This window comes from Psychrobacter sp. Ps2 (genome assembly GCF_022129405.1).
Classification (GTDB): domain Bacteria; phylum Pseudomonadota; class Gammaproteobacteria; order Pseudomonadales; family Moraxellaceae; genus Psychrobacter.
This window is the reverse complement of sequence record NZ_JADQAM010000061.1, coordinates 230685-612035: the sequence shown is the minus strand read 5'-3', so window position 1 is coordinate 612035 and position 381351 is coordinate 230685. Positions and strand designations below refer to the sequence as shown.

At 42.7% G+C, this 381351-nt stretch carries 293 protein-coding genes, 6 tRNA genes, 1 other RNA gene and 3 pseudogenes (1 of these 303 cut by a window edge); 185 read left to right on the top strand and 118 right to left on the bottom strand.

Annotated elements, in window-relative coordinates:
* Window positions 1-88: 88 nt before the first annotated feature.
* On the bottom strand, window positions 89-1492 hold the full coding sequence (gene mgtE / locus I3254_RS14155; protein ID WP_101206268.1) for a magnesium transporter: 1404 nt from the start codon (window positions 1490-1492) through the stop codon (window positions 89-91).
* A 150-nt stretch (window positions 1493-1642) separates the two neighbouring features.
* Complete coding sequence (locus I3254_RS14150; protein WP_114700718.1) at window positions 1643-3676, bottom strand: UvrD-helicase domain-containing protein; 2034 nt, start codon at window positions 3674-3676, stop codon at window positions 1643-1645.
* A gap of 845 nt (window positions 3677-4521) precedes the next feature.
* Here I3254_RS14150 and ndhC point away from each other — a divergent pair.
* From ndhC to I3254_RS14080, 14 genes are all read left to right on the top strand, one after another.
* The gene (gene ndhC / locus I3254_RS14145; RefSeq protein ID WP_238053287.1) at window positions 4522-5142 is read left to right on the top strand and encodes an NADH-quinone oxidoreductase subunit A; all 621 of its coding nucleotides are present in this window, start codon (window positions 4522-4524) and stop codon (window positions 5140-5142) included.
* Between the two features lie 215 nt (window positions 5143-5357).
* Window positions 5358-6026, top strand: coding sequence for an NADH-quinone oxidoreductase subunit B (locus I3254_RS14140; RefSeq protein WP_010198893.1), 669 nt, complete (start codon window positions 5358-5360; stop codon window positions 6024-6026).
* 170 nt (window positions 6027-6196) lie between these two features.
* A complete protein-coding gene (gene nuoC / locus I3254_RS14135) occupies window positions 6197-7972 on the top strand; it encodes an NADH-quinone oxidoreductase subunit C/D (protein ID WP_238053286.1) in 1776 nt (591 codons plus the stop codon).
* A gap of 146 nt (window positions 7973-8118) precedes the next feature.
* Complete coding sequence (nuoE, locus tag I3254_RS14130) at window positions 8119-8628, top strand: NADH-quinone oxidoreductase subunit NuoE (RefSeq protein WP_057758927.1); 510 nt, start codon at window positions 8119-8121, stop codon at window positions 8626-8628.
* Complete coding sequence (nuoF, locus tag I3254_RS14125) at window positions 8625-10049, top strand: NADH-quinone oxidoreductase subunit NuoF (protein WP_238053285.1); 1425 nt, start codon at window positions 8625-8627, stop codon at window positions 10047-10049. Before nuoE ends, nuoF begins: the two co-directional genes overlap by 4 nt.
* 10 nt (window positions 10050-10059) lie before the next feature.
* Window positions 10060-13140: an NADH-quinone oxidoreductase subunit NuoG gene (gene nuoG, locus I3254_RS14120; RefSeq protein WP_238053284.1), complete on the top strand. Its 3081-nt coding sequence runs from the start codon at window positions 10060-10062 to the stop codon at window positions 13138-13140.
* 52 nt (window positions 13141-13192) lie between these two features.
* A complete protein-coding gene (gene nuoH, locus I3254_RS14115) occupies window positions 13193-14185 on the top strand; it encodes an NADH-quinone oxidoreductase subunit NuoH (protein WP_238053321.1) in 993 nt (330 codons plus the stop codon).
* Between the two features lie 68 nt (window positions 14186-14253).
* Complete coding sequence (nuoI, locus tag I3254_RS14110; RefSeq protein ID WP_010198902.1) at window positions 14254-14802, top strand: NADH-quinone oxidoreductase subunit NuoI; 549 nt, start codon at window positions 14254-14256, stop codon at window positions 14800-14802.
* Entirely contained in the window at window positions 14799-15542 is a 744-nt protein-coding gene (gene nuoJ, locus I3254_RS14105) for an NADH-quinone oxidoreductase subunit J (protein ID WP_238053283.1), read from the top strand. Before nuoI ends, nuoJ begins: the two co-directional genes overlap by 4 nt.
* Window positions 15543-15640: 98 nt before the next feature.
* Entirely contained in the window at window positions 15641-15949 is a 309-nt protein-coding gene (nuoK, locus tag I3254_RS14100; protein WP_025653102.1) for an NADH-quinone oxidoreductase subunit NuoK, read from the top strand.
* Window positions 15950-15953: 4 nt separating this feature from the next.
* Window positions 15954-17828, top strand: a complete 1875-nt coding sequence (nuoL, locus tag I3254_RS14095; RefSeq protein ID WP_238053282.1) for an NADH-quinone oxidoreductase subunit L — start codon at window positions 15954-15956, stop codon at window positions 17826-17828.
* Between the two features lie 2 nt (window positions 17829-17830).
* Complete coding sequence (gene nuoM / locus I3254_RS14090) at window positions 17831-19456, top strand: NADH-quinone oxidoreductase subunit M (RefSeq protein ID WP_238053281.1); 1626 nt, start codon at window positions 17831-17833, stop codon at window positions 19454-19456.
* Between the two features lie 3 nt (window positions 19457-19459).
* The gene (locus I3254_RS14085) at window positions 19460-20938 is read left to right on the top strand and encodes an NADH-quinone oxidoreductase subunit N (RefSeq protein ID WP_201555948.1); all 1479 of its coding nucleotides are present in this window, start codon (window positions 19460-19462) and stop codon (window positions 20936-20938) included.
* A gap of 194 nt (window positions 20939-21132) precedes the next feature.
* Complete coding sequence (locus I3254_RS14080) at window positions 21133-21960, top strand: ferredoxin--NADP reductase (RefSeq protein WP_201605241.1); 828 nt, start codon at window positions 21133-21135, stop codon at window positions 21958-21960.
* A gap of 100 nt (window positions 21961-22060) precedes the next feature.
* On the opposite strand, the gene I3254_RS14075 is transcribed toward I3254_RS14080, so the two are convergent.
* Window positions 22061-22840 carry a hypothetical protein gene (locus tag I3254_RS14075; protein ID WP_224737876.1) on the bottom strand — a complete coding sequence of 260 codons (780 nt, stop codon included), beginning with the start codon at window positions 22838-22840 and terminating at the stop codon, window positions 22061-22063.
* Between the two features lie 581 nt (window positions 22841-23421).
* On the opposite strand from I3254_RS14075, the gene I3254_RS14070 reads away from it, so the two are divergent.
* Together I3254_RS14070 and I3254_RS14065 are read left to right on the top strand one after the other, a co-directional pair.
* Window positions 23422-24309 (top strand): TonB family protein, encoded by an 888-nt coding sequence (locus tag I3254_RS14070; protein ID WP_238053280.1) that lies wholly within the window; start codon window positions 23422-23424, stop codon window positions 24307-24309.
* 190 nt (window positions 24310-24499) lie between these two features.
* Window positions 24500-25375: a mechanosensitive ion channel domain-containing protein gene (locus I3254_RS14065; RefSeq protein ID WP_101206253.1), complete on the top strand. Its 876-nt coding sequence runs from the start codon at window positions 24500-24502 to the stop codon at window positions 25373-25375.
* A gap of 49 nt (window positions 25376-25424) precedes the next feature.
* Here the strand turns inward: I3254_RS14065 and ybeY are convergent, their stop codons facing one another.
* Entirely contained in the window at window positions 25425-26024 is a 600-nt protein-coding gene (ybeY, locus tag I3254_RS14060; protein ID WP_238053279.1) for an rRNA maturation RNase YbeY, read from the bottom strand.
* Window positions 26025-26341: 317 nt separating this feature from the next.
* A complete protein-coding gene (locus tag I3254_RS14055; protein ID WP_179798643.1) occupies window positions 26342-27445 on the bottom strand; it encodes a PhoH family protein in 1104 nt (367 codons plus the stop codon).
* Window positions 27446-28044: 599 nt separating this feature from the next.
* Between I3254_RS14055 and I3254_RS14050 the strand changes: the two genes are divergently transcribed.
* From I3254_RS14050 to I3254_RS14040, 3 genes are all read left to right on the top strand, one after another.
* Window positions 28045-29373, top strand: coding sequence for an FAD-dependent monooxygenase (locus I3254_RS14050; RefSeq protein WP_238053278.1), 1329 nt, complete (start codon window positions 28045-28047; stop codon window positions 29371-29373).
* A 166-nt stretch (window positions 29374-29539) separates the two neighbouring features.
* Window positions 29540-30823, top strand: coding sequence for an FAD-dependent oxidoreductase (locus tag I3254_RS14045; RefSeq protein WP_238053277.1), 1284 nt, complete (start codon window positions 29540-29542; stop codon window positions 30821-30823).
* A gap of 36 nt (window positions 30824-30859) precedes the next feature.
* On the top strand, window positions 30860-32092 hold the full coding sequence (locus tag I3254_RS14040) for a PIN domain-containing protein (RefSeq protein ID WP_238053276.1): 1233 nt from the start codon (window positions 30860-30862) through the stop codon (window positions 32090-32092).
* A gap of 1 nt (window position 32093) precedes the next feature.
* On the opposite strand, the gene I3254_RS14035 is transcribed toward I3254_RS14040, so the two are convergent.
* A complete protein-coding gene (locus I3254_RS14035) occupies window positions 32094-33005 on the bottom strand; it encodes a lysine exporter LysO family protein (protein WP_238053275.1) in 912 nt (303 codons plus the stop codon).
* 264 nt (window positions 33006-33269) lie between these two features.
* Between I3254_RS14035 and I3254_RS14030 the strand changes: the two genes are divergently transcribed.
* The 3 genes from I3254_RS14030 to I3254_RS14020 are packed head-to-tail and all read left to right on the top strand — an operon-like array spanning window position 33270 to window position 37990.
* Entirely contained in the window at window positions 33270-35978 is a 2709-nt protein-coding gene (locus I3254_RS14030; protein ID WP_238053274.1) for an alpha/beta fold hydrolase, read from the top strand.
* A 3-nt stretch (window positions 35979-35981) separates the two neighbouring features.
* The gene (locus I3254_RS14025; protein WP_238053273.1) at window positions 35982-37169 is read left to right on the top strand and encodes a patatin-like phospholipase family protein; all 1188 of its coding nucleotides are present in this window, start codon (window positions 35982-35984) and stop codon (window positions 37167-37169) included.
* A complete protein-coding gene (locus tag I3254_RS14020; RefSeq protein ID WP_238053272.1) occupies window positions 37166-37990 on the top strand; it encodes an SDR family NAD(P)-dependent oxidoreductase in 825 nt (274 codons plus the stop codon). Before I3254_RS14025 ends, I3254_RS14020 begins: the two co-directional genes overlap by 4 nt.
* 30 nt (window positions 37991-38020) lie before the next feature.
* On the opposite strand, the gene I3254_RS14015 is transcribed toward I3254_RS14020, so the two are convergent.
* From I3254_RS14015 to nadA, 3 genes are all read right to left on the bottom strand, one after another.
* On the bottom strand, window positions 38021-38914 hold the full coding sequence (locus I3254_RS14015; RefSeq protein WP_238053271.1) for a phosphatidate cytidylyltransferase: 894 nt from the start codon (window positions 38912-38914) through the stop codon (window positions 38021-38023).
* 120 nt (window positions 38915-39034) lie between these two features.
* Window positions 39035-40945 (bottom strand): L-aspartate oxidase, encoded by a 1911-nt coding sequence (gene nadB / locus I3254_RS14010; RefSeq protein WP_238053270.1) that lies wholly within the window; start codon window positions 40943-40945, stop codon window positions 39035-39037.
* Between the two features lie 70 nt (window positions 40946-41015).
* Window positions 41016-42155, bottom strand: a complete 1140-nt coding sequence (gene nadA / locus I3254_RS14005) for a quinolinate synthase NadA (protein WP_238053269.1) — start codon at window positions 42153-42155, stop codon at window positions 41016-41018.
* Window positions 42156-42515: 360 nt separating this feature from the next.
* On the opposite strand from nadA, the gene I3254_RS14000 reads away from it, so the two are divergent.
* The 3 genes from I3254_RS14000 to I3254_RS13990 all read left to right on the top strand — a co-directional run bounded on the left by I3254_RS14000 (window position 42516) and on the right by I3254_RS13990 (window position 45512).
* The gene (locus I3254_RS14000; RefSeq protein WP_238053268.1) at window positions 42516-43547 is read left to right on the top strand and encodes a hypothetical protein; all 1032 of its coding nucleotides are present in this window, start codon (window positions 42516-42518) and stop codon (window positions 43545-43547) included.
* Window positions 43548-43707: 160 nt separating this feature from the next.
* On the top strand, window positions 43708-44568 hold the full coding sequence (gene nadC / locus I3254_RS13995; protein ID WP_238053267.1) for a carboxylating nicotinate-nucleotide diphosphorylase: 861 nt from the start codon (window positions 43708-43710) through the stop codon (window positions 44566-44568).
* Between the two features lie 302 nt (window positions 44569-44870).
* Complete coding sequence (locus I3254_RS13990; RefSeq protein ID WP_082624565.1) at window positions 44871-45512, top strand: MarC family protein; 642 nt, start codon at window positions 44871-44873, stop codon at window positions 45510-45512.
* 116 nt (window positions 45513-45628) lie between these two features.
* Here I3254_RS13990 and I3254_RS13985 read toward each other — a convergent pair whose 3' ends face one another.
* Window positions 45629-46231, bottom strand: a complete 603-nt coding sequence (locus tag I3254_RS13985) for a LysE/ArgO family amino acid transporter (RefSeq protein ID WP_101206238.1) — start codon at window positions 46229-46231, stop codon at window positions 45629-45631.
* Between the two features lie 166 nt (window positions 46232-46397).
* Between I3254_RS13985 and I3254_RS13980 the strand changes: the two genes are divergently transcribed.
* The 3 genes from I3254_RS13980 (at window position 46398) to I3254_RS13970 (ending at window position 48592) form a co-directional block, all read left to right on the top strand.
* Window positions 46398-47126, top strand: coding sequence for a hypothetical protein (locus I3254_RS13980; RefSeq protein WP_238053320.1), 729 nt, complete (start codon window positions 46398-46400; stop codon window positions 47124-47126).
* Between the two features lie 175 nt (window positions 47127-47301).
* Window positions 47302-48000 (top strand): hypothetical protein, encoded by a 699-nt coding sequence (locus I3254_RS13975; RefSeq protein WP_238053266.1) that lies wholly within the window; start codon window positions 47302-47304, stop codon window positions 47998-48000.
* 40 nt (window positions 48001-48040) lie between these two features.
* Entirely contained in the window at window positions 48041-48592 is a 552-nt protein-coding gene (locus tag I3254_RS13970; RefSeq protein WP_238053265.1) for a hypothetical protein, read from the top strand.
* 155 nt (window positions 48593-48747) lie between these two features.
* Here I3254_RS13970 and rluB read toward each other — a convergent pair whose 3' ends face one another.
* A complete protein-coding gene (rluB, locus tag I3254_RS13965) occupies window positions 48748-49674 on the bottom strand; it encodes a 23S rRNA pseudouridine(2605) synthase RluB (protein ID WP_101206234.1) in 927 nt (308 codons plus the stop codon).
* Between the two features lie 584 nt (window positions 49675-50258).
* Between rluB and I3254_RS13960 the strand changes: the two genes are divergently transcribed.
* From I3254_RS13960 to I3254_RS13895, 14 genes are all read left to right on the top strand, one after another.
* On the top strand, window positions 50259-51350 hold the full coding sequence (locus tag I3254_RS13960) for a polysaccharide biosynthesis/export family protein (protein ID WP_238053264.1): 1092 nt from the start codon (window positions 50259-50261) through the stop codon (window positions 51348-51350).
* Window positions 51351-51548: 198 nt separating this feature from the next.
* Window positions 51549-53810 carry a polysaccharide biosynthesis tyrosine autokinase gene (locus I3254_RS13955; protein ID WP_238053263.1) on the top strand — a complete coding sequence of 754 codons (2262 nt, stop codon included), beginning with the start codon at window positions 51549-51551 and terminating at the stop codon, window positions 53808-53810.
* A gap of 58 nt (window positions 53811-53868) precedes the next feature.
* Window positions 53869-55866 carry a nucleoside-diphosphate sugar epimerase/dehydratase gene (locus I3254_RS13950; RefSeq protein ID WP_238053262.1) on the top strand — a complete coding sequence of 666 codons (1998 nt, stop codon included), beginning with the start codon at window positions 53869-53871 and terminating at the stop codon, window positions 55864-55866.
* Window positions 55867-56063: 197 nt separating this feature from the next.
* Window positions 56064-57332, top strand: a complete 1269-nt coding sequence (locus tag I3254_RS13945) for an oligosaccharide flippase family protein (RefSeq protein WP_238053261.1) — start codon at window positions 56064-56066, stop codon at window positions 57330-57332.
* A 25-nt stretch (window positions 57333-57357) separates the two neighbouring features.
* On the top strand, window positions 57358-58245 hold the full coding sequence (locus tag I3254_RS13940; RefSeq protein ID WP_238053260.1) for an ATP-grasp fold amidoligase family protein: 888 nt from the start codon (window positions 57358-57360) through the stop codon (window positions 58243-58245).
* 236 nt (window positions 58246-58481) lie between these two features.
* Window positions 58482-59357 (top strand): glycosyltransferase, encoded by an 876-nt coding sequence (locus I3254_RS13935; protein WP_238053259.1) that lies wholly within the window; start codon window positions 58482-58484, stop codon window positions 59355-59357.
* Window positions 59354-60334: a glycosyltransferase family 2 protein gene (locus I3254_RS13930; protein WP_238053258.1), complete on the top strand. Its 981-nt coding sequence runs from the start codon at window positions 59354-59356 to the stop codon at window positions 60332-60334. Before I3254_RS13935 ends, I3254_RS13930 begins: the two co-directional genes overlap by 4 nt.
* A 4-nt stretch (window positions 60335-60338) precedes the next feature.
* Window positions 60339-61379, top strand: a complete 1041-nt coding sequence (locus I3254_RS13925) for an EpsG family protein (RefSeq protein WP_238053257.1) — start codon at window positions 60339-60341, stop codon at window positions 61377-61379.
* A complete protein-coding gene (locus I3254_RS13920; protein ID WP_238053256.1) occupies window positions 61379-62272 on the top strand; it encodes a glycosyltransferase family 2 protein in 894 nt (297 codons plus the stop codon). The genes I3254_RS13925 and I3254_RS13920 overlap by 1 nt, the downstream gene beginning before the upstream one ends.
* Window positions 62269-63399: a glycosyltransferase family 4 protein gene (locus I3254_RS13915; protein WP_238053255.1), complete on the top strand. Its 1131-nt coding sequence runs from the start codon at window positions 62269-62271 to the stop codon at window positions 63397-63399. The genes I3254_RS13920 and I3254_RS13915 overlap by 4 nt, the downstream gene beginning before the upstream one ends.
* Window positions 63400-64011 (top strand): sugar transferase, encoded by a 612-nt coding sequence (locus I3254_RS13910; RefSeq protein ID WP_238053254.1) that lies wholly within the window; start codon window positions 63400-63402, stop codon window positions 64009-64011. It begins immediately after the preceding gene.
* 144 nt (window positions 64012-64155) lie between these two features.
* Window positions 64156-65355: a DegT/DnrJ/EryC1/StrS aminotransferase family protein gene (locus tag I3254_RS13905; protein WP_238053253.1), complete on the top strand. Its 1200-nt coding sequence runs from the start codon at window positions 64156-64158 to the stop codon at window positions 65353-65355.
* Between the two features lie 278 nt (window positions 65356-65633).
* On the top strand, window positions 65634-66512 hold the full coding sequence (gene folD / locus I3254_RS13900; RefSeq protein ID WP_238053252.1) for a bifunctional methylenetetrahydrofolate dehydrogenase/methenyltetrahydrofolate cyclohydrolase FolD: 879 nt from the start codon (window positions 65634-65636) through the stop codon (window positions 66510-66512).
* Between the two features lie 99 nt (window positions 66513-66611).
* Window positions 66612-67130 carry a phosphate-starvation-inducible PsiE family protein gene (locus I3254_RS13895; RefSeq protein ID WP_057759021.1) on the top strand — a complete coding sequence of 173 codons (519 nt, stop codon included), beginning with the start codon at window positions 66612-66614 and terminating at the stop codon, window positions 67128-67130.
* 80 nt (window positions 67131-67210) lie between these two features.
* On the opposite strand, the gene corA is transcribed toward I3254_RS13895, so the two are convergent.
* Both corA and I3254_RS13885 read right to left on the bottom strand, forming a co-directional pair.
* Window positions 67211-68425 (bottom strand): magnesium/cobalt transporter CorA, encoded by a 1215-nt coding sequence (gene corA, locus I3254_RS13890; protein WP_238053251.1) that lies wholly within the window; start codon window positions 68423-68425, stop codon window positions 67211-67213.
* An 85-nt stretch (window positions 68426-68510) separates the two neighbouring features.
* Window positions 68511-68900 carry a DUF2237 domain-containing protein gene (locus I3254_RS13885; RefSeq protein WP_057759025.1) on the bottom strand — a complete coding sequence of 130 codons (390 nt, stop codon included), beginning with the start codon at window positions 68898-68900 and terminating at the stop codon, window positions 68511-68513.
* Window positions 68901-69384: 484 nt separating this feature from the next.
* Between I3254_RS13885 and I3254_RS13880 the strand changes: the two genes are divergently transcribed.
* From I3254_RS13880 to I3254_RS13820, 13 genes are all read left to right on the top strand, one after another.
* Window positions 69385-70683 (top strand): ATP phosphoribosyltransferase regulatory subunit, encoded by a 1299-nt coding sequence (locus I3254_RS13880; RefSeq protein WP_238053250.1) that lies wholly within the window; start codon window positions 69385-69387, stop codon window positions 70681-70683.
* A 198-nt stretch (window positions 70684-70881) separates the two neighbouring features.
* Window positions 70882-72171 (top strand): adenylosuccinate synthase, encoded by a 1290-nt coding sequence (locus I3254_RS13875; protein WP_057759029.1) that lies wholly within the window; start codon window positions 70882-70884, stop codon window positions 72169-72171.
* Window positions 72172-72429: 258 nt separating this feature from the next.
* Window positions 72430-72846 (top strand): lysozyme inhibitor LprI family protein, encoded by a 417-nt coding sequence (locus tag I3254_RS13870; protein WP_101206216.1) that lies wholly within the window; start codon window positions 72430-72432, stop codon window positions 72844-72846.
* A gap of 422 nt (window positions 72847-73268) precedes the next feature.
* Window positions 73269-73700: a nucleoside-diphosphate kinase gene (gene ndk, locus I3254_RS13865; RefSeq protein ID WP_057759031.1), complete on the top strand. Its 432-nt coding sequence runs from the start codon at window positions 73269-73271 to the stop codon at window positions 73698-73700.
* A gap of 513 nt (window positions 73701-74213) precedes the next feature.
* Window positions 74214-75443, top strand: a complete 1230-nt coding sequence (gene rlmN / locus I3254_RS13860) for a 23S rRNA (adenine(2503)-C(2))-methyltransferase RlmN (RefSeq protein WP_201567107.1) — start codon at window positions 74214-74216, stop codon at window positions 75441-75443.
* Window positions 75444-75654: 211 nt separating this feature from the next.
* Window positions 75655-76590 (top strand): type IV pilus biogenesis/stability protein PilW, encoded by a 936-nt coding sequence (gene pilW / locus I3254_RS13855; protein ID WP_238053249.1) that lies wholly within the window; start codon window positions 75655-75657, stop codon window positions 76588-76590.
* Complete coding sequence (locus tag I3254_RS13850) at window positions 76587-77399, top strand: helix-turn-helix domain-containing protein (RefSeq protein WP_238053319.1); 813 nt, start codon at window positions 76587-76589, stop codon at window positions 77397-77399. The genes pilW and I3254_RS13850 overlap by 4 nt, the downstream gene beginning before the upstream one ends.
* A 116-nt stretch (window positions 77400-77515) precedes the next feature.
* A complete protein-coding gene (ispG, locus tag I3254_RS13845) occupies window positions 77516-78631 on the top strand; it encodes a flavodoxin-dependent (E)-4-hydroxy-3-methylbut-2-enyl-diphosphate synthase (protein WP_102094328.1) in 1116 nt (371 codons plus the stop codon).
* Between the two features lie 123 nt (window positions 78632-78754).
* A complete protein-coding gene (gene hisS, locus I3254_RS13840) occupies window positions 78755-80044 on the top strand; it encodes a histidine--tRNA ligase (protein ID WP_238053248.1) in 1290 nt (429 codons plus the stop codon).
* 69 nt (window positions 80045-80113) lie between these two features.
* Entirely contained in the window at window positions 80114-80908 is a 795-nt protein-coding gene (locus I3254_RS13835; protein ID WP_238053247.1) for a tetratricopeptide repeat protein, read from the top strand.
* Between the two features lie 146 nt (window positions 80909-81054).
* The gene (gene bamB / locus I3254_RS13830) at window positions 81055-82263 is read left to right on the top strand and encodes an outer membrane protein assembly factor BamB (protein WP_238053246.1); all 1209 of its coding nucleotides are present in this window, start codon (window positions 81055-81057) and stop codon (window positions 82261-82263) included.
* 393 nt (window positions 82264-82656) lie between these two features.
* Window positions 82657-84078 carry a ribosome biogenesis GTPase Der gene (gene der, locus I3254_RS13825; RefSeq protein ID WP_057759046.1) on the top strand — a complete coding sequence of 474 codons (1422 nt, stop codon included), beginning with the start codon at window positions 82657-82659 and terminating at the stop codon, window positions 84076-84078.
* 196 nt (window positions 84079-84274) lie between these two features.
* Window positions 84275-86245 (top strand): HAMP domain-containing sensor histidine kinase, encoded by a 1971-nt coding sequence (locus I3254_RS13820; RefSeq protein ID WP_238053245.1) that lies wholly within the window; start codon window positions 84275-84277, stop codon window positions 86243-86245.
* A gap of 183 nt (window positions 86246-86428) precedes the next feature.
* Here the strand turns inward: I3254_RS13820 and I3254_RS13815 are convergent, their stop codons facing one another.
* Together I3254_RS13815 and I3254_RS13810 are read right to left on the bottom strand one after the other, a co-directional pair.
* On the bottom strand, window positions 86429-87595 hold the full coding sequence (locus tag I3254_RS13815) for a D-alanyl-D-alanine carboxypeptidase family protein (RefSeq protein ID WP_238053244.1): 1167 nt from the start codon (window positions 87593-87595) through the stop codon (window positions 86429-86431).
* A 500-nt stretch (window positions 87596-88095) separates the two neighbouring features.
* On the bottom strand, window positions 88096-88530 hold the full coding sequence (locus I3254_RS13810) for a hypothetical protein (RefSeq protein WP_057759051.1): 435 nt from the start codon (window positions 88528-88530) through the stop codon (window positions 88096-88098).
* Between the two features lie 540 nt (window positions 88531-89070).
* On the opposite strand from I3254_RS13810, the gene surE reads away from it, so the two are divergent.
* From surE to modB, 12 genes are all read left to right on the top strand, one after another.
* Window positions 89071-89889 (top strand): 5'/3'-nucleotidase SurE, encoded by an 819-nt coding sequence (gene surE, locus I3254_RS13805; RefSeq protein ID WP_165597437.1) that lies wholly within the window; start codon window positions 89071-89073, stop codon window positions 89887-89889.
* A gap of 135 nt (window positions 89890-90024) precedes the next feature.
* Window positions 90025-90813 carry a M23 family metallopeptidase gene (locus I3254_RS13800; RefSeq protein WP_102092022.1) on the top strand — a complete coding sequence of 263 codons (789 nt, stop codon included), beginning with the start codon at window positions 90025-90027 and terminating at the stop codon, window positions 90811-90813.
* A gap of 69 nt (window positions 90814-90882) precedes the next feature.
* Entirely contained in the window at window positions 90883-92181 is a 1299-nt protein-coding gene (locus I3254_RS13795) for a lytic murein transglycosylase (protein ID WP_101206205.1), read from the top strand.
* Between the two features lie 421 nt (window positions 92182-92602).
* Window positions 92603-93898 (top strand): gephyrin-like molybdotransferase Glp, encoded by a 1296-nt coding sequence (gene glp / locus I3254_RS13790; RefSeq protein ID WP_238053243.1) that lies wholly within the window; start codon window positions 92603-92605, stop codon window positions 93896-93898.
* A gap of 130 nt (window positions 93899-94028) precedes the next feature.
* The gene (gene moaA, locus I3254_RS13785) at window positions 94029-95141 is read left to right on the top strand and encodes a GTP 3',8-cyclase MoaA (RefSeq protein ID WP_346015395.1); all 1113 of its coding nucleotides are present in this window, start codon (window positions 94029-94031) and stop codon (window positions 95139-95141) included.
* A 129-nt stretch (window positions 95142-95270) separates the two neighbouring features.
* Entirely contained in the window at window positions 95271-95801 is a 531-nt protein-coding gene (gene moaB, locus I3254_RS13780; RefSeq protein ID WP_102078147.1) for a molybdenum cofactor biosynthesis protein B, read from the top strand.
* Window positions 95802-95819: 18 nt separating this feature from the next.
* Window positions 95820-96572 carry a molybdenum cofactor guanylyltransferase gene (locus I3254_RS13775; RefSeq protein WP_238053242.1) on the top strand — a complete coding sequence of 251 codons (753 nt, stop codon included), beginning with the start codon at window positions 95820-95822 and terminating at the stop codon, window positions 96570-96572.
* Between the two features lie 30 nt (window positions 96573-96602).
* A complete protein-coding gene (gene moaC / locus I3254_RS13770) occupies window positions 96603-97109 on the top strand; it encodes a cyclic pyranopterin monophosphate synthase MoaC (RefSeq protein WP_238053241.1) in 507 nt (168 codons plus the stop codon).
* Between the two features lie 93 nt (window positions 97110-97202).
* Complete coding sequence (locus I3254_RS13765; RefSeq protein ID WP_201571240.1) at window positions 97203-97484, top strand: MoaD/ThiS family protein; 282 nt, start codon at window positions 97203-97205, stop codon at window positions 97482-97484.
* Window positions 97485-97559: 75 nt separating this feature from the next.
* Entirely contained in the window at window positions 97560-98051 is a 492-nt protein-coding gene (locus tag I3254_RS13760) for a molybdenum cofactor biosynthesis protein MoaE (RefSeq protein ID WP_160021604.1), read from the top strand.
* A complete protein-coding gene (gene modA, locus I3254_RS13755) occupies window positions 98044-98916 on the top strand; it encodes a molybdate ABC transporter substrate-binding protein (RefSeq protein ID WP_238053240.1) in 873 nt (290 codons plus the stop codon). Before I3254_RS13760 ends, modA begins: the two co-directional genes overlap by 8 nt.
* A gap of 46 nt (window positions 98917-98962) precedes the next feature.
* A complete protein-coding gene (gene modB, locus I3254_RS13750) occupies window positions 98963-99664 on the top strand; it encodes a molybdate ABC transporter permease subunit (protein WP_057759074.1) in 702 nt (233 codons plus the stop codon).
* Between the two features lie 158 nt (window positions 99665-99822).
* On the opposite strand, the gene I3254_RS13745 is transcribed toward modB, so the two are convergent.
* Together I3254_RS13745 and I3254_RS13740 are read right to left on the bottom strand one after the other, a co-directional pair.
* A tRNA-Asp gene (locus I3254_RS13745) sits at window positions 99823-99899 on the bottom strand.
* A 37-nt stretch (window positions 99900-99936) separates the two neighbouring features.
* A tRNA-Val gene (locus I3254_RS13740) sits at window positions 99937-100012 on the bottom strand.
* A 301-nt stretch (window positions 100013-100313) separates the two neighbouring features.
* Between I3254_RS13740 and I3254_RS13735 the strand changes: the two genes are divergently transcribed.
* The 7 genes from I3254_RS13735 (at window position 100314) to I3254_RS13705 (ending at window position 110685) form a co-directional block, all read left to right on the top strand.
* Complete coding sequence (locus I3254_RS13735) at window positions 100314-101951, top strand: cardiolipin synthase (protein ID WP_191114884.1); 1638 nt, start codon at window positions 100314-100316, stop codon at window positions 101949-101951.
* Between the two features lie 110 nt (window positions 101952-102061).
* Entirely contained in the window at window positions 102062-103591 is a 1530-nt protein-coding gene (locus tag I3254_RS13730; protein WP_238053238.1) for a tetratricopeptide repeat protein, read from the top strand.
* Window positions 103592-103723: 132 nt separating this feature from the next.
* Window positions 103724-105280: a 3-deoxy-D-manno-octulosonic acid transferase gene (locus I3254_RS13725; RefSeq protein ID WP_238053237.1), complete on the top strand. Its 1557-nt coding sequence runs from the start codon at window positions 103724-103726 to the stop codon at window positions 105278-105280.
* The gene (locus I3254_RS13720; protein WP_238053236.1) at window positions 105277-105999 is read left to right on the top strand and encodes a 16S rRNA (uracil(1498)-N(3))-methyltransferase; all 723 of its coding nucleotides are present in this window, start codon (window positions 105277-105279) and stop codon (window positions 105997-105999) included. The genes I3254_RS13725 and I3254_RS13720 overlap by 4 nt, the downstream gene beginning before the upstream one ends.
* 264 nt (window positions 106000-106263) lie before the next feature.
* Complete coding sequence (locus I3254_RS13715; protein ID WP_238053235.1) at window positions 106264-107388, top strand: extracellular solute-binding protein; 1125 nt, start codon at window positions 106264-106266, stop codon at window positions 107386-107388.
* A 170-nt stretch (window positions 107389-107558) separates the two neighbouring features.
* The gene (locus I3254_RS13710) at window positions 107559-109235 is read left to right on the top strand and encodes an iron ABC transporter permease (RefSeq protein ID WP_238053234.1); all 1677 of its coding nucleotides are present in this window, start codon (window positions 107559-107561) and stop codon (window positions 109233-109235) included.
* Between the two features lie 124 nt (window positions 109236-109359).
* Window positions 109360-110685 carry an ABC transporter ATP-binding protein gene (locus tag I3254_RS13705; RefSeq protein ID WP_238053233.1) on the top strand — a complete coding sequence of 442 codons (1326 nt, stop codon included), beginning with the start codon at window positions 109360-109362 and terminating at the stop codon, window positions 110683-110685.
* A gap of 33 nt (window positions 110686-110718) precedes the next feature.
* On the opposite strand, the gene I3254_RS13700 is transcribed toward I3254_RS13705, so the two are convergent.
* Both I3254_RS13700 and I3254_RS13695 read right to left on the bottom strand, forming a co-directional pair.
* On the bottom strand, window positions 110719-111576 hold the full coding sequence (locus tag I3254_RS13700; RefSeq protein ID WP_238053232.1) for a methyltransferase domain-containing protein: 858 nt from the start codon (window positions 111574-111576) through the stop codon (window positions 110719-110721).
* A 54-nt stretch (window positions 111577-111630) separates the two neighbouring features.
* Window positions 111631-111912, bottom strand: coding sequence for a hypothetical protein (locus I3254_RS13695; RefSeq protein ID WP_102092006.1), 282 nt, complete (start codon window positions 111910-111912; stop codon window positions 111631-111633).
* Between the two features lie 469 nt (window positions 111913-112381).
* On the opposite strand from I3254_RS13695, the gene I3254_RS13690 reads away from it, so the two are divergent.
* The 7 genes from I3254_RS13690 (at window position 112382) to I3254_RS13660 (ending at window position 120735) form a co-directional block, all read left to right on the top strand.
* On the top strand, window positions 112382-112561 hold the full coding sequence (locus tag I3254_RS13690) for a hypothetical protein (RefSeq protein ID WP_238053231.1): 180 nt from the start codon (window positions 112382-112384) through the stop codon (window positions 112559-112561).
* Between the two features lie 303 nt (window positions 112562-112864).
* Complete coding sequence (gyrA, locus tag I3254_RS13685) at window positions 112865-115657, top strand: DNA gyrase subunit A (RefSeq protein WP_238053230.1); 2793 nt, start codon at window positions 112865-112867, stop codon at window positions 115655-115657.
* Between the two features lie 176 nt (window positions 115658-115833).
* Window positions 115834-116904: an EamA family transporter RarD gene (gene rarD / locus I3254_RS13680; RefSeq protein ID WP_201571225.1), complete on the top strand. Its 1071-nt coding sequence runs from the start codon at window positions 115834-115836 to the stop codon at window positions 116902-116904.
* A gap of 240 nt (window positions 116905-117144) precedes the next feature.
* On the top strand, window positions 117145-118215 hold the full coding sequence (gene rarD, locus I3254_RS13675; protein WP_238053229.1) for an EamA family transporter RarD: 1071 nt from the start codon (window positions 117145-117147) through the stop codon (window positions 118213-118215).
* A 193-nt stretch (window positions 118216-118408) separates the two neighbouring features.
* A complete protein-coding gene (locus tag I3254_RS13670; RefSeq protein ID WP_238053228.1) occupies window positions 118409-119077 on the top strand; it encodes a glutathione S-transferase in 669 nt (222 codons plus the stop codon).
* 94 nt (window positions 119078-119171) lie between these two features.
* Complete coding sequence (locus I3254_RS13665; RefSeq protein ID WP_238053227.1) at window positions 119172-119483, top strand: hypothetical protein; 312 nt, start codon at window positions 119172-119174, stop codon at window positions 119481-119483.
* Between the two features lie 103 nt (window positions 119484-119586).
* Window positions 119587-120735, top strand: coding sequence for a ribonuclease Z (locus I3254_RS13660; RefSeq protein ID WP_238053226.1), 1149 nt, complete (start codon window positions 119587-119589; stop codon window positions 120733-120735).
* A gap of 40 nt (window positions 120736-120775) precedes the next feature.
* On the opposite strand, the gene I3254_RS13655 is transcribed toward I3254_RS13660, so the two are convergent.
* Window positions 120776-121723, bottom strand: a complete 948-nt coding sequence (locus tag I3254_RS13655; protein WP_238053317.1) for an ATP-binding protein — start codon at window positions 121721-121723, stop codon at window positions 120776-120778.
* A gap of 216 nt (window positions 121724-121939) precedes the next feature.
* On the opposite strand from I3254_RS13655, the gene I3254_RS13650 reads away from it, so the two are divergent.
* The 3 genes from I3254_RS13650 to I3254_RS13640 all read left to right on the top strand — a co-directional run bounded on the left by I3254_RS13650 (window position 121940) and on the right by I3254_RS13640 (window position 124134).
* Window positions 121940-122965, top strand: coding sequence for a protein kinase (locus I3254_RS13650; protein WP_238053225.1), 1026 nt, complete (start codon window positions 121940-121942; stop codon window positions 122963-122965).
* Between the two features lie 154 nt (window positions 122966-123119).
* On the top strand, window positions 123120-123680 hold the full coding sequence (locus I3254_RS13645) for a DJ-1/PfpI family protein (protein ID WP_277350412.1): 561 nt from the start codon (window positions 123120-123122) through the stop codon (window positions 123678-123680).
* 55 nt (window positions 123681-123735) lie between these two features.
* On the top strand, window positions 123736-124134 hold the full coding sequence (locus I3254_RS13640; RefSeq protein ID WP_101206182.1) for a ribbon-helix-helix domain-containing protein: 399 nt from the start codon (window positions 123736-123738) through the stop codon (window positions 124132-124134).
* Window positions 124135-124359: 225 nt separating this feature from the next.
* Here the strand turns inward: I3254_RS13640 and I3254_RS13635 are convergent.
* From I3254_RS13635 to I3254_RS13625, 3 genes are all read right to left on the bottom strand, one after another.
* Window positions 124360-124444: transfer RNA gene (locus tag I3254_RS13635), tRNA-Leu, on the bottom strand.
* Window positions 124445-124652: 208 nt separating this feature from the next.
* A complete protein-coding gene (locus I3254_RS13630) occupies window positions 124653-126440 on the bottom strand; it encodes a sigma 54-interacting transcriptional regulator (protein WP_238053224.1) in 1788 nt (595 codons plus the stop codon).
* A 99-nt stretch (window positions 126441-126539) separates the two neighbouring features.
* Window positions 126540-127904 carry an ATP-binding protein gene (locus I3254_RS13625; protein ID WP_238053223.1) on the bottom strand — a complete coding sequence of 455 codons (1365 nt, stop codon included), beginning with the start codon at window positions 127902-127904 and terminating at the stop codon, window positions 126540-126542.
* A 136-nt stretch (window positions 127905-128040) separates the two neighbouring features.
* Here I3254_RS13625 and rimO point away from each other — a divergent pair, with 136 nt between their 5' ends.
* From rimO to I3254_RS13565, 12 genes are all read left to right on the top strand, one after another.
* Entirely contained in the window at window positions 128041-129627 is a 1587-nt protein-coding gene (rimO, locus tag I3254_RS13620; protein ID WP_238053222.1) for a 30S ribosomal protein S12 methylthiotransferase RimO, read from the top strand.
* A 172-nt stretch (window positions 129628-129799) separates the two neighbouring features.
* The gene (gene pyrH, locus I3254_RS13615; protein WP_057759121.1) at window positions 129800-130525 is read left to right on the top strand and encodes a UMP kinase; all 726 of its coding nucleotides are present in this window, start codon (window positions 129800-129802) and stop codon (window positions 130523-130525) included.
* Window positions 130526-130637: 112 nt separating this feature from the next.
* Entirely contained in the window at window positions 130638-131192 is a 555-nt protein-coding gene (frr, locus tag I3254_RS13610; RefSeq protein ID WP_057759123.1) for a ribosome recycling factor, read from the top strand.
* 389 nt (window positions 131193-131581) lie between these two features.
* Window positions 131582-132340, top strand: coding sequence for a polyprenyl diphosphate synthase (uppS, locus tag I3254_RS13605; protein WP_238053221.1), 759 nt, complete (start codon window positions 131582-131584; stop codon window positions 132338-132340).
* A gap of 189 nt (window positions 132341-132529) precedes the next feature.
* Entirely contained in the window at window positions 132530-133339 is an 810-nt protein-coding gene (locus I3254_RS13600; protein WP_238053220.1) for a phosphatidate cytidylyltransferase, read from the top strand.
* A 176-nt stretch (window positions 133340-133515) separates the two neighbouring features.
* Window positions 133516-134724 carry a 1-deoxy-D-xylulose-5-phosphate reductoisomerase gene (gene ispC / locus I3254_RS13595; protein ID WP_179798709.1) on the top strand — a complete coding sequence of 403 codons (1209 nt, stop codon included), beginning with the start codon at window positions 133516-133518 and terminating at the stop codon, window positions 134722-134724.
* Between the two features lie 96 nt (window positions 134725-134820).
* The gene (gene rseP, locus I3254_RS13590) at window positions 134821-136197 is read left to right on the top strand and encodes an RIP metalloprotease RseP (RefSeq protein ID WP_238053219.1); all 1377 of its coding nucleotides are present in this window, start codon (window positions 134821-134823) and stop codon (window positions 136195-136197) included.
* Window positions 136198-136459: 262 nt separating this feature from the next.
* Entirely contained in the window at window positions 136460-138859 is a 2400-nt protein-coding gene (bamA, locus tag I3254_RS13585) for an outer membrane protein assembly factor BamA (protein WP_238053218.1), read from the top strand.
* A gap of 146 nt (window positions 138860-139005) precedes the next feature.
* Entirely contained in the window at window positions 139006-140022 is a 1017-nt protein-coding gene (gene lpxD / locus I3254_RS13580; protein ID WP_238053217.1) for a UDP-3-O-(3-hydroxymyristoyl)glucosamine N-acyltransferase, read from the top strand.
* Between the two features lie 52 nt (window positions 140023-140074).
* On the top strand, window positions 140075-140611 hold the full coding sequence (gene fabZ, locus I3254_RS13575; RefSeq protein WP_238053216.1) for a 3-hydroxyacyl-ACP dehydratase FabZ: 537 nt from the start codon (window positions 140075-140077) through the stop codon (window positions 140609-140611).
* A 173-nt stretch (window positions 140612-140784) separates the two neighbouring features.
* Window positions 140785-141564 carry an acyl-ACP--UDP-N-acetylglucosamine O-acyltransferase gene (lpxA, locus tag I3254_RS13570; protein WP_101206170.1) on the top strand — a complete coding sequence of 260 codons (780 nt, stop codon included), beginning with the start codon at window positions 140785-140787 and terminating at the stop codon, window positions 141562-141564.
* A 302-nt stretch (window positions 141565-141866) separates the two neighbouring features.
* Window positions 141867-143219: a sodium-dependent transporter gene (locus tag I3254_RS13565; RefSeq protein ID WP_102094408.1), complete on the top strand. Its 1353-nt coding sequence runs from the start codon at window positions 141867-141869 to the stop codon at window positions 143217-143219.
* A gap of 140 nt (window positions 143220-143359) precedes the next feature.
* On the opposite strand, the gene tgt is transcribed toward I3254_RS13565, so the two are convergent.
* Window positions 143360-144511, bottom strand: a complete 1152-nt coding sequence (tgt, locus tag I3254_RS13560; RefSeq protein WP_238053215.1) for a tRNA guanosine(34) transglycosylase Tgt — start codon at window positions 144509-144511, stop codon at window positions 143360-143362.
* 99 nt (window positions 144512-144610) lie between these two features.
* Here tgt and I3254_RS13555 point away from each other — a divergent pair.
* A pseudogene (locus tag I3254_RS13555) lies at window positions 144611-144922 on the top strand (heme-binding protein).
* A 109-nt stretch (window positions 144923-145031) separates the two neighbouring features.
* Here the strand turns inward: I3254_RS13555 and asd are convergent.
* Window positions 145032-146165, bottom strand: coding sequence for an aspartate-semialdehyde dehydrogenase (asd, locus tag I3254_RS13550; protein WP_238053214.1), 1134 nt, complete (start codon window positions 146163-146165; stop codon window positions 145032-145034).
* 439 nt (window positions 146166-146604) lie between these two features.
* On the opposite strand from asd, the gene I3254_RS13545 reads away from it, so the two are divergent.
* Window positions 146605-147735, top strand: a complete 1131-nt coding sequence (locus I3254_RS13545) for an endonuclease/exonuclease/phosphatase family protein (RefSeq protein WP_238053213.1) — start codon at window positions 146605-146607, stop codon at window positions 147733-147735.
* A 480-nt stretch (window positions 147736-148215) separates the two neighbouring features.
* On the opposite strand, the gene I3254_RS13540 is transcribed toward I3254_RS13545, so the two are convergent.
* Both I3254_RS13540 and lptD read right to left on the bottom strand, forming a co-directional pair.
* The gene (locus I3254_RS13540) at window positions 148216-149607 is read right to left on the bottom strand and encodes a peptidylprolyl isomerase (protein ID WP_238053212.1); all 1392 of its coding nucleotides are present in this window, start codon (window positions 149605-149607) and stop codon (window positions 148216-148218) included.
* Between the two features lie 156 nt (window positions 149608-149763).
* Window positions 149764-152853, bottom strand: a complete 3090-nt coding sequence (gene lptD / locus I3254_RS13535; protein WP_238053211.1) for an LPS assembly protein LptD — start codon at window positions 152851-152853, stop codon at window positions 149764-149766.
* Window positions 152854-153228: 375 nt separating this feature from the next.
* Here lptD and I3254_RS13530 point away from each other — a divergent pair, with 375 nt between their 5' ends.
* Both I3254_RS13530 and murU read left to right on the top strand, forming a co-directional pair.
* Window positions 153229-154332: a phosphotransferase gene (locus I3254_RS13530; RefSeq protein WP_238053210.1), complete on the top strand. Its 1104-nt coding sequence runs from the start codon at window positions 153229-153231 to the stop codon at window positions 154330-154332.
* Between the two features lie 46 nt (window positions 154333-154378).
* Window positions 154379-155116, top strand: a complete 738-nt coding sequence (gene murU / locus I3254_RS13525; RefSeq protein WP_238053209.1) for an N-acetylmuramate alpha-1-phosphate uridylyltransferase MurU — start codon at window positions 154379-154381, stop codon at window positions 155114-155116.
* A gap of 182 nt (window positions 155117-155298) precedes the next feature.
* Here the strand turns inward: murU and I3254_RS13520 are convergent, their stop codons facing one another.
* The 7 genes from I3254_RS13520 to I3254_RS13490 form a co-directional block, all read right to left on the bottom strand.
* Entirely contained in the window at window positions 155299-155415 is a 117-nt protein-coding gene (locus I3254_RS13520; protein WP_101206161.1) for a DUF2474 domain-containing protein, read from the bottom strand.
* Window positions 155416-155510: 95 nt separating this feature from the next.
* Window positions 155511-156527 carry a cytochrome d ubiquinol oxidase subunit II gene (cydB, locus tag I3254_RS13515; RefSeq protein ID WP_238053208.1) on the bottom strand — a complete coding sequence of 339 codons (1017 nt, stop codon included), beginning with the start codon at window positions 156525-156527 and terminating at the stop codon, window positions 155511-155513.
* Entirely contained in the window at window positions 156527-158008 is a 1482-nt protein-coding gene (locus I3254_RS13510; protein ID WP_238053316.1) for a cytochrome ubiquinol oxidase subunit I, read from the bottom strand. Before I3254_RS13510 ends, cydB begins: the two co-directional genes overlap by 1 nt.
* 464 nt (window positions 158009-158472) lie before the next feature.
* Window positions 158473-160950, bottom strand: coding sequence for an alpha/beta hydrolase (locus I3254_RS13505; RefSeq protein ID WP_238053207.1), 2478 nt, complete (start codon window positions 160948-160950; stop codon window positions 158473-158475).
* Window positions 160951-161255: 305 nt separating this feature from the next.
* Window positions 161256-162380: a hypothetical protein gene (locus I3254_RS13500; RefSeq protein WP_238053206.1), complete on the bottom strand. Its 1125-nt coding sequence runs from the start codon at window positions 162378-162380 to the stop codon at window positions 161256-161258.
* A gap of 236 nt (window positions 162381-162616) precedes the next feature.
* Entirely contained in the window at window positions 162617-163255 is a 639-nt protein-coding gene (coq7, locus tag I3254_RS13495) for a 2-polyprenyl-3-methyl-6-methoxy-1,4-benzoquinone monooxygenase (protein WP_238053315.1), read from the bottom strand.
* 234 nt (window positions 163256-163489) lie between these two features.
* Window positions 163490-164821: an MFS transporter gene (locus I3254_RS13490; protein ID WP_238053205.1), complete on the bottom strand. Its 1332-nt coding sequence runs from the start codon at window positions 164819-164821 to the stop codon at window positions 163490-163492.
* A 483-nt stretch (window positions 164822-165304) separates the two neighbouring features.
* On the opposite strand from I3254_RS13490, the gene I3254_RS13485 reads away from it, so the two are divergent.
* The gene (locus I3254_RS13485) at window positions 165305-168865 is read left to right on the top strand and encodes a BamA/TamA family outer membrane protein (protein WP_238053204.1); all 3561 of its coding nucleotides are present in this window, start codon (window positions 165305-165307) and stop codon (window positions 168863-168865) included.
* An 85-nt stretch (window positions 168866-168950) separates the two neighbouring features.
* Window positions 168951-173945 (top strand): translocation/assembly module TamB domain-containing protein, encoded by a 4995-nt coding sequence (locus tag I3254_RS13480; RefSeq protein ID WP_238053203.1) that lies wholly within the window; start codon window positions 168951-168953, stop codon window positions 173943-173945.
* Window positions 173946-174096: 151 nt separating this feature from the next.
* Here the strand turns inward: I3254_RS13480 and I3254_RS13475 are convergent, their stop codons facing one another.
* A complete protein-coding gene (locus I3254_RS13475; protein ID WP_010200173.1) occupies window positions 174097-174261 on the bottom strand; it encodes a hemin uptake protein HemP in 165 nt (54 codons plus the stop codon).
* Window positions 174262-174554: 293 nt separating this feature from the next.
* Here I3254_RS13475 and I3254_RS13470 point away from each other — a divergent pair, with 293 nt between their 5' ends.
* The 19 genes and pseudogenes from I3254_RS13470 to I3254_RS13380 all read left to right on the top strand — a co-directional run bounded on the left by I3254_RS13470 (window position 174555) and on the right by I3254_RS13380 (window position 197362).
* On the top strand, window positions 174555-175691 hold the full coding sequence (locus tag I3254_RS13470; RefSeq protein WP_238053202.1) for an NUDIX domain-containing protein: 1137 nt from the start codon (window positions 174555-174557) through the stop codon (window positions 175689-175691).
* A 449-nt stretch (window positions 175692-176140) separates the two neighbouring features.
* On the top strand, window positions 176141-177388 hold the full coding sequence (locus tag I3254_RS13465; RefSeq protein WP_238053201.1) for a lipocalin family protein: 1248 nt from the start codon (window positions 176141-176143) through the stop codon (window positions 177386-177388).
* A gap of 326 nt (window positions 177389-177714) precedes the next feature.
* Window positions 177715-179157: a glyceraldehyde-3-phosphate dehydrogenase gene (locus I3254_RS13460; RefSeq protein WP_238053200.1), complete on the top strand. Its 1443-nt coding sequence runs from the start codon at window positions 177715-177717 to the stop codon at window positions 179155-179157.
* Between the two features lie 290 nt (window positions 179158-179447).
* The gene (gene cgtA / locus I3254_RS13455; protein ID WP_057759175.1) at window positions 179448-180653 is read left to right on the top strand and encodes an Obg family GTPase CgtA; all 1206 of its coding nucleotides are present in this window, start codon (window positions 179448-179450) and stop codon (window positions 180651-180653) included.
* Window positions 180654-180730: 77 nt separating this feature from the next.
* Window positions 180731-181903, top strand: a complete 1173-nt coding sequence (gene proB, locus I3254_RS13450) for a glutamate 5-kinase (RefSeq protein WP_238053199.1) — start codon at window positions 180731-180733, stop codon at window positions 181901-181903.
* Window positions 181904-181995: 92 nt separating this feature from the next.
* Window positions 181996-183132, top strand: a complete 1137-nt coding sequence (gene hemE, locus I3254_RS13445; RefSeq protein ID WP_238053198.1) for a uroporphyrinogen decarboxylase — start codon at window positions 181996-181998, stop codon at window positions 183130-183132.
* 136 nt (window positions 183133-183268) lie between these two features.
* Window positions 183269-184336 (top strand): N-acetyl-gamma-glutamyl-phosphate reductase, encoded by a 1068-nt coding sequence (gene argC, locus I3254_RS13440; RefSeq protein ID WP_238053197.1) that lies wholly within the window; start codon window positions 183269-183271, stop codon window positions 184334-184336.
* A 103-nt stretch (window positions 184337-184439) separates the two neighbouring features.
* Entirely contained in the window at window positions 184440-185306 is an 867-nt protein-coding gene (locus tag I3254_RS13435; RefSeq protein ID WP_238053196.1) for a hypothetical protein, read from the top strand.
* A gap of 58 nt (window positions 185307-185364) precedes the next feature.
* Window positions 185365-185868, top strand: a complete 504-nt coding sequence (locus I3254_RS13430) for an ATP-dependent Clp protease adaptor ClpS (protein ID WP_238053195.1) — start codon at window positions 185365-185367, stop codon at window positions 185866-185868.
* A gap of 624 nt (window positions 185869-186492) precedes the next feature.
* Window positions 186493-188889, top strand: a pseudogene (locus I3254_RS13425) (AAA family ATPase); the annotation flags it as partial.
* 324 nt (window positions 188890-189213) lie between these two features.
* Window positions 189214-189951, top strand: a complete 738-nt coding sequence (locus I3254_RS13420; protein ID WP_238053193.1) for a uracil-DNA glycosylase — start codon at window positions 189214-189216, stop codon at window positions 189949-189951.
* A 27-nt stretch (window positions 189952-189978) separates the two neighbouring features.
* Window positions 189979-190503: a tRNA adenosine(34) deaminase TadA gene (gene tadA / locus I3254_RS13415; RefSeq protein WP_238053192.1), complete on the top strand. Its 525-nt coding sequence runs from the start codon at window positions 189979-189981 to the stop codon at window positions 190501-190503.
* Window positions 190504-190692: 189 nt separating this feature from the next.
* Window positions 190693-191460 (top strand): (d)CMP kinase, encoded by a 768-nt coding sequence (gene cmk, locus I3254_RS13410; protein WP_238053191.1) that lies wholly within the window; start codon window positions 190693-190695, stop codon window positions 191458-191460.
* A 307-nt stretch (window positions 191461-191767) separates the two neighbouring features.
* On the top strand, window positions 191768-193456 hold the full coding sequence (rpsA, locus tag I3254_RS13405) for a 30S ribosomal protein S1 (protein WP_057759193.1): 1689 nt from the start codon (window positions 191768-191770) through the stop codon (window positions 193454-193456).
* Between the two features lie 324 nt (window positions 193457-193780).
* Window positions 193781-194086 carry an integration host factor subunit beta gene (locus I3254_RS13400; RefSeq protein WP_101206143.1) on the top strand — a complete coding sequence of 102 codons (306 nt, stop codon included), beginning with the start codon at window positions 193781-193783 and terminating at the stop codon, window positions 194084-194086.
* A gap of 62 nt (window positions 194087-194148) precedes the next feature.
* A complete protein-coding gene (locus I3254_RS13395; RefSeq protein WP_238053190.1) occupies window positions 194149-194556 on the top strand; it encodes a lipopolysaccharide assembly protein LapA domain-containing protein in 408 nt (135 codons plus the stop codon).
* A gap of 91 nt (window positions 194557-194647) precedes the next feature.
* Window positions 194648-195346, top strand: a complete 699-nt coding sequence (gene pyrF / locus I3254_RS13390; protein ID WP_101206141.1) for an orotidine-5'-phosphate decarboxylase — start codon at window positions 194648-194650, stop codon at window positions 195344-195346.
* A 224-nt stretch (window positions 195347-195570) separates the two neighbouring features.
* Complete coding sequence (locus I3254_RS13385; protein WP_238053189.1) at window positions 195571-196368, top strand: metallophosphoesterase; 798 nt, start codon at window positions 195571-195573, stop codon at window positions 196366-196368.
* Between the two features lie 157 nt (window positions 196369-196525).
* Window positions 196526-197362, top strand: a complete 837-nt coding sequence (locus tag I3254_RS13380; RefSeq protein ID WP_238053188.1) for a histidine phosphatase family protein — start codon at window positions 196526-196528, stop codon at window positions 197360-197362.
* A 160-nt stretch (window positions 197363-197522) separates the two neighbouring features.
* Here I3254_RS13380 and rpsT read toward each other — a convergent pair whose 3' ends face one another.
* The gene (rpsT, locus tag I3254_RS13375; RefSeq protein ID WP_010200097.1) at window positions 197523-197789 is read right to left on the bottom strand and encodes a 30S ribosomal protein S20; all 267 of its coding nucleotides are present in this window, start codon (window positions 197787-197789) and stop codon (window positions 197523-197525) included.
* 464 nt (window positions 197790-198253) lie between these two features.
* Between rpsT and I3254_RS13370 the strand changes: the two genes are divergently transcribed.
* The 5 genes from I3254_RS13370 (at window position 198254) to I3254_RS13350 (ending at window position 205933) form a co-directional block, all read left to right on the top strand.
* Window positions 198254-198955 (top strand): NAD-dependent epimerase/dehydratase family protein, encoded by a 702-nt coding sequence (locus tag I3254_RS13370; protein WP_102091938.1) that lies wholly within the window; start codon window positions 198254-198256, stop codon window positions 198953-198955.
* Between the two features lie 197 nt (window positions 198956-199152).
* Window positions 199153-199689 carry a ribonuclease E activity regulator RraA gene (rraA, locus tag I3254_RS13365; protein ID WP_238053187.1) on the top strand — a complete coding sequence of 179 codons (537 nt, stop codon included), beginning with the start codon at window positions 199153-199155 and terminating at the stop codon, window positions 199687-199689.
* Between the two features lie 217 nt (window positions 199690-199906).
* Window positions 199907-203617, top strand: a complete 3711-nt coding sequence (mfd, locus tag I3254_RS13360) for a transcription-repair coupling factor (RefSeq protein ID WP_238053186.1) — start codon at window positions 199907-199909, stop codon at window positions 203615-203617.
* 150 nt (window positions 203618-203767) lie between these two features.
* Window positions 203768-204199, top strand: coding sequence for an HIT family protein (locus I3254_RS13355; RefSeq protein WP_057759208.1), 432 nt, complete (start codon window positions 203768-203770; stop codon window positions 204197-204199).
* A gap of 585 nt (window positions 204200-204784) precedes the next feature.
* Complete coding sequence (locus I3254_RS13350; RefSeq protein WP_227679287.1) at window positions 204785-205933, top strand: adenylate/guanylate cyclase domain-containing protein; 1149 nt, start codon at window positions 204785-204787, stop codon at window positions 205931-205933.
* Between the two features lie 104 nt (window positions 205934-206037).
* Here the strand turns inward: I3254_RS13350 and fdx are convergent, their stop codons facing one another.
* The 8 genes from fdx to I3254_RS13310 form a co-directional block, all read right to left on the bottom strand.
* Window positions 206038-206376, bottom strand: a complete 339-nt coding sequence (fdx, locus tag I3254_RS13345; protein WP_101206134.1) for an ISC system 2Fe-2S type ferredoxin — start codon at window positions 206374-206376, stop codon at window positions 206038-206040.
* Between the two features lie 86 nt (window positions 206377-206462).
* Complete coding sequence (gene hscA / locus I3254_RS13340; protein WP_238053185.1) at window positions 206463-208343, bottom strand: Fe-S protein assembly chaperone HscA; 1881 nt, start codon at window positions 208341-208343, stop codon at window positions 206463-206465.
* 209 nt (window positions 208344-208552) lie between these two features.
* The gene (gene hscB / locus I3254_RS13335; protein WP_238053184.1) at window positions 208553-209134 is read right to left on the bottom strand and encodes a Fe-S protein assembly co-chaperone HscB; all 582 of its coding nucleotides are present in this window, start codon (window positions 209132-209134) and stop codon (window positions 208553-208555) included.
* 174 nt (window positions 209135-209308) lie between these two features.
* Window positions 209309-209629 (bottom strand): iron-sulfur cluster assembly protein IscA, encoded by a 321-nt coding sequence (iscA, locus tag I3254_RS13330; RefSeq protein WP_021814983.1) that lies wholly within the window; start codon window positions 209627-209629, stop codon window positions 209309-209311.
* A gap of 227 nt (window positions 209630-209856) precedes the next feature.
* Window positions 209857-210267 carry a Fe-S cluster assembly scaffold IscU gene (gene iscU / locus I3254_RS13325; RefSeq protein WP_057759218.1) on the bottom strand — a complete coding sequence of 137 codons (411 nt, stop codon included), beginning with the start codon at window positions 210265-210267 and terminating at the stop codon, window positions 209857-209859.
* 154 nt (window positions 210268-210421) lie between these two features.
* Window positions 210422-211648, bottom strand: coding sequence for an IscS subfamily cysteine desulfurase (locus tag I3254_RS13320; RefSeq protein WP_238053183.1), 1227 nt, complete (start codon window positions 211646-211648; stop codon window positions 210422-210424).
* Window positions 211645-212154: an Rrf2 family transcriptional regulator gene (locus I3254_RS13315; RefSeq protein WP_165597994.1), complete on the bottom strand. Its 510-nt coding sequence runs from the start codon at window positions 212152-212154 to the stop codon at window positions 211645-211647. The genes I3254_RS13320 and I3254_RS13315 overlap by 4 nt, the downstream gene beginning before the upstream one ends.
* Before the next feature lie 395 nt (window positions 212155-212549).
* Window positions 212550-213194, bottom strand: a complete 645-nt coding sequence (locus I3254_RS13310) for a hypothetical protein (RefSeq protein WP_057759224.1) — start codon at window positions 213192-213194, stop codon at window positions 212550-212552.
* A 524-nt stretch (window positions 213195-213718) separates the two neighbouring features.
* Between I3254_RS13310 and I3254_RS13305 the strand changes: the two genes are divergently transcribed.
* Window positions 213719-213991: an HU family DNA-binding protein gene (locus I3254_RS13305; protein WP_045445077.1), complete on the top strand. Its 273-nt coding sequence runs from the start codon at window positions 213719-213721 to the stop codon at window positions 213989-213991.
* Window positions 213992-214342: 351 nt separating this feature from the next.
* Window positions 214343-216217: a SurA N-terminal domain-containing protein gene (locus tag I3254_RS13300; RefSeq protein ID WP_238053182.1), complete on the top strand. Its 1875-nt coding sequence runs from the start codon at window positions 214343-214345 to the stop codon at window positions 216215-216217.
* A gap of 181 nt (window positions 216218-216398) precedes the next feature.
* On the opposite strand, the gene purH is transcribed toward I3254_RS13300, so the two are convergent.
* From purH to mrcB, 6 genes are all read right to left on the bottom strand, one after another.
* Window positions 216399-217979: a bifunctional phosphoribosylaminoimidazolecarboxamide formyltransferase/IMP cyclohydrolase gene (gene purH / locus I3254_RS13295; RefSeq protein WP_238053181.1), complete on the bottom strand. Its 1581-nt coding sequence runs from the start codon at window positions 217977-217979 to the stop codon at window positions 216399-216401.
* A 149-nt stretch (window positions 217980-218128) separates the two neighbouring features.
* Window positions 218129-218491: a DNA-binding transcriptional regulator Fis gene (gene fis / locus I3254_RS14340; RefSeq protein ID WP_269117553.1), complete on the bottom strand. Its 363-nt coding sequence runs from the start codon at window positions 218489-218491 to the stop codon at window positions 218129-218131.
* 178 nt (window positions 218492-218669) lie between these two features.
* The gene (locus tag I3254_RS13285) at window positions 218670-219926 is read right to left on the bottom strand and encodes a DUF3426 domain-containing protein (RefSeq protein ID WP_238053180.1); all 1257 of its coding nucleotides are present in this window, start codon (window positions 219924-219926) and stop codon (window positions 218670-218672) included.
* Window positions 219927-220098: 172 nt separating this feature from the next.
* On the bottom strand, window positions 220099-221025 hold the full coding sequence (prmA, locus tag I3254_RS13280) for a 50S ribosomal protein L11 methyltransferase (RefSeq protein WP_102090395.1): 927 nt from the start codon (window positions 221023-221025) through the stop codon (window positions 220099-220101).
* 134 nt (window positions 221026-221159) lie between these two features.
* Window positions 221160-221972 carry a tetratricopeptide repeat protein gene (locus I3254_RS13275; protein WP_238053179.1) on the bottom strand — a complete coding sequence of 271 codons (813 nt, stop codon included), beginning with the start codon at window positions 221970-221972 and terminating at the stop codon, window positions 221160-221162.
* 80 nt (window positions 221973-222052) lie between these two features.
* Window positions 222053-224497, bottom strand: a complete 2445-nt coding sequence (mrcB, locus tag I3254_RS13270; RefSeq protein ID WP_238053314.1) for a penicillin-binding protein 1B — start codon at window positions 224495-224497, stop codon at window positions 222053-222055.
* A gap of 497 nt (window positions 224498-224994) precedes the next feature.
* Between mrcB and I3254_RS13265 the strand changes: the two genes are divergently transcribed.
* Complete coding sequence (locus tag I3254_RS13265) at window positions 224995-227793, top strand: heavy metal translocating P-type ATPase (RefSeq protein WP_238053178.1); 2799 nt, start codon at window positions 224995-224997, stop codon at window positions 227791-227793.
* Between the two features lie 118 nt (window positions 227794-227911).
* Here I3254_RS13265 and I3254_RS13260 read toward each other — a convergent pair whose 3' ends face one another.
* Window positions 227912-228634 carry a Bax inhibitor-1/YccA family protein gene (locus I3254_RS13260; protein ID WP_057759239.1) on the bottom strand — a complete coding sequence of 241 codons (723 nt, stop codon included), beginning with the start codon at window positions 228632-228634 and terminating at the stop codon, window positions 227912-227914.
* 319 nt (window positions 228635-228953) lie between these two features.
* Between I3254_RS13260 and I3254_RS13255 the strand changes: the two genes are divergently transcribed.
* Together I3254_RS13255 and I3254_RS13250 are read left to right on the top strand one after the other, a co-directional pair.
* Window positions 228954-229958: an NAD(+) kinase gene (locus I3254_RS13255; protein ID WP_166739233.1), complete on the top strand. Its 1005-nt coding sequence runs from the start codon at window positions 228954-228956 to the stop codon at window positions 229956-229958.
* Window positions 229959-230013: 55 nt separating this feature from the next.
* On the top strand, window positions 230014-230325 hold the full coding sequence (locus I3254_RS13250) for a DUF1315 family protein (RefSeq protein WP_102094259.1): 312 nt from the start codon (window positions 230014-230016) through the stop codon (window positions 230323-230325).
* A gap of 133 nt (window positions 230326-230458) precedes the next feature.
* On the opposite strand, the gene I3254_RS13245 is transcribed toward I3254_RS13250, so the two are convergent.
* The 5 genes and pseudogenes from I3254_RS13245 to I3254_RS13225 all read right to left on the bottom strand — a co-directional run bounded on the left by I3254_RS13245 (window position 230459) and on the right by I3254_RS13225 (window position 237837).
* Complete coding sequence (locus I3254_RS13245; RefSeq protein WP_057759243.1) at window positions 230459-230833, bottom strand: HopJ type III effector protein; 375 nt, start codon at window positions 230831-230833, stop codon at window positions 230459-230461.
* Between the two features lie 179 nt (window positions 230834-231012).
* Window positions 231013-231180: pseudogene (gene csrA / locus I3254_RS13240) on the bottom strand (carbon storage regulator CsrA); the annotation flags it as partial.
* Between the two features lie 423 nt (window positions 231181-231603).
* Complete coding sequence (locus I3254_RS13235; protein WP_057759246.1) at window positions 231604-232890, bottom strand: aspartate kinase; 1287 nt, start codon at window positions 232888-232890, stop codon at window positions 231604-231606.
* Between the two features lie 357 nt (window positions 232891-233247).
* On the bottom strand, window positions 233248-235920 hold the full coding sequence (gene alaS, locus I3254_RS13230) for an alanine--tRNA ligase (protein WP_238053177.1): 2673 nt from the start codon (window positions 235918-235920) through the stop codon (window positions 233248-233250).
* A 153-nt stretch (window positions 235921-236073) separates the two neighbouring features.
* Window positions 236074-237837 carry a TIGR00341 family protein gene (locus tag I3254_RS13225; RefSeq protein WP_238053176.1) on the bottom strand — a complete coding sequence of 588 codons (1764 nt, stop codon included), beginning with the start codon at window positions 237835-237837 and terminating at the stop codon, window positions 236074-236076.
* 276 nt (window positions 237838-238113) lie between these two features.
* On the opposite strand from I3254_RS13225, the gene I3254_RS13220 reads away from it, so the two are divergent.
* Window positions 238114-238326 carry a hypothetical protein gene (locus tag I3254_RS13220; RefSeq protein WP_238053175.1) on the top strand — a complete coding sequence of 71 codons (213 nt, stop codon included), beginning with the start codon at window positions 238114-238116 and terminating at the stop codon, window positions 238324-238326.
* Between the two features lie 152 nt (window positions 238327-238478).
* Here I3254_RS13220 and I3254_RS13215 read toward each other — a convergent pair whose 3' ends face one another.
* Window positions 238479-239882, bottom strand: coding sequence for a L,D-transpeptidase family protein (locus I3254_RS13215; protein WP_201580028.1), 1404 nt, complete (start codon window positions 239880-239882; stop codon window positions 238479-238481).
* 340 nt (window positions 239883-240222) lie between these two features.
* On the opposite strand from I3254_RS13215, the gene prmB reads away from it, so the two are divergent.
* Window positions 240223-241395, top strand: coding sequence for a 50S ribosomal protein L3 N(5)-glutamine methyltransferase (gene prmB / locus I3254_RS13210; protein ID WP_238053174.1), 1173 nt, complete (start codon window positions 240223-240225; stop codon window positions 241393-241395).
* A gap of 145 nt (window positions 241396-241540) precedes the next feature.
* A complete protein-coding gene (gene aroC, locus I3254_RS13205) occupies window positions 241541-242644 on the top strand; it encodes a chorismate synthase (protein ID WP_101206116.1) in 1104 nt (367 codons plus the stop codon).
* Window positions 242645-242778: 134 nt separating this feature from the next.
* On the opposite strand, the gene I3254_RS13200 is transcribed toward aroC, so the two are convergent.
* From I3254_RS13200 to I3254_RS13185, 4 genes are all read right to left on the bottom strand, one after another.
* The gene (locus I3254_RS13200; RefSeq protein ID WP_238053173.1) at window positions 242779-242979 is read right to left on the bottom strand and encodes a hypothetical protein; all 201 of its coding nucleotides are present in this window, start codon (window positions 242977-242979) and stop codon (window positions 242779-242781) included.
* Window positions 242980-243214: 235 nt separating this feature from the next.
* Window positions 243215-244984 (bottom strand): two-component system sensor histidine kinase CreC, encoded by a 1770-nt coding sequence (creC, locus tag I3254_RS13195; protein WP_238053172.1) that lies wholly within the window; start codon window positions 244982-244984, stop codon window positions 243215-243217.
* 16 nt (window positions 244985-245000) lie between these two features.
* Window positions 245001-245780, bottom strand: a complete 780-nt coding sequence (locus I3254_RS13190) for a response regulator (RefSeq protein WP_238053171.1) — start codon at window positions 245778-245780, stop codon at window positions 245001-245003.
* A 232-nt stretch (window positions 245781-246012) separates the two neighbouring features.
* Entirely contained in the window at window positions 246013-247371 is a 1359-nt protein-coding gene (locus I3254_RS13185) for a glycerophosphodiester phosphodiesterase family protein (protein WP_238053170.1), read from the bottom strand.
* A 429-nt stretch (window positions 247372-247800) separates the two neighbouring features.
* On the opposite strand from I3254_RS13185, the gene I3254_RS13180 reads away from it, so the two are divergent.
* The 3 genes from I3254_RS13180 (at window position 247801) to I3254_RS13170 (ending at window position 250837) form a co-directional block, all read left to right on the top strand.
* Entirely contained in the window at window positions 247801-248472 is a 672-nt protein-coding gene (locus I3254_RS13180) for a dienelactone hydrolase family protein (protein WP_238053169.1), read from the top strand.
* A gap of 85 nt (window positions 248473-248557) precedes the next feature.
* Window positions 248558-248916, top strand: a transfer-messenger RNA (tmRNA) gene (ssrA, locus tag I3254_RS13175).
* A gap of 292 nt (window positions 248917-249208) precedes the next feature.
* Window positions 249209-250837, top strand: a complete 1629-nt coding sequence (locus I3254_RS13170; RefSeq protein ID WP_238053168.1) for a long-chain-fatty-acid--CoA ligase — start codon at window positions 249209-249211, stop codon at window positions 250835-250837.
* A gap of 283 nt (window positions 250838-251120) precedes the next feature.
* On the opposite strand, the gene I3254_RS13165 is transcribed toward I3254_RS13170, so the two are convergent.
* The 10 genes from I3254_RS13165 to I3254_RS13120 form a co-directional block, all read right to left on the bottom strand.
* Window positions 251121-251207: transfer RNA gene (locus tag I3254_RS13165), tRNA-Leu, on the bottom strand.
* Between the two features lie 124 nt (window positions 251208-251331).
* Window positions 251332-251405: transfer RNA gene (locus I3254_RS13160), tRNA-Cys, on the bottom strand.
* 181 nt (window positions 251406-251586) lie between these two features.
* Window positions 251587-251721, bottom strand: a complete 135-nt coding sequence (locus tag I3254_RS13155; protein ID WP_219621825.1) for a putative transporter small subunit — start codon at window positions 251719-251721, stop codon at window positions 251587-251589.
* 84 nt (window positions 251722-251805) lie between these two features.
* The gene (locus I3254_RS13150) at window positions 251806-253455 is read right to left on the bottom strand and encodes a sodium:solute symporter family protein (RefSeq protein WP_322868758.1); all 1650 of its coding nucleotides are present in this window, start codon (window positions 253453-253455) and stop codon (window positions 251806-251808) included.
* Between the two features lie 785 nt (window positions 253456-254240).
* Complete coding sequence (locus I3254_RS13145) at window positions 254241-255323, bottom strand: formate dehydrogenase accessory sulfurtransferase FdhD (RefSeq protein WP_238053167.1); 1083 nt, start codon at window positions 255321-255323, stop codon at window positions 254241-254243.
* 94 nt (window positions 255324-255417) lie between these two features.
* On the bottom strand, window positions 255418-257739 hold the full coding sequence (locus I3254_RS13140; protein WP_238053166.1) for an FdhF/YdeP family oxidoreductase: 2322 nt from the start codon (window positions 257737-257739) through the stop codon (window positions 255418-255420).
* A 214-nt stretch (window positions 257740-257953) separates the two neighbouring features.
* Entirely contained in the window at window positions 257954-258748 is a 795-nt protein-coding gene (locus I3254_RS13135; protein WP_057759272.1) for an ABC transporter ATP-binding protein, read from the bottom strand.
* Between the two features lie 64 nt (window positions 258749-258812).
* Window positions 258813-259712: an ABC transporter permease gene (locus tag I3254_RS13130; RefSeq protein ID WP_101204314.1), complete on the bottom strand. Its 900-nt coding sequence runs from the start codon at window positions 259710-259712 to the stop codon at window positions 258813-258815.
* Window positions 259713-260154: 442 nt separating this feature from the next.
* Window positions 260155-261195, bottom strand: a complete 1041-nt coding sequence (locus tag I3254_RS13125; RefSeq protein ID WP_160020900.1) for an ABC transporter substrate-binding protein — start codon at window positions 261193-261195, stop codon at window positions 260155-260157.
* A 77-nt stretch (window positions 261196-261272) separates the two neighbouring features.
* Window positions 261273-262322 (bottom strand): ABC transporter substrate-binding protein, encoded by a 1050-nt coding sequence (locus tag I3254_RS13120; protein ID WP_238053165.1) that lies wholly within the window; start codon window positions 262320-262322, stop codon window positions 261273-261275.
* A 604-nt stretch (window positions 262323-262926) separates the two neighbouring features.
* Between I3254_RS13120 and I3254_RS13115 the strand changes: the two genes are divergently transcribed.
* Window positions 262927-263316, top strand: coding sequence for a hypothetical protein (locus tag I3254_RS13115; RefSeq protein ID WP_238053164.1), 390 nt, complete (start codon window positions 262927-262929; stop codon window positions 263314-263316).
* A gap of 96 nt (window positions 263317-263412) precedes the next feature.
* Here I3254_RS13115 and metG read toward each other — a convergent pair whose 3' ends face one another.
* Together metG and I3254_RS13105 are read right to left on the bottom strand one after the other, a co-directional pair.
* Entirely contained in the window at window positions 263413-265509 is a 2097-nt protein-coding gene (gene metG, locus I3254_RS13110) for a methionine--tRNA ligase (RefSeq protein ID WP_238053163.1), read from the bottom strand.
* 359 nt (window positions 265510-265868) lie between these two features.
* Entirely contained in the window at window positions 265869-266519 is a 651-nt protein-coding gene (locus I3254_RS13105) for a hypothetical protein (RefSeq protein WP_238053162.1), read from the bottom strand.
* Window positions 266520-266881: 362 nt separating this feature from the next.
* On the opposite strand from I3254_RS13105, the gene I3254_RS13100 reads away from it, so the two are divergent.
* From I3254_RS13100 to dcd, 7 genes are all read left to right on the top strand, one after another.
* On the top strand, window positions 266882-267595 hold the full coding sequence (locus I3254_RS13100; protein WP_201572664.1) for a CoA transferase subunit A: 714 nt from the start codon (window positions 266882-266884) through the stop codon (window positions 267593-267595).
* Between the two features lie 246 nt (window positions 267596-267841).
* Window positions 267842-268471, top strand: a complete 630-nt coding sequence (locus I3254_RS13095; RefSeq protein ID WP_165597057.1) for a 3-oxoacid CoA-transferase subunit B — start codon at window positions 267842-267844, stop codon at window positions 268469-268471.
* 141 nt (window positions 268472-268612) lie between these two features.
* Window positions 268613-269413, top strand: a complete 801-nt coding sequence (locus I3254_RS13090) for a 3-hydroxybutyrate dehydrogenase (protein WP_238053161.1) — start codon at window positions 268613-268615, stop codon at window positions 269411-269413.
* A 196-nt stretch (window positions 269414-269609) separates the two neighbouring features.
* A complete protein-coding gene (apbC, locus tag I3254_RS13085) occupies window positions 269610-270833 on the top strand; it encodes an iron-sulfur cluster carrier protein ApbC (protein ID WP_238053160.1) in 1224 nt (407 codons plus the stop codon).
* Window positions 270834-270897: 64 nt separating this feature from the next.
* Entirely contained in the window at window positions 270898-271335 is a 438-nt protein-coding gene (locus tag I3254_RS13080; protein ID WP_238053159.1) for a hypothetical protein, read from the top strand.
* Between the two features lie 12 nt (window positions 271336-271347).
* Window positions 271348-272508 carry a DUF2804 domain-containing protein gene (locus I3254_RS13075; protein WP_238053158.1) on the top strand — a complete coding sequence of 387 codons (1161 nt, stop codon included), beginning with the start codon at window positions 271348-271350 and terminating at the stop codon, window positions 272506-272508.
* A gap of 154 nt (window positions 272509-272662) precedes the next feature.
* Complete coding sequence (gene dcd / locus I3254_RS13070; RefSeq protein ID WP_058024138.1) at window positions 272663-273238, top strand: dCTP deaminase; 576 nt, start codon at window positions 272663-272665, stop codon at window positions 273236-273238.
* Window positions 273239-273385: 147 nt separating this feature from the next.
* Here dcd and I3254_RS13065 read toward each other — a convergent pair whose 3' ends face one another.
* The 6 genes from I3254_RS13065 to I3254_RS13040 all read right to left on the bottom strand — a co-directional run bounded on the left by I3254_RS13065 (window position 273386) and on the right by I3254_RS13040 (window position 279756).
* Entirely contained in the window at window positions 273386-273823 is a 438-nt protein-coding gene (locus tag I3254_RS13065) for a ClpXP protease specificity-enhancing factor (protein WP_102078541.1), read from the bottom strand.
* Window positions 273824-273955: 132 nt separating this feature from the next.
* Window positions 273956-274570: a glutathione S-transferase N-terminal domain-containing protein gene (locus tag I3254_RS13060; protein WP_057759299.1), complete on the bottom strand. Its 615-nt coding sequence runs from the start codon at window positions 274568-274570 to the stop codon at window positions 273956-273958.
* 195 nt (window positions 274571-274765) lie between these two features.
* Window positions 274766-275479, bottom strand: coding sequence for a cytochrome c1 (locus I3254_RS13055; protein WP_101205476.1), 714 nt, complete (start codon window positions 275477-275479; stop codon window positions 274766-274768).
* On the bottom strand, window positions 275479-276684 hold the full coding sequence (locus tag I3254_RS13050) for a cytochrome bc complex cytochrome b subunit (protein ID WP_179798892.1): 1206 nt from the start codon (window positions 276682-276684) through the stop codon (window positions 275479-275481). The genes I3254_RS13055 and I3254_RS13050 overlap by 1 nt, the downstream gene beginning before the upstream one ends.
* 22 nt (window positions 276685-276706) lie before the next feature.
* Entirely contained in the window at window positions 276707-277291 is a 585-nt protein-coding gene (petA, locus tag I3254_RS13045; protein ID WP_238053157.1) for a ubiquinol-cytochrome c reductase iron-sulfur subunit, read from the bottom strand.
* A gap of 521 nt (window positions 277292-277812) precedes the next feature.
* On the bottom strand, window positions 277813-279756 hold the full coding sequence (locus I3254_RS13040; RefSeq protein ID WP_238053156.1) for an ATP-binding cassette domain-containing protein: 1944 nt from the start codon (window positions 279754-279756) through the stop codon (window positions 277813-277815).
* A 240-nt stretch (window positions 279757-279996) separates the two neighbouring features.
* Here I3254_RS13040 and I3254_RS13035 point away from each other — a divergent pair, with 240 nt between their 5' ends.
* The 3 genes from I3254_RS13035 to I3254_RS13025 all read left to right on the top strand — a co-directional run bounded on the left by I3254_RS13035 (window position 279997) and on the right by I3254_RS13025 (window position 283637).
* A complete protein-coding gene (locus I3254_RS13035; RefSeq protein ID WP_201547976.1) occupies window positions 279997-280254 on the top strand; it encodes a SlyX family protein in 258 nt (85 codons plus the stop codon).
* A 219-nt stretch (window positions 280255-280473) separates the two neighbouring features.
* A complete protein-coding gene (locus I3254_RS13030) occupies window positions 280474-281973 on the top strand; it encodes an outer membrane protein transport protein (RefSeq protein ID WP_238053155.1) in 1500 nt (499 codons plus the stop codon).
* Window positions 281974-282281: 308 nt separating this feature from the next.
* Window positions 282282-283637 carry an outer membrane protein transport protein gene (locus tag I3254_RS13025; protein WP_238053154.1) on the top strand — a complete coding sequence of 452 codons (1356 nt, stop codon included), beginning with the start codon at window positions 282282-282284 and terminating at the stop codon, window positions 283635-283637.
* A gap of 558 nt (window positions 283638-284195) precedes the next feature.
* Here I3254_RS13025 and putP read toward each other — a convergent pair.
* Both putP and I3254_RS13015 read right to left on the bottom strand, forming a co-directional pair.
* The gene (gene putP, locus I3254_RS13020; RefSeq protein WP_160020915.1) at window positions 284196-285695 is read right to left on the bottom strand and encodes a sodium/proline symporter PutP; all 1500 of its coding nucleotides are present in this window, start codon (window positions 285693-285695) and stop codon (window positions 284196-284198) included.
* Window positions 285696-286152: 457 nt separating this feature from the next.
* Window positions 286153-287025, bottom strand: coding sequence for a LysR family transcriptional regulator (locus I3254_RS13015; RefSeq protein ID WP_101205469.1), 873 nt, complete (start codon window positions 287023-287025; stop codon window positions 286153-286155).
* A 375-nt stretch (window positions 287026-287400) separates the two neighbouring features.
* Between I3254_RS13015 and leuC the strand changes: the two genes are divergently transcribed.
* From leuC to I3254_RS12990, 5 genes are all read left to right on the top strand, one after another.
* Window positions 287401-288819 carry a 3-isopropylmalate dehydratase large subunit gene (gene leuC / locus I3254_RS13010; protein ID WP_238053153.1) on the top strand — a complete coding sequence of 473 codons (1419 nt, stop codon included), beginning with the start codon at window positions 287401-287403 and terminating at the stop codon, window positions 288817-288819.
* Window positions 288820-288961: 142 nt separating this feature from the next.
* Window positions 288962-289612 (top strand): 3-isopropylmalate dehydratase small subunit, encoded by a 651-nt coding sequence (gene leuD / locus I3254_RS13005; RefSeq protein ID WP_057759322.1) that lies wholly within the window; start codon window positions 288962-288964, stop codon window positions 289610-289612.
* Between the two features lie 136 nt (window positions 289613-289748).
* The gene (locus I3254_RS13000; protein ID WP_238053152.1) at window positions 289749-290468 is read left to right on the top strand and encodes a hypothetical protein; all 720 of its coding nucleotides are present in this window, start codon (window positions 289749-289751) and stop codon (window positions 290466-290468) included.
* A gap of 62 nt (window positions 290469-290530) precedes the next feature.
* A complete protein-coding gene (gene leuB / locus I3254_RS12995; RefSeq protein ID WP_238053151.1) occupies window positions 290531-291634 on the top strand; it encodes a 3-isopropylmalate dehydrogenase in 1104 nt (367 codons plus the stop codon).
* Between the two features lie 531 nt (window positions 291635-292165).
* Window positions 292166-293287, top strand: coding sequence for a L,D-transpeptidase family protein (locus I3254_RS12990; RefSeq protein ID WP_238053150.1), 1122 nt, complete (start codon window positions 292166-292168; stop codon window positions 293285-293287).
* Window positions 293288-293573: 286 nt separating this feature from the next.
* Here the strand turns inward: I3254_RS12990 and infA are convergent, their stop codons facing one another.
* From infA to dinB, 7 genes are all read right to left on the bottom strand, one after another.
* Window positions 293574-293795 carry a translation initiation factor IF-1 gene (infA, locus tag I3254_RS12985; RefSeq protein WP_021814850.1) on the bottom strand — a complete coding sequence of 74 codons (222 nt, stop codon included), beginning with the start codon at window positions 293793-293795 and terminating at the stop codon, window positions 293574-293576.
* Between the two features lie 121 nt (window positions 293796-293916).
* On the bottom strand, window positions 293917-294750 hold the full coding sequence (gene truA / locus I3254_RS12980; RefSeq protein ID WP_238053149.1) for a tRNA pseudouridine(38-40) synthase TruA: 834 nt from the start codon (window positions 294748-294750) through the stop codon (window positions 293917-293919).
* Window positions 294751-294793: 43 nt separating this feature from the next.
* Window positions 294794-295894: an asparaginase gene (locus tag I3254_RS12975; RefSeq protein WP_238053148.1), complete on the bottom strand. Its 1101-nt coding sequence runs from the start codon at window positions 295892-295894 to the stop codon at window positions 294794-294796.
* A gap of 163 nt (window positions 295895-296057) precedes the next feature.
* On the bottom strand, window positions 296058-297722 hold the full coding sequence (locus tag I3254_RS12970; protein WP_238053147.1) for a FimV/HubP family polar landmark protein: 1665 nt from the start codon (window positions 297720-297722) through the stop codon (window positions 296058-296060).
* Window positions 297723-297773: 51 nt separating this feature from the next.
* Window positions 297774-299531: a peptigoglycan-binding protein LysM gene (locus tag I3254_RS12965; RefSeq protein ID WP_238053146.1), complete on the bottom strand. Its 1758-nt coding sequence runs from the start codon at window positions 299529-299531 to the stop codon at window positions 297774-297776.
* A gap of 110 nt (window positions 299532-299641) precedes the next feature.
* Window positions 299642-300844: a tRNA preQ1(34) S-adenosylmethionine ribosyltransferase-isomerase QueA gene (queA, locus tag I3254_RS12960; RefSeq protein WP_238053145.1), complete on the bottom strand. Its 1203-nt coding sequence runs from the start codon at window positions 300842-300844 to the stop codon at window positions 299642-299644.
* A gap of 170 nt (window positions 300845-301014) precedes the next feature.
* Window positions 301015-302100, bottom strand: coding sequence for a DNA polymerase IV (gene dinB, locus I3254_RS12955; protein WP_238053144.1), 1086 nt, complete (start codon window positions 302098-302100; stop codon window positions 301015-301017).
* A 506-nt stretch (window positions 302101-302606) separates the two neighbouring features.
* Here dinB and I3254_RS12950 point away from each other — a divergent pair.
* Window positions 302607-302852: a hypothetical protein gene (locus I3254_RS12950; protein WP_057759343.1), complete on the top strand. Its 246-nt coding sequence runs from the start codon at window positions 302607-302609 to the stop codon at window positions 302850-302852.
* Window positions 302853-302935: 83 nt separating this feature from the next.
* On the opposite strand, the gene I3254_RS12945 is transcribed toward I3254_RS12950, so the two are convergent.
* A tRNA-Leu gene (locus tag I3254_RS12945) sits at window positions 302936-303022 on the bottom strand.
* A 152-nt stretch (window positions 303023-303174) separates the two neighbouring features.
* Window positions 303175-303948, bottom strand: a complete 774-nt coding sequence (locus I3254_RS12940) for a ferredoxin--NADP reductase (protein ID WP_101205461.1) — start codon at window positions 303946-303948, stop codon at window positions 303175-303177.
* A 426-nt stretch (window positions 303949-304374) separates the two neighbouring features.
* Here I3254_RS12940 and tsaA point away from each other — a divergent pair, with 426 nt between their 5' ends.
* From tsaA to gspK, 8 genes are all read left to right on the top strand, one after another.
* On the top strand, window positions 304375-305232 hold the full coding sequence (gene tsaA / locus I3254_RS12935) for a tRNA (N6-threonylcarbamoyladenosine(37)-N6)-methyltransferase TrmO (RefSeq protein ID WP_238053143.1): 858 nt from the start codon (window positions 304375-304377) through the stop codon (window positions 305230-305232).
* Window positions 305233-305291: 59 nt separating this feature from the next.
* Window positions 305292-307079: a GspE/PulE family protein gene (locus I3254_RS12930; protein WP_238053142.1), complete on the top strand. Its 1788-nt coding sequence runs from the start codon at window positions 305292-305294 to the stop codon at window positions 307077-307079.
* Between the two features lie 169 nt (window positions 307080-307248).
* Window positions 307249-308037 (top strand): TatD family hydrolase, encoded by a 789-nt coding sequence (locus I3254_RS12925; RefSeq protein ID WP_238053141.1) that lies wholly within the window; start codon window positions 307249-307251, stop codon window positions 308035-308037.
* A gap of 233 nt (window positions 308038-308270) precedes the next feature.
* Window positions 308271-308954 (top strand): TetR/AcrR family transcriptional regulator, encoded by a 684-nt coding sequence (locus I3254_RS12920; RefSeq protein ID WP_057759351.1) that lies wholly within the window; start codon window positions 308271-308273, stop codon window positions 308952-308954.
* A gap of 325 nt (window positions 308955-309279) precedes the next feature.
* Window positions 309280-309978: a prepilin-type N-terminal cleavage/methylation domain-containing protein gene (locus I3254_RS12915; protein ID WP_346015399.1), complete on the top strand. Its 699-nt coding sequence runs from the start codon at window positions 309280-309282 to the stop codon at window positions 309976-309978.
* Window positions 309979-310001: 23 nt separating this feature from the next.
* Complete coding sequence (gene gspI, locus I3254_RS12910; RefSeq protein ID WP_238053139.1) at window positions 310002-310487, top strand: type II secretion system minor pseudopilin GspI; 486 nt, start codon at window positions 310002-310004, stop codon at window positions 310485-310487.
* Entirely contained in the window at window positions 310484-311224 is a 741-nt protein-coding gene (gene gspJ, locus I3254_RS12905; RefSeq protein ID WP_238053138.1) for a type II secretion system minor pseudopilin GspJ, read from the top strand. Before gspI ends, gspJ begins: the two co-directional genes overlap by 4 nt.
* A 139-nt stretch (window positions 311225-311363) precedes the next feature.
* Window positions 311364-312431 carry a type II secretion system minor pseudopilin GspK gene (gene gspK / locus I3254_RS12900; protein WP_238053137.1) on the top strand — a complete coding sequence of 356 codons (1068 nt, stop codon included), beginning with the start codon at window positions 311364-311366 and terminating at the stop codon, window positions 312429-312431.
* A 21-nt stretch (window positions 312432-312452) separates the two neighbouring features.
* Here the strand turns inward: gspK and I3254_RS12895 are convergent, their stop codons facing one another.
* The 4 genes from I3254_RS12895 to ychF all read right to left on the bottom strand — a co-directional run bounded on the left by I3254_RS12895 (window position 312453) and on the right by ychF (window position 316734).
* A complete protein-coding gene (locus tag I3254_RS12895; RefSeq protein ID WP_057759356.1) occupies window positions 312453-313133 on the bottom strand; it encodes a TetR family transcriptional regulator in 681 nt (226 codons plus the stop codon).
* A 104-nt stretch (window positions 313134-313237) separates the two neighbouring features.
* Window positions 313238-314653: a deoxyguanosinetriphosphate triphosphohydrolase gene (locus I3254_RS12890; RefSeq protein WP_238053136.1), complete on the bottom strand. Its 1416-nt coding sequence runs from the start codon at window positions 314651-314653 to the stop codon at window positions 313238-313240.
* Window positions 314654-314927: 274 nt separating this feature from the next.
* The gene (locus I3254_RS12885) at window positions 314928-315515 is read right to left on the bottom strand and encodes a hypothetical protein (RefSeq protein WP_238053135.1); all 588 of its coding nucleotides are present in this window, start codon (window positions 315513-315515) and stop codon (window positions 314928-314930) included.
* 127 nt (window positions 315516-315642) lie between these two features.
* Window positions 315643-316734, bottom strand: coding sequence for a redox-regulated ATPase YchF (gene ychF, locus I3254_RS12880; protein ID WP_238053134.1), 1092 nt, complete (start codon window positions 316732-316734; stop codon window positions 315643-315645).
* Window positions 316735-317143: 409 nt separating this feature from the next.
* Here ychF and I3254_RS12875 point away from each other — a divergent pair, with 409 nt between their 5' ends.
* From I3254_RS12875 to I3254_RS12865, 3 genes are all read left to right on the top strand, one after another.
* On the top strand, window positions 317144-319348 hold the full coding sequence (locus I3254_RS12875) for an ATP-dependent helicase (protein ID WP_238053133.1): 2205 nt from the start codon (window positions 317144-317146) through the stop codon (window positions 319346-319348).
* 344 nt (window positions 319349-319692) lie between these two features.
* Window positions 319693-320940, top strand: coding sequence for an FAD-binding oxidoreductase (locus I3254_RS12870; RefSeq protein ID WP_238053132.1), 1248 nt, complete (start codon window positions 319693-319695; stop codon window positions 320938-320940).
* Between the two features lie 163 nt (window positions 320941-321103).
* Window positions 321104-321442 (top strand): RidA family protein, encoded by a 339-nt coding sequence (locus I3254_RS12865; RefSeq protein WP_102091315.1) that lies wholly within the window; start codon window positions 321104-321106, stop codon window positions 321440-321442.
* 189 nt (window positions 321443-321631) lie between these two features.
* Here I3254_RS12865 and I3254_RS12860 read toward each other — a convergent pair whose 3' ends face one another.
* Together I3254_RS12860 and I3254_RS12855 are read right to left on the bottom strand one after the other, a co-directional pair.
* Window positions 321632-322444: an enoyl-CoA hydratase gene (locus I3254_RS12860; protein ID WP_238053131.1), complete on the bottom strand. Its 813-nt coding sequence runs from the start codon at window positions 322442-322444 to the stop codon at window positions 321632-321634.
* A 194-nt stretch (window positions 322445-322638) separates the two neighbouring features.
* Window positions 322639-323139 carry a lactoylglutathione lyase family protein gene (locus I3254_RS12855; RefSeq protein WP_238053130.1) on the bottom strand — a complete coding sequence of 167 codons (501 nt, stop codon included), beginning with the start codon at window positions 323137-323139 and terminating at the stop codon, window positions 322639-322641.
* A 107-nt stretch (window positions 323140-323246) separates the two neighbouring features.
* Between I3254_RS12855 and I3254_RS12850 the strand changes: the two genes are divergently transcribed.
* Complete coding sequence (locus tag I3254_RS12850; RefSeq protein ID WP_102094902.1) at window positions 323247-324116, top strand: LysR family transcriptional regulator; 870 nt, start codon at window positions 323247-323249, stop codon at window positions 324114-324116.
* 115 nt (window positions 324117-324231) lie between these two features.
* Here I3254_RS12850 and I3254_RS12845 read toward each other — a convergent pair whose 3' ends face one another.
* The 8 genes from I3254_RS12845 to ppsA all read right to left on the bottom strand — a co-directional run bounded on the left by I3254_RS12845 (window position 324232) and on the right by ppsA (window position 332834).
* Window positions 324232-325368 (bottom strand): glycerate kinase, encoded by a 1137-nt coding sequence (locus tag I3254_RS12845; RefSeq protein WP_238053129.1) that lies wholly within the window; start codon window positions 325366-325368, stop codon window positions 324232-324234.
* Between the two features lie 112 nt (window positions 325369-325480).
* Window positions 325481-326836, bottom strand: a complete 1356-nt coding sequence (locus tag I3254_RS12840) for a GntP family permease (protein ID WP_102091298.1) — start codon at window positions 326834-326836, stop codon at window positions 325481-325483.
* Window positions 326837-327305: 469 nt separating this feature from the next.
* Window positions 327306-327545 carry a hypothetical protein gene (locus I3254_RS12835; RefSeq protein ID WP_238053128.1) on the bottom strand — a complete coding sequence of 80 codons (240 nt, stop codon included), beginning with the start codon at window positions 327543-327545 and terminating at the stop codon, window positions 327306-327308.
* 354 nt (window positions 327546-327899) lie between these two features.
* Complete coding sequence (gene rplI, locus I3254_RS12830; protein WP_057759378.1) at window positions 327900-328406, bottom strand: 50S ribosomal protein L9; 507 nt, start codon at window positions 328404-328406, stop codon at window positions 327900-327902.
* A gap of 20 nt (window positions 328407-328426) precedes the next feature.
* Window positions 328427-328657, bottom strand: coding sequence for a 30S ribosomal protein S18 (gene rpsR / locus I3254_RS12825; RefSeq protein ID WP_010198808.1), 231 nt, complete (start codon window positions 328655-328657; stop codon window positions 328427-328429).
* 16 nt (window positions 328658-328673) lie between these two features.
* Window positions 328674-329078: a 30S ribosomal protein S6 gene (rpsF, locus tag I3254_RS12820; protein ID WP_101205443.1), complete on the bottom strand. Its 405-nt coding sequence runs from the start codon at window positions 329076-329078 to the stop codon at window positions 328674-328676.
* 291 nt (window positions 329079-329369) lie between these two features.
* A complete protein-coding gene (locus tag I3254_RS12815; RefSeq protein WP_238053127.1) occupies window positions 329370-330323 on the bottom strand; it encodes an RDD family protein in 954 nt (317 codons plus the stop codon).
* Window positions 330324-330449: 126 nt separating this feature from the next.
* Complete coding sequence (gene ppsA / locus I3254_RS12810; RefSeq protein WP_101205441.1) at window positions 330450-332834, bottom strand: phosphoenolpyruvate synthase; 2385 nt, start codon at window positions 332832-332834, stop codon at window positions 330450-330452.
* A 778-nt stretch (window positions 332835-333612) separates the two neighbouring features.
* On the opposite strand from ppsA, the gene I3254_RS12805 reads away from it, so the two are divergent.
* From I3254_RS12805 to sthA, 3 genes are all read left to right on the top strand, one after another.
* Window positions 333613-334446 carry a pyruvate, water dikinase regulatory protein gene (locus I3254_RS12805; protein WP_238053312.1) on the top strand — a complete coding sequence of 278 codons (834 nt, stop codon included), beginning with the start codon at window positions 333613-333615 and terminating at the stop codon, window positions 334444-334446.
* A 129-nt stretch (window positions 334447-334575) separates the two neighbouring features.
* Window positions 334576-334977 carry a DUF4377 domain-containing protein gene (locus I3254_RS12800; RefSeq protein ID WP_238053126.1) on the top strand — a complete coding sequence of 134 codons (402 nt, stop codon included), beginning with the start codon at window positions 334576-334578 and terminating at the stop codon, window positions 334975-334977.
* A gap of 100 nt (window positions 334978-335077) precedes the next feature.
* A complete protein-coding gene (gene sthA / locus I3254_RS12795; protein WP_057759390.1) occupies window positions 335078-336727 on the top strand; it encodes a Si-specific NAD(P)(+) transhydrogenase in 1650 nt (549 codons plus the stop codon).
* Window positions 336728-336830: 103 nt separating this feature from the next.
* On the opposite strand, the gene I3254_RS12790 is transcribed toward sthA, so the two are convergent.
* The 5 genes from I3254_RS12790 to I3254_RS12770 all read right to left on the bottom strand — a co-directional run bounded on the left by I3254_RS12790 (window position 336831) and on the right by I3254_RS12770 (window position 343210).
* Window positions 336831-338021 (bottom strand): ABC transporter permease, encoded by a 1191-nt coding sequence (locus tag I3254_RS12790; protein WP_238053125.1) that lies wholly within the window; start codon window positions 338019-338021, stop codon window positions 336831-336833.
* Window positions 338021-339331: an ABC transporter permease gene (locus tag I3254_RS12785; protein ID WP_238053124.1), complete on the bottom strand. Its 1311-nt coding sequence runs from the start codon at window positions 339329-339331 to the stop codon at window positions 338021-338023. Before I3254_RS12785 ends, I3254_RS12790 begins: the two co-directional genes overlap by 1 nt.
* A 3-nt stretch (window positions 339332-339334) precedes the next feature.
* The gene (locus I3254_RS12780; protein WP_238053123.1) at window positions 339335-340534 is read right to left on the bottom strand and encodes an efflux RND transporter periplasmic adaptor subunit; all 1200 of its coding nucleotides are present in this window, start codon (window positions 340532-340534) and stop codon (window positions 339335-339337) included.
* Between the two features lie 48 nt (window positions 340535-340582).
* Window positions 340583-341449: a YihY/virulence factor BrkB family protein gene (locus I3254_RS12775; protein ID WP_238053122.1), complete on the bottom strand. Its 867-nt coding sequence runs from the start codon at window positions 341447-341449 to the stop codon at window positions 340583-340585.
* A gap of 102 nt (window positions 341450-341551) precedes the next feature.
* Window positions 341552-343210: a TolC family protein gene (locus tag I3254_RS12770; protein WP_165597171.1), complete on the bottom strand. Its 1659-nt coding sequence runs from the start codon at window positions 343208-343210 to the stop codon at window positions 341552-341554.
* Between the two features lie 528 nt (window positions 343211-343738).
* Between I3254_RS12770 and glpK the strand changes: the two genes are divergently transcribed.
* From glpK to I3254_RS12750, 4 genes are all read left to right on the top strand, one after another.
* Window positions 343739-345349 carry a glycerol kinase GlpK gene (gene glpK, locus I3254_RS12765; protein ID WP_238053121.1) on the top strand — a complete coding sequence of 537 codons (1611 nt, stop codon included), beginning with the start codon at window positions 343739-343741 and terminating at the stop codon, window positions 345347-345349.
* A gap of 259 nt (window positions 345350-345608) precedes the next feature.
* Window positions 345609-346121 carry a hypothetical protein gene (locus I3254_RS12760; protein WP_238053120.1) on the top strand — a complete coding sequence of 171 codons (513 nt, stop codon included), beginning with the start codon at window positions 345609-345611 and terminating at the stop codon, window positions 346119-346121.
* A gap of 266 nt (window positions 346122-346387) precedes the next feature.
* The gene (locus I3254_RS12755; protein ID WP_238053119.1) at window positions 346388-347410 is read left to right on the top strand and encodes an endonuclease/exonuclease/phosphatase family protein; all 1023 of its coding nucleotides are present in this window, start codon (window positions 346388-346390) and stop codon (window positions 347408-347410) included.
* 236 nt (window positions 347411-347646) lie between these two features.
* Window positions 347647-348339 carry a TetR/AcrR family transcriptional regulator gene (locus I3254_RS12750; RefSeq protein ID WP_238053118.1) on the top strand — a complete coding sequence of 231 codons (693 nt, stop codon included), beginning with the start codon at window positions 347647-347649 and terminating at the stop codon, window positions 348337-348339.
* 116 nt (window positions 348340-348455) lie between these two features.
* Here the strand turns inward: I3254_RS12750 and I3254_RS12745 are convergent, their stop codons facing one another.
* From I3254_RS12745 to I3254_RS12725, 5 genes are all read right to left on the bottom strand, one after another.
* Entirely contained in the window at window positions 348456-349232 is a 777-nt protein-coding gene (locus tag I3254_RS12745; protein ID WP_238053117.1) for a hypothetical protein, read from the bottom strand.
* Window positions 349233-349387: 155 nt separating this feature from the next.
* Window positions 349388-354706 (bottom strand): hypothetical protein, encoded by a 5319-nt coding sequence (locus tag I3254_RS12740; RefSeq protein WP_238053116.1) that lies wholly within the window; start codon window positions 354704-354706, stop codon window positions 349388-349390.
* A 130-nt stretch (window positions 354707-354836) separates the two neighbouring features.
* Window positions 354837-356987: a hypothetical protein gene (locus I3254_RS12735; RefSeq protein WP_238053115.1), complete on the bottom strand. Its 2151-nt coding sequence runs from the start codon at window positions 356985-356987 to the stop codon at window positions 354837-354839.
* A gap of 79 nt (window positions 356988-357066) precedes the next feature.
* On the bottom strand, window positions 357067-357531 hold the full coding sequence (locus tag I3254_RS12730) for a hypothetical protein (RefSeq protein WP_179797464.1): 465 nt from the start codon (window positions 357529-357531) through the stop codon (window positions 357067-357069).
* 269 nt (window positions 357532-357800) lie between these two features.
* A complete protein-coding gene (locus I3254_RS12725) occupies window positions 357801-359825 on the bottom strand; it encodes a hypothetical protein (RefSeq protein WP_238053114.1) in 2025 nt (674 codons plus the stop codon).
* 583 nt (window positions 359826-360408) lie between these two features.
* Between I3254_RS12725 and aceE the strand changes: the two genes are divergently transcribed.
* Both aceE and I3254_RS12715 read left to right on the top strand, forming a co-directional pair.
* Window positions 360409-363219: a pyruvate dehydrogenase (acetyl-transferring), homodimeric type gene (gene aceE / locus I3254_RS12720; protein ID WP_238053113.1), complete on the top strand. Its 2811-nt coding sequence runs from the start codon at window positions 360409-360411 to the stop codon at window positions 363217-363219.
* Window positions 363220-363247: 28 nt separating this feature from the next.
* The gene (locus I3254_RS12715) at window positions 363248-364966 is read left to right on the top strand and encodes a 2-oxo acid dehydrogenase subunit E2 (protein WP_238053112.1); all 1719 of its coding nucleotides are present in this window, start codon (window positions 363248-363250) and stop codon (window positions 364964-364966) included.
* Between the two features lie 195 nt (window positions 364967-365161).
* On the opposite strand, the gene I3254_RS12710 is transcribed toward I3254_RS12715, so the two are convergent.
* Window positions 365162-365788: an OmpW family outer membrane protein gene (locus tag I3254_RS12710; RefSeq protein ID WP_238053111.1), complete on the bottom strand. Its 627-nt coding sequence runs from the start codon at window positions 365786-365788 to the stop codon at window positions 365162-365164.
* Between the two features lie 646 nt (window positions 365789-366434).
* Here I3254_RS12710 and I3254_RS12705 point away from each other — a divergent pair.
* Window positions 366435-367418: an ion transporter gene (locus tag I3254_RS12705; protein WP_238053110.1), complete on the top strand. Its 984-nt coding sequence runs from the start codon at window positions 366435-366437 to the stop codon at window positions 367416-367418.
* 127 nt (window positions 367419-367545) lie between these two features.
* Here the strand turns inward: I3254_RS12705 and I3254_RS12700 are convergent, their stop codons facing one another.
* From I3254_RS12700 to I3254_RS12690, 3 genes are all read right to left on the bottom strand, one after another.
* The gene (locus tag I3254_RS12700; protein ID WP_101205419.1) at window positions 367546-368193 is read right to left on the bottom strand and encodes a TerD family protein; all 648 of its coding nucleotides are present in this window, start codon (window positions 368191-368193) and stop codon (window positions 367546-367548) included.
* Window positions 368194-368298: 105 nt separating this feature from the next.
* Window positions 368299-369441, bottom strand: a complete 1143-nt coding sequence (locus tag I3254_RS12695) for a WYL domain-containing protein (protein WP_238053109.1) — start codon at window positions 369439-369441, stop codon at window positions 368299-368301.
* A gap of 225 nt (window positions 369442-369666) precedes the next feature.
* Window positions 369667-372507 carry an ATP-binding protein gene (locus I3254_RS12690; protein ID WP_238053108.1) on the bottom strand — a complete coding sequence of 947 codons (2841 nt, stop codon included), beginning with the start codon at window positions 372505-372507 and terminating at the stop codon, window positions 369667-369669.
* A gap of 357 nt (window positions 372508-372864) precedes the next feature.
* On the opposite strand from I3254_RS12690, the gene rsmG reads away from it, so the two are divergent.
* From rsmG to I3254_RS12645, 9 genes are all read left to right on the top strand, one after another.
* The gene (gene rsmG / locus I3254_RS12685; protein WP_179797446.1) at window positions 372865-373581 is read left to right on the top strand and encodes a 16S rRNA (guanine(527)-N(7))-methyltransferase RsmG; all 717 of its coding nucleotides are present in this window, start codon (window positions 372865-372867) and stop codon (window positions 373579-373581) included.
* Between the two features lie 238 nt (window positions 373582-373819).
* The gene (locus I3254_RS12680) at window positions 373820-374599 is read left to right on the top strand and encodes a ParA family protein (protein ID WP_179797444.1); all 780 of its coding nucleotides are present in this window, start codon (window positions 373820-373822) and stop codon (window positions 374597-374599) included.
* 158 nt (window positions 374600-374757) lie between these two features.
* Window positions 374758-375927, top strand: a complete 1170-nt coding sequence (locus I3254_RS12675; protein ID WP_238053107.1) for a ParB/RepB/Spo0J family partition protein — start codon at window positions 374758-374760, stop codon at window positions 375925-375927.
* Between the two features lie 100 nt (window positions 375928-376027).
* Entirely contained in the window at window positions 376028-376753 is a 726-nt protein-coding gene (locus I3254_RS12670; protein WP_238053106.1) for a MotA/TolQ/ExbB proton channel family protein, read from the top strand.
* Window positions 376754-376818: 65 nt separating this feature from the next.
* Window positions 376819-377250 (top strand): biopolymer transporter ExbD, encoded by a 432-nt coding sequence (locus I3254_RS12665; RefSeq protein ID WP_238053105.1) that lies wholly within the window; start codon window positions 376819-376821, stop codon window positions 377248-377250.
* Window positions 377251-377325: 75 nt separating this feature from the next.
* Complete coding sequence (gene msbA / locus I3254_RS12660) at window positions 377326-379113, top strand: lipid A export permease/ATP-binding protein MsbA (protein WP_238053104.1); 1788 nt, start codon at window positions 377326-377328, stop codon at window positions 379111-379113.
* A 66-nt stretch (window positions 379114-379179) separates the two neighbouring features.
* Window positions 379180-380310 carry a tetraacyldisaccharide 4'-kinase gene (lpxK, locus tag I3254_RS12655; RefSeq protein WP_238053103.1) on the top strand — a complete coding sequence of 377 codons (1131 nt, stop codon included), beginning with the start codon at window positions 379180-379182 and terminating at the stop codon, window positions 380308-380310.
* Between the two features lie 49 nt (window positions 380311-380359).
* The gene (gene kdsB / locus I3254_RS12650; protein WP_238053102.1) at window positions 380360-381172 is read left to right on the top strand and encodes a 3-deoxy-manno-octulosonate cytidylyltransferase; all 813 of its coding nucleotides are present in this window, start codon (window positions 380360-380362) and stop codon (window positions 381170-381172) included.
* 104 nt (window positions 381173-381276) lie between these two features.
* A protein-coding gene (locus I3254_RS12645; protein ID WP_238053101.1) for a DNA polymerase III subunit delta' crosses the window boundary here: on the top strand, window positions 381277-381351 show its beginning. It continues 1056 nt past the right edge of the window; 75 of the gene's 1131 nt are visible here — the first part of the coding sequence; it begins with the start codon at window positions 381277-381279; its stop codon lies beyond the right edge, outside the window.

Genomic DNA, 381351 nt, shown 5'->3' with positions numbered 1-381351 from the left:
GCAATTTAGCAATTTAGCAATTTAGCAATTTAGCAATTTAGCAATTTAGCAATTTAGCAATTTAGCAATTTAGCAATTTAGCAATCAGCTATAGTATCAACACGCTGGCCAATCCTAAAAAGGACATAAAGCCGACGATATCCGTGACAGTCGTTAAGATAACCGAAGCAGATAGAGCAGGGTCGATATTCATCCGTTTTAGCATCAGCGGTATGCTGATACCCGAGACATTAGCTGCAGTCATGTTGATTGCAATGGCAAAACCGATGACGGCACTGATCTTAATATCATGAAACCATAACTGAGCAATAAACGCCATAATTATCGCCCAGATGATACCGTTTATCGCACCCACCCACAGCTCTTTATTTAACAGCCAGACACGGTTGGAACCACCGATTTGACCCATCGCCATCCCGCGGATAACGACCGTCAGCGTTTGCGAGCCAGCAATACCGCCCATACTGGCGACCACTGGCATCAATATCGCTAGCGCCACGACTTGTGCCAATACTTCTTCAAACTGTCCAATCACTGCTGCGGCTAAAAGGGCAGTACATAAATTGATACCTAGCCAAACGCTACGGCTTTTAGCACTGGTTAGGATGGGGGCAAACAGCTCTTCATCTTGGCTAACACCAGCGAGGTTTTTCATGGTGCTGTCGACATCATCTTGGATAATCTCCATGATGTCTTCACCGTTTAGTTGACCAACCAGCTCGCCATGGCTATTGATGACGGGGGCAAAGCGGATGTCTTCTGAACGAAAAATCGCGGCTGCATCTTGAATATCCAAGCGATCATTAATTGTAATGGCAGTATCAATCAGCTCCGAGACTAATGTATTCTGTTTATGCTTAATTAAATCTACTAGACTCAGTAGCCCTAGCAATTGCTGGCTTTGATCGACAACTAACAGCTCTTGGCTCTCGTCATCGAGCAGGTCATCGTTTTCACGCAGCCACTCTTGTACATCTGCTAGGTAGATATCGTCCCTTATCTGGATAATATCTGGATCCATATAGCTACCCACTTCCCAGTCAGCATAAGTATCAAGCTTATTGACTTGGACCCGCGTCTCTTCGTCCAGCGTTGCCATGACTGAGGTACGTACGCTCTCAGTGACGGTATCCAAAATCTCAGAGATGTCTTGAGCATCAAGGTCTTGGGTAAACAAGGAGATTTCTTGAGAAGAAATATTCTCCATCAACGGCTGGCGCGTATCGACATCTAGTTCGGCAAGTACCTCACCTTTGATATGCTCTGGCACCTGCGCCCAAATCAACAGACGGTTTTGAGTCGGGAAGGATTCTAGTAGGTTGGCAATCTCATATTCGGACTGCTTTTCCAAAAACTCTGTAATGGCCTCGTATGCTTTATCAGCAACCAACCCCTGCAGATACAGAAGCTTATATTCGGCACTATATTCAGCCGAGTTATAATCTCCTGACAGCATGGCGGTTCGTTCCTGATTGGGCGTCGGGGTAGGCATAAGTGTTCCAAGTTTTTACAGTCGAGTTTTTACAGTATATAAAGAACAATAACGATTATAACAATCGTTTTTTGCACAGTCTAAAGCGTGTTCTTGCAAGCGTTTTACTTAAGTGTTTATTACTCAGATGCTTAAATGTTTTGAGTAAGATTAACGCTTACCCAGTAACGCTCGAATATTGGCCAGATATTCATCAGCAACGGCTTCGGGGTCTTTGGTCGCTTTTTTCTTTTTCGCTTTGGCAGGCCAATCAATATGATCCTCAGGTAACTCATCCAAAAATCTGGATTCTGAGGTAACGCGCATCTGACCACCAGCACGGCGCTGGGTCGCGAGCGTCAATGTTAGTTCACGACGTGCACGAGTAATACCCACGTACATCAGACGGCGCTCTTCTTCGACCGTCTCACTCATAATGGAGTTGCGATGCGGTAGCATCTCTTCCTCGAGCCCCATGATATAAACAAAATCAAACTCCAAGCCCTTTGCCGCATGTAAGGTCATCAAGTTAACTTTGTTGGTATTCTCTTCTTCTTGCTGTTGCTCGAGCATATCAAGCAAAACCAGTTTACGAATGATGGTATCAATCGTCCGATCTTCGTCTTCTTCAGCGCGATTAATCAAGGACTGAATACTGGTGTAGAGCATATCGATATTATCAATACGGTTTTTTTCTTGTTGCGGCGTTTTGGCATCGCTACGCACGAAATCAATATAACCTGTCTCATCAATCATCTGGCGTACGATCGGCACAGGGTCTGGGTGTTGATCCAGCTCACGCGTATAGTGCTCGATGAATTCACCAAACTCTTTTATCGTACCATAAGCCTTTGATGGCAATACATGAGTCAGGCCAGCATGGGTACAAGAAGCCAATAGCGATATGCTGTGCTCTTGCGCAAATAAACCAAGTTTTTCTAGCGTTGCGGGTCCCATACCGCGCTTAGGTGTATTGATAATACGCAAAAATGCGCTGTCATCTTCGGGGTTCAAAATCAGGCGTAGATAGCCCATGATGTCTTTGATTTCACTACGCGCAAAGAACGACTGACCGCCTGATAATTTATAAGGTACTTGCAACTGGCGCAGTTGTGCCTCTAGCATACGTGCCTGAAAGTTACTGCGGTACAGTACCGCATACTGTTCCCACTCATTACCAAAACGCAGCTTATGAGTGACGATTTCTTTGGCCACGCGCTCGGATTCATCATCGTCATTACGGCAGTTAATAATGCGGATTTTTTCGCCTTGACCTTTATCTGACCACAGTTTTTTCTCGAATAAATGCTCGTTGTTTAGAATAACGGCGTTGGCAGAGGTCAAAATACGCGTGGTTGAGCGATAGTTTTGCTCAAGCATAACGATTTTTAGTTTTGGAAAATCTTCTTTTAGCAGGGCCATGTTTTCAGGCTTCGCCCCGCGCCACGCATAGATAGATTGGTCATCATCACCTACCACGGTGAAGCGACCTTGCGGACCGACCAAGTATTTAATCATTTCATACTGGGCGGTATTGGTATCTTGATACTCATCGACCAATAGATAACGAATACGGTTTTGCCATTTGTCTCGCAGTTCTCTGTTTTCACGCAATATCTTGGTTGGCAAGACAATCAAGTCATCAAAATCGACGGCATTATAAGCACGCAAGTTACGCTCATAAAGCGCATATAACGTGGCAAAAATCATGTCTTCTGGATCGTCTAGCGTTTCCATCGCCTTATCGGGCTCGACCAAATCATTTTTCCAATCCGAAATCATTTTGATGGCTTTACCGACCAACTCGCGGCTTTCAGCGCCACTCAAGTTGTCGCGCATCATCAACTCCATCAGCAAGCGCTTACTGTCGTCGCTGTCCATGATAGAAAAATTGCCTTTTAGTGGAGTATGAATCAGCTCATAGCGCAAAAACTGTAGACCAAATTGGTGAAAGGTCGATACCGTTAACCCGCGCATTTTTTCGCTTGGTAGCAATTTGCTTACCCGCGCTTTCATCTCACGTGCTGCTTTATTGGTAAAGGTCACGGCGGTGATGCGCTCAGCTGGCATGTCACATTCTTGGATTAGGTAAGCAATCTTACGCGTAATCACAGAGGTTTTGCCGGAGCCAGCACCTGCAAGTACAAGTAATGGACCAGATACGTAGAGCATGGCTTCTTGTTGTTTGGGATTGAGTTGACTCATAACGTGACCTGTAAGACAAAAGCAAAAAAGAAGGTAGCGCTGATATGAAAAAGATAGATAAACGCAGCGCGCATCATCAAAATTCGTATCGTTGCGATATTTTCATAATCTTTATTATAAGAATAATAGAATTTAAGGTTTGATGATGGCATATCATAAAAATCTGGTGGGTCATTATAAAGCAAAAATGCCCACTTTGGGGGAGGACTTGGGTGATGAAAGTGGGGTATTTGGACACTTGATTTTTGACAAATAGCGTGGCAGTGTTTGCTCGTAGCCAAAAGTACGGATTTGGGGTTAATATAAGGTAAGGTCTATATCATAATTCATAGTAAAAAAAACACATTTTTTTTACACAGAAAGTGACCGTTCAATACAGTTAAAAACTAGCTTTTAGGCACTGATATGCGTATAGTACGTAAATAATTTATGCCAGTTGTCACGTCATTGTTGACCACGTGTAATGAGCTATTAAATCAATTAAGTAAGCAGTCAGATATGATATTGATTTAATACGTTGATCTTACGTTGTTAGAAGATGCGTTGGGCGACCAGCCTTTATCCGCGCGAATACCGGAATCTCTACAGTTGGTCACGTCTGACATCGTCGTCAATAAGCTTGATAATTGGTTGTTACCAGCAAAATACCTAACATGTGACTCAATGACAGTTACTTAAACACAGTGACAGTTACTGAAGTGCAGTGACAATTACTTAAATAAAGTCACTTTTTAAATAAAGTCACTTTGTGTTTTCGTCTGCGTTATACCTGTCGCAACATGGCCTGAGTGGGTCAGTGCTTGCGCTGTGTCTAACACTCGATTGGGTGAGGAGCACGTATTATCATGTCTGCTTTTAATTGGTCAGCCATTGCTTTTATTTTAGCCGCCATTGGGCTAGTTGTCTTTATGCTGGTCGTACCGCGTTTACTTGGCGGTCGCTCTCAAGGCTCACAAAAGGAAGAAGTATTTGAAGCGGGTGTTGTCGGATCTGGCAACGCCCGTATTCGTTTGTCTGCAAAATTCTATTTAGTGGCCATCTTCTTCGTTATTTTTGACTTAGAAGCGCTGTACTTATACGCTTACGCTGTTTCCGTTCGTGAAACTGGCTGGGCGGGGTTTATTGCGGCAGCGACCTTTATCATTGATTTGTTAATTGGTCTGGTATACGCTTTAAGTCTGGGGGCTCTAAACTGGGCACCTGCTGACAAATTGCGTAAAAAAGTACGTCTCTATACTGCGCCTGCTGGCTTTAACTTAGCAGACATCACCAAGTTTGATGGTGTCGATGAGCTGATGGTCGACCCGACTGGTAAGATACCCGCGCAGTCCTCAGGACAGATTAATGTCTCAAACAATATTGAGACCAATCGTCGTCATTTACAAAATATCGATCATATTAATACCACAGGTAATGTTACTTCTGTGGACTTTGCGACGTCTGCGCATCAGGATAATAAGCGCTAACTATTTTGCTTATAGTTATTGGCTTTTAAAACTGATATCTAGGTTTGATAAAAAGTTATAAAGATCAAAGCTAGTGGCAACAATATGATAACGACAAGATTGTAAAGAATATGGCAGTCGATTTATATTAATGGCCACTTATTAATAATAGAAGTTATGGCGCTAGTGAAGACAAGATAATTGCCACGCTGAGCCTAATATAAAGGTTGTATGTTATGAAATACACATTAACAAAAGCCAACCCTGATGCAGATGTCTATCCTGCACAGACCAGTCAAACAGTCAACGATCCTATCGAAGACGAAGTCAATAAAAACGTCTTTATGGGTCGTCTTGAAGACCTCGTCCATTCAACAGCAAACTGGGGGCGCAAGCACTCATTATGGCCATTTAACTTTGGTACGTCTTGCTGTTACGTCGAATACGCCACTACTTTAACCGCGGTTCATGATTTGTCACGCTTTGGGGCAGAAGTTATTCGTGCTTCACCGCGTCAGGCCGATGTGATGATCGTCGCTGGTACTTGCTTCGTCAAAATGGCCCCCGTTATTCAGCGCCTCTATGAGCAAATGCTTGAGCCAAAATGGGTCATCTCGATGGGTGCTTGTGCCAACTCGGGCGGTATGTATGATATCTATTCTGTCGTGCAAGGCGTGGATAAAATAATACCCGTCGATGTCTATGTACCGGGTTGTCCGCCGCGTCCAGAAGCGTTGATTCAAGGTTTGATGCTGCTACAAGAATCTATTACCAAAGAGCGTCGTCCGCTGGGTATTCATGTCAATGAGCAGGGTATTTATAAGCCACAAATGACCCCTGAGCGTGACCGTAAGCAAGCGGATCGTATCGCGGTCAAAAACTTACGTAGCCCAGATAGCATTTAAGTTACAGACAGTATTTAAGTGTTAGAGAGCATTTAGACTTATAGCAACAGTTTCAATATTTTATGCGCTTATCATAGTTCGGTTATGATTAACATAGCTCAGTTATGGTTGACATAGTTCGGTTATGACTAACATAGTTCAGTTATGATTAATGAAGGAATACATCATTCATGGTCACGGTAGTCGAAAACATAGATCCTAAGATCAAGCCCGTCCCAGCAGTCATCACAGAGCTGGAGCAAAAGTATGCTGGTAAATTTGTCGTGCAGCAGACTGTGGATGAGATTCCAACGGTTTGGGTTGCGCGTGCGGATTTGCTCGATGTTCTCTTATTCCTGCGTAAATTGCCACAGCCATACGTCATGCTATTTGACTTGTCAGCGATAGATGAGCGTCTGCGTCAGCATCGCGCGGGTTTGCCTGACAGTGACTTTACGGTGTTTTATCACCTAATGTCGCTTGAGCGTAATAGTGATGTACGTATTAAGGTCGCGCTGAGTGAAGACGATGTTAATGTACCAAGCGCCACCAATATTTGGCCAAATGCTAACTGGTATGAGCGTGAAGTGTGGGACATGTTCGGTATCATCTTTACAGGTCATCCGCATTTGACCCGTATTTTATTACCGAAATACTGGGAAGGTCATCCACTGCGTAAAGAATATCATGCGCGTGCGACGGAATTTACCCCATATTTCTTGAATACGGCCAAGCAACAATACGAGCAAGAAAACCTGCGTTTCGTCCCAGAAGAGTGGGGCATGAAGCGTTCAGGTCGTGATGAAGACTTTATGTTCTTAAACATCGGTCCTAACCATCCTTCTGCTCACGGTGCGTTCCGTTTGGTGCTACAGCTGGATGGCGAAGAAGTTGTCGATTGTATCCCTGATATTGGCTATCACCATCGCGGCGCAGAAAAAATGGCTGAGCGTCAAACATGGCACTCATTTATTCCTTATACCGACCGTATCGATTATCTTGGCGGTGTAATGAATGAGCTGCCGTACATCATGTCGGTTGAAAAGCTTGCAGGGATTACGATTCCACCGCGCGCTGAAACCATCCGCGTGATGATGAGTGAGTTTTTCCGTATTACCAATAACTTACTATTCGTCGGTACCTTCATTCAGGATGCGGGCGGTATGACCCCGGTATTCTATATGTTTACCGATCGCCAAAAAGCTTATGACGTGATCGAAGCCGTGACTGGCTATCGTATGCATCCTGCTTGGTTCCGTATCGGTGGTACGGCTGCTGATCTGCCACGTGGTTGGCAGCGTTTGGTGCGTGAGTTCTTAGATTGGATGCCAAAACGCTTGGACGAATATGTCAAAGCGGCATTGCAAAACAGCGTACTCAAAGGCCGTACCCAAGGTGTTGCTCAGTACAATGCCAAGCAAGCATTGGCTTGGGGCGTGACGGGTGCAGGTCTGCGTGCGACAGGCGTTGACTTTGATCTGCGTAAAGCGCGTCCATACATGGGCTATGAAAATTACGATTTTGAAGTGCCAGTCGGTTACAACGGTGATGCTTATGATCGTTGTATGGTAAAAGTCGAAGAGATGCGTCAGTCATTGCGTATTATTCGTCAATGTATGGACAATATGCCGCAAGGCCCTTATAAAGCGGATCATCCGCTGGCCGTACCACCGCCGAAAGACCGTACATTGAATGATATCGAAACGCTTATTAACCACTTTATCTCGGTATCTTGGGGTCCTGTGATGCCAGCGGGCGAATGTACAACGATCGTTGAGGCGACCAAAGGTCTGAACAGTTATTACATTACCTCAGACAAGGCCACGATGAGCTATCGTACCCGTATCCGTACGCCGACATTTGCGCATTTGCAGCAGATGCCATCGGTTATTAATGGCTCGCTGGTTTCTGATGCCATTATGTATTTGGCATCGATCGATATTGTGATGGCGGATTGTGATCGTTAGAGCCGTGCTTCAAAAGTATTTGTTCATCAATATATTATTGCCTGATGGCACACCAAAATGCTGTCACTCGTCAATATAACTACAGTTTTAAGCAGACTGATATTGGCTTGTGATAGAGCAGGATGAGTGAGGAAAGACAGAAGATTATGAAAATTGTTTCCGACAAAATGCCAAAAGTAGATGTGGAAAGCATTCTCACCAGTGATGAAATTGCTGCCATTCATGAGTTTATGCACCATTACCCACAGGCGCGTGCCGCCTCGCTAGATGCGCTAAAAATCGTGCAAAAGCGTAACGGCTGGGTCGATGATGCGCAAGCAAATGCCATTGCCAACATCCTAGACATTCCGATGTCAGATATGGATGGGGTTGCGACTTTCTTTAACCGTATTTATCGCCAACCTGTCGGTCGCCATGTGATTCTCATATGTGACTCTGTGGCTTGTTATTTGACAGGTTATGAGGCGCTGTCAGCTGAGATTAGATCACAGCTGGGTATTGAGTATGGTCAGACTACTGCTGATGGACGTTTTACCCTATTGCCAATTTGCTGCTTGGGCAACTGTGATAAGGGACCAGCGGTACTGATTGATGAAGACACTTACGGCCCTGTCCAGCCATCTGAGGTCGCGCAATTATTGGAGCTATACGCATGAGTTTAACGATTTCAGAGCAAATTGCTCGTCGCGGTCAAGGTCAAGCGCCAAGCCAGCTAAATGCACAGCGTGTTCCAATCTATGGTGATAAAGCGACAGCCACTAGCGAAACCAAGCCTTTGACTTGGCGTTTAGCCCATCATGATGCGGTGCTTGATTTAGCCACTTATGAATCTCTAAAAGGCTTTACAGGTCTAAAAGAAGCACTATCTAAGTCGCCTAAAGACGTCGGCAATATGATTAAAGCGGCCAATGTTCGAGGTCGCGGCGGTGCAGGTTTTAACGCTGGTCTTAAATGGTCGTTTATGTCGCCGCCGGACGGTTTGCCGCGCTACCTCATCTGTAATGCGGATGAAATGGAGCCGGGCACGTTTAAAGACCGTCTGCTCATGGAGCGTCTACCGTTTCAGCTGATCGAAGGTATGCTAATTACCGCTCATGCGATTGGCGCCACTGACGGTTATATCTTTATCCGTGGTGAGTATATCTTGGCCGCTGAGCGTTTGGTCGCTGCTATCGAAGAGTGCTTGGCCAACAATCTCATGGGTAACAACATTCTGGGCTCAGATTTTAGTTTTAACCTGCATGTGCATACGGGCGCTGGACGTTATATCTGCGGTGAAGAAACAGCGTTAATTAACTGTCTAGAAGGCCGCCGTGCTAACCCACGTACTAAGCCGCCATTTCCACAAATCTCTGGTGCATGGGGTCGTCCAACCGTTGTTAATAACGTTGAAACTCTATGCAATATGCCAGCGATTTTGAATCATGGCGTTGAATGGTATCAGTCGTTATCTGAAATTAAAGGCAAAAGTAAAACGCCAGGAACCAAACTATTCGGTTGCTCAGGATTGGTTAATGATCCAGGCCTTTGGGAATTACCATTTGGTTATACAGCTCGCGAAATCATTGAAGATTTAGCGGGTGGTATGAAAGATGGTAAAACACTGAAAGCTTGGCTACCGGGCGGCGCCTCGACTGACTTTTTGACCGCAGAACATTTGGATGTGGTGGTGGATTTTGACACCATTCAAAACGCTGGTAGCCGTATGGGTACTGGTCTGATTATGGTCGTCGATGAATCACAAGACATGGTGCCATTACTACGTAACCTTGAGATTTTCTTTCAGCGCGAGTCATGTGGTTGGTGTACACCATGCCGTGATGGTCTACCGTGGGGTGTCAAGCTGCTTACCGCCATCAATGATGGTGAAGGGCAAGTGGGCGATGTAGAAAAACTAGAAGGCCTGACGCGTGATTTATGGATTGGTAAAACGTTCTGTGCGCATGCCCCAGGTGCGATGGAACCACTAATGAGTGCGATTAAATATTTCCGTCCAGAGTTTGATCAAAAAATCGCGCAGGCGGTTGGTGTCGATGTTATTGATGCTGCAGCCAACCAACAGCCAGTAGTGAAATAAGGAGAGCGGCATGGCAGTCATACATATTGATGGAACCACTGTCGAAGTAGATAGCGCAGATAACTTGCTACAAGCCTGCTTATCACTCGGCATTGATGTGCCGTATTTTTGTTATCATCCAGCCCTTGGCTCAGTAGGCTCGTGCCGTCAGTGCGCGGTCAAACAATTCCAAAATAAAGAAGATATGGAAGCGGGTCGCGGTCGCCTTGTGATGTCTTGTATGGTCGCTCCTGGCGATGATATGTACATCTCGGTCACTGACGATGAAGCCAAAGCATTCCGCAAGTCGATGGTTGAGCTACTCATGACCAACCATCCACATGACTGTCCAACTTGTGAAGAAGGCGGACATTGTCATTTGCAGGACATGACGTATATGTCAGGTCATAGCCGTCGTCGCTATCGCTTTACCAAACGCACGCATCATAACCAAGAGCTTGGGCCATTCATTGCGCATGAGATGAACCGTTGTATCGCTTGCTATCGCTGTGTACGTTTTTATAAAGACTACGCGGGCGGCGAAGATTTAGGCGTTTATGGCTCAAACAATCGTGTTTACTTTGGCCGTGATAAAGATGGTCAGTTTGAAAGTGAATTTTCAGGCAATTTAACCGAAGTATGCCCAACAGGTGTATTTACCGACAAAACTCACTCTGAGCGCTACAACCGTAAATGGGACATGCAGTATGCGCCAAGCATCTGTCATGGTTGCTCAGCTGGTTGTAATATTTCACCGGGCGAGCGTTATGGTGAATTGCGCCGTATCGAAAACCGTTATAACGGCGAAGTAAACCGCTATTTCTTATGTGACCGTGGCCGCTTTGGTTATGGCTATGTCAATCGTGATGATCGTCCAACGCAAGCGCTTGAACGTATCAATGATAAGCATGTCAAAATCAATATTGACTACGCACTTGATGAAACCATCAAACGTATCAAAGATAAAAAAGTCATCGGGATTGGCTCACCGCGTGCCAGTTTAGAGACCAACTTTGCGCTAAAAAATCTCGTTGGCTTTGATAACTTTTCAACAGGTCTGAATCATCAGCAGCAAGCACTGGTCAATAAATGCATCGAAGTGCTTAGCACTGAAGGCATTTATAACCCTAGCATGACCGATATCGAAACGCATGATGCAGTGCTCGTATTAGGTGAAGACATCACGCAAACTTCATCACGTGTTGCGCTGTCAGTACGTCAAGCCGCAAAAAATGAAGGCTTGAAAATGGCAGCGGCGCTGCAAACGCAACCTTGGCTTGCTGAACCAGTTAAGCGTATCGCTCAAGATGCGCTAAGCCCAGTCTATGTCATCGATGTAACGCAAACTAAGCTAGAAGATATCAGTAAAGTGAGCGTAGTGGCGACCCCTGAAGACATCACTAAGCTTGGCTTCAAGGTTGCTGATGAGATTGCTAATTTCGCTGATGATTTAGCAGACATAGCAGATCCACAAGCAGCTGAACAAGATGCTGATACAAGTACTGAAACTGACGGTATGCAAGCATTGGCGCAGCAAATCGCTTATGACTTGATTCAAGCTGATAAGCCTTTAGTTGTCTCGGGTAGTAGCTTGTCTTCTACCGCATTGATAGAAGCAGCAGCACAGATTACCCAAGCATTGACCCAAAAACGCGCAGCAATTAAAGCGACTGAGCAGCAGCAGGTTGATGCACATAATGCCAAAGTACAGGCAGCGCAAGCGAAAGCGGCTAATGACCAGCCTGAAGAAGACCAAGATTTATCTGCTAAGCCAAACAAACCTGAAACAGGCGTGAATACAGAAGCTCAAGATGATGTCGAGCGTGAGCCTGCTGAAAAACTTGAATTAAAAGAAGTAAATAACAAGTATCAGGCACAAGCAGGTATTTACCTAACGGTCCCTGATGCCAATAGCATAGGCGTTTGTATGCTTGGCGGTCAGTCAGTTGAAGAACTGCTAGCGACTGATTACGATGTGGTCGTGGTTGCAGAAAACCAGCTAACAGATGCGATTGATGCCAATAAATTGACGCAGCTATTGACTGATAAAACAGTCATCGCATTAGATCATCAGCTCCTTGATTGGCATAAAGATGTCGATATTGTATTGCCAGCGGCGAGCTTTGCAGAAGCGGATGGTACATTAATATCAGCTGAAGGCCGTGCGCAGCGCTTCTTCCAAGTTTACGATAATGAATACTACCATCCGATGAGCAGCATTAAAGAAGGCTGGCGTTGGATACATGCTGTGCATAGCAGCATTGAAGGTCGTGATGTCGATTGGACGCAGCTAGATGATGTAATCAATGCATTGATTGCCACCCATCCTAAACTTGCAGGTATCAAAGGCGCTGCGCCTGATGCTGATTACCGTATAACGGGTCTGAAAATCGCGCGTCAACCGCGTCGTTATTCAGGTCGTACTGCTATGCGCGCGCCAATCTCAGTGCACGAGCCAATGCAGCCGAAAGATTTGGATACTGGTTTGACCTTCTCAATGGAAGGTTATAGCGGTAAAGAAACGCCAAGCTCGATGATTCCTTTTGCCAATGCGGCAGGTTGGAATTCACCGCAAGCATGGAACAAATACCAAGATAAAGTTGGTGGTCATCTCAAAAATGGTGATCCAGGTGTACGTTTGTTCGATCAGCTAGAGCGTCTAGCCACTCGTCAATATGTGGCGCCAGAAGCGATGTCTTCGAATACAACTGACTTACAGCACGGCCAAGCGAAACTGGTACCGATTCATAATATTTATGCCAGCTCAATGATGGCATCACGTAGCCCAATCGTCGCAGAGCAACTACCCGTTGCAACATGGCATATCGGTATAGATGATGCCAAAGACTGGAATATCGCTGCTGGTGATTACTTGGCGATTGAGATTGACAAGCAACAAATCACTTTGCCAGTACAGCTGGTCGGTTATTTGGCAGAAGGCTGTATCGGTTACCCCGTTGGGCAGGTGAGTATTATTCACCCATCAATGCCAGCATCGGTACGTAAAGTGGATGCACCAGTAACGATGATGGGTAGCATGGCTAACGACATGATTAATGATAATGACACAGCGCAAATAAACGCAGCGCCGACCACCACACAGGAGGTGTAATATGCAAGTTACCCGTATTATCCCTGATGTGCCAAGCTTTTTGGCCAATAGCATGAGCTTTGATACTTGGTCTATTCTGTTTTTGGTGGGTCAATCGCTAGTCATCTTTTTGGTCGTGGTATTGGTTGCCGCGATGATGATTATCTATGAGCGCCGTATGTTGGCCTTATGGCAAGATCGTTATGGTCCAAACCGTGTTGGGCCTTTTGGTTCGTTGCAGTTAGTCGCCGATATGCTCAAAATCTTCTTTAAGGAAGATTGGACACCAAACTTTACCGATAAGTTTATGTTCACGTTGGCACCTGCGGTCGCAATGTTTACTGCCTTGGCCTCATTTGCCATTATTCCTATCTCACCATCACTTGGCGTGGTTGATTGGGATATTGGTATTCTATTTTTCTTTGCCATGGCGGGTATTGCTGTCTATGCGGTGATGTTCGGCGGTTGGGCCTCTGCCAACAAATTCTCGCTACTCGGTGGTTTGCGCTCAGCTGCACAGACGATCAGTTACGAAGTGTTTTTGGGTTTGTCGTTGATGGGCGTTGTTGCGCTAACAGGTTCATTTAACCTACGTGCCATTGTTGAAGCGCAAGCGGACGGCTGGTATATCATTCCGCAGTTCTTCGGATTTTTGACCTTTGTGGTGGCTGGTGTGGCCGTTACCCATAGACATCCATTTGACCAACCAGAAGCAGAGCAAGAACTGGCTGAAGGCTATCATGTCGAATATTCTGGCATGAAGTTTGGTATGTTCTTCATTGGTGAGTATGTCAATGTTGTCTTAATTTCTGCCTTAATGACTTGCTTGTTCTTTGGCGGTTGGCTTGCGCCGTTCAATTTAGATATTCCATTTATTCCACCAGCTTTTTGGTTCATGATTAAAACGCTGTTCTTTATGACCATGTTTGTTTTGGCTCGAGGCTCACTCATGCGTCCGCGTTATGATCAGGTGATGAACTTTGGCTGGAAAGTATGTCTGCCCGTAACCTTAATCAATCTATTGATTACTGCTGCGGTCATTTTGATCTTTTCCCCAACGTTATAGTCATTACTAGTAGCCATCACTAGCCATTACTGATGAACTAGGGTAAAGCTGATAAGGATAATAATCCCATGTTTACTACCATAAAAAAGACCGTCATTGGTATATTTACCATTGTCCGCAGCATGTGGATGGTCAATAGTCATGCGCTCAGACCGCGTGACACCATCCTTTATCCTGAAGAGCCGGTACCTGTACCGCCGCGTTTTCGTGGACGTATTGTCCTAACGCGTGATCCTGATGGAGACGAGCGCTGTGTCGCTTGTAACTTGTGTGCGGTGGCATGTCCGGTAGGGTGTATCTCATTACAAAAAGCCGAGCGTGAAGATGGACGCTGGTATCCAGAGTTTTTCCGTATTAACTTCTCACGCTGTATTTTTTGTGGATTGTGTGAAGAGGCCTGTCCAACGACAGCGATTCAAATGACCCCAGATTTTGAGCTGGGTGAATATAAGCGCCAAGATTTGGTCTACGAAAAAGAGCATTTGCTCATTTCAGGACCAGGTAAATACCCTGATTATAACTATTATCGTGTGACAGGTATGGCGGTAGCAGATAAACCAAAAGGCGCAGCACAAAATGAGTCTGCACCGATTGATCTAAGGAGCTTGCTACCATGATGAATATTTTGAACCATCCTGAACTGGCTGGGTTTTATTCGCTTGCAGCAGTGGCAGTATTTGCCAGTCTGCGCGTAGTGACTCAGGCCAATCCAGTGCATGCTATCTTATCGATGATTGTATCGTTGCTGGCAATTGCTGGGATATTTTTTGTATTAGGTGCGCCGTTTGCGGGTGCGCTAGAGATTGTTGTTTATGCTGGTGCCATTATGGTGCTATTTGTCTTTGTCATTATGATGCTTAATTTGGGCATGAGCAATGACGAGCGCGAAGAGCGTTGGCTCGATGCCGGCACTTGGGCGATACCGACAGGATTGACGATAATCATTGCCGTTGTGCTCTATGCGATGATTGGTCTCAATCATGATGAAGCCGTTATGATGGGTGGCACGACTATCTCTGCCAAAGCAGTGGGTACGGTGTTATTTACCAAATACATTATGCTGGTTGAAGTAGCAGCATTGCTATTATTGGCAGCCTTGGTCGCCGCTTATCATTTAGGTAAAGAGACAGTCGACGATGAGGTCATCGGTAATGATAGCCAAAACTTCAAGCCAAGCGTAGGCAGTATCAAACAATACGACAATGATAGTAGGCTTACAAAGCATGACGGCGTAGAAATGGCTAAGCCTTACGAATATAAAGATGTTGACCCGCATGACTATGTAGGTATGAAGGTAGGCATGAAAGCAGGTAGTCAAGTAGGTGCGAATAAAGTTACGCGCAAGGAGTCAGACTAATGGTACTAGCAGCAAGCGTGGCACAAGATGTGTCAAACGTGCCGTTTGCCCACGAGGTGGCAGGCTTAGTACAGCCAGTTGCTGAGGCGCAAAATGTACTGGGTATGATACCCATGAGCCATGGACTGATTTTGGCAGGTATTTTATTTGCCATCGGTCTGTGCGGCGTCATGGTACGACGTAACTTCTTATTTATGCTAATGAGTCTTGAGATCATGATGAATGCGGCAGCATTGGCATTTGTAGTGGCAGGTAGTCGCTGGGTCGATCCAGACGGACAGATTATGTTTATCTTTATTTTGACCTTGGCCGCGGCTGAAGCGTCAATTGGTCTGGCAATATTATTGCGTTTTTATCATCAGCGTGGGCATCTCGATGTCGATAGCGCCAATGAGATGAAAGGATGATGTCATGAGTTTATTACCATTAACCTTTATATTCCCGCTCATTGGCTTTTTGATTTTAGCCTTTATGCGCGACAAATTATCAGAAACGGTCGCAGCGATTGTTGGCGTGGGTAGCATGCTGCTCTCAGCATTATGCACGCTAGTGGTTAGCTATACCTTTTTGACCACTAATCCAGCTGGAACGGTAATTGACGTTCCGCTATGGACGTGGTTCCAAGTTGGCGATTTTGCCCCACATTTCGGTTTGAGCTTTGATGGTCTTGCATTGACCATGACAGGTGTTATCACTGGGATTGGCTTTTTAATTCATCTGTTTGCCTCTTGGTATATGAAAGGCGACACTGGCTTTGCTCGTTTCTTTAGCTATATGAATTTGTTTGTGGCCAGTATGTTGTTACTGGTACTCGCAGATGATCTGTTCTTGCTATATCTCGGTTGGGAAGGCGTGGGTATCTGTTCGTACCTATTGATTGGTTATTATTACCATGACAGAGCCAACGGCCGTGCTGCGATGAAAGCCTTTACCGTCACGCGTGTCGGTGATGTATTCTTAGCCTTTGGTTTGTTTCTATTATTCCGCGAATTCGGCACGCTCAATATTCAAGAAATTATTACGCGCGCGCCAGAAGTGTTTGATATTAATAATCCAACGATGATGCTTACCACCATGATGTTGGTCGGCGGCGCGATGGGTAAGTCAGCGCAGTTGCCACTACATACATGGCTTGCTGATGCGATGGCAGGCCCGACACCAGTATCGGCATTGATTCACGCGGCAACAATGGTGACGGCAGGTGTTTATTTGATTGCTCGTCTACATCCATTGTTTGAGTTGACCCCAGGTATCTTATTGTATTGGGTTGGCGGCGTAGGGGCATTGACGTTGGTTGTTGCTGGATTCTGTGCGCTTGCACAAACGGACATCAAACGTATCCTTGCGTACTCAACCATGAGTCAGATTGGCTATATGTTTTTGGCCTTAGGCGTGGGCGCGTGGCAAGGGGCAATCTTCCACTTGATGACGCACGCCTTCTTTAAAGCATTGCTGTTCTTATCATCCGGTGCGGTCATCCTTGCGGTACATCACGAGCAAGATATCTTTAAAATGGGTGGTCTACGTAAAAAGATACCATTGGTATTTTGGTGTTATATCGTCGGTGGTGGTGCGCTCGCTGCCATACCTTGGGTTACCGTTGGTTTTTATTCTAAAGAAGCAATTCTTTGGGAAACCTATGCTACAGGTCATCTAGTATTATTCTATATGGGTGTATTCGGTGCGTTCCTAACGGCGATTTATACGTTCCGTATGATTTGGATCATATTCTTTGGTGAAGAAAAAACCCATGCTCATAAGCTATCAGGTGTGTCGTATTGGTTGCCTTTGACCGTGTTGCTAGTGCTATCTACAGCCGTTGGTGCTTGGATTACGCCACCATTAGATGGTGTCTTACCAGAGAGCGTTGGCCATCTATTAGAAGTTGCTGGTCAAGCTCATGCTAAGCATACCGCAGAGTATATCGCGATGGGTGCAATGGCAGCAGGTTTGATATTGGCTGCACTGTTGTATGTCGTCAATAAAGGCAGAATGCTCACTAGCTTTAAGCGCTCACGTATTGGTGGGGCGCTATATCACTGGTGTTATCATGGCCTAGGTTTCGACGCGCTATATGATGTAATTTTTGTAAAACCCTTTTTATTCATCGGCCGCTTACTTAAAGCCGACCCTATCGATAAAACGTGGTTGCTGTTACCTAAGCTGGCCTCAGCAGGTAATAAAGTATTGTCTGCGACGCAAACAGGGTCTCTTCGAGGTTATGCCACAAGCTTTGGCTTGGGTATGGCTGTATTGCTGGTGCTGGTAATGATGACGGTGGTGTAAAGATGATTGAGTTACAACAAACGTGGATGCTACCAGCATTAATTGCAATTCCTTTTATTGCAGGATTGCTATGCTGGGTGGTAGAGCGATTTAATAAACGTCTGCCGCGCTGGATTGCCTTGATCGGTATGACGTTGACCTTTGCTTTGTCATTGGTGCTTTGGCAGCAAGGTGATTTTAGCGGTATGAGTAAGCAGGTCATTGCGCCAGATGCTGCCGTGCCTTGGGTAGCAGAATTTAGTGTGCCGTGGATACCAAGTTTCGGTATTAGCTTTCACTTAGCGCTAGATGGTTTGTCATTGATGATGGTGGCCTTAACAGGGTTGCTTGGTGTGGCAGCCGTTGCTTGTTCGTGGAATGAGATTCAGCGCCGTGTTGGTTTCTTCCATTTAAACTTGCTATGGAGTTTGGGCGGCGTCATCGGTGTTTTCTTGGCCATTGACTTATTCTTATTCTTCTTCTTTTGGGAGATGATGCTGGTTCCTATCTACTTCTTGATCGCAATTTGGGGTCATGATGTGGTTGGCAAAACCAAAGAATACGCGGCCACCAAGTTCTTTATCTATACCCAAGCGTCTGGGCTTATCATGCTCATCGGTATTTTGGTATTGGTCATTATCAGCTACGCCCAAAAAGGGGTAGTGAGCTTTAACTATAATGATTTGCTCGGTACGTCACTTGGTGGCTGGGAATATCCCATCATGCTGTGCTTCTTTATTGGCTTTGCGGTGAAGTTGCCAATCATTCCTTTCCACGGCTGGTTGCCAGATGCGCATGCACAGGCACCAACGGCAGGTTCGGTGGATTTGGCAGGGGTGCTCATTAAGACTGCCGCCTATGGTTTGATTCGTTTTGTGTTGCCGCTATTTCCAGTAGCGTCACAAGAGTTTGCGCCGATAGCGATAACATTAGGTACGATTGGTATCTTCTATGGTGCATGGCTTGCGTTTATGCAGACCGATATGAAGCGTTTGCTAGCGTATACCAGTATCTCGCATATGGGCTTTGTGGTACTGGCAATCTATGCTGGTACATTACTCAGCTTACAAGGTCTGATGATTCAGATGCTTGCTCATGGCTTGAGTTCAGCCGCACTATTCATCATGGCAGGACAGCTATATGAGCGTCTGCATACGCGTGATTTGACGTTGATGGGTGGTATGTGGGGACAGTTCCGTTACTACGCACCGATACTGATGTTCTTCTGTGCAGCATTGCTTGGTATTCCAGGCACAGGTAACTTCATTGGCGAGTTCATGATTTTATTCGGCTCATTTGCTCAGTATCCCGTGTTTGTGGTATTTGCGACATTCAGTTTGGTATTAGCAGGTCTTTATTCACTGATTTTGATTCATCGCGCGTTATTTGGTGAAAACAACATCGCTGCATTGGCAGAGCGAGAGACTAAGTCACATGGCTTACCTGCACGTAAACTAAAAGATTTGGGCAAGCGCGAGCTGTCATTACTACTGATATTAGCTGCTGGTTTGGTATGGCTCGGACTGTACCCACAGCCGTTCCTTGATACCTCAAGTCACGCTATGCAGTGGATCAATAACGCATATATATACAGTCAAGTGACACAGGTAGATGCGTCGCAGCTGCTTGATGTAATGGAGGCACGTTAAGTCATGAATGATATTACGATGAATGATTTGATAGGATTGTTGCCTTACGCGCCGATTATCGCCGTAGTGATTACGGTACTGACGGTTATGATCGCGATTACCTTTAAACGCTCGCACATGGTCACTGGTACGATTACGGTGGCAGGCTTAAACATTGGTCTATTTACCCTGATCGGTCAGATGATCGGTGTGATTGAAAGCGGATCTATCGCGCCAAATGCTGAGCAGTTATTTGTTATTGATAACTTTGCTCAGTTTAATATGGTGGTGATTTTTATCTGTGCCTTGGCTTGTTGTACGCTGTCTTATGCGTATCTGGCCAACCTAAAAGACAATAAAGAAGAGCTGTACTTGCTCATGCTGCTATCGACCATTGGTGCATTACTCATGGTAAGCGCGCAGCATATGGCGTCATTCTTTATGAGCCTAGAGATGCTATCAGTACCACTATATGGTTTGCTTGCTTATACTTATATGCGCAACCAGTCACTTGAGTCGGGATTGAAGTATTTGGTATTGTCGGCGACTGCATCAGCGACGTTGCTGATGGGTATGGCCTTTATCTATGCAGAAGTAGGCTCGCTAGCATTTAAGCCAATCAGCATGGTGCTAGGCAATATCTTTGAGTCGCCACTACTGATACTGGGCGCGGCAATGATGATGTTTGGTATCGCCTTTAAACTCTCAGCTGCTCCTTTCCATATGTGGACGCCAGATGTTTACGAAGGTGCACCAGCGCCTATCGCTACCTTTTTAGCATCAGTATCAAAAGTGGCGATGATGGCACTAGCCGTGCGTTTCTTAATCGATACTGCTTTGCTGGCATTGCCATCAGTGCAGATGCTATTGATGGTAATGGCCACTTTATCTATCTTGGTAGGTAACTTATTGGCAGTACGTCAAACTAGCCTTAAGCGTCTACTCGGTTACTCATCTATTGCCCATATGGGTTATGTGATGATCGTGATTGTCAGCATTGGCTCGGCCGCTGATAGTATCTCTAGTATGTATATGGCGGTTTATGCCTTTACCTCTATCGGTGCCTTTGGTGTAGTGACGTTGATGTCGAGTCCGTATCGCTTATCTGGTGAAGCTGATGAGTTGACGCATTATCAAGGGCTATTCTGGCGTCGTCCATTATTGACCGCTGTCATGACTATCATGATGTTGTCATTGGCTGGTATTCCGTTGACGGCAGGCTTTATCACTAAGCTATTTGCTATCTTAGCTGCGGTACAAGGCACCAACTGGTTCTTGGCTGCGATGATTATCTTGGGCAGTGCGATTGGTCTATTCTACTACTTACGCGTTTTACTCACGCTGTTCAAACGTCCTAAGCAGTTCATCGAGTTTGACGTGTCTGGGCAATGGGGTATTCGTACCGGTGGTATCATGGTCATTGCTGTGACGGCGATTATTCTATTCTTTGGTATCTTGCCAAATAGTATGATTGAGTGGGCAAGTTTGGCTCGCATTTGGTAATGTCGCTGAGTTAATACAACAGATAAGTCGCTGCGATCTATCTGTTGTTACGGTTAAAAAACCAAGATGCGCCAGCTTTATGATAAGCTTGGCGCATCTTTTTTTATGCTTACCTTTTTGGTATTTATTTTCTTTTGCCTATCAAAGGTATCTTATAAAAATACAGTTTAATAAAGTATAAGTGACGAATAATTATGAGTGATAATATTCAAACAGTAACGGTGCTCAGTAAAACTACATGGACGCCGAACTTATTTAGCTTTACCGTCAGCCGTCCCGATAGTTTTAAGTTTACAGCGGGGCAGTTTGTACGTTTAGGCGTCAATCCCAGTCAATTAAAATATTACCAGCAGACTGATGCAAGTGATGAAACTGCTGATAGCGCATTGAATGAAGATGTCTTTCGCGCGTATTCGATTGTCTCTTCGCCCTTTGATGAGGTGATAGAGTTTTTCTCTATCGTGATTCCTGATGGTGCATTTACGTCGCAATTGCAGCACTTACAAGTGGGTGATGAACTGCTACTTAATACGATGCCATTTGGATTTTTGACGTTAGCACGTTACCAAAAACCATTGCCCAAAGACTTATGGCTGCTAGCAACAGGGACTGGTTTAGCACCGTTTTTGTCAATGCTGCAAGATTTAAAGACATGGGAAGATTACGAGCACATCGTATTGGCTTATAGCGCACGTTCGCTCGATGAACTTGCTTACGTTGAGAAAATCGAAAGCCTACAAGAAGACTTCGGTACACTGGTTGATAATCCAGCAAAGCTTATCTTTATCCCAACCGTCACTCGTGAGCCTGTCGAAGGCGCGTTGTCAGAGCGTCTGCCGAAGCTACTGCTAGAGGGTACGTTACAAGCGCGCGCGGGTATCGCATTAGATATTGATACTACGCATGTCATGCTATGTGGCAACCCAGACATGGTAGAAGATACCAAAGAGGCGTTAAAGACATTGGGTCTGGTGATGAATCGCCGAGGTGAGGGTAATATCGCTGTTGAGAACTATTGGTAGAGGTAGCTGACGATTATCTTGGTTAACAAAAAACGCTGCATCTTACAGGTTATTAGCCTTACAGATGCAGCGTTTTCTTATGGGATAAAACATTAGCGACTTACTCTTGACTTGGCTCAGTCGCATCGTCTACAGGGTTAATAGGGCCTTGCATCAATTCAGGATCGTCATCATCACCGATGATATCTTCGTTACTGCTGGCCGCCAGTAAATCACGATAGTTGATTTGAGCCTTCAAAATCATTTGTTCTTCTTCTAGCTCGCCATAATTTATCTGTACCTTATGCAAGGTACTCATGATTTTCTTGTTGTTTTTTAACCAACGATGGATATCGAGATAAATCACTTCGTCTTTTGCGCGAGCAATATTGACGTACGACAGAATAAAGCCTAAAGGGTCTTTTTTGAGGACGCTATGATAAAACCAAATCGCCAGTTTGACGCCTTGACGTTTCACGAAAGATTCGCAGCGCAGATTCAATATATCGGTATAAGTTTGCTGACCAAATACAAAGCGTTGCACATTGCGATCGAGTTGGACGTGAACTAAGCTAAAGTTACTTGCCACCTCGGCATAGATGCCGCCTGCATTGACAGTGCAGTACAAACGAAACCAATCCTCATGCATCTCGACACGTAGCTCTAAAATGGCTTTTACATTGTCGGTGACGAATTTTTGTAGTGCATCATTAACGTAAGTCTGTGCCACTGGCAATGACAACTCATCTTCGAACTTGTCCGTCGTCTTATTATAGATATCTTTAACCGATTGGGCGATACGCTCCCAACCACTGCCGAATGACTCGTCAAAACGATAGCCAATACTCTCGAAGAACTCATCAAAATTGTCTGAATTATTCACGTTATCAAAGTCACTCAAACTTATTATCCTTATAGGGCGCGTCATTCAATCGGTGACGTAAAAATGGCTAAACAAACTTTGCATGCTATCGTTAATTTGAACGAAAGCTAATCATCTATAATTTCTAAATATCTACGACCATTAGTAATTTTTATACTGATAGGTAGCAAAAGCGAAAAACTGACCTCTGATACTAGTGCATAGTGAATCTACATTTACTGTGCTGCTTGATAATCTGCCGTGCCTAATCAACACGATGCACAGTTTTGATTGTTGCAAAGTATCTTGCTACTAATTCTATTGTGATAAAGTAGTATATAACAAATACAGTGGCTTCAAAATGAACACATGCGTTTTGTAGCAATTCATTTGGTATAGACAGTGTTTCGTCTGCCTTATATATTCTCAAATGCACGTTTTTTAATTAGCGGATAAGGTTACCAATACGGCATAGCAGATGTCAAAATGCCGTCTCAGTGTTTATACTGGCGACATAATTCTATGTCATGTTATGATAGCGCCAGTATAAATCATGCCTATCGTTACAACACTTGTTAAATAGTGCTTTGTACTGCTGTGCTCACAAGCTGAGATTCATTGTGGCCTATATAAAAGACTCACAGAGCTATCATTTTTCCGCGCAAGCGCCCAAGCGTGATATAAGTTTGCCTGTTGCTATTGTTATTGCGGTGGCTGTTCATGTGCTGATTATTTTCGGAATTAGCTTTTCTATGGGAAAAGACCCAGCTGCTATGATGCAAGATGTGGCAAAGGTACTGACCGACAATATGAAGCCCAATGAAGATGCACACTTTATTGCCAACGCTTCACAAGAGGGCGGCGGTACAATAGAAGAGCAGCTCAGACAAGAGAACAATCAGTTAAGTGCAATGTCTGCTGAGCAAATGAGTGAGACTCAAGACATCGTTAACTTACAGCGTAAAGTGCGTCAGCAGCGTTATCAAGAAAGCTACCTACGCACGACGTTGAGTTGGCGTCAGGCCACTGTAGAGTCGGATAATGACAGCGAGCAAGCGCAAGATGACGCGATGGCGCAAGAAGAGCGGCTACGTAAGCAGATTGCTACCTTAGAAGCTCAGCTATCTCAGCGTCAGCAGGTCTACGCGACCAAATCCAAAGTCGTGACCATGGATAGTAACTCGACCACACGGGGTGCGGCAGCAGACTATATCAATACATTCCGTGAGCATGTCGAGCGTGTAGGTAACTTGCATTATCCCGTGCAAGCGCGCGCTCAAGGCATTACGGGTGAAGTACGGCTAATGGTTATCATCAGTAACGACGGCAATATCAAAGCCATTCGACTGCTTGAAAGCTCGAACTCTACGATATTGGATGAAGCGGCCAAGCAGTCGGTACGACAAGCTGCACCCTTTGGTAAATTCACCGAAGACATGAACGATATCGTCGAGCTGCGCTTGATACGTACTTACCGCTATAGTGATACAGTCGAAGTAACGTACTAAGGTTAATGTATTCATGCACTAAGAAGATAGGTGCTAAGAAGACAAGCACTAAGAAAAAAGCTACTGAAATTAAAGTTACTGAAAAAATGTCACTGAAAACACAACTGTTAAGAATAACGCTTAACGCACTATTTTTTATAATCACAGATATCCAAGTTCATAACACACAGCTATAAAATAAAGAGTCAGTATGGAATTTTTAGGTTTTACCGTCGATGTCGCTACCTTAACGAGCAATGCCCTAGAGCTGGTCATTAAAGTCGCTTTAGCAATACTTATATTTATCGTTGGACGTTGGCTTGCCAAAAAGGCAGTCGCTTTTTCCGATCGCTTGATGACGCGCAGCCATCTGGACGAGACAGTTGCTAGTTTTTTAAGTCGCCTATTGTATGGCGTGCTACTGGTCGTGGTGATTTTAGCTGCACTTAGCAAAGTCGGTGTACAGACTACGTCGGTCGTCGCAATCTTAGGTGGTGCCGCTGTTGCCGTTGGTTTGTCACTAAAAGACCAGTTATCAAATTTTGCCGCTGGTATTATGATTGTGACGTTTCGCCCGTTTGTACGCGGCGATTACGTACAGATTAGTAGCTACACAGGTACAGTGACAGAGATTACCTTGGTTAATACCCATCTGACGACCATTAACAATCACGATATCATCATTCCCAATAGCGATATCACGACTTCACCTGTGGTCAATTATACAGCGCTACCCAATCGCCGCGTCGATATCACTGTCGGTATTGGCTATGATGCTGATATCAAAACGGCTAAAGACGTGATGTTAAGTCTGGCAAGAAATAACCCATTGGCTTTTACTGATCCTGAGCCTATCGTGCGAGTGACCAATCTAGGCGATAACTCAGTAGATCTTACCTTAAACGTTTGGACAACCAATGCCGACTGGTGGTCGATGCAATGCGAGCTATTGGAGCAATTCAAGCAAGCTTTAGATGATGAGAAAATCGAGATTCCATTCCCGCAGCGCAGTGTCCATGTTAAAGGCTTAGACCATATGATCAACCAAATGGGTCAAGCGCAAAAGCTACCATTAACTAAAGATTAATGAGTAGCTGCCTAATAGTTAGAAGGCTGTTTAATAAAGCAGTGCTAGTTTAGATATAAGGATTTGGTAGGTTTAGGCCTGCCAAAATCTCAATTTCAAAGTACTCCATCTCATCTTGTTCAGCTTGTCCGAGCTCATGATCAAAACCTAGTAGGTGTAGCACGCCATGCACTAGCAAATGGCTGATGTGCTGCGCCACTGTTTTGTCCTGTTCAGCCGCTTCACGTACTATCACTTCATGACAGATAACCAGCTCTCCAAGAGGCAATGTTGGCATCAGCTCAATGACGGCTGCAGGTAATTCGCTTGGATAAGACAAAATATTGGTCGCATAGTCCTTGCCGCGTGCTTCTAGATTTAAAGCACGGCCTTCGAATTCATCAGTGATATATATATCTAGTGTTTTAGACTTTTCCTGCCAAAGCTCAGGATCAATATCTGCAAAATAGGGTAAGGTCAGACCATTATTAGTACGACCATCTATATAATCTAAAGTCGCCATCATGACTGACAGTAAATGCTCGCGATTATAAAAAGTATCTAATATTTCATCATCAATACTGTCGGTCGCACTGATATCAAGTGCTGCTAAGCTAGCATGGTTGCTAGCGATCTTGTCATCGAAGTTAGTATTGTCAAGTTGGCTCATATTGATGTCCTTTTTATTATAAATAAATGCGTTTCTAATGCTGCATCTTCTAGGTGATTTATTTGCCAGCTCTTTTAATATAAAAGTAGCTTAATTATTGTCTCTTATTGCTAAGTTTTTGACTCGTAAATAGAGGCCTATGTATAGAATACATAGAGGCTACTATAGCTAAGTTACTGGTAGGCTACTAGTAGCGAAAGAGCTAAATTCAATAAACTGCTGGTAAGAAAAAACCGGACTACTTTGAGTAATCCGGTTTTCTTATACAAGCTAAATGCTCATAGCAAATGATTGTAATTCAATGATTAGCTTGATTATTACAGATTGGCTGCTGCATTAGCGACGGCTTGTCTACGCTCTTGTTCTTTAATACGTTCAAACTTACGTTTTTCTTCTAAAGCCATTTGTTCTTCATCAAATACGTCATAGGCTTCAACAATTTGTTGTACCAATTGATGTCGTACGACGTCTTTTGAATCAAACTTTGTGATATGAATCTCTTCGATATCCTTTAGAATATCCATCGCTTGTGCCAAGCCTGATTTGTGACCCCGTGGCAAATCGACCTGAGTAATGTCACCAGTAATGACGGCACGTGAGCCAAAGCCCAAACGGGTCAAAAACATTTTCATCTGTTCAGGCGTGGTATTTTGCGCTTCATCTAGAATGACAAACGAGTTATTCAAAGTACGACCACGCATATAAGCAAGCGGTGCCACTTCGATAATCTGACGCTCAATCATTTTACCGACTTTTTCAAAGCCTATCATCTCATAGAGTGCGTCATATAGCGGGCGTAAGTACGGATCGATTTTTTGGGTCAAATCACCTGGCAAGAAGCCCAACTTTTCGCCAGCTTCTACTGCTGGACGTACTAGCAAAATACGCTCAATCTCATTACGCTCAAGCATATCGACGGCACATGCCACTGCTAGATACGTTTTACCCGTACCAGCTGGCCCAATACCAAACGATACATCAGAGCTCAGGACGTTTTTTACGTAGCGCTGTTGGTTGCCACCACGCGGAACGATGCGGCCTTTACGTGTGCGTAAACTGATGGGCGTAAATTCGCTAGCCTCATCCAAATCTTCATCATATTCCATATCATCATGGTCTTGCTCGTCTTCTTCGATGTCTTCATCACGAGAGAGGCTAGATTGGATGATGAGATGCAGCTCTTCTGCACTGATGTCTTTGGTGTTCTGTGCTTCATCTACCATTTTGTAGATAATACGTTCACCGCGTTCGACATTGGTCACATCGCCACTCAGGCAAAAATCGCCTTGGCGCTGCATGATTTTAATATCGAGGCGTTCTTGGATATATTTCATGTGATTGTTATATTCACCAAGCACGGTTTTTAGCTGTGCTGGGGTCAATGATTCAAACTTTATACGGCGGCTCATGGAATCAGTCAAGCGATTATCCTTTTATTGTGTACCCGACGCTATGATTTGGTTTTAATTGCGTGGCGGGTTGCAGAGATAAAATAGTTAGTGGAATTACAGTGTTTAGGTGATAAAAAGATTGTAGATGATAAAAATGACGGCGTTATTATTGTTGTTTTTGTGGAAGGTAGTAAGTAAAAGTAATGAAAGTCTTGCCTTCATTATGGTAGAGAATTTTTAAATTTCAAGCCATACATTAGATAGATAACGCTGTTTTTGTATGCTGATTGCAACTGCTACAGCGATTTTCTATAGATCGATTCGATGTTGCTATCAGTTCTATATAATTCATCGCTACCCATCGTATGATAGTGCTCTAATAAAATTAAGATTTTTGAGTTTTATGAATATAAACATCATTTACGATGATAGTGAAGAAACGATTTGTCTACGGTTAAGACCACGGCATAATAGACAATTTGTGGTAATCTATGGGCGATACCATGAGTTGCTGCAACCTATCTAACCACGACAGTAACGTGATAAAAATTATAAAATAAAGTCAGTGACGAGCAGTTGTCTATCATAAATAAACTGCTTGTCCAAAAAATTATAATAGGAAAATAACGATGCAAGATACTGATTCACATTTATCCAATGCTGACAGCATACCTAAAAAGTTCGACAGCATCTCTAAAAAGAAAGAAGCGATAACTGACCAGCAAGTGCTTATCGCAGGTGGTGGTCATGTTGGTTTGTCTTTTGCATTGCTATTGGCCCATCACGGTATTGCGAGTACCTTATTAGAAAAAAACAGTTATCCAACCATCAGTCCAACGGATGATAGGACTCGCAGCCATTATTTAGACAGTCGCAATACGGCGTTATCACGGCGCACGGTACAAATATATCAAGAGATTGGCCTGTGGGATGAGTTACAGAGCCATGCCTGCCGTATCGACACTGTACAGATTAGTGAGCAAGGCAGCTTTGGGCGCGCGCAGCTAAATAAAGCAGAAGAGCGCGTTGAGTCATTTGGGCAAGTCATCGAAAACGCTTGGCTGGGTCGTAAACTTTTATTAGCCGCACAGCAAGCGCCATTAATTACCTTGATAGATAATGCCAATGTGACGACTGTCCAGCAGCAAGCCGATAGTGTGACACTTAGCTTTAATTATAACGATGAAGCCGAAAACGAGCAGCAGCTACAAGCTAGCGTATTAGTCGCTTGTGATGGACGCGATTCTACAGTACGCCAACTGCTAGATATTAGTACAACTACGTATGACTATCAGCAAACGGCCATCGTCGGCGTAGTAGAGACAGATATGCCACACGGGCATGCAGCGATTGAGCGTTTCAGTCCAGCTGGCCCACTTGCCGTGCTCCCACTGACCGATCCAGAGGGCGATGGCAACGATGAGTATCAACAAGGCTACAGACGCTCCGTGGTGTGGATATGCCCAACAGGTGAAGAAACTAGATACTTAGAAGACGACGCCCATTTCTTGCAGACGCTACAGCAAGCTTTCGGTCAACGCGCTGGCAAGTTCACAACTGCTGGTCGCCGCGGCGCCTATCCATTGACCCGCGTACTAGCAAATAAGCAAGTAGAAGGGCGCTGCGTCATTATGGGCAATGCCGCTCATACCTTACACCCTGTCGCTGGTCAAGGGTTTAATCTCTGTATGCGAGATGCACATGTGCTGGCACAAATGCTAAATGCACAAGTGCTCAAAGGCGCAGATATCGGTGATGCACAGCTATTAAAGCGTTATGAAAAAGCACGTCAAACCGACCAGAAGCGAGTGATTCGTTTTTGTGATGCGGTAGTACATGGCTTCACCCATCCTAACCCAGCGATTAAACTGGCAAGAAATATGGCATTGTTGGCCTTTGATAAATTGCCAAATATCAAGCCACTAGTCGCCACTTATGCGATGGGTCTAAAATCATAGCGCTATAGCTAATCCTCTTTAAAGGAGTGACAGCGTTAACCTCGCTTGAAGTATTGCCTATACAGCTGCACTCGGTTGCCTTGTCTCTCTTTTAAACTGAATCAACTAACTGTAATTAAGATTGATAATAAGCATTCTAATATTGAGCAATATTGAGAGACACCTTATGAAAAAAAACCATACGTTGATCATCGGTAGCGGTATCGTTGGGGCAACGCTTGCTCTAAAGTTGGCACAAGCAAAAATGTCAGTGACGTTGATTGATGCCCGTCCTGAGCGTGATGAGTCAGCTTGGCAACATGTACTTAGCAAACGTGATGCACGTGTCTATGCACTTAGTATGGCTAGTATTAATTTGCTTAAAGATATTGGCGCGTGGCAACATATTGCCGTCTCTAAACGCAAAGCAGACTACTCGCAAATGCAGGTATGGCAGCTAAATGGTATGGGTGAGTTGTTATTTGGCGAAAGTGAAGATAGCAGCGCCGAGGATAATAGTAATAAAAATCATGAGTATACAGTATTAGGTAGTATGGTTGAGCCTGCTGTCATTGAGCACGCACTATGGCAGCGTTTGCATGAAGATGATGTCAGTGACTATCTGACCCTTATCGCTGGTCATAAAGTTGTCAATATGGATTGGCTAGGGGCGCAGCAAGGCTACCGTGTAACTCTAGACAATGGCGAAGCGATTGATGCGTGTCTATTAGTTGGTGCTGATGGTCGCGGTTCATTTGTCCGTCAGCAAGCAGGGATTGGCGTAGATACACTTGACTATAAACAAACTGCCATCTGCTGTGCGATTCAGACTGAGAAACCACATCAAGCGACAGCACGTCAAGCTATGCTACCAACAGGTACGTTGGCACTATTGCCACTAGCTGATATAACCGATGTTGATAAGGCAAGCCCGCAGCATTGGCAGTCGATCGTATGGACATTGCCGCGCAATCAAGCGTTGGCATTGATAGAGGAAGAAGATCGATTTATTGCTGATAAGTTAGCAGCTGCCAGCAATTACGAGTTGGGTGCGATTAATCAGATTGAGTCTATCGCTAGTTTTCCATTAGCGGCACAGCAAGCGAAAAGCTACGTCGCTGATAACTTGGTACTTATTGGCGATGCAGCTCATGGCGTACATCCGCTGGCAGGTCAAGGACTGAACCTTGGTATGCTGGACGTGCAAGTATTATGTGAGCAGCTAACGCATGACTTTACCCGTAGTGGCGGTACGCTTTGGGGCAGCAATCAAACGCTACGTCATTATGAGCGTTCGCGCCGTCCGCATAATAGCCTGATGATGCACAGCTTTTCTGCGCTTAATTGGTTATTTGCAGGGTCGCTTGCACAAATGCGTCCTGTGCAGCAGATACGTAATGAGGGTATGTACCGAGTCAGCAAAATCAAGCCATTGATGCGTTTATTTGCTAAGCAAGCGAGTGGGGTTTAGGAATAACAATTTAAATTAAATAATAAGAATATTTTCATGAAGCACATTTTAATCGACTATGAGAACATTCAGCCCAAAAGCTTCGATAATGTAGAGGTGGATGAATGTCATGTATGGCTTTTTTTGGGTATTAATCAGCAGAAGAGTCTACCTCTTGAATTGGTTGAAAACTTGCTCAGGTTTGATAATGAAAATGTGCACATTATTAAGATGCAACATGCAGGGAAGAATGCGCTAGATTTTTACTTGTCTTTTTATCTTGGCAAAATCTCTGAAATTGATCCTAGTGCTGATGTTTGTATTTTAGCAAGAGATAGTGGTTATGATATCTTGGTTGAGCATCTCAATAGTGCCTATGATGGTATGAGTATCATGCGGTTAGAAAATGCTAATCAGCTAACTGTGGCTTACGAGTCAAACATAGAAAGTGCATCAGATATAAAAAAAAGCCAACTTGTCATCGAAGACAGTCATCATGTTTTGTGTGATGACGTTACTAGCGTTGCCATGGACAATAAAAAATCTTTAGAGCAAAGCCTTGAAGAGAGTGTTCCCAAATCGGTTATACATGAGTGTTACGTGTTGGTTTTTGATAGCATTGTCAATCGTAAGGTGTTTTTACCGGGCTATAAATCTAACCTATTGTACTCGATAAAGAAGTACGTTCCAGTGACAGTACTAAAGAGATTTAATAGTACTGAGCAAGATTATATTTTTGAACAGGTTTTTGGAAAATTTATCAAAGCAGGACTTATTAGCCTTGATGAAAATGAAGAAAAATTAATTTATAAAATAGATAGTCAAGGAATATTAGATTTAGTCACTGATCAAGTTTTACGAAGTAAGGCAAAAGAAATTGATGGATTGAATAATGTGATCAAGCAAAAACTTGCAAGTTATCGCCAAGCAAATAGTCAGGATCAAATTGATTTAGTTGTAACTTACCTCAAAAAAAAGGCAATAATAAAACAGGATAACAAAGCTATCTATTACTCACCTTTCGATAATATCAAAGGAAATTCGAGTAAAGTTTCACAAGATGATAATAAGAATAGCAAAGACTCTGCTACAACATATCAACGTGCAATAGCACAGCTAAAAAGTAGACCAGCAGGTACTCGACCATCCAAAAAGTCAAGTTTAACAAACTATCTTAAAAGCCATTTACGTAATGAAGACTCTAAAACCATCGATAAGCTAGTTAAACAGATGGTTAGTAATAAAATAATCGTAATATCAAATACGAATAAGCTGATCTACAAAATATAGCTTAGCCAAGCGCCGAAAAGAACACCATCAGTACTGGCGAGACAATGTTAATCAAAAAGCCAAAGCTAATCGCTAGTGGCACGACTTTTAGACCACCTGACTGCTGAATGATAGGCAAGGTAAAGTCTAAACTGGTCGCGCCGCCAAGCCCAACCGCAGCGGAGGGGTATTTGCGCATAAATACCGGAATAAAGATTAACGCAAAGAACTCGCGTACCAAGTCATTAAACAACGCGACACTACCCCAAACCGCGCCATAAGCATCGGTCATGACAATCGCTGATAGCGAGTACCAACCAAACCCTGACGATAGTGCTAAGCCTTTCGTCCATGACACATCAGTAAATAGTAGTGCAAAGATAAGCCCACCCGCCAATACCGCTAGCGTAAAGATGACACTCATTTCTACGCCGCGTTTATTCAGTAGTACTTCTTTTAAGGTGATGCCCGATCCTTTTAAGCCTATACCGACCAGTAAAATCAAAATCATCAGCATGACAGTCATAGAGTTTTCAGGCGGCATATAATCAGCAGGCAAGAAATAGCCAATCACCATCCCGATCACCACACAAACCACTTGCGCCAAGCTACCTCGAATGCTCACCCGATGCTCTTTAGATTTTACGCTTGATTTTTTGGCATGCCACGGGCGCAGATGATCGAACAACATCAGCCCAAATAAACCTGAACCAATCGTCAGTATCGATAATACAGTGACATATAAGGCAATTTCACCCAACTGATTACCTAGACCTTCTACCTGAGACAGCTCAATACCGATCAACGCTAGGATAATAAATACCAAGTATGATAGACCTTTGTCGGCCAATTTTGTCATAGTAGGGTTAGACGGAATGGCAAAGCCAATAAACATTGGCATTAATACCAGAACAAGGGTGACTAGGCTTTCCATGATAAAGGGCTCGCAGCATTTTTAATAAGGCGTTTTTAAGAAGCTGAAGATTGTACCATATAAGGTTAATAGTATTGATATGAGCCACTGAGATTCATTGTAAATCATCGCTCATTGTTGGCTAAACTGGAAAAACTGGACGATTATAATGATGTTAATAAATATCTTTTTCAAAATGTTTGAACGTTTTTGAGCGCTTTGTAATTCTTTACCTTATAAACTTTTGTTGCTACATTAAAGTACTGAAAATATTTGGCTAAACTCATGTCGCTATATCAGCTCAAAACTCAGTTTCAAAATCAACTACGTCCGATAAGCAATACGCTGGTTGAGCAAAATGTTACCGCTAATCAAGTGACAGTATCCGCTGTTTTATTAAGTATCGGTACTGCCTATATCATTGCCAAACCAGCGGCTGAACAGCAGCGGCTGTGGCTTTTATTACCATCATCATTATTTGTACGTATGGCACTCAATGCCATCGATGGCATGATGGCCCGTGAACATGGCCAGGCATCAACGCTAGGAGCCGTGTTAAACGAGGTAGGTGATATGGTTGCCGATACGGCTCTATTAGCGAGTCTGGCGCCTCATATTCTGACCCCTCATATCAATAACAAAGAACGGCAAACGGTAATAGCCAACTTACCAACGAACATATCAATTTCTCAGCACCATATCACTGCTCTGATCGCGCTTAGTATTGGCACCGAGCTGTTGGGCGTTACTAGTAATACCATGTTAGGTGTTCGTGCTAACCAAGGGCCTTTGGGCAAAAGCGATCGTGCCTTCTTATTAGGTATGCTTGGTGCGTTTATGGGCATTAGAGCCAAAGCGCCAGTAAGTATTAAAGGGCAGGTGGCTTTACCTGCTATCAGAATGAGTCAATTATTTATATTAACAGAGATAATGCTACTAAAGACCTGTCTCAATCGACTACGTTATATGACAGAGTTATACTTGATGCATAACCCACCTCAGCTGCGATCCGTACTGGGTGAGTCAACAAACAACTCACTATTTCTTACTGTTGTTTTACCAAGTACTTCTACTGATAACGCTCGCCCATTGGAGTTCAAAGAAATGCCAACCACAACCGTTGATAGTCAAAAATTCGAAGAACAGGCCAGTGTTGGTTTTGACTTGCCTGCATCTAAAATCATCAATGGTGAAAGCTGTTATAACGCTTACGACGGCACGGCTATTTATTATCGCTATTGGCTAACGACGCCTTTAGAAGACATGAAAAAATCAGCTATCAAGCAAGCCAACCAACCGTTGCGCCAAGTTATTTTATTGCACCGAGGACATGAGCATTCAGGACGATTGGCAGAGCTAGGAGAGCAGTTTGCAACCGCTGGCTATCAAGTATTTGCTTGGGATGCGCGCGGTAATGGTCGCTCAGGCGGCATCAAAGACCATGCAGAGAGCGTTACCGAGCTTGAGCGAGATTTAGAAGGTTTTGTCCAACTGGTGATTGAGCACACAGGCATTGCTATCGAGGATACGCTGATTGTCGCCAGTAGTATCGGCGCGGTATTGGCAGCAGCATGGGTACACGATTATGCGCCTAATATTCGTGGCATGATACTTGGTACGCCTGCGCTCAGTATTCGTCTGTATCTGCCCTTTGCCATACCATCGCTAAAGGTGGCGCGTACGCTAGGTCTGATGTCACGTGTCAGCAGCTATGTTAAAGCACAAGTACTGACCCATGATAAAGACGCGCAGCAAGCTTACAATGCTGATCCGTTAATTTCCAACAGTATCTCGACCGACTTACTCATCGACACTCATGCAACGGGTCAGCGTTTACTTGATGATGCTGGTGCTATTACCGTACCGACGTTTGTCTTGTGTGCGGGCAAGGATTATGTGGTCGATAAGCAGGCTGAGCGCGCATTTTATGAAGCGATTAACACACCGATCAAACGCTGGCAGTTGTATCCAGACAGCTACCATGCAATTTTTCATGAGACCAATAAAGCCGATATATTTGCCGACTGTATTGATTTCGCTGAGGAAATATTTAGCACGCCAGTTCAAGCCCCTGATTTGAGTACGGCTCACTTAAACAGTGCCAGTAAGGATAAAGTAGATCGTTTGGCGATTAAACCATTCAATCCAAACTTTGCAATTACCCGTTTTGCGATGCAGAAATTTGGTCATGTCAGCGATGCAATTGCTACAGGGCTTGAGCATGGATTTGATTCAGGTCACTCGCTGGATCACGTCTATTACAATCAGCCTAGCGGTCAGAATAAATTTGGCCAGGCAATCGATAAGTTTTATTTAAATAATATTGGTTGGCAAGGTATTCGTATTCGTCGTGAGCATATATTGGAATTGGCACGCTTAGCACTCGCAGATATTGAAGATAAAAATCAAAGTAGTAATAAACCATACCGACCAAAACTGTTAGATATCGCTAGTGGACATGGTTTTTATGCATTTGATCTGCTGACAGAGTTTGCAGATTTGTATGCTGAGCTGCGTGATTATGAGATGCATAATATTCAAGCATTGCAAGCAAAGGCGGAGCGTTTGGCCATAAGCAATCGAGTAATGACCAGTCAAAAGGACGCCTTTGATCCTGCCAGTTATATTGATGTACATACGAATGACACTAGCACCGATACTAAAAAAGCAGATCTTGCTATTGCTTCTGGGTTATTTGAATTATTCTCTGATAATGCGCTACCAGCGACAGCTTTAGCAGGTATTTATAACAGTTTAAAATCAGGCGGTTATCTGATTTATACCAACCAACCGTGGCACCCTGAGCAAGAATTTATCAGTAAGACATTAAACAATCACCGTGGCAGTAGTTGGGTGATGCGCTGTCGCTCGCAAGCGGAGATGGATCAACTGGTTGAGCGTGCAGGCTTTAAGAAAGTCACGATGCGTATCGATCGCTTTGGTATTTTTACCGTGTCATTAGCGATTAAAACTGCACAAACTGATGATGAGTGATAGATGAACAATGAGCAGGTTAAACCTTATGAACGTGTTCAGCTGTTTTCAGGGGGAGGGTCACGTTTCGGTTACTATTTGGGCAGTTATGCAGCCTTAGTGTCTCATGATTTAGCGCCAGATATTATCGTCGGTACTTGCGGTGGTAGTTTGTCTGCTTACTTAGTACAACTTGCGCCTGACCCCAAGGATTTGCAAGCGCTGATGTGTAGTCGTGAGTTGTATCGTGTCATCACTGCCATCAGACATGTCGCGCCAGATGAAGCCAATAAACGTCTAAAGCTGCGTTATATGACCCATGCACTCAAACGTTGGCGGTTATCAAAGCAAAGGGATAACGGACAAGGCCAACGGCAAGCAGACAGCTACGAGCGACTGTTAAATGAGCTACAGCAGTTGGCAATGTTTCGTATTGATAACGAGCAGTACTGGCTAGATGAGCTGTCGAGGTTTGCTGCTAGTGATAATGGTAGCGCTGCTGATAAAACAACGCCAGAGATAGCTATCATTGCCAGTCGATTGTATCAAGCATCTACTGATGGCTTATATAATGAAAAAACCACACTGCAAGAGTTGTTATTTGCGCCGCCGTGCTTAGCAAATTTGCCAAATTTCGCATCAGGTCTGGCCGACGGGCAAATGACATCACCTGCGCACACATTCGCAAACGGGCGCATACACTCGTCTGTAAAAGTACAAACACAATGGGATTTTGCCCCAGTGATTCGCGCTTCTATGGCTGATATGTATTATCTACCGCCCACACATATCACAGAGCTTGGCTGGTGCTTGGGAGGTGTGATCAATCTGACACCTATCGAACTGGCCTGTCAGTTGGGTGATAGCGTATTTGCCGAGACTAAGGCAGGTTATGACCCATGGCTGGCTGCTCCCGCGATTCAGCGTGTTTTTGGTTTTGATCCAAATGAGCGTTTGGCAGTAGTACACGGTTATCAACCAATGAGAAAGCCATCGCATGCTACTAGCAATCACCATCAACTACACTGGTTACCATTTGCAGATAACGAACAGCAACTGAGAGGGCAAAATGTGCAAAAGCGTTTCAACCTAAAGCAAATGACCGTTGAGCTAATACACAGCGACTATGACAGTTTTGTGCAGCAAATGCAGGCGCAATGGCAATATGGCTATCAGCGCACAGCCAGTTATATACAGCAGCATAAATTATGAAGACTCTCGTAGAAGATACCGCCGAAACCTATACGCCACATGCTATTGTCGTCGGTGGCACGAGTGGTCTTGGCTTAGCTTTGGCGTTGCATCATCAGATGCTTGGCTGGCAAGTAAGCGTTGTTGGAAGTAGCGCAGCAAAGATAGCCGATATCAACAGCCAGCATCCTGCTATCGTGACTTATGTGTGTGATTTAACTGAGCCAAATCAAACGCAAACATTATTAGGCAGTTTGTCAGGTATTTCATTTCAAAGACTGATCTATAGTGCTGGTAGCTATACCAATGAGCGTATCCATCACTTAAATCAAGCAGATAGCGACCAAATGCTAGCAATTAATTTACAGGCATTTGAGCAGGTTTTTAGATGGGCAAGTGATCAGTTAAAGCAGCAGTTAAAACAATCACATCAGGCGTTGGATTTGACTGGAAGTGACAGAACTAGCCTCATCTGTATTGCCTCTATCGCAGGTACGATGGATTATCCTTATGCTAGCCTTTATGCAAAAAGCAAACGTGCAATGATTGCTACGGCTAGCGCTTATCGAGCAGCACTTGCGCCTTACAACATCCAAGTGAACTGTATTGCTTCAGGCTATATCAATACTCAAGCACTACGTGATTTAAACGATGGCGATGCTAGCCATAAGCCATTTATCATGAGCACGCAAGCAGCTGTTGTTCGTATTATGCAGGCGATTGACGATGATGTAGAACTAGCGATATTCCCACGCTCAATGCGCTATATCACGAGTGCCTTAAATCATTTGCCTAAGCCTGTGCTCAATTGGATATTGCGCAGTAAACTAGATAAAGCATAGATGACTATGCTATCTGTGCTTTGATTGTATTTAACCAAATAACCAGTACAGTAGGGTAAATACTGGCACTCCAATCAGCAAACTGTCTATCCGATCTAATACCCCACCATGACCAGCGAGCATCGTTCCGGTGTCTTTCACCCCGTGTTGGCGCTTAAAGGCTGATTCCAACAAGTCTCCAAATATACCGCTTACAGCCAAGCCATAGGCAGCTAATAGACAGACCCACCAATCAAAAGGGGTGAGCCAAAAACCTAGTGCTGTTGCCAAGATTGCCGCAACTAAACTACCAAAGATAGCACCTTCAATGCTTTTATTCGGGCTAATAGTCGGCGCTAGACCTCGTTTAAAAAGCTTACGTCCAAGCAGCCTTCCGCATAGATATTGGGCAATATCATTAAACTGACTGGCAAATAATACGAAGAGTAAAACACCATATTGTTCGCGTTGCCAGGTCAATTGCTGCAAGACAATAAGGCTAATGATGAGTGAAATGAATGCAATACTTAATAGCAGGTCTAAGTAATTAAGCCGTGTATAGTGTTGAGTCAGATTGAGAGAGGTTTTCGGTAGCAGGGGAGTACTTGGCTGTAAGCCTTGCGCTTGGAGTTTATGAATGAGCACGGTTTTACTGCGCAAACACCATAGGCGTTTAATCTCGTAGCTGCCGCGTAGACCAATTAATATAAAAAATAAAATGAGCAGCCATTGATAGGGATATGCTTGCAAATGAGAACCTTGCGTATCGTGCGTTATTTTTGCAATAACATAGCAAGTGCAGAGCGCGGCGAGCATCAACCACCACGAGCGGGCTATCAGGTAGATTTTTGGCAAGCGTTTGCGCAGACGAGGTACGGCAAGTACACTCCAAGCCAAGCTGACGATTATCATCAGGGCAATCACAAACACAATATCAGAAGCCATACCATGGACACTCAAAGAAGAGGTAATATTTTAAGCCTATCCATAATGATAGCTTAAATGCTTCTTTAACTATAGTGTTAGATATCCTCTTGATGGGTTTAGTTATTATCTGTCGTAGGCTTAAATATGGTCAGTAACAGGTATCGGACAACGCTCATTTTCTATAACGTGCGAAAAGGAGTTAAGCGTAGCGTTTCTTGATGGCAAAATGATACTGGTCAAAGGCGTTTCAGCTAAGTTAGGATAATCCTCGCGATAATGTCCACCGCGACTCTCAAAGCGCTGATAAGCCGATTGGACAATCATCGTTGCTAACGCTAATTGCCTCACCAATTGAAAAATGTCAAGCTCACTGTCAGTAGTAGGGGCTTTACTACTCATATCAGATAGCATGGTTTCAGTATGTTCAATTGACTCTTGCCACTGCTCAATTTGTCGCAATGCTTGCTCTAATTTTTCATCGCTACGTGTGATGCCCATATTTGCTGTCAAAAGAGCTTTCAACGCTATAGTTATCTCTGCAATATTTACGTCAGAATGAAACGTTTTATCAGCCTTATAATTTGGATACGATGACTGCTTGGAAGATGCCAAGATGACAAATTGCGTGTTTTCTAGTGTCGGATATTGCCAAATATCGGCAGCTAACTGATGCAGTCCATAATAGGCAGTCGTATGTGGCTGTGCCATTTTTTCTAAAACTTCAGCCGTTTTCTCTAAAGCTTCTAAGTTCTTTAAGCGTTCCAATTTTGTTAAATAATGAGGTAAGTTGGCGGCGATATTGCGACCAACTACCACACACTCCAACAATGAATTACTTGCTAAACGGTTGGCTCCATGCAGCCCTGTATAAGCAACTTCACCTGCTGCATACAGCCCTGCAATATCGGTCAATCCATTGGCATCAGTCACCACGCCGCCACAACTATAATGGGCAGTCGGAGCGACCGGAATAGGGTCTGTGGTCATATCGATGCCGAGTGCTAGCAGCGTCTGATAAATCTGCGGGAAATGTGCCTGTATAAATGCGGCTGGCAAGTGACTGACATCAAGGTGCACGTAGCCAAGTCCGTTACTACTAATCTGATTAGCTATTGCTCGAGCGACGATATCGCGTGGCGCCAATTCAGCGCGCTCATCAACGTCTAACATAAAGCGCGCGCCAGTCTGTGGACAATACAGTCGTCCACCTTCACCGCGTAACGCTTCAGATATCAAAAAACTGCTGTCACCTAACGCTAAGCCCGTTGGGTGAAATTGAATAAATTCTAAATTTGCCAAACGACAGCCTGCTTGCCATGCCATCATAACGCCATCACCAACACAGACGTTAGGCGCGCTGGCACGCTTAAATAGTTGACCTAAGCCACCACTAGCCAGTACAACAGCCGCACTATGAATGGTGAGTTGGCGCTCATTGATATGATCAAAGACCAGCGCCCCTCGGCAATGTCTAATATCGCTATCGTTCATGCTAAAAGAGGAGCTGCTAATCATAGGTGAAGTCAGTAACTCTAATGCTTCATGATAAGGCAAGATAGTGATATGGGTTGCAGCTTGTGCTTTGGTAATTAATGCATCCATCACGTGTCGACCCGTTGCATCATCCGCATGAGCCACACGTCTACAGCCATGACCGCCTTCTTTAGTCAAGTGTAAGTCACTGGTTTTTAAGACTGAAAAATCAGGTGTATTATCATTTTCTTTAGTTAAAGTAGTTTGAGTAAATGGCACACCTTGCTCGCATAGCCACTGCACCGCTTGCTGTCCTGCACCCAAGATACGAGCAGTATTGTCCGTCGCACACAATCCTGCACCAGCGATTAAGGTATCAGCGACATGATCAGTCACAGAGTCTGCTTTGTCTAAGCTAGCTGCAATACCACCTTGAGCGTAATGACTTGAGCACACCTCAAGCGCGGCTTTGCTTAAAACAGTGATATTCAGCGATTTCGGCAGAGATAGCGCGGTGCTCAAACCTGCCAGACCAGCTCCAATAATAAGAACATCAGTTTTTATAATATGACTCATATCACTGCTGCTCCTGTTATTTATATAGCGAGTGGTGCTGGAACGATCAACTGAATGCGACTGACTCATGCTAGGCTGCCCCAACGTTAGCAAACAGTGTACGGTCTTTTACAATGTCGCCACTAGCGGCCACGCGTTGCTTTTGTACTTCAGCAAAATCGAGCATCCGTTGTAAAGGTTTCTTAGCTGCTACTGCTAGCTCAGGTGTCATTAGCACTTCACCGCTTTGATTGGTTAAGCACTGTTCAATCCCTTTTAAGCCGTTCATAGCCATCCAAGGACAAAACGCGCAGCTCTTACAGCTAGCGCTCTCGCCAGCAGTTGGTGCGGCCAAAAATCGCTTGTTTGGTGAGCGTTTTTGCATCTCGTGCAATATGCCCAAATCAGTAGCGACGATAAAGGTATCAGCATCCATCTCATACGTTGATTGCAAAAGTTTACTAGTCGAGCCGACCACATCAGCGAGTGCCACCACGCTATCAGGTGACTCAGGATGTACCAAGACTTTGGCCTCTGGATGTTCCTCTTTTAATCGCATTAGTTCAGTGGCTTTGAATTCGTTATGCACGAGGCAAGACCCTTGCCACAGCATCATATCTGCACCAGTCTCACGAGCGATGTATTTGCCTAAATGACGGTCAGGGCCCCAAATAATCGGCTCACCTTGGGCGTGTAAATGACGAACGATGTCGATACCGACAGATGAGGTGACCACCCAATCAGCTCTCGCTTTCACCGCGGCGCTGGTATTGGCGTAAACGACCACAGTACGTTCAGGATGGGCATCACAAAATGCTGAAAACTCGTCAGCAGGGCAGCCCAAATCAAGCGAGCATTCGGCTTCCAAATCTGGCATGAGTACAGTCTTTTCCATACTTAATATTTTTGCTGATTCACCCATAAAGCGCACACCAGCGACGACCAAAGTCTGAGCGCTGTGAGCTTGTCCAAACCGAGCCATTTCAAGTGAGTCACCGACGCAGCCACCGGTTGCCAATGCCAAGTCTTGGATAAAAGGATCGACATAGTAGTGTGCTACCAGTACGGCATTATTCTCTTTCAGTAGCTGCTTGATATTTTCTTCGACCACGATGCGTTCAGCGTGGGGCAAGTCTGCAGGCATTTTAGCCTTGGCATATTCAATGTTCATCTGAGTGGCGATGCGATTGTTCGTACTCATGATAGGTGCGTCGTAAGGATATTTTTTCATAATGGCAGCCTTTGTTGGTGCGATAACGATAAATGTATGAGCTAAAAAATATGCAATTGAACATAATAAATTTATAAGTTATCTTAATTATGCTCATTTTGAGCATAATTACAAGTAGTTTTTTATACTTAATAAGTCAAAAGATTAGGTTTTAGTGCTCAAAGTGATGTGCAATTAAGCCGTACTAAGCTTAAAAATAGTGCTAATTCATGCCCCTTATAACTATTTATCGATATTGATTTTTCATACTTACAACCACAGACTATGATAGTTTTAGATTCTAGCTATACTAAGCCATACAACGGCTATTAGTTCCAATAGCCTTTTACATTTAAGAGAAAAAGGATAATTCCCAAAGCCATGACGTTGTCTTATTCACATGCGCACCAGCAAGGTAGCGGCACGACAGAAGTGGTCGCCGTATTGGTCGCTATCACCGATCATATCGCGCGCGTTCTAACCGTTGACCAAGGTAAGCTGTTGCCAAATGGGCCACTTATGCCGCTACATCGCTCTCTACAAGCGGGCGTACGTCAGTGGGTAGAGGAGCAAACGCAGCAACCGCTTGGATATTTGGAGCAGTTATATACCTTTGTCGATACCAATAGACGTAACATCGACGGTCATGCGTTGGTGTATGTGAGTTATTTAGGTTTGGTGCAAGAGACGCAAACGCAGGCACTCCAAAGCAAAGCACTCTGGCGAGATTGGTACGACTATTTCCCATGGGAAAACCATTTGGACGGTATGCCTAGCATTATTATGGACTTTATCGTGCCAGCACTACTCGAATGGGCCAATACTGCCAACGACTCGATTGTCCAACAGCGCAGGCGTCAGCGCATTGGATTATGTTGGGGGCTAGACGAAGCGTTTTTGACAAGTGGCAAACTCACTGACAGTCAATCCGTCAACGAACACGATAATGAAAGTAGAGAATGGATTGCAGAGCATGTATTACTACGTTATGAAATGCTTTATGAAGCAGGTCTGATACCCGAAGCGCCTAATTATCCGCCCAATTATCAGGCTGTTTCCTTGCCAGAAGACTGGTCACAACGCATAGGTGTACCGATGTATTATGATCACCGTCGCGTGATTGCTACTGCTATCTCAAGACTGCGCGCGAAAATTGAATATAGACCGCTTATTTTTGGTCTGATGCCAGACGTCTTTACCTTATCGCAGTTGCAGCAGAGTGTTGAGGCATTATCAGGCGTGCGTTTGCACAAGCAAAACTTCCGTCGCTTGCTCGATTCGCAAAACCTAGTAATGGAGACAGGAGAGAGTAGTACTGCTCAGCGCGGTCGCCCTGCCAAGCTATATCGCTTCCGCCATGATATTGAATTACAGAGTTTACTGATGGATAGCAAACTTCCTAAGCGCAAATAGTCATGTCAAGCCAGTCCGTTGTATCTCTAAATCGGTTTGTAACACGAAAAATTTGTCACCTTTCCTTGCAGGGTGGCTAACTTTACGCTATATTTATGCTCATTTTGAGTTTAAATGACGAGCAATTTCTATCAATATCATGCCTAGATAAGGGTCAAAGATGACAATTGAAAAAGAGCCAGCATTGGATGACGTATTGCTCAAGCCATTGGTTGAGAATGCACTAACTGAAGATTTGGGTAGGCGTGGTGATGTAACCTCACAAGCTACTATCCCAACCGATATGCAAGCGCAGTTGCAGATCAAAGCGCGGCAAGCAGGCGTGATATGCGGTATCGATTTGGCACGCTTGTCTTTTGCCTTAGTCGATGCGCAAATTGAGTTTATTGCACAAGTACAGGATGGTGACATAGTAAAGGCTGGCGCAGTGTTAGCGACCGTAAAAGGTAACGCGCGTCACTTATTGACAGCAGAACGCACGGCCCTGAACTTTATGACCCATCTCAGTGGTATTGCGACAGCGACCCGTCAAATTGTCGATAGCGTGGCGCAATATCCTGCGCAAATTACTTGTACACGCAAGACCATTCCAGGCTTACGTATTGTACAAAAATACGCCGTACGCTGCGGCGGCGGACGTAATCATCGCTTGGGGTTAGATGATGCGATTTTAATTAAAGACAATCATATCGCCATTGCGGGTGACATCAAAACGGCCATTCAGCAAGCACAGAAATTTGCTGGGCATCTGATTCCTATTGAGGTCGAAGTCGATACGCTAGAGCAATTAGAGCAAGCGCTCGATGCAGGTGTGAGTTTAGTGCTATTAGACAACATGTCGCCTGAAACATTGTCGCAAGCGGTTACTATGTGTCAGGGTCGCGCAAAGACTGAAGCCTCAGGTGGTATTACGCCTGAAACGGTACAAGCGGCGGCAAGTACAGGGGTTGATTTTATCGCGATGGGTTACTTGACGCACAGTACTACTGCTTTGGATATTGGGCTGGATTTTAGTGCATAAATACAGACGTAATAAAGGCTAATAGCGTTATATACGCTCGATTTTATGACAAGGGTTACCACCGAGTTAATAAAATGGTAATTTATACTGATAGCTTTTACTAACAACCTGTTAAATGTTTGTTTTTACACTGAAGCTTTACTAAGGTGACATATAGGCGTAACGGCGCAAAGTTAATGATTTTATTAGCTTATCTGCCTATGCTACAATGCTATTTTTAGTTGCCTATTGGGTCATCGTTGCACTCGCACGATGACCTTATCTTTTTGCACAAGCGGTATCAATAGACAAGCGAGCGCTCAGTGAATACTGAAATTATCAAGATAATCCTAGCCTTTATGGTATTGATCAATCCATTTAGCGCATTGACGTTATTTTTAGATTTGACTCGCGGCTATTCGATGAACAATCGACGTAAGGTCGCGCGCGTTGCTTGTCTGACCATTTTTATCACCATCAGCTTTTTTACGATTGCAGGTGAGACGCTACTAAAAACCCTTGGTATTTCTATCGGCTCGTTCCAGTTGGCAGGCGGTATATTGGTGTTTTTAATTGCCCTAAATATGATGAATGGAGAGGGTAACCCTGTTAAACCTGATCAAGAGAACTTCGATGTTGATCATGTGAAAGATGCACCAGTCTCGATGGCGGCTGCCGTGGTTCCCCTCGCGATTCCGATGATGATTGGGCCTGGTGGTATCTCAACGGTTATTATTTATTCTTCACAAGTATCAGGTATTTTGCAGGTATCTGCCATTTTGATTGCTGGCTTATTCATCAGTCTGTTTTGCTATTTGGCATTGATGGCGGCAGGTCGTATCAGTCGCTTACTAGGCGATACTGGCTTGAACATTATGAGCCGGATCATGGGTATGCTATTAGCAGCCGTTTCTATCGAAATTATCGTTAATGGTCTGCGTACGCTCTTTCCTAGCTTGATGTAAACGATCAATACAATATTACCGCTAACCATGTATATTTATACAGCGGTTAGCGGTTATCAACGTCATTCATTTTATTCAACACTCAGCTTATCTATCATTTCCTAGTTATACTTCTATCAGCTTTGATACAAATGCCAAGCCAGATACAGCATCAGTAACCCTACCAAAGCGTCCAGTATGTTCCATGCTTTAGGCTTCTCAAATAAAGGCCTGAGTAATCGCGCACCATACCCAAGCGCAAAGAAGAAAAAGAACGAAGCGCTAATTGCGCCTGCGGCAAACGTCAATTTACTGCTTGCACCCGTAGAGACCATGCCGACGAGTACCAATGTGTCTAGATAGACGTGCGGGTTTAGCCAAGTAAAGCCAAAGCATAGTAGTAAGGCTTTTTTTAAGCTAGTCACGACTTGTCCTTCGACAGTCAAAGCATGTGACACGCGTACGCTGGCATACAAACTCTGTAAGCCATATCCTAATAAAAATATAACGCCTGCTATTTTTGCGATATCTATAACGTGAGGATAGCGAGCCGTAACTGCACCAAAACCACCAACACCTGCTGAGATTAAAAACGCATCGCTCACCGCACAAAACAAGCAAACAAAAAATATGTGCTCGCGTTTGAGACCTTGTTTAAGTACAAAAGCGTTTTGGGAGCCAATAGCAATGATGAGAGATAACCCAAGTAGGAAACCAGAGATATAATCGGGAGCATTCATAATACGGTGCTTAACGGTTGGCGTGTAGGAATGGTGACATTTTGCTTACTGGCAGGCCAGCAAAAACCTGCTAAGATACGCTATTGAATGAATGTATGCAATATGCGCACAATGTGAGTGTAATAGACGAGGGGCAGAGCAAGTCATGGTAGTCAGTTTGACAAGAATGCTACAGTCATTTGGGCAAGCTCAAGATGACCTACCGACATTGGCAGCAAAGAATGCTCAGGAGATGAGTGTCAATCATGAACGGGATGCTGCTGCCAATAGTGATAGCAATCACGCAGTACAAGAGCGTTCTACACTGACTCCGCCTGAACGTGTAAACCGTATATGTGATGCGTTGGCACAAGTCAGTGATAGCCAATCATCCACGCCTTTGACTGATCGCTATCTGAGTAATCGTGCTCAAATGCGCCCAACCAATAGACCGCCTTTTGACCCAGATACTTTATGGTATCTCAAACATGGACGTTGTCCGATTATGACTGAGCTTGTTGATGTGGTCGATGAGGCCACCCTAAATGCCATGCCTATTGAAGCCGTTGCGATACTAGACCGTATCAACGGTAAGCTAAAGCGTTATCGTGAGTGGAGTAGTGAGCTGAACGAACAGCAACAGCAGCAGCATAACGAGCGTCAGTTCGTCATCGATAAATTGGTGTTCGAAAGTATCCCTGAAGCATTACATCATTATGAGCAGCTACAACGCTTTAGTCCGCATCGCACCAAAAATAATATGGTGCAGGGCAAGATGACGGCCGGTGATATGCTGACAGATTTGTTCTTAGAGATTGACTACGAGCTTGACGAATTATTGGACGAATTGCACCAAACAGTCTTAAACCGCCTTGCCTCAACCCACCGTTATGTTAAGAGCCGTACGCAAAGTTAAATGTTCTTTGATGACACTTTCTCTCGTACACTTGCAAAGGTTAAGTATTATCAAAAAACACAATCGACCTAGTGCATAACAATATAGGGCTTTAATAGAGCCTTATTTTTTTGTTTAATAATAACAACCATAAGAAATCAGCCACGACATTCTGATAAGTAATAAGGACAATATAATGACCCAAATGACTGCGATGTTCGTAATGTTTGTTTTGTATGGGCTGTTGCCAGCGGCTGGGTTATATCTAGGTTATCGTGGCATTAAAAAAGTCACAGCACCCAAAATGCTCGAATATAAGGTGATGCCGCAACTGGGTTATATACCTGAAAAAAGCCTACCTGACGACGTTAAAACCGCTCTTGATCAAATTAATACAAAGGGCGAAAAGCTGCGTGTCATGTATGGCGATACCAATAACGATGGCAAGATTGATGATAAAGATACCGTCAACGAAACCTATATCATGATTCAAAACCTAATGGATAGGCATGTGCCACAAGCAGTTGCTGATTATCGCCGCTTGCACGATTTAGATGTGACGGATAATGCGCTTGCTGACACTACCAAAATTAAGCATTCTAATGTCACGGGCAAAGAAGCCTTGTTAGACGTGCTTAAGACAATTAACACACAGTTCGATGACCTGCTCAACGCGTCATATCATCAAGACGGTCAAAAGCTACTCGCAACCAATCGCTATCTCCAAAAACGTTTTGACAATCCTGCTAATAACACAGAGTTTCAAAAGCCCGATAGCAATGCCAGTAGCAATGCCAGCAGTAATGTTAGTAGTAATGCTAGCAGTGATGTCAATATCCAAGCGATTGAAAGCCCAACTGGTGAAAATGTGAGTGCTAAAGACATTAAGCTATAAATACAAAGTTGAATGGTGAAAGGGTAAAGAGCAAGCGTATATGAGTATCTTAATAGGCATCGGCATTGTAACGACCGTCACTACCTTTTATCTAGGTAGAAAAGGCTGGCAGGCTTTTCATAAAGCCGTCGGTATCTCACCTGGCGTACTCACTTATCAAGATTATGATGCGCCCTTGTCATTAGCCACATTAAGCTTGCAGCAGTTAACGTTAAATAAACAGCACTTAAAAAACTTGTCTGAGCAGCAACTACGCCAGTTAAAACGTATTGATGAGAAAGTAAGCAGTTATCACGCTTATCAAGCAGCCCTACAAACTCAGAATAAGACACCAGCGATAACAGAAGCGCAGTTTGTATTGAATAAAATGCTGCAAACACGGTTACCGGAAATGCTAGCCACTCACTATCAGTTAACAAATATAAATGCCAATAATGGGAATAACGACAAGAGATTGGAAGCTAGTGAGTTATTGCAGAGTGTTTTAGATAATATTGAGCAGCGTTTGGACAGACTACTGGCACAAATGGACGAGGAGCAGCTACAAGAGCTGCGAGTCATGAAGCATTATATTAATAGTCACGATAGCTGAGCCGCTATATCTATACTGAGCAACTGTGACGCCTGTAAACTGTGACGCCCATAAAGAGACACAAAAAAAGCGGTCAATGACTATTCATCATTGACCGCTTTTTTATGTTTATCCCAAATCTATTTAAGACTTAGAATAATGTTAAACCAATTTAACTAGCGCTTATCATTGCGATCACGGGTGTTACGTGTACCGCGACTGGCAGGGCTAGCACTACTTTTAGGTTTCGCGCTGCTGTTGCGGTTATCGCTACGAGTATCAGTGCGACGCGCTTTAAGCGGCTTGTTTCTGATACGTTCTTGTTTTTCTTTGGCTGCGCCATGTAGACCCGTGCCATAACGTGGGCGTAAGCTGACCAAATCCGTCAACGTGTTGATTTCTTTTTTATCAAGCTCTAAGAAACGGCCAGTACGTAGCTCTTTTGGTAGAACAATCGTGCCATAGCGTGTACGTAATAGACGACTAACTTTTAGACCTTGTGATTCAAATAAACGACGTACTTCGCGGTTACGGCCTTCTTTTAGCTGGACGTGATACCACTTGTTGACGCCTTCGCCGCCGCCTTCTTTGATGTCTTCAAATTTTGCAAGGCCATCTTCTAGCATGACGCCAGCGGTCAATGCACGAGCGATATCAGGCGTTACTTCACCCAATACACGTACCGCATATTCACGCGTGACTTCACCAGATGGATGCATCAAGCGATGCGCCATTTCACCATCATTAGTAAATAACAATAGGCCAGTTGAGTTGATGTCCAAGCGTCCAACCATTACCCAGCGGTCATGCGTTAGCTTTGGCAAGCGTTCAAAAACAGTTGGGCGACCTTCTGGATCTTTAGCCGAGCAAACTTCACCTTCAGGCTTGTAGTAAGCGATAACACGGCGACGCTTCTCATTTTCAGAAGTGTATTTGATTTGACGGCCATCAACGCGAATCTCATCACCTTGTGAGACGCGATCACCGATGGTCGCAGGACCGTTATTAACCGTTACGCGGCCAGATTTGATGACTTCTTCCATTTGACGGCGTGAACCAAGTCCCATACGGGCGAGTGCTTTCTGTAGTTTTTCGTCTTTCATCATAATATCCTTGAGTCGGTGGGTTTACATTTCTCAATGTAAAAAATTGGATTGACTATTCTACGCTATTCTAACAAATTTAGCACGTAAACCAATACCTTACTGATTATTAATGCCTAAACAAACATAGTGCTAATCAATAAAAGTTTATTAGTCGTATACGAAATATAGACTCGAAGAGTCTTAGTGACTGACTATATAAGTTAATACATAGATACAAACAATTACACTAATTCGGCTCTAAAAGGATAGTTCCAATCATAGATGCAATCGAAACAAGCCTTCATTAAGTTGAAGTTTTTCAAATTAAAAATAAAAATTTTATTTATAACGAAGCTGTTTTCACTTGCGTTTTTTTATCGCTCAACAATCTAAAAGTTAATAAAAATTTTCATAATTAGCCGCAAATAAAGGGCTTGATGAGAAATTGCAAAATAGTCACTTAATTATTTTATGGCAGGTTATATGTATTGCACTGAATATAGTTTAGGTGTATATTTATTAAATATACTCTTTTTTACGAATATAGACATTGTGGTGAGGTTTCCTGGTTTGATTCACAAATATAAATATGAGTAACTGTTATGGTTGATAAATATTTCATTTTTGTACACAAACGCTTCTTGGTAATGAGCATATTTTGCTTATTTCTGATGGGGTTGTTTAGTGGCTGTACGATCAACTCAGGACTTCAGTCAGGAAATCTTCCTGAATCTGGCACCTTTACCGCAGAAAACGGCCTTCAATTTCATATTCAGCCTTTAAGTCTGGCAACTTTACCGCGTACAGCGCCGCCTACTGTTACGCAAGACCTCTCTCATTTGATCAAAACCTCTGGACGAGTCAATTACGGCATTGCGAAAGGGGACATGCTGAATATCATCCTTACCAATTATCCGGATATTAATGCGTCAACTGCTAGCTTAACGGTAGATCAACAAGGGTATATACAGTTTCCATTGATAGGTAGAGTTCAAGCCAGTGGGTTGAGCGTGCCGCAGTTCACCGCTACGTTGCAAAGCAAACTACAGCGCTATCTCAAGTACTCAGATCCTCAAGTCAAAATCATCAATTACCGTGGCAGCAAGTTTTTCGTAGATGGTGCGGTGAAGCAGTCTGGTGAGTTTGCTATTGCTGATGTGCCAGTGTCGGTATATGGCGCTATTTCTATGGCAGGTGGTACTACCGAGACTGGGGATTCAAATAACATTGTGCTAAATCGTCAGGGCAACAGCTATCGCTTAGGAGTGCAATCACTACATAAAATGGGCCTGTCTGCCAATCAAATCTATCTGCGGGATGGTGACTCTATTCACGTCAATAACCAAAGCCGCAATAAGGTCTACGTATTGGGTGAATTTGGCAAAATTGAGCCAGTGGCGATTCCAGAACAAGGGCTAAGCTTAGCGCATGTATTGGGCGAGTCAAATGGACTAAATTCCAATACGGCTAATGCAGCCAAAGTATATATCGTGCGCGACAACCCTCAGTACCAGTACACCAATATCTATTACGTCGACATGCAGAGCATCACAAGCTTGGCACTAGCCAGTCGCTTTGACATGCAAGCCAATGACATTCTTTATGTAGATCCAACAGGCTTGGCTCGCTGGAATCGTGTGATTAGCGCGATACTACCATCAACCTCTGCCATCAACGTGATATCAGGGTTATAAATGATGGCTAGTGAAAATACTGGATGTGCTTTGAATTTCGATACTGAGATTAAGTGAGATAAGAATAGGAAGTAGAGTGATAGATTTTATAAGGTGCGATAAGGCAGAGAGCAATCTAACTGCAATCAAGGGCAGTTAGGGTCTTGGAGCTACACGAAAGCTATTAAGCGATTAACATTGAATAATGGGTATATGGTTATGAATAATATAGATTCAAAAGACCTATCGACACCTAAGGGTGACAACGACAATGACAACATCGACTTAACGGCGCTGGTTTTGGTTTTGTTGCGTGGCTGGAAAGTCATAGCGCTCATGGCAGCAATCGGACTCTTAATAGGATTTTTTTATACACGCTATATTAATCCAACCTTCAAGTCTGATGCGCTAATCCAAATTGAAGAAAACTCCCAAGGAGTCGATGCGCTTGGGGCGAATATCTCAGAGTTGGTCGGAGAAGAAGTGAGCAAGGCTGAGGCAGAAGCCGAGCTCATACGGTCTCGGATGATACTAGAGCCAGTCGTCGATATGCTACATCTAGACATCAAACTGACCGATCCTAATATTGGCTATCTCGATAAAATAACAAACGACCGCATTAACACTCAGTTGAACACGAATGATGGTGTGTCTCTGAGCACAAAAAACGGTTCCGTACAAATCAATCAGTTCGATGTGTCACCAGCGTATTTAAACCAATCTTTTACGCTATCACAGTCTGACACAGGGTTTGTCCTGAGCAATGGACTAGATGATTTTAAAGGACAATTGGGTCAGCCGCATCAGTTCAATGGGGTAAACGGTGAGATTAACATTACGGTGACTGAGCTACCTGCAGACGGTTACCCTATTGGCATCACTCAGCAGACCTTAAAGACCACGACAGATGCAATGAATAGCGCCTTGTCTGTGGAAGAAAAAGGCGATAAAACCAACATTATTCAGCTGTCGATGACAGGCACAAACCAACAGCAAATCACGACCACACTTGATCAGATAGTCCAGTCATATATCGATCAAAACCAATCTCGTGGTACGGAAGAAACGACCAAAACATTGGCTTTTATGGAGACGCAGATTCCAGCGTTAAAAGAGAAATTAGACACCTCTGAAGCTCAGTTCAATGAGTTTCGTAAAAAACACGGCACCATCGATGTAGGTAAAGAAGCTGAGCTATTACTAAATGAAAAGTCTCGAATCGATGAGCAGCTTAATGATCTCAAATTAAAGAGAGCCGATCTAACGACTTACTATACCAATGAACACCCACTCGTCATCCAGATCAATGAGCAACTAAAAGTCCTCAACAGTCGAATAGGAGCGATAGGTAGCACCGTCGCAGGACTGCCTGAAATACAGCGAGAGTTCTTAAAGCTATCAGAAGATACAGCTATCAATAGAGAGATTTACCTCACGCTGCTCAAAAACTATGAGCAACTAAAAATCGTTAGAGCTGGTCAGGTTGGTTATGCCCGTATTCTAGACCGACCGACCAGTACCTTCGACGCCATTGCACCAAACAAATTCCAAATTATGCTGTTGGCGCTACTCGTAGGTACTGTACTTGGGGTAATGCTGGTTCTAATCAGAAACTTAATTAGAAATGTCGTGAAGGACCCAGAGCATCTAGAGTCTAAAACGGGAATTCCTGTCATTGCAACGATTCCACGTTCGACCTCGATATCTAAGCTAGGTAGGAACAAAAAAAATACTGGTCGGATGCTTGCTCACGTTGATCACAATGGCTTGAGTTATGAAGCAATTAAAAATTTAAGGACAAACCTTTTATTCGGTAAGACGACGAAGACAATAGATGAGAAATCCGCTCAGACCATATTAATCACTGGAGAAAGCCCGGGTGTCGGTAAGTCTTTTATTACGGCTAATTTATCTGAGGTATTTGCACAGCTTGACAAAAAAGTGCTGATTATCGATGGAGATATGCGTTTAGGGGAGCTGCACAAAATGTTTGGTATGAATCCAGACAGTGGTCTCACAGATTACTTACTGCAAGATAAAGATAGCTCTCTATCAGATAATGAGCCTCGGTTAGATATTGACATGGCTAAGTTAAACTTTGAAAGCTTTATTCAGCCGACTGGTATGGAGCATATCGACCTTATATCGCGGGGACGACCATCGCATAATCCGACTTCGTTATTGATAGGAGAGAGGTTCAATCATTTGATGGTAGCGCTCAAAACGAAGTACGACTATATCGTTATTGATGCACCTCCTATATTGGCTGCATCAGACGCCATGGTATTGGCACAGCACGCAGACAAAGTACTGATCGTCACCAAATTTGATCATTCAGTAGAAGGTCAGCTGGTCTATGCCATTAAACAGATGAGTAAAGCAAACGTACAAGTCGATGGCATCATCTTAAATGACATACAGCAAAGTATTTTGAATAGGTACAGCTATCACTACCATTATGCTTATGGACACAATTCGTAGTTAGCTACTGTTCATTGTCCATGGCAAACGAGCGACATAACTTAAGTAGGTGGATCTTATGTTTATAAAAACAGAGTCTAACAATGCTTATCAAACGCCAAGTGACCTCAATCGATGGTCGAGGCGTATGACGCTGTTTTTATTAGCTTTACCACGCTTTGCTAAATGCTCTATCTTATTTGGTATCGATTTTTCAGTTGCTGTCCTTTGCTTGGTAGCGGCATTGGAATTGCGTCAGGGTTATGTCGATGATCAAATCGGTCTTACGGTATTAGCTTTTTATGCATTGATACCTGTCGTCAGCTTATATCTGATTGGCTTTTATAGAGGTGCTTCTAGAGGATTTTTCGATGCTGCGATGGGTCGAGTACTACAGTTGTTTTTATTACTTATTATCGTTTATCAGTTCATCATTTATGTGAACCCAGTGTCAACGATGCCGCGCTCAGCGCCAATCATATTTTTGTTCTTATTCTTTATTTGGTTGTGGAACAGTCGGCTAATGATTCGCGGGTTGCTGAATCGACTACAGAAACCAGACAATCAAAGTAGCCTAGATAGTTGCTGCGATAATGTGATTATTTATGGCGCAGGATCGGCTGGTAGAGAGCTATTAGAGAGCTTGAGACATTCTCATAAATACAATGTAGTGGCATATATCGATGATGATCCGCAGCTAATAGGGGCTTATCTACATGGTAAAAAAATATATGCTGCTCATGCGTTACCTTGGTTAATAGAAAAATTAAATGTCGCGCAAGTGATTTTGGCAATACCTTCTATGAGCCGTGGTCGTAAAAAACAGATTATGGATAGCCTGTCAGGCGTTTCTGTCAAATTAAAAGATTTACCGAGCTTACGAGAGCTTGCTGATGAGATCGTAACAGTCAGCCATATACGGCCAGTCGATATATTAGATGTGCTTGAAAGAGAGACTGTCGAACCAGTTGCTGAGTTACTGCAAAAAAACATTACCGGTAAGAATGTTCTTGTCACAGGTGCAGGTGGTTCTATTGGTAGTGAGCTATGTCGACAAATAATGAAAAACAAACCCTTATGTCTAGTGTTATATGAACAATCTGAGTATGCCTTATATACGATAGATCAAGAGCTCAGAAAGCAAAAAGCAGATGATAGCGAGTACCAAAATATTGAGATCATCAGTATCATTGGGAGCGTGGCAAACGAAAAAAAATTGATCAATATATTCGAAAAATACCATATAAAAACGATTTATCACGCTGCTGCATATAAACATGTACCGATTGTCGAGTCCAATCCATTTGAAGGCACGATTAATAATACCAAAGGCACCTACCATTGTGCTTGTGCCGCGATAAAGGCTCACGTTGATACGTTTGTACTGATCTCTACTGACAAAGCAGTGCGACCAACCAACGTGATGGGAGCTTCCAAACGCTTAGCTGAACTCGTCTGCCAAGGACTGAGCCAAAGCAACAGTCATACATGTTTTAGTATGGTGCGTTTCGGCAACGTTTTGGGTTCATCAGGCTCTGTGGTACCACTATTCACCAAACAAATTGAACAAGGTGGTCCGATTACCATCACCCATCCAGACATCACGCGCTACTTTATGACCATACCGGAAGCAGCCAGTTTGGTGATTCAGGCAGGGGCCATGGCGTTCGGTGGTGAAGTATTTGTACTTGATATGGGTGCACCCGTCAAAATCGTGGATCTCGCCAAACGTATGATTCGTCTAACAGGGTGCGAGCTAAAAGATGCGAGCAATCCTAATGGTGATATCGAAATTGTGTTTACTGGATTGAGACCAGGTGAAAAGCTCTATGAAGAGTTAATCATTGGTGCTGACAACATAGAGACCACGTTTCATCCACTCATTATGCAAGCAATGGAGCATAGCTTTCCTTTGGAAGACATCGAGAAAATTTTGTTTGAATCTATAGAAAGAGCGAAACAGCAAGATATCCTCTGGCTAAAAACGCAGTTTAGATCTTTTGTCGAAGGATACCGCGAGGGACCAAATACTGAGATCGAAAAGGTAGATATAGAAATAATTGATGAGGTCGGTTGAAAGAGTGTTTCGCACTATTTTTAAAGTCCTTATAGATTTTTGAGTTATCAAACTGGGTATACACCATGGTATCCGAAGTGTTTTTATCGATACAGAGCTATTAATAACAACATAGGAAATAAAATAGTTAAAATCAAATAATTGGTTTATTGTAATGGTCATTTAAACTCTTTGCTAAAAGTTACTGGGCTATAAAAATGTCTATTGATAAAAAAATATTTTATAACTCAGCTTGGATGATGCTAGAAAAATTCCTTGGTATTTTCGGACTAATCTTCGTTAATTCTTATATGGCTAAATATATAGGTCCAGAAAGTTTTGGAAAGTTAGCATTTGCTATGTCTATTTTTGTATTTGTACAGACTTTTTCTTGGTTTGGAGCTGAGAACGTATTATTTAAACGCTTAAGTGAAAATGTAAATTCTGGTGTAAAGCTATCATTAGCCTCACAGTATTTGAGACGGGTCCTTTTTGTTATTTCATCTATAGGATGTTTACTATATCTGTGGTTATCTGCAGATACTTTAACCTTTATATTTGGTTTAGGAAATTGTATCGCAAGCTATTTTATCGTTAGTGATATTTATTCAATATACAACAATAGCCAGTTAGCCTCATATGTAAACGCTTTAACCAATATATTAGGCCTTAGTTTAGCGTTGCTTTTAAGATTCATGTTAGTCTTTTTTGAAGCTGAACATTACAGTATGGTTTTCCCTATTATAGTTATAGCTTTAGTGCCTTATATGATTAGAAAGTGGTACTTTCAATATGTCGGTAAGCACTCTTCTAAAATAAAAGTAAGTAAAAAGTATAATAAATATATGTTGATGACTGGTGGTAGTTTAGTACTATCCACATTATCAATTACGCTCTACACACAGATATCTAATATATTTTTAGCTGAGTACACTTCTTTCAGCTCTTTAGGAATATATAATGTGGCGCTCATGATTGGTGGTGCATGGGGCTTTATAAGTATAGCTCTGATTACTAGTTATTTTTCAAAGATATATTCAACTAAAAGCAATGGTGAAGAGATTCAACTATTAAGACAGATTCATTTGATAGCAGTTGGAGTTGGGATAGGCTGTCTATTGGCTGTAAGTTTAATTGGAAAGTGGTTTATAGAGTTGCTATATGGCTCTGATTATATTAAAGCTGCAAGTTTCTTACCGTTGATAGTCATTGGTACGATATTATCTACGCTAGGAACTATTAGTTATCGATATATGATTAAGTATAGTGGTTATAAATACTTATCTATAAAAATGTTTATAGTGAGTTTGTTGAGTGTGCCACTATCTTATTTTTTAATTAAAGCATATGGAGCTATGGGTGCAGCAATATGTTTTATTATAATTGAGTTTTTATCTTTAACAGTTGGGAATTATTTTTTTAGAAAGGGTTTGGTTTTGAAAGTGCATTTATCCATATTTAAGTTAAATAACAGGAATCCTATTTAATATTAGGGATATTAAGGGTGGTGAAATGAATTTCTCGATTAAATTTTATATTGAAAATACATGGTTATATGCGATTAACTGCTTGAATGCAATATCGCCTACTTACGCAACAAAAATATTACACTATAGAACTACCAAAGATTTTTTAAATCTTAAAAAACCTGTAACTTTTAATGAAAAGCTGCAGTGGCTAAAGTTGTATTGGAATGATCCACTTATTTCTATCTGTGCAGATAAATATGAAATATATAACTATGTAAAGTTAAATAGTAATCCTAAGATACTTAACAATCTTCTAAGCGTATATGATAGTGCTGATCAGATTATATGGGAGGAGTTACCTAAAAAGTTTGCATTAAAATGTACACATGGGTCTGGATATAATATTGTTACTAACAATAAGTCCGAACTTAATCAGTTAGAGGTTATTGAGAAGCTAAATAAATGGATGAAAGAGAAATTTGGTAGATATAGTCTAGAACCGCATTATGATAAAATAAAACCAAGAATTATACTAGAAGAGTATATAGAAAGTAGCCAGGGATTTTTACCAATTGACTATAAAATATACTGTTTTAATGGAGTAGCTAAACTAGTATTAATTTGTTCTGAGCGGGAAAATGATATAAAGTTTGACTGTTTTGACTTAGAATGGAATAGACTAAGTATTATGAATAAGAAATATGAAAGTAATATAGAAATAAAAAGACCGGATTGTTTTGATGAGATGATTCAACATGCAAACCTATTAGCTAAACCTTTTCCTTTTGTCAGAGTTGATTTTTATGATAAGGATGGTTCAGTAATCTTAGGGGAGATGACTTTTACTCCAGCAGCTAATATGGATGTAGATTATACTGATTATGGTCAAAAATACTTAGGTGATTTATTAACTCTTCCTAAAAAAATATAATATTATAGTTATATACATTAATAAATTTTTTTACTAAACTGAAACAAGTGATTGCGTAAAAAGGTTTAGTATAAAAATATTAATACTAGATTTTGGTTATGTTGAACTATTTAATAATATATAGATTATTATGAAAAAATTAAAAATAAGGTGAAATATTCTACCTACTAACAGACTAATGATTAAATTGATGTAAAAAACCCTGTATTTATAGGGTGTTTATTTGGAGAAGGTTAATGAACATATTTAATGATCTTAATCCCTTAGTAACTGTTTATATTCCAACATATAATCGAGTTGATCTACTGGAAAGAGCAGTAACATCTGTCCTTAAACAAACTTATATCAATTTGGAAATTATAATAGTAGATGATTGTTCGATAGATGATACACATGATTATTTAGAAGAATTAGCTAAAAGAGAAAAACGTGTGCGTTATTTTATACAAGAAAAAAATTCAGGATCTTGTGCTAGTCGTAATATTGCTATTAAAAATGCAAAGGGGTTTTTTATTACAGGGCTAGATGATGATGATTATTTTGAAGAAAGCAGAATAGAGGAATTTATTAGTAAATGGAAGAAAAAATCTATAAACACTAAGGTTTTATATAGCTTGTACGGTAGGGAGAATGAAAAAAACCCTAGCAAAGCAAAGCGTATTTTCAAAAGAATGTTTTTCAAGAAAAAAGTTGATTCTAAGGATTTATTGTATTTTTTTTACACAGGTAACCAGATTTTTACTGAAACTAAGCTACTTCAAGATAATTTATTTGATGTAAGTTTGCCAGCTTGGCAAGATTTTGAATGCTTTTATAGGTTGTTAGATAATTATGATTGTAATGCGGAATTAATATATAAAAAAAACTATATTGTAGATACAAGTCATGAGTATGAAAGGATTTCAACTAAGGGTCTATACAATATTAAAAAGGCTTTTGCACTATTCAAAGAAAAACACAAGTTGAATAATACTGAATCGAAACTACTGTACTGCCACTTATACAACTATCCTGATATTAAAATATCAAAAATTATTATTCTAAGAAGATTTTTCTACAAAGCTTCCATTTTGGATATTAAGAGATTGGTAAATATTAAGGTTGCTAAATGAATGCCACGATTTCTGTTATTATGCCAGCTTATAATGCTGAAAAAACTATTGAATTAGCAATTAAAAGTATACTGAATCAAACATATAGGAATTTTGAATTAATAATTTGTGATGATGGATCCAATGATAATACTGTTAATATTATTAAAAACATAAAAGATAAAAGAATTAGGTTAATAATTAATGATGAAAATATAGGTAATTTGCAAACTACTAACAAATTATTTTCATTATGTACAGGGGAGTATATAGCGATACAAGACGCAGATGATTACTCGTTAAAGGAGCGATTTGAAAAGCAGATTGAAGTTATTTGTAAAGATAACGCTGATTTAGTAGGTACACAAGTAGGGATGTGGTTTGAAAATTCGATAGTTAGTACCACTAACCATCCTGAAAAAAACAAAGATATAATGAGAATTATGTATAGCTCCCGTACTATTCCTATTATCTGGGGAAGTGTTTTATTTAAAAAATCAATTTACGAGTCTATTGGGGGGTTTGATAGTATATTTAATAGAATAGGTGCAGCTGATTGTAACTGGTTGCATAGAGCAAGTTTCAATAGTAGGTTTTATAACTTGCAAGATACACTTTATTTATATAGACAGCACATTGATAGTTTTACAAAGAAAAAAAACGATTTTAGTATAGCTAAGCTTTATAGTGAAGAAATTGCATTTGATATATTTGAATTTTTCAAAAACACTAGGGATTATAGTTTTTACAATTCTAGTAAAATATTTATAGAAAGGGTTGATTTTTATAGGATTCAGTTCTCAAAAGATCAAAAAAAATTAGCTAATATATATTATAGCAACTTAATATTTAAAAAAATAAATTTTTATGATTATATGAAGAAAATAGTTGGGCTTAAAGCTCCACTGATAATAAAGTTTAGATTCTTTTTTCAAGGGTTGCTAATTAACTCTCTTGGAATTGAAAAAATTCAAAAAATAAAAAAAATGATGAGATAATCTAATGCTTCCATACCTGTTGGTTCCTGGCCTTGTTATCTTTTGGGTCGTACTGGAGAAGAAATCTCTCAACCGTACGTCTTTTTGGTTGCCTTTGATTGCCTTGACACTATTTGCAGGTGTTCGTAGCTATTGGGTTGGTACCGATACAGTGAACTATACGAGGAACTTCAACAATCGACTGCAGCCTGAGTATTTCAGGTTTAATGAAGACATTGAATATGGTTATCAGCTACTAGAGTATTGGCTGTTGCATGTGACGGCTAACTATTTTTGGTTACTTTTTATTACCAGCTTTGTCATTGTATATTGTTATCTAAGTATTATTAAAAAATATAGCGTAAATTATTGGTTTTCTATTTTTCTATTCATTACATTGGGTGTCTATACCTTTTCTTTTAATGGATTGCGTCAGGGGATAGCAATGGCAATGTTTACTTTGGCCACTCCTTATCTCTTAGAAAAAAGGCTTTTTCCTTATCTGCTGGTATGTGCTATTGGATCATTATTCCATGTAACTGCTTTATTTATCATTCCATTTTATTTCATCGTAAATTTAAGGGTAAGACCCGCATATAAGATAATAGCGACATTTTTCGGATCACTGCTCGTTAGTAGATTATTAGTATCTTATATTTCGTCGACTAATGATCGATACGAAGACTATGCAAAAGTATCTGAAGAGTCAGGAGGGTTTTTAACTCTTGGTTTTTATACCGTACTTATGCTTTTAATAATTATTGCCAGTTATGTATATAAAATTAAAGATAAGAATTTTCAGAAACTACTTACTTTTTACGCATCAGGTGTGGCTTCTGTCATACCGTTAGCGATGTTAGGTACGAATGCTTCAGGTCCACAAAGGCTCCTTTCCTATTTTACATGGACGCTAATTTTAATATTACCTGTGGTTTTAAAGAAAATAAATAATATTTACATTTATATAATTAGTGTATTTATTTTTATCATATATTTCATATTGAGTACATCGAGATTTAGTGATTTGAGTCCATATGTCATCAACCCGATATTTAAGGTTTTCTAATGAGCGATTCTGTTTATATAACTGTTGGAATTCCATTCTATAATGCTGAAAAGTACTTAGAAGATGCTATTTGCTCAGTAATAGCTCAAACACATAAAAAATGGGAATTGATACTTATAAATGATGGGTCAAATGACAAATCATTGGATATTGCAGTTAAGTATAGTCTGGTGGATAAACGCATAAGAGTAATATCAGATGGAGTGAATAAAAAACTTCCCAACCGTTTAAATCAAATTATACAAGAATCTAATTATGACTTTATCGCACGTATGGATGCTGATGATTTAATGAGCAATGATAGATTAGAAAAACAGTTGAAAATTTTAAAAAATAACAAAGAAATTGATTTCGTAACGACTGGTTGTTTAACGATTGGTAAGGATAATGAATTAACAGGGGTGTCTGAAGGCAGAGACTATCAGATGAGTGCAGCAAATATTTTAGAAGGAGTTACTAATATATTGCACGCTTCTTTACTTGCTCGTAAAAATTGGTATATAAGGAATCAGTATAATGAAACCATTGTCCAAGCAGAGGATTTTGATCTATGGTTGCAAGCTGCAAAAAATAATGACTTAAATTATATAGTAATTAAAGATCCCTTGTATTGGTATAGGGTCGTAGAAAACGTAACCATAGAAAAAATTGTGAATGGTTATAATGCGCAGATTGAAATAATTAATAATAACTATGATGGCGTTATATTTTATATAAGTAAATATAAAATAATAAAAAAATTCAAAATAAAGAAAGTAATTGTAAAATCTCTCGATACTATGGGTTTGTTAAAAATATTACTTAAACGTAGGTCTAATAGGTATAACAAAGAACAGTTAGACTACTATAATGATCATTTTACCAAAATACAAAGCGTAAGAGTTCAAGGATGAAAATAGTCATTTTAGGCACCATTGCTTATAGTCTTTATGGCTTTCGCGCTGATCTAATCAAAGCGTTGGTCAAGCAGCAACATACTGTCTATGCCTTTACCTCTGAATATACCCAAGAGGAATTAAAGAAGATAGAAGTTTTAGGTGCTATCCCAATGACCTACAATTTAAATCGAGGTGGCCTGAATCCTTTATCTGATATAAGAGCAACTTATCACCTATCCAAAGTTATCAAAGAGATATCACCAGATATCGTATTCTCTTACTTTTCTAAGCCAGTTATTTTTGGAACATTGGCAGCAAAAATGGCAAAAATTCCGCAAGTTGTAGGTATGCTTGAAGGGTTAGGTTACTGTTTTACAGACCAACCCGAAGGTCTTAGCAAAAAAGTGAAAGTTATCAAAGCGATTCAAATTATGCTATATAGAGTGGTTCTACCTCAGATAGATACGCTCATATTTTTAAATGCTGATGATCCTAATGATTTGTTGAGGAAGTACAAAATACGAGCAAAGCAGGTAGAAATTTTAGGCGGGATTGGTTTGAGTTTGAGTCAGTACGAGTATCAGCCTATAGCAACTATTCAAAAGCCTATTAAATTTTTATTTATTGGTCGCTTATTGAAAGAAAAAGGTGTCCATGATCTTATTTCCGCTATAAAAATAGTAAAGAAAATATATCCTGAAGCATATTTCACTATTTTAGGAGAGATAGATGCTTCTAATATGGGTGCATTGCAGAAATCAGAGTTAGATGAGTTGATTGCATCGAACATCGTAAACTATCCTGGTCATGTTGATAATGTAAAAGACTGGATTGCAAATCATCATGTATTTGTACTGCCGTCTTATCGTGAAGGTGTGCCGCGCAGCACTCAAGAAGCGATGGCAATTGGAAGACCTATTATCACTACTGATGTACCTGGTTGCCGTGAGACGGTTATTGATGGAGTAAATGGGTTTTTAGTAGAAAAATGGAACCCAAAAGCTTTGGCAGAGAAGATGATTTATTTTATAGAACATCCTGAACAGATTAAAAAGATGGGTGATGAAAGCTACAAGCTAGCACAAGAGAAATTTGATGCAGATAAAGTCAATAAACGACTAATAAATATGTTGGGTTTATAAATGATAAAACGACTGTTTGACATTGTAGGTGCAACGACAGCGTTAGTAGTACTGTCTCCTGTCTATGCTGCAACTGCATACAATGTGAGTAAAAATCTTGGCGCGCCTGTTCTATTTCGTCAGATTCGTCCAGGTCTATATGGTAAGCCATTTGAGATGATAAAGTTTCGCTCAATGAAGGATGATATAGATACAGATGGCAATCCTTTGGAAGATGGCGCGCGATTGACATCGTTTGGTAAAGCGCTGCGTAACACCAGCCTTGATGAGTTGCCCGAGCTTTGGAATGTCATAAAAGGTGATATGAGTCTAGTGGGCCCGCGACCATTATTGATGGAGTATCTACCCTTATATAATGATGAACAAGCGCGCCGACACGACGTCCGCCCAGGTATTACAGGGTATGCTCAAGTTAATGGTCGCAATGCTATTGGATGGGCTGAGAGGTTTGCACTTGATACATGGTATGTGGACAATCAGTCGCTGTGGCTGGATATCAAGATTTTATTTAAAACAGTGGAAAAGGTCATTATCAAAGATGGCATTAGTGCTGAGGGAGAAGCGACTATGAGTAAATTCACGGGCAATAGTATTAATGAAGAAATGCTTTAAAAGTACTCTTTGGTGATAGCAATACAGCTAATTAAAAAAGTTGTGTATCAAGAAAGTCATGATAGATAGTAAGGTTAACAACATAGTGAGCAGTTTATCGTAGAGCGTGACACAACATTAGACATAAGTACCATAGAGGAACATATGCTAAATACCCCTTTTTCACCTTGGCCAAAATTCACGCAGCATGAAGCCGACGCTGTCAGTCGAGTGCTACTATCTAACAAAGTCAATTATTGGACAGGCGAAGAATGTCGTCAGTTTGAGCGAGAGTTTGCTGACTGGACAGGTAGTAAGTACGCAATAGCATTGGGTAATGGCACCTTGGCATTGGATGTCACGTTACAAGCACTCGATATAGGTGCAGGTGATGAGGTCATTGTCACACCGCGTACCTTTATTGCTAGTATCTCATCAATCGTTAATGCAGGTGCGACCCCCATCTTTGCAGATGTCGATGAAGCAACTGGCAATATCACCGCTGAAACCATCACAGCTGTACTGAGTGATAAAACCAAAGGTATCGTGTGCGTCCATCTGGCTGGCTGGCCATGCGATATGGACAGCATTATGGCACTGGCAGATGAGCATGACTTATATGTTATTGAAGACTGCGCGCAAGCTCATGGCGCACGATATAAAGGGCGAAGCGTGGGCAGTATTGGTCATATTGGGGCATGGAGTTTTTGCCAAGATAAGATTATGACCACAGGAGGTGAGGGTGGTATGGTCACCACTGATAGCGAACTGCTATGGCGAAAAATGTGGGCGTATAAGGATCATGGTAAGAGCTATGCTGCAGTCTATGAAACGGAGCAATCACCTGGCTACAACTGGCTCCATGAGAGCTTTGGCACCAATTGGCGTATGACTGAGATGCAAGGCGTTCTAGGACGTATTCAACTGGAAAAAATGAGTGAATGGACAGCCAAACGGACCACTAATGCGCAAGCCATACTAGAGGCCTGTAGCAAGTGGGAGTCCAAAGGCTACCTTTGTGTGCCGAGACTAGAGCATTTCGAGCAGTTCTCCAATACGAACCATGCTTACTACAAATTATATGTCTATGTGCAGTCCGATAATCTACCTGATGGCTGGACACGTGACCGCATTATTGAAGCAATTAACAATCAAGGTGTACCGTGCTTCTCTGGATCTGCGTCAGAAGTCTATTTGGAGAAGGCCTTTGATAATACAGGGTTGCGTCCAAGTATTAGATTGCCAATGGCGAAGAAGCTAGGAGAGAGTAGTCTGATGTTTCTAGTGCATCCTACGCTTACGGCGGCTGAAATTGAACTGACGATGCGGGCGATCGATAGTGTATTTGGTTCGATGGTCGAATAAAATGGCAATGAATGATTATTTTTAGAAATTTACTTTGTGGTCGATGCTACTCTTACTAAAAGCATAAGGTACATTTGCCTATATATAAGCAATACTGTTTAATTGACTTATTATGAAAATTTATCAGTGCGCAGGCTTTATCTTACGCTAGGATTTTGTAGCGTACACAGGTACAATATTACTCTTAGTCAAAGATTGACGAAGCAAAGGACAGGCATGCAAAGTATTTGCGCGCGCTGTCTTTATTTTTTTATATCGTACCCTCTATTGGAGTTACTATGTCTACTGCCCAAGAATCCGCTACCGTTTTGGACGGCAAAGCACTTGCCAAACAAATAGAACAGGATCTGCGCACGCGCGTAGATACGATTAAGGAAAAGACTGGCCGCACCCCAAGCTTAGCGACGATATTGGTTGGTGACGATCCAGCCTCCGCCACTTATGTTCGTATGAAAGGCAACGCCTGTAAGCGTGTTGGCATGGACTCTATACGCGTTGAGATGCCGAGTGCCACGACCACTGAGCAGCTCATGGCAAAAATAGATGAGTTAAATAGCAATCCAGATGTACACGGCATTTTGCTACAGCATCCGGTTCCTGAGCATATTGATGAGCGTGCTTGTTTTGAGCAGATTGACTTAGCAAAAGACGTCGATGGTGTGACTTGTCTTGGTTTTGGTCGTATGGCGATGCAGCAGTCAGCTTATGGCTCATGCACACCGCAGGGCATTATGCATTTGTTAGAGCATTATAATATCGAGCTATCAGGTAAAGAAGCCGTAGTCGTAGGACGTAGTGCTATCTTAGGTAAGCCAATGGCGATGATGCTATTGAATGCCAACTGTACAGTGACTATCTGCCATTCAAGAACTCAAGATTTGGCAGCGCATATCAAGCGTGCAGATATCGTGGTTGGTGCCGTAGGCGTACCTGAGCTTATTAAAGCGGAGTGGATCAAATCAGGAGCGGTTGTCGTTGATGCAGGTTTCCATCCAACAGATGATGGCGGTGTTGGTGATATCGAAATGAAAGGCATGGAAAACATTGCCAGCGCTTATACGCCAGTACCAGGCGGCGTTGGACCGATGACTATCAACACGCTTATTCGCCAAACGGTCGATGCTGCTGAAAAATCAGCGGGTTTGAATAAAGGCTAAAAAAATAGTCATACGAATACTGATTGCCGATATATAAGGGGCCTGAGGTAACATAGACTCAGGCTAAATCAACCACATTTCAGTTGATAGGACCTAAACATGGCTAAAAAAAACGTAGGTGTTCATGAGCGACTACAAAGTATTGGTAGAGAGTTTGTCGATGTCTGTCATTACGTTATTTTATTTCTAATCAGTGTGGTTGTCGTTTGGACTGCAGGTAAAGAGTTTATTTATATTGTCCAAAAGGGTTCAGCGGATCTAAAAGACATATTGATGTTATTTATTTACCTTGAGCTATTGGCTATGATAGGTATCTACTTTAAAACCCACCGACTGCCAGTACAGTTTTTGATATTTATTGCCATAACGGCCTTGTCACGACATTTGGTGGTTGATGTGCAGGCTGTTTCAGACTATTTCCATTTATGGCTGCTAGCGACAATTTCCGTGGCCATCATGCTACTAAGCGGCTCTATTGTAATCTTGACTTGGACAGCAAAAACGTTTGGTCGCCCAGAAGACAATCTCGATAAACAACATGCAAACCTAACGGTTAAAGCATTGTTGCCTGATAATGCTCAAGCGCCTGATAGCCATACTAAGCATCGCCGTGAATAATTAGATAGCAATACAGAAAGATAGCAACATAAAAAAAGAGCGACCAGTGGTTGCTCTTTTTTTACGGATGGCATTTGGTATTACAACCATTTCAATCTTTTGAAGTTATAGTACAGATAGCTACATAAGGCGATAATAATGGCCATGATGACAAGGTAAGAGTATTTCCAATGAAGCTCAGGCATAAAATCAAAGTTCATGCCATAGATGCCAGCGATGGCTGTCGGCACTGCTAGAATACCTGCCCATGCAGCGAGCTTACGCACCACTTCATTCTGACCCATATTGACCATCGCCATATAGGTATTCATCACCACGCTCAGCATTTCATTGAGGCCATTAATAGCATCTAGTGAGTGCAACAGGTGATCGTTCACATCGCGAAAGTACGGCTTAGCGGCTTGAGAAAATCCAGAGACAATCTCACTTTTTTTATGATTGATAAAAAAGCTACAGATGTCTTGCACAGGTAAGATAATGGCGCGCATATGTACCAGTTGTGATTTGAGTTGATATAGGTTTTTTAGCGTTCCTTTATCAAATTCATAGGTGAAGACTTTGTGCTCCTGCTCACGCAAATAGCGACCCAATCGGTCAGTGATGGGCATGTAGTTATCAACGATAAAATCGAGGATAGCGTGCAATACAAATATAGGCCCCATGCGTAGCTTTTCGGGGCGACGATGGCAGTGCTCACGTACTGGCGCATAAGAGTTTGACGGGCCATTGCGAATCGTAATCAGGTAGTTTTTACCCATAAATATCGCAGTAGTACCATAACGGATGACATTGTCTTCGAGCTTGGCTGTACGTAGCACCACAAAGACCATATCATTATCGTAGTTTTCGACCTTAGCACGTTGATGATCAGCAAAGGCATCTTCAATCGCTAGCTCATGCAGGTCAAAGGCTTCTTTTACTTTGACCATGGTTTCTAAGCTTGGATCATATAGCCCAAGCCAAATAAATTGACCGTTGTTCCCTAGCGTACGACTCACATCGTTGAGCGCCACTCTATTAAGATTCTCACCTGTTTTACGTGAGTAAGCGTAGCAATTGACCACTTCGCCTGCGCTTGATGAGTCAATATCTTCATAGCGTTCAGAGTCAGGATCGTAGACCGTCATGGTCTCAATAGTATCTTCAGTAGTGGCGTCCACATCACCATAGATATAGCTATCATCATCGTCCAAATAGAGATGCTTGTCATTCATATTGGCGTAAATATGATTCATATTGGAATCAGGCGCAATATGCGCCGTTTTTTTAATCAATTGATTATTATCATTTTCCATATACTTTCCTGTCATATAATAAAAAAATTCAATAATCCAAATATGTCGTGAACGCTGCTACGGTTTTATCGTGTGCCAATACTAACTATAGGGCATAGCTTTTTAGCGTATCGATATCTACCAATGCCAATAGGCTCTCGTGACACGCTTCTAGCTTGATTTGCGGTGCGATATCGAAGTCCAATGCTTCAACCCAACGTAGCGCGCAGATGCACCAGTAGTCACCAGGTTTGAGACCAGGAAAATTGTATTCAGGTAGTGGGGTAATCAGGTCGTTACCGCGACTGGCAGAGAAGTTTAAAAACTCGCTGGTCATCTTGGCACAGACAGTATGTTGACCAACATCATGGTTGCCAGTATGGCAAAAACCATTGCGATAATAGCCAGTGATGGGATCGAAACAACAGCTGGCAAGTGCGGTGCCTAAGACATTGGTTTGGTTGATGGCAGGGTTTGGGTGGTAATCAGATGACATAAGGCTTCCGAGATAAAAATATGTGTTAGTGTATCATGAGTATGTGTTGATGACGTTGCCGTAATCACGCTCATTATCTTATGGTTAACAAAAAATAAACCTCTCGGCTATTCACCTAATATTGAGCTAAATATATCAATGATGACTGTTATATCTGCTAAGCTAATAAGCGGCAATTGAACTGTAATTAGATAGTGATTGTGGCTAATTGTCACTAGGCGAACCTTGAGTGCTATGCTAAACTAAAGCATAAAGTGCCTTGATTATTTGTCGCAATTTTTTAGCGCATAAAGATACTCGTCTTATCATTCTAAATTATACTTATTATTCACCCTTTTGCGGTTACCTGGTTTGTTTATAAATAATTGGGTCAATGATGTTGCGCGTTAAAAATAAACACAGCGTCAATACCCGGCAAACCACCCTTTAAGTACCGCATCAGTACCGCGTTTTTGGTAAGCGATACGCCAAACAAGGATTTATTGTGTCTGTTAGTTCTGATTCTGCAAAACCTGCCCAGCCAAATTCTACCAACGAAACAGTGTCTCAGCCTGCCGAAAACAGTGCTGCACCCAATCGCATGCCATATTTGAGTAACTTTGGCAGTGATGTTGCCAATAGTTGGCTATTGCCTGATGGGGTGGTTGATGTTCTGTTTGAAGATGCGCACAAGCAAGAAGTGCTTAGACATCAGTTAATCGAACAGCTTATTACTCATGGTTATCAACTGGTTTGCCCACCGATGATCGAGTTTACTGAGTCTTTGCTAAGTGATGCGTCAGAAGATCTGAAACGCCAAACCTTCAAAATTATCGATCAGTTGACGGGTCGTCTAATGGGCGTTCGCGCTGATATTACCCCGCAGATTTTACGTATAGATGCGCATCATGGCGGTACGGGTATTGCGCGTTATTGCTATGTTGGTGATGTGATTCATACCTTGCCATCAGGTCTGTTTGGCTCACGTACGCCGCTACAGTTGGGTGCTGAGATATTTGGCTGTGCGTCACTAGCAGCAGATATTGAGCTGATAGACGTGCTGTTTACGATGGTAAATAAACTCAATATGAGTGCAGCGCTTCATATCGATTTGGGTCACGTGGCAATATTCAAACGTTTGGCTGAATTGGCTGAATTGTCAGACAGTGATACTGAGCAATTAATGTACTTATATGCCAATAAAAACCTACCAGAGCTTAAGCGTGTTTGCCGTGCTTTGCCAATGGGTGATGATTTTTATGTGTTGGCACGCTTTGGCCACGATATCGCAAACCTATTAGCCAAATTATCAGATGCGGCGCAGCAAGACAGCCAAATCGCAACGGCAATCGATGAGCTACAGCGTTTGAAAAACTATCTACAAGACCAATGGCAGTGCCCAGTCAGTATTGATGTGACTGAACTATCAGGTTATCACTATCATACTGGCATCGTCTTCAATGGTTATATTAATAGCGAAACGCAGCCACTAGTACGTGGTGGACGTTTTGATGGTATGCAAAGCCAGACACAAGCGTTACGTGCGGCCACGGGCTTTAGTATGGATGTTAGCCGATTGCTGGCTCATACACAGTTAGATGCGCCAACCGTTGTCTTGGTTGATTTTGCCGCTTTGTCTAATGCAAATACAGATGAGATGCAGACGCTACTGCAACAAGTAGAGAGTCTGCGTCAGCAAGGCTATCGCGTTACTATGCCGTTAGATGCACAGGACAGTCCAGATGATGTGACGCATCGTTTGTGCATGGCTGATGACAGTCAATGGCAGCTACAGACTGTTTAATTGTCTGATAGTAGGCTATTGAATGGCGCACGCAGTCAAAATTATTCAGTACAAATTATGAGAACGTAAAATTATTTGTTAGATATCTCAGTGTTTCTATTTCATGAAGCACTGAGATAAAAAGATACAGCTAAGAAAATCATTTTAATTTTCAGCTTTTATTGCACACACCTCAATACATAAAGGTAAGGATTGATCATGGGTAAGAATGTTGTAGTTTTGGGTAGCCAATGGGGCGACGAAGGTAAGGGTAAAATCGTTGATTTACTTACCGAAAAAGCCTCAGCAGTAGCCCGCTTCCAAGGCGGTCATAATGCTGGTCACACGTTGGTTGTCGATGGCAAAACCACTGTCTTGCATTTGATTCCATCAGGTATCTTGCGTGAAGGCGTCACTTGCTTTATCGGTAATGGCGTGGTGTTAGCACCTGACGCACTACTAAAGGAAATGAAAGAGCTAGAAGACAACAACGTACCAGTACGTGAGCGTCTACGTATCTCTCCTAATTGCCCACTTATCATGCCTTATCACGTGGCACTTGACCAAGCTCGTGAAGCCAAACGTGGTTCTGGTAAAATCGGTACAACAGGTCGCGGTATCGGTCCTGCATACGAAGATAAAGTAGCACGCCGTGCGATTAAACTTGCTGATTTGTTCCGTGAAGATCTAGAAGAAAAACTACGTAACCTAATCGAATATCACAACTTCCAACTGACTGAGTATTATAAAGTTGAAGCGATTGATTTTGATGAGACACTTAAGCTTTGTAAAGAGTGGAAAGAAGAGATTAAAGGTATGGTTACTGATGTAACTGAAGACCTAAATCAATTACGTCTAGCTGGCAAAAACTTAATGTTTGAAGGTGCTCAAGGCACGCTACTTGATATCGACCATGGTACTTATCCGTTTGTAACCAGCTCAAGCGTAACTGCTGGCGGTGTATCAACGGGTACAGGTATCGGTCCATTGTATTTAGACTACGTACTTGGTATCACCAAAGCGTACACTACGCGCGTTGGTAGTGGTCCGTTCCCAACTGAATTGTTCGATGATGTTGGTGCTCACTTAGCCAAAGTCGGTCATGAATTTGGTGCGACGACTGGCCGTGCACGTCGCTGTGGTTGGTTCGATGCTGAAGCATTACGCCGTGCAGTAGTACTTAACTCTATGTCAGGTATCTGCTTGACCAAGCTTGACGTACTAGATGGTCTTGAAGAATTGCTAATCGGTGTGGGTTACAACCTACCTGAGACTGAATGTGCAGGCGCGCATGATGCTGAGTTCTATGAGTCAGTTACGCCTAAATACGAAACGATGCAAGGCTGGAGCGAGTCTACCGTTGGTATCACTAACTATGATGAACTTCCAGAAAACGCTAAAAAATACATCAAACGTATCGAAGCGCTGATTGGTTGCCCAGTTGATATTATCTCGACTGGTCCTGATCGTGAAGAAACGATCGTACTGCGTGATCCGTACGACGCTTAGTTTTTACTATAAACTTAATTAAATAGTTTTTAGTATTAATAAAAAACCCCAATGCTGAGCATTGGGGTTTTTTGTGTGTGTTATTTCAAGAATTTGATTGATTACCTTGATCTTCAACAGTGTAAGAGTAGGGCTACTAGCTATAATATCATCTAAAAATATCATAAATAATAGATATACTGACATTATTTTGGTTTAATTAAGTGTAAGATATTATAGACGGATTTGGTTTTATCAACATACAAAAAGGAATTTGCTATGACAACGAATACGCTTAAATCCACGATTCGCAATACCTCTATAGCAATAGTTACATCCGCAGCTTTCATGTTGCCTATGTTTGCTTGGGGTGCAGAAAACTGTGACAAACCAAACAATGACTTTGATGGGCTATATTGCCTGACGAAAGTATACTTAGAAGCAGATAAAGAGCTTAACAACTCTTACAGTAAATTGAGTAAACTCCTAAACAAACAGCAAAAAGCCACGCTTAAACGCGGACAATTAGCGTGGATGCGCGAGCGCAACGACCAATGTAGTTATAACGATGGCGATGGTTTCTTTGTCAATATGAGCTGTGCTACCAATAAGACAGCTAATCGAGTTAATTTTTTGAATGAACGTGTGCGTGAATGCAATGCAGGTAGTTGTCGAGACAGTCGCTTAGATGATTAAATGTTTTGATTGGTAGTATGTATTAGCAAAACTCTTAGCAAGGTGTGTTGAGGGTTTTCTAATCATTAATAATGATATAAATACTCTATAAAATCAGTCTGGTAGCTATAAGTGATAAATATGAGTAGCGATAAGGTAAGTAAGTCGATAGCTCATGCATCTGTTGTTGATGAGTACTTAACTTGGATGTAAGTAAGATACTGTTATAAATTTACTTTTATGCAAGGTATGGTCATAAATTAACCCTATCATTTATGGCCTTAATCATTATAATAGGCAGCAATCCGATGTTGGCGCTTATGGTTATACACTGATATACCATGAGTTGTGTAAAACAGTCCAAGTCAACATTGTGGCTAAAGCTAAAACAACGCATTAATTTTTCATATTTTATTGAATTTATCATTTATTAGGAGCTTCTCATGGCTAACGAACGTACTTTATCTATCATCAAACCTGACGCAGTTGCTGGCAACCACATCGGCGCTATCTACAGCCGTTTCGAACAAGCTGGTCTAAAAATTGTTGCAGCTAAAATGCTACAACTTGATGATGAAAAAGCAGGCGGTTTTTACGCTGAGCACGCTGAGCGTCCATTTTACAACGACCTAAAATCTTTCATGATGTCAGGTCCAGTATTGGTATCAGTACTAGAAGGCGAAAACGCTATCGCTCAGCACCGTGAAATCATGGGTGCAACTAACCCAAAAGAAGCTGCTGAAGGCACTATCCGTGCTGACTTCGCTAGCAGCATCGACGAAAACGCAGTACATGGTTCAGATTCAGCTGAATCAGCAGCACGTGAAATCAGCTACTTCTTCAGCGATGATGAAGTTTGTGCACGTACACGCTAATATAGTAAATCAGCGATAAGCTTTTACGGCATTCGATTTGTTTGAGGTAACTGCTATAATAAGACAGCTACGATTTAAACTGATCTTACCTGTATGAGTTTTATACTTGATTGACTATAGACGAATTATTTACAACATTGATTGTTTATAATTGGTTTGCGAGACGGCTTATATCTTATGGGTATAGGCCGTTTTAGCTATTATAATAATATTATAGTTAAATAATTACTAAACTGCTAGGGCGTTACCCTCCTTAGATGTACTACTTGTACAATCTGCAGTCGGCTGCCTTGTATCCGCTTTAGAGTTCTATAATTATATTATTCATTGAAATTCTTAGTGACTTGCCTCATTATTGATTTTACTTAGCGTTATCAATCCCTTATCAGCATGTTTCTGTCAATTTAGAAAACTGCGCTCATAGCGGATTGCTCATGCACCCATGCATGTATGGCAAAGCCCATATAAATAATTGCACCGCTTATCTAAGCTTCTGCAAAAAGGTTACCTATTATGTCAACTGTTCAAGCACCTACTCAGCACGTACCTGCTAAGATTACTGATAGCATTAAGCTAGTAGATGAGGCACATGCCAAAACCAATCTATTGGGTATGACGCAAGCGCAACTGGCTGATTACTTCAAGAGTATTGGCGAAAAGCCATTCCGCTCAACTCAAGTGATTAAGTGGATTTATCAGCATGGCGTGACAGATTTTGAGCAAATGACTAATCTGAGTAAGTCGTTACGAGACAAGTTATCGCTTAATGCCTGTGTGATACCGCCCAAAGTAATTCATCGTCAATACAGTGATGATGGTACACGTAAGTGGGTATTTGAAGTTACTGGCGGTTCGTTGGTTGAGACGGTGCTTATCCCTGCAGATGATAGCAAGTTAAATGGCCGTAAGACATTATGCGTGTCTTCTCAAGTAGGCTGTGCACTAGACTGTAGTTTCTGTAGTACAGGCAAGCAAGGGTTCGAGCGTGACTTAAGTGCAGCTGAAATTATCGGTCAGTTATGGGTCGCTAATGCGTCATATATGACAGATGAAAATGAAAGCTTAGAAAACGTTGATCATAGCCTATGGGAAAATAACGTCACTAACGTGGTGATGATGGGCATGGGTGAGCCGCTATTGAACTACAAGCCTGTAGTAGGCTCAATGGAGCTGATGCTAAGCGATCATGCTTATGGACTGTCAAAGCGTCGCGTTACTTTATCAACTTCTGGTGTCGTCCCGAAAATGTATCAGCTAGCACAAGACATCGATGTGGCATTGGCCATTTCACTGCATGCGCCAAATGATGAGCTGCGTAACGAGTTGGTACCAATTAACAAAAAATATCCGTTAGAAGAGCTGATTGCAGCGGCAAAAAACTATGTCTATGATGTCAATCCACGTCATAAGAAGCACGTTACGATTGAGTATGTGATGCTTGATGGGGTCAATGATAGCAATGAGCATGCCCATCAGTTGGTTGCGCTATTAGAAGGGTTACCAAGTAAAATTAACCTTATTCCGTTCAACCCATTCCCGCATGCACCGTATGACAAATCAAGCAACAACCGCATCCATGCGTTTAGTAATATATTGAGCGAAGCGGGTTTTGTTTGTACGATTCGTCAAACACGTGGTGATGATATCGATGCCGCTTGTGGTCAGTTGGTTGGACAAGTCGCCGATCGTACTAGACGCTCAGCCGCGTGGCAGCAGAGCATCAAAGATCGTGAAAGCGTTTAGCACGTTCTCTAGAAGATAAACGTTATATTCGACTGGTATAGCGTTTTAGCTGTCTTTTGTCTGTCGCAATGGTAAGAAAATGTAGCAATGACTGTCAAGATTGCAGAACGCGGCAATTAATAACAACTAAATTGTACTTATAGGGGTTAAATCTATTAAACTGAGGTCTCGAAGATCGAACGCATTGAATCCCAGTTTTATGATGGCGGCTATGATGACTTCTAAAAATTCTTGTCAGTTCAAATATCAAAAATCATTTTCTAAATTTTATAAGCAGTCGAGTATTAGTGCTGCGCAAACCGCTTTGCCAAAGCGTGCAGTGCTGTCGGCAGTATTTGGCGTCCTTGTATTAAGTGGCTGTCAGACCACCCCGAACAATGATTTGCTAGGCAACTCTCCTTATCAAACATCTACGCGCGCTAGCAACGATCGAAATTTAGATCAGCAGGAAATCGCCCGTGTGCGTACCTCACTTGCCGCGCAATACATCCGAAAAAATGAGCTTGATACCGCGCAGCAGCAGCTCGAAAAAGCCTTTGCTGCCGATAGCCGTTATGCGCCAGCCTATGATATGATGGGCGTTTTGTTGCAGCAAGAAGGCAGCCGTATCAATCTAGCCAAAGCTGATGAGTACTTCAAAAAAGCAATCGCGCTAGATAAAGATTTTGTACAAGCACATAATAATTATGGCGTGTATCTGTCACAGACAAAGCGCTATCGTGAAGCAGCAGAACAGTTTGAGATTGCAGGGGCGACGCTAGGCTATGAAGGCCGTATTGGCGCGCTAGAAAACCTAGGTCGTACTTATCTACAGTTGGGTGATGATAGTGCCGCTTCAAAAGCATTTTTACGGGCACTCGATGGCAATCGTAATAGCATCATTGCTCATATCGAATTGGTAGATTTATTGCTCGACCAACAGCGTGTACCGCAGGCACAGAGACTGTATGATGAGACGCTGATATTGGTGCAGGGGCAGGGTGTTAGCCCGCGCTTGCTCTTACAAGGTATCAAGCTTGCAGCAGCACAAAATAATATAACAACGCGCCAGCAATTGGCACAGCAGCTTTTATCCGCTTATCCGCTAAGTGATGAAGCAAAACAACTTAAGACTTGGCTTAACAATCCAGAGGCACCATGGAAATGATCACCCCATCATCAAACACTCAATCTAACGCTCAGGGATCATTTGGTGCCGTGTTGCAGCAAGCCCGTAAAAACAAGCAAGTCACTTTAGAAGCCGCGGCGGCTGAGCTGTTCATTCTAAAGCGTCATCTAGAAGCGCTAGAAAGCGAAAATTTCGCTGAGCTACCACAGGCTGCGTTTGCTCGTGGTTTTGCGATTAACTATGCCAAATATTTGGGCTTAGATTCAGCAAAAATCGCTAGTAGCTTCGATGCCGCCTATCCTAATGAGCTAAAGGCCAAATCAGCCAGCAACATCGATACGCCACTGCGTCCAATGGGGACTTTGCAGCGTGATACTCATAACCGTATCCGATTTAACCCGCTATTGATCATAGGCGTTATCGGATTGATTATCTTGGCGGTATTCCTATTCCGCATGGTGAGTAACGCTAGCAAAGAAAACACCCAAGAGCCTGTATCAGCTGTTGAAGACATGTCAGTGATAGAGCAAGCCCAAGGTGCCGCCATCAATAGTGACGCGAGTGGCGTTGGTGCTTCTGGCTCTGCATTGAATCTGGGTGATGCTGCAACGACTGCTACCTTAAACCTTGTATTAACAAGCGACGCTGTGGTTAGTATCACGGATGCTTCTGGAAACAGTCTGATAAATGGTTCTCAGTCTGCAGGTAACTATGACTTGTCAGGTATGCCACCGTTTAACGTGCAAATTGATAATATCGACAATGTTAGCTTGATGCTCAATCAACAAGCCGTTGCGTTAGATACTTATGCAACGGATAAGCAAGCCACTTTTGAATTAGCACCGTAGTCAGTCGTATAAGTGCCACATGTGAATAAAGCACTCATGCGTATATTGATTTAGCTAATTTATATTATATGTGCAAAGTCCTAGGGCTTTTCTATTTTTGATTTAAGGATTTATGTATGTCAATGCCATCGCCTATTAATCGTCGTCTGACCAAAAAAATCTATGTCGGTGATGTCGCGATTGGTGGTGATGCACCAATTAGCGTACAGAGCATGACCAACACTGATACCTGCGATGTAGCAGCAACGGTCGCTCAGATCGAGCGCTGTGTTGAAGCGGGTGCGGATCTGATGCGCGTGTCAACGCCAACGATGGATACCGTCAAGGCGTTTGGTGAAATTCGTAAATTGGTAAGCGTGCCTTTGATCGCTGACGTGCATTTTGACCATAAAATCGCTTTGGCCGTTGCTGAAGCAGGCGCTGACTGCTTACGTATCAACCCTGGTAACATTGGTAGCGATGCCAAAGTACGTGAAGTGGTCGCTTGCGCCAAGTATCATAATATTCCTATTCGTATTGGCGTCAACGCTGGCTCTTTAGAAAAGGATATACAGCGTAAGTATACTGAGCCAACTGGTGAGGCGATGCTAGAATCGGCAATGCGCCATATTGATATTTTAGAGCGTCTTAACTTTGACCAGTACAAAGTATCTGTCAAAGCCAGCAACGTGTTTTTGACATTAGATGCTTATCGTTTAATATCAGCGCAAATTGATAACCCATTACATTTGGGCGTAACGGAGGCGGGTGTCTACCGTACGGGCGCTGTCAAATCTGCTATCGCGCTAGGTGGATTATTGCTAGACGGTATTGGCGATACTATTCGTATCTCATTAGCCGCTGAGCCTGAAGAAGAGATTAAGATTGGTTTTGATATCTTAAAGTCGCTTAATATTCGTTCGAACGGCGTAAACTTTATCGCCTGTCCAAGCTGCTCGCGTCAAGAGTTTGACGTGATTAAAGTAATGACAGCGTTAGAGTCTCGCTTAGAAGATATTCGTGAACCAATGAATCTATCCGTGATTGGCTGCAAGGTAAACGGTCCAGGAGAGGCAAAAGAGGCCGATATCGGTATCGTTGGTGCTGCCCCTAGATCACTGGTCTATCGTATGGGTGAAAAAAGCCACCTTATCGATACAGGCAATCTGGTTGATGAAATAGAAGGTATGGTTCGCGCCCATGCAGAAGACTTGGCAAAAAAACGTGAGAATGAAATCATTCGCGTAAAATAAGCCATAGAATAGATTGATACGTTAGGCCATACCGTCACAGTATCAATTAGATATAGCGCTTATTTGAATGCATAGAAAACAATAATAGAATACCTGTTAAACATTTAAGGATACGACCGTACCATGATCAAAGCTATCAAAGGTTTTAATGATATTTTGCCTGACCAATCAGCAAAGTGGCTGCATTTAGAAGCAATATTGGCTGATGTACTTGGTAGGTACGGTTACGAGCATATTCGCTTGCCTATCGTTGAACAAACGGATCTATTTGCCCGTGCTATTGGCGGCGCGACTGACATCGTCGAAAAAGAGATGTACAGCTTTACTGATAAATCTGAGCCGCCAACGCCATTAGCATTACGTCCTGAAGGCACAGCTGGAGCAGTGCGCGCAGTTATCGAGCACAACTTGCTACGCGGTGACACACCTAAGCTTTGGTACATCGGTCCAATGTTCCGCTACGAGCGTCCGCAAAAAGGCCGCTATCGCCAGTTTCATCAGTTAGGTGTCGAGAGCTTCGGTAGCGCACTACCGGATGCTGATGCTGAGCTGATTGCGATGACTCATTTGATGTGGCAAGAGCTAGGTCTCAACAATGAAATGCGTTTGCAACTAAACAGTTTGGGTGAGCTGGATGAGCGCTATGCTTATCGCGAAGCATTGGTTGCCTATTTAACTGATAAAAAAGACCAGCTAGACGAAGACAGTAAGCGCCGTCTAACGACTAACCCTTTACGTATCTTGGATAGTAAAGAAGCGAGTACGCAAGCAGTATTGGTAGATGCGCCAAAGCTTGCTGACTTCTTGGGTGAAGAGAGTGTGGCGCATTTTGATCAGGTCAAAGCCTATCTGACTGCGCTTAATATCGATTTTGAAATCAATCCGCACTTAGTACGTGGCCTTGATTATTACAATAAAACGGTATTTGAGTGGGTAACGGATAAGCTTGGAAGCCAAGCTACCGTTTGTGCGGGTGGTCGTTATGACGGCCTAGTAGGGCAATTAAAATCAATCGGTACAGATGGCAATAAACCAGTCAAATCTGAGCCTGGTGTTGGTTTTGCAATGGGGCTTGAGCGTCTATTATTACTGATAGAAGCGGTAGCGCCGATTGCTGACATACCTGCTTGTGATGTATTCGTTGTGGCTCATCCTGAGGTATATAGTGCTGGTATAAGCTATGCACAGAACTTACGTCACAGTCGTCCAGATGTACGAGTAAAGATGGCCAGTGCCACGAGTCTAAAAGCGCAAATGAAGAAGGCAGACAAGTCAGGCGCGGCATTGACAGTCATCATCGCCCAGCAAGAGCTGGATGATAATACGATTAGTATTAAAGATATGCAGACAGGTGAGCAAAAGACGGTCGCCCAAGATTGGCTATCAAATAAAGATAACTTTTCTCGTCGCTAACCGACTTTGACTAATCAGCTTTGTTTGTAGTACTAGCAATTTAATGTAAATTTTATCAGGTAAATATATATGGCTCTGACACCTAATTCGCCAAATGCAGATAACTCCATGCAAGCGCTAAAGCAATATGGTAGTTATATCGTTACTGCGATTTTGTTAGCACTGGCCGCCTACTTTGGTTGGACATACTGGCAAAACAATCATGCGCGAGTAGATACCGTCGCCGCCGATCAATATGCTGATATTCAGCAGCTAAACGAAGAGGTTAAACTGGCCTCGCAAAACCCAGATTTGGAGGCAGAGGCTCAAGAAGCACTTACCCAAAGTCGTAGCCAACTAGACAAAGATATTGATACTTTGGTCAGCACGCACGGTGAGTCGGTTTATGCATGGCAAGCGCTAATGATAAAAGCACGTCAACAAGTAGACAATGATGACTTTGCAGCAGCGACTGAGACATTCAAAAAAGCATTGGCCATCGATTTGGGTGATGCTGGTCTGGCAGCGATTACTCGTTTACGCTATGCAAAAACATTATTGGCTGCAGGTGATACAGATGCTGCACTTTCAGAAGCAAACAATGATATGCCAAGCTCGTTTGAAGCAAGTCAGCAGGAGCTGCTAGGGGATATTTACTTAGCGCAAGACAATAAAGATTCAGCGATTAAATCTTATAGCAATGCGTGGGAGCTATTACGTAGCCGTCAAGAAACGCGTGCAGTATTGGCATTAAAGATGGAAAGCTTAGGTATCACGGCTGAGCCGATTGCTGAACAAACCAGTCTTGTTCAAGAGCCATCTGCTCCTGAGCCGTCGCTAGTGATGGATACCTCGAACGAAGTCGCTGTCGAAGCAGGGCAGTAAGTCAGTAGGCTAGATATTAAGTCAGTAGTATAGTATTGAGAGTTGGTAATCATCCGAAGCTCTTTTTTAATATAACCTAATGATTACTAATTTGCGGTTGGCCAATTTACCAATTAATAATAATTTATCTGTAGTGAGAACATACAATGACTCAATCTATTCGCTCTAGCAAAATATTAAACACCAAGACTATCAAAAAGACAGTTATGCATGTGGCCGTACTGGCAGTAATGAGCACGGCAGTGATTGGATGTAATCGCGGTATTAAGCCTGTGGTTAATGATCCGGTAAAATTGGTACAAATCGCTCAGCCGATTAGCGTACTACAGCCTGTTTTCAGTACCGATGTTGGCAATAAAAAAGCCAGCAAAAAAGATCCGTTAGATTTGCAAGTTGGCTATGCCAATGGTCAAATCGTTACTGCATCACGCGGTGGTGAGCTGTCAGGGTTTAATAGCGCAGGCGAACGTGTATGGTCAATCAATGTTGACGATCAAATCACCGGCGGTGTTGCATTGGATGCATTGAGCCAGACAGCTATCGTTAGTACTCGTGGTGGCAAGGTCATGGCATTTGATAGCGCGACTGGTGCAAAACGCTGGCAGCAGCAGTTATCAGGTTCGGTTTTGACGCCAGCACTGATTACTAATAATCGTGTGGTATTATCAGCGAATGATGGTTTCTTACATGGTCTATCGCTGCAAACTGGACAGTCAGTATGGCAGTTCGCAACTCAAGTACCTGCTATCAGCGTTCGCGGTAGCGCTGCGCCAACTTTATTAGACAATGAGACGGCACTTTTGGCGACAGCTGATGGTCGTTTGCACGCAATTACTGTCGATAACGGTCTTCCGCTATGGTCAAGACGTGTTGGCGTAGGCGCTGGTAGTAGTGAAGTTGAGCGCATGAGTGATGTCGATGGCAAACCTATCGTAGATAAAAATCAGTTGTTTGCGATCAGCTATAGTGGTCAGCTATTAGGTATTGATTTGGCCTCACGTCAGGTAATGTTCGTTAATGAAATTGCAAGCCTCAAATCACTGGCGGTAAATCCTCAGCAAGTCATCGCGACCAGTCTAGATGGCAAAGTAGTTGCTTATGATCGCAACAGTGGCGAGACACTTTGGGAAAGTGACGAATTGGCTTATCGTGATCTCACCAATCCTGTGATGATTGGCAACTATATCGCCATTGGTGATTTCGATGGCGTAGTGCATTTGTTTGATCCTGCTACGGGTCGCATCGTCAGTCGTGTAGAGACAAAAGGTGCGTTGACCAACTTGCAAGTTCAAGGTAGCCGTTTAATGACTCAAAGTACGTCAGGACAAATTGCTATCTGGCAGTTAGTGCGCTAATAACTATATAGATAGGTGCTTATAGATAATTAACGAAGTGTCATATTTCACTATAGCCCTTAAGCCTATTCTTGATTATCATTTATAAAACACAAACGCTGCTTAGTCAGCGTTTAGTGCCTTGTGTAAATTGCTTGTTTAAACACAGGCTTTCGCGTACTCTATGCGACCGATGTGCTATCCATATATACTACTTATTTATGTATAATAGGTATAATGAAGCCATCCTATATACTATTTTTAATCGTAAAATAGCCATCTATTATTTTTGCTATTGTTCTATCATTCATTTTAATTCACGGTCAATTGCAGCATATCTATTACTATTGTTATGTCACTGGTTATAAGAATAACTGTACTGCCCGTCATTGTGCCTTTCACTGAGAGTAACCCATGAGTATCAAGCCTGTGGTCGCCTTAATTGGTCGTCCAAACGTCGGTAAATCCACCTTATTTAATCAGTTCACAAAAAGTCGGCAGGCATTGGTCGCTGACCTTTCAGGATTGACTCGTGACCGTCAGTACGGTGATGCAACTTATGAAGACAAATCCTTTATCGTTGTAGATACGGGTGGTATCGGTGAAGCTGACGACGGTAGCGGCAATATCGATGACTATATGTCTGAGCAGTCTCATACAGCAATCCATGAAGCAGATATTATTGTATTCGTCGTTGACGCTCGTGCCGGTATGATTGGCGCAGACGCTGAAATTGGTAAATTTTTGCATACGTTAGGCAAGCCTGTGTATGTTGTCGCCAATAAAGTCGACGGTGTACATGATGCAGCGCCTGCTGAGTTTTATGCATTAGGATTGGGCGAGCCGTATCCGATGGCAGCCAGTCATGGTCGCGGTGTGGGCAACTTGCTTGAAGTGCTAACGGCTGATATGCCTGAGCAAGAAAACATAGTAGAACCAAGAGGCTTGAAGCTCGCCATTATTGGTCGTCCAAACGTTGGTAAATCGACGCTCGTCAACCGCCTGCTTGGCGAAGACCGAGTAGTGGTATTTGATATGCCAGGCACGACGCGCGATAGTATTTATATTCCTTATCAGCGTGAAGGTCGTGACTATGTTTTGATCGACACTGCTGGTGTACGTCGCCGCGGTAAAATCGATGAAAAAGTGGAAAAGTTCTCTGTCATCAAGACCTTGCAAGCGATTGAAGATTCTAACGTAACCGTGATTGTCATTGATGCTCATGAAGGTATCGTGGATCAAGATTTGCATATGATTGGTTATGCACTTGACGCTGGACGAGCGTTAGTCGTTGCGATCAATAAATGGGATGGTCTAACGCAAGATCAAAGAGACTATATCAAGCTTGAAATGGATCGCCGTTTTAGCTTTATTCCTTATGTAAAAATACATTTGATTTCAGCATTGCATGGTACAGGCGTCGGTAACTTATATCCGTCTATCTTACGCGCGTATAAATCTTCGATGTTTGAAGTATCGACCAACCGTTTGACCCAGATTTTGCAAGATGCAGTAACGGCCAATCCGCCACCAACCGTTGCTGGTCGTCGTATCAAGTTACGTTATGCGCATATTGGTGGTCACAATCCACCCGTTATTGTGATTCATGGTAACCAAACCAGTGCGCTTCCTAAGAGCTATCAACGTTATCTAGAGAATCAATTCCGTCAAGTGTTTAAGCTAGAAGGCACACCGCTTAACGTTATCTTGAAGCAAAATGACAACCCATACGCCAATAAGAGCGATACGCCAACCAAGGCAAAAGCTCAACAATTGCGTCAGCGTGAGCGTAATAGATCACAGAAATTTACTACCAAAGATAAAAAGCCTCGTTAATTCTAGTGTCTATTGGCTTATAGTTAATGTCATCCGCTTGATAGTGTGATGACATTTTTCTATTAATACTCTATAGGTTGAGCTCATAGGTATCTATCTTGCTTAGTACTTCAAAAAATACTCAAATGTTTTACTTATCACATCTTCAAAACACTTGTACTATAAACGAAAGCTACCCGCGACTTAGTAGAGTGATATGAACAAGCGTTCGTCTCAAACCATCCATATGCTTATCTGGCGTTCTGTCATACAAGCTGTCATATTGGCAGTGCTGGCAGGCTTTTTGTTGCCTTTTATTTATGGCTTAGTACATTACTATCAAGAGAAAAACCACCATATCCAACAACTGGCAGCATTACTAACGACTAGTGCATCCACTGCAGATGGGGCACAGGTTGTGGCTAAGCAAGTTAATATCTTGTTAGAGAATGAGCCCACTATTCAAAGTATTGTATTTTACTCAACCTCTGAGCCAATTGAGGATATAGACCAGTCGCTTGCTGATTGGAAAAATGCTTTATTTGCGCATACGGTCAGTTTCAACTATCCAGTGATTAGTAAAGACCTTGATGCCAATAGTGCCGCGTCCAATGAGTCTGATTCCAATCAGCAGTTGGCACTGGCTTTATCAAACATTATGAGCGAGTCATCAGCGCCAGATCAGTTGGCTGGTAAGACCACTACAAATAGTACACTAATTGGTTATATTAATATTACGATAGATGTAAAGTTGATCCGTTTATATTGGTTCCAAAATATCCTATGGTTATGGCTAACAACAGTTGTGCTGATTATTATTTTTGCTTTTTACATTTTCCGAAAACTTAATTGGCCAGTTAAAGATATCGAAGCATTGACCGATGTTTGTGACATTGTTATAAGTAACTCTAATGTAGAGCAGTTGCCAGTTATTCCGCAACAATTCAATTTCCAAGAACTGACCCAGATCAAGAAAGCATTAATTGTATTATTCAATCGATTACAAGAAGCAAGGCAAGGTTATGAAACCCTTGCGGCTTTTGAACAGCAATTACACAATAAAGATGTATCGTTAGATGTGCAGTTGCACAATTTTCAAAGCATGATTTCTCACGAGTTAAAAACGTCATTGAATGCAATTGTAGGCGGTTTACAACTGTTAGATTATGAGACTCTCAGCAGAGAGCAAAAAGACGCAGTAGAGATTATCAGTAGTGGCAGTGATAAATTGGTATTGTCTTTAGATCATATTATACAGTTGAACCAGATCCAAAAAGGTCAGATAAGAATTCATAAAAATGAGTTTAATCCATTACAGTTAATCGCTGATCTATTAGCCAAGTTTGAAAATATGGCTACTCAAAAAGGGCTAGAGTTAATCAGTAATATTCATCATATAGACTATAGCCTATATGGTGATTCAGAAAAAATATATCAGATACTATCGATACTGCTCAATAATGCGATTAAGTTCACGCCTGTCGGGAAAGTTACGATTACGTCGCAACTGACACATTTTAATAAAAGTAATAGGTGGCAGATTAGCGTGAAAGATACGGGTATTGGTATCGATAATGAGCACCTAGACGATATATTTAATCCGTTCTTTCAGGTGGATTCGTCGCAAACTCGCCAATACGAAGGCTCGGGGGTTGGCTTGCCGATTGTTAGACAAATGGCGCAGCTTATGGGTGCTACGATTGATGTTGATAGTGTGCTTGGCGTAGGTACACAGTTTACGCTGACCATAGCAATGCCCAACCAACAGCAATCAAAACAGCAGCGCTTATTGTCTGGCCTAACGATTATTTATTATTACTATCATGAGACAGGCTCCTTATTAGATGAATTGGAATACCTAGGTGCTACGATCATTTGTCGCCAAGGTAACCAACTCGTCATAGAGGAGATGCGTAAGCAGAAAGTTGACATGGTAATGTTTGCTGAAGATGTTTTCCCAGAAAAAGCTGAGATACTAGCCAAGCGCATTCGTCAGTATGAAAGCGATGAGGGCAGTAAGAGCGAGCATCGTGCGTTATTGGTATATTGGTATCCGCAGCATCGGGCGCGCTATGTAGACAGTTTTGAGTATGGTTTAAAAGCAGCTGGCATTGACTATTGTCATATTGCTACTTATAAAGACAAAGCATTAAGCGACTTATTAAAACAATGGTTGGTTTGGACGTAGTACGGTTCTATTAAATCGGTGTTCCTAGTTAGGCTTATTTAATTTACTAGGTAGCATTTTTCATATTTTTTACTATCGAAGCACTGTTGAATTAAAGTAAGCATAAAAAGAAAAAAGACGCCCATTTTGAGGCGTCTTTTTTTTAAACAGTTTTTAGCTAGAATTGCTTTTTAAAGGTTTCTCTTAGAGAAGATTCTTTACCCAGCGTATGATATGTTCCCAAGTACGGCTCATAAAGCCTGACTGTTCGATATCGTTGGTTGCAATGATAGGAACTGAGGCTACCGCTTTACCATCAATGACAGCCATCATTTTACCAACTTCCTGACCTTTTTTGATCGGTGCTTCTAAACTCTCAGGAATATCCACCACTGTGGTAATTTTGTTTTTCTGGGTTTTACTGGTTAGGATTTGCAAGTTGTCGCCAGTTGCAAGCTCTACCTCGTCAGCTTCTCCAAACCATACTGGAAGCTTACTAACGAACTGCCCAGCAGGCGCCTTGGTAACCGTTGTAAAGTGACCGAAACCCCAGTTAAGTAGTTCGCGTGACTGATCAGCGCGAGCCTGTTGGCTCTTGGTACCCATAATGACAGAGATTAGACGCATGCCTTCACGGTTGCTTGATGCAACCAAGCAGTAGCCTGCTGCATCAGTGTGGCCAGTTTTTAGGCCATCAACAGTTGGGTCAGTAATCAGCAGAGCATTACGGTTACCTTGGGTAATACCGTTATAAGTGAACTCTTTTTCTGCGTAGATACTATAGTAGTCGCCGCTGTTTTTGATAATAGCGCGAGCAAGTTTAGACAAATCCAAAGCAGATGCTAAATGACCTTCATCAGGCATACCCGTAGCATTGACAAAGTTAGAGTTCTCCATGCCAATTTTTTGCGCTTGTTCGTTCATCAAGATTGCAAACGAGGCTTCGCTACCAGCAATATGTTCAGCCATGGCTTTTGATGCATCATTACCTGATTGAATAATAATACCGCGTAGCATATCGATGACGCTGGCAGTTTTGTTCACAGGCACATACATACAAGATTGGCTGCTGCTACCACGGCACCATGCGTTTGGACTCATCAATACCTGTTCATCTTCTTTCAGGTCGCCTGATGCTAAGCGTTGCTCAATGATATAACTAGTCATCATCTTAGTCAGAGATGCTGGCGGCAGCGCCTCATTGGCGTTCTTTTGAGCCAAAATTTCGCCAGTGTTATAGTCCATCAACACATAGGCAGTATTGTCCATTTCAGGTGGTTGAATGGCTGCGTTTGCCACTACTGCACTCATCGAGATACTTACACCAACTACCAGCTGTATCAGCTGATTTTTTACACGCTTTACTGTCATATATCATTACACCGCATCATGGAACCAAATGTATCTATCGCTTATGTTTTGTACCTATTTCCATACATTATTTTAAGCAGCATGTCTTAAATGCAGTGTTTAAAATAATGTATCGATGAAAATAGTAACGCCTACACAATAGACATAAAATTAACGCCTTATCTTAGCAAAATGACTACCGATGGGGAATCGATAAATGCAAAAATAAGGCAAGTTTGAAAAGAAAAATGAAGGCCTATCATATATTTGTCGTGTCTATCATCTGACCAGTCTCTGTAATAAAAATTTAACGCTCACAAAAAAGCCTGCTGCACTGCTTGTGAATAACAAGTAAAGTGACAGCAAGCTTTGATGCTACAGATATCTAGACAATCAGTTGATAATATTTGCTTAATTGATGTTATAAAGAGTACATAGCTTTTATTTTATTATCATTGATACCAATATTATTAACACATTAAGCAGAGGACGCTAGTTATTGAATTAAACTAGCTAGTTGTCTAATAATCCGCGTTTGCCAAATCTTCACATAGTGCTTTGTTTTCTTGCTTTGAGAATCCCATCGTCCAACTACGAATACCTTGTAGTATCTGGCGGTAGTCTTGCTGTGTAGATAAGTATTGAATAGCCGCTTTTGGATCTTCTAGAGAAGGCATTAGCTCATGCAGCTGTACGGTGTACGACTTATAGAACCGCTGTTTTTGCTTACCATTTAGCATTGGTGGGCATATCTCTGATAGTACCTGCATCACCGCAATTTCGTGCTTAGTGATATTGATGCCAGACATGTCTAGCGGAATGGTAGTGCCAGAGTTATTCGCAGCATTAGAAGCTTGAGACAGCATAGCAACAGACGTTATCAGTCCTGCAATCCCAACTTTTGAGGCAGTATTTGCTATCACAGAAGCTATAGATAATATCGATTGTTTATTCATTCAGTATTACACTCGCTCGTCTTTATTTAATGGTCATATGTTAATCGGTAAAAAAACAAAAGTCACATAAAATATTGATTTATGTGTAGATATCTTGTGAGCCAAAACCATTTTTTAGCAACATATCAGTAGCATACCCTAATGACGTTACTTCAGTATCAGTACATCAGTTTGTATTGTTGTGGGGTGTTGCGTATTGTAACGCGATGCTGAATCTACTGGTTGTCATCCGCTCTATACAAATATTGGTCACGTTATTTTTCTCATATAATCATTAGCATAAGAAGAACATGATACTTTGCTAATGACAGGGTTCGTGTCTATATATTATTCAGTTATAATCGCCCATGCTATCAAAATGATACTTTTTCGTTAGACTGAGATGTCATGTCATTGAAGAATTAGAGTATCATGTTTTCATTTTAAATATGAGCATCGTTCTTTGATGGCTATCTTGAACAGACATGGCACGATAGCAGAATGATCAAATAGAGATGTAGAAAAATCGGCAATAAAATATTAACCACATACTGAGCAGAAATGAGATTTTTAATTAGTAATGATGACGGTGTATATGCGCCAGGATTATTGGCACTATCTCAAGCATTATCGACTATTGGTGAAGTGATGGTCGTCGCCCCGAACGATGAACAAAGCGGTTATGCCAGTGCGTTAAGTGTTTCAAGACCACTGCACACGCATCAGTTGCCTTCTGGATTTGTAGCGGTAAATGGTTCACCAGCTGATTGTGTTTATCTAGCAATCCATGAGTTGTATCGTGATACTGACTTTGACTGCGTGATTACAGGCATTAACTCAGGGGCTAACTTGGGACAGGATGTGATGTTCTCTGGTACGTTCGGTGCTGCATTGACTGCGCAACTATCTGGTATTCCTGCTATAGCAACGTCTTTGGTAGGCGGAGGTGTCAAAAACGGCGGGCAAGAATCAGCCAGTGATTATCAAGTGGCCGCACATGAAATCGTCAAGCTGCTTACTGAAACTTCGGTTTTAGAGATGCTCAAAAGTTTGCCCTATCATGTATTAAACGTTAATATTCCTGATGTGCAGCATGCCGATGATATCAAGGGTCGAAAAATAACCTCGCTAGGCCATAAGCAGGCTGCTCAGCCAGTACGCCATATGATAGACCCACGCGGTCGAGATGCGTATTGGTTGTCTCTACGAAAAGGTAAAAATGAGCGACCATTAGAAACATCAATCAATGCGGTACAAGCAAAGCAGGATATGATGATAGATTATCAAGCTGTAGCGGCAGGGTATGTCAGTTTGTCACCAGTACGCCTACATCATACGCCAACGGCAGCGCTGGATAGATTATCAACACTCGCGCTATAAATTCTATAAGATATAATCCATACCGGCTTATTAAACACTGACGTGTTATGAGAATATCAGAAGACTCTTGTATGGCATTAAGATCTTTTGAATGATTAAACAATGAATGAGCAACACAAAGAATAGGAACCTTGTATGAAAAAAATCATAGCTGGATCGCACCTTGTTAAAGCCGCGTTGATTGGTACTATGGCAGTCGCTACTCTATCTGTCGTCGGCTGTGCAACGAAGCCTACCTATCAATCAGCAAACCAAGCAGGTCCTAAGATTATTACTAACGCGCAAGGCGTCCCTAACTATCACCGTGTACAACGCGGCGATACGGTCAGCCAGATTGCAGCGCGCTATCGTCTGAACTACCGCCAAATCGGAGCGATGAACAATCTAGATAGTAAATACACCATCTATAGTGGCCAATGGCTCAAACTATGGCAAGGCAATGTGGCAACCACTGCAAGTAACAATAGCTACAGTGCTCCAGTTCAAACGCAACCAACTTATACGCCACCTGTGACCCAATCTCAAACACCAGCTTATGAGGCCACTGCCAACTCGACCTCTGGTTATGATTATCCTACGCGTAACCCAGTGACTCGTAATATTGACCCTGCTACGGGCAATATGGGAATGTGGTTTGCGGGCAAAGTTGGTGATCCAGTACTTGCCAGCCAATCAGGAACTGTGCTTTACTCAGGCAACGGTCTGCCAGAGTATGGCAATCTAATTATGATTCGTCATAGTGATAACTACATCACAGCCTACGCGCACAATAGCCAATTATTGGTGCAAGAGGGCGATACAGTACAGCGTGGCCAACGTATTGCTAGTATGGGTAGCAGTGGTCAGACCAATGAGGTAGGCTTAGAGTTTCAAGTTCGCTTAAATGGTAATCCTATTGACCCACGTAGCGTACTTGGGCGTTAGACTTAAATAATAGCTACGGATAGCTTGGCTACTGTGAGCCATTTTATTTATTCATGTTTGAGATTTTTTATGAGATTAAAAAAGCAATACCTCACCCTTATGCCAGCATTAGTGATGGTCGGGTGTACAAGCCAGCAGGCAATGCAAAGTAAGCCTGTTCGTCAAGGCGGCGTTGAGATTACTCAAACCCAAACCGTTCAGGTCAAACCAACACCTGCACCAGTCGTAAAACCGCAGCCTGCGCCCAAGCCTAGCTATAGTAGCTTTTCTGATTGGAAGTCAGACTTTTCTATGCGTGCCATATCGTCAGGCTATGATGCCCAAGTTATTGGTCGATTGCTTGATTCTGCTTATCTAAACCAGCAAGTCATCTCATTAGATTCAGGTCAGCCCGAGTTTTCCAAGATGCCGTGGGAATACGTAGATTCTGCGGTATCAAGTGGACGCGTCAGTGTAGGGAAGCGTAAATTTGCCGAGCAGCGTGCTTATTTGTCTCAGCTAGAGTCTCAGTATGGGGTCAATGCAGAGATTATCGCTGCGATATGGGGCATGGAGTCATCGTATGGCGCTGTGACCGGTAATAGTGATTTGCCAAGTTCGCTTGCCAGCCTTGCCTATGATGGTCGTCGTCAAGAGTTCGCTGAAACGCAGTTGCTATCGTTAGCGACCTTGCTACAACGCGGTGACGTATCATGGTCACAGTTGGACGGTTCTTGGGCAGGTGGTATGGGACAAACCCAGTTTATCCCTGAGACTTGGCTCAAACAAGGGGTCGATGGTGATGGCAATGGGCATCGCAATCCATGGGCCACTGGTGATGCACTAGCCTCGACGGCCAACTATCTGAGTAACTCAGGTTGGGTTCGTGGCTTAGCACCGTTTTATGAGGCAACGGTGCCAGCCTCGTTTGATTACTCAGTGGTTGGTAGTAAACAGCCTGCTGCTAGATGGGCTGCAATGGGTGTCGATACGATAGCGGACGTTTACTTAGATGCCAATACTCAGATGGAGCTTTGGTTACCCGCTGGTAAAGACGGTCCAGTGTTACTGTTAAGCCCAAACTTTGATGTGATCAAAGTCTATAACAACTCATCAAGCTATGCATTGGGCGTTAGCCTGCTAGGCAAAACGATTAATGGACAAAGCGGTTTGCAAAAATCTTGGCCTCGTTATGAGCGTCCATTATCGACCACACAAGTGACTAACCTACAACGTCGTTTGACTAGCATGGGTTATGATACCAAAGGCGCTGATGGTATCGTGGGTACCAATACTCGTATGGCATTCCAGCGCTGGCAAGCAGATAATGGCCAAACGCCAGATGGATTCATTACTCAAAACAGTGCGTCTTCATTGGCTGGATGGTGAGGTAGGCTGAGGGTATTTATACATTGTATAAAAGCGGCTCTTTTTAATCGTATTTAGCCATTATTAATTAGCCACTAGTCATCAAATGATAATTTACTTTGTTCTACAAAAAGCACCTTGCCAAGGTGCTTTTTTTGTCTCAATCTATGTCTGATTTTGCTGACATCTTTAACACAATGGACAATGCAATAAATATCAAATATTAAGACCAGTGTAATCTGGCTTTATTCAAAACTTATCAGGACAAGGTTAATACAAGAAAGTTGATACTTTGAATGATAGACTCTAGATAATGTGTTTTTTAACGATGACTTTGACGCATAGTGTTTAGTAACAGTTTTCAATGACCATTTTAAATAACAGTTTCGATTACGAATAATTAGAACGACAGTAATTAGAACGACAGAAAGAGCGTGACCTTATGATTACCATGGAAGAATTACAAGCTGCGATACAGCATCGGATAGATAATTATCATATTACTGACTTTCCGCTACAAAAAAGAGCCGTCTACACTCTAGAGTTGCTGGATAGCTTAAACCATATACTGGCTCAAGATATTGCTTCGCCTTTTGATGTGCCGCGACAAAATCTATCTGCTATGGATGGCTATGCGATTGCAAAGGGAAGTGAGTTATCAGAAAGCAGTACTATCGAAATCGTTGGTGAGTCGCAAGCTGGCAGTGCTTATACTGGTGAGATAGCGGCAGGGCAAGGGGTACGTATTTTTACGGGTGCAGTCGTGCCAGATTGCTGTGATACGGTCATTATGCAAGAGAATACAAACTTTGCAGATATCAAAGCGACCGTTGATAAATCTCGACCTTATAACATCACGCTCACACAAACCGCCAAAGTTGACAACAACATCCGCTCACAAGGCGAAGAGATTGAGTCTGGCGAATCCGTTTTAAAGATCGGTAAACGCCTTAATCCTGCAGATATTAGCTTACTGGCTAACCTTGGTATTAGCCAAGTGAACGTGTTCCAACCGCTCGTTGTAGGCGTGTTGGCAACAGGTGATGAGCTCGTGGCTATTGGCAATGAGCTACAAAGTCTAGCCCAAATATATAATTCTAATACCCCAACGCTCAAAAGCTTTCTATCAGATCTGCCTATCATTATTCGTGATTATGGCATTATCCCTGATAACCTAGAGCAGACAACTATCGCAGTTAATGAGGCTATGCAGGACTGTGATGTACTGATATCGACTGCAGGTGTCTCTGTTGGTGACTATGATTTTTTGACCACTGTGATCGAAACATTAGGTCAGATTAACCATTACAAAGTGGCGATGAAGCCTGGTAAGCCTTTTGTATTTGGTGAATTGAATAAAAATCTCGATAAGCCGGTATTTTATTTTGGCCTACCGGGCAATCCGCTCTCTACGGTTGTGGGTACGTTACAGTTTGTGATACCTGCATTGTGGCAAATGTCAGGTGCTAGCGTGTCAGAGCAGCCGATGCCGCTAACGATCAAAGCCAAACTTATCAGTGATATCAGAAAATCTCCCGGCCGCAAAGACTTTCAGCGTGGCGTATTGTCACGAGATGAGACAGGTCATTATCAAGTTGAGTGCTTTTCAAGACAGCAGTCACATAGAATCAAACAGCTGAGCCGCGCTAATTGCTTCATTGTGTTGGATAAAGATAGTGGGAACGTAGCAGCTGGTAATGACGTCGTTGTACAACCGTTTCCTTGGCTACATCGCTAATTCATCGTTTGCCAATTTATTGTAAGGTGGTCGCACAAAGTTAGAGAGCAATCCCATGACCTTACACTGGTATGCTAAACACGAATAATAAAGTAGTGCTTATAGTAAGCAGTACTGATGGCAGTAACATATGATTGATGACAACATAGATGACAAACACAAAATAGACAGCCCGCAACTCTATTCACCGAGCTTGGCACCGGCATTATCTGATGGCTACATAGAGCCTTCCTTGGTCATGCCCACTGAGCAGATGAGTGACTATCACCAGCCGCTAACCGATGGGTTTGCACGGCGTCTGACCTACTTGCGTCTGTCTATTACTGACTTTTGTAATTTTCGCTGTGAGTATTGCCTGCCAAATGGTTATCAAGGTAAGCGGCCTGATGATGAGCTGAGTATCTCTGAAATTGCAACCTTGGTGCGCGGCTTTGCTCAAGTAGGTACCAAAAAAGTTAGAATTACAGGTGGTGAGCCCTCTATTCGTCGTGATATTGTCGAAATTATCGAAACGATTAAGCAGACGGACGGTATTGAGACAGTTGCGATGACCAGTAACGGCTATAAATTGGGTAAACATATAGCCAACTGGCAAGCTGCTGGACTTGATCAGCTCAATATCAGTATGGACAGTTTTGATGCTGCTACTTTTCATAAAATGACAGGCTTTGATACCTTGCCGCAGATATTGGCTGACATGGATACATTGTTAGAAACGACTGATATCAAATTGAAAATAAATAGTGTCTTGATGGCGGAGACTGCTTTTGAGAACTTAGTCACGGCGATCGACTATGTCAAAGATAGACAAGTGACTTATCGCTTTATTGAATTTATGCAGACCAGTGATAATAGCGATTTGTTTTTTGCTCAGCACGCTCAGTCTGATATTATCACTGATTACTTGTTAGAGAATGGTTGGCAGCCGCATGAGCGCGGTAGTGCCGATGGTCCAGCAGTAGAGTATAGCCACCCTGATTATGTTGGTCGTATCGGTATGATTGCCCCATATGCGGCGCACTTCTGTGATACCTGTAACCGCTTGCGTGTAAGCAGCCAAGGCAAGGTGCATTTGTGTCTGTTTGATCAAGGCAACTACGATATCCGTCCATACTTACAGCAAGACGATATCCAAGGACTGGTGAACACTTTACATAGCTTTATGCCAATCAAGCCTGAGCATCATCATCTCCATGACTCTAACAGTGGCATCATGCACAATCTATCGATAATCGGCGGATAAAACATTTTGAGTCTGCGGTTATGACGCTGATAGAGACTGTTTTCCAACGCAATCATTTTTCTACATAACTTTTTTTGATACAACCGCCTTTTAATACAATTATAAAATGACATCTATAAAGGATTATTTATGAGTAAGCCTGCTGCACAATTTACACCGCTTAATATTGCTGTATTGACTGTTTCTGATAGCCGTACGCTGGCAGAAGATACGTCAGGTCAGTACTTAGTAGATAGCTTGACCGAAGCAGGGCATCATTTAGCAGACCGTCAATTAATCACCGACGATATCTACCAGATTCGCGCAGTCATTAGTGGCTGGATTGCTAGTCCAGACGTTCATGCGGTTATCACCACTGGCGGCACAGGGTTCTTCATCAGAGATAGCATGCCAGAAGCGGTGAGTGTGCTGTTTGATAAATCAATCGATGGTTTTGGTGAAATGTTCCGTCTAATCTCAAAAGATGAAATCGGTATGTCTACCGTACAATCGCGAGCAGTTGCTGGCATGGCCAATGGTACGGGTATATTTTGTCTACCAGGCTCTTCTGGTGCTTGCCGTACGGGTTGGGAAAATATCTTAAAGGATCAGTTTGACAGTCGTACTCGTCCATGCAATTTTGTGCCGCACTTTCTGGCACAAAATCCTAGCCATGATTGAGTTATAAATAATTGAGCTATGAGTGATATACAATCAAGCCTCACAGGTAATGGCCTAGTGACAGATTGCTCAAATAATCTGGATGGTTTGGCAGGTGTGGTTATCTTAGCAGGCGGGGCATCTAGACGTATGGGAACGGCTAAGGCGATGCTGACACTACCGTCAGGTGAGCAGCTGCTAGACTATCATGTTCGTCATGCAAGCAGTTTACAGGTTCCTATATTGATTGCAGATAATGGTCGCGACTTTCAGACTGGTTTAGATCTCCATTCCGAGAGTCTCAATGTGCCTATTATTCATATTGCTGATTATGGTGCTGATCTTGACTCTAATAAGCATGATGGGCAGATCAAAACGGGCGGTGCTTTGGTCGCTATCGAATCAGCCTTACAAACATTGAACGATTTGAACGGTTTGAATGATTCAGACGTATCAAAAAACGTACAACCATCATGGTTACTGGTTATCAGCTGTGATAGCTTAATACCAGCAACTGACTTGTGGCAGAAATTACAATGTGAAATAAGCCTTGCTACCGATAAAAAAATAATTTGCTTAAAAGATGACGGTCATTTGTATCCACTATTAGGACTGTATCAGCTAAGCATCGAGCCTGATTTGAAGGCCTATATAGATAGCGGACAGCGTAGAGTAATGCGGTTTATTCAGCCATTGGTGCAAGCTGTATCATTTAGCAAAGAGTGGCAGAATCTAACCAACTTCAATACGCCTGAAGATTTTAAGCAGGCATGTGCTGCTCTACCAAAATAATAAAAATATCACATAAAAAAGGTTATATAAATGAATGACAGCGTTCAGATAAATCAGCAATCTATTTTATCTCACTTAGATAGTGATGGTGATATTACCATGGTCGATGTCACTGGTAAGACAGCAACAACGCGAGAAGCCAATGCCACTGGACAAGTACGCTTTCCCAGTGAGATTTATGCGCAGATTAAAGCGGCTGATGGTATGACCAAAAAAGGCAGCATCACGCAAACAGCTCATATCGCTGGTATCATAGCGGCCAAACGCACTCATGATCTTATACCGCTTTGTCATCCACTACCGCTAGACAAGATAGGCTTAAGCTTTGAGTATAACGACGCGCTCAGCAGCATCACGGTCAGTGCGGTAGTCAAGGTCACGCATAAGACAGGGGTTGAGATGGAAGCGCTAACCGCAGTTAGTGTTGCTTGTTTGACTATCTATGATATGACCAAAGCACTATCGCATGACATCGTTATAGATGATATTCATTTGGTTAAAAAGACAGGTGGCAAGTCAGATTACAGTCATGCTTAAAGTGACAACATTGCAGAGTGCGTAATCAATTAATCAATCAATAAAGATATGCTAAATGCCAAGCAAGGAAGCTTGCATCAGAGGGAGAGATTTATGAGTGCTATCGATATGACAACTAATATCGAATCAACGATGAATATTAATGTCATGTATTTCGCCAGTTTGGCTGACGAGGCCAACTGTCAGCAAGAGACAGTAAGCGTACAGCAAGATACGTCATTGACTGAACTATACGAACAGCTTAGTCAAAAGCATCGTTTTAGCCGTTCGCAGTCGGAGCTACGTGTTGCAGTAAATGACTACTTTGCTAAATGGACTGATCAGATAAATGATGGTGATAGCGTGGTTTTCATCACGCCAGTGGCTGGTGGTTAGGTAAGCGTTTATTAGTGTCCATTTTATCAGTGGCTATTCAGTAGTTACGAAGAAAATAATAAATAGAGAAGAAAAATGACCGACAACGTCCACGATCATTCAATGAGCATCAAACGTAGTGCTGACGAAGCTTACCTTATCGCTGAGCGTGATGGTTTTGCACTACTAGATATTGTGATTGACGAAGATAGGCTAAAAAGTACGTTAGATAATGACAGCTGCGGCGCGTTTGTTTGCTTTGAAGGGCGAGTGCGCAATCATAATAACGCTACGAGCGTCGATCGCCTTACCTATTATGGTTATGAAGATTTGGCCATCAATCAAGGTCGCGCCATTATAGAAGAAGCCAAAAAGCGTTTTGAAATTACGCATGCTATTGCGATACATCGTATCGGTGCGTTAGAGATTGGCGATGTTGCTGTGTGGGTTGGGGTAGTGTCAGCGCACCGTTATCCAGCATTTGATGCGTGTCGCTGGATATTAGATACCATCAAAGCAGACATTCCTGTGTGGAAGCAAGAGTACTACGAAGACGACTCGTCTAAATGGCTCAGCAATAATGGTTAAGTCATTAGTTACTGCCTGTGTATCTGCTTGTCTGCTATTGTCACTAAATGCTTGTACGCAAGACAAAGACGCCAATATGGCGCTTGCTTCTGACAAAGTTGAACCAGCTCAAACATTGCGTATCGCTGCGGCTGCTAACTTATCTGATGTACTACCTCATATTATTGATAGCTATCAGGCTGATAACAGCTCACCTGCCCAAAGTATTTCAGGTATCTCAGATATTGAAGTTACTTATGCCTCTTCTGGTAAGTTATATGCACAAATCAAGGCAGGGGCACCGTATGATATATTCTTGTCTGCCAATCAAGATTTTCCTGCTAAATTGGCTGATGAAAATTCAGCTGGTGTTACTAGTAAAGAGCATAAGCTAACCAAGCCTTTTACGTATACCAGAGGTCAGTTAGCACTCTATAGTGTCACCAAACCTTTAAACGATTTCACGCCAACATCGCTAGGTGATGTGTTTACCAGTGCTGACTTTACTCAGGACACCAAGGTAGCTATTGCTAACCCTGACCTTGCTCCCTATGGTACGTCTGCAAAAACCTATCTGCAATCACAAAATATGTATGATAAGTTAAATGCTCAAAAAAGTTTGATACAGTCAGAGAATATCGGTCAAGCGTTCCAATACGCGTATACAGGTAGCGTAGACTATGGTTTTGTAGCACAGTCTCAGCTTGTTGCGATTAAAGCCAAGCCTGAGCAATTTATTACTTTGCTGCCAACGTCTTATCCAACTATCTTACAAGATGGGATAGTTATCAATAACACCGCCCCAGCAGCAGACTTCACCGACTACCTGCGCTCAAAAGCAGGGCAGCAACACTTCTTACAAGCAGGCTATCTGGCCGTCCAGTAATACGTTAGACTAACCCCTCTCATCATAGAACGAGCAGTGACATTATATGATCGACCAGTCTCTTATGTCAGATATGCTCAGTCCATTTTGGGTGAGCATCAAGCTCGCTTGCGTGACTACCTTATGCTTACTGCTATTTGCAACGCCTATAGCTTATTGGTTGGCTAAGCCGAGTCGTATAAAAGCAATTGGGCGTCTTAAGGTACTGCTCATGGGCATCATTGCGATGCCCCTGGTGCTACCACCTACCGTGATTGGTTTTTATCTACTGTTACTGCTCAGTCCTAGTGTGGGTATCGGTAAATGGTTGAGCGAACATAATATTAGCCCGTTGATTTTTACCTTTGAAGGTTTGGTCATTGGTTCCATTATTTACTCATTACCTTTTTATATACAGCCTGTCTATGCACAGTTTTTGCGTATTCCACAAAGTGTCACAGAAGTTGCTCATCTCTTAGAACCAAGTCGTATGCGACGGTTTATGAAAGTAGCCTTACCGCAAGCGCGCGTAGGTATTATTTTGGGCAGTTTGGTAAGCTTTGCCCATACCATTGGAGAGTTTGGGGTTGTACTGATGATAGGCGGCAGCATCTCAGGCGAAACTAAGGTGGTATCGATTGCTATATATGAGCAGGTAGAAGCGCTCAACTATGAGGCGGCGCATATGATGTCTGGTATTCTGATTATTATGGGTGTAGTGATGGTAGCGTTAATCGCTAGTGTGAGCCGAATAAGTCAACGTCCATAGCACTGAAACATTTGTATGCGAGTTGAGGAGTGTTAGGTAGCATAGTAGCTATATAAACAATGTCTAAACAAAATCTACAGACACAAAAAAACCTCAAACAATCTAATTGTTTGAGGCGAAACTTGCTTAAACCCAAAGGTTTAAATTCGTTTTAAATATGGCGCAGCGGACGGGACTCGAACCCGCGACCCCCGGCGTGACAGGCCGGTATTCTAACCAACTGAACTACCGCTGCTTAGGTCTCTTAGCTTGTTTAGCCACTTGCTAAGAAGTGGTGGGTGATGACGGATTCGAACCGCCGACATTCTGCGTGTAAGGCAGACGCTCTACCAACTGAGCTAATCACCCTTCGAACAATTGCTAGGCAATTTATTCAACTTCAACTGAGCTCTTAAGTTTGTCACTAAGCTCCGTTGCTGTGGGAGTGTATTATATAGATTTACAGTTGGGTGTCAAATGTTATTTTAATATTTTTAGAAAATAATTATAAATCGCACTTATAATCTATCAAAAATAGCACTCAAAGCCATGTATTATATAGCATTTCTAAAAATACACTTATTATCATTATTTGTTGTTTGGCGGTGAAAAGCTACTATACTATTGATGCTTTGCTCGTTATGGATGCTTTATTCGTTGAACACGGTTGATGGAGGCCAATATAAACACTTTTACTATTAAAGATACTTTTACTAGCTGGACCTGGGGAGACTTAGCGGGTCTAGGTCTGGTGCTGCATATTGTACTTATGATAGTAATGACGCTGCGAGTGGTTTCTGTGCAGCGCAATATTGGCGTGTCTATTGCTTGGGTGGCTGTGCTTTACACGTTGCCAGTATTTGGTTTTGTGGCTTACATTCTGCTCGGTGAGCCGATGATTGGACGGCGCTATCGTGAACGCGTAGATCAAGCCAGCATTTTGATGAATGATATGGCAAGGCGTGAGCATCTGATTTTTGATAAAGGGCAGGACTTATTACCAGCTAACTACCGCGGTGTTAGCCAAATAGGAACGCGCTGGACTGGGTTTGGCGTATTTCCCAATCATCAAATGCAACTGTTGACCGATCCTGCTTCTATCTTTCAGCGTCTGATTGAAGATATTCATGCCGCCCAGCGTATTGTCCTTATGGAGTTTTATATTGTCTATCCAAAAGGACAGGTGTTAGAAGTTATAGAGGCGCTGTCTGTAGCGGCTCAACGCGGCGTAGAGTGTCATATATTGGCTGATAGTGTGGGCAGCTTTAGCTTTATTAATAGTAGCGTGCATCGCAAATTAGAAAAAGCAGGGGTTTATGTCCATCAGTCATTGCCAGTAGGACTGTTTAAGACGCTATTTAAACGTTCTGATTTGCGCAATCATCGCAAAATGGTGGTTATCGATGAACATATTGGCTATATCGGCAGCTTCAATCTGGTTGATCCAAGGTTTTTTAAGCAAAACAAAAATGTCGGTCAATGGATTGATGTGGCGCTACGAACGACTAGCCAGCACTCAATTAGTATTAATACAGCGATGGCTAAGGTGATTGTTACCGACATCGGTGCTGAAAGTAATGACAATCTTGCTGAACTGCATCAGCGGGTTAATAACTACACTCGTAAGTTGTATGTGATGCATCCGACCATCAATGATCTAAATAGCCGAGTGAAGGTATTGGCGGATACGATTGATGATCATGAGCAGCCAGATATTGGCGCCACCTCAATTGTCGTACCAAAGATGCCTGTCGTGGACAAAGTTCTGGCGCAACTAATACCTTCAGCACCGCAGCTAACGGCTCATGTGATTTACAATACGTTAGTTACCGTGATTCACCGTGCCAATAAGCGCATCCGTATTACCACACCTTATTTTGTCCCTGATGAGTCCCTATCGGGTGCGCTGACGATAGCGGCTAAGCGCGGCGTTGATGTGACGATTATTGTTCCTGAAAAGGTGGATTCATTTCTGGTACAGCATGCTTCTCAAGCTTACTATCAAGAGTTGTTGGATGCAGGGGTAACGATCGCATTGTTTAGAGGTGGTTTGCTACACGCAAAGACAGTAGTTATCGATGATGACTACTGTCTATTTGGCACCGTCAATATTGATATGCGCAGCTTTTATCTAAATATGGAAGTCAGTTTGGCGATTTATACGCCAGAAATGGTTGCCCAAGTAGCGGACTGTCAGGAAGTCTACTTAGAAAACTGCCGAATCTTGGATAGTGATGAGTGGCAACAGCGTCACGGCTCAAAACGATTGTTTGATAATGTCGTGCGCTTGTTCAGTCCTTTATTGTAGCACTCGGATTTTTAGGTTAAGGTAAACTGTCCGTGTTTTTTTATGCTCATATTTTTAATCATTATTATTGCCTCTATAATCAACTTATCTAAAAAAGGACACGCCTGTCTATGTCTGCCTCGCCCTTAACACCACTTGACTATATTGCAGAAGGCTACTGGCAAGATTTCTTGGCTGAGCGTTCTATTGCAGGCGGTATTGCTTACGAAACTGAGCTGCGCGCTTGTACGTTAGATGAGTCGCTTGAGAGTTTACAGCGTGTCGATACGCTATTGTCTCAAGTACGCCGAGATATGATCAAGAGCGGTATATGGGAAGAGGCGACGCTGCTGATCGATGAGCGCTATCGTAATTTCATGGTGTTTTTGGCGTTTTATGCCGGTCGTGTATTGGCGCAGCAGTGGCAAAGCAAGCCACATTGGTATGGTCAGTTTGAGCTGCGTAAACGTTACCCTGAGCTAACGTTGATCACCGATGATTTTTATCAGCATATGGCGGTTGGTTATGATAATGACGGGGTTAAAGAGCGCTTATTTTTTGCTTTAGAGCCAATAGGGCTACGTCTGTTTGGTCATATTGATCGGCAGTTTGATGCAGTACAAGGTGGGCAGGTAGAGAGTGGGCTGTATCAAGCGGTTAGCCTTAGACTACCAACTATTTTAAGTAACGACGTTCATTCAGTGTCCGAATTAACATCGAATAAAGTAGCAATAAACAAAATAACAACACATAAAGCAACCACTCATCAAGTCGCTGATAGTGGTAATCCGAGCGCAGATTCAAATACACATGTCGGTACTAGCCAATCGAATGAGCTTCTTGAAAAGCCAGAGGAAGTATCGATAGGAACTGAGCATAACCTAGCTAATGCAGTTGTAACTGATGGTGAGAGTCTCGCAGCTCTATCTGCTATGCCTGATACTGTAACTGAGTTGCAAACAAGTGTAGTGCCTCCTGAGTCTGAGAATCCAATAAAGCCTGAGCTGACTAAAGTAAAGAAGCCAACAGCTAAGCCTACGTCACCTGTAAAAAACACATCAACGCCAGAGATGTTTACGCAACTGCTGGTAGAGTTAGATGAGATAGCGGTGCCACAACCAACTGGTGATGTTCAGTATCTGCAAGCACGCAAAGTATTAGATCAGTTCGAGCAGCATATTGCCAAACAGAACAAACCTCGTCGCCAAGTTATATTTTCAAATGATCACAACACGGCAAAAAACAAAGCGTTGCTATTACTACAAGCGGCTGCTGAAGATGGTAATACAGCGGCTATGTTACGTTTGGCCATGTATGAACTGTTAGGTGAAGGTTTGACAGCGGACAGTGACAATCAAAAAAAATCTGGCGTAGATTGGGTTAATCAAGCCGCCAGCAAAAACGACAGCCGTGCTCAGCGTCTACTCAGTAAAATGTATTATCAAGGAGTAGGGGTATCCCAAGATATAGATAGCGGTAAATACTGGTTAGAGCAGGCAGCAGATAATGGTCATGCAGAAGCGGCCAATCTGGTTCAGCAATGGCAGCAAGCAGAAGTGCTGCTGACCACACAGAAGCAAGAGCAGCATAGCACCAAGCGTTATCAGCTGTTAATTGGCGCAATCCTCGCAGTCGCTTTATTGATAATAGTCATTATCTAACAATCGTTATCTAATAACTATTTACTCAGTAACTTTTTAAAAGCTTATTGTTACAGCTTAAATTCAGGTAGAATTGGCGCGCTTTACCTTTACCCTTTTATTGTTTGATTGATAACTAATCTGGGCTGTTCCATGCCATCATCTAATACCCCGTCTGACCACTCTGCAAATCCAATTAACCCTGTGTTATCGCCTAGTCGAGCGGTACACGAGACACCTTTATACTATCAGTCTCTTATTGGGTTACTAAAGCCATTATACCGTCTACAAGTATGGCGTCGATCTCATAAAAACGACAACTATCAGCAGGAAATCGATCAGCGTTTTGGTAAGCAGTATCCACCGCGTCCAGTGGTCAATGCTGATATCGATAAAGGGGTGATTTGGTGCCATGCAGTCTCATTAGGCGAGACCAATACGGTTGCGCCTTTATTAGATATGTTATTGGCTAATGGCTATCAGATATGGTTGACCAATACGACTCAGACAGGTTTTGCTCGTGGCGCTAGTCGTTTTGCAGAACAGATAGCTCAAGGTCAGATGAGTCATAGCTATGTGCCAGTCGACAGCCCTGCTGTTATCGAGACTTTCTTGACGCATGTACAGCCTATCGCTGCGTTGTTTGTAGAAACAGAGCTGTGGGCAAATATCTTGACCAAATTATCTCAGCACCGTATTCCAAGTATTCTAGTCAATGGTCGACTATCTGCTTCTTCTTTTCAGAGCTATCAAAAAATTGGTGCAGTCAGTGCCAGTATGATGAAAAATCTTTCCTTAATCATTGCGCAAGACAGCGACTCTGCTAAACGCTTTCGGCAGTTAGGGGCTAGTAGCGCCCAAATTCGTGTGGCAGGCTCATTAAAGTGGGTAATCAATGCGTCCAAAACTGATGACAAAGCGGTAGAAGATAACCGTATCTATAATAAGAAAGCTGATCTGCGAGCAGAGTTTGGTATAGCAGATCGTCCTGTGTGGGTAGCTGCGAGTACTCATGATGGCGAAGAGGCAGCAGTGTTGTCATTGCAGCAGCAACTACTGTCTCAAGCTACATTAGCAGATACGTTGCTTGTTATTGTCCCTAGGCATCCTGAGCGTTTTGATGCAGTAGCAGATCTCATTCAAAAAACTGGGTTAAATATGGCTCGGCGCAGTGATGGAGATATGATTAGTGCAGATACGCAAGTCTATCTAGCAGATAGCATGGGTGAGATGATGACTTGGTATACATTGGCAAATGTAGCATTTGTGGGCGGCTCGCTGGTAGATATTGGCGGGCATAATCCAGTGGAGCCTGCTAGTGTGGCAACGCCTGTATTGATGGGATGTTATACTCAGTCGTGCCAAAGCGTGATAGACAAATTGGCTGAAGTAGGCGCTTTATATCAGCCAAGTAATTACTTCTATCGTCCAATCGAGTCAAATCGCGCAAGTAGTTCGGATGCACAGATAGTCAGTGATGATCAGTTAAAGGCGAACAAAAAATCCTCTCGTAAGAAAACAGCTTATAACCGTGAAGACGCTGTGAGTATTTATACGCAGCTAGAGACTTGGCTGTGCAATTTGTCATTGGCCGCACAGGCAGGGCAAGCTGGCGAGCAAATGACGATACAGCAGCAAGCGGTATTGACCCGCCAATTTACGATGATTGAAGACGCAATCGAGATGTCTTCTAACCAAGATAACTTATGAACTGTATATTATTGCCTGCTGAAAACCTCTCATCAGACGCAGCAAAAATCGATGCCTTGTCTCAAGTCAGCCATGTAACTAAAGTGCTGGGTGCAAAAGTCGGTGATAGGCTTAAAATTGGACAAATCGGTGGCAACCTTGGTACGGCCGTCATTGAAAGTATTACCGCTGACAGTATTCAGCTAGGTAACGTCCAGCTCAATACTGCGCCGCCTGCCAAATTGGATCTGACTGTCATTTTGGCGTTACCGCGTCCTAAAGTGCTACGGCGTTTAATCATGGATATGACGGCGCTTGGTGTACGCGATATCATTCTTATCAATAGCTATCGTACTCAAAAAAGCTATTGGCAAAGCCCAATGCTTGAGCGGGTTGACGAGTTTGTATTAGAAGGTCTACAGCAGAGCATCGATACGATCGTTCCTAGTATTACGCTACAAAAACGTTTTAAGCCATTTGTCGAAGACTCACTTGGAAGCCTAATAAGCAGTCAAGCGATTGTCGCGCATCCTTATAGTCAGCAGTCCTTTTCTGAATTTTTACAACAGCAACCATCACGAGAGCTACCAAATCTAGTCTGTATAGGCGCTGAAGGTGGTTGGATTGACTATGAGATAGAGCTGTTGTTAGCTCAAGGCTGCACGCCTGTACATATAGGCTCTCGTATCTTACGTACAGAAGCTGCAGTCAATGCAATATTGGGACAATGGCTGCTTTAGATGGATACTAAAACGCGTCGCTAGACCAAACTATGGAAAGAGCGGTTAAAAAATAGTTCTTAAAAATCAATGCTAAAGACTCATCACAGGTATATTTACCAGTTAAACAAATGTATTGATAATTAATCTCACTTCCATTAGTATGTTGCTTTGATATATTATGGCCTGATTACTGCTAGCGCTTAGCAAATCATCGTTATAATCACTGTTGTTTTGTCTCACCATCCGTCTTACTTTTTTTACAGCATTACTATGGGGAAAACCATGTCATTGAACGCTATCAGCGCTAATCTAACCTCTACGAAGCTTATTCTACCTGCAGCCGTATTTGGCATGATGTTGGGTTTGGCAGGTTGTAGTAATTCTTCAACCACAGAAGAGAGCGTAGAAGTAGAGTCAACAGAAACAGGTGCTGAGCAGCAAGCAGCAACTGACGAAGCTACGACTGCTGATGGTCAGACAATTACTATCTACTCATCACGTAATGAGCAGCTGATTAAGCCATTGTTAGATCGCTATACTGAGCAAACAGGTGTAAAAATTGAACTGGTTACAGACCAAACTGGGCCTTTGATGGCACGTCTAAAAGCTGAAGGTCAGAATACTCCTGCTGATATGCTATTGACCGTTGACGCTGGCAACTTATGGCAGGCTGCAGAGCAAGGCCTATTACAACCAGTATCGTCTACTGTATTAGAAGCTAATGTCCCTGCAAAATACCGTGATCCAAAAGGTCAGTGGACTGGTTTGTCACTACGTGCACGTACTATCTTTTATGACCCAAGCAAAGTCACTGCCGACCAGTTGTCTACTTATGCAGATTTGGCCGATCCAAAATGGAAAGGCAAACTATGCCTACGTACCTCTAAAAAGGTTTATAACCAATCGCTTGTTGCTAGCATGATGGAGCATTTGGGCGAAGAAAAAACCGAAGCAGTTATTAAAGGGTGGGTTGATAACCTAGCGACTGATGTGTTCAGTGATGACGTTGCGATGCTAGAAGCCATCGCTGCTGGTCAGTGTGAAGTCGGTATCGCCAATAGTTACTACTATGGTCGTCTATTGGACGAAAAACCAAACTTCCCTGTTAAGATATTCTGGGCAAACCAAGATACGACTGGTACGCACGTAAACATCTCAGGCGCTGGTGTGGTTGCAGGTTCAGACAATCCAGATGGTACGCTTAAACTGATAGAGTGGTTGTCATCTGACGAGGCACAAGGTCTCTATGCTAGCTCTGACAAAGAATTCCCAGTAAAAGTAGGTATCGATGAGTCAGACATGCTCAGATCATGGGGCGAGTTCAAAAAAGACGATATCAATGTACAGAAATTCGGTGAACTACAAACTCAAGCTATCCAAATGATGGATAAAGCGGGTTATAAATAAGGGATCGCCAGTAATACTGATACCAATCGCAAAATCATAACTTCGAGACAATAGTTCTTAAAGAATAGGTTCAAAGGTTAGTTATTACAGATCAGTTATTCAAGTAATGACGATTTTGAGGTTGGTATAAGCTTACAAGGTTTCTATACGTATGACACGGTAATGATAATATGATCACAACGCCAGATGCGTCTGTTAGTCAAAATGATACTGTCAATAACGGTGTTAACGACCAGCAGACTGTCAGCCAAGACCACGCCCTTCGTAAACGTATTATCTCGAAATCAGTCTTAGGGCTGATTTCGTTGTTTATGCTAGTACCGATTTTAATCGTGCTGCTGTCGTGGACTCAGCCAGTGGCAGAGATTTGGACACATATGGCAGACTATGTACTGCCGCAAGTGCTCAAAAACACGGCAATTTTATTGCTAATGGTGACTGTCGTTTCAGGTACTATTGGTACTGCTCTGGCTTGGGTCACTAGTATGTATCGTTTCCCTGGTCAGCGTTTCTTTTCGTGGGCGTTGATGTTGCCACTTGCCATCCCTGCTTATGTATTGGCATTTGTCACTATTGGGATTGTTGACTTTAGTGGGCCGCTACAGACAGCTCTGCGCGACTCTGGTATAAGTACTGCCATACCGTCGATAAGGAACGTATGGGGCGCAGGCTTGGTATTATCGCTAGCGTTTTACCCTTATGTATATTTGCTCGCGCGTCAGGCATTTTTGTCACAAGGTAGGCGAGCGATAGAAGCGGGGCAGATGCTAGGTTTGAGTCGTAGCCGTGTATTTTTTCGTCTGGCGCTACCACAAGCACTACCGTGGATCATTGGCGGCTTGTTGCTAGCCAGTATGGAAACCTTAGCGGATTTTGGTGCAGTATCGGTATTCAATGTCGATACTTTTACTACCGCCATTTATAAGGCATGGTTTGGTTTTTTCAGTTTGACCACAGCGGCTCAGTTAGCAGCCTTGCTCATTGGCGTGATCTTTATTGTGGTATTGTTTGAGCAGTATTGGCAAGCTAAGCGTGGTAGCTCACTGACCCAAGGTAGCAGCCAACGCTTTGACGCTAGCAAACCTGCCAAACTCGCCATGACACTGCTGTGTACGCTGATCTTTTTAGTTGCCTTTTTAATACCTTTTTTGCAGCTCATCTATTGGACAGCACTTAATTTTCGCCAAGATTTTGATGCACGTTACATTGATTTTGTCACCAATAGCCTCATGATTGCTAGTATGACCACGCTGTTTATTGCCTTTTTGGCCATTATTATTGCGTGGATCAAACGGCAGTATCCTGATAAATCGACTAAGCTAATGACCACTTTAGCCAATTTAGGCTATGTCGTACCGGGGACTGTATTGGCGGTAGGGATATTTATACCTATTGCGTGGCTTGATAATCAAATGATTGCCTTTGGTATCACCTCACAGCAAGTGCTTTCTGGCAGTGTTATTGTTATGCTACTGGCGCTATCGACGCGTTTTATGACAGTGAGTTTTCAGCCAGTTGACAGACAGTTGCAGCGATTGACAGTCAATCAAGAAGCTGCTGCAAAATTACTGAGCGACAGTCCTTATCAGCGCTGGCGTCATGTGATGCTGCCTGTGCTTAGCCCTGGCGTATTGACTGCATTATTGATGGGTTTTGTCGAAGTGATGAAAGAGATGCCCATTACGCTGATGACACGTCGTCAAGGCTGGGATACGCTTGCAGTACGAGTATTTGAAATGACGAGCGAAGGTATGTGGGGACGAGCCGCATTGCCGAGCTTGCTAATCGTGCTGGTTGGTTTGCTCCCTGTTTGGATATTACTGCGTCAAAGCGACAAACACAGTTAGTAACAACAAAGCTAATAGCAATAATTTGGCATAAGTTTAACAGCACACTCGTAATGTCAGTTATATTATAATTTGCTCTGTTTTATCGATGGTTTTACTTACTAATAGCGAACTGGTACCGTCTATGTACACTGATTCAATGAACGACTCTACAAATGCTAAGTCAGAAAAGGCTCGGGCTAGCCATACGCCTGTAGCAAAATCACCACTGTCACAAAATAGAATCAATCCAGTTCAGCCGAATAAAACTGTAGAGCAGAGCAATACCTCACAACAAAATACTGAGAAACATATCGCGACGGATCCTTATTTTAGTGTGCAAAATCTCATCGTAGGCTATGACGATACTATTGTTGTCAATGGTCTATCATTGATGCTGGAACAAGGCGAGATTGGTTGTTTCTTGGGTTATAGCGGCTGCGGGAAGACCACAGCGCTACGAGCAATCGCGGGACTGGAGCAAAGTCGTGGCGGCACTATTTATCTAAACAACCAACGCCTAACAGAGAAAACTGCTCGTCAATCATTTGCAGTTGCGCCAGCCAAGCGTGGCATGGGCATGGTGTTTCAAGACTATGCTCTGTTTGGGCATTTAAGCGTGGCAAAAAACATCGCCTTTGGTCTCAATAAGTGGTCAGCTGCTGACAAAAAAGCCCGTGTGGCTGAGATGCTAAGTTTAGTTGAATTGACTGAACATGCAGACAAACGTCCAAATGAGCTTTCTGGTGGTCAGCAGCAGCGTGTGGCTCTAGCAAGAGCGCTAGCCCCCAAACCAAAACTACTATTACTTGATGAACCATTCTCTAATCTAGATGTGGTGCTGCGTGAATCACTAGCAATGAATGTCCGTGATATTCTTAAACGTACCAACACCACAGCAATTTTGGTCACTCATGATCAAAATGAAGCGTTCGCGCTAGCGGATAAAGTAGGGGTAATGGATAAAGGACGATTGGTGCAGTGGGCGCGACCAAGCGAGCTGTATCATGAGCCTGTCAGTCCTTTTGTCGCTGAATTCGTAGGCGAAGGCGCGATGGTAGACGGCATTATCAAAGAAGGTCATGTTGAGACGGCGCTAGGTAATATCTATCGTCGCATGGAAGTCTATGATGAATCAGGCCAGCCACAGTATTGCGAATATGACTATCCAAACGGTACACCGATCAAAGTACTTGTACGCCCTGATGATATTATTCATGATGATGACAGTACCCAGACAGCTTTAGTTATTGGACGTGTGTTTCGCGGTGCCAACTATTTGTACCGTCTGCAGTTAGACAACGGACAGACTGTCTTATCCTTGGTTGCGAGCCATCATAATCATGCAATCGGCTCGCATATTGGTATTCTGCCTTTGCTGGAGCATGTCGTAGTCTTCGATGAAAAAGACATCAATGCCACTACTTGGTCAGAATACGATAGGTCATCAAGAATGGATGAAGAGGTTTAGTAATCTCCACGATTCTTGAACTGCTGTCTCAATTTACCGTTTAGCTAGAATATGTAAATAACGGCCAAGCCATTTGTACGGCTCTAATTGTGAGTAGCGTAACTCCATTCTGATCACTGCATCTGGATCGTTATGACCGCCACGTTTGAGTGGTGCATAGTCATGAAATACTCGTAGACCACTGCTACGTACCGTCTGATAATCATGCGCTTTTAGCCAAGACTCGACTTCTTCTTTGGCCACGGGATGGTTAGGGGTGAGGCTTTTCTTATTGTCCGCTTTGTAATCGTTACCATCAAGTAAGCTATCGAGTAAGTTAAAATTCCCCATGATAAGATTGCGATAATCAAAACTCGCTGGATTATAAAAGCAGACGGATAGTGCGCCACCATCTATTAATTGCTTATCAAAAAAGTCCATGACCGCCGCTGGTTCTGCCAACCATTCAAGTAGCGCGTGCGACATAATCAAATCAAACTTTTCTGTCTGAGCCAGTTTTTCTTCAAGCGCTTGATAAGGGCAAACATACCAAGTGATGTCTAGCTTTTTATCAATTTTCTCTGCGCTCGCTTTTGCTTTCTCAAGCATATTCGCTGATATATCATTGATGACTACGCTATGACCTTGAGCACCAAGTTCTATCGCAATTTGCGCAAGCCCTGCACCCACATCCAAGATACGTAAAGGTCGCCCAAGCACCTCACTCATCTGTGAACTATATTCAAAAATATCACGGCGTAGCACAGCCAATCGAATCTCGCCTTTTAAACCGCCATAGACCTTTTTTTCGAAATGATCGGCAATGGCATCGAAGCTACGATCTGCTCGATCGTTTTCTGCTGGTATAGAAAGGTTTGAGTCAGGCTGGCTATCTTGATGTTTAATTGTCATAGGTATTAGATCAATAAGTGAGAGGGTCAAATTAATAAAACTATTCAGTATTAACTAGCGTTTCAGGCGTCTGTTAATTACCCATTTAAAAACGACTTTCGCTAAAACAATAACGATAAATACCACGATAACAAACACCCACATACCATTGCCTTGTAGGTTTTCTTGGTAGGCTTTTGACAAGTATGCTGATAAAGCCATAGCGACTAAAAGTGCTCCCCAACGGACATAGGGTACAGCGCGATTGTTATGGTTAGGAAAGCTAGCAACATAATCGCTCGAAAAGCTGTATAGCACCATTGCTAAAATCCAAACAATTGCAAGAATGATATCCATAATAAAAGTAGCCTGTTAGGTCGTTATTTAAGTGCTATAAAAGATGAGGTAGTGTAGCGTTTAGAATTTTTTTGTCCAGTATCACTAAAAAATAACCGCATTAAAGTGGTTTAAATCACCATGTACTCATTAAAATAATATGATTTTGAAAGCTATTAGCTCATGGCAAAGCATTATGGTTATGAAAACAATATGACCATAACAACAATCAGTTCACGTCAGAGACAGTTGTAGGTGTTGTTGTATTGGCTAAATATTCTAAGCATCCTAGTTGTTTGGTCAATAGAGCTTATATGCAAACCACGTATGAGTTCTATATTCAAGATTTTAGCGTTAAATTAAATGTTATGTTGAATTTTAGATAGAAATATAAGTATCCACTCAGTTAGTCAAAATAAATCTTGTCGAACTGTAGCTAATGAGTATAGTATTTTTCTATTTAATATCCATCAGATATGGAGAATAAACAATGAAACCAATCAGCACAGCGGTACTCGCCCTAGTATTTGCCTTCACATCTATGAGCCAGGCCCAAGCTCGAAATACGCCTTGTTCAGGAAAAATGGGCGGGGTGTCTCATTGCTCAGCAGATGGTAAGTTCGTCTGTAAAAATGGCAAAATCAGCCAATCAAAAAAAACCTGTCATTAGAATTATTTTAGTGTGTGTCAATAATTCAAAATATCACTGCGAATGAACCGTCTAGCTTGATTTTAATGACGCTCAGAACCCCTAAATCAGCAAATTTGTGCTAAAATAGCTTCTTTTATTAAACATTGTTTTTAACAAAAACCGTATCACAGTTTTCTGGTTGTTTTGCACGTGCAGTAGTGTTTTTTATGGTGTCTATTTTGGTCATGACTGCCCATTTATGTGGCAGTATTTTTATATGATCTATGGGTGCCATAAGCGATGTGTCAACGTTAGAAAAAGAATGTGAGTGAAGGAGTGTATATGAGCGAATCGGTCAGTCCTATTGGCATCGTAGATGAACTAAAGCAGTCGTATTTGGATTATGCGATGAGCGTGATCGTCTCGCGTGCGCTGCCTGATGTGCGTGATGGGTTCAAACCTGTACACCGCCGCGTGATGTATGCCATGCACGTGCTATCAAACGATTATAATAAACCGTATAAAAAATCAGCACGTGTGGTCGGTGATGTTATCGGTAAGTACCATCCACATGGCGATATTGCGGTATATGATGCCATCGTGCGTATGGCGCAGGATTTCAGCTTGCGCTATCCAATGGTTGATGGTCAAGGTAACTTTGGCTCGATCGATGATGATCCTCCGGCAGCCATGCGTTATACCGAAGTACGTATGACCAAGCTGACTCACCAAATGCTTGCTGATTTGGACAAAGACACGGTCGATTGGGAAGACAACTACGATGGCTCTGAGCGCATGCCAAGCGTGATGCCAGCGCGTATTCCTAACCTATTGGTCAACGGTGCAACGGGTATTGCCGTTGGTATGGCGACCAATATGGCCCCGCATAACCTGACTGAAGTGATCAATGCCTGTCTAGCCTATGCTGAAAACCCACAAGTTTCAGCCGAAGAGCTGATGTCGCATATCTCAGGTCCTGATTTTCCTACGGGCGGTATTATCTATGGCCGCGCGGGCATTTTAGATGCTTATCGTACGGGTAAAGGCCGTTTGCATATCCGTGGTCGCTATCATATCGAGCCGATGAGTAATGCTGGCGTCAACCGCGATCGTGAGCGTATTGTATTTACCGAAGTACCTTATCAGGCCAACAAAGCCAAGCTGATCGAGCGTATCGCAGAGCTTGTTCGTGATAAAAAAATCGAAGGTATTAGCGAAATTCGTGATGAGTCTGATAAAGATGGTATGCGTATCGCTATTGATTTGCGTCGTGGCGAGACAGCTGAAGTTATTGTTAATAACCTATTTCTACAAACGCCGCTAGAGTCTAGCTTTAGTATCAATATGGTGGCGCTCGATAATGGTCAGCCAAAACTATTGACCTTGCGTCAGCTTATCGCTGCATTTGTCCGTCATCGTCAAGAGGTAGTGACACGCCGTACGATTTATGAATTGAACAAAGCCCGCGTTCGTGGTCATTTGCTAGAAGGTCTAACGGTTGCTCTAGCCAATATCGACGAAATTATCGCGACGATTAAAGCTTCTGCAAACCGTGGCCTAGCACGTGAAAGCTTATTAAATAACACGTGGGGTTCAGGTAGCGTCGTTGCGATGCTTACAGCTGCTGGTAGTCAGTCAGTACGTCCTGAGTTTATCGATGGCGAAGATCCTAAAGCGCCGTTTGGTCTAATCGAAGGCGAAGAGCGTTATCGCTTATCACTTGAGCAGGTCAATGCGATTTTAGATATGCAATTGCATCGTTTGACTGGTCTTGAGCAAGATAAATTGACCGAAGAATACCAAGACTTACTGCGTGAAATCGCGCATTTAGAGTCTATCCTTGGCGATTTTGATAAGCTGATGGCGATTATCTCTAATGAGATGATCGAGATTCGCGATAATTTTGGTGATGAGCGCCGTACCGATATCATCGATTCACGTATGGACTTTAGTCGCGAAGACCTTATCCCTGAGCAAACGGTCGTCATGACGGTATCGCGTACTGGCTACGCCAAAACTCAGCCGATTGATGACTATGTCGCACAAAAACGTGGCGGTAAAGGTAAGTCTGCCACAGCAATGAAAGAAGACGATGTAATCGATCATTTAGTCGTGACATCAACGCATTCTACGGTACTGTGTTTCACTGATAGTGGACGTGTCTTTAGCTTACGTGGTTTTGAAGTGCCGATTGCCAGTCGCGGTGCTCGTGGTCGTCCATTGGTCAATCTAATTGGTCTAAATAGCGACGAAACCGTTACAACCATACTACCAATTCCAAAAATTGTGGAAGATACATCAGTAGTAAGTGAAGTATCAGAAGTAAGCAATGATGACGATTCGGTAGAAGATAGCAACCAAGCAGAGCCACCTTTTGTATTCTTTGCTACGGCCAACGGTACAGTGAAGCGGGTAGAGTTGAAGCAGTTTGCCAATATCAGATCGAACGGTCTCATTGCAGTTGGTCTAGAAGACGGCGATAAATTGGTCAGCGCTCGTATCACTGATGGTAGCCAAGAAGTCATGTTGTTTGCCTCAAGTGGTAAAGCCATTCGTTTTGATGAGAATGATGCACGTGCGATGGGCCGTACGGCTAAAGGCGTCCGCGGTATGCGTCTGGCTACTGACGAATTTATCAAATCATTAGTCGTTATCGAAGATGATGTACGTGAAATCTTGATTGCTTGTGAAAATGGCTTTGGTAAACGTACCTTTATCGATGAGTTCAATACGCAAAATCGTGGGGGTGGCGGTGTGATCGCTATCAAGACCAGTGAGCGTAATGGCGCACTAGTACGAGCGACCAAGGTTGACTCTACCGACGACATTATCTTAATCTCTGATAAAGGTACGTTGGTTCGTACCCCAGTTGAGCATGTCGCTAGCTCTGGTCGTAATACGCAAGGCGTAACATTGATTCGTCTGTCAAAAGATGAAAAACTGGTTGCCATGGCGCGTGTTGAGCACGAAGAGAGCGATGACGAGCTTATCGATGCGATGAGAGAGGACGGTACGTTTGAGGTAGAAGGTCAGGAGCAGATAGATATTGATGCGACAACTGACAATACCGCAACTACTGACGTCGATGATGTGATTGATATTGCAAACGATCATAAACCAAATGACAATCTATAATAGACTAACTATGCATAAGACGATGACGAGTAATAGTCTTGGTAATTAGCTTTTGAGTCTAGTCTCTTAGCACTTTTCTAGAAAAAAGCCTCTGACGTTGTCGTCGGAGGCTTTTGTTTTTTAACTCTCATATTTTCAATACTGTAAATAAGGTTCTATTTTTTAAGGCTGTTGTTATGCTTACGACCAATCAAACTTTTCAGGGAACTGTTGCTTCGGTATCATCGAGCTTTTTATTCTCGATGATGTTTTTGTTTGGACTGTTTATGCTGCCCTTAACAGGGACGCAGGTAGCATCATGGCGTGTGCTCATGATGTTGCTCAGTTTGGTGATATTGGTCAGTTTGACTAAGCAGTGGCAACGTGTTTTTGATTATATAAAGACGCTAAAGACGCCAAAAGAATGGCTAATATTTATACTGCCTGCACCAATCCTAGGTGGACAGATTTGGTTGTTTATGTGGGCACCGGTCAATGGGTTTGGTCTCGATGTCACATTGGGCTATTTTTTATTGCCGCTAGTGATGATTGTGCTTGGTCGATTCTTTTACCATGAATATATGAGTATCTTGCAATGGGCTGCCGCGATATTTGCAGCACTCGGTATCGGCTACGATATTGTTCAGTATGGTTCAGTATCTTGGGTGACACTGTTTGTATGCTTGGGTTATCCACCGTATTATCTGCTACGGCGCACCCTTTCTGTACCACCTATTACGGGTTTGTTATTTGATTTGACGCTGTTGACACCAGTAGTGCTCATCGTGCTTTATATGACTGGCGGTTTTGATGTTGCAGCGCAAGACATGAAGTTCTGGTATCTATTGCCGCTGCTTGGTGCTTTTAGTGCGCTTGCGATGTCGCTGACGATGATTGCTAGTAGTAAGCTGCCAGTATCACTGTTTGGGGCGCTAAGTTATATAGAGCCGATGCTGTTATTCGTATTGTCTATTACTATTTTGAGTCAAAGCCTTGAAGAAGGTGGTTCGCTCTTTATGTACGGCATGATTACGCTTGCGCTACTGGTTATGATGGCTGATAGCATAAAAGGCTATCTCGTTCGTCAGCGTAATGATCGCTTGCATGGCTATAGAGAGCTTCAGATTGGCGGCTTTCCACCGCGTCGTCATTTTATCAATCAGCGTATCGATGGCGTGCTAAAAGCCCATCGTTTTCGCAAGATTCGTCGTTACCAAAAGAAGATGGATAAGATACAACAAAAAATCCAACAACTTGATGCAAAATAAGTATTTACCTGCATTAAATTTACTCAATTTAAAAGTTTAGACACTAGATGAACAGTGGCATTGCTTATTCATTCTGACTTTGACATAATGCCGACCATGATGTAAGCCTAGTACATCAAAAGCGTTCAACTTAGATTGCGCGACGACCTTATATGCAAAAGCCTCAGACGTTCTCGTCTGAGGCTTTTGTTTTTTTTAAAAATTGCCATGGATGTGCCCCAATCTTTAAAGGCTGTTGTGATGCTGACTACTAACCAAACCTCGCAGGGTACAATCACTGCCGTCGCTGCAAATTTTTTATACTCATTGCTGTTCTTATTTGGTCTACTGCTGCAACCATTATCAGGTACGCAAGTCGCTTCGTGGCGCGTGCTGACAATGTTTTTTAGTCTAGTACTGCTGGTAAGCGTATTAAAGCAGTGGCAGCACATTTTTGATTATTTAAAAACACTAAAAAATGCAAAAGAGTGGTTTTTATTTATATTACCCACACCGATTTTGGGTGCGCAAATCTGGATATTCATGTGGGCGCCAGTTAATGGTTTGGGACTTGAGGTAACGTTGGGTTACTTCCTATATCCGATGATTATGATCGTTGTCGGCAGGTTCTTTTATAACGAAGACATGAGCTTACTTCAGTGGGCTGCCATTGTATGTGCAGGTCTGGGTATCGCTTACGATATTTTTGAGTATGGTGCTATTTCTTGGGCGACTTTGTTTGTTTGCTTGGGTTATCCTCCTTATTATCTACTACGCCGTAAGCTTGCAGTACCGCCTATTACTGGTCTGATTTCAGACCTTGTATTGTTGTTGCCAGTGGTATTGGTCGCACTGTATATGAATGGTGGTTTTGAAGTAGCAATCACCAACCACAAGCTTTGGTATCTGCTGCCATTATTAGGCATTATTAGCACCGCTGCGATGTCACTAACGATGGTGGCCAGTCAGAAGTTGCCTGTTTCACTGTTTGGCACTCTGTGCTACCTTGAGCCAATATTCTTGTTCATATTCTCAATCGCAATTTTAGATCGTAACTTACATGATGGTGGCTCCATGCTGATGTACAGCATGATCTTTATCGCACTGCTGATTATGATTGCCGATAGCGCATTAGGTTATACGGCGCGTAAACGTGAAGACCGCTTACATGGCTACAATGAGCCACAAGTAGGCAGTTTTCCACCACGTCGTCGTCTGAAAAATCGCCGTATCAAAGGCGTGCTAATCGCGCATCGATTCCGCCAGATCAAAAAATATCAGCAAAAGATAGATAAAATGACGCGTAAGATTGAAGCATTACATTTAGATTAATGTTGAAGAGTACACCGTCTGAGATAGTATCGATTCGGTAGGCATAGTTTTCCAGCATGTCTGCCAACTCACAGTATTAAAGAAGTACAAATTACGCTATTATCGAGAGCAGTGGTGCCACAATCGATTAAACGTATGGTGCTATATCTGAGATATTATGCTGATTTACTACAATATATAACTAGGACGGTTTATGTTACATCTTCATCATTTAGCAAACTCGCGCTCGTTTCGTATTATCTGGCTGTTGGAAGAGCTCGGCGTTGATTATAAACTGACTTGCTATGAGCGCAATAAGGCATACCGTGCCCCTGATAGCTTAAAGCAAGTGCATCCGATTGGTAATGCACCGATACTAGAAGCAGACGATCGTGTGCTGATTGAGTCAGGGTTTATCATTGAGTATTTGATTAAGCACTATGATAAAGAAAAGCAGTTCAAACCTGACGATAATAACGAAGCAGCGTGGGAAGCCTACACGTTTTGGCTACACTTTGCAGAGGCTTCATTGATGCCACTGTTGGTCATGCGTTTGGTATTCACCAAAGTAGTGTCTCAATCGCCGATGCTAATCAAACCTATCAGCAAAAAAATCCAAGGTCAGATTGAAAAGAACATGATCAGTAGCGGTTTGCAGAAGATGCTAGATATGATGGAGCGTCATCTACATGAAAACCATTGGTTTGCAGGTAGTGAATTTAGCGCCGCTGATATTCAAATGCATCTTGCGGTCTTAGGTGCCAATGCTGGTGCAGGTTTAGATCAGAGTAAATATACCAATCTTTTGAACTGGCTCAAACGCTGCGAAGAGCGAGATGCCTTTAAGCGAGCAGAAAAAAAGGGCGGCCGTCTGAATTTCTAGAGGATACTGGTATAATCATCTCTCAACGCTTAAGTAGCCATGTAGACCAAAGGCTTTGTTTATGAATAAACAAAGCCTTTTTTAGGATAATGTTATGACAGATCTAAATACCTCGAATAAAGACCATCTGAAACAAGATAGCCTAGATAAAGACGATAATCAGTCAGCAACTCAAACATCACTCAATAAGCAAAATATCAGTATGCAAGAAAATAATAGACAACAGATTAATAGCCAACAAGTCTCTATCAAATCGTGGTCACAGAAAATTCTAGTGGTAATTCTATGTGCAGCGAGCTTTTATGGTGGCTGGAAATCTTACGAATCGAATATGGTAAATGAGTGCACTGCCAATGGTGGGCAAATGGTTGAAGGTCAAAAGACCATGATATGCCAATTGTCATAGCTAAGGTATATCCTCCGTTTATTCTACCTCTGTAATCGTTTTAGAGTGAAGAGACGCTCTCGTACTTCTGAGCCAGTATTCCTGATAAATAAAAGGCATCATTATGCTAAAGCTAACTTTTTTGGGTACATCTGCAGGTGTACCGACCAAACAGCGTAATGTGACTGCACTGGCAATAGAGTGTCTGAATCCGCATACCTCTGGCGTACAGCAAGGAAGTCGTCAACAGAACAATCAGAGTAAGAAATCGCGCCCATGGGTGCTGATTGATTGCGGAGAGGGCACACAGCAGCAACTGCTACATACCAAATTCTCCTTACATCAACTGGCTGCTATTTGTATCACTCATGTGCATGGTGATCATTGCTACGGTCTACCAGGGCTATTAGCAAGCGCTGCTATGTCAGGACGCCGTGAACCATTAACTTTGATTGCCCCAAAAGCGATTGCTACTTTACTTGATGCCATTACCGTCACTACAGAGCTGTATCTACCCTTTGCTCTCAATTTTATAGCGATTGAAGAAGTGTTAGCTGAGCAAGGTGATACGAACAAAGTTAGCATTAGCTTAAGCGACCAACATCAGCTTGATATTGATATCACGCGGCTATCACATCGGGTTGCTTCTCATGCCTTTGGTATTACTCAGACTATTAGCCGCCGCATCCTTAATACAGATAAGCTTGTGGCAGATGGTATTCCAGCAAGTGCACTATGGGGCAAGTTACAGCAAGGAGAAGATGTCACGACTGAGGATAATAGGCAATTGCACTCAGCAGATTATGTCGACGATGAGGTACAGCGGACGCGAGTGGTGATAGCAGGAGACAATGATACGCCAAACTGTTTGCGCAAAGCCGTTGTCAATGCGGATTTATTGGTGCATGAAGCGACTTATACCCATGAAGTACTGACTAAGATTCAAGCTAAAAATCCAGACTATGACCCAATGCATAGCAGTGCGCATGTGGTGGGCATATTCGCGCAAAAGATGAACCTGAAAAACATTATTTTGACCCACTTTAGCGCTCGCTATCAGAACTTTGATAATCCAGATAGCGAAACGCCAAATATGGCATATATTCGTTTAGATGCTGAGAGCGTCTACAAAGGCAATCTATGGCTGGCGGCAGATTTTGACCAATATATGGTTGATGGTGCAGTTGGGTCGGCAAGCAATCAAGAGAGCGGTCAAGAGGGCAGTCAAGAGTCCAACCGCGTGCAGTATATAGGCTCTGCACGCAGTGACTAGATATGGCTAAGCTTAGATATGATTTAGCGTCAAATATGACCTAGCTTTTACTGTCTTCGATAGCTAGTTGTGTTTCACCACTCCAAAATCGGCTAAATTGATAAGCAACTCGTCCTGAGCGACCACCACGTTCAGAGGCCCAACGTAGCGCATCCTTTCTAACCTTATCAGGCATAGACTGACTTTCCAAAATGTCCTTAGCATCATTATCTATATCAGCTGAGATTTTCTGCTGCTCTAAATTCAGATAATGCTGAACGATTTGCAGATAAGTCTGCTGATCCATAGGATGGAAGGTGAGGGACAAACCGAATCGATCTGATAATGACACGGTTTCATCAATGGCCTCATAGGGATTGACTTCATCCGTCTGCCCATTATAAATATCGACATTGTCTTTCATCATCTGCGGTAGCAAGCGACGACGATTACTGGTGGCGTAGACCAGTAGTTTGTCTTGCTCAGAGTCTAGCGAGCCATCAAGTACGCTCTTTAGCGCACGATAGCTTTCGTCTTGACCATTAAAAGCGAGGTCATCACAGTATACGATATAGCGGCAATGACAATCTGCTGGTAGGGCATTAATAGCAGCACGAATCTTATCCAATACTTGCAGATCATCGCGCGCAACCTCGATAATACGCAAGCCTTCACTATGATGGGCTTGTAGCAAAGCGCGAATCAATGATGACTTACCGGCACCGCGTGTGCCTGACATCAATACATGGTTGGCAGGGTAACCTTTAATAAACTGACGGGTGTTTTGTACCAGTTTCGATTTTTGCGTATCGATACCATGCAAGTCATCTAAGCTCAAAAACAAATTGACCGACAAAGGCTGGAGGTGACCAGTGCGTCCACCAACCCAGCGATAAGCAAGCTGGCTCGGATCGATTTCAATAGTTGGTGTGACTCGCTCGTGTAAGTACTGACTGAGTAAGTCTAACAACGGTGCGGGTAGGGCATAAGTAGGCTGATCAGATGGCATGGTTGGGATAGTTGGTTGTGACATAGGGGCTCTAGCAATTAAGGTTGTCTTTAATACCATACCCAAAAATACAATTAACGCTGCTGAAATTTCAGTGCCTACAATCTTAGTACCTATTAATCGTAGTACTTGTAACCATTATTCGCGCTATTATTATTTTTGGAAATGATACGAATGAGAAGGCAATAATCTCACTATATTATGAGAAACAATACCATGGAAAATAGTGCCAGTAATCCGTCTATTACGCAAGCCTTGCAAGCTCAAGCAATGCAGCTATTGCCCATTATTTCCCAAGAACTGGACGCACAGCATTTTAGTGAGATAGTGCATCAACGTATTGCTCAGCAAAGCACAGAACAAACGCAAGATATCAAAACGCAAAATATCGACAATACTTACTTCCAAGGTTTAACACGTGCCCAGCATCCACAATTTGGTAGCGTGATGATTAAATGGCAGTTGAGTGATGGCGTTTATCCTATCGCTTCTGATTTAACTCATGAAGCGGATATTTTAGCTGCTGTAAATGCTTCATTAAAAATCAAAGATAACGTTATCGCACCACCACTATTGGCTCATCATTGCGTGGATGTTCAGATACTATCGCAGTTGCAACGACTAGTTATAGTAGTCACACCTTATTACTCTAATGGTAGCTTGGCGAGTCAACTGACCGCTTCAAAACATCTGTCACTAATAGCATCACAAAAGCATCATTTCATCATGAAGTCTGCATACTTGATAGCTAATTTGCATCAGGCTGGCTGGTTACATAATGATATTAAGCCCAGTAATATTTTGATTGAAGGTTCTGACGATGAATGGCCCGCAGATACCATGAGTAATAGTCTGACTCCTAGATTGTTACTCACTGATTTTGCTTTATCACAATGTATGACGATGGCTAATAGCCAACCAAATCCTGCCGGTACACCAGCGTATCTCGCACCTGAGCGTTGGCAAGGACAGAGTGCCACTGTGCACAGTGATATTTATGCGTTTGGCGTAATGATGGTTGAGATACTAACAGGCAAACGCCCGTTTCAGATAAATGCCGACAGCCATGATAAATCGAAAGCGTGGGCGATTCAGCATTGCCAACAACCTATTCCAACGTTACCAGCAGAATATAGTCACTATCAATATATTGTCGACAAATCATGGGCTAAACAAATAGAGAGGCGGTATCAGGAGATGGATAAGATATTGATAGATTTGAAGTTATTAGACAACAGCTGAATTTATGATTTTATTTTAAAAAGTGATTGTTTGTAGTATTCACATATTACCTAGTCGTTGTTTTTTATGTTTGAATGGATATTCAGGCTCATTTTAAGCGAAGTCGCTATAAACTAATTTGGGTTTCCGTATTTCATTACAATACAGTGAGAATATCATGGCTAAAGTACTTATCATTACCGGTGATTTTGTTGAAGACTATGAAAACATGGTTCCGTTCCAAGCGCTTCTAGCGATGGGGCATGAGGTTGATGCGGTCTGCCCAGATAAGGTTGCAGGTGATAGCATTGCTACCTCAATACACGACTTCGAAGGTGATCAAACTTATACCGAAAAACGCGGTCATAATTTTGTTCTTAATGCGTCTTTTGCTGATATCAATGTAGAAGATTACGATGCTTTGTATTTGCCGGGTGGACGTGCGCCAGAATACTTGCGTTTGAATGCTAAGGTCATTGCAATGATTCAGCATTTCGCAAATACTGATAAACCGATTGCATCGGTTTGCCATGGGCCACAAATGCTGACGGCTGCTGGCGTATTAAAGGGTAAAAAGGTATCTGCTTATCCTGCGTGTCAGCCAGAAATAGAAATGGCTGGCGCTGAGTATGTCAAGTTACCTATGGATGGTGCTATTACCGATGGACAACTGGTAACGGCTCCTGCGTGGCCTGCCCACCCAGCGATGCTGAAGCAATTTGTTGCTTTGCTATAATCTTTAATTAGGGTCTGTTGAATATTCAATAGACCCTAGCATCAAGAGAGGATATATGTGCCAATTGTTTATTAGTGCTGACGACAGTTTGTGGAGCTCTAAAACCAAATCACTTCGAATTCAGGGAGTAGTCACCTCAATTCGTTTAGAAGTGTTTTTCTGGGATATATTAGAAGAGTTGTCATTTCGGGATCAAATGACGGTTAATCAGCTGATCACTAAGCTATACCTTGAATCTCTCGATGCTGATCATGATATTGGTAATTTCACCTCTTTTTTAAGAGTTTGTTGTTCTCGTTATTTATCCTTAATAGCTGATGGCGATCTTTCTCGCGAAACAGCATTACCTTTAGAAAAGGTCGATGCAAAAAATATCATTGAACGTGAAAACCTCCGTAAAAATCAACGCAGTGCCTTATTCAATGACAGTGAGAAAAATCCCTCTGTTCATTAGAACATCCCCTAGTTATGCCTATAGCAAGTGTATGAAAGCATTGATGCAGCGGGTAGAGAGGCGCTATCAGAGTATGGATGAGGTGTTGAAGGACTTAGAAAGGTCATAAAAACAGATTAATACATCTGGGGAGTTATTTGATAGTTTTAACACCAAATTCCAGACACAAAAAAACCTGCTAAAAAGCAGGTTTTGATATTTGGTCTAAGATGTACTATCCGAAAATGGTGGGGCTGGAGAGACTCGAACTCTCACACCTTGCGGCGCCAGAACCTAAATCTGGTGCGTCTACCAATTCCGCCACAGCCCCATTTTCGTTACTCTATCATCAAAAGCGATTAAACTCAAACGCTATCTAGATAGTTAACTGATTCGGTAGTGCGTCTCAGTGGTTGGCTATTATATAGAGTTTTAATTTTTTGGCAACCCCTATTTGCAATTATTTAGCATTTATTTTCGATATTAATTTTAAGTAATTGATATTAATAATAATTTAATATCATGTTTTATGCGTTTATTTACTCTTTAGTTGGTACTCTCGGGGCAGAGATATCCAACTGCTGCAATTTGCGCGTCAGAGTATTGCGTCCCCAACCAAGTAAGCTCGCGGCTTCTATCTTTTTGCCGCCGCTATGATTGAGTGCTGCTGTTAATAAAACACGCTCAAACTCAGGGGTTGCTGTTTGCAAAATATCAGTTTCCCCCGTGCTTAACGACTGCTCAGCCCAATCAGCCAATGCTTGCTGCCAACTTTGGTTTTTAGGCAACTGGCTACTTTGATGACTGTTTAACGCACTGCCATTTAATGATCTACCATTTAACACATTGCCATTTTGTGCCAAATGCTCTTGAGCGTCTTCCTCTGTTGGGCCGTGCTCTTCATAAAGCACCGTATTAGGTGAGATGTTTTCAAGTAGCTCTGGTGGCAAGTCTGTCGCCATCACAGTGTCACCAGTAGCCATGACCGTGAGCCATAAACAGACATTTTCTAATTGACGTACGTTACCGCGCCAGTCAAACGTCTGCATAATTTGCAATGCGGCAGGATGTAAATGCTTTGGAGTGGTATTCATTTGCTCTGCGGCAGACTGCATAAAGTAGAGGGCTAATGCAGGAATGTCTTCAGGGCGTGTACGTAGTGGCGGTAGGGGTAATCGAATGACATTGAGGCGATAAAATAAGTCTTCGCGGAATCGGCTTTGTTTTACCAGCTCTTCTAAGTTTTGGTGGGTGGCTGCGATGATACGTACATCGACCTTTATTGGCTGCTGACCACCAACACGATAAAATTCACCATTGGCCAGTACGCGTAACAGCCTTGTCTGAGTGCTAAAAGGCATGTCACCGATTTCATCTAAAAATAGAGTACCACCGTCTGCCTGCTCAAAACGGCCTTGACGCATCGTCGTTGCACCAGTAAACGCACCTTTTTCGTGACCAAATAGCTCAGACTCGATCAAGTCATGCGGTATGGCTGCCATATTAAGTGCAATAAATGGTTGTTGCTTACGCGGGGAGTGCTGATGTAGAGCACTGGCTACCAACTCTTTACCTGTTCCAGACTCGCCAGTGATTAAGACGGAAATGGGGGATTGAGCCAGTCTGCCAATAGCACGAAACACCGTTTGCATGGCTGGTGACTGTCCAATGATGCCGCTAGGGTTCCTATTACTTTTGCCTTCGACGGCACCTTTGTTCTTATTGTCTTTGGTTGTCTTACTGGCAGGTGCTGCTTTAGATTTCATCAGGTCTTCGGTGGAAGTGTCAGACGTTGTATTGGTATTGGATTCATCTAAAAGGGAAACAGTTGTTGTTTCTAAATTGGGCTGATAATTGATGGCTTTATAAATCGTTGCAACCGCGTCATCTAAGTCAAAAGGCTTGGGCAAGTATTCAAAAGCCCCTGTCTGATAGCTATTGATAGCAGAGGTTAGGTCTGAGTGTGCCGTCATAATTACGATTGGCATTTTAGGGAAGTGCTGATGGACCCAGTCGCTAAAAGACAATCCATCCATCATTGGCATACGAATATCGGTCAGTATGACGTCTGGTAATTGCTCGGCTGACTCTTGCTGTTTTAACACATCGTTAAGGCGAGTCCATGCTGCTTGTGCTTGGGTAAAACTGATAACGGTCAATCCAGCATCTTCAAACGTGTCTGCCAACACCATACGTAGGGCTGCATCGTCATCGATTAACCACAATGTTGCAGGGTGGTCGCTGGGTGCATTATTCACAGTTACTATTTGTGATTGTGTTGATTGATCATCGCTTTTAGGTTGGAGGTCGTCGCTATATTCAGTCATGTATTGGGCCTAATCAGCAATTATTGATAGTAAGTTGGGGATTGGGAGTTGGGCATTAGGAAACTTAGCAGCCTTTAATTCATAAATTCATAATTTGTTTTATGTCTCAGTGATGGGTTGAGTAAATGGTAGGTATAGCGTAAATCGGGTTTGCTTGTCCTCTTGTTCTTTTGTCGAGCTCACATCAATCATACCATGATGATGACTGATAATATCTTGGACGATGGATAATCCAAGACCTGTACCAGCTGCACGGCTGGTGACCATCGGGAAAAATATCTGACCGATCAATGCTGGATCAATGCCTGAGCCATTATCAGTAATAGTAATTTGCATCACTTGCTTGTGCTGCTGTCCGACGATCGTATGCTGAAAGGCAACCCGCGTTTGGATATGCAATGTCGGTTGATAGTCAGAATTGCTCTCAGTTTGTATGGTAGCTTGTGGTGATTCTTGAGACTCTGAGATTTTATTCTGTTGTAGTGTTTGTTCGAACTCAGTCATCGACTCACAAGCATTATTAATAAGATTTAAAAACACTTGAATCAGCTGATCCTTATCAGCGCATAACTCTGGCAATGATAAATCATAATCACGCTGTAACACTACCTGTGGATACTGATTGGTCACTAAGGTTAAGACATGCTCCAGAGGCTCATGGATATTGAGCGTTTGCCAGTTTGGCAGTTGATTGGAACCCAGAAGCTGCCCAATAAGATGGGTCAATCGATCAGTTTCTGAAATAATAATGTCCGTATAGTTGCGCAGTTTTTGATTCATTTTTTGCAAATCATGCTGCGCGTCAATGTTAGTAGTTGTCAAAGCATTATCAGCGTTAGAGGTGCTAGTAGTGGATGCGTCGCTGAATTTAATAAACTGCCGTTGCAACAGCTGGGCTGCCCCGCGAATACCAGCAAGAGGGTTTTTTATTTCGTGTGCCACCGAGCGTAGCATATGACGGGCAACTGTATATTGCTGCTGTTGACGCTGCTCCTCAGAGATACGACTTTGCCGATCTTTACCCCACATCTCGATAATAAAATAAGGCTGCTGTTCATAGATAACTGGCGTGACGCTATAGTCGACTGACAATGATAAATTACCGTTTAGCGGTGTTTTTATGATGTGGTCATGATCGATAAAAGGCTGCTGATAGTTCTGCGCTTGCACAAAGCGCTCGGTTAACGAGTAGGCTGGCTCGCTCGAAGGCTCGTTTTCATTTGTATCACCACTATCATTATCTATAGATACAGTATCTTTGTTCTTTAACTCATCGGGTGCTAGCAGGGTCAATATTGATTGATTGATTAGTCTGCCGCTACTAATGGCGAGTAGCTGCTCGGCTTGAGCATTCAACCGTGTGATTGATAGCTCATCGTTAACCCATAAAATAGCGGTGAATAAATGCTGAGATATAAATGCGAGGTCAGGGGTTGTCTTAGTGGTGATAAAATCAGCGTTCATCAGTAGTGCCCAAAAAAAATCAGATGCTTGAGATAATATTTAACCACAAATCAAGACTATAGAGCGGCAAAACTGGTGATTTTTGCAAAAAAAACGTACAATGCGCTCAGCCAATTTATCTCTAGCAAGGTCAGCCATGTCCAAAACTTCTACCGAGTCAGTGAATACGACAGCAACAGCTCCTCTATCTGCCGTAAAAGACACTGCCACTATCTTCAATCCTGCCGCGCCTACCATAGTACAAGAGCAGAGTCAGGCAGATGCCAGTCAAACAGATACTAAACAGCCTTACCATCATAAAGCCAATCACAACCAAAACCGTAGTGTAGCCCAAAGCAGCGATGTAACGACTGCCAATGCGACTGCTGCGATGCCAGTTAGTGCAGCGCCAAAGATTGGTTTTGTGTCACTAGGTTGTCCAAAAGCATTGGTAGATAGTGAGCGTATTATCACTGAGCTAAGCCGTGATGGCTACCAAGTGGCCAGTGATTACGACGGTGCTGACTTGGTCGTGGTAAACACTTGCGGCTTTATTGAGTCAGCGGTACAAGAGTCACTTGATGCGATCGGCGAGGCCATTAGCAAAAACGGTAAAGTGATTGTTACTGGTTGCTTAGGTAAAGAAGCGGATAAAATCCGTGAGATGCATCCAGCTGTATTAGCAGTGACGGGCGCGCATGCCTATGACGAAGTGATTACGGCAGTAGCGCAGCATGTGCCTAAGCCAAATCGCAGTCAGGACGCCAACTATGATCCAAAAATAGATTTGATTAATGAAGCGGGTATCAAACTGACCCCAAGCCATTATGCTTATCTAAAAATATCAGAAGGCTGTAATCACCGTTGTACGTTCTGCATTATCCCAAGCTTGCGTGGTGATTTGGTATCGCGCCCGATTGATAATGTAATGAACGAAGCACTGGCACTCAAAAAAGCTGGCGTGAAAGAATTACTTATCATCTCGCAAGATACCTCGGCATATGGCCTTGACCTAAAGTACAAGACCAGCTTTTGGAATGGTATGCCGCTCAAGTCTAAGTTTTATGACTTATGCCAAGCATTGAACGATTTGGGCATTTGGGTTCGCTTGCATTATGTTTATCCGTATCCACATGTAGACAAAGTCGTTGAGTTGATGGGTGAGAAGAAACTGCTTCCTTATCTAGATATTCCGTTTCAGCATGCCAGTCATCGCATCCTAAAGGCGATGAAACGTCCTGCGCATAGTGAAAACACTTTGGCCCGTATCAAAGCGTGGCGTGATATCTGTCCTGATATTGTGATTCGCTCGACCTTTGTGGTTGGCTTCCCTGGCGAGACAGAAGAAGATTTTCAGTGCTTGCTTGATTGGTTAGTTGAAGCACGCCTCGATCGCGTGGGCGCATTTACTTATTCAGAAGTAGAAGGTGCGGTAGCCAATGACTTGCCTGATCATGTGCCTGAAGACGTTAAGCAGTCTCGCTATGAGCGACTAATGGCGCTACAGCAAGATATTTCAGCGCAAAAGCTACAGGAAAAAGTCGGCAAGACCTTAACGGTATTGGTTGATGAAATTGATAGCGATGAAAATATTGCTATTTGTCGTAGCTATGCTGATGCACCTGAAATTGATGGTCATGTCTATGTTGATGACATCAACGCTCAAGTTAAAGTAGGGCAGTTCTTAACCGTGACTATCGACGATGCTAGCGAATATGATCTATTCGCCAGTTATCAAGGCTAGATATCCAATAAGATATGCGAGTGAAAATTGCCCAATGGCGGGCAGTTTTTGCTACAATTAGCGCAATTTAGCCTTTTTAATACGCTTAGCTGTAAGTGTAGCGTTGTGGGCAAACTCGATTTGTATTTTACCGATAATTTTCTTTATAATTTCATGATAACAAGGTGACCTCATGTCTGACAAAAACCCGCGTTACGCTCGTATCTTGCTGAAACTCTCCGGTGAAGCCTTAGCTGGTAGTAAAGACATGGGTATTGATACCGAAGTGCTTGATAAAATGAGCTTGTCTATCGCTCACTTGCGTGGACTAGGTGTCCAAGTGGGTATCGTAGTCGGCGGTGGTAACTTATATCGCGGTGCACAGTTGCAAAAAGAAGGCCTGGTTGGCCGTGTTACTGGTGATCAGATGGGCATGCTAGCGACCGTTATGAACGGACTGGCGATGCGTGATGCGCTTGAGCGTCGCAACATCAAAACGCGCTTGATGTCAGCGTTACCGATTGGTGAAGTCACCGAAAGCTATAGCAGTCGTAATGCCATTCGTTATCTTAAAAACGGTGAAGTTTGTATCTTTGTCGCAGGTACGGGTAACCCATTCTTTACCACTGACACCGCTGCATGTTTGCGCGGTATCGAAATCGAAGCTGGTTTGATTTTAAAAGCGACTAAGGTCGATGGCGTTTATGACAAAGACCCAAGCCTACATGATGATGCAGTCAAATATGACGGTCTGACGTTTGATGAAGTACTAGAGCAAAAGCTAGGCGTCATGGATTTAACGGCTATCGCATTATGCCGTGAGCATAACGTACCGCTACAAGTGTTTGATATGACTAAGCCTAATGCATTGTTAAATGTCATCATGGGTGAAAATGAAGGCACACGAGTTTTTCATTAATTGACGCGATACTGGAAACTAACGTCAGTAAATAGCTAACGATTAGCAATAAATAATTAATATCCCAATAGCAAATAAAAGATTTGTCGGTAACGATAAATAAGGATACACAATGATTAAAGAGATTAAGCAAGACGGCGAAGCACGCATGCAAAAAACGTTGGAAGCGCTTGAAAGCACTTTCAGTAAAGTTCGTACTGGTCGTGCGCATCCAGGCATGTTGTCAGGTGTGATGGTTAGCTACTACGGTTCTGATACACCATTGAACCAAGTGGCAAGCGTCAACGTCGAAGACTCACGTACCTTACTGGTTCAACCATTTGACCGTACTATGGTACAAGCAGTAGATAAGGCCATTCGTGAAGCAGATTTGGGTCTAAACCCAATGTCTGCTGATGTGATTCGTGTGCCGATGCCAGCATTAACAGAAGATACTCGTCGCGATATGCAAAAACTTGCACGTGGTGAAGCTGAGAGCAGCCGTGTTTCTATCCGTAATATTCGCCGTGACATGATGAATGACATCAAAGATTTGGCAAAAGAAAAAGAAATCTCAGAAGACGATGAGCGCCGCGCTAGTGATGATATTCAAAAAATCACTGACAAATATATCGAAACAATCGATGCTCGCTTGAGTAAGAAAGAAAGCGATTTGATGGAAGTTTAATACTGATATATTTGGTATTGAGAGCAAGAAATAGTTCGGTAGATTATCTGTCATTGAGCAGCCAATACTTTATAGCTATTGGCTGTTTATTATTGTGTAGACTGATATAGTCAATCCTTTCTAAAAGAGTGACAGCGTTAACCTCGCTTGAAATATCACAGTTACATCTGCACTCGTTTGCTCTGTTTCTCTTTTAAACTGAATCAACCATATGAGGCCATATCTAAAGCAAGCCAAAGGTGTGGTTGATTGAACTGGATTCATCGAATTCTGAACGCTAAAAACTAACAATGCAATTGTGATAAGTTAGTGAATTATATAAATGGCGCTTTTTAATCGCTGTTGCACACGTTATTATTATTTTACCTCAACAATAAGCAAGTTCGCCTATGTCCACTTCAGCCGTTTTGGCGCCCGCTATTCTTCCTCGTCATATCGCCATCATTATGGATGGTAATAATCGCTATGGTAAGGCCAATGATTTGGGCCACGGTCAAGGACATGTGGCTGGCAAAGATGCGCTCGATCCTATCGTCGAGTATTGTGTCAATACAGGCATTGAAGTGCTGACCGTATTTGCGTTTTCTAGCGAAAATTGGCAGAGACCACCTAGTGAAGTGGCACTGTTGATGCAGCTGCTTACATCGACGATTCATGAGCAAATGCCGCGTATGAATGAGTATCGTATTCGCTTGCGTTTCATCGGTGATCGCAGTCAACTTAGTGAGTCATTACAAACGCTAATGGCTGACGCAGAAGAAAAGACGGCAAAGTTTGATGCGATGACGCTGGTGATTGCGATTAGTTACGGTGGGCAGTGGGATATTGCAAATGCAGCACAACAGCTGGCTCAGCAAGTGCAAGCTGGCGAATTAAAACCTGAAGATGTCAGCGAAGAGCTGTTAGGTAACTACGTACAATTAGCCGATACGCCAGCAGTAGATATGCTGGTACGTACGGGCGGCGAGTATCGTATTTCTAATTTTTTATTGTGGCAATCTGCTTATGCTGAGCTGTTTTTCACTCCCACATTATGGCCGAACTTTGCAGCAGAAGAGCTAGCTTCGATGATCGCAGAGTTTGCAAAACGTCAACGCCGCTTTGGCAAAACCAGCGAGCAAGTAGTGATAGAGCAGCAAGGTCACTGAGCAGCGAGTGGATAGATAAGTTTAGTCGGTTCAGTTCAGTTAGTATTGTATAACTGGTCAATAGGGTTGGTTTATGCAATGATAAACGGCTTGAATTAGTATTGAATGCTATCGCTCGGCCATCGTTAGTTAGCTGCTATAATGCATTTTTTGACCATCTGTTCTTCATTATTATAAGGCTCGATAAGTATGTGGCAACGAATTAAAACGGCAATTGTTCTCGTTATTATCGTTGGTATTGCAATGTTTGCGAGCCAAACGCCTATTTTATTTGCACCACTGTTGGCCATTGGGGTCATTATCGCCGCTCATGAGTGGGCTAAATTGATGCCTAAGTGGCGCCAGCCTGCTGTATTTGTTTTGTTAGTGTTGGCGATAACGCTCATATCGCTGATGTTTAAAGTGACATGGCTGTTTTGGTGGGTGGCATCACTCGTTATATGGCTGATGGCACTGTCTTGGGTCAGGGTCTTCCCGACACAAACGAGGTGGTACGGCAACCAGCTGGCAATGATGGGCGCGGTTATTTTGACGGCATCTATCACGGCGATGTTCTATCTCTGGCAACTGTCGGCATGGTGGCTGCTGTATGTGTTCTTATTAGTATGGTGTGCAGATAGTGGCGCATATTTCGTTGGACGCAAGCTTGGTCGCCGAAAAATGGCACCCAATGTCTCACCCAACAAGAGCATGGAAGGGTTGGCTGGTGGCCTCGTCACAGGGCTGTTAGTTGTGGTAGCCATTAGCGTCTTTAAATTACAGCTGACCGGTATACCATTAATCGCATTTGTAGCGTTATCGGCCATCACTATTCTTGCCTCTGTACTTGGAGACTTGTTCGAGTCGATGCTCAAACGTCGTGCTGATGTAAAAGATTCAGGCACTATCTTGCCAGGTCACGGTGGTATCCTTGATCGTATTGACTCCTTGTTGTCTGCAACACCGATATTTGCCCTTGGTTTTTGGGCGATACAGCAGTTTGGTTTGATAGTGGTGTAAGGTTATATAGCAGCACTGTTCTATTTAGACCTGTTCTGTAGTCAGTTCACCATAATATTGGTATAAGTCAGACAGCGAGCAATGCATTGGTATGGCAAGTGAAGTTATCAGAGCAGTGGCTTTATAGTTAACAGACGATATTCTATTTTTATTACTTTTAAGTATCATGGGCATTAATGGTTATGACGCAACGCATCGCCGTACTAGGCGCGACAGGCTCGATTGGCGATAGCACTTTAGCAATATTAGCGGCGCAACCGCACACTTATGAAGTCTATGCTTTGTCAGGCTATCATCGCTTAGATAAGCTATTTGCACTCTGTCAGCAGTTTTTGCCGAAACGCGTCAGTGTGCCGATGTCAGCCGTAGATGATTTTGCTCACAGGCTTAAAGCAGCAGGGATTGATAGTGATGTCGTAGGGGGCGAGGCAGGATTGGTAGATATTGCCACTGACTCACAGACTGATACGGTTGTAGCGGCGATTGTAGGGGCGGCAGGGTTGCCGTCTACATTGGCAGCAGCACGTGCAGGCAAACGTATCCTATTGGCCAACAAAGAAGCCTTAGTCATGGCAGGTAAGGTCATGATCGATGCAGTCAAAAAGCACAAAGCTACTTTGCTGCCGCTGGACTCTGAACACAATGCCATTTTTCAATGCTTGCCACTCGCTATTCAGCAAGACAATACTCAAATTCATCAGTCAAATCATGGTGTCCGTAAACTATGGTTAACAGCCTCTGGTGGGCCATTTTTGCAGCAGTCGTTCGAGCAAATGCAGCAGGCAAGCGTCGCAGAAGCGGTCAAACACCCGAATTGGTCAATGGGTCAAAAGATATCTGTCGATTCGGCCACGATGATGAATAAGGGGCTTGAGCTGATAGAAGCCTGTCACTTATTCGATTTGCCTGAAGATAAGATAAATGTGGTTATTCATCCACAAAGTATCATTCACTCAATGGTAGAATATAGCGATGGCAGCTTTTTGGCGCAGTTGGGTAGTCCAGACATGAAAACGCCCATTGCGCACGCGCTTAGCTACCCTGATCGGATGGATAGTGGCTCACAGCCGTTAGACTTATTTGCACTTAGTGGTTTGGAGTTTATTGAGCCAGATCTACAAAAATTTGCCTGTTTGCGTTTGGCCCGCCAAGCCATGCAAGCCGGAACGCAAGCCACTATTGTGCTCAATGCGGCAAACGAAATTGCAGTGGCGGCGTTCCTCGATGGGAAAATTCGTTTGACGGATATTGCTAATATTAACGAACAAGCCTTAAATGACATACAGCTGCCTCCATTGAACGAAACTGCTGACATAGAAGACATATTGGCAATCGATAAGATTGCACGCCATCTGACTGATAAGTTGGTAGCAAAGCTGACATAATCGTAGCAAGCGTCTCTTAGCTGATACGTGACATTGATAAACGATATTAGCGAAGATGTTGATGAAAATGCTGAGAGACAATACTGAGAAAAAATCATGACGTTTTTACTAACACTTCTTGCCGCTATATTTGTCTTAGGCCCGCTTATTGCCTTACACGAATGGGGACATTATATTGTGGCGCGGCTTTGCGGTGTCAAAGTGCTAACGTACTCTATCGGCTTTGGTCCTAAAGTTTTTGGTTGGACTAGCAAAAAGAGCGGCATCGACTATCGTATCTCAGCATTGCCACTCGGCGGCTATGTAAAGATGCTGGATGAGCGTGAAGGTAATGTCGCAAAAGATGAGCAGCATCTTGCATTTAATCGGCAGCATCCGCTAAAGAAAATTGCTATCGTTGCAGCTGGCCCTATCATGAATTTTGTCATCGCTATCGCGCTATTTTGGGTACTATTTATGACCCCATCTGAGCAGTTGGCGACTAAGATTGGACAGGTACTACCAGATACGCCTGCTGCGATGGCACAGCTGCCAGTCGGTGATAAGATTGTTGCGATTGATGGGCACGATGTGCAGACATGGGAAGGTATTAACTATCGCCTTGCAGGACGTATGGGTGAGACGGATAATGTCAGCATTACCTTGCAGTCAGACGCCCAAACCGATCAGTCGACTAAAACCTATCAAGCACCAGTTACGCAGTTTATGCAAGGCGAGGCTCAAGGCAAAGACGCACTGACCAGCTTTGGTATGTTGCCATGGCAGCCGCAGATTGCGCCGATTGTAGGTGGTTTGGCTCCCGATGGTGCCGCTAGCCGCCAAGGTCTAAAGGTTGGTGACCGCATTACTGCTATTAATAATGAGTCAATCGAAGATTGGATTACTGCGACGCGTATCATTCGTGATAATCCTGAAACGCTGTTGAACTTTACGGTGTTGCGTGATGACAAGCCTGTACAGTTGCAAATTATGCCCCAAGGCAAAAAAGACAACTTGGGTAATGATTACGGACAGATTGGTGCGATGGTGGATCAGACTGAGATTGTGATTCCTGATGATTACAAGACTACCGTGGTCTATGGCCCTAGTGAGTCGTTAGTTAAGTCGTTTGAAAAGACTGAGCAGCTAGCAGTAATGACCGTAAGCTCAATGGGAAAAATGCTGTCAGGTATGATTGGTTTAGACAACTTATCAGGGCCAATTACCATTGCTAAAGTCGCCAAGCAAAGCTTTGATATCAGTTGGCAAATGGTATTATCGACAGCGGCGCTTATTAGCCTGAGTCTTGCCGTCTTAAACCTTTTGCCAATCCCAGTATTAGATGGTGGTCATATTGTTTATCACTTTATTGAGTTGATTCGCGGCAAGCCACTGTCTGAAGGTGTACAAATGGTCGGTCTAAATATCGGTTTACTCTTGCTGGCAGGTTTCATGGTGTTAGCAATTGGTAATGACATCAGCCGGCTATTTTGATCGGCTGATGAGCAATATGGCTGATAAAGCACGATATACTAATGGTTTTACGCCTATTATAGGCTGATTATTGTTATGATGTGCATGCTACTCTGTGTCGTGACCTCTGTACTAATCGTAATTTTTAGTTTATTTTGTGATGCAATTTATATAAAGTGTTCTGAGTTGCCCTTGCATGGGTTTATAACCTTGTGCGCACGGGTTAGACAATACGTGCCTTTTAACTTAACTTAAGCAATTTTTTTATTGACGGATAGTGTTTATGCGTACGCCTTTAATTATGAGCGCGGCTGGGTTGCCGTTAGTTGTAGCGATGATGAGTATGCCAGTACAGGCTGCAGAATTTGTAGTAACTGACATCGGTTTTAATGGCCTACAACGCCTAACCCCTGATAGCCTCTATCCGGTCTTACCTGTTACGGTGGGCGATACGGTGAATGATAGTAGCTTAGCTGCCAGTATTAAGGCGCTATATGCAACTGAGAACTTTGCTGATATTCAAAGCCGTGTCGAAGGTGGCAAGCTAAGGTTTGACGTCATTGAGCGTCCAACGATTGCTGAAGTTACCTTTGAAGGTAACAAGCTTATTCCAAAAGAAGGGCTTGAGCAGGGATTGAAGAATGCTGGTCTTTCTGCTGGTGACGTACTTAAGCAGTCTACTTTGCAAGGCGTGGCTAATGAGCTACAACAGCAATACGTTAGCCAAGGTTACTACAATAGTAATATCGAAGTAGATCAAACGGTCCTTGATGGTAACCGCGTGAAACTTGACGTACGCTTTGTAGAAGGCAAGCCTGCTAAAGTTGTTGATATCAATATCATTGGTAACAAGCATTTTAGTGATGAAGAGATTAAAGACGTTTTCGCAGTAAAAGAGTCTTCATGGACGCGTCTATTATCTAAGTCTGATCGTTACGCTCAAGAAAAACTGGCCGCCAGTTTAGAGAGTTTAAAGGCGCTATATCAGAACGATGGTTATGTGCGTTTTTCAGTCGATAATGCTGTATTGAATATCAGCGAAGACAAAAGTAGCGTGTTTATCGAAGTTAGCTTAAGCGAAGGCGAGCAATACCAGTTTGGCGAAGTGAACTTTTTAGGTAAACCTACCTTTGAAAATAGTGAGCTAAAAGAGCTTGTGAGCTTTGCATCTAATGAGAAATACTCGCAAGTAAAACTAGACGAAACCACTGCTTCTCTTAAAAGACGCTATGGTAATGAAGGCTATTATCTAGCTCAAATCAGACCAGTACCACGTATCAATGACGATACTAAAATGGTCGATGTCGATTACTATATCGACCCTGCACGTCCTATCTACGTTCGCCGTATCAACTTTACGGGCAATATCAAAACGCAAGACGAAGTATTACGTCGTGAAATGCGTCAGTTAGAAGGGACGCTGTCTTCTAATGACAAAATTCAGCTGTCACGCACGCGTTTGATGCGTACTGGCTTCTTTAAAAATGTCACTGTTGATGTTAAGCCAGTACCTAACCAGCCAGACCAAGTTGATGTAAATTATGTGGTTGAAGAGCAGCCTTCTGGTAGCTCAACGATTGCAGCTGGTTACTCACAAAGTGGTGGTGTAACTTTCCAATTGGATCTGACCCAAAACAACTTTATGGGTACCGGTAACCGTGTTAAAGCTGCGCTTTCTCGTTCAGAAACACGCGACTCTTATAGCCTAGGTTATACCGATCCGTACTTTACAGAAAACGGTGTTTCTCAAGGTATCAGTGGTTATTATCGCAAAACCAAATATGATGACGACAATGTTAGTAACTATGTGACCGATTCATATGGTGCGACGCTGAACTATAGTTATCCTATTGATGAAACCAAACGTCTTAGTGCTGGTCTAAATGTAGACAACACAAAGGTTCGTGGTGGTCGTTACCTAGGTATTTCTAATGTTCAAGAGATTCTAGATGATGGTGGCACACAAACATTTGACGATGATACTGATGGCGTTTCAACATTTAAAAACGACTATCAAACCTATAACTTGTTACTTGGCTGGGACTACAGCACGTTAGATCGCCCAGTATTCCCTACCAAAGGGATGAGCCATGCGATTGATGCAACCATCGGTCTTGGCGATGCCAACTACCAAAAGCTAACGTATAGCGGCAATATATATTACCCTATTTATAAAGACGTGATCGCGCGTGGTTATACTAAGCTTGGTTATGGTAATGATTTACCGTTCTATGAAAACTTCTATGCTGGTGGTTATGGCTCAGTACGTGGCTATGAATCATCTACTCTGGGACCTAAATCACAAGTCTATTATGATGCGGTCAATGATCCAGACAACCAAACCTTTACCGCAGAAGAGGTTGGTGGTAATGCGCTAGCAACGTTTGGTGCTGAATTGATTTTGCCAATGCCGTTTAAAGGTGATTGGGCAGATCAGGTACGCCCAGTATTGTTTGCTGAAGGTGGTCAGGTCTTTGACACGTCTGATAAAGAAGATCGTACTTTTAATGATTCAGATGTTCCATTGCTGACTCAAGATAATGACTTCCGCTATAGTGCTGGTGCTGGTATCACTTGGTATACGCCAATTGGTCCAATCTCACTGAGTTACGCGGTACCATTTGGTGACAAAGAGGGCGATGAGACTGAAAAAGTCCAGTTCCAGATTGGTAATACATTCTAAATTAATGACCTCATTCTCATCTATTTGAGCAGTTTCGAAGATTGTCTCAAATAGACGGAAATATCATTAGAGCTTAGTAGGTCGTCAAAACGCATTGTTATTTTGGCGACCGTTTCATTTATAACCATATTTTATTAATAGTCATTATGATAACGATTGAGCAACTCATTACTCGAATTGAGCAGCGTCAGCCTATTATTAATAAGGCTGAGATTGATACTGAGGAATTGTGTCAACCATTCAGTAGCGTCGGTAGTTTGACGACGGCCAGTCAGCAGCAGTTAAGCTTTTTGGCAGATCCTCACTATATTTCTAGCTTGTCTAGCAGTGACGCAGGCGCGGTGTTGGTGACGGAAGCATATCGTGACCAAGTGCCTACCTCAGCGATAGCGCTAGTCGTTTCAAATCCATATCTGGCTTATGCCAGTGCCAGTCAGCTGTTTGCACGTCATTCTTTATCTAACGGAATTCATCCTAGTGCTGTGATTGCAGACAGTGCTGTTATTGGCGAGCAAGTCAATATCGGCCCTTTTTGCGTGATTGGTGACAATGTGCAAATAGGGGCGCGTAGCGCACTTGATGCTCATGTCGTGGTTGAGGCCAATACCAGTATCGGTACCGATTGTGTGATTAAGTCGCAAGTCGTTGTCGGGCCTGAGTGTGTTATTGGTAATTACGTTAGATTGCATGCAGGGGCAAGCATTGGATCTGAAGGGTTCGGTTTTGCGCCTACTAAAGATCCTAGTACCACAGGTTGGGAGCGCATTGCTCAGTTAGGCCGTGTCATTATTGGTGATCATGTACGAGTTGGTAGCCAGACGTGTATCGATCGTGGCGCTATCGATGATACCGTTATTGGCAATCACGTGATTATTGATAATCTGGTACAAGTTGCCCATAACGTCCGTATCGGTGACGGTACTGCTATTGCTGCTCAAACGGGTATTGCGGGTAGTACTACGATAGGTAAGCGCTGTATAATAGGCGGCGCTGTCGGTATCACAGGGCATATTGAGATCACAGACGATGTCGTTTTATCTGGCATGACCATGGTAACCAAATCCATTAAAACCGCTGGCTCATATTCATCTGGTACTGCTGCAATGCCAACTGCTAATTGGCGACGTGCTGCTGTACGTTTTCGTCAGCTAGGCAATAACTAATGCAAATACAAACAAATAATAGATATTCAAAACACAGCAAGGAAGCGTCATTATGAGCAATAACAATATAGATATCCCAACTGATGAAGACGTTAAAAGCTTGGCTGAGCAAGGTCTTACGCTACCATTAACGTATCATACGATTAAGCATTACTTACCGCATCGTTATCCTTTTATGCTGGTAGATCGTATTGTAGCTTGTACGCCAGGCGAGTGTATTACTGGTATCAAAAACGTGACTATTAATGAAGAGTTTTTTAATGGGCATTTTCCTGACGAGCCAATCATGCCAGGGGTATTGATGGTAGAGGCAATGGCACAGGTTTCAGGCATACTTGGGTTCATTACCGCAGGTCTGACTTCAGAAGATGGCTATCTGTATTTGTTTGCTGGTGTGGATAAAGTGCGGTTTAAGCGCCGAGTGATTCCTGGTGATCAGCTTATCATTCGTGCAAAAACTGTGATGCAAAGACATGGTATCTATAAATTTGATTGTACTGTCCATGTTGAAGATGAATTGGCGGCTAGTGCGCAAATTATGATTGCACGTCAGGAACAGCAAAAACCTGCTAACGTGAAGGGTGCTTAAGTTTTTAATAAGCCATACTGTACAAAGAGCGATATTGAAACCGCTCACCATAACTGCAATAAATAGCTATATGTAAACTCAACAACACAACTGGTATTAGCTTCGTTAGTAACACTGAAATAGCGATACTTTTTTATTATTTACTCGCATCAAATGATACAAGGGCCCATCTTATGAGTCAGATTCATCCTACAGCACTCATCTCACCGTCCGCGCAGATTGACGAGACTGCTATCATCGGGCCCTATTGTATCGTTGGTGATGAAGTATCAATTGGTGCGCATACGGTTTTGCATAGACATGTGGTTGTGACTAAACTGACTCGTATTGGTCAACATAATGAGTTTTATCAGTTTGCGAGTATCGGTGAAGATCCTCAAGATTTGAAATATGCAGGTGAGCGTACTTGGCTTGAAATCGGCGATCACAATACGATTCGTGAAGCCTGCAGCTTACATCGCGGTACAGCGCAAGATGGCGAGCTGACTAAAATCGGCAGTCATAATCTACTGATGGTAAACACCCATGTCGCACATGATTGTGTCATTGGCGATCATAACGTACTGGCTAACAATGTCGGTGTAGCGGGGCATGTGACTATTGGCGACCATACCATCATCGGTGGTAACTCAGGCATACATCAGTTTTGTACAGTAGATGACTATAGCTTGATTGGCGGAGCCAGCCTCATTCTAAAAGATGTGGCAGCATTTACGATGGTATCTGGCAATCCAGCAAAGGCTCATGGACTCAATATCGAAGGCATGCGCCGTAAAGGTTGGTCAAAAGAAACCATTAATGTCTTACGTCAAGCGTACCGTACGATTTTCAGATCAGGTTTGACCACTGTACAAGCGTTGGAAGTCTTACATAATGAGCTATTAGCTAAAGAGCCAAAAATTCAGCTACTTATTGATTCATTACAAAATAGCAGCCGCGGTGTTGTGCGCTAAAGAAAACACAACTCGATTAATGATGAGTTTGATACTTTTAATCAGCTAAATTCTTATGGAATGAAGGCGAATTATATGAAAGCCATAACTATTTGTTATGGCTTTTTATATTTATGAGCACTTGACTTTTTTGGTCGCTTAGCAGAAACTGAGCGTTTACGATATTGTAATCAATTCTTTCTTAATGTTGCTGGGCGTTTCACATCGAAGCGTTTACTAAATAGCTCAATGGTAAGGCCGACTATTTATGTTGATCAAGGAAGATTATCAGTAACGTTAATTGAAGCACGAGGACGGAAAAAATGGCTATCAATAAACAAGAACATGCCCAATGGAGCTCAAGCTTTGGCTTCGTATTGGCAGCAGTAGGCTCAGCAGTTGGTTTAGGAAACATATGGAAATTTCCATACATGGTTGGCGAAAGCGGTGGTTCAGCTTTCGTTATTGCTTATTTGTTCTGTATCGCGCTGGTCGGTTTTCCGATATTAGTTGCTGAATGGTTAATTGGTCGACGTGGTCAAAAAAATCCAGTCAATACTTTTTCAGACGTAGCAGCGACTGAAGGTAAGTCACGTAGCTGGGGCATCGTTGGGGCTACTGGTATCTTAGGTGGCTTCTTAATTCTATCGTTCTATAGTGTGATCGGTGGTTGGGCGCTTAATTATATCACTAAAGTTGCAACAGGTAGCTTTGCTGGTCAAGACAGTGATTCTGTTGCTGCAACCTTTGATGCTATGCTTGCATCAGCTGGTACATTGACGATCTGGCATACGGTATTTATGATTTTAACCGCTGTCATCGTTGGTATTGGTGTGACAAGTGGTATCGAAAAAACAGCTAAGATTTTAATGCCATTATTGGGTGTAATTCTGTTTGTTATCGTCGGTTATAACGTGATGAACGGTGGATTTGGTGAAGCAGTTGCTTACCTATTTACACCAGATCTTAGCAAACTAACGGCTGATGTTATGCTTGCAGCATTAGGTCATGCATTCTTCACCCTATCAATTGGTATGGGTATAATGGTCGCTTATGGTTCGTATTTGGGCCGTGAAGTAAACTTGCTAAAAACAGCACGTACCGTTGTTATTTTGGATACGGTTATTGCGTTGGCTGCTGGTCTTGCCATCTTCCCAATCATCTTTAGCAATGGTCTAGATCCTGCATCTGGTCCTGGTCTTATCTTTGTAAGTTTACCAATTGCTTTCGGTAGCATGGGTGCGGGTACTATCATTGGCGCATTGTTCTTCTTACTTATTACCTTTGCCGCTATCACCTCATCTATCTCGTTACTTGAGCCAACCGTTGAGTTGTTAGAAGAGCGCACGTCGATGAGTCGTACTGTATCAACTATCGTGGCAAGTACAGTAATCTGGTTGTTAGGTATTGCAGCATTACTATCGTTCAACTTATGGTCTGACTTCACTATCATGGGTAATGGTATCTTTGATGCATTAGATAAACTTACAAGTAAGTTCCTATTGCCTCTAACCGGTCTGGCTGCGATTGTATTTGTTGGTTGGAAAATGGATCAACGTAACATTCAGCAAGAGCTTGGTTTATCTAATGGTACATGGCAGCTGTGGCAAATCGTTGCGAAATTCATCGCGCCAATCGCTGTTATTGTAGTATTTGTGACGTCATTGATGGGATAGTAGTCAAAATAGACTCTATATTAATCATTAGTTGATAGTCATTAAGTGATAAAAGCAGCACAAAAAAAGGGCTTAAGATTATTCTTAAACCCTTTTTTATTTCAACAGATTCGTTACACAGTCGTGAATATTAAACAGGATTAACGCAAGTTTAACTCAGGAACTGTTTGACCGCGTTTGGCATAAAACTCGCTGACAAACTCATCAAATTTATCTTGCTCAATAGCATCTCTAACACCCTGCATCAAACGTTGGTAATAGCGTAAATTATGAATAGTGGCTAACTGAGCACCTAGCATCTCTTTACACTTATTAAGATGGTACAGATAAGCACGGCTAAAGTTTTGGCAAGTATAGCAGTCGCATTCAGGATCTAATGGGCCTTCATCGTTGCGATATTGGCTATTACGAATACGTACCACACCAGCATTGTCTGCATCGCCCGTCACAAAGTAATGACCGTTACGCGCGTTACGTGTTGGCATCACACAGTCGAACATATCTACGCCGCGGCGTACACCTTCAACTAAATCCTCAGGCTTACCAACACCCATAAGATAGCGTGGCTTATCTGCTGGCATATCGTCAGGCAGGTAGTCTAGGACGTCTATCATCTCTTCTTTAGGCTCGCCAACTGATAGACCGCCAATAGCATAACCATCAAAGCCGATCTTTAACAGACCTTCAAGTGATTGCTGACGCAAATCAGGGTACATACTGCCTTGCACGATACCGAACAATGCGTTGGTACTGCCCAGTCTGTTGTGCTCATCGATACAGCGCTGTCCCCAACGTAATGATAGCTCTAACGACTTTTTTGCTTCATCATGAGTGGCTGGATACGGTGTACACTCATCGAACTGCATGACGATGTCTGAGTTCAAGCTGTACTGAATCTGCATAGATTTTTCTGGTGAGAGAAATACCTTTGCGCCATCGATAGGAGATTTAAAATTGACGCCTTCTTCGGTGATTTTACGCATCGCGCCGAGGCTAAATACTTGGAAACCGCCCGAATCGGTCAAGATAGGCTTGTCCCAATGCATAAACTTATGCAGGCCACCGAATTTATCAATGACTTCGGTACCTGGACGTAACCAGAGATGAAAGGTATTGCCCAAAATAATATCAGCACCGATGGCTTCGATATCACGTGGCAGCATGCCTTTGACCGTACCATAAGTACCAACAGGCATAAAAGCAGGCGTTTGCACGTCGCCATGATTGAGATGAACCGTACCACGGCGTGCACGCGTTGCACCGCTGGCCGTTTTATGTAAGACAAATTGCATATGATAACCGATATATGAGCTATGAAAATGGCGCTAATTATAGCATTGTTAGGGATTTTTTGGATATTGATATTCATTCTGTCAATATAGTCAGTCAGTATGCAGCAAGATGACGGAAAGTGGCGCGTACAATTCGCGATGCCCAGTAAATATACGATGGAGACGTCACCAAAACCAAATAACCCAGAAGTCGAAATCGTCGAAGTACGAGCTCAAAATTATGACATTATCAAATTCTCAGGATTTACTGGAAGTGATAAAGTAGATAAAAGGACATAAGAACTGCGAAATTGGATGCAAAGCAAACATTTAACGCCTACAGGTGAGCCAGAATTGGCACGTTACGATGAGCCATGGGCATTGCCATTTTTACGTCGTAACGAGGTAATGATTGCGTATGAGCAAAAGTAATACAAGGATACTAGGGTATATAGTCATTGTTCTTAGCCATTTAGGTTATTGACCGCACAAAAAAGACAGCACTTGCTGTCTTTTTTATCTGATATTTTGGTTATTCGATTTAGTTGTTTTGCTCACGAATGATATTCAGCATACGGCGCAATGGTTCTGCTGCGCCCCACAGTAGCTGATCACCAACGGTAAAGGCACCTAGATATTCAGGGCCCATATTAAGCTTACGCAAGCGACCTAGAGCAACAGTCAAGGTGCCAGTCACGGCTACTGGCGTTAGGCGATTCATAGTAGCTTCTTTGTCATCTTCGACCAAGTCCAACCACTCGTTGCCACTGTTTTTAAGTGCAGCTTCGATTTCTTCTAGCGGAATGTCTTTTTTCAGTTTGATCGTTAAACCTTGTGCATGGCAACGCATGGCACCGACGCGTACACACATCCCATCAATAGGAATCGTACTAGCTTCATCGTTACCCAAGATCTTATTGGTCTCAACGCCGCCTTTCCATTCCTCTTTTGACTGTTTGTTTTCTAGCTGCGCATCAATATAAGGAATCAAGCTACCTGCAAGTGGCACACCAAAGTACTGTGTAGGGAAGTCTGCTGAGCGCTGAGTCTGAGCGATTTTTTTATCAATCTCAAGAATAGCACTAGCAGGGTCAGCCAATTCGTCTTGGACGGCATCACGTAACACACCCATACCGTTGATGAGCTCGCGCATGTTGTTTGCGCCAGAGCCACTAGCAGCTTGATATGTCATGGCGCTGACCCATTCGACCCAGCCTTTGTTAAACAGCTCGCCGATAGCCATCAGCATCAATGATACGGTACAGTTACCACCGATAAAGTCTTTTTTGCCATTGGCTAGGGCACTATCAATAACGTTACGGTTGACTGGATCAAGAATGATGATGCTGTCATCTTTCATACGTAAGGTACTTGCCGCATCAACCCAATAGCCGTTCCAACCACTATCACGCAATGGTTGATGGACTTTTGACGTATAGTCACCACCTTGGCAAGTAATAACGATATCACAAGCAGCAAGTGCGTCAATATCATGAGCGTCTTTTAGTTGGCCGGTTTCAATACCATCGAATTTTGGTGCATCACCACCAGCATTACTGGTAGAAAAAAACACCGGTGTGATACCGTTAAAGTCATTTTCTTCCTGCATACGTTGTATCAATACTGACCCTACCATACCGCGCCAGCCTACCAAACCTACTGTTAAATCACTCATGAAGTTCAATCCTATTTACAATTATTTGTTGCATCGTCAACCGATAACAATGCCGTGAATGGCGCGAAAAAGCAAGGCGTTTTGGCTATTATTTGGTCGTTTTCTATACACTATTAACTATGTCGACTATAACTTTAAGTTATTACTATTGAAGAGGTACCTGGCTATCTGACAAACTCAAAAATATAATGTTCAATAAAGCACTCATTATATTGAATGAGCCAATATTGTAACGTTTTATGATAGTTGTCGCATAATTGAGACTCACCAGTAGGCGAGAATCTTCTGAAATGCTAAAGTAAGTCTCAAACACAATTATTCGACGTTAGTTATTTGATGTCAGGCGGGTTACAAACACGATATTTCTTATCAAACAAAAGCTTAACCAATATACATCATCAGCTCTATCGACACTTTAATCAACGGTTAGTACCTACTTATGGATCTCTCACTATTATATTACGCCTTACAAGGTCTAGCAGGATTCATCGCCTTTGTCACAATCTGGGGCTGGTTGCCGCTGGATAACTGGTGGGTGCGCGGTGTTGAGTTTCCACGTATTCAAATAATGGTACTTGGTATTATCGCTTGGGTTGGCATGATAGTGTTTTTCTCAGAGTGGGAGTTAGGGCAGTGGATATTGTTTGTTGTGTTGAGTGGTACGTTAGCATTTCAGCTGAGAATGGTATTGCCATATACTAAGCTGTGGAAAAAAGAAGTTCAAAAGGCAAAAGATAAGTCAGAAGGGCAAGCGCATCAAATAAAAATCATGGTATCAAACGTATTGACGCCCAATGACGAAACGCAAAAGCTGGTCGATTTGGTGAAGCAAAAGCAGCCTGATATCTTAATTACATTAGAGAGTGACAAGAAATGGGAGCAAGCCTTACAGCAAGTTGAGTCTGACTATCCCTATACCGTGAAAGTGCCACTAGATAATTTATATGGTATGCACTTGTATTCTAAGCTTGAGCTGATCGATCCTGAAGTTAAGTATTTGATGATAGATGATATACCGTCTATTCATACACAATTGCGTTTGCAAGGAGGCCGCGTCATTTGGTTATATTGTTTGCATCCCATGCCGCCTAGCCCAACTGAAGCTGATAAGTCCACCACACGTGATGCTGAGCTGCTCATGGTAGGTAAACACATAAAAGAAAACGACCAAACGGCGATACTGGCAGGTGATCTCAATGATGTCGCATGGTCAAAAACTACTCGTCGCTTTCAGCGTATTTCTGGCTTGCTAGATCCTCGCATTGGTCGACATTTTATTAATACCTTTCATGTTAAATACCCGTTTCTGCGTTGGGCTCTAGACCATATTTTCCATAGTGCTTGCTTTACGGTAGTTGATATTCAGCGTATGCCGTCGATAGGTTCCGATCATTTTCCTGTGATGACAACGCTGCAATACGAGCCAGAAGAGGCCAGCCAGCAAGAGGGTAATGCCCCTACTGCACAAGCAGAAGATATCCGAGAGACTGATAACAAAATCGAAGAAGGCAAGAAAGAAGGCGAAAAAGTGTCAGAAGAGCACAGACAAGAACAGCGCAGTTTTAGTTAATAAAAGAGACTGTTTATTAACGGTAATACATAGAGATAATGTAAGCATATGCTTACGCAAAATAGAGTCTTTAGCTTCTATCGGCACCAAATTCATTGGCCTATAATACATCCATCAACACAAGGATACGCATGGATGTAGTGTTGAGACAGTATCAATAAAAGCACAGGTCAGCCCGCTGTCTTATATTGATACCGTTAAATGACTTAGGATGAGTCAGCACGGAAGAGAGATAATAACAATAACACGAAGTATTGAAACCCTGAACCAATCGCCCTAGGTTCGGGGTTTTTCTTTGTGTATAGATTTTGGTTTATCAAGATTTAAACTATTTAACTTTGGGTTTTCCTCATCAAAGCTTCCAGTTAAATATCTAACTGCGCAAAATAAAGAAGGGTATATGCAATGGCATATACCCTTCTTTATTTAAATCGATTCAATATTCTAGCTAACTTAATACTATTAGCTTATTGCAACATATCAGCCAAGTATCTGAATATAAGCGCCAGCACGTAACTCTTGTAACCAGTCTTCTTGAGCTTGTGGTGCTAAGCGTTGATACAATGCTTGACGTGCCATATTGCGACGATATTGCTCGCTAATATCTTGATCGCGCTTACCGTCGACTTTTAGGATATGCCAACCAAACTGTGTCTTAAATGGCGCAGAGTAATCACCAACAGCCGTATTTTTCATTGTGGCTTCAAATGGACCAACCATATCTTCTTCGCTAACCCAATCAAGGTTGCCGCCACGTCCCGCAGAACCTGGATCGTCTGAATACGTTGAGGCTAAGCTAGCAAAGTCAGCGCCGCCACGAAGCTGCTCGTATAGATCATTGATTTTTTGTTCAGCAAGCGCGTCAGTCTGTAGGTCATCGACTTTGACTAGGATATGGCGAGTATGCCACTGTGGTATCAGCATCGTATTGCTGGCTTTTTTATCAGCAAGCTTGATGATATCAATCCCTTCAGGAGTCAATAATGGCTCGCTTACGGTACCAACGTCTAACTTGGTAATTTTGCTAGACAGCTCTGTTGGTAAAGAGGCTGCCTTGTGAAAGCCCATATCTCCACCTTGCAATGGAATCGGATAGCTACCTTGGCTAGCAGCAACGGCTTCAGCGACGTTGACATTTGGCTCAAGCAAACGCGTACGTAATGCTTGTGCGACTTTTAATGCTTCTTCACGTTGAGCAGCTGATAGGCGACTATAGTCATCTATATAAGGCACACGTACGTGAATGGTTTGATATTCGCTTTGATTCAGACGTTTGGCTTCAGGTGAGGCCAAAAATGCATCAATGTCTTGCTCGCTAATACGTACTCGGCGAGTAATTTGACGCTGCTGTAGCGCTTGGATAGAAGCCTCTTCGATCAGTTTGGCGCGTAGATTGGCATAACTACCAGGTTGTGCCGCATCTAGACGTTGCTGCAATGCTGCGATGCTATTAAGGCCTTCAGCTTGAGCGATTTGACCAAGACGTTGATTGATTTCTGCTTCATCGGCAGACAGTCCCGCGCGTTGGACCATAGACAGTTGTAGTTCACGCAAAATAAGCGCGTTTAGCACTTCAGACTGTAGTTGTGCTGAGTTTGCGATAGGCTCTCCAGCAGCTTTTGCACGTGCTTGAGTTTGCTCGATAGCATCAACCAGTTCGCTTTTTAAGATAGCATTTTCATTGACTAAAGCAATAATACCGTCTGTGCTATTGGCTGGCGTCAAGCGATCAACTGAGCTTTGCGCAGCAGAAGTAGAAGCTTGAGCTGCTGCAGGTTTGACAGTATCAGCGTTGGCACTTAGCGTAAGCGTAAGGCCTGCCATAGATAGCAATACTGCTCTGCTAGTCTGACGTAAAGAAAAAAATCTCATGATGCTCCTCATCAATGTCATTGCATCGGGTGGTAGTCGGTCAACTCTATCCAATACTCTTAATAATAAAATATTCGACAGCGTTTCCCATAATAGGGATTCAAATAGTGTCTTATAAATATTTACGTAAATAACTCTAATCTAGCAAAAAACTGGTTAGTCTTTCCATGCCGTCTGTACAGGTTCAAAGCCCAAAATCTTATCAGCAAGCAATCGTGTCAAGCGGCTACTGCCACTGCCAAGACCGTTTAATCTAACTTCTGCCATAATAGCTTGTGTTGGCTCGTCTTTTACGTTTAGGTCATTGTAATAGCGGCGACCATAAACAGCAAAGCCGAAACAGCAATCTTCGTAATCAACGCCGATGAGTGAATCGAGCATCTTGTTACGATTATAATCGTACTGACCTTGAGCCAATATACGCCAGCTGTTATTGATAGGGAAAACAGCGGAAGCGGTAAACGCAGATAATGGCAACTGATCGGTATTGTCATCACGCTGACGTTTAACATAACCCACATTAAATAAGCTATTGTCTGATGGCTGATAACGAAGTTCAGTAGTAATGTAGTTCAAATCATAATTACTAGTTAGGGCACCGCTGACATCAACCCAAAAATTATTATAAGGCTGAGTGCTGGTATCCCATACCATACCTGAAGAAGACGAAGTAAAAACAGGCTGATCGTCGTCAAGTGTCACACGTCCATCATCTAGATAGAACTGTTCTGCAATGCTACCATCAAAACGTGTCACACCCGTTGCATCGATGTAACGATAATTGACGCCAGGCGTAATAGAATGCAAATCCTGCAAACGATCATGACCTAAGAACCAACTGTCCGAAAACAGCTGCTCATAGTTAATAGAGGCAATACGCGTATTAAAGTTAGGAATGTCGTTTTGGTTTTTATACGGTGAATACGTATATTTTACGCGTGGGCTAAGTAAACGATAGCCGCCCATCGTATCGTCAAACGCACCAAATGGTGAGCCCGCTTGATAGAAGTGTAGACCTGCATCGATACTGGCTTGCGGAACAAAAACCGACTGACTGCCATCTTCTTCACTAAGCTGATTATCTTCTAAGCTATCTTCGTCATATGACGTATATAGATGCTGCAAGCTCAGCTTAGGTTTGATATAACCCCAAGAAGTTTCCATTGGGTAGGCGGCGCTCAGTTTATTGTAAATACGTGCGCCACTTTTTTCGTTTTCAGAGCCATCATCGATAGATTTTTTGAAGTATGCAGAATCATGAATACCAGTGATATCGAAGCGCTCGGCCCAAGGCAGGCGATAATTTAATTTGAGCTGTGGCAAGCGTGAGTACGGCTTGTCTTTGTCTTCTAACGCTTCACCACTATCAGTAAAAGCATCTAGAGTCTGGAAAGTTTCTACTTTTAATTCACCATCGACATAATCATTGTAATAATTGACGCGGGCACGACGTGGCAAGTTTATTGTGCTGTCCGATAGTCCCAACGTATCAAAATCATTAAGGTAATCGGCATCTGATACATAGTTGTATTCAGCGTCGGCGCTTAAACGTGGAATGCTTTTCGACGACCAAGTATGGTCATAAAACAAGCTGGTACGATCTTCGTCGTCATATTCTTTATCGTTAGGTAAGTATGAACCGTTTAAAATACCTTCCCCATAGCTCTCAGTCAGATAACGGAACTCACCTGATAGCATCGGGTTACGGTCAGTATAAATATGCGTGTTAAGGGTGGCATCGTAGTTAGGTGCTAAGTTGAAATAATAAGGAATATCAACTTCAAGACCGCTTTCACTGCTGACACTGGCACTTGGCAATAAAAACCCACTACTACGGCGACTGTCTATCGGGAAGTTAAAGTAGGGGAGATAAAATACGGGTATGTCAGCAACACGGAAAGTGGTGTTATACGCTTCGCCGCGCCCTGTATCGGTATTTAGATCGATACTTTTGGCTTCAAACTGCCATTTGCGGTTGGTAGGTGGACAGGTACTAAACATCACCTGATCCAGCTCGTATTCACTTTCGTTAGGTTTGTTTAAGCGTTTGGCATAGCCGTGCGCTTGTAGACCGACACTGGCAAACGCCACATCATTGGCCGTTGATTGACCAGTCTCAGTATTGTAATTCAAGCTATCTGCAACGCCAATTAGGCCGCCTTGTGCCGCTCTATCATTAAAGCTGGCTTGGCCGTTATTCGTAGCTGCATTGTTTGTAGAGACGTTGCTTGTACGCTGTCCAGTCGCATTATCTGTAAACATGACTTTGCCTTGAGCAGCTGCAACGCCATTGCTCAAGTCAATCATGACTTTTTCTGCTTCAATATGCTGAGTGCCTTGGTCAATTTTTACATTGCCTGATAGCTCAGCATAATTAATATTATTGTAATAACCGTAATCAGACTCAGTAAATAAAGGGGCTTGATTGTTCGGAACGCTAGCCACATTTGGTGCTGGTTGTCCGTTTGCCGTACCAGCTTCGTTTACAGCGCGTTGATAATTGGGGTTACTCTGCGGATATACCCATTGACCTTCACAGCGCTGGGCACTGTCCACGGCATTTGGCAACAGACGCAAATCTCTACCGACCTTTGGAATCGTCTGTGCAGCAGGCATCGCATTATTATGAGTATTGTTCGCTTCAGTGCTGATAGCCTCATTGTTTAATGTTGACGCATCGGTATCTGGCGTTAGCTCATAAAACTCTGCTAAGCGCATTAGACTGGCTTGAATACTCTCATCATTAAGATCTAGCTTGCCATTGTCAGTTGTTATCGCTTTAGGAACAAAGGCACTGCTATCTGGTGTATCAATGCTTGCTTGGTTGTTAGTTTCTGTATTTAAATTAGCAGTATTAGAAACTTCGTTGCTAAAAGCTTCAGAGTCAGCAGCCTCATTAATCTCTGTAATATTTAGGTCATTGTTCTCAGAAAATCTACTATCTAACGCAGTATCATTCGATAAAGCAGCGTTATTCGTATTAGCAGAATTAGCATCGTCTGGATAGCTGTCATTTAGAATATCTGCTTCTTGATAGCCATCATTACTTTGAGTACGACTAATACTATTGGCGTCAGTCGCCACACTATTAGAAACATAGCTGCCTGTACTATCCGTAGTGAGTGGTTCAGTTTTTTGCGTATTGGCATCACCAATGGCAGCACTGACAGTTAGGCTAGATAAGCCTAAGGCACCAAATAAGATCAAGCGGATGCTTTGGTAAAGCGGAGAATATAACAAGGGCACACCTATGATTGCAGAGCTTATTGGATTGCATGACTGAGTTTAGTAGCGGTATCACCGAACGACATAGAGCGATGAATAAGCGACTAAAATATGACTAATGTATTCTCAAAAATTTGGATGTTTTACATATAATGACGACTAATCATAGTCAAAAAAAACCAAATCAGCTACACTATTTACCAAAATTTATAATATAGCCATGCTGATTTTTAAGTAGCGATAGCGATTCTATCCGACATCAAGTATTGAATGATATAGCAATACGTCTGTGGCAGCTTGTATAGCACCGCCGCATATCGCTATTTTAGCAAGTATTTGTCAGACTTATCACTACTTTAATTATTTATGACTTATATTTAACCAGCGACGCCCAATATGACTGACAAAACGACTTTAGAGACTGATATGATCGATGAAAATAACAACCGCCAGCAGCAATTAGAACAATGGTTACAGCAAGTATTTTTAGATCAAACCTTTAGTCTAGATAGCTTACCTGGTGACGCTAGTGCCCGCCGATATCATCGTATCGAACTATCAGAGACAGATAATAATGCCAATAAGCATTATATCGTTATGGACTCCGCTGACGAGCAAGATGCGATGCTACAGTTTATCAATGTTGCGAAACTGATGGCACCTGCTGTTAACGTGCCGACCCTGACTGCACAAAACGTAGAAAAAGGATTTTTGGTATTACAAGATTTTGGCACAGTAGAATTTGCCCATTTGCTTGTCCATGCAACCGCAGACCAAATCAATGACTACTATCAACTAGCAATGCAGACACTAGTCGCGCTACAAACGGTACCAGTAGAAACGGCAAAGTCGCAACACCAGCTGCCAAATTATGACACAGCACTATTAGACCGTGAGATGGATTTATTTAGCGAATGGTTTATGCCTTATATTGGTGTCGCGCTAGATGAGCAGGTTTGGGGAAACCTAAAAACAGCGTTAATGAATGAGATTTTGCAGCAGCCACAAGTGGTGGTCCATCGTGATTATCACAGCCGCAACCTTATGCAAGATCAAGCAGACCAATCAAAGTTGGGCGTGATTGATTTTCAAGATGCTGTCATTGGCTCTTATGCTTATGATTTAGTGTCGTTAGTGCGTGATGCTTATGTTGAATGGCCAGAGAGCCAAATATCTGCATGGATTAATGACTTTTGGCAGCTACAAAAGCAAAAATCACTAACCACTGCTGATAGCGCGGTACAGTTTGAAAACGATGTAAATGTCATAGGCGTACAACGTCACCTAAAAGTATTAGGGATTTTCATTCGTTTGTCTGAACGCGATGGCAAAGACCGCTATTTGGCGGATATTCCTAAAGTCATGCGTGATTTAATTATTGAATTAAACTGGCTTGCCGAACATGGCAACGATGAACTAAAGCAATCAATTATGCCGTTTAATCAATGGCTGCAAGCGGCAGTGCTACCTGCTTATAAAGAGAAGTTTGCTTCAGCGTAGATGACGCTCAGCTAAATTAATTTAAATAATAAAGATAGGAACGCAGATGTCTACCTCTACGATTACACAAGCCATGATTTTGGCAGCGGGCAAGGGCACACGCCTACGTCCATTAACACTTGAGACGCCCAAGCCTTTGGTTGAAGTCGCAGGTCAACCGCTTATAGTTTGGCATATTAGAGCACTACAAGCAGCAGGCATTACCGATATCACGGTCAATGCATCATGGTTGGCAGATAAGCTAATGGACAGCTTAGGCGACGGTTCACAGTATGGCGTAAAGCTGCATTGGTCAGTAGAAGACGATGAACCGCTTGAGACCGCAGGCGGCATTTTTCAGGCATTACAATCAGGTAAGCTAAAGGATGAGCCATTTATTCTGGTTAATTCTGATGTCTGGACTACCTATGACTTCTCTCAATTAACAGACTATACATTGGGAGCGGATCAGCGCGCGCACTTGTTATTGATAGATAATCCAGAGCACAATAATGGCGGCGATTTTGCGATTAATAATGGCCTAGCGAGTGAACAGCCGGTAGGCGATGCAGATAAGTATACCTTCGCTGGTATTAGCGTAATGTCACCCAAATTGGTAGAAGGTCTGGTATCAGGACAGCCTGCTGCATTGGCACCACTACTAAAGCAAGCAATGATAAAGTTTCAAATTACTGCTGAAGTGACGACAGATAATTGGATAGACGTGGGGACCCCAGAGCGTCTAACACAGGTTAATGAGTTTATCGAACAGAATGATATCGAGCATGCAGGTAAGCCAAGCTGATAAATTTAAGATAAATAAAAAGCAGCGTTGATTATTCAACGCTGCTTTTTTTATGCATATAGAAATATTTTTTACGACATTCTTAAAAGGGGGATTTGCAAGACAAAAGTTCAAATGTAGCATCTAGCAAGCGACTCATTAGCTAAATAACTGGCACTCAATCGTATGAGTAGGCAATTACGCTAGACACCCATGGCCAGTTTGATTAGCTGAGCAATGGTAAATACGACTAAAAACCCTGCTAAATATAGACCTACAAACCATGCCCATTGCGATTGTTTTTTACTGAACTTTTTCATAGAGATCTCCTGATTAGCGTATGAAGTGTGACTATCATCTATAAACGATGATAGCCATCCTTTTTAGCTGATCCGTTGCCCGCCGCGATTAGCGACTAGTACATCGGATTGTGATCAGATTTACCTTTGAAGGTATAGTAAGCAAATGCTGTATAGCTCAAGATAATCGGTAACATGATACAGGCGCCAATCAGCATGAATGATAATGAAGTATCGGCAGCAGCAGCCTCATAAATCGTCATTTGATACGGTACGATATAAGGGAATAGGGCGAAACAAACGCCGATGTAACCCATTAAAAATAGAGCAACCGTTAGTAAAAATGGACGATACTCACGCTCTGTTTTTAAGTCTTTACGCATGATAAAGAATAAGAGCATGACAATGATAGGCATAGGAGCAAGGTATAACAAATCTGGGAAACTAAACCATCCTTCTAATGCGTCGATGTCTGAGAAGTACATAAACGCTGTGACCACAATCATCGCTACTAGTAACGCAGTAAGCATCCATCTAGAAACTTGGCGCGCCCATACTTGTAATGTGTGCTCCGTTTTTATGATAAGCCACGTTGAACCAAGTAAGGCATAGCCGATAATCATGGCAAATCCGCACACAATCGAGAAGGGCGTGAGCCAATCAAATGGCCCGCCCGTGTACAAGCGATTGCTTGCCTCTAACCCTTGCACCAATGCCCCAAGCATAATGCCTTGAGAGAAAGTGGCAACGACTGAGCCGACAAAGAAAAAGGTATCCCACACATGCCGACGTGAAGAGGATTTGAAGCGAAACTCAAACGCCACGCCGCGCATGATAAGACCGAACAGCATGGCAGTCACGGGTAAATAAAGACCTGTCATAATGATGCCATAAGCAACAGGGAATGCTGCGAATAAACCACCACCGCCTAGCACTAGCCACGTCTCATTACCGTCCCAAAATGGCGCGATAGAGTTCATCATGCGGCTACGGTTTTTATCTGAGCCTGCAAATGGGAACAAGATACCGCAGCCCAAATCAAAGCCATCAAGCAGTACATAGACAAAGACAGACAAAGCAATTAAACCGCCCCAAATAAGAGGTAAATCTAATACATCACCGAAGTTAAACATTAGCGCAATCCTCCATCATCGACATCATTTGCAGGCTCATCTAAGCCTTCTTCAGTACCTTTGGCAGGATTACTATCACCACTTAACGCGCGGCCTTGGCTCTCGGTTACTGAGTGCTCGTAGAAATTATCTTCTGCAGGATCTGTATAAGGTTTCGGCCCTTGAGCAATCAAGCGCAAGATATAAAAACTGCCTGCACCAAAGACAAATATGTACAGCACAATAAAACCAATCAATGTAGTGGCTACTTGCTGTGCTGCAAGCGGTGACATACTTTCAGCAGTACGAATGACGCCATAAACTGTCCAAGGTTGACGTCCTGTCTCGGTTACGAACCAACCTGATAGTAATGCGATAAAACCAAGCGGTGTCATCATCATCCACGCACGGTGGAACCAGACACTTTCGGGATTGAATTGCTGTTTTTTGAAGTATTTATAGGCACTAAATAAACCGACCAGTACCATCAACATACCAATAGCGACCATAATACGGAACGCCCAAAACACAATAATGACGTGCGGTTGGTCTTCTGGTGCCCAGTTTTTGAGACCCTTCACTTCACCATCTAACGAATGGGTGAGAATCAAACCTGTGACATAAGGGATTTTTACTTCGTATTTATTGGTTTGATTTTCTTGGTCAGGAATCGCAAAGAGACGCAATGCGGCCCCACGCTCATCTTCCCAAATACCTTCCATCGCAGCCACTTTGGCTGGCTGATGCTCAAGCGTATTCAAACCATGCTCATCACCGATCAACACCTGTGCTGGTGCCACAAAGATGGCCATAATCATTGCCATACCTAGCATGACACGACCATGCTGACGGTGCTCGGCGTGTTTTTTGGACTGGATATAGTAGGCACCGATACCGCCAATGACAAAGGCAGTGGTTAAGAACGCCGCCGTCACCATATGTGCGAAACGGTAAGGGAATGAGGGATTGAATATAATCTCAAGCCAGTTGGTCGGATAAAGTAGGCCGTCTGCACCCACCATAAAACCTTGAGGGGTTTGCATAAAACTGTTAGCCGACAAAATCCAAGTAGCTGATATCAGTGTACCAATGGCAACAATGGCAGTGGCGGTAAAATGCATGCGTTTGCTTACACGGCCCCAGCCAAATAGCATAATACCTAAAAAGGAGGCTTCTAAGAAAAACGCGGTCAATACCTCATAGGCAAGTAGTGGGCCTAGAACGTTACCGGCTTTATCAGAGAATACTGCCCAGTTAGTACCGAACTGGTAGGACATTACCACGCCTGATACCACGCCTAAACCAAAGACGACAGCAAATATTTTGACCCAATGCTTGTAGACTTCAGCATAGATAGGTTCACCAGTTCTTAACCAGCGGAATTCAAGCACCGCAAGCCAGCTGGCAAGCCCGATAGAGAATGCAGGAAAGACAATATGAAACGAGACAACAAAAGCGAATTGGATACGAGCGAGTGTCAGCGCATCGAGCTGGTCAATCATAAATGTAGCGAACATAAACGGTTACTCTCATCTGTTAGCTGAATAGCGCTGACTTCCGTACAACGCTTAAGTAACTGTCCGTAACTGTACATAAATCAAGGTGACAAAGATTACGGGCAATGGCTCAGTGACGTGGGCTTAGCAACGTTGGACATAAATTGCGACTAAGTTTGCGGCTCACTGTTTAGCTGAATTGAATAATTTATGTCCCTATAAATTCATATATTACAGTCATGTGCTGTATATATTATGCGCTTCCCTAGATAGTCACGCAACCCATGCCGTTAGACAGCTACATACCTAAGAGTCATCAAAATAACATAATTCAAACATTGAAAAATAAAATTAATATTATTAAAAACAAAGCAGTATGCGTGAACATACTGCTTATCTGAAAGCTATAACTAATGTTTAAAGGTTACGATTTATACGCCAAAAACCTCGTGAAATAACAAAAATCTACATCATTCTTGTAGCTGCTTATGCAAAATCCTTCGCAACGTCAAAATGGTCTGCGGATTGGTCTGGATACTATGACCGCCATTGATAATTGTTTCAGACGCGGCACCATCGAGATGGGCACTATTATAAGGAACGATACCATCTGACAAACGCTCGGTCAGTGCTTGACTGATATCATCATTGACTGTCACAGCGGCAACAAGCGGCTCGGGTGGTAGCTGTGATGTCTCAGTATTGTCACTCACATCAACGCTCGCTGTTTCATTTCCAGAGTTGTCTTCTACAGCCTGAGACAAATCAATCTTGGCACCGTTTGGTTGCGTTTGTGCCAGTCCTTTAGTGATATCGGCATCGTTATTGGCAATGATTGAATGGTAAGTGATTCGCTCATTCATAGTGATGTCTTTGGTTAACTCTATAAAAGAAGACTTGTCACTTAACTGGCTGGCACCATTTTGCAAATATAACGCGCCCAGTGGGTTTTGTGCCAAATCGCCTTGTGTGGCAATGGTCGCTAAGTTATCTGTGAATGTCTTGACCAGCCCTACGGGTAAGTAAACGATGCGGCGTAGCGCACGGGTGAACCAACGATCTGCATAATCTGTACCACGGAAAGGTGCAGATAGAAAAACAGCGGTGTCTACTTGTGGCAATGCCTGTAGCTCAAATCGTTGCTTTAACTCATCTTCGCCAAAAGACGTTTTGAGCGCGTTACGGATTTGCTGTTTCTCATTACTAGAGAGTATGTCTTTATCATTGAGCTTATCTAAATCATCGACTAAATTTTCATCAGACAGCATCATGCGAGCGATAATGGCACCCATACTATGACTGATAATCACACTATTTCGACTGGCACGATTTTGTCCATTGGGATCAGTCTGCTGGTAGGTGCTGTTGATTAACTGCTGAATCTGATAACGATTTTCTAAAATAGGCAGATTGGTTGGATAGAATATTTGCCAAACTTGGTAATTATCACGCAGTTTGTCATCATTAAGAATATCGTTGGTCAGATTTACCCAAGTTGCTGGACTAGAAGCTAGCCCGTGCAACATAATCAACACGCGTTTATCAGGATCATAAGGCTCGAGCATAAAGAGTTTAGGCAGCTGAGCATCTGGCTGGCGCGTAATCAAGTTTAAATAACCTACGCCATCTAACTGGTTTTCTGATAACCATAAGCCATATCCCGCCGAAAAGTTAGCTGCCAGTGGGTAGTCATCGTTGAGGATATTGACGGATTCGGTTTGGTACGGATTGTATAAATGAATATCAAGCTTACGACTGCTCAGTGCGTCTAATACGCTATCACCGTCTGGCTTAATCAATCCAGTTAGTAAAAGGTGTCCAGTGGGATAAATACGTGAGCTTGGCTCGCTGTCGTCCGTGCTTTTATCCTCATTTGTTAGCCGACCAGATAATGAGGCGACCAGCAATTGACGGATCGTGGTGGTATAGCGATCATCCAATGACGCCACCAAACTGATGCCCAAACCAGGGCGTTTGCTCACAGAATTGAGACCAGATAGTCGCAGCTCATAAGTGGATGATAAGTCTGCCAAAGCGGAAGTTTGTTTATGAGCGTTTTGCAGATAGTTGTTTTCGTTGGGCAAATAAATATCGAGGTTATAGTCATTTACGGTCACTTTCATGACTTTGACTTGGTCTGTCGCTTTGCCCTTTAGTGGAGGTCGATTGGCAATCGCTGCTTCATCCGTGTTGTCACGCTTGGTAGAGGTTATTGGCAAATACTCTACCGTCGTATCACCCATCAATTTATTGGCGTTTTCAGTCGATTGATAAATTTGAGTAATAACGTCATTGCTAGCAGCGTTATAAATATCTTGGGTCTGAATGTCATTGTCATTTGGAATACGGTTTTGCGCACGATGGCTATTGCTATTTTGCTCTGCACCTTCAAAGTCATGGGTCAGACTGTCATAAAACAGATAGGTGTAGCTGTATTTGACGGCATCAAATAACCTTGCTTGATAATCGGTTAAACACAGGTCAGTCTCTTCTTGCTGTGTTTTTGAATCCTCATTACTTAAAGGCGCATTGGCGTAATACGGATCAAGTGGCGGGCGTGCAAGCGCATTACGACAGTTTTTTGAATCAGATAGTTGACGCGCTTTTGCATAGTGCAGTTCTGCAAAAATAGCTAAGGCAGGCCGATAGTGCCTGTTAAGCATACTATCAGAGAGCTGAGTCAAGCATAAGTCAAATTGCTGCATACAGGCTTGCTCATTCAGTCCTGCTGATAGCAAAGCAGATGTTGTGTCGCTACTTAGCGCATTGTCAGTGACGATATTGCCGCGCTGCGCTGAGATGGTCTTGGCCGAGGCTTGTTTATCGACCGTCACCGTACTACACGCTGGTAGCAATACTGCTGCCGCCAAAAGCATAAGTGACGTAATGGGCAGGGTTTTTTTATTAATATGCATTACTGTCTGTTTGCTAAAGCCAGCGAAAGTCATAAGTCAGTCCAATAAACGGTGGTTATGAGAGTATCAATAATGAAAGTAGCAATTGATAATGAGTGTAGCGCAACTTTTGGCATTAGACTATTCATTTGCAGTTCTACAAAAGCATGTTTTAAAACGAAAGTGTTTCTACTAGTCGAAAAAAAGCGCTTTTGTCTTATAGATATAAAACAAAAGCGCTTGGTATTTAAAGCTTGGATTTAGATTATTTATTAGAGATTTGACCTAGTGAAGGTTTTATTAAACAAATATCTTATGAATCAAACCCTCAATAGCTAATCTCAACAAGTATAAAATTTCTAAGCACCTGGTTTTACACTGATGTCAGGGGCAGGAATATCCCAAATGTAGAATTTGCCTTCTTCAACGAGTTTGATTTGTTGAGGAATAACAGTATTGTTAGGGTATTGCCCTTCAAGACGACGTAGGCGTTCTAACGCATTAGCACGGCGGTCACTAAGTAGATCTGACTGTGCCAAGCTTTGTTCTGCTTCGGTGTACCCTAGAGCGACAGCGCGATCTAGATACTTTTGACCTTCTTTGAAGCCGCCACCTTCTGATAGCATCATGCCGTATAGGAAGTTAGCCTCACCACTATCAGGTTGCAGCTTGATAGCGCGATCGACATATTGACCACCACGTACTGTGTAGTCTGAACCTAAGTCTAGGTTACGACCCATGCCGTTTAGCTTAGCGGCACGAAGCAATACATCAAAAGACGCGTCTGGCGACTTGGCATATGGCTCGATCCAATCAGCCAATACTTTGATTTTTTCACGCGTGTAATGGCGCTGTGAGCGGTTAGGGAAGTTTGGTGGATAGTGACGCGCGTTAGGGGACACGTCAGCGATGAAGTCATCTAATAAACTGACATCAAGCTTATCAGTACCTAGCCCTTTTTGTTGTGGAATTAGTACGGTTTTCACAAAGCTCATGTCTGAGAGCTGTACCTGCGGTGTAGGAATATTCGGAAGTTGTCCGCTACGCAAGTCGATACCGGTAGCTGTCATTGGACCAGGCTCATAGACACGAGTAGTGCCGTTCATGACAGGTGCAGCAGCAGGCGACATCATTTGTGGTGTTTGAGGTTGAGCAGTGCTAACAGATGCGTTGTTTTGCAGAGTGCCGCTTAGTTGCATGTTAGTTGTTTGCGCATTAGTCGGCTGGCTGTTGCTCGCAGGTGTTGCTGGCAAGCTTGTTTGAGCGGCATTGGCTTGAGCAGGACTGATAGCTGCATTAGGACGAGCAAGACGAATCACACGTTTGCTTGAATCCATTGCACTAGGTACAGCCGTTGCAGTGGCGTCAGTTTCTGCAGCGTTTACAGGTGCAGATAACAGCATGGCACAGGTTGCAGCCATGACGGTCAACGTTGCAAACTTCGGTGACTTAATAGAGTGGCTACTAGAGAGAATCGCTTTCATAAAAATCGTTACCTTGTTTAATTTATTTGGTTGTTATTCATTGATTGGACGGTAATATAAATAGCGCATTGCTGCAAAATCGTACAAATTTTTAATACCGTAGCAAATTAAGCTTCACGCTATCTGTGGTAGGATTGTTAATTGCTAGAATTAAGCAAACCTACGTAAATCTGTGTAGACGTTGATGAGTAAGAAAGTCGACAACAGCAGCTAACAACAGTACCTGTAACCATAAGCTATAAGTGATAAGCGGTATCTTTCATACGATTTGCCATCCATCGCATGGTACGACGTACTGGCGGAGACAGGGTAGCGCCGCCGCTTGCAAGTGCTAGCTCACGATGGTGCAGCTCCTCTTTATCCATTTGTGCCAATATTTCTTTTGAGCGCTGATCATGTTCAGGTAACTGCTTGATATGATCCTGTAGATGCTCGCTGACCTGCGCTTCTGTCTCCGCCACAAACCCTAGACTAAACTCATTGGAGATCGCGCCTGCGACTGCACCGAGTCCAAAAGACATACCGTACCAAAGCGGCGTAAATACGCTGGCATGGCTACCAAGTTCGCTTAGACGAGTCTCGCACCAGACCAAATGATCGACTTCTTCTTCGGCCGATTGTTGCATGGCTTGTTTGACACCACTATCTTTCGCGGCAAACGCTTGGCCATGGTATAGACCTTGCGCACATACTTCACCTGTATGATTGATACGCATAAGACCTGAGACGTGCCGAGCCTCTGTGATGGTCAGCTCAGGAATCTCATCGCTACTGACGGGCAACGGACGCGTGCTTGGATTAGAATGTGGCACGACAGCTCGTAATGCCTTATCGACCCCAAGTAACAACTGGTCAATTTTAGATAAAGGACGCAGGGTCATAACTCACTCCTGATGGTGTTAAAAACTGTCAATAAAATAAAGTGTGTTACCGTTTAAACGTAACGGCATAATGCGTATTACTATAACAAACAATCTAAATTATCGGCTCGAATATTACTGTCTAGGTAGCCCATAAATAATCTATAGATAGTGGGCAAACTACTATAGCTATCATAACGACGAAACCGTCAGCGAAACATTAGACTATATCTATGGAGCCAAACTTATTTACGGCGTTATACCATCGTTGGTTTGTATAACGGCATGCTTAATATGTTTATTGAGTTTGATGTATAAAAATGCACCAAACACGATATTCAATAGCCCTGTCACCAAAAATAGCTGCGGTAGCGTAAACCCTAAAACATTTAAGATAACAATCGCAAAAATCGCTGAGGTAACCATAAATATCGCATTAAAAATATTATTCGCGCCAACAATACGTGCTCGATGACTCTTAGGTGCGTAGGCTTGCATAGAAGCATATAGCGGTACGATATACAAACCACCGCTAAATCCTAATAAAAATAAATCTGCAAATACCCGCCAGCTACCACTTATATTAAACAAATCACCGATGCCAAGTAATGTGTCATTATTCACATTTATATCTAAACCTGAAAGTGAAAAATACAAATCAATAGCAAAGATACTTAATCCAGCAATACCAAAAGGTAATAGACGCAAGCTGACTTTGTTCTTGGTCAATGTTTTGCATAGCACCGAACCGATCGACACACCAACAGAAAACAATGTGAGTAAGAAAATAACGACTGACTCATCACCAAGCAAAATCACCTTGCTGAACTCTGGCACTTGGGTCAAAAACGTCGCCCCATAAAACCAAAACCAACTGTTGCCAAGAATGATAAAGAACAAAAAAGGCAAGGAGTATAAGTAACGAACCGTGGCTAAGCTGGTCGTAATAATATTCCAGTTAATCTTCAGGTCAGGCTGCATCGCTGGCATATTAGGAATATAGCGTGCAGCCAGATATCCTAAAACAGCGACAACCAACACCGTGGCACTAATCCAATACAGGGATTGTGATAGCTGAGTCAAAATACCAGCGACAATCATCCCGACTAAAATAGCCAGCGAAGTACCCATCTGAAAAAGGCCGTTGGCGCCGACCAACTCATCTTCTTTCATCGCTTGTGGCAGATAAGCGTACTTAATCGGTCCAAAGAAGGTCGAATGGGTACCCATCAAAAACAATGCGACAAATAGCAGTGCATACCATTCAAAGACAAAGCCGACTGCGGCAACTGCCATAATGACCAGCTCAAGCAGTTTGATAAACTGCGTGAGCTTTGATTTCTCATACTTATCAGCAATCTGTCCTGCCAAAGCAGAAAACAAAAAGTAGGGTAGGATGAATAACATGGCGGCCAAGTTATTAAGGATGCTGACCTCTACGCCCAATTTACTGGCAGCAGTATAAGTGAGCACCAGTATGAGCGCCTGCTTAAAAATATTGTCATTGAATGCGCCCAAAAACTGGGTGAAAAACATAGCGCTAAAACGACGGCGCTTGAATAACTGAAACTGGTTGGACATGGACATTCCTACAGATAAATCGCGACTGATAGAGAAAAGAGCGGCGCTGAACGACAGTTTTTTTATGATAATAATCGTAAATTTTATTAAAAACTATATCAAGATATAGCATAGGTTTTATCAATATTAAGCCGTATAATAGCAAGGCTTCGGTGAAAATACATGCAGTCAATGCTATGATTCGATATTTAACTAAGTTATGATTTATAAATTTTATGTGATTGCGTTTTAGGGTATAAATAGTAGTGAAAACAAAGGCTACTATCTATTAATGCTATCTTTAAGCTAGTAGCCTTCTCTAAGCTAGTAGGCCTATAAGGCAGTAGACACAAAGTGCTAAAGCCGACACTATAGATAACCAGTCATAAAATTAAAGTAGTAAACCATTAATTGCAGATAACTGCTATAAGTTTATTCACCGGTCAGACTTGACGATCGTTATCGTTGATAAGATTGTGCCGCGTGAGCTGATAGGACGTAAAGATGATAAAGCAGCCTTCAACTCGAGCATGCAAGGGTCTAATGATGCAGCGTGACACAGCCATAATCCAAAACGATAGTAATAATTTAAGTACGTATCCAGCAGCGCCGCGTAAAAATTTCAGACGCTCTGCACTGTGCACTGCGCTTGCGACCAGTTTCTTCGGTATAGCACCTGCAGCAATGGCAGATACCATCAATAATGTAAACGATACCGCTATCACCAACTCATCTTCTGCTGACCAAACTGATAGCAATCAAACGTTTAGTAACCAGAATAACAATAGTCAAGCTGCTAATGAGCAAGCATCTATCAAGCAGTCAGCTACATTGTCCGATGACGATACTCAGCTAGATATGGCTCTAGATGCGCTACGTCTAAAAAAGGCAGTAGAGCAAGGCATCATCGATCAGTCAGTATTGGACGACTATAGCGAACAGAGCTTGGGCATTAAAAAACCTAACTCGACAAAGTCAATATCTAAAAACTCGACGACGCAAAATACCAATGCTCAAAACGCAACTTCTCAAAACAAAAACACTCAAAATCTAGAGAGTTTCCCTGATAGTCCAAGTACTTCATATAATCCCAATAATGTTCAATCAATCTCTTCTAATGATGACCTGTTGCAACAAGCAACCGAGATCCAGCAGCAGGGTTATCAAATGATGACCCCTGAGCAGATCGATCGTGAGCTAGCTGCAATGGATGCGCAGAATGCTCAAGATATTAATAGTATTAATATTAGCAATAACGACAGTGACTTTGATGCGCCAATCGCTACGTTAGATGACACAACATCGCCAATTGGTCTCGATGTAGAGCTAGATGCGACAAACTTGCCCGCGCCTAGCAATCTTGATACGTTGGGTAGAAATGAAACAACGCAAGAACAGGCGAGCACAGCTGAAGGGATGTCACGTCCGATTGAGGTAAGTGGCGCTGTTAGCAATGAAGATGTCGCTAGGAATGAAGCTTTTGTTAAGAATGAAAGTGGCCTGACGACTGATGATAGTAGTGATGAGCTGATAGCTGGTACGAATGTACCTGCCAATGTAGAAGGTACGACAACAGATATTATCAACCCTAATGACTATCTACCAGATTATCAGAATGATACTCAGGCCGTCGATCAAAGTATCGAACAAGCCAATAGACCACGGCCACGCGCGCGCAATAGAGGTAATATCGTGACGCGTCTGTACAATCGCTTTTTTAACGACGGTGGCGTGGTGGCTTTGCCAAATGTAGAAACCACTGTTTATCTAGAGCAAGTATCCGCTGAAGACTCTCCTAACGGTAAGGCTCAGTTGATTGAAGCTGACAACGACATTCAGCCAATGAAAAACATCAAAGCAGCACTTGATGATACTTCCGTTCAGTCGGTTATAGACTTTACTGCGGCATTGCCACGTTTGCGTGAGACGGCACAGAATGCTGCTAAAGCGGTTGGTTACTATGAGGTTGAGCTGCGTTTGACCCAACCTGATCGTGACACAGTCAATGTTGTGATTGAAGAGCTAGGCGAGCCGGTACTGGTAGACAGCCGTATTATTGAGATTCGCGGTGAGGGCAGTGAGCAAGAAGAGTTTGCATCGCTTGAGGCAGACTTGCCGCCGCAAGAAGGCGATATTTTTAATCACCGTGTCTATAAGAGCAGTAAAGCGGCTTTAGAGTCCTTGAGCAATACCTACGGCTATTTTGACCAGTATTGGCTGAACAAATCCGTTGATATCATCTTGCCTGATAACAAGGCAGATGTCTCGTTGGTTTATAACACGGGTGATCGTTACGAGTTTGACGATGTGGTGTTTTTTACCTATGACAAAGAAACCAATACGCTGACCCAAGACCCTGACAAGCTACCAGTAGAGCTTTCGTTGTTACAACAGCTCTATGGCTTTACGCCGGGCGAGCCGTTTTATCGTCCAGCAGTTACTAAGTTCAGTAATGACTTATCGGCAACTCGTTACTTTAATACGGTCAACGTCGAGTCGATACTACCACCAACTGATAGTAGTGAAGCTGGTACCTTAGCGTTTGACAATGCTGCTACCGAGGGTAACGACACATTAGATGACGACATTAACAATGTGGACAATGATGGTATCGCAGATCTGAGTAGCAATGATGGCGCAGCTGCCTCAAATGTAACTGCTAGCACAGAAGATACGGTTAATGATAATAGCGATATAGGTGTAGAGAGCGATAATGCTCTGAGTGCTAACAGTGGCGAGACAGTCAATGAAGCGGATATCGCTGCGATTGATTTTGAAGCTGATGAAGCCACCCTTGATAAGCTGCAAGCCATCAGACAAAAAGCAGAGCGACTAAGCCGCTTGCCGAATGATCGGGTGCTTGATGAAAAAGATCAGGAAGCTGACAATCTATTGGGCAAAATCAGTGACTCAATCAGTAATGTCGCACAAAAGATATTCCCTGATGAAAAAAGTCTGATCGCTGATGAAAACTTTGTACCGCCAACGCTAGCAGGACGTAAAACGCCGCAAGACGTTGCAGAAAGCAAAAAAGTACCTTTATATGTGTTTGTATACACGGATAAACCACGTGATGCTCAAGTTGGTCTTGGTTATGGAACAGATACAGGCGTTCGCGCTACCGCAAAAATAGACTACAACTTGCTCAATCGCCAAGGCTATCAAGCGGGTGCAGAAACAGAAGTATCGAGAATCAGCAAAAACGTGGCTGTTTATGCCAGTCGACCATGGAATCATCCGCTCGATGATAAGTTAGATGGGCGTCTTACTTATGAAGAGGAAGTGATTGACCAAGGCGAAGGCAACTTCGACCTGTCGACCACAACGCTAAAAGCGGCTTTGGCACGTAATATCCGTAGTGACACTGGCTGGAACCGTAGCTACTCTGTGCGTTACCGCTTAGATGAGCTTGAGACAGGGGTTGATGGAGCAGCGCTAGATGATCTGCCTATCCGCTTTACCTCTTCAAGTCCGAAACAGCGCGCGCTGCTATTTGGCTATGGTATGAATAAAACAGATACCGACAACGCTACCAATCCAACGCAAGGCATGCGCCAGTACTACTCAATCGAGGCTGGCACTGATAGCGCATTCAGTGATACCGATATGGCGATTATTCGCGCAGGCGTTAGTGGTATCTATAGCTTTGGCGAAGACAAAAAGCATCAAGTATTAGGTAGTGCCAATGCCGGTTATATCTGGGCGGATGATTTTTACGATGTGCCTTATAAGTTGCGTTTCTTTGCAGGTGGCGATCAGAGTATCCGCGGTTATGACTATGAGAGCTTGTCACCATTAGACAAAGGCTATCTAACGGGTGGACAGGTTCTAGCGGTCGGTAGTGCTGAGTATAACTATGAATTTAAACCAGGTTTCCGTGGCGCATTCTTTACTGATGTCGGTAATGCCTACGACAAAGATTTTGACACTGAGACAAAAGTCGGTGTCGGTGTCGGTATCCGCTGGGCATCGCCTGTAGGAATGGTGCGCGTCGATGTGGCAGCTGGCGTGACTGAGGAAAGTATTCCAGTACGACTACACTTCTTTATTGGTTCACCGTTATAATCGCTCAATGTAGTAGTTCCAAATGTTCTAATTATCATTTATCGTACCGATTGCTGGTCTTCATTTTTTAACGTAGTTGAGTGTCATGCTGACAGAAAATACCCCGCCTAATAATGCTCCAGATGAAGATCCAGCACAGCGTGATGCCCGTGCCGTTAGGCGTTGGTATCCTTTGTCATTTCTGCTCAAACTGCTGGTATTGGTACTTATCGTACTAGCCATTATGTTTGCTATATTCTTTTATGCAGCAGGGACTGATACCGGTACGAAGTTTATATTAGAAAAAATTAGTGTTGAGACAGGTATTGATTTCAAATACGGACGCGGTAACTTGCGCGATGGTATTTGGGTCACTGATATCGATATTGAAGCGACTGAAGATCTTGAGATATTAGTAGATAAGGCCTACGTCAAAATAGGCTGGCGCGCAGTATTTGCAAAAGAAGTGCATTTAAGCGATGCAGATATCCAGACCATAGAGATTATCAATAAAAAACCGCCTACTGGTGAACCGTTTGATTATAAAACTTTAAAGTTGCCAGTAAACTTGCGTTTTGACCAAGCAAAAATTAAGAAAATCACCTATAAGCAAGTAACCAAAGATCCTATCGTTATTCAAGATATTACGGCGCGTGACCTGACGTGGGTAGGTAGTACGGTGACCGTTGGCCGTGGTGACCTGCAGTACGCTGATATCGTAAAAGTCAGTGCCTTACAAGGAGAGATCGACCTACAGGGCGACTATCCACTAGATTTGAGTGCGATTGCGGAAGTCAGCGCCCTTGAAAAAGCCTATATCGACCCGTTAAATATCTCTGCAACGGGAACGCTTAAACGTACTGTCGGTAAAGTACGTAGTCGTTATAACGATAGCGATGTGAAAGGCGACTTTGTAGTACAGGGGCTAGATGCAGGTGCGCCGTTTGATGCAAAACTACAGTGGGATAATATTCTTATCCCTTATGCTGATAGCCAAAACATTCGCCTACAAAGCGGTACAGCCACAGCTTCTGGTGTCATCTCTGAGATACGATTGCGTATCAATACTGAATTGACGGCCAAAGACATCCCATCAGGTCATTATCAAGGCCGTGCCGTTATTGCCAACAGTCAGCTACGTATAGATCGCCTAGATGCTGACGTGCCAGCGGGACGTTTGGCATTACAAGGTATTTTAGATTGGAAAGACAGCTTTGAGGCCACGGTGCGTGCGACGGGTAGCAACTTTGATATTCGCCGTGCTATTCCTGATGAATATACTGATTTTAAAGCTTATGCGCCGCAAACCCTTAACGGTAGGCTGTCACTGCGTTATCAGCAGCAGAATGCCACTGGTAATACGCAGATCGATGCAGATTTACGTCAGCGCGATGGTGAGCACATCAATGCCAATATGGTTCGCGGTAAAACCTCTGCCAAGTCCAAGCAAGTTGCGCCTTGGTATATTGACGCTAACTGGAAAAACCTAACCCGCCGTAACGTACCCAATATTGGCAATATAGACAGTCCTAGTGGGCAGGCGGACGTTATCGTTCGAGGTTCGACTCTATCAGTCGATGCCAATGCCGTTATCAATGAGCTAAATGCTGCCCCCAAAGGCAACTATGATCTACGTATACGTAAGGCTGGTGATGTCATTGATATCAATCGTCTCAATTACAATGGCATAGTAGGAGACTTATCTGGCACAGGACAGATTCAGTTAGCGAGCAAACAGCGTCCACTGACATGGCAAATTGATGCCAGTACTAAAGGTCTACTCCCTAAGAAATATCGTAGCGATCTACCGCTTGAGCGCCTAACAGGTAGTATAAGTGCGCGTGGTCGACTGCTAAATATCACCAAAAATGGTGTCAGTGGTCAGCGTCATGTGATTACTTTAAACAATACCGATATGCAAGCGCAGCTCGATGCGACGCAAGCAGATCGTGCTATTGGTATCACAGGTGCTGGTGATGCCAGTGTTGATATCGTAGGTGGTGAGCTGTCGGTGTTCGATGCGCGTTTTGATGGTCGGATTGATACAGCAGATGTACCGCAGGGACGTCTATCTATCGATGCTGCGGGTACGCCAAAGCTGATTAGTATTCGTAAGCTGAACTATAAGGGTGAAGCGGGCGCAGTTGATGCGAAAGGTGTTATCGACTTACGTAAAAATATCGGCTGGAATATAGATGGTCATTTTGACCAGTTCAACTTGGGTTATTTTTTACCCAATAATCCAGCGATAATCACAGGCGATCTAAAGACCAGTGGCGAATGGCAAAATGTGCCAAAAAACAGCAAAAACACCGCAGGCACATTGCAGCGCTTTGCCGTAAATTTCAACGGCATATTAGATGCCGAGCAATTGCCAGCAGGTAAGCTAAATATAGAAGCCAGTGGTGACAGTCAGTTGATCCGCATCAACCGTTTCCGTCATGTGGGTGCGGCAGGTAGTATCGATGCCAGCGGTACCGTTGATGTGCGTCAAGGCGTTGCATGGGATATCAACGCGGTGATGGATCGTTTTAACATTGGTTATTTCCTAAAAGATACCCCAAGCCTCATTACTGGTACGATTGATACAGATGGCCGCTGGAGTGACACGCAGCAGATTGTCAATATTAAACAAGTTAATCTGAATGGCATGCTAAAAGGGCAGCAACTGAGTGCCAAAGGCAGCCTATCAGCGAAAATGCGTTTGCCTAAAGATTTAGCAAGTTACTTCAAACAACTTCAGACCCAAGATGCCCAAGCACAATATAAGCAAGTGAATGCTTTGATTGATAGCCTAAATGCTAATAATCTGGTGCTGCGTTGGGGTGATAACTATGTCACGGCTAACGGCAATGCCAAACAGCTACAAACCAAAATTAATATCACCAGTCTAGATCAGCTGTCTAGCCAATTAGCTGGTAAAGTCACTGGCGGTGCCACGCTGTCTCAACCAGCTGGTCAAGCACTGCCTACTATTTATATTGATTTGGTTGGTGAGCGACTCGCGCTACCTGGTTTTATATTGCGTCAAGGCCGTGTACGCGGCAAGCTGGTCAACTTAGCCAATAGTCCAAGTCAGCTAATCGTAACGGCTGAAGGCCTAGATGCTGCTGGTCAAAGTTTCGATAGTGTTAAAGCGTCTTTTAATGGGACAGAGAAATCTCATGTGGTCGATCTAAATGTGGCCAATAAGCAACTCGATGTTGGCGCTAGGCTAAAAGGTGGTTTTGATCGAGATAGGCTAAGCTGGTCAGGTGTCATTGGAAAAGGCCGCATTAAATCTAAATATGCGACTTTGAATCAATTGCAACCTGCACAGCTGATTGTGAATTTACCTTACAATCAAGGTGGTGAGAATCGTGATCTAAAAGTACAGCTTGCCGCTCACTGCTGGCAGGCCGCGGATCAAACCGGCAAGCTTTGTCTACGTGAAAAACTAGTGGCATCGCCAGACCAAGGTGAAGTCAATGTAGCGTTGCAGAATTTAGATACGTCGTTATTTTCAGTGTTCTTGCCAGAAGATATTGACTGGAATGGCAAGATTAATGGTAAAGCAATCGTCGGATGGCAACGTGGTCGTCCGCCAACCATTAATACCACGCTATACTCAGACAATGGCAAGATAGGCCTCGTTCAAGATGGCGAAAGCACATCGATGACTTTGCCATACAAGCGCGTGTCTCTCATTACTCTGTCTGTGCCTGAGGGCATCAAGCTACGTACTGATATCAATACTGGACGCGGTGCGCGTGGCTATGCTGAAGTGATCGTCGATCCTTATAAAGACCCTAAACCAATTTCTGGTGCCCTAGTGCTGAACGAGCTTGATCTTGCGATATTTAAGCCTTTCTTCCCCGGTATGCGCGTCCTAAGAGGTAACGTTACAATGGCTGGTGGCCTAGGCGGCACCTTAACCAAACCACAGTTCTATGGCGACGTAAAACTGTCTGACGGCCGTATAGCCATGCTTGATTTGCCCGTGAATCTGTCCAAAGTAAATGCGGTAGCCAAAATCCGCGGTACACAAGCGACCATTGATGGCACATTCAATAGTGGTACGGGTGAAGGCAAATTGTCAGGGACAGTCAACTGGCAACAAAAACTGCAAGCCAAATTGAGTATCGTCGGTGAAGGCCTAGTCATCACTCAACCGCCATTACTGGTTGCTGAAATTGATCCTGATATTGATATTATCGTGCGTCCAGGCGACCGTTATGTTGATATAAAAGGGGCGATCAGTGTGCCGTCTGCGACCATTCGTCCGCCTGAAGCCAGCGAAGATATCATCACTCAAACCGAAGATGCAGTCGTACTAGATCGTCGTTTGATTGGTAATATCGATGAAGTACTGGCTATCTCAAAACCTTGGTCAATCAATGCTGATATCGGTGTTGATTTGGGCGATGATATCAATTTCCGTGGTTTTGGCGCCGTCATTCCGTTGGCAGGTGCGATTAATGTGACGCAGAATGGCACAGGTATTATGCGTGCCAGAGGTGTTGTACAGGTCTCACGCCGTACCAATATCAATGCCTTTGGCCAAAGCCTAGAGCTAAATTATGGTCAAGTTCGTTTCAATGGCGATGTGATGAAACCGAGCTTGAGCATTGAAGCGGCAAAAACGATTAATGGCAAAACAGTTGGTCTGCGTGTCAAAGGAACGACTGAAAGTCCCAATATTATCGTCTTTAACAATGCAGGACTGACCCAGCAGCAAGCCATGAACGCGTTGGTGACAGGTCGCATCGATAATAAGAGCGCCACACAAATCAGTGAGCAAGGGTTTAAGTCGCAAGTGACTAATAATCTGGCTGCCGCTGGACTGAGCTTTGGTCTGAGTGGTACTCGTAGCCTGACCAATCAAATTGGGCAAGCGTTTGGTTTGCAGAGTCTGACAGTTGATGCCTCAGGTAGTAGCGAGGACACCAATGTCAACGTCACAGGTTACGTGACCCCTGATTTGTACATTCGTTATGGTGTGGGTGTTTTCAATGCGCAAAACAGCCTTTCTGTTCGTTATCAATTGACACGCCGTATCTATGTAGAAGCAAGCTCAGCAGCGGAAAATGCAGTAGATGTGGTCTATAGTTGGCAGTTCTAAATTGTTTATTTAGAGGACGACTGCTTTCTAATTGATGTCAGCTGAGAGAGTTTTTGAAATTATTTTTAAGTTGTAGAACCTATAAAAAAACGCCTCATAATGAAGGCGTTTTTTTATAGGAGCATTGAAACAGATATTATTGAAATAGACCTTATTTGGTTAGAATCAAGCGATTGTTACGAGTTAGGCGTAGTCGATACTCTTCGCCTTCATGCTCGATACGTACCTCTTTAGTCAGTGCAAATAGATGTTGTGATTGCAAAGTAGGCAGACGGTTTTCACGACAGTTTAAATAACGAGAGATGACCATGCTCATAGTAAATTCCTTTTGAGAAGAAGTGGCTTTAAAAATTGGCTAACCATAGCGTAATTGTTTTTAACGATAATAATTATCATTTAGATTTGATAAATTTGCAAGGCAATTGATAAAATAAAATGCAGTTATTATGTAAACTTATCTAAGTTCACTGACATAAATCATCTCGATTGAATATTTTATCTATATAAATTAATAAGTTAGGTAATAAATTTCAATAAATCATCTAGCCTATAAAAACTATTAAATTATCAGAAATAATCAAAGTAAATACCGAAATAAAGGATATAAGTATGTCGAACGGGTCAAATCAACAATCAGAAACCAAACCGGACAGTAAAACAAATAGTAATACGAAAACTAAAAAACCTAGCATCGTAAATGTTGCAGTAGCTGTCATTCATTATAAAGATCAGTATTTTCTTGGGTTTCGAGATGCTACTCAGCATCAAGGAAATCGTTACGAGTTCGTCGGCGGAAAGATAGAGGCAAATGAGTCAGCAGCGCAGGCGTTGATAAGAGAGGTAGCTGAAGAGACGGGTATCCTGCTTGATAATAATACTATCGTTAAGCTTGGGCGTTTGCATCATGATTATGGCGACAAGCAGGTCAGCTTACAGGTTTATAAGATTCAGCTGACAGCAGAGCAGTATGAGCAACATAAACACCGTGAGCAGGGTTTAGAAGGGCAGGCATTAACTTGGGTAAGCAAATCACAGCTTTTGGCAGGAGCGTATCATCTGCCCGCTGCTAATAAGACAATCCTTGAATGGTTGAAACTCCCATCGAAGATAGCGATTACTTATCCTCTAGCACATTTTGGCACACACACTGATGCAGCCGCGGCATGGCTACAGTATCACCAAGAAAATCTAGCATTAGAGTCGTGGGTATATATCCGCTTGAAGGACACAAATTCTAAGCATCTTGCTGAGCAACTGATGACGGCACGCCCAGATATTTTAGCGATTTTACCTAATGATAATGAGCAGCCTTTGAATGAGCAAGGCTCATTAACCGCTAATGAGACAGAGATTAGCCAGCGAATAGTTGCCAAGCATTTGACACACTCGACACTAATGCAGTGCTTTGATAAGGATGGCAATCCTACAGCTCTAACGCAGTCGCTATCTAAAGACCATCCGCTTATCGTCAGCTGCCATGACATCGCGAGCATAACAGCAGCCAATCAACTTGCTAGCATGCGCATACAGAATGCATTACCACCAGTGATTGGTACTTTCGTATCGCCTGTGCTCGCCACCCAAACGCATCCTGATGACACACCGCTTGGCTGGGAAGCATGGTCAGCGTTGGTAGAGTTAGCTGATATGCCTGTTATTGGGTTAGGTGGTCTGGAGCCTGCTATGCTCAATCAAGCATTGCAGTATGGCGGTATCAGTGTGGCAGGCATTCGTCAGTTTATATAATCCGCATGACTCAAAAAAGCTATATGCAATCTACGGTGTCATATACCTGAATGTGACCCGTATTAGACGTTCGTATTAAGCTTAGTAAGTTCAAATAACTGATTTTTAACTTAGCTATCCAGTAAGTAACTGTGTGGTTATGATGTGTTCAAACAACACTCAAACCCTATAGTTACTTACAAACCGTTGCGTTTTCCTACATTGCACTACTGTTTTAATAGTCCAGTTATCCTTAATATATATTGCATATCTACGATACGTTGATCTTATTTCTATAGACGAGTGACTAACCAAAAGTAATGTTCAAAATACAATAATAAAAAAGCTTTTGTAGAGTCAAGTTTTGCACGAATAATTTATACCAAAGCAAATGGCTTTTAGAAAACGAGACCAAATAGATGCCGTACATAAAGCGTTTTTAACAATCACTATTTAAGAATGGTACTCCTATGAAAACCAATAAGTTACCTGAGTCAACATGGACTGATTCACAGGCAGCTGGTTCTCAACTTCAGCAGCCTAAGCAATCGCTCAATGACAATGAATATGGCGATGATACGCAACAGACAAACCAAGCTAGTAACGATGCTAGCTATAATCACGACAGCTCGAATGGCGAATATTCGCACCATCTGGCAAAAGACACGTCTTCGCAAGACAGCTATTTTGGATACAAAAGCGCCGACAAAAGCCCTAGGGCAAAAGAGTCAGCTATGAGTAACAATGAAATAAGCAAAGATCTAAAAAATAGCAATGAGGACAATCATGACGTGGCTAGTGGCTATAAACCATCTGGTTATAAGTCAGCGCAAAATAAGCAACTACAAAATAAGCAACCACAAAAGCTAAATGAAGGTGAGCCATTAATGTCAGGACTGTTAGAGGATCAAATAGATAATCTAAACAGTAGTTCTGAACACGCCATCGACGCTGAGAAAATCAGTGATTCATCAACAAATAATTCATCTTACAAAGAAATACCGGAGCGCATATTTATGAATGGACTTATCAAACATACAGGCATTGCCTTAGCGATTATTATACCGTTAGCAGCGTTCTCAGCCTATGCGGCCACGCCACCAGTAAACATGGCAACTAATAACACGGCAACTAATGGCATGTCTGATGATGCGATGAGCGAGAAGACCACGACTGATGTGCTATCGGTTAAGCCAAGCGATATTATTCATAAATCTGCAAGCACGCCAACTACTGTAGATAGCGTAGATCTAAATACCTATGCAGGTAATTGGTATGAGATTGGCCGTCTGCCGATGTATTTCCAACGTAAATGTGCTGGTGATGTGACCGCCAATTATGCTCAGAAAGATGACGGTTCAGGAATTACGGTTACTAACAAATGTATGGCTGAAGACGGTTCAGGTATTGTCGCAGAAGGTTTGGCTAAGCCAGTCGATGAAAGCGGCAGCAAACTAAAAGTGACGTTCTTACCGAAGTGGATTCGTTGGATTCCAGTCGGCCGTGCTGATTATTGGGTGCTGGCACGTGATGCAGAGTATAAAACTGCGCTAGTAGGAACGCCTGATAAAAAATACTTATGGCTATTAGCACGCTCGCCAAATATCAGTCAGGAAACGTATACTAAATATCGTCAAATTGCTCAGCAGCAAGGTTATGACTTGAAAGAGTTTACATTGACGTCGCAGAGCAACCAAACGGTGAATCTAGCACCATAGGTGTTATAACTAAATCTACTGCTTTGATTAAACCATATAGTGATTATTATTTAATTACGTCTCGATAAGGCAGCATATGTGGCTGCCTTTATTTTTACTACTAGCTGTATACGAGAATGAAATCTATTATGCACGTTAGCTAATCGGTTACTACTGGCAAAATGAGGCGTTTTAGGCTAAAATCTAGGCGATTCAAATACTCTAGCGTCAATGACCCATATTGATAGTGGTTGATTATCATATTAGAGTCGCCATTTAGAGCATACACGACCTATCTATTTTACACTTCTTCATATTTTATTGATCATACATTACTGACCATAAGGATGTTTCTCGTGAGCAACGCTGATACCTTACGCCAATTACATCAAGACCACTTGAACAACTACAACAATCAAGAGCAACAAGCGATTGAGCTTATGGGGCTGCTAAACAAGCTCTATAACAAGCAAGACGTACAAGTGACTTTGTTTGGCGAAACGCTAGACTCTACCTCAGTTGGTCAAATACTTGCTTTACATCAAAAAGTAGCACTACGCGATCATGGCGCCAAAGCTATCGATATCGCTGATACTCTAGCGATGGTAAAAGTAATCTCAGAAAGCACTGATATCCAAGCCACTCGTATCGATGTCGGTCAACTGATTGCTAATGATACTGACTTACAAACCGCTCTACAGTCTATCAACAATGCTGGTGCTGTAAATGGCGCGACGGATGTTGTGCTGTATGGTTTCGGCCGTATCGGTCGTATTTTGACTCGTCTGCTATTGTCGCAAGCGTCAAGCGCAAAAGGTCTACAGCTAAAGGCGATCGTTGTACGTCCAGCTGCTGCTGGCGACTTGGCTAAGCGCATCTCATTGCTTGAGCGTGATTCAATCCATGGTAGATTCTTAGGCGGCATCAGTATCGATGATGATAATAACGGCATGATCGTTAATGGTCGTTTTGTACAAGTTATCTATGCCAAAGACCCAAGCGAAATCGACTATACTGCTTATGGTATCGACAATGCTCTTGTTATCGATAACACGGGTATTTGGAAAGACGAAGCAGGCCTTGGTAAGCACTTACAGTCTACTGGCGTGAAAAAAGTGCTACTAACCGCACCTGCTGGCGGCGATATCAAAAACGTCGTTTATGGTGTGAACAATGACACTGTTGGTGATGATACGATCGTTAGTGCTGCTAGCTGTACGACCAATGCGATTACACCAACGCTGAATGTACTGAATGATGAGTACGGTATTGTAAATGGTCATGTAGAGACTATTCACTCATTTACCAATGATCAGAACTTGGTTGATAACTATCATAAAGCAGACCGCCGTGGTCGTAGTGCGGTGATGAACATGGTTATTACTAGTACAGGTGCTGCAAAAGCCGTTGGTAAAGCATTGCCAGAACTAAACGGTAAGCTAACGGGTAACGCTATTCGTGTACCAACACCAAACGTCAGCCTAGCAATCTTGAATGTGAATCTGAAAACTGCTCCAGCAAGCGCTGATGCGTTAAATGAGTTCTTGCGTAAAATGGCTAACAGCAGCACTTGGCAGTCGCAGATTGCTTATACAGATTCTACAGAAGCGGTATCAACGGATTTCGTTGGTACGACTCATGTTGGTATTATCGATGCTCAAGCGACTATTTTGACTGACAACCAAGCTATCGTATATGTTTGGTATGATAACGAAGTAGGTTATAGTACTCAGGTATTGCGTTTGGCGACGCAAATGGCCGGAATTAGCTACGCTCAGATTCCAGCATAGATTACTAAATACAGTAGAGTAATAACGTCATACCAAGTATAGTAGCGCTATCGTGTCATAAAAATGGCGCTGCAGTAGATGCTACTTTGAATAGCTTGGTAGAACTTTAACTGTCATACTTAAACACCCGATAGTCCGATTGATTATCGGGTGTTATTGTCATAATGGTCACTAAGTAAAAGTAGACTTTATACAGTGTTCATTTTGACGCAACAACATAGCAAAACCCCAAAATACAACCGTTGGTTGTAACCAGTTTATAGACTGGATTGTGAATTAAGGAACGTAAGATGCGATTTATTGATGAAGCCGTCGTAACGGTAAAAGCAGGTGACGGTGGTAACGGAATCGCCAGTTTTCGCCGAGAAAAGTATGTCCCACGTGGTGGACCTGATGGTGGTGATGGCGGCAAGGGCGGAGATGTATATGTCATTGCAGAAGACAACACCAACACCCTAGTTGACTATCGTTATACGCGTCGTCATGACGCCATGCGTGCTGAGAATGGCCATAGTAGAAATTGTTCAGGTAAAGGGTCTGATGATCTTTATTTACCAGTACCAGTTGGTACGACGGTCGTTGATACCGAGACAGACGAAGTATTGGGCGATTTGATTGAGATTGGCCAGACACTACTGATTGCCAAAGGTGGTGACGGTGGCCTGGGTAATACCCATTTCAAAAGCTCGACCAACCAAGCGCCGCGTAAAGCGACGTCAGGTTTTGAAGGTGAGCTAAAAGTTCTTAAGTTTGAGCTAAAAGTAGTGGCTGATGTTGGTTTGATTGGTTTGCCGAATGCTGGTAAATCGACCTTTATTCGTCAAGTCTCTGCTGCTAGACCAAAAGTGGCTGACTATCCGTTTACTACCCTAGTACCAAACTTGGGTGTGGTCGATATTGGTCGTCATCGCTCATTTGTGATGGCAGATATTCCTGGTCTTATCGAAGGTGCATCAGAAGGCGCAGGACTTGGTATTCGCTTCTTGAAGCATGTTGCGCGTACGCGTCGTCTGCTACACTTAGTTGATGTTAAGCCTGTTGATGGCAGCGATCCAGTCGAAAATGCTCGCGTTATCCTAAACGAGCTTGAGCGTTTTTCTCCTGAATTGGCCAACTTGCCGCAGATTTTGGTATTAAACAAAATCGATCAGGTTAATGATGAAGATTTGAACGCGCTTTGTACTCATATCGTCGCAGAGCTTGGTTGGACTGGTATGGTCTTCCGTACGGCAACGCTAACTGGTGAAGGCGTTGATGCGGTCAAATATCATCTAATGAATGATATCGAACTTGAGCGTGAGCGTGAAATAGAAGATCCTATCTTCGCTGAAGCACAAAAAGAACGTTTCGAGCGTTTGGAAGCTGAAGTACGTCTTAACACTGAAGCACAGCGTGAAGCGTATCGTGCAGCTCGCAAAGCGGCGCGTGAAGGCTTGGATGCGTCTGATTTTGACGACGATGATGACGATGGCGTTGAGGTAATGTACGTTCCTTAAGCTAGTATGCTTGAGCAGTTATACTTGAATTGTGAATTTAATCCCTACAATCAATTGATATGAAAAAAGGAGTTTATATGGCAGATGACATAGCAAACACGATGGAAGAAGCAAGATTTGTTAAGCAAACTCGCAACTTTGATATTCAGCGCGTTATTGTCAAAATTGGTTCATCACTATTAACCAATAACGGTCGAGGGCTGGATCGTACTGCCATATATGAGTGGGCAAAGCAAATTGCTAAGCTGCACAAAAAAAGCGTTGAGGTACTGCTAGTATCATCAGGTGCCGTTGCTGAAGGTGTGGTACGTATGAACCTTGAGGAACGTCCTAAGAAACTAGCAGCACTACAAGCCTGTGCTTCTATTGGTCAAATGGGGTTAATTGAAACATGGTGGTCAGCTTTGATTCAGCATGGCATTCAAAGCTCGCAGCTACTCCTAACTCATGATGATTTGTCTAATCGTAGCCGTTATCTTAATACGACGGGTGCGCTGACACAGTTATTAGAGTGGCGCGTACTACCTGTTATCAACGAGAACGATACCATCACGATTGATGAGATTAAATTTGGCGATAACGATACCTTGGGTGCGATGGCAGCCGCGATGGTGAATGCTGATTTGTACATTATCTTAACCGACCAAGAAGGTGTCTTCACTGATAACCCACGTGATAACCCTGATGCCAAGATGATTCGCCAAGAGCGTGCGATGGCGGATTACTTGTTTGATATTGCAGGAGATGGCGGTAAGCTTGGACGCGGTGGTATGTTGACCAAAATCCGTGCTGGACGCCTTGCTGCAATGGGTGGCTGTCCTACCGTTATCGTTAGCGGTGCTATCGATGACGTTATCACTCGTGTGGTATCAGGCGAAGCTGTAGGTACATTGCTGACGACTAATGACGAAGATAAAATCATCGCGCGCAAACAGTGGCTAGCTGCGCATCTGCGTATGTCAGGTAGCTTGGTCGTCGATGCAGGTGCTGCAAGAGCATTGACTGAGCACAATAGAAGTTTATTGCCAGTGGGTGTTGTAGAAGTGCAGGGCGGATTTGATGAAGGTGATGTGGTAGAAATCATCCATCAAGATACAGGTGAGCGTATTGCCGTTGGGCAGGTAAACTTTTCATCGAATGATGCGCGCCGCGTCGCTCGTGAGCGTACCGAACAGTTCGATAAGATCTTTGGCAGTAGCGAAGAACGTGTCGTCATGGTACACCGCGACAACCTTGCATTGACTGTATAGCGCTTTCATATAACCTTTTTTATTCAACTTATTTTATCCAGCACAATATCCATTGATAAATATGGATATTGTGCGGTTTTGGAGATTTGTACATGAGTGCTTCAGACGGTAGTAACTCGGCTCAGCAACAGTTTGCACCTTTAAAAAATGATAGATTGCTACGTGCATTACGTTTTGAGCCCATCGATACCACACCGGTATGGATGATGCGCCAAGCTGGTCGTTATTTGCCAGAATATAAAGCCACTCGTGCTGAAGCGGGTGACTTTATGAGTCTGTGCAAAGATACAGCCCGCGCTACTGAAGTGACTCTACAGCCATTGCGCCGCTATGACTTAGATGCCGCTATTTTGTTTAGTGATATTTTAACTATCCCTGATGCGATGGGATTGGGCTTGTATTTCGAAACAGGTGAAGGTCCTAAATTTAAGCATCCTATCCGTGAGCAGGCTGATCTTGATAGATTGCCAGTGCTTGAGCCAAACGACTCTCTAGATTATGTAATGCGTGCTGTAACCAGTATTCGTAAAGCATTGAATGGACAAGTTCCACTATTTGGTTTTTCTGGTAGTCCGTGGACGTTGGCTACTTATATGATAGAAGGCGGTAGCTCGAAGGATTATCGTTATACCAAAGGCTTCTTATATAGTAACCCTGATTTTTTACATCAGTTATTAGATAAGCTGGCGACGTCAGTTATTGACTATTTAGATGCCCAAATCGTTGCTGGCGCTCAAATTGTACAGATATTCGATAGTTGGGGCGGGGCGTTAGGCCACCGTCAATTTATCGAATTCTCACACATTTATAATAAACGTATTGTCGCTGAACTAAAAGAACGTCATCCACAAGTACCTGTAGTGCTATTCACTAAAGGTGGTGGGTTATGGCTTGATATTCAGGCTGACAGCGAAGCAGATGTGCTAGGTTTAGATTGGACGATGCCGATTGATCGTGCGCGTCAAGTATTGACTGAAAGTCAGCGTCAATTGACCAAAAAGCATAATAAATTGCAAAGCAGCAAAGCTATCCAAGGTAATTTAGATCCAGCGACGTTATATGGCTCGCCTGCAACTATCCGTTCTGAAGTGAACGCCATGCTTGACCGTGCTTACGCTGACGGTGAAAAGACTGGTTACATATCAAACTTAGGTCATGGTATCACCCAGTGGGTTAACCCTGACAATGCCAAAGTGTTTGTGGATGCAGTACACGACTATAAAATTTAAGAGTCAGAATATTTAGAGAGTGATTCTGTATTTGTTCGCATTTGCGGAACTGTATAATTTATGGAACTGAATGAGTTATAAGCAAATATAGAATCTATCAGTGCATATTTAGTATTTACCAAGAAAAGGGTGTTTTATGATTTCAGCAGCGATCGTCGGTGGCACAGGCTATACGGGTATTGAGCTCATTCGCTTATTATCTGCTCATCCTGAGGTTTCTATTGATTTATTAACTTCTCGTAGCGAAGCTGGTACTCGTGCTGATGAAATCTTCCCAAGCTTACGCGGTGTGTCTGACATCGTTTTTAGCGACTTGGGTGATAATACGCTTGCTGCATTGCAAAAATGTGATGTTGTGTTTTTTGCGACGCCACATGGCGTAGCAATGAAGCAAGCTGAAGCGCTTACTCAAGCTGGCGTCAAGGTTATCGATTTGGCTGCTGATTTTCGTTTGCAGTCACTGACTGACTTTGAGCATTGGTACAAGCAGTCACATGCTTGCCCTGAATTGTTGAAAACAGCAGTCTACGGCTTACCAGAAATCAATCGTGACAAGCTTGCGAATGCGTTACTAGTAGGCAACCCAGGCTGTTATCCAACCACTGCAATTTTGGGTCTAAAACCAATTATAGAGGCTCAGAATAAGCAAGCAGAGCGTTTGATTGAGTCTCGTATTGTAATTGATGCAAAATCTGGCGTGTCTGGCGCAGGTCGTCAAGCATCACTTGCACTCAATTATGCTGAGACAACGGATAGCTTTAAGGCTTATAGCGTCGAAGGTCATCGTCATTTACCAGAGATTGAGCAGGGTGTCGCACAGTTATTAGACAGTCAATTTACGCACCGTATTCGCTTTTTGCCGCATTTAGTACCGATGATTCGTGGCATGCTCAGCTCTATTCATATGGAACTGACCGATGCTGGTGCGGCTATCGATTGGCAGCAAGCGTTTGAAAATAGCTATGCGTCAGAGTTGTTTGTTGATGTCATGCCAAAGGGGCTTTATCCCGATACGCGCAGTGTTCGCGCTAGTAACCGTTTACGTATTGCCGTACATCAGGACAATGAGCGCGCTGAGCTAACAGTTATCGTTGTTCAAGATAATTTAGTCAAAGGTGCTGCTGGGCAGGCTGTGCAAAACATGAATGTGATGTTTGGTTTTGACGAGTCAATGGGGCTGAACTTTGCACCGATTGTTCCTTAATATCAACGACTTCATATTCCAATCATTCACATTTGCGGTGCTAGGTATTGATTATAAATTCGGCTATAATGACTTGCCCTTACCCTTAAGAGATACTGTCTAAATGCGTTCTCAGCTCGTACTACGCTTTTGCTCACAGCCAGCACGTCTATCGTGCAAAGACTTGGTTATAGATAGCTTGGAGCGCAAACAGCATTCCTTTAGAAATAATAATGTCCCTATAAGTGGTATTGCTAGCTCACAACGCGGCGCTTCTACATTGGTATTGGCACTGTTTGTAGTGGCAGTCCTAGTGACAGCGGTGGTTGGGCTGGTATTCGGTCATAAGCTTGGTTACCAACGTGGCCTTCATTCGATGGAAACAGAAGCCAAGCAAGCAATCATCGATAGCACTGAAGCGACACAAGCATTAGAAGACTTGCGCCTTAGCAATAAGATAGCCACTAACCAAGCGGCAACTGCCAAACAAGAACTGGCCATCAGTTTGGCTAATTTAAAAGAACTGCGTGAAAGCCAGCAAGAATTGACGGTAGAAAATAAACAAGTGTCACAGCTCAATGAGCTATATTCAGATGTCATCCGTGAGAAAGGTGGTATGCCTTTACAGGTATTAGGTGCCAAAATTTCTCCACTACCTGAAAATGCTTTTGAGTATGGTTTTGATATTGGGATGCTCAGTAGCGATGGTCAAGCCAAACGCTTGAGGCCTGTATTGACGCTACTTAACAATGATGACCTTGTAGAAGTACCTCTTGACCCTGCATACCATATGATCGAAGGTATCGTTCGGATACGTGGTCGCTTTGTAATGCCATCAGGCTTTAGACCATTGCAAGCCAAACTGAATTTGCAAGCTGGTGGTCAGAAAGTAGAGCAATTGTATGACTGGAAGCTCGGTGATAGTGTGGATAACATGCTACCATCGCTCCTAGATTTACCAGAAGTTGATGAAAGTCCTATCGTACCTTAATTACCTCATGTCTTAATGAAATACTCAGTGACGATGCTGTGGTTGAAATCGAAGCACAATGGCCCTAATTAGTGGTTGTGCTTTATACCATGCCTTATCACCTGCCTTAACAACCTCTTCTATCTTAAACTTACCTTATAATTATATTTTGATTATGATGAAAAAAATGATATCACAAGCCACGCCAACGGTTGCTGATTGGCACTTTCCCAATATGCCTGCTCATCGTGCACAAGACGGTGATACCGATGGTGAAACGTCACCGCAAGCAGATGTATTGGTCGCAGAGCCTGAAGTAGCCAAACCGCCTATGTATGCGGTTGTTATGTATAATGACAACTACACGCCGATGGAGTTTGTTGTATATATATTGCAGTCAGAATTTCGTCATAGTATGGATTCTGCAGTCGAGATTATGCTGACTATTCATAATAGCAGCAAAGGTATTGCTGGCATTTATCCTAAAGATATCGCCGAGACTAAGGCCAAAAAAGTAAATAGTCTGGCACATCGTGAAGGTTATCCGTTATTGACCCAAATCGAACCGCATCAAGGCGAGTAGAGCAATTTATTAATTTCTTATACTGATATATGGCTCTATTAAAGTTTTACCTACAGTTCTTTATTTCTAAGTAATCCTTCTCAAAGCTCACCTTTATAGTGAGCTTTTTTGACTTTTCAGTCACTCCTCTTATATATAAAATTGGCCTATTAAAATATTTTTATTATTCATAGAGTCTTGATTTCTATAGCAAATAACCCTATCTATTCAATAGTTTTAGACTAAGTATCTCAGTTAAAACTGCTAAAACCACGTCATTACTGGCTTCTAAAATATCAATCTCTCTTTCTATCTAATCAGTTTTTCAACATTTAATATTCGTTGTTAAGGTGGTGGCTACTAGCTTGTAGCACGCTTTGATACATTTTAGTCTGTGTTAATAGATTGACTCCGTCGAAGTATCGTGTTGATATAAAGAAAAGCGGCCATGGATAGTTGTGATTACTGTTGGCTGATAGCGAGATTATAGTATTTAATCAATAGTCTACCGCGCACCTCATTTATTCATGACTTCTAATAATACGAATATAGCCCTTGAACAATTCATCTACCGCCCTGATTTACTTACTAACTCATTCATAAAACTATCAATTATAAAGATAGATATAACCGTAGGAAGTTGTTATGTTAAGTCGTCATCTTGAAGTTTCTCTACGTTTAGCAATGACGCTTGCGCGCCAAAAATCGCATGAGTATCTCACTGTTGAACACTTGCTTTTGGCCTTATTAGAAAACACTCATGCTGCCAATACGTTGACTGCTTGTAATGCTAATGTCTCGGCGTTGCGTACTGAGCTTGAGGTTTATATTAATAAACACACGCCAACCATCGATGCTGATACGGAACAGTCACCGCAGCCGACTCAAAGCTTTGATCGTATTTTGCAGCGTGCTATTTTTCACGTGCAGTCGATTGGTGGTGGTCGTTTGGTGGAAGGGTCTGATATTTTGGTCTCTATGTTTTCAGAACATGATACCTATGCTGTCTACCTGCTTAAAAAACAGGGCATCAGTCGCCTTGAGTTAACCCAGTATTTGTCACACGGCCAAGATAAAGAAGAGCCTTCTGAATCACGCGGTTCTGCAGGTACTGAGCGTCGTAGTGCCTCTGAAAAGACCAGCAAAGATCCATTGGTTGAATTTGCGACCAATCTAAACCAGCGAGCTGCCGAAGGTAAAACCGATCCTTTGATTGGTCGTGCTTCTGAAATTGAACGTGCTGCCCAAGTACTGTGCCGCCGTCGTAAAAACAACCCATTGCTAGTAGGTGAGCCTGGTGTCGGTAAAACCTCTATTGCTGAAGGTTTGGCATGGTTAATTATTAACGACAAAGCACCAAAGCCCCTTAATGGTTGCGTGATTTATAGCCTAGATATTGGTTCACTGATTGCGGGAACTAAGTATCGCGGTGACTTTGAAAAACGTATGAAGTCATTGCTTGATGCGTTAAAGAAAAAATCAAATGCTATTCTTTTTATTGATGAAATTCATATGATTATTGGTGCTGGTTCATCTATGAGTAGCAATATGGATGTATCGAACCTTATCAAGCCAGCGCTTGCTAACGGTGAGCTACGTTGTATCGGTTCAACAACCTTTACTGAATATCGCCAAGTATTTGAAAAAGACCATGCATTGTCGCGTCGTTTCCAAAAAATCGATGTTAAAGAACCTAGTGTGGATGACACTATCGATATCTTACGCGGTCTAAAACCTCGTTATGAAGAATTCCATAATGTTGAGTATACTGATGAAGCGTTGGTCACAGCGGTACAGTTATCAGCCAAACATATTCATGAGCGTTTTTTACCTGATAAAGCCATTGACGTGATTGACGAAGCAGGTGCGTATAAGCGCTTAGGCGTAGTGCCTGATGTCGATGATATCGAAGCGGAAGAAAGTTTCATTGCTGATTTAGAGCAAGATTTTGATGCGCAGATTGATGCTGATATCGAAGGTATCGATGGTGATACAGATAATGAAATGCAGGATGAAGCAGCGACTGCGAAAGCAAGCGATAGTGCTAAATCAGCAGATGGTGTGAAATTGTCAAAAGGTCAAAAGCCACCGATGAAAATCGATGTAGCTGATATCGAAGCTATCATTGCTAAACTGGCACGTATTCCACCTAAATCTGTATCGAGTGATGACAAGAGTATCCTTGAGCACCTAGATCGAGATCTAAAGCACTTGGTATTTGGTCAAGATGAGGCGATTGCTACGTTGGCTGATGCTATCAAGCTATCACGTGCAGGATTAAAAGCCCCAGATAAGCCAATTGGTTCGTTTATGTTTGCAGGTCCGACTGGTGTGGGTAAAACAGAAGTATCGCGTCAGTTAGCGAACCTGTTAGGTGTAGAATTAGTACGCTTTGATATGTCAGAGTATATGGAAGCGCACACGGCATCACGCTTGATCGGTGCACCTCCAGGTTATGTTGGCTATGATCAAGGCGGCTTACTCACCGAAAAAATCAATCAGCATCCACATTGTGTATTGTTGCTTGATGAGATTGAAAAAGCGCATCCAGATGTGTTCAACTTGTTACTACAAGTGATGGATCATGGTACGTTGACTGATAACAATGGTCGTGTGGCCATCTTTAAGCAAGTCATCGTTATTATGACAACGAACGTTGGTGCTGATAGTATCAGTCGCTCGTCAATGGGCTTCACGCAACAAGACCATAGTCGTGATAATACAGAGTCGCTGAAACGTGTCTTCACGCCAGAGTTCCGTAATCGTTTAGACGCCATTATTCAGTTCAACCCTCTAGATACGTCAGTTGTTGTATCAGTTGTCGATAAGTTCTTGGTGGAATTGCAAGTGCAACTTGATGATAAGCAAGTGACATTAGAGATTGATGATGATGTACGTGACTACTTGGCGGATAAAGGCTATGACCGTCTAATGGGTGCACGTCCGATGCAGCGTCTGATTCAGGATGAAATCAAAAAACCGTTGGCAAGTATGATTTTGTTTGGTGATTTGGTCAATGGCGGTGTCGTGCATCTGACCTTAGAGCCTAAAGTCGATGACTCTCAAGAGAATGATACAATGAAGCTTGATAAGGTATCAGACAAAGGCTCAGCTGATAGTCGTATTATTCTGACAGTCGTTGAAACTCATGAACCACATCCTGATTCTGAGTCTCTAGCCAGCTAAGTTGTTTAATATTGATGTCAAAAAAACGGTTATCGTATTACTGCGGTAGCCGTTTTTTTATTGCTATAATTCATCAACAAAGCGCACACCATTTTTTGTTAGTATGATTATTTACAGTAAGCTAGCTTTAACAAAACTATTGAACTTATAACAAGATAACAAGTATAAAAAGGACACAATATGGAACTGTTTGATGAACCGACAACCAAAACAGCAGAACAAAAACAGGCGATTTTAGACAATGTCCGTTTACCAGAAGATTGGAAAACAGCGTTAGCAGATGAACTAACGTCTGAGAATATGGACAATCTACGCGCGTTCTTAAAAGAGGCGTATCAGTCGGACGATAGTATTTATCCTCCTGCGCCATTGATGTTCAATGCGCTTAATCTCACACCGTTATCGCAAGTCAAAGTGGTAATCTTGGGCCAAGATCCTTACCATCGTCCAGGTCAGGCTATGGGGTTATCATTTTCTGTTCCTAAAGCCATTCCTAAGCCACCATCACTAAATAACTTGCTCAAAGAAATGGCAGATGACATTGGTATTCGCCCTTCAGCGCATGGCGATTTGACATACTGGGCGCAGCAAGGCGTTCTACTGCTTAATAGCTCACTAACTGTGCGAGAAGGCGAGCCAAACAGTCATCAGAATAAAGGCTGGGAGCAGTTTACTGATGCCGTCATCGATGCCGTCAATGAACAGACAAAGCATACCGTATTTATTTTGTGGGGTAGTAAAGCCCAGAAGAAAGGTAAGTATATCGATACGGATAAGCATTTGATTCTGACAGCGGTACATCCATCACCACTGGCGGCAAATCGTGGCGGTTTTTTTGGCACTAAACCTTTTTCTAAAACAAATGACTACTTGGTGCAGTATGGCCAAACTCCAATTGACTGGCAACTACCACAATAAATGCAAAATATACAGAATATAAGCTTAATGCCGTATCAATCTTTAGATATTCGGTCCAGCACATTTTGGTCAGTCGAAGACGTTAAATGGATGCGAGAGGCAATTGAACTTGCTAAGCAAGGTGCTGAGCGAGGAGAGGTGCCGGTAGGTGCGGTATTGGTACATGACCAGCAAGTTATCGGCCAAGGGTTTAATCAACCAATTAGTAGTCATGATGCTACTGCTCATGCAGAGATAGTTGCATTGAGAGATGCCTGTACGCGTTTAGAAAACTATCGACTGCCGCTACAGACTACTCTATATGTCACTCTAGAGCCTTGTACGATGTGTATCGGTGCTCTAATCCATGCGCGTGTAAACAAGTTAGTCTATGCAGCGAGTGAACCACGCGCTGGGATGGTTGGTAGTCAAATGGACTTATCATTACAACCTTTCTACAACCATAGTATTCAGGCCTACAATGGATTATGCAGCGAGCATAGTAGTCAAATACTTAAGACATTTTTTCGTGAGCGTAGGCAAGCGGCAAAAAAGAATAAGGCCACTATGTAAACTCAAAATACTAATAAACAAGATATCAGTCTTGGTGCTAGTGGTCACGATGATTTTTTGCTATAATATTGCCCTATTTGATAGCACCCATCTTAATAGGCTATTAAAGACTTAACATACAAATAAATATCGTTTTATTAATGACATACGATAAGCGATATAAGTAACGCATATTATTGAGTAAGTATTATGACTAGTTCTACACCTGATAATGTTTTACTCAATACAGAGAATAGCCACACCTCATCAGTACGCTATCCTGTTATTTGTATCGATGGTCCTAGTGGCGCTGGTAAAGGCACTGTTACATGGCGTCTGGCACAAGTGTTAGGCTATCAGTTGTTAGACTCTGGTGCGCTTTATAGAATTGTTGGACTAAAAGCCTTTGAGGCGGGTCTAATCAGCGCAGATGCTAGCCAACCAATTGACGAAGATGCTTTATTAGCATTGACTGAAAGCTTGGAGATAGCGTTTGTACCGAACAATGACTCAGGGCGTGTAGATATCATTGTTAATGGACAAGCAGTAGGTGAGCAAGTACGCAATGAAACGGTTGGAGGCTATGCATCACAGATAGCTGTCTTTCCACAGGTTCGCCAAGCATTGCTCAAGCTACAACAAGATATGGCCACTCGTTCTGGTTTAGTTGCTGATGGTCGCGATATGGGTACGGTTGTTTTCCCAGATGCTGATGTTAAGGTGTTTTTGACGGCCAGTGCTGAGGCACGTGCGGAGCGCCGTGTGACTCAGTTATTGAACGCTGGTCAAACAGCAGATTTTGAGGCAATTTTAGCGACGATAAAAGAGCGTGATGACCGTGATGAAAATCGCAGTACAGCGCCATCAAAGCCTGCGGCAGATGCCCTATTACTTGATAGTTCAGCACTGAATGCCGATGCAGTATATGAGCAGGTCAAAAAGCATTGCCAAGATAAAGGTGTGTTTTTCACCAGTTAGTTATTTAATAGCTAGTAAAAACAACATATTAAGTACCAAAAAGTTTCCTATTAATCATTGTTTTAGTATAAAATAATACGGTTAAGTTAAATTTTATTGAAGCAGTAAGAAAAACCTAGTTTATTTAAGATATTGCAGTCGATATAAGACAGTTGTTGTTAGTCAGTTTTAATTACGATGAGCTCGCTATCAACAAACGTTTTTTTATATGATTGCATGGGATATAAAACCAGTATTTCGTTCTATACAATCATAAATTTGATCCGTACTGTGCTGGACAGGATACGGCTATACAAAGGTAGACATAATGGAATCATTTGCTGAACTATTTGAAGCGAGCATTGAAGAGCAGGGCCTAGATATCGAGCGTGGCTCGGTTATTACAGGTGCTGTTGTGGCCATCGATAGCGATTGGATCACAGTAGATACTGGTCTTAAATCTGAAGGTATCGTCGCTCGTGAAGAGTTTTTAAGCGAAGAAGGCGAACTTGAAGTTGAAGTTGGCGATAGCGTTGATGTCGTAGTTGAAGCGGTTGATAACGGCATGGGTCAAACCTTGCTGTCACGTGAGAAAGCTAAACGTGTTGAAACTTGGAACTTCCTTGAAAAAATCGCTGATAACGATGAAATCGTTAAAGGTATTATCTCAAGCAAAGTTAAAGGCGGTTTCACTGTAGATATCGGTTCAGTACGCGCGTTCTTACCAGGTTCATTGGTAGATGTACGTCCTATCCGTGATACAACGCATCTTGAAGGCAAAGAGCTAGAATTCAAAGTCATCAAACTTGACCAGAAGCGCAACAACGTTGTTGTTAGCCGTCGTGCAGTTATGGAAGCTGAAAACTCAGCTGAGCGCGAAGAGCTATTGAACAAGCTTGAAGAAGGCATCGAGATCGAAGGTATCGTTAAGAACCTTACTGATTACGGCGCGTTCGTTGATCTAGGTGGTATCGATGGTCTATTGCACATCACTGACATGGCATGGCGCCGTATCAAGCATCCATCTGAAGTTGTTGAAGTTGGCCAAGACCTAAAAGTTAAAGTACTGAAGTTTGACCGTGAACGCAACCGCGTTAGCCTAGGTCTAAAACAACTTGGTACTGATCCTTGGGATAACGTTGGCGGCACTTACCCAGTAGGTAGTGTTGTAAAAGCTCGCGTAACCAACTTGACTGACTATGGTTGTTTCGCTGAGATTTCTGAAGGTATCGAAGGTCTAGTACACGTATCAGAAATGGATCATACCAACAAAAACATCCACCCATCTAAAGTGGTTCAAGTGGGCGATGAAGTTGAAGTAATGATTCTTGATATCGATGAAGAACGTCGTCGTATCAGCCTAGGTATCAAACAAACTCTAGCTAACCCATGGGATGAGTTTGATAAGAAACATGAGCGCGGTGATAAAATTACTGGTACGATCAAATCAATCACTGACTTCGGTATCTTTATCGGTCTAGACGGTGGTATTGATGGTCTTGTTCATCTATCTGATATCTCTTGGAACGAAACTGGCGAAGATGCTATCCGTAACTATAACAAAGGTGACACCGTTGAAGCAATGGTATTGTCTGTAGATGCAGAAGCTAACCGTATCAGCCTAGGCGTTAAGCAGTTAAGCTCTGATCCATTCAACGAATACCTAGTCAACAATGACCGTGGTGCTATCGTTAATGGTAAAGTAAAAGAAGTAGACGCTAAAGGCGCTACTATCGAACTTGCTGACGAAGTTGAAGCTTATCTACGTGCTTCTGAAATCCAACGTGACCGCGTTGAAGATGCAACTAAGCATCTGACTGTTGGTGATGACGTTGAAGCGAAAATCATCAGTGTTGATCGTAAAACACGCAACATCAACTTGTCTATCAAAGCGAAAGACGAAGCTGAAGAGCGTCAAGCGATTAAAGATCTTGGTAGCACGAACACTACTGCTGCTCCAGGTTCTGATGCACAGCCAAAAACTATTGGTGATTTGATCAAAGAGCAAATGCAGTAAGCTGCAAACTATTGACATAAAAGTAATATAAAAAAAGCGACTTCGGTCGCTTTTTTTTATGATTAGATTTTATTAATACAGTTAGTAAGAGAGGTTTTTAGCCAAATGGGCAAACTCTTATTCCCATTTACGCTAATATCCGCTATCATTTGCACCATTGAGTAACGAGATGATAGTTATAAGCTTTTTATAGTCATAATGTGATTCTGAATGTTAATTTTCAAAGATTCAGTATATATAGTTTAATTATACAAACGCAATTACGTACTATAGAGCGTTGACTTATCATCAGCTTATCCATCAATCAACAAGGCAAGCGTAATAATGCAGCAAGCGATTAACAAATCCGAATTTATTAGTAATTTGAGTGCAAACTGTGACAACATGGCAGACACCGTGGTTGATGACGCAGTGCGTGAAATCTTAAACTTGATGACCCATACTTTAGCCAATGATGGCCGAGTCGAAGTTCGCGGATTCGGTAGTTTTTGTCTACATCATCGCCGTGCCCGTATGGGACGTAATCCTAAGACAGGTGAAAGCGTACCTGTACCGGCTAAAGCGATTCCACATTTTAAGCCAGGCAAGGCTCTACGCGAAGCAGTAAACGATACGGTAGCAAACAGTTAATTAAACCAGCACTGGCTATCTAACCGTCAAAATTTATCATTCCAAACTGAGGTAACTGTCTCATGCGCTTTTTACTATTTGTATTGCTATTCTTGAGCTTTGCCTATTCACTTGGTTTGGTATTGGCAAATAATACTGAGGTCGGAGTCAACCTACTGTTTTCACAAGCACCTACGATGAATCTAGGGTTGCTACTTATTTTGTGTTTGATGCTAGGTATTGTTATTGGTATTTTACTGGCATTGCTTATCTTTCGTGTGCTGCAAAATAAGTGGGAAATTTCACGTCTGCAAAAAGCAAACGCAAACTTACAAGAGCAATTGACTCAGGCCAATACAGTTATCGATCGTCAAGCAAGCGCGCCAACAGTAGATGAAGCTGTTTATGGTGCTTCTGCTACCAATGTACAGAATACTGACGCAACTAGCCTAACTGAAGGCTCCACTCTGTCTAAGCGTAGACGAGATTAATTCGTTAGGTGATCTGCTAGGTGATAGCTCAAAAATCGCAGTACTGACCTCAAATACAATACTTTGATAACTCAAAATATATGGTAAAACCATGAATAATGTAATCAACTCTCCAGTTGTCGTCGCTCTAGACAATATGACGGTAGAGGCGTCTCTAGCGTTAGCTGACCAGTTAGATCCATCCCAATGTCGATTGAAAGTCGGTAAAGAGCTGTTTACGCGTTGTGGTCCTGATATCATTAAGGCACTGCATCAACGTGATTTTGAAGTGTTCTTAGACTTGAAATTTCATGATATTCCGAATACCACTGCTCAAGCAGTATTGGCTGCCGCTGAACTTGGTGTATGGATGGTGAATGTCCATGCTAGCGCAGGTCTAGAGGCCATGTCGTTGGCAAAACAGCGCTTGCTAGATAGAGATCTTGATACCTTACTTATCGCAGTCACCGTACTGACTTCTATGGATAATGAAGCGTTGATGCAAACAGGAATCACTGATAGCTTAGATACCCAAGTGAGCCGACTAGCACAACTGACTAAGCAAGCTGGACTTGATGGGGTGGTGTGCTCGGCTCAAGAAGCAAAGGCACTTAAAGCATTATGTGGTCAGGATTTTAAACTGGTGACGCCTGGTATTCGCTTAGCTGAAGACAATGCAGATGATCAAAAACGTATCTGTACACCAAGTCAGGCGCTAATAGACGGTTCTGATTATTTAGTCATTGGCCGTTCGATCACTCAAGCTTTAGATCCTGCTGCTAAACTACAGACAATACTTCAAAGTATTTAAGTTTGAATAGACGTTAAGAAAAAGAGACAGCCTAAATGGCTGTTTTTTTACTTTTTGAGGGCAAAGAAAAAGCTGCTACACTATTAAATTTATTCTTACAACCGTTCTAAAATATAATAACTATATTAAAAACGCTGATTTAGCTAAATATTAGTAGTACTGCTATGAGTATTTATCGATAATTAGATTTTTAATAATAACGCCACTAAGTGATGTTGGATAATATGAAATTACAGATATTAAGTGACTTGCATATTGATAGTTATGAACGTCAGTCGCACCCCGTTGGACATATTCCTAAAACCGATGCAGATTTAGTACTGGTAGCAGGAGATACTGCTAATAGCGATAAAGGTATGCCGTGGTTGCAAGAACAAGCGGCGCGCTTAGAAGTTCCTCTGATTACTATCGCTGGTAATCATGAATACTTTGATGAAGACGTATTGAGCTTTGACCATAAACTGGCAACTTGGGATAACTATGATACTGTGTCTAAAAAAGGCGTTCGCGTCTTACAATGTCAGCATATCGATATCGGTGATATACGCCTTTTAGGTTGTACGCTTTGGACAGATTATCAGTATCATGCTAACGAAGACACCATGGCTGCTGCTAGGCATTTTATGCGTGACTATAAGCAAATCTATGCAGGCAACGAACTGTTTTCGCCTGAAGTATCTATGCAGATTCATGCGGAGCATCGTCAGTGGCTACAGCAAGCTTTGATCGAATCTCATGAACTAGGTAAAAAAACAGTAGTCATGAGTCATCATAGTGTCAGTGCATTATCGGTGTCTGAAAAATATGCCAATCTACCGAGTAATGCGGCTTTCGTCAGTGACTTGTCAGGATGGATGCACGAGGATTGGGCACCGATGCTATGGGTACATGGACATACTCATGAAGCATTTGATTATAAAATTGGTAATACGCGAGTGATTGTCAATCCACGAGCCTATCCAAACGAGGTTAGCAGTACGGCATTAGAGTTTGCATGGGACAAAGTCATTGATATTGGCTAGGACCGTGTGTAAATATTTGGCAAATCTCCATTTATTCTAGGTATAGACTCTTTTGAATAACGCATTTTTCGAAAGAGTACATAGTATTTATAAGATATATTGCAACTAGATTTGTCTGTGGTTCATTCCTGATAAGAAATCTGCTAGGCTTGCTGTCATGAGTAAATATTTGAATAACACCCTGTCAAAAATATCTGCTGACAAGCTTGCGAGTCACACCCCAAGCGCGCCTGCACCTTCGCACCTACCAGATAGCATGATCTCCTCCGTCAGCTTATTGCCTGAAAATAAGCGACTGATTCTATTTACTAGGCACTCTTTACGAGAGCGCTCTGATGGTAATGGTTTTGCCAGCTATCAGTTACCGTTGACTCCTAAAGGCCGTATACTGGCAAAGTCTTGGGGTCGTTGGTTATCAGGTCATCTACCATATTCGCTCGACGTCGATAGTATTTCTAGCCCCATTGGACGTTGTATCGATACCGCGCAGCTGATGCAAGAGGGGGCAGGACTACGGCGTGACATTACGCATCAATCATTGTTAGTTGAGCCTGGTAGCCTTGTCACTGAACCTGAAATAGCCAATCCAGTATTTAAAGAAATTGGCGTCCTGAACTTTATCAATCGCTTTTTGCAAGGCAATTTGGAAGGGACTAAAAACACCTATCAGGGCGGTTTGGATATTCTGTCGCTTTTTTACCAGAATCAGCCGCAGCATGGCCATCTGATGCTCGCTGTGAGTCATGATACGTTGCTATCTGCATTCTTAGCGGTTATGTTCGATGTGGTAGAGATTGATTGGAATGATTGGCCAAAGATGATGGAAGGCGTGTTCTTATGGTTCGATGATAAACCCTTTGATCAAGCGAGCGCGCATTTCATTTGGCGGGGTCAAGTATATACTCGGCCGATTAGTTCATTGTTAGACAGTTATCGTGCAGCTGGTTACCATCCTAGCAAGTTGCTATTGCCACCAGAAGTGCAGTGGAATTGATGTTTTGTTCTTAATCGAAAATTGAAATGAGTTGATAGGGAAGCAATTCATTTAATATATTCTAGTAGACATAAAAAAACCTTGCCACGGTATTAGAACCAGTGACAAGGTTTTAGTCATTACGCTATAAAAGCGAAATGCGGTCTAATCAATACAAATCTTAAGCTTGTAGGCCTTTGATTGTTTTGTTTAGGCGGCTCTTACGACGAGCAGCTTTATTCTTATGAATAATACCTTTGTCAGCCATACGATCAAGAACTGGTACCGCTTTTTTGTAAGCTTCGGTAGCCGCGTCATAATCTTTAGCTGCGATAGCCGCATCAACACGTTTTAAGTAAGTACGAACCATAGAGCGTTGTGACGCAGAGTTCTGACGACGTTTGGTGTTTTGACGGGCGCGTTTACGAGCTTGTGCAGTATTAGCCACGCGTATCTCCTTGATAAAGATAGATAAAAATATGAATGTTGATTGCAATAATGGGTTTAACAATCATCGGTGACGAGCAGCCGTCTCGTCAAATATGATGTCGATGTCTGATATTAAAGTATCTAATATGAGTAGAGCATCGTAAGCGTCAGAGCTGTTTGGAATAATTAAACAGCGTTGACGTGTAAAGCCGATTATCTTAGCAAATTATTGAACTAAGGACAATATATTTGATGATTAATGCTCAAAGAAGTTACGTAATATCATCGAATTTGGGTCATTCTAGTAACTAAATCAATAGTAAGCGCTGATAGACGTAGAGGGTTGATAAAATCTCTTACAATATATCCTATATAATAGCGTCAGTTATTGAGGAATTTAGGTATGATATTCTAACGATAGGCCTTGATATAGGTATTTTCTCATCAATATAGTTCATCTAATGTTATATAAGTGGATAGGGTATGCAGCGAAAAGCAATTGTGATTGGCGCAACGGGGTTAGTAGGGCAGCATTTGGTAAAGCAACTGAGTGAGCTTTATGACACATTGATTGTGATTGCTCGTCGTCCGCCACGCTACATTAATGCCAGCATGCGTTTTTATCAAATCAATGATTTTGATAATCTCTCTGAAGTGTTTGCAAGTGTCGGTGCCGATCGAACCACGGATGCTTTTAGTTGTTTGGGTACGACAAAAAAGCAGGCTGGTAGTGATGAGGCTTTTCGCAAGGTAGATCGAGACTATAACGTAAACTTTGCCAAGCTGTGTCGTGATAAGGGGGTAGAGAATTTCTTTTTACTCTCCTCAATGAATGCGGATATTGATAGTCGTTTTTTGTACAATCGAGTCAAGGCTGAGACAGAGCAGGCTGTTATGGCATTGGAGTTTGGTCAATTGGTCGTCTTTCGTCCGTCATTATTGCTTGGTAAGCATAAAGGTCGTCCACTTGAGAGTATTGGTCAAAAAGCATTTAAACTTATCTCGCCGCTCGTGTCAGAGTCGCTATCGTTACATCCTATTTCTGCTAAACGCGTTGCCAGTGCCATGGCGATGAGTGCTCATGATATCTACCATCGTAGTAAATATCGTACTGAACCTCAAATTAAGCATATCGACATTATCGAAAATAAGCAGATGCTAGCGATGACCCGTGTTAAAAAATAAAAAGACAGTTTTTCTAGTGACAGATTCAGTCTTAAAACTGGAAAGTTACAGATATCGATTATTAATTGCATTGGGACAAGATTGCATTAGAACAAAAATATAAGAGTAAAAAACACAATAACTATTAACTATTATCAAAGCATCAATCAGTATTGAAACACCAGTCAGTTGAATCACTAAAACAAGGAGCAGAAGCAATGTCAGAATCGATACAAATGGATAGAGGGAATTTTGTCACTTGTGATCTATTGGATGCCAATCCTGAGTCTCAAGTATGCTTGCCAAATATCGAAGGCAAGTCATTCCGTCAGTTTGGTGCAAAAGACAAATTCTGCGGTGAAATCGTGACGGTTAAGTGCTTTGAAGACAATAGTCGTGTTAAGTCACTATTGAATAGCGATGGCAAAGATAAAGAAGGCAGTGGCAAAGTGTTGGTCGTTGATGGCGGCGGCTCTATGCGCTGTGCATTACTAGGCGATATGATTGCACAATCGGCTATCGACAACGGTTGGTCTGGAGTTATTGTATATGGCTGTGTCCGCGATGTTGATGACATGGCAGAGATGGATCTTGGGGTGATGGCGCTTGGCTGTATCCCGCGCAAATCAACTCGCCGTGATGAAGGTCAAACGGATATCGAAATTAGTTTTGGTGATCTGACGTTGAATTCGGGTATGTTCATTTATGCTGATAACAATGGCATCATCGCTAGCGATAAACCACTTATCAGCTGAAGTTTTAGGCTTGGCTTGATTAGCAAAAATGAAAACCTCAGCTGATAAGTTGGGGTTTTTTGTTATGTAATGACAGTTAAAGCGCAATAGTCATTGTCAACACTCAATCATTAATGAGTAAACTCTTAAGTGACAAACCGTTACGGCATAAGTTTTGGTAATTGCTCAAATATTCGTATAATAGCTTTCTGACTCCTTAACTTTGATCCTATTCTTTATGCCTATTACTGCTTTGACTGACGCGTTTGACCCTATTAACCAGCAGTTGTTTCCTATCCAAAATGCCGAGCGGCGTTGGCTAGCGCCTGTCCATGGTGCGGTCAGCAGTTTATGGTTGGCAAGCTTGGTGCAAACACCTATGTGGAATGTTGCCGAGCGCCTAAAAGTCGTGGTGGCACGTGACCAAAACCAACTTAATCAGATAGAGACTGAGCTAGCATTTTGCGGAGTCGATGCTTATGTGTTCCCTGATTGGGAGACACTGACTTATGATGAGCTATCTCCGCATCAAGACATCGTCAGTGAACGTATCAATCTGTTGACGGATATGCCAAAAACGGGCGTGCTACTTATTTCGATACAAGCCCTCATGCATCGCGTCGCACCGCCAAGCTGGTTGATTGGACAGCATTTTGATTTGAGTGTCGGCGATCGTTTTGATATCAATACCCAGCGAGGGCTACTGGCAAAGGCTGGTTATCGAGCGGTTGAAAATGTCTTTGAACCAGGTGAGTTTGCAGTACGTGGTAGTATTATTGATATTTTTGCCATGGGTCAGCCTTTTCCGCTACGTTTAGACTTGTTCGATGATGAAATCGAAACGATTCGCTTTTTTCATCCTCAAACGCAGCGTACATTGACTGCCGATGATTTGAAGGCGATGTTAACAGGCAATGATACCAGTATGGCAAAAGAGTCATTGTCACTACTGCACAAAATGCCAGATATCTCTAAACCTATTGACCAATTTCAAATCTTGCCCGCAAAAGAATTCCCGCTCGATGAAGGGCGTGAGACGTTCCGCACGAATTTTGCTGCAATGTTCCCTAATACCAGTAGCCGCAAGTCTGAGCTGCACAAAGACGTAATGGCAGGAATTGCAAGTAGTGGATTAGAGTATTATCAGCCGCTATTTTTTAACTTAAAAGATTGGGAGGCAGAGAGTAGCTTATTTTCCTATTTACCAAGCGATGCATTATTTATCACCGATGAATTAATCAATGAAAAACAAGCTGATTACTGGTCACAAATCCAGCGCCGCTACGAAGAGCGTCGACATGATATTGACAAGCCTATCGTAGAGCCAGCAATGCTGTATCTATTATCTAACGCGCTTAACGAGCAGTTAAACCAGTATCCAAAAGTAATATTAAGTGCTCGTGATGAACTGGCTACGATGAATGATGTGGAAGCACCAGAAAGTACAGATGCCTCACAAATACCATTGCCATCGAGTGTCACTAAACAACAAGGACTGGTGACATTAAGTGCTCAAGAGCCTCCCCAATTAGCAGTCAATCATCAAAAGTCTGAACCATTATCAGAATTGCTCGACTTCTTGGATACGCAATCGAAGACTACAACACCTGTACTAATCGTTGCAGAAACCGCAGGCCGTCGTGAGATTCTAATCGAACTGTTCAAAGGCAAGATTGATATCAAGGCGTACGATAGCTTTGAAGCATTTCTAGCTGCAGATAAAACCAGCGCTATTAATAACAGTCATCTACCGCATGTCGGTCTGACCGTAGCGCCAATTGAGCGCGGTGTCTATGTGCCTGAACGCTTGGTGTTGATTAGCGAGACACAGCTGTTCGGTCGTCAAGTCTTACAGACGCGCCGTCGTCGCCAAAGTGGGGTATCAGAAGAATTCTTAGTCAAGAGCGTCACTGAAATAACAGATGGCAGTCCAGTAGTGCATATCGAGCATGGTATCGGTCGTTATAATGGCTTGATTACCTTAGATGTGGGCGATGGTGAGCAAGAGTTTATCCATTTAAAATATTCTGATGACGCTAGTATCTACGTGCCAGTTGCCAATCTACAAATGATTAGTCGTTATAGCGGCGGCGATCCAGCCTTAGCCCCGTTACATAAGATTGGTAGTGGTAAATGGGATCGAGCCAAGCAAAAGGCGTTAGAGCAAATTCATGACGTCGCTGCTGAATTGCTCAATATGCAGGCAAGACGTGAGGCCAAAGTTGGCATTCATTTCAAGATAGACCCATCACAGTATGAGCTATTCGCCAGCCAGTTTGCCTTCGAAGAAACCGCCGACCAAGCCAATGCCATTCATGCAGTCATGGAAGACATGAGACAAAACCAGCCGATGGATCGTCTTATTTGCGGTGACGTTGGTTTTGGTAAAACAGAAGTCGCGATGCGAGCAGCGTTTATTGCCGTTAGTGCTGGCTATCAGGTTGCCGTATTGGTGCCTACTACATTGCTTGCCGGTCAGCATGAAGACAATTTCCGCGATCGTTTTGCCGATTGGCCAGTCCGTATCGAGAGCTTATCGCGCTTTGGCGGCAAAAAACATCAAGAAATGGTATTGGCTGATTTGGCTGCTGGCAAAGTAGACATCGTCATTGGTACTCATAAACTGCTACAACCGGATGTGAAATTTGCCAACCTTGGACTGATGATTGTGGATGAAGAGCATCGCTTTGGAGTACGTCATAAAGAGCGTATCAAGGCTATTCAGACAGATGTCGATAGCATGTCTATGACGGCGACTCCGATCCCTAGAACGCTAAATATGGCGCTCTCAGGTATGCGCGATATGTCGATTATCGCCACACCGCCTGCCCGTCGTCTTGCCATTAAAACTTTTGTAATGCAAAAAACAGAAGCCTTGATGAAAGAAGCCATATTGCGTGAGCTATTACGTGGTGGGCAGGTCTATCTGCTACATAATGATGTTGCCAGTATTGAGCGTATGGCAGAAACCATTCGTGACCTAGTGCCAGAAGCGCGAGTAGGGGTGGCACATGGGCAAATGCAAGAGCGTCAGCTTGAGCAGATCATGCAGCAGTTTTATCATAAAAAGTTCAACGTGTTGGTTTGCTCTACCATTATCGAGACAGGTATTGATGTGCCCAATGCTAATACGATTATCATTGAGCGTGCAGATAAGTTTGGTCTTGCGCAATTGCATCAGCTGCGTGGCCGAGTAGGACGTAGTCATCATCAAGCGTATTGTTACTTACTAGTGCCTTCCCTTAAAGGCCTCAAAGGCGATGCCAAGCGCCGTTTGCATGCGATTGAACGCGCCAATACGTTAGGTGCAGGTTTTATGCTAGCAAGTGAAGATTTAGAGATTCGCGGAGCAGGTGAGATATTGGGTAAGCAGCAAAGTGGTAATATGCAGGCGATTGGTTTTAGCTTATATATGGATATGCTTGAGCGTGCGACTAAAGCCATTAAAGCTGGCAAGGAGCCTGATTTAAATACACCATTGTCGTTGACCAGTGAGATTAATCTACATAGCTCAGCCCTCATTCCAGAGGAGTATCTACATGACGTGCATCAGCGCTTATTGTTTTACAAACGTATTAGCAATACCGATGATAAAGAGGCATTAACGGATATTCGCACGGAAATGATAGACCGCTTTGGAGCACTGCCAGATCAAACCAAGCAGCTATTCGCCATTCATGGATTACGTTTACAAGCAGAGCCACTTAAAATCAATAAAATCGATGCCAACAGTAGTAGTATGACGCTGGAATTTGCGCCAGATACTCCAGTTGATGCGTTAGCGATTATTAAATTGATCCAATCAAATGGTCAGCATTATCGTATGAATGGCGCATCTGGTATCCGTTATCAAAATAGCGATAAACTGGCCACACCGCAACAGCGTGTGACGGTCATACAAGAGCTGCTGCGCTATTTTAGCGAGCACATGGTGACAGAGCCTGCTTAGTACATAGCTGGATATCAAGTAGGCTAGGTAGTCATACTAAGGCAATAAATTATGATGCTATTTTATCAACCCGATAACTGATAAAATAGCCAAACTAACTTTTTAACTTTCTGTATTTTATTTGCATTAAACAACAAGAGAACCGTCATTATGTTCCAACTTCATCATAAACTTGCTGCTGATAGTTTTTTAGTGGGGGATTTTCCATTATCCACTTGTCGTTTAATCAATGACTGCCAATTTCCTTGGCTTATATTAGTGCCACGTGTATCCGGTATCAAAGAGTTATATGAACTGTCTGAGGCAGACCAAACGCAGTTCTTACGAGAGTCCAGCTGGTTATCGAGCCAGTTAGCCAAAACCTTTCAAGCCGATAAAATGAATGTGGCCGCTCTTGGTAATCAAGTGCCACAGCTTCACTTTCATCATATTGTCCGTTATCAAAATGATATGCAGTGGCCAAACCCAGTATGGGGTGTGCCAGCTGTGCCATATACTAAAGAAGTATTGGCGCAAATGCAGCAAACATTAATGATGGCATTACGTGGTCATCACCAAATGCCGTTTGACTGGCAAATGTAATAATCAATCTATCCTGCATTTAATAAGAATAGCTTGAACCTTAATTTTATATGTAAAAAGAGAGGCCAGATACTTAAATGTATCTGGCCTCTCTTTTTATTTAAATTTGGATAAAAACTGTAAAATAGCGAACAAACTAGACAAAAGGTCGTCTTTTAGTCATCAGTAACCTTGTTTTACCTTATTTGGAAAGTATAATATATTATTAGATATATCTTATGATAAATTGTCATAAGGGCAAATAATGCAAATGTGCTAGTGTAATGTATTCTTGTCTCTCATATCGCTCGAAACATTCAAGTGAACTTCTATATGTTCTTTTCAGAGACACTAAAATCAAGGTCGCCGCTGAAAGATGCTGGAGTTTGTCGTTTCGATTATCCAGAAGTCTTCGTTTTAATAATGACGGTTGTTTTGCGTGCTATATATTACGACTTCCGTTCTATCTCAATGGCATTATTGGTTATTATTACATTGCCAAGTCTCCTGATCCTGATATATAACTACCGACGTCAGACCAGCTTTTGGACGTCTAATATAGTTATTATTCTATTATCGGTTGTCATTGGCTCCCTACAGTTTTGTATGATCATATCAATCAGCTTGGCTGTTTTGATTGGTATACGTATCATTCTTAGCCGGCCTGAGAACCAGCTCAAATTGCTTACAGTGGCACTGATAACGGCTATTGTTTTTTATTACGTGGGTACCATTCTAAGTAATGATGAATTGGACTGCGGTGACAGTTGGCTACCACCTACGGTGCTGGTAGCTAGTATGATTGTTGTCCTATGTCAGTTTCGACGTATGTATCAAGAATACATTGGTTATAAGACTTCTGCCCGCAAGGCAGGGGGACGTTTAAATACGATGGTATCAGTGATCAATAAACTGACTCGATTTGTGCCACCACAGATTTGGGAGCCTATTGTCAAATCGGATAGCCCTGTTAGTGTCTCTAATAAACGTGCAAAAATAACTATTATGTTTTCAGATATCGTTGGCTTTACCGAGCTTTCTGACAGTCTAAGTTCTGATAATTTGGCAGATATTCTCAATACTTATATGCATTGCATGACGTCGATCGCTGATAAGCATGGTGCAGTGCTTGATAAGTTCATTGGTGATGGCATTGTATGTTTCTTTGGTGAACCGAATAGTCGCGGCTCGCGTCAAGATGCACTAGATTGTGTGGCGATGGCAATTGATATGCGCCGAGAAATGCGCACCTTACGCCAAAAATGGCGGCTGATGGGGTTTGAAGGCTTATATATACGTGTTGGTATCACCACTGGCTACTGTCACGTTGGTAATTTTGGTAGTAATAGTCGATTAAGCTATACCATCATTGGTAAAGAAGCCAACCTAGCTTCTAGGCTTGAGTCCTGTGCGGGCAAAGATCAGATATTGGTCAGTGAAAGCACTTACGATTATATTTGCCATAATTATGAATGCGAACACGTTGCCGCATTTTGCTTGAAAGGTATTGATGAAAAGATCGATGCATGGCAAGTACTTGACCCTAGTGCCAGTACAGGTCATTTATCTAAATGGGTCGACCACACATTACCTGGTTTCAATTTGCATTTGAATTTTAAAGATATGAAAGACAATGATTATCAAGATATTAGAGCTCGTTTAAATTTTGCGCTGGAACGCATAGAGCAAGAGGAAGAAAAAGTAGTAAAGGACATAGCAGCAGAAAGTAAGCGTGAGAATGCCAATCGCAAGTAAGCGTTAAGTATTTCAAGCTTAATATATTAAAATTATATATAGAAAAAGGCCAACTATCATATAGCTGGCCTTTTTTAATCTTAACTAGAAAGTATCTTCAATGTTTAATGATTTTCTTTAGCGTGATTGAGGGTATATTTAGGGACCTCGATGGTCAAGTCTTCATCATCAAGCATGACCTGACAAGATAAACGTGAGTCAGGCTCTAAGCCCCAAGCACGATCAAGTAGATCCGCTTCGATATCATCCATCTCATCCAAACTGTTGAAACCTTTACGTACTACAACATGACATGTGGTACAAGCTTTTGACATCTCACAGGCATGCTCGATTTTAATACCTTTTTCTAACAGTGCTTTGCATAAGTTTTCACCAGCTTGTAGCTCAACTTCTGCGCCTTCAGGGCAAATTTCGTGATGGGGTAGTACGGTAACTTTTGGCATAAATTATCTGTCCGATGCTAATCAATTTAAAAAATATTAGAAGTTAGCTTAACGTATCAGTTAAGCGATATATGTCGATGTATTTATTACCAGTCTTTGGCACTAGTACCGGCCATGCTGGTCTTGACGCTCTGATTCATAATACGTGCAGCAAAGGCATCACTATGCGGCTTGAGCTGAGCTTGTTGTGCTTCAATAAGCGCTAAGTCATCAGTGCTAAGAGAGTTACGTAGCGCTTGTATATGCTCTGCTAGTGACTGTTGTTCTTCAGTAGAAAGCAACGCCGAAAATTCGTTAAGTGCCGACTCTAGGGCAAGTACTTCACGTTCCGCTTCTACTTTGGTCTCAATTAAAGAACGCGCGTTTTTGTCTTCTTCAGCGTGTTTGAACCCTGCAATGAGCAACTGTTCTTTTTGCTCATCTGATAGACCATAAGAAGGCACAATCTCAATTTTGCTTTCTGTTTTGGTCGTAGTTTCTTGTGCACTGACAGTAAGCTGACCGTTGGCATCGATACTAAAGGTAACTTCGATACGAGCAAACCCAGCTTTCATTGGCGGGATGCCATACAGCTCAAAACGTCCAAGTGAGCGACAGTTTTCTACCGTTTCACGCTCACCTTGCACCACGTGTATCACCATGCCTGTTTGACCGTCTTGATACGTGGTAAACACTTGACGTTTCTTCACAGGGATAGGCGTGTTGCGTGGGATGAGTACTTCAACCAAACCGCCCATGGTCTCAAGACCTAATGATAATGGCGTCACATCCAATAATAATAAATTGTTGTCACTATCACCATTCACCAATTGATGAGCAGTTTGGGCAGCGCCCAAGGCAACAACCTCATCTGGATTCAGACGACAAAGTGGCTGCTTAGCAAAAAACTCAGTCACGACTTGCTGTACGGCAGGCATACGAGTCGAGCCGCCCACTAAAATAACTTCATCTAGATCTGTAGTAGACAGCTTGGCATCGCGTAGGACTTGTTCGCACACGCTTAGGGTACGGCGGCTAACAGGCTCTACGATAGTTAGCACGTCTGTACGGCTTAATACGCCTTGATAAGACTGACCATTGACAACCACATTGATGTCCACTTGCTCAGCATCAGTCAATGCTTGTTTATAAGCTTTTGCTTGTTGAGCTAGTATTGATTTGTCGTGCAGGCTTACGTCTTTTGGATCGATATTTAATTGTTTAATAATCCAATTGGTAATAAGACGATCGATATCATCGCCGCCTAGTGCGCTATTACCACCAGTTGCCAACACTTCAAAGACACCGTCGGTAAGCTTTAAGATAGAAACGTCAAAAGTACCACCGCCCAAATCATAGATTAAGTAATAGCTCTCTTTTTTACTGTCTTCTGATGATTGGTCAAGCCCGTAAGCGACCGCAGCGGCCGTTGGTTCATTCAACAAGCGAAGTACGTTGATACCCGCTGCTTGTGCAGCATCTTTGGTTGCTTGACGCTGTGCTTCATCAAAATAAGCGGGAACTGTAATCACAGCACCCTCGATGCTATCTGCAGGTAAGGCACTTGCTGCACGTTGCTCAAGAGCGGCTAAGATACGCGCTGATACTGCAACAGGAGACACCTCACCTTGAGCCGTTACAAAAGCTGGCATATCATCTTTATTACCAGACAGCTCATAAGGATGAGAGAATTTGATATCAGCTTGACTACGACCCATAAAACGCTTAGCCGAGACGATCGTATTTTTTGGATCATCCGCTAAATGCGCTAGGGCGTCATAGCCAACCAATGGCATACCAGTAGCTGGATAATAGACAACAGACGGTAATAATGTATCTGTCGCTGCGCCTGCCTCTAAGACTTGTGCCTTACCTGAACGCACCACAGCAATCAACGAGCGTGTAGTACCGAGGTCGATGCCCAAGCCAAATTTATGTTGGTGAGGTTGAGCGCTTTGATTGGGTTCAGCAATTTGCATTAAAGACATAAGAATAACTCAGAGATAAAATGAATAAGTGAAATGGAGCAAATATAGCATATGCAGTAAGAGAGTCTAACGTCGGTAATCTCATTCTATGGAATACGGATTCTGACAGTTTGATGCGCTTAGAATCAAAGATTATACGGTATCACGGTCACTATTTTAACCAAATATATAGAATTTAGCTTGTTAGTGAGAGCCATAACCACAAATGTTTAGACGTATAAGTCATCGTCATCTGAATGTGATGAATTTGCAACATCATCAAGCCCAGTCGTCACATCAGCATTTAGCTTAACTAAAAATTTCAGTTTCTGTGTCGCATCAATCGCTGTTTGCCAATCTTGATTTTGATAAGCATCATTAAAGCGCTCAGATTGATTTGTTAGACGCTCTGTAATTTGAGGGTGTAATTGCTGCAAGGCTACAAGATCTTTGTCTTCGATAGCATCATCTAGATCCATACGCATCTGCATCGCATCTTCCAAAAATTCTAAATCTGCGATTGAGTGCTCTATGTTTTGTGCTTGATCTGCCATGTCTAATAAATAACCAGCACGGCTATCAGGAGCGCTTAGCGTTTGATACGCTTGATTGATTAAAGCCGATGCTTTTTCAGACTGCAATTGTGCTTGAACTATATCGATCTGATTTTTGGCAATATTATCAGGATGATAGCGTTTTTGCAGCAAGCGCAAACGTTGTTCTAGACTGTTTTGATTGATTTCAAATTGTACAGGCTGCTCAAATAGGGCAAAGAAGTTATCAAACTGTGGTTCTGAAGTAATATCTGTCATAATCTGATGCCTTGCTTTTTTATTTATTTTTGAAGTCATGACCTAGCTAAGAATACTGAATCGCTTGGCTACCTAAGTAAATTAGCCATTTTTCATAGCGATAGCAGAGATACTGCACTGCTCTTATGAAAGCTTGCTGAAGCATAAATCTATCAGTTTTTAGCCATTGAACAATTAAACTGTGAAAGACTCACCGCAACCACATTCACCTTTTTGGTTAGGATTGGTAAATTTAAAGCCTTCGTTTAAACCTTCTTTTTCGTAATCCATCAACAAGCCGTCTAAATATACGAGGCTTTTAGGATCAATAAAGATGCTAACGCCGCGACTTTCATAACGCGTGTCGTTTTCATCAGGGGTATCTACAAACTCTAAAACGTAAGCCAAGCCCGAGCAACCCGCTGTACGGATACCAACTCGAATGCCTTCGCCTTTGCCGCGATTGTCCAAAAAGTCTCGAACATGCTGAGCGGCGCGTTCTGTCATTTCAATCATGCCAACTCCCATTGACTATTAATCATAAATATCAATAAAAAAATCTAGATAAACTGACAACCAGAATTACAAGATTGCCAAAAGTGTAGGCTTACGACTATTAGAAAACAAAAGGTGACAATTACATAAGTGTCATTGTCACCTCTTTAGCGTCAGTAGCGATTACACATTGCTACTTTAGCGTTGCTAGTACAACGTAGCGCATACGCTAGCAGGTTTAGCCTAGCTTAGATCGCAGCTTCTTCTGCTGGAGCGGCTACGCCATGCTTACCTTTATAGTCGCTAATAGCGGCTTTAATAGCGTCTTCTGCAAGTACAGAGCAATGCACTTTTACTGGTGGTAATGCTAGCTCTTGAGCGATATCATTGTTTTTGATTTCGCCAGCTTGATCCAAGCTTTTGCCTTTTAGCCACTCAGTAACAAGCGAGCTTGAAGCAATCGCTGAACCGCAGCCATAAGTCTTGAAACGTGCATCTTCGATAATACCATTATCGTCGACTTGGATTTGTAGACGCATTACATCGCCACATGCTGGGGCACCGACCATACCGGTACCAACGTTTTTGGCGTTTTTATCAAGATTACCAACGTTGCGTGGGTTTTCGTAATGATCAATAACTTGGTCACTATAGGCCATGGGGTTTTCTCCTAGTTAGATGATGAGTAGTTGTTTATCAACTTTAAGTGTCTAACTACTCATCGATAATTGGGGTCAAACGCTTAATTTAATTGTCTGATCAATTGTTTAATAAATATATATTGCTAGCTATACTAAAAAGCTATATTAAAAATTAATGCTCAGCCCACTCAACTGAGTTTAGATCAACACCTTCTTGATACATATCCCAAAGTGGTGATAGGGCACGTAGTTTATCAACAGCTTCATGCATCTGTTTGATAACAGTATCGATGTCTTCGTCAGTGGTATAACGGCCGAAGCTGAAGCGGATTGAGCTATGTGCCAATTCATCTGGGCGACCAATAGCACGTAGTACATACGATGGCTCAAGCGTCGCTGACGTACAGGCTGAACCTGATGATACAGCTAAGTCCTTAAGTGACATCATCAATGACTCGCCTTCAACGAAGTTAAAGCTAATGTTTACAATGTTTGGTACGCTATTCTCAAGATCACCGTTTAAGTAAATCTCTTCGATATCTTGTAGGCCATCCCAAAGCTTTTGACGTAGTTTGGCTGCATGTGCATGATCGGCTTCATAGCTTTCATTAGCTAAAGCAAATGCTGCGCCTAGACCAACGATCTGATGCGTTGGTAGTGTACCTGAACGCATACCGCGCTCATGACCACCGCCATGTTGCTCAGCTTTCAAGCGAATACGTGGCTTACGACGAACAAACAATGCGCCGATACCTTTAGGGCCGTATGCTTTATGACCTGAAAAGCTCATCAAATCAATTTTCATTTCTTCAAGATTGATTTTTACTTTACCAACAGACTGTGCGCCATCAACATGGAAAACTACGCCAGCTTCGCGAGTGATTTCACCAATCGCTGCAACATCAGTAATAGTACCAAGCTCATTGTTCACCATCATAAGTGATACTAAAATCGTATCATCACGTAGTGCTGCTTTTACTTGCTCTGGCAGGATAAGACCTGTGCTTGGCTGTGGCTCAAGATACGTAATCTCAAAACCTTCTTGCTCGAGCTCACGGCAAGTATCTAATACAGCTTTGTGCTCAATTTTACTGGTAATGATATGTTTGCCACGAGACTGATAAAAATGTGCTGCACCCTTAATAGCTAGGTTATCAGACTCAGTCGCACCAGAAGTAAAGACGATTTCGCGTGGATCAGCGTTGATAACTTCAGCAACTTGACCGCGAGCAGTTTCTACTGCTTCTTCCGCTTGCCAGCCGTAACCATGTGAACGTGAAGCTGGGTTACCAAAGACACCATCTACAGTCAAATACTCGCTCATTTTAGCAGCTACTGATTTAGCAACTGGGGTAGTGGCGGCATAATCTAAGTATATAAGGTTGTTATGTTGGCTCATGCTGGGTTTGCCTCGCTGTTCGATAGAGTAATAGTATTAATGTCTTTTATGGAAATATCTTTTGTAGAGATGTGCTGACGCTCTGAGACTGACTGCACGTTTTCCATATCTAATAATTGCGCTAATGTTATATTTTTCAAGTACTGTTCGATATGATTCGACAGTGCACACCACAGATCGTGAGTTAGGCACATTGTACCACCTTGACAGTCACCGCGTCCTTCACACTGCATCGCGTTTACTGACTCATCAACCGCAGATATGATGCTCATCACATCTATCTCATTCAATGGTTTAGCTAGGTGGTAACCACCTGCAGCACCGCGAATACTCGTGACAAGGCCGCGTTTACGAAGTTTAGAAAATAACTGTTCAAGATACGATATTGAAATCGATTGTCGTTTGGCGATATCGGATAATGATACAGCACTGTCTTGTTGGCTGGTCTGTAATGCCAAATCTAATAATGCGGTAACAGCGTATCTGCCCCGAGTAGTCAAACGCATGTGTTATCTCCAAACTTAATGTCATTTATGTTTAACAACGATCTTAGCTAAAAGTTTTAATAAGTACTCATAAGATAAAAAGAGCAACCAATCATACGTCAGCTAAGTTTTGTCTTATCGTTATTGAACAACAGATGATTAACCCGATGTGTGCAACGATTAAGGTAATTATACTTAATCCCGAGTAATTTAGTCAAGATTAAAGTGTGGTTCAATGGTTAATCAAGCTTATTGCTGTAATTGATAAAAACAATGATGTTTAGAAGAGATATATGAGTGAGACATAAGTAGCTTAATTCGTCTGCTACAAATATATTTAATGAAGTAAAAAATAAGCGTTCAATATCTATAGAAGACATTGAACGCTTATTTATAAGTAATTCAGCGAACCAAAACTAATTCATCGATAGTGCGACGATTGAACCGATCATAATGACAAGCGCAACAACAGTGACAATCATCAACGTTTTTTGCTTGCTCTGAAGCTCTCTCACGGTTGTTTCAAGTTCACGGTTTTTAATGGTCAAGGTATTAATCTGTGTTTGCTGCTCTTTAATACGCAGTTTGTAGTTGTTCTTTTTTTCTTCCAAATCAGCTTCTGTAGGTTTGGTTTTAGTCTTGCCACCCTTTATCTTTTTGATCAGACCTTGGATCAAGCTACCAAGCCCAAGTTGCATAATAAATTGTTTGACCAGTTGTACTTGAATCGACTCACCGCGCATCTGTAGCTTTTCAGTGGTTTCGCTATCATGAGTCGTGATGGCGTTGATAACTTGAATGCTATAGGCATTGATAACCACGTCGGGCTCACTACGACCAATCGGCAGCTGGGCATCTAGTAACACGCCTTTGGTACTAAAGGTGGCAAATACTTCTACATGCGGTAAGTACAGGCGAAGTGCTACTACAGTGCCTTGCTTGGCAAGCGGATAAGCGGCCTTACGCAATTCAGGATCCAAACGTAACAATAATGTCAGCGCCGACTCGATAAATACTAAAATGATATTAAGAAAAGAGTGAGACAACGTAGAGCGCTTCATGTAAGTAATCCGTTTTTTATTTAGCAAGTTTTAGATATTGAGCAAACAGAAGTCTGTATTTTCCCAAGACTTGCAGTGATATTTTGCTTATAGTAACGTCTTTATAATAAAAAGTAACGCTAGTTTCTGTAGTGGCTAAACTATTACATTACAATTTAGCAGTCAATAAAGACACTATTATTTATGACCAGTAATATACAAACTTAATGTATATCAATGCACAGACAGCAATTGACAAATCTGTCAAAGCGTAGAAAATAGGAAAGCCAATCGTCTCAGTTATGCAGAGCCACTTATATATAAACTCCTAACGCTTTGCGTAACATTAGGTGTCAAATACGTAGTGTAGAGCACAAAAATATGTAAAATCGCTTGCGCTCCTTATGCTGCCTTGATATAAAGACGATAACAAAGAAGAACCTGTTAATGCGCCAGTTAGGTAGTTTTTATTGCGTAAGCACCATGAGAGCGTTACAATACTTGGCGTGAGCATTTATTACCCCCTTAAACTTGAAGGAAATTTTATGAATAAGTCAGAATTAATTGATAGCATCGCAGACAAAAGTGGTCTAAATAAAACCCAAGCTGGTGATGCACTAAACGCTGTTATGGAAAGTGTTGGCGAAGCACTAGAAGCTGGCGATAGCATCTCATTAGTTGGCTTTGGTACTTTCAGTGTAAAAGATCGCAAAGCACGCACTGGTCGCAACCCTAAGACTGGCGAAGAGCTAAGCATTCCAGCAAGCAAAGTACCAAGCTTCAAAGCTGGTAAAAACTTAAAAGAGCGCTTGAACTAAGCCGATTTTTTAAGCATAAAATGATAGTCGATGGTCTATAGCTGAAGTAATGAGCTAGCCATCGAAGAGAGCACCTAATATTTAGGTGCTTTTTTTATCGCTATAGTTTGTATCATGCGTTGTGAATATTTTGAGTCTGCATGAAAAATCACGTATCATAGGGCGCGCGATAGGTGTGTCATTTAAGTCAGATTTCTTTAGTAAATTTCGTTTTTTACTATAAAATGCATACGCTCTTACTCTTACCATTGCGAGCTTAGATAGCACTGATATTGACAGGTTGCACTTAACAGCTCCTAACAGTATTACAATGGTTTTTCATCAATATAGGTTAATAAAGCAGAGATAACTATGGATAAATTGCGCGATTTCTTAAAAAGCTGGCCAGGTCGCATTTTATTGATTTTATGCCTATCGCCGCTCGCTCTCTTGGGTGTCGAAAGCTATTTTGGCGGCAACGTCGATCCCAACCAGATTGCGCAGGTAGGTGAGGCAAGCGTAGGACTGTCCGAGTATCAAACTGCTGTCAATAGCCGTCGTTCTGAAGTGCTAGAGCAAGTCGAAGATGCTAGCTTGTTGAATGAAGATGTGCTTCATGAGCAAGTATTAAAAGGTCTAATCGACCGTACGTTGTTAGAGCAGCAAGCAGGTAAGCTTGGTATGACAGTGTCTGACGACACGATCAATCGTCTGCTGCGTCAAGAAGAAATATTCCAAGATGCAGAGGGTAACTTTTCAAACGATCAGTTCTCAAACTTCTTGCGTCAGCGCGGCATGACCAAAAACCAGCTATTTGCAGAATTTCGCAATCAGTTAAGCTTGGATCAACTAAATGCCAGTATCGTTGGTACGGCCGTTTATCCTATGCAAGCGGTCAGTCAATTGATTGACTTGCAACTTGAGTCGCGCAACGTTTGGGTACACCGCTTTAATTGGCAAGACTATGCTGACAAAGTTAAGCTTAGTAAAGCAGACATTCAATCATATTATGATGCTAACAAAGACACATTGAAAAGTGCAGCGATGGTTGACTTGGCTTATATTCAGCTTAGCCCGCAAACTATTAAGGTTGATGAGGTAACGGCAGAAGAGTTGCAGCAGCAGTATGAAGCATATAAGCAGAGCATTTCGGCTACTGATGAGCGTAAAGTCAGTCAGATACTGTTTACTGGTAAAGATGCTAAGACACGAGCCGATAAGGTCAAAGCACGTCTGAATAAAGGTGAAGCGTTTGCTGCGCTTGCTAAAGCAGAGTCGGACGATCCATCAGGTGAAACAGGTGGTGATATCGGACGCTTTAATCCGTCAGTGTTTGGCAGTGATGCAGATACTGTACAAGAGGCACTAGAAGGGTTGAGCGTTGGTGATGTGACTGCGCCTATCAAGACTAGCTTTGGTTATCAGATATTTACGGTTACTGAAGACAATGGCAAAAAAATTCCAAGCCTAGACAGTATGCGTGATGAGCTGACTGCGAAAGCAAAAGAGTATAAACGTCAGGAAATCTATGCTGATAAAGTAACGTCAATCAATGATTTGGCGGCAGATGGCTTCAGTATCGAAGATATCGCACAGCAAGAAAACGTCAGCCTCAAGCGTATCAAAGATTATCGTAAAGTGAACAACAAATCAGCACTGCCGCAACCAGTAGTGGTTAAACAGGCATTTGATGAGTTTACTATTCAAGATCAAGCGGTAACGGCAGGCGTAGAAGTTGGCAACGGTACCGTATGGTTACAGCCAAGCAATTATCGTCCTACTAAGACGCTTGCTTTGGCAAATGCAACTCCAAGAATCACTCAAATACTCCGTCAGCAGAAAGCGACAGCATTAGCTTTAAAAGATGCTAAAGCATTGGCTGCTGGTATCAAGACGCCAGCTGATATCAGTAAGCAGTCGGTAAGCTTCCAATCACTGGGTGAGATTAACCGTCAAACGACGCAGCTAACAGACAAAGAGCGTGGATTGGCATTTAGCCAGCAAGCCGCTGATAACGGTGTTGTCGCGATCGCTAGTGAGACTGAGATGGGTGCAACGCTACTGGTTGGAGACCGTATTAAAACTGAGCAGCAGTCGCCACTGTCTGATATGCAAAGAGCGCAAACAGCCAGTATTATCCGTGACAATTTAGGCCAAGACCAGTTGCAAGACTATTTGGACTATCTACGTATGGTGTATACGGTTGAGATTAATGAAAGCAACATGGCAAACGCACAAGGACGCTAAGTATTTGCTAGTTTATTATTCTTAGCTATTAAAAAAGCCACTGTATCGATTGATGCAGTGGCTTTTTTTTGGGTGATGCTTTAACGATAATTATCACGAATACTATAGAAGCTGAAAATTAGTCGCAGTAATAAATACAATTGCTACGACTAATCCTAGTCTTAAACTAATAGGTGATTGTTTAATGGCGGAAATGGCGCATGCCAGTAAATACCATCGCGATACCATGCTCATTAGCAGCAGCAATGATCTCGTCATCACGCATAGAGCCACCTGGCTGAATGATAGCAGAGATACCTACTTCAGCAGCATTGTCGATGCCATCACGGAAAGGGAAGAACGCATCTGATGCCATAACAGCACCTTCAGTTGCTAGTCCAGCATGTTCTGCTTTGATAGCAGCAATACGTGCTGAGTTAACGCGGCTCATTTGGCCTGCGCCAACACCGATAGTACGTTGGCCTTTTGCGTAGACAATGGCATTAGATTTGACGTATTTTGCCACGTTCCAGCTGAACAGTAGATCTGCCACTTGCGCTTCAGTTGGTTGTACATCAGTGACGATTTTTAGGTCGTTAGCAGTGATTAAGCCTAGATCTTGCTCTTGTACCAGTAGGCCACCGTTGACACGCTTATAGTCAAGTTGGATATCGCGCTGATCTGGTGCTGGTAGCTCGCCGCATACCAAGACACGTACGTTTTTCTTAGTAGCTGTCGCTTCAAGCACACCGTCTTCGATACTAGGTGCAATGATTACTTCTACGAACTGATTGTCGATAATGGCTTTTGCCGCAGCAAGCGTCAACGGACGGTTGAATGCGATGATACCACCAAAAGACGATTCAGGATCGGTGCTAAAAGCAGTACGATAAGCCGCTACTTGGTCATTATCAACCGCGACACCGCAAGGGTTGGCATGCTTAACGATAACGCAAGCAGGCGCGCTGAAAGCTTTAACGCACTCAAGCGCAGCATCGGTATCAGCGATGTTGTTATAAGACAATGCTTTGCCTTGTAACTGCTTAGCCGTTGCGATTGAAGCTTGTTTGCTTTTTAAAGGCTGGTTTTCAGTATAGAAAGCCGCGTTTTGATGCGGGTTTTCGCCATAGCGTAGGTCTTGTGCTTTTTCAAGCTGCACATTAAATGTACGAGGGAAGTTTTCTGGTTCTTGAGTTTCGTTGACACGGCTACCTAAGAAGTTTGCAATCATACCGTCGTACTGTGCCGTATGCTCAAACGCCTTTACTGCCAAATCATAACGTAAAGCAGTCGTCAGTTCAGTGCTACCATCTAAGGCGTTAAGTACACGGTCATAATCAGCTGGATCAGTGACGATACCCACATGAGCGTGGTTTTTCGCCGCTGAACGTACCATGGTAGGGCCACCAATATCGATGTTTTCGATAGCATCGTTCATAGTCACGTCAGCACGTGCAATCGTCTCAGCAAACGGATATAAGTTCACGACGACTAAGTCGATACGTTCGATTGCATGATCACTCATAACTGCATCATCTGTACCACGGCGTCCTAGAATGCCACCGTGAATCTTAGGATGCAGCGTTTTAACACGACCATCCATCATTTCAGGAAAGCCTGTGTAATCTGATACTTCAGTCACGTCGACATTGTTTTCTGTGAGCAGACGATAAGTACCGCCAGTAGATAATAAACCAAAACCTGCTTTGAGAAGGCCTTGAGCAAACTCGACGATATTAGACTTATCGGAGACCGATAATAGGGCAAGTGGGGTTGTACTCATAAGAAATTTTCCATAAAAAAAGCCTGACGTAAACGTCTGGCAAGGTGATGATGACAACGGTATGCCGTATCATGATAGATAAAGCGAGAAACATTTGATTGCCATACATAATGATAGTCAATGATGATGGGTAAGCTCATATAACAATGCTACATTAAATCATAGGTCTTCATTTTTTTGCGCAAAGTGCCTCGATTTAGGCCTAATATCTGAGCACATTTGGTTTGGTTGCCTCTTGTTTTTTCTAGGACGACAGATAAGAGAGGCTCTTCGACTTGCTTCAAAATCAATTCATATAAATCAGTGGGCATCTCATCTCCTAGCATCGCAAAGTACTGACGCACCACACGCTCTACATGAACTCGTAGAGGTTGCTGCGCACTACTTGTATAGTTTTGATTAGCAAAATCAAAGCCGTGCGTAGGTGGTTGGTATTCGTCTTTATTATAATCGGCAGGGTGCTCAGAGCTTTTAGCAAAATGATTGGCATTATGCTGTGCATGAGGTGCCATAAAATAATATCCTTGAGATGAAGAAAAATTCTGATTGTGAGGGGTCAGAACCATAGTATATCAAATTAATATCGCCTAGCGCTGATAGATTCATCGTTATCTTGGCTATCACGGTTTAATTGAAAGTGAATTTACGGTGTATTTTCTACTCACGCTTATTTATATATGACAACTTAATTTAATAAAGAGCGGTCATAGTAATGTCGTGGATCTGTGCATTAGCCACAGGGATAGTAAATAATAGCTGTCTATCTGTACTGGCAGCTAACTGACTTTGCTTGCCTAATAAATAATCGTTTGGATCTGCAATAAACTCTCCAATAATCTCATCTTTACCATAAACACTTATTTTTACATTTGGGTATAGTTGTGATTGCGGGCTGCCATTACTTAGAGTAGCGCCTATATCGCTAAATGTACCAGCAGTTTTAATCTGACTGCTTCTATGAAAGGTATTGCTGATGGTAAGCGCTGATAAATCTGCACTGGGTAAGCTGCAGGCAGCGACAGAGCATATCGATTGGAGACGCTGAGCATAAGCTGGGTTTTTGACTAAATTTTCTAAGTTAAAAATAACATACTGTGCCGCGAGTAGCAGTGCTAGGACCAAACAACCTAGTACCCATAACAATGATGCAATTGAACGTGTCGTTTGGGTTGGTGCAAACGGTAGCTGTGTTTTTCTTAAACGATCGTCGGCAGCAGGGTTTTCATCTTTAACGGGTACTCCCATATCAGATAGAAGCTGTGATAAGTCTGTGTCATCTGGCGGTGTTTCTTCGTCTTGATTTTGTTCTTCTAATAGTTTTTGTAGCCATGAATTGTTATCACTACTCTCAACATTGGCATGAATATCATTGGCCGCTGCCGAGCTGAGCATGTTCTGTGTTGATGCTGATATTGTACTAGTAGATGGTTTCTTTGTTGATGGATTAGGGGTTTTGATAGTTTCTTTAGAAGAGGGCGCTTTTGGTTTTTCTGTGGTTGCTACGCTAGGATTGGTATTACTTGCTTGGGTTAACCATGCATCCATACTATCTAAAGAGTCATACTCTTGAACATTTTCTTCTGGCTCGTCTATATCCATATCGTCATGGATTAAACCATCATAATTTAAAGCATCAGATGATTTTTTCTTATTAGTTGAAGCTGTGGGGGGCTTCGGAATATTTTGAGGTTTATGCTGATTACTATTAGTAGACGTTTTTTGCTCGTTCGAAATTGGTTGAGTTTGAGCTTTTTGTTGAGCAGGAATATTTTTTTGTGGTGTTGGTTTTTGAATGACCTCAGAATTTACCACAAGATGTTTATTGACCAAAAAACTTTGCTGGCACCGATCACAGCTGATGGTAGCATTGACTTGATTTAGTTGAGTTTGTTTAACGCTATAGCAAGCTTGGCAATGGGGGCATTGGGTTTTTATTGGCGTGGTCATAGAGGCGAATCCAAAAAAGTATGGTTATCAATACCGCTTAGCCACTCACCAATAGCTACCCACAATACGCATTTTACTTATTTAATTTCGATGAATTGTAGGCAAAGACAGAGTGGCGTCAAACACATAACATTTGACTGCCCTCTATCGTAACAGATGTAATTAAATGTTGCTAGCTAGTAAATGTACCTGATAAACGCTGCCAGTGTTGGTCTTCTTGCGCAGTAAAAGCATGCTTAGGGTCCAGTGCAAAATATGGCTGATAAGCTTCAGTGACTTGCTCGGTTTGCGACTCAATCAAACCTGCCAATACGATACGGCCCTTTGGCGCAATGAGTGTTGCAAAGTAAGGTGCTAAACCAATAAGCGGCTTCGCTAAAATATTAGCAACGATCACTTCTACAGGCAGAACGTCATGCTGCGAGCAATACTCTGTAAATTCTTCTGGCAAAAATGCCTGTAAACGATCGCCTACATTATTGCGTACCGCATTCTGATTGGTAGCAAGTACCGCCTGTGGGTCAATATCGACTGCATATACTTGACGTGCACCCAATAGCAAAGCAGCAATCCCTAGAATACCTGAGCCACAACCATAATCGATAACCACTTTGTCTGTTAGGTCTTGCTCTGTTAGCCAGTCTAGGCATAGGCGAGTCGTAGCATGATAGCCAGTCCCAAATGCCAAACCTGGGTCCATAATGATATTGGTGGCTTCAGGGTTAGGCGGTGTTAGCCAGTCAGGCACAATCCATAGGTCATTAGCACATTCGATAGGATGATAGTTGCTCATCCATTCGCGCTCCCAGTCTTTATCATCAACAGCCGTTAGCCAGATACGAGTAGCCTGTACTTGTGCAGCAATTTCATGACTTAATTGCTCAACCGCTTGACGACTACCTGCATCAGTAGTCGCATCAAACAATCCTGTTAGTATCACCTCATCCCAAAGCGGCGATTCACCTGGAAGTGGCTCAAACAAAGGTTGATCGCCAGCATCGTCTAAAGCTATTGATAATGCGCCTGCTTCTAACAAAAGCGCTTCAGCCAAGTCGACGTTTGATTTTTCGCATTGTAAATGCAGTTGTTGCCATGCCATAAAGATAACCTTAAGCGGAAATAAAAATAAGTGTAGGTGTTAGGGAATACCCTAGATAAGTCTACATACAACGAAATTCATGATGTATATAGAGGTTTTAACTAATGAATCTAAGAGGCACAAATACTCAGCTATTAGCGCAGTGCTTGTTTTGCTTCATTGACCACGCGTGAGTTACCCTGAGCTTGTCCTGATTGCAATATAACTTGCCATAGTGCTCGTCTACGACTGCTATCCTGAGAGACGCTAAGACCACGACGTGCCATCGCTTCTGCTTTACGAGGCTGGTTCTTTTTTAATGCTACTTGTGCCAAATAAAAATATACCGCCGACGATTTGGGCGCTAGACGCTGTGCACGGGTAAAGCTGTTCTCTGCATTGGTTAGATTGCCAGCTTTCAACTGACTGATACCTACTTGCATCAAATTGCGAAACGCAGGCAGATTACTATTATTGCTTACAGATTGTTGAGTACGTTGCTGCGAGTTTCTTCTAGCGTGCTCAAGTAACTCATTATGCGACGGTACCGATGGTTCAGAGATGATATAGTCGTTACGAGAAGGCGCAATGATAACAGGGTCAGGCTGCGTCACTTCTGGTGCAGGAGGCGTAAATACAGGTGTCTCTTGCGTTAATGGATTTGGGGTTTCGGACTGTTCAACCGCATCGTAAGGCTCGGTTGGATAGTTGCTTTGATCATTTGCTTCCGTGATATGCGCTGGAGCAGTTGTCGTTGATGGCACGGTCGGTTGTGACGTTGGTAATGTTTGAACAGGCGTGGTTTGCACTGTAGTCGACGTGCTAGGTGCCGTCTGACAAGCACTTAGACTTAACATGCCAACGATCGCGCTGCCTGCAAGTAATGTATTGTTTGACGTGATTTTATTGCGCCATAGCACTATGGTTTGTTTTACTGAAGTAGTTGTCCGTAAAGATGACACCATCATGTTAAAACCTTTTTTAAATATTAAAAGCTAAATATCAAAAACACTATTAGAGCCATTCAACAGCTAGAACCACTCAATAGCTAGAACCATTCAACAGCACGGTCATACCAAGTATCAGCACGGTCTTCATCACCTTCACTTTGCTCGCTGCTACCTGCTGCATCATCAGATTCAACAGCTTCACCATTTGGAATCTCTAAACCTTCGCGGCGACGTTGTTGATTGATATCACCTTGCTGGTTCTGAAACTGTGTCTGTTCACGAGCACGATCTTGCTGATACAGGCTTAGCGCACAACTGCTGGCTTCTTCTGGTAAATGCGCTGACATTACTGGTAAGTAGCGAGCGTTAGCGCAGCGTTCATTAGACAGTTTGCCTGAGTTATTCTCTAACCATAACCACTCGATACCTTCTGGCTCTGGTAGGGCAACTGGAGTCAGTTTTAGGCGTTTCATATAATCTACCCAAACTGGTAAGGCGCCAGTACCACCACTCAAACCAATCGGTTTATTATCATCACGACCAACCCACACGACACTCACATAGTTGCCACTATAGCCTGCAAACCAAGCATCACGGTAGTCATTTGTCGTACCAGTTTTTCCGGCTAGGTTTAAATTACTGCCGAGCGATTGGGCGCGTCTGGCCGTACCATTTGAGACGACTTGCTGTAATGCATAGTTGGTCAAAAAGTTGGTTTCAGGTGGAATGCTGCGCTGAGTATTAAGCCCAGTACGCTGTAAAATACGGCCGCGATCATCAATGACCGTACGGATACTATGAATAGGCGTACGGAAGCCACCAGTGGCAAATACTTGGTAAATACCAAGCATATCCATCGGACTCAAATTAACTGAGCCTAACAATGCTGATGGGTAAGGTGGGATTTTTTCTTTGATACCCATGCGCTGTAATTGCTTAGCAAAGGTATTAACGCCGAACTCCATACCTAAGCGTACTGCCGCTTGGTTGTAGGATTGAGACAGTGCCGTGGTAAATGGTACATAACCATGATCACGATTATCGTAGTTTTTAGGGTTCCAGTCAGTACCGTCGTTTAGATTGACCGTGATAGGGGAGTCATCTACTGAACTGGCCAAGTTATAACGACCACTCTCAAGTGCAGTCATATAAATGATAGGCTTCAGCAACGAGCCGACTTGGCGTTTGGCATCTACCGCGCGGTTAAACCCTGTAAATTCACTACCACTACCCACGACAGACACTAGCTCGCCAGTCTCAGGATTGGCACTGACCAACGCGCCTTGTAAATCCTTAGTTTTGCTACTGTTACGGCGCAGCTCACCAAGTTTTCTATCAACGGCTTTGTCTGCGGCCAATTGAGCGATAGGGTCTAGAGTACTGATAATAATCAGACCTTCGTTCTTGAGGTCGTCAGAATAATAGACGGTATTTAGCTCACGTTTAACAATATCTAAGAAGTCAGGGAACTGGCTTTTGCCCTCAGCAGGCTTATCCACGATACCAAGCGGTTGTTCTAATGCTTTGTCATAGTCTTCTTGGCTCAATGTGCCCATGGTCAGCATGTTGTTAAGCACCACATCACGGCGTGCTTTTGAGTCGTTTGGGTTACGACGTGGGTTATAGATACTTGGGCCTTTTGCCATACCAACCAGCATCGCTTGCTGATCTAAGCGCAGCTCATTAAGAGGTTTGTCAAAATAAAACTGTGATGCCAAACCAAAACCATTGATCGAACGATTGCCATTTTGACCCAGATAAATCTCATTCAAATAGGTCTGTAAAATTTCATCTTTGCTGTAATGCAGCTCAAGTAACACGGCCATCAATGCTTCATTGGCTTTGCGTTTGATAGTGCGATCTGAGTTGAGATAAAAGTTTTTGATCAGCTGCTGGGTGATTGTCGAACCACCTTGTCTGGCACCACCAGTAAAGTTATTGATTACGGCACGGGCGATACCACGTACCGATACCCCTTTATGCTCATAAAACGCGCGATCTTCGGTAGCGATAAGGGCATCAATTAACGGCTGAGGCACTTCGTCCAAAGACACAACCATCCGATCTTCATTGCTGTCTGGATAGATACCACCGATATTGACAGGCTCTAGACGAATGATACCGCTTTTGGCAGGTAGGGTACTCTGGATAGATTCTACTTTATTGCCAGAAATTGTCATTTTGATGACTTGCTCGGCATCTTTATCATTGGCGCTATACGTAAAGCCGCGCGTGTGAATAAAGTAAGTATTACCTGTTCGATGATAGGTGCCTGTACGATCATAAGCTTTGTTGCTTTGATAATTAAGCAACTCTAGCCATGTCTTCATCGTATCTCTATCGACATTGGCACCTTGATACAGCTCAAGCGGCTGCGAATACACTTTGGCTGGAATGTCCCAGCGCTTGCCCTCAAACTTATGAGTAATGGTGCGATCAAGTTTGATCAAATATAGCGCCAACAGCACCATGCCTGCGATGATGATAATTAATAGCAGACTACTAAAGACCAAGCCGCGCTGCTGCGAGGGTAGCGTGTGCATAGCAGACTTAGATGACGCTGATAACTTGGTATTTGGTAACTTGTAATTAGGTTTTTGCACGGATGTCGCACCATTTTTGGATAAAAAACTGCCTCATAATGACGCAAATTGACAAATTTTTCAATCTATCATCGTCAACGCAGGCATTTATTGGTCGTAGGCCATGAGCGATGGTACTGCTCATAGCAATGGCTTATAGTATAATCCCTATTAAAATACCAATACTTGTAAGAAAGCGTCAGTCACTTTCAATCTGGTAGATAAACGCCATATAAGATAACAATTTACGATTGCCCTCACGATGTATTTTGTATGAATTCGCTGTTGCTAATTGTTTGCTATTAGCCGTTTGTTATTAATACTATGCTACTAGCGGTAGTGATATTTATGTGATTAAAAACGGCTCTATTGCATGACGTACAGTACAGTTAATACGAGCAAGTTTGCTTTAAATGAATGCATTTTAAGCAAGCCTGTCAAAGGAAGTAAGCGCGACTATGTCTAGTATCCCATCATCAGTATCATCTGCTACCAATCATTCTTATGAAGACACTTCTATCATCGAAGGCTTAGTGCTCCCGCTGGCTGATCACTGCTTTCACTGTGGTGACCCTGTACCTCAGCCACCGTTTTATGCTGAGATATTAGGTCAGTCACGAGAGATGTGTTGTATGGGCTGTCAGTTAGCTGCCCAAAGCATTGTAGAGGCTGGTCTTGAGCAATACTATCTTGACCGTTCAGAGATTAACCGTACGGCAAGTTTGCCAACTCAGCTGACGCGTCTCGAGGTCTACGATCATGACGAGATAAAATCACAGTTCGTTTACGCGCAAGATGGCATGTCAGTAGCAGAGCTGTCTGTTAATAACTTACGTTGTGCTGCCTGTACTTGGCTGATTGAGTCGCGTCTCGATGAGCTAGAGGGTATTGGTAAATGTCAGGTAAATTTGACCAACCAACGTATGCGGGTCATTTGGGATGAAAACAAATTACCCATCAGTCGCATTTTAGCGGTCATCAACGAAATCGGCTACGAAGCCAAGCCTTATCGGCAAGATACACACGAAGCCATGCTGGCACGTCATAATAATCAAATGCTATTGCGTCTCGGCATCGCTGCACTAGGTTCGATGCAAGCCATGATGTATGCCGTTGCGCTTTATTTTGGTGAATATAGCGACATGTTGATATTTCAACGTGACTTTTTGCGTTGGGTATCTTTATTTGTTAGTACGCCTGTTTTCTTTTATGCTGGTATTCCTTTCTTTACTTCCGCATGGTCAGCGATTCGTGCCCGCCAAGTCAATATGGATGTGCCTGTCAGTCTCGCATTGATTATCACTTTCTTTGCCAGTCTCTACGCTACCATCGCTGGGCAAGGGGAGACGTATTATGACTCGGTCAGTATGTTTATCTTCTTTTTGCTGGCAGGGCGTTATATCGAGCATAACGCACGTTTAAAAGCCGCGACTATGGCTAATGATTTGGTGGTGGTTGAGCCGGTATTGGTGCAAAAAGTCGCTGAAGACAAATCAGCTGCCAAGCATATTTTACAACTGCTAAAAGAAAATGAATATCAACAAAGTGAAGCTATCAAAGATGAGGCTCAGAAGGATTCAGGTATGGCAACTGAAGTCATGCCTGATTTTATGCAACGTATGGACGCCAATGTTCATCAGATCACATCGCGTATCGCTCAAGATTGGCAGCAGTCACGCAACCAACAGAGTGCGCTATCACAACCCGAAGGCGATATAGAATCAAAGCAAATGGTCACCGCTCACAGTCTGCAAGTGGGTGACATCATTTTGGTTGAGGCGGGCTCTGAGATTATCAGTGATGGTATTTTGCTAAGTTCTACTGCAACGGTGTCACAAAGTCTACTGACGGGCGAAGGTGATTTAATCATCAAATCCCAAGGTGATTATATTGTCGGCGGTGCACAAAACGATAGCCAGCCGTTTGAAATGCTAGTCACCGCATTGCCAAAAGACAGCCAGATAGGCTTAATTGATCGATTGATGAATCGTGCCATGAGCGAAAAACCCAAATTGGCGCAGCAAGCAGATAAGCTAGCACGTTGGTTTGTGGCGCGCATTTTGGTGTTATCCGTCTTAGTATTTATCGGTTGGTATGTCGTTGATCCAAGCCAAGCGATTTGGGCAACCGTGGCAGTCTTAGTGGCTACTTGTCCGTGTGCATTGTCATTGGCGACGCCGATTGCCTTGACCGTCTCAACCAACCGTCTGGCCAGCTATGGTTTTTTGACTACGCGTGGACATACACTACAAACGCTAGCTGAAATCACGCATGTCGCTTTTGATAAGACAGGCACGCTGACTTATGGCAAACCAAATTTATTAAATATCGAGTTAATAAGACCAAAAAGCCAGACCGAAATTGACGATTTATCATTAACAGCGCAAAAAGATACGCTGCTGGCAATTGCAGCTGCACTAGAAGTAGGGAGTCGTCATCCAATTGCCCACGCGTTACTGACGGCGGCCTATCAGTTACACATGCCATCGACGCAAGCCGTACAGCATTATCCAGCAGGCGGTGTAGAAGCAATGATTGATGGCACTGTATATCGAATCGGTCACAAGGACTTTGCGTTAGATAAAACAGATAATAGCGTCAATGATATAGATGCTAGTAATGATTTAACCATCGATCTAGTAGCGCAACGAGCCAGCTCAGCAGTGCTGTTATCTTGTCAGAACACTGATGATAACGGATGGCAGGCGCTGGCATGCTTTTATTTCAATGACAAGGTACGTGATAGTGCGCAGTCGATGCTCGATACGCTCAAAGAGCTAGGTATCGAGTCTGTTATGTTGACAGGTGATCCAAGCCCGCAAGCGCTAGTCATGGCTGAGAACTTGGGAATGCAAGCAGCATACAATGGACTATCACCAACTGATAAAGTCAATCATATTCAGCAGTTGCAAGCTAACGGTGCTGTGGTACTGATGGTGGGTGATGGTATCAACGATGCGCCAGTGTTAGCAGCAGCAGATGTCTCGACTTCGATTGCAGGTGCGGCAGACTTAGCACAAGTATCCAGTGACAGTATTATCTTAAATGGACAAATCGAGGCCATCACTGCGGCTAAACGTATCTCTGATAAGACGGAACGTATTATCAAGCAAAACTTCCGTTGGGCACTCGCTTACAACAGTATCGTCCTGATACCAGCGGCTTTAGGCTATGTACCACCATGGCTTGCTGCAATTGGTATGTCGCTCAGCTCATTGTTTGTCGTATTAAATGCATTGCGTCTAAAACGTGCTTAGTCTCTTTAAAAGTATTTAATGTAAACAGGTCTGTAAATTTTGCCCATAAAAAAACCGCCTTGCATCAAATGAAAGGCGGTTTTTTCTATACAGAGATACTGTTAGGTCGCTCTTAAAATTAGTCTTGTAGATAGCTTAGCAGACGCATAAATTCGATATACATCCAGACTAGGGTTGCAAGAATACCAATACTGAACAACCACTCGTAATCTTCAGAAACACCCATCGCAACACCGCGATCAATATTATCGAAATCTAATAGTAGAGTGAAAGAAGCGATAACGATGACAAATAAGCTAAAGCCAATAGCGATAGCGCCACCTTCAAATAGGAACGGCAATGATGAACCAAACGCTAAAGAAAGTACCCACTGTGCTACATAAACAAGCATGATAGCAATCACGGCTGAGGTCACGATAGAACGGAACTTTTCAGTAACCTTAACTAAACCTGAACGATATAGACCAAGCATAACCGCAGCTGTGACGAAAGTTGCACACATTGCCGTGACTGGTACTGTTGGATACATTCTCATGAAAAATAATGAGATGCCGCCCAAAAAGATACCTTCTAACAAGGCGTAAGGCACTGCCAAAGTCTTGGCTTTTTGTGGCTTAAAGGTAATAAAAAGAGCCAGAACAAACGCAGCAATCATGCTACCAAAGGCTGCCATCGTAATAAAACCTTGCGATAAACCTGCCATAAGCGCATAAAAGAAAAAGCCCACACCAGTAATGGCTGATAAACCAAGTAACAAGCTGGTCTTTTGAATTACACCCTTGACCGTCATTGGATTACCGCCGATCGCAAGTTCTGCGCGACTGACAATAGGATTGGCCATACATAAGTCCTTAATAATAAAATATAAAAATAGTGATGTTAGTTACTTTAGCAAAACCGCCATTATTGTCAACTGTGTTTGCGTGACAACTGCTGCGGTGCAACCTCAGGCTGCTCATTTGCTAGTGCATCGAGCTACAGTATCGCCCAATACGCTAATTGAAAAACTGAACAGACAGATCTGACTAAGTAAAACATTCGATAGCTTTTATATGGGGTCAGTTACGACAGTTAACAACGATAATTCATAAACATGCTAGTCTAAGCGCGCATTTATCGCTATCATTACCTTGTACTTCACCGTTATACCGAGTCGTTTTATGGAAAACTCAGCGCAGTCAGCAAGATTGCCACACTTACATGAATCAGAGCTATTCCACGCTATTAAAAACCCTGCCTTTAGGCGTATTGGTCTAATGGGCCGTGCTGGTAAACGTAGTGTCACTCAAAGCTTGGTACAGATTGCCCAAACCGTCAATGATATGAATTTGACGTTGATAATGGATGTACAAACGGCCAATTTGCCAACGCTTGACCTCACAGACATAGAAAGAGTCAAAATCGTCAAACGCGGTTTGATTGGTGAGATTTGTGACTTGGTTATTGTGGTTGGCGGTGATGGTTCGATACTACATGCTGCTGAGGCGCTAGCACGCTACCGTGTACCTGTACTTGGTGTAAACCGTGGTCGCTTAGGATTTTTAGCAGATGTAAAACCTAATGAAGCTGCGTTTAAGTTACGTCAAGTGCTGATGGGAGACTATCAACTGGACCATCGGTTTTTATTGACGATGGAGATACGAGAAGGGCGCAAAATTATCCATGAAGACATGGCGCTGAACGACATCGTACTGCATGCCGGTAAATCCGTACATATGATTGATTTTCAGATGAAAATTGATGGACATGATGTTTATAGACAGCATAGTGATGGCTTGATAGCGGCAACGCCGACTGGTTCTACTGCTTATGCCTTATCAGGTGGCGGTCCAATCATTCATCCGAGTATGGACGCTATTTGTCTGGTGCCGATGCATCCCCATACATTATCTAGCAGACCGATTGTGGTCAGCGGTAATAGTGAGGTCTGTATTCGTATCCACGAAGACAATCGTACTCAACCGATGGTGAGTGCAGATGGTAAGCCAAGCGTGCCACTTGAGCAAGAGCAGCGCCTACACATTCGTAAGCATCCTGATAAGCTTACCTTGTTGCACCCACCTGGGTTTGACTTTTATGAGGCCTGCCGTACAAAGCTGCACTGGAACGTACATGCCGAAGAATTCAGTCTTGATGTCGATGATGATATTATAGACGATGAATAAGCGTATCTATTAGACCAAAATATGATACAAAAAATGGTAGTGGAGAGTAGGTAAGATGGATAAACAAACAATACTAGCAAGTCTAACGCCCGAAGTGGTTGATAAATTTCGTATGGCGATTGAGCTAGGTAAATGGCCTGACGGTCGTAAGATTACCGCTGAGCAGCGCGAGACTTGTATGCAAGCAGTGATGGTATGGGAGCATGAGCACCTACCGCCAGCTGAGCGTACAGGTTATATTCATAAACCCGTAAAAGATGATGGTACTGTCGTTGGCGCTGAATGTGATGTCGAGCACGAGCATCACTACCCTAATATGCCGAATCCTAAAGGTGCGGTACAGCCTGTTAAGTTTCGTGATAAATAGATTTATAAATAAGTTGTAATAGTTGTAATAGTTGTGATAAAAACAATTATCATAAAAAGCCACGCTATATAGCGTGGCTTTTTTACTTTATCAATAATTAAATTATCAGAAATAGCTTAATCATCATAGACGATTAAATAGCAGTCGTATCGACACTAGGACGAACCGTTAGCGGGTTCTTTTGCATCAAAAATCCTTGCCAGCCCCAATGTAAAAAATTACGGATATTGGCATGATCGGTACCGTTAGGCGTTGCTTGAACCTTGGCATAATGCTCGCCAAATAGCTTAAGCGTGTCCAATTGGTTCAGACCATGGTGCTTAGCAAAACCAAAAATCTTCGCGCTACCTTCGTTTTCACCGGCTGCATTATGTACCATCCCATTTACAAAAGGGGCAGGTGCATAGCGATAAAAATCATCGATAAAGCTGATGACATCATTGAATCCAATGGCTTTTTTGTTCAAACCATTAAGTAATGCCGATACATCTGATTGGCGGATACTCATAAATAAATGACCTCAGAGCAGATTAAAAAAACAATATAATATTTATGTGTGCTCAATGATGATAGTAGCCGTTGAGCGTTCAGCATTATAATTTGGCTAGCTTAGCGATTAAAGTAGTCTTCGTCATCAAACGAAGGCGAAAAGTTGCCTTGCTCAAGATGCTGCATTTGCGACTGTACAGAACGCTCATGCTGAATACGTTGATAAATCTCTTCGCGGTGTACTGCAATATCTTTAGGTGCGTTTACACCGATACGTACTTGATTGCCTTTGACGCCTAGAACCGTCACACTTACTTCGTCGCCAATCATTAGCGTTTCGCCCACGCGGCGTGTCAAAATTAACATGCGTCACACTCCTTATGTCGCATCAACAAATTATTACTCATCAGATTACTTCTCAATTGCAGAACATTACCGCAGCACCAAACATGCAATATAACAATTATCACGATGCTCGATATCGTGCCAATAGCGGTAATGATAGGTAGATTCATTTAGCCCAAATGAAAGCCCCATTATAGGCGGCATAACAGATACTGTCACGGTTTTTCACAAAACTATTAGGTAAATGCTCATTTCAACTATGCTAAAAAATAAAAATAGGACCTAAAAAGATCCTATTTTATTTAAGTACTGTATTTATTTAGATATTATTAATTCAAAAGCTATTAATCTATATGCTGTTTATCTACATACTATATAAAGTTATTAATAGCGGTTAATAGATAACCATCAATCCTAATGCCATATTTTAACAGTTTTTATGTCTTATAGCCCAGCGATTTTACTTTCGCCGTCTTCACGATCTAGGCCAAATGCCGTGTGCAATGACTTAACGGCTTTTTCTAAGTGTTGATCTTGAATCAGAACCGACACTTTGATTTCGCTGGTTGAAATCATTTGGATGTTGATGTTGTTTTCAGCCAGTGTTTGGAACATAAGGCTAGCGACACCTGCGTGTGAACGCATGCCAACACCAACTAGTGACACTTTAACAACTTCACTGTTACCCAATATTTCTTTGGCACCAATTTCATCTTTCACTTCTTCGTTAAGCACTTTTAGCGTCTTATCTAAATCAGTGCGGTTAACCGTGAAAGTAAAGTCAGTGGTACCGTTATCCGAAAGGTTTTGTACAATCATATCGATTTCGATATTGGCACGACCAATTGGGCTTAAGATAGCAGATGCGATGCCAGGATGGTCAGGCACGCCGCGTACTAAGATTTTTGCTTCGTCTCTGTTGAACGCGATACCTGAGATGATTGCCTGTTCCATATTGTCTCCTTCGTCTATCGTTATTAGGGTACCAACGTTGTCTTGAAACTCTTGGTCAAAGCTACCGTCTGTGTTTTCATCAAAGCTAGAGAGTACACGCAGCGGCACACCATATTTACCAGCGAATTCTACTGAGCGAATCTGTAGAATCTTAGAGCCAAGACTGGCCATTTCAAGCATTTCTTCAAACGTAATTTTTTCAAGTTTTTTGGCTTTTGAAGTTACACGAGGGTCAGTGGTATAAACGCCATCGACATCGGTATAAATTTGACATTCGTCAGCGCCCAAGGCCGCGGCAATCGCCACACCTGTGGTATCAGAACCGCCGCGTCCTAATGTGGTCGCGTTGCCTTCTTCGTCAATACCTTGGAAACCTGCCACAATAACGATATTGCCAGCATCTAATTGCTCACGTATGTTTTTGTCATCGATACTTTCGATACGGGCTTTGTTATGGGCGTTGTCGGTCTTAATCGCTACTTGGCGACCAGTCATTGAACGGGCACCAATACCAAGCTCTTTAATCGCCATAGCGAGTAGTGAGATAGAAACCTGCTCACCTGTTGAGACCATTTGATCGTATTCGCGAGGATCAGGCTGTGTGCTAATTTGGCGAGCTAGATCAATCAAACGGTTGGTTTCGCCGCTCATGGCTGAGACCACGACAACCACTTGGTGACCATTGTCATGCCAGCGTTTGACTCGTTTGGCGACGTTTTTGATGCGGTCGATACTGCCCATCGAGGTGCCGCCGTATTTCTGTACTATTAACGCCATAAAAATCTACCTATTTATTCAATAATGACTTTTTATTGTCATTGATGAGAGTCAATGTGATGCTCGTCAATGCTTGTATAGATAAAGCCAGATGATAAGAGTTATGCCTTTAGGTCTTTCATTCTTCTAATGGTATCTATCAACCTTATGGAATGAACAATATGCCCAAACGTTGACCTTTATACCATATCTACCGCATAACTTTAAGCCTCAGGAGCGCTTAGATGTATGGCGATTGGTTATAGTAGTTATAACCAATCACGTATTCTATGTGTAATAGAGTAAAGCTATGCGATAAATATAAAGTACATTGTGACGCGCTATACCAATATATTCACGAGTTTAGTATTCGCTAGCTTAGCTTAGCTGGGTTTCAATCCAAGCAGGTAGAGCGCTGATAACCGCTGTACTGTTGCCAGACTTCGGTGCGCCGCCTTGTGCGTAGTCAGGCTTACCGCCACCTTTACCACCAAGCTCACCTGCCAAATGACGAATAATATCACCAGCTTTCACTTTGGCAGTGACAGGTTTTGCGACGCTCGCTGCGAGTGCTAACTGGTCATCTTTATCACCAATCAATACAATCACGCTATCAGGCAGTTTTGATTTGATATCGTCCATCAGCGTACGGATAGATTTACCATCGATACCGCTTAAAGTACTGATAAGAACTGGCGTACCTGCGATCGTTTGTACATCATCAAGCAAATTGGCTGCTTGAGCACTGGCGATTTTTTGTTGCAAACGCTCTAGTTGTTTTTCTAGGTCACGTTGCTTATCAGCCATAGTACGGACACGCTGCGCCACTTCAGGACGTTTTACTTTTAGCTGACTTGCGAGTTCGCTCAGTTGTTGCTCGCTTTGCTGAATGTTTTTAACCGCGTTCATGCCAGTGACAGCTTCAATTCGGCGGATACCAGCCGCAATACCAGACTCGCTAGTGATTTTTAGCACACCGATATCGCCCGTATGCTGTACATGCAAGCCACCACATAGCTCGATAGAAAAAGGCTTGCGCTGACCATCGACGAAACGGTCTGTACCCATGGTCAGGACTCGAACGTCACTACCGTACTTTTCGCCAAACAGTGCCATAGCGCCTTGATTCATCGCTTCGTCAATCGACATGTGCTCGATGCGGGCAGGAGTGTTGGCTTGGATTTGCTCATTAACGAGACGTTCGACACGCATGATTTCAGCGGCGCTGACAGGTTTGTCATAAGCAAAGTCAAAGCGTAGTACTTCGCTTGAAACTAGTGAGCCTTTTTGCGTGACCGTATCGCCTAGCACTTCTCTTAGCGCTGCGTGCAATAGGTGAGTGGCTGAGTGGTTTTTGGCACTGGCTCCACGAATGCTAGACAGTACTTGCGCTTCAGCGGTTTGCTTAGTACTGATATCGCCCATGGTCACGACACCATAATGAATAATCGCCTGACCAGATTTTTTGGTATCTTGCACTTCAAAGACGCCCGATGCCGTACGGATTTCACCAAGCTCACCGACTTGACCACCACCTTCAGCATAAAATGGGGTGCGATCCAAGACCACAACGCCTTCCATGCCTTCTGTTAAGCTGTCTGCTGGGTTGCCGTCTTGATAAAGCGCGTCAATAGTCACGCCGTCTTCTTCAAGCTGCTCATAGCCGATAAATGTCGTTGGCGTTTCTACTTGGATGACACTGCTATAATCGACGTCAAACTTGCCAGCATCACGCGCACGCTCACGTTGTGCCTGCATATGCTCATCAAATTCGGCTTCATCAATAGCAATACCACGCTCACGAGTGATATCGGCGGTCAAGTCAAGTGGAAAACCATAGGTATCATAAAGCTTAAATGCCGCTTCACCAGATAGCGTATCACCATCTTGTAAGCCTTCAAGTTCGCTGGCAAGCAAACGTAAGCCTTGAGCCAGTGTTTTAGCAAACTGTGCTTCTTCTTTTTGAATGGCACTTTCGATGACGCTCTGCTTGTCTTTTAGCTCAGGATAGGCACTGCCCATTTCAGCGACGAGTGGCGCAACCATTTTATAGAAAAACTCACTATCAGCGCCAAGCTTGTTGCCATGACGTACCGCACGACGAATGACACGGCGCAATACATAGCCGCGACCTTCATTACTTGGCGTGACACCATCAGCAATCAAAAACGCTACCGCACGAATATGGTCGGCGATGACTTTTAATGATGATTGTTGCTCATTATTGATCTCTAAGATGTCAGCCGCCGCATCCATCAAATGGACAAATAAATCGATCTCGTAGTTGCCATGAACGCCTTGCATAATGGCACTAATACGCTCAAGCCCCATGCCTGTATCGACGCTAGGTGCTGGCAGTGGCAATAGCGTGCCGTCCTTTTGACGATTGAACTGCATAAATACACAGTTCCAAATCTCAATATAGCGATCGCCGTCTTCTTCTGGGGTACCTGGCAAACCGCCTTCGATATCGGCGCCATGGTCATAAAAGACTTCGGTACAAGGACCACAAGGACCCGTGTCACCCATTGTCCAAAAGTTATCAGAAGCGTAGGGAGCACCTTTATTATCACCAATACGAATGATGCGCTCACTCGGGATGCCGATGTTTTTATTCCAAATCTCAAAAGCTTCGTCATCAGTCTCATAGATAGTGACATAGAGACGATTTTTATCAATCGCTAACCACTGATCTGAGGTTAAAAACTCCCAGATATATTCGATACCTGCTTGCTTGAAATAATCACCAAATGAGAAGTTGCCAAGCATTTCAAAGAAAGTATGGTGACGGGCGGTATAGCCGACATTATCCAAATCATTGTGTTTGCCGCCAGCACGTACGCACTTTTGAGAGGTTACCGCACGTGTATAGTCACGTGGTTCCATACCCAAAAAGGTTTCTTTAAACTGATTCATACCGGCATTGGTAAATAGCAATGTCGGATCATTGTGTGGAATCAAGCTAGACGATGAAACTTGGGTGTGCTGCTTGCTTATGAAAAAATCGATAAAGGCTTGGCGAATATCGGCTGAGCGAAATGGCTGGCTCACAGCGGCTCCTTACTGACGGATAGAATTGAGTAAATGACATAAAATAATTTTGCAAGCGATTTTAGCACAAACGCCCAAGCTCTTGGTACAAGAGTTATAACTACTAGGTTATTATACGTGTGCTAGTCATCGCCTAATTTATAGAGTAGCAGACTAGTTGGTTAAAATTGCCGCATCCGTTTCATCTAATTTGTCTTGCGTCGTTGGATTAGACTCGATTACTTGCACAGGCAGATAACGTAGTTGGAGCTTGATTGGCAAGTACTCTGGGAAATTCTCTGCCATATCATTAGTAATGAGCGTTTCAATCTGGCGAACATCGTGTGAGCTTGGTAAAGTCTCTCCACGCACAATCGCCCGCACCACTTGGTTTTCTTCTGAGGTATCAAATTGCGTATTGGTCAATACATTACCTTGATCGATAAAGTAGTTGTTGATGGCTTCTTTGACACTACTCTCGAATACTTGCTGCTTAGCATTGGTCTGTAGGTTGATGGTTAAGTAGGCACCTAAGCCGCCAAGTAGTAATAAAGTCACCGCGTTACGCTGCAAAAAAGTCAGATAGGTATTGGACTTGTAATCGTCATCGACCAAACGACGGAAGCCTAAGACCCACAATACAAGCGCGTTGGTAAACTGGATAGCAAGAATGTTGGTCGCTGCCAATAATAGCGCACCAAGCCCAAGCTGCATCTCGCCATTAGCGAGCAAGATACCACTAGCAGCCAGTGGTGGCACCAAGGCTGTGGCAACCGCAACGCCAACAACAGCAACCGAGAGATGCGGAGATACCATCGCATAAGCACCAGCCGTACCACCTGCTAAGGCAATCATTAAATCCATAGAGGTGGGCTGGGTGCGTGATAGGATTTCTGCGGTTAGCGGTTGGTCTTTATGTAGCCAACCAACGATAAAGCCGACCAATACCACCAGCGAGACACCGATAATGACGGTAAAAAGCGACTTACGTAGCAATGGCATACGGTGATCGATAATTGCTAGTGCTATACCCGTGATAGGGCCTAGCATCATCGCAACTAACATTGCTCCGATGACCACGGCTGCTGAATTGGTCACTAGCCCATAACTGGCAATGATGGCAGATAAGATGTTCATGATGAAATACATCTTGCTAGGCAGCGCGTTCGCCTCAATCCTAACCCGTACTTCTGGGTAATCTACCTTTTGATTGCTGAATTGCTCGGCGACAAACTGCTTATAAGACTCAAGTTTGGCTTCTTTTTCCTCTTGAACCTCATCTTCGTCACTTTCATCTTGAGACTTTTGAGCGTCGCTGTCTTCTACATCGGTGTCTTTACTTTGACTTTTATCTTCTGAATTATTCTCTTGATGGTCATCATCGCGACTAGATTCATTTTTTGTTTTTTGTTGATTGGCTGTTTTGTTATCTGATGACTGTGCTGCGATGTTTGTGTCATCAGCAGAGTCATCAGCAGAGTCATCAGCAGGGTCGTCTTCTGCTTCTACCGTTACTTCAGCACCACTATCATCTTGAGCACTTTTTTCTGTTGTTTCTGCCGTATCCGACTGGAAGAAATCGGACTTTTCTTTCGCTTCTATAGACTCTGATTCTGCAACCTCTGACGCTTCAGTATTTGATTGTGACTCAGGTTCTGTCGATTCCAATGTTGCCACGACCACATCGTCACTGATGGTTTCCATCGTTATCTCGGCGTCAGGTGGCTGCGCACATTCAGTGTCTACTTCGGAGTCTGTTTTGCTATCTGTATCAGTCGATTGCTTGTGTTGATTGTCTTCGCTTTCATCATTGTCTACAGCGGCATCATCAACTACTGGGTCAATTGTCGCGTCTTGATTGTGAGAGGCGTCAGTAGCGATTGATGAATCGTTTTGATCCATTGAGTTAGGCGCAGTGTTTTTTTCAGATGAGGACATAGCAGATAGTGTTCTTAGTAGATAAAGAAAGTCATTATTGTAATGATAAATAGATAAAGATATAGGAGATTCTTGAAAGTTGTAAAAAAGAGTTGAGAGAAGGTGGGGGTAAGAACTGGTATTTCTTATGATTAAGTCTAAAACCTTAATATTAGCATGGTTTTTATTCTAAAGTCATTCAATATAGATGCTACAAGGGTTCACGATAAATACTTACTTTTTTTGTGGAATTAAGGTTAAATATATTATATCCACAATAAAGATAAGGAATAACTTATGAATTGGCCATTATTTTCTGTCATCTACTCAATGGCAGCTACTGTGACTATCGGACTTTTTATGATCGGAGCTCTCATTACAGGGTTCAATGAGATATTTCATATTCAAATAGCAGTTGGATTGGGCGTTCTAGCTTCGATACCTGCAGGATTATTCTTTACCAAAAAAATTGGCAGTATTACTGGGAATGAGGAAGGCTATAAGACATAAAGGCGAACAGTAAAACATAAAGACAAGCAGTGTTATCGATGTAAAGTGGAACCACCTATCAACAAACAAAAAAAGACCTCAATATTGAGGTCTTTTTTATCGTTAGAATTATTTGCTAACTAGCATCGAAGCTAGATTTAATACAGTTCTATTTATTGAAGTTCGACAACTGCGCCATTTTCGATATTGGCATATACTTCTAACACATCCCAGTTGGTCAAACGAACACAACCTGCTGAGCCCTGACGACTGATACCTTCAGGTACTGGTGAGCCATGTAAACCGTAAGATGGCTTAGATAATCCCATCCAAACGACACCGACTGGGTTGTTTGGTCCTGGTGCTATCATATGAACTTTCTTTTGAGCGCCTTCACCAACGGTTGATTTATACCAAGGCATTTTTACTTTATTGATAATTTTGAACGTGCCTTTTGGAGACGGTGTGGCATCGCTACCAACGGTCGTCGGATAAGTAGCAACCAATTTGTCACCATTATAGGCATACAGCGTTTTGTCGGCTTTGTTGGCGACAACGCGATTGATACGTTGGTTCAGCTTGTCGCGAGTATTTAGTACTGTGATAGTCTCGCCAACAGCATACTTTTTGTTTTTGTTAAGTTTGTCTAAGTAACGTACATCCATATGGAAACGTTCACCTAGCATCTCTTTGATATCTTGATAATAAAGACCTTTCATTTTTGACTTCGCTTCTGAACCAGAAGGCGTGGTCGCAAAATTGGTATTGATATCGTCTGCGGTCAACGTATAAGTGACCAGTACAGGTTTGTTTGCAGGGATATTTTTAACCAAGGCATCCCAAGTTTTTTGATCCATTTTACCAGTCGCTGGCAAGCCTTTCATCGTTTGGAAGTTAACAAGGGCTTTTTTGCTGTTCATACCCCAACCACCATCGATAGGGCCAGGAGAAGCATGGTTCCAATCAAGCAGCGCCTGCATTTTAATGGTCATCGCTGAGTTGACTTTCATATTAGGTGACCAGACAGCGCCGTTCACTTGCTTGGCATAGTTCGACAAGTTCAGCGTTGTGTGCTTCTTACCATCTTTGTCTTCGATATTTTTGATGGTTGGGTCATCACTGAAGTCTTGACGCTTCTCACTCTCTGGTAACTCAAAAGCGAGTGGATCAGACGAGTCGATAGATGATAGGTCGCTAGGCGCAGCGACGGCTTGACCTTCACTAATGTCATCATTGCGGTCAGCTTGCTCATCTTTACGCGTTAGTTCTGCTGCACTCATATTATCAGCAACTGGGGCTGGCACGTTTTGGTTGGCTTCTTGCTTATTATTGATAAGCTGGTTCATGCTGTCGACTGGTTTCGCTTTCTCTGTATTTAACTGTACAGTAGCAGCGCCATCTGAGCGACTACGGTTCTCTTGCACATTAAGGCTAACCTTTTTGGCAAGACCTGGCATAGCGTCAGCCGTGCGTACTGGCAATGTGCGAGTACTATCGGCAGGTGCAGCAAGTGCGGCTACACTAGCACTTACAGCTGCGATAGATATGGCAGTAATAATTGGCTTTATTTTCATCATATTGAGTCACTTGTGGTTGCTACTAATGCGGCTATTATGCGCATAATTTGATTGCATCGCAAACTTTTGACACATCTTTTTGCATTTAAGACTTGCCAAACGTCAACTGCTGACGTATTCGCTACAGTTGGGTAATAATTTAACCAAGGTGTGTATGGCGTCGTGCTCGATTCTTACGCAAACTGTTCATTATTCGCACTATTTTTTGTGCAAGTAAAAATGACAGTTATTGGCGCTACTAGAGGTTTACGTCTATAATGTATAACTGAATTTTATTTAATATAACGATTTTTAGCAGAAAGCAATTTAACCCGCTAGCAGTTAATCCACAAGGTGCGATATGTCAGAAGACCAAACAATGAGTGCAGAAGAGTTTCAAAACCAATACTTCAATGATGAGTCTGAGGGCTTAGACGGTGAGATGGAGTATGATTTAGAGACTGGACTTCTTGGTGAGCACGATGAATTTGCTAACTTGCATGCAGAACTGAACGAAGCACGTGAGCAGCTCGTCAGTATTCGCGACTTTATTCGTTTTTCAGTCACGCAGCTGCGTAATTATGACGTCGTTGTTGCACAAGGCACGACCGATGAGTTTGCAGAAGCGTCAGCCATTGTCCTGCACTCTTTGTCTCTCGATTGGTCTGCCAATGAGCAGATTTTAGACTGTCGTCTGACTACCTCTGAGAAGCAGTTGGTACTAGGGCTGTTAGAAGAGCGTATCGCTGAGCGTAAGCCACTCAGTTATTTGATTAACTTATCGTATTTCTGCGACCTGCCTTTTTATGTTGATGAGCGTGTTCTTATCCCTCGTTCACCGATTGCAGAGTTGATTCGTCAGCAGTTCCATCCGTACTTTGAAGTTACCGAGTTGGCCAAACCACTGGGTGTCAGCCCGAATGAAAAGTCAGCGGTATTCTATGATCATGGTTTAGATGTAAAGCAGTTGTCGCAGCCTGAGCGTATCTTGGACTTGTGTACTGGCTCTGGTTGTATCGCTATCGCGCTTGCTACCCGTTTCGTTGATGCGTTGGTCGATGCCGTTGATATCGATAAAGGCGCATTAGAAGTGGCAATGGTCAACGTAGATCATCATGACCTTGGCCATCAAGTAAACGTAATCGAGTCTGATTTGTTTGCCAAGATACCTGCTGAGAACCAGTATGAGCTTATCGTCACCAATCCGCCGTACGTAGACGCTGCTATCATGGCAGATTTGCCGCCTGAATTCTTATATGAGCCTGAGCATGCACTTGCAGCTGGCCAAGATGGTTTGGATTTGGTACATCGTATCTTATTTGAAGCGCCAGATTACCTTAGCCCAGATGGGTTGCTGATCTGTGAAGTCGGCGACAGCGAATGGGCATTAAAACAAGCCTATCCTGAAATCCAATTTGATTGGTTGAAGTTTGCACATGGCGGGCATGGTGTCTTTGCGATTACCTATGATGAGCTAATCTCAAACCGTCAATTGTTTGCCTCTTATGTTCAGCTATTAGATAGCCTTCAATAGACAGATATTAGGTTAAATAGACGTCGGCTTCATGAGCCGAAACTATAAGCAACAATTACAATCACTCATTACAAGCAGTATAAGCAATAACTATGAGTGATTGGTCACATAGTCATCAGTAGCGTTTACTTGTTTAAGGACAGTTATGGCAGGCAATAGTATTGGGCAGGTTTTTACGGTCACCACTTGCGGTGAGTCGCATGGGGCAGGCCTTATGGCCATCGTTGATGGCGTACCACCAGGTTTAGCATTATCTGCAGAAGACCTGCAAGTAGATTTGGATCGTCGAAAACCAGGTACGTCTAAGTATTCAACCCAGCGCCGTGAGTCTGATGAAGTTGAGATTATCTCTGGCGTATTTGAAGGCAAAACCACAGGTACGTCTATCGGTTTATTGATTCGCAATACCAATCAAAAATCTAAAGACTATAGCGATATCAAAGATACTTTCCGTCCTGGGCACGCTGACTATACTTATAGTATGAAATATGGCTTCCGTGACTATCGTGGTGGCGGTCGTTCGTCAGCGCGTGAGACGGCTATGCGTGTAGCAGCTGGTGCTATCGCCAAGAAATACTTGCAAGAACGTCTAGGCGTACAAATTCGTGGTCACGTGACTCAGATTGGCAATGAGCATAGTAACGTCCTAGATCCGAGTCAAATTGACTGGGAGTTTGTAAACAGCAATCCGTTCTTTTGTGCAGACAAAGAAGCGATTGGCCGTTTTGAAACCTTGATTGATAACTTGCGCCGTGAAGGCACCAGTTGCGGTGCGCGCCTTGATATCATTGCCAGTGGTGTGCCAGTAGGTCTTGGTGAGCCAGTGTTTGATCGTTTAGATGCCGATATCGCTCATGCAATGATGAGTATCAATGCGGTCAAAGGCGTCGAGATTGGTGATGGGATGGCGGTGGCAGGTCAATTCGGACATAGCGCTCGTGATGAGCTGACGCCAGATGGGTTTGCAGCCAATCATGCTGGTGGTGTCTTGGGCGGTATCTCATCAGGGCAAGATATCCGTGTGAGTATTGCGCTCAAACCAACGTCTAGTATTACCACCGCTGGCAAGAGCATTAACACTCAAGGTGAAGCAGTCGATATGCTTACTAAGGGTCGTCATGATCCTTGCGTTGGTGTGCGTGCTACGCCCATTGCCGAAGCGATGTTAGCGATTGTAGTGCTTGATCATTATCTACGTCACCGTGGTCAAAACGCTGATGTGAAGCCGCCAGTACAATCGATTACTTAGTATTTTTGTTTTAACGTAATTAGCCCTTTGTTATTTCCAGTAGTTTAATACTAGAAATAATAAAGGGCTTTTTTATGGCTCGTTATAATATGAATTAGATTTAAATATAATCAACGTTTTAAGCTAGCTAAATATTAGGCTGCCAGTTGATACTCATCAATAGCTACGCACTGCTGGTGTCGAAATACCAATAATAACCGCTGACTAGGCACCGCTAGCCAGTGACCAAACTCAATACTATCGACGCCTTGACTCGTTAATGTCTGTGCACAGTAGTGACGGCTAAAGCCGATTAGGTTCTTGATAATAGGGTTATCCGTTAATTGATGTGACATAGATTTTCTACTCCTAATTTGCTTTACGAATTTGACGGTTCAACAGATCCTAGTGCTATCGTAAAACAATGAAGTAGAAATCCTGTGTAGTCATGATGGAAAGTTGATGAACTATTATATAGTCATTCCACTATAAAAGTATTACAGCGTTAACCTCGCTTGAAGTAACACATATACATCTGCACTCGGTTGCCTTGTACTACTCTTAAATTGAATCGACTATAAGTTATTATTCTCAAGCTAAGGGCAGGGTGATACTAACCATCACACCAGAACGTTGGTCTTTACCAGTATCAGTGTTATCAGGGCTAATTTTATTATCGTTGGCATGAACATTATTAATGGCTACCTGACCACCATGATGTTCAATCACTTGCTTTACTAAGGTGAGTCCAAGGCCAGTGCCCTTTTTAAGCGTATTACTATTATAGTCAGTTTGCCTCGAATCTGCCGATTCTATATATAGATCATTACTGTCTGTGCGATTCGTTGTTTGAGATGATGGTTGGCTTTGATGAGATAAGCTAAAGTAACGCTCAAATGCTTTTGCGACAGCATATTCGGGTAGCAGCTTACCATCATTGAATATATCGATAGTGACGGTTCGAGCAGTGCTATGCAAAGTGATATCAACGGTACGATTTGCAAAGTGTATCGCATTATCAAGCACATTTTGCAATACCTGTATTAACCAAAATTGGTCAGCATACACACTAGTCGCTGCCAATACTTCTACTGGCAAGTTTGCAGTATTGTTCACATTCTTATTATCAATATATATATCAATAGGGTATAGATTCTGCTGTTGCTGCTTGGCCGTATTATCTCTGATCAAACTTTGCAAAAGCGGTAATAGGGGAGTCAGTTGTCGGTTGAGCTTAAAGGTAGGCTGTTCTACTTTAGCGAGCAACAGAAGTCGGTCGATGAGCTGTTGCATTTTTACGCTTTGCTCACCAACCGTCTCAATGAGCATCTGACGATCTTCATTATCCATTTTATTGCCATCTAATCCATCGTCCTCTAATAGCTCGCTACTGGCGCGTATCGCGGTTAGAGGGCTTTTTAGCTCGTGGGTCAAAGTATGGACATAATCAGTGACATAAGCACGATTTTCGAGTCGATGCTTCATGGTCTCGATAGTATCTGTCAGGCTGTTTAATTCATGACCCAGATAGAAATAGGGCTTTTTAGTGTCTTCTGCCAATGCACTGGTATATTGAGTCACCAAGGTAATGCTCTGCTTGAGCCACCATGCCACTAGACCCGCCAGTATAAGGGCAGCGATACTTATAAGCAGTGCGGTGATAAGCATGCGGTTACGCGTATCATCTAAATAAGGCAATACGCTAGCGACAGGCTTACCGACACTGACCACACCGATGATATCTCCAGACGGATTTTTGATGGGCTGAGCCACATACATGACCGAACCATCGCGCCGCTGATAATCTCGCAGCGTGCTTCTTGCGCCGTACTGTCCCTTTAAGGTGAGATAGACATCGTTCCAGCGCCCGTAGTTCTGCCCTTCATTATTATCAGGTTTGGGTAATGAGTCATAAATGACTATGCCGCTACTATCTGTCACATATATGCGAAAGCTACTGTAGCTTTTGGTTTGATCGACAGGACTGAGCGCTTCATCCATCGCTGGCATGCCGACAAATGCAGCATCAAGTTGCGCTTGATACTCTTCATCATAGAGCTGCCCTGTAGATAACGGCACCTGTAGACTGGCCGCGAGTAATTTACTGGTGTCTAGAAGCGTGTCTTCGATGACCTGCTGCGCAGTTGGCTTGACGTAGCCAAACAATTGAGTAAACACGACCACGCCGCATATGACGAGCACTAAAGCAACGGCTAGCCAAATTCTAAAAAATATACTTAAATTGAGCAGTCGTTTACGTTTAGGAGTTTGCTGAGCAGTACCAATAGGGTGCAGTTTGGCATACCAATTGCTTTGGTCGTTATGAATAGCATTCTCAGCAGGATTGGTTTTATTATTCATAAACTAGCAGCCATTGTTAAGCTGGACATAATGCGTAACCCAGTCCACGATGCGTATGGATGACATCGACATTAGCATCTACCATAGCGAGCTGTTTACGAATTGATTTGATATGGCTGTCTATCGTGCGTGCCAAGCGGTGGTCGGGATAGTCGCTTACTGCGCTAAGCAATTGCTCACGGCTAAAGACTTGCTGCGGTGCTTGCAATAGTGTCAGCAAAATTTTGCGCTCAGTATTACTAAGTTCCAGCTTCTGTTCTTGCCACGTTAATGAATAATTGAGCGGTTGATAATGCCAAACGCCAGATTGATTTTCAAACGTTAATGCTTGTCCTGAAAGATTATTCGAGGAAGTACTATCCGTACTGTCATTTGAGTTTATGGTATGAGAGCCTGACTGCTGAATTAGCTGTTCACGTCGCCAAATGGCTTTTAAACGCGCGACCAACTCACGTGGACTAAAGGGTTTTGCGCAATAATCATCACCGCCCATCTCTAATCCCAAAATCCGATCGACCTCATCGCTACGCGCTGTCAAAAACACGATAGGCAAATCTTTTAAGGCGTCGATATCAGGTGTATGACGTATTTGTTGACATAGGCTCAAGCCATCACCGTCTGGTAGACCGACATCCATAATGATCGCCGATAGATCTTGTGCCTCATGACTATGCAGCATGGGTAACACGCTACTGGCATTATCCAACCAAGTTATTTGCCAGCCTTCGCGCTTGCAGGTAACCTTAAGCGACATCGCGATCGCAGGATCATCTTCTACCAGTAAAATATGGGTCATAGTCTCTACATCGTCTTATAGGCTTAGTAAATTATCGTAGCACAAAACAGCAGGCTGCTCTTGCTGCCACGAGTTAAATGGTGTGAAAAGTTAATGGAAAAATAAGGTATTAAGTGGACGGTTTGCGATTTGATCATTTTGATACATTTAACAAAAAGGCCAGCTCAATAAATAAGCTGGCCTTGGTAATAAAAACTAAGCGTGATTGTTTATTAATAGACTAAGCGAAAATCTATTTAAAACCTTTGCAGTTGGCATAGTAGCTCACTGTAGCGGGCCAATCTGAAAAAATACCTTGGACACCGACGTCCTGCGCTAGTACGTCAATATAATTCATCATATCACCGTCATTGTTGATAGCATCACCAAGACCGCTATAGTACCAATCGCCACCATCGGTTAATGGTCCTGAACGCTCTATCGACCAAGTAATGATTTTTAGACCATTGGCTTTGGCTTGTTTTGCGTATTCTGATGGTTGCATATTTCCCTTACCATCAGTAGTGACTAGCAACCAAAGTGCTGGAGCAATAGTATTGATACCGCGTGCTTTGATATCAGCCAATGAGTGCTTCCAAGTGGTTGCGTCATTTTTATCAAATGTTTTCGCCTTAGCGGTCTCATTGCTGTCATCGATCAGATAGACGGCATTAGCACCATAAGCTGGCTCGTTTTTGATCCAGTAATCAAGATCTTCTATATTAAATGACTGGGCAAATACATCACTTGCAGGCACGTCCGCTGCCTTATAAGTATCTATCAGCTGTTGGCGGTAATCGTCCAAACGATAGCCGTTAAACGGCATGGTCACGGCGGGAGCTTTTAACTCAGGCGTGTGCTTCATACCTAGCTTACGAGCCAATGCGATATGCTCTTTTAAGGTTAATACTTTGCCGTTTTGCGAGTACAAATCCGTTCGCCAAGGCGCGGTTGCGTTCATATATTCGCTAATATTGGTTGCTTTTTTATTGGCAGCATCCATCTTACCCGTCAAGGTTTTAAACTGAGCGGCACTGATATCTGAGGTACGGCATTCGATACTATCAGCATTGGTAAGTTTGCCTTTAGCATCTAAGGTGGGCGGTACAGTGCATTGCTTGGCGAGCGGCGTGGTTAGAATATTAGTAGTGGTGTGCAAATCGTTTTGAGCATGACGACAGACAAGCTCACCATCATTGGTAAAAGCGACATCACATTCCAAGATGCCAGCACCCATTTGTGCTGATGCCACGTAGCTATCATAAGTATGTTCAGGCAGCTGTAACGGCGCACCTCGATGCGCAATAGAGAAATCTGTCTTACTTGGCAGTTGCCCTCGGCATGCCTGTAGCTCTTCTTTTAGTGGTCCCTCATCCATATCATTTATCAAATAAAACGGACGCACTCCATAGGTATATGCGACAGGTGAGGACAATTGTGGTTGCGCTGTCGATATAGGGGTTTTTGATGTGAGCGTCGAGCGGTTATCGGTAGTGCAGCCTACTATCAACAATGAGCTGATCAGCGTTAAAGGTAAGGCGAGATTCATCTTATTAACTTTAGCCGGCGTGTGCTTACTCAGCTCAAGCGCTGATTTATTAGAAATTGTCATGTAAAATGTTCCTGCAAAATTATAAAAAATCCCATCGGACGTATGGATAGGAATTGAAAAATTAACGTTTGACTATTGGTTGTTACTTGCCAAAAGAAGCTAAGGGTTATGCATTCTTGTAAAAGCTTAGCCTTGTAAGAACTTGGTCTTGTAAGAACTTAGCATTAATGCGGATACAATTGTAGGCACATGTACTAAAGAATAGACAGCTGACAGTATTTACACTTGATAGTATTGAGCTTATCGGTCGTAAAATCATACGTGTCTTCTTATACTGTTCACATTTTTGCTATTGACCATTTAGTACCTCACTATTGACCATACTCTCAAACTAACAGATGATATTGACCATATAATGACACACACATTATTTTGGCAAAAAATATAGAAATGCTTAAGGCATATCTCACTACATTATTAAGGATAACTATGAGTAACTATTTAGACGCCGTCGTCGTTGAGCACAATCCCTCTCAAAAAAAGATAGATCGCGCGGTGATTTGGCTACACGGCTTAGGTGCTAGCGGTCATGATTTTGAGCCAGTTGTACCGCAGCTTGGGTTGGCTGATGATATGGCAGTACGTTTTATCTTCCCACATGCACCTAAACGCCCAGTCACAGTAAATGGCGGCATGGTGATGCCAGCATGGTACGACATCATAGAGATGAGTCTAGAGCGTAAAGTAGATGTGGCTCAGATTCAAGAGTCTGCTCAGCAGATACAAGATTTGATTAGTCGTGAGATAGAACGCGGCGTGTTACCAGAGCATATCGTTATCGCAGGGTTTTCGCAGGGCGGAGCAGTGGCATATCACGTGGCACTTGGCTATCCAAAACGTTTGGCTGGCTTGATGACGCTCTCTACCTACTTAGCAACCAATGACAATATTGAGTATAGTGCTGCCAATAAAGATATGCCGATTTTGATTGAGCATGGTTCTCATGATCCAGTTGTGCCTGTCATCCTAGGTGAGCAAGCCCAGCAGTTATTGTCGGCAAAGGACTATAATGTGTCTTACAATACGTATCCGATGGCACATCAAGTCTGTATGCCGCAGATTCAAAATATCGGCAAATGGTTAAACACTGTTTTAGCATAGCCCATTAAGCTGTAACGTAATGTAATGCAGGCTACTTATAGGTTGAAACCTAACCGATATCTCCTATATAATAGCCAGTCTTATTGGGGATGTTCTGGCTTCGACGCTGGTGATGAAACTCAATGATGCATGTCGAGAGTGTATGTCCTCTCGTTAATCAAACATATATTGTTATAGTCGCAAACGACGAAACTTACGCTCTAGCAGCTTAAACCCTGCTTACTTAGTTGCTGATCACCTACAGTTGGTCAACTAAGTTGAAGCGTCCGCATGTAGGCTCGCCACAAGTGATTGTCTCAATTGCTTGGGTTCAAAAGTAGAGAATCGTCCAATCCATCCTGACTGTCGGATCGGTGCGGATTAAAACTAAAGACAGAAACTAAACATGTAGATTCATGAGCGTAATGCTGGCGGACGCGGGTTCAACTCCCGCCATCTCCACCAAACATTAAAAATCCGATCACTTAGGTGGTCGGATTTTTTTTGTCTAAATTTTATGGTTAATTAAAGAAACAATGATACCAATAAACTTTTGATGAGAAAGTAAAAACTATTTATATAGAGTAATCATTAAGTTTTTGAAGTTAAGTCACAATTTTTTGTTGTCTATAGAGAACATAATATTAGCTTGTCTTAAAGAATAATTCTAATTATTCTTAGTTGAGGCCTATTCTTCGCATCAGGCGATGCAGTAGCAAGAATAAGCGGACTTTCAAATAACTACAGGGAATGTATTATGTTAGGGAAAATGATGTACCAGCCATTGCTGATCAGTGGTCTAATCGAACACGCTGCCCGTTATCATGGCGATACGGCGGTTTTGTCCAAAGAAGTCGATGGACAGATGACTCATACCAATTGGCGTACTGTCTCAGATAACTCAAAACGATTGGCCAATGCATTGGCTACACTGGGTCTTAAATCATCAGAACGCATAGCAACTTTGGCTTGGAATAATCGACGTCATTTAGAAGCTTGGTATGCCATTTCAGGCAGTGGCATGGTTTGCCATACTATCAATCCACGTTTGTTCCCTGAGCAGCTTAGCTACATTATCAATGACGCTGATGATCGTGTACTATTTTTTGATACTACTTTCCTACCGCTAATTATGGCAATCAAAGAGCATATCAAAGGTGTTGAACACTTCATTTGTCTAAGTGATCGAGATGATAGTATCGTCGAAAAACTGCCTAATGTACTGTTCTTTGATGAGCTATTAGCAGAAAACTCGACTGACTTTGACTGGCCTCAATTTGATGAAGCGACCGCCAGCTCTTTATGCTACACATCAGGAACTACCGGTAACCCTAAAGGGATTTTATATACGCATCGCTCTTCTGTGCTGCATGCGATGGCATTGTGCATGCCTGATGTCTCCGCGCTCTCTGCACAAGACGTTTTGTTACCCGTAGTACCGATGTTCCATGTCAATGCGTGGGGCACACCTTATGCAGCTGCCCTGACTGGTTGCTCTCTCATACTTCCTGGTCCAAATCTCGATGGTGACAGCCTAGTATCTCTCATTGATGATTGTCATGTTACGGTTGCTCTAGGGGTTCCAACAATTTGGCAAAGCCTATTAACCGCTGCCAAAGCCAGAGGTAGTAAGCTTGATAGCATGACGCGTACCATCGTCGGAGGAGCCGCATGCCCACCATCAGTAATCAAAACGTTCAGAGAAGACTTTAACTGCGATGCGGTGCATGGTTGGGGCATGACAGAAACTAGCCCACTTGGAACGATGAATCAAATAAAAGCCAAGCATAAATCGCTGAGTAAAGATGAGATTAATGAGTTGCGTAACTCTCAAGGTCGTCCGCCCTACGGCGTTCAGCTACGTCTCATAGATACTGATGAACCGCTACAGCAAGTTGAAGAAGATGGTATGTCTCAAGGTCGTTTACAGATCAAAGGTCATTGGATCATCAATGACTATTACACAGAAAATCCTGATGCGATAACTGAAGATGGTTGGTTCGACACAGGCGATATTGCAACCATTGATGCCGATGGATATATGAATATTCGGGATCGCTCAAAAGATTTGATCAAATCTGGTGGAGAGTGGATATCGTCAGTAGAGCTTGAAAACATCGCAGTCGCCCATCCGCAGATAAGAATGGCGGCCGCTATTGCTGCAAAGCATAAAAAATGGAGCGAGCGCCCAGTATTGATTGTGGTGAAAGAACCAGATTCAGAAATCGATGAGTCGCAAGTGCTGAGCTTTTACGAAGGTAAAATCGCCAGCTGGCAAATACCCGATAAAGTCATATTTGTAGATAATATCGTCCTAAATGGCGCTGGGAAAATGGTCAAAAAAGATCTGCGTGATGACTATGGCAATGTGTTATTAGGTAGCTGATTTGGCTGTTAAGAGCATAAATTGATAATGCTACTTGCCAAACCAAGTGTGTAATCTAGATAGGTTTTTTAAGAATAGTGGTATAGGTGAGTAGGGCGTTTGAGATGCTCATCATCTATATCGCTTGTCATGATCATTATTTCAAATGAGCACTGACAGGTTAAGGTACATCAGATGCATAGATTAGGATAGATAGAGCAGAACAGTATAGAACGCCAAATACAACAAAGCCCCTGATATCAGGGGCTTTAGCTGTTCTATAAGATAGTATAGGACTATGTAATGGTACCCGGAGCCGGACTTGAACCGGCACGCTATTGCTAGCGAGGGATTTTAAATCCCTTGTGTCTACCAATTTCACCACCCGGGCAAAACTTGTTTTATCTAAGATGTAAACTAGCTGATAGACCATCTAGTTACTAGATAAGTGGTCGCTATTATAATCGGTTGTGATAATAATGCAAGCCAAAATTAACGTAAAGTTAATAAATAATTGGAGGCTGGAGTCGGAATCGAACCGGCGTTAACGGAGTTGCAGTCCGCTGCATGACCACTCTGCCATCCAGCCAATCAAGGTCGCCTATATTAGCAAAAATATAGTAAATTACAAGTCCTTTTTTCATTAAAAACAGCTTATTTATTATCTTATCTATATTTAGCCCCAATTTAGAAGCGTTTATACTGTTAATAGGCTTTTTCAAACTATTAGTAAACCAGTGTTTAATGATGATGGTTTAAAATATAGTGCGCTAAACTATATCTTTATTGTTACGTTTGGCACTTTTCACATCACGATAAGTGGCCGTGCAAATTAATACGAGTACGCCAAGAGTAATGGCGGGCCAAATTAAGATATATAAGCCGTAGATAAAAACGTTGTCCATGATATCTCCTTATAATATCGCTAAGTAAGTAGCGATTAGCCAAATACTTCTGGCCAATCGGCACTTGGATAAAGCGACTTTGATTTAAGATTTAAGTGACGATGGGATTTCCGACTTTTTATCGTAATTGCCCACACGCTGCTTAATTAAGTCGAAGTCGAAGTGTTCGTCTCCCATCAGGCTGATAATCACACAGACGACGGTACTAGCGCCGTAAGCTGTTAGAGAGGCTAGCAGGACCATATATTGACGTAAGAAGCCAGTAGCGAAGATAAGCATCAGCACTAGCGTGATAACTGCGGCGACCATGCCAATCTTACGACCTAAGAACCCAAAGACCATTAGCCCAATAACAACGGCTGCACCGACACTGGCCAGTATTTCAAAGAATAGGGCGGTGACACCAGTGATTGGAAGTAATTCGAAACGGGCAACGCAAAATAAGAGTAGTCCGACGATAACTGCTGAGGTAAAGGCAGTATTGGTGACGCGATTCCAAAACACACTGGCGATAACAGGGAAGACAATAGCCCCCCATAGTGCACCAACAAATACTAGCATGACGAGAATATCAAGCTTAAAGCTCGCAAAAATTAGTCCAGCTGCTGTCGCAACAATCATCGTGCCGCGACCAATTAGCATCATTGTTTTAGGTTTAACATGGCCTTTTTTGGCGATATTTTTACCGTAGACATCCGCCATCATAATGGTTGATAGCGCTGATAAATCTGAGTCAGCAGTCGAAGACAATGAGCCGATCACTAAGATGAAGAATAAGGCGATAAAGACGGGATGCAAATAAGTACTGACCATTTGAGGGATAAGGTTATTCATATTGCCATCGAGTGGTTCGACGCCAATCGTCACAGCCATGAGACCAATCATCCCAAGACCAATAACGATACCAGCATAGCCGACTGTAGCAGTGATAAACGTCGCTTTAATCTTAGTTTTATCGATCGCAAATAGGCGCTGAGTGATGGTTTGATTACCGATAGCATATGCTAATACAGCGACGAAGTAAGGCGCACCTTGTTGAAAGAATGCCTCAGAAGAGAAAAAGTTCTGCTGTTCTAACGTCAGGTTTGATAGGCCACTAACCATGACCTCAGGGCCACCCATAGCGAATAATACGGCGGGAATAATGACAATACCAATGGCCATTAGAGCGACCAACTGGGCAAAATCGGTAAAGACGGATGCTCGAAACCCTGATGTCAATGTATAACTTAGTACACCGATACCTGCGATCATTACCCCTGTTTGGAACGATAATGGCGACAGGACTGACACCAATGCCCCAGCAGCGGTAAAGTTGACCATCAAGCTAATTAAACTGCCCATAATATTGGATATGGCTAAGATTAATTGGCTTGATGAACCGTGGCGGGCATGAATCAGTTCACCTAGTGTATGGCCATCTGGTGCCAATTCACGAAAGCGCATACCAAAAGGGTAGATGAATAAAATCATCAATGCACCCCAAAAGCCATAATGTATCGGCCCTGATACGCCGTACTTATAGCCAGAGGTGGCCGCAGCGTAAAATGAGGCTGCCCAAATCCAAGTGGCGGTCATGCTGGCTGCACCCATACCAAAGCCAACACCGTGACCTGCGACCATAAATCCAGAAGTGGTCTCTTTATCTTTTTTGATTAATAAGGACAGTAAATAGGTGCCGCCATAAAATGCTAATAATAATAAAATAATCGTTAATGATGAAAATTGGAACAATGACTCAGTTTTCAAACTCAGACCTCGCAATTGTTAGTTGATGAATAAAGTTCAGCAAAAATGAAAGATACCAAACCATTAGGAATACAGCATAGCCTACACAGTCCTCATACCGAACGTATGTGGCTAATATAAATAGCGAAAATACCAACTGCAGTGGTAAGCAAATGCTAAGTGTTACGCCCAAATCTTAATGAGACAGATACTGTCAAATCAAAAAGACAGGGACTACTTTCAATAGGCGTCAGTTAATGGGTAAACCATCACGCTATTAATAGGCATACACAAAGGTAGCTACATGCTAAAGAAAACTCATGTGATGAGTGTCTATAGCGGAATTACGAATAAGCACTAAGCCATGATAAAATGACCCGAACTCGATTTAGACAGCCTTATCAGCTGTAATAAACAATAGCTGAGAAATCTCTACTCATCTATTGCGATTGATGTGTTACTAAGCGGCATTAATAAATAAAACTACATATTTGTTAAGTGCCTGTAACATATTTGCGGGATAAGAGTAACCTATTATGTCATTAACCTCAAACATTATCCGATATTTACCAAACAATGACCGAAGATGACATATAAGTATTTATTTAAAGAGATTTAATAAGATTTTTAATAAAGCATTGAAAGATAAGGTTTTATTATTAGTAGCATTGAGTGATATATCGCTATGAGCTAAGTTATAACCATGAATGAGTAGCTGAAGCTTTCATTAGAAAAATAGATAATGAGCGATAGATGATGGTTGCTCTCAATGAACAAGTAGAAGTGAATTTTTATATATTATCTTGTTTGGTATAGTAAGTGACTCGGTTATCACGTAAAAATCCAGCCAATCCAAGGCCATAACGCTCAGCCACGCGCACTGCTGTACTGGTAGGCGCTGACATGCCAACTAGCCACGGGATTTGACTTCGAATAGACTTTTGAACCAGTTCAATAGAGAGACGCGAAGTCATAAGCACACAGCTAACGTCTGCTTTTTGGCGTAATTGCCAACCGATGAGTTTATCAAGTGCATTATGGCGGCCTACATCCTCAAATAAATGTAGCTGCTGATTATGTATCGTCGCTGCGGCATGTACCGCACCTGTCAGTTGATGCGTATGTTGCGCGGCATCCACTTGTTGACGCAGTGCCAATAGGGAGTCAAGACTTGGTGCGCTCGTTTGAATGCCATTTATACCTGTCTGTCGGTTATGTTCATGGTGTAAATGGTCTTGTGAGTAAGTACTTAAATCAGGCAAAGCTTGTGTTAGTCCAGTAATACCGCACATACCGCAGCCTGTACGCCCTGCGAGCTGCCGCTTTTGTGCCTGTATACGTTGATGGCAGCGTTGGCTCAATACCAACTCCACGACATAGATATCGTAATCTTGAAATCGTTCTAAGCTTTGCTCAATTGATACTGAGTCAAGATCTTCGTCACTCGAATCTTGAACGAACTTCTGGTAGCTAGCGATATCTGCAAGGTGAGTCACTTCCCAGTCGAGTAACTCGTGACTGTATTGAATTAATCCTTCACTAAATAAGAACCCAACAGCCAAATACTCTAACTGATGAGGACTGGCCATCAACACAGCATAATGAATCCCATTAATAATGATAGAGACCGCAGCTTCTACGGCTAAGCTAGTAGTCTGAGATTCAATTTGAAGGTAAGAGTCATGAGTAGGGTTATTGCTAACTGACGGGTAATGATGCTTTTGTGCTAAATGATTACGAGCAAGTGGTGTCTCTGACAACCTCTCATCGTTAGACAGCTCAGGTGCAACTCTCTTAATGTCAGTTGAATTATCTATCATAGCGGGGTCGATAAGAGCCTCACTTTGCTGAGCGTTATCTTCAATGGTTATCACGGTTTATCATGGCCTAAAATTATGAGCGTGCTTATGGTCATTTGAAGCGAGAGCCAATGAAAATGTCATTCTCATTAGCTCTCCGCAGGATGATTTACGCAGGCGTAGCTATCGATGTATTTGCCTCTACGCGCTCTAACACGACGGTCGTCGATTTGTACGCTGGGATATGAGAATCTGGCGCATGTGTATCTAAATCAAAGAGGTCATTGCACTCAGGGTAATAAGCAGCAACAGCGTTAGAGGCAATATCCATCTCGCTCAATACCAATGGGCCCAATACGCGTGGTTGCTCTAGGCTATCTTTGGCACGCTGGCGAGTGACCATAACACGGTCACCTTTTTGCCAACCTGAACGACTTATTTCATCTGGATGCATGAATAGCACGTCACGGCGATCCGTTTGACGATAGCGGTCTTTAAACCCGAAAATCATAGTGTTGAATTGATCGTGGCTGCGGACACTGGTCAATTGCCAAACCTTTTGCGCTGTATCTGCAATATCATCGATATCATTTGCAGCTGCCATTTGTGCTGCGACAAAAGTAATCGGATATTGTGGCACTTCAAACTGGGCTTTGCCGCTTTCGGTATTCCATACACGATGACGCGCCGCATGATACAAATGAAAGCCACGCTCAGAGGTGCGAATACGTTGATTAAAGTCTTCAAATCCATTAATCGCTTGGGAGATATAGTCCCGAATAATATTGAAGTCTTCACTCATCGCTAGCCAAGGAATAGACGTGTCGGCGCCGAGTACATGAGTCGCGATATCCGCTACGATTTGCGCTTCAGATTTTAGAGTATCACTAACAGGTTTTAGTTTGCCTTGAGTGGGTACGATCTGACACATAGAGTCTTCGATAGTGGCAAACTGCTCACCTTTTGTCGTGACAATACGTTCGGTACGGCCTAAGCAAGGTAGGATTAAATTGTTGGCACCGGGGTATAGCATAGTTTCATTGAGCTTAGTACCGACAAATATATTAAGCTGAGTAGTGGTTAAGGCTTGCTCAATAGCGCTGGTATCAGGGGCAGCCACTGCGTAGTTACCACCCATACCCATAAAGACTTTTAGTTTACCTGCGATAAGAGCCTTGGCACCTGTGACGACATCGTAGCCATGCTCTTGCGGCATAGGGTGCTCAAACACACGCTCTAAACTGTCTAGTAGGCTTTTGCTAGGTCGTTCATGGATACCCATGGTGCGATCGCCCTGTACGTTGGAGTGCCCACGCACTGGAGATGCACCAGCGCCATCGATACCAATCATGCCCATCAGAAGGAGCAAGTTGGTAATCATTGCGACATTGTCATCACCCTGTACGTGCTGAGTAATGCCCATGCCCCAAGTACAAATCGTTGCTGGACTATCGGCCACGAGTTCAGCGAGATTAATAATATCTGTCTGAGAAATACCGCAGCCAAGTGTGATATCTGTCCATGATTGCTCTGTCAGCCACTGCTTTAGAGGTTCAAATCCTGAAGTATGAGTGGTAATAAACTCATGGTTGATTTTATCGTTTTCGATTAGCCATTTGGCAATGCCCGTTAATAACGCTGCATCACCACCGATTTGAATTTGAATAACATCATCGACCATGTCAGTACTTTGACCAGCTGCCATGTGAGTTGGTTTTTGTGGATTTCTGAACTTGCTTAAACCTTGTTCACGCATGGGGTTGATTGAAATAATTCGACAGCCTTGCTCATGCGCATGGGCGAGCATCTCTAGCATACGTGGATGGTTAGTTGCTGGGTTTTGCCCAAACATCAATATCAGCTTGGCTTGCTCAAAATCTTCTAGCATGACCGTCGCTTTACCAATACCTAGCTGTCTGCTTAGCATTACTGAGGTTGGCTCGTGACACATATTTGAGCAATCAGGCAGATTATTGGTCCCAAAGCAGCGAACAAACAGCTGAAATAAAAACGCTGGCTCATTGGTGACACGGCCTGAGGTGTAAAATAATGCTTCATGGGGTGAATCAAGCTGCCCCAATTGTTCAGCGATCAGGCTATAAGCAGCTTCCCAAGGGATAGGAACATAGCGATCTTGCGCCGCATCGTAATACATCGGCTCTGATAAACGACCACTGTGCTCAAGCTCGTAACCAGTCCAGCCCTGTAGTTCAGTAACGGTATGTCTTGCAAAAAAATCGGCATTTGCTTTATGGGTCATGGTCTCACTGGCAATGACTTTAATGCCGTTTTCACAGACATCGATGGCTTTGTGTGACTTATGGTCAGGCCAAGCACAGCCTGGGCAGTCAAATCCGCCTTGTGGCTGATTGCTTTTAAATACACTTATACCGCCACGCAAAAATGTCTTATAGTTCATTAGCTTTTGAGTAGATGAGATCAGCGCAGGCCAACCAGCAGCAGGGTGGGAATAAATAGGAATTTTGCGCATAACAGACCTCATAGATAGATGACAACAGCGAAGCTTTGATAGACGACAACTATATAATGGTCAGTAAAAAGTTCATATGATCATTAACTATAGATAACAAAAAACCTCCAAGAAAAATCAATTCTCTTGAAGGTCTTAGAAGTTATCGAAAATGGTTATATCTGACAGGTACAAATTTATAAATCGTAAGTCATTGGCAGTATTAGCTCAAAACTTAGCTTAAAATCAGGCTGTCATCTTCAACTTTTTCGCCACGTGTTTGCTCGAACATATCGAGCAAATCATGTACGGTCATACCTTTACGAATGTCGCCAGCCACATCCAACACGACTTGACCCTGATGCAGCATAACGGTGCGTGTACCATGTGCCAACGCTTGTTGCATTGAGTGGGTAACCATCATCGTGGTTAGCTTATTGTCCGTGACAATCTTATCAGTCAATTCTAAGACAAATGCCGCAGTCTTTGGATCGAGAGCTGCAGTATGCTCATCAAGCAGCAAAATCTTAGAGGGCTGCAATGATGCCATTAGCAAACTTACTGCCTGACGTTGACCACCAGAGAGCAGACCCATACGATCGGTTAGACGATTTTCTAAACCTAATTTTAAAACGGATAGTTTTTCTCGGAACAAATCACGGTTGTTCTGGTTCAGTGCAAATTTCAGACCGCGATTACCACCACGTTTGTAGGCCAAAGCCATATTTTCTTCAATCGTGAGCGCTTCACAAGTGCCCGCCATCGGATCCTGAAAGACGCGAGCAACCCAATGCGCACGTTGATGGGCAGACTTTTTGGTCACATCAATGCCATTTAGCAAGATTGAGCCACTATCGACGCGTGTCGTACCGCTTACGGCGTTCAAAAAAGTAGATTTACCTGCGCCATTGGTACCGATGACAGTGACAAATTCACCATCAGCAATATTTAAGCTGATACCACGTAGGGCAGGGTTTTCGATTGGCGTGCCTGGGTTAAAGGTCAACCGTAAATCGGTGGCTTGCATCATAATCGTTATTCCTTATTATCTCTTCAAGCGTCACAAGTGTTATCAATACTTGCTTTGACTGTCATTAGGCGCGAACCTTGCGTGATAAAAACTTGGTTTTCGCTTTTGGCAATACCAAGGCTAGTACCACGAGCAATGCGGTAATCAAGTTCAAATCCTGTGGACCAAAGCCGATACTACGTAGCGTATCGCTTGATAATGCGACCTGAATAAACAGTTTGTACAATACCGCGCCGACAACAACGGCAAAGGTAATCAGCCAAATACGCTTGGCAGGAATGATGGTCTCACCGATGATGACCGCTGCTAGACCAATGACGATTGTACCGATACCAATTGAGATATCTGCACCACCCTGAGTCTGCACAAACAGCGCTCCCGCTAAGGCAATCAAACCGTTAGAAATCGCCATACCGATGATTGTCATCCATGAGGTATTGATACCTTGCGCCTGTGCCATTCTTAGGTTTGAGCCAGTAGCACGCATCGACAGACCTGTCTCAGTGCTATAGAACCAGTTCAAAAATAACATAGCAGCTGCGACAACGACACCGATAATCAGGCAGCGCATCCAATAACCATTACCATCAGTCACCAAGGTGCTAAACACTGTGGTTTCACCAAGCAGGGGTAGGTTTGGCGCGCCCATGATACGTAGGTTGACAGAATATAAAGCAACCATGACCAAGATACTGGCAAGCAGTTGCAAGATGCCAAGTTTGACATGCAACCACGCAGTGACGATACCAGCGACTGAACCTGCTAACATCCCAAAAGCACAGGCCAACCATGGGTTGATGCCAGCGATGATAGAAATACCAGCGACTGCGCCACCTAACGGAAAACTACCGTCAGCGGTCAAATCAGGGAAGTCGAGTGTACGAAATGAGATAAGCACACCGAGTGCTACTAGGCCATAAATCAGACCACTTTCAAGCGCACCAAAAAAAGCAATTAAAGACATAAGAGATCAGTAAGTCATAACCAAGTGTCTAGCGTATGGTACCAAGATAAGTAAATGGCAATTGCCAAAATCATCTACCTGCTAAACAGCTAAGCGGTGAATTTAACAGATTAAGCAATCTGCGGTTAGGGTAAACCAAAACATATCAGGATTAATAGCGATCATAAGTTACCTTGGTTTGAAGCGATGGTTCAATGCACTGCAATGTAATCAATCAACATATCATCTACTTAACAAGTATCAGATAAATTCTCAGACAAATACAGCACTATTAAGCACGCTTGCAAAAAAAGACTCTGTTTAGACAAGAAGCCCAGCCTAATGACTCATAGCTGGGTTTCTTATTTAATCATTAGCCGTATATTTAAGGTATACAACACAGTATTAAGTAGTGTCGCTTTCCTATTTATACCTGCTATTTTGAGCCAAATACAAAGGTGCGTTATTCTACCACTTCTTTAGCTTTATCGATAACCGCTTGTGGCAACGTGATGCCTTCTTCTTTAGCATGTTTTGGACTGACGTATAGATCAAGCGCTTGTGGAGTATAAACAGGAATAGCACCTGCTTTTTCACCATTCAAGATACGTACGACAATTTTACCAGTTTCACGGCCAAGCTCATAGTAGTTCACGCCTAGAGCAGCAACAGCACCGCGCTCAACTGAGCTAGTATCTGAGGCAATAAGAGGGATCTTACTTTGTTTGGCGATTTGATAAAGTGACTCGTACGCTGATACCACGTTGTTGTCAGTTGAAGTATAGATCATATCGACCTTACCTTCGAGACTACGTGCTGCCATCGCAATGTCGTTACTACGCTGTGCAGGTGCTTCAAGTACATTGATACCGAGTGGTGTTAGCTTCTCTTTAAGATTTTTTAAGATAATCGTTGAGTTGACTTCACCTGGGCTATAGACATAACCGACGTTCTTTAATGATGGAATGATTTGACGCATCAAATCAATCTGTGGCTCATACGGTAGGGCATCTGATGCGCCTGTAACGTTAGTGCCAGAACCATCTAACTTAGGTACCAGTTTTGCTGCTACTGGATCAGTAACTGCTGAGAATACCAATGGAATGCTGCTAGTAGAAGCGGCAACAGACTGCGCAGATGGTGTTGCGATAGCGACGATAACATCTGGCGCATCAGCGACAAATTGTTTAGCAATCTGACCAGCAGTAGCAGTGTTTCCTTGCGCGCTCTGGAAGTTAACGGTTAAGTTTTCACCGTCCTTGAAGCCTGCTTCGTTTAGCTCGTCGATGACACCTTTACGTACATCATCAAGCGCTGGATGTTCGACGATAGCAGTAATAGCAACGGTCTTCATAGCCGTTGCTGCATCACCACTAGCGGCAGCATCCGTGGAGCCATCATCTTGTGCTGATTGGTTACAACCAGTCAAGATAGCCGTACATACACCGCCTAATAATAAAGCCTTACCGAAATTAAAACGACCAAAACGATTTTGAGACAACATGGGTCTTACTCCTAAAATAATAGTGTGTCCGTACACTATATAAATAATTGACGAGCTAATAGATAGCTTACTACTTTTTATTTGGTTTCGGCATCAATATCAACATTGATGGCATTTTTTAGTAACTCTGCTGGCAAACTGACACCTTGTGTTTTGGCGTGCTTAGGACTGACATATAAGGTCAGATCATTCATGACTTCAGGTTTGATGGTGTTGACCGCTTCGCCATTTAACACACGATATACCATCTTGCCAGTGGTACGACCAAAGTCATAGTCATTAACACCAAGCGCAGCAGTCGCGCCGCGTTTTACACTGAATTCATCAGACGCGATAATCGGTAACTTGAGCTCATTTGCTGCTTGGGTCATGGCCTCAAAGGCAGAGGCAACATTGTTGTCAAATGAGGTGTAGATGATATCTGCACGTCCTTGCAAACTGCGCGTCGCCATACCGATATCCGTTGGACGATTGGCAGGAATGTCTAATAGTGACAGACCTCGTGCTGGCAGAGCTTGTTTTAGATTTTCACGCAATGACACTGAGTTTGCCTCACCTGGGCTATAGACATAACCGATGGTCTTTAAGTCAGGCTTTATTTGCTGTAACAAATCCAATTGCGGCTCTAATGGCAGCTGGCTTGATAGTCCAGTCAAATTGCTTTGAAAGGGCTTGCCATCTGCTGTAATGAGCTTGGCACCTAGCGGATCTGACACAGCGGTGTAGATAATAGGGATAGTGGTGGTCGCGGCTACCACTGACTGCGCAGAAGGCGTTGAGATTGCTACGATCGCATCAGGGTTGTCTCCTGCAAATTGTTTGGCAATCTGTCCAGCAGTCGCTGTGTTACCTTGCGCACTTTGAAAGTTAACAGTTAGGTTTTGACCTTCGACATAGCCGTTATCAGCCAACTCATCAATAATACCGCGACGCATATCATCTAATGATGGATGCTCAACGATTTGAGTAATGGCAATAGATTTGGCAGGTTTGTCTGTAGCCGTGCTATTTTCAGCAGTCGCTGCGGTCTCGGTAGAGGAGTTTGAGCAGCCGATTAGTCCAAATGTGCTAATGGCACTAAGAGCAACGCCATATAGGCTTAAGCGTAAAGTAGAAGCGATAGTCATTATTAGGTTAACTCATAGGTTATATCAATCTCAAAAACCAAGCAAATACTGCCAGACTGACTGAGCCTACTAACTTATATAGTATTCATTTTGCTCATCTGTTTGGTGTACTTTGGTTTTTTACCGTGATATTGAAGAATGCAGATTAGCCAAGTCAATGCTATGTTGATGCTGAGATAGCAGGCTAACAGGTAAATAAAGTAATCGTTCCATCGATTATTATGTTCATATTATGACAGTAATGTAAGTTATCGCAATAAAAAATTAATTTGTGGCGGTCATGGTGATGGATAATAAAAAAATCATCACTTCTTTTTATCTTATCAAGACGCGTGGTGCATTGAAGCTCTTATGTATATCTAAATATAACAGATGTCGCTAGGGTACTTTTGTTTGCTCAAACCATATGCAAAAGGCTTACATCCTAGCAACGCATCTATTACGTACTCACTTCATAATTAACGTAAGCTAATTTTCATACGAGAAATATGATAAATCTAAGGATAATCCAGTCATTTTGGTGACACTGTGCTGCCATAGTGGATATGAAATAGACGCTATTATTTATCTAACTTTTTCGAATGACTATTTTAAGGATAATATTATGAACACTGCTAATCTTAAATTATTAACCATCGCCGGTATCACTGCTACTTCTTTGATTGGATTGCCTGCTATGGCAAAAGATGGTCATGGAAACGGGCACGGTAATAGCAAAGGTAACTCTGCCCATGTCAGTAAAAACTATAAGCATAGTGGCAACGCCCACCCAAGTATTAACGCTTATCGCAATGCTAGCTCGAATGCTTCATTTAAGCGTGATCTTGATAGATACGGTTATAGAGTAGTCGGCAAGATTGATAGAAGGGATTATGACCGTTCTGTCGTTTTAGACCGTTATGATGACCGTTACGTTCGTATTCGTACGCCAGAAAATAACATTGTGACGGTGATTAATGATACGTTGCAGATTATCGATATTTTGAGTAGATAAGTATCAGGCTTGGTTTTTAGCCATTTGCTAAATCAGTCATAAAAAAAGATGCCACTTAAGGCATCTTTTTTTATTTTTTAATCCTAAAAATAACCGTTATGCCAGTACGTCGCCAACAACACAAGCATCTGGCAAGGTAACGACTGTTAAGCCTGTCTTTGGCTCGCCAGTTGACAATACCATGCCTTCTGATACGCCAAATTTCATCTTACGCGGAGCAAGGTTGGTCACGCAAATGACTTTCTTATTAATCAATTGCTCAGGCTCATAGAACTTACGAATTCCGCTAAACACGTTACGTGGCTTGTCTTCGCCGACATCTAGGGTGAACTGTAGTAATTTGTCTGCGCCTTCTACATGGTTACACTCTAAAACGTGTGCGACTTTCATCTCGACTTTAGCAAAGTCTTCGATACCAATGTAGTCCGTTTGCTCATCATCTGTATTCATCTCTGCTGACGCTTCATTTTTAGCAGCAGATTTACTGTCTGTAGTCGCGGCAGGTGCATCGGCTTGAGCCAATGACGCTTTGGAGTCTTCTACCATGGCTTCGATATCTTTTTCTTCGATACGCTGCATCAGTGGTTTGAATTTGTTGATTTTATGACCTAGTAACCACTCATTACGACTGGCAAAGCTTAAATCCTTAAGGTTTAAAAACTCTTTAGCATTATTAGTTAGCTCAGGCAATACTGGTGCTAGATAGACCATCAATTGACGGAAGATATTGATAGCGACCGAGCAGACGTCTTGAACCTCTTGCTCAGTACCCTCCAACTTCGCTAGTGACCATGGTTTTTTGGCATCGATATATTCGTTGGCTTTGTCCGCACATTGCATGATTAAACGCATAGCACGCGAGAATTCACGATTCTCATAGGCAGCAGCAATCTCATCGCCCGTTTTGGTAATGTCTTCTAATAGCTCTGACTCGACGCAAATTTCTGACAGCATGCCGTCGTACTTCTTAACCAAGAACCCTGCACTACGACTGGCGATATTGACGACTTTACCAACCAAGTCAGAGTTGACCTTTTGCATAAAGTCTTCTAAGTCTAAGTTAATGTCTTCAACTTTATCAGACAGTTTGCTGGCAAAGTAATAACGCAGATATTCAGGATGTAAGTGCTCAGCATACGTCTCGGCTTTGATAAAAGTACCGCGTGACTTACTCATTTTTTCGCCATTGACCATCAAGAAACCATGGGCAAAGACGCCAGTCGGCGTACGCAGTTCACTACCTGCTAGCATCGCTGGCCAAAACAAGGCATGGAAGTAAACGATGTCTTTACCGATGAAGTGATAAACTTCAGTTTTGTGCTCGTTTTCTTGTGCCCAGTAGCGGTCAAAGTCAAGTGCTTGGTCTGTCCCTGCCCGCTTATCACATAGGTTTTTAAAGCTTGCCATGTAGCCGACTGGCGCATCTAGCCATACATAAAAGTATTTGTCTGGCTCATCGCTTGGAGTATCTGGAATTTGGAAGCCGAAGTAGGGCGCATCGCGTGAGATATCCCAGCTGGCAAGTCCTGCCTCAAACCATTCTTGAAGTTTGTTGGCGACTGACGTTTGCAAGCGATTGTCACTGCGTGTCCAGTCCTGTAAGAACTGCTCAAACTCTGGCAAATCAAAGAAATAATGCTTGGATGTTTTAAGTACTGGCGTTGCATTAGACAATGTTGAATGCGGATCTTTTAGATCTGTTGCATCGTAAGTGGTGCCACATACTTCGCAGTTATCGCCGTACTGGTCTGGTGAATCACATTCTGGACAAGTACCTTTGACAAAGCGATCGGCTAGAAATAATTGCTTTTCAGGATCAAACAGTTGCTCGACATCTTTTGTGCTGATATGACCAGCATCATTGAGACGACGATAAATCAGCTCAGAGAACTGTTTGTTTTCTTCTGAATGCGTGCTGTGGTAATTATCAAAGTTGATAAGGAACTTTGAAAAATCCGCTTCATGTGAGGCTTTAACTGAGGCAATTTGCTCCTCTGGCGTGACGCCATTGGCTTCTGCTTTGAGCATGATTGCCGTACCGTGTGCATCATCCGCGCAGACATAGGTGACCTGATGGCCTTGCGCTTTCATCGCACGTACCCAAATGTCAGTCTGAATATATTCTACAAGATGCCCCAAATGGATGTAGCCATTGGCGTAGGGCAGCGCACTGGTTACTAGAATCTCACGCACAAAATCACCTATATTTTTATATAAACGGGTTAGTTATCGAACATCTCAAGCGGTTCATCGCTCATCGATGCGACATCGTTAATGCTAAAAACTTCTAAAAATAATAAAAATTCAAAAAGTGTGCCTATGATACCGTAAATCAAATAAATTTGTGATATTCCTTGGTAATTACTTCTCATTTGGCAAGCACTAATTAACCACAAACAATAGCCTTGCATTGAATCTGGTCATTATAGATTAGTTATCAATCAGCCATGAAAAAACCCACCAAGCAGTATGCTAAGTGGGTTTTTTATTTATCCATTATTCGCTTAGATACCAGTGGTTAGTCACAATAAATGGCTAAGCGATAATCTACCTTAGAATGAACCAAACATCGTCCCTAAGATAATAACAGCAACCACAGCGACCAATGGAATAACCATCGTAACCATCGCCAAATTTAAATAAGATTGCTTATGGGTCAGACCACAAATCGCTAGCAAGGTGATGACCGCGCCACTGTGCGGAAGCGTATCAAGACCACCTGCCGCCATAACGGCTACGCGGTGCATCAGCTCAGGGTCGATACCCGCATTGACGGCCATTCTTAGATAGTCTTCACCTAATGTCGACAGCGCAATACTCAAACCGCCAGACGATGAGCCTGTGATACCAGCAAGCGTGGTCATCGCGACGGCTTCTGAGATCAGAGGGTTGTCAGGGGTAAGGTTTAAAATGCTATCACGAATGATAAGGAAGCCTGCGAGCGACGCGATAACTGCACCGTAACCCACTTCTAGGCGGCCAAATAGTGCGCCTAGCAAGAATATCGGGAAGAATTTGAGTAAAAACCCACTTAACGCGCCCATAAAGACATCGGTATAAGCGGGAATGGTGCTTAAGAAGTCACCTGATAGTAAGACTGCTAGCGTCGCCATAATCGGTGCTAAGATCAGCACAGAATAACCGCGATAAGCAAAAAACATGAGTAATAATAGGGTAATGACAATAGCTAGCGTACTAAACATGATAGCCCTCCTTGGCAAAATTAAGACAGCGAGTATATCGTGCTTATTAATATAGGTAAGAAATTAATCAAAAAACCTTATTTATTATATTTTATTAAACTTAAATCCAGTTGAGATATTACTGAAGGATAAGGAATACTTTGTTGACTCGCGTCCTCTTGGGGTTATTTTCTAATCACTAAGCAACTAGGCGCTACGAAAATAATATGTTAAGTTAGCATAAGTATTTTATACATGATATATCGATATAAAATGTATTGATTTAAATTTAAAACAGTCAATGCGCTATTGATTGGCACAATAAATAAATCATGATAGATAATGGACGTTAATAACAAAAACAGACTTGCAAGGAGATAAGCATGAGTCAATCAAAAGTATATAACAGTGCTGAAGAGGCACTAAGCGGTATTGTTAAAGATGGGCAAACACTCGCTATCGGTGGTTTTGGTCTATGCGGCATTCCTGAAGCATTGATCGAAGCACTACGTGATAGTGGCGTTAAAGAGCTGACCTGTATCAGCAACAACGCTGGCGTCGATGATTTCGGACTTGGTCTGCTACTACAGACCCGCCAAATCAAGAAAATGATTTCATCGTACGTGGGCGAAAACAAAGAGTTTGAGCGCCAGTACTTGGCAGGCGAGTTAGAAGTTGAGCTAACCCCGCAAGGCACTTTGGCCGAAAAGCTACGCTCAGGCGGTGCTGGTATTCCTGCGTTTTACACAGCAACTGGCGTGGGCACCTTGGTTGCCGAAGGTAAAGAGACACGTGATTTTGATGGTCGTACTTATGTGTTAGAGCATTCATTACGCGCGGATGTAGCACTCATCAAAGCACAAAAGGCCGATAAAGCGGGCAACTTGATATTTAATAAAACCGCTCGTAATTTCAACCCAGACTGTGCAATGGCTGGAAAAATCACTATCGTCGAAGTCGAAGAAATTGTCGAAACGGGCACATTTGATCCGGATGAAGTGCATCTACCAGGTATTTTTGTTCAACGTATTGTATTGAATGCTAGCCCTGAAAAACGTATCGAAAAAACCACGACTAAAGCGCTAGAAGGCGCTTAGATAAAATCATGGTTGAAACTTATCGTCAGTTTTTAGATTGATAATAACTTAGATAGCTAATTGTTTAGATAACTAATTGTTTAGATATAGTCAATCCACTATAAAAGCGTTACAGCGTTAACCTTGCTTGAAGTATGACAGATACATCTGCACTCGGATGCCTTGTACCACTCTCAAATTGGATCAACTATAACTAACGATTTAGATGAATAGCAATAGAATATCGCAAAAAATAAGGAAATCAGCATGGCATGGACAAGAGAGCAAATGGCGCAACGCGCTGCAAAAGAGCTACAAGATGGCTACTATGTGAACCTAGGTATCGGTCTCCCAACGTTGGTCGCCAACTACATTCCTGAAGGCGTGGACGTATGGCTACAATCAGAGAATGGCCTGCTAGGTATTGGTGAGTTCCCTACAGCAGAAAACGTTGATGCGGACTTGATTAACGCTGGCAAGCAAACAGTAACCGCAGAAGCTGGTGCTAGCTATTTTAGCAGTTCAGAGTCTTTCTCAATGATTCGTGGTGGTCATGTCAACTTGGCAATATTGGGTGCAATGGAAGTGTCAGAAAAAGGCGACCTTGCCAACTGGATGATTCCCAAAAAGATGGTCAAAGGCATGGGCGGGGCGATGGATTTGGTTGCAGGCGTACAGCGTGTGATTGTATTGATGGAGCAGGTCAATAAGCATGGCGAACCAAAAATCTTGGCAAACTGTGAGCTACCATTGACGGGTAAAGGCGTGGTTGATCGTATCATCACCGAGCTTGCGGTATTAGATGTTACTGATAATGGCCTAAAGCTGGTTGAATTAGCAGATGGTGTGAGCTTTGACGAGCTACAAGAAAAAACACCAGTAAGTATTATTCAGTAAACTTTGTACAGTAAAGTGACTGTTGTAAGATTAATATGTTTTATCCCGCAAATAAATACGCCACTATGATTATAGTGGCGTATTTGTTCAGTTCAATTTTATAAAAACTAATAATATTTTAGACCATGATAAGGAATATGTATGGCGACCCAATTAGAACAAGATTTGACAGGCAAAGTAGCATTGGTCACTGGCTCTGCAAGTGGTATCGGACGTGACATCGCTGAAACTTATGCAAAAGCAGGCGCAGCGGTTGGTATTGCCGATATCAATCTTGAAGCGGCACAAAAGACGGTTGATGCTATTGAAGCTGCTGGTGGACGTGCTCTGGCGATTGCTATGGATGTTACCTCAGAAGATGCGGTAAACGATGGTGTACAACAGCTAGTTGATACTTTTGGCAGTATTGATATTCTGGTTTCTAATGCTGGTATTCAGATCATCGACCCTATTGATAAAATGGCGTTTAGCGATTGGAAGAAAATGCTTAATATCCACTTAGATGGCGCTTTTTTGACCACTAAAGCAGCGATTAAGCACATGTATAAAGGCGATAAGGGCGGCACAGTTATTTATATGGGCTCTGCGCACTCGCATGAGGCCTCATTATACAAAGCCCCTTACGTGACTGCTAAGCATGGACTACTAGGACTGTGCCGTGTGTTAGCCAAAGAAGGTGCAGCGCATAAGGTACGTTCGCATGTGATTTGCCCAGGATTTGTCAAAACGCCATTGGTAGAAAAACAAATCCCAGAGCAAGCAGCTGAAAAGGGCATCAGTGAAGAGTCGGTTATTAACGATATTATGCTGGTCAATACCGTAGATAAAGAGTTTACGACAGTAGAAGATATTGCCCAATTGGCGCTATTTTTAGCGGCTTTCCCAACCAATGTATTCACTGGACAATCTATCGTTGCCAGTCATGGTTGGTTTATGAATTAATATATATGCCATTTGCATATACCACAGCGTCAGACCTACTGGCGTTGTGGTTTTTTTATGCGTCCAATTCAGCTACACTGTCACGATAGAAGGTTTGGCTAATATACTCATTAACGTTATCGGTTGTAATATGCGCAACGAGACGACTTGAGCGATTTGTCAGATCTACCCACTTGTATAGGCCATAATAGTAGCTATGTTTAACTTTATGAAGAAAAAAACCACAAAAACCGAAACGCCTCAGCAGCAGGCAGAGCGTGATAGTGCCGTCGACAAAGTCCTACTTGGATATGAGATAGGTGCCGTCAGTATTGCCACGATGGTCACAGGACTTGAGCGTGATGGCGAAGCACTTACGTTAGACCTGCGTTTGCCAAAAGATAGCAATCCTGAAGTTATCCAGCAGGAGCTCGGGCAGTTGCTACACCCGCATGGTATTACCACGATTCATATGAATGTGCGTCTGCCTGCGCCAGAAAAGGGTTCAGGTTCAAGCTTACCAAAGCAGATGCCAAAGACAACCAATGCGATGGAATCTCAGCCTTCATCTGGCGCTAATAACAATGCTAATAGCACTAACGCTGAGCCACCGATTACGAAAGCTGCACCTACCCAAGCATCGTTGGCAGCGCATCCTCGTATCCGTCATATTATTGTCGTGGCATCAGGTAAGGGCGGTGTTGGTAAATCGACAACGACAGTCAATATCGCGTTGGCATTGCAAAAGCTTGGTAATCGTGTTGGTGTGCTTGATGCTGACATTTACGGCCCTAGTATGCCAACCATGTTAGGCGTTGCTGACGTAAAACCGCAGTTAGAGAACGAGCAGTTCGTGCCAGTTGATGCGCATGGTATGGCAATGCTCTCTATCGGTAGCTTGCTTGATGGGGACAATACACCTGTTGCATGGCGTGGACCTAAAGCGACCGGGGCATTGATGCAGTTATACAATCAAACCAACTGGCCGCAGCTAGACTATCTAGTAATTGATATGCCACCCGGTACGGGTGATATACAGCTGACATTGGCGCAGCGTATTCCAGTCACGGGTGCTGTCATTGTCACGACTCCGCAGCATGTTGCCTTACTCGATGCGCAAAAAGGCGTTGAGATGTTCAATAAAACCAATATTCCTGTGCTGGGTGTGGTTGAAAACATGGCGCTACATACGTGTAGCAACTGTAATCACACCGAAGCAATCTTTGGTACGGGTGGTGGTGAGTTTATCGCTAAGCAGTATCAGGTACCGCTATTGGGTCAGCTACCACTTGCCAGTGGCATTCGTGCACAAGTTGATAAAGGTGTGCCAAGCGTCTTAGCTGATGATGAGTTTGCACAATATTACCTAGATATTGCCAAAAACATCGAAACCAATATCAATAAATTTGCAAAGCCTGTCGATGATAAGCGGATTTTTTGATAATGGAGAAGTAGCCTAAGCTAGCGACTTTTAAAGTGAATGTATTGTCTAAAAAGAGGATATTTTGAACTTATCTATTTATCAAAGCCATTTAGACAATACTCCCAAGCAGTATAGAGTCTTACGATTATTTCGCCCACCGATATACATCATTGAACTCTTAAACAATCAGTTGATTGCCGTTTGCTACTACAAAGATGGTAGTAGCAAACGCTATCAGATTAATGCTGACTTTAGCAATCGCCGAATGGTAATTGCCGATTTTAACAAATTCACAAAGGCTCTCGTTGAGCTGTTAAAAAAGTTTCCAAGACACTTTTTATGGGTAAGTGCGCTTGCATCAATCAATGTTACAGAAACACTAGCAGATGGATTAACCAATATTGAAATTAAGGTGATAACTGAAGCATTTTTTGTGGGTTCTGTACAGGCAAAAAGAAGAATTTTACATAGCACCGTTAGCTATCAAGGACAGATAGTACCTTTAGGCAAATTTGGCTAGGATGCCGATATCATGAATAAAAGCCACGACAAACCGTATACTGCCGCAAACTTAAAACTGGCAAATCTCGAATATCTTATCCAAAATGGTCAGCCTGTTTTTGGTGTCTTCTCCCAAGTCAAAAGTATCAACTACTTAGACTATCATAGTCATCTCATTTCACAAAAATCCTTACCTAACTGGCGTAAAGAACTAAAAGCCAACCAGTTCTGCTTCATTCAGATACTCCAGCCCCCTTATAGAGTGTGCCTCGCGCTCGCAACGATTAAGCTTGCGACTAGTGCTTTCGTTTACATTTATAATGAGGATACTCAGCAGCTAGAAGTCTGTGAGGCGCTACAGCCTTTGACGCATCATACGCACTTAGACGGTGATGGTTATCAAGGGCAGATGGCATTTACACATACAAAGCTCAGCGTCACCTTGGATTTTAGTCCTGCTCAGATGACTATTGCGCTCGACAGTCAGTATGTTGCAATAACGGCAGCGTTAGCACGAAGCGCACAACCGTTAGCCATATGTACGCCGACTGGTAGGCGTGGCTGGACGTTTACGCAAAAAGAGCCGTTGACCGCACTATCTGGGCATTTGCTCATTAAAGCCAAGTCGAAATTTCATACTGATGCTCCTGATGCTCAACCTCAAAAAATAACTTTCACCGATGCTACTATTGCCAATCTAGATTGGACGCTCGGCTATATGCGTTATGAGACCAATTGGTTTTGGAGCTGTATCACTAGCTATTTGTCAGATGGTCGTCACTTTTTGCTCAATCTGTCTATGGGTGTCAACGAGACCGGAGCTAGTGAAAATGCTTGCTGGCTTGACGGGCAGATATTCTATTTACCACCCGTTATGTTTGCTCGTGAGGGTTCAAGTATTCGATCAAATCAGCCAGACAGTCTTGAGCCAAGTATAGAAAGTGTAGAAACTGACGCTAGCATATCAAAGCCATGGCGTATCTATCATCAAAATCTAGGGTGGAGCAATGTCGATATTGATTTGAGCTTTACACCGATTGCCGTCTATAAAAAGACTGATAATTTTGGTGTGATAGCCAGTATCTTTGAGCAATGGATAGGTTTTTATAGTGGTGAAATTCGAATAAGAGATGAAGTTATTAGGCTTGATAATGTCATGGGGCTTGCAGAAGATCATTTTGCCAAATGGTAGCTTCTAAGACATAACATGGGAATAAATGAGATTAATGGCTGTATTCAGTTTTAAGTAGCCGCTCCTCTATAAATTCAGCCACCAATTCCGTATAATCGTCGCTATCAAAATACTGTTATCATAACCGCTATTAAATATTTGCTAAGGAACAACAATGTCTATTAAGTCTGACCGATGGATTCGTAAAATGGCCGAAGAGCACGGCATGATTGAGCCATACGAGCCAGGTCAAGTACGCTTTAATGATGCAGGTGAGCGTTTGGTTAGCTACGGCACCTCAAGCTACGGTTATGATGTGCGCTGTGCTCCTGAATTTAAAGTTTTTACCAACGTACATTCAGTGGTCGTTGATCCTAAAAACTTCGATGATAAAAGCTTTATCGATATCGTTGGTGACGAGTGTATCATTCCACCTAACTCGTTTGCTTTAGCACGTACTATGGAGTACTTCCGTATTCCACGTGATGTATTGACTATTTGCCTAGGTAAGTCAACTTACGCGCGCTGCGGTATTATTGTCAACGTAACGCCGCTTGAGCCTGAGTGGGAAGGGCACGTCACTTTAGAGTTTAGTAATACGACTAATTTACCAGCCCGTATCTATGCTGGCGAAGGCGTTGCGCAAATGCTGTTCTTCCAAAGCGATGCTGATGATGTCTGTGAGACCAGTTATAAGGATCGTGGTGGTAAATACCAAGGTCAACGCGGTGTGACACTGCCAAGAACCTAATCAGTAAGTGCTTGGAAAGAGCTTATCAGTTATAGAAGTTAATAAGCCTTTAAATAGTTAATAAAAAAGCTAGTCATATTAAATATGGCTAGCTTTTTTATTGTGTTAAATAGAACTGGTCTAAGGTTCTATTTACTTCCAGAATTTTTATTTTAGGACCTTTAAACCCGCTTTATTATCGCGCTTTGGTTTAGGTGCTTTAGCAGGACTGTTGTTAGACATTGGTGCTGAGTCGTCTTCTGGCTGATAGTTGTCATACTCTTTTGGATCAAAGAACATCCCTTGCGAGTTCTCTTTAGCATAAATCCCCATCACCGCAGTAAGTGGTACCCAGATTTCTTGTGATACACCACCGAAGCGCGCACTAAAATGAATATAGTCATTTTCCATACTCATGTTACCAGTAGCACGGCTGGCGATATTCAATACAATACGACCGTCTTGCACATGTTCGGTTGGTATTTGCACATTGTCAGCGGTAGCATCAACCATCAAGTATGGTGTCAGAGCGTTGTCTTCTATCCATTGATATAGTGCACGTACCATATAAGGGCGGGTAGGTGTAATAGAGGTGGTTTCGCTCATTTAATGATTTCCTATACTAATAATTTTTAATAATGAAAAATATCTCGTTCAGCAACTTATCAAATGACAGATGCTAATTAACATCTATCTTATTTATACTTTATTTTAGGACAGCTTTCGATACTTGTCTAATCAACGCACACTTTTTTGGAAGCTACTGCGCTCAAACACTCTCGTTTGGTATTCAAATAATGGACGGCTAATGGCACGTGGCAGCTCAATACCCATCTCATCTAATCGCCATAATAATGGTGCTAATAACACGTCACACCAGCCAAACTCATCAGCCATAAAATAAGGCTTATGAGCGAACAGCGGTGACAGAGTAATTAATGAATCACTGAGCTGTTTTTTGGCAATGGCAGCTTGTGCTTTATTAAAACTGTCTGGATGCGTCAACAAGCGCTTACCAAGTACTAACCAATCACGCTGAATGCGCCAAGCCAGTTGGCGAAACTGTGCACGCTCTTGCGGTGTCTCAGGGAGCAGTTTATTTGTGTGATAGCGTTCCTCAAGATACTCAAAAATGACATTAATCTCATAAAGCGCAATCTCACGCTGCTGTAATACAGGCAAGGTGTGATAAGGGTTTAGCTCAGTCAAATCTTCAGGGCGCTCAGAATGTAAGCGAGACAAATAGTAAGCGAGCTTTTTTTCTTCAAGTAATAGGCGTACCACATGACTGTCGTAGCCGTCATCAGCATACAAAATTAGCTGACTACTTGGAATGTCATTCGCATCAATCATGAAAGCCTAATGTTAATAGTGAAGGTTGTCATCGTAAACAAACTCGCAACGTTTATCAAGGTAGTGTACGTAAACATTAACGCTGAGCGACTTATTTTACGGTATATCTAGTATTTATGCTCTATATCAAGGCACAAAAAAGCACTACCGAAGTAGTGCCTTTTTTATTTCTCAGAACTATCTGCTGACTATGACTTATTTAACATCTTTCCAGAATTCTTTATTCAATAAGTAAACTGGGATGAGCAGTACTAATAAGAATAGAATTACGAAGAAACCAATTACTTGACGGTCATGGCGAGCAGGTTCACCCATCCACGCCATAAAGTTAACCAAGTCACCAACTTCAGATTCAAACTCTTCTTGGCTCAACTCTTCTTGCATATTATGCAATACGTGAGGCATCGCTGCATTGGCCAGTACTAAGTTATTCGCGCCCCAAGGACGGCTTGGATCTTCATAGAACGACAGTAGGTAAGTATATACCCAGTCGTCGCCACGCAGACGTGTCTCAAGTGATAGATCAGGAGGCGCTGCGCCAAACCAAGACGCTTGAATCTCAGGATCTATCTCAGCAGTAATGTGGTCACCGATTTGATCGGTAGTAACCATCAAATACTTTTCAACCAGCTCAGGCGGTATCTCTAAATCTTTGGCAATGCGCGAATGACGAACGTACTTGGCTGAGTGACACCCAGCACAGTAGTTCATAAAGATCTTCGCGCCGTTTTGTAGTGAGCCCTTATTGGTAAAATCAATAGGAGCTGTACTACAAGCCAGGTGTTCATCAACGCCATCTGCATTGGTGAATGTACCGCAGCCACTGCCTGAAGCCATTGCCGTACCAGCAGTCAAGGTTAATGCCGCGCCTAAGCCTAGACCAGCTAGGGATTTAATTAGCGTGTTCATTAGTGACCTCCGGTAACGCGTTCTGGTGGCTGTTTACACTTCTCAATCGCAGTGTAGAAAGGCATCAGCAAGAAGAACAAGAAATATAGAATCGTGAATACACGAGCCATGATGGTTGCCGTTGGTGTCGCAGGCGTCGCACCCAAGTAACCCAATACAACAAAGCTAATAGCAAAGACGGTCAGCGCAATCTTAGATAATATACCTTTGTAACGTATAGAGCGCACAGGAGACCTATCAAGCCATGGGATCAAGAACAGTACGGCAATCGCGCCACCCATCGCAATCACGCCACCAAGCTTATCAGGAACAGCACGCAAGATAGCGTAGAAAGGCGTGTAGTACCATACTGGAGCAATATGCGCTGGTGTTTTCAGTGAGTTCGCTGTCTCAAAGTTTGGTGGCTCAAGGAAGAAACCGCCGCCTTCTGGGAAGAAGAATACCACTGCAAAGAAACAGATAAAGAATACTACGATACCCACCATGTCATGCACAGTGTAGTACGGATGGAATTCGATACCGTCTAAAGGTACACCATTTTTGTCTTTTAGCTTTTTGATGTCGATACCATCAGGGTTGTTCGAACCCACATGGTGCAACGCCACGATATGCATAAATACTAGGCCCACGAGTACTAATGGAATAGCAACAACGTGTAGAGCAAAGAAACGGTTTAGGGTAATACCAGAGATGATATAGTCACCACGTACCCATTCAGCAAGGCCATCACCAATAACAGGTAGAGCTGCAGGTAAGTTCAAGATAACCTGTGCACCCCAGAATGACATGTTGCCCCAAGGTAGTAAGTATCCAAAGAAACCTTCTGCCATAAGTGCTAGGTAGATACCCATACCGATTAGCCAAATAAGCTCACGAGGTTTTTGGTATGAACCGTATAGCAAGGCTCTAAACATATGCAGGTATACAACGACGAAAAACGCAGATGCGCCGGTTGAGTGCATATAGCGAATGAGCCAGCCACCTTTTACGTCACGCATGATGTATTCAACAGACGCAAATGCCCCTTCGGCACTTGGGTTGTACATCATCGTAAGCCATATACCAGTCACCAATTGGTTGACCAATACAATCATTGATAGCACGCCAAAGAAGTACCAAAAGTTAAAGTTCTTTGGTGCGTAGTACTTTGACATATGGTATTCATAGGTTTCGGTCGCTGGAAAACGCGCGTCCACCCAATGCATTAACTTTTTACCCATACTCATATTAAGCCTCCCCAACCGTCAAGATGGTACCATCCATACCATATTCTGGAACGGGTAAATTAAGTGGTGCAGGAACGCCGCTATATACGCGACCTGCTAAGTCATATTTTGACCCGTGACACGGACAGAAAAATCCGCCGTACCAATCATTACCACCTAAATCCACCGCGCCCACATCAGGACGGTAGTTTGGTGCACAGCCCAAATGTGTGCAAACGCCTTCGACAACCAATAGGGTTGGATCTAAAGAGCGAGTAGGATTTTTGCAATATTCAGGTTGTAGAGACGCATCAGACTCAGGATCAGATAATAGAGGTTTGACTGACTCTAGTCCTGCAACCATGTCTTCGGTGCGCTTAACCACATAAATAGGTTTACCACGGTATTTGACGACGATCATTTGTCCATCTTCGATAGAACCAATATCTTGGGTCACTGCAGCCCCTGCAGCCTCAGCTTTAGCGCTTGGGTACCAAGAACGGACAAAAGGTGTCGCCACGGCAGCTACCCCAGCTGCACCAATCGCGGCAGTTGAGGCAATAAGAACTCTACGGCGTTGTACATTAACGCCTTCGGCTTGGCTCATTAATACTTCCTCCAGGTGAATGAAATGGGATTATCCCACACTGGGTTTGTGGCTTAGAAAATATACAATATCAAGCCACTTTAGCTGTGCCTAATTTTGCTAATTGTTGCTATTCTAAGCTATTTCGGTGATAAAATAAATTATTGCGTTAAAAATAAAGCAACCTCAATAGGACATATTAGAAGGTTGAATATGATAATCAAACCAAAACAGTTGGATTATCAACGCTTAACGCTAACTTTGCTTTAACAAGGATTATGATGTGATGACCTTATAAATAATAAGGATTTTCAGCAATAGCGAATGATACTTGAAATTAAGGTAATGTTCACTAACTTTCACCATCTAACTACTTTGTAAGTTGCTGTAAAACAAATATCACCACTCTATATAATAAAGTGGTGATGCCTTCACAATGATTAATAATGTTTTGTCAAACTATCAGGAACTTATTTATCGAAATACGCAATGCAAAGTACATATGCGATATTCCAATAAACTCAGCTAGAGAGTTGCCACTATTAGCCTTCAAGCTCACTCCAACGTTCAAGCTTGTGCATCATCTCATCTTCGATGGTTAAGAGACGCTCACTAGCAGCTGTCGCCGCATCAAAGTCGGTATTGAACCAAGAGCCATCGGCCAGCTTTTCTTGCAATTGAGCCTGTTCAGCTTCGAGTGCAGCGATTTCTTTTGGCAAGTTATCCAGTTCGCGTTGATCATTATAATTTAGCTTTTTGACTGGCTTATTTGGTTTCGCTGCTGCACCAGACTTATTTGTCGCTTTATTGCTTGCTGTACTGTTGGCAGGCGCTTTAGCAGCACGGGATGCTTCTTCGCGGTTTTTTTGTACGAGGTACTCTTGATAACCACCTACATACTCACTAACAGTGCCTTTACCATATTCATCTTCGCCAAACACCCACGTAGAGGTAACGACGTTGTCCATGAATGAACGATCATGACTGATCAGCAAAATCGTACCACCAAAGCTGGCGACTGACTCTTCTAATAGCTCAAGTGTGGCCATATCCAAATCGTTGGTCGGCTCATCGAGTACCAAAATATTGGCAGGTTTTAATAACTGCTTGGCCAGTAGTACTCGGTTACGCTCACCACCAGACAAGGCTTTGACAGGTGTACGTGCACGCTCTGGTGCAAATAAGAAATCTTGCAAGTAGCTCATGATGTGCGTCTTGCGACCGCCAACTTCGACAAAGTCAGAACCTTCCGAAACGTTTTGTGCAACGCTTGCTTCAAGGTCTAACTGATCACGCAGCTGATCGAAGAATGCAATTTTCAGATTAGTACCTAATTCGACACTACCAGACTTAGTCACTTCATCATCAGACATATCGAGTAGGGCTTTAATAAGCGTAGTTTTACCCGCACCATTAGGACCGACAATACCAATCTTATCGCCACGCATAATAGTAGTCGTAAAATCATCTACCAAGACGTTGCCGTCATATTCAAGATGTAAGTTTTTAACTTTACAGACAAGCTTACCGCTTTTCTCGCCTTGTCCCATGGTGATGTTTACATTGCCCACTTGCTCACGGCGATCGCTACGCTCTTCACGTAAGGCTTTTAGTTCACGTACACGGCCTTCGTTACGGGTACGACGTGCTTTGATACCTTGGCGAATCCAAACTTCTTCTTGTGCCAGTTTTTTATCAAAGTTGGCATTGTTCTTTTCTTCAGCCTGTAACTGTAGCTCTTTTAGCTCTTGATAGCGCGCGTAACCACCTTCACCTTGTGTTACGTCATAACTGGTCAATTGGCCACGGTCAAGCTCAATAATGCGAGTCGATAGTTTATTGACGAATGCTCTATCATGAGTCACGAACAACAACGTCAGGCCTTGCCAATCGAGCAAAAAGCGCTCTAACCATTCGATACTTTCAACATCCAAATGGTTGGTTGGCTCATCTAGGAGTAGCACATCAGGCTTAGTGACTAGCGCACGAGCGAGTAACACGCGGCGTTTACGACCACCAGATAGGGATGATAAGTCGTCTTCTGGATTAAGGCCCATGGTCGTAATCAGACGCATGGCATCGCGTTCTAAGTCCCAACCATGTACCGCATCGATATCATGCTGTAGGGTCGCCATATGCTCACAGGCATCCATATCGCCATTCGCGCACATATCGACTTGCTTATTATAGTTAATGAGCAAATCAGCTGTGCGACGACTGCCGCCCATAACGATGTCTAATATGCGACCGCTGGTCTCAGGAACGTCTTGCTCTAGCATCGCTACACGCATGCTACTGTTGGTAATAATCTCGCCACTGTCAGGCTGCAATGAGCCATTGATCAGTTTAAACAAAGTAGATTTACCTTCGCCGTTGCGGCCAATCAAGCACACACGCTCGCCTGTATTGATAGAAAAATCAATACCATCAAGAACAGGCGCGACGCCAAAGGCTAAGTGAATGTCTTTTAAATGAATCAGTGCCATAGAGTATCTTAAGCTTATATAATAGTGAGGTAGGGGTTGTTGCAAAATTGCCTGCAGTATAACATGCCACCGCGTCACTGTAGTGCGAGTAAATAGTTTTATCAGTACTATTTATTGCTTTTACTAACTGCTCCTATTCCATGACTATGTTTGTAGGTTTATCGCTAATTTACGGTACCCTTCAAATCCTTTAATAATCCATCCTTTCAATTTAATACTTACTATAATTTAGAGAAAAATATGAACCAATCTAAAACTACAGACGATACTTCTGATATTCAAAATGATTTGCAAGCCCAAGTAGTCGACTTGCAAATGAGCCTCGCGCATCTCGAAGTAACCGTCGAAAGACTGGATGACGTAATTACGCGACAAGACAGAGATATTCATACGTTGCAACGTCAACTACAGCTTATTTATAAACAGATTGAGGGTCAGGATACAGAAAGTGGCATTGCACCATTCGATGTAATGGCAGACAGACCGCCACATTATTAATAAGTAGAATTTAGAGAGAAAAGCTTTTAATAATGGAAAATATATACGTATTTTCATATATAGATACTGTCTGATGACTATGTGGTCATAACATAGAAATAATGTGTTTTTGTAGTTGTTTTAGTGTTAAAAAATCTTTACTATCTTCCACCTCGGATGCTGCTTATCTATGAAAATTAGGTATGACAGTAAAACAATGCGGATGTTTGGAGATATAAAATGCGCCACACCTTTCATTTAAAAACTCTTGCAGTAGCTGTTGCTACTCTTTCTGTTGCTAGCGTCGCTAGTGCTGCTGGCCTTGATCGCTCAGGTCAAGATATCACCGCATTCCTACAAGACGGCACGTATGCAGAAGCTGTCTACACTTATATCGATGCTGATGTTACTGGTAAAGATACCTCAGGTAATAAGATCGATGACATCGCAGAGTCTTATGACTTTTTCCGTTATGGCGTAAAAACAGATATCAACGATACATTCAGTATTGGTATCTTATATGATGAGCCTTTTGGTGCAGCAGCCGATTACACTGGAAATAATAACTTTGTAGGCGCACCAACTGATGCTGTTAATAATATTATTGCATCGCGTCTAGGTGGATTAGGCGTTAATAATGTAGAAGAGTTGAAAGGTTTAGTTGAAGGTACTCAAAACCAGTTAACTGCTGCTGAAACTCGTTTAAATGCAGTTAGAGAGCAAGTAAGACAAGCCCAAGCAGCTGTTAATCAAAACCCAGCACTTGAGCCTGCACTGCGTCCACAGATTAATGCTGGTTTAGCAGGTATCGCCGCTGGCGAAACGCAGCTAGCAGAAGGTCAAGCACAGTTAAATCAACTTGAGCAATTAGAAGGCTTTGCGGATGGTCGCCTTGCGAATGATGAAGGCACAAATGTTGAAGTCCGTAGCGAAAGCATCACAGGTATCCTAGGTGCTAAGTTTGGTCAAAACAAAGAATTCCAAGTGTACGGTGGTCCTGTTGTTCAGCGTATCAAAGCTGATGTAAGTCTTCGTGGTAGTGCCTATAGTGCTGCTACAGGCTATACCGCTCATATTAGTCCTGATACCGACTATGGCTATATCGCTGGTATATCTTATAGTAAACCTGAAATTGCTCTAAAGGCAGCTTTGACCTATCGTTCTGAAATTGACCACAGCTCGAATATCGATGAGATATATCCAGTAGTAGCAGCTTTAGGTGGTGAAGCGAATCAAGGTAATACGCTAGATATTACTACCCCTAAATCAGTTAACTTCGATTTCCAAACTGGTATTAACCCTACAACCTTAGCTACTGCAAAAGTACGTTGGGTACCATGGAGTGATTTTGCAATCGTTCCACCACTTTATAATGAAGTAAGCAAGCAAGCAACTAATGATGATAAAGGTTTATCTTTAGTCAGCTATGACGATGACCAATGGCAAGTAGAGTTAGGTCTGGCTAAACGCTTAGCGCCAGCATTGGCAGTAAGTGGTACTGTCGGTTGGGATAGTGGTGCTGGTAACCCTGTAACTTCATTGGGTCCTATCGAAGGCTATTATAGTGCTGGCCTTGGCGCAAAATATAATGTTACCGAGAACTGGGCAATATCTGCTGGCGGTAAATACTTATGGTTCGGTGATGCCAAAGGTCAAATCCCAACTAAGACGATTGTTAGTGATTTCGAAAGTAACGATGGTTTTGTATTGGGTGTAAAGGTATCTTACCAAGCTCAGTAAATCACAAATAAATTATGTGATGCTGTTTGTTATTAATATTAAAAGCGATCCTTTAAGGGTCGCTTTTTTATTATGTATTTTTAAAAATCACATTAAAGACAAAAAGTAAACCACAGCATTTTATTTATATCTTATATGTACTGTTCAGTCATATTTGAGAAATAAAGCACTTTAAATGTTGTTTTAGTGTCAAAAAGACATTAGTATTCAACTTAGGACGAAACTTTAGTAATACCAGTATTAAGCATAGCAATGCTACATAATGGTTATTAAAGTATTAATACAACAAGGACCGTTGGAGATACACAATGCGCACTACCTTTCATTTGAAAACCCTTGCAGTAGCTATTGCTACTCTCTCTGTTGCTAGCGTAACCAACGCTGCTGGTCTTGATCGTTCAGGTCAAGATGTCACTGCTTTTTTTCAAGATGGCACTTACGCTGAAGCGGTCTATACTTATATTGACGCTGATGTAAGCGGCTACGATAGTTCGAATGTCAACCCTGGCCAAAATGACTATGAGCGCGGCGACAAAACGGGTGATATTGCTGAATCTTATGACTTCTTCCGCTATGGCGTGAAGACTGATATCAACGACACGTTCAGTGTGGGTGTGCTATATGATGAGCCTTTTGGTGCTGCTGCTGAATACACGCAAAGTAATTTTGTGGCAAGCAATAATCCTCAAGCTTCAGGAGGTGAATTGGTAGGTGATGGTGTAGACCCACAGACTGCAGGTGCCATAGCACTATCCGAAGCAAGTACTGCAGGTGAAAATACCAATGTAGAAGTTCGTAGCCAAAGCCTAACGGGTATCCTTGGTATGAAGTTCGGCGCGAATAAAAACTTCCAAATTTATGGTGGTCCAGTTGCTCAGCGTATCCAATCTGAAACCAAGCTGCGTGGCTTAGCTTATGGGCCTGCTAGTGGTTATACCTCAAACAGCAATCCTGATATGGATTACGGTTATATAGCAGGTATTGCCTATAGCAAGCCTGAAATTGCTCTAAAAGCAGCGTTGACTTATCGTTCTGAGATTGACCATGATATAGATATCTCTGAGAATTATCCTATAGCAGGTATTTTGGCTCAAGGAGCTGCTTTGCAGCAAGGAGCGACTCCAGCACAGGCAGCGGCTATAGGGGCTGCGGCTGCTAACCGGAACAGTAATTATGAGATTACAACCCCTAAATCAGTCAACTTTGATTTCCAAACAGGTATCAATCCGACTACTTTAGCAACGGCAAAAGTCCGTTGGGTACCATGGAGCGATTTTGCCATCACACCACCATTATATAATGACGTTAGTAAACGTAATTACGGCCCTGATGGTTTGGACTTGGTTGAATACGAAGATGACCAATGGCAAGTGGAGCTAGGTCTTGCCAAGCGTGTCGCGCCTGCACTTGCTATAAGTGGTACGGTTGGTTGGGATAGTGGTGCCGGTGATCCAACAACGTCGTTAGGTCCTGTCGATGGCTATTACAGCGTCGGTCTTGGTGCCAAATACAACGTGACGGAAAACTGGGCAGTGTCTGCTGGTGGTAAATACTTATGGTTCGGTGATGCAAAAGGTCGTCTACCTAGTGGAAAAATCGTTGGTGATTTCCAAGATAATGATGGCTTTATTGCTGGTTTAAAGCTGTCGTATCAAGGTAAATAGCTTCTTTATATAACTGCTGGATAATAAAAAAGCGACCTATGATGGGTCGCTTTTTTATGGGCTTTCTATTACCTATTTGACTGTAAGTTCTCAAATATAGATAGAACAGCAAATATAATCTTTATAGTATTAATTCATATAGCACGACTACATTTTATTTGCCTAGTTTAGCTTAGTGTCCATATACAGCAAATACCCTTGCATTTAAGAACCTATACGCACTCGTACCTTACCGAATGAGTTGTTAATAACGTAGCATACTTGAGGTACACAAGGAAAAGATCTAAATAGATAATCAAATGTGATATTAAGAAAAGAAGTATTGTTGATAAAGGCTTACTTCGTAAAAGTGAGCAGCAGTTGGAATGCCAAATAGGCTAGGACAATCTGGCTTAGTATATCCATCACAGAGCTATCCATACTACTGTCTCATTGATCATAAGTTCTCTTTGTTTAATACTGTAGTAGGTTAAATATACTAAATCGTTACTCATAAAAAAACCTCGCCAATAATGACGAGGTTTTTCTATAACAATAATCTTAAGACATTACGTAAACTTATTTGTTTAAGTTTAACTCCATCTCTTTGTACTTAGCAGAAACTGAAGGTCTTGGGCCACCAGTCATGATACTAACGGCAAAGATAGCGATAGTACTTAAGATAAAGCCTGGAACGATAGCATATAACCAGCTATTTAGTGCCATACCATCTACTTGGAAAGGACCATAAATCCATAGGATAACAGTCAACGCACCAACAACCATACCAGCAACAGCACCATTACGGTTCATACCACGCCATGTAAGGCTAAAGATAACCAATGGACCAAACGCAGCACCGAATCCTGCCCATGCATTAGAAACTAGGTTCAATACTGAGCTATCTGGGTTAGACGCTAGCATAATGGCAACGATAGCAACGATAATAACTGAGATACGACCAACCAATACCTGGCGAGCTTCTGGAGCATCTTTATCAAAGAATAGTTTGTATACATCTTTGGTTAAAGAGCTTGATACAACCAATAGCTGTGATGAGATAGTACTCATAATTGCTGCTAAAATAGCTGCCAATAGGAAGCCTGAAACCAATGGATGGAACAAGAACTGAGTGAATACTAAGAAGATAGTCTCAGGATCATCCAGCGTCATCGCAGTTTTTTGTACGTAGGCACGACCAGCAAAACCAGTCATTAGTGAACCAATAAGACTCACAACCATCCAGCTCATACCGATATTACGTGCAGTCGGTACATCTCTCACTGAACGAATCGCCATAAAACGTACGATAATATGCGGTTGGCCAAAGTAACCTAAACCCCATGCCATTAACGAAATAATACCAATGACACTCATACCGCTAGTAACGTCTAAAAGGGTAGGGTCGATATTTCTAACCGCTTCTGTCGTAGCTGAAATACCACCAAGATCAGTAAAGGCAACGACAGGTACGATTACCATGGCAAACAGCATGATGACGCCCTGTACGAAATCGGTCATAGATACTGCTAAGAAACCACCGAATAGCGTATAAGCCACAACCACACCAGCAGTAACCCATAGGCCAGTACTATACGATAGGTTAAGTGAGCTTTCGAAGAGTTTACCACCACCTACAAGACTTGCAGCGGTATAGACGGTAAAGAATAGAATGATGACCACGGCTGAGATGACGCGTAGCATGTGCGACTTGTCTTCAAAGCGGTTGGCGAAATAATCTGGTAGGGTGATAGCGTTGTCAGCCACTTCGGTATAAACACGAAGGCGAGGTGCTACGATGAGATAGTTTAATAATGCACCTAATGTCAAACCAAGCGCGATCCAAATACTGACCACACCATCGGCAAACATATAACCAGGTAAGCCAAGTAGTAACCAACCTGACATATCTGATGCACCTGCAGAAAGTGCGGTTACTGCTGGGCCTAAGTTACGACCCCCTAACATATAGCCTTCAGTATCATTGGCTTGCTTAAAATAAGCGTAAACACCAATCCCAATCATCACTAAGAAATAGGCGCCGAGTGATATCAGCACGCCACTAGAAACTCCGTTCATATAAATTGTCCTTAACCAACATGGTTGGCTGTAATTATTTTTTAACTATAAAAGTTCTGTCCTACAAGGCGATGTCCAAAACAATATTTAAAGACAAAAAAAGCCATTAATTAAGACATAATGGCTTTTTTCAGTATCTTCTGTAGTTATATATGATTGATGTCGTTCTATGGCTAGCACTCATATAGAGATAGAGAACAATGGGAATTTCGCATTCCACTTATCTATTGTTATTGCTCGCATCTGCTATTTATATATGAGTATTAGCAACCTATACAATCAACCAAAACCATTAAACCTACTGTTAACCATCATATCTTACTAGAAGTATTCAATATATGACTATCAGTGTCCTTGTGGTAAATTTTTGTTATAAAAACAACGTCAAGCGTATTATAACGCATGAGAGTCACAAATGCGAATAGCTTAATGGTTAGACTGTTATAGCGAGCTCCTTTTATTCAATAGGCGCAAGTAAGTCTAGTAGGGCGGTCACGCTGCTAGATTGAGTTAATTTTGGATTGATGACCACACCTAAATAGCGTTGTAATTCAATATTGTCAGCCATATCGATACGTTCCAAGTCTTGACTGACCATCGTTTGTGGTAGTACTGACCAACCAAGACCAACAGATACCAGCATACGGATAGACTCAAGCGGGTTGGTGCTCATCGTGGCATAAGGCTTCAGATTGTGCTTGGCAAACTCAGCCAAGGTAATCTGACTGGTAAAGGTATTGGCAGAAGGCAAAATGGCAGGATAGCGCGCTAACTGCTCCAACGTCACATTAGATTTAGTAGCCAAAGGTGATAGCGTACCCGTCATAAAATAAAGAGGGTCTGACCAGAGCGTGTGATAGGTTAGCCGCTTATCGTAGACAGGTGGAAGCGTAACAAAGGCTAAAGACAAATCACCATCTAGTACTGCTTTATGAGCTTTTTCAGAATCTACGAAGTGTACTTCTAACTGAACAGCTGGATAAGCTTGAATAAAGTGTTTAAGGACAGGTGCTAAATGATGTAGGCCAATATGATGGCTAGTACCAATGACTAATTTGCCAGAAACGATATGCTGAGAATGCTGCAAGTTGATTTTAAAGTTCTCATAATCTTCCAGCCAACGCTTGGCATGAGGTAGCATTTCACTAGCAGCTTGAGTAGGTACAATTCCACGTCCTACCGTATCAAACAAGGTAATATTAAACTCGTCTTCTAAGTTTTTGATACGTTTACTGACAGCAGGCTGAGTGATAAACAGCTTTTCTGCGGCGCCTGAGATACTGCCAGTGTGCATAACGGTAACGAATGTCGTCAAGTTTGTGGTGTTCAAACGAATGTCCTTAGCTACTTTACGAGCTATAAATAAAAGTTGGCTGACCCAATCACAACGTATTAGAAATAAAAGTTTGCGTCTGGTTAAAAATCATCAATTATTATTATAGGATTTGCCTGCTATAATCACAAGACATAGAGGCGTATTGTGACATATTTATTCTAAAAAACTGGCTATTTGCCACTTAAAACGTATTTTAAGCGTTAATTTTAGTCATATGTTGGGTCTCATAAAGAAATAGTATTTAAATTTTAGATACGACCGTAATTATTAACCATTATAGATAGACATAGCATTTACATAGAATCTTAGCTTGGCAATGTGCAAGTAAGTAAAAAATTAAGTAATTAGTAACCTATAAAGGATAGCAACATGGCTGGTCAAACGTTATATGACAAACTTTGGAACGCTCACGAAGTCACTAAGCGCGACGATGGTTCGAGCCTGATTTATATCGACCGCCACCTGTTGCATGAAGTGACGAGTCCACAAGCATTTGAAGGGTTGGAATTAGCAAACAGAGCGCCATGGCGTTTATCGGCTAACATTGCCAGTCCAGATCACAATGTGCCGACTGTCACCAAAGAGCGCCTAGAAGGGGTGCCTGGGATTAAAGACAAGGTATCACGCTTGCAGGTTGTCACGTTGGATGATAACTGCACCAAGTTTGATATTGCTGAATTTACTATCAATGACGCTCGTCAAGGAATTTTGCACGTGGTCGGTCCTGAGCAAGGTTTGGTCTTGCCAGGTATGACGGTTGTTTGTGGCGACTCGCATACAGCGACCCACGGAGCACTTGGTTGCTTGGCTCATGGTATCGGAACTTCTGAAGTTGAGCATGTATTGGCAACGCAGTGTTTGATTCAAAAGAAATCAAAAAACATGCAAATCCGCGTTACTGGTCAACTTGGTCCTGGCGTCACTTCAAAAGATGTGGTGTTAGCTATCATTGCGAAGATCGGTACAGCAGGTGGAACAGGACACGCGATTGAATTTGCAGGTCAAGTTTTCGAAGACATGAGTATGGAAGGTCGTATGACCGTCTGTAACATGGCGATCGAAGCAGGTGCGCGTGTTGGTATGGTTGCGGTCGATGACACGACGATTGATTATGTCAAAGGTCGTCCATATGCGCCAAGCGAAGCACAATGGGAACAAGCGGAAGCCTACTGGCGTACACTATATTCAGACGATGACGCGGTATTTGATACTGTAGTAGAAATCGATGGTAGTCAGATCGCACCGCAAGTATCTTGGGGTACATCGCCTGAGATGGTGGTAGATATTACGCAATCCGTACCGACACCAGATCAAGCCATTGATGAAGCTCAAGAAGAAGGCTGGTTACGCGCTTATACTTATATGGGGCTAGAGGCAGGTCAGAAAATTACGGATATTCAACTTGATCGTATATTTATCGGTTCATGTACCAACTCACGTATCGAAGATTTACGTGATGCGGCAGCGGTAATTAAAGGTCGCAAAGTTGCTGATAACGTAAAAGAAGCGATCGTTGTTGCAGGTTCTGGACAGGTGAAGTTGCAAGCAGAGGCTGAAGGCTTGGATATGTTATTTACCGAAGCTGGTTTTGAATGGCGTGAGCCGGGCTGCTCGATGTGTCTTGCGATGAATGCAGACAAGCTTGAGCCGCAAGAGCACTGCGCTTCAACGTCTAATCGTAATTTCGAGGGTCGTCAGGGCAATGGTGGTCGTACGCATTTGGTAAGCCCAGCAATGGCAGCTGCAGCAGCATTGGCAGGTCATTTTGTAGACGTTCGTACGTTTTAAGACTGATAATAAGTAGCTGACATCATGCTTGTATTAATGATAAATATATGAGCATGGTGTCAAAGATGGTAAAAACTTATTTACTGTTTAATACGCTTATCAAGACCATCAGCCAGCAAAAATATAATTGATAGGAAATTTTATGCAAGCTTATAACACCCAAACAGGTATCGTTTGCCCGTTAGATCGCGCAAACGTCGATACCGACCAAATTATCGCAAAACAGTTTTTGAAGTCTATTAAACGTACAGGTTTTGGCGTAAATTTATTTGACGATTGGCGCTATCTTGATGAAGGCTATCCTGGTCAAGACAATAGCACACGAGTTATCAATCCAGATTTTGTATTAAATAAACCACGTTATCAAGGTGCTACTATCTTACTAGCACGTAGAAACTTTGGTTGTGGCTCTAGTCGTGAGCATGCACCTTGGGCGTTATCAGAGTATGGTTTCCGTACGGTAATTGCGCCTAGCTTTGCAGATATATTTTACAATAACTGTTTCAAAAATGGCATGTTGCCGATTGTATTAGATGAAGCGATTGTAGATACATTAATGAAAGCAACGTTCGACAACGAAGGCTATGAGTTGACCGCGGATCTTGAACGTCAAGTCGTTATCACACCAACTGGTGAAGAGTATGCCTTTGAAGTAGATGCCTTTCGCAAGCATTGCTTGTTAAACGGACTGGATGACATTGGTTTAACATTGCAACAAAGTGATGCTATCAAAGATTACGAGCAACAAATGATGCAAAAAACACCGTGGATATTTAACGACGTACGAGCGTAGAAGGTCATTCTATAATCTACTGCTAATAAAATATGAGTAGTCGCAACGCAGCGTTGAGTTATGGCGGTGAACTGTCTAAAATGAAGGATAGTTTTTCACTACATTTTATTATCTCTCTTGAATAGTAGCCGCCATTATGAATACAAAACGTTATGCTCTATGGACAAGTACAATTGTTGCTGCAAGCTTATTATTGTCAGGCTGTCAGCTATTGACGGGCTATCAAAAAATAAATGAGGCAGAGAGTGCTGAAGCATGGGTGGGTAAAATTAAACCTATCGCTGGTGAAGTAAATATTGCCTGTGTGGGTACATATCATTGCGAAATTGTGCAGATAGATAAAACACTCATTATTGCGCCCAACAGTCACGAGCCAATCAATCCTCAGATTATGACATCCTTACCACGTCAAGAAGGTATGGCGAAAACATCGATGAATATGGATATGACACCACTCGTCAATAAAAATGCCATAAAAGTTGTGCCGTTAGCGCCTTCTAGTATGCCAGGATTGACCAACTACTATGCACGAGTCATGCCTGCCAAACACGAGGTTCATGTTAATTTTTATCCAGAGAATAACATGGGCTATGTTGAGCGTTTTGCGATGATTCATGATTTCACTGAAGCAGGCACCTATCAGTTACGTGCTTATCAAAAGAAGAACAGCGAAAAATCAGGCAGTCTATTAGACACAGCATCACCTGAGCCCTTATGTATTGAGCTATTGCAAGGCACTCAAGTACAGCGCCGATTCTGTAAGCAACTAGACGCTGAGCATCAAGGTGAGTTTGTAGAGACTGGTATGGCCAAAGCAGTAACATCAGCACCTAAAGCCAAAAAAATGGCAGCATAAAATATGAGTATGAAAAGCTCAAAAATATAATCAACCAATAAAAACATTCCAAAAGGATCAGTATGGCAACGATTTTAACATTAGCGGGTGATGGTATTGGCCCTGAAATTATGACCCAAGCCATTGACGTGCTTAAAGCTGTCAATAATAAGTTTTCACTTGATTTAACGCTTGAGTCTGGATTGATTGGCGGTGTGGCTATTGATGCAACTGGTGAACCTTTACCAGATGAGACATTGGCCCGTGCTCGCGCCGCAGATGCCGTATTGCTAGGTGCAGTTGGTGGTCCTAAATGGGATGCAATCGAGCGTAGTAAACGCCCTGAGCGCGGTTTACTTAAGATTCGCGGTGAGCTTGGTTTATTTGCTAATCTACGCGTAGCCAAGCTCTATCCACAGTTGGCTAATGCCTCAAGTATCAAACCTGAAATTATCTCAGGCTTAGATCTATTGATCGTTCGTGAACTGACAGGCGGTATCTATTTCGGTGAGCCTCGTGGTATCCGTACACTAGAAAATGGTGAGCAGCAAGGCTATAACACGATGGTGTATAGCACAAGTGAGATTCAGCGTATTGGTAAAGTTGCCTTTGAATTAGCAAAAACGCGTGCGCAAGCAGCAGGTACAGCAGCTAAGGTATGTTCAGTTGATAAAGCCAATGTATTAGAAGTCACCGAGCTGTGGAAACAGACGATGATCGAAATGCAGCAAGCTGACTATAGTGATGTGGCGTTATCACATATGTATGCTGACAATGCTTGCATGCAGTTGATTAAAGATCCTAAGCAGTTCGATGTTATGGTGACAGGTAATATGTTTGGCGATATCCTATCTGATGAAGCTGCGATGTTGACAGGCTCTATCGGGATGTTGCCATCAGCGAGCTTGGATGAGTCAGGTAAGGGCATGTATGAGCCGTGTCATGGTTCAGCACCTGATATCGCAGGACAAGATAAAGCCAACCCATTAGCGACTATCTTATCTGTTGCTATGATGCTGCGTTACACCTTCAAGCAAGAAGAAGCGGCACAAGCAATTGAGCAAGCAGTCAGTGATGTGCTTGATGATGGTTTACGTACGCTAGATATTTTAGATAGCAGCGAAGCTGGACTTAAGCAGGTAGGCTGTAAAGAAATGGGTCAAGCGGTTTTGGCCAAACTGATATAAGTTAACTTGCGTTTAAAGGCTATTCCTATATAGCATTTTCCACAGTCTTAGTTTGCGTGTTGTATACCCATAGGCTACCAAGTGGCGTATGGGTTTTTTATCGTTTATTTGTTAGCTTATCTATAAGTATCGTATTAACAGAGACGCTGTACAACAAAGCTCCTTTTAACACAAAGCTGTTATATGCTCACAAGGTAATATGACAATATTAGGGTGTGTCCTCAATTCAATTGATCATATCTAAACGGGCTAAAAATGGCTAAATTTTGCCAAACATCGTTAAATAGCTGGTTAATATCCCGATATTATCTACGCTATTTTCCTTGTTTGACTGCAATTTATCTCATTTTTATCACCATTTTTAAAATGAGGACACGCCCTAGTAGCTTATAAAGGAGCTAAAATATTTCGCTTTTAGCAAAAGTAAAATATCCAAAATCTAGATGCCAAAGGTAAGTTCTAAAAATCCAAAAAACTGTAGTATTTGAAAACTGAAAATAAAAATAGAATTTCTTAAATGAGGAGTATTACATGTATCAATTAACAAGAATCAGTAAAGCATTAACAGTGATTAGTCTCTCTAGCTTACTATTCATGGGGCAAAGCATTGCAGCAGAGACAACGGATAGTGTGAACGCAAATAATAGCGTCAAGGCTCCGGCAGAAGTCAGTCCAGTGACTAATGGCGTAAGTCAAAAATTAACAGGAGATAGTAAAGCTGCGACTTCATTGAATAAGCTACTGCCTACTATTAAATACACAACTGAGAACCTATCTGACAATGCAAAAAAGATAAACAATGTCACTTGGACGGCGGATGCAGAGATCAATCGTAATATAGGAACAAAGCTGCAGGCTCTATTAAACTGGCATCATAACGGAGTAGGGCCTGTCGATGGCTACTGGGGCAAAAATACTCGTAAAGCCATGCAGGCGTTTCAAAAAGCGAATGGTTTAGACGTAACTGATACGTTGAACGCTGAGACGTGGCAAGCACTGACCAAGAATGAGAAGCTCACGACTCAACCAGTACTAGTCAGTTATCAGCTTACTGAAGCAGATGTGAATGTCAAAACCACAACCATACCTGCTGATTCTGTTGCCAAATCCAAGCTTGAGGGAATGTACTACGAAAGTCTTACTGAGGCGTTGGCAGAGAAGTTTCATATTAGTGAAAAATATTTAAAATCGCTTAATCCTGATGCCAGTTTTACTGCGGGTGAAATCATTACGGTATACAACCCTGGTAATCCTAATACCAAGCCTGTGCATCGCGTCGTTGCTGATAAGGCCACTGAGACACTCTACGCTTATGATGAGAACAACAATTTGATCGCTAGCTATCCGACGACAGTGGGCAGTACAGCGACCCCATCACCAACAGGTACTCATACTGTCAAAGTAAAGGTGCACGAGCCCAACTATACTTATACGGCCAATGACGGTAGCAAGTCTATCATTCCACCAGGTCCTAACAATCCAGTAGGCTCAGTATGGATTGGGCTTAGTAAACCAACTTATGGCATCCATGGATCACCAGATCCTGCTCGTATCAGTCGTCAAGCATCAGCAGGTTGTGTGCGTTTGACCAATTGGGACGCGCTTAGTTTGCTCGGAGTCATAAAAAACGGCGCAACTGTTGAATTTAGTTAACGGCGCAACTGTTGAATTTAGTTAAATGCGATAGTACTAAGTCATAAAAAATAGACGAAAAAATACCGCTAAAATCTAGCGGTATTTTTTATGGTAAGTAGAAACAGTCAATTACTAAATAACTAAAATATTGATAGGCAATAATGAGCAGATTAGCATTTTCATTATTATTATCAGTTTCACTACCCAAGCGTCATATCAGCTATCAGCGATAACGTAGCTATTCGGCTATTGACTGTATCTTACCAATGCTAACACTTTCATAACCATATTGGTCAGTCAGTATTTAGTTTTTACCACGGTAGGTAATACGGCCTTTAGATAGGTCATAAGGCGTCATTTCAACTTTAACCTTATCACCTGTCAAGATACGAATATAATGCTTACGCATCTTACCAGAGATATGCGCGATGATTTCGTGCCCGTTTTCTAAACGAACTTTGAACAAAGTATTAGGAAGGGTATCAATGACTTCGCCTTCAAATTCAATAATATCGTCTTTTGCCATAATTTGTATCAATCAATTAAAAAATAAGCCCATATTATACGTAAGTTAGTGGATTAAAGCAATACGAACCTGCTTTTGACTTGACAGCATGTAAGTGATATGTATGCCAAATGATATTGATTTAGTTAGGTAGATTTAACCAGACAGGTGTTAGTGGCGCATTTGGCAATAAGCTTTGAAAGCGTTCAGGATAATAGGCATTGATAAAATACAATCCATCACCTGAAGCGGTGGGCGGTGCAATCGTTCGATCTTTTTTATGTAGAATATTTAAGAAATCTGCTGGCTCTAGCTCATGTCTACCAATGGCATACAATGTACCCATCAAATTGCGAACCATATGATGTAAAAACCCATCTGCTTGTATATCAAAAACGATAAATTGACCATGAGCAAAAAGGTTGGCATGGCTAATCGTGCGCACCGGCTGATTGGATTGACAGGCAGCAGCACGGTAACTGCTAAAATCGTGTGTACCGACGATATCAGCTGCTGCTTGCTGCATGGCTTCTAAATCAAGCGGTTCATAGATATGAGTCACTTGATGATTTAGTATCGCAGGGCGCTGTGCTTGGTTGAGCGTAATATAACGATAGCGACGAGCAATGGCACCAAAACGCGCGTGAAAATCAGCTGGCATGGGTTGTATCCAGCGTAGAGCAATATCATCGGGAAGTAGACTGTTTACACCGCGCAACCAGTTATGAGTAGGGCGATACGCATGAGTTGTAAAATGGGCAATCATATTACTCGCATGGACGCTGGCATCAGTACGCCCAGCTGCGATGACTTCTACAGGCTCGTTAGCCACTTTGCCGATAGCTGTCTCTAAGGCTTCTTGTACACCTAAAACCTCTCGTTGCCGTTGCCAGCCATGATAATGAGTTCCTAAGAACTCAATAGCAATCGCTAAAGTGTAGGTTGGTTCAGTTTCGATAATTTCAGTCTCAGACATTAGGGTTTCTAAACTTATAAAATTGGAATTAATCAAAAGTCGCTTATCGCTTTTTGATGCTAGTGCCAGTTTGGTTGACATTATTCAACCAACGCTGTCTGCGTCTTGCAGGACTATCATAGCGAAGTAGCAACCATAGTAATCGGGCATAAATAGCAGGTATGGTCAAACGTCCACCAGCAATGACATGATGCTCGTACTGCCAACTGCCTGCCGCATAGCTATCGCTGACGCCACCAAATGGACATTGACTGGCTGATATCACCATATGTCCACGTTCATGAGCAAGGGACAGTGTCTCTGCTAATGCAGCTGAATAAGGGATGTTACCGGCGCCAAATCCTAATAGAATAATGCCACATGGTGGCTGCGCCAATAAAGCTTGTAGCTGGTTGTTTATCATCGAAACATCGTTAGGTAGGCAATATAGCGCATGAACACTTGCGTTTTCAGCACGTGTTTTAATACTGGACAGCAAGTCTTGTTGGTCATCGAGCCAATGTTGCCTACGCGTGTCAGGTAGATTTTTTATATAGCTATTGGCTGGATAAGCGGCGCGAGAATGACCAGTAAATGCCATCAGATCATGGCTGTGAATTTTCTGTACTGTTTGAGCAGGCCATGATTCGCCGCCAAAACTAATCTTCACACCTGATTCACCAGCAGCGGCTAGTTTTAATGAGTCGTTGAGATTGCCCCAAGCATCGCTATGTTCGTCGATGTTATAGGAATGCAATATCTCACTGTCTAATAATGGGCGCATACTTGCGGTCAGAACAATACAAATATCACTACCTGCAAACGCTTCTGCTAAAAATGCACCTAAGTAACTCAACGTATCCGTGCCAGTGATGAGTACAAAGCGTCTATCACCTTTGGCATAAGCATTTAGGAGTAGCTGATAGAAATGCGCAAAGTCGCTAGGGGTAAGTTGGCTGCTGTCTTTGATCAGGGTGTTTTCTAACCATGAGACTGTTGGTAAATTGTTTGTACTGTCTTGTGCAGACAAAAGCTTTTGTAAAGTAGGCAAAAACACTTCTGCTGATAATGGCGCTAAAGGTCTGCCATAGCTACCAAAGGTACCACCAGCATAAATCAGTTGAATAGGATCGGATAGATTTTTGAGCATAACAGAAGATGACATAGTATCAACACAGTAAACAATTATGGAAGAAAAGAGGCGCTAGAGGATTGAGCAACGATGGCTGAAGGGTTCAATAATAGATAGTATTAGAGTTAAATGCAAAAAAAATCAGCAAGCATCCCGTGATTAGGAAGTACTTGCTGATAAGAGACTAGACTATTAACTACGCAGTACGTTCGAGTAATAGCTGTGCTTGCTGTTTCTGTTCACTAGTACCTTGAGCTATCACCTCATTGAGTAGACGCTTTGCACTGTCATATTCACCCAGTTGCAGATATTGATCTGCCAAGTCTAACGTCACTTGATTACTGTCTAATGACTTTACGAAATCAAAATCTGCTGCGAAACGTGATGAAAAATCTTCTGCTGATTCAGCCTCTTGAGGCGTGATAGAAGTGTCACTCTCAACTGGCGCAGCTGTAGAGACTGGGGTAGTGGCCGATGGAGCGTCAAATAGAGAATCAGCATCGTCAATATTAAAATCATCGTCTATCAGTGTATTGTCATCAAATCTCAATGGTGCAGCAGGTGCGATATTCGATTCTTCAACAACGCTAACATCATTAACCTCGATATCATCATTGAGTAATGATTCCTCAAGATTAGTATCTGCAAAGTTGTCTTCTTCAAGGGTCGTACTCTCAGAAGCATTATTTCCAAAGTCAGTATTTTCCAGAATAAAATTGTTGAAATCACTGTCGTTTTCAGTCGTAGATAGGTCGTCATTGGAGACAGTATCGATGTCATCTAATGTATCTAGACTGCCCAAAGATAAAGAAAAGTCATCTTCACTGTTTTGAATAGTATCAAAAGAGTGTTGTTCTGAATTCGTAGATATGTCATTAGTGACGACGTTGTCTTTGTCTGTATCGGCTGCTAAATCATCGAAGTCTAATATAAAGTCTTCTTCTAGTACTGCTTTCTCATTGTCATCATGTGAGAGATTAGTGTCTATAGATGATTCATTCGAAGTATCATCAAATGAATCGAAGTCAAACTCAAAGTCACTAAGATCGTTATCTTCGTTATTACTAACATTATCGTTAGCAGAGCTCTTTAAAACGTCGTTATCTACGTTGTCTAACGGTGTGACAGGCATTTCATTTGTCGTATTAGGCGCAACGAAATCATTCTCTAAATCGCTAAGCGTCAGATCAAAGCTATCATTTGGATTTTCGGTAGTAGGATTAATATTGTCAATTTCGTTTGACACTTCTAAGCTATCGATAGGCTCATTTATTGCGTTATCGTTTGCGTTATTACTTTCTTCAATTGACTGGTGATCTACTGTATTAGTACTATCATTCTGACTAATAGGCAAATCGAAGTCGATAGCGCCAAAATCGTCTTTGGCATTGTCCGGGGCTAGAGTTTGCACAGCGGCAGGTTCTAATTCATCAAAAGATAGATTTCTTATTTCGTCTGCTTGAGCGATAGTCTGACTATCATTATGGGCTCTTATAGACTCATAAATATTATTAAAATCTTCTGGCTGGTTTATCGTCGCGTATATGCTGAGTAGTTTAAGAGACAATGCACTGTTATGAGGTTTCTCACTCAAACCACGTTTAATGGTTTCGATCGCCTTGTCATAGCGCTGCTGATCCATAAAACGCTGAGCAATAGTAATATGGTCAAATTTATGGCTATTGCTGACATTAGTGTGGGTAGGAGTACCATAATCTACTTTTTGTGATGGAGTAGACGTATTTTTTCTTGCATTAATAGGCGATGATGACGATTTCTGCGCCTTGTTTTTGCGCAAGAATAAAGCAGCCACTAACAGAATAAGCGCCAATCCGGCGATGATATATAGCAAATTGTCCATAGTTATTCCTACGCCTGTGATCACAATCTAATGTATGAGTCAGTTAGGCAATTATTGATTACGTAATTTTTCGAGACGAGCCTGTAGCTCAGCCAATTTTTGGTTTTGTAATTGAATTTTTTTAGTATAGCTACTAAGAGTGCTACTCGTACTTGATAATCGTTGAGCCTGTGATGCTGCCTGCCGCCGCGATGCTTTAAGTGTCTCTAATATATCTGTACTCAAACCATTCCCTGTGTTTGATGCCGCTTTTGCTTGAGTGCCATCTGCATTGCCATCTCGCCCAGGCGCAAGCACGGAAAATTGTGCTTTTGATAAGGTCTGTGTTTTAGTTGTCGTGGCTTTCTCAGGGCGTTTGACCGCTTGCGTACTTATAGAGGGTTTTTTAAAAGGTCTTTGAGCTGTTTTTTGCATCGCCGCTGTATTTGCTCTGCGAATATATTGTCTTTGTGCATCGATAGCTGCTTCTAAGTTTTTTTGCGATGGTATGACATCATAACTGGGCAAAATAAGCTTAGCATCTGCTTTTAATTGATCGGCGTCTTTATTGATAAAGGCATCAGGGTTTTGTGTTTGAATTTGCTTCATCACAGTTGAAGTATCTAAGTTATTTTCTTGCGCTATCTGTTGGGCAATGATCCATAGGCTATCGTTACGTTGTACTTGGTATTGATTGATTGTCGAGCTATCTGTTGCTCTATCATTTGAAGGTACATTATTAATAGCGCTATTAGGGGGTTTCGACGTTGCATTGCCAATAGAAGCTGCCACAACGCTAGTAGCATTTTTCTCAGTATTGCTTGCGATGATACTAGGAATCAGAGTAGGTACGGGTGAGGCGTCAGCGTCTGTTTTTTTACGACTCGGTTGTATCTGCCGTGTGACTTGAATATTTAGGGTGTCGAGTGGTTTATCGATCAATACTTTATCTAAAATAGGAGTGTTTTTAACACTTGCCTTAGCGCTGTCATTGATGACAGCTTTCGTAGTTTCAGTATTGTTATTTGCATTTAAGGAACTGCTATCTAAACGGTTCGCTGAACTAAGTCCGTTATCAGTCTTCTTTACATCACTGCTAGTGTTTTTTATATCAGAGTCGCTATTTAAGCGCCCATTATCAAGCCGACTAGGCGCGTAAGTAAGGTTGCTAGCCTGCGAAGTAGCTGTCACTGTTGGAGCTTGTATCTTAGACACTGATCTGGAAATGAAAGAATCAACTGATGCTATGTTTGCTAGAGCTGGTTTATTTGCAGCAGCGTTAGATACCGATATTAATGGCGGCGGCGCACCTTTTCTTACGGTTAACGGTTTTGCAGCGCTTGCAGAAACACTTGGTAAATTAAGTTTCTGAGTGCCTTTGATATTGTTCTTGGAAGCATTATTAATCGGTAGACTATCGTTTAACGGCATTAATAATGTTTTTGGTACGACATTTTGCTGCCCATTATCATTGATCGACAACACCAAATCAGCAAAAGGCTTGGACACAGGCTGTGATGTGCTGATTAATACCTGACCACTGGTCGCTGAAGTTGCTTGAAAACGCACCTGCATTGAATCAGTCGGCGTTAAGCCCATCTGTTGATAGATAACTGGATTGGCCAAGCTCGCTGAAAAGTCAGCCGCTCGTATGTCAGTGACCACGATACTTGCGTTCAAAGGTTCATGCTGAGCTGAGCTAACCACTGTCTTACCGATAGTTGCCGCTTGCGCGCTTGGAATAATAGCGGCCAAACTTACAGAATAAAGTAATGCCATCGATACCGCGCGATGTACAGGAGTCAAGCGACGAGATAAATGACAAGACATGAGCAGTCCTTTACAAAATAAGTTATCTTTGCTGTTATAACAAAGTACGGTTTAGTTTACCAGTTTATTTCACAACTGTTGCGTCCAATGCATAAATGTTTATTTAATGTTCAGCTTATTTTCTTATCAAGTAACATCGCATCGCCATAGCTAAAGAATCGATATTCTTTTTCAATAGCATGTTGATAGGCATGTTCAATCGATGCTTTGCCAGAAAAAGCTGATACTAACATTAGCAACGTCGATTTGGGTAAATGAAAGTTTGTTAACAGTCGATCAATGACACCAAATTTAAACCCTGGATAAATAAAGATGTCTGTGTCCCCTGACCAGCTAGAGAGTGCTTGTCCATTAATAGCCGTTTTTTGATACGCCGTTTCAAGGACGCGAGTCACCGTGGTACCAATAGCAATAACCTTATTGCCATTTGCATGCGTTTGATTAATCAGCTCAGCAGTTGCTTGTGGCAGATGTGCATACTCACTGTGCATAGTATGATTAAGTAGATTGTCTGTTTTAACTGGCGCAAAGGTGCCAGCGCCAACATGCAATGTCACAAAAGCAGTATTGATACCTTTTTCTGCCAATTTATTAAGCACCAAGTCATCGAAGTGCAAACTTGCTGTCGGTGCAGCGACGCTTGCAAGCTTAGCGGGATCATGAAACACCGTTTGATAACGAGTATTATCAGTGTCATCGGCATGACGTTCAAAGTAAGGCGGGATAGGTAACTCACCGTAGAGTTCTAAATCAGGCAATATTGGCGCATCAAAGGCTAAAATAAACAAATTGTCCTGACGACCAATCATCGCGCCACTCATATGACCATCAGCCAGTTGAAAACGTTGACCAAGTTTCAGTGCTTTACTGGCTTTAACATGGCAAAGGGCAATATATTCTTGATTGACTAACTTATTATCTGAATCTTCTAAATGCAGTGTTGCTACATCTAAGTCTGAGACAGTAACCAATCGCTCAATCAAAACCTCAAGTTTACCGCCAGTATCTTTTAGACCAAATAGGCGTGCCTTCATCACCTTTGTATCATTAAAGACAATCAGGTCTCCAGCGTCTAATAATTCAGGCAATTCAGAAAACAAACAATCTTCTACAGGCGTAGCATTTGTGTCAGTGTGAGCAGGCAAGTACAAAAGTTTTGAAGCAGAACGCTGCGCTAATGGATATCGCGCAATCAAACGATCTGGTAGGTCATAGTCGTAATCTTCCACGCTTAGATAATCTAAGACGTCACTATTGTTATTGGTATCAAGCGGGGCATTAGAATCGGAAGATGCAGTGTGAGCGTTGGTCATAATCAGTCTTTAAATGGATAGAAATTTTGGCATAATTGTAGCAGAAATACTGCTATAAAAGGTTGCTTTACTAAGTAGCCAAAGTGCACAAAATATATTTGAATTACTTAAATAGCCTAAGCAAAAATATTTAACTGTCCTAATGTTTATCACGTTAGCTTTCAATTATTTTATTCAAATAAATTTAATTGAAGCAATAGTTGGGCTGCAGGTGCCAATGACGAAAAAGTGACCCCGACTAATCGGATAGGGAGCTGGCGCGGAATATCTAAGAATAACTTGTCTAACCAGTAATGTGCAGATTCAGCGCTACTAAAAGCGGTGGTCAGCGTGTGCGTACGGGTAATCTGAGTAAAATCGGCATACTTAACCTTGAGCGTTATAGTATGAGCGATGAGATTTTTTTTGTGCAGTTGCGCGAAGGCATCCGCATTTTGTTCATAGATTTGTACACGTAACGCCGTGTCATCGTTTAGGTTTTCTCTAAAAGTAGTCTCCGAACCAACAGACTTATGCAGGCGCTCAGATTTGACAGCGCGTTCATCGCGACCATGAGCGATATCATGATAAAACTGTCCTCGCTTACCAAACTCATTAATCAATACTTCGGCTGACATACGGCGTAGATCAGCACCGTTAGTCACGCCCATCGCATGTAATCGTCTTGCCGTTGCTTTACCTATTCCATGAAATCGTTCAATAGGTAGTGTACTGATAAAAGCATCAGCGTCTTCTGGTGTGATAATAGCGGTGCCGTTAGGCTTGTTGATGTCAGAGGCAATCTTGGCCAACATCTTGTTGAAAGACACGCCAGCAGAAGCAGTCAATCCTGTATGTTGTAATATTTGTGCTCTTAACCAATTGGCCATTAATGTCGCTGAGCCTTTATGTACGGTGAGACCAGTGACTTCGAGATAAGCCTCATCTAGCGATAATGGCTCAACATGAGGCGTTAAGCTGTACATGATATTGCGAATATCGCTGCTAACAGCTCGATATACTTCAAAACGTGGTCTGACAAATATGACTTCTGGACAACGTTTGCGAGCCTCATAACAAGACATAGCTGAGCGCACTCCAAACTGACGAACCTCATAGCTAGCCGCTGCTACAACACCGCGTCCATTTGGGTCTCCACCAACCACTAGTGGTTTGCCCCGTAATTCTGGGAAGTCACGTTGTTCTACACTGGTATAAAACGCATCCATATCTATATGAATGATTTTACGTGGACTGGATGCTGTAGGAGTTTTCATGGTTAATATTTTACATTACTCAATACTTCTGTTTCAGTATCGATTATTAAACTATAAAGAGATTTTTCGAATATAGAACCATAAAAATATGGCAATATGCGAATAATTTATATATCAATAATTAAATATAGTGTAAGGTTAATAGTCAGAGATATATGGCGTTAAAATACTAATAAATTAAATATAGTTAACATATGTTTACTAATAGATGTTCTGTATGGTACATACCTTAAGTTTTTCAGATTTTCCATACCGCCTGTCTGAATATTATTGCCTTACATCATGAATATTATAGTTATATGTTACAGTTCTAATGCTATCGTTTTACAATATATTAACCAAAACAATTAATAGTTATGAAAGTAATAAATGGTTTTTTATAGGAATTTTATTTACCTGATAAAACATTGTTTATAGCTCATACCAAACTTATAAATTGAGTACTGGCAAATTAACTTTCTAAAAAAATAGTAATGAGAAAGTTCAAGATAATTAAGGAGCTGATGATGAGTCATGAATTAAAAGGGAGCGATTTGACGCGAGCAATGCTAGCGCGGGGTGATGAAAATATATGGTGTGCGGTGTGTGATGAAAGCGATGAACAAGCGATGATGGATCAGTGTGGTAATGATTTTACCGCTTATATTGTGTCATTTAATGATGGATATTTTTATTGTAGTGCTGGCATGCCATGGAGTTATGCGGTACCGATTAAGATAAGCGCTGTCATGCCATTTGAAGTATCGATATAAACAAGCTAGGAATTTATTAAAACAAATATAAATAATAAGCACAAAAAAACCTCCGATAAAGGAGGCTAATTTGTACTAAATAATGGTACCAGTGGTCGGACTCGAACCGACACGCTTTTAAAGGCAACGGATTTTGAATCCGTCATGTCTACCAATTCCATCACACTGGCATGTTAGGTGATAATAGCTATTGACTAAATATTATCTAATTGGGCTACAGTGTTGACTGTATAGGCTGCGTATTATAGCAGCCTATTTACATGCGTCAAGTATTATTTTATACAATTTTTCATTTATTCTAATGATGCTAAATAGCATCATTCTAGCCGACAAAGGCACGCTCAACTGCGTAATCTGCTTGCACACCCATACGTGGTGAAACAGTCAAGCCAAAGTCATCTAAAATAGCAGAAACCTCAGCATTAAACGGCATACTGCCACAAAGCATGACACGGTCGTCGTCTTTGTTCATTGGTGGTAAACCAATATCTTCAAACAATTTGCCTGATTTCATCAAATCAGTGACACGTCCTTGGTTTCTAAATTCTTCACGCGTAACAGTTGGATAATAGATGAATTTTTCGCGATACCATTCACCAAAGATTTCATCATTAGGCAGCTCATTTTCAAACATTTCACGATAAGCCAAATCATGAACATGACGTACGCCATGTACTAAGATGATTTTGTCAAAACGCTCATACACTTCAGGATCACGTGCTAGTGACAAGAACGGAGCAAGGCCAGTACCAGTAGAAAGCATATACAGATTCTTACCTGGTAGCAGATCGTCCAATACTAGTGTGCCCGTTGGCTTTTTACTGACTAACAGCTCATCACCTACTTTGATATGCTGTAAGCGTGAAGTTAACGGACCATCTTGAACTTTGATAGAGAAGAATTCTAAATGATCTTCATAGTTAGGGCTGGCAATTGAATAAGCGCGTAGTAGTGGCTTGCCATCAACAACAAGTCCAATCATCGCAAATTCGCCATTACGAAAGCGCAAGCCATCGTCACGAGTGGTTTTGATACTAAATAGAGAATCATTCCAGTGATGAACCTCTGTGACCGTTTCGGTGCGAAGTTTTGACATAAAGTCCTCGTTAATAAGTTGTTACTTGTGTGTTAAGTTTGAATAAGTATTAAATCAGAATTTTCAATGTTAAATTAAACATTATAAAAACGTATCAGTCTTTTAATCGTTGTCGAAACTGCTATTTTTATGAACGAGTAAATGATGAGTAAGTGTAATACAGCTGGTTTATCAGCTTATATACAGCTATCTATTACGCCATTAGACATAGTAGATTTGCGTCAACGATGAAAGCATTACTGGTCATATCATCCAAATGTAAATGACTCTCATCAAATTTCTTGCTCATAATACCAAACTTTAAAATAAAAATCCGTCTAGCAGTGATTGTCTAGCATGATAAAATGGAATATCGTTAGTGAGTAATTTTGTATCATTTGGCAAAACTGCTTTATCAAGACAGTTTTGTATTACTGGAGTTGGTCTATGCTTGATGAGAATCCCCTGTTAGATAACTACCATCAAGCTCCTGTTATTGGCTATCACCGTGCTCCGCTTTCGCAAAAATTTGGTGCGCCGCGCCAGCCAAACCTAGTCGCTCTGACTAGCGTCATTGAGATGTTAGCGCCATATGATACGCCAGCTGCATTTGATAGCTTGGACAAGTTTAGTCATATATGGGTGAGTTGGCAGTTTCATCATAATTATCGATATAAAAACAACAATGAAACCAGTACTAGTTTTCGCGCTCAAGTACGCCCACCAAGATTGGGCGGTAATCAAAAAATAGGGGTGTTTGCCAGTCGAAGCATGTATCGTCCTTCGGGGTTAGGCCTATCTGTCGTCAAGCTCGAGCAAATCAAAATAGTTCAAGGCCGTGTACTATTGATTATAAAAGGCGCTGATATGATAGATGGCACGCCAATCATCGATATAAAGCCATATGTGGCCTATAGTGATGCGTTGATTCAGACAGAGAGTGGATTTGCACCAACTGCTCCAGAATTATTAAACGTAACCGTGACCGATGCTGCTAACGAACAGTTTATGATGCTAGTAAGCGCAGGCGAGCCTAGTGATGCTAATAACAATGATACAAGTATTAAAGACGCAAACACTGGATCGAATAGTGCGACAGTTGCGTCTACGATTCATCGTATACAAAATCAATTAGTAGCCTCAGATATGAGCATTATTAAAGCGCTAATTGCCCAAGACCCGCGTCCAGCTTATCGACGGACAGAGATCGCTACGCCATTTGTTATGCGTTATAAATCCGTTGATGTGAGTTTTCAGTTGATAGCATCAGGACAGCTACAGATAACTGCCGTAGCTGCAATCTAACTGGCTTGCACTGATATCATTTTTGACAACACATTTTAAAACAATAGAAGAAGAGAGATATGTCTGCTCAACAGTACTCGATAGTAATTGATTTGCGTTGGTGTCTAGATGAGCTATTGGCAGATAAAGTGATTGACCAACGCGGCTATAACCTAGTCATTACTAGCCGTCGCGACAAAACGCAGCACCCTCTACTAACGATTAGTGAATTTGGCTTGCCTAATGGCCATGCGGCGGACAATAGCGCTGAAAATAAATTAACTTTGGCTTGGCTCAACCAATGGTTGGCGGCTAAAGCAGACATGTCTCTCGTTCGTATTGACCCTCTAAAAGTTGATGTCCCTGCGGTCACACAATTGATGTCATTTGAATATGCACGCTCGCAGCATATTTTACCGATTGAGGTCGCTGTAGACGAAGTGGTTATCGGAACGGATCAGCCTTTTTATACTGACTGGCACTCAAGTATTGAAAAGTTAATCAAATCAAAAAGCTATCGTACGGTCTATATCAATCCTGAGCAGATTAAACGCTATCGGCAAGAGTTCTATCAAGTCACCCAAGCGATTGCAGGCGCAAACAGTGTCCATAAACGTGCAGCTGCCGATGTGACCAATGTCGAAGCATTATTACAATTGGGTGACAATACCAACCCTGATGCCAATGACCAGCATATTGTCAGAGTCGTTGATTGGCTGTTGCAATATGCCTTTGAGCAACGAGCTAGTGATATCCATTTAGAGCCACGTCGTGAGACAGGTAAGGTTCGCTTCCGAATTGATGGTGTACTCCATACGGTGTATGAGATGCCATTGGCAATCATCGTCGCGGTGACCGCACGTATCAAAATTCTAGGACGGCTAAATGTTGCAGAAAAGCGTAAACCGCAAGATGGTCGTTTAAAGACGCGAACGCCAAAGGGGCTAGAGACAGAACTTCGTTTGTCGACTATGCCAACCGCTTTCGGTGAAAAGTTGGTCATGCGGGTATTCGATCCTGAAGTGCTGGTGCGTTCCTTCGCTCAGCTTGGTTTATCGGGTAAGCAGCTTGAAACGTGGCATGAGTTGACTGCTCATCCAAATGGGATTATTTTGGTCACCGGGCCTACAGGTTCAGGTAAGACCACGACCTTGTATAGTACTCTCAAGCAGCTAGCGACTGAACAAGTTAATGTCTGTACCATCGAAGATCCTATTGAGATGATTGAACCTGCATTTAACCAGATGCAAGTGAATCCAGGTGTCGATTTAAACTTTGCTGACGGCATTCGCTCTTTGATGCGTCAAGATCCTGATATTATTATGGTGGGGGAGATTCGTGATGCTGAAACAGCCAATATGGCAGTACAAGCCTCATTGACAGGGCATTTGGTGCTCTCGACACTACATACTAACGATGCGCCAAGTTCAATCACTCGCTTGCATGATTTGGGTATTCAACCGTTTTTGACATCAGCGACTATCTTAGGTGTGATGGCACAGCGTTTATTACGTACACTATGCCCGCATTGCAAAAAAGCGGTAGACGTTGTGCCAGACAGCGAGGTTGCCATTCAATGGCAGGAGTTGGTACAACCTTGGCGTGCGCCTGCCCCAGCACAAATTTATATGGCTCAAGGCTGCGAGCATTGTCGACATACTGGTTATCAGGGACGAGTCGGCCTATACGAGATTATGCCGTTGTCTAACGAATTAAAAAAACTGGTCGCAGCCGATACAAACTTAGATGTACTCAAACAACAAGCCTATCGAGAAGGTCTACAGCCATTACGTTTATCAGGGGCAAAACGTATTAGTGAAGGCGTGACAACCATAGAAGAGGTGATGCGAGTTGTGCCTCTTAATTAACGATTGTATTAGGATGTGTATCAAGACGTGCATTAGTGAATAGGTTTTTAAAAGTAGGAAATACGATGCCACTTGAAAACAGCTTCCTTCACAGCAATCAATGCAAACAAGATTTAAATTTTCAATTCCCAGACTTTTAATTGAGAAAGTTTTAACAACGAGATTATTTATGTTTACAGATACTCATTGTCATCTTAACCGTTTAGATTTGACGAAATACGATGGTAAATTATCTGGCGCAATTGACGCCATGAAAACTGCTAATGTTACCCGTGCGATGGCAATCATGTGTGATTTTATAGAATATGATGAGATTGCCAATATTGTGAGCACCTATGGCGACGAGACACTAAATCTAGGGATGAGTGTAGGGATTCATCCCTGTGAAGATATTGATGTACTGAAATCAGCGACGGTTGAGCGTTTAATAGAGACTGCTGATAAAGATCATGTATGGGCAATAGGCGAGACAGGGCTAGATTACTACTGGTCTACAGAAAATAAAAAAGAGCAGCAAGCCAGTCTTGCACGTCATATCCATGCCAGTCAGCAACTAAAAAAACCGCTTGTCATACACATGCGTGACGCAAAAGAAGATACGATCGATATCCTAAAGAGTGAAGGCGCTGAGCATGGTATTATTCATTGCTTTACTGAAGATTGGGAGACTGCGAAACGTGCTTTAGATTTAGGATTTTATATTTCCTTCTCAGGCATTGTTAGCTTTAAAAGTGCCCAAAATATCCAAGATGCTGCAAGGCACATGCCTAGAGACAGAATCTTGATTGAGACCGACAGTCCATATTTGGCGCCTGTGCCTAAGCGTGGTCGTCCCAATGAGCCTGCCTACGTACCTTATGTCGCGAGCTTTATCGCAGATATGTATGGTTGTGATAGTAACGAGGTCGGAGCATTAACCGCAAAAAACTTTGAAAATTTACTGGCACAGTATCGCTAAAATGGTTATGCTATGACCAGTCAGTCATTTATGTGATAGTCGTATAGTTCAATCCCCTTTAGTATTTGATTTACTAAATGTAACTATATGATTATCAATGACTATTTGTAAATATAAGCATATCCCTTTTATGGTATTTCAGCAGTTCTTGTATAGTTTTATACGCTCATTGCCAAATGTACGCACATAATTGATGGTCATATGCTTAATCTTGTCATGTTTTAGGAGAGATTATGAGTCGTCAGCACCAGTTCAAGGCACGAGAAGAGAACATCTTAGCGATGGCAGAACAATTGCTACTTGAGTCAGGCGATGGTGATATCACTTTAGACAGTTTGGCAGATCAGCTCGATTTGGCTAAAGGCACCCTGTACAAGCATTTCTCCAGTAAAGATGAGCTTTATCTGCGTATTATTATTCGTTACGAAGAGCAATTGTTTGAGATTAACCGTATTGATGACTGCCCGTCGGCAGGTGTCGCCCGTATGATTTTTCAGCAGTTATTCAATCCGCAAAAAGCCATGCTATTGAACCAAATTGAAGAGCGTCTGGCAGCATCAGTGACTGGGCTCAATCGTTTGTTTGGTGAGTTATATGATATCCGTCGCCAGCGCATGAAGCGTTTGATTGATATTATTAGCGCATACCTAAAAGATGAGCACAGTAATTTGAGTACTCGTGATTATCTATCGTCTATTTGGGCGATTGGTCAGGGCGGTGCAGGGCTCTTAAACTCAAGCTTTTACCAACGCTATTTAGGTCGCCGTGATACGCTGCGTTATGCTTTTGTTCAGCAAGTGCTAGAGTTGCCAAGCCATTATCCTGCTGATGATGAAGAGGTCATGGATGAGGATATGCAAGAGCTGGTAGAGCAAATCGATACTGAATCAGAAGAGCACCGTAATACCAATTACTAAAGTAGTTATTGGTAAAGTAGCTCTTAGTAAAGGAACTATTAATAAACTAGCAAGTAATTTTTGGGTTGTGAACCTTTCTTGGTTTTAATAAATCGTGTTGTAATGCTTACTATTGCAGCACGAATTCATATATCTTCTAATATTCTTCAAACCCCCTTTCTCATTCTGCGACAATTAAAATTGAGCTTATAGGTGCAATATGCAGGTCACTGTCAAGACTCAGTCCAGTTCAGCGGCTACTTGCTCTTTTACTCTAGTTAGTCAAACGTCTCAGTCAAGCTGCTTAGTTACAAGACCTACAGACCATTGTCGCAGCTGCGTCTCCATATCAACTGATGCTCATCACTTATCATCAGTCTCATCAATAAACAGTCGGACACAGGCTGGTTTTACATTGGTGGAAATCGTGGTGGTAGTGGTTATCTTGTCTATATTTGCTGGCATAATGAGTTTGTCTGTCGGTAGCAGTGAATCCCGCAAAAACCGCGCTTTTTATGAGCATCTGACCGATTCTTTGAGCTACGTTCGCCTATTGTCGGCTGAGCGTATGCAGCCAATAGGTCTGCGTTTGCAGGCAGATAAGCAAGGTCAAGTAGAGCCAGTCATCGTTACCCTATCAAATCCATATGTCGCGTACCAGACGACTGAGATGACGCCAGATAGCACCGACAGTCAGCCTAAGAATGCTATGGAGCTGTCGGCAGAGGTGGCTGGTTTATCAGACTCTACTGATGAGCAAAAACCAACGCCAAGTTGGGAGGTCGAGTCAGGTGTTAGCTTACCTGAGCTGCCTACTGGCGTCAGTATTAGAGTTCAAAGTTTGGATTCTAGCGGTTTACAAAATATGGGACGAACCCAAACGTTGCAGCCTTGGTTTAGCGATCAAAACGTACCGCAGGTATTGTGGTTTGGTACAGGACAAGCAACGCCCGTCACCATTGAAGTGCTTCATGATTCGCGTTTAGTGGGCGAGGTGATTACGATAATGCCAGATGGCAGCATGCGAATCGGACAGGGGTTATAGTGACTAAATTATATAAACCTCCTATGACAAATCAGCCTATATCATCAAAATTTATATCACTCAAGTCTGGGCGAGAAAGCGGCTTTACCCTTATCGAAGTGATGGTTGCTCTGGCTATTTTTGCAGTGGTAGCAGTCGCGGCGAGCCGTGCCAGTAGTGCATATCTGAGCTCAGTTGATATATTGCGTACTCGTACGCTTGCTCACTTCGTCGCTCAAAATGCCGCCGCTGATTTACGTATTCAAGGGACGTGGCTGACAGCCAACCGCACCCAAACCGTTAATGCACAAGGGCGCAATTGGCAAATAAAAATGACAGTCGGTGACGCCATCACACCTGCCTTAAAAGAAGTAAATATCGCAGTTGCGCCTATTATAGATGGACAGACTCGCACCTCGGTCACTGATATCACTGTGATGCTAAGTAATGCTGAGCAAGATACAGGCAGTTTGGATTTGAGTGGTCTAAGCATAGCAGGTAATAGCGAGCAGGCAGGGGGCGGTCTGTGAGGCATCAGCGTGGTTTTACACTGCTTGAGCTAATGGTTGCGATGGCAATATTTGCGATGCTAGCCGTTGCAGGCTGGCAAGTGTTTGATGGGGTCAACCGTGCTCGTGAGCGCGCGCAATTTCATGCTGACAATCTGGCTGTCTTGCAGTACGCCTATTTGCAATTACAGCAAGACATGGGTCAAATTATCCCTTATCAAGCGGCTACTACTCAAAGTGTCAGTGCGACGAATAACAGTCCAAGCGATAGTACTAACGCGAACACTAGCTCCCAATCAAGCGAGCAAATAAACAAAATGGCACCTGAGCCATTTATGAGCTTAGATGGCGAGCATGTCAGCTTTGTACGCTTTGCCGATCCTGATCCAAGATATCAGAATAGTAATAGCATCCAACGTATCGAATATATTTTTGCGGATGAGCGTTTGATACGTCGTCAGTATACTAGTATGGAAGGCGGGCGTGACAGCGTCAGCCTAGACAGCGTATTGCTCGAAGGTGTCACAGCAGGGAGCTGGCAAGCTTATCTACCAGAGCTAAGTAGCAGATTTCCAAGCGATGACGCGAACAGTAGTACAAATACAGCGGCGAGACGATCAGCGAATACAGCGAGTCCTAAGCCCACAGCTGTTTTATTACCGAAAGGAATCGCGGTCAGCTTTACATACCAAGATATGCCAATCACTTGGCAATGGGCACTCGCCCCGCAACCGATATCGCATAGCAATAGTCAATAACACAGATAGTAGCAGCAATGATAATGCTAATAATGACAACAGCGGTAGTGATGGTAGTGACAATAATAGTAGTGCGGGAACGAATAATTGAGAAGGTAGTAGTTAAAATGCATCAATTGCTCAACAACAAAGGCTATGTATGTCGATGACTGCGAACTCTCAACGCGGTGTTGCACTGCTGACTATCTTATTACTGGTAGTGAGTATTACTGTGGTTGCAGGATCGATGCTTGCTAGCCAAAAAATTGCAATTAGGCGTAGTGGTCTGTTGTTCGATCAAAATCAGTTGCTGCAAGATATCGATGCAGGTCAGCAGCTGGCAGTGGCGATGATTCGCGCTGATAGCAACATCAATGATACTGATAGTGCGCAAGATATCTGGGCGCAGCCCATACCACCTTATGCATTGGCTAGTCACAGTGTCAGCGTCGAGCTACGCGATGAGTCTGGTCGTTTTAACATTAATAACTTGTATCAAGATGGGTCGGCCAATACCACTGCTTTAGCAGTATTCCAACGACTACTCACGCAACTAAATCTAGAGCCTGATATTGCTATTGCTATACTGGATTGGCAAGATGCGGACGGCGAGGTATATCAAGATGGCGGTGATGAAAGTACGGTATATGCGCAGCAGTCAAACGCTGTAGCAACAGATGCTCTGCCAAATCAGCCTTTTGTCAGTATCGATCAGCTACTAGAAGTGACGGGGGTAAGCGCTGAGACATTAGCAGTATTACGGCCTTATATTACCGCAGTGCCTTATTATGTGCCGATTAATATCAATACTGCCAGTCCTGTATTGTTAGCCGCACTAGTTGATAGTGCTAACAGCCAACAGATGCAAGCTCTGGTAGATATGCGCGCACAGCAGGCGCTAGCGTCTATTGATGCAGTATGGCAATTACCGATATTTGGCAGTGTAAATGATGAGCAACAAAAAGCCTTAACACCAATGCTTGCCGTTGATAGCCAAGCATTTATGGCGCTTATCACAGCGAATGATAATGCAACTGTCGGTCAAGCGAGAGAGCGTTTTGCTACTGTTTTGATTAGTAAAACTGTCGTTGATAATAATCAAGTAGTTAATAGTAGTGAGGCTGCTAATAATAATCAGGCGAGTAATAGTAGTGAGGTAGACAGTAAAATGCCCAAGGAAGTCAAAGTAGTGACACAGCGACTATGGGCATTTCATCCGAGCTTTTAGCAGAGGGTATTGAGATCGTATTTAGTCTTTGAGGCGTGTTTCTTCGCTAGACTTCCAATTATAAGCCCCGTAAAAAAGCATCTGTGCTTGACGAGTACAGTTATGCAGCATCAGCTGTTTGTTCTCTTCGATTTCGTTTAGATCAATCTCATCATCATGATCTTCCGTGTAGGTCAGCTCTAGCCAATCAATAATCCAAGAGAAGAACATATTTACGCCAGCCTCAGCCAATAAGCGACGGTCATAAGCATTGATATGGGTAAACGCTGGCTGCAACGCTAAGTCGTCGGCCAACCCTTGAGCATGTATCTTAATCAACTCATTGATGGCTTTTCGTACTGCTTCTGACCCACCATAACGCTCACTGACCAAGAACTGCCAGTAATAAGGCTGATCGCTGACCATATACAAGAATAGCTGAATACTTTTTGCGATTTGACGATCAAAGCTACGTTTGCGCCCAATCTGCAGGCTATCACTTAACGTGGCTAACGTACCGCCCAATTCCTCAATGACCAAAGCGCGCCCGAGTGACTCCATATCATCAAAATGGCGATAAAACGCAGTCGGCACAACGCCAACCTCGCGTGTTACTTGTCTGAGACTGATAGAGCTAAAAGATTGCCCTGTCATACATAAATCGAGCACAGCATTAAAAAAGGCGTGCCGAGTTTGAAGTTTTTTTTGTTCGCGACTGCTCATAATATTTCAAAATTGTCCGGTAGGTGTTTATCATACTCATTTCAACGCATAAATACGACTGAAATACGTCATTCGTGTTAATTTACTAAACCTGTACTGGTCTTTTAAACCACTGTGCCCCAATGACCCTGCAATTCTTGCGCCAGTCGATAAGCTTCATGGTCATTCATACCTGTAATAAAATCCAAAATATTTAAGACATTATGATAGATATCGTCAGACAAGATGCGGCGATGTTCGTCAAGATGGGGCTGTAGTAATCTTAACAGACGTTGCTGCTCAAAAGACATCGGCGGCTGCATAGTAGCAGATTGCGACCCTGTCCAAGCGAGTGGCATAAAGGCATTCAATAGGCTATGCAAGCACTGATTGGCCATCAGCTCCATTCTTACTTTGCTCGGATGATTAAATATTTTTTCGCGTGCCAGTTGCTTAGCTTGATTAATACCATTTTGTACGCTGGTATCGCAATGGGCAAATAGGCTGCCTTGCAACGTGCCAGCTAGCAATGCATCACTGTTGGCTACAAAGGCATCGGTGACGGTATTGACCAAACGCATCATGGCTCGTGCCCGCAGGGAGGCGAGACTTTGTCTGACAGACATATGCGCTGGCAAGTTTACGCTACTCGGACGTTCACCAATCAGCTCATAAAATATCGTAGCCACTTCGCTATAGGTTAGCATATTCAGATTGATGCCATCTTCTAAATCGATTAGCGCATAACAGATATCATCTGCCGCTTCTAGCAGATAAGCCAATGGATGGCGCGCAAAGCCATCATGTTGCTCCGAGCGTGGTAAATGCAAGCATGCCGCTAATTCTTCTAGTTGAGAGGCCTCGCTATAAAAGCAGCCAAATTTCTGCACATTATAATGGTTTTCATTGACATCGTTACTGTGAGTTGCCAACCACGGATACTTCATAAAGGCGCCTAGCGTGGCACAGGTGAGCCGCATACCACCCTTGTCAGGATGATGCTCATTACGTGCCAATAGGCGAAACCCTTGAGCATTACCCTCGTATGCCAGTAAGTCCAGTCGCTCGTTGCTGCTTAAATTTTGCAAAATTGCTTGCGGTTCAGGCTGCTTAAACCAATCACGAATCGCATACTCTCCAGCGTGGCCAAAAGGCGGATTGCCAATGTCATGAGCGAGACAAGCTGCTTGTACGATCACACCGACGTCTGCAGGTGAAACTCCTGCTGGTAGGCCGCTACCTAGTGCGTCATGGATTTTTTCGGCAGCCATCATTCCCAAAGAGCGACCAATAGAAGAAACTTCTAGCGAGTGAGTCAGGCGCGTATGAATACCGAGCTGATTGGTCAATGGATGGACTTGGGTTTTCTGATTTAACTGACGAAAAGAGTGAGAAAATACCAGTCTGTCATAGTCTTTATGAAACTGAGAACGAGTACTGGTATTGGCGTTAAATTTTTTGGAAGCACCAAGACGCTGTGAGTTTAGGAGATGTGACCATTGTGTGGTAGGGGACGACAAGGAAGTTGGTTTATTTAGCATATTGAAACATCCGGAACCAAGGGAGCCTCTAGCATAGCAAAATAGCGCCCTTGGTACAGCTATATAGTCAGAGAACTACTAAACGACTACGGCGTTCCCCTCCTTAAAGGTGCTATTTGTACAATCTGTAGTCGGCTGCCTTGTACTCATTTTAGACTTCTTTGACTAGAGTTAATGCCCTATAAATTGTATACGGTGCCAGTTTCGCTTAGCCTACTATTTGTAGTAATTTCACTCGCCTTGCTTGTATCCAAATTATATTGAAACGACTATATTAAGACTTTTGACAGTTAAAAAGTACGTCTTCTTTGTCGATAGCTACATCGCTGTCCAGTGTCTTCTTGAGCAATGTCGCTTTGTCTCCATTTACTTGCCATATGATGCCGTGGGTATCGTCTAATCCAATATCGCTGGTATAGATGCCCTTATCAGTTTCACTATTAGCAGTAGCTGTTAAATCGTATTCGATACCATCGATGAGCAAATGCGCTGTCTGCGGTGTACTGTCGCTATGATAAGAAACGCCGATAGTAGCAGTAGGCTCACAAGAGAAAGGAGTGCTGTTGTTGGCATGAGCTGCATGATCGTGTCCTGCGTGCGCATGTTCTTCGTGGCTATGGCTTTTATGATCGTGTCCTTCATGATTAGGCCCTTCATGACCGTGTTCCATATCGCTATGTTCTTCGTGGCCGTGATCTTCATGCATCTCATGACCTTGTTCATGTTCGGCGTTATTATCTACTGGCGCTTCTTCAGATACTACTGCTTCACTATCGTTGTTCGGCTGACAACCCAATAGGGAACCTGCCATCACACTACCTAGTATCGTAATACTTGCAAGTTTAGAAAAATAATTAGTCACGATATAAATCCTCAAATAAGCAAAAAAAGATATGTTATAATATAACAATATACTGAAAAAATAAAGCCGATGATGGAGAATATCCAACATCGGCTAATTAACTTTAAATAAGCTGTACTATTTAAAGTTACACGTTAAATCTAAAGTGCATCACATCGCCATCTTGTACGATGTAAGTTTTACCTTCTAAACGCGATTTACCAGCAGCAGCAGCGCCTTTTTCACCGTTGTATTCGATAAAGTCATCATACGCAATGACTTCAGCACGAATAAAACCACGCTCAAAATCAGTATGAATTACGCCAGCTGCTTGCGGCGCTGTCGCACCAATAGCGACAGTCCAAGCACGTACTTCTTTCACGCCAGCGGTAAAGTAAGTCTGCATATCTAGTAAGTCATAGCCACCGCGGATTACTTGATCAAGACCGGCTTCTTCCATGTCCATTTCAGCTAGGAAGTCTTTCTTATCATCTTCATCGAGCTGTGCGATTTCAGCTTCGATTTGGTTACATAGGGCGATGACGATAGAGTCTTCACCAGTGGCATAGTCACGAACAGCGTCAAGGTATGGGTTATTTTCAAAACCATCTTCAGCGACGTTAGCGATATACATGGTTGGCTTTAGCGTAATTAAACCATAGCTTCTGATCAGTTTTTTCTCATCAGCGTCTAGGTTAGCAGCACGAGCCGCTTTACCTTCTGCTAATAATGGTTCAACTTTTTTGAACACATCAAGCAATGCTTGCGCATCCTTATCACCACCTTTAGCCTTTTTAGTTTGGTTGTGGATTGCGCGCTCAACAGCTTCTAAATCTGCAAGTGCCAGTTCAGTGTTGATGGTTTCGATATCATCAATCGGGCTAACGCGGCCATCAACGTGTACCACATTGTCATCATCAAAACAGCGTACAACGTGAGCAATCGCATCGGTCTCACGGATGTTGGCTAGGAACTGGTTACCCATGCCTTCACCTTTTGACGCGCCTGCGACCAAACCTGCGATATCAACAAACTCCATGGTCGTTGGTAATACGCGTTCAGGATTGACGATATCAGCCAGTTGTTTTAGGCGTGGGTCTGGTACTGGTACGATACCCGTGTTGGGATCTTTGGTACAAAATGGAAAGTTTTCAGCGGCGATACCCGCTTTGGTCAACGCATTAAACAAGGTGGATTTACCCACGTTTGGTAGGCCGACGATGCCGCAATTAAAACCCATAACATTCTCTCAATGTATTAATAAAATCAGTTGGTATAAAGTTTGGTTAAATGATAAATCAAAATTGGGCATATTGTAGCAAATTTACCTGAATAGGGGTGAGGTTGTTACGGTATATGCTCAGGTTTTTACTCGATGATAATACGCAGCTTTATGATAAAAGTAGGTCATATTAGGAGCTTAAAAATGAATAAGGCGAATCAATACGAGTGACACATAGCTTATGTAGGTTGATAACCACTATTTTTTAATATGCTAAACTGTCACTTATAGATAAGGGCTTGAACTTCACGTAAATTCAGCACAGATATTCTGCTAGGTTTAGCAAATCATACTTATTCTAAAGCTATAGATAGTCAGATATAAGCTGATAATATCGCCAAAATAAAATGTAAGGCAATTTTAGATAATGACAACTTCGATTTTTGACACACGCCACTATAAATACCCGCAGAATTTCCTTGAGATGAAGCCTAAACTGACTCGGCTTGAACAGGCTATTAAAAAGCTAGAAGCAAATTTAATTGATACTGATGAGACGAAGAACCTCAAGTTATTAAAGCAGAGGCTAGATAGTGGATTGGGGTTAAAAGTCGATTATGCTAGAGAGTTAAATCCCGATCAGTTAATGGCCGCGACTACGATCGAAGGCAAAGTATTAGTCATTGCTGGTGCAGGTTCGGGCAAGACCAAAACTTTGACCTATCGCACCAGTTATCTATTGGAAAACGGGGTGTCGCCTAAAGAGGTTCTGCTACTGACCTTTACGCGTAAAGCCGCGAATGAGATAAAAGATCGCGCTAAGTCTTTGCTGGCAAGCAGTCTTTCAAATCAAAAGCTATCAGATGAAGAGCTGGCTGAGGATAAGCTGCCAACTGATAAAGCATTAAATAGCATCACTAGTGGTACTTTTCACTCGTTTTGCAATATGTTACTGCGTCAATATTCAGGGCTGCTCGGTATCAATCCAAGGTTTACGATTTTGGATACTGGAGATAGTGAGGATGCTATCGACTTGGTGCATAAAGAAAAAAAGTATCCTAATCAGACCAAGTCACAAGCCTTTCCGCGTAAAAAAACGCTACAAAATATCATATCGACGTCTAGAAACAGACGTATACATATTCGCGACTTAATCGAAAGTAACTACCCAGATATCGCCGTACATATTCCAATTATCGAACAATTGGCAGTCGACTTTCATGAGTACAAGCGCGCCAATCACTTATATGATTTTGACGATATTATCAGTCAGGTGGTACGCCACTTAAAAACCAATGACACCTTTCGACAGCTACTGCAAAGCCAATATCGTTATATTATGGTTGATGAATATCAAGACACCAATATTCCACAAAAGCAGCTAATCGACTTAATATGTGAGCCTGAGGCGGTATCGCTGATGGTAGTCGGTGATGACAATCAAAGTATTTACGCGTTTCGCGGTGCCAATTATGAAAACATTTTGCTGTTCGGTGAGACCTATCCTCAAGCCAAACTTATTAAGCTTGAGCAAAATTATCGCAGCTCGCCCTCCGTTTTAAATTATATCAATGCGTTGTCCGCGCAAATCACGCTAGGCTATCAAAAGCAGCTATATTCTGATGCGCCGATAGAAGGACACAATCCAGTATTCCGACGATTAAGTGACGAGACAAAAGAAGCGAGTTATATCACTGATCAGATTGTCGCGCTAAAGCCAGAATATGATTACAACGACTTTGCCGTATTATGCCGTACGTCTTTTCAATCCAATTACATACAGCTAGAGTTTATGGCGCGCAACATTCCCTTTATCGTTGTGGGTGGTATCAAGTTCATTGAAAGACGTCATATCAAAGACGTATTGGCCTTTGTCAAAATACTCTATAACCCAAATGACACGATTGCTTGGCATCGTATTTTAACCTTGTTTAAAGGGGTGGGTGCAGTAACGGCGACGCGCTTAACCCAAGCCATTACTGCTGACAACAATGCGTTTGAATCTTTACTAGCAGTGCCATTTTCGAAAAAAAGTGATCAGTTAGAGCCTCTATATCATGCGCTTACCAAGGCACAGCAAGCTGAATCGGTTGATACAGCTATTGAACATATTCTTGAGTTTTATATTCCAGTGTTAAAGCTGATTGAAGACAATTGGCGTGAGCGTACCGAAGATTTTCGGGTATTGAAGAACTTAGCGACAGAGCACACAAGCCTTGATAGTTTTTTAGAAAATCTCGCTTTAGACCCACCTAATGATTCAGTTGCTGTGATGGGCAATTCGGATAACGGGCAAGACAGTAGCAATGACAAAGTCACTATCTCGACCATTCATAGTGCTAAAGGGCTTGAATGGCCAGTAGTATTTGTGAATTCTTTAGTAGATGGCATCACGCCGCATCATCGTTCTTTAGATGACTTTGAAGCATTAGAAGAAGAGCGTAAGCTGTTTTATGTTGCTTGTAGTCGTGCGAAGACGCAGTTATATCTGACAGCACCAAATTACTTTTCTAGTTATTCTGGATATTTTGATAAGCCGTCACGTTTTATCGCTGAGCTATCTGCGGATGAGGTCACGGTTGAAACGACAAGGCGAACCATGATAGAAGACGATGATCGCATTTGGTGGTAATATTCTATGTTTAGTTGATTATCCAATCAATTAAACATAAGCTAATAAAGCTATTCAGTAATATAGATAAGTGAGCTTTCGAATAGTCGAAGGTTTCACGTGCAAAAATATTGGATAATTTTGACACTATTTTCATCAAATTTGTTACTGGATTATTGCTCAATGCCAGTGTTATTCCTATCAAAAATACCTTCTCAAAAACCCCATAACCAAAAGTATATGACGCGAAAATATTTCTCAGATAAGGGTTTTAAATTTATCCTAATGCGTTACTATTACCACCTAATTCTGTTAGACCCTTATATTTGATACTCTGTATTAACACCCTAAGAAAAGGATAGGTTATGCGCTACGAAGTTATCGTTATCGGTGCAGGTATGGTTGGCACGTCAATCGCGTGGCATCTACAAAAAAATAACTCAAATGTATTATTGTTAGACAAAAAATTGCCAGGGTCAGAGACCTCATACGGCAATGCAGGATTGATTCAGCGCGAAGCCATTCACACACATCCTTTTCCTCGTCAGCTGACAGAAATGATCAGAGTGTTGCCAAACCAAGGGACCGATATTCGCTATCGTATTCCGGCCATTTTGCGTTATCACCAAGCCCTGCTTCAGTACTGGAAATACTCTACGCCGGCTTCAGTCAAAAAGATTGAATCAGAGTGGCAGACGTTGATTGAGCATTGTACCAGTGAGCATCAAACCATGATTAGCGCTTCTGGTGCTGATGAGCTCATTACTCGTGATGGTTGGTTACAACTACATCGCTCAGAAGAGACGTTCAAAGAAGCGCAAGCATCCGCGATTGATGCGCGTAACCAAGGTGTCGAGCATAACGTACTGAACCTTGAAGAGTTAAAAGCAATGGAGCCTCGTGCCAATTTTGAAGGTTTCGTTGGTGCCATTCATTGGTTAAATTCATGGCAAGTATCAAACCCAAGCTCGCTCGTGAAAGCTTATGCAAAAAACTTCCAAGATATGCAGGGTACGATCAAAGAAAGCGATGTGAAAGAAATCGTTCAAGATGGCGAAGGCTGGAAAATTATCACTGATAACGATACCTACTATAGTGATAAATTGGTTATCGCAGCAGGCCCATGGTCTAATGATTTGATCAGACCACTTGGCTATAATCTGCCGTTGTTCCCAATGCGCGGTTATCATCAGCATTTCAAAGTGACAGAAAAGAACACCATTAATCACAGTATGTTTGATATGGACAAAGGCTTTGTGATGGGGCCAATGCAGCAGGGTATCCGTATCACCACTGGTGCTGAGATGACCACGATGAATGCGCCAAAGAACTTTGGTCAGTTAAAAACTGTATTGAAGCTTGCTAAAAAAATCTTGCCATTAGAGGATGCAGTTGAGAGTGAAGCATGGGCAGGATCACGTCCTTGTATGCCTGATATGAAGCCAGTAATCGGTCCTGCTGACAAGCATGACAAACTATGGTTCGCATTTGGTCACAGTCATCAAGGCTTTACCTTAGGTCCAATGACAGGTCGTCTGGTTGAAGAGATGATCCACGATAAGCCTGCATTGGTCGATCTTGCACCATTTAGTGCCCAGCGTTTTTCTAACTAAGTGCGTATCTGATATATAGTTGATCCAATTTAAGAGCGGTACAAGGCAACCGAGTGCAGATGTATATGTCATACTTCAAGCGAGGTTAACGCTGTAACGCTTTTATAGTGGATTGACTATAGTTAGCACAGACTTAAATTAATAAATGAAAGGTATAGACATGATTAAGAAACTACACAGCAATCAACGTATGAGCAAAACCGTAATCCATAACCAGACGATCTATTTGTGTGGTCAGGTAGGTAATGCAGAAGACGATATCAAAGCGCAAACATTGACTTGTCTAGAAAAAATCCAAACGTTGCTAGAAGAAGTTGGCAGTGATAAATCAAAGCTACTATCAGTCACGGTTTGGATCAAAGACATGGCTGATTTTGCTGCTATGAATGAAGTTTATGACCAGTGGTTTGAAGGTGTTCAGCCACCGGCTCGCGCTTGTGGCGAGTCAGCTTTGGCACGTCCTGAGCTATTGGTTGAGATGATCGCCATCGCTGCTGAGTAAAGACTGCTCATAGTACCTATAGCATCCGTATCAAATAGAAATAAAAAAGGCCATGATAATGATATCGTGGCCTTTTTTATGCTTGGCAATAAGCAAGTTTAATTATTGAAAAAGGGCGTGCTAGCTTTCTAGATGAAGCCTACGCTATATGACGTCAGCTAAACGATACAGTCATTAGTGTCATAGGTACTAACACCCTTTCCATACTGCTTGGCGCTTCACAATAAAAGCATCAATCCCTTCACCCACATCGTCTACCATCATATTGCCCGTCATTACTTCACTGGCATAGTCATATGCATCTTCAACGTTCATATCCAGTTGTTTATAAAACATATCTTTGCCAGTTCTCACCGCTACCGGAGACTTGGCAGTGATTACTGTTATCAGTGACTGTAGTGTCTGATCAAGTTGCTCTACTGGCGCAACTCGATTGATTAATCCATATTGCAAGGCAGTATGCGCGTCGATAAACTCACCCGTAATCAGCATCTCAAATGCTTGCTTACGAGGTAGATTACGGCTGACGGCTACAGCAGGCGTAGAGCAAAAAAGCCCAACGTTTATCCCAGAGGTGGCAAATTTTGCATTATCAGCGGCAACGGCCAAATCACAAGCTGCGACCAGCTGACACCCTGCAGCGGTGGCAATGTCTTGTACTTTTGCAATGACGACTTGTGGCATACGGTTGATGGTAAGCATCATTTTGCTACATTGTTGGAATAGGGCACGGTGAAATGCTGCATCTGAGTGTGCGCGCATTTGTTTTAGATTATGACCAGCACAGAATGCCTTGCCTGTCGCTTGAATAACCACGACTCTGATCGTATCGTCTTGAGCGATATTATCCAGTTCTGCTTGCATGGCAGATAGTACTTCAACGGACAGGGCATTGAATTGTTTGGGTTGGTTTAAGGTGAGCGTGACGACGCCACTTTCTTTATTGTCTTCTCTAATAACCAGAAGGTCGTCTAGGTCTAGAGTGGTGCCTAATTGAGTCATTTATCATCCTTGATAATGGGTTGGTTTATAGTTTTATATATAGCTGACTAAATAGTAGCATGGCTCATATTCTATACGATAGATGGAGCACATAGAAAGCGCACGAAAAAATAGCGCACTCAGATGATGAGTACGCTATTGGTTTTTCAATCAGATATAATCTAAATCTATACTAACTTAAATTTATACTGAACCTAGTATGCGCCTTCGCTATAGATAAGCTCGTAGCTATGGCTATAAATTTCAACAATGTTACCAAACGGGTCTTCCATATAAATCATGCGATATGGCTTTTCACCAGGGTAGTAGTAACGTGGTTTTTCCATACGCTTTTTACCGCCTGCTGCAACTATACGCTCAGACAGTTCTTCAACGTTTGGATCTTGAACACAAAAGTGGAAGATGCCAGTTTTCCAGTATTCAAAGTTGTTTTCAGGGTTTTCTTGATTTTTGAATTCAAAAATCTCAACACCGATACGGTCACCAGTAGATAGGTGAGCGATACGAAAGCTGCCCCAACCAGCACCGAATACTTCAGTACACATCTCACCGATCGGGCTATCATCTTCGATAATCTCAGTTGGTTCCATGATGGTGTACCACCCCATCACCTCAGTATAAAATTTTACGGCGGCATCTAAGTCAGGTACTGACAGACCGATGTGCGAAAAGCTTCTTGGATAAACGTTGTTCATAGTTTGTGCTCCTGTTTGCTGTATTCTTGTTTAACGTGAGGCCAGTATACAAACGCATATTCATTATGTAAAATTATCAAATATTATATAAATAATTATGAAAAGTAATGATAAATATCACATGGTTACGCACCTTTTGCACGCTTGCTGAAGTTGGGCACTTTACCCGCACAGCTGAACGTCTATATATGACGCAGTCTGGTGTGAGCCAACACATAAGTAAGTTAGAAGAGCAACTAGATACGGACTTGTTGATTCGTCAAGGAAAGCAGTTTTCATTGACCAATGCAGGTGAGCAGCTTTATAAAGAAGCAGGCGAGATATTGCAGCGATTATCAAATTTAGAACAGCGCATCGGTGAAGATCCACCTTACGAAGGATTGGTACGGTTGATGTCACCGGGTAGTGTGGGACTTAAACTATATTCGCAGCTTTTGTCTTTACAGCAGCAGCACCCAAAACTAGTGATTGATTATCGTTTTGCTCCAAATTCTGATATAGAGCGGGCACTGGCAAATCACGAGATTGATATTGGCTTTATGACGGATATCTCAGACGATGAAACAGTTAGCTGCAGGCCTATGGCACAAGAAGCATTGATACTAGTAACCCCTGCGGCTACAGTAGAGCCTAGCTGGGAGCAGCTTATCGAACTTGGATTTATCGATCATCCAGATGGTGCCCATCATGCAGGCATGCTACTGACTGCCAATTATGAGCAATTTCAGCATATCAATGACTTTGAGAAAAAAGGATTTTCGAATCAGATAGGGTTAATCTTAGAGCCCGTCAGCAGGGGAATAGGTTTTACTGTTTTGCCAGCACATGCCGTGGCTGCTTATCCAAAGCCTGAACTGATTAACAGTCATCATTTACCAGTTGCCGTTAGCGAAACGCTATATCTGGCAGTCAGAAGACAGCAGGCACTCTCTAATAGAATGCAGACGGTCATTGATGAAGTAAAAAAATGGCTATAGATATGTTGAGAGTGAATGATACATGCACAGCTAACAAAGGGCTAATAAAAGGTTCAATAGCTGCGCATTTAACAGAAGAGGTTCATTGATAGATTGCGACTATGAAAGATTACGTCTATCTTAAAGTCTGCCCAAGTTTGATACTTGCAGCAATATTAGCAGCAGTAGTCTCAATATTGTTGTAAGCAGAACCTAATACATTATCGATCGTGTCTACTTTTTGGATACTCGGCATGACCACATCGAACTGACTGGTTTGAGCAGGTTTTAGTCCATCGACACTGCCGCAGATAGCGATGACAGGTGTACGGCTAGCTTTAGCGATTTGGCTGATACCGCCTGCCACTTTCCCCATGGCGGTTTGCGCATCAAGCTTACCTTCGCCAGTGATGACGAGATCTGCCTCTGCGATATGCTGTGACAGGTGAGCCACTTCGGCAACCGTATCAAAGCCTGACTTTAGCTGAGCTTGAAAGAAAGTCATCATCGCATAGCCAAGACCGCCAGCAGCGCCAGCGCCTTCAACGTATTGACAGTCTTCATAGCCATGCTGTCCACATATGGTCGCAAAGTGACTGAGTGCCTTGTCCAAAGTATTAACCTGCTCTGGGCAAGCGCCTTTTTGTGGCCCAAACACTGCGCTTGCACCCAGCAGACCGCATAATGGATTGGTCACATCACAAGCAACTTCAAATACCGTGTCTGATATCCTTGCATGCAGGCTAGTATTATCGAGCTTATGTAGGCTGGCAAGTGCGCCACCACCATGAGTGAGTAGGCTATCATTGATGTCATGAAATGTTATGCCTAACGCCATTAGCATACCAAGTCCTGCATCATTGGTTGCGCTACCACCTAGACCGATAACGATACGCTTAGCACCTTCTTCTAACGCATCTTCGATCAGCTCCCCAACACCATAACTACTCGCAATAACGGGATTACGCTCATCAGCTGTCAGTAGGTGCAATCCGCAGGCTTGAGCCACTTCGATAACAGCAGTCGCGTCAGGCAATAACAGATACTTTGCCGTAATCGGTCTCATTAATGGGTCATGTACTCTGACTTCTTTCCAGCGCCCGCCCAATACATAAGACAATACCGCTGAGGTACCTTCACCGCCATCGGCCATTGGCAGTAGCTTGTAGTCAGCATCTGGAAACACTTGAATAAAGCCAGATTGAATGGCGTGGCACACGTCCAGTGCTTCTAAACTTTCTTTAAACGAGTCAGGGGCGATCAAAATTTTCATATGGCTCTCTTTGAATATCTTAATGACACGATCATTGCGATAGTGTCATGTTTTAAAACATTTACTTAGTAATAATCAAATAAACGTATGTATAAGTACCCAATCTCATGAACTAGATAAACACTAGGGTTAACAACCAGATAAATACGATGCTAGTCACACCTTGGATACCAGTGGCCATTGAATGAGCTTTGTACGCTTGTGCCACGCTCATGCGACTAAACTGGCTAACAATCCAAAAGAAGCTGTCATTGGCATGCGAGATGGTCATGGCACCAGCACCAATTGCCATCACGCAGAATACACGGCCAAGCTCACTGTCCAAGCCAATTTGGTTCAACAGTGGGGCAACCATTGCAGAGGTTGTGACCAATGCGACCGTGGTTGAGCCTTGTGCTGTTTTTAGCGCAGCAGAGACGATAAATGGCATAAAAATACCCAATCCTAAGGCAGATAGCGTCGAACCTAGATAATCGCCAATCGGCGTCACTTTTAGCATGGCACCAAATGCGCCACCAGCACCAGTGATCAATAGGATAGGGGCTGCTACTACCAAACCTTGCGAGATACTGTCGCTGATTTCTTGCGTTTTTTGGCTTGATTTAATCAAGAAAAAGGATAAGAACAAACCGATAAGTAGTGCAGTAAGCGGATTACCAATGAATATCAAAATCTCCGCTACCATGCTACTACCAAACGGTGCGCTTGGGAAATTAGCCACCGACGATAAGCAGATTAATATGATAGGAACGATAATCGGTAAGAAAGCCATTGTCGCTGAAGGCAAATGGCTGTAATCGTCACGAGTTTTCATTCCTTCAGGCATTGCTGCTGGAGCATCTGCCGCATTGATATTGTCAGGAGTAGCGTTAAGGAAGCGATTAGACCACCACCAGCCAGCCAGTACTGCAACTGCTGTCACGACCACACCGACCATGATGACTAAACCCAAATTTGACTCTAGACCTAAGTTACCTGCCGCTGCGATTGGGCCTGGCGTGGGCGGTACAAAGGTATGGGTGGCATATAGACCAGTGGCCAAGGCAATGCTCATCGCGACACTTGATACATGTAAGCGCTCAGCTAAAGACTCTTTTAGAGAGTTTAAGATAATATAGCCAGAGTCACAAAATACAGGTATAGAAACGACCGCACCGACGATAGACATGGTCAAAGTAGGGAAGCGTGGCCCCAATACTTTAATAACGGACTCTGCCATTACGATAGCAGCACCCGTTTTTTCAAGGATTAAGCCAATAATCGTACCAAATACAATCACAAGACCGATATAGCCTAAGATACCACCGAAACCATCAGAGATCGTTTTTGCTACAGTATTAAGCGGTACTTGATAAAATAGCGCGACCAAAAAAGCGGATAAAATCAACACTAAAAAGGGATGCCACTTTAATTTTGCGGTAGCGAAAATAATAAAAAGAATGGTCAGCACAAGCCAAAATACAATCATCACTGTCTCAATATGGTTTATATCTTAATTGATTACCAATGCAATACAGCCAATTATATCGAGATTAAATACGGTATATAGCTTGCTAATTCTACTTTGCGTAGTGATTGCAAGTGCTTTTACCATATCTACATTTAAACGATATTGGACCAACTATCTGCATCACTAACGATACGAAATTTTAAAGGGGCATATTTTATAGCAAATAGACGCCGCTAGGAAATAGATTCGTTAAATAGTTGGCGCTGTTGACAAAAAATTGAGAGATACTTAATTTTGAAATGACGGAAATCAGTAAGAAAACGTCGAAGACGTGTGTGGAAATACTTGTATAACTAGCAATTGCTAATACTTCAAACCAAAAAAAACTGGCCATCTATAATGACCAGTTTTTGTCTAAACAATATTTATCTACCTGAGTAATAACTATTTTTAGGATAGGTATTCTAAGGAGTGCCCTGATTGACAGTTAGGCAATCTTATCAAAAAAAGCTTTGTTATTGGTAGCAGTTTCAGTATCAAAGCTGACGTAAATGCCCTGATCATCCAATGTGGCATACCAATGATCATCATTGCCACTGGTCAGCAGCTGAAAGTATTTGTCATTGACTATTCTGCCAACTGTATACACCTCACCTTCGGAGTAGTATGCATTACCTTGAATACAGATAAGCTTGTCATCGGTATGGATGTTATTATTTTCTTTCATGTTCTTGCGCCCTATTAGTACATTAGATAGCAGTAGATTATCAATTCTGCTAATAGTAATAAAGATGATTATATAGGCAGTATCTTGTTGTTTGGTATAGCGTTTTTAAGGTAGTTGTTGCATTTAGTTACTACAACATTGCATAGATAACACCGCTATCATAGCAATAGATTTTTTGAGAATCCTAAGCTGTTTAGGAATATATAAAATCCTAATTTATCGAGATAAAGGGGTGTAAGTTAGCGATATAAATAGTCTAAATACATAGACTTTAATGTCAAAAATGACGCACGTAAAAAAGCCAGCAACCTAAGTTGCTGGCTTTTTGCAGACTGAGTCTAACTATATAGAAGATTACTCTTCAGAATAGTCTTCTTCAGCAGCTTCTTCGTCAGCTGAATCTTCGTTGTTACCATCTTCAGAAAGAATAGTAACTAAGATGCTAGCAGTAACGTCATGGTGTAGCTGAATATCAACATTGTATTCGCCAACTTGACGTAGAGTGCCTTCAGGTAGCTTGATTTCAGCACGGTCTACTTCTAGACCTGAGTTAGTCAATGCTTCAGCGATATCGCGAGTACCGATAGAGCCGAATAGCTTGCCTTCGTCACCTGATTTAGCACGCATGATAACATTAACGTCAGTCAATGCATCAGCACGCTCTTGAGCAACAGCGATCTCTTTTGCTTCTTCAGCTTCAAGTTCAGCGCGACGTGCTTCGAACTTTTCAATGTTAGCTTTAGTAGCAGGTAGTGCTTTGCCCTGAGGGATAAGAAAGTTACGTCCGTAACCTGGTTTTACATCGACAGTTTCACCGAGTTTACCAAGGTTGACGATACGCTGTAACAAAATAATTTGCATGAGTCATTCCTAGTTAGCGGTTAACCTTGATGGTTATCAGTGTATGGAAGTAGCGATAAATAACGAGCTTGCTTGATAGCAGTCGCTAATTGACGCTGATATTTAGTAGATGTACCAGTAATACGGCTTGGTACGATTTTACCATTATCACTAATGTACTGTTTTAGCAATTCAACATCTTTATAGTCGATGTGAGTGATGCCTTCAGCAGTGAAACGGCAGAATTTGCGACGGCGATAGAAACGTGCCATGAGTATTCTCCTTTAATTAGTCTTCACTGTTGTCGTTGTCGTCATTATCGTTTTCACGATTGTCTGGACGACGAGTAGTTGCTTTGCGTGCGCGTTTTTCATCGGCATTCTTGGCTAACTGCGACTCTTCAGTGACAGCTTCGTCACGGCGCATAACTAGACTACGAATGATCGCGTCGTTATAACGGAATAATTCTTCAAGTTCAGCTAAAGTTTCACCGTCAGTTTCAATGTTGAAAAGAACGTAATGAGCTTTGTGAATCTTGTTGATTGGATAAGCCAGTTGACGACGGCCCCAATCTTCTAGACGATGGATAACACCGTTGTTGTCTTGAACTAACTTGATGTAGCGCTCAACCATGCCGACCACTTGGTCGCTTTGGTCTGGGTGTACAAGTAACACCAGTTCGTAATGTCGCATTATGACTCCTTACGGATTAGTAGCTATTAACCCTATGTTAATAGCAAGGAGATTTATAAGGTAAGCCCAATTCTAGTCATATTTTATAAAAAACAATCAAGAATAAGCTTAGTTTATAAAGCGCCGTATTATAACAGTACTCGGCAACTAACACAAAGGTTAATCATCAAGCTACTGCCAATAAAATATAAAAAGAGGCTAAATAAGCTTTGCTAAATAAAAAAGCCGCGATAGTACGCAGCTTTTTTAATTATAACGAGCTATAAAACCAATAACCAAACCAAAATACTGTTATTCAGATTTTGACTTCTTTACTAGTTGGCTACTGTCTGCTTTGACCACTAAGGTTTTGGCAAGTTTGTCATGCCAACCAATATTTTCAGGGCTCTTCGATGCCATGTAATAATGGATAGCTAAAGGTATGAATACTATAAATGAAGTAGAAAGAGGCATGTAAATTAATGCTAATACAAGCGTGCGTATTACAACCAATTTGACAAAAGAAGGCAAACGATGAGTTGTCTGGTCGACCACCCGAATACCAGTAATTAGTTTGCCTAACGATTGACCTCGTAAGATAATAAAAAGTAATTGCAAAGCGATAAGACCGAATACCATGACATTCGACATTAGCTGTGTCGCTTTCGGAATGCGTTCTGATAAAGTTGCCGAGTATTGAAGTGCTGCATCTATACTTTGAAAGCTTGTAGGTATGTCGCCTAAGTTTTTCATAGCCAACATTAATGGTAAGAATGCCATTATCAATAGCAGCCAATCAAGTGCCGTCGCCAATACTCGCGACATAATCGGGGCAAGTACCACGTTGCCCACGGTTTTATCTTTGTCTGCAACAGCCTTTTTGAGAGTCGACTTGTTTAATGACACATTGTTGTGCGGCGTTTGATGACGATTGGTCGTCATATCGGCCTTCACATTTTTAGGACGTTCAGGCTTGCCATATAGTCTGTCTAACGATACTGACTTATCATCTTTCGCTTTGTTGGTATCTTCAGGGAAGACGGTCACGTTATTGATGATGGAGTCGTTTACTTCAGGCGTGTTAGCACCGGTCGGGCGATAAACCGTTTGGTTATTGGTAAGATCACCTACGCGCTGCCACTGAGCTAAGCCTTCATGCCACATCAAATCATCAAGCAATACTTCACCAGATGCCAGCATGATATTCAGCTGCTCCAACTGATATGGGCCAGCTTGTACGTTATTTCGAGCAAGGAAAATCTGCATAATTGCCTGCATAGTTAGTCATGTCTTAGGACATTATATTAGGGTCTATTTGAAAAAATCAAATAGACCCTAATAGTGGTATCTTTAATGACTGTGTGAATGACCGCTGTGACTAAACGTAGCGGTTTACTTCGCTTCTTCACCAGCTAAGAAGAACCAAGTATCTAATACTGAGTCAGGGTTCAATGACACTGAGCTGATACCTTGTTCCATTAGCCAGAAAGCTAGATCTGGATGGTCTGATGGACCTTGACCACAGATGCCGACGTATTTGTTTTGCTTACGGCAAGCTTCGATAGCCATAGACAATAGTTTCTTAACAGCAGGATCACGCTCATCAAATAGATGAGAGACGATACCTGAATCACGGTCAAGACCAAGCGTTAACTGAGTCAAATCGTTAGAACCGATTGAGAAACCATCGAAATGCTCTAGGAACTCTTCTGCCAATAAGGCGTTGGTTGGTAGCTCACACATCATGATGACGCGTAGACCATTTTCGCCACGTTTTAGACCATTTTTCTCAAGTAATTCGATGACTTCTTTGGCTTCGCCAACAGTACGTACGAATGGAATCATGATCTCAACGTTGGTCAAGCCCATGTCATCACGTACACGTTTTAGTGCTTTACACTCAAGCTCAAAACAGTCACGGAAGTTATCAGACACATAACGGCTAGCACCGCGGAAACCAAGCATTGGGTTCTCTTCTGATGGCTCGTATAACTTACCACCAAGCAGGTTAGCGTATTCGTTTGATTTGAAATCTGACATACGAACGATCACTGGCTGATCCATAAAGGCAACAGCTAGCGTTGAGATACCTTCGACCAATTTATCAACATAGAAGTCAACAGGTGATGCATAGCCTGCGATACGCTCTTGGATTGCTTGTGAAATTTCACGTGGCAAGCTGTTCATGTTTAGCAAAGCTTTTGGATGCACACCAATCATACGGTTGATGATGAACTCTAAACGTGCAAGACCAATACCTTCGTTTGGCATTTGGGTGAATGAGAATGCGCGATCTGGGTTACCAACGTTCATCATCACTTTGAATGCTAGCTCTGGCATAGATTCAACAGAGTTGGTCTGCACTTCAAAATCAATCTGGCTTTCGTAGATGAAACCAGTGTCACCTTCAGCACAAGAAGCAGTTACGTCTTGACCATCAACCAATAGCTCAGTTGCGTTACCACAACCAACGATAGCTGGCACACCTAGCTCACGCGCGATAATAGCGGCGTGACAGGTACGACCACCACGGTTGGTGATGATAGCAGAGGCGCGCTTCATAACTGGTTCCCAATCCGGATCAGTCATGTCTGATACTAATACGTCGCCTTCTTCTACTTTGTCCATCTCGTTTAGGTTGCTAACGATACGCACTTTACCTGAACCGATACGTTGACCGATTGAACGACCTTCACACAATACTTTTGCGCCAGTCGTGTCGATGACATAACGTTCCATTACGTTGCTGTCTTGACGGCTCTTAACAGTCTCAGGACGTGCTTGAACGATAAAGATTTCGTTAGTATCGCCATCTTTTGCCCACTCGATGTCCATCGCTTGGCCATAATGCTGTTCAATCGTTACCGCTTGCTTGGCAAGTGAAGTTAGCTCTTCAGTCGATAACGAGAACTGCATGCGATCTTGTTTTTCAACATCGACAGTTTTAACTGATTTAGCCGTGCTGCCTTCATCACCATAAACCATTTTCTTATGCTTGCTACCTAGGTTACGGCGAATAACTGACGGTTTGCCATTGGCTAGCAATTTCTTAGAGATGTAGAACTCATCTGGGTTAACCGCACCCTGTACAACCATTTCACCTAGGCCATAGCTTGACGTGATGAATACCACTTGATCAAAGCCACTTTCGGTATCTAGCGTGAACATAACACCAGCAGCACCAGTCTCTGAACGTACCATACGCTGTACGGCAGCAGATAGTGCAACACCTTCGTGCTCAAAACCTTTGTGTACACGGTAAGAGATTGCACGGTCGTTATATAGAGAGGCAAATACTTCTTTAATAGCAATTAGGACGTTATCAATACCGCGAATGTTCAAGAAGGTTTCTTGTTGACCGGCAAATGACGCATCTGGCAAATCTTCAGCAGTGGCAGAAGAACGTACAGCAACAGCGATGTCTTCGCCGCCACTCATGGTCTCAAATGATTGACGTACTTCTTGCTCAAGATCTTTTGGCAGTTCTTGTTCAATAATCCAAGTACGAATCTTTTTACCAGTAGCCGCAAGCTTATTAACATCATTTACGTCTAGTGTTTTTAGCTCGCTGTTGATTTTGTCAAGCAAGCCTGTTTCAGTCAAAAAGCGGTTGAATGCATTTGAAGTGGTGGCAAAGCCGCCTGGAACACTAACGCCTAAATCAGAAAGATGGCTGATCATTTCGCCAAGCGAAGCGTTCTTACCACCAACCATTTCGATGTCGTCTTTTCCTAGCTGATCAAGATTGATTACAAGTGCTGTAGATTGCGCTGCCATGATAACTCCAGAAAATAAGGTTATTTAGTAAAGATTATAACGGTGAATTATACCGCCATATTAGGACAATTTCGAGGGTTTTCACCAAAAAACTTGTTAAAAATATACAAATTGTGGGGTTTGCTACATAAATTAGAGCCAGTCCCATCAAGTTTCGTATTTACTCAGATGAAAAATGTGATTGTTAGTGACGATGTTGTACGCTTATAAAAGCCAATTACTGCATAAAATAAACGTATTCAAATAGGCCACATCTAGAGCATTTCCATAACTTATGTTTCAATATTATGTATCTGTATAAACAAAGCATAATAGAAGAAGCATAAAAAAAGCCTTAATGAGAGGTGAATTAACTATGACGACAATATGAAAAACAATGTTGGTGCTAAGTGTACGCCTGTAACATTGATTTCTATTAAGAAGCTAATATGCGTATAATGTAGCGCATAGATAGTTGATGCACATTGTATAATAAATGTGCGGTATAGGTACTGAAAAAGGCTCGTTTGAAGTAGGCAGTTATAAAGCCTAGTTATACGAGTTATAAAGGTAACTGTAAAAATCTAAGTAAAAGCCACACTATTAATGATAGTCAAAGTAATGCTATTAATAGTCAATAACTGCTAAACATTTACCAAGTCTGAATTATTACTAAGATCTATACCAGAAACTAAATGAAGGTCATTATTGAGTTTTCAACCGAGGTGTCAACGATATGTACTCAAGCAATCCATCTGAACAAGTTAAGTCCACTATCCAAAATCGCCATGCGCTAAACTTGGACAGCTCACAGGCGATTAGAACGGCGTTTTTTATCTCAGATGGCACAGCGATTACGGCTGAGACACTTGGACGCGCTATTTTGAGTCAGTTTGCCTCAGTTCCTTTTGAGACAAGAGTATTGCCATATGTCGATAGCTTAGAGCGTGCTGAAGATGCGGTTGAACAAATCAATATGGCGCATCAGCGTGATGGGTCGTTACCATTGGTTTTCGATACGATCGTCAATCCTGAGATTCGCGAAAAAATTAACTCAGCGCATAGCTGTAATTTAGATATGTATGAAGGTCTGATTGGCCGTGTTGCAGAAGAGACTGGTGTGGAGCCAGATGGTCATTCAGGGCATGCACATGATGATGTCGACTCTGAAACTTATAAAGAGCGTATCGATGCAGTGCATTTTGCCTTAGACAATGACGATGGCGCGCGTACTCGTCACTATAATGCCGCCGATATTATTTTGGTGGGTGTATCGCGCTCAGGTAAGACGCCGACTTCTTTATACTTAGCATTACAATTCGGTATTCGAGCGGCTAACTATCCTTTGACCGAAGATGACTTGTACGACAATCAGTTGCCGAAAGCTTTACGTGAGCACAAAGATAAGCTGTTTGGTTTGCTTATTGATACTGATCGCTTAGTAAAAATCCGTCAAGAGCGCCGTGCAGGCAGTCGTTACTCAAGCTATCAGCAATGTCAGCAAGAGCAGCGCGCGATTCAGGGTATCTATATCACGCACGGTATCCCAAGCTTAGATGTATCGGAGATGTCTGTTGAAGAGATTGCCACGCGTATTTTGCAGATGACAGGTCTCAAACGCCGTATTGGATAGTGAATGTCAGCTTAAACAGTATCTGTTCAATCGGTATCAATAAGTGTTCAGGCAGCTTTAATAAATGCGCAAAAAACACTAATAAACATACATCATTTCATCCTAGATAATTATCATATAGAGAATACTATGATTTCAGCCTATCAATCTATAAAGCCATCGTTGTTAATGGCAGGTTTAATCAGTGCAGCGACTTTACTGAGTGCTTGTCAAACATCACCATTTGCAAAGGATCCAGTACCTGAGCCGCGCTATATTCCAAGTATTGTATTGGGAGAAGCACAGACACTGACCGTCATGCCAAACCGTGTGGCCTGTGCCTCAGAACTGCCAATGCAGTGCCTACTTGCTAAGTCTAAAGACGGTAGCGTATTCCAGATTCCTTATGACTGGATCGACGATTTTAAACCAACCCTTGGTACAGAGTACATTATTAGCGCCCGCCCGCAGATTGATGAAGGGCAACAGAGCGCTACTGGTCACTGGACATTGCAAAACATATTGTCACAACGTATGGTGGGCATGCCTTAGTAGGGCGGTATTCATTTATCTACATGATACTAACTCATCTACATATTGATTCATTTATATCTCAAACATTTACTCGATAAATAAATATAAAGAGGACATCATGGTAAGTAAAAGTGCAAGCGACGAGACCAATGATACTGGTAAAGATATTCATACCGAAGTATCAAATAAATCTAGCGGACACGTGCCAAGCCCTGAACATACCGAAGGTAAGAACAAAAAAGAAAAGATAGAGCAGACTCACGAGCAAGTGACTGATGATGTCATGCATCATCCTGACTTAGTGAATCCGCTCGATGACACACGAATCGATATCAAATCTGGATTTACCAAAGATTCTCGTCGACTAAAAAGTGACGATCACGAGTATGAGTATGATGCGGTGGTTTTAGGTGCAGGTCCTGCTGGTGAAGCCGCTGCCATGAAGCTGACTAAATCTGGTAAAAGAGTGGTCGTCGTCGATCCGCGTGATCAAGTAGGAGGTAACTCTACTCACGTCGGTACAATTCCAAGTAAAGCATTGCGCCAATCTGTATTTAACTTGATTAACTTCCGTCGCGATCCAATGTTTACTAAGGCGATGGAATATAAGCAAGTACCGCTAAATGAAGTACTCGCCAAAGCGCGTCAAGTTATTCGTCGTCAAGTCAGTACGCATACACGCTTTTATGAGCGCAACCGTATCGAAGTCATCCAAGGTTGGGCAAGTTTCATTGACGCACATACGCTACGTATTGAAGTCGATGAAAATGTTTATGAAACCATCACTTTCAATAAAGCCATCATCACTGTCGGTAGCCGTCCTTACCGTCCTGAGATTTTAGACTTTAACCATCCACGCGTTTTTGACTCTGACAAAATCTTGCAAATGGATTATGTGGTCAAAAAAATCATCATTTATGGTGCAGGGGTTATTGGCTGTGAGTATGCGTCTATCTTTACTGGTCTTGGCTACAAAGTTGATCTAATCAATAACCAAGATCAATTGCTTAATTACTTAGACAGCGAAATCAGTGATGCCATCGCGCATGACTTTAGACAGTTCGGTGTGCTTATCCGTAGTAACGAAGAGATTGATCATCTTGAGACTCATGATGATTATGTAGTCTTGCACCTAAAGAGCGGCAAGCGCATCAAATCTGATGCCATTCTTTGGTCAAATGGTCGCTCAGGTAATACAGAAGGCCTGAATTTAGAAGCCATTGGGCTAAAAGCAAACGGCCGTGGTCAGCTAAAAGTAGATGATACTTACTGTACGGACGTCGACAATATCTATGCTGCTGGCGACGTAATCGGTTGGCCGTCACTAGCCTCTGCCGCCTACGACCAAGGTCGCTGTGCCGCTGCCTTTATGGTTGGTGATAGTGATGCTGAGCCAGTATCTAGTGTACCGACGGGTATCTATACGATTCCTGAAATCTCTTGTATCGGTAAGACAGAGCAAGAGCTCACGGATGAAAAAGTTCCATATGAAGTGGGTCAGGCGTTCTTTAAGCATTTGGCACGTGCCCAAATTATCGGTGAACGTTCGGGTGTATTAAAGATATTGTTCCATCGTGATACGTTAGAGATTCTAGGCATCCATTGCTACGGCAACCACGCTTCAGAGATTATTCACATCGGTCAAGCAGTGATGAAGTGTAAGAGCAATAACACGCTTGAATACTTTGTAAATACGACTTTCAACTATCCAACGATGGCAGAAGCATATCGTGTGGCGGCATTGAATGGTTTGAACCGAGTGTTTTAAACCATTGTCTATTTATATCGTATAAATAAAAAAGCGCCTACTACTATATTATTAATAGTGCAGGCGCTTTTTTTATGCTCATAGGTTTCATTAATTTGAGGATTTACAAGTAGGCTCTTGGTTGCGGAATACGCTTGCGTAAAAATAGCAATAAAACAAAATAGAACAACCACAAACCAGCCAACGCATAAAATCCTACAGCGACTTGAGAAACACTGGCACCCATTTGGTTAAGCTGAACAGAGGTATTGATTGCAGGGGTAGTCGGTACCAGCCAACGTATTACTTGTAATACTTGAGGCAATTGGTCTGCTGGCCAAGGGTAGCCGCTTAAGAAAAATATTGGTAAGGAGATAAAGATTAAGATCTGCATACTGCGCTCACGCTGCCGGAACCATAATCCGAGCACGCAGCCGAGCGTTGCGACTGTCGGACAAAATAGTGCCAAAAATAGCAGCGTACCAAGCATGTTTTGTCCGCGTGGATAATGATGTAGCTCAAACGCCCACCCATAATAAAAGCAGCCAACGATAAAGCTAAGTGAGCTCAAAGCCCCAATCCGTCCTAGCCAGCCACGTATACTGGTACTATGACGGCGCTGCTCATACCATGTGCCAATCAGCATCGCTGTCGCCATCAAAAGTGTCTGCTGTAAAATAATAACAGAGACAGCAGGTACGACATAAGCACCATAGCCCTCGGTTTGGTTATACAGTGGCATAATCCGTAGCGGTACGGCTTGAGTATTCTGTGCTGCGGTAGGTGCATAAGCGCCTTTCGCAATGCTTTTCTTTACCTTGATACCAGCCGATACCGTACCTACTGCTTGAGAGAACCCCAGTTGGACGTTTTTATTTAAAATAAAATAACCACCATTACCCAGTACGCTGACGTGTGCTTGCTCTCCGGACTGAACTTGCTCTTCAAGACCAGCTGGAATCACCATATAGCCTGCAATTTGATCTGACCATATGGCTTCTTTGGCCGCCTGCTCATTGATAAATCGTTCAGTATCTAGGTATGGACTAGCACTCGCATAGCGAACGAGAGTACGCGATAAGTTGCTGTTGTCATGATCAATGATACCTACTGGCACATGATTGACCACCTCAGACGAGTAGGGCCAAGGGTAGAAAAACCCATAGATAATAGGGGCAATAATTAACATCAAAAGTACGCCTTTATCGCCAAAGACGTCTTTGAAAGTTTGAATAAAGATGGTCCAAAAACTTTGCGAAGCAGGAGTGTCGGTTAAATTAGCTTTTGAGTGTGTATGATTTGATTGTGCAGACATTAGCGTGCTCCCCAACGTTCAGGATGCGCCAATGCGCGTTTGGTTAATAGTGCCGCAAGTACTAGCGCTATTATGACCGCAAACATAAGGCCATAGACGATAGGTAGCGAGATGGCGATCGGTGCTTGCATTTGTAACTGTGCAATATGGAGTTTGAGATAATGCGTTAGCGGCAGAGCATTTGACCAATATTGTGCACTATCACTAATCGCAATATATGGAAAGGTAACACCGGCAAAGGCGTAAGAAGGCGCTGAAATAAATCCGGTGGTCGATAGACCCATACGTAATGAAAAAGAATTCAAAGTAAAAATAGCACCTAACCAAAACGACAATACCATTAGGCACAGAAACCCAGCGTAGACTGCCATAAGAGACATGATATTGATATTCTGATTGGACGTTGCCAGCCATAATATCAACGCTGACCACAAGCTATATGCCAGTATTGGCCAAAAGTATTTACCCAATAAGCCAAATACTAAAACTGATAAGCTGACCGAATGGGGCACTTTTTCGCTTGACGATGATGTTTTGTTATTGCTGCTATCTTGTTTGGTTGATAGCGAAGATGTCGTTTTTGAAGTTTTAGATAAGGTTAGATTAGGCTTTTCTGTATCAATAAAACGGTACCAGCGACCGATATTTTTATCACGTAACTCGCGGCCAATTGTAGTTGCGCCAATGACCATTGCCAATATATGTAATAAGGCAGGTATGACAGTCGATGCCAAAAACTGCTGATAGTTGGTCGCAGCATTGAATAAGCTAATACGCTGCACACTGATAGGCGCATAAGCCGTCATCGCTTGTGATGGCGCTACGCCTTGTTTGACCAATCGCTTGATCTCTACACCTGCGGATAATGTACTAGCGACCGCTTGGACACCTGCCTGAATAATACCAGAGTGCGTACCGTACTGTGCATTAACTTGTAGAGTCAACGGAGCAGGCTGGCTCGATAATATATTACGAGAAAAGTCCTCTGGGATAATGACGACAGCGTAAATATCGCGCTGTAAAATGGCAGCCTCTGCATCCGCTTGGGAGTAATACAGCTGTCTGACCGTCAAAGTAGGACTGGCCTCTAAGTAACGGACGGCAGTATTGGCAACAGCGCTGTTGTCTTGATCGATGACTCCGATAGGCAAATCGGTAATTTGAGTCTGTGAAAATATCCACCATATTAGCAGCACCGTTGCCAGTGGTATCCATACCACCATGCTAAAGTCCCAATGATTTTTTGCCAAAAAACGGCGCTCGTAGGCTGCACTGCGTAAAAAAGCCTCACTTAATTTAGTCAAGTGCATGGCTTACTCTTGGTTCTGATTGACAGGAGTAGGATTGATACGTACGACCACACTCATACCTGAGCGGATACGGGCATCGGGCTTAGATGGTCGTGCCTTTACCTCAAAAGTACGCACATCAAAACCATCATCGTTGTTGGTCGGACGCCAAGTGGCAAAGTCTGATAGAGTCGATGTCGCATAGACGGTAAATTGTTTTGTATAAGGTTTATCCGCTGATGACAGTGCTGGGATAGTACCCGTAAATGTCTGACCAATAGCAAATTGATTTAAGTAAGACTCAGTGACGTTAAGTACCACCCATTGGTCATTGGTATCCACCAACGTCAGGAGCGGAACCCCTTGACCGATGACTTCTCCAGCACTCACGATGACATTATCAACGATACCAGCGATAGGACTTCTTAGGTTCGCTTCCTCTTTTGCTACTAACGCCTCATCAAGTTTTGCATCGACCTGTGCGACTTGTGCAGTGGCCGCTGACTTATCTTCAGTACGTGCGCCTTCTAGCGCCAGATCATACTGCAAGCGGGCTGCTTCGGTTTGGTCTTGAGTAGCGAGATATTGCGCATACGCCTCATCGCGCTTTTGTCGCGCCATCAGTCCTTCTTCGTAAAGGCGATTGACACGTTGATAGGTGTTTTCTGCCAAGTCAGACGCGGCTTTATTGGCTTGCCAAGCGGCTTTTGCTTGGGCGATTTCTTGCGGGCGCGCACCATTTTCTGCTTTGTCTAATTGGCTTTGCGCGATTTGTTTACCAGCACGTGCTTGATTAATCTTGGCATTAATCTCAGGCGAATCCATCTCAACCAATTGCTGACCTGCTGTTACCGTATCACCCTCTGTTACCATAATTTGGGCAATACGCCCTGGTACTTTTGCAGCGATAGACGTTTGCTGCATCTGCATTTGCCCTTGTAGCGTAATAACTTCTGGCTCGCTATGCGCATTACTTTTGTATAAGCCGTACGCAATCGTACCAAGGACAATCAGTATGAATAGGGCAAGTAGTGCTTTTTTCATACGCGCAGATTTGTCAGTTTTAGAGGCGCTACGATTATAAGCAGGTGTCGGTTGCTCTGGTTCAATATCAGACACGTCTTCTACAGGATCGACTGAATTTTGTGTATCTTGAGAGGTCACTGACTCGGTTGCATCAGCTGATTTATTTGAGTCGTCTGATTCGCGTGGTAATTCTGTCATGACAATGAGATTCCTAAAGCAACAAAGTTGAAAATAAAGGGTTTATTACTAGTACACTCGAAACGCATAAGGCTTGGCGTTGTCTATGGTTTCAGAATTAAAAATAGCACCAAGGGCGACGATAAATGCTGAATAATAGAGCCATAGCATAATGACCACGGCAGCTGAAAGCGCGCCAAACTCAGCACTATAATTATTAAAATTTTGCACATAAATTGAAAACAAGATGGACAATATAATCCATAAAACCGTTGCTAACGCAGCGCCCGGCATCAATTTTTTGAGGGCAACAGCATCACGATTTGGGGCTAGACGATAAAGACCTAAAAAGCTTAAGAATATGATACCCGTCAATATTGGCCACCTGCTCCAAAGCGCAATCGTCTTAGCTATCTGAGGGAAAGGAAAGTAGGCGGCTCCCAAAGGAATAATCGCGATAGAAGAGACCGCGATAATCAATACGATTACTGCTGCAAAGGTTAAGCCAACTGCGCGGATCGTGCTTTGTACAAAACTACGCTCCTGAGTGATATGAAACGCAAGGTTGATAAGAATAATTAAAGACTTGATACCTTTAGAGCCCGCATAAAGTGCGAGCAAGGACGATATAAGCAGGCTGAAAGTCAGAGCAGACGTAGTTGTAGAAACCAACTCGCTCAGACGGGAGTTAAGCACTTCATATACTGTATCAGGTATAAATTGACTCAAAAGCGAGATTTGCTCTTGCATCTCGGCGGGAGAAAACGCAAGACCATAAAACAGGACAAACACAGCCATCACGGGGAAAATTGATAAGAATCCAAAGAAACCTACGCTTGCGCAATGCGCCCAAACATTAGAATTATTGGCAATACGCCACGTTTCTAGTAACGTCTGTAGCCAGTTTTTTATCGATTTAGAGGTCAATTCTTTCATAAAAGCAGCTGTTCGTAATAGGGTTGGTAATAGTATTTTTGATGTCGACTTCATGGTAATACAAAGCATTTATCAGCACGACTTATGGTTTCTCACGTTACATCATTGCTCAGTATATAAAGTAGGCAATTGAATGTCAGCGGCATTGAGATAAGCATTAAAAGCAAGTGGCGTACCACAGCTTTGCATAAGGGCAGCCAGTGACTGTACATAGTCATTAGCAGCTTGTGCTTGTTCAGTACGTGCTTTGAGCGATTGCGTCTGTGCCTGCACCACGTCAACGGTAGTATTTACACCTTCTTGTAATCCTAAGCGACGTAGTCGTAATACTTCTGCTGCCAAATCAACATTACTTTGTAATGCTTGATAGCGTGATTGAGCATTATTGACATCGTGCCAGTTTTTTTCTACCAGTAGCAATAAATTGTCACTAACTTCAATCTCAGAGAGATCGGCCTGACGTATTTTGGCACTACTGGATGCTAGCGATGCGGCTTTATCGAGTCCGCCCCATAGTTTCCAACTGGCAGAGATACCAGCGACCCAGCTTGGATCTTTCTCTACCTGACCATAACCGTATAGTAATACCGTAGGTTTGTAGCCCGTATCTGATAGCGCATGTAACTGCTGAGCCTGTGCCCGCTTGGCTGCAACTTTTTGCAGTCCGGGATGGTTGTTTAGTGCCAAGTCCTGAAAATAGCTCACATCTGGTAGAGGGCGACTAGAGACAAACAATGGCGTGGTCGGTTTAATACGGTAGTCGGTACGTAGTAGACGCTGTAGCGCAATCATGGCTAGGCGCGCGTCATTATTCGCATTGACGGATTCACTCTTGGCATCGGCAAGCGCTGACTGTGCTTCTAGTCTATCGACACGTGAGATAAAACCTTCTTCAAACAGACGCTCGGCCATATGGTCGGTCTGTTGCAATGTATCGTAAGCGTCTTCTCGTAAGTAAGCAGCGATAATCGCTAGCTGTGCCTTAAAATAACGCTCAATTAACGTATTATAAAGCTCATTTTTATCCAGTACGCTATCAGCCATCGCTTCTTGTGTACGTGCATCCGAGGCGCCAGTCAATGCGTCTGTACGCCCAGCAGTATAAATAGGCCAAACGACACCAAGACCTGCACCCGACGTAGAGCCTGAGCGCTTGAAGTTATAAGAGTCGGGAATACGCTCACCGACCAGCTCACCAAAGTCTGGTAGGTCTGCTGTCGGAGGGACTATGTTATCTACGCCATTGTTTACTTCGTTCACGATACCGCTTCTGAGAGAAGATAAATCTATATCCTCATCTAAATGATAGGCACTGGCAGATACTCGAGCAAATACGAGCGGATTGTCGATGGTTCTGAGTGCGTCAGTTTGGTATTCGCTGGCAGCAATCGCTGCTTGATTGGCAGCAATTTTAGGTGATACTTGTACCAGCAGCTTTTGCGCTTGCTCTAAGCTCAAAAAGCTTGAGACGTCTAGTGCGTAGCTGTTATCGACTGTTTTATGTGTAATAGGGTCCACAAGCGTAGACAGTGCCTGCGATTTAGCCTTATTAGGGTTTGGTACTGTAAGAAAAGGCGCGACAGCTGGTTTATCATTCTCAGTCAGACTATTAGCATCTATGATTTGTGTCACAGCCACTGGTGTAACATCATCTGACACTTCTATACTGTCAGCGTCAGTGCTTGCGTAAGTCATGACAGGCACGCTCATGACTGCAACTGTCATCATAGCAGTCGGTAGCGCTGATAAAATGAATTTCATAAGTCACATAAGCCATTAATTAGAATGTAAGGTATTATAAAATAAGGAACAGCACCGATAGGTTTCATTGCTCAGGATATAAAGTTGCTGAACCATTATAGACTATTTGCTAGCTAGCGAAAGAATGATACTTAAATAAATCATTCATATTCTAATATAAAAATACGGCTATATTAAAAGCGCTAACAAGCGGTCATTCGTCATAAGAGGTACACTGTAGAGCCACAATGGTGACGGGTCAATGCTCAGTATTTTGCCGTTTTCTATTGTGTGACCAGTAGCGGTATGATAGAGGATTTATTTAATTTTTAAATATCTGTTTATAAGTAACAACATAGCCAACAAGGTATTTTAGATTCAAGCGATTTATTTTTAGTTAGATTTTGTTTTTAATCTCATTATGAAAGCATTTAGGCAGTAATTAACAAATAAAAAATGCTCAATAAGTAGCAATTAATAAGCATCAGTCAATGAGTAGTCACTAAATGGCTATCAAATAGAATAAATAATATTAGTAGAGGGTGTGTCATGGCAGGGTATATTTTAGCGTTGGATCAAGGGACCACGTCAAGTCGAGCGATATTGTACGATGATCATGCGCGTCCTATCAAAATGGTACAACAGCCAACGACGCTGCAAACACCAAGAGCTGGATTCGTTGAACAAGATGCACAGCAAATTTGGCAAACTCAGATTAGCTGTGCACACGATGTTATTAATCGGGCAGGACTGCTTGCCACTGACGTTACCAGTATCGCGATTACCAATCAGCGTGAGTCGATTGTGATGTGGGATAAGCAAACTGGCAAGCCACTGGCTCCTGCCATCATTTGGCAAGACAGGCGTACTGCAAATTACTGTAAGACGCTTGCTGCTGAAAGTGCTAGCAATAGTATGAATGACCCTGTGCATCAGGATGTTGATAGTATCAACATGGCACATGAAGTACAGCGTATTACAGGTCTGCGTTTAGACCCGTATTTTAGTGCCAGTAAGATCGCTTGGTTACTCGAAAACAATCCGAAGCTGAGTGTACGAGCCAGCAGAGGTGAGATAGCGGTTGGCACGATTGATAGTTGGCTGATTTATAAGCTCACAGGCGGGGAGCATGTCATCGATGTGACCAATGCTTCTCGTACATTGTTATTCGATATCCATAAGCTCGCATGGTCAGAGACACTTTGTGACCGATTTGCTATACCTATGAATATATTGCCTAAAGTACTATCGTCCGACGGTGATTTTGGCAAAACCAAAAAAGGTCTGTTTGCAAAGCAAATACCCATTCAAGCGGTATTGGGTGATCAGCAAGCAGCGCTCTTTGGACAAGGTTGCCTTGATGCAGGCATGGCCAAAAATACTTATGGCACAGGCTGTTTTATGCTGATGAATATTGGCCAGCAGCCAAAATTGAGTGAGCATAAGCTACTAACCACCATCGCGTGGCAACGTAAAACCTCGCCAATTCGTCCAGACAATTTATCATTTGACCAAATCGTACAGTCAGGCAAACGCATGCTACAACCGCCCAAAAAGGAAGTCACTTATGCCCTAGAGGGCAGTGTCTTTATGGCAGGGGCTATCGTTCAATGGCTGCGTGATAATTTGGGTATGATTCAGCAAAGTAGTGATGTCGAAAACCTAGCTCGCCAAGTGGACAGTAGCGAAGATGTCGTTCTATTACCTGCCTTTACTGGATTGGGCGCGCCTTACTGGCGTTCGGATATTAGCGCTAGCATCACTGGTATGAGCCGCGGTACTACTAAGGCACATATTGCACGCGCTGCATTGGAGGCCGTTGCCTATCAAACCTATGATGTGCTTATCGCTATGCAAAAGGACAGCCCTCATCCTTTGACTGAGCTGAGAGTAGATGGCGGCGCTGCAAATAATGATTTACTCATGCAGTTTCAGGCAGATTTGTTGGGTGTTCCGGTATTACGTCCTAGAGATACAGAGATTACGGCGAAGGGCGCAGCACTCCTCGCAGGTTTAAAGACTGGGTTATATGACGAATCGACCATGAAAGCTTCATGGCAGGTAGATCGCGTGTTTGAACCAAGTATGTCGGCTGATACTCGTGAGCGACATCTTGCTAAATGGCAACAAGCTATCAAAAGGTCTCTAATGCCGTTATAAGATTGATTTACTTAGTAAATTTATTGTGATAGTACATTTATAATTACTCAAAGTATGAGGCTGCCGTACACAAATGTGATAAAGATACAGGCTGTAACGCAAGATAATCGCAATACGGACACAGTTTACAAAATCGGCCTATCTGTCCTTACCTATAAATTTCTATACTTCAATTGGATTTAGTAAGACCGCTAGTTTTTAGCAAATAAATAATTCAATAAATAATTCAATAAATAATAAATAATTTAAGGACAATACTATGAGTAACCATGATGCTATCGATCGCAGTGAAGTAAAACATATGTCAAAAGAGACAAAAGAAGATTTAAACGCAGACATCATTACCGGTGAGCCAGGCTCACATCCAGTAGGTACAGGTATCGGCGGTGTAGGCGGTGCAGCAGCAGGTGCAGCGATTGGCACAATGGCAGGTCCATTAGGTACGCTAATTGGTGGTGCTATTGGTGCTATCGTTGGTGGCGGCGCAGGTCATGCAGCAGCAGAAGCCATTGACCCAACTCACGAAGAAGCGTACTGGCGTGCAGAGTATGCAAATGCAGATTATCATAAAGAAGAATACGATTTCGATCGTGACTTGCATCCAGCATATGCAGTTGGTTATGCGAACCGTGCTCGTTATCCAGTAGATGCTCGTTTTGAAGATCATGAAGCAGACTTAGAGCGTTCATGGCACGAGGTAAAAGGTGAGTCTCGCATGGAATGGAACGAAGCGCGTCAGGCATCACGTGATGCATGGAACCGCGTATCATAAGAAAGGTTAAATAACTAATAGAACGGTTAGGCAAACCTCTTGGCAACCAATGCATTTAGTAATTAGCTAACATTAGAGGTTGCTATACCATTACCTAAAATAGATTAATTGTATGCCTAATTCTATTAGTAAATCTACTTATCAACATTTATGCTATTTTAAAACTTCCAAGGTTTAACTTTGGGAGTTTTTTTAGGCATAAAATTTGCAACGTATACACATACGTGAATATTATGTACTATAATAATGAGAGCGATGGGGAATATATGAGTAATAACACTGAAGGCAATAAACAGTTTTATATCGCAACGGCAAACCTGCTGAACTTTGCGAACCCTAATCGAACTTATTATGAAAATGCGCCAGCTTATAACGATAAAGCCTATGAACATAAGCTACAAGGTCTTACAGATCTGTTGGCTAAAGCGCATGCTGACATTATCGCAGTCCAAGAGGTTTGGGATAGTAATGCATTAGAAGCACTTGCTGTTTCATTAGGTTTCAAGCCTGAGCATGCGGTCATTCCACTTGCAAGTAATAATAACGCCAGTATATACACCAAAGGCATGGGTGCACAGAATACACCTGCTGTCGGTATTATCAGCCGATTTGAGCAGTTAGAAACCAGTTTGCTAGAAGATATAGCACCAAAAGCCATTATTGATGTACCTGATATTGGTCCTTATCAACGCTTCAACCGTCCTCCATTAGTGTTACGTGTTGACGCGTACGGGCAGCCCATTACAATTATTACAGCGCACCTAAAAAGCAAACGTGCTTTTTTCTTACGCGACGAAAATGGTGACCTATTAGAGGACATGGACGATCCGAATATTCGAGTTCGCGCCAAGCTTCGTAGTTTATGTATGCGCGCGGCAGAAGCGGCCTCTATCCGTATGTCTATTATAGAGCGATTGCAACATACCCGTGAACCATTGATTCTATTGGGCGATATGAATGATGTCACAGGTAGCGTGACTACTCAGTTGATGACAGAAACTGGGGAGGTTAATTATGATAAAAGTATGCGTGATGTCGCACTTTTTGATGCTGCTCGTATTCAGGCACGATATGGCTGGATGAAGGATGTTGCCTATACCCATATATATCAAGGCATGCCAGAAGTTATTGACCAATTATTTGTCTCAGAAGAGTTTTTGCCTGATAGTAAGTTTTCGCTCGGTTATGTCGAGCGAGTCGATTATTTTAATGATCACTTGAAGTGGGACTATGCCGATAGAGTCACTGATCATGGTATTATAAGGGCGAAAATAAAACTCAATGATTAACTTTATAAAATTAGACGGTTAGCTCTATTAAATTGCTGAGCGTATTATTGTTTTTAACCTATTCATGTCCCTTGCTTGATGCTATACAAGCGTTTATGATGCCTCTGCATTGAATATAGTAGTGACCATATAGGCTTTATATTTTAGCCAACAGTCAACCATCCTTTATCTGAGGATAAATACTATTCAATGAAGATTATATTTATAAAATAGGGCGCAACATTAAGAGATTCACAATGAGTGATAATAAAGACGAAAAGATTGAAGATGTGTTGGTAGATTCGGAATTGGCAAAGAAGCTTGTACCTAATAAGTTTAAGTTTACTAGCCAGCAAGGTCGTGCACGTCGTCAAAAACTATTGGCTGGTGCCAAAAAGTTGAGCGAAACACATGCTATTAACGATATTACGTTAGCAGCTGTGTGTGAAGAAGCGGGCATACCAAGAGCTTCTGCTTATCATTTCTTCCCTAATATTGAAGCAATATTTTTAGCATTACGCTTTTTAAATGCGATTGAAATATTAGAGATGGTAGAGACGGTCGATATTGGTAACTATGACAGATGGCAAGGGTATCTAACGGCGCTTATCGATCATTGTATTACGATATTCCATAATGATAAAACCAAAGCCAAGCTTATCTATGATACCAACACACCTGATTTTGAAGGTGACAGCTTTGGTGAAGATATGGATCATCAAATTGTTGATCTGGTCTATAAGCGTTTGTCAGAGCGTTATGAGATGCCAAACTTCCATGATATCCAAGATACCTTGTTGATTGCTTATAGCATCGTAAATGCTATCTTTACGTTGTCTTATCGCCGTCATCAGAGTATTACTGAAGAGTATATCCAAGAAGCAAATACAGCATTTATTGCTTATTTACGTTGTTACCTACCAGAAAAGTTGCCACGTAAAAACCGATAATTGAGCTTACTTTAAACACGAAAAAGCCGACAAATATGTCGGCTTTTTTATGTTTAGTTTTTAGTATAGGATTGGAAATAATAGAGATTAATATCTCTAATAAAACAGCGACTATTCTAACGGTTAGATGTCAAATCTTGTCCACGGCAAGTATCATCGCTCGCGTCTAAAGGCGAGTACTGTTTATGATAACTGACTATTGACTTCTCTAGCGCTACATTGGTCTGTGAGTCATTGGCATTGACGTAAGCTTCGCGGGCTTGTTCAAGCCAGCGATCGGCCATACGAAAATGCATACCAGATTCGCGCCAGCCTCGCGCACATTGATTGGTTGCTGCCCAAATTAAAGCCACTTCACTCAATGCCATCTCACGTGGTGCTGATGTTATGCCATCGCCGTCTTTAAGCGCGCTTAAAGTTGCCCATAGATCAGGACGCATTAAAGCAGAGGTAGACGGAATATCTTGATACAGGCTCAAGGCTTGTACCGTATCATTATCTAGCGCTTGCAATATAGGCTCTGCCATTTCTAACGCAACTTGACCAGCGGATGAGCGGCTATTCATACTGTCTTGATGAATGGCATAGTTCAACCACGCTTGCGCTTTATAAGCGAAATACTGTTGAGCGGCTGTCTTGTCTTTTTGTTGATAGGGTTTTAACTGCGTGACCATACAATTTAACAGGCGCTGTTGTTCGCTTTGATATCTATAAGAGCGTGCTTGAGTCTGACTATCATCACGGCAGTATTTAGCCATGCTAGTTGAGTGAGCCACTTGGACAGTCTCACTCTTAGCTAAAGCTGGCTGCATAAAGGTTAACGAAAATAAAGCTGATAGTGTAACGCATATTGAGCGCTTGAAAGGTGCTGCATTGATGGATGAATCAAACATGGTGTAAACCTTATGTTAAGGTAATAAACGTTGGTATTATTTACCATTACTAGGGCTGACTTAGTTGTTTATTGAATGACAAAATAACTCATCATAAGACAAGCATGATACTGTCATAAGATTGTACTTACGACAGTATCATTAGTATCAAATAATTAAAATGCAGAATTGCTGCTTAGACGTTGGTTCTTACGTGGGTCTTCACGTTTGAATAAGTCTTCATCGAACTTAAAGCGCAATCTAAAGTAAGCACCTTGCTGAGTACTGTCGTCATAAGCAATATCTTCGTCTTCAAAGCCCATGAAGTTATAACCAAGTGATAACCAAAGGTTGGTCATTGGGCTATAACCCACTTCTGCACCAAGCATATAAGCTAAGTCATTTGCTTGATTATTCCAGTAAGTACCTGCTTGTAAACCAATATCCCAACGCTCACTGATATCATAAAGACCGCGGCCATAAACAGCATGAGCCGTGTTATCGCTGGTTAAGCTATCTGCTTCGTATTCTGTATACTTACCAGCATAACGTCCAGACAACGTCAACGGACGCGCAGGATGGTAATTACCATTCCACGACCAAACCATAGTGTCTTTTTGATAAGCGTCATCGCCAGTATTATTATCATCCAAACGATATTCGAATTTTGCAAGCATATCTAACTGATTGCTATCGTAGTCACGATACGCAGCACCTAGCTGAAAACGATTGATAGTGCGATCGCCATCACTATAGTCAGTGCGTGAATAGATGTCTTTGGCTAAGAAGGTAACCTCATCGGTATAGCGATAGGCGATACCAGCACTACCAAGTAGCGTATCACTTGTTTCGCCCCAACGTTTTTCAATACGTCCTGATGCCTTATAGTTCTCTTTGGCAAGATATTCAACACCGATACCTGCCGCTGTTGCAGTGTTACTTTCTTCACCTTCCAGAGATTCAACACGCTCAAATAAAGTGTTTAAGGTTAAACCTTCTTGAACATACCACTTGTTTTTTAGACCAATAGCTGCTTCTGCCTCACGTGCACTAATGGCATCGCGCATGCGGTATTCGCTATAAACCTTACCATCTTTCATGTAAGTCGCGTCAAAACCAACAGTGGTACGTTGACGCTCATCTGTATCATCAAGACCATAAGTACCAGATAGGCTGTTGATCAAATCATGACGAGCGTATAGACGACCCAAGTCCCCAAGTGCTGTCTCACCGCCGATAGAAGTTGCATTACGTGAGCTATTTTCGATATCTTGCTCATACTCTGCAAATACCAAGCTATTATTCAACTTAGGTAGACGAGAGGTAATACGAGCACGAACAGTCGTACCTTCAATATCCTCTTCAGCGTTACTAACGCTGCTTAACGCTGACTGATTGATGATGTCATCATTAAATAGCGTATCGTCTGTAATATCTACAACGTCTGTCGCGGCTTGAGTATTACGTGAGGCAGCAGTCGCGTCTTGTTTGTAATAACGAACCCCAATTTCACCAACGATGTTCTTGCTTAAACGATGCTCAACGCTTGCTTGCACGCCTTCGCGGCTAGCGTCAGTAGTATGCTCTTCTGTGCGTATGCCTTCTAATTTAAGAGCAGTCTGCTTATCATTTAGAGTATGAGTAACCTCTACACCAGACTCAGTACGTCCAGCAGTAAGTGGTGATGCACCAGTGACAAAACCTTCGTCAGCATCATTATAATAAGCTTTAGCTCGCGTATTTTTCTTATTATCAAAATCAAGCTCAATACGTAGTGCGTTACCTTCAACATCACTATCAGTCAATTCTGTCGCGTTGATTTGATTACTTGACTGAAAATTTGGGTTCTCAGCTTTGTTCATCGCATATTCTGCGACCAGCTTTAGCTTGTCATTGAATTTAACAACACTATTAACACTAGCCAACTCTTCTTTGTTCAATGGGTCATCGCTATTCACATAGCTACCACCGATGGCGACTTTATTCGTTAGTTGCTGCTTCGCTGCAATACCACCGACCAAATAATCTTCACCACCTTCATCAACTTCTACAGTGACACGGATATAGATAGGATTGCCCTCGATGTCTTGACTAGCAATCGGTGCCGTCAAGAATAAGCTACGGCTGATAGGGTCAATCTCATAATCGGCAAAGCGAGTAAGCGTCTCACGATTGATAATAAGCCCAGGGTTGTTGGCGTCACGAGTAATAACTTCAACCGTTTCAGAGTTTTCTAATACCGCATCGAAGTTCTCAGCCAATGGATATGGGCCTGAAACGCCCAAACCGCGAGTCTCATTTACACGTTGGCTAGTACTGGTCTCTGCTAAAAAGGCAGTAACACGAGTGTTGCTATCTTCAAATTGAGCTTTTAGACCAGTTAATGTACGGTTGTATTGACCAAGCTTGATACCTTCATCGTTATCAATTTGCGTTTTTAAATCACCATACATAGCGAACGAGCGACCTTTATCAAGGCGCACGTAAAGCTTGCTAGTAGACTGCGCATCGAAGCCTTTGGCTGATGAATCGCCATAGACAGGATAGTATTCGCCCGGATCGATATCACGGAACAAACGCTCGCCTTTTTTATCACTATCATACGCAAGCGTAAGCAGATAGTCGCCGCGTACTTTTCCTTTGAGGAACATCGCAGCACGACCAGAAGCTTTGTAATCATCGTTACCAGCAAAGTCATTTAGCTCTTGCTCAAATGCACCTTGGGCATCGGTAATGCTGCTACCGTCAAAGTCCTTTAGTGAAATAGCACCTTCTACAATACCAACAGCGAGTAGTGGACGTAATTGAGCGGTAAACTGTAACGGAATGATTTGTTTGCTGCTACCCGTGTCAATTACTAGCTCGCCCTTTCCTGGTACGCTAGGCGCAGTTACGGGTATTAACAGCTCACCACCGGATACGATTACTTGAGTGCCAGATTGGTCTTTACTGCCATCTTTTAGATTAACTCGGCCGATATTCGTATCGATAGTAATCGGAGTTGATGCAATATATGGACGACCATCACGATCTTTTAGACTAATGACTACCTGATATTCACTAATACCGTCAGCTGGTACTAGATTTTCCTGAGTACGGTAGCCGATAGCTTGTAGGCTATCAGGAGTTAATACTTTGATCGTCTGCTCAGAGATGACCTGACCATTTATATCAGTCGCAACACCGCGTAAGGTGTTCTTGCCGCGTTGTAAATCAACAGCATAGTAATCAAAAGCCGTTACATTCTGTTTTTCTTGCTCAGCAGTCTTACCTATTTTTTGTTCTGATACAGCTTTGCCGTTGGCATATAGTGTGAACACAGACCCAAGCGGTGCCTGAACCTGTACCATTTGTTTATAAGTGCTAAGCTGCTGACCTTCGTTTAGGTTGATGAAGGCAACATCGTTACTCGCCACTTCTTTTAAGTATTCTTCGAGCTCTTTTTCTACTGGCGGAGCAACAGTGGTTACCGTCATATCAACACGGCTATCTACTGGATTAACCATGTCATTAACGATAGCCGAATCACAGCTATTACCAAGGTCTAAGTCACCATTGATGTTACAACCACTAGCATCTACATTATCGGTAGTATCAGTATCATAGTCAGGATCTAAAGTCAGCTCGGTTTTTACCGCTTGCTCTAACGTGTCATTTTTAGCTTCTACTAATTTGCTACGAGCAATTAATTCAGCGTTTAAGCGCTCAGTGCTATCTGCCATGCCACCAACGATTGCAAAATCCGCACGATGTAATTCGCCGTATTTCAAATCAACAAAACGACTACCGGCATCACCAGCATTGCGATTGCTTTGGGTAACCAGCTCAGTTTCTCTAGGAATAGTAGTACGATCAATTTTTAGTACGTGTGTTTTTGCACTGATACCATAGAAGTTATATTTACCTTCAGGATCAGTCACGATGAAGTTGCCGTTCTCCATATAGATACGTACACCAGCGACACCAAGTTCGCCGTCTTCTTTTTGCTGAATACCATCGCGGTTGATATCGTGATAGACCTTACCGACGATAATACCATCAGTATTCATAAGGCCACGTTCTACATCAATCTTCCACTGCGCTTCTCTTGAGCCGACGCTTTGACCTTGGTCATTTCTAGCAACGGCGGTGGCGCGGTTGATACCATCGCCGCCTAGCGATGACGCACCGATAAGCACACGATAAGTAACTTTTTTACTTTCGCCAACTGCCATATTTCCTAAGTTCAATACCTGATATTTACCATCAGCTTTAAACTCAGTGGTCTGCGCTTGGTTGATATCAATATCAGTCATTGGACTAACACGTACACTATTCTCAACGTAGTCAAAACCACGTGGTAATGCATCTTTTAGTTGTACATCGTAAGCAGTAGATTTACCGCTATTTTTGATTTCGATGGTATAGCTGACATAATCACCAAGCTCTGCAGTTTTGACATCGCTTTCTTTAGTGACGACTAGGCTTGCATTATTATCGATGATGTTTACTTGAGAGCTCAGATCATCGACACGTACAGTAAGATCGCTATCATTTGGTAGCTGATCAGCACCTGTGCCAACAGAAGGATCGATACAAGCTGTTAGCTCAGCAGTCAACGTATCATCGACCAATGTCTGAATCATTTTATCGTCAATAGCATTGGCGTTGTTTTGTGTCGGTGCAGTTAGACGATATTTGCCTGTATTATTACCAGTTTCAATTCCTTTAAGAGAGTAGGTGTCACCTGTTGCAGGAGACTTAACGGTAATCCATACTTGATCAGGTTTATCAGATTGCACGTTACACTGCGCATAACTGGCATCAATATAAACGTTGTCACCGATTTGCGAGTCGGCTTTGGTACCATCAAATTGAGGGGTAGTAAATTTAATTTCAGGTTCGATAATAAGTAGTCTATCGATTGCTTCGACAGCTGCTATTGATCGGTCTTCTAATATGATAGCGCCAATTTTTATGTCGGCAGTATCGCCATCTTCACCGCTGGCATCTGATAGAGCCTGTACGATAAGCTGAATACTCTCACTCTGACCAAGTTTGATCTGAGCTCTCAGGTTATCGAGCATGATTTGTCGATCTTCTGAATCGACCTCACCATTATTATTAAGGTCTTGATAGACCTTTAAATTAGAGACAGTTGGTGATATAGCAAGTGTCAATTCAACAGTTTGATCACTATAGCTGGTGTTACTCAGTACGTTGACCCAACTTACCTGTGTATTAGGCATGACTGTGCGTAAAGCATGCTGAGTTAAGTTAATACCATATTCAGGTAAGGCAGAGGCTTTGACTTGTACTTGGTTTGAAATGCTATTCTGTTTGATAGAATCAACGTCATAAGCTGCATTAGCAATGTTATTGATAGTTTGTACAAGAGTGGTGGGTGCAGCAAATGCCATATTTGATTGCATAAGCAACATTGCAGCCGTCAGCGCAGAGATCTTCGCTGTATGCAACGTAGTACGATTAGACGGTGTCATAATTGATAGAGTCATATGTCGCTTATCCAATAAAACATAAAGAGGTAATAAATCTCTAGCTTGGTTCATCAAAATCGATTAGGTCAAGCTAGAGGGTTTATCTATGAGTAGCATTTACTACTCGTAGATAAATAGATTGAATTATTTATTGATTAGTACCAGTTTGTGAAGGTTTTGCAGAGAATACAACGTTGGCTGTTGCACCAGCATTTACCGTTGCAAATGTAACCTTTATTGTCTGACCAAGGGACTGGTCAGTTGCCGTCGGCGAGGCTGAAAAGCTGTTGGCTTGATACGTTAGCGTAGGTGCCAAAGTATCTGATACGACAAGATTATTAATAACTCTAGCGCTATCAGTGAAAGTGTTCTTAGATTCTAATTTATAGAAGATACATTGAGCAGCAGTCGCTGTTAGATTTCCAGTCACCCATGCAGCAGAGTTAACAGCAGGACTTGCACCACAACTATCTACTATTTGGTATTTCGCTAGATTAATGCCCTGCATGATCGTAGTAGACGTTGTAGACAATGGATTATCAGAAGTACTAGTAGGTACAGCGGTACCGTTAACTGGACCCTTAGGTTGGATAGATAGGGTTAAAGTTTCAAAATCGCCTATGTTATTTACATTAGCTTGTGTGGAGTTTGGATCGTTACTCCCTTCACCTGACGTGGTAACTTGCACACCAATTTTGACACTTTCGCCAGGAGCTAGGCCTTTGCGATTGGTGGTACTGCCTGTCACAAACGGAGTAGCTGCGTTCAGCTCATAAATACCATTCACACCGACGAGTTCAGTTTCACCAATATCAAATACACCATTGTTATTAGCATCTACGTATACACGTGTGATACTGATATTAGGATCATCGCTAATGCCAGAATTTCTAGTGGCAGTCGGTTTTATAGACAGTTTAACAGAGCTGTCATTATCACCTGTTCCTGCTGCTTCTGTGATGTCAGTACCATTGTTTGTAATGGTATAAGTATAAGTATTAGCAGCCTTGTTATTAGTTTCAGGAGTAATTAAAGCTACTTCTTTGTTTACACCTGGAGTGATAGCAATAGCACGAGTCTGATTAGTCGTCGTCACTGTTGCATTAGTATTGTCATCTTTACCTGTTAGAGGAGATGCAGGGTTTTCATAAGTGCTTTCTGTTAGACCACCCGGCGTCACACCATCATCAGATCTATCAATGATATCAGGGGTATTAGCATTTATATCACTATTAGTATTATCTCTAACAACTGCATAGTTGGTAAATAAGCTACTAGATGTTGCATCAGTTGCCTTTTTCGCACGGAAAGTAACTGTAATAGTTTCGCCCACTTTGATGTTTTGACCAGCTACAGTGATTGTTTTGTTACTGTTCGAAAGGACAGCAGTACCCACCGCACTACCATTAGATGTTGCAACAGAAGGTGCTTTATAGTTTTGCTGTCCTGATGCGATCGCTACTAAACCTGATGGTAGATCATCTGAGATGCTAATTGCAGTACCACTGATATTACCTTCGTTTTTGACAGTAATAGTGTAGTCAACAAAAGCATCAGTATTGTTTAAGTCAAAGTTTTTGTTACCAAGGTTGGTCGTAGCTGACTTGGTAATTGCGTAAATAGGTGTCTTAGTCAACGCATTATCGGTGTTTACTGCTGTATAGGTAGCAGGGTCTGTATTTGCAGATTTAGACTTCAAATACGTACTTTCAGCAGTAACCGTAAGGATACCGTTAGTATCAGCAACACGTTTAGTATCAGCTTGAGCAGTAACTGTGATTAGAGCTTTTTCACCTGGTGCTAACGCAATTGATTCATTATTAGCAATAGTGACTTCCCCACCAACGTTAGTGCCAGCAGCATTAACCTTTTGATACTTAATAACACTGTTGCCAAGGTTGTAGTCAAAATTATCGCCAGTTATATTAGCAAGAGTGATCTTATAAGTGTCGTTAACGTTACCACCGTTAGTTAGTGTATGAGTAAAGTCTACTGTTGAGCTCGCTTGCGCATTAATGGCACGGTCTTTACCAAAATCATCATCTTTTACATCGTCTACTACTGTTGAGATTAAAGAGAATGACCCTGTTTCAGTAACATTCACTGTAACTACATTTGACTCTGCAGTTTGTGAAGCATCACTACCTGCAACTGTATAAGAAGCTGTCGCTTTGTTAGTAACATTGAAAGAGCCTGAAGTGCCACCAGTAGGGGTTGCAGCATTCGCTCCAGTAGATAGACCCATAACAGCCGCAACACCGACAGCAAGCACGCTGTAGTTAAAAGTATTTGATTTCATATAATGCTCCACAAGAGATGGTAAGAACTTAGATTAAAAGTTAGAGTTTCGAAAGAGTTGGGGCTTAATAGCTACTGAACTAATTGACGGTGGTATTAAGAGCAACGGCTGCAGATTTCTTAGCTGGTAATAGCTTAATATTCCAGCGTAGCGTACGGTATTCAGAATATGGAACCTTAACCATTTTGCCGTCTACTTTACGCATCAGCGGCATGTCAGCGTAGTTCTTACCATCCGTGCTGGCTTGTGCGCTCGCAGGGACTGCTTCACCAGTAAATGTCATGTTAGTAGGAATAGGCAGAGTTACCATCAAGTCATTAATATCTTTGTTGATGGTATTGATATAAGTTGCTTTATATTGGATTACTGTACCTGCTGGTGCGGTACGTACCGGTGTATAAATCGTTTTACCTTCCGAGTTTTTTACGACTTGATTAGACGTCAATTCCATTTTTAGAGCATCATCAGCATGTGCTACATTTAGTAGACAATTAGAGGCTAACGTAGCTAATAAAACACTGCGTAAAATCTTGAAACGTTTCATATAAAATCCTTTCTTATACCGTTGCTATCATTGGGCTACTAATGTTTTGAGTCATAATAAAACTATCTACAGTTTCATATGAGTATTGTCTGCAAAATGCCTATATTTCTCATTGAGCTATTGTCACGTAACCGATACAAAGATTCACTATAAAGATGACAAATGGTAATTCGAGGTAGCTAAACGGTAAAAAGCCCTGTCTGGGTAGACAGGGCTTTTTCTGGTTAGAAAGAACATCAGTAATATTTTAAAGATGCAAGAAATAATAGCTACTGAGTGTCCATAGTCGTGCCATATTTAGTATTAAAATATAGCGTGGCTTTGGTAGGAGTTGATCCAGTAGGTTTGTTTAAGTTAAACAGCTCAGAGGTAATAGTACCTGTCGGTAGAGTTGTGCCAGTATAGAGAGAAGTAGGATATCCTTTAGGAACTGGCAAAGCGAAAACAGAGGTTACCAAGTTGGTTTGCGACTTTACCTGTAATTGATCGTTGATTTGAATATCTTTCAAATCAACATGACCTCGATTATAAGCTTCAATTCTATAAGCAATACATTTTCCGGGTTCTATGTCTTTTATTTCTGCAATACTAAATGCAGGGGTTTGAGAAGGTGTACCAGTAGTACCGTTAAAGTTTGTATTGATATTACAATTATGGACATATTGCGATTTAATAAGCACTAAAGAAGCGTTATTCGCCTGAACTTCCCCAAAGTCTAAATTGTTATATATGTAGGTGCCATTATTAAGTGATACTTCTCTGGTATTAGCAGTGGTATCTACACTATAAACCCATGAGGTTGGCTCGGTTTCCACTAAGCAGATTCTAGTTGGCAATGCACTTGGTTGAACAGTAAAACTGTACTTACCTGAACTTGATACTGTTTGTGGATTAGCTGAGCTTGTAATAACCTTAGTACCGTTACAGTTTGTTAAAGTAACTTGTAACGCACTGTCAAATATTCCAGACTCGTTACTATCTAAGATGCCATTAAAGTAAGCACTATTTGCAGTAAAGGTGTTAGTAATATTCTGTTTAGTAGAGTCTGCAGCAGTAATACCGCCATTATCGTTAAAGACAGTGCCTGAGAAGACATAGTTAGGGCTGCCGTTTGTGATTGTACACGTCCAGTTGTCTCCGTAAGTTAGCTTAAGGTTTTTTGGGTCTAAAGTGCTAACGGATGTACCATCTGATTTTCTACAAGCATATAAGGCAGTATAATCTGCTAAATTTGTCGATCCTGAGACTGCTTCTGTCAATGTATAGGTCTTGGTAGGATTAACTTTGAAAGTTCCTGTAGTACCTGTACCAGTCGTGACAGTGTTATTCGATCCCGTTGTAGTAACAGAAGTAATGCCACTCGTAACTACCGAATTATCTGCATTGTCTTTGATTTGGACAGTAAATTGATCGTTATTCGTTTTACGAGAAGTTGAAAGCGCTTTTGTATATGTTAGACGCGGCTGCGGTTGATAGCAGTAGCCATCAAACACAATATTAATTAGTTGGTCACCTGGGTTGCCGATACTATTAAAGTCATAATATTCTAAATTAGGATTATTGCCGTAAGTTACATCTACTCTGACTATAGGTTGATCAAAAGCTACCGACACTTTGCATTTTTCGTCTATTGAGTCTGTGCTACATAGAACGTCAGAAGTTGTGGTCGTTTGGCGATAAGGTGCCGTAGTCGTCATTCCGGCACCGCTATATTTTCGAATTGGAGTTACCGGTGCACCTGTGCTGGTGAAGCCTGTTATTGTCACTTGGTCAGAAAACTCAAAATATCTAACACCTAAATTACTACTACCTGTTCCTGTCGCTACGTAGTTCACATCTATGTCATAGATACTTAAGCTGACATTATCAAGTGCTTGTGATTGCTTACTAAAATTATTTGTAAAAGTATACGAAACCGTACGAGTAGATTCCTTGGTAGCAAAGTCCTGAAAAAATTCAAACGATTGGAGGTTGCCCGCTAGCGTTTTAGGACTATAAAAGTTGGAACCTCCGGAATCTAGAGTGCCAGTAGTACTAAGGCTATTAGATGCAATGACGTAGTTTTCACCTTTAAGTCCATTTAAAAGTTGGTTTACACCAAGAATAGGTGGTGATGCTGTCGATCCTAAGTTGCTGTAATCAACGCTTGAAAACTCATCAGAAATGTATCCAGCAGGACATGTTGTTATCGCTGCAAAAGCTAAATAATTAGGTAGCAGTATTAATAAGGATGGTAGAGCTATCCAACGCGTTACTCTTGACTTTAGAGTCGATGGTATAATATACGGGTTCATAATAGCTCCGAGAACAAGGATAGAATATACATATAATCTTATAATAAGAATAATACTTAAATCACAATTAATATACACAAATGAGACGAATGTCTATTTATAGGGTATGAGTAACAAGAAGTGTATTTTCGATTAGTGTATTTATTAATTAAAAAAGCAGATATCTACCGCTATGGACAGCAAATTTCATCTACCTATTACTAAAATCTTGGTATCAACGGAATAATGGTTAATAATATTTACCTAACAACTAATCATTATTTATTTAAAAAATACTTGTTATTCCATCATTTCTCTACAGCCATAAACAACTTAGCTGTAAAGGCTTATAATGGAATGTCATAGTCAAATAATGATTAAACGAATAGCTATAGCATTATGACGGTTTGGCAGATGTGTTGATTTGATGCATTTGTCGATATGAGTAATACTATTTTTATAATCAAGCTGTATATCATCGCACAAAACAATGGAATGCTTGGACGTAGCAAGGATGTCATAAGTAAACCAATCTCTCATCATGCATTTTTCAATGAAGCCCTGCCATTAGGTAGGTATGACTGATATAAAAGGATTAACAAGAATGAATTATTATAAGGATGCTGATAGCACCGAAACTCAGGAATGGCTGGCAGCCTTTGAGTCTGTGGTTAAACACGCAGACAAGGACCGTGCTCAGTTCCTCCTAAAAGCCTTATACAATATGGCAGTTCAAGAAGGACTGCCGTTCAACAGACTAGACACTGCGTACGTCAATAGTATCGCTGTTGAAGACGAGCCAATGTACCCAGGCGATCTAGGCATGGAGCGTAAGATACGTGCGCTAATTCGTTACAACGCACTTGCCATGGTCATGCGTGCCAATAAAAACGACGATGATCTAGGTGGTCACTTAGCGACATTCGCCTCTAGTGCGACACTTTATGAAACGGGTTTTAACCATTTCTTCCGCGCCGCTAGCGATCACTTCGGTGGTGACATGATCTATTATCAAGGTCACTCAGCACCAGGTATCTATGCACGCTCTTATCTAGAAGGTCGTTTGACCGAAGATCAGCTTGATAATTTCCGTCGTGAAGTAGGTGGTAAAGGTCTATCAAGCTATCCGCATCCATATCTAATGCCGGATTACTGGCAGTTCCCAACGGTATCGATGGGACTTGGCCCAATCATGTCTATCTATCACGCCCATGTACATCGCTATATGGAAAATCGTGGCTTGCTAGAAAAAGAAGGTCGTAAGATTTGGACATTCTTAGGTGATGGTGAAACGGATGAGCCAGAAAGCTTAGGGGCTATTTCTCTTGCTGGTCGTGAGAAGCTGGACAACCTAATATGGGTAGTTAACTGTAACTTGCAGCGTCTTGATGGTCCAGTCCGTGGTAACGGTAAAATCATTCAAGAGCTAGAGTCAGTATTCCGCGGCGCAGGCTGGCGAGTCATCAAAGTTATTTGGGGTGGCAACTGGGATTCATTACTTGGTAAAGATCATACAGGCGTGCTTAAACAACGTATGGAAGAAGTGGTGGATGGCGAGTATCAGTTATACGAAGCGCGTACGCCTGAATTTACTCGCAAAGAATTCTTTGGTAAATATCCAGAGTTAGAAGAAATGGCAGATGCGTTGACTGACGAAGAAATCTCACGTCTAAACCGTGGTGGCCATGATCCAGTTAAAGTTTACGCTGCCTTTAGCGAAGCGATGAAAACCAAAGGCCAACCAACGGTTATTTTAGTCAAAACCGTTAAAGGTTATGGTTTGTCTACCCAAACGCAAGCCGTTAATAAATCGCATCAGGTCAAAAAGCTTGATCAAGAAGCGTTGATGTATTTCCGTGATCGTTTTGATTTGCCATTTACTGATGAGCAGTTAGAGACTCTACCGTTCTACCGACCTGAAGAAGGTTCGGCGGAGATGAAGTATCTTAAAGGTCGTCGTGAGTCGTTAGGTGGTCATCTGCCAAACCGTCGTAGTGGTCACATCCCACTGAATATCCCTGAACTATCAATGTTTGATCGGGTATTAAAAGGCAGCAATGGTAAAGAGCAGTCTACGACGATGGTATTTGTACGCTTACTATCTGCGATGCTTAAAAACAAAGACATCCAAGATCGCGTCGTACCAATTGTACCTGATGAAGCGCGTACGTTTGGTCTAGAAGGTATGTTCCGTCAATTGGGTATTTACTCGGCTGTTGGCCAAAAATATACACCAGAAGACAGTGAAGCGTTGATGGGCTATAAAGAAGCCATCGATGGTCACATGTTAGAAGAAGGTATCAACGAAGCAGGCGCAATGAGTACTTGGATTGCATTGGCAACCAGTTATTCTGTGAACGCATTACCGATGATTCCAATGTATATCTATTACTCAATGTTTGGTTTCCAACGTGTGGGTGATTTGGCTTGGGCGGCAGGTGATTGTCAAGCACAAGGCTTCTTATTAGGCGCAACTGCTGGTCGTACGACACTTAATGGCGAAGGCTTACAGCATCAAGATGGTCATTCACAAATTCTGTTCAATGTCGTGCCAAACTGTGTCAGCTATGATCCTTGCTTTGGTTATGAGCTAGCCGTTGTCATGCATGACGGTCTACGCCGTATGTATGGTGAAGGCGAGCGCGTTTACTATTACTTGACGTTGATGAACGAAAACTACGAGCAACCTGCTATGCCAGAAGGAAGCGAGGAAGGTATCAAACGTGGTATGTACTTACTTGAAGACAATGGCTCAACACAAGTGCAACTACTAGGTTCTGGCGTTATCTTGCGTGAAGTACAGAAGGCATCACAGATACTAAAAGACGAGTTCAATATTACGTCTAACGTTTGGAGTGTAACCAGTTTTAATGAGTTGACTCGTGATGGTATGGTTTGTGACGATTACAACCGTCTACATCCAATGGATGAAGAGAAAGTGCCTTGGGTTACTGAGCAGTTAGCACCGCACGAAGGTATCGTGGTTGCAGCGACAGATTATATGCGTAACTACTCAGAGCAAATCCGTGCTTGGTTGCCAGACAACCGTCCTTATACGACTCTGGGTACCGATGGTTATGGCCGTTCTGATACGCGTGAAAACCTACGTAGCTTCTTTAACGTGGACGCTGCGCATATCGTTGTGGCAACGCTTAAACGCTTAGCCGATGAAGGCGAAGTTGAGATGCGTTTGGTTAAAGACGCGATTTCAAGCTTAGGTATCGATGTGGACCATCCACCTGCATGGCAACAGCAGTCTTACTATGACCAGTCTCCAGATGCACCAGCACCAGGTAACGTAAATCCAAATCCTGTACCTGAATTTATCGCTGAAGACGATGATGAAATCAGTAATGAAGGCCGTGCTGAAGATCAAGCAGATGCAAATGTACTTGATGATAAAAATGTCAAATAATAATAACCATAAGACGAGGAAATAAATCATGGACATTAAAGCCCCCGATTTAGGTGTTGAGAGCGCCGAAGTCAGCGAGATTATGGTAGAAATTGGTGATATCATTGCAAAAGATGACAACATCGTATTATTAGAATCTGACAAAGCATCAGTTGAAGTACCAAGCTCTGCTGCTGGTAAAGTGACTAAGATTAGCGTTGCTATCGGTGATCAAGTCAGCGAAGGTATGGTGCTGATTGAGCTTGAAAGCGCAGATGATAGCGCAGAAAGCAACGATGAAAATGCTGCTGAAGAGCAAGAAGCGAACAGCACAGACGATGTTAAACCAGAATCAAAACCTGAGCCTGTTGCAACTGAATCAAAGCAATCAGAGTCTGCTGCCAAGCCAGCCGCTAATGCTGGTAAAGCAACTACTCATGCATTACCTGATTTAGGTGTTGACGAGGCACAAGTTTCTGAAATCATGGTGAGCGTTGGTGATACTGTTAGCGCTGAGCAGTCCATTTTGCTAATCGAATCAGATAAAGCTTCAGTTGAAGTGCCAGCGCCAGTTGCCGGCAAGATTGAGAAAATCTTGGTCGAAGCAGGTGATATGGTTGCTAATGGTCAGGACTTTATCGTCATCATGGCAAGTGGTACAGATGATGCTAGTGATAGTGAATCTGAGGCGCCTAAGCCACAAGAGTCAGCACCAGCCAAAACAGAAGATAAACCAGCTGCTAAAACCACTGGTGAGCCAAAACAAGCGGCCAAACCGACCAATACTGATACAGCTGCTAGCAAAACAGAGGGTAAATTAACTGAAGCACAGGTCAATGAAAAATTGGTTGATGTGTATGCAGGTCCTGCCGTTCGCAAACTAGCCCGTCAGTTAGGTGTGGATATCACACAAGTGAATGGTTCAGCTCTAAACGATCGCATTCTAAAAGAAGACTTGTTTGCACATGTTAAGAGCAGTCTAGCCAAGCAGAAAGCGGCACCTGTGAGCAGTAACGCTGTTGGCTCAGGTCTACCGAAGCTGCCTGACATGAGTAATGCTGAGATCTGGGGTGAGACAGAAACACAAGACCTCAGTCGCTTGCAGAAAGTCTCGATACCACAGCTCAACTACAATACTTTGCTACCGCAAGTAACGCAGTTCGATCTGTCTGATATCACTGAGACCGAAAAACTACGTGGTGAGCTAAAAGGTGGCATGAAAGCTGAAGGTATTGGCTTTACTATCTTGGCCTTTGTGGTTAAAGCAACTGCTTACGCGTTGACCCAGCACCCACGATTCAACAGTCACTTGAGTGATGACAACACTCAGGTTATATTGCGTAAAAGTGTCAATATGGGTATTGCTGTGGCAACAGATGATGGTCTTATCGTACCGGTTATCAAAAACGTCCAAGATAAAGGCCTGAAGCAAATCGCAATTGAGATCGGCGAGCTTGCTGTAAAAGCTCGTGATAAGAAGCTCAGCACCAAAGATTTGCAAGGGGCGAGCTTTACTATATCGAGCCAAGGTAACTTGGGTGGTACCGCCTTCACGCCACTAGTTAACTGGCCACAAGTTGGTATTTTAGGTGTCTCTGAAGCAAGTATGCAGCCACGTTGGGATGCTAAGACACAAAGTTTTGAGCCACGTTTGATGCTGCCACTGTCCTTGTCTTATGATCACCGTGTGATCAATGGCGCAGATGCTGCTGTATTCACTCGTTATATCGCAACGCTATTAGCAGACCCACGTCGTATCTTGATCTAAAGCTAACTAGCAATACAAAAAGACTGCCCACGGGTGGTCTTTTTTATGGAGATTATTTGTTCTTACAGGTTATTATCTATTTTTATAAATAATTGCCTAGTAGCTGGTGTAGACAGATGGTAGTAACCATAGTTAATAGGCACAAAAAAGCCAGCTATCAAGCTGGCTTTTATTACGCATGGTAACTTTACTAATTTAGAACTGTTTAACGAATGCTACGCCATATACCCAAGGGCTGATATCAACTTCGCCGATATCAGTACCGTTTAGGCTTGCATCTGTTTTGATGTCCATATAACGGGCATCAATACGGAAAGCTTCGGTAGGAGCAAAAGGAATATCAATACCAACATGGCCAGCTACACCAACGCTATCATCAAGCTCTAAATCATTACCATTACCAAGGTAGATTCTTTCTTTGAAGAAAGTCGTGTAGTTCACACCAACACCAACAAAAGGCTTCACATTCATAGGCAGATCATAGCCATCGAAGTGATACTGTACAGATAGAGTAGGTGGTAGGTGCTGAGTTTCTGCATCAATAGTAGTATCACCAGTTTTCAGAGTGATGTCATGATGGAATGGAAGCGCCGCTAGTAGTTCGACACCAACGTTGTTAGCGATAAAGTATTCTCCACTGATGGTCGGACGCACATCGCCATCAACATCAACAGATAAACCATTATTCAAAGTACCGTTGTCGCTTTTAGGGTCTACATAGTGAGCACCGGCAGCCACTGTCCAAGTACCAGCAGGTACTGCAAAAGCAGAGGTCATAGTAAGTGCAGTAGCAGCGGCTAAAACTAGGGATTGTAGTTTCATCGTTTGATTCCTCAACGCAATAATAGGTTATCGATAAGCATTTAATGAGGGATGGCATTAAGTGCTGATACACAATGTTATCATTATAGATTGCCTTGTAACATTGTAACGCTATTGTAGCATTAAAACCATTTTAATAGTAAGGTTTTAACTAAAAAACCCTTAATAATTTTAAGGGAATGAAAGGTTATGGTGTAAATGACAGGTTCATCAAAACATATTTGTTAAACAGTTCTCGTTACTGTAAGTTAGTAGTCAGTTTTATACGGCTGGTATAAATTAATATAAAGGGACAATTAACGACGACGGATAGGGTGTATTATGCTGGGCTACTGTAGTAACTCGCCGCTGCGCTGCGGACAAGCAGGTTCAATGACTTTATTAAACCAAGTGGATTCTTGTTGCCCAGAATGCGGCCTTTTTTTATTGCCTGCTCAAAATCTCAGTCGTCAATTACGTGCCGATGAGCGATTTTTACAATACACCTTTCTTGCGACGGGGTTAATGTTGCTGGCTTGCGTCTACATTTATTACGTAAATTTTGTATAATGATACTGCTTTTCATTATGTCATTTAGCGCGATAATCAGGCTTTAATACTTTTATTTCATTATCATAAGATCGGTGTTACACCGTATAGGGACCGCATGCAATTCCAACATATACGGCGCTTGCGTACTTTCGTTTATAACATTTTGCAAAATGATGAGCATGACACGTTATTTAGCCGTTACGTTGATTATTTTCTTATATTTTTGATTATGACTAACGTAGCGGCTGTGATAGCAGAGTCTGTCGATCAGTGGTATTACCCTTATCAAGATTACTTCACCTTATTCGAAAACTTCTCTATCGTTGTCTTTTCTATTGAGTACTTACTGCGTCTGTGGAGTGTGGCTGAAGCAAAGCCCGATAATACAACGTGGAAACAGCGATGGGATTGGCTTAGAAGCCCATCCGCATTGATTGATTTAGTAGCCATCGTGCCCGCCTTTTTGAATTTCTTTGTCAATATTGACTTGCGTTTCTTACGCATTTTACGCTTGTTTCGAATCCTAAAATTGACGCGTTATTTTGCCTCAATGCGTATTTTGCTAGTCGTGATTAGCAAGGAGCGAGGCTCATTTCAGGCTGTTATCTTTATTCTTATCATTATGATTGTGACCGCCTCTAGCGGTATTTATCTGGTAGAGAATCACGCACAGCCAGACGAGTTTGAGTCCATACCTAAAGCGATGTGGTGGGCTGTGGTAACACTGACAACAGTAGGCTATGGAGATGTCACGCCAATTACTAATGCGGGCAAAATATTGGGTGCTGTCATTACGATATTGGGCGTAGGTCTCGCAGCCCTACCGGCTGGTATTCTAGCGACAGGACTAGCGAATGAATTGGCTCAGCGCCGTGAAGAGCTTGAACAGCACTTTCGTGAGCAGCTCATTGATAGCGACTTTGATCTGGTACAGAATCAGATGATGATTGATAAAATTCGTCGAGAGCTGGGTTTAGATAAAGAACAGGCACAAAATATCGTTCTACAAGTACTTCGAGAGCAAGAGCTTGAACGGCGTGAGAAAGAAGTTGAGACACGTCAAAAGAACTTCTGTCCGCATTGCGGTGAAGTTTTATAGGCAAGTGTAAGATAATTTAGAACAGATAGGTTCTTAGAAGTTAATTACAATCAATGATTTGCCCATAAAAAGAGGTTTTGTGTTTGGATAGCACAAGACCTCTTTTATATTCGATGACCAGTTGCTCTTATATACCCTGAGGAATAGGCAGTGCACGTGCTAACTCATGAGCCACTTCTTGTGCTGCACCTGCTAGATCTTCTGCAGTAAGTGGTAAGTTTTGCAATGTTAAATGCCAGTCGTCAACAGATCGACGCAAATGTGCTACCCATAGCGTGGTGCAGTCGCGTGGGAGCTGCTTAAGGTTGACTTCAAAACAACGGTTTCCTTCATCATCACTCAAATGAATTTCGCCTTTTTTCACTCTAGAGAACGAATGACCATGGTATGAGTTGGCAATTAAACCAATATGAGTGATATGAGCAGGAATTTTTTCAAGCTCCAATCTGATTTGCTCTTGATCAAGCGGGGCAAGATACATGGCTTGCTCGCCGCGATCCTTACCATTTAAGCTGTCACCTTGATGCTTGACCGATTCAGCTTTATCTCGTAATTGTTTAAACCAAACAATGTCACTGATGACGCAATTATCATCGTACAACACGCAAGCTAAATCAATATCCATCGCGCTTTGATTTTTCTTAAAGCGCTTAAACATGCCTTTTGGCTCAATTTTGGTAAATTCATAATTGAGCGCAAAGAACAAAGTCCCTGCGTCTAGTCCCAGTCCTCGTAAACTATCTGACAACAGTGGTGATGGGGCAGTGGTCGACATAACTTTCCTTTTTTATTCTTAGTTTCTAACCGTTATCTAGATTTGGTGTTTGCTTACTTAAGGTGTGCGGATGTGCGGATGTTAGCCTATTTCAGGTCAGTGATGTTACTCACTGATTGCTGTCGAAGACTTATCTAATACTGCTTGATAGAGCAGCTCAGGCTTAGCATCTAATAAGCCACTACCAAATCCACGTAGCCACCAAACCAGCTGTGAGGTCAAATTAACAGTGGCTCTTACAGTAAGGGTGTTATCCTCATTTAGCATCACGGTTTGATCGTCATTAAGCTTACTTTCGGTCAGACTCTTACCAGCTTGCCTAGTAAACCTAAGCTCAACAGCAGTATTTTTGCCACGCTCATCCAATTCGCCAAACAGTGGGTGACTAAAGCCCATGCTGCCTTCATCCAAATACGTATCAAGTTGGAAGTTTTCTGGCGTTTTTGCAGCGGTTTCGAGAATCTCAACACTATCAAAACGATGTAAGGCAAAGGTGCGAATGGTGGCTTCTGGGTCGTCGGTACGAGTTGCCAGTAGATAGATAATCACGCCACGCTGGATAATTGCGATTGGATTTAGGACGTATTCGCTGGCTTGTAATTTGTTGCTACGAGTATAACAAGCATGAATTTGCAGCTGATAAAATAGCGCGTGGTAAATATTGTCTTTACTGTCCAAATCTATATCTGGTGCGATGAGTGGCTGTGTGGCAGGCTCAATACGCACTCTGTCTATCCAAGAGTGGGTCACTTTGCTGTTTTTGAGCTGTCGCCGTGCTAAGTCAAACCAAGGAAATAATTCATCTAAGATAACAGGTGGCAGTAACTGGGTCAGATTGGCCTCGACCATATTAAAAGCAACCGCTTGTGATAAGTTCATATGCGGCAAGCTTTGTAATGGGGCATCTTCTTTCCAGCGCCATCCTTGTGGATTGGCATTGTTTTTTTCGATAGGGAAGCGTTTGGCAAGGGCATTCAAATCGCGTTGGACAGTACGTAGACTGATATCAAAGCCTGCCATCATCAGCTGCTCATAAATATGCGTGGTACCTACCCAGCGATTGCGCTGCAGCTGTGATAGTACCTGCCATTGCCGAGCAGTCGTTGCCGCACCATGTCGATTGTCATTAATATTGGCGACATTGGCCTCTTTTGAGGTGTCAGTGTCTACAGCTGCAAGCGCATCTGCCGGCTCACTAGGATTGGACTGAGCTTGGATGTTATCAGCATCAGTAGGATGTACAGTCATTAAGAGATACCCTTTATGAAGTTACAAGTCGGTTTCTGGCACGATATTGCTAGGTCAGGAACCGTTAATCATCGCAGAAAAGCAGCGTAGCGTCTAGCGACGTTCATGCATGCGTATGTTTATTTGAAGGTTGCTATTCGATGGTTACTGCTCGATCTAGCCATAGACATAACAATGAATCTGGTCGAACAGCAATGTGTGTGTATCGGTAATACAGTTTAAATTTTAATTATTATTCCCGTCGATAGCTGTTGTCTCAGTATCGTTTAGGGCGTCATCAATAGGCTCAGCATCGCTTTGCTTGCTACTTTCTTCGCTGTTTTTCTCATTAATTCTCTCACCTTTACGCTTTTCTTTTATTCTCTTATTTTCTTTCTTTTGACGTTTTTCTTTACGCTTTTTCTTCGCTTTCTTTTTGGACTTTTCATCATCGATGTCATCAGTGCTTTCTTGGTTTTCATCCCACAGCATCAGACGGCTTAATACTTTGCCAAATAAAGTATCTTTACGATAACGGTCTTTTTTATTCATGGTGTCGATGGGTAAACCAGTCATCAACGTCAGGGCCTCACTGAGAGTATAGACGCCATAGATATGAAATTTGCCTCTATTTACCGCATCGATAATGTCGTCACGTAGCATCAGTTGTTTGACATTAGCCATTGGAATGACGACGCCTTGATCGCCTGTTAGCTCTTGCTCGCGGCAAGCGTCGAAGAAACCTGCGATTTTGGCATTGATGCCACCAACTGCCTGTACTTCGCCTAGCTGGTTCATTGATCCAGTAATCGCGAGAGACTGATTGATAGGGACGTTTGCTAATGCGGATAGCAATGCACAGCCTTCGCTCACAGTGGCACTATCGCCATCGATTTGCGCGTAGCTTTGCTCGAACGCCAGTGAGGCACTAAAGTTCAGCGCATGATGTTGACTAAACAGCGCTCGCAAATAGCTGGTCATAATCAGCATGCCTTTGGCGTGTAAACTACCGCCCAAGTCTACATCACGCTCAATATCAAGAATTTCGCCTGTGCCAATATTGGGCTGAATGACCGCAGTAAGCCGTGCTGGCATGCCAAACTCACTATCGGCATAACTGACCACAGTAAGCGCATTAACTTGTCCGATAGCATCGCCTTGCGTCTGGATCAGCTGTTGGCCGTTTTTCAGCTCGTCCCAGTACAGATCGCGCAAATATCCTGAACGCTCATCCATGTCATCGATTGCTTGAGTGACGTGATCTGCCGTCACCATAGTCTCATTATTTAAGCGAGCGTGACGATTTGACTCATGCAGTAGTTTAATCAATAAGTCACTATGTAGGCTTAAGCGATCTTGTTCTTCAGCTTGCAGGCTTAAGTGCTCAAGTAGTGTGGCTTGCGCACTGCTATCAAACGGATAAAGGTCAGCATAGTCGATGATATCGGCCATTTTTGCGACCAGTGCCAATTCATGCTCAATGGTACGAGGCACATCGTCATGAAAGTCAGCTCGGACTTTGAATACCGCATCAAATTCAGGCTCAAGCTCTAGCAGCTCGTAATATAAATCTGCTTCACCTAACAAGATCACCTTGATATCTAAATTAATAGGCGCTGGTGAGAGAGATAAGCTACCGGTTAGCGTCAGCATTTGCTCTAGACTAGACAGTTTGATTTTTCGTGATTGTAATGCGCGCTTTAAGCCTTGCCATGCATAAGGATGTTCAAGTACGTGGCTGGCTTCTAACAGTAAATAGCCGCCATTAGCGCGATGTAGAGCACCTGCACGAATCATACTTACGTCAGTGGTTACTGTGCCTAATTGGGTGATTTGCTCGACATGCCCTAACAAATTGAGATGGGTTGGCAAATCCTCAAAAACCACGGGCGCGCCACTGTCAGGTGTGTGACTGACAATAACATTGACCGCATAACGACTGGGCGTCGTAGCCAACACTGCTGTCACAAACTCCTCATCATCGCCATTGACGATACGCTCTACGTGAGTGACCATGTCATCAAATACAGCCTTGAGATATGCCACGACAAGTGGATGAGTCGCAAACTGCTCATAAATAGGAGTAAATAATGGCTGTAAAGCACGTTGGGCAATACTACGATGTAGCGACTCTATCTCGTCATTGGCTTCGTCTTCTAGTTGCTCTAAAGCGATAGTCAATTGACTCAGACGCTTTTGCATATGGTTCTTTTGCACAAAGTTATTCAGCTCAGCTTCATACTCATTATTGCCATATGTAGAATCTTTATTTTCCTTACGCTCATTATCTTCATCGCTCAAGGTGTTAACTTTTTCGCTATCATCGAGCTTTTCTAAATTTTTACGATTGTTAGGTGTTTCTACTTGTTTGTTATCACCGCTGTTGCTTTCTGTAGGCAGTTGACTAGGATGAACAAATACGGCTTTATTATCAAACGAGCGAAACGTCAATGCTAGGTCATATTGCTTGCCTTCAGCATTAAGCGCGTCATAGGCATGACTTTCTTTTTGATGAGTACTGTTTTTGATGGCTTCGATTTTGCTCTGGTATTGATCGCTACGAAAGCGTTGGCTTAAACGCTTTTTTGCTTGCTGCCATAAGTTATTAACTTGCTGCTGTAATAGCGAGGCTTGACCAGCTGGTAGACGCAGCGCCAATGGTGTGCGTGGATCAGTGAAATTATGCACGTATACCCAATCATCAGGCGTCGGCGCGTCAGCAGCGATACGCGTTAACAGACGACTAATCACAGTACGCTTACCCAAACCGTTCTCACCAGCGGCAAACACATGGTAACCACTGGCTTTAATATCCAGCGCTGTATGCAATGCTTTAAGCGCGCGTTGTTGACCGAAGCCTACATCTAAGTCAGGCGCAGTGCGAGTATCTGTAGGCAATTCATCAGGGTCGCTATAGCGTTTTAATTGCTCAGCGGAAATGCGACAATTTTGCTGAACTTCTATGAAGATAGGGTTTGGGGTATCAGGTGCTGTTTGCTTAGTATTTTTTGTATCGGTAGTAGGTACTACCATATTGTTAGCGTCTTTTGATACTTGCGATATAGGGGTGTAGGGTTGTTCTGTCATAGGCGTTTGAAAAATCATCTTAAAAAGTATTAAAGGAATATGAGAAGTGATTGGTTTTATCTAGTCATGCGTATTCTGAGTTTTTTATAATCAATCATGACATCTTACAAGATATAGTCACCTATTAGCGAAGTCATTAAGCGCAGTTTTGTATCATATTTAGGCAAATGCTTGAGTAAAACTAGTAAAAAACGAATGACTTAATCAGCGAATTGGAGGCAATCAAAGCAGAATAACGCCTCATGATAAGCGTAGATAGTATAAGATGTCCCACATTGGCGCAATCTGCAACTATTCAATGGGCAGACTGCATGATAAAATAAACGGTTCACAAGTCAAAACTGGATAACTCGTTGTATGTCAGCTTCCGCTAAAAACTCTTCATCGTCTGCTAGTATGGGTACTATCAATATTGATCCGACTGGTTTCGTAAAGCTTGGTGCGCAACTGCCAAAGCTGGCCAATATCTTAGCGCAAGCGATAAATGAGCTGGGTCTGCCGTTAAGTGAAACGCAGCAGCGCACGTTATTATTGTACTTAGACCAGCTTTTACTATGGAATAAAGCGTATAATCTGACCGCCATCACTGATCCAGAAGAAGCGCTGATCAAGCATGTGATAGATTGTCTGTCTATTATAACGCATTTACCCGCCGGATCGTTGCTAGATATCGGCACGGGAGCAGGGTTGCCAGCAGTGATTATTGCCATTTGTCAGCCTGAGCGCCAGTGTACTGCGCTTGATAGCAATCAGAAGAAAATTCGCTTTATCAAGCAAATCAGCAGCGAGCTCGGTTTGAGTAATATGCAGCCGATCGCATCGCGTATTGAAGCGCATGAAGCAAGTTATGCGGTGGTGACATCACGAGCGTTCGCCAGTTTGATAGATTTTGTAGAAGTAGCACAGCCAAGATTAGCAGATGGCGGCTTCTTATGTGCTATGAAAGGTAAAGTGCCGAGTGAAGAAGAGCTGCAGGCATTAGATAGTGATTGGCATATCAAAACAATCAAGCTGACGGTACCACGTTTGCACGACAGTCGTCATTTAATTGAAATGTCTGCCAAAGATAGCTAAGGCATAAACACTTCGCAGTCATGAAACAGGCACTGTTTTTTGTGAAACACAGTTTACGTCTGTATCTAAATGACATAGTATTTAAAAGCATTTAAAATGCTCGACCATAAACTGAGCATTTTAGACCATAAATTGCTTATTTTTAAATACTGAGTGAGTGTCGCTGCACAAGATTGAACAAAAATAATCGTACCAACCGAGTCAAAAGTAATAGACCCTAATAAAATTGAGTGAGTGTATGGAAATCATAGCAATTGCGAATCAAAAAGGCGGTGTGGGTAAAACCACAACGGCAGTAAATTTGACCGCCAGCTTAGCCGCTAAACGCAAGCATGTACTGCTGATTGACTTAGACCCACAAGGTAATGCGACCAGTGGTACAGGTGTTGACAAAAACGAGTTAGATCTTACCATAGCGGACGTTTTGCTAGATGGCGTCGCGTTGTCTGAAGCAATTGTTACTAGTCCTGCAGGGTTCGATGTCATCGGTGCCAATCGCGATTTGGCTGGCATGGACATTACCTTAATGAGCAAGACCGATAGTCATGAGCTGTTCAAAACTGCGATGACTGAATTGGTTAACGATCAGATATCCACACAAAAACAGCCATACGATTATGTGATTATCGATTGTGCGCCTAGTTTGAATCTACTGACGATTAATGCGTTGGTGGCTACGGATAGTGTGATTATTCCTATGCAGTGTGAGTACTATGCACTAGAAGGGTTGGCTGACTTATCACAAACCATTGAACGTCTTACAGAGTTGAACCCTAAGCTATATATACGCGGTGTGGTCAGAACGCTATTTGATGCGCGTAACACGCTTGCCCGTGATGTCTCTACTGAGCTAGAAGCACATTTTGGCGATATCATGTACAAGACTCATATTCCAAGGAATATTCGCTTGGCAGAAGCCCCTGCGCACGGCTTACCAGTTATTGCGTATGAGAGATGGTCAAAAGGCGCGCGCGCGTATCAAAAGTTGGCTGCTGAAGTGATGAAACAAAGTAGCTAGTTTTTATCTAAAATCTCTTACAAAGGATTTTTAGATAAAAAGCGTCACTGATCAGCACAGTGAATGAATAGCATAAGTATAGAACACTTAACATTGTATTTAGTAAGCCGCATCATTAATCAATTGGCTTTTATTTTAGCGTTAGAGGATAGGTAATCATGGCGAAGAAAAGAGGGTTGGCTGCTAATCGGGGCTTAGATGCCTTATTAGGGTCAATCAAAAAAGAAAAGCAAATTACCGCCTCTGCCTTGCAAGACGACATGGTGGCGCGTGAAAATGCTGCGCCAGATATTAATGTGCCTGTAGAGACTAATGCGCCTGTAGATACTGTGTCTACGGATATAGCGCCTGATATCACTCCGACAAAAGCCAGTAAAAAATCATCTGCGAAGACTACTGATAACGATGCTGCTAGTGAGAATAGCACTCGCGCGCCACGTTCACCTCGTGCTACTAGCAAGGCGTCGCTCAACAAATCGCGTGGCAATAGTGCAGATACGAGCGCAACCGAAGACCAGATTAGCCTTGTGCAGATTGATGTCACACGCTTGCAAGCAGGTAAGTACCAGCCTCGTCGTGATATGAGTGAGACAGCACTTGCAGAATTGGCGTCTTCTATCGAGCAGCATGGCGTGATGCAGCCTATCGTTATCCGTCCACTGTTGGCAAATGAGGATAAGAGTGAAGCATTTGTCACTCACGAAATTATCGCTGGTGAACGCCGCTGGCGCGCTGCAAAAATGGCAGGAAAAGCGGTCATCCCCGCGATTGAGCGCGCCTTATCTGATGAGTTGGCAATTGCATTAGCACTGATTGAAAACATCCAGCGTGAAGACTTATCAGTGATTGAGCAGGCAGCAGCATTGCAGCGTTTTCATACCGAATTTGGTATGAGTCATGCCATGATCGCTGAAGTCGTTGGCAAGGCGCGTACAACAGTATCGAATCTACTTCGTTTAAATCAGCTGCATGATACAGTAAAAGACCATTTGGCCAACAGTGCGCTAGATATGGGTCATGCTCGTACACTTTTAGCATTGTCCTCTGAACAGCAACCTATCATCGCGCAAAAGATTATCGATGGTGGTATGACCGTGCGAGAAGCTGAAAAATTGGTCAAATCAATCTTGCAGCCAGCACCCAAGATAAACCGTGCTGAACAAGCACAATCTCGTGATGCAGAGCGTTTGACCCAAAGATTGACAGACATGCTTGGTGCTGAAGTCAAACTCAAACATAAAAAAGATGGTCAAGGTAGTGTTGAGATATTTTTCCACAATCAAGACCAATTAGCTGCGTTGATCAAACATATAGAAGCTCAGGCTTAATAACGTTTGCGAGTTAGCTGTATCTATCCAAACGCTAAATCGCCTCTGTAATAATTATTTTGTAGTGATCGTTTTTGCAAAAATACGGAAGAGAGTGGGTATGTGGGAGTTGGTAAAAGCAGGTGGCTGGCTGATGACACCTATCGTGGTCTGTTCTATATTGGCATTAGTCATCATCATTGAGCGTAGTCATACCTTGCAGTTTAATAAAGTTGCTCCTAGCAGGTTGCGCGAACAGCTGATAACTCGTTTACGTGAAAATGGTGATATTGGCCGCACACAATTGATGAATGTAAAAGAAAAGACGGCGCTTGGCGATATCTTGGCAACGGGGTTGCTATATCGTCAGTATGGGCTAGAGTCGATGACGATGCACATGCAAAATCGTGCCAGCGTCCAAGTTCATCAGTTGGAAAAAAACATCAATATGTTAGGCACTATCGGTGCGATAGCTCCGTTACTTGGTCTATTAGGTACGGTACTAGGAATCATCTCTTCATTCTTAGCGATTACCGATGGCGCCATGCAAGACCCGACGATGCTAGCCGCTGGTGTATCACAGGCACTAATCACTACCGCTGCAGGTATGATTGTTGCTATCCCTGCGTTGGTTGCTTATCGTTATTTTCAGCGCCGTATCATTGATATTAATGCTCAGTTTGAGACTCAAGCAGGGCTTATGATTCAAGAGTTGTATGACTATCACTTGCTTGCTAGTACGCAGCCATCTACATCTTCGGGCCGTATGGCAATAGAAGATAGTATTGTGCAAGAACGTTCATTCGGTGGGTTGGATTCGGATAAGACTAGCATAGCGGCAGTGTAGTCAATGCGGTTTTAAAGAATAGAAATCTTAAGCCTATAAATGGTAGCTGAATTAAAGAGATTGATATGCGTTTTAGAAAACCAACGGTTGAACCACTTGAAATTAATCTGACACCGATGATTGATTGTTTACTGTTTTTGATTGTGTTTTTATTACTTGCTACCTCATTTAATCACTTTAGTCGTTTAAATATTATCCTTCCTGAAGCGGAAGGTGTCGCACTGACAGAACAAAACAACAGTATCGAAGTAGCTGTGCAAGAGGATGGCAGCTATTTGGTCAACGGCATTACACTTGCTAGTAGCAATGAGGCTGAACTGACCAGCATATTGCAGCAAGAGGCGGGCAGTAATCGCGATATGCTATTTGTCATTGCAGCGGATGCCAATGCAACTCATCAGTCTGTGGTACGAGTAATGGATATCGCTGGAAAGCTCGGATTTTTGAATTTAAACATCAGTACAGTGGTGCCACTTGGCCAAACGCTACCGCAGTAACATAGACAGCCTTACCATCATAAAACTGTGTGACACACAGCCCATCCATACCACGATACCCAAATTGAGGCTTTCATGAGCCAAGCTTATTCACCTGACTCTAAAAAATCTTCTGCTAAAAACGCATCGGCAGTATCGCCCGTTATCCCTAAGAGCAAGACGTTATTACGCTTGTTAAGGTATTTAAAGCCTTACTGGTGGGCATTGCTATTGACGGCTTTAGGTTTTGCGATTAATGCAGGGACAGAGATTTGGACTGCCAAGCTTCTGCAATATATTACGGATGCTATCAATCAGAATGATCGAAGTAAACAAGCCTTATTCCCGCTATTGATTATATTGCTATTCTTTGTGCGCGGGGTTGGTAGTTTTTTGGGTAACTATTACTCTGCATTGGTCTCACGCAATTTAGTCTACGAGTTACGTGTAGAAGTTTTCAATAAATTACTGCGCTTACCTAGCTCATTTTATTTGGCCAATCCAGCCGGTACGATTTCATCGAAATTGATATTTGATGTTGAACAGGTCACGGCCGCCAGTACAGACTCAATGAAGACCTTGCTACGTGATGGTTTGACCGTTGTCGCATTGATCGGTTTTTTGTTCTATAGCAATTGGCGTCTAACGCTTATTTTGTTTGTTGTCTTACCACCAATACTATGGCTGGTGCGCATTGCGTCAAAGCGCTATCTTAAGCTCTCAAAAGGTATCCAAGAGACGATGGGTAATGTCAGTCACATTACCAATGAAGTCATCGGCGGCTATCAAGTGGTCAAAAATTACGGCGGTCAATCATACGAGTCAGCACGTTTTGACAAAACATCGAAGAAAAACCTACGCCAAGGTATGAAGGTGGTTGTTACCAATAGTATTAATACGCCAGCCGTACAGCTGTTGATGGCGGTTGCGATGGCCGTTGTCGTCTGGCTTGCGTTGCGACCTGCAGTAATAGATGATATTTCAGCAGGTGAGTTCATCTCCTACATTGCAGCAGCAGGTTTATTAAGTAAGCCTGTACGTTCGCTGACTGATATTAATCAGAAGCTGCAAAAAGGTCTGGCTGCTGGTGAGTCGATTTTTGCGCTACTTGATGAGCCAGAAGAGGAAGATACAGGCACAATCAGTAAAGCGCTATCAGGGCAAATGTCGTTAGACAATATCAGCTTGGTTTATCCAGATTCGACGGTGGCTCTACGTGACTTTACCTTGAATATAAAAGCAGGCGAGACAGTTGCATTAGTAGGGCGAAGTGGCGCGGGCAAGTCGTCATTGGTCAATTTATTAACCCGTACTCTAGAAACTTCCTCAGGGCAGATCACATTGGATGGTATGCCAATCGAAGACATTAAGTTAGAGAGTCTGCGTGCCCAGATTGCAATGGTGAACCAGCAGGTAGTATTGTTTAATACCACCGTATTTAATAATATTGCTTACGGCAGCCTAGCTGACAAGACTCAAGCTGAGGTTGAACAAGCCGCAAAAGATGCCTTCGCTCATGACTTTATTATGAAAATGCCAAATGGCTATCAGAGTGAAATTGGTGCTGAAGGGTTGCAACTATCTGGTGGTCAGCGTCAGCGTTTATCTATTGCTCGCGCATTACTAAAGGATGCACCGATTCTAATTTTAGACGAAGCCACCAGCGCGCTGGATAATGAGTCTGAGTATTATATCCAGCAAGCGCTCGATAATGTGATGAAAGACCGCACCACACTGGTCATTGCCCATCGCCTGACGACTATCGAATCAGCGGATCGTATTGCTGTGATGGATGGTGGCCAGATTGTTGAGTTAGGAACGCATAATGAGCTAATGCAGCTACAAGGCCACTATGCGCAAATGTATGCTCGAGATTTTGAGTAGTCAGTTTAGAAGTTTTTAGCCAATTTTCACGCAGCCATGAACCAATAAGATAAGCGACATTGATTAATGAGTATTGAAACAACAATCACCCGCGCATGGCAACGTCAAGCTGTTTGGTTATGGTTGTTGCTGCCTGTCAGTTGGTTGTACGGTTTCATCACCTTGCTGCGTCGTCAAGCTTATAAGGCTGGGCTATTATCAAGCCATCGAGCACCTATTCCCGTGATGGTCATTGGTAATATCAGTGTGGGGGGTAGTGGTAAGACGCCGCTGATCATTGCTCTGGTCAGCTACTTACAGAAAAAAGGCGTAAAAGTAGGGGTAATCAGTCGCGGGTATGGCGGTGATACGAGTCAAATGCCCGCATTGGTTAGTGCTACCAGCTTACCTCATATAGTCGGGGATGAGCCGTGTTTGATTGCTCATATGACAGGCGCTGCTATGGCAGTGTGCCCCAATCGCCAACAAGCGATTGCTGCTCTGTTAAAGGCAGAGCCTGATTTGCAATTGATTATTGCAGATGATGGTTTGCAGCATTATGCACTACAGCGTGATATCGAATGGATTGTGGTAGATGCCGCCCGTGGGTTTGGCAACAAGCAGCTATTACCAACAGGTTTTTTGCGTGAGCCGATGTCACGATTAGAAAGTGCAAATGTTATCTATCATGAAAAGCCAAGTACAGATTCAACTCAGACTTCTAGAGGTGGTAATAAGATACAGTCTACTGATCGTTTGACCATGCATTTGCAAGCTGGTGAGTTTCAACGTCTATGGAATCCTATATTGAGTGCAGCTCAACTCAATAGTGTAAAGCCTACTAATAACAGCCGCGTCCATGCTGTTAGTGGTATCGGCTATCCGCAGCGGTTTTTTGATACCTTAGAATCTATTGGCTTTGAGGTCATAGGGCACCCTTACCCTGACCATTATGATTTTAGTTTGGCTGAGCTTTTACAATATGGTGATTATCCTATCATCGTAACCAGTAAAGATGCGGTAAAAATCAGCGCATTATTGGCAGACTATACAGCGACACAAGCACTCAGTGGTGAGTATGTAGAACTTGTCAGTAGACTATGGGTGTTGCCAGTGACGGCTGTATTATCAGAGAATAGTTATCATAATCTAGATGCGCAGCTAAAGGCGCTAGGGATTCGCATCGACCATGATATGAACACGTCAGCCTCATTATAAATATCAACTAATATCTTAAATTTCCGTACCACTTTTATAGGAATACGCCATGTCGTTCGCCACCACGCCCGCCAAAACCCATATCGTGATTCCTGCACGTTTCAAGAGTACGCGTTTACCTGGTAAGCCATTGCTAAATATTCATGGTAAGCCGATGATACTTTGGGTAGCAGAAAAAGCGCAGACAGCAAGTTTTGCTGATGACATGTGTATAGCGACTGATGATGAGCAAATTGCAAAAGTTTGCATCGATGCAGGTTTTGATGTGGTTATGACCAGTAGTGAGCATGCTTCAGGGACGGATCGCTTGGCAGAGGTAGCAGCTATCAAAGGTTGGGCTGAGCATGATATTGTGGTGAACATGCAAGGCGATGAACCCCTTGTACCGCCATTGCTTTTGGAACAAGTACAGGCGCTCTTGGTAGCGGATGATGATAGCGTGATGGCCACACTCTGTGAGCCTATCGATGACTATGATACGTTCCAGCGGCCATCGGTAGTAAAAGTAGTCAGCCAATCTGCTAATAACTTACAGCGTGCGCTCTATTTTAGCCGCGCACCGATTCCTTATGATCGTGATGTTGTATTGGCTGATAATAACCAGATGCAACCACCAAAGAACGCCTATCGTCATTTGGGTTTATACGCTTATCGTGTCAGTCTATTACAGCAGTTCGTAAACTGGCCACAAACGCCACTTGAGATACTCGAAAGCTTAGAGCAATTACGTGTTTTAGAAAATGGTCAGCATATCGCAATCGCAGAAGCCGCCTATCAGTTACCAGCGGGTGTCGATACACAAGAGGATCTAGACCGTCTAAACGCGATGAGCTTAGATAGCTTTCATAACTCTCATAAGTAATAGTCTGAGCAAAGTTGCGTGCGATTCTAAGTTTCCTACAACGCTAAAGTATCGTTGTCGTGGCTATACCTGAAATACCTAATCAATGTGATAGAGCCATAACCATGAATAATTTGACAGGAAATATGGACGCACTAGATAACACAGACCGTATGTATTTTGCGCCACTACTGCCATGG

What these genes read in the sequence shown, in the direction of transcription:
- ispG (WP_102094328.1), top strand. Translation starts at nt 77,516, where the DNA reads ATGTCAATGCCATCGCCTATTAATCGTCGTCTGACCAAAAAAATCTAT.
- I3254_RS12870 (WP_238053132.1), top strand. Translation starts at nt 319,693, where the DNA reads ATGCGCTACGAAGTTATCGTTATCGGTGCAGGTATGGTTGGCACGTCA.
- truA (WP_238053149.1), bottom strand. Translation starts at nt 294,750, where the DNA reads ATGTCTGAGACTGAAATTATCGAAACTGAACCAACCTACACTTTAGCG.
- I3254_RS13170 (WP_238053168.1), top strand. Translation starts at nt 249,209, where the DNA reads ATGTTAGGGAAAATGATGTACCAGCCATTGCTGATCAGTGGTCTAATC.
- I3254_RS12840 (WP_102091298.1), bottom strand. Translation starts at nt 326,836, where the DNA reads ATGATTGTATTTTGGCTTGTGCTGACCATTCTTTTTATTATTTTCGCT.
- frr (WP_057759123.1), top strand. Translation starts at nt 130,638, where the DNA reads ATGATTAAAGAGATTAAGCAAGACGGCGAAGCACGCATGCAAAAAACG.
- I3254_RS12715 (WP_238053112.1), top strand. Translation starts at nt 363,248, where the DNA reads ATGGACATTAAAGCCCCCGATTTAGGTGTTGAGAGCGCCGAAGTCAGC.
- I3254_RS13115 (WP_238053164.1), top strand. Translation starts at nt 262,927, where the DNA reads ATGAACACTGCTAATCTTAAATTATTAACCATCGCCGGTATCACTGCT.
- I3254_RS13810 (WP_057759051.1), bottom strand. Translation starts at nt 88,530, where the DNA reads ATGAATAAACAATCGATATTATCTATAGCTTCTGTGATAGCAAATACT.
- I3254_RS13460 (WP_238053200.1), top strand. Translation starts at nt 177,715, where the DNA reads ATGTTTCTCGTGAGCAACGCTGATACCTTACGCCAATTACATCAAGAC.
- I3254_RS13715 (WP_238053235.1), top strand. Translation starts at nt 106,264, where the DNA reads ATGTCATTGAACGCTATCAGCGCTAATCTAACCTCTACGAAGCTTATT.
- I3254_RS13215 (WP_201580028.1), bottom strand. Translation starts at nt 239,882, where the DNA reads ATGATGAAAATAAAGCCAATTATTACTGCCATATCTATCGCAGCTGTA.
- I3254_RS13130 (WP_101204314.1), bottom strand. Translation starts at nt 259,712, where the DNA reads ATGTCTTTAATTGCTTTTTTTGGTGCGCTTGAAAGTGGTCTGATTTAT.
- I3254_RS13700 (WP_238053232.1), bottom strand. Translation starts at nt 111,576, where the DNA reads ATGACAATTAAACATCAAGATAGCCAGCCTGACTCAAACCTTTCTATA.
- I3254_RS13815 (WP_238053244.1), bottom strand. Translation starts at nt 87,595, where the DNA reads ATGACAGTAAAGCGTGTAAAAAATCAGCTGATACAGCTGGTAGTTGGT.
- I3254_RS13235 (WP_057759246.1), bottom strand. Translation starts at nt 232,890, where the DNA reads ATGGCGTTAATAGTACAGAAATACGGCGGCACCTCGATGGGCAGTATC.
- nuoG (WP_238053284.1), top strand. Translation starts at nt 10,060, where the DNA reads ATGGCAGTCATACATATTGATGGAACCACTGTCGAAGTAGATAGCGCA.
- I3254_RS13320 (WP_238053183.1), bottom strand. Translation starts at nt 211,648, where the DNA reads ATGAGCCAACATAACAACCTTATATACTTAGATTATGCCGCCACTACC.
- I3254_RS13095 (WP_165597057.1), top strand. Translation starts at nt 267,842, where the DNA reads ATGGCATGGACAAGAGAGCAAATGGCGCAACGCGCTGCAAAAGAGCTA.
- asd (WP_238053214.1), bottom strand. Translation starts at nt 146,165, where the DNA reads ATGAGTGATTTAACAGTAGGTTTGGTAGGCTGGCGCGGTATGGTAGGG.
- I3254_RS13305 (WP_045445077.1), top strand. Translation starts at nt 213,719, where the DNA reads ATGAATAAGTCAGAATTAATTGATAGCATCGCAGACAAAAGTGGTCTA.
- hscA (WP_238053185.1), bottom strand. Translation starts at nt 208,343, where the DNA reads ATGTCTTTAATGCAAATTGCTGAACCCAATCAAAGCGCTCAACCTCAC.
- I3254_RS13300 (WP_238053182.1), top strand. Translation starts at nt 214,343, where the DNA reads ATGGATAAATTGCGCGATTTCTTAAAAAGCTGGCCAGGTCGCATTTTA.
- I3254_RS14040 (WP_238053276.1), top strand. Translation starts at nt 30,860, where the DNA reads ATGAAGCACATTTTAATCGACTATGAGAACATTCAGCCCAAAAGCTTC.
- I3254_RS14085 (WP_201555948.1), top strand. Translation starts at nt 19,460, where the DNA reads ATGAATGATATTACGATGAATGATTTGATAGGATTGTTGCCTTACGCG.
- der (WP_057759046.1), top strand. Translation starts at nt 82,657, where the DNA reads ATGAGTATCAAGCCTGTGGTCGCCTTAATTGGTCGTCCAAACGTCGGT.
- kdsB (WP_238053102.1), top strand. Translation starts at nt 380,360, where the DNA reads ATGTCGTTCGCCACCACGCCCGCCAAAACCCATATCGTGATTCCTGCA.
- I3254_RS13565 (WP_102094408.1), top strand. Translation starts at nt 141,867, where the DNA reads ATGGCTATCAATAAACAAGAACATGCCCAATGGAGCTCAAGCTTTGGC.
- iscA (WP_021814983.1), bottom strand. Translation starts at nt 209,629, where the DNA reads ATGATTGAAATGACAGAACGCGCCGCTCAGCATGTTCGAGACTTTTTG.
- I3254_RS14045 (WP_238053277.1), top strand. Translation starts at nt 29,540, where the DNA reads ATGAAAAAAAACCATACGTTGATCATCGGTAGCGGTATCGTTGGGGCA.
- I3254_RS13025 (WP_238053154.1), top strand. Translation starts at nt 282,282, where the DNA reads ATGCGCACTACCTTTCATTTGAAAACCCTTGCAGTAGCTATTGCTACT.
- I3254_RS13530 (WP_238053210.1), top strand. Translation starts at nt 153,229, where the DNA reads ATGACTGACAAAACGACTTTAGAGACTGATATGATCGATGAAAATAAC.
- I3254_RS13975 (WP_238053266.1), top strand. Translation starts at nt 47,302, where the DNA reads ATGACCCAAATGACTGCGATGTTCGTAATGTTTGTTTTGTATGGGCTG.
- I3254_RS14150 (WP_114700718.1), bottom strand. Translation starts at nt 3,676, where the DNA reads ATGAGTCAACTCAATCCCAAACAACAAGAAGCCATGCTCTACGTATCT.
- moaC (WP_238053241.1), top strand. Translation starts at nt 96,603, where the DNA reads ATGAATGACAGCGTTCAGATAAATCAGCAATCTATTTTATCTCACTTA.
- leuB (WP_238053151.1), top strand. Translation starts at nt 290,531, where the DNA reads ATGGCAACGATTTTAACATTAGCGGGTGATGGTATTGGCCCTGAAATT.
- rpsF (WP_101205443.1), bottom strand. Translation starts at nt 329,078, where the DNA reads ATGCGACATTACGAACTGGTGTTACTTGTACACCCAGACCAAAGCGAC.
- I3254_RS13030 (WP_238053155.1), top strand. Translation starts at nt 280,474, where the DNA reads ATGCGCCACACCTTTCATTTAAAAACTCTTGCAGTAGCTGTTGCTACT.
- I3254_RS13625 (WP_238053223.1), bottom strand. Translation starts at nt 127,904, where the DNA reads ATGAACGCTGATTTTATCACCACTAAGACAACCCCTGACCTCGCATTT.
- rpsR (WP_010198808.1), bottom strand. Translation starts at nt 328,657, where the DNA reads ATGGCACGTTTCTATCGCCGTCGCAAATTCTGCCGTTTCACTGCTGAA.
- I3254_RS13475 (WP_010200173.1), bottom strand. Translation starts at nt 174,261, where the DNA reads ATGAGCATGGTCATCTCTCGTTATTTAAACTGTCGTGAAAACCGTCTG.
- I3254_RS12850 (WP_102094902.1), top strand. Translation starts at nt 323,247, where the DNA reads ATGATAAATATCACATGGTTACGCACCTTTTGCACGCTTGCTGAAGTT.
- I3254_RS12925 (WP_238053141.1), top strand. Translation starts at nt 307,249, where the DNA reads ATGTTTACAGATACTCATTGTCATCTTAACCGTTTAGATTTGACGAAA.
- uppS (WP_238053221.1), top strand. Translation starts at nt 131,582, where the DNA reads ATGTCCACTTCAGCCGTTTTGGCGCCCGCTATTCTTCCTCGTCATATC.
- I3254_RS13485 (WP_238053204.1), top strand. Translation starts at nt 165,305, where the DNA reads ATGATAAAGCAGCCTTCAACTCGAGCATGCAAGGGTCTAATGATGCAG.
- iscU (WP_057759218.1), bottom strand. Translation starts at nt 210,267, where the DNA reads ATGGCCTATAGTGACCAAGTTATTGATCATTACGAAAACCCACGCAAC.
- cgtA (WP_057759175.1), top strand. Translation starts at nt 179,448, where the DNA reads ATGCGATTTATTGATGAAGCCGTCGTAACGGTAAAAGCAGGTGACGGT.
- lpxK (WP_238053103.1), top strand. Translation starts at nt 379,180, where the DNA reads ATGAGTATTGAAACAACAATCACCCGCGCATGGCAACGTCAAGCTGTT.
- I3254_RS13040 (WP_238053156.1), bottom strand. Translation starts at nt 279,756, where the DNA reads ATGGCACTGATTCATTTAAAAGACATTCACTTAGCCTTTGGCGTCGCG.
- ndk (WP_057759031.1), top strand. Translation starts at nt 73,269, where the DNA reads ATGGCTAACGAACGTACTTTATCTATCATCAAACCTGACGCAGTTGCT.
- rarD (WP_238053229.1), top strand. Translation starts at nt 117,145, where the DNA reads ATGCTGACTACTAACCAAACCTCGCAGGGTACAATCACTGCCGTCGCT.
- apbC (WP_238053160.1), top strand. Translation starts at nt 269,610, where the DNA reads ATGTTTAACTTTATGAAGAAAAAAACCACAAAAACCGAAACGCCTCAG.
- glpK (WP_238053121.1), top strand. Translation starts at nt 343,739, where the DNA reads ATGGCAGGGTATATTTTAGCGTTGGATCAAGGGACCACGTCAAGTCGA.
- rraA (WP_238053187.1), top strand. Translation starts at nt 199,153, where the DNA reads ATGTCAGAATCGATACAAATGGATAGAGGGAATTTTGTCACTTGTGAT.
- I3254_RS13140 (WP_238053166.1), bottom strand. Translation starts at nt 257,739, where the DNA reads ATGCGCAAAATTCCTATTTATTCCCACCCTGCTGCTGGTTGGCCTGCG.
- I3254_RS14000 (WP_238053268.1), top strand. Translation starts at nt 42,516, where the DNA reads ATGACGTTGTCTTATTCACATGCGCACCAGCAAGGTAGCGGCACGACA.
- I3254_RS12735 (WP_238053115.1), bottom strand. Translation starts at nt 356,987, where the DNA reads ATGAAATCAAATACTTTTAACTACAGCGTGCTTGCTGTCGGTGTTGCG.
- I3254_RS13400 (WP_101206143.1), top strand. Translation starts at nt 193,781, where the DNA reads ATGCAGCAAGCGATTAACAAATCCGAATTTATTAGTAATTTGAGTGCA.
- I3254_RS12990 (WP_238053150.1), top strand. Translation starts at nt 292,166, where the DNA reads ATGTATCAATTAACAAGAATCAGTAAAGCATTAACAGTGATTAGTCTC.
- I3254_RS13650 (WP_238053225.1), top strand. Translation starts at nt 121,940, where the DNA reads ATGGAAAATAGTGCCAGTAATCCGTCTATTACGCAAGCCTTGCAAGCT.
- I3254_RS13670 (WP_238053228.1), top strand. Translation starts at nt 118,409, where the DNA reads ATGTTACATCTTCATCATTTAGCAAACTCGCGCTCGTTTCGTATTATC.
- pyrF (WP_101206141.1), top strand. Translation starts at nt 194,648, where the DNA reads ATGAATAATGTAATCAACTCTCCAGTTGTCGTCGCTCTAGACAATATG.
- I3254_RS14065 (WP_101206253.1), top strand. Translation starts at nt 24,500, where the DNA reads ATGGAATTTTTAGGTTTTACCGTCGATGTCGCTACCTTAACGAGCAAT.
- I3254_RS13665 (WP_238053227.1), top strand. Translation starts at nt 119,172, where the DNA reads ATGACAGATCTAAATACCTCGAATAAAGACCATCTGAAACAAGATAGC.
- I3254_RS13905 (WP_238053253.1), top strand. Translation starts at nt 64,156, where the DNA reads ATGCTAAATACCCCTTTTTCACCTTGGCCAAAATTCACGCAGCATGAA.
- I3254_RS13245 (WP_057759243.1), bottom strand. Translation starts at nt 230,833, where the DNA reads ATGAGTATCCGCCAATCAGATGTATCGGCATTACTTAATGGTTTGAAC.
- aceE (WP_238053113.1), top strand. Translation starts at nt 360,409, where the DNA reads ATGAATTATTATAAGGATGCTGATAGCACCGAAACTCAGGAATGGCTG.
- I3254_RS13125 (WP_160020900.1), bottom strand. Translation starts at nt 261,195, where the DNA reads ATGTTGTCTCAAAATCGTTTTGGTCGTTTTAATTTCGGTAAGGCTTTA.
- argC (WP_238053197.1), top strand. Translation starts at nt 183,269, where the DNA reads ATGATTTCAGCAGCGATCGTCGGTGGCACAGGCTATACGGGTATTGAG.
- dinB (WP_238053144.1), bottom strand. Translation starts at nt 302,100, where the DNA reads ATGAAAACTCCTACAGCATCCAGTCCACGTAAAATCATTCATATAGAT.
- I3254_RS12770 (WP_165597171.1), bottom strand. Translation starts at nt 343,210, where the DNA reads ATGAAATTCATTTTATCAGCGCTACCGACTGCTATGATGACAGTTGCA.
- pyrH (WP_057759121.1), top strand. Translation starts at nt 129,800, where the DNA reads ATGTCTGACAAAAACCCGCGTTACGCTCGTATCTTGCTGAAACTCTCC.
- I3254_RS12680 (WP_179797444.1), top strand. Translation starts at nt 373,820, where the DNA reads ATGGAAATCATAGCAATTGCGAATCAAAAAGGCGGTGTGGGTAAAACC.
- queA (WP_238053145.1), bottom strand. Translation starts at nt 300,844, where the DNA reads ATGACCAACGCTCACACTGCATCTTCCGATTCTAATGCCCCGCTTGAT.
- I3254_RS13915 (WP_238053255.1), top strand. Translation starts at nt 62,269, where the DNA reads ATGAAAATAGTCATTTTAGGCACCATTGCTTATAGTCTTTATGGCTTT.
- ppsA (WP_101205441.1), bottom strand. Translation starts at nt 332,834, where the DNA reads ATGGCAGCGCAATCTACAGCACTTGTAATCAATCTTGATCAGCTAGGA.
- bamA (WP_238053218.1), top strand. Translation starts at nt 136,460, where the DNA reads ATGCGTACGCCTTTAATTATGAGCGCGGCTGGGTTGCCGTTAGTTGTA.
- I3254_RS13065 (WP_102078541.1), bottom strand. Translation starts at nt 273,823, where the DNA reads ATGAGCGAAACCACCTCTATTACACCTACCCGCCCTTATATGGTACGT.
- lpxD (WP_238053217.1), top strand. Translation starts at nt 139,006, where the DNA reads ATGATAACGATTGAGCAACTCATTACTCGAATTGAGCAGCGTCAGCCT.
- mgtE (WP_101206268.1), bottom strand. Translation starts at nt 1,492, where the DNA reads ATGCCTACCCCGACGCCCAATCAGGAACGAACCGCCATGCTGTCAGGA.
- modB (WP_057759074.1), top strand. Translation starts at nt 98,963, where the DNA reads ATGATCGACCAGTCTCTTATGTCAGATATGCTCAGTCCATTTTGGGTG.
- I3254_RS12790 (WP_238053125.1), bottom strand. Translation starts at nt 338,021, where the DNA reads ATGTCTGCACAATCAAATCATACACACTCAAAAGCTAATTTAACCGAC.
- nuoI (WP_010198902.1), top strand. Translation starts at nt 14,254, where the DNA reads ATGTTTACTACCATAAAAAAGACCGTCATTGGTATATTTACCATTGTC.
- I3254_RS12855 (WP_238053130.1), bottom strand. Translation starts at nt 323,139, where the DNA reads ATGAACAACGTTTATCCAAGAAGCTTTTCGCACATCGGTCTGTCAGTA.
- I3254_RS13985 (WP_101206238.1), bottom strand. Translation starts at nt 46,231, where the DNA reads ATGAATGCTCCCGATTATATCTCTGGTTTCCTACTTGGGTTATCTCTC.
- creC (WP_238053172.1), bottom strand. Translation starts at nt 244,984, where the DNA reads ATGAATAATAAAACCAATCCTGCTGAGAATGCTATTCATAACGACCAA.
- glp (WP_238053243.1), top strand. Translation starts at nt 92,603, where the DNA reads ATGATTACCATGGAAGAATTACAAGCTGCGATACAGCATCGGATAGAT.
- I3254_RS12780 (WP_238053123.1), bottom strand. Translation starts at nt 340,534, where the DNA reads ATGACAGAATTACCACGCGAATCAGACGACTCAAATAAATCAGCTGAT.
- I3254_RS13935 (WP_238053259.1), top strand. Translation starts at nt 58,482, where the DNA reads ATGAACATATTTAATGATCTTAATCCCTTAGTAACTGTTTATATTCCA.
- I3254_RS13690 (WP_238053231.1), top strand. Translation starts at nt 112,382, where the DNA reads ATGAAACCAATCAGCACAGCGGTACTCGCCCTAGTATTTGCCTTCACA.
- I3254_RS12965 (WP_238053146.1), bottom strand. Translation starts at nt 299,531, where the DNA reads ATGTCTTGTCATTTATCTCGTCGCTTGACTCCTGTACATCGCGCGGTA.
- putP (WP_160020915.1), bottom strand. Translation starts at nt 285,695, where the DNA reads ATGAACGGAGTTTCTAGTGGCGTGCTGATATCACTCGGCGCCTATTTC.
- I3254_RS13035 (WP_201547976.1), top strand. Translation starts at nt 279,997, where the DNA reads ATGAACCAATCTAAAACTACAGACGATACTTCTGATATTCAAAATGAT.
- ndhC (WP_238053287.1), top strand. Translation starts at nt 4,522, where the DNA reads ATGTCTGCTTTTAATTGGTCAGCCATTGCTTTTATTTTAGCCGCCATT.
- pilW (WP_238053249.1), top strand. Translation starts at nt 75,655, where the DNA reads ATGATGACTTCTAAAAATTCTTGTCAGTTCAAATATCAAAAATCATTT.
- rseP (WP_238053219.1), top strand. Translation starts at nt 134,821, where the DNA reads ATGACGTTTTTACTAACACTTCTTGCCGCTATATTTGTCTTAGGCCCG.
- I3254_RS14025 (WP_238053273.1), top strand. Translation starts at nt 35,982, where the DNA reads ATGAACAATGAGCAGGTTAAACCTTATGAACGTGTTCAGCTGTTTTCA.
- I3254_RS12860 (WP_238053131.1), bottom strand. Translation starts at nt 322,444, where the DNA reads ATGACTCAATTAGGCACCACTCTAGACCTAGACGACCTTCTGGTTATT.
- hscB (WP_238053184.1), bottom strand. Translation starts at nt 209,134, where the DNA reads ATGACAGATATTACTTCAGAACCACAGTTTGATAACTTCTTTGCCCTA.
- tgt (WP_238053215.1), bottom strand. Translation starts at nt 144,511, where the DNA reads ATGCAATTTGTCTTACATAAAACGGCCAGCGGTGCAACGCGTGCACGC.
- I3254_RS13465 (WP_238053201.1), top strand. Translation starts at nt 176,141, where the DNA reads ATGAAAACCAATAAGTTACCTGAGTCAACATGGACTGATTCACAGGCA.
- leuC (WP_238053153.1), top strand. Translation starts at nt 287,401, where the DNA reads ATGGCTGGTCAAACGTTATATGACAAACTTTGGAACGCTCACGAAGTC.
- I3254_RS14030 (WP_238053274.1), top strand. Translation starts at nt 33,270, where the DNA reads ATGTCGCTATATCAGCTCAAAACTCAGTTTCAAAATCAACTACGTCCG.
- nadA (WP_238053269.1), bottom strand. Translation starts at nt 42,155, where the DNA reads ATGAAAAAATATCCTTACGACGCACCTATCATGAGTACGAACAATCGC.
- I3254_RS12710 (WP_238053111.1), bottom strand. Translation starts at nt 365,788, where the DNA reads ATGAAACTACAATCCCTAGTTTTAGCCGCTGCTACTGCACTTACTATG.
- murU (WP_238053209.1), top strand. Translation starts at nt 154,379, where the DNA reads ATGTCTACCTCTACGATTACACAAGCCATGATTTTGGCAGCGGGCAAG.
- I3254_RS12800 (WP_238053126.1), top strand. Translation starts at nt 334,576, where the DNA reads ATGATTTCAGCCTATCAATCTATAAAGCCATCGTTGTTAATGGCAGGT.
- I3254_RS13775 (WP_238053242.1), top strand. Translation starts at nt 95,820, where the DNA reads ATGAGTGATATACAATCAAGCCTCACAGGTAATGGCCTAGTGACAGAT.
- I3254_RS13000 (WP_238053152.1), top strand. Translation starts at nt 289,749, where the DNA reads ATGAATACAAAACGTTATGCTCTATGGACAAGTACAATTGTTGCTGCA.
- I3254_RS13355 (WP_057759208.1), top strand. Translation starts at nt 203,768, where the DNA reads ATGTTCCAACTTCATCATAAACTTGCTGCTGATAGTTTTTTAGTGGGG.
- surE (WP_165597437.1), top strand. Translation starts at nt 89,071, where the DNA reads ATGAGATTTTTAATTAGTAATGATGACGGTGTATATGCGCCAGGATTA.
- I3254_RS14080 (WP_201605241.1), top strand. Translation starts at nt 21,133, where the DNA reads ATGAGTGATAATATTCAAACAGTAACGGTGCTCAGTAAAACTACATGG.
- I3254_RS13730 (WP_238053238.1), top strand. Translation starts at nt 102,062, where the DNA reads ATGTCTGCCTCGCCCTTAACACCACTTGACTATATTGCAGAAGGCTAC.
- proB (WP_238053199.1), top strand. Translation starts at nt 180,731, where the DNA reads ATGGCAGATGACATAGCAAACACGATGGAAGAAGCAAGATTTGTTAAG.
- I3254_RS13190 (WP_238053171.1), bottom strand. Translation starts at nt 245,780, where the DNA reads ATGACCCATATTTTACTGGTAGAAGATGATCCTGCGATCGCGATGTCG.
- tsaA (WP_238053143.1), top strand. Translation starts at nt 304,375, where the DNA reads ATGCTTGATGAGAATCCCCTGTTAGATAACTACCATCAAGCTCCTGTT.
- rsmG (WP_179797446.1), top strand. Translation starts at nt 372,865, where the DNA reads ATGTCAGCTTCCGCTAAAAACTCTTCATCGTCTGCTAGTATGGGTACT.
- I3254_RS13540 (WP_238053212.1), bottom strand. Translation starts at nt 149,607, where the DNA reads ATGAGATTTTTTTCTTTACGTCAGACTAGCAGAGCAGTATTGCTATCT.
- lpxA (WP_101206170.1), top strand. Translation starts at nt 140,785, where the DNA reads ATGAGTCAGATTCATCCTACAGCACTCATCTCACCGTCCGCGCAGATT.
- I3254_RS13180 (WP_238053169.1), top strand. Translation starts at nt 247,801, where the DNA reads ATGAGTAACTATTTAGACGCCGTCGTCGTTGAGCACAATCCCTCTCAA.
- nadC (WP_238053267.1), top strand. Translation starts at nt 43,708, where the DNA reads ATGACAATTGAAAAAGAGCCAGCATTGGATGACGTATTGCTCAAGCCA.
- I3254_RS13120 (WP_238053165.1), bottom strand. Translation starts at nt 262,322, where the DNA reads ATGACTATCGCTTCTACTTTACGCTTAAGCCTATATGGCGTTGCTCTT.
- rimO (WP_238053222.1), top strand. Translation starts at nt 128,041, where the DNA reads ATGTCCAAAACTTCTACCGAGTCAGTGAATACGACAGCAACAGCTCCT.
- ybeY (WP_238053279.1), bottom strand. Translation starts at nt 26,024, where the DNA reads ATGAGCCAACTTGACAATACTAACTTCGATGACAAGATCGCTAGCAAC.
- I3254_RS12845 (WP_238053129.1), bottom strand. Translation starts at nt 325,368, where the DNA reads ATGAAAATTTTGATCGCCCCTGACTCGTTTAAAGAAAGTTTAGAAGCA.
- cmk (WP_238053191.1), top strand. Translation starts at nt 190,693, where the DNA reads ATGACTAGTTCTACACCTGATAATGTTTTACTCAATACAGAGAATAGC.
- fabZ (WP_238053216.1), top strand. Translation starts at nt 140,075, where the DNA reads ATGAGCAATAACAATATAGATATCCCAACTGATGAAGACGTTAAAAGC.
- I3254_RS13395 (WP_238053190.1), top strand. Translation starts at nt 194,149, where the DNA reads ATGCGCTTTTTACTATTTGTATTGCTATTCTTGAGCTTTGCCTATTCA.
- infA (WP_021814850.1), bottom strand. Translation starts at nt 293,795, where the DNA reads ATGGCAAAAGACGATATTATTGAATTTGAAGGCGAAGTCATTGATACC.
- nadB (WP_238053270.1), bottom strand. Translation starts at nt 40,945, where the DNA reads ATGAGTCATATTATAAAAACTGATGTTCTTATTATTGGAGCTGGTCTG.
- I3254_RS13800 (WP_102092022.1), top strand. Translation starts at nt 90,025, where the DNA reads ATGAAAAAAATCATAGCTGGATCGCACCTTGTTAAAGCCGCGTTGATT.
- I3254_RS12815 (WP_238053127.1), bottom strand. Translation starts at nt 330,323, where the DNA reads ATGCAGATTTTCCTTGCTCGAAATAACGTACAAGCTGGCCCATATCAG.
- I3254_RS13725 (WP_238053237.1), top strand. Translation starts at nt 103,724, where the DNA reads ATGCCATCATCTAATACCCCGTCTGACCACTCTGCAAATCCAATTAAC.
- I3254_RS12695 (WP_238053109.1), bottom strand. Translation starts at nt 369,441, where the DNA reads ATGACTGTACATCCTACTGATGCTGATAACATCCAAGCTCAGTCCAAT.
- gspI (WP_238053139.1), top strand. Translation starts at nt 310,002, where the DNA reads ATGACAAATCAGCCTATATCATCAAAATTTATATCACTCAAGTCTGGG.
- I3254_RS13710 (WP_238053234.1), top strand. Translation starts at nt 107,559, where the DNA reads ATGATCACAACGCCAGATGCGTCTGTTAGTCAAAATGATACTGTCAAT.
- I3254_RS13950 (WP_238053262.1), top strand. Translation starts at nt 53,869, where the DNA reads ATGTTTATAAAAACAGAGTCTAACAATGCTTATCAAACGCCAAGTGAC.
- I3254_RS13350 (WP_227679287.1), top strand. Translation starts at nt 204,785, where the DNA reads ATGATCATATCAATCAGCTTGGCTGTTTTGATTGGTATACGTATCATT.
- I3254_RS12690 (WP_238053108.1), bottom strand. Translation starts at nt 372,507, where the DNA reads ATGACAGAACAACCCTACACCCCTATATCGCAAGTATCAAAAGACGCT.
- I3254_RS13255 (WP_166739233.1), top strand. Translation starts at nt 228,954, where the DNA reads ATGGAAAACTCAGCGCAGTCAGCAAGATTGCCACACTTACATGAATCA.
- I3254_RS13925 (WP_238053257.1), top strand. Translation starts at nt 60,339, where the DNA reads ATGCTTCCATACCTGTTGGTTCCTGGCCTTGTTATCTTTTGGGTCGTA.
- I3254_RS13155 (WP_219621825.1), bottom strand. Translation starts at nt 251,721, where the DNA reads ATGGACAACGTTTTTATCTACGGCTTATATATCTTAATTTGGCCCGCC.
- I3254_RS13075 (WP_238053158.1), top strand. Translation starts at nt 271,348, where the DNA reads ATGAATAAAAGCCACGACAAACCGTATACTGCCGCAAACTTAAAACTG.
- I3254_RS13735 (WP_191114884.1), top strand. Translation starts at nt 100,314, where the DNA reads ATGGAGGCCAATATAAACACTTTTACTATTAAAGATACTTTTACTAGC.
- I3254_RS12920 (WP_057759351.1), top strand. Translation starts at nt 308,271, where the DNA reads ATGAGTCGTCAGCACCAGTTCAAGGCACGAGAAGAGAACATCTTAGCG.
- I3254_RS13705 (WP_238053233.1), top strand. Translation starts at nt 109,360, where the DNA reads ATGTACACTGATTCAATGAACGACTCTACAAATGCTAAGTCAGAAAAG.
- modA (WP_238053240.1), top strand. Translation starts at nt 98,044, where the DNA reads ATGGTTAAGTCATTAGTTACTGCCTGTGTATCTGCTTGTCTGCTATTG.
- I3254_RS13430 (WP_238053195.1), top strand. Translation starts at nt 185,365, where the DNA reads ATGGCCCTAATTAGTGGTTGTGCTTTATACCATGCCTTATCACCTGCC.
- I3254_RS13760 (WP_160021604.1), top strand. Translation starts at nt 97,560, where the DNA reads ATGACCGACAACGTCCACGATCATTCAATGAGCATCAAACGTAGTGCT.
- I3254_RS12970 (WP_238053147.1), bottom strand. Translation starts at nt 297,722, where the DNA reads ATGGACAATTTGCTATATATCATCGCCGGATTGGCGCTTATTCTGTTA.
- I3254_RS12740 (WP_238053116.1), bottom strand. Translation starts at nt 354,706, where the DNA reads ATGACTCTATCAATTATGACACCGTCTAATCGTACTACGTTGCATACA.
- hisS (WP_238053248.1), top strand. Translation starts at nt 78,755, where the DNA reads ATGATCAAAGCTATCAAAGGTTTTAATGATATTTTGCCTGACCAATCA.
- nuoF (WP_238053285.1), top strand. Translation starts at nt 8,625, where the DNA reads ATGAGTTTAACGATTTCAGAGCAAATTGCTCGTCGCGGTCAAGGTCAA.
- I3254_RS13850 (WP_238053319.1), top strand. Translation starts at nt 76,587, where the DNA reads ATGATCACCCCATCATCAAACACTCAATCTAACGCTCAGGGATCATTT.
- I3254_RS12785 (WP_238053124.1), bottom strand. Translation starts at nt 339,331, where the DNA reads ATGCACTTGACTAAATTAAGTGAGGCTTTTTTACGCAGTGCAGCCTAC.
- I3254_RS12975 (WP_238053148.1), bottom strand. Translation starts at nt 295,894, where the DNA reads ATGTCATCTTCTGTTATGCTCAAAAATCTATCCGATCCTATTCAACTG.
- I3254_RS12725 (WP_238053114.1), bottom strand. Translation starts at nt 359,825, where the DNA reads ATGAACCCGTATATTATACCATCGACTCTAAAGTCAAGAGTAACGCGT.
- I3254_RS13875 (WP_057759029.1), top strand. Translation starts at nt 70,882, where the DNA reads ATGGGTAAGAATGTTGTAGTTTTGGGTAGCCAATGGGGCGACGAAGGT.
- I3254_RS13055 (WP_101205476.1), bottom strand. Translation starts at nt 275,479, where the DNA reads ATGAACACGCTAATTAAATCCCTAGCTGGTCTAGGCTTAGGCGCGGCA.
- nuoM (WP_238053281.1), top strand. Translation starts at nt 17,831, where the DNA reads ATGATTGAGTTACAACAAACGTGGATGCTACCAGCATTAATTGCAATT.
- ychF (WP_238053134.1), bottom strand. Translation starts at nt 316,734, where the DNA reads ATGGGTTTTAATTGCGGCATCGTCGGCCTACCAAACGTGGGTAAATCC.
- I3254_RS13225 (WP_238053176.1), bottom strand. Translation starts at nt 237,837, where the DNA reads ATGTCCTCATCTGAAAAAAACACTGCGCCTAACTCAATGGATCAAAAC.
- I3254_RS13870 (WP_101206216.1), top strand. Translation starts at nt 72,430, where the DNA reads ATGACAACGAATACGCTTAAATCCACGATTCGCAATACCTCTATAGCA.
- I3254_RS14035 (WP_238053275.1), bottom strand. Translation starts at nt 33,005, where the DNA reads ATGGAAAGCCTAGTCACCCTTGTTCTGGTATTAATGCCAATGTTTATT.
- I3254_RS13500 (WP_238053206.1), bottom strand. Translation starts at nt 162,380, where the DNA reads ATGAAAGCGATTCTCTCTAGTAGCCACTCTATTAAGTCACCGAAGTTT.
- I3254_RS13435 (WP_238053196.1), top strand. Translation starts at nt 184,440, where the DNA reads ATGCGTTCTCAGCTCGTACTACGCTTTTGCTCACAGCCAGCACGTCTA.
- I3254_RS13490 (WP_238053205.1), bottom strand. Translation starts at nt 164,821, where the DNA reads ATGTCCAACCAGTTTCAGTTATTCAAGCGCCGTCGTTTTAGCGCTATG.
- I3254_RS13250 (WP_102094259.1), top strand. Translation starts at nt 230,014, where the DNA reads ATGGATAAACAAACAATACTAGCAAGTCTAACGCCCGAAGTGGTTGAT.
- I3254_RS13660 (WP_238053226.1), top strand. Translation starts at nt 119,587, where the DNA reads ATGCTAAAGCTAACTTTTTTGGGTACATCTGCAGGTGTACCGACCAAA.
- corA (WP_238053251.1), bottom strand. Translation starts at nt 68,425, where the DNA reads ATGGAAAATGATAATAATCAATTGATTAAAAAAACGGCGCATATTGCG.
- msbA (WP_238053104.1), top strand. Translation starts at nt 377,326, where the DNA reads ATGAGCCAAGCTTATTCACCTGACTCTAAAAAATCTTCTGCTAAAAAC.
- nuoC (WP_238053286.1), top strand. Translation starts at nt 6,197, where the DNA reads ATGGTCACGGTAGTCGAAAACATAGATCCTAAGATCAAGCCCGTCCCA.
- I3254_RS13640 (WP_101206182.1), top strand. Translation starts at nt 123,736, where the DNA reads ATGTGCCAATTGTTTATTAGTGCTGACGACAGTTTGTGGAGCTCTAAA.
- I3254_RS13520 (WP_101206161.1), bottom strand. Translation starts at nt 155,415, where the DNA reads ATGAAAAAGTTCAGTAAAAAACAATCGCAATGGGCATGGTTTGTAGGT.
- I3254_RS13220 (WP_238053175.1), top strand. Translation starts at nt 238,114, where the DNA reads ATGAATTGGCCATTATTTTCTGTCATCTACTCAATGGCAGCTACTGTG.
- nuoE (WP_057758927.1), top strand. Translation starts at nt 8,119, where the DNA reads ATGAAAATTGTTTCCGACAAAATGCCAAAAGTAGATGTGGAAAGCATT.
- hemE (WP_238053198.1), top strand. Translation starts at nt 181,996, where the DNA reads ATGAGTGCTTCAGACGGTAGTAACTCGGCTCAGCAACAGTTTGCACCT.
- dcd (WP_058024138.1), top strand. Translation starts at nt 272,663, where the DNA reads ATGTCTATTAAGTCTGACCGATGGATTCGTAAAATGGCCGAAGAGCAC.
- I3254_RS13265 (WP_238053178.1), top strand. Translation starts at nt 224,995, where the DNA reads ATGTCTAGTATCCCATCATCAGTATCATCTGCTACCAATCATTCTTAT.
- rluB (WP_101206234.1), bottom strand. Translation starts at nt 49,674, where the DNA reads ATGAAAGACGAAAAACTACAGAAAGCACTCGCCCGTATGGGACTTGGT.
- I3254_RS13600 (WP_238053220.1), top strand. Translation starts at nt 132,530, where the DNA reads ATGTGGCAACGAATTAAAACGGCAATTGTTCTCGTTATTATCGTTGGT.
- rlmN (WP_201567107.1), top strand. Translation starts at nt 74,214, where the DNA reads ATGTCAACTGTTCAAGCACCTACTCAGCACGTACCTGCTAAGATTACT.
- rpsA (WP_057759193.1), top strand. Translation starts at nt 191,768, where the DNA reads ATGGAATCATTTGCTGAACTATTTGAAGCGAGCATTGAAGAGCAGGGC.
- leuD (WP_057759322.1), top strand. Translation starts at nt 288,962, where the DNA reads ATGCAAGCTTATAACACCCAAACAGGTATCGTTTGCCCGTTAGATCGC.
- I3254_RS13940 (WP_238053260.1), top strand. Translation starts at nt 57,358, where the DNA reads ATGAATTTCTCGATTAAATTTTATATTGAAAATACATGGTTATATGCG.
- I3254_RS13895 (WP_057759021.1), top strand. Translation starts at nt 66,612, where the DNA reads ATGGCTAAAAAAAACGTAGGTGTTCATGAGCGACTACAAAGTATTGGT.
- rarD (WP_201571225.1), top strand. Translation starts at nt 115,834, where the DNA reads ATGCTTACGACCAATCAAACTTTTCAGGGAACTGTTGCTTCGGTATCA.
- I3254_RS12745 (WP_238053117.1), bottom strand. Translation starts at nt 349,232, where the DNA reads ATGTTTGATTCATCCATCAATGCAGCACCTTTCAAGCGCTCAATATGC.
- I3254_RS13795 (WP_101206205.1), top strand. Translation starts at nt 90,883, where the DNA reads ATGAGATTAAAAAAGCAATACCTCACCCTTATGCCAGCATTAGTGATG.
- prmA (WP_102090395.1), bottom strand. Translation starts at nt 221,025, where the DNA reads ATGGCATGGCAACAACTGCATTTACAATGCGAAAAATCAAACGTCGAC.
- aroC (WP_101206116.1), top strand. Translation starts at nt 241,541, where the DNA reads ATGGCAGGCAATAGTATTGGGCAGGTTTTTACGGTCACCACTTGCGGT.
- I3254_RS14015 (WP_238053271.1), bottom strand. Translation starts at nt 38,914, where the DNA reads ATGGCTTCTGATATTGTGTTTGTGATTGCCCTGATGATAATCGTCAGC.
- I3254_RS13370 (WP_102091938.1), top strand. Translation starts at nt 198,254, where the DNA reads ATGCAGCGAAAAGCAATTGTGATTGGCGCAACGGGGTTAGTAGGGCAG.
- I3254_RS13200 (WP_238053173.1), bottom strand. Translation starts at nt 242,979, where the DNA reads ATGTCACATCAATTAACGGATAACCCTATTATCAAGAACCTAATCGGC.
- I3254_RS12875 (WP_238053133.1), top strand. Translation starts at nt 317,144, where the DNA reads ATGACAACTTCGATTTTTGACACACGCCACTATAAATACCCGCAGAAT.
- I3254_RS12890 (WP_238053136.1), bottom strand. Translation starts at nt 314,653, where the DNA reads ATGCTAAATAAACCAACTTCCTTGTCGTCCCCTACCACACAATGGTCA.
- I3254_RS13260 (WP_057759239.1), bottom strand. Translation starts at nt 228,634, where the DNA reads ATGGCCAATCCTATTGTCAGTCGCGCAGAACTTGCGATCGGCGGTAAT.
- sthA (WP_057759390.1), top strand. Translation starts at nt 335,078, where the DNA reads ATGGTAAGTAAAAGTGCAAGCGACGAGACCAATGATACTGGTAAAGAT.
- I3254_RS13655 (WP_238053317.1), bottom strand. Translation starts at nt 121,723, where the DNA reads ATGCCATCTGATCAGCCTACTTATGCCCTACCCGCACCGTTGTTAGAC.
- gyrA (WP_238053230.1), top strand. Translation starts at nt 112,865, where the DNA reads ATGAGCGAATCGGTCAGTCCTATTGGCATCGTAGATGAACTAAAGCAG.
- I3254_RS12775 (WP_238053122.1), bottom strand. Translation starts at nt 341,449, where the DNA reads ATGAAAGAATTGACCTCTAAATCGATAAAAAACTGGCTACAGACGTTA.
- I3254_RS13820 (WP_238053245.1), top strand. Translation starts at nt 84,275, where the DNA reads ATGAACAAGCGTTCGTCTCAAACCATCCATATGCTTATCTGGCGTTCT.
- I3254_RS13420 (WP_238053193.1), top strand. Translation starts at nt 189,214, where the DNA reads ATGGAACTGTTTGATGAACCGACAACCAAAACAGCAGAACAAAAACAG.
- tadA (WP_238053192.1), top strand. Translation starts at nt 189,979, where the DNA reads ATGCCGTATCAATCTTTAGATATTCGGTCCAGCACATTTTGGTCAGTC.
- I3254_RS13315 (WP_165597994.1), bottom strand. Translation starts at nt 212,154, where the DNA reads ATGCGTTTGACTACTCGGGGCAGATACGCTGTTACCGCATTATTAGAT.
- I3254_RS13100 (WP_201572664.1), top strand. Translation starts at nt 266,882, where the DNA reads ATGAGTCAATCAAAAGTATATAACAGTGCTGAAGAGGCACTAAGCGGT.
- I3254_RS13505 (WP_238053207.1), bottom strand. Translation starts at nt 160,950, where the DNA reads ATGACTTTCGCTGGCTTTAGCAAACAGACAGTAATGCATATTAATAAA.
- I3254_RS13050 (WP_179798892.1), bottom strand. Translation starts at nt 276,684, where the DNA reads ATGCATTGGGTGGACGCGCGTTTTCCAGCGACCGAAACCTATGAATAC.
- I3254_RS12950 (WP_057759343.1), top strand. Translation starts at nt 302,607, where the DNA reads ATGAGTCATGAATTAAAAGGGAGCGATTTGACGCGAGCAATGCTAGCG.
- I3254_RS14140 (WP_010198893.1), top strand. Translation starts at nt 5,358, where the DNA reads ATGAAATACACATTAACAAAAGCCAACCCTGATGCAGATGTCTATCCT.
- I3254_RS13385 (WP_238053189.1), top strand. Translation starts at nt 195,571, where the DNA reads ATGAAATTACAGATATTAAGTGACTTGCATATTGATAGTTATGAACGT.
- I3254_RS13910 (WP_238053254.1), top strand. Translation starts at nt 63,400, where the DNA reads ATGATAAAACGACTGTTTGACATTGTAGGTGCAACGACAGCGTTAGTA.
- I3254_RS12665 (WP_238053105.1), top strand. Translation starts at nt 376,819, where the DNA reads ATGCGTTTTAGAAAACCAACGGTTGAACCACTTGAAATTAATCTGACA.
- I3254_RS13285 (WP_238053180.1), bottom strand. Translation starts at nt 219,926, where the DNA reads ATGACCACGCCAATAAAAACCCAATGCCCCCATTGCCAAGCTTGCTAT.
- I3254_RS13835 (WP_238053247.1), top strand. Translation starts at nt 80,114, where the DNA reads ATGGCTCTGACACCTAATTCGCCAAATGCAGATAACTCCATGCAAGCG.
- I3254_RS12670 (WP_238053106.1), top strand. Translation starts at nt 376,028, where the DNA reads ATGTGGGAGTTGGTAAAAGCAGGTGGCTGGCTGATGACACCTATCGTG.
- I3254_RS13920 (WP_238053256.1), top strand. Translation starts at nt 61,379, where the DNA reads ATGAGCGATTCTGTTTATATAACTGTTGGAATTCCATTCTATAATGCT.
- I3254_RS13105 (WP_238053162.1), bottom strand. Translation starts at nt 266,519, where the DNA reads ATGTTTAGTACGCTAGCTATTGTCATTACCCTATTATTACTCATGTTT.
- I3254_RS13310 (WP_057759224.1), bottom strand. Translation starts at nt 213,194, where the DNA reads ATGAAGCGCTCTACGTTGTCTCACTCTTTTCTTAATATCATTTTAGTA.
- I3254_RS13275 (WP_238053179.1), bottom strand. Translation starts at nt 221,972, where the DNA reads ATGATGGTGTCATCTTTACGGACAACTACTTCAGTAAAACAAACCATA.
- I3254_RS13510 (WP_238053316.1), bottom strand. Translation starts at nt 158,008, where the DNA reads ATGATTGACCAGCTCGATGCGCTGACACTCGCTCGTATCCAATTCGCT.
- I3254_RS12895 (WP_057759356.1), bottom strand. Translation starts at nt 313,133, where the DNA reads ATGAGCAGTCGCGAACAAAAAAAACTTCAAACTCGGCACGCCTTTTTT.
- folD (WP_238053252.1), top strand. Translation starts at nt 65,634, where the DNA reads ATGTCTACTGCCCAAGAATCCGCTACCGTTTTGGACGGCAAAGCACTT.
- I3254_RS13720 (WP_238053236.1), top strand. Translation starts at nt 105,277, where the DNA reads ATGAACTGTATATTATTGCCTGCTGAAAACCTCTCATCAGACGCAGCA.
- I3254_RS13970 (WP_238053265.1), top strand. Translation starts at nt 48,041, where the DNA reads ATGAGTATCTTAATAGGCATCGGCATTGTAACGACCGTCACTACCTTT.
- I3254_RS13960 (WP_238053264.1), top strand. Translation starts at nt 50,259, where the DNA reads ATGGTTGATAAATATTTCATTTTTGTACACAAACGCTTCTTGGTAATG.
- I3254_RS13630 (WP_238053224.1), bottom strand. Translation starts at nt 126,440, where the DNA reads ATGACTGAATATAGCGACGACCTCCAACCTAAAAGCGATGATCAATCA.
- I3254_RS13480 (WP_238053203.1), top strand. Translation starts at nt 168,951, where the DNA reads ATGCTGACAGAAAATACCCCGCCTAATAATGCTCCAGATGAAGATCCA.
- I3254_RS12930 (WP_238053142.1), top strand. Translation starts at nt 305,292, where the DNA reads ATGTCTGCTCAACAGTACTCGATAGTAATTGATTTGCGTTGGTGTCTA.
- I3254_RS13545 (WP_238053213.1), top strand. Translation starts at nt 146,605, where the DNA reads ATGGATCTCTCACTATTATATTACGCCTTACAAGGTCTAGCAGGATTC.
- I3254_RS12835 (WP_238053128.1), bottom strand. Translation starts at nt 327,545, where the DNA reads ATGAAAGAAAATAATAACATCCATACCGATGACAAGCTTATCTGTATT.
- moaA (WP_346015395.1), top strand. Translation starts at nt 94,029, where the DNA reads ATGATTGATGACAACATAGATGACAAACACAAAATAGACAGCCCGCAA.
- moaB (WP_102078147.1), top strand. Translation starts at nt 95,271, where the DNA reads ATGAGTAAGCCTGCTGCACAATTTACACCGCTTAATATTGCTGTATTG.
- nuoH (WP_238053321.1), top strand. Translation starts at nt 13,193, where the DNA reads ATGAGCTTTGATACTTGGTCTATTCTGTTTTTGGTGGGTCAATCGCTA.
- I3254_RS13135 (WP_057759272.1), bottom strand. Translation starts at nt 258,748, where the DNA reads ATGATGCAAGCCACCGATTTACGGTTGACCTTTAACCCAGGCACGCCA.
- nuoJ (WP_238053283.1), top strand. Translation starts at nt 14,799, where the DNA reads ATGATGAATATTTTGAACCATCCTGAACTGGCTGGGTTTTATTCGCTT.
- gspK (WP_238053137.1), top strand. Translation starts at nt 311,364, where the DNA reads ATGTCGATGACTGCGAACTCTCAACGCGGTGTTGCACTGCTGACTATC.
- ispC (WP_179798709.1), top strand. Translation starts at nt 133,516, where the DNA reads ATGGTTATGACGCAACGCATCGCCGTACTAGGCGCGACAGGCTCGATT.
- I3254_RS13185 (WP_238053170.1), bottom strand. Translation starts at nt 247,371, where the DNA reads ATGACAATTTCTAATAAATCAGCGCTTGAGCTGAGTAAGCACACGCCG.
- I3254_RS13945 (WP_238053261.1), top strand. Translation starts at nt 56,064, where the DNA reads ATGTCTATTGATAAAAAAATATTTTATAACTCAGCTTGGATGATGCTA.
- I3254_RS12755 (WP_238053119.1), top strand. Translation starts at nt 346,388, where the DNA reads ATGAGTAATAACACTGAAGGCAATAAACAGTTTTATATCGCAACGGCA.
- I3254_RS12750 (WP_238053118.1), top strand. Translation starts at nt 347,647, where the DNA reads ATGAGTGATAATAAAGACGAAAAGATTGAAGATGTGTTGGTAGATTCG.
- I3254_RS13955 (WP_238053263.1), top strand. Translation starts at nt 51,549, where the DNA reads ATGAATAATATAGATTCAAAAGACCTATCGACACCTAAGGGTGACAAC.
- I3254_RS13060 (WP_057759299.1), bottom strand. Translation starts at nt 274,570, where the DNA reads ATGATTGATGCGAATGACATTCCAAGTAGTCAGCTAATTTTGTATGCT.
- I3254_RS13470 (WP_238053202.1), top strand. Translation starts at nt 174,555, where the DNA reads ATGTCGAACGGGTCAAATCAACAATCAGAAACCAAACCGGACAGTAAA.
- purH (WP_238053181.1), bottom strand. Translation starts at nt 217,979, where the DNA reads ATGAGTACAACCCCACTTGCCCTATTATCGGTCTCCGATAAGTCTAAT.
- petA (WP_238053157.1), bottom strand. Translation starts at nt 277,291, where the DNA reads ATGAGCCAAGCCGAAGGCGTTAATGTACAACGCCGTAGAGTTCTTATT.
- mrcB (WP_238053314.1), bottom strand. Translation starts at nt 224,497, where the DNA reads ATGCACACGCTACCCTCGCAGCAGCGCGGCTTGGTCTTTAGTAGTCTG.
- I3254_RS14050 (WP_238053278.1), top strand. Translation starts at nt 28,045, where the DNA reads ATGCAAGATACTGATTCACATTTATCCAATGCTGACAGCATACCTAAA.
- I3254_RS12675 (WP_238053107.1), top strand. Translation starts at nt 374,758, where the DNA reads ATGGCGAAGAAAAGAGGGTTGGCTGCTAATCGGGGCTTAGATGCCTTA.
- I3254_RS13695 (WP_102092006.1), bottom strand. Translation starts at nt 111,912, where the DNA reads ATGGATATCATTCTTGCAATTGTTTGGATTTTAGCAATGGTGCTATAC.
- I3254_RS13885 (WP_057759025.1), bottom strand. Translation starts at nt 68,900, where the DNA reads ATGTCATCTGATTACCACCCAAACCCTGCCATCAACCAAACCAATGTC.
- I3254_RS12700 (WP_101205419.1), bottom strand. Translation starts at nt 368,193, where the DNA reads ATGTCGACCACTGCCCCATCACCACTGTTGTCAGATAGTTTACGAGGA.
- I3254_RS13980 (WP_238053320.1), top strand. Translation starts at nt 46,398, where the DNA reads ATGCTACAGTCATTTGGGCAAGCTCAAGATGACCTACCGACATTGGCA.
- I3254_RS14020 (WP_238053272.1), top strand. Translation starts at nt 37,166, where the DNA reads ATGAAGACTCTCGTAGAAGATACCGCCGAAACCTATACGCCACATGCT.
- rplI (WP_057759378.1), bottom strand. Translation starts at nt 328,406, where the DNA reads ATGCAAATTATTTTGTTACAGCGTATCGTCAACCTTGGTAAACTCGGT.
- I3254_RS13930 (WP_238053258.1), top strand. Translation starts at nt 59,354, where the DNA reads ATGAATGCCACGATTTCTGTTATTATGCCAGCTTATAATGCTGAAAAA.
- cydB (WP_238053208.1), bottom strand. Translation starts at nt 156,527, where the DNA reads ATGTTTAACTTCGGTGATGTATTAGATTTACCTCTTATTTGGGGCGGT.
- bamB (WP_238053246.1), top strand. Translation starts at nt 81,055, where the DNA reads ATGACTCAATCTATTCGCTCTAGCAAAATATTAAACACCAAGACTATC.
- nuoL (WP_238053282.1), top strand. Translation starts at nt 15,954, where the DNA reads ATGAGTTTATTACCATTAACCTTTATATTCCCGCTCATTGGCTTTTTG.
- I3254_RS13380 (WP_238053188.1), top strand. Translation starts at nt 196,526, where the DNA reads ATGAGTAAATATTTGAATAACACCCTGTCAAAAATATCTGCTGACAAG.
- I3254_RS12940 (WP_101205461.1), bottom strand. Translation starts at nt 303,948, where the DNA reads ATGTCAAAACTTCGCACCGAAACGGTCACAGAGGTTCATCACTGGAAT.
- I3254_RS13765 (WP_201571240.1), top strand. Translation starts at nt 97,203, where the DNA reads ATGAGTGCTATCGATATGACAACTAATATCGAATCAACGATGAATATT.
- fdx (WP_101206134.1), bottom strand. Translation starts at nt 206,376, where the DNA reads ATGCCAAAAGTTACCGTACTACCCCATCACGAAATTTGCCCTGAAGGC.
- mfd (WP_238053186.1), top strand. Translation starts at nt 199,907, where the DNA reads ATGCCTATTACTGCTTTGACTGACGCGTTTGACCCTATTAACCAGCAG.
- prmB (WP_238053174.1), top strand. Translation starts at nt 240,223, where the DNA reads ATGTCAGAAGACCAAACAATGAGTGCAGAAGAGTTTCAAAACCAATAC.
- I3254_RS12705 (WP_238053110.1), top strand. Translation starts at nt 366,435, where the DNA reads ATGCAATTCCAACATATACGGCGCTTGCGTACTTTCGTTTATAACATT.
- fis (WP_269117553.1), bottom strand. Translation starts at nt 218,491, where the DNA reads ATGGCACCTCATGCACAGCATAATGCCAATCATTTTGCTAAAAGCTCT.
- I3254_RS13090 (WP_238053161.1), top strand. Translation starts at nt 268,613, where the DNA reads ATGGCGACCCAATTAGAACAAGATTTGACAGGCAAAGTAGCATTGGTC.
- I3254_RS12730 (WP_179797464.1), bottom strand. Translation starts at nt 357,531, where the DNA reads ATGAAACGTTTCAAGATTTTACGCAGTGTTTTATTAGCTACGTTAGCC.
- I3254_RS12760 (WP_238053120.1), top strand. Translation starts at nt 345,609, where the DNA reads ATGAGTAACCATGATGCTATCGATCGCAGTGAAGTAAAACATATGTCA.